This is a genomic window from Lacimicrobium alkaliphilum, assembly GCF_001466725.1.
Taxonomy (GTDB): Bacteria; Pseudomonadota; Gammaproteobacteria; order Enterobacterales; family Alteromonadaceae; genus Lacimicrobium; species Lacimicrobium alkaliphilum_B.
On sequence record NZ_CP013650.1, the window covers coordinates 3,743,663 to 4,205,035 of the forward strand.

General features: G+C 51.0%; 371 protein-coding genes, 3 tRNA genes and 8 pseudogenes (1 of these 382 running past the window's edge). 189 read left to right on the forward strand and 193 right to left on the reverse strand.

Annotation, left to right across the window (positions count from 1 at the left end; all coding sequences use genetic code 11):
- Positions 1-14: 14 nt before the first annotated feature.
- Positions 15-1,403, forward strand: coding sequence for an amidohydrolase family protein (locus AT746_RS16850; RefSeq protein ID WP_062482771.1), 1,389 nt, complete (start codon positions 15-17; stop codon positions 1,401-1,403).
- Positions 1,404-1,630: 227 nt separating this feature from the next.
- Complete coding sequence (locus AT746_RS16855) at positions 1,631-1,933, forward strand: DUF2845 domain-containing protein (protein ID WP_062482774.1); 303 nt, start codon at positions 1,631-1,633, stop codon at positions 1,931-1,933.
- 47 nt (positions 1,934-1,980) lie between these two features.
- Here AT746_RS16855 and AT746_RS16860 read toward each other — a convergent pair whose 3' ends face one another.
- Together AT746_RS16860 and AT746_RS20110 are read right to left on the reverse strand one after the other, a co-directional pair.
- Entirely contained in the window at positions 1,981-2,247 is a 267-nt protein-coding gene (locus tag AT746_RS16860) for a DUF2442 domain-containing protein (RefSeq protein WP_062482778.1), read from the reverse strand.
- A gap of 113 nt (positions 2,248-2,360) precedes the next feature.
- A pseudogene (locus tag AT746_RS20110) lies at positions 2,361-2,470 on the reverse strand (DUF4160 domain-containing protein); the annotation flags it as partial.
- Between the two features lie 302 nt (positions 2,471-2,772).
- Between AT746_RS20110 and AT746_RS16870 the strand changes: the two are divergent.
- From AT746_RS16870 to AT746_RS16885, 4 genes are all read left to right on the forward strand, one after another.
- Entirely contained in the window at positions 2,773-3,210 is a 438-nt protein-coding gene (locus AT746_RS16870; RefSeq protein ID WP_062482782.1) for a hypothetical protein, read from the forward strand.
- Between the two features lie 221 nt (positions 3,211-3,431).
- On the forward strand, positions 3,432-3,908 hold the full coding sequence (locus AT746_RS16875) for a DUF1456 family protein (protein WP_062482785.1): 477 nt from the start codon (positions 3,432-3,434) through the stop codon (positions 3,906-3,908).
- Between the two features lie 790 nt (positions 3,909-4,698).
- The gene (locus AT746_RS16880; protein ID WP_062482787.1) at positions 4,699-5,694 is read left to right on the forward strand and encodes a hypothetical protein; all 996 of its coding nucleotides are present in this window, start codon (positions 4,699-4,701) and stop codon (positions 5,692-5,694) included.
- The gene (locus tag AT746_RS16885; RefSeq protein WP_062482790.1) at positions 5,691-6,635 is read left to right on the forward strand and encodes an S-4TM family putative pore-forming effector; all 945 of its coding nucleotides are present in this window, start codon (positions 5,691-5,693) and stop codon (positions 6,633-6,635) included. The genes AT746_RS16880 and AT746_RS16885 overlap by 4 nt, the downstream gene beginning before the upstream one ends.
- A gap of 116 nt (positions 6,636-6,751) precedes the next feature.
- Here AT746_RS16885 and AT746_RS16890 read toward each other — a convergent pair whose 3' ends face one another.
- From AT746_RS16890 to AT746_RS16920, 7 genes are all read right to left on the reverse strand, one after another.
- Positions 6,752-8,101 carry a serine hydrolase domain-containing protein gene (locus AT746_RS16890; RefSeq protein WP_062482793.1) on the reverse strand — a complete coding sequence of 450 codons (1,350 nt, stop codon included), beginning with the start codon at positions 8,099-8,101 and terminating at the stop codon, positions 6,752-6,754.
- Positions 8,102-8,204: 103 nt separating this feature from the next.
- Positions 8,205-10,118, reverse strand: a complete 1,914-nt coding sequence (locus AT746_RS16895) for an RICIN domain-containing protein (RefSeq protein WP_062484344.1) — start codon at positions 10,116-10,118, stop codon at positions 8,205-8,207.
- Positions 10,119-10,158: 40 nt separating this feature from the next.
- On the reverse strand, positions 10,159-11,415 hold the full coding sequence (locus AT746_RS16900) for an aldose epimerase family protein (RefSeq protein WP_231730962.1): 1,257 nt from the start codon (positions 11,413-11,415) through the stop codon (positions 10,159-10,161).
- Between the two features lie 138 nt (positions 11,416-11,553).
- Positions 11,554-12,138, reverse strand: a complete 585-nt coding sequence (locus AT746_RS16905) for a beta-phosphoglucomutase family hydrolase (RefSeq protein ID WP_062482796.1) — start codon at positions 12,136-12,138, stop codon at positions 11,554-11,556.
- Positions 12,139-12,428: 290 nt separating this feature from the next.
- Positions 12,429-13,931, reverse strand: coding sequence for an L-arabinose isomerase (araA, locus tag AT746_RS16910; protein ID WP_062482800.1), 1,503 nt, complete (start codon positions 13,929-13,931; stop codon positions 12,429-12,431).
- A gap of 29 nt (positions 13,932-13,960) precedes the next feature.
- Positions 13,961-14,656, reverse strand: a complete 696-nt coding sequence (locus AT746_RS16915; protein ID WP_062482803.1) for an L-ribulose-5-phosphate 4-epimerase — start codon at positions 14,654-14,656, stop codon at positions 13,961-13,963.
- On the reverse strand, positions 14,656-16,314 hold the full coding sequence (locus AT746_RS16920; RefSeq protein ID WP_062482805.1) for a ribulokinase: 1,659 nt from the start codon (positions 16,312-16,314) through the stop codon (positions 14,656-14,658). The genes AT746_RS16915 and AT746_RS16920 overlap by 1 nt, the downstream gene beginning before the upstream one ends.
- Before the next feature lie 185 nt (positions 16,315-16,499).
- Between AT746_RS16920 and tal the strand changes: the two genes are divergently transcribed.
- Positions 16,500-17,447, forward strand: coding sequence for a transaldolase (tal, locus tag AT746_RS16925; protein WP_062482808.1), 948 nt, complete (start codon positions 16,500-16,502; stop codon positions 17,445-17,447).
- Between the two features lie 98 nt (positions 17,448-17,545).
- On the opposite strand, the gene tkt is transcribed toward tal, so the two are convergent.
- A complete protein-coding gene (gene tkt / locus AT746_RS16930) occupies positions 17,546-19,543 on the reverse strand; it encodes a transketolase (protein WP_062482812.1) in 1,998 nt (665 codons plus the stop codon).
- 215 nt (positions 19,544-19,758) lie between these two features.
- On the opposite strand from tkt, the gene AT746_RS16935 reads away from it, so the two are divergent.
- Positions 19,759-20,643, forward strand: a complete 885-nt coding sequence (locus AT746_RS16935) for a hypothetical protein (protein ID WP_156413731.1) — start codon at positions 19,759-19,761, stop codon at positions 20,641-20,643.
- Here the strand turns inward: AT746_RS16935 and AT746_RS16940 are convergent.
- The 10 genes and pseudogenes from AT746_RS16940 to AT746_RS16985 form a co-directional block, all read right to left on the reverse strand.
- Complete coding sequence (locus AT746_RS16940) at positions 20,623-22,851, reverse strand: GH92 family glycosyl hydrolase (RefSeq protein ID WP_420480318.1); 2,229 nt, start codon at positions 22,849-22,851, stop codon at positions 20,623-20,625. The two genes, AT746_RS16935 and AT746_RS16940, sit on opposite strands and share 21 nt — an antisense overlap.
- Positions 22,852-22,853: 2 nt before the next feature.
- Complete coding sequence (locus tag AT746_RS16945; protein WP_062482815.1) at positions 22,854-24,647, reverse strand: sodium:solute symporter family protein; 1,794 nt, start codon at positions 24,645-24,647, stop codon at positions 22,854-22,856.
- A 5-nt stretch (positions 24,648-24,652) separates the two neighbouring features.
- Complete coding sequence (locus tag AT746_RS16950; RefSeq protein ID WP_062482817.1) at positions 24,653-27,172, reverse strand: beta-mannosidase; 2,520 nt, start codon at positions 27,170-27,172, stop codon at positions 24,653-24,655.
- 69 nt (positions 27,173-27,241) lie between these two features.
- Complete coding sequence (locus AT746_RS16955) at positions 27,242-27,982, reverse strand: copper homeostasis protein CutC (protein WP_062482819.1); 741 nt, start codon at positions 27,980-27,982, stop codon at positions 27,242-27,244.
- Positions 27,979-29,688 (reverse strand): endo-beta-N-acetylglucosaminidase, encoded by a 1,710-nt coding sequence (locus AT746_RS16960; RefSeq protein WP_062482821.1) that lies wholly within the window; start codon positions 29,686-29,688, stop codon positions 27,979-27,981. The genes AT746_RS16955 and AT746_RS16960 overlap by 4 nt, the downstream gene beginning before the upstream one ends.
- Positions 29,685-30,650: an isoaspartyl peptidase/L-asparaginase gene (locus AT746_RS16965; RefSeq protein ID WP_062482823.1), complete on the reverse strand. Its 966-nt coding sequence runs from the start codon at positions 30,648-30,650 to the stop codon at positions 29,685-29,687. The genes AT746_RS16960 and AT746_RS16965 overlap by 4 nt, the downstream gene beginning before the upstream one ends.
- Positions 30,651-30,669: 19 nt before the next feature.
- Entirely contained in the window at positions 30,670-31,584 is a 915-nt protein-coding gene (locus tag AT746_RS16970; protein ID WP_062482826.1) for a BadF/BadG/BcrA/BcrD ATPase family protein, read from the reverse strand.
- A 116-nt stretch (positions 31,585-31,700) separates the two neighbouring features.
- Positions 31,701-34,508 carry a discoidin domain-containing protein gene (locus AT746_RS16975; RefSeq protein WP_062482830.1) on the reverse strand — a complete coding sequence of 936 codons (2,808 nt, stop codon included), beginning with the start codon at positions 34,506-34,508 and terminating at the stop codon, positions 31,701-31,703.
- 51 nt (positions 34,509-34,559) lie between these two features.
- Positions 34,560-37,462, reverse strand: a pseudogene (locus tag AT746_RS16980) (TonB-dependent receptor).
- A 321-nt stretch (positions 37,463-37,783) separates the two neighbouring features.
- The gene (locus tag AT746_RS16985) at positions 37,784-38,794 is read right to left on the reverse strand and encodes a LacI family DNA-binding transcriptional regulator (RefSeq protein WP_062482833.1); all 1,011 of its coding nucleotides are present in this window, start codon (positions 38,792-38,794) and stop codon (positions 37,784-37,786) included.
- A gap of 342 nt (positions 38,795-39,136) precedes the next feature.
- Here AT746_RS16985 and AT746_RS16990 point away from each other — a divergent pair, with 342 nt between their 5' ends.
- The 7 genes from AT746_RS16990 to AT746_RS17020 all read left to right on the forward strand — a co-directional run bounded on the left by AT746_RS16990 (position 39,137) and on the right by AT746_RS17020 (position 50,426).
- On the forward strand, positions 39,137-41,461 hold the full coding sequence (locus AT746_RS16990) for a GH92 family glycosyl hydrolase (protein WP_062482836.1): 2,325 nt from the start codon (positions 39,137-39,139) through the stop codon (positions 41,459-41,461).
- An 86-nt stretch (positions 41,462-41,547) separates the two neighbouring features.
- Positions 41,548-42,801: a sugar MFS transporter gene (locus AT746_RS16995; RefSeq protein WP_062482841.1), complete on the forward strand. Its 1,254-nt coding sequence runs from the start codon at positions 41,548-41,550 to the stop codon at positions 42,799-42,801.
- The gene (locus AT746_RS17000; protein WP_231730963.1) at positions 42,798-43,823 is read left to right on the forward strand and encodes a carbohydrate kinase family protein; all 1,026 of its coding nucleotides are present in this window, start codon (positions 42,798-42,800) and stop codon (positions 43,821-43,823) included. The genes AT746_RS16995 and AT746_RS17000 overlap by 4 nt, the downstream gene beginning before the upstream one ends.
- Positions 43,820-45,007, forward strand: a complete 1,188-nt coding sequence (locus tag AT746_RS17005; protein ID WP_062482843.1) for an AGE family epimerase/isomerase — start codon at positions 43,820-43,822, stop codon at positions 45,005-45,007. The genes AT746_RS17000 and AT746_RS17005 overlap by 4 nt, the downstream gene beginning before the upstream one ends.
- A gap of 49 nt (positions 45,008-45,056) precedes the next feature.
- A complete protein-coding gene (locus AT746_RS17010) occupies positions 45,057-47,273 on the forward strand; it encodes a GH92 family glycosyl hydrolase (RefSeq protein WP_062482845.1) in 2,217 nt (738 codons plus the stop codon).
- Complete coding sequence (locus tag AT746_RS17015) at positions 47,270-49,498, forward strand: GH92 family glycosyl hydrolase (RefSeq protein ID WP_062482857.1); 2,229 nt, start codon at positions 47,270-47,272, stop codon at positions 49,496-49,498. The genes AT746_RS17010 and AT746_RS17015 overlap by 4 nt, the downstream gene beginning before the upstream one ends.
- A 103-nt stretch (positions 49,499-49,601) precedes the next feature.
- Entirely contained in the window at positions 49,602-50,426 is an 825-nt protein-coding gene (locus AT746_RS17020; RefSeq protein WP_062482860.1) for an endonuclease/exonuclease/phosphatase family protein, read from the forward strand.
- Between the two features lie 133 nt (positions 50,427-50,559).
- Here AT746_RS17020 and AT746_RS17025 read toward each other — a convergent pair whose 3' ends face one another.
- Complete coding sequence (locus AT746_RS17025) at positions 50,560-51,315, reverse strand: GntR family transcriptional regulator (RefSeq protein ID WP_062482863.1); 756 nt, start codon at positions 51,313-51,315, stop codon at positions 50,560-50,562.
- A gap of 113 nt (positions 51,316-51,428) precedes the next feature.
- On the reverse strand, positions 51,429-54,161 hold the full coding sequence (locus tag AT746_RS17030) for a TonB-dependent receptor domain-containing protein (RefSeq protein WP_062482866.1): 2,733 nt from the start codon (positions 54,159-54,161) through the stop codon (positions 51,429-51,431).
- 229 nt (positions 54,162-54,390) lie between these two features.
- On the opposite strand from AT746_RS17030, the gene AT746_RS17035 reads away from it, so the two are divergent.
- The gene (locus AT746_RS17035; RefSeq protein ID WP_062482869.1) at positions 54,391-55,590 is read left to right on the forward strand and encodes an anhydro-N-acetylmuramic acid kinase; all 1,200 of its coding nucleotides are present in this window, start codon (positions 54,391-54,393) and stop codon (positions 55,588-55,590) included.
- Positions 55,591-55,679: 89 nt separating this feature from the next.
- On the forward strand, positions 55,680-56,108 hold the full coding sequence (locus AT746_RS17040) for a universal stress protein (RefSeq protein ID WP_062482870.1): 429 nt from the start codon (positions 55,680-55,682) through the stop codon (positions 56,106-56,108).
- A 28-nt stretch (positions 56,109-56,136) separates the two neighbouring features.
- On the opposite strand, the gene AT746_RS17045 is transcribed toward AT746_RS17040, so the two are convergent.
- Both AT746_RS17045 and AT746_RS17050 read right to left on the reverse strand, forming a co-directional pair.
- Entirely contained in the window at positions 56,137-57,186 is a 1,050-nt protein-coding gene (locus AT746_RS17045; RefSeq protein WP_062482872.1) for a metallophosphoesterase, read from the reverse strand.
- An 80-nt stretch (positions 57,187-57,266) separates the two neighbouring features.
- Positions 57,267-60,293, reverse strand: a complete 3,027-nt coding sequence (locus tag AT746_RS17050) for a TonB-dependent receptor domain-containing protein (RefSeq protein WP_062482874.1) — start codon at positions 60,291-60,293, stop codon at positions 57,267-57,269.
- A 316-nt stretch (positions 60,294-60,609) separates the two neighbouring features.
- On the opposite strand from AT746_RS17050, the gene AT746_RS17055 reads away from it, so the two are divergent.
- Positions 60,610-62,703, forward strand: coding sequence for a winged helix-turn-helix domain-containing protein (locus AT746_RS17055; RefSeq protein ID WP_062482876.1), 2,094 nt, complete (start codon positions 60,610-60,612; stop codon positions 62,701-62,703).
- Here the strand turns inward: AT746_RS17055 and AT746_RS17060 are convergent.
- Positions 62,684-65,419 (reverse strand): insulinase family protein, encoded by a 2,736-nt coding sequence (locus AT746_RS17060; protein ID WP_062482877.1) that lies wholly within the window; start codon positions 65,417-65,419, stop codon positions 62,684-62,686. The two genes, AT746_RS17055 and AT746_RS17060, sit on opposite strands and share 20 nt — an antisense overlap.
- 249 nt (positions 65,420-65,668) lie before the next feature.
- On the opposite strand from AT746_RS17060, the gene AT746_RS17070 reads away from it, so the two are divergent.
- From AT746_RS17070 to AT746_RS17080, 3 genes are read left to right on the forward strand one after another with little or no spacing between them, the layout of a single operon-like run.
- Complete coding sequence (locus AT746_RS17070; protein ID WP_231730964.1) at positions 65,669-66,064, forward strand: GntR family transcriptional regulator; 396 nt, start codon at positions 65,669-65,671, stop codon at positions 66,062-66,064.
- The gene (locus tag AT746_RS17075) at positions 66,061-66,933 is read left to right on the forward strand and encodes an ABC transporter ATP-binding protein (protein ID WP_062482880.1); all 873 of its coding nucleotides are present in this window, start codon (positions 66,061-66,063) and stop codon (positions 66,931-66,933) included. The genes AT746_RS17070 and AT746_RS17075 overlap by 4 nt, the downstream gene beginning before the upstream one ends.
- Positions 66,930-68,351 carry a hypothetical protein gene (locus AT746_RS17080; RefSeq protein ID WP_062482881.1) on the forward strand — a complete coding sequence of 474 codons (1,422 nt, stop codon included), beginning with the start codon at positions 66,930-66,932 and terminating at the stop codon, positions 68,349-68,351. Before AT746_RS17075 ends, AT746_RS17080 begins: the two co-directional genes overlap by 4 nt.
- A gap of 35 nt (positions 68,352-68,386) precedes the next feature.
- Here AT746_RS17080 and AT746_RS17085 read toward each other — a convergent pair whose 3' ends face one another.
- From AT746_RS17085 to AT746_RS17100, 4 genes are all read right to left on the reverse strand, one after another.
- Positions 68,387-69,124 carry a substrate-binding periplasmic protein gene (locus AT746_RS17085; protein ID WP_062482882.1) on the reverse strand — a complete coding sequence of 246 codons (738 nt, stop codon included), beginning with the start codon at positions 69,122-69,124 and terminating at the stop codon, positions 68,387-68,389.
- Positions 69,125-69,275: 151 nt separating this feature from the next.
- Positions 69,276-70,379 (reverse strand): tRNA 2-selenouridine(34) synthase MnmH, encoded by a 1,104-nt coding sequence (gene mnmH, locus AT746_RS17090; RefSeq protein ID WP_197414284.1) that lies wholly within the window; start codon positions 70,377-70,379, stop codon positions 69,276-69,278.
- On the reverse strand, positions 70,372-71,421 hold the full coding sequence (selD, locus tag AT746_RS17095) for a selenide, water dikinase SelD (protein ID WP_062482883.1): 1,050 nt from the start codon (positions 71,419-71,421) through the stop codon (positions 70,372-70,374). Before selD ends, mnmH begins: the two co-directional genes overlap by 8 nt.
- 39 nt (positions 71,422-71,460) lie before the next feature.
- Positions 71,461-72,117: a GntR family transcriptional regulator gene (locus AT746_RS17100; RefSeq protein WP_062484353.1), complete on the reverse strand. Its 657-nt coding sequence runs from the start codon at positions 72,115-72,117 to the stop codon at positions 71,461-71,463.
- 113 nt (positions 72,118-72,230) lie between these two features.
- Here AT746_RS17100 and AT746_RS17105 point away from each other — a divergent pair, with 113 nt between their 5' ends.
- The 9 genes from AT746_RS17105 (at position 72,231) to AT746_RS17145 (ending at position 86,325) form a co-directional block, all read left to right on the forward strand.
- Positions 72,231-73,463, forward strand: a complete 1,233-nt coding sequence (locus tag AT746_RS17105; protein WP_062484355.1) for a M24 family metallopeptidase — start codon at positions 72,231-72,233, stop codon at positions 73,461-73,463.
- A gap of 50 nt (positions 73,464-73,513) precedes the next feature.
- Positions 73,514-73,951, forward strand: a complete 438-nt coding sequence (locus AT746_RS17110; RefSeq protein WP_062484357.1) for a nucleoside deaminase — start codon at positions 73,514-73,516, stop codon at positions 73,949-73,951.
- Positions 73,932-74,705, forward strand: a complete 774-nt coding sequence (locus AT746_RS17115; RefSeq protein WP_197414285.1) for a substrate-binding periplasmic protein — start codon at positions 73,932-73,934, stop codon at positions 74,703-74,705. The genes AT746_RS17110 and AT746_RS17115 overlap by 20 nt, the downstream gene beginning before the upstream one ends.
- 90 nt (positions 74,706-74,795) lie before the next feature.
- Complete coding sequence (locus AT746_RS17120; protein ID WP_062482888.1) at positions 74,796-77,993, forward strand: DEAD/DEAH box helicase; 3,198 nt, start codon at positions 74,796-74,798, stop codon at positions 77,991-77,993.
- 360 nt (positions 77,994-78,353) lie between these two features.
- Positions 78,354-81,311 carry a TonB-dependent receptor gene (locus AT746_RS17125; RefSeq protein ID WP_062482891.1) on the forward strand — a complete coding sequence of 986 codons (2,958 nt, stop codon included), beginning with the start codon at positions 78,354-78,356 and terminating at the stop codon, positions 81,309-81,311.
- A gap of 170 nt (positions 81,312-81,481) precedes the next feature.
- The gene (locus AT746_RS17130) at positions 81,482-83,050 is read left to right on the forward strand and encodes a tryptophan halogenase family protein (protein WP_062482898.1); all 1,569 of its coding nucleotides are present in this window, start codon (positions 81,482-81,484) and stop codon (positions 83,048-83,050) included.
- Positions 83,051-83,066: 16 nt separating this feature from the next.
- Entirely contained in the window at positions 83,067-83,786 is a 720-nt protein-coding gene (locus AT746_RS17135) for a SapC family protein (RefSeq protein ID WP_062482900.1), read from the forward strand.
- A 12-nt stretch (positions 83,787-83,798) separates the two neighbouring features.
- A complete protein-coding gene (locus AT746_RS17140) occupies positions 83,799-84,809 on the forward strand; it encodes a cupin-like domain-containing protein (RefSeq protein WP_082633324.1) in 1,011 nt (336 codons plus the stop codon).
- A gap of 31 nt (positions 84,810-84,840) precedes the next feature.
- A complete protein-coding gene (locus AT746_RS17145; protein ID WP_082633325.1) occupies positions 84,841-86,325 on the forward strand; it encodes a tryptophan halogenase family protein in 1,485 nt (494 codons plus the stop codon).
- A 112-nt stretch (positions 86,326-86,437) separates the two neighbouring features.
- On the opposite strand, the gene AT746_RS17150 is transcribed toward AT746_RS17145, so the two are convergent.
- Genes AT746_RS17150 through AT746_RS17160 form a run of 3 tightly spaced genes read right to left on the reverse strand, consistent with a single transcriptional unit; the run spans position 86,438 to position 90,182 of the window.
- Entirely contained in the window at positions 86,438-87,439 is a 1,002-nt protein-coding gene (locus tag AT746_RS17150; RefSeq protein ID WP_062482908.1) for a LacI family DNA-binding transcriptional regulator, read from the reverse strand.
- 34 nt (positions 87,440-87,473) lie between these two features.
- The gene (locus tag AT746_RS17155) at positions 87,474-88,805 is read right to left on the reverse strand and encodes a glycoside-pentoside-hexuronide (GPH):cation symporter (protein ID WP_062482910.1); all 1,332 of its coding nucleotides are present in this window, start codon (positions 88,803-88,805) and stop codon (positions 87,474-87,476) included.
- Positions 88,806-90,182 carry a GH1 family beta-glucosidase gene (locus AT746_RS17160; RefSeq protein WP_231730965.1) on the reverse strand — a complete coding sequence of 459 codons (1,377 nt, stop codon included), beginning with the start codon at positions 90,180-90,182 and terminating at the stop codon, positions 88,806-88,808.
- 210 nt (positions 90,183-90,392) lie between these two features.
- Between AT746_RS17160 and AT746_RS17165 the strand changes: the two genes are divergently transcribed.
- Both AT746_RS17165 and AT746_RS17170 read left to right on the forward strand, forming a co-directional pair.
- A complete protein-coding gene (locus tag AT746_RS17165; RefSeq protein WP_062482913.1) occupies positions 90,393-91,661 on the forward strand; it encodes a sugar MFS transporter in 1,269 nt (422 codons plus the stop codon).
- Positions 91,661-94,198 (forward strand): glycoside hydrolase family 3 protein, encoded by a 2,538-nt coding sequence (locus AT746_RS17170; protein WP_062482916.1) that lies wholly within the window; start codon positions 91,661-91,663, stop codon positions 94,196-94,198. The genes AT746_RS17165 and AT746_RS17170 overlap by 1 nt, the downstream gene beginning before the upstream one ends.
- Before the next feature lie 42 nt (positions 94,199-94,240).
- Here AT746_RS17170 and AT746_RS17175 read toward each other — a convergent pair whose 3' ends face one another.
- The 3 genes from AT746_RS17175 to AT746_RS17185 form a co-directional block, all read right to left on the reverse strand.
- The gene (locus AT746_RS17175) at positions 94,241-95,230 is read right to left on the reverse strand and encodes a family 43 glycosylhydrolase (protein WP_062482919.1); all 990 of its coding nucleotides are present in this window, start codon (positions 95,228-95,230) and stop codon (positions 94,241-94,243) included.
- Positions 95,231-95,341: 111 nt separating this feature from the next.
- Complete coding sequence (locus tag AT746_RS17180; protein WP_062482922.1) at positions 95,342-96,268, reverse strand: hypothetical protein; 927 nt, start codon at positions 96,266-96,268, stop codon at positions 95,342-95,344.
- A gap of 16 nt (positions 96,269-96,284) precedes the next feature.
- Positions 96,285-96,521 (reverse strand): VF530 family DNA-binding protein, encoded by a 237-nt coding sequence (locus AT746_RS17185; protein ID WP_062482926.1) that lies wholly within the window; start codon positions 96,519-96,521, stop codon positions 96,285-96,287.
- A gap of 810 nt (positions 96,522-97,331) precedes the next feature.
- Here AT746_RS17185 and AT746_RS17190 point away from each other — a divergent pair.
- The 3 genes from AT746_RS17190 to AT746_RS17200 all read left to right on the forward strand — a co-directional run bounded on the left by AT746_RS17190 (position 97,332) and on the right by AT746_RS17200 (position 100,098).
- On the forward strand, positions 97,332-98,147 hold the full coding sequence (locus AT746_RS17190) for a polysaccharide deacetylase family protein (RefSeq protein WP_197414286.1): 816 nt from the start codon (positions 97,332-97,334) through the stop codon (positions 98,145-98,147).
- A gap of 69 nt (positions 98,148-98,216) precedes the next feature.
- Entirely contained in the window at positions 98,217-99,593 is a 1,377-nt protein-coding gene (locus AT746_RS17195; RefSeq protein WP_062482929.1) for an aldehyde dehydrogenase family protein, read from the forward strand.
- Between the two features lie 73 nt (positions 99,594-99,666).
- Entirely contained in the window at positions 99,667-100,098 is a 432-nt protein-coding gene (locus tag AT746_RS17200) for a VOC family protein (RefSeq protein ID WP_231730966.1), read from the forward strand.
- Positions 100,099-100,105: 7 nt separating this feature from the next.
- Here AT746_RS17200 and AT746_RS17205 read toward each other — a convergent pair whose 3' ends face one another.
- Both AT746_RS17205 and AT746_RS17210 read right to left on the reverse strand, forming a co-directional pair.
- Complete coding sequence (locus AT746_RS17205) at positions 100,106-100,411, reverse strand: DUF962 domain-containing protein (RefSeq protein WP_062482932.1); 306 nt, start codon at positions 100,409-100,411, stop codon at positions 100,106-100,108.
- Positions 100,412-100,414: 3 nt separating this feature from the next.
- Positions 100,415-104,977, reverse strand: coding sequence for an EAL domain-containing protein (locus tag AT746_RS17210; RefSeq protein WP_156413733.1), 4,563 nt, complete (start codon positions 104,975-104,977; stop codon positions 100,415-100,417).
- Positions 104,978-105,298: 321 nt separating this feature from the next.
- Here AT746_RS17210 and aroQ point away from each other — a divergent pair, with 321 nt between their 5' ends.
- The 3 genes from aroQ to accC are packed head-to-tail and all read left to right on the forward strand — an operon-like array spanning position 105,299 to position 107,581.
- Positions 105,299-105,739 carry a type II 3-dehydroquinate dehydratase gene (gene aroQ, locus AT746_RS17215; protein WP_156413734.1) on the forward strand — a complete coding sequence of 147 codons (441 nt, stop codon included), beginning with the start codon at positions 105,299-105,301 and terminating at the stop codon, positions 105,737-105,739.
- 22 nt (positions 105,740-105,761) lie between these two features.
- Positions 105,762-106,217, forward strand: a complete 456-nt coding sequence (accB, locus tag AT746_RS17220) for an acetyl-CoA carboxylase biotin carboxyl carrier protein (RefSeq protein WP_062482942.1) — start codon at positions 105,762-105,764, stop codon at positions 106,215-106,217.
- A 14-nt stretch (positions 106,218-106,231) separates the two neighbouring features.
- The gene (accC, locus tag AT746_RS17225) at positions 106,232-107,581 is read left to right on the forward strand and encodes an acetyl-CoA carboxylase biotin carboxylase subunit (protein WP_062482945.1); all 1,350 of its coding nucleotides are present in this window, start codon (positions 106,232-106,234) and stop codon (positions 107,579-107,581) included.
- 62 nt (positions 107,582-107,643) lie between these two features.
- Here accC and AT746_RS17230 read toward each other — a convergent pair whose 3' ends face one another.
- Complete coding sequence (locus AT746_RS17230; protein WP_062484365.1) at positions 107,644-108,372, reverse strand: substrate-binding periplasmic protein; 729 nt, start codon at positions 108,370-108,372, stop codon at positions 107,644-107,646.
- Between the two features lie 148 nt (positions 108,373-108,520).
- Between AT746_RS17230 and prmA the strand changes: the two genes are divergently transcribed.
- The 5 genes from prmA to purD all read left to right on the forward strand — a co-directional run bounded on the left by prmA (position 108,521) and on the right by purD (position 114,154).
- A complete protein-coding gene (prmA, locus tag AT746_RS17235) occupies positions 108,521-109,396 on the forward strand; it encodes a 50S ribosomal protein L11 methyltransferase (RefSeq protein ID WP_062482947.1) in 876 nt (291 codons plus the stop codon).
- A 204-nt stretch (positions 109,397-109,600) separates the two neighbouring features.
- Entirely contained in the window at positions 109,601-110,605 is a 1,005-nt protein-coding gene (gene dusB, locus AT746_RS17240) for a tRNA dihydrouridine synthase DusB (RefSeq protein WP_062482950.1), read from the forward strand.
- 20 nt (positions 110,606-110,625) lie between these two features.
- Positions 110,626-110,919 carry a DNA-binding transcriptional regulator Fis gene (fis, locus tag AT746_RS17245; protein ID WP_062482953.1) on the forward strand — a complete coding sequence of 98 codons (294 nt, stop codon included), beginning with the start codon at positions 110,626-110,628 and terminating at the stop codon, positions 110,917-110,919.
- A 96-nt stretch (positions 110,920-111,015) separates the two neighbouring features.
- Positions 111,016-112,617: a bifunctional phosphoribosylaminoimidazolecarboxamide formyltransferase/IMP cyclohydrolase gene (gene purH / locus AT746_RS17250; RefSeq protein ID WP_062482957.1), complete on the forward strand. Its 1,602-nt coding sequence runs from the start codon at positions 111,016-111,018 to the stop codon at positions 112,615-112,617.
- 247 nt (positions 112,618-112,864) lie between these two features.
- Positions 112,865-114,154, forward strand: coding sequence for a phosphoribosylamine--glycine ligase (gene purD, locus AT746_RS17255; protein ID WP_062482960.1), 1,290 nt, complete (start codon positions 112,865-112,867; stop codon positions 114,152-114,154).
- On the opposite strand, the gene AT746_RS17260 is transcribed toward purD, so the two are convergent.
- Genes AT746_RS17260 through AT746_RS17275 form a run of 4 tightly spaced genes read right to left on the reverse strand, consistent with a single transcriptional unit; the run spans position 114,151 to position 117,382 of the window.
- Positions 114,151-115,386, reverse strand: coding sequence for an ATP-binding protein (locus AT746_RS17260; protein ID WP_062482963.1), 1,236 nt, complete (start codon positions 115,384-115,386; stop codon positions 114,151-114,153). The two genes, purD and AT746_RS17260, sit on opposite strands and share 4 nt — an antisense overlap.
- A 60-nt stretch (positions 115,387-115,446) precedes the next feature.
- Positions 115,447-116,142: a response regulator gene (locus AT746_RS17265; RefSeq protein ID WP_062482966.1), complete on the reverse strand. Its 696-nt coding sequence runs from the start codon at positions 116,140-116,142 to the stop codon at positions 115,447-115,449.
- Complete coding sequence (locus tag AT746_RS17270) at positions 116,142-116,516, reverse strand: DUF3019 domain-containing protein (RefSeq protein ID WP_197414287.1); 375 nt, start codon at positions 116,514-116,516, stop codon at positions 116,142-116,144. Before AT746_RS17270 ends, AT746_RS17265 begins: the two co-directional genes overlap by 1 nt.
- Positions 116,517-116,527: 11 nt before the next feature.
- Positions 116,528-117,382, reverse strand: coding sequence for a MipA/OmpV family protein (locus AT746_RS17275; protein WP_062482972.1), 855 nt, complete (start codon positions 117,380-117,382; stop codon positions 116,528-116,530).
- 188 nt (positions 117,383-117,570) lie between these two features.
- Between AT746_RS17275 and AT746_RS17280 the strand changes: the two genes are divergently transcribed.
- A complete protein-coding gene (locus AT746_RS17280) occupies positions 117,571-118,098 on the forward strand; it encodes a DUF3016 domain-containing protein (RefSeq protein WP_062482975.1) in 528 nt (175 codons plus the stop codon).
- Positions 118,099-118,158: 60 nt separating this feature from the next.
- Here AT746_RS17280 and AT746_RS17285 read toward each other — a convergent pair whose 3' ends face one another.
- Positions 118,159-118,509 (reverse strand): hypothetical protein, encoded by a 351-nt coding sequence (locus tag AT746_RS17285; protein ID WP_062482978.1) that lies wholly within the window; start codon positions 118,507-118,509, stop codon positions 118,159-118,161.
- A gap of 106 nt (positions 118,510-118,615) precedes the next feature.
- Entirely contained in the window at positions 118,616-118,933 is a 318-nt protein-coding gene (locus tag AT746_RS17290; RefSeq protein ID WP_062482981.1) for a hypothetical protein, read from the reverse strand.
- A 117-nt stretch (positions 118,934-119,050) separates the two neighbouring features.
- On the opposite strand from AT746_RS17290, the gene AT746_RS17295 reads away from it, so the two are divergent.
- Positions 119,051-119,242 carry a hypothetical protein gene (locus AT746_RS17295; RefSeq protein ID WP_062482984.1) on the forward strand — a complete coding sequence of 64 codons (192 nt, stop codon included), beginning with the start codon at positions 119,051-119,053 and terminating at the stop codon, positions 119,240-119,242.
- Here the strand turns inward: AT746_RS17295 and epmB are convergent.
- Positions 119,213-120,289, reverse strand: coding sequence for an EF-P beta-lysylation protein EpmB (gene epmB, locus AT746_RS17300; RefSeq protein WP_062482987.1), 1,077 nt, complete (start codon positions 120,287-120,289; stop codon positions 119,213-119,215). The two genes, AT746_RS17295 and epmB, sit on opposite strands and share 30 nt — an antisense overlap.
- A 31-nt stretch (positions 120,290-120,320) precedes the next feature.
- On the opposite strand from epmB, the gene efp reads away from it, so the two are divergent.
- The 3 genes from efp to rep all read left to right on the forward strand — a co-directional run bounded on the left by efp (position 120,321) and on the right by rep (position 123,949).
- Positions 120,321-120,890 (forward strand): elongation factor P, encoded by a 570-nt coding sequence (gene efp, locus AT746_RS17305; RefSeq protein WP_062482989.1) that lies wholly within the window; start codon positions 120,321-120,323, stop codon positions 120,888-120,890.
- A 63-nt stretch (positions 120,891-120,953) separates the two neighbouring features.
- A complete protein-coding gene (epmA, locus tag AT746_RS17310; RefSeq protein ID WP_062482991.1) occupies positions 120,954-121,940 on the forward strand; it encodes an elongation factor P--(R)-beta-lysine ligase in 987 nt (328 codons plus the stop codon).
- Entirely contained in the window at positions 121,937-123,949 is a 2,013-nt protein-coding gene (rep, locus tag AT746_RS17315) for a DNA helicase Rep (RefSeq protein ID WP_062482993.1), read from the forward strand. The genes epmA and rep overlap by 4 nt, the downstream gene beginning before the upstream one ends.
- A 176-nt stretch (positions 123,950-124,125) precedes the next feature.
- On the opposite strand, the gene AT746_RS17320 is transcribed toward rep, so the two are convergent.
- Together AT746_RS17320 and AT746_RS17325 are read right to left on the reverse strand one after the other, a co-directional pair.
- Entirely contained in the window at positions 124,126-126,747 is a 2,622-nt protein-coding gene (locus AT746_RS17320; protein WP_062482995.1) for an EAL domain-containing protein, read from the reverse strand.
- Between the two features lie 138 nt (positions 126,748-126,885).
- On the reverse strand, positions 126,886-127,287 hold the full coding sequence (locus AT746_RS17325; protein ID WP_062482997.1) for a c-type cytochrome: 402 nt from the start codon (positions 127,285-127,287) through the stop codon (positions 126,886-126,888).
- Between the two features lie 290 nt (positions 127,288-127,577).
- On the opposite strand from AT746_RS17325, the gene AT746_RS17330 reads away from it, so the two are divergent.
- Together AT746_RS17330 and AT746_RS17335 are read left to right on the forward strand one after the other, a co-directional pair.
- A tRNA-Arg gene (locus tag AT746_RS17330) sits at positions 127,578-127,654 on the forward strand.
- 545 nt (positions 127,655-128,199) lie between these two features.
- Positions 128,200-129,123, forward strand: a pseudogene (locus AT746_RS17335) (IS3 family transposase); the annotation flags it as partial.
- A gap of 438 nt (positions 129,124-129,561) precedes the next feature.
- On the opposite strand, the gene AT746_RS17340 reads toward AT746_RS17335, so the two are convergent.
- Entirely contained in the window at positions 129,562-131,070 is a 1,509-nt protein-coding gene (locus AT746_RS17340) for a hypothetical protein (protein WP_062483000.1), read from the reverse strand.
- A 273-nt stretch (positions 131,071-131,343) separates the two neighbouring features.
- Here AT746_RS17340 and AT746_RS17345 point away from each other — a divergent pair, with 273 nt between their 5' ends.
- From AT746_RS17345 to AT746_RS17355, 3 genes are read left to right on the forward strand one after another with little or no spacing between them, the layout of a single operon-like run.
- Positions 131,344-131,991, forward strand: coding sequence for a hypothetical protein (locus AT746_RS17345; RefSeq protein ID WP_062483004.1), 648 nt, complete (start codon positions 131,344-131,346; stop codon positions 131,989-131,991).
- A 49-nt stretch (positions 131,992-132,040) separates the two neighbouring features.
- On the forward strand, positions 132,041-132,781 hold the full coding sequence (locus AT746_RS17350; RefSeq protein WP_082633327.1) for a flagellar basal body L-ring protein FlgH: 741 nt from the start codon (positions 132,041-132,043) through the stop codon (positions 132,779-132,781).
- 6 nt (positions 132,782-132,787) lie between these two features.
- Positions 132,788-133,936, forward strand: coding sequence for a flagellar assembly protein T N-terminal domain-containing protein (locus tag AT746_RS17355; RefSeq protein WP_082633328.1), 1,149 nt, complete (start codon positions 132,788-132,790; stop codon positions 133,934-133,936).
- Positions 133,937-134,022: 86 nt separating this feature from the next.
- Here AT746_RS17355 and AT746_RS17360 read toward each other — a convergent pair whose 3' ends face one another.
- The 7 genes from AT746_RS17360 to AT746_RS17395 all read right to left on the reverse strand — a co-directional run bounded on the left by AT746_RS17360 (position 134,023) and on the right by AT746_RS17395 (position 141,482).
- Complete coding sequence (locus AT746_RS17360) at positions 134,023-134,913, reverse strand: LysR family transcriptional regulator (protein ID WP_062483015.1); 891 nt, start codon at positions 134,911-134,913, stop codon at positions 134,023-134,025.
- Positions 134,914-135,107: 194 nt separating this feature from the next.
- Entirely contained in the window at positions 135,108-136,598 is a 1,491-nt protein-coding gene (locus tag AT746_RS17365; protein WP_231730967.1) for an efflux transporter outer membrane subunit, read from the reverse strand.
- 52 nt (positions 136,599-136,650) lie between these two features.
- Positions 136,651-137,802 carry a lipid A deacylase LpxR family protein gene (locus AT746_RS17370; protein WP_156413779.1) on the reverse strand — a complete coding sequence of 384 codons (1,152 nt, stop codon included), beginning with the start codon at positions 137,800-137,802 and terminating at the stop codon, positions 136,651-136,653.
- A gap of 192 nt (positions 137,803-137,994) precedes the next feature.
- Positions 137,995-138,396: a hypothetical protein gene (locus AT746_RS17380; protein ID WP_062483021.1), complete on the reverse strand. Its 402-nt coding sequence runs from the start codon at positions 138,394-138,396 to the stop codon at positions 137,995-137,997.
- A gap of 23 nt (positions 138,397-138,419) precedes the next feature.
- Complete coding sequence (locus AT746_RS17385; RefSeq protein ID WP_062483024.1) at positions 138,420-139,130, reverse strand: ABC transporter ATP-binding protein; 711 nt, start codon at positions 139,128-139,130, stop codon at positions 138,420-138,422.
- A gap of 1 nt (position 139,131) precedes the next feature.
- Positions 139,132-140,337, reverse strand: a complete 1,206-nt coding sequence (locus tag AT746_RS17390; RefSeq protein ID WP_062483027.1) for an ABC transporter permease — start codon at positions 140,335-140,337, stop codon at positions 139,132-139,134.
- Entirely contained in the window at positions 140,334-141,482 is a 1,149-nt protein-coding gene (locus tag AT746_RS17395) for an efflux RND transporter periplasmic adaptor subunit (protein WP_062483031.1), read from the reverse strand. The genes AT746_RS17390 and AT746_RS17395 overlap by 4 nt, the downstream gene beginning before the upstream one ends.
- 460 nt (positions 141,483-141,942) lie before the next feature.
- On the opposite strand from AT746_RS17395, the gene AT746_RS17400 reads away from it, so the two are divergent.
- Positions 141,943-142,407, forward strand: a complete 465-nt coding sequence (locus tag AT746_RS17400) for a cytochrome c (RefSeq protein ID WP_062483034.1) — start codon at positions 141,943-141,945, stop codon at positions 142,405-142,407.
- Positions 142,408-142,440: 33 nt separating this feature from the next.
- Here the strand turns inward: AT746_RS17400 and AT746_RS17405 are convergent, their stop codons facing one another.
- Genes AT746_RS17405 through AT746_RS17415 form a run of 3 tightly spaced genes read right to left on the reverse strand, consistent with a single transcriptional unit; the run spans position 142,441 to position 147,529 of the window.
- Entirely contained in the window at positions 142,441-145,551 is a 3,111-nt protein-coding gene (locus AT746_RS17405; RefSeq protein ID WP_062483037.1) for an efflux RND transporter permease subunit, read from the reverse strand.
- Positions 145,548-146,900, reverse strand: a complete 1,353-nt coding sequence (locus AT746_RS17410; protein WP_062483040.1) for an efflux RND transporter periplasmic adaptor subunit — start codon at positions 146,898-146,900, stop codon at positions 145,548-145,550. The genes AT746_RS17405 and AT746_RS17410 overlap by 4 nt, the downstream gene beginning before the upstream one ends.
- 17 nt (positions 146,901-146,917) lie before the next feature.
- Positions 146,918-147,529 carry a TetR/AcrR family transcriptional regulator gene (locus AT746_RS17415; RefSeq protein WP_062483043.1) on the reverse strand — a complete coding sequence of 204 codons (612 nt, stop codon included), beginning with the start codon at positions 147,527-147,529 and terminating at the stop codon, positions 146,918-146,920.
- A gap of 267 nt (positions 147,530-147,796) precedes the next feature.
- On the opposite strand from AT746_RS17415, the gene AT746_RS17420 reads away from it, so the two are divergent.
- Positions 147,797-149,782: an acetyl-CoA hydrolase/transferase C-terminal domain-containing protein gene (locus AT746_RS17420; RefSeq protein ID WP_062483046.1), complete on the forward strand. Its 1,986-nt coding sequence runs from the start codon at positions 147,797-147,799 to the stop codon at positions 149,780-149,782.
- A gap of 122 nt (positions 149,783-149,904) precedes the next feature.
- Here the strand turns inward: AT746_RS17420 and AT746_RS19870 are convergent, their stop codons facing one another.
- On the reverse strand, positions 149,905-150,051 hold the full coding sequence (locus AT746_RS19870; RefSeq protein ID WP_156413736.1) for a hypothetical protein: 147 nt from the start codon (positions 150,049-150,051) through the stop codon (positions 149,905-149,907).
- A gap of 383 nt (positions 150,052-150,434) precedes the next feature.
- On the opposite strand from AT746_RS19870, the gene AT746_RS17425 reads away from it, so the two are divergent.
- From AT746_RS17425 to AT746_RS17440, 4 genes are all read left to right on the forward strand, one after another.
- Entirely contained in the window at positions 150,435-151,388 is a 954-nt protein-coding gene (locus tag AT746_RS17425) for a winged helix-turn-helix transcriptional regulator (RefSeq protein ID WP_062483049.1), read from the forward strand.
- Between the two features lie 365 nt (positions 151,389-151,753).
- Positions 151,754-153,547 carry an acyl-CoA dehydrogenase C-terminal domain-containing protein gene (locus AT746_RS17430; protein WP_062483052.1) on the forward strand — a complete coding sequence of 598 codons (1,794 nt, stop codon included), beginning with the start codon at positions 151,754-151,756 and terminating at the stop codon, positions 153,545-153,547.
- A gap of 34 nt (positions 153,548-153,581) precedes the next feature.
- Positions 153,582-155,150 (forward strand): AMP-binding protein, encoded by a 1,569-nt coding sequence (locus AT746_RS17435; RefSeq protein WP_062483055.1) that lies wholly within the window; start codon positions 153,582-153,584, stop codon positions 155,148-155,150.
- 259 nt (positions 155,151-155,409) lie between these two features.
- Positions 155,410-157,764, forward strand: a complete 2,355-nt coding sequence (locus tag AT746_RS17440) for a TonB-dependent receptor (protein WP_062483058.1) — start codon at positions 155,410-155,412, stop codon at positions 157,762-157,764.
- Positions 157,765-157,917: 153 nt separating this feature from the next.
- Here AT746_RS17440 and AT746_RS17445 read toward each other — a convergent pair whose 3' ends face one another.
- The 10 genes from AT746_RS17445 to paaN are packed head-to-tail and all read right to left on the reverse strand — an operon-like array spanning position 157,918 to position 169,018.
- Entirely contained in the window at positions 157,918-158,694 is a 777-nt protein-coding gene (locus AT746_RS17445) for an SDR family NAD(P)-dependent oxidoreductase (protein WP_062483061.1), read from the reverse strand.
- Between the two features lie 3 nt (positions 158,695-158,697).
- Positions 158,698-159,714: a phosphotransferase family protein gene (locus AT746_RS17450; protein ID WP_062483064.1), complete on the reverse strand. Its 1,017-nt coding sequence runs from the start codon at positions 159,712-159,714 to the stop codon at positions 158,698-158,700.
- A complete protein-coding gene (locus AT746_RS17455) occupies positions 159,707-160,948 on the reverse strand; it encodes an acyl-CoA dehydrogenase family protein (RefSeq protein WP_062483067.1) in 1,242 nt (413 codons plus the stop codon). Before AT746_RS17455 ends, AT746_RS17450 begins: the two co-directional genes overlap by 8 nt.
- A gap of 13 nt (positions 160,949-160,961) precedes the next feature.
- Entirely contained in the window at positions 160,962-161,633 is a 672-nt protein-coding gene (locus AT746_RS17460) for a histidine phosphatase family protein (protein ID WP_062483069.1), read from the reverse strand.
- A gap of 9 nt (positions 161,634-161,642) precedes the next feature.
- Complete coding sequence (locus AT746_RS17465; RefSeq protein ID WP_062483072.1) at positions 161,643-162,845, reverse strand: acetyl-CoA C-acyltransferase; 1,203 nt, start codon at positions 162,843-162,845, stop codon at positions 161,643-161,645.
- 1 nt (position 162,846) lies between these two features.
- On the reverse strand, positions 162,847-164,073 hold the full coding sequence (locus AT746_RS17470; protein WP_062484371.1) for an acetyl-CoA acetyltransferase: 1,227 nt from the start codon (positions 164,071-164,073) through the stop codon (positions 162,847-162,849).
- 32 nt (positions 164,074-164,105) lie between these two features.
- On the reverse strand, positions 164,106-164,555 hold the full coding sequence (locus AT746_RS17475) for a PaaI family thioesterase (protein WP_062483075.1): 450 nt from the start codon (positions 164,553-164,555) through the stop codon (positions 164,106-164,108).
- Complete coding sequence (locus AT746_RS17480) at positions 164,548-166,089, reverse strand: class I adenylate-forming enzyme family protein (RefSeq protein WP_062483078.1); 1,542 nt, start codon at positions 166,087-166,089, stop codon at positions 164,548-164,550. The genes AT746_RS17475 and AT746_RS17480 overlap by 8 nt, the downstream gene beginning before the upstream one ends.
- Positions 166,083-167,330 (reverse strand): thiolase family protein, encoded by a 1,248-nt coding sequence (locus tag AT746_RS17485; RefSeq protein ID WP_062483081.1) that lies wholly within the window; start codon positions 167,328-167,330, stop codon positions 166,083-166,085. Before AT746_RS17485 ends, AT746_RS17480 begins: the two co-directional genes overlap by 7 nt.
- Positions 167,327-169,018 (reverse strand): phenylacetic acid degradation protein PaaN, encoded by a 1,692-nt coding sequence (paaN, locus tag AT746_RS17490; protein WP_231730968.1) that lies wholly within the window; start codon positions 169,016-169,018, stop codon positions 167,327-167,329. The genes AT746_RS17485 and paaN overlap by 4 nt, the downstream gene beginning before the upstream one ends.
- A gap of 285 nt (positions 169,019-169,303) precedes the next feature.
- On the opposite strand from paaN, the gene AT746_RS17495 reads away from it, so the two are divergent.
- The 7 genes and pseudogenes from AT746_RS17495 to AT746_RS19705 form a co-directional block, all read left to right on the forward strand.
- Positions 169,304-170,263 carry an NAD(P)H-dependent flavin oxidoreductase gene (locus AT746_RS17495; RefSeq protein WP_082633426.1) on the forward strand — a complete coding sequence of 320 codons (960 nt, stop codon included), beginning with the start codon at positions 169,304-169,306 and terminating at the stop codon, positions 170,261-170,263.
- A gap of 6 nt (positions 170,264-170,269) precedes the next feature.
- Positions 170,270-171,787 carry a carotenoid oxygenase family protein gene (locus AT746_RS17500; protein WP_062483091.1) on the forward strand — a complete coding sequence of 506 codons (1,518 nt, stop codon included), beginning with the start codon at positions 170,270-170,272 and terminating at the stop codon, positions 171,785-171,787.
- A 15-nt stretch (positions 171,788-171,802) separates the two neighbouring features.
- The gene (locus AT746_RS17505) at positions 171,803-173,470 is read left to right on the forward strand and encodes a class I adenylate-forming enzyme family protein (protein WP_062483094.1); all 1,668 of its coding nucleotides are present in this window, start codon (positions 171,803-171,805) and stop codon (positions 173,468-173,470) included.
- A gap of 236 nt (positions 173,471-173,706) precedes the next feature.
- Positions 173,707-174,783, forward strand: coding sequence for an efflux RND transporter periplasmic adaptor subunit (locus AT746_RS17510; protein WP_062483097.1), 1,077 nt, complete (start codon positions 173,707-173,709; stop codon positions 174,781-174,783).
- Positions 174,780-177,899 (forward strand): efflux RND transporter permease subunit, encoded by a 3,120-nt coding sequence (locus tag AT746_RS17515; protein WP_062483100.1) that lies wholly within the window; start codon positions 174,780-174,782, stop codon positions 177,897-177,899. Before AT746_RS17510 ends, AT746_RS17515 begins: the two co-directional genes overlap by 4 nt.
- 298 nt (positions 177,900-178,197) lie before the next feature.
- On the forward strand, positions 178,198-179,967 hold the full coding sequence (locus tag AT746_RS17520; protein ID WP_062483103.1) for an NACHT domain-containing protein: 1,770 nt from the start codon (positions 178,198-178,200) through the stop codon (positions 179,965-179,967).
- Between the two features lie 7 nt (positions 179,968-179,974).
- A pseudogene (locus tag AT746_RS19705) lies at positions 179,975-180,073 on the forward strand (IS3 family transposase); the annotation flags it as partial.
- 120 nt (positions 180,074-180,193) lie between these two features.
- Here AT746_RS19705 and AT746_RS17525 read toward each other — a convergent pair.
- On the reverse strand, positions 180,194-180,772 hold the full coding sequence (locus AT746_RS17525; protein WP_062483106.1) for a hypothetical protein: 579 nt from the start codon (positions 180,770-180,772) through the stop codon (positions 180,194-180,196).
- A gap of 747 nt (positions 180,773-181,519) precedes the next feature.
- Positions 181,520-182,929 carry a sugar porter family MFS transporter gene (locus AT746_RS17530; protein ID WP_062484373.1) on the reverse strand — a complete coding sequence of 470 codons (1,410 nt, stop codon included), beginning with the start codon at positions 182,927-182,929 and terminating at the stop codon, positions 181,520-181,522.
- Positions 182,930-183,125: 196 nt separating this feature from the next.
- On the opposite strand from AT746_RS17530, the gene AT746_RS17535 reads away from it, so the two are divergent.
- The 6 genes and pseudogenes from AT746_RS17535 (at position 183,126) to AT746_RS20120 (ending at position 192,036) form a co-directional block, all read left to right on the forward strand.
- Positions 183,126-184,457, forward strand: a complete 1,332-nt coding sequence (locus AT746_RS17535) for a glycosyl hydrolase family 8 (protein WP_062483108.1) — start codon at positions 183,126-183,128, stop codon at positions 184,455-184,457.
- Positions 184,454-185,989 carry an MFS transporter gene (locus tag AT746_RS17540; RefSeq protein ID WP_062483110.1) on the forward strand — a complete coding sequence of 512 codons (1,536 nt, stop codon included), beginning with the start codon at positions 184,454-184,456 and terminating at the stop codon, positions 185,987-185,989. Before AT746_RS17535 ends, AT746_RS17540 begins: the two co-directional genes overlap by 4 nt.
- A 1-nt stretch (position 185,990) precedes the next feature.
- Positions 185,991-186,995 carry a glycoside hydrolase family 43 protein gene (locus tag AT746_RS17545; protein WP_062483111.1) on the forward strand — a complete coding sequence of 335 codons (1,005 nt, stop codon included), beginning with the start codon at positions 185,991-185,993 and terminating at the stop codon, positions 186,993-186,995.
- 12 nt (positions 186,996-187,007) lie between these two features.
- A complete protein-coding gene (locus AT746_RS17550; protein ID WP_062483113.1) occupies positions 187,008-189,431 on the forward strand; it encodes a glycoside hydrolase family 3 N-terminal domain-containing protein in 2,424 nt (807 codons plus the stop codon).
- Positions 189,432-189,697: 266 nt separating this feature from the next.
- Positions 189,698-191,373: pseudogene (locus tag AT746_RS20115) on the forward strand (glycoside hydrolase family 3 protein); the annotation flags it as partial.
- A gap of 195 nt (positions 191,374-191,568) precedes the next feature.
- Positions 191,569-192,036 carry a putative glycoside hydrolase gene (locus tag AT746_RS20120; RefSeq protein WP_231731091.1) on the forward strand — a complete coding sequence of 156 codons (468 nt, stop codon included), beginning with the start codon at positions 191,569-191,571 and terminating at the stop codon, positions 192,034-192,036.
- A gap of 116 nt (positions 192,037-192,152) precedes the next feature.
- Here the strand turns inward: AT746_RS20120 and yjjG are convergent, their stop codons facing one another.
- Entirely contained in the window at positions 192,153-192,827 is a 675-nt protein-coding gene (yjjG, locus tag AT746_RS17565; RefSeq protein ID WP_062483119.1) for a pyrimidine 5'-nucleotidase, read from the reverse strand.
- Between the two features lies 1 nt (position 192,828).
- Positions 192,829-193,371: an inosine/xanthosine triphosphatase gene (gene yjjX, locus AT746_RS17570; protein WP_062483121.1), complete on the reverse strand. Its 543-nt coding sequence runs from the start codon at positions 193,369-193,371 to the stop codon at positions 192,829-192,831.
- 17 nt (positions 193,372-193,388) lie between these two features.
- On the opposite strand from yjjX, the gene AT746_RS19880 reads away from it, so the two are divergent.
- A complete protein-coding gene (locus AT746_RS19880; protein WP_156413739.1) occupies positions 193,389-193,541 on the forward strand; it encodes a hypothetical protein in 153 nt (50 codons plus the stop codon).
- Here the strand turns inward: AT746_RS19880 and manD are convergent.
- Complete coding sequence (gene manD, locus AT746_RS17575) at positions 193,531-194,739, reverse strand: D-mannonate dehydratase ManD (RefSeq protein WP_062483122.1); 1,209 nt, start codon at positions 194,737-194,739, stop codon at positions 193,531-193,533. The two genes, AT746_RS19880 and manD, sit on opposite strands and share 11 nt — an antisense overlap.
- A gap of 206 nt (positions 194,740-194,945) precedes the next feature.
- Between manD and AT746_RS17580 the strand changes: the two genes are divergently transcribed.
- Positions 194,946-196,859: a sialate O-acetylesterase gene (locus tag AT746_RS17580; protein ID WP_062483129.1), complete on the forward strand. Its 1,914-nt coding sequence runs from the start codon at positions 194,946-194,948 to the stop codon at positions 196,857-196,859.
- Between the two features lie 197 nt (positions 196,860-197,056).
- Entirely contained in the window at positions 197,057-197,416 is a 360-nt protein-coding gene (locus AT746_RS17585; RefSeq protein ID WP_062483131.1) for a nuclear transport factor 2 family protein, read from the forward strand.
- Between the two features lie 75 nt (positions 197,417-197,491).
- Here AT746_RS17585 and AT746_RS17590 read toward each other — a convergent pair whose 3' ends face one another.
- The 14 genes from AT746_RS17590 to AT746_RS17655 form a co-directional block, all read right to left on the reverse strand.
- Positions 197,492-198,190 carry a DUF6445 family protein gene (locus AT746_RS17590; protein WP_062483133.1) on the reverse strand — a complete coding sequence of 233 codons (699 nt, stop codon included), beginning with the start codon at positions 198,188-198,190 and terminating at the stop codon, positions 197,492-197,494.
- A 4-nt stretch (positions 198,191-198,194) separates the two neighbouring features.
- Positions 198,195-199,682: a tryptophan halogenase family protein gene (locus tag AT746_RS17595; RefSeq protein ID WP_062483135.1), complete on the reverse strand. Its 1,488-nt coding sequence runs from the start codon at positions 199,680-199,682 to the stop codon at positions 198,195-198,197.
- Positions 199,683-199,704: 22 nt separating this feature from the next.
- The gene (locus AT746_RS17600) at positions 199,705-200,742 is read right to left on the reverse strand and encodes a cupin-like domain-containing protein (RefSeq protein WP_062483137.1); all 1,038 of its coding nucleotides are present in this window, start codon (positions 200,740-200,742) and stop codon (positions 199,705-199,707) included.
- On the reverse strand, positions 200,739-201,491 hold the full coding sequence (locus AT746_RS17605; RefSeq protein WP_062483138.1) for a SapC family protein: 753 nt from the start codon (positions 201,489-201,491) through the stop codon (positions 200,739-200,741). Before AT746_RS17605 ends, AT746_RS17600 begins: the two co-directional genes overlap by 4 nt.
- A gap of 145 nt (positions 201,492-201,636) precedes the next feature.
- A complete protein-coding gene (locus AT746_RS17610; RefSeq protein WP_062483140.1) occupies positions 201,637-204,720 on the reverse strand; it encodes a TonB-dependent receptor in 3,084 nt (1,027 codons plus the stop codon).
- 256 nt (positions 204,721-204,976) lie between these two features.
- Positions 204,977-205,645, reverse strand: coding sequence for a DUF6445 family protein (locus tag AT746_RS17615; protein ID WP_062483143.1), 669 nt, complete (start codon positions 205,643-205,645; stop codon positions 204,977-204,979).
- Complete coding sequence (locus AT746_RS17620; protein ID WP_062484375.1) at positions 205,645-207,153, reverse strand: tryptophan halogenase family protein; 1,509 nt, start codon at positions 207,151-207,153, stop codon at positions 205,645-205,647. The genes AT746_RS17615 and AT746_RS17620 overlap by 1 nt, the downstream gene beginning before the upstream one ends.
- Before the next feature lie 13 nt (positions 207,154-207,166).
- Entirely contained in the window at positions 207,167-208,585 is a 1,419-nt protein-coding gene (locus AT746_RS17625) for a tryptophan 7-halogenase (protein WP_062483145.1), read from the reverse strand.
- Positions 208,582-210,126, reverse strand: coding sequence for a tryptophan halogenase family protein (locus AT746_RS17630; protein ID WP_062483147.1), 1,545 nt, complete (start codon positions 210,124-210,126; stop codon positions 208,582-208,584). Before AT746_RS17630 ends, AT746_RS17625 begins: the two co-directional genes overlap by 4 nt.
- An 87-nt stretch (positions 210,127-210,213) precedes the next feature.
- Positions 210,214-213,543: a TonB-dependent receptor gene (locus AT746_RS17635; RefSeq protein WP_062483149.1), complete on the reverse strand. Its 3,330-nt coding sequence runs from the start codon at positions 213,541-213,543 to the stop codon at positions 210,214-210,216.
- A 442-nt stretch (positions 213,544-213,985) separates the two neighbouring features.
- Positions 213,986-216,835: a glycosyl hydrolase 115 family protein gene (locus AT746_RS17640; protein ID WP_062483150.1), complete on the reverse strand. Its 2,850-nt coding sequence runs from the start codon at positions 216,833-216,835 to the stop codon at positions 213,986-213,988.
- 2 nt (positions 216,836-216,837) lie between these two features.
- The gene (locus AT746_RS17645; RefSeq protein WP_062483153.1) at positions 216,838-218,529 is read right to left on the reverse strand and encodes a glycoside hydrolase family 43 protein; all 1,692 of its coding nucleotides are present in this window, start codon (positions 218,527-218,529) and stop codon (positions 216,838-216,840) included.
- Positions 218,526-219,599, reverse strand: a complete 1,074-nt coding sequence (locus AT746_RS17650) for an endo-1,4-beta-xylanase (RefSeq protein ID WP_062483154.1) — start codon at positions 219,597-219,599, stop codon at positions 218,526-218,528. The genes AT746_RS17645 and AT746_RS17650 overlap by 4 nt, the downstream gene beginning before the upstream one ends.
- Positions 219,596-221,227, reverse strand: coding sequence for a glycoside hydrolase family 9 protein (locus AT746_RS17655; RefSeq protein ID WP_197414290.1), 1,632 nt, complete (start codon positions 221,225-221,227; stop codon positions 219,596-219,598). The genes AT746_RS17650 and AT746_RS17655 overlap by 4 nt, the downstream gene beginning before the upstream one ends.
- A 375-nt stretch (positions 221,228-221,602) precedes the next feature.
- On the opposite strand from AT746_RS17655, the gene AT746_RS17660 reads away from it, so the two are divergent.
- The 5 genes from AT746_RS17660 (at position 221,603) to AT746_RS17680 (ending at position 230,434) form a co-directional block, all read left to right on the forward strand.
- A complete protein-coding gene (locus AT746_RS17660) occupies positions 221,603-222,964 on the forward strand; it encodes an MFS transporter (protein WP_062483156.1) in 1,362 nt (453 codons plus the stop codon).
- Positions 222,961-225,330 (forward strand): GH36-type glycosyl hydrolase domain-containing protein, encoded by a 2,370-nt coding sequence (locus AT746_RS17665; RefSeq protein WP_062483158.1) that lies wholly within the window; start codon positions 222,961-222,963, stop codon positions 225,328-225,330. The genes AT746_RS17660 and AT746_RS17665 overlap by 4 nt, the downstream gene beginning before the upstream one ends.
- Positions 225,323-225,838: a gluconokinase gene (locus AT746_RS17670; protein ID WP_062483160.1), complete on the forward strand. Its 516-nt coding sequence runs from the start codon at positions 225,323-225,325 to the stop codon at positions 225,836-225,838. Before AT746_RS17665 ends, AT746_RS17670 begins: the two co-directional genes overlap by 8 nt.
- Before the next feature lie 220 nt (positions 225,839-226,058).
- The gene (locus AT746_RS17675) at positions 226,059-227,912 is read left to right on the forward strand and encodes a sodium:solute symporter family protein (RefSeq protein WP_062483162.1); all 1,854 of its coding nucleotides are present in this window, start codon (positions 226,059-226,061) and stop codon (positions 227,910-227,912) included.
- Between the two features lie 71 nt (positions 227,913-227,983).
- Positions 227,984-230,434: a GH36-type glycosyl hydrolase domain-containing protein gene (locus AT746_RS17680; protein ID WP_062484378.1), complete on the forward strand. Its 2,451-nt coding sequence runs from the start codon at positions 227,984-227,986 to the stop codon at positions 230,432-230,434.
- Positions 230,435-230,466: 32 nt separating this feature from the next.
- On the opposite strand, the gene AT746_RS17685 is transcribed toward AT746_RS17680, so the two are convergent.
- The 3 genes and pseudogenes from AT746_RS17685 to AT746_RS17695 all read right to left on the reverse strand — a co-directional run bounded on the left by AT746_RS17685 (position 230,467) and on the right by AT746_RS17695 (position 233,586).
- Complete coding sequence (locus AT746_RS17685; RefSeq protein WP_062483164.1) at positions 230,467-231,234, reverse strand: CBM9 family sugar-binding protein; 768 nt, start codon at positions 231,232-231,234, stop codon at positions 230,467-230,469.
- Positions 231,235-231,246: 12 nt separating this feature from the next.
- Entirely contained in the window at positions 231,247-232,260 is a 1,014-nt protein-coding gene (locus tag AT746_RS17690) for a LacI family DNA-binding transcriptional regulator (RefSeq protein ID WP_062483166.1), read from the reverse strand.
- 128 nt (positions 232,261-232,388) lie between these two features.
- Positions 232,389-233,586: pseudogene (locus tag AT746_RS17695) on the reverse strand (XylR family transcriptional regulator).
- A 191-nt stretch (positions 233,587-233,777) separates the two neighbouring features.
- Here AT746_RS17695 and xylB point away from each other — a divergent pair.
- The 3 genes from xylB (at position 233,778) to AT746_RS17710 (ending at position 237,809) form a co-directional block, all read left to right on the forward strand.
- Positions 233,778-235,232, forward strand: coding sequence for a xylulokinase (xylB, locus tag AT746_RS17700; protein WP_062483168.1), 1,455 nt, complete (start codon positions 233,778-233,780; stop codon positions 235,230-235,232).
- Between the two features lie 129 nt (positions 235,233-235,361).
- Complete coding sequence (gene xylA / locus AT746_RS17705; RefSeq protein ID WP_062483170.1) at positions 235,362-236,681, forward strand: xylose isomerase; 1,320 nt, start codon at positions 235,362-235,364, stop codon at positions 236,679-236,681.
- Positions 236,682-236,825: 144 nt separating this feature from the next.
- A complete protein-coding gene (locus AT746_RS17710) occupies positions 236,826-237,809 on the forward strand; it encodes a Gfo/Idh/MocA family protein (RefSeq protein ID WP_062483172.1) in 984 nt (327 codons plus the stop codon).
- A 138-nt stretch (positions 237,810-237,947) separates the two neighbouring features.
- Here AT746_RS17710 and AT746_RS17715 read toward each other — a convergent pair whose 3' ends face one another.
- The 3 genes from AT746_RS17715 to AT746_RS17725 form a co-directional block, all read right to left on the reverse strand.
- Entirely contained in the window at positions 237,948-238,877 is a 930-nt protein-coding gene (locus AT746_RS17715; protein ID WP_062483173.1) for an aldose epimerase family protein, read from the reverse strand.
- Between the two features lie 137 nt (positions 238,878-239,014).
- A complete protein-coding gene (locus AT746_RS17720) occupies positions 239,015-240,241 on the reverse strand; it encodes a multidrug effflux MFS transporter (RefSeq protein ID WP_062483175.1) in 1,227 nt (408 codons plus the stop codon).
- Between the two features lie 151 nt (positions 240,242-240,392).
- Positions 240,393-240,761, reverse strand: a complete 369-nt coding sequence (locus AT746_RS17725) for a DUF4168 domain-containing protein (protein ID WP_062483177.1) — start codon at positions 240,759-240,761, stop codon at positions 240,393-240,395.
- Positions 240,762-240,963: 202 nt separating this feature from the next.
- Here AT746_RS17725 and AT746_RS17730 point away from each other — a divergent pair, with 202 nt between their 5' ends.
- Positions 240,964-242,463 (forward strand): ATP-binding protein, encoded by a 1,500-nt coding sequence (locus AT746_RS17730; protein WP_420480297.1) that lies wholly within the window; start codon positions 240,964-240,966, stop codon positions 242,461-242,463.
- Entirely contained in the window at positions 242,453-243,814 is a 1,362-nt protein-coding gene (locus tag AT746_RS17735; RefSeq protein WP_062483179.1) for a sigma-54-dependent transcriptional regulator, read from the forward strand. Before AT746_RS17730 ends, AT746_RS17735 begins: the two co-directional genes overlap by 11 nt.
- 465 nt (positions 243,815-244,279) lie before the next feature.
- Here the strand turns inward: AT746_RS17735 and AT746_RS17740 are convergent, their stop codons facing one another.
- From AT746_RS17740 to cutA, 6 genes are all read right to left on the reverse strand, one after another.
- Entirely contained in the window at positions 244,280-245,461 is a 1,182-nt protein-coding gene (locus AT746_RS17740; RefSeq protein ID WP_062483180.1) for a heme biosynthesis HemY N-terminal domain-containing protein, read from the reverse strand.
- Positions 245,458-247,416 (reverse strand): uroporphyrinogen-III C-methyltransferase, encoded by a 1,959-nt coding sequence (locus tag AT746_RS17745; protein ID WP_062483182.1) that lies wholly within the window; start codon positions 247,414-247,416, stop codon positions 245,458-245,460. Before AT746_RS17745 ends, AT746_RS17740 begins: the two co-directional genes overlap by 4 nt.
- Positions 247,409-248,344 (reverse strand): hydroxymethylbilane synthase, encoded by a 936-nt coding sequence (gene hemC / locus AT746_RS17750; RefSeq protein WP_062483183.1) that lies wholly within the window; start codon positions 248,342-248,344, stop codon positions 247,409-247,411. The genes AT746_RS17745 and hemC overlap by 8 nt, the downstream gene beginning before the upstream one ends.
- Positions 248,345-248,438: 94 nt before the next feature.
- Positions 248,439-248,828 (reverse strand): DUF2914 domain-containing protein, encoded by a 390-nt coding sequence (locus AT746_RS17755; protein ID WP_062483185.1) that lies wholly within the window; start codon positions 248,826-248,828, stop codon positions 248,439-248,441.
- Between the two features lie 237 nt (positions 248,829-249,065).
- The gene (locus tag AT746_RS17760; protein WP_082633333.1) at positions 249,066-250,880 is read right to left on the reverse strand and encodes a protein-disulfide reductase DsbD; all 1,815 of its coding nucleotides are present in this window, start codon (positions 250,878-250,880) and stop codon (positions 249,066-249,068) included.
- A complete protein-coding gene (gene cutA / locus AT746_RS17765) occupies positions 250,877-251,200 on the reverse strand; it encodes a divalent-cation tolerance protein CutA (protein ID WP_062483187.1) in 324 nt (107 codons plus the stop codon). Before cutA ends, AT746_RS17760 begins: the two co-directional genes overlap by 4 nt.
- Before the next feature lie 459 nt (positions 251,201-251,659).
- On the opposite strand from cutA, the gene AT746_RS17770 reads away from it, so the two are divergent.
- Positions 251,660-252,142 carry an FxsA family protein gene (locus AT746_RS17770; protein ID WP_062483189.1) on the forward strand — a complete coding sequence of 161 codons (483 nt, stop codon included), beginning with the start codon at positions 251,660-251,662 and terminating at the stop codon, positions 252,140-252,142.
- 296 nt (positions 252,143-252,438) lie between these two features.
- Here the strand turns inward: AT746_RS17770 and AT746_RS17775 are convergent, their stop codons facing one another.
- Complete coding sequence (locus tag AT746_RS17775; protein WP_062483191.1) at positions 252,439-253,293, reverse strand: YciI family protein; 855 nt, start codon at positions 253,291-253,293, stop codon at positions 252,439-252,441.
- A 183-nt stretch (positions 253,294-253,476) separates the two neighbouring features.
- Here AT746_RS17775 and ggt point away from each other — a divergent pair, with 183 nt between their 5' ends.
- Positions 253,477-255,129 (forward strand): gamma-glutamyltransferase, encoded by a 1,653-nt coding sequence (gene ggt, locus AT746_RS17780; protein WP_062483193.1) that lies wholly within the window; start codon positions 253,477-253,479, stop codon positions 255,127-255,129.
- Positions 255,130-255,408: 279 nt separating this feature from the next.
- On the opposite strand, the gene AT746_RS17785 is transcribed toward ggt, so the two are convergent.
- The 3 genes from AT746_RS17785 to AT746_RS17795 form a co-directional block, all read right to left on the reverse strand.
- On the reverse strand, positions 255,409-257,067 hold the full coding sequence (locus AT746_RS17785; protein ID WP_062483195.1) for an alpha/beta fold hydrolase: 1,659 nt from the start codon (positions 257,065-257,067) through the stop codon (positions 255,409-255,411).
- A 342-nt stretch (positions 257,068-257,409) separates the two neighbouring features.
- The gene (locus AT746_RS17790; RefSeq protein WP_062483198.1) at positions 257,410-258,120 is read right to left on the reverse strand and encodes a DUF1028 domain-containing protein; all 711 of its coding nucleotides are present in this window, start codon (positions 258,118-258,120) and stop codon (positions 257,410-257,412) included.
- A 200-nt stretch (positions 258,121-258,320) separates the two neighbouring features.
- On the reverse strand, positions 258,321-259,151 hold the full coding sequence (locus AT746_RS17795) for a LysR family transcriptional regulator (protein ID WP_062483200.1): 831 nt from the start codon (positions 259,149-259,151) through the stop codon (positions 258,321-258,323).
- A 232-nt stretch (positions 259,152-259,383) separates the two neighbouring features.
- Between AT746_RS17795 and AT746_RS17800 the strand changes: the two are divergent.
- The 5 genes and pseudogenes from AT746_RS17800 to AT746_RS17820 all read left to right on the forward strand — a co-directional run bounded on the left by AT746_RS17800 (position 259,384) and on the right by AT746_RS17820 (position 266,817).
- Positions 259,384-260,558 (forward strand): annotated as a pseudogene (locus AT746_RS17800) (acyl-CoA dehydrogenase).
- A 196-nt stretch (positions 260,559-260,754) separates the two neighbouring features.
- Positions 260,755-263,007, forward strand: a complete 2,253-nt coding sequence (locus tag AT746_RS17805) for a dehydrogenase E1 component subunit alpha/beta (RefSeq protein WP_062483202.1) — start codon at positions 260,755-260,757, stop codon at positions 263,005-263,007.
- Positions 263,007-264,050 (forward strand): hypothetical protein, encoded by a 1,044-nt coding sequence (locus tag AT746_RS17810; RefSeq protein ID WP_062483204.1) that lies wholly within the window; start codon positions 263,007-263,009, stop codon positions 264,048-264,050. Before AT746_RS17805 ends, AT746_RS17810 begins: the two co-directional genes overlap by 1 nt.
- A 372-nt stretch (positions 264,051-264,422) precedes the next feature.
- Complete coding sequence (locus tag AT746_RS17815) at positions 264,423-265,193, forward strand: substrate-binding periplasmic protein (protein WP_062483206.1); 771 nt, start codon at positions 264,423-264,425, stop codon at positions 265,191-265,193.
- A gap of 70 nt (positions 265,194-265,263) precedes the next feature.
- Positions 265,264-266,817: an amidase gene (locus tag AT746_RS17820; protein WP_062483208.1), complete on the forward strand. Its 1,554-nt coding sequence runs from the start codon at positions 265,264-265,266 to the stop codon at positions 266,815-266,817.
- A gap of 288 nt (positions 266,818-267,105) precedes the next feature.
- On the opposite strand, the gene AT746_RS17825 is transcribed toward AT746_RS17820, so the two are convergent.
- Complete coding sequence (locus AT746_RS17825) at positions 267,106-268,155, reverse strand: hypothetical protein (RefSeq protein WP_062483210.1); 1,050 nt, start codon at positions 268,153-268,155, stop codon at positions 267,106-267,108.
- Positions 268,156-268,515: 360 nt separating this feature from the next.
- Here AT746_RS17825 and AT746_RS17830 point away from each other — a divergent pair, with 360 nt between their 5' ends.
- Positions 268,516-269,307, forward strand: a complete 792-nt coding sequence (locus AT746_RS17830; RefSeq protein ID WP_062483212.1) for a PEP-CTERM sorting domain-containing protein — start codon at positions 268,516-268,518, stop codon at positions 269,305-269,307.
- A gap of 189 nt (positions 269,308-269,496) precedes the next feature.
- Here the strand turns inward: AT746_RS17830 and AT746_RS17835 are convergent, their stop codons facing one another.
- The 8 genes from AT746_RS17835 to AT746_RS17870 all read right to left on the reverse strand — a co-directional run bounded on the left by AT746_RS17835 (position 269,497) and on the right by AT746_RS17870 (position 279,653).
- The gene (locus AT746_RS17835) at positions 269,497-271,857 is read right to left on the reverse strand and encodes a zinc-dependent metalloprotease (protein ID WP_231730971.1); all 2,361 of its coding nucleotides are present in this window, start codon (positions 271,855-271,857) and stop codon (positions 269,497-269,499) included.
- Between the two features lie 142 nt (positions 271,858-271,999).
- Positions 272,000-272,392, reverse strand: a complete 393-nt coding sequence (locus AT746_RS17840; RefSeq protein ID WP_062483216.1) for a DUF6768 family protein — start codon at positions 272,390-272,392, stop codon at positions 272,000-272,002.
- A gap of 2 nt (positions 272,393-272,394) precedes the next feature.
- Entirely contained in the window at positions 272,395-272,898 is a 504-nt protein-coding gene (locus AT746_RS17845; protein WP_062483218.1) for an RNA polymerase sigma factor, read from the reverse strand.
- A gap of 519 nt (positions 272,899-273,417) precedes the next feature.
- Entirely contained in the window at positions 273,418-274,215 is a 798-nt protein-coding gene (locus AT746_RS17850; protein WP_062483221.1) for a DUF1338 domain-containing protein, read from the reverse strand.
- Between the two features lie 230 nt (positions 274,216-274,445).
- Positions 274,446-275,918 carry a succinylglutamate-semialdehyde dehydrogenase gene (gene astD / locus AT746_RS17855; protein WP_062483223.1) on the reverse strand — a complete coding sequence of 491 codons (1,473 nt, stop codon included), beginning with the start codon at positions 275,916-275,918 and terminating at the stop codon, positions 274,446-274,448.
- A gap of 4 nt (positions 275,919-275,922) precedes the next feature.
- Positions 275,923-276,951 (reverse strand): arginine N-succinyltransferase, encoded by a 1,029-nt coding sequence (gene astA / locus AT746_RS17860; RefSeq protein ID WP_062483225.1) that lies wholly within the window; start codon positions 276,949-276,951, stop codon positions 275,923-275,925.
- A 76-nt stretch (positions 276,952-277,027) separates the two neighbouring features.
- Positions 277,028-278,233: an aspartate aminotransferase family protein gene (locus tag AT746_RS17865; RefSeq protein WP_062483227.1), complete on the reverse strand. Its 1,206-nt coding sequence runs from the start codon at positions 278,231-278,233 to the stop codon at positions 277,028-277,030.
- Positions 278,234-278,495: 262 nt separating this feature from the next.
- Positions 278,496-279,653 (reverse strand): HDOD domain-containing protein, encoded by a 1,158-nt coding sequence (locus tag AT746_RS17870; protein WP_062483229.1) that lies wholly within the window; start codon positions 279,651-279,653, stop codon positions 278,496-278,498.
- Between the two features lie 323 nt (positions 279,654-279,976).
- Between AT746_RS17870 and AT746_RS17875 the strand changes: the two genes are divergently transcribed.
- On the forward strand, positions 279,977-280,495 hold the full coding sequence (locus AT746_RS17875) for a hypothetical protein (protein WP_062483232.1): 519 nt from the start codon (positions 279,977-279,979) through the stop codon (positions 280,493-280,495).
- Here the strand turns inward: AT746_RS17875 and AT746_RS17880 are convergent.
- From AT746_RS17880 to rpe, 3 genes are all read right to left on the reverse strand, one after another.
- On the reverse strand, positions 280,492-281,070 hold the full coding sequence (locus AT746_RS17880) for an anthranilate synthase component II (RefSeq protein ID WP_062483234.1): 579 nt from the start codon (positions 281,068-281,070) through the stop codon (positions 280,492-280,494). The two genes, AT746_RS17875 and AT746_RS17880, sit on opposite strands and share 4 nt — an antisense overlap.
- A 118-nt stretch (positions 281,071-281,188) precedes the next feature.
- Positions 281,189-282,193 carry a tryptophan--tRNA ligase gene (trpS, locus tag AT746_RS17885; RefSeq protein ID WP_062483236.1) on the reverse strand — a complete coding sequence of 335 codons (1,005 nt, stop codon included), beginning with the start codon at positions 282,191-282,193 and terminating at the stop codon, positions 281,189-281,191.
- Between the two features lie 32 nt (positions 282,194-282,225).
- Positions 282,226-282,894 carry a ribulose-phosphate 3-epimerase gene (gene rpe, locus AT746_RS17890; RefSeq protein WP_062483237.1) on the reverse strand — a complete coding sequence of 223 codons (669 nt, stop codon included), beginning with the start codon at positions 282,892-282,894 and terminating at the stop codon, positions 282,226-282,228.
- 291 nt (positions 282,895-283,185) lie between these two features.
- On the opposite strand from rpe, the gene AT746_RS17895 reads away from it, so the two are divergent.
- From AT746_RS17895 to AT746_RS17905, 3 genes are all read left to right on the forward strand, one after another.
- Positions 283,186-283,863, forward strand: coding sequence for a TorF family putative porin (locus AT746_RS17895; protein WP_062483239.1), 678 nt, complete (start codon positions 283,186-283,188; stop codon positions 283,861-283,863).
- A 177-nt stretch (positions 283,864-284,040) separates the two neighbouring features.
- Entirely contained in the window at positions 284,041-284,343 is a 303-nt protein-coding gene (locus tag AT746_RS17900; RefSeq protein ID WP_062483242.1) for a hypothetical protein, read from the forward strand.
- Positions 284,343-284,543, forward strand: a complete 201-nt coding sequence (locus AT746_RS17905; RefSeq protein ID WP_062483244.1) for a DUF2970 domain-containing protein — start codon at positions 284,343-284,345, stop codon at positions 284,541-284,543. The genes AT746_RS17900 and AT746_RS17905 overlap by 1 nt, the downstream gene beginning before the upstream one ends.
- Before the next feature lie 27 nt (positions 284,544-284,570).
- Here the strand turns inward: AT746_RS17905 and AT746_RS17910 are convergent, their stop codons facing one another.
- Positions 284,571-285,797, reverse strand: a complete 1,227-nt coding sequence (locus tag AT746_RS17910; protein WP_062483246.1) for a hypothetical protein — start codon at positions 285,795-285,797, stop codon at positions 284,571-284,573.
- A 325-nt stretch (positions 285,798-286,122) separates the two neighbouring features.
- Between AT746_RS17910 and AT746_RS17915 the strand changes: the two genes are divergently transcribed.
- Entirely contained in the window at positions 286,123-288,786 is a 2,664-nt protein-coding gene (locus AT746_RS17915; RefSeq protein ID WP_062483248.1) for a DUF2339 domain-containing protein, read from the forward strand.
- 374 nt (positions 288,787-289,160) lie between these two features.
- The gene (locus AT746_RS17920; protein ID WP_082633334.1) at positions 289,161-292,772 is read left to right on the forward strand and encodes an SEL1-like repeat protein; all 3,612 of its coding nucleotides are present in this window, start codon (positions 289,161-289,163) and stop codon (positions 292,770-292,772) included.
- A 183-nt stretch (positions 292,773-292,955) separates the two neighbouring features.
- Here AT746_RS17920 and AT746_RS17925 read toward each other — a convergent pair whose 3' ends face one another.
- The 13 genes from AT746_RS17925 to pilM form a co-directional block, all read right to left on the reverse strand.
- Positions 292,956-293,384 (reverse strand): hypothetical protein, encoded by a 429-nt coding sequence (locus AT746_RS17925; RefSeq protein WP_156413740.1) that lies wholly within the window; start codon positions 293,382-293,384, stop codon positions 292,956-292,958.
- A 71-nt stretch (positions 293,385-293,455) separates the two neighbouring features.
- Positions 293,456-293,722 (reverse strand): hypothetical protein, encoded by a 267-nt coding sequence (locus tag AT746_RS17930; RefSeq protein WP_062483254.1) that lies wholly within the window; start codon positions 293,720-293,722, stop codon positions 293,456-293,458.
- 257 nt (positions 293,723-293,979) lie between these two features.
- A complete protein-coding gene (locus AT746_RS17935) occupies positions 293,980-294,213 on the reverse strand; it encodes a hypothetical protein (protein ID WP_231730972.1) in 234 nt (77 codons plus the stop codon).
- Positions 294,214-294,439: 226 nt separating this feature from the next.
- Positions 294,440-295,123, reverse strand: coding sequence for a PAQR family membrane homeostasis protein TrhA (trhA, locus tag AT746_RS17940; RefSeq protein WP_062483256.1), 684 nt, complete (start codon positions 295,121-295,123; stop codon positions 294,440-294,442).
- Positions 295,124-295,219: 96 nt separating this feature from the next.
- Positions 295,220-296,041 (reverse strand): Dam family site-specific DNA-(adenine-N6)-methyltransferase, encoded by an 822-nt coding sequence (locus AT746_RS17945; protein ID WP_062483258.1) that lies wholly within the window; start codon positions 296,039-296,041, stop codon positions 295,220-295,222.
- Between the two features lie 47 nt (positions 296,042-296,088).
- Positions 296,089-297,519: an SPOR domain-containing protein gene (locus AT746_RS17950; RefSeq protein ID WP_062483260.1), complete on the reverse strand. Its 1,431-nt coding sequence runs from the start codon at positions 297,517-297,519 to the stop codon at positions 296,089-296,091.
- Positions 297,520-297,530: 11 nt separating this feature from the next.
- On the reverse strand, positions 297,531-298,604 hold the full coding sequence (gene aroB, locus AT746_RS17955; RefSeq protein WP_062483262.1) for a 3-dehydroquinate synthase: 1,074 nt from the start codon (positions 298,602-298,604) through the stop codon (positions 297,531-297,533).
- A 30-nt stretch (positions 298,605-298,634) separates the two neighbouring features.
- A complete protein-coding gene (aroK, locus tag AT746_RS17960; protein WP_062483264.1) occupies positions 298,635-299,150 on the reverse strand; it encodes a shikimate kinase AroK in 516 nt (171 codons plus the stop codon).
- A gap of 167 nt (positions 299,151-299,317) precedes the next feature.
- Entirely contained in the window at positions 299,318-301,078 is a 1,761-nt protein-coding gene (locus AT746_RS17965) for a type IV pilus secretin PilQ (RefSeq protein WP_062483266.1), read from the reverse strand.
- On the reverse strand, positions 301,071-301,604 hold the full coding sequence (locus AT746_RS17970) for a pilus assembly protein PilP (RefSeq protein WP_062483268.1): 534 nt from the start codon (positions 301,602-301,604) through the stop codon (positions 301,071-301,073). The genes AT746_RS17965 and AT746_RS17970 overlap by 8 nt, the downstream gene beginning before the upstream one ends.
- Positions 301,601-302,212, reverse strand: coding sequence for a type 4a pilus biogenesis protein PilO (locus AT746_RS17975; protein ID WP_062483270.1), 612 nt, complete (start codon positions 302,210-302,212; stop codon positions 301,601-301,603). The genes AT746_RS17970 and AT746_RS17975 overlap by 4 nt, the downstream gene beginning before the upstream one ends.
- Positions 302,209-302,787, reverse strand: a complete 579-nt coding sequence (locus AT746_RS17980) for a PilN domain-containing protein (RefSeq protein ID WP_062483272.1) — start codon at positions 302,785-302,787, stop codon at positions 302,209-302,211. The genes AT746_RS17975 and AT746_RS17980 overlap by 4 nt, the downstream gene beginning before the upstream one ends.
- Positions 302,775-303,839 carry a type IV pilus assembly protein PilM gene (gene pilM, locus AT746_RS17985; RefSeq protein ID WP_062483273.1) on the reverse strand — a complete coding sequence of 355 codons (1,065 nt, stop codon included), beginning with the start codon at positions 303,837-303,839 and terminating at the stop codon, positions 302,775-302,777. Before pilM ends, AT746_RS17980 begins: the two co-directional genes overlap by 13 nt.
- 138 nt (positions 303,840-303,977) lie before the next feature.
- Here pilM and AT746_RS17990 point away from each other — a divergent pair, with 138 nt between their 5' ends.
- On the forward strand, positions 303,978-306,587 hold the full coding sequence (locus AT746_RS17990) for a penicillin-binding protein 1A (protein ID WP_062483275.1): 2,610 nt from the start codon (positions 303,978-303,980) through the stop codon (positions 306,585-306,587).
- Between the two features lie 376 nt (positions 306,588-306,963).
- Here AT746_RS17990 and argH read toward each other — a convergent pair whose 3' ends face one another.
- The 5 genes from argH to argC are packed head-to-tail and all read right to left on the reverse strand — an operon-like array spanning position 306,964 to position 312,932.
- Positions 306,964-308,943: an argininosuccinate lyase gene (gene argH, locus AT746_RS17995; protein WP_062483277.1), complete on the reverse strand. Its 1,980-nt coding sequence runs from the start codon at positions 308,941-308,943 to the stop codon at positions 306,964-306,966.
- Between the two features lie 5 nt (positions 308,944-308,948).
- Positions 308,949-310,166, reverse strand: a complete 1,218-nt coding sequence (locus tag AT746_RS18000; protein WP_062483279.1) for an argininosuccinate synthase — start codon at positions 310,164-310,166, stop codon at positions 308,949-308,951.
- A gap of 20 nt (positions 310,167-310,186) precedes the next feature.
- Positions 310,187-311,098 (reverse strand): ornithine carbamoyltransferase, encoded by a 912-nt coding sequence (locus tag AT746_RS18005; RefSeq protein ID WP_062483281.1) that lies wholly within the window; start codon positions 311,096-311,098, stop codon positions 310,187-310,189.
- Complete coding sequence (gene argB, locus AT746_RS18010; RefSeq protein ID WP_062483283.1) at positions 311,095-311,910, reverse strand: acetylglutamate kinase; 816 nt, start codon at positions 311,908-311,910, stop codon at positions 311,095-311,097. Before argB ends, AT746_RS18005 begins: the two co-directional genes overlap by 4 nt.
- 2 nt (positions 311,911-311,912) lie before the next feature.
- Positions 311,913-312,932, reverse strand: coding sequence for an N-acetyl-gamma-glutamyl-phosphate reductase (argC, locus tag AT746_RS18015; protein ID WP_062483285.1), 1,020 nt, complete (start codon positions 312,930-312,932; stop codon positions 311,913-311,915).
- 361 nt (positions 312,933-313,293) lie between these two features.
- Here argC and argE point away from each other — a divergent pair, with 361 nt between their 5' ends.
- From argE to AT746_RS18035, 4 genes are read left to right on the forward strand one after another with little or no spacing between them, the layout of a single operon-like run.
- On the forward strand, positions 313,294-314,445 hold the full coding sequence (gene argE, locus AT746_RS18020) for an acetylornithine deacetylase (RefSeq protein ID WP_062483287.1): 1,152 nt from the start codon (positions 313,294-313,296) through the stop codon (positions 314,443-314,445).
- A 32-nt stretch (positions 314,446-314,477) separates the two neighbouring features.
- Entirely contained in the window at positions 314,478-315,182 is a 705-nt protein-coding gene (gene hxpB, locus AT746_RS18025) for a hexitol phosphatase HxpB (protein ID WP_231731093.1), read from the forward strand.
- A 3-nt stretch (positions 315,183-315,185) separates the two neighbouring features.
- Entirely contained in the window at positions 315,186-315,593 is a 408-nt protein-coding gene (locus AT746_RS18030) for a methylglyoxal synthase (protein WP_062483291.1), read from the forward strand.
- On the forward strand, positions 315,593-316,579 hold the full coding sequence (locus AT746_RS18035; protein WP_062483293.1) for an alpha/beta fold hydrolase: 987 nt from the start codon (positions 315,593-315,595) through the stop codon (positions 316,577-316,579). Before AT746_RS18030 ends, AT746_RS18035 begins: the two co-directional genes overlap by 1 nt.
- Here AT746_RS18035 and AT746_RS18040 read toward each other — a convergent pair.
- A complete protein-coding gene (locus tag AT746_RS18040) occupies positions 316,533-317,429 on the reverse strand; it encodes a cation diffusion facilitator family transporter (protein ID WP_335338202.1) in 897 nt (298 codons plus the stop codon). The two genes, AT746_RS18035 and AT746_RS18040, sit on opposite strands and share 47 nt — an antisense overlap.
- Before the next feature lie 79 nt (positions 317,430-317,508).
- On the opposite strand from AT746_RS18040, the gene trmL reads away from it, so the two are divergent.
- A complete protein-coding gene (gene trmL / locus AT746_RS18045; RefSeq protein ID WP_062483296.1) occupies positions 317,509-317,973 on the forward strand; it encodes a tRNA (uridine(34)/cytosine(34)/5-carboxymethylaminomethyluridine(34)-2'-O)-methyltransferase TrmL in 465 nt (154 codons plus the stop codon).
- 16 nt (positions 317,974-317,989) lie between these two features.
- Here the strand turns inward: trmL and gpsA are convergent, their stop codons facing one another.
- Genes gpsA through AT746_RS18065 form a run of 4 tightly spaced genes read right to left on the reverse strand, consistent with a single transcriptional unit; the run spans position 317,990 to position 320,291 of the window.
- A complete protein-coding gene (gene gpsA / locus AT746_RS18050; protein ID WP_420480319.1) occupies positions 317,990-318,997 on the reverse strand; it encodes an NAD(P)H-dependent glycerol-3-phosphate dehydrogenase in 1,008 nt (335 codons plus the stop codon).
- Complete coding sequence (gene secB, locus AT746_RS18055; RefSeq protein WP_062483300.1) at positions 318,994-319,515, reverse strand: protein-export chaperone SecB; 522 nt, start codon at positions 319,513-319,515, stop codon at positions 318,994-318,996. The genes gpsA and secB overlap by 4 nt, the downstream gene beginning before the upstream one ends.
- A gap of 42 nt (positions 319,516-319,557) precedes the next feature.
- On the reverse strand, positions 319,558-319,815 hold the full coding sequence (gene grxC / locus AT746_RS18060; RefSeq protein ID WP_062483302.1) for a glutaredoxin 3: 258 nt from the start codon (positions 319,813-319,815) through the stop codon (positions 319,558-319,560).
- Positions 319,816-319,865: 50 nt separating this feature from the next.
- Positions 319,866-320,291, reverse strand: coding sequence for a rhodanese-like domain-containing protein (locus tag AT746_RS18065; RefSeq protein WP_062483304.1), 426 nt, complete (start codon positions 320,289-320,291; stop codon positions 319,866-319,868).
- Positions 320,292-320,502: 211 nt separating this feature from the next.
- On the opposite strand from AT746_RS18065, the gene gpmM reads away from it, so the two are divergent.
- From gpmM to AT746_RS18085, 4 genes are all read left to right on the forward strand, one after another.
- Positions 320,503-322,038: a 2,3-bisphosphoglycerate-independent phosphoglycerate mutase gene (gpmM, locus tag AT746_RS18070; RefSeq protein WP_062483306.1), complete on the forward strand. Its 1,536-nt coding sequence runs from the start codon at positions 320,503-320,505 to the stop codon at positions 322,036-322,038.
- Between the two features lie 7 nt (positions 322,039-322,045).
- A complete protein-coding gene (locus AT746_RS18075) occupies positions 322,046-323,194 on the forward strand; it encodes a murein hydrolase activator EnvC family protein (RefSeq protein WP_082633335.1) in 1,149 nt (382 codons plus the stop codon).
- Positions 323,195-323,250: 56 nt separating this feature from the next.
- The gene (locus tag AT746_RS18080; RefSeq protein WP_231730973.1) at positions 323,251-324,015 is read left to right on the forward strand and encodes a divergent polysaccharide deacetylase family protein; all 765 of its coding nucleotides are present in this window, start codon (positions 323,251-323,253) and stop codon (positions 324,013-324,015) included.
- 144 nt (positions 324,016-324,159) lie between these two features.
- Complete coding sequence (locus AT746_RS18085) at positions 324,160-324,549, forward strand: MerC domain-containing protein (RefSeq protein WP_062483308.1); 390 nt, start codon at positions 324,160-324,162, stop codon at positions 324,547-324,549.
- Here the strand turns inward: AT746_RS18085 and AT746_RS18090 are convergent.
- From AT746_RS18090 to rsgA, 4 genes are all read right to left on the reverse strand, one after another.
- The gene (locus tag AT746_RS18090; protein ID WP_062483310.1) at positions 324,546-325,280 is read right to left on the reverse strand and encodes a glycerophosphodiester phosphodiesterase; all 735 of its coding nucleotides are present in this window, start codon (positions 325,278-325,280) and stop codon (positions 324,546-324,548) included. The two genes, AT746_RS18085 and AT746_RS18090, sit on opposite strands and share 4 nt — an antisense overlap.
- 37 nt (positions 325,281-325,317) lie before the next feature.
- On the reverse strand, positions 325,318-326,196 hold the full coding sequence (locus AT746_RS18095; RefSeq protein ID WP_062483312.1) for a DMT family transporter: 879 nt from the start codon (positions 326,194-326,196) through the stop codon (positions 325,318-325,320).
- A 1-nt stretch (position 326,197) separates the two neighbouring features.
- Positions 326,198-327,058, reverse strand: a complete 861-nt coding sequence (gene asd / locus AT746_RS18100) for an archaetidylserine decarboxylase (protein ID WP_062483314.1) — start codon at positions 327,056-327,058, stop codon at positions 326,198-326,200.
- Between the two features lie 98 nt (positions 327,059-327,156).
- Entirely contained in the window at positions 327,157-328,191 is a 1,035-nt protein-coding gene (gene rsgA, locus AT746_RS18105; protein ID WP_062483316.1) for a small ribosomal subunit biogenesis GTPase RsgA, read from the reverse strand.
- Between the two features lie 87 nt (positions 328,192-328,278).
- Here rsgA and orn point away from each other — a divergent pair, with 87 nt between their 5' ends.
- The 9 genes from orn (at position 328,279) to ilvN (ending at position 337,211) form a co-directional block, all read left to right on the forward strand.
- Complete coding sequence (gene orn / locus AT746_RS18110) at positions 328,279-328,824, forward strand: oligoribonuclease (protein WP_062483318.1); 546 nt, start codon at positions 328,279-328,281, stop codon at positions 328,822-328,824.
- A gap of 188 nt (positions 328,825-329,012) precedes the next feature.
- A tRNA-Gly gene (locus tag AT746_RS18115) sits at positions 329,013-329,088 on the forward strand.
- 60 nt (positions 329,089-329,148) lie between these two features.
- A tRNA-Gly gene (locus AT746_RS18120) sits at positions 329,149-329,224 on the forward strand.
- A 372-nt stretch (positions 329,225-329,596) separates the two neighbouring features.
- Positions 329,597-332,005, forward strand: coding sequence for a TonB-dependent receptor (locus AT746_RS18125; protein WP_062483320.1), 2,409 nt, complete (start codon positions 329,597-329,599; stop codon positions 332,003-332,005).
- An 80-nt stretch (positions 332,006-332,085) separates the two neighbouring features.
- Positions 332,086-333,654 carry a sulfotransferase family protein gene (locus AT746_RS18130; RefSeq protein ID WP_062483322.1) on the forward strand — a complete coding sequence of 523 codons (1,569 nt, stop codon included), beginning with the start codon at positions 332,086-332,088 and terminating at the stop codon, positions 333,652-333,654.
- Between the two features lie 49 nt (positions 333,655-333,703).
- Positions 333,704-334,198 carry a DUF4442 domain-containing protein gene (locus tag AT746_RS18135; protein WP_062483324.1) on the forward strand — a complete coding sequence of 165 codons (495 nt, stop codon included), beginning with the start codon at positions 333,704-333,706 and terminating at the stop codon, positions 334,196-334,198.
- 168 nt (positions 334,199-334,366) lie between these two features.
- Positions 334,367-334,735 carry a DUF413 domain-containing protein gene (gene maoP, locus AT746_RS18140; RefSeq protein WP_062484388.1) on the forward strand — a complete coding sequence of 123 codons (369 nt, stop codon included), beginning with the start codon at positions 334,367-334,369 and terminating at the stop codon, positions 334,733-334,735.
- Between the two features lie 260 nt (positions 334,736-334,995).
- Entirely contained in the window at positions 334,996-336,714 is a 1,719-nt protein-coding gene (locus tag AT746_RS18145) for an acetolactate synthase 3 large subunit (protein ID WP_062484390.1), read from the forward strand.
- Positions 336,714-337,211, forward strand: coding sequence for an acetolactate synthase small subunit (gene ilvN / locus AT746_RS18150; protein WP_062483326.1), 498 nt, complete (start codon positions 336,714-336,716; stop codon positions 337,209-337,211). Before AT746_RS18145 ends, ilvN begins: the two co-directional genes overlap by 1 nt.
- Positions 337,212-337,287: 76 nt before the next feature.
- Here ilvN and AT746_RS18155 read toward each other — a convergent pair whose 3' ends face one another.
- The gene (locus AT746_RS18155) at positions 337,288-339,426 is read right to left on the reverse strand and encodes a methyl-accepting chemotaxis protein (RefSeq protein ID WP_062483329.1); all 2,139 of its coding nucleotides are present in this window, start codon (positions 339,424-339,426) and stop codon (positions 337,288-337,290) included.
- 462 nt (positions 339,427-339,888) lie between these two features.
- On the opposite strand from AT746_RS18155, the gene AT746_RS18160 reads away from it, so the two are divergent.
- A complete protein-coding gene (locus AT746_RS18160; protein WP_062483331.1) occupies positions 339,889-340,233 on the forward strand; it encodes a hypothetical protein in 345 nt (114 codons plus the stop codon).
- A 51-nt stretch (positions 340,234-340,284) separates the two neighbouring features.
- Here AT746_RS18160 and AT746_RS18165 read toward each other — a convergent pair whose 3' ends face one another.
- Positions 340,285-341,382 carry a hypothetical protein gene (locus AT746_RS18165; RefSeq protein WP_420480298.1) on the reverse strand — a complete coding sequence of 366 codons (1,098 nt, stop codon included), beginning with the start codon at positions 341,380-341,382 and terminating at the stop codon, positions 340,285-340,287.
- Positions 341,383-341,550: 168 nt separating this feature from the next.
- On the opposite strand from AT746_RS18165, the gene AT746_RS18170 reads away from it, so the two are divergent.
- A complete protein-coding gene (locus tag AT746_RS18170) occupies positions 341,551-343,425 on the forward strand; it encodes an alkaline phosphatase D family protein (protein ID WP_062483335.1) in 1,875 nt (624 codons plus the stop codon).
- Positions 343,426-343,508: 83 nt separating this feature from the next.
- Here the strand turns inward: AT746_RS18170 and AT746_RS18175 are convergent, their stop codons facing one another.
- Positions 343,509-344,219: an SIMPL domain-containing protein gene (locus tag AT746_RS18175; protein ID WP_062483337.1), complete on the reverse strand. Its 711-nt coding sequence runs from the start codon at positions 344,217-344,219 to the stop codon at positions 343,509-343,511.
- Between the two features lie 176 nt (positions 344,220-344,395).
- Here AT746_RS18175 and AT746_RS18180 point away from each other — a divergent pair, with 176 nt between their 5' ends.
- The 4 genes from AT746_RS18180 to AT746_RS18195 all read left to right on the forward strand — a co-directional run bounded on the left by AT746_RS18180 (position 344,396) and on the right by AT746_RS18195 (position 346,605).
- Positions 344,396-344,749 carry a MerC domain-containing protein gene (locus AT746_RS18180; protein WP_231731094.1) on the forward strand — a complete coding sequence of 118 codons (354 nt, stop codon included), beginning with the start codon at positions 344,396-344,398 and terminating at the stop codon, positions 344,747-344,749.
- Positions 344,750-345,400, forward strand: a complete 651-nt coding sequence (locus AT746_RS18185; protein WP_062483342.1) for a DUF1826 domain-containing protein — start codon at positions 344,750-344,752, stop codon at positions 345,398-345,400.
- A 9-nt stretch (positions 345,401-345,409) separates the two neighbouring features.
- Entirely contained in the window at positions 345,410-345,904 is a 495-nt protein-coding gene (locus tag AT746_RS18190) for a ZrgA family zinc uptake protein (protein ID WP_062483344.1), read from the forward strand.
- 155 nt (positions 345,905-346,059) lie between these two features.
- Positions 346,060-346,605, forward strand: coding sequence for a GNAT family N-acetyltransferase (locus tag AT746_RS18195; RefSeq protein ID WP_062483346.1), 546 nt, complete (start codon positions 346,060-346,062; stop codon positions 346,603-346,605).
- A 708-nt stretch (positions 346,606-347,313) separates the two neighbouring features.
- On the opposite strand, the gene gorA is transcribed toward AT746_RS18195, so the two are convergent.
- Positions 347,314-348,663 carry a glutathione-disulfide reductase gene (gorA, locus tag AT746_RS18200; protein ID WP_062483348.1) on the reverse strand — a complete coding sequence of 450 codons (1,350 nt, stop codon included), beginning with the start codon at positions 348,661-348,663 and terminating at the stop codon, positions 347,314-347,316.
- Positions 348,664-348,695: 32 nt separating this feature from the next.
- Here gorA and AT746_RS19940 point away from each other — a divergent pair, with 32 nt between their 5' ends.
- The 7 genes from AT746_RS19940 to ubiB all read left to right on the forward strand — a co-directional run bounded on the left by AT746_RS19940 (position 348,696) and on the right by ubiB (position 355,656).
- A complete protein-coding gene (locus AT746_RS19940; protein WP_197414291.1) occupies positions 348,696-348,944 on the forward strand; it encodes a hypothetical protein in 249 nt (82 codons plus the stop codon).
- Complete coding sequence (locus AT746_RS18205) at positions 348,910-349,368, forward strand: Hsp20/alpha crystallin family protein (RefSeq protein ID WP_062483350.1); 459 nt, start codon at positions 348,910-348,912, stop codon at positions 349,366-349,368. The genes AT746_RS19940 and AT746_RS18205 overlap by 35 nt, the downstream gene beginning before the upstream one ends.
- Before the next feature lie 191 nt (positions 349,369-349,559).
- Positions 349,560-351,599 (forward strand): oligopeptidase A, encoded by a 2,040-nt coding sequence (gene prlC / locus AT746_RS18210; RefSeq protein ID WP_062483351.1) that lies wholly within the window; start codon positions 349,560-349,562, stop codon positions 351,597-351,599.
- A 152-nt stretch (positions 351,600-351,751) separates the two neighbouring features.
- The gene (locus AT746_RS18215; RefSeq protein WP_062483352.1) at positions 351,752-352,453 is read left to right on the forward strand and encodes a DNA-3-methyladenine glycosylase I; all 702 of its coding nucleotides are present in this window, start codon (positions 351,752-351,754) and stop codon (positions 352,451-352,453) included.
- A gap of 158 nt (positions 352,454-352,611) precedes the next feature.
- Positions 352,612-353,385, forward strand: a complete 774-nt coding sequence (gene ubiE / locus AT746_RS18220; RefSeq protein WP_062483355.1) for a bifunctional demethylmenaquinone methyltransferase/2-methoxy-6-polyprenyl-1,4-benzoquinol methylase UbiE — start codon at positions 352,612-352,614, stop codon at positions 353,383-353,385.
- Positions 353,386-353,394: 9 nt separating this feature from the next.
- Entirely contained in the window at positions 353,395-354,015 is a 621-nt protein-coding gene (locus AT746_RS18225) for a ubiquinone biosynthesis accessory factor UbiJ (RefSeq protein ID WP_062483357.1), read from the forward strand.
- Positions 354,016-354,018: 3 nt separating this feature from the next.
- Entirely contained in the window at positions 354,019-355,656 is a 1,638-nt protein-coding gene (ubiB, locus tag AT746_RS18230; protein ID WP_062483359.1) for a ubiquinone biosynthesis regulatory protein kinase UbiB, read from the forward strand.
- Between the two features lie 255 nt (positions 355,657-355,911).
- Here ubiB and AT746_RS18235 read toward each other — a convergent pair whose 3' ends face one another.
- Entirely contained in the window at positions 355,912-356,856 is a 945-nt protein-coding gene (locus tag AT746_RS18235; RefSeq protein WP_062483361.1) for a hypothetical protein, read from the reverse strand.
- 132 nt (positions 356,857-356,988) lie between these two features.
- On the opposite strand from AT746_RS18235, the gene tatA reads away from it, so the two are divergent.
- Genes tatA through hemB form a run of 7 tightly spaced genes read left to right on the forward strand, consistent with a single transcriptional unit; the run spans position 356,989 to position 362,455 of the window.
- Positions 356,989-357,228 (forward strand): twin-arginine translocase TatA/TatE family subunit, encoded by a 240-nt coding sequence (tatA, locus tag AT746_RS18240; RefSeq protein WP_062483363.1) that lies wholly within the window; start codon positions 356,989-356,991, stop codon positions 357,226-357,228.
- A gap of 3 nt (positions 357,229-357,231) precedes the next feature.
- On the forward strand, positions 357,232-357,534 hold the full coding sequence (gene tatB, locus AT746_RS18245; RefSeq protein ID WP_062483364.1) for a Sec-independent protein translocase protein TatB: 303 nt from the start codon (positions 357,232-357,234) through the stop codon (positions 357,532-357,534).
- Positions 357,535-358,281 (forward strand): twin-arginine translocase subunit TatC, encoded by a 747-nt coding sequence (gene tatC / locus AT746_RS18250; protein ID WP_062483366.1) that lies wholly within the window; start codon positions 357,535-357,537, stop codon positions 358,279-358,281.
- Positions 358,281-358,787, forward strand: a complete 507-nt coding sequence (locus AT746_RS18255) for a hypothetical protein (RefSeq protein ID WP_062483368.1) — start codon at positions 358,281-358,283, stop codon at positions 358,785-358,787. The genes tatC and AT746_RS18255 overlap by 1 nt, the downstream gene beginning before the upstream one ends.
- A 1-nt stretch (position 358,788) precedes the next feature.
- Positions 358,789-359,589: a TatD family hydrolase gene (locus AT746_RS18260; protein WP_062483369.1), complete on the forward strand. Its 801-nt coding sequence runs from the start codon at positions 358,789-358,791 to the stop codon at positions 359,587-359,589.
- On the forward strand, positions 359,576-361,459 hold the full coding sequence (locus AT746_RS18265) for a sensor domain-containing diguanylate cyclase (RefSeq protein ID WP_197414292.1): 1,884 nt from the start codon (positions 359,576-359,578) through the stop codon (positions 361,457-361,459). Before AT746_RS18260 ends, AT746_RS18265 begins: the two co-directional genes overlap by 14 nt.
- Positions 361,460-361,462: 3 nt before the next feature.
- Positions 361,463-362,455, forward strand: coding sequence for a porphobilinogen synthase (gene hemB, locus AT746_RS18270; RefSeq protein WP_062483372.1), 993 nt, complete (start codon positions 361,463-361,465; stop codon positions 362,453-362,455).
- A gap of 150 nt (positions 362,456-362,605) precedes the next feature.
- On the opposite strand, the gene AT746_RS18275 is transcribed toward hemB, so the two are convergent.
- A complete protein-coding gene (locus tag AT746_RS18275; protein WP_062483374.1) occupies positions 362,606-364,117 on the reverse strand; it encodes a hypothetical protein in 1,512 nt (503 codons plus the stop codon).
- Positions 364,114-365,376: an ATP-dependent RNA helicase RhlB gene (rhlB, locus tag AT746_RS18280; RefSeq protein ID WP_062483376.1), complete on the reverse strand. Its 1,263-nt coding sequence runs from the start codon at positions 365,374-365,376 to the stop codon at positions 364,114-364,116. Before rhlB ends, AT746_RS18275 begins: the two co-directional genes overlap by 4 nt.
- A 108-nt stretch (positions 365,377-365,484) precedes the next feature.
- Between rhlB and trxA the strand changes: the two genes are divergently transcribed.
- Together trxA and rho are read left to right on the forward strand one after the other, a co-directional pair.
- Entirely contained in the window at positions 365,485-365,811 is a 327-nt protein-coding gene (gene trxA / locus AT746_RS18285) for a thioredoxin TrxA (RefSeq protein ID WP_062483378.1), read from the forward strand.
- 253 nt (positions 365,812-366,064) lie between these two features.
- Entirely contained in the window at positions 366,065-367,330 is a 1,266-nt protein-coding gene (gene rho, locus AT746_RS18290) for a transcription termination factor Rho (RefSeq protein ID WP_062483380.1), read from the forward strand.
- 219 nt (positions 367,331-367,549) lie between these two features.
- Here rho and AT746_RS18295 read toward each other — a convergent pair whose 3' ends face one another.
- Positions 367,550-368,014: an Rsd/AlgQ family anti-sigma factor gene (locus AT746_RS18295; protein ID WP_062483382.1), complete on the reverse strand. Its 465-nt coding sequence runs from the start codon at positions 368,012-368,014 to the stop codon at positions 367,550-367,552.
- 120 nt (positions 368,015-368,134) lie between these two features.
- Between AT746_RS18295 and nudC the strand changes: the two genes are divergently transcribed.
- Both nudC and hemE read left to right on the forward strand, forming a co-directional pair.
- Complete coding sequence (gene nudC, locus AT746_RS18300) at positions 368,135-368,935, forward strand: NAD(+) diphosphatase (protein ID WP_062483384.1); 801 nt, start codon at positions 368,135-368,137, stop codon at positions 368,933-368,935.
- Positions 368,936-369,210: 275 nt separating this feature from the next.
- Positions 369,211-370,278, forward strand: a complete 1,068-nt coding sequence (gene hemE / locus AT746_RS18305; RefSeq protein ID WP_062483386.1) for a uroporphyrinogen decarboxylase — start codon at positions 369,211-369,213, stop codon at positions 370,276-370,278.
- 44 nt (positions 370,279-370,322) lie between these two features.
- Here the strand turns inward: hemE and AT746_RS18310 are convergent, their stop codons facing one another.
- The 3 genes from AT746_RS18310 to queG form a co-directional block, all read right to left on the reverse strand.
- Positions 370,323-373,220: a GGDEF domain-containing protein gene (locus tag AT746_RS18310; protein ID WP_062483388.1), complete on the reverse strand. Its 2,898-nt coding sequence runs from the start codon at positions 373,218-373,220 to the stop codon at positions 370,323-370,325.
- Between the two features lie 141 nt (positions 373,221-373,361).
- The gene (locus tag AT746_RS18315; protein WP_082633428.1) at positions 373,362-374,246 is read right to left on the reverse strand and encodes a TolB family protein; all 885 of its coding nucleotides are present in this window, start codon (positions 374,244-374,246) and stop codon (positions 373,362-373,364) included.
- A gap of 299 nt (positions 374,247-374,545) precedes the next feature.
- Positions 374,546-375,682, reverse strand: coding sequence for a tRNA epoxyqueuosine(34) reductase QueG (gene queG / locus AT746_RS18320; RefSeq protein ID WP_062483390.1), 1,137 nt, complete (start codon positions 375,680-375,682; stop codon positions 374,546-374,548).
- On the opposite strand from queG, the gene AT746_RS18325 reads away from it, so the two are divergent.
- The 12 genes from AT746_RS18325 (at position 375,682) to AT746_RS18380 (ending at position 388,381) form a co-directional block, all read left to right on the forward strand.
- Positions 375,682-377,193 carry an NAD(P)H-hydrate dehydratase gene (locus AT746_RS18325; protein WP_231730974.1) on the forward strand — a complete coding sequence of 504 codons (1,512 nt, stop codon included), beginning with the start codon at positions 375,682-375,684 and terminating at the stop codon, positions 377,191-377,193. The genes queG and AT746_RS18325 overlap by 1 nt on opposite strands.
- Positions 377,194-377,646 carry a tRNA (adenosine(37)-N6)-threonylcarbamoyltransferase complex ATPase subunit type 1 TsaE gene (gene tsaE, locus AT746_RS18330; protein ID WP_062483393.1) on the forward strand — a complete coding sequence of 151 codons (453 nt, stop codon included), beginning with the start codon at positions 377,194-377,196 and terminating at the stop codon, positions 377,644-377,646.
- Between the two features lie 7 nt (positions 377,647-377,653).
- Entirely contained in the window at positions 377,654-378,973 is a 1,320-nt protein-coding gene (locus AT746_RS18335) for an N-acetylmuramoyl-L-alanine amidase (protein WP_062483395.1), read from the forward strand.
- A gap of 14 nt (positions 378,974-378,987) precedes the next feature.
- The gene (gene mutL / locus AT746_RS18340) at positions 378,988-380,691 is read left to right on the forward strand and encodes a DNA mismatch repair endonuclease MutL (RefSeq protein ID WP_062483397.1); all 1,704 of its coding nucleotides are present in this window, start codon (positions 378,988-378,990) and stop codon (positions 380,689-380,691) included.
- Positions 380,681-381,607 (forward strand): tRNA (adenosine(37)-N6)-dimethylallyltransferase MiaA, encoded by a 927-nt coding sequence (gene miaA / locus AT746_RS18345; RefSeq protein ID WP_062483399.1) that lies wholly within the window; start codon positions 380,681-380,683, stop codon positions 381,605-381,607. Before mutL ends, miaA begins: the two co-directional genes overlap by 11 nt.
- 122 nt (positions 381,608-381,729) lie before the next feature.
- Complete coding sequence (hfq, locus tag AT746_RS18350; protein WP_062483401.1) at positions 381,730-381,981, forward strand: RNA chaperone Hfq; 252 nt, start codon at positions 381,730-381,732, stop codon at positions 381,979-381,981.
- A gap of 22 nt (positions 381,982-382,003) precedes the next feature.
- The gene (gene hflX, locus AT746_RS18355) at positions 382,004-383,296 is read left to right on the forward strand and encodes a ribosome rescue GTPase HflX (protein WP_062483403.1); all 1,293 of its coding nucleotides are present in this window, start codon (positions 382,004-382,006) and stop codon (positions 383,294-383,296) included.
- 52 nt (positions 383,297-383,348) lie between these two features.
- A complete protein-coding gene (gene hflK / locus AT746_RS18360) occupies positions 383,349-384,500 on the forward strand; it encodes an FtsH protease activity modulator HflK (RefSeq protein ID WP_062483405.1) in 1,152 nt (383 codons plus the stop codon).
- Between the two features lie 3 nt (positions 384,501-384,503).
- Complete coding sequence (gene hflC, locus AT746_RS18365) at positions 384,504-385,394, forward strand: protease modulator HflC (RefSeq protein WP_062483407.1); 891 nt, start codon at positions 384,504-384,506, stop codon at positions 385,392-385,394.
- A 56-nt stretch (positions 385,395-385,450) separates the two neighbouring features.
- Positions 385,451-386,614, forward strand: coding sequence for an aminotransferase class V-fold PLP-dependent enzyme (locus tag AT746_RS18370; RefSeq protein WP_062483409.1), 1,164 nt, complete (start codon positions 385,451-385,453; stop codon positions 386,612-386,614).
- Positions 386,607-386,792: a DUF2065 domain-containing protein gene (locus AT746_RS18375; RefSeq protein ID WP_062483411.1), complete on the forward strand. Its 186-nt coding sequence runs from the start codon at positions 386,607-386,609 to the stop codon at positions 386,790-386,792. Before AT746_RS18370 ends, AT746_RS18375 begins: the two co-directional genes overlap by 8 nt.
- Before the next feature lie 290 nt (positions 386,793-387,082).
- Entirely contained in the window at positions 387,083-388,381 is a 1,299-nt protein-coding gene (locus AT746_RS18380; RefSeq protein WP_062483413.1) for an adenylosuccinate synthase, read from the forward strand.
- Positions 388,382-388,567: 186 nt separating this feature from the next.
- Here AT746_RS18380 and AT746_RS18385 read toward each other — a convergent pair whose 3' ends face one another.
- Both AT746_RS18385 and AT746_RS18390 read right to left on the reverse strand, forming a co-directional pair.
- Positions 388,568-389,287 carry a hypothetical protein gene (locus AT746_RS18385; RefSeq protein WP_062483415.1) on the reverse strand — a complete coding sequence of 240 codons (720 nt, stop codon included), beginning with the start codon at positions 389,285-389,287 and terminating at the stop codon, positions 388,568-388,570.
- A 137-nt stretch (positions 389,288-389,424) separates the two neighbouring features.
- Positions 389,425-392,079 carry a serine/threonine-protein kinase gene (locus tag AT746_RS18390; protein WP_062483417.1) on the reverse strand — a complete coding sequence of 885 codons (2,655 nt, stop codon included), beginning with the start codon at positions 392,077-392,079 and terminating at the stop codon, positions 389,425-389,427.
- A 141-nt stretch (positions 392,080-392,220) separates the two neighbouring features.
- Between AT746_RS18390 and AT746_RS18395 the strand changes: the two genes are divergently transcribed.
- Positions 392,221-392,793 carry a sigma-70 family RNA polymerase sigma factor gene (locus tag AT746_RS18395; RefSeq protein WP_062483419.1) on the forward strand — a complete coding sequence of 191 codons (573 nt, stop codon included), beginning with the start codon at positions 392,221-392,223 and terminating at the stop codon, positions 392,791-392,793.
- 83 nt (positions 392,794-392,876) lie between these two features.
- Here AT746_RS18395 and fadA read toward each other — a convergent pair whose 3' ends face one another.
- A complete protein-coding gene (fadA, locus tag AT746_RS18400) occupies positions 392,877-394,040 on the reverse strand; it encodes an acetyl-CoA C-acyltransferase FadA (protein ID WP_062483421.1) in 1,164 nt (387 codons plus the stop codon).
- A gap of 14 nt (positions 394,041-394,054) precedes the next feature.
- Positions 394,055-396,196 (reverse strand): fatty acid oxidation complex subunit alpha FadB, encoded by a 2,142-nt coding sequence (fadB, locus tag AT746_RS18405; protein WP_062483423.1) that lies wholly within the window; start codon positions 396,194-396,196, stop codon positions 394,055-394,057.
- 235 nt (positions 396,197-396,431) lie between these two features.
- On the opposite strand from fadB, the gene AT746_RS18410 reads away from it, so the two are divergent.
- The 3 genes from AT746_RS18410 to AT746_RS18420 all read left to right on the forward strand — a co-directional run bounded on the left by AT746_RS18410 (position 396,432) and on the right by AT746_RS18420 (position 401,155).
- Positions 396,432-398,354 carry a lytic transglycosylase domain-containing protein gene (locus AT746_RS18410; protein ID WP_062483424.1) on the forward strand — a complete coding sequence of 641 codons (1,923 nt, stop codon included), beginning with the start codon at positions 396,432-396,434 and terminating at the stop codon, positions 398,352-398,354.
- 101 nt (positions 398,355-398,455) lie between these two features.
- The gene (gene pepQ, locus AT746_RS18415) at positions 398,456-399,775 is read left to right on the forward strand and encodes a Xaa-Pro dipeptidase (RefSeq protein WP_062483425.1); all 1,320 of its coding nucleotides are present in this window, start codon (positions 398,456-398,458) and stop codon (positions 399,773-399,775) included.
- A gap of 252 nt (positions 399,776-400,027) precedes the next feature.
- Entirely contained in the window at positions 400,028-401,155 is a 1,128-nt protein-coding gene (locus AT746_RS18420) for a dipeptidase (protein ID WP_082633430.1), read from the forward strand.
- 75 nt (positions 401,156-401,230) lie between these two features.
- Here AT746_RS18420 and AT746_RS18425 read toward each other — a convergent pair whose 3' ends face one another.
- Positions 401,231-401,875: a hypothetical protein gene (locus AT746_RS18425; protein WP_062483427.1), complete on the reverse strand. Its 645-nt coding sequence runs from the start codon at positions 401,873-401,875 to the stop codon at positions 401,231-401,233.
- Positions 401,876-402,051: 176 nt separating this feature from the next.
- Here AT746_RS18425 and AT746_RS18430 point away from each other — a divergent pair, with 176 nt between their 5' ends.
- Positions 402,052-402,672: an FKBP-type peptidyl-prolyl cis-trans isomerase gene (locus AT746_RS18430; protein WP_062483428.1), complete on the forward strand. Its 621-nt coding sequence runs from the start codon at positions 402,052-402,054 to the stop codon at positions 402,670-402,672.
- A gap of 530 nt (positions 402,673-403,202) precedes the next feature.
- Here AT746_RS18430 and AT746_RS18435 read toward each other — a convergent pair.
- Positions 403,203-404,744, reverse strand: a complete 1,542-nt coding sequence (locus tag AT746_RS18435) for a phosphoenolpyruvate carboxykinase (RefSeq protein WP_062483430.1) — start codon at positions 404,742-404,744, stop codon at positions 403,203-403,205.
- Positions 404,745-405,196: 452 nt separating this feature from the next.
- On the opposite strand from AT746_RS18435, the gene AT746_RS20310 reads away from it, so the two are divergent.
- From AT746_RS20310 to AT746_RS18445, 3 genes are all read left to right on the forward strand, one after another.
- Positions 405,197-405,301, forward strand: coding sequence for an IS3 family transposase (locus AT746_RS20310; protein WP_082633340.1), 105 nt, complete (start codon positions 405,197-405,199; stop codon positions 405,299-405,301).
- A 108-nt stretch (positions 405,302-405,409) separates the two neighbouring features.
- A complete protein-coding gene (locus tag AT746_RS18440; protein ID WP_062483431.1) occupies positions 405,410-405,796 on the forward strand; it encodes a TonB family protein in 387 nt (128 codons plus the stop codon).
- 88 nt (positions 405,797-405,884) lie between these two features.
- Positions 405,885-406,226, forward strand: a complete 342-nt coding sequence (locus tag AT746_RS18445; protein ID WP_062483433.1) for a hypothetical protein — start codon at positions 405,885-405,887, stop codon at positions 406,224-406,226.
- A gap of 269 nt (positions 406,227-406,495) precedes the next feature.
- Here AT746_RS18445 and AT746_RS18450 read toward each other — a convergent pair whose 3' ends face one another.
- The 4 genes from AT746_RS18450 to hslR all read right to left on the reverse strand — a co-directional run bounded on the left by AT746_RS18450 (position 406,496) and on the right by hslR (position 409,439).
- Positions 406,496-407,134: a hypothetical protein gene (locus AT746_RS18450; RefSeq protein ID WP_062483435.1), complete on the reverse strand. Its 639-nt coding sequence runs from the start codon at positions 407,132-407,134 to the stop codon at positions 406,496-406,498.
- A gap of 153 nt (positions 407,135-407,287) precedes the next feature.
- Positions 407,288-408,055: a hypothetical protein gene (locus tag AT746_RS18455; RefSeq protein WP_156413741.1), complete on the reverse strand. Its 768-nt coding sequence runs from the start codon at positions 408,053-408,055 to the stop codon at positions 407,288-407,290.
- 90 nt (positions 408,056-408,145) lie between these two features.
- Positions 408,146-409,015, reverse strand: coding sequence for an Hsp33 family molecular chaperone HslO (gene hslO, locus AT746_RS18460; RefSeq protein ID WP_062483439.1), 870 nt, complete (start codon positions 409,013-409,015; stop codon positions 408,146-408,148).
- 19 nt (positions 409,016-409,034) lie between these two features.
- A complete protein-coding gene (hslR, locus tag AT746_RS18465) occupies positions 409,035-409,439 on the reverse strand; it encodes a ribosome-associated heat shock protein Hsp15 (protein ID WP_062483441.1) in 405 nt (134 codons plus the stop codon).
- Positions 409,440-409,608: 169 nt separating this feature from the next.
- On the opposite strand from hslR, the gene gspC reads away from it, so the two are divergent.
- Genes gspC through AT746_RS18525 form a run of 12 tightly spaced genes read left to right on the forward strand, consistent with a single transcriptional unit; the run spans position 409,609 to position 420,894 of the window.
- A complete protein-coding gene (gene gspC / locus AT746_RS18470) occupies positions 409,609-410,517 on the forward strand; it encodes a type II secretion system protein GspC (protein ID WP_231730975.1) in 909 nt (302 codons plus the stop codon).
- Complete coding sequence (gspD, locus tag AT746_RS18475) at positions 410,514-412,577, forward strand: type II secretion system secretin GspD (protein ID WP_062483443.1); 2,064 nt, start codon at positions 410,514-410,516, stop codon at positions 412,575-412,577. The genes gspC and gspD overlap by 4 nt, the downstream gene beginning before the upstream one ends.
- Positions 412,578-412,606: 29 nt before the next feature.
- Positions 412,607-414,109, forward strand: coding sequence for a type II secretion system ATPase GspE (gspE, locus tag AT746_RS18480; protein WP_062484397.1), 1,503 nt, complete (start codon positions 412,607-412,609; stop codon positions 414,107-414,109).
- Between the two features lie 57 nt (positions 414,110-414,166).
- The gene (gene gspF, locus AT746_RS18485) at positions 414,167-415,387 is read left to right on the forward strand and encodes a type II secretion system inner membrane protein GspF (protein WP_062483444.1); all 1,221 of its coding nucleotides are present in this window, start codon (positions 414,167-414,169) and stop codon (positions 415,385-415,387) included.
- Complete coding sequence (gspG, locus tag AT746_RS18490) at positions 415,387-415,842, forward strand: type II secretion system major pseudopilin GspG (RefSeq protein WP_062483446.1); 456 nt, start codon at positions 415,387-415,389, stop codon at positions 415,840-415,842. Before gspF ends, gspG begins: the two co-directional genes overlap by 1 nt.
- An 11-nt stretch (positions 415,843-415,853) precedes the next feature.
- Entirely contained in the window at positions 415,854-416,480 is a 627-nt protein-coding gene (gspH, locus tag AT746_RS18495; RefSeq protein ID WP_062483449.1) for a type II secretion system minor pseudopilin GspH, read from the forward strand.
- Entirely contained in the window at positions 416,477-416,854 is a 378-nt protein-coding gene (gspI, locus tag AT746_RS18500) for a type II secretion system minor pseudopilin GspI (RefSeq protein WP_062483451.1), read from the forward strand. Before gspH ends, gspI begins: the two co-directional genes overlap by 4 nt.
- A gap of 29 nt (positions 416,855-416,883) precedes the next feature.
- The gene (gene gspJ / locus AT746_RS18505) at positions 416,884-417,516 is read left to right on the forward strand and encodes a type II secretion system minor pseudopilin GspJ (protein ID WP_062484399.1); all 633 of its coding nucleotides are present in this window, start codon (positions 416,884-416,886) and stop codon (positions 417,514-417,516) included.
- Positions 417,503-418,474, forward strand: coding sequence for a type II secretion system minor pseudopilin GspK (gene gspK, locus AT746_RS18510; protein ID WP_062483453.1), 972 nt, complete (start codon positions 417,503-417,505; stop codon positions 418,472-418,474). The genes gspJ and gspK overlap by 14 nt, the downstream gene beginning before the upstream one ends.
- Entirely contained in the window at positions 418,474-419,670 is a 1,197-nt protein-coding gene (gene gspL / locus AT746_RS18515; RefSeq protein ID WP_062483455.1) for a type II secretion system protein GspL, read from the forward strand. Before gspK ends, gspL begins: the two co-directional genes overlap by 1 nt.
- Before the next feature lies 1 nt (position 419,671).
- Positions 419,672-420,151, forward strand: coding sequence for a type II secretion system protein GspM (gene gspM, locus AT746_RS18520; protein ID WP_062483457.1), 480 nt, complete (start codon positions 419,672-419,674; stop codon positions 420,149-420,151).
- Complete coding sequence (locus AT746_RS18525; RefSeq protein WP_231730976.1) at positions 420,148-420,894, forward strand: type II secretion system protein N; 747 nt, start codon at positions 420,148-420,150, stop codon at positions 420,892-420,894. Before gspM ends, AT746_RS18525 begins: the two co-directional genes overlap by 4 nt.
- A gap of 14 nt (positions 420,895-420,908) precedes the next feature.
- Here the strand turns inward: AT746_RS18525 and yrfG are convergent, their stop codons facing one another.
- Positions 420,909-421,589, reverse strand: coding sequence for a GMP/IMP nucleotidase (gene yrfG, locus AT746_RS18530; protein WP_062483458.1), 681 nt, complete (start codon positions 421,587-421,589; stop codon positions 420,909-420,911).
- Between the two features lie 62 nt (positions 421,590-421,651).
- Here yrfG and nudE point away from each other — a divergent pair, with 62 nt between their 5' ends.
- The 3 genes and pseudogenes from nudE (at position 421,652) to AT746_RS18545 (ending at position 423,613) form a co-directional block, all read left to right on the forward strand.
- On the forward strand, positions 421,652-422,218 hold the full coding sequence (nudE, locus tag AT746_RS18535) for an ADP compounds hydrolase NudE (RefSeq protein ID WP_062483460.1): 567 nt from the start codon (positions 421,652-421,654) through the stop codon (positions 422,216-422,218).
- Positions 422,219-423,066 (forward strand): annotated as a pseudogene (gene cysQ, locus AT746_RS18540) (3'(2'),5'-bisphosphate nucleotidase CysQ).
- Complete coding sequence (locus AT746_RS18545; protein WP_062483462.1) at positions 423,053-423,613, forward strand: YceI family protein; 561 nt, start codon at positions 423,053-423,055, stop codon at positions 423,611-423,613. Before cysQ ends, AT746_RS18545 begins: the two are co-directional and overlap by 14 nt.
- Here the strand turns inward: AT746_RS18545 and AT746_RS18550 are convergent.
- From AT746_RS18550 to AT746_RS18565, 4 genes are all read right to left on the reverse strand, one after another.
- Complete coding sequence (locus AT746_RS18550) at positions 423,610-423,831, reverse strand: YheU family protein (RefSeq protein ID WP_062483464.1); 222 nt, start codon at positions 423,829-423,831, stop codon at positions 423,610-423,612. The two genes, AT746_RS18545 and AT746_RS18550, sit on opposite strands and share 4 nt — an antisense overlap.
- On the reverse strand, positions 423,828-424,835 hold the full coding sequence (locus AT746_RS18555) for a hydrolase (RefSeq protein WP_231730977.1): 1,008 nt from the start codon (positions 424,833-424,835) through the stop codon (positions 423,828-423,830). The genes AT746_RS18550 and AT746_RS18555 overlap by 4 nt, the downstream gene beginning before the upstream one ends.
- A 270-nt stretch (positions 424,836-425,105) precedes the next feature.
- Positions 425,106-425,549, reverse strand: coding sequence for a TIGR02444 family protein (locus AT746_RS18560; RefSeq protein ID WP_062483469.1), 444 nt, complete (start codon positions 425,547-425,549; stop codon positions 425,106-425,108).
- The gene (locus AT746_RS18565; protein WP_062483471.1) at positions 425,530-427,446 is read right to left on the reverse strand and encodes an ATP-binding cassette domain-containing protein; all 1,917 of its coding nucleotides are present in this window, start codon (positions 427,444-427,446) and stop codon (positions 425,530-425,532) included. The genes AT746_RS18560 and AT746_RS18565 overlap by 20 nt, the downstream gene beginning before the upstream one ends.
- Before the next feature lie 63 nt (positions 427,447-427,509).
- Between AT746_RS18565 and AT746_RS18570 the strand changes: the two genes are divergently transcribed.
- The gene (locus AT746_RS18570; protein ID WP_062483473.1) at positions 427,510-427,713 is read left to right on the forward strand and encodes a YheV family putative zinc ribbon protein; all 204 of its coding nucleotides are present in this window, start codon (positions 427,510-427,512) and stop codon (positions 427,711-427,713) included.
- A 225-nt stretch (positions 427,714-427,938) separates the two neighbouring features.
- Here the strand turns inward: AT746_RS18570 and AT746_RS18575 are convergent, their stop codons facing one another.
- Both AT746_RS18575 and AT746_RS18580 read right to left on the reverse strand, forming a co-directional pair.
- Positions 427,939-428,154 carry a SlyX family protein gene (locus AT746_RS18575; RefSeq protein WP_062483475.1) on the reverse strand — a complete coding sequence of 72 codons (216 nt, stop codon included), beginning with the start codon at positions 428,152-428,154 and terminating at the stop codon, positions 427,939-427,941.
- Between the two features lie 23 nt (positions 428,155-428,177).
- The gene (locus AT746_RS18580) at positions 428,178-429,146 is read right to left on the reverse strand and encodes a WD40 repeat domain-containing protein (RefSeq protein ID WP_062483477.1); all 969 of its coding nucleotides are present in this window, start codon (positions 429,144-429,146) and stop codon (positions 428,178-428,180) included.
- A gap of 121 nt (positions 429,147-429,267) precedes the next feature.
- Between AT746_RS18580 and fkpA the strand changes: the two genes are divergently transcribed.
- The 3 genes from fkpA (at position 429,268) to AT746_RS18595 (ending at position 433,266) form a co-directional block, all read left to right on the forward strand.
- A complete protein-coding gene (fkpA, locus tag AT746_RS18585) occupies positions 429,268-429,999 on the forward strand; it encodes an FKBP-type peptidyl-prolyl cis-trans isomerase (protein WP_062483479.1) in 732 nt (243 codons plus the stop codon).
- A 357-nt stretch (positions 430,000-430,356) separates the two neighbouring features.
- Positions 430,357-430,833, forward strand: a complete 477-nt coding sequence (gene greB / locus AT746_RS18590; protein ID WP_062483480.1) for a transcription elongation factor GreB — start codon at positions 430,357-430,359, stop codon at positions 430,831-430,833.
- Between the two features lie 120 nt (positions 430,834-430,953).
- Positions 430,954-433,266 carry a Tex family protein gene (locus AT746_RS18595; RefSeq protein ID WP_062483483.1) on the forward strand — a complete coding sequence of 771 codons (2,313 nt, stop codon included), beginning with the start codon at positions 430,954-430,956 and terminating at the stop codon, positions 433,264-433,266.
- Between the two features lie 27 nt (positions 433,267-433,293).
- On the opposite strand, the gene AT746_RS18600 is transcribed toward AT746_RS18595, so the two are convergent.
- The 3 genes from AT746_RS18600 to bioH all read right to left on the reverse strand — a co-directional run bounded on the left by AT746_RS18600 (position 433,294) and on the right by bioH (position 435,651).
- Positions 433,294-434,220 carry a putative metalloprotease CJM1_0395 family protein gene (locus AT746_RS18600; protein WP_420480320.1) on the reverse strand — a complete coding sequence of 309 codons (927 nt, stop codon included), beginning with the start codon at positions 434,218-434,220 and terminating at the stop codon, positions 433,294-433,296.
- Between the two features lie 9 nt (positions 434,221-434,229).
- Positions 434,230-434,550: a hypothetical protein gene (locus AT746_RS18605; RefSeq protein ID WP_062483485.1), complete on the reverse strand. Its 321-nt coding sequence runs from the start codon at positions 434,548-434,550 to the stop codon at positions 434,230-434,232.
- 333 nt (positions 434,551-434,883) lie between these two features.
- Entirely contained in the window at positions 434,884-435,651 is a 768-nt protein-coding gene (gene bioH / locus AT746_RS18610; RefSeq protein WP_335338203.1) for a pimeloyl-ACP methyl ester esterase BioH, read from the reverse strand.
- Positions 435,652-435,694: 43 nt separating this feature from the next.
- On the opposite strand from bioH, the gene AT746_RS18615 reads away from it, so the two are divergent.
- A complete protein-coding gene (locus AT746_RS18615) occupies positions 435,695-436,384 on the forward strand; it encodes a ComF family protein (protein WP_062483488.1) in 690 nt (229 codons plus the stop codon).
- Here AT746_RS18615 and AT746_RS18620 read toward each other — a convergent pair.
- On the reverse strand, positions 436,365-438,929 hold the full coding sequence (locus tag AT746_RS18620) for a M14 metallopeptidase family protein (RefSeq protein WP_062483489.1): 2,565 nt from the start codon (positions 438,927-438,929) through the stop codon (positions 436,365-436,367). The two genes, AT746_RS18615 and AT746_RS18620, sit on opposite strands and share 20 nt — an antisense overlap.
- Positions 438,930-439,143: 214 nt before the next feature.
- Here AT746_RS18620 and nfuA point away from each other — a divergent pair, with 214 nt between their 5' ends.
- Positions 439,144-439,719 (forward strand): Fe-S biogenesis protein NfuA, encoded by a 576-nt coding sequence (nfuA, locus tag AT746_RS18625; RefSeq protein WP_062483491.1) that lies wholly within the window; start codon positions 439,144-439,146, stop codon positions 439,717-439,719.
- Positions 439,720-439,748: 29 nt separating this feature from the next.
- On the opposite strand, the gene AT746_RS18630 is transcribed toward nfuA, so the two are convergent.
- On the reverse strand, positions 439,749-441,092 hold the full coding sequence (locus tag AT746_RS18630) for an MATE family efflux transporter (RefSeq protein WP_062483493.1): 1,344 nt from the start codon (positions 441,090-441,092) through the stop codon (positions 439,749-439,751).
- A 106-nt stretch (positions 441,093-441,198) separates the two neighbouring features.
- Here AT746_RS18630 and AT746_RS18635 point away from each other — a divergent pair, with 106 nt between their 5' ends.
- Positions 441,199-442,197, forward strand: a complete 999-nt coding sequence (locus AT746_RS18635) for a polysaccharide deacetylase family protein (protein ID WP_062484405.1) — start codon at positions 441,199-441,201, stop codon at positions 442,195-442,197.
- Between the two features lie 9 nt (positions 442,198-442,206).
- Here AT746_RS18635 and AT746_RS18640 read toward each other — a convergent pair whose 3' ends face one another.
- From AT746_RS18640 to AT746_RS18660, 5 genes are all read right to left on the reverse strand, one after another.
- Positions 442,207-442,845: an SCO family protein gene (locus AT746_RS18640; RefSeq protein WP_062483495.1), complete on the reverse strand. Its 639-nt coding sequence runs from the start codon at positions 442,843-442,845 to the stop codon at positions 442,207-442,209.
- Positions 442,842-443,756: a heme o synthase gene (gene cyoE, locus AT746_RS18645; protein WP_062483496.1), complete on the reverse strand. Its 915-nt coding sequence runs from the start codon at positions 443,754-443,756 to the stop codon at positions 442,842-442,844. The genes AT746_RS18640 and cyoE overlap by 4 nt, the downstream gene beginning before the upstream one ends.
- An 8-nt stretch (positions 443,757-443,764) precedes the next feature.
- The gene (locus tag AT746_RS18650) at positions 443,765-444,742 is read right to left on the reverse strand and encodes a COX15/CtaA family protein (RefSeq protein ID WP_062483498.1); all 978 of its coding nucleotides are present in this window, start codon (positions 444,740-444,742) and stop codon (positions 443,765-443,767) included.
- A 63-nt stretch (positions 444,743-444,805) separates the two neighbouring features.
- On the reverse strand, positions 444,806-445,357 hold the full coding sequence (locus AT746_RS18655; protein ID WP_062483500.1) for a hypothetical protein: 552 nt from the start codon (positions 445,355-445,357) through the stop codon (positions 444,806-444,808).
- Positions 445,341-446,030: an SURF1 family protein gene (locus AT746_RS18660; RefSeq protein WP_062483502.1), complete on the reverse strand. Its 690-nt coding sequence runs from the start codon at positions 446,028-446,030 to the stop codon at positions 445,341-445,343. Before AT746_RS18660 ends, AT746_RS18655 begins: the two co-directional genes overlap by 17 nt.
- A gap of 57 nt (positions 446,031-446,087) precedes the next feature.
- On the opposite strand from AT746_RS18660, the gene AT746_RS18665 reads away from it, so the two are divergent.
- The gene (locus tag AT746_RS18665) at positions 446,088-446,300 is read left to right on the forward strand and encodes a DUF2909 domain-containing protein (protein WP_062483504.1); all 213 of its coding nucleotides are present in this window, start codon (positions 446,088-446,090) and stop codon (positions 446,298-446,300) included.
- Positions 446,301-446,380: 80 nt separating this feature from the next.
- Here AT746_RS18665 and AT746_RS18670 read toward each other — a convergent pair whose 3' ends face one another.
- The 5 genes from AT746_RS18670 to lexA all read right to left on the reverse strand — a co-directional run bounded on the left by AT746_RS18670 (position 446,381) and on the right by lexA (position 451,515).
- Positions 446,381-447,262, reverse strand: coding sequence for a cytochrome c oxidase subunit 3 (locus AT746_RS18670; RefSeq protein ID WP_062483506.1), 882 nt, complete (start codon positions 447,260-447,262; stop codon positions 446,381-446,383).
- A gap of 12 nt (positions 447,263-447,274) precedes the next feature.
- Positions 447,275-447,832 (reverse strand): cytochrome c oxidase assembly protein, encoded by a 558-nt coding sequence (locus tag AT746_RS18675; protein WP_062483508.1) that lies wholly within the window; start codon positions 447,830-447,832, stop codon positions 447,275-447,277.
- A gap of 4 nt (positions 447,833-447,836) precedes the next feature.
- Positions 447,837-449,426 (reverse strand): cytochrome c oxidase subunit I, encoded by a 1,590-nt coding sequence (gene ctaD / locus AT746_RS18680; RefSeq protein WP_062483510.1) that lies wholly within the window; start codon positions 449,424-449,426, stop codon positions 447,837-447,839.
- A 10-nt stretch (positions 449,427-449,436) separates the two neighbouring features.
- Positions 449,437-450,543 carry a cytochrome c oxidase subunit II gene (gene coxB, locus AT746_RS18685; protein WP_420480321.1) on the reverse strand — a complete coding sequence of 369 codons (1,107 nt, stop codon included), beginning with the start codon at positions 450,541-450,543 and terminating at the stop codon, positions 449,437-449,439.
- 345 nt (positions 450,544-450,888) lie between these two features.
- Positions 450,889-451,515: a transcriptional repressor LexA gene (gene lexA / locus AT746_RS18690; RefSeq protein WP_062483513.1), complete on the reverse strand. Its 627-nt coding sequence runs from the start codon at positions 451,513-451,515 to the stop codon at positions 450,889-450,891.
- Positions 451,516-451,665: 150 nt separating this feature from the next.
- On the opposite strand from lexA, the gene plsB reads away from it, so the two are divergent.
- A complete protein-coding gene (gene plsB, locus AT746_RS18695) occupies positions 451,666-454,098 on the forward strand; it encodes a glycerol-3-phosphate 1-O-acyltransferase PlsB (RefSeq protein WP_062484408.1) in 2,433 nt (810 codons plus the stop codon).
- 20 nt (positions 454,099-454,118) lie between these two features.
- On the opposite strand, the gene ubiA is transcribed toward plsB, so the two are convergent.
- Entirely contained in the window at positions 454,119-454,970 is an 852-nt protein-coding gene (gene ubiA / locus AT746_RS18700; protein WP_062483515.1) for a 4-hydroxybenzoate octaprenyltransferase, read from the reverse strand.
- Position 454,971: 1 nt separating this feature from the next.
- Positions 454,972-455,538 carry a chorismate--pyruvate lyase family protein gene (locus tag AT746_RS18705; protein WP_062483517.1) on the reverse strand — a complete coding sequence of 189 codons (567 nt, stop codon included), beginning with the start codon at positions 455,536-455,538 and terminating at the stop codon, positions 454,972-454,974.
- 195 nt (positions 455,539-455,733) lie between these two features.
- Here AT746_RS18705 and AT746_RS18710 point away from each other — a divergent pair, with 195 nt between their 5' ends.
- Entirely contained in the window at positions 455,734-456,063 is a 330-nt protein-coding gene (locus AT746_RS18710) for a flagellar basal body-associated protein FliL (protein ID WP_257721090.1), read from the forward strand.
- Here the strand turns inward: AT746_RS18710 and glpG are convergent.
- The 4 genes from glpG to kbl are packed head-to-tail and all read right to left on the reverse strand — an operon-like array spanning position 456,041 to position 459,436.
- Positions 456,041-456,895: a rhomboid family intramembrane serine protease GlpG gene (gene glpG, locus AT746_RS18715; RefSeq protein ID WP_062483521.1), complete on the reverse strand. Its 855-nt coding sequence runs from the start codon at positions 456,893-456,895 to the stop codon at positions 456,041-456,043. The genes AT746_RS18710 and glpG overlap by 23 nt on opposite strands.
- Complete coding sequence (glpE, locus tag AT746_RS18720; protein WP_062483523.1) at positions 456,895-457,218, reverse strand: thiosulfate sulfurtransferase GlpE; 324 nt, start codon at positions 457,216-457,218, stop codon at positions 456,895-456,897. Before glpE ends, glpG begins: the two co-directional genes overlap by 1 nt.
- On the reverse strand, positions 457,218-458,243 hold the full coding sequence (gene tdh / locus AT746_RS18725; RefSeq protein WP_062483525.1) for an L-threonine 3-dehydrogenase: 1,026 nt from the start codon (positions 458,241-458,243) through the stop codon (positions 457,218-457,220). The genes glpE and tdh overlap by 1 nt, the downstream gene beginning before the upstream one ends.
- Positions 458,240-459,436, reverse strand: coding sequence for a glycine C-acetyltransferase (gene kbl, locus AT746_RS18730; RefSeq protein WP_062484410.1), 1,197 nt, complete (start codon positions 459,434-459,436; stop codon positions 458,240-458,242). Before kbl ends, tdh begins: the two co-directional genes overlap by 4 nt.
- Positions 459,437-459,636: 200 nt before the next feature.
- Between kbl and waaA the strand changes: the two genes are divergently transcribed.
- Positions 459,637-460,968 (forward strand): lipid IV(A) 3-deoxy-D-manno-octulosonic acid transferase, encoded by a 1,332-nt coding sequence (gene waaA, locus AT746_RS18735; RefSeq protein WP_062483527.1) that lies wholly within the window; start codon positions 459,637-459,639, stop codon positions 460,966-460,968.
- 193 nt (positions 460,969-461,161) lie between these two features.
- A protein-coding gene (locus AT746_RS18740) for a hypothetical protein (protein ID WP_062483529.1) crosses the window boundary here: on the forward strand, positions 461,162-461,373 show its 5' portion. 148 nt of this gene lie beyond the right edge of the window; only the first 212 of its 360 coding nucleotides appear in the window; the start codon lies at positions 461,162-461,164; the stop codon falls past the right edge of the window.

Consider the following 461,373-nt stretch of genomic DNA (forward strand, 5'->3'; position numbering starts at 1 on the left):
CAGGGATATTCCAGATGAAAACGATCAGAATTGTACTACTCATTTTAACTCTGCTACTGGCGCTGCTGGGCCACAATAGCCAGGCAAACGCCTCAGATTCCGACACCTACGTGATCCGCCATATTAATGTAGTTGATGTGGCAGCCAGACGCGTTGTCAGCAATCAACGGGTTTGGGTGCAGGGCAGTCAAATCACCCGTATTGAGGCCGAAAACGCTGCCATCGAACCGGCAGTAAAGCAGATAGAGGGTAACAATGGCTATCTGACCCCGGGCCTGATGGATATGCATATGCATGCCTGGGATCCGGCTGCCTTTGCCATTAACCTGTCATATGGTGTTACCCACGTGCGGATTATGAACGGGGTGCCGGAGCATCTGCGCTGGCAGCAACAGCTGGCGTCACAGCAGCGCTGGGGCAGCACAGTAACCGTTAGCAGTCCGATTTTATCCGGCTATCAGGGTGCCTCTTTACACACCTATGTGGGTACAAAAGAGCAGGCACAAGAAGCGGTCGCTTCCGCAGCCAGACATGGCTTTGATGTGATTAAAACTTACGGCAGCCTCAGTGCAGAGGCCTTTAGCTGGATACGGGAATTTGCCGCTCAGGCGAATATCCCTGTCACCAAACACGGGCCTCACCCTGCCGGTGATAATCCTGCTGTTGATAACAATGCTGACTGGTCGGTGCTTCGGGGGCTACAGTCACTGGAGCATGTTGAAGATATTTTTCAGGGGCCCTTGGGCTTCAATCAAAGCCCTGAAAAGCTGGCCAATACTGCCAGCAAACTGGCTGAGTTGCGGGTGCCTGTTACCCCAACACTGAATATTTACCGGCAACTGACGCAGATCAGCACCGAAAAGGATGACTTTATCGCCCGCTTACCGGCTGATTATATCTCCCCCCTGGTAGCATGGTTTGACGGCCGCGATCAGGTTCAGCGCTGGCTTGATGCACCGGCAAAACTGGCTGAACACAATCAGCGCACCCTTAACTATCTGATGACCATCACCGGAGAATTATTTAAAGCCGGGGTACCCATTCTGGCCGGCTCCGATGCCGGAGTGTTGCTCTCACCCCATGGCCTGGCGCTGCACGAAGAACTGGCACTACTGCACGCATCTGGATTACCGGTGTATGAGGTATTACGCGCCGCCACCATCAATCCGGCCCGGGCACTGGCTATGGAAAACCAGTCCGGGCAAATCCAGGCCGGGTTTACGGCGGATATGGTGTATACCCTGACTAATCCGATAACGGATCTCAGTGCACTTAGCCGACCTGATGCCGTGATTAAGCGCGGTCAGTGGTTTGATCAACCGACACTGGAGCAAAAGCGCCAACAGGCCATCGACAACCGCAGCCTGTTTGATGAAGCGATACTGCTTATCAGTAATATGTAAGCGTTGGGATATTATGCTGCCGGATTGTGAAACGATCCGGCACCCGTATCAGAGCGAACAGCTATATGCTTACAGCCCGGCCAATCCTCAACCGGCTGAATTGTAATACGCGCCTGTGCGCCACCTGGCTGGGCTTTTCTGTATTCCTCACGTAAAGTTATACAAACAGCAAAACAAACAATCGTAAACCGGATGACCGGTAACAGAATAAATACAAGGATATTAAGGTGTTACATAAAGCAATACTGGCGTTAGTTGCAATACTCTGCATTTGCTTTTATTCCGCCACAGCGTCAGCTAAAGGATTCACCTGCAACAATAAGGTGGTGAGAGAGGGCGACACCACTTTTGAGGTTAAGAAAAGCTGTGGTGATCCCGACTCTGAAGAAAATATCGGCTATGTGAAAATTGATGACGCCTATGTCAATGTGGTCAGGTATTTCTATGACTTAGGTGATGGCCGGCTGCTGCGAATCCTGGAGTTCCGTAACGGTGTTCTCCACAGTATCGAAAGCGGCCCGCGTAGTTAAATTGGACGGAAACGGGGTCGTGGCTGCCATGGAGCCGGGAGTAAAAATCAACCGTGCGCCTTTTGCATCGGCTGGATCTGATCGTTGTGCAGTTCTTTTAAGAATTCTGGTGCCAGATCTGCCCCATTAGGCCAGACCACTGTCTCCAGTTCAGGATCGACTGAAACCCTGGAAAATACAGCCTTGTCCTTCAATGGCTCGAAAACCGGGCCAACCAACTTGTCCTCCAGATCCACTTCGCCAGAGGTTCCATCGTCAAATGCAACCCAAAGCCGAAAATCACCAATGTATTTCGCGGATTTGATATGTAACATAGTTTTTACTCCAGTGGGGCAATGTAGTCGAGAGGTTGACCTGAGCGGGCCTTCTTCCAATTGATATCCAGCTCCTCTTTATGCAGGGCGATCCACTCTTTCACAAAGTTCACCGCTCGGTTAGGAAGCTCGCCCTCAAGTATATTCCTTCGAAGTCAAAAATCGCTTCATAACCAGAGTATTTGGCATGAAAATGTGGTGGGTTATGATCATTGAAGTACATTGCGATCAGTATCCCGTAGAAGCGGCTTATGACAGGCACTATCTCATCCCATTCAAGTTGGCTCTCAGTAAGATCCTACTCCAACGAAGCAAACAGTCAATCTTGTCGCTGCACAGTAATCTAATGCGAATACCCCTGAAATGACATTAAGACTTGAGCTGGCCTTTAAAAGGCCCTCTGCAGATTAACAGGCTAAGGCTTCAAATTGCGTACGGCTTGTTTTCACGCACTATTCCCCCATATATAACCCAACGGCTGACATATTACGCAGTCAGTCAGGGAAGCGAATAAAAGGAGAGAATATGAATAAATCCATCAGTATGCTGGCCGCTTTGATGCTGGCTACCACCGCACAAGTCTGGGCCGGAGAAGATAACGATTCCGGTGTTGCCAAAATCCAGCAGGAGTCCCGCCAGCTACTCGAGCAGATTAAAGACTATTCCGCCGAGCAAAAAGACAAGGCCATAGAAGAAACCGCTGATACGCTGGCCAAACTGGACAAGCACATTGATAAGCTTGAGCGCCGGCTGCAGAAGCAGTGGAGTGACCTGGATGACGCTACCCGTAAAGAGCGCCGTGAGGTCCTTGATAAGCTGCGTGAGCAACGGCTCAGGCTGGCCGAATGGTACGGCAGTATGAAAACCAGCTCAGACCCGGCCTGGGAAGAGATGAAAGAAGGCTTTTCCGATGCCTATCAGCGGCTGACCGACGCCTGGGAAAAAGCCACAGAAAAATTTTAGCGCCGGTATTTTCTGCCCCCGCGTCCGAATCTGCCTGCGGGGGTTGCCCATCAGCGGCAACCATAAACTGTATTACCTCATATTCAGGAAATGGCACCAAATCCTGCACTGCGCAAGGCCTGACGCCGCAATGATATAAGTAGTGCAAGGCTGGCTTTATTTCCGCTATCCCCCGCCGCTGGGTATACTGTCTGCCTCGCTTATTCAACCAGGACCTGCCCATGCTTCAGAACGATATATTACGCCGCCTGCGTTTTGCCTTAAGTCTCGACAATCAGGCCACCATCGCTGTGTTTAAACTGGTGGACTATGAGCTTGAAGAAAACTACCTGATGAGCATGATGCGCCGGGAAGAGGAGCCGGGCTTTACGCCCTGCCGCGATAAAATACTGGGACTTTTTCTGGATGGGTTAATCATCAAAAACCGGGGCCGGCAGGATGGAGTCACACCCCGCCCGCTTAAGGCAGGTGAAATCTTGAGCAATAACGATATATTGCGAAAAATCAAAATTGCCATGAATTATCAGCAGGAGGATATGCTGAATATCCTTCGCGCAGCGGACTTCCCCATTGGGAAAGCTGAATTGACGGCACTGTTCCGCAAGCCCGACCATCGCAGTTACCGGCCCTGTGGTGACCAGCTACTGCGTAACTTTTTGCAGGGGATGGTGAAGTTAAACCGGCCTGATGCAAAGTAGCCATGCTTGTTTGCTGCATAGCAACCCAAAGTGTGGCTGCCATGAGATTAAAATCAGGAATATAGCCGGAGCGAGACTGAGCCGCATGTAAAGATTGGCGGAAGTTTTGCACAATGCAAGACTTGACCCCTTGCCCCATTGTGACCCCTTGCCCCATTGCTTGCCCCATTGTTGAGCTGCCATATACACTGTAAATAAACACACTGTTTATTTGACCAGTTATTTTGTAGATGTTACCTTGGTCTTGTGTTTATTTTTTGAACACACTTAATGTTCACAATGAGGGTTTTAAAAATGGCAGTAAAACATACTCCAACAGGTGTTGTACATTCTGGTTCAAAGGGCGGTCATACTGGGTGTGGTGTGGATACTAAGAAACACTCTAGTCATTGGGTTGAGTCACATCAAAAAATTACATGTGACAAAAATGGCTGTAAAAATTAACTCAGTGATACTTAACCTACTCTTAGGTTGCGGAGTAATACTTAGGAGTAGGCATACCGGTCAAAAAAGCTAAACACTTTAACTTGTGCCTTTTATTGAAACGTCACTGACCGCCTGCAATTGGCATCTTCCAGTCGGAACTGGCGAAGATCTGAAGAGAGCGAAAGCGGCCTGTCGGATGTATGCAAAATTCAAAACCTGAACCCATGCCTCCAAAAACAATTAACCGCTACGTGGGCCAAGTTGGTAGACAATCACAATTAAGGCTTGCTAGATAAACTGCTGGGGCGATAAGCACGGAAGAAAACGTCTAGTAAAGGATAACAGAATGAAGTAAGGAACAAACGTGCCAACATCGGTATTAGCAGCATTCAATTCTTTTCAAAAAGATACGGTCAATCTCAACCCTGATAGAACAAAAAATGCACGTTCAAGTCGAGACTGGTTGGCCAGCAAAATAAACGCCTTTACTGACTTTTTGCCCCTATATAATGACAAGCACATTTACTTTGGTTCGTTTGCACGACGAACCAAAATACGGCCACTAGACGACATTGATATCATGATTTGTCTTATGGGTTACGGATGCACTTATGATGAAGATGCTTTCGGAAGGATCACTATCAACGTGCCTGATTCCTGTGATGTCTATAAGAACTATCGCCATGCCGCGTCAAACACATTGAATTCAATACGTATAGTCAACGAGTTCGTCCGAAAGTTATCTAGCATTGATCAGTACAAGTCAGCCATTATTAAGCGTAATCAGGAAGCTGCGGTACTGAACTTAAAGTCATACGACTGGGCTTTTGACATCGTGCCTTGCTTTTTCACCTCTGAAGACTCGCTGAGTAGAACCTTCTACATCATTCCAGATGGCAATGGTCACTGGAAAAAAACTGACCCACGAAAAGATCGTGACAGAGTAAAAAAAATTAACACAACCTGCTCTGGCAACATGCTGAATGTGTTGAGGCTGGTCAAATATTGGCAACGTCGTCCTACCATGCCATCGATGGGGTCATATCTGCTTGAGTGCATGGTACTCAATCACTTCGAGAACAAAGGCACTTGTTCTCAATACCAAGACATGGAATTGGCTGGTGTGTTTGACGATATCGCTACACACATTTACTCAAACGTTCCAGACCCGAAGGGTATTCAGACAAACTTGAACGACAAACTTGCTTTCGAAGATCGTATCAAGATCTCTATTAAAGCAACTGCTGACGCAGTACTTGCAAGAGAGGCGAGAGCTTTAGAAAACGATGGTGATCACAGAGCAAGTATCAATAAGTGGCGACAAGTTTTTGGTGATGACTTTCCGGAGTACGGCTCATGACTAATGACATTAATCGGAATCAAAATATAGAAAGATCTATCAATATGATCGCGGCATTTAGGCAGAAATACTCTGAAGTTAAGCGTTTGGGCTTCATTCAGGTTTTGATGTCTGTTTGGATTCCTATTTTCTTGGCGTTGCTCGCCTTAGCGCTGAAGAGTCAGATAATTACTGGAATGCTCGGAATTTCGCACCGGGATATAAGTGTATACGTTTCAATTTATTGCGTTTTTATAGCGCTAGCAGATTTGTTCCTATTCAACAGATTAATTGATTCTGGAAAAGAATTGGCAGCTAAGATTCAAGAACAATTTGATACTAGTGTTTTTGGTATGCCTTGGAACACAACACTGGCCGGAATCAAGCCAGATGACGAGATTATAAATAGCCTCAAGAATAAATTTTACAGAGTTAATAGTAACAAAAGAGAACATCTTACCAACTGGTACAACCCAAAGGTCGCTGACGTTGACAAAAATAAGGGCGTGCTGTTGTGTCAGAGAATGAACCTATATTGGGATAAAGCGATTCGCGAGACAGTTAATGAACGTACTCTTATCTCACTGGTATGCTGGTGTACCTTTGTACTAGTAGTTGCTCTTATCCAAGATTTATCACTACAAACGTTTCTTCTAACAGCGGTTTGCCCATTAATACCCATCCTTATTTATTCGCTAAAACTTATCACAGATAACAGGAAGTCAATTACGACCCTAACGCGATTGAAAGAAGTGTTGGAGTCCACATGGATGGATGCAACAAACCGACACCTCACCCTTGCGAAACTTCGAGAAGTGCAAAATGAAATCTATCAGCATAGGAAGACAAACCGGCCTATCTCTGACAGATTCTATTGGAAGCGAAAGGATGATTTTGAAAACGATGCTCAATACAGCATCGAACAAATGATCGATGAGATAGAAGGGCACCAGACGGCCTAATGGAGAGTGGTGCTCTTGCCCTACGTACAGGGACGTATTTACAGCGTGTCTGCGCTGGGCAACCCGGCGATGTCCCCGATAAGGTGTTTAGACATCCTCGGTCCTCTTTAATGGCGCTACTCCGCACCGTCGATCATCTTATAAACCTGTTTAAGAAAGGGCGTGTACAGATCTTCGCGGTCGTACATATTAAGGTAGAACAGGGTGACCATCTGATGCTGTGGGTCAATCAGGTATTCGGTGCCCATCATGCCGCCCCAGGCGTAGGCTGAATTGGATATGGCCGCCACCGGCTTGCTGTTGTCGTTAAACAGCCGGAAGCCGAGGCCAAATTCAAAGCCTTCGCCGCCTGAGTTAGGTGTTGGCAGCCGGTTGATTTGCGTCATCCTTTCCACGGTTTCGGCTTTAAGAATGCGCTGGCCGTTATATTCGCCGCGGTTCAGCAGCATCAGGCAGAATTTGGCATAGTCAGTGATCGGGCCATTCAGGCCGATGGCCCCTTCTGCGTAGGTCTGCTGCTCGCTGACCGCGCCCTGGCTGTAATAATCCGGGCGCGGCTCTAATACCCCGTCCACCAGGCTATAGGCTTTGATAAATCGATTTTGTTTATCGGCGCTGAAATACCAGTCAGTATCCTTCATGCCCAGTGGCTCAAGCACGCTTTGCTTCACATACTGGCGCAGCGGCATGCCGGAGATACGCTCAATCAGGTAACCGAGCATATTGGTGCTGATATGGTAATCCCAGTCAGCACCCGGCTCGAAGCCCAGCGGATACTCTGCCAGTGCCTGCATTTCATCGCGCAGATAGGCGGCATGCATATCACCGCCGCCGGTGTGCTGTCCATGGGGAATAAAATCGGGTTCAGGTGCGCCGAAAAAGCCAATTGGCCGCGCATCTCCCTCAAGGTTCTGACTGCGCATCTCGCCTGCCAGCCTGGCACCGAGCCCGGAGGTATGGCTCATCAGATGCACAAAGGTCATGGGGGTACTCACCTTCTCGGTCAGATAATTGCCATCCTCATCTTTGCCCGTGACCAGGGTGTCGGGAATACCGGGGAAGTAGTCGGCAACGGGATCATCAATCGCCACCAGCCCTTGTTCAACCAGAGTCATAAAGGCCACCGTTACCACCGCTTTGGTCTGCGAGAACAACACGTAATAGTCATCCAGAGACGCCGGTATATTATTGTCCGGATCTTTCCAGCCGTGGGCGTTGGCATAGACCACCCTGCCGTCTTTAATCACCATCGCCGCCAGGCCGGGGGCTTTGTTGTGGTCGATATAGGATTGCAGTAAGGCGTCCATTTGTGGGTCGTGTACCACGCTCACCTCTGACAGATTGTCCTGAGCGTACTGGCTTTTTGCATGGGCGATACCGCCCTCCTCCGAGCGCTGTTGCGGCTGGCTGCAGGCCATCAGGGCCATGGCCATCAAGGCAGGCAAATACCAGTTTTTTCCGGTCATAAGAACACTCCGTTTTATGTGCAACAGCTTAACTTATCCTTAGCAGGCCAGAATAACCCCGGCATCTGGACAGCGCTTTTACGTTTTCTTACCTGCCTGCCCTTTAATTGGGTCGTCTCAGATGGAATATCTGGCATTGATTACCCAGTTTGGGGCCCTGGGCAAAGTTAGTGCCTTCGGCCAGGCCGCAATTGGCCAGATCCATCACCTGCTTGCTGTAGCGGTTTTCCAGCAGCATGCCGCCACCGTCGGCCGCCGTAAGCCGCCACTGAGCAGTCTTGGCATCGCAATCTGATAGTTGCAGGTTAGCGCCGGGTACGATGGCATCGTTTTCGCTGGCGATGCAGAGGTTATCCGCATGTTTGGGTTTGACCTGAAAATAGCCGGTATCGGTATGGGTAAATAGCCAGCGCTGATTATCCTGATATTGCCAGGCAGCCTGCTGAATATTGGCACCAATACTGTCACCCTCTGCCGCCGGAGTCTTACCGGACTGGCGGCTTAGCAGCACCACTTCACCCATGGGTTGTAAGCGCCAGTCCTGACAGGCGCTGTCAGCATTTTGCTGCAGAATGGCCTGATTGGCATTGGCAGAGCAACCGGCTACCGCCAGTGGTTTGCCGCTGGCACGGTTCAGAATGCGGGTATGACCGTCTTCGCCGGTTTCCAGCGCCCACTCCTGGCAGGCGTTATTGCGCCAGGCGGCCTGACGAATGCGGGCATTATCGGCCTCGCTGCACCGGGCCACCTCAAGAAACTTACTGTCATGCACATTAGCCAGGCGGTAGTAGCCCTCAGTGGTAGGATCCAGCACCCACTGGCCGTTATTAGCATTGCACTGCGCCTGCACCGCCTTGTGATCTTCAGGGTTGGCGGCAATGGCCAGGCACAGGTCGCTGGTGCCGTTTACCAGTTGAAAGTGCTGCCCCTGTACACGGGTGATCAGCGGGCCATCTTCACCGGATGGCGGCTCAACCACCACGCCGGGGGTAACCGGCTTGCCGAATTCCGGCGTGCCATCATCGTTCCAGCTGAATTTCTGTGCCCGCAATGAACGGGTAGCACTACAGCCATGCTCTACCGAGTCATTACCATGGTAAACCAGCCAGTCTTCACTGCCATCGGGGGAACCGAAAAAGCCGTTATGGCCGGGGCCGAATACGGTATCGGTGCGCTCAAACACCGGTTCGGGATATTTTTTCCAGTGTTCGCGGTTAAGGGGGTCATCCCCTACCAGCTCCATTAAGCCGAGCTTATAGTCCGGGGTATTGCAGTAGCTGGCCGAGTAGGTCATAAAAGTGCGGCCATTGCGCTGCAAAATCTCAGCCCCTTCGGTGACCTTACGGCCACTGATTTCCCAGTCCAGTTCGGGGCGGGTGAGTATGGTATGGGGCGTGCCCGGCTTAAGGCTCCAGGGCGTATCCATTTCGGCGATAATATTCAGTTGTTCATCGCCCTGCCACTGAGAATAAATCAGGTATAAACGGTCATTAAGCTCCAGATAATTGCCATCGATGTTCCATACATCCGGCATCGGCGCACCCTTATATTCATAGGGCCCCATGGGGTCGTCGCCGGCACTTTCCAGTACATTCAGATGCTGATAATCCAGCGTGCCGTCCTGACCTGATGTGTACATCATATACCAGCGGTAACCGTTGGGGCCTTTGAGGCGATGAAATTCAAACGCCCAGAAATTACAGCAACGTTCAGGGTCGGTATCTGACCATACATTGACCGGTGTGGCATCGGCCAGCCCCGACAGGGTCGGAGACTTACGCATCACCAGTTCCGAGGTCCAGGTGGTGGTGGTCAGGTAATAATTACCGTCCCAGTATTCCAGCCAGGGATCGGCCCCGTTAGGAAACAGCGGATTGGTGAAGGTGCCTTTTTTCTGGCTCTGGTCTGGCTGTTCCGCCTGACTCTGCTCTGTTACTGACTGACTGGCGCAGCCGCCGAGATTCAGTATCAGTAACAGGCCAGCGGCCAGGGAAGAAGTGGATTTAACGGCGCTCATAATCAATTCTCTTTTGCATGGGTTGCAGGCGATTTTCATTTCAGCTGTCACTGCGAGTCAGAAAGCGATAAATAATCCGGGTACGGTATGTTTCACCGGGGTTGAGCCGGGTTGAAGGAAACATGGCCTGATTCGGCGAATCCGGGAAATGCTGTGGCTCAAGGCAAAAGCCGCTGCGGTGCTGATAGGTTGTGCCTTTACCGGTCAGGCTGCCATCCAGGAAATTACCGGAATAGAACTGCACGCCAGGCTCTTCGCTGGCCACCTCAAGCACCCGGCCACTGACGGGCTCTTCGACTCTGGCAGCGAGGCGCAGTTTGCCGTCGCCTTCGCGGTCCAGTACATAGTTGTGATCGTAGCCCTGACCCCTTTGCAATTGCTCATGGTCTTCGTTAATGCGCTCGCCCATTGGCGTCGGCTCGCGAAAATCGAAAGGGGTATTGCTGATGTCTGCTATCTCTCCGGTGGGTATCAACCCTTCGTCGACAGGTGTATAGGCGTCAGCAGGGATCATTAACTCATGGCCGAGAATATCGCCGCTGCCGGCCAGGTTAAAGTAACTGTGCTGGGTCATATTCACGATGGTGGGCTTGTCGGTTGTCGCTTCAAAGCGCATATCCAGCTCATCATTGTTGCTGAGCTCATACACCACTTTAACCTCGAGCCGCCCGGGGTAGCCCTGATCGCCGTCTTCGCTGACCAGAGCCAGTTCAACACCGGCGCTGCTGTCGGTTTTAAAGGGGGTCATCTGCCAGTTGCGCTTGTCAAAGCCCTGTACGCCGCCGTGCAGATGGTTTTCGCCGTCATTGGTATCAAGTTGATAAACCCTACCGTCAAGCTCAAAACGCCCTTTATTGATACGGTTGCCGTAACGGCCAATCAGGGCACCGAAATAGGGGTTAGACTGCACATACTCCTCTAAACTGTCGAGACCGAGCACGATATCGCCCATTTGCCCTTGTGCATCGGGAGTGAGCAGACGGGTAATGATGCCGCCGTAGCTGATTACGTCCATTTCGATACCATTGCTGTTTCGCAATGTCACCTGGGTGACCTTTTCACCGGATGATAAGGTGCCATAATCCTGACTGGAAAAAGAAGGCTGGGACGACATAGAGGTTTCCTTTTCTGCTTGTGGCTGAGACGCCGACTGGGATTGAGGGCCTTCACTACAGGCACTGAGGCCGAAGAGTAACGTAACGCAGGCCGCCAGAGTAGCAAACTGCCGGCTGAAACTGCCACCGGAACGATTAAAGCCACGGCGTGCACCGGAGCAGGTTGATAGATATAGGAGCATGACTTTACCTGTTGGCAACAAATTTTATACTTTTATATTACAAATAAGGGTGAATATGCAAGTTTTGTCGCAGATAATTTTAGCGGATCGCTCAGCGGCAGCTTTGACAAAGAATCTGCTATAGTCTTGAGCACCGTATCAGAGCAGAATTCTGCCGTTTTCCACCATGATACAGTCCATGCCTGCCGCCTCTGCGGCCTGACGACCAATTTCGGTATCTTCAAATACCACACAGTGCTGTGCGGGCACGCCGAGGTTATCGGCTACCTGTAAGAAGGTCTCGGGATGAGGCTTACCCTGACGGACATCTGAAGCGGTGACCAGGGTCTGGATCTTGTCCATCAGGCCGGTATCCCGCAGCATTTTCTCTGCGTGGGGCCGCTCGGCACCGGTACCCACGCCAACGGGCATACGGGTACGGTAGTGTTCGAGTACGGCGATAGTGGCATCAATAGTCACCGGGGCACTGTTCATCTGCTCCCAGAACCGCCGCTTGGCTTGCGCCACCTGCAAGGGATCATGGCTAAGGCCATGCTTCTGATTCAGCAATACCACCGTCGCCTGAGTGGGTACTCCGCCAAGGCCGTTCATATACTCAGCGTCAAAAGGGTAACCAAAGTGTTTGCAGGTTTGCTCCCAGGCAAGCATATGTTCGCCCATGGAGTCGATCAGCGTGCCGTCCATATCAAACACAATGCCCTGATATTGGCTTAGATCCAGCATGGGTTCTCCTTATGACGAAATGATGCGTTCACCATAACAGAAAGGCTGGCGAATCGGCGAGGGACACCATCTCGCCAACCTTCCAGCCTGAATTTATTAAACTACAGAGACACAGCGATTTCGGAGGGCAAGACACAGCATATTGATATTGCCCACTTCGTGCTCTTCCTGTCCTTCGTGGTAACAAAACAACTATTTATGATACGACCACGAAGAACACGAAGGGACACGAAGCATCGACACCTAATCTGGCTGTTCTCTGTGTCTCTGTGGTGTTCATCCCTTCTCTGTTACAGCCCCTGATTCAGATGATAATACGCGGCATTCTGGCGCAATTCACTCTTCAGGGCGCGGATATTGGTATCGGCATCGATAATGATGGTTTCCACTCCGGCCATCTCGGCGAAGTCTTCCAGCATCTCAGTGCTCACCTGCTGGCTGTATACCGTATGGTGAGCACCACCGGCATGGATCCATGCGGCCGCAGCCACAGACAGATTCGGCCGTGGCTCCCACAACGCTGAAGCGACCGGCAGGTGCGGCAAATCCGCAGGCGGCGCCACGGTGTCAACTTCATTGATCAAAAAGCGGAATCTGTTGCCCAGATCTATAGGTGACAGATTCACCGCCGGGCCGGGCTGTGCGGTAAACAGCAGGCGGGCCACATCACATCTGACGCCGATGCTGTGATGATGCACTTCCAGACGGGGTTTTTGCGCAGCAATCGAAGGGCAAACCTCCAGCATATGGGCACCCAGTACCTGATCACGGGCACCGAGGTTATAGGTGTAATCTTCCATAAAGGAGGTACCGCCCTGACGGCCCTGCCCCATCACCTTCATTACCCTGACCATGGCCGAGGTTTTCCAGTCGCCTTCGGCGCCATAACCGTAACCACGGGCCATCATTCGCTGAGTGGCCAGGCCCGGCAGACCGGTGAGACCAGCCAGATTTTCAAAACAATTGGTGTAGGCGTTAAAGCCGCCGTCATCAAGGAATTTACTCATGCCCAGTTCCAGCCGGGCCTCATTTTTCAGCATGGCAAGCTGATGGCTGTCTTCAAGCAATGCCGGGGCAATGTCATAGTCCTGACGGTACTGTTCTAGCTGGCTGTTGATTTCGGCATCACTGACCTGCTCCACCACATCAACCAACTCGGCGAGGCTGTAACCATGCACTTCATAGCCAAACTGGATCTGTGCCGCGACTTTGTCGCCTTCGGTCACCGCGACCTGACGCATATTGTCACCAAAACGGGCCACTTTTAGAGACCGACTCTCATGCCAGCCCAATGCCGCCCGGCACCAGTCATCAATCTGGGCCTGAACCTCTTCTTTTTGCCAGTGACCTACCACCACTTTACGCTCTTTGCGCATACGGGTGCCGATAAAACCAAACTCACGGTCTCCATGGGCGCTCTGGTGGGTATTCATGTAGTTCATGTTGATTTCAGACCAGGGCAACTCGGCATTGAACTGGGTATGCAGATGCAAAAACGGCTTGCGCAGCTCATTTAAACCGGCGATCCACATCTTGGCCGGCGAAAAGGTATGCATCCACATGACCAGCCCGACACACTCCGCGCTGGCGTTTGCCTGCTGGCAAAGTGCATGGATTTCCTGTGGCGTTTTTACCACCGGCTTGAACACCATGTTCACCGGCAGCTTGCCTGTTTCGTTCAGACCCTTAACGATAGTCTGACTGTCGCCGGCGACAGTTTCGAGCACCTTGGGACCGTACAGATGCTGAGATCCTGTGACCAGCCAGACTTCTTTTTGCTTAACCTGTTGCATAATCTTCCTCTTCTAAACTTGGTTGCGGCTCAGCTACTCTGCCCGTAATAGGCATTCTTGCCGTGCTTTCTTAAATAATGTTTGTCCAGTATGGCCTGACTCAGCAGGCTGCCACTGGGCGCCAATGTGCGGGTGAGATAGGCCATGCGGGCGATCTCTTCGAGCAAAACAGCGTGATATACAGACTTGGCGGCACTCTCACCCCAAGTAAAGGGCGCGTGACCGGCAACAATCACCATCGGCGAGGCCATCGGATCGCGCTGCTTAAAACAGTCGGTGATCTGCACCCCGGTTTCCTGTTCGTAATCTCTTTCTATCTGGGCTTGTGTCATCTCTGCGGTGCAGGGGATCTCACCATGCACAAAATCCGCATGGGTAGTACCCAGGCAGGGAATAGACAACTTGGCCTGGGCCCAGGCGGTGGCATAGGTAGAATGGGTATGGGTTACCCCGCCTATGGCCTCAAAGTGGCGATACAAATGGGTATGGGTTTTGGTATCAGAAGAAGGCCGCATAGACCCTTCCACTACGTTATCGTCGAGATCCACAATCACCATGTCATCGGCCTGCATCTGCTCGTAAGAAACACCGCTGGGCTTGATCGCAATCACGCCTTTTTGGCGATCAATCTGCGACACATTGCCAAAGGTGTAGATCACCAGCCCCTTGCTTTGCAGCTCCAGGTTGGCTTCATACACTTCGCGTTTTAATTCACGGTAGCTCATCACTCACCTCCGCTGACAAACTGCCCGAGGCGCTGATAACGGGCGTAAAGTTGATCGTAAAGCTGCACATTGGCCGGATTCGGCTGATAGGTTTTATGCACCGGCGAAGCCATTACTGCCTGCGCCTCGGCAACACCCGGATAGGCGCCGCCAACAACTGCCGCAAAAATCGCCGCACCCAGAGCGCAGCTCTGTTCACTTTCGAGTACATCAATCGGGCAGTTCCAGACATCGGCGCAGACCTGCATCACAAAATCGGATTTCTTCGAGATCCCGCCGATCACCACAATGTTTTCTACCGGTACGCCCTGCTCGCGGAAGCGCTCTGTAATGGCCCGGGAGCCAAAGGCCGTGGCCTCCACCAGCGCCCGGAACAGGTGAGCAGCACTGCTACCCATCTTCAGACCACTGATGGCCATGGCAACGGATTGATCGGCATCGGGAGTGCGCCGGCCATTGACCCAGTCCAGCGCAGTGAGATTGCCCGCACCGGGTTCTAAGTTCTGAGCCTGCTCTGACAGCACCTGTAAAATTTGCGCTTCTATCTGCCCGACCTGCTGCGCCCAGATATCAGCCACTGTGGCGTGCGGCTGGATGTGTTGCAGTGGCCAGCTGAGTAAGTCTTTAAACCAGGCATAGAGGTCGCCAAAGGCCGACTGACCGGCTTCCAGACCCACCATGCCGGGCACCACTGAACCGTTCACCTGCCCACAGATACCGGGCACGGATTTGCCCTCCAGCTGAGCCGGCTCTGCCAGCGTAATATCGCAGGTAGAGGTGCCCATGACTTTGGTCAGCGTGCCGGGGCGCACATTGGCAGCGACTGCCCCCATATGGCAGTCAAAAGCACCAAAACCCACCGGTGTACCGGCTTTGAGACCAAGCTTTGCGGCCCACTCTTCGGTCAGACCGCCGACCTTTTGATCGCTGCAGCGGGTATCGGCATTCAGGCGCTCCACCAGCCCGTCGAGCAGCGGGTCGATACCGGCGAAAAACGCATTGGGCGGGAAGCCCTGCCATTTTTCGTTCCACATCAGTTTATGCCCGGCGGCGCAACGACCCATTTGTAATACAGAAGGATGGGTGGTACCGGTTAATACGGCGGGCAACCAGTCACAATGTTCTACCCACATATGGGCGGCCTGATGCACCTGACTGTCCTGGCGAGATACATGCAGGGCCTTGGCCCAGTACCATTCAGAAGAATAAATACCGCCCATGTCCTGCAGATAATTAACCGGGGCAGCATTCGCGGCCTGCGTGATTTCTGTGGCTTCGGCCAGCGCCGTATGATCTTTCCACAGCACAAACATGGCGTTAGGGTTGTCGGCGAATTCCGGTTTCAGTGCCAGCGCCTGGCCCTGACTGTCAACCGCCACTGGGGTAGAACCTGTCGTATCGATGCTGATGCCGATAACCTTGTCGCCACTGCCGGCAGGTAATGATTGCCATAGCTGCTGCAGCGCCTGCTGCAGACCCTCCAGATAATCCAGTGGGTGCTGGCGAAACTGATCACGGGCGGGATCACAATACAGGCCCTGGGACCAGCGTGGATAATTAACCACAGCACTGGCCAGTTCACTGCCATCGTGGGTATCCACCAGTAATGCTCTTACCGAGTCAGAGCCGTAATCCAGCCCCAGTACATATCCAGACATAAAAAACCTTTTCAATTGTCACTGATAATGGTCAACTTTGTTAATTGTATGATAATATCAACATTTGCCAATTGCAAAGGTAATATAAAAATAATATCGGACTTTATCTTTTAATTGCTCACGAAAGGGAACACAGCAGATATCAGTGCGCGGCCCCTTGCAGCCCTTAACCCCAAGAGGACAATATGTCAGATCAACTTAGTCAGCTTAAAACCTTTACCACTGTGGTGGCCGATACCGGCGATTTCGAAGCCATTCGCCAGTATCAGCCTGAAGACGCCACCACTAACCCTTCCTTGATACTTAAAGCCGTGCAGCAGGACAAATATCGCCCCCTGCTGAGCGAGGCACTGGAATGGGCCAACGCCCAGCCCGGTGATGGCAACAAGACCGAACTGGCCGCCGATAAGCTGGCGGTGATGCTTGGCGCCAGGCTGCTTCAACAGGTTCCGGGATATGTGTCGACGGAAGTGAATGCCCATCTGTCTTTCGATACCATGGGCACCATTGAAAAGGCCCATCAGTTGCTTGACCTTTATCGCCAGCAGGGTGTGGACACCGATCGCATTCTGATTAAAATTGCCGCTACCTGGGAAGGCATACAGGCCGCCAGAGTACTGGAACAACAAGGGGTGAAGTGCAACCTGACGCTGGTGTTCAGTTTTACTCAGGCCCGCGCCTGTGCCGAAGCCGGAGCCTATCTGATCTCACCTTTTGTGGGCAGGATCCTCGACTGGTACAAGGCCAGTCATCCGGATCAGGACTTCAGTGAAATGCAGGATCCTGGCGTGCAGTCGGTTACCCGTATCTACGAGTATTTCAAACAGCACGGCTACAACACTGTGGTGATGGGTGCCAGTTTTCGTAATATCGGTGAAATTCAGTGTCTGGCCGGTTGTGATCGCCTGACCATCAGCCCGGCTTTACTGGAAGAGCTCGCCAATACTCAGGGTGAACTGCCCCGCCGCCTGCTGCCGGGTGAAACAGCCAAAGGCGAACAGCCTGCACAATTAAACGAAGCGGATTTTCGCTGGCAAATGAATGAAGACCCCATGGCCACGGAAAAGCTGGCAGAAGGGATCCGCCAGTTCGCCGCCGATCAGGTCAGACTGGAACAATTACTGCGACAATAAGAAAGAAAGTGGGGTCAGAGTAAACTTTTCAACCAGAGCCCGCGAACTTTGAACTGCTCCAGATTAGAAAAGTTTACTCTGACCCCACTTTTTATTGTCTAAGCCTGGTCTATCAGTTTTCTGGCTCTTGTGACCACGGCTTCGGTGGTAAAGCCGAAATGCCGCAACAGATCTGCGCCGGGTGCCGACTCACCAAAGGTCTGCATACCGATAATATCGCCAGTATTGCCAACGTATTTATACCAGTAGTCACAGTGCGCCGCTTCAATGGCGAGTTTAGGGCAGTGGGGTGGTAGCACCTGTGTCTTGTACTCTTCAGACTGGGCATCGAACCTGTCGGTACAGGGCATGGACACCAGTTGCACTGCAATTCCCTGCTCAGTTAACTGCTCGGCGGCCTGTTTGGCCAGCTCCACTTCCGAACCGGTAGCAATTAACACCAACTGAGGTTCAGCGGTAGCAGCGCGCAGAATATAGCCGCCTTTTTCGATCTGGGCCAGTTGCTCGGCACTTCTGGACATCGCTTTAAGGGTCTGACGGCTGAATACCAGTGCCGTTGGCCCGTTCTGGCGCTGTAAGGCACAGCTCCAGGCCACCGCCGTTTCCGCACCATCGCAGGGGCGCCAGACAGACAGATTCGGGGTCATTCGCAGGTTGGCCAGCTGCTCGACGGGCTGATGCGTCGGGCCGTCTTCACCCTGACCAATTGAGTCATGGGTATACACAAAGATATTACGGATACCCATCAGCGCCGACATACGCACGGCGTTGCGGGCGTATTCCATAAACATCAGGAAAGTGGCGCCAAAGGGAATAAATCCGCCGTGCAGCGCAATGCCGTTCATGATCGCCGACATACCGAATTCACGTACGCCGTAATACAGGTAATTGCCATCATCCTGATCCTGTAGCCCCTTCGCACCCTGCCAGAGGGTCAGGTTTGAGCCGGCCAGATCGGCAGAGCCGCCAAGCAACTCAGGCAGTAATCCGGCATAGGCCTGAATACTTTGTTGTGAGGCCTTACGACTGGCAATATCGGCCATCTGCTGCTGACTTTGCTGCACAAAAGCCCAGGCCTTGTCTGCAAAATCAGCAGGCAATTCACCGGCCATACGCCGCTGAAATTCAGCCGCCAATTGTGGATAGGCGCAGGCATATTCGCTCAGCAATCCTCTCCATTGCTGTTCAAGTTCCTCACCCTGAGCTTTACTATCCCAGCCCTGGTAAACATCCTGCGGGATCTCAAAGGGCCCGTAAGGCCAGTCAAGAAATTTCCGGGTGGCCTTGATTTCATCTTCACCCAGTGGTGCACCATGGCAATCATGGCTGCCGGATTTATTCGGCGAACCGAATCCAATGGTGGTCTGGCAGCAAATCAGTGTGGGCTTATCGGTGACGGCCTGGGCCATCTCAATGGCATCGGCGATGGCTTGCGGATCATGACCATCTACACTGGCGATCACCTGCCAGCCATATGACGCGAAACGCTGTGCAGTATCATCGGTAAACCAGCCCTGCACTTCACCATCAATGGAAATACCATTGTCATCCCAGAACGCAATCAGCTTGCCCAGCTTATGGGTACCGGCCAGCGAGCAGACTTCATGGGAAATCCCTTCCATCAGACAGCCATCGCCGAGAAAACAGTAAGTATAATGATCCACCAGCGAGAAGCCGGGGCGATTAAACTGTGCTGCCAGGGTCTTTTCCGCTATGGCCATACCTACGGCGTTGGCAATACCAGCACCAAGAGGCCCGGTGGTGGTTTCCACGCCGGGAGTATAACCATATTCGGGATGGCCGGGCGTGCGTGAGTGCAATTGACGGAACTGCCTGAGATCTTCAATCGAGAGATCGTAGCCGCTTAAATGAAGCAATGCGTAGAGCAACATGGAACCATGACCGTTGGAAAGCACGAAGCGATCCCGGTTGGCCCAGTCCGGGTTAGCCGGGTTGTGTCTGAGATACCCACGCCATAATACCGTGGCGATATCCGCCATGCCCATTGGTGCACCGGGATGGCCGGATTTGGCCTGCTGCACGGCGTCCATGGCCAGCACCCGAATGGCGTTGGCCAGTTGCTTATCATTGTTCATCGTTTCACCTCACCATCATTATAATATTGTATTATAATTATTACAGAGAGGTGAACCCGGTGCAACTACTGCGACAGGTCTGATAATTAAATCCGTATCCGTTGGAACCCAACCGTATATTCACCGTTACAACTTTTATCTGGCCTTTAGGCGATGTCGGCACTATCCTCTGCTTCTGAACGACACACTGCACGCAAAGGAGCAACAGATAAGGAATGCGTCGAATACTGCTACCAATGTTCCTGTTTTTTAGCGCCATTGTTTACGCCGAAACAGAGCAAATGTTATGGGTCAGCCCGGATGACGGAGGCCGTACCCACAAGAACATTCCATCCATGGGGATCAAGGAAGCGACCTTTGCCATGCTCAGAGAATCCCTGCCAGAAATAGATATCCGCGTTATTCCGGCAAATAATATTCGTGCCCTGCAGATGCTGGAAGACAACCCCGCCGCATGCGCCGGTAACAAAATACTGAGTAAAGATCGTGCCGAGCGCTTTTATGCCAGTGAGTTGCCACAAACGGTCTTTCCGGGCTTACGTTTGTACACCAGAAAGGATGCGTCAGTAACAGCAGAGCTGCAGGCTATGCAACAGGGCAATGTCCTCAGTTTACCCCTGGTGCTGGATAAAATGTCGGAAAGACAGTTCGGCGTTGTCGGTGGCCGCCGTTACAGCGATGAAATTGACAGTATTTTGCTTGAACCCAGCTGGCGGCAAAAAGTCTGGATCCGTACCGCTTCGGATATGGGGGCCGGAATGATGGATATGTTGCTCAGTGGGCGTATTTCGGCACTGCTTGAGCATCCAAACAGCGCCTTTCATTACCATCAGCAACTGAACTCTTATGTTGAATTGCAGAGCTTTGCCCTGGCTCAGGCCCCGGACAGAGCGCTGGGTTATATTCTGTGCTCAAAAACCCCTGAAGGTAAGAGACTCAGTAAGCTTCTGAGCGACGCCATCGCTACACTGAGCCAGACCCGGGAATACCTGCAGGTTCATCTGGACTGGCTTCCTCAGCAGGACAAAGATGCTTACCTGCATCTCTATAATCAGGTTTACGGTACCAACTTCAGCACACTAGTCAGCAAAACGGAATAGCAACTCCCCACCCTTGAGCAGCTGGCTATGGCTGATACTCTGTGCCTCTAAAGGCTGACCATTGAGATAAACCTTGTCTACATAGTTATCACCGCGGTCATTTTCCTTGCGCACCCGCAGGCTATTGCCGTTACCCAATTGAATCAGAACCTCATCAAACTGCGGCGTACCCAGTATATAGTCGCCGCCCACCGGATTAACCGGATAAAAACCCAGTGCGCTGAACACATACCAGGCCGACATCTGGCCCACATCATCATTACCGGCAAGACCGTCGGGCTGAGCCTGATACATGGTATCGCGGATCTCTTTGATTCTGGCTTCGCCTTTCCATTTCTGATCGGTAAAGGCATATAAGTAGGCCACATGATGCACCGGCTCATTGCCGTGGGCATACTGGCCGATCAGGCCGGAGATATCCGGTGATACATCCCCTTCCATTTCTGAACTGGTGGTAAACAGCTCATCCAGTTTGGCGATAAAGTTCTGTTCGCTGCCAAACAGCTCAATCAGACCTTCCACCTCATGGGGCACAAAGAAAGTGTATTGCCAGGCATTGGCCTCGGTGTAATCCGTATTGCGATGCTCCACATAAACAGGGTTAAAAGGGGTTACCCAATCGCCCTGTTTGTCTTTGCCACGCATAAAACCGGTGCTGGCATCAAACAGGGTGCGATAGCTTTGTGAGCGGCCCATAAAATAATCATATTCATCATCTTTACCTAATGCTTTGGCCAGTTGGGCAATGGCCCAGTCATCAAAGGCATATTCGAGGGTTTTGGATACGGCTTCCACTTCCAGTTCTGAGGGGATATAGCCGTATTCCCGGTAAAGATCGATGCCGAAGCGGTTCTGCATCGCCGAGGTTTTCACTGCAGCAAACAAGCGCTGCGGATCCACAGTGGTCAGGCCCTTAAGATAGGCATCCACGATCACCGGCACGGCGTGATAGCCGATCATCACATCGGTTTCGTTGCCCATCAGCTCCCAGCTTGGCAGCAATCCCACCTCATCATAAAAACCCAGCATGGAGTAGATCATGTCGTCCACCCGCTGCGGATCGCTGATGGTCAGCAACGGGTGCAGGGCACGAAAGGTATCCCAGAGTGAAAACAGAGAATAGCGGCCATAGCCTGGATCGCTGTGCGCACTGCCATCGGCACCAAAATAACCGCCATTGACATCATGGAACACCTGCGGCGCAATAAACGAGTGATACAAGGCGGTATAAAACTTAGTCTTGGCCTCATTGTTCTCGTCTTCTACCTGAAACTTAACTAACTGTTGTTGCCAGGCCTGTTTTGCCTTAGCCCTGGCGCCATCAAAATCCAGATTAGCCACTTCTGCCTGCAGATTGTCTCTGGCGCCATTGATACTCACGTAGGACAGCGCCACTTTGGCCTCAACGACTTTCTCACCCTCAGGCTGACCGAAGTTAAGTACTACCTGCCCCTGTTCCGCCTGTAAATGCACCCCTTCAACGGGCTCTCCCTGCTGGTACAACTGATGACGGAAAGGCTGATCAAAGCGGGCAACAAAATACAGCGGTTGGTATTTGGCCCAGCCACCGGAGATCCGGTAGCCGCTGATGGTTTTCTCATCTTCAACCCGGATAAAGGTCATCAGCGCCTTATCGTAATTCTGTGCATAACCCAGGTCCAGCAGTAACTGCGCATCCTGCTGCCCGGCAAAACTGTAGCGATGCACGCCGGTGCGGGTGGTGGCGGTGAGTTCCGCTTTAACCTGCTCTTCGGGCAGTGTCAGTGCATAATACCCCGCCTCAGCCACTTCATCGTCATGGCTGTAGGAGGTGAATATTCTGCCCTTTTCGTCTTTGTCACGCTGAGAATAATCGCCGCGAAAGGGCATCACCAGAATATCCAGCATATCCCCCACACCGGTGCCCGAAAGATGAGTATGGCTGAACCCCAACAGGGTGTCGTCAGAGTAATGATAGCCGGAGGTCCAGTCCCAGCCTTTTGAAGGATTATCAGGACTCAGTTGCACCATACCAAAGGGCACCAGTGCACCGGGAAAGGTATGACCGTGGCCGCCGGTGCCAATCAGCGGATCCACATACTTAAGCACATCAGCCTGCGAATCCTGTATTGTTGCCACCGATTGTTCTGTGTCCGTGCTGACACAACCCATTAAAAGGCCGAGGGTGATCAGGGGCGTCAGCCCCGCGTACAAGGTTTTTCTCAACATCATTACTCTTCTTTTAACTTATCAAACCAGTTCTTTTTCAGGATCCAGGAAGTCAGTGCTGTCACCACAAAGGCGCTCAGCAAGCCATACCATTGCTGGATCACCAGATAAATGGGCATGATCACCAGGCTCAGTTGCCAGATAATGCCGACCGCCACATTGACCAGATCTCTGGCGCCGTGTATGTCTTCTGCCAGCTCCGGGCTTTCGGCCAGCACCTTCTGCCGCACAGGGCCCCAGAACCCCCAGGGTCGTACCTGAGCATAGAAACGGCACAGCACCTGATCCGATTCCGGCGCTGTCATCAAAGTACCGGCAACAGAGCCGAACAGACTGAGCAGCAATAACAACGGAAAGGCAAACAGCGGATGCACACCAGGCAGCAGCAGAGGCAGGATCAGAGACGATATCAGACCCGCCATCATGCCCCAGAAATAGCCATAGGCATTGAAGCGCCACCAGTGCCATTTGAGCAGGTTAGCCGCAGCATAGCCGCCAAACAGGGCGCCAAAGATCCACTGCATAATCTCGTTGATAGTGCTGAGCATCAGCCCCAGTCCGACACCAATCAACACCAGCAGCAAAGAGACCAGATAACTGACCCGTACATAGGTGCGCTTGTCGGCATCGGGCCGGAAATACTTTTTATAGATGTCGTTAACAAAATACACCGGCGCCGCATTCAGTGATGCCGCCAAGGTCGACATAAAGGCTGCAAGCAGTCCGGCAATCAGTAACCCCGTTAACCCCACTGGCACAAAGTTATTAATTGCATAGGGCAGGATTTGTTCAAAATCGAAGCCCTCACCCTGCGCATGGATCTCGGGTCCCATATACACCAGTGCCAATACCGATAAACCGGCCACCATCATATAGCGGGGGAAAAACATCACCAGTGACACCAGACCACTCATTTTGGCCGCCTCTTTGGGAGAGCGGGTTGCCAGGATGCGTTGCATATCATAGTTAGGCACCGGTCCCGCCATACTGAACAGCACGCCTTTGAACAGCATCATCATCACCATCAGGCCGAAAAGCTCAAAGCCGTCCTGCTGGATTTTACTGTTCACGCTGTCGATCAGTCCGTCCCAGTTCAGTTCCAGTTGCCAGCCAAAGAACAGCTGATCCCATCCTGCCGGGGTCGCTTGTGTAATCTGCTCAGGGGTCACCAGGTTAATGGCGATCACCCCCACCGCCAGTGCGGCGACGGTCATAATCACAAACTGCAACACCTCGGTGAACACCACCGAATACATGCCGCCCTTGATCACGTACAAGGTGGTGACCGTAAAGATCATCAGGGCATAGAGATCAGGAGAGATCTCCCAGGGGAAGAAAATGGCGGCAAATTTTCCTATGCCTTTAAACGCATAGGCGATAAAGCCAACGGCGCTGACAAGGGCAAAGATGACCACCACCAACTGGCACAACTCCGCCCCTCTACCTGAGCCAAAACGGGTTTGCAGCCACTCGGCGCCGGTCATCACATTGGAACGCCGTAACCAGATAGACAGATAGACCATCAGAAAAATCTGATTGAAGATCGGCCACACCCAGGGTAACCAGGCACTTTTCAGCCCGTAAACAAAGCACATGGACACCAGCCACATGGTACCGGCAATATCGAACATGCCGGAGGCGTTAGAGACGCCCAGTGCCCACCAGGGGATCTTTTTACCGGCCAGAAAGTAAGCGCCCATATCCTTGCCGGCGAGGCGGGAAATATACAGCCCCAACGCCAGAGTGCCGAGCAAATAACCGGCAATCACTACCAGGTCGATACTGCTTAAATTCATTGCCGCTACTCCTGGTAACTGTCAGCAAGGGAAATACAACACAGCCCCTCACTCAGGTGCTGAATCTCAGCCTGACTCTTACCCGGCAAAGCCAGAGACAGGCTTTTCGGTTGTCCGGGTAACAGGTCAAAGAAATTATCCGAAAAGTTCGCGCTCACGCCTGCTAAAGACAAATAACACTGGCGCAGTAAACAGACGCTGCTCAGCCGCACCTCCAGCATGTCATCCCGGGCCACAACCTCCAGCTCTGCACTGGCCTGTGGCAGGGCCTGCTGATTCGCGGGCACAAAATAGTACAGGTTTTCGGCCAGCAACTGATTATCAGGGCGTTGCAACTGAACCTGTAAGACCAGGTTTTCAGCCGCTTTCCCCTTAAGCAGTTCAGCGCGACTGAGCTCAAGCAACTGCCTGCTGGTATTCGCCGGTGTATCCAGCACCTGCTGTTGCTGCCAGTGGCAGTGACCGTCAAAATCAAGCAGTCTCAGATGTAAACTGGCAGGCTCAGACGCGAGCAAATCGCTGACTAAGGTAATGCTCAGACGTTGTTGCTGCTCTGTCACCGTCAAAAGATAGGGGGCGAAGTTGCGCTGGGCCTGATAATGTAATGCCTTGTACTGGCCGTAGTAATCGATGCCGGACCAGGACGCCGCCGGCCAGGTATCGTTTAATTGCCAGTACAGGGTACCCATACAAAATGGCCGTGCGGCACGATGGGCCTCGAAGGCAAGTTTCAGCCCTTGTGCCTGTTGCACCTGACTTAAGTACAGCAAGGCATCAAAATCCTTGGGCGCCTTATATTCCTGTTCCAGGTAGGCACAGATCAGATGGTTACCTCTGGGATGTTTCTGATGCACCTGCATGACCGGAGATTCCAGTTGCCTGTCGCCGGGCTCGGTATAACGGGCCACCGATTCCGGCATCGGAAAGGACTGAAAACCAAATTCACTCATAAAACGGGGCACCCGCTTCTGGTACTCACTGAAGGGCTCCTCACCGTGCCACACACCCCAGTAATGATGATTACCCATATGATCGGCATCTTCTTCCCAGAAGCCTATGGGCGATGAGCGCAGATAAAAACGCTCTGGATCCAGTGTCTCAACCTGCTCCGGCAGGCATTGGTCAAACAGACGAATATAGTCTTGTTTCAGTCGTTTATAGAGTTCATCACTGTAGCCGAACTTCTGTGGCCACTGCCAGTGTTTGATGGCCATATCCACTTCATTATTACCACACCACATAGCCAGGCAGGCGTGATTGCGCAGCCGTTTGATATTGTACTCTGCCTCACGGGTGACATTGGCAATAAACTCATCATCCGCCGGATACAAGGTGCAGGCGAACATAAAATCCTGCCAGATCAGGATGCCGTTTTCGTCGGCAAGCCGGTAAAAAATATCATCCTGATAAATACCGCCACCCCAGACCCTGAGCATATTCATATTGGCCTGTCTGGCCGCATCAAAATATTCACGATGGCGCTGTGGCGTCATACGATGAATAAAACTGTCACCGGGAATATAGTTGGCGCCTTTGATAAACACCGGCTCGCCGTTGACCTTAAAATAAAAACTCTCGCCCATCTCATCGGGCTGGTTGATGACCTCTATGCTGCGTAAGCCGATACGCTGGCTTCGCTGATCGATCAGCTTGCCGGCCTGTTTCAGGCGCAGTTCAAACTCATACAAAAAGGCCTCGCCTAAGCCGTTGGGCCACCAGCGCTGTGGATTATCCAGCACAAAATCAAGCCGCAGCGAATCCTGCTGCGCGTCTAAAGATACACACCGATTCAGCCTGGGCGCCTGTTTACAGGCCACTTCCAGGGTTAAGGGCTGCTCAGTCAGGCTGCTAAGCTGCACATCCAGACTGAAACTGGCCTGATCAGCGCTAAGCTGATGCTGAACAAAGTGCAGCTCATCGATACGCGCCGATTCTGTGCCCTGTAAATAAATGTCGCGCCAGATACCGCTGGTGACAAAGCGCGGGCCCCAGTCCCAGCCAAAATGACAGGGAGCCTTACGACAATAGACGCTGAGTTTTTCATCTGATTTGTCATTCTCGGCCGGATAGGCAAAACCTGCGCTGCGGTACCGGGGCATCACTTCATTAATGGGTGAACGAAAATGGATCTCCAGCAGATTCTCACCCTGGCGCAGTAAAGACTTACATTCAATCCGCTGACCAACAAACATATTCTCACTACGGCCCAACCGATGACCATTCAGGAAAATATCGCAAAAGGTATCCAGCCCCTCGGCCACCAGCTCGATAGCATCACAACCGGTCAGCTCAGAGTTCAGCTCAAAAGTACGCCGATAATGCCAGTCTTCGCGCTCTATCCATTGCAGATTGGTCTCATTGTCCCGGAAAAAAGGATCCTCTATGCGCTGATTGGCAAGCAGATCGGTAAAATTACAACCCGGCACGGTAGCGGGCAGCCATTGCTGCTCGCCCTGCTGACGAAACTGCCAGGCACCATTGAGAGGTTGTCGGCAAACTGAAGTAGAAAACTGATTATCTGTCATACAACTCGACTAAATTAAATACCAGAAACATGCCCTGACACAGGGCTCATTAACGCTCTTCACAACAGCTCAGGGTTGGCAGGCCTGCACCAGTTGACGGACTTTATCTGTGTTTACCCGAGCCTGCCCGGCGCCGGTAATATCTGACACTGACGAATAGCTGTGCACCGACAAGGGGCCCGTGTGCAGCGGCAGGGTGCTAAGGATCTCCGGCACATTGGTGCTATTCACGCCACCGCCAACGACCAGTTCTATCCGCCCTTTCGCCCGCTCCATCAGGCGATGCAACTGGCCCAAACCCGACACCACTGCCTGCCTGCTGCCCCATGGGGTGCCGGCACTGAGCAGACGATCGACACCGCACTGCAACAGACATTCCAGCGCCCTATCAGGGTCTGCCACCGCATCAAAGGCGCGGTGAAAGGTCACCTTAAGGCCAAGCTGATGGGCTTGCTCTGTCAGTGTTTGCAGCGCCGCCCTGTCCACCTCTGCACTGGCGGTCAGGCAACCCAGTACCACGCCACCGGCGCCACAATCGGCCGCCTGCTGAATACTGCGTTGCATTTGCGCCAGCTCATTCTGGTCATAGCAAAAGTCACCGGCGCGGGGACGTACCATCACCACTACGCCTGCTGGCTGCGCAAAAATCCCGCAAGCGGTCTCCATTGCCTGCATATCCGGTGTTAAACCCTGTTGTGCCATATCGGCACACAGTTCAATACGCCGGGCTCCACCGGCCTTAGCAGCCAGCACATTCTGTCTGAGCAGGGTCAGATCATCGGCATCAAGACAGATCTCCACCTCAATCATGGTGTCACCTCCAGCCTGCCCAAATTGGCTTCCAATTGCCCCTGACCGCTTTGCACCTTAAGGCCGATGCGCTGTATTTTCTGCCCGGCAAGAGCAGACAGAGAAAATTCACTCAACCGCCAGTCCGTGCTCGCGGGCAAAGCAAAATCAAACTGCTGGCCGTCAGCGGTTTGCAGATACACTGACAGCCCCTTATGGCCTTGAAGCACCACCCGTAACTGACCGGATTCGCCGGGAATAACAGACGTCTGGTACAGCGGAATACGTGCCTGCTCATCGTTACGCGCAGCGTCAATAGCCAATGAACTGCCGCCGTCAAAGACTTTGTCAAAATCATATTTAAGGCTGACATTCTGATTACCGAACACGGCGAATTGCCAGGTGGGCAATATGTCCTGACGATCCATCTGCGTCCAGGGGCCGCCGATTTTTTCGCCCTTATCCATCAGCACTTTGCCCTGGCCGGTATTAAAATGGGTGGTAAAAGGCAGGCTGGTAATAACAGATGTGGCCGCAAGATATGCATTCAGACCTTTCCAGCCCTGCTGATCCGGGATCGCCGGGTTCAGGTTATCACCGGCAAACAGGCGTCGTTCAGCGCGATAAAAGGCCTCAGCCTCACTACCATCCTGGTCAAACTGGCTAAAGGCAGGTGTATGGGGCTCACCGTCGAAGTTATAGTTAAAATTCGGCGCAAACAGGGCGATTGACGTCAGCGGCTGGCCGTCGTCGAACAGCCAGTCCAGCCATATGGTGCGGCTGAAGGCACGCTGGGCATTGCGACTGGGCCACAGATCCACACCGAAAAACACCTCATAAGGGGAGCGGCCAAGATCCAGTGCCTGCTGGTGTGAGTTCAGCACTTTTTGTTGATCCCACCAGTAGTTGAGAAAGATGGCATCACTGGCGCGCCCTTTGCCCTGCAGGTAGCGGCTGTTGTGCTGATTCAGTTCGTTCTGCCAGCGCACTTCTCCGCTTTGCACCATGGAATCATACCAGTGGATCTCCATATTCTGGGGTGCTCTGGCCGTCAGATACTGCATAAAGCTAAGCATACGGGCGGCCAGCGCCTTGCCGCGTTTTGGGTCACGCTGGTCTTTAAGCAACTGGTTATTGCCATCCTTCACCGCCGTCAGATCCGTTTCCTGATTAATCAACCAGCCGTCAAAACCGTAAAAGCCAGCGATCTCAATCAGTTTGTCGGCGAAGATAAAACGCCCCTTATCATCCTGTGCCAGCAATTGCTCAGCAGTATCGGCACTGCCGCCCCACTGCGCCACCGCCAGAAACACCGAGCCGATGACCTTGACGCCATTGCGATGTGCGGTGTCCACCCAGGGCCGGGCAGGAATTTGTACTGTGTGCTCGGCGGTACCGGCGAACCAGTTAAGCACATGGATCTGTGACCAGTGGCTGAAGTTATACAGATTAAAAACCGGTTGGGTATCGAGGTAATTGGCAAAGTTATTCATGCCATCCGGGGCATAGAGCACTCGTGCCGGCCCCGGCTGTTGCTCACCAAGGGGCGCATCAATACGCCTGGCCAGGGGCTGGCGGGAGATATTTTCTGAACTGGCCAGTTCAGAATCCGGTGTCCAGCGAGCCACCTGCTCCAGGGTCAGCGCAAAAGGTGGCTGGTTGCTCAGGATCTCTGCGGCATTGGCGCTGAGGCTGAATAGCAGGGTAAGCAAAACCAGCGCTCTCATGCCTGACTCTCCAGCAGGCTTTTACCATCTTTTAACAGACTGCCGGCCTCGTCCCGTACGGCGTAATTAAAACCCGGCTGAATACAATAAGCACCGTACTCACCGGCTTTGTTAAGGGCCAGAAACCCTACCTGAAATTTCTGATAGTCGTCCAGCTTATGGGCGATACGCATAACCGCCTGCCTGCAGGCCTGTTGCGGGCTGGCGCCTTGTCGCATCAGCTCCACCACCAGATGACAACCGACGGTTTTCATCATCAGTTCTCCCATGCCGGTAGCGGTAGCGGCACCGATTTCGTTATCCACATATAGCCCGGCACCGATGATGGGGGAATCCCCGACCCGGCCGTGCATTTTATAGGCGGCGCCGCTGGTGGTGCAGGCACCGGATAAATCACCATTGGCATCCAGCGCCAGCATGCCGATGGTGTCGTGGTTTTCGATATTAATATGCTGCACCTCACGGCCTTTCAGCCAGGCCTGCCACTCGGCTTTTGACTGTTCGGTGAGCAGGTTCTCTTCCTTAAAGCCCTGTTCCAGGGCAAAACGCTTTGCCCCCTCCCCCACCAGCATCACATGGGGGCTGTTCTCCATCACCTTACGGGCCACAGAGATCGGATGTTTGATATCCTGCAAAAAGGCCACCGAGCCGCAGTTCATGTTTTCGTCCATGATACAGGCATCCAGCGTCACCCTGCCGCTGGCATCGGGGTAACCGCCATAGCCAACGGTACGCACATCAGGATCGGCTTCCGGTACCCGCACTCCGGCTTCCACCGCATCCAGCGCCCGGCCATCCCGTTGCAGTATTTTCCAGGCCTCCTCATTGGCAGGGCCACCATGTTCCCAGGTAGACACCACTATGGGCTTGTTCACTGTTGCGGCGTGCGCCAGTTGGGGCATTAACACAGTGGCAGCGGTGCCAAGGGCAGAGAATTTGAGGAACTGTCGTCGTGAAGTCATTGGCTGTCCTGATAAAAACTTACTGGATTCGGGCTATACGCTGTGTATAGCGCTGACGGGCAAACAGCACTGCCCCTTGTTCAGGTGTGGCTTTGGCGGCAGTGATCTGTTGCTGACAGGCCTTGCTCAGCCATGGCCGGATATGGGGGCTGACGCCACCAAGCATGGCCAGTCGCTGACAACCGGTCTCCCGTAATTTATCTATTACCCGCTGAATAAAACTTGCGCCCTGGTGTATCAGGCCAATGCTCACGTCATCGCCCTCGCTGGCCTGTGTAAAAACCATCGGCGCATAGCGGGCGTATTCACCGGGTGCCGCATTTTGCATTTGCTGCGCTAATTGCAGTGGCGAAGTTTCTCCCAACAGCACCGGGGTAAGCGCTGTGGCGGGTCCGATACCTTCTGCATCCAGCAGTACTGCCTTGATTGCTTCCAGCCCGAACCATGATCCGCTACAGGTGGCGTTGATGGGAAAGCCATAACCGCCAATCCGGGTGACCTTACCCTGAGCCCGCGCCAGTGCACTGAATCCGGTACCGAGAATAATCACCGCACCGTCTTCACCCTGATGAGCACCCAACGCCGCCACCTCGAGATCTGTGGTCAGGCTGAGCGAGGCAAAGGGATGCTGCCAGAGCGCCATAGCATCGTGCATAGCCGGTAAGTGCAACCCGGCCAGGCCAGCGCCGACATCCAGTTGATGAATACACTCACAGGGCAACTTTGCTACCGCTAAAGCCTCCTTTGTGGCACTCAGTATGGAATCGATACACTGCTCTACTCCGCTGACGGGATTAGCGGGCCCGCCTCGCCCATGGCCCAGCACATTCCCAGCGGCATCTTCGATTCGCACCCGACAATGACTGCCGCCGCCATCGATACCCATAAACAAAGGATCTTGCTGTTGCGAACCCATACTCTGCTCTGGTTTCATTAATTCAGTCTGTAGCATAGTTAATCTGACGTGGTGCAGACAGGTCCGGATGGACGCCAGTCCTTATTTCAGAATTGGGAAAGCGGCCAGATACATTTCTGGCCGCGTTCAGGAGGCTAGAGCTGAGGACCAATTAGCTCGATCTCAGCCACTTGCATCAGGCTGTCATCCCCTTTGTTTTTGGTGATTTCAACCCGGTAGAACATAAAGCTGCGACCATTAGTGGTGGGGAAAACCTTACGTTCATAGCGCTCATCGAAAGACTCCCCAATCCACTCGCCAACCAACGACCACGTTTCACCATCGTTGGAGCCCAGCAGACGGAAGTTTTCCGGATCCCGACTCGGCGCATCGTTAGCACTGGTCATTGCCAGCTGGTTAATGGTTCCGGCCTGATCCAGTGAGATATCAATCCATGACGGCTCTTCAACCGTTGGCACACCGCCATTGTCCAGCCATTTAGTTTGGGCGTCGCCATCAAAGGCCATCGAACCGGCTTCATTGTCACTTATGGCTGCGCGCTCCGCAAAGGTTGCACCACTTTGAGTCAGAACCACTGACTGGTACTGTGGGCCCACCAGACCAATTTCAGCAATCTGCATCAGGTTGCTGTCACCTTTATTCTTGGTGATATTGAACCGATACTGGCTGTAACCCAGTGAATTGACGACCGGGAAGGTCTGGCGTTCGAATCGTTCATCGAAGGATACGCCTAACCATTCACCCAGGGTCACCCAATACTCGCCGTCCTGGGTTGCCTGCAGGGTAAAGTTTTCTGGATCCCGGTCCGGCGCATCGTTGGCACTGATCAACACCACCTGATTCACCGCCTGGGACTCTGGCAAAGACACCTCAACCCACGCTGGCTCTTCTGCGGTTGGTACTGCCGTATTATCTAACCACTTGGTTTGGCTGTCGCCATCAAAGGCCTTGGCACCCGACTCGTTATCACTGATAGCGCCGCGTGCCTCAACGGTGGTGTATTCAAGCGCATGGTTGAGGTCGGCCAGTTGTGGACCGATTAATTCAAGTTCGGCTATTTGCATCATGCTGTCGTCACCCTTGTTCTTGGTGACATTGAAACGATAGCTGCTAAAAGCCAGGCCATTATCGAGATTGAACAACTGGCGTTCAAAACGCTCATCAAAGGATTCTGCCAGCCAGCTTCCCAATGTTACCCAGGTTACACCTCCATCATTCGAGCCTTGCAGGTTAAAGTTTTCCGGATCACGGCTGGGTGCGTCATTGGCACTGGTAATTGCCAGTGTACCGACGGCCACAGGTGCAGCAAAATCGACCTGAACCCACGACGGGTCTTCCACCGTAGGCACGGCAGTATTGTCCAGCCATTTTGTTTGTGTATCACCATCAAACAACATTGGCGCAGCTTCATTATCGCTGATCGCACCGCGAGCAGTAATACTGGCCTCCGATGCGGGCTGAATCACATCTGCGTAGACGGGTCCGAAAAACTCAATTTCCGCCACTTGCATCAATCCGTCATCACCTTTATTTTTGGTAATATTTAAACGGTAATGGCTGTATTTCAGGCCATTGGCGAAACTAAACTCTTTGCGCTCGAAACGTTCATCAAACGTCTCACCCAGAAATTCTGCCAGTGTTACCCAGTTTTCACCGTCGTCAGAGGCCTGCAGATTAAAATTCTCAGGATCACGGCTTGGCGCATCGTTGGCACTGGTTATAGCCAGACTACTGACAGCTTGAGGTTCAGCGAATTCCACCTGAATCCAGGACGGGTCTTCCTCCGTGGGTGCTCCATTCCAGTCATTGTGATCTAACCATTTAGTATTTACATCACCATCAAACGCCTTCGGTCCGGCTTCGGCCTCGCTAATCTGGTTTCTGGCGGTAATAGTGGCATTGTCGGTTGATACAGCAACCAGTGGCCCTGTGTTTAGTTCTTCCTGCACAAAGGGCAAGGCCAGGTCAATAACATCTTCGGCTGCCATTCCAAGCTGATCCAGAAACGGTACCGCGGCAACCGTCGCCAGCATTTGCTCGCGCAGAGGCTTAAGTACGGTAATATCCCCTTCCTGCGCTATACCAATGGTTTCAATGGTGTTGCTTATACGAGTATTAATCGTACTGTCGGGCGCTATATCAGCAAAAGCTGCGTTGGCCAGCGACAGTTTGATAATATCCGTGCTGACCAACGTATCAGTGCATTCCTGTTCCCCTGTCGGTTCACCGTCTTCGCCGACAAGAGCCACGCAGTCTTCACCTGAAACGAAATTTTCATAGGCTTCAGCGCTGACCAGATCGCCGCTGAAAACATTCTGCTTGGCATCCACACCCAACGCCTTGAGGGCAGTTTGTGAATTATCCTCAAGCGCGAGTTCATATAGCTGACGAACAGACACATTGCGCCCGCCTGCCACATCTTTTTCAACCAATGCGGTGGCGATCGTGGTCAGCGCATTCGCCCGGAAGGTCGCATCTGCGGTACCATCTGCGGAATTCGCAAAAGGCACACTCAGATATGTCATGGAGGTCAGTTCAGTTCCGGAAAGTAAGCCGCCGGTAATCACATCGCCCATGGTCATATCACCACAGGCTGGTGCGTCACACACCATACTCGAATCAGCATCGGCAGTGACCACTACCTTAACCATACTGTTGATACCAAAGCCTTCGTCACCCTCAACACTCATGTTGATTTGCCCTTCGGTATCAGTGCGATCACCGGAAGTAATTGCAATGGTTGAACCATTTAGCTGGGTGACGCTCACCGCTGCATTACTGACGGTCCCTTTAGTAACCTGCCCTACCAGATCGGCAGAAGTGGTTTTAGGGGTCACCGGAATATCAGCCGGATCCGCACTGTCTGCGCCACCGCATCCATAAAGCCCCGTCAGAGCTAGTCCTACAACGGCGGAGAGTTTTGTTAATTTGAGCTTGCTCATTATTATTCCTCTATCAATTCGTTTTCTTGTTAGTGCTTTGGATTTGTGCACTTAGAAGCGGTAAGTAGCGCCTGCATAGAAGCGACGGCCGCCGTAAGAATTGCTGATAAAACGGTCCTTAGTGTCATCACCAAGATGAACATAGGTATCTGACTGGGTCAGGTTGATTACCGAGGCATTAAACACCAGGTTTTCGCTGTAGTTATAACTGGCATTCACATCCACCTGGTCATAGGTATCCGTGTAGTAGTTCATTTCCCATGAAGAGTTATATCCACCGACGGTAGGACCCCGTTTGTTATAGGATGCCCGCACACTAAACAGCTCATCCTCATAAAAAACGGAAAAATTCATCTGATATTTAGAGCTGCCGGCCAATGGCGATTCACCGACTTTTTCACCACTTAGTTCAATGTCAGCCTGATTGGTGTCATTGCGGGTATAGTTGGCGTAGAGGCCGTATCCGTTATCGAAGAAATGCTGAACAAAAACTTCCATACCTTTGGACGTGGCATTAGTGCCGTTAGCCGTGGTGTAGAAATCCCGAACCTGAATATTGTCACCACTGACATTAATCGTTTCATCACCGGCATTGGGCAGATTAAAACTCATGTCCGGTACATTACGGGTAACGTCAATAATCAGCGGCACGACAAAGTTGTCCACATCCTTTTTAAACAACGCGATACCGGCGCCCGACCCGTTGCCATAGTAGTATTCCAGAGATATATCGAACTGGGTGGATTCAAATGGCAGCAATTCAGTATTACCACCCGAACCTGTCCAGCCCTCTACATCCTCGATAGGATCAAAGTCCGGTGCCGATGAGCGATCTGCAGCATACTCACTGGAGGTATAGGTCAGGGTCTGGAACTGACCCAGATCGTCATATCCGGGCCTGGCCATCACTTTGGCTGCAGCCGCGCGCAGCACCCAGTTTTTATCGATGTCCCAGACCAGGTTCAGACTGGGCAATACTTTGGTATCGCTGTTTTCCTTTTCAATATAGATAAATTCTTCGTAAAGGCGTTCATCTTCAGGCAGCTCATTTCCTTCACTGTCTTTCCAGTCAAGCCTATACCTCACTTTATCTGACGAACCGCTGGTGGTTGTTGTTTTTACCACGCGTACGCCGAAGTTACCGCGGAAATTCTGATAGGAATAATCCGCCTGAAGATAAGCCGCTGCTATTTCTTCCTCTACCCCATACACATAGTTAGGCTCAATGCGGGTGTAGTGAACAAAATTATCCAGCAGGTAGTCCTGATATTTATGCCAGTCTACCGCCGGGAAAAGGTTGGTATTGATCACATCAGACAGGTTGTCCAGCGACTCAGGGCGAATCAGCCCGGTCAGCTCCGGGATACCACCATTCTTGGAATAGTCATCATCCAGATTGATACCGCCAGCAGCTTCTTCGGCTGCAATATCCAGTGCAGGATCCAGGTAGAAGCTATTGCGGGTATCGCGATGAATCTCACCTTTTCGATACTTTGCACCAAAACGCAGCGTATCGACGATGCCATAGTCCAGAAAGTAATCCACGTCGAGCTGGGCATAGGTCTCTTCCTGAGTACCGGTAACAAAGCTGGAGTCCGTGGCACCTGCATCAGCTTCACCACCTATACCTGCGGCCAGATTATTAATCATGTCAGGGTCCATATAGGTGGTCATCTTTCGGTCAGAAAAATCATATCCGTAAAACAATGATGATTCCCCTGCGTAGTAAGCCGCACGGTATTTCTCAGAGGGACCGCCTTCAGCTTCGGTATGACCGGCTACAACGCGTGCGTTGAAGTTCAGGCCTTCATATTCCATAAAGAAATCGAAGGTATCAGAGGTGGACTCTTCAATCTTGTACTCGCCGTTCATTCTTGGAATTGGCGATACCTGCTGTTCACCGGATACGCCTACATGATAGTCGATACCGGTAACAAAATTGGCCGCTTCATTGACTCTGACGTCAGTCCAGAAGCGATCATTATTGTTCCACTCCGGGTACTCCAGTTGATTGAGAATGGAGTCCTGCCCCAAAGTGAACCGAAAGTAGTTCATCCCGACTTCCAGATTATCGGTGGGCCGCCACTGTAACGTCAGCTGTGTACCAGTGCGCTCGCGCTCTTCTTCCAGTACTTCCTGAACCATACTCTGAGCGGCATAGCCCGTGGCCCCCCTTCAACTTCCTGATTATCAACCCTCTCGGTGTACAGGTAGTTCTGGTTCATAATATTGATACGTGAGGTTTGAGAGCGGTTGGTACGATCCTGCCTGGTGTAGCCCAGCAAGAGACCTAGATCTTCATCGTCGTTTTTCCACGAGTACACGCCACTGAACTGAGGTTCATTCTTGTCGGTGATATCGGAGTTGGTCGCCTCAATATTAAAGATACCGGAATTTTTTTCCATATCCAGCGGCTTGCGAGAATGCAGTAAAATGGTACCACCAACACCCCCCTCATCCAGACGGGCCTCGGAAGATTTAAATACCTCCACTTTCTGAATCATAGTTGACGGCAGCAGTGCATAAGAAAAAGAGCGGCTTGGTTCGCCGGGAGAAGAGGCAATGAAATTACCGTTTAACTGAGTAAAAGTCAGATCGGAAGATAACCCACGGATGCTGACCGTGGCACCTTCACCTCCGCTTCGCTGGATTACCACACCAGGAACACGTTGCAATGAATCGGCAACGTTTTTATCCGGGAATTTACCGATGTCTTCGGCCGTAATGGCATCCACCACTGAGTTTGACAGTCGCTTGATCGCCAGGTTTTCTGCAGCCGAAGCACGGATGCCGCGTATTTCAATCACTTCGGTATCTTCAGCCGCAGACTCCGTATCAGCGTCCTGCGCCTGAGCCATACCCGCCCCCATGGCGCTGATGATGGACAGACAGAGCAGTGTTCGGTTAAAGCCTCTTGTCTGTGAGGCTTCGTGTGTCGTATTCCTGGTTGCCATTAGCTTCTCCACTTGGATTCATGTAATCGTAAACACTGAATTTCTAAATTTTCATTTATATCTTTTTTATCAGTGAGTTATAAATTCTTATAAAATCTTCATACATTCTGATTACAAAGTTTAAATGTAATCGATTACAAACGAGATAAAATACTAGCCTCACAAAAACATGCTGTCAACAGAGTGGCTTTATTTTATTACAATTTATTAACTAAGGTCTTTAAGGATTGATGCTATCTTTTTGATATGAAAGTACTTTTCTATTCGTCGCAACAAGAAAGGGAGGCATCAAAAGCAACCTTATGGCAACAAAGCATGCCGCTAGTCCTGATGCACAGGGCCTGTACTGTGTCGTTCAATCAGGCTGAAAGGCAAAATCTCCCGGGTCCGGGTCAGAGGCTGGCGGTTAATCATTCTGGATAAGACCTCAACCGCCCGCCTTCCCATATCATAGGCCGGTTGGTCTACTGTGGTCAGCGGCGGATCCATATAGGCTGAGGTACGCACATTATCAAATCCTGTTACTGAGATATCTTGCGGTACCCGCAGACCATGGCGTTTTATTTCATGAATGGCACCCAGAGCGATGTCGTCGTTAAAACAGAATACCGCCGTTGGCGGTTGCTTGTGAGCCAGTAGCTGCTGAATACCTTCAATACCGGTTTCTATCCGGTAACTGCCGCCCACCAGCATATCCTCGTCAAAACTGATGCCTTCTTCGGTAAGCACACTCTTGATACCGGAGAGCCTGTCATGATGGATCTGGCTGGCAATTTGCCCGGCTATTACCCCAAAGCGCTTGTGGCCATAGCCGATAAGATGGTGCGTCAGGGCCCGTCCGGCGGCGTAGTTATCCAGTTCAATAAAAGGATAATCCGGATGACCGGCAATACGTTCACAGACGCTGACCATAGGTATCGAAGCGGCAAGATCTGCATCATTGTCAGAAAAAGGGAAAGAATGGTCTAGCTGGATCAGACCGTCGGCCCGGTTGGTTAATACCATACTGGCGTATTCATGCTCCCGCTCAGCTTTACCCTGGGTATCACCCAACAACACCGAGAAGCCCTTTTCCTGGGCGGCCTGCTCTATACCCTCGATAATTCGCATAAAGAAGGGATTCACCAGGTTCGGTACCAATACCACAATAGAATTAGACTTGCCGGTTTTAACGCTGGTAGCCAGCCAGTTGGGCCGATAACCAGCTTGCTTGACCGCCTTCATCACCTTCTCGCGGGTCTGCGGCGTAACCAGATCCGGGCTTTTCAGCGTCCTCGACACCGTCGCCGTCGATACCCCCGCCAACTGGCTTACTTTTTTAATATTGGTCATGGTGTTAAGCACTTTTATTGGACTAACGCTGTTAACAACCTCTGCTCAGTACCCGAGCAGAGAATCACAGGCTAACAGCTACTGGTTGCATATAATTCCATTGCCGGGCCGTAATAGCAAGGGCGTTGTAATCGATATCATACAAACCGGCAGCTACCAATCCTGGCATTTTTAAGTCAAGTTTATCAGGCTCCTCTGAAATTTAGCATCAAGGAGGGCTGGACGAGGCAAATGTAATCGATTACAGTTAACTTTTGTTAAAATTCGCTTCGGACCGGGTTACAGGCTTTTTACAATCCGTTGCTCACGAAGCTGAAATATCCTTTAACTCAGGGGAACAGTATGTACAGACTCTGTATTGCCACTCTTGTCGGCCTGTCACTAATGGCCTGTGAGAGTAATCCTTCGCACAATATCAACCCACAGCAGGTGAATCTGGTACAGCAGGACCTGGTGCAGTATGTGAACCCGTTGATGGGCACAGATTCCAAATTCAGCCTCTCCAACGGCAATACTTACCCCGCCATTGCCAGGCCCTGGGGGATGAACTTCTGGACGCCCATGACCGCACCTATGGGCGACGGCTGGACCTATAAATACCGGGATGACAAGATCCGCGGCATTAAACAAACTCATCAGCCCAGCCCCTGGTTAAATGACTATGGTGCCTTCTCCTTTATGGCGGTTACCGGCGAGCTTAAATTCGATCAGGACAGTCGCGCATCCTGGTTTTCCCATAAGGCAGAGCAGGTCAGCCCGGATTACTACAGCGTTTATCTGGCCGATCATGATGTCACCGCCGAAGTCACCCCGACAACAAGAGCTGCCCAGTTCCGCTTTACCTTCCCTGAGCGGAAAACCTCTTACCTTGTGTTGGATGCCTTCGACAAAGGCTCGATGGTTAAAATCCTTCCCGAACAACGTAAGATTATCGGCTATGCCCGTAATAACCATGGTGGAGTGCCGGACAACTTCCACAATTACTTTGTCGCCGAGTTCGACAAAGATTTTGAGATCACCCACACCTGGCAGGATGAGTGGCAGCTACAAACCAACAGTCTTGAAAGCAAAGGCGAACATGTGGGCGCCATTATCGGCTTTAAGACCGGGCGCGGCGAGCAGGTTAATGTCAAAGTGGCCTCGTCTTTTATCAGTCCGGAGCAGGCGCAGCTAAATCTTGAACGGGAAGTGGGCAATGACAGTTTTGAGGTCACCCGCCGAAAAGCCCGACAGGACTGGCAGCAGGAGCTGTCCCGTATCCGGGTAGAAAGCAGCGATCTGGACAAGGTACGTACCTTTTACTCCACGCTGTATCGGGTACTGCTATTCCCGCGCAAGTTTTATGAATTTAATGCCGACAATGAGATGGTCCATTACAGCCCTTACAACGGTGAGGTGTTGCCGGGCTATATGTTTACCGATAACGGCTTCTGGGACACCTTTCGCGCGGTCTTCCCCTTCTTCACCCTGATGTACCCTGAGCAGGATGCCAGATTTATGCAGGGCCTGGTCAACACCTATAAGGAATCAGGCTGGCTGCCTGAGTGGGCCAGTCCCGGCCATCGCAATGTGATGATTGGTTCCAACTCGGCCATTAATATTGCCGATGCCTATATCAAAGGCATTCGCGGTTTTGATATTGATACACTGTATGAAGCCGCACTGAAAAACGCCGAGGTCGACGAGGGGCGTCCAATGACATCTGTGGGCCGTGAGGGCGTGGATTATTACAATGAGCTGGGATATGTGCCTTATGATGTGGGCATTCACGAAAGCGCCGCCCGCACCCTGGAGTATGCCTTTGCCGATTTTAACCTCTATCAACTGGCCAGCTTACTGGGCAAAGAGGAAGACGCCGAAAAATTCCGTCAGCGCTCACTGAATTACCGTCATCTGTTTGACCCGCAAAGCGGCTGGATGCGCGGTAAGAATGAGGATGGCAGCTTTCAGGCCCCCTTTAACCCCTTGAAATGGGGCGATGCTTTTACCGAAGGCAATGCCCTGCATTACACCTGGTCGGTATTCCATGACGTTGAAGGCCTGAAACAGCTTATGGGTGGGCAGCAAGCCTTTATTGATAAGCTCGATGAAGTGTTTGAGATGCCGCCGCTGTTTGACGACTCCTATTATGGTTTTACCATCCATGAGATTCGTGAAATGCAGATTGTGAATATGGGTAACTACGCCCACGGCAATCAGCCTATTCAGCATATGATCTATCTGTACAACCATGCCGGGCAGCCGTGGAAGGCGCAGCAGAAAGTGCGCGAGGTAATGGACACACTCTACTTTGCCACGCCCGATGGTTACGCAGGAGATGAAGATAACGGCCAGACCTCGGCCTGGTATGTGTTCAGCGCACTGGGTTTCTACCCTGTTACCCCCGGCACCACAGAATATGTGATTGGCAGCCCGCTGTTTAACAAAGTCACCCTGACCATGGAAGATGGTAGTGAGTTTGTGATTGAAGCTGACCGCAATGGTCCTCAGGCGCCTTATATTCAACAGGCCTGGCTTAATGGTGAGCCCTATGACAAAACCTGGCTTGACCATCATGCTATCCAGGCCGGTGGCACATTGCGTTTTCAGATGGGCAGACAGCCTGATAAGGATTGGGGTACATCATCTGATGCCGTTCCCTATTCCCTGTCTTTGGCTGATAAGTAAGGCAGGATAATCATCATCGGGCCTGCAGAGACATTGCAGGCCCCTGGCTTTATAAACCAACAGATTCATTAACCAGGATATCCATCATGGCAACCATTCCTCCACAGTCACCTGGCCGTCAGGGGCAACAAAGTCACACCCATTTCGCCTTTGCGGCGATGACCACCTTATTCTTTATCTGGGGCTTTATCACCGCCCTCAATGACATATTGATCCCCCACCTGAAGGCGACCTTTTCACTCAGCTATACCCAGGCCATGCTGGTACAGTTCTGTTTCTTCGGCGCGTATTTTATTGTCTCTCCCGTGGCCGGAAAGCTGATCGAGCGCATCGGTTATATTCGCGGCATTATCGTCGGGTTGTGTACCATCGCCCTGGGTTGTGGTTTGTTTTATCCAGCAGCAGAAGTGGCAGTCTATGGCCTGTTTTTGCTGGGACTTTTTATCCTTGCTGCCGGTGTGACCATATTGCAGGTTTCGGCCAACCCCTATGTGTCTATCCTCGGGCCGGAGCGCACCGCCGCCAGCCGCCTGAATCTGGCTCAGGCCATCAATTCTCTGGGCCATACCCTGGCCCCATTGTTCGGTGCAGCGCTGATTTTTGGCGCGGTGGAATCGGAGCAAATCACCGCCAAGTCTGTGCAGTTGCCCTATCTGTTGATAGCGGGCGTGATGCTGCTGACGGCTTTGAGTTTTAAGTTTCTTAAACTGCCGGTGATTGAGTCTCAGGATGAGCATACTGCACAGCAAGGCGACAGTATCTGGCAACAAAAAGCGCTGGTGTTCGGCACCCTGGCGATCTTTTTATACGTGGGCGCCGAGGTGACTATCGGCAGCTTTCTGGTCAACTATTTTGGTCAGCCTCATATCGGTGGCTTAAGTGAACACCAGGCCAGCCAGATGGTCTCCTACTACTGGGGCGGCGCCATGATTGGACGCTTTGTGGGGGCGGCGCTTACCCGCTTTGTTGCGCCTATTTATGTACTGGCGTTTAACAGCATCATGGCGATTGTGTTGTTGCTGGTATCCATTAACAGCAGTGGCGCGCTGGCGATGTGGTCAGTGATCGCTGTCGGCTTTTTTAACTCTATCATGTTTCCCACTATCTTTACCCTCGCCATTCGCGGGCTGGGGCCGCTTACCAGTCGTGGTTCCGGGCTGCTTTGCCAGGCCATTGTCGGCGGTGCCATTCTGCCCCTGATTCAGGGGTTGGTGGCTGATGGTACCTCGGTACAGTTCAGTTTTGTGGTACCCATGCTGGCTTACATTTATATCGGCTGGTATGCACTGGTCGGCTCCAAACGCCCTGCAGCACAACAGGAGGTACCGGTAAGCTTATGAAACCCAACCCCATGAAAGCCGTTATCTGCTTTGGCGAAGCGCTGATTGATTTTCTGAATTTTAACCAGTCTCAACAAGGGCCACTGACGTTACCGGAGTTTCGCCAGTATCCTGGCGGCGCACCGGCAAATGCCGCGGTGGCAGTAGCCAAACTGGGCGGCAATGCCCGCTTTGTTGGCCAGGTTGGCCAGGATGCCTTCGGTGACTTTCTGATTCAGGCCATGGCGGCCTACGGTGTAGACACCTCACTGGTTTTTCAACATGCCAGTGCCAGAACGGCTCTGGCCTTTGTGATGCTGGACGAACAGGGCGAACGCAGCTTCTCCTTCTACCGCGATCAAACCGCCGATGTGCTGTTTAATCAGCAACAATGTGACCCTGACTGGTTTGATAACAACAGTATTTTGCATCTGTGCAGCAACACCCTGACCACAGAAGCCATAGCCGATTGCTCAGAACATCTGCTCAGACTGGCCAAACAGCAGGGCGCTCTGGTCAGCTTCGATGTTAATCTTCGCCATAATCTTTGGCCTGAAGGCGAGGCAGACCGCGAATCCGTAAATAAACTGGTGTATCAGGCCGATGTGGTGAAGTTCTCTAAAGAAGAGCTCGACTATCTCAGCGCTGGTGATAGTCCTACCTATATTCGTCACTGTCTGCAGCAGGGATGCCGTCTGTTGCTGGCGACCGACGGTGCCAACAGCATCCATTACCATACTGCCACCCACCAGGGTGAGATTCAGCCACCACAAGTCAAAGCCGTGGATACCACCGCAGGGGGCGATGCCTTTATTGGAGGTTTTCTGTATGCCCTGAGTGTAATTGATAATGCCGGCGCACAGATTGGCCGACCAGAAACGCTGGAGCCTTTGCTGATCTTTGCCAGCCATTGTGGCGCCCACGCAGTGACACTGCCAGGGGCCTTTCCCGCTTTGCCAACACTGACCACCGTGTTTCAGGCATTGGCTGAGCAAGGCCATCAGCCAGAACAATTCAGAACCATATTCGGGAGTCCGGAATGAACTTTTACGATCAGAATTTTCTTATTCAGCATTGCCAGAGCATTGTGGATTTTTATACTCCCAGTGTTGTGGATAAAAGCGGCGGCTATCATCAGAACTATCTGGATGATGGCAGCCTGTTCGATACCCATTTCAAGCAACTGGTCAGCAGCACCCGAATCATCGTCAACTATGCCAGCGCTTATATGCTGTTTGAAAAAGAAGAATATAGAGATATTGCCTTACATGGACTTAATTATTTGGAGAATGTCCACTGGCAGCCGGACAGCCAGCGCTATGCCTGGACCCTGAACAACCATCAGCCACTGGATATGACACAGCAGGCCTATGGTTATGCCTTTGTGCTGTTAGCCTATGCGGCTGTCCGAAAAGCCGGATTGATAGATAATGATCAACCCCTGCTGGACACCTATGCTCTGCTCGAATCGAGATTCTGGCAATCTGAATATGGTCTGTATGCCGATGAAATCAGCGCCGATGGGGTGCTCAGCCCTTATCGGGGTCAGAACGCCAATATGCATCTGTGTGAAGCCATGTTAGCGGCCTGGGAGGCCACAGAAAAGCCTCAGTTTTTACAACGGGCACAGCAGTTGGCAGAAAATATCGCACTGCGTCAGGCCGACCTCACCGATGGCCTGGTGTGGGAGCATTACACCGAGGACTTTAAGCCGGACTGGGAATATAACAAAGCGGATCCCAAGAACCTTTACCGCCCCTGGGGTTTTCAGCCCGGCCATCAGACCGAATGGAGCAAGCTGCTGCTGATATTACACCGCCATGCCCCACAGCCCTGGCTGTTGGAACGGGCCTGCAGCCTGTTTGATAGGGCCTGGGAAAAGGCCCTGGACAAAGAATATGGCGGGCTGGTGTATGGCTTCGACCCTCAGGGTAACTGGTGTGACGAGGACAAATATTTCTGGGTCCAGGCGGAAAGCTTCGCTGCGGCCGCACTGCTGTATAAAACCACTGATGAAAGTAAGTACTTACAACAATATGAATCTCTGTGGCAGTACAGCTGGCAGCATATGATCGATCATCAGTACGGTGCCTGGTTCAGATTACTCAACCGGGATAACAGTAAGACCAGTAATCAGAAAAGTGCCGCCGGGGCCAAATGCGATTACCACTCGCTCGGTGCCTGCATAGAAGTATTGCGCAGCCTTGGGCACAGCAAGCTTAAATAATCCTGAGTAGAAGGCTGGACTGTGATAGCCAGCAAGAGAGTTGATAAAAATGCCTGTGAAATTGCTAGTTCCCTTACTACTGGTTTTATCCGTATCAGCCTGTAGCCAGTCAGGCCTCAAGGTCACAGATTCTGACCACCAGAGCGATCCGCTGGATTATGTGGATCCCTTTATCGGCACAGATGGCAAGGGAAAGACCTTCCCCGGCGCCACCGTGCCACATGGTATGGTGCAACTGAGCCCGGATAACGGCAGAACCGGCTGGGACTGGATAGCCGGTTACTTTTACCCTGATAACATACTCGCCGGTTTCAGCCATAAACATCTTTCCGGCACCGGCGCCGGTGATCTTTATGATATCTCTTTTATGCCGCTAACCCGCCCCTTTAAGGGCCAGCAAACCGAAGGCGGGCCGCAAGGCGGCACCATCGTTTCTTCTTTCAGCCACGACAATGAGCGCGCCTCACCCGGCTATTATCAGGTTTTTCTTGAGGATTACGGGATCAATGTGGAGCTTACGGCTGGGCCGCGCAGTGGCCTGCAACGCTATACCTTCAGCCCGGATACCGATACGGCAGTAATACGGCTGGATCTGGGATACAGCCGTAACTGGGACAGCACCACAGCCACCCATATTGAGATTATCGACAATCAGACCATCGCCGGATACCGCAAATCCACTGGCTGGGCAGAAGATCAGCGAGTGTACTTCTACACCCGTTTCTCGGTGCCCTTTAACCAGCATCAGCTTGAACTGGATGGTAATACCCTCAGCACTAAAACCGCTTCCGGGATACAACTGGCTGCTGAGTTTGATTTTGCACCGCCTGGCTCAGGTGAAATTCTGGTGCATACGGCCATCAGTTCGGTGAGTAAGGCCAATGCGAAAGCCAATCTGCAAGCCGAAGGCCATGAACTGGATTTCAGCGCAGTGCATCAATCTGCCAGACAGGCCTGGCGTGAAGAACTCAGCAAGGTACAGGTTCAGGCCGACCCTGATACCCTTACCCAATTCTATACGGCCATGTATCATGCGTCCCTGGCGCCAAGACTGTTTTCAGACAGTGATGGCCGCTATAAGGGCCCTGATGGCAATATCCATCACAGTGAGAAAGGGCCCAGGTACGAGTTTTTCTCGCTGTGGGACACCTTCCGTGCTCTGCACCCCTGGAAAACCCTGATCGATACCCGTCGTACAGGCGAGATGATGCGCAGCCTGATGGATCACTACCAGGTCAGTGGCCGCCTGCCAGTATGGATTTTCGAGGGCAACGAGACCGATATGATGATGGGCTATCATTCAGTACCCGTACTGGTAGATGCCTATCTTAAAGGCCTGACAGATATCGACGGTGAACAGCTTCTCAATGCGGCGATCCACAGTGCCACTCAGGATGAATTTGGCATCAAAAGCTATCAGGAACTCGGTTACGTACCTTACGACGAGCGCAAATGGAATGTATCGCTGACCCTGGAATACGCCTTCGATGACTGGGCTATTGCCAGGCTGGCCGACGCGCTGGGCAAACAGGAAATTGCCGATGAATTTGCACGCCGCGCACAAAACTATCGCCATCATTTTGATGCTCAAAGTGGTTTTATGCGTGCTAAAAATGCCGATGGTGAATTCCGTTCTCCTTTTGATGCCAATGCCTATTATCCTGAGGATTACTGTGAGGCCAATGCCTGGCAATACAGCTTTTTTGTGCCCCATGATGTGCCGGGCATGATCGAAATGATGGGCGGCAAGCAACAGGTCAGTGCCAGACTGGATGCCATGTTCAGTACAGAACAAGCCGTAGAGGAGTTCCCGGAATGGATCTCAGGCTATATCGGCCAGTATGTGCATGGTAACGAGCCCAGCCATCATGTGCCCTACCTGTATCAGTATCTGGGTGAACCCCATAAAACCCAGCAACTGGTGCGCCGGATAATGAGCGAGCTTTACACCACCGCGCCCGACGGTCTGGTCGGTAATGAAGATGCCGGCCAGATGTCTGCCTGGTACCTGTTCAGTGCGCTGGGCTTTTATCCTGTGGACCCGGTTTCCGGCCAGTATGTGCTCGGCAGTCCGGCCATTGAACAGGCACAGATCAATCTGGAGAATGGCCGCACCTTTACCGTGACAGCGAAAAATCAGAGGCCGGATAATATTTATGTCAGTGACGTGACCCTTAATGGCGAACCCCTTGACGGCTTTATCCTCTCCCATCAGCAGATTATGGACGGCGGCGAGCTAATTTTTACCATGAGCAATACACCATGAACAGATTCCTGACTTTATTGGCTGGCGCCTTGTGCAGCGCAGCCATGGCAGCCGGCCCCGGCCAGTATGTCGACCCTTTTATTGGTACCTCCAATTTTGGTGCCACCCATCCCGGGGCCCAGTATCCCCATGGACTGGCCTCGGTTTCGCCCTTTAATGTGGCCTTCGGGCAGCCCGAGTTGAACCCTTTTGAGAAAGACGACGCCTGGAACTCCAGAGTCTATATTCATGAAAACCAGTTTCTCACCGGTTTCAGCCACCTTAATCTCAGTGGTGTGGGCTGCCCCGAAGCCGGGGTAATGCTGCTGATGCCCACCCGCGGTGAGCTTAACCTTAACCCCGAAGAATACGGCAGCACCTATTCCGGCGAGCGGGCCAGCCCCGGTTACTATAGTGCCCGGTTAGACAAATACGATATTCAGGCCGAAGTCACCAGTACTCTGCGTACCGGCCTCAGCCGTTTTACCTTTCCTGCAGGCCAGTCGCATATTCTGTTAAATCTTGGCCTGGGGCTGACCAATGAAACCGGTGGCAGCCTTGAGATTGTGTCCGAACGAGAAATTCAGGGCATGCGTAATATCGGCACCTTCTGTTATCATTCAGAAAATGTGCGGCCGGTGTACTTTGTTGCCCGCTTTAGCAGGGCGGCCGACGACTTCGGCGCCTGGAAGAAAATGCCACGTTATCGGAATGTTGAAGCCGACTGGGTTGGCTTTAATGACAAGATTAAACCCTATGCCGGTTATCGCCACCCCCTTAGCGGTGATGATATCGGTGCCTGGTTCAGCTTTGATACTCAAAAGGATGAGCAGATCCAGGTGCAGCTGGGCATTTCATTTACCAGTATCGAAAATGCCCGCGCTAATCTTAACGCTGAGCAACGAGGCTTTGATTTTGCCTCAGTCAGACAGAGTGCCGTTGACGCCTGGGATATGTTATTGGGTCGTGCAGAAATAGAAGGAACCCGGCAGCAAAAGACCATGTTCTACACGGCCCTGTACCATAGCCTGCTCCACCCCAACATTATTCAGGATGTCAACGGTGACTATCCGCTGATGGGCCAGCATGGTACCGGCAATACAAAAGAAAACCGCTATTCGGTCTATTCGTTGTGGGATACTCATCGCAATGTTCACCCCTTGCTAAGTCTGCTCTACCCCGATATCCAGACACAAATGGTGCGCTCGGCAGTGGCCATGGCCAAAGAGAGCGGCTGGTTGCCGAAATGGGAGCTGTACGGCATGGAAACACAAGTAATGGTAGGCGACCCCGGTACCGCTATGATTGCGGATTCATACTTAAGGGGGATCAGGGATTTCGATGTGGATGCGGCCTATGAGGCCATGCTCCGCGCCGCCAGTCAGACAGAAAACAACCTGTTACGCCCGGAAATTGAGGAATATCTTAATCTGGGTTATGTGCCGGTAGATGACGAAGGCCCTTATGATGGCAGTGTGGCCACCAGCCTGGAATACTATGTGGCCGACTATAATATCGCGCAGCTGGCAAAGGCGTTGGGCAAAGAAGAGGATTATCAGACCTTTAGCCGTCGTGCCAACAATTACCGCAAGCTGTATGACCCGGCTACCGGCATGCTCAGGCCAAAAAATCGCAACGGGCAGTGGCTGAGCCCCTTCGACCCTGAGTTAGGGCGTAACTTTGAGCCGGCTCCCGGCTATATCGAAGGCAATGCCTGGAATTATCGTTTCTATGTACCCCATGATACGCCGGGACTGATCCAGCTTTCAGGCGGTGATGAGGCATTTGTGGAGCAGTTAGACGCCACCTTTGATACCGGTAATTTCGATATGACTAACGAACCGGATATTACCTACCCGTTTCTCTACAACTTTGTTGAAGGCCAGGCCTGGCGAACCACGCAAAGGGTGCACCAGTTAATTGATCAGTACTTTGGCACCGGGCCCGATGGTTTACCGGGCAATGACGACACCGGCACCCTGTCGGCCTGGCTGGCATTCAGCATGATGGGGCTGTATCCCGTTACTCCTGGCAATACAGATTATGCTCTGTTTACGCCTTTGCTGGATAGCGTCACATTGCACTTAAATACCCAATATTACCCGGGGTCCAGGTTAGTGATTAACAAAGCAGACACCGGTAGTACTGAGCAACATAGTGATATCAGCTTTAACGAACGAAAACTCATGAGACCGTTTTTAGATCATAAGGCTCTGGTTAAGGGCGGTGAAATCACATTTAAGTGAAGGTTCATCGCTACCACGCACAATCGGAGGAGATTATGGGCTGAAGCGTAACGTCAACCGCATCTCAAGCGAACGCAAGACCAAACCGACAGGAAAAATTGGTATGAACAGAGCCGTATTTATCTTACTTCTTGTGCTACCAGTGGTCGCTGGCGCTGACACGCTTAAAGTAGAGAGTTTTAACCTGCGCTACGATAATCCGGATGACGGTATCAATGCCTGGCCAAAACGGCGCGAAATGGTCATAACCCATATCCAGAGTGTTAAGCCCGATATCCTGACGTTACAGGAAGCGCTTGCTCATCAACTGGACTGGCTTTCAGCACAATTAACAGATTATCGATGCGTAGGCGTTGGCCGTGATAACGGCAAACGTGAAGGAGAGTTTGTGCCAATCTGTTATCGCACAGACAAGCTGGAAGCATTGGATAGCGGCCATTTCTGGCTCTCTGATACGCCAAACCAGGCCGGCAGCATTGGTCGGGGTGCCCATCTGCCAAGAGTAACCAGCTGGATCAAGCTGAAACACCACCCTTCGCTCAAAACCCTGACTGCTTTTAACACCCACTTCAGCCATGTCAGCGCTGAGGCAAGAAACAAGAGTGCAGAAATACTGCTTGAACAGGCGCGCAAAATATCAGGTCAGTTGCCCATTATTATCAGCGGCGATTTTAATGCACTTCCTGCCGAATTGAGCTACCGGCATCTGCTTCAGAACACCATGTTGCCGCTGCAGGATGCCGCTTCAGCCATAGCCCCACAACCAACACTCAATGGCTTTGGCACAGCAGATCCTCCCGTTCGAATCGACTATATTCTTACCAGCAAAGGTTTCAGAGTATTCGACTTTGATACTTTCCAGATTAACATTGAAGGCAGGTATATTTCCGATCACTATCCCATTATGGCAACTGTCGGGTTGCCCTGAGTATCAGCCACTTGCATTACAAGCATTGTTCAACCGGGTAGCTGAAAAGGTTACATCTCATCGGAACAAGGCCCGGGCAGTGCATTGCCAGAGCAAATGCTATCGCATAGCGTCGGAGATCTGAGAGCCGGTTTCAATCCGGCTGTGAATCATTGTCCATATGCAGATGTGAAACAAATACATACTTGTCACCCCGGTAAACCGAATGGGTATATTCCACGGGTGTTCCGTCGGCGAGAAAGGTTCGGCGCTCGATTCTTAAAACTTCGGCCCGCTCCCGGATATTCAGCAAGCCAGCTTCTATGGGGGAAGCCTTAGAAGCTCTGATCTTCTGCGTTCCTTGTTGTGGATGCTTACTATTTTGCTTCAATGTCTGATAGAGAGAGTCCTTCACCACTTCAGGATCACCAACAAACTCAGCGGGAACCACAGCGTGCTCAATTGCAAGCGGTTCACCGTTGGCCAGGCGCAGTCGTCCAAAACGAGCTACCATGGCCCCTTCCGGTAAATTCAGCAGACGCGACTCATCTTCTGAGGCAGGAGCCAGACTGCGCACCAGCCATACCGAACTTGGCGACTCGCCCCGGTTTTTTGCATCAACCGTGAAACTGCTTAAATGGTCACCTGACTGTTCTCTGGGCGGAGCAATATAGGTACCAGAGCCCTGTCGGCGCAGCAACAGACCTTCTTCCAACAGTAACCCTAATGCTTTTCTGATCGTCACTCGTGAAGTGCCGGTAATCTCCATCAACTCCCGTTCAGAAGGAAGCGCCTGGCCCGCACTGACTGCCTGCTCTTTAATCAGACCACGAATCTGTTCTGCAAGTTGCTGATAAAGGGGGGTCGCATTGTGTTGATCTGTAACGATGGTTTTAGGGAATGATGCCATGGTAACTAAGTAGACCTCTGAGTACTGATTATTTAAACAGATTTAAACGCAACAAAAAACACCCCGGCGTAAAGCCTGCGACTTTTCACCGGGGTGTTCGTCAACGGCCTGAATTAAGGACGATAGCGCAAAGACAAACCGATTGTTCTTCCAACTGCATCATAATCGCTGACACTGCCATACAAATTCCCACCGGCGAGTGGTTTAGGCGGGGCTTTATCAAACAGATTATCAACCCCTGCGGTCACTTGCAGGGAATCGGTTACCTGCCATGAGGCCGCAAGATCAATATAATTCTGTGCCGACAAGGTATCTGATTCATCCAGGGCATTCGCGACACTCCCGATACGCCGCCAGCTCAGTTGCACATTAATATTATCTATCAGCATATCCACCACTGCTCGATGGCGATAGTCAGCCTGCAAAATACTGGCGAAATCACCGGTACAGGACGTGCCGAAGGTACCTTTACAATCCAGAGCGGGCACGGTCGCATTGTTTTGACGACTCTGCGAGGTTACTACATTGCCCTGATAACTGAATTGTACGGTTTCTCCCATATCCAGCAGGCCGTCAACCTGATAACGCATACCCAGGTCAAAACCCGCCTGCTCCAGCGTAGCCAGATTGAAATCATTCACCAATGCCTGGCTTATCAGGCCGGTATCAGGATCTCGCAGTACTGCATCACACAGTGGATTGCCCTCGACAGGATCATCAATATAACAACTGGTGAGTGCCGAAATGGGCTGAATCTGACTAACCGCATCGGTAATTTCAATATCATAGTAATCCAGTGTGACATCAAAACCGTCCAGATAAGCAGGCGTATAAACCATACCAAGGGTATAAGTCAGAGCCTGCTCTGGTTTAATATCCGGATTGCCACCAAAAGAGTAGGTCGCCTGGCTTGAATCGAAAGCTGTACCCGGTTGTGCAGCACCATAACGGGCGCATTGTTCTGCATCACCGCGACCATCAAGGCAAGGGTCACCATCAAAACGCCCCCCGAGCCGAGGCACAAAGTCAGCGCTGGTCTCATCGAACAAAGACAGGGACAACAACGTTTCCGGACCGGCAAACTCACCTAAGTTTGGCGCCCTGATCGCGGTCTGGCGGGTAGCCCGGAAACGTAAGTCATCATTTACTGCCCAGCTAAGACCCAGTTTATTAGTGTTCGCCGAATCCGTATTGGAGTAATTAGACGTGCGGTACGCGCCTTCGATATTCAGTTCTTTAACAAAAGACATATCGGCCAGCAGGGGCACTAACAGCTCAGCATAAAACTCTCTAGAGTCAAAACTGGCATCCATATCGAAAATACCACCCAATCCATAAGCAGTACCATTTCTTAACGCACTGCCAGCTGTCTGGATACCATGCTCTTTGCGATACTCATAACCCACTGCGTAGCTCACTGGTCCGGCTGGCAACTCCAGAATATCGAAGGTATCCCCGGAGAAAGTTAGTGCCATGACACTTTGCTCTCGCTGACGATCAGAGTGCAAGATAGGTGAGCTCAGGCTGCTGAGATCCGTTTCAGGATTGAATATATCCACCGAATTGGCGATATTAGCGAACTGGCTGTTGCCAGCGGCGTCGTTACGGATGCCATTGTTATAAACGGTTGCTTTACCGTCGGTTCGACCATATTGCCCGTAAAGGTCCCAGGCAATATTATCGTTAATATCCCCCCGCAAACCAAACTGAACCTGCAGCGTATTACGAGTCATTTTGGTTTCCTGTAAGCCCAAACCGAGATTACGCTCAACATTAACCCGGGCCAGGCCGTCATCACCGAAGGTGAGTAAATCGCGAATACGTTCACTCAGAAATGGATTGTCGGAACTGATGCTAACTGGCTGATTAACGGAAACCGGTGTTTGTCCGGTTGACCCCGCACCGGTTACCCTCACCTGAGTAAACAGGGCTCGCCCATAGGCCTCGGCTTTGCCTTCTATCAGATCGTAATTGAAGAACACGCCGCCCGTGAGGCGCTTCATCGGCTGAACAAGATAACGCTCAGAGGTCACGTTAGTGGTTTGTCTTTCGGTGCTGAAATTACCGTTATTATCAAAGGCAAAGAAATTACCACTGGCAATATCAGTAAAGTTGCCACCAGTACTCGGCACTATTGTTGCCGTATCAGCCGTAAAATCACGTTCGCCAGCCAACAGATCCTGGCGCTCAGCATAACCTACATAGCCACTGACATGGCCGCGGCCATCGTTAATATTGCCACCAAAGGTGGCATCAAAATTAAACTGTTCAGCGCCACCTTGCGGCATCTCGTAACTGCTCGATAATTCAAAACCATCAAACTGATCATCAAGAATGAAATTCACCACTCCAGACACCGCATCGGCACCATAAATAGCTGCAGCGCCTCCGGTCAGGATATCGACCCGTTTAATTAACCCCGCCGGAATCGAATTTACATCTACAGAATTGCGGAAACTGAAAGGCACTGCCCGGGTGCCATTTATTAGCACCAAAGTACGATTCTGGCCCAAACCACGCAAATCAATTGTGGATGAACCCAGAGAATCACCCACCGTCGCACCGGTACTGTTAGCGCCACCAGCAGCCTGCGGCAACTTCATAGCGATATCTTCAACCGTTACCGCTCTGTCGAGCTGAATCTGAGCTTTGTCCACCGATGTCACCGGGCTTGTTGCCGTTAGCTCAGTGCGGGCTATGCGGGAGCCTGTCACTCTAATCACTTCAGTCTCCGACACTGCCGGCTCGCTTTGCTGTGCCATCGATTGACCGACAACCAGTGATTGGGTAAGCAGAGACGTGGCTGCAGCTCCTGTAAGGATTCTGGTAATTCTGTTCTTCTTCATATTGCTCTCCTGTTGAGATGAATAATTGGTATTCTATTGGTATTGTTATTATCAATACATTTAATACCAGAAAAACAAAATGATCCAGTTTTAGTCATAAGCGCAGTATCGTAACCACTATTAAACAAAGGGGATAATAAAGATTTTGACGTGTAAAGATTAGCTGAGTTGAACTATGATACAGTAATACCAATTAACGTCAGTTGTCAGAAAAACAGGATCAAGCACCATGCACAGCCATATTCACCGACTCCACCAGATTGCCGCCAAACCACAGCGCCTGATTATCGGGCTGATGAGCGGCACCTCGCTGGATGGGCTGGATGTGGCGTTATGCAGGATCAGTGATGCGGGTCTGAACAGCAAAATAGAGCTGCTCGAATTTACTACCGTTGATTATGATGAAACCTACCGGCAGCGGATAAAGTCGGTGTTCTCCAAACGTCAGGTTGATCTGCAGCAGCTATGCCTGCTGAATCCATGGATTGGCACACTGCATGGCCAAATGGTAAATCAATGTCTGCAGGCCTGGCAGGTGGATGCCACAGAGGTGGACCTGATTGCCAGCCACGGCCAGACCGTCTATCACGCCCCCAAATCGGAACATAGGCTGGAGGGTTACCCTAACGCCACACTGCAGATTGGCGATGGTGATCACCTCGCCTGTGAAGCTGGCATTATTACACTCAGTGACTTTCGTCAGAAACATATTGCCGCAGGCGGAGAGGGTGCACCGCTGGCGGTATACGGGGACTATCTGATCTTTGCCAGTGAAGAGCAGAACAGAGTCATGCTGAATATGGGCGGCATTGCCAATCTGACTTATCTGCCTGCCAGTATGGACGCCAGTGCGGTGTTCAGCACCGATGTTGGCCCGGGCAATACGCTGATGGACGCCTATATGCAGCAGTACTTTAATCAGAGTTATGATGCCGACGCGGCTGTCGCCCGGGCGGGGAAGGTATCTGAGTCACTACTCAAGGCCTTGCAGCAACATAATTTCTTCGCCCAGCCATTTCCCAAAACCACCGGCCCCGAGCTGTTTAATCTGGAGTACCTGGCCCGGGCACAGGCTGCCAGTCAGACCGGCGATCTTTGTCATGAAGATGTGATGGCAACCCTTAACCGGTTCTCCGCCAATATGATTGTACTGGCCCTGAAACGCTGCGGCGAAAAACTCGGCGACTACCATCTTTATGCCAGTGGTGGCGGTTTTCATAACCCTGTTCTGATGGAGAATATTGCCCGCCAGTTACCAACCGTACAGATTCACTCGACGGCAGAGCTGGCAGTAGATCCGGATGCCAAGGAAGCGGTACTGTTTGCCGTATTGGCCAACGAATGTGTGGCGGGCGGTAAAGACAAATTCAGCAACCTTAAAGAAGGGATCCCCGATATCACCATGGGCAAAATCAGCTTCTATGATTAGGGCGTGTAAAAGTACAAAGTTTGACCTGCCTCAAAACAAACGCTGCGATTTTTACTACAGTATATGCAGAACCTAAAAAGGAGACGCGTATGTACAAGAAGGTATTAATCGCCATCGATACCACCCCTGAAGCGAAGCAGGTACTGGACGTTGCACTGAATAATGAAGCGGTCAAGGGAGCAACCTTTCAATTGTTGCACGCCACTGAGTTGCCCGGCCCGGCCATGAGTGCTTATACAGGCTACGACTTTAATTTTGATTTCGAACGAATTCATACCGCAGCCCGGGAAAAAATCGTCGAGTTAACCAAAGGCTCAGCCATTGAAGATAGCGCCATTCATGTAAAAACCGGCATGGCCGCCGATCTGATTGTGGACATGGCCAAGGAGATGGGCGCTGATTTGATTGTCGTCGGCAGTCACGGCCGCCATGGTATCCGTCTGCTGCTGGGTTCCACCGCTAACAGCGTATTACACCATGCGCCCTGTGATGTGCTGGCAGTAAGGATAAAAGACTAAGAAAAAAGGCGCCCTGGTGGCGCCTCTTTTATAACGCGCCCCTTGTGCCATCAAGCAGGCCCCGATACAGCTGCTGTTGCTCTACCAGTAACATCTCACCTGACTCACCCCGTTTGATACCGGCATCAACAGCAATCACCTTATTATCGTAAAAACCGGTTACTGAATTGTGAGTGGTGTGCCCAACAACAATATGCCGCACATCAAAGTGCTCCAACAGACCGTTTATTTGCGCTTCGCTTGCCTGAGGCTGCCGGAAATAGCCTCTGTACCAAACCGGCCCGTCATCTTTGTGCAGATAACGGGCAAATCCCTGTCGCTCCTGCTCGCCCTCGATCAGGTTCTGCGTGAATCCCTGATTAATCTCGCTAAGTGTCTTTGACTGCGTGACCAGATCAGGATGCAGCCCACCGTGGGTAAACAACATGTCATTGATCTTCACCAGTACGTTGCGGCTTTGCAGCCACTGGCCCAGAACGGTGTCCGAAGCATAGAGCTGTGACATATTTCTGGCCAGAATGTGCTCTACCCTGAGGTATTTATCATTGAGGTACTTTCTGCGGCCATTGAGCACCATCACCTCGTGATTGCCAAGCAGAAAATGCAATCGGCCACCCGCTTCTCTGGCCTGAAAATCCAGTTGGTAAAGCAACCACAGGCTCTCAGTCTGTTGCGGGCCCCGATCAAACACATCTCCCACCACGACCAGGTGACCATCAGAGAAATTCCAGTTTCCCTGACTATCCGTTATCCCCTGGGCTACGAGCAGCGACTTAAGGATTCCTGCCTGCCCATGAATATCACTGATTACGGCCAGTTCAGATACATTGCTGTATTCCAGTTCCGGACGCTCTGCTTGGTGTGGGTAAAGCGTTGCTCTTTGATCGCACTTTTCAATTTTTTTAGGCTCATTAATCGGCTCAAACCCCAGCCGTTGTTCAATGCCACCACACACCCAAAGAGCCTGCCAGTGTGACGGTTGTTTTAGTACATAAGGTCCATCATTGATCTCTTCTTCATTGACCGCCGAGCAGGCAGCCAACAAACACAGGATAATGAGTAAAAGGTAATATCGCATTCTGACTCCCGATAATTTCATTTGGCCTCATACCGATGAGGCCGCCAGACCCGGGGAGAACCGGCTCCCCGGGACAGAGGTCAGAAACGGATTTCAGCACCCGCATAAACAAAGCGGCCTATACCACCGCCATAAGCACTGTTAAAGTTGCCACGGCCACTTTCTACGTTATCACCGGTGTTAGGCACGAAGGGGCCTTTGTCATTAAACACATTGCGCACACCACCATAGAGTTTGAGATCCATATCCCCTTCCATATCCAGTCGATAAGATGCCGACAAATCATGGGTCGTATAGGAGGGGTAGTACAAATACAGTGGCACTTCCGGGTTGGCTACGGCGTCAGGATCACCGGCATCTAACAGCGCCTGGTTTTCAGCCTGCAGTTCGAGCCAGTCGTCCACCCGCTCATGGTCATCAACCACAGCACTCTTGTACTTGGTTTTCCAGCGCACACGCAAATTGTCGTAGCGCCAGGCGATGGATGCACTGATTCTGTCAGTGAATATCCCGCTGCTTAACTCTCCCTCATAGACATTGGTTTCCAGACCGTCATTGCCCTCAAACGTAGTGGAGCGTTCGATAACATGTGTCATGTCTGCTTTGAAGGTAAGGCTGCCATAGCTGTTCAGCTCATATTCGTAGGCCACTGAGACATCGTAACCGCGTGCCTTCTCTTCATTCAGATTGGCCTGACGTTGGATAATCTGAGTGATCTGCCCTTCAGAGTCACGGGTGATATCGGCACAGAATGGATTGTCATCACCAAAAGGAAGAGATGAGGCATAACACTGGCGGATAATATCGTTGTTGCCAACTGACGTAATGGCATCGTCGATGGTAATATCATAGTAGTCTACGGCAACGCGCAGGTCTTCCAGCCACTCGGGAGCGGCAGTAAATCCTAAGGTATAGGTATCCGCCGTTTCCTCTTTTAACAATTTGTTGCCGGCATTGGGTGAGTACCCGGTATTCTGGTCAATAAACTCGCCATCTTCTGATAAGGCAATCGCATCCAGAATTGCAGGAACCTGACGACAGGCATCATGGCCCGGATCCGTTGATGTCAGTGTTACACCGTCACAAATATCATTGAAGCTGTCGTAGTCTCCCCGTGGCGGAGAAATCAGCTCAGTGATACTGGGCGCGCGCTGGGCCCTTGCATAATTGGCCCTGAAAGCATAACCCGATACCGGCTCCCAGATAAAACCTGCACGATAACTGGTCATCAAATCGATGTTTTCATGGCTGTAGTCTGCAAGCCTTAAGGACAGGTCAAGACTCAGATTTTTGGCCATAGGTGCATTCCGCAGCAGGGGCAGCGTGACCTCGCCAAAGGCCTCCCAAACTGAAACGTCCCCTTTAATATCAGGTACATCATTAAAGGTAATCGCCAGTGCCCTCAGCTCGTCGGCAACGTTGACTTCCTGTTTATCTTTACGGTACTCAAAACCAAACGCCGATGATACGGCTCCGGCCGGTAATTCAAATAGTTCACCGGTCATATAGCCACTGATATTGAGCTGACTGATATCTGTGTTTATCACCGGATTGGCACGAATATAATCGGCCGCCTCGGGGGTTATACTGCCGTAGCCAAATAAGTTGATCGGAACACAACCGCCTGCCCGGGCCTGCTCATCAGCACACTGCACCGTAACGCCGTCTTCTGCATATTCGGCGTTCAGAGCATCCCTGAGCTTCACAATACTGATTTCATTCAGCCGCAGCTGACGTTGTTCAAATTCCCCATAGCTTAGGCCCAGATCCCAGTCCCATTCGCCATCGAATACTGTGCCCTGCAATCCGGCAAAGGTACGCACCGTTTCACGTTTATTATCGGTAACAATATTGCCGACTTCTACAAACGCCCGATCCCAGGAAACGCTGCTGCCTGCCGTTTCACGAATCGCCTCTGGTATAAAAGGATTGTCGGGATCAATCGCTCCGGCGATAACCAGCTCTGGCTGACCGGTAACGGGATCAATTCTGAGTTCATCATCATTGTAGTCCTGCCCTTCCGGCGACTTATAGTTAACCGAGTGATTATCACTGTACTGCAGATGAAACCTGGCGCGAATATCATCAGTCAGGTCATAGTCAATCTTAATGGCCGCAGACAACTTGTCATTGGGCACTTTGAGCATATCAAAAGGCTCAAAGTTAAATCCGTCACGCTCTTCTACAAACCCTGCTGTCAGGCCATCCGTTGGATGGTAGAACCAGTCATTTCCTTCAAAGGTACCTCCTGGTGTGTTGTCACTGCGTTCGCGCCAATCATCCATGGTGATATCGCGCATACACTGATCACCTTCGATGGTGTTCATCTCATTACACAGCAATGTGGTGTTATAGTCGTAACTTGCCTCATACTGAGCTCGCTTCCGATCCGCCTGGTATAAACCAAACTCCCGATCCCAGGATGCGGCAACATAGAGATGCCCCCGATCATTGTCGAAGCCGGTGCCAAAACCGGTATCCAGGGTAAATTCGCGGGCGCCGCCGTCAGTGCTCTCGCCACCTCGCACATCAATTTCAAAACCGGTTTTGCCACTTTCGGTAATAATATTGACCACGCCCGCCACAGCGTCAGAGCCGTAAATGGCTGATGCGCCGCCACTGATAATCTCAACCCTGTCGACCATAGCGGAGGGAATAGTACTTAAACTGATATAGTTGCCGCTATAACTGTTGGAAACCACCCGACGGCCATCAATCAGCGTCAACGTACGATCAGTGCCAAGGTCACGTAAATCGATAGTCGACAACCCGGTGTTCTGGACACTGGACTGAGAATTGGTGTTACTGACTCCGGCGCTGATGGAAGGAATCTCATCGACCAGAATATCGGCCAGCTCACCGATCCCGCTATCAACCAGCTCATCTTTACCTATTGTCATCATAGGAGTCGCCATGGAAAAGCTGTCCCGCTTTATACGGCTGCCGGTTACGGTGATGCGCTCTTCATCCTTTGCCTTTTCAGATGCGGTGTTATTCTGTGTTGTCAGGGTACGTTCGACCGCCTGCTGCGCGTGACTCACGCCACTTGAGAGTAATAAGCCGGTCAGCGCTAACTGCACTGCTGTGGTCAACTTGCTTGGTTTCATTATCTGCATTCCTGTTTTGTGCTGCTGTGCTTGTTGTTTTGCCGCGGCAAGCTTATGTCATATAGATTCTCAAACGGCCGCAATCTACTATTAGGCGGTTCGGTAACAGACCACAACAGAGGCAGGGTCTTGTTTACCTCACTTCTATATCTATTTACTCTCTATTCTATTTTTACCCTTTTATTTCAATAATTTAACAATAGTCTCATTGCTTACTGAATGTCACCAGAAATAGCACTATTGATGTTAAGCTAGGTTGCATATAATCAACGATAAACAGCACACTACACACCATAGGTATAGCCAGAGCAGCAGGATGGGGAAATCTTTCAGGTTAGGTCAGTATCAGATAGAGCCGGTTGAACGGGCGGTCTATCTGGACAACGGTGAAAAGCAGAATCTGCAACCCAAATTTGTTGACGTGTTGCTGTATCTGGTAGCGGAATATCCGCGCATTGTTTCACGCCAGGAACTGATAGATAAAGTCTGGCAAGGCAACGAATACGTTGGCGAGAAGGCACTGACCAATGCCATCTGGCATCTAAGGCAATCTCTCAGTCATAATCAGGATTCTGAGGTCATAGAAACCATCCGTAAAACCGGATACAGATTGGTGGTCGCTCCGGAGGCGCAGCTTCAGGACGACGGCGAACCCGCTTCCGCCGCCGGGTCGCAATCCTCCAGGACGACAAGGTTCAAATGGCTGACGCTGTTCGCTCTTGTGATTGCCCTGGCGATACTATGGCTTAGTCTGTCGACGTCACAACCCCCTCCGCGACAAATACGCACTGTCACCACAGAACCTGGACTGGAACTTTTTCCGGCGCCCTCACCGGATGGGCGCTTTCTGGTTTACAAATGGGTGGCACCTGATGGGCAGGTCGACCTGTTCCGCCGGGATCTTGAACAGCCCCAACTCAAAGCCACCAGGCTCACCTACGACAGTGCTTCTGAAGGACACTCAGTATGGAGTGTCGACGGTCGCTTTCTCTATTTCAGCCGCAAGGACCGTGACGCTGAGCGCTGTGATATTGTCAGGATGGATATGCAGAGCTTTGAGGAGGTCAACATTACAAACTGTCCGGTGGTGGGAGGTTATCACTATATTGATATTTCGCCCGACAATGCCACACTGGCTTTTTACAGTGATGACGATGAATCAGACTTATCCGGCATTTACCTGCTGGATATCAACAAAGAGAACGCCAGTCCAAGACGCTTTTCCTGCGCTACAGATTGCGGATACAAGGAGCGGGACATGGCGTTCTCACCGGATGGAAACTATCTGGCGACAACCCGCAGGGTCAACCAGTTTAACGAAAATATTTATCTCTACGATCTACGCCATCATCAGGTCCGTCAGTTAACCTCCGGTGAAGAAGATATCGTTGGCCTGAGCTGGCACCCCGAAGGCAATAAGCTTGCTTATGGTGTACAACGTTCAGATACACGCTCAGGTTTTATACTGGATATCAAAACCAACAATATCCAGTCTCTGGATATTGAGGGCATGAGCTACCCGCACTTTGCCCGTAACAAGCCATGGATTTTCTTCCAGCACCGTAGCGAGGAATATCAGATCGCCGCTATTCCACTGAACACCCGGGTTAACAACAGTCCCTTCCCGGTACTGAACTCCGGTTACAATCACAATTATCCGGACTATTCCCATCGCAACAAGAAGATCGCCTACTTGTCGAATGAGTCGGGTCACTATGAAGTATGGATTGCCGATGCGGATGGCAATAATCGCAATCAGCTTACCCATCTTGGCCGCTCAGCACGTTACCCAAAGTGGTCACATGACGGCAAACGCATTGCTTTCCTGGCACCCGATGAAGACGAAACAGGCGACCATATCTACATTGTCGAGGTTGCCACTAAGCGTATTCAGACAGTACCCAGTCCATTTAAGGGGCACAATCGTCCCATGTGGTCAGCGGATGATAAACGCATACTGACAACGGTATTTACAAAAGAACATGCCGATATCTATGCCTTGAGTCTGGAGACCGAAGAAGTGCAGCGGCTGACCTTTAATAATGGCCGTTATGGTGTGATGACAGATCAAAATACCCTGATTTACAGTACCTACCGCAACGGACTATGGCAGTTAAACCTCAACACGGGTGAGCGGCAGCAACTGATAGATGAGCAGCAATTCCGTGTCCGGTATACCTGGACCCTCGAAGATGACGCCATTTATTATATTGAGGAGGAAAGTGACCATCAGCGCCTGCTGCGATACGACTTAGTCACAAAAACGCATCAAACACTGTTGAAAACCCCACGGTCCACCTTTGAAACGGACAGCGCCCTGCGCCTGGACCGTGATCAGCAACGTATTCTGTTTACCAAGACTGAGTTCCCTCAGTCTGACATCAAGCTGCTTATTGATCCTGCGCTGTAGCTCCTTTGGCCAGCACCCCGATTAATGGTTTACTAAGCAATGAAGAAACATGAGCACGGAATTCGTCCAGTGACATCAACAATATCTGTTGTTGCAATTGTTTTAAGTGGTTCTCTGCCCAGCCGTAACGCAAATGAGCGCGTCTGGCATCCGCTTCACTGTCAGCGTTGGTATAAGTTTGTTGCAGGGAATCAGCCAGACTATGTTTTACCGTATTGAACTGAGACGCCGTTAATGAATCAAGATAGGTTATAAACCACTGATTAAAAAGGATAACCCGAGCCATCAACTGTTCCGGCTCTGTGTCTACAGACTGCACATAGTAGCCAAGATAAGGATAACCAAATTTCGAATAGGCCTTTGCAGAAACTGAATAACCCAGTTGCTCTTCAGTACGCAATTGATGGAAAAAGGGTGCTGTCATCATCGCTCCCACTAATTCGGTTATGGCATGCTCCTCAATCTTACCCGTGTCTGGAAGTATCATAAGACGCACCGCGTTATCCGGGCCCTCCAGGCTAATCCGATGCAAGCCCATGGTCGTCGTTCCATCCCAGCGGTGGGACTGTGAGCGAAGCGCAATCTCAATATTGCCACTGAATGTTGCAAATAATGAATCCAAAGACACTTTTTCCTGTTCAGAAACATGACCAAAATACGTGGCTGTCAGCCTGGCGCGCTTAAAATAGCCCTGAACAAAAGCCTGATAACGCTTTTCAGAAAAATTCTCAAGGTAACGCAGCGCATCGTGAGTCGGGATATCAAGGCCCAGTTCGGTGTTCAGTATCTGTAGTGTTTGCGTCCGTAGTCTCTGGTGTTTGCGCTGCGACAATTGTGAACGGTAGCTCTCCAGTGTCAACGATACAGCACTGTCATCCAATGCAGGTGAAGATACCATTGCCAGAATGTCCCGATACAGCGCCACCCGATCCCCTGAGTAACCCGATATGCTGATTCTCCATCCGCGTTGGGTTTCAGCCAGTTCCACGTCGAGACCGGCACTGTCGGCCTCTGCAATCATGGGCGTTAATCGGTGCTTAAGGCGACGTAAATATAGTGGGTTAAGGACAAAGCGTTCTGTCGATTGAATGTCTGTATCCAGATACAGGTTAATCGAGGCGTAGCGGCTGTCACGTTCCTGAGTGGGCAGCACGCAGCTTTCAAACGCCGTGGCCAACTGCCTGCAACCGGTCTTTAGTTCTTCTGGTGGCTCAGAATGCTCAGCAAAATAACGCGGTAAGTCGGGCAGACTGAAGTCGGTTTCGACGCTTTTGGGGGCAGATAGCATAAACGGATGCTGCACCCCAAAGCGGGTCTGATAGTAAGGTTCCAGTTGCCCGACAGGCAGAGCAGGATGTTCCCTTATCAGCAAGGTGTTTGCTGGTGTCAGGGCATTCAGCCAGATTTGCATTGACTGCGCGTCATAGTTGCCGGGAATCTGATTAATTACAAGCGCTTCACTGACCGGATAGAACAGCACCTGATCGGCAAGTTCACGAATCTCTGCAGAGGATTTATGCCTGGCGTCCTGATTAAATTCAGCATGACGAAGACTGGCGAATGTGTCATTGAAATGCGTTGCGGACACCTGCTGTTTAATAACATCCAGATACTGCCAGGTTATCTGCAATGCTTCGGCCTGCTGTTTCCAGCCTCGCGCCGTAAAACGCAGTGTCAGGTTAAAAAAGCGGTGTTGATCATCCAGCACCGGCTGAGAGACAGACAACCCTTTAATCCAGCCCTTATCTTTAAGATGCTGCTCCAGCCCCTTCGGATTGTGACCTTCTACCAGCCAGGATATATAGTCGCCAATCATTGCACGACGGATACGCAAATTATCCGGCACAACAAAACTCAGTGTAATGCGAGAACGTTTTCTCAGTGTCTGGATATTAATCAGCTTGCCATCCGGAACTTCCACATAAGGCGCTACCGTTTGCGCCAGTGTTTTTCCGCACATGGAGGGAACCGCTGAGAAATATTTGTCGGCCATTACTTTAAGCTGCTCCAGTGGTAAAGGCGCCGCCATCACCAGGGCCATTCTGGGTGCACAATAATAATCATGGCCAAAATCTCTCAGTGCCTGTGACAGGGATATCTCTGGCTTATCCACCAGCGTCGACAAATTACCGGTGGAGAATTTTCGATAGGGATGTTCCGGGGCAAATGCTGTGCGCCACACCTCACGTTTACGTCGGTAAGCATCGTGAAACTTCATGCGGAATTCAGCTTCTACCGCATGACGCTCTTTATAGACCAGAGATTGTGGAATCAGAGGTTGGATAAATTGCCAGGCGAAGCGCGCTAAAGCCTCTTCAAAACTGGTACCCGCCACCTGGAAATAATAGTTGGTGCGCAGCGCCGACGTACTGGCATTGGAGCGCCCACCATGATCTGCCAGAAACTGTTTGTACTCAGCCGGATCAGGGTATTTTTGTGTACCTTTTGAGAGCATATGTTCGTACAGGTGGGCCAGGCCGGGAATGCTATCAGGATCCTGAAAATACCCGGCCCTGACAGACATAGAGCCATAGGCCTTGGTCAGCGCCGAGTCGCTGACCAACAATACCCGCATACCATTTTCCAGTTCCAGAGAACCATATTCAGCGGGATCACTGACACCCTTAGTCGGACTGGAATACTTCGTACTCTGTGCCTGGCAACCTGCAAGAGAAACGAAAATAACAACAGCAAAAATATGGATAAACGATCGCATGGCCTGGTCCTTACTGGAAAGCAGCGACCACTTTAAGAGAATCTTCAAAACGAACAATCTATATGCTATCCATTTTTCCTCGATTTTCTCTCTATCTGTCAATGATGACTCAACAGATCTGCTCCGTTGCACCAAACGGCTTGCTTATTCTCTTTCTTAAAAAAATCGGGCTGCCAGTTCAGAAAGAACTTGCATTTCATCACCAGTGTATTATACAAATAATACACCAATACAGTAAAGGGCGATTCCTTGTCAGATAACCAATGGCTCTTCTCGGTAAATCCTTCTTCCGGTGAGCCCATTTACAGACAAATCATGGGGCAAATAAAACGTCTGATTGCCAGTGGTCAGTTGCATCAGGGGGAGGCCCTGCCCTCGGTGAGACAACTGGCCGGCGAACTTGATATTAACCCCATGACCATCTCCAAGGCCTATGGCCTGCTTGAAGCTCAGGAGCTGATTGAGAGAGTGCGGGGCATTGGTATGCGGGTTAAAAGCAGCACTTCACAAATGCCGCTGCAACAGCGCCTGCAACTGCTTACTCCGATTGCAGAGCAGCTTAGCGCCCTGTGCGGGCAACTGGATATTGAACAACACCAAGCCATTCAATGGCTGACTGAACAACTGAAAAAGGATGTGTCATGAATATGATTGAGATGGAACAGGTCAGCAAAAGTTACCAACAGTATCAGGTGCTGAACAAAATCACCCTGAATCTGCCACAGGGGCATATCATGGGATTACTTGGGCAAAACGGTGCCGGTAAGACCACCTTGCTGAAACTTTGCCTGGGGTTGCTTAAGGCTGATAGGGGTGAGATCCGGGTCATGGAAGCTCCAGGTTGGGATATGCCACCAAAAGTCAAAGAGCAGGTAGGTTATGTTGCCCAGAAGTCCGACACCCTGCACTGGATGAACGTCAGCCAATTACTCGACTATACCGGTGCCTTCTATCAGAACTGGGATGCAGCTAAAGTCACTGCGCTGATGCAACGCTGGCAATTGGATCCTAAGTCCAGGGTATCGGACCTGTCTGAAGGGCAGAAACAGCGGGTGGCAATTATCCAGGCCATAGGCCATAACCCGAAGTTGCTGATTCTGGATGAGCCGGTAGCGAGTCTGGATCCGATGCTTCGTCGGGAATTTATTCGCGAACTGATTGATATCAATCTTGAAAACGGCACTTCAGTGCTGTTCTCAACCCATATCCTCTCTGATCTCGAACGGGTTGCCAGTGATATTGCCATATTGCGACGGGGGGAAATCTGTTTCCAGGGCAGTCTTGATGAGCTCAAAGAGCGCTATGTGCGTCTGCATCTTAGCAGTCACAGCCCCCTGCCAAAGGCACTACAGATTCAGGGCCTGCTGCATATTGAACACAGCCCTAACCATATCCGTGCTCTGGTAGAAAACCCTGACAGAGCTGTCGTCTCAGCACTGGAAAAGCAATTGAATGCTACGGCTCAGATTGAAGCCCTCGGCCTCGATGATATTTTCCTGGAGCTGCACAAATGAACGCCTATATTGCCATTCTAAAACGAGACCTGCGAATCAATGGTACGGCTTATTTGTTGCTGCCTTTGTTCATAGCGATTGTGTTATCCACCGAACAACAATTACACAGCCTGTACGAAAATGTCACCATAGCAGTGTTGCTACCAGCTGTACTTGGCTGGCAGCACGCCAACAGCCTTAAGGCCATGATCGCTAACCCTGCATCATTGCTATCCCCCAATGGACGAATACAGCAATTTAACTACTCCACCGCACTCAGTATCGTCTTTTTGGTTTTGGTACCACTGCTGACTGGCATTGCTCCTGCTAGCATTCTAACTACCTGGCTAATACTGAGTCTCTCTGTTGTGGTGCTGCTTATCAGCTTCTCTGCTGCTCTGCCTGAAACTGCTAACCTGGCCGGGTTCTTTATGTCGCTAGTGTTTGTATGGTGGGCAAGTGATCTCCTCGGGGTGGTGTATATCGCCGATATCAGTCAGTTCGTCTCGCTGATGGCGCTGCCAGAGCCGGTTAGAATAAGTATCGCATCCGCGGCGACAATATGGTCAGTACTGATGTTCCGACTATTTCAGAGGGCATACTTTGCGCCCAAAGAGCTGGACGAATCGCGTCTACCCCATAGCTGGCTCAGTCGCACCAATGAAAAAGTCACACTTTGGAAAAGTATAGGATTCTCCTCACCTCACTGGCTCAGTGCATTGGTACAGAACTGGCAGCGCCGTTGCTTTCTGGTTAATCCCCGCAGTCTGCTTGAAAAGGGGCTGTATGGCGGGGAAAGAAGCACCAATGCCGTGACCGTAGTATTGATATGCAGTTGTTTAGTGATACTGGTGATGACATTGCTAAGTATACCGGCGCGCGCTCAGGGTGCGCTCAATTCGGAAGGCTGGCTGATGGTCGTCGGTATGTTTTTTACCCTGGCAGCTTTTATTCTCAGCTTTAACCTGATGCTGGAATTTATCTCTTTGCAGCCCACGGTGGTTGAACTCTGGCTGCTGGATAAAAGCCCTGATCGCAAAACGTATATGGCCCGTGTGGGCAGAAGTTTCTGCCTGAGAGTACTGCGTTTTTATGCCTTCTTTGCGCTCATTTTCTTACTTATCGGTATTGCTGTGGCGGGTTCTTTTAGCGGAATACGTATCTATTTTATAATCATCAGTTTCAGCGCAATGATATTGCCATTGCAGATTGCTCTGGCTTTTTACTGCGCGCCACGATTCAGATACCGCCCTCTTCTGATTAACAGCCTGCTGGCCATCACTGTCGGCATTTATGCAGCTACAATGGTGTTTTCTAAGGTGATTATTCCGGTCGGTGGCCTGATGGCCTCCCTGACAGTGCTCGGTGGCGTCGGGCTGGCGCTGACTGCTCTGCAATATGACCGTTGGTGTAAAACTGCATTAGAGCTGGCCGACTAGATCATACCAATCGAAAACAGACCGGTAATTTTGAACTATTCCGTGTAATTCTGATAAAGCAGATCGTATAAACCGCTGGCTTTTATTTCTGCCAGCCCCTCTGCGAAGTCGCGGGCCATACCGGCATCACGGAAATAGACGCCGTACCAGGTTTTTCCCGGAAAGATATCGTGGTAGCTGACCGGCTCGTCAGTATGTAACTGCATATCCATGCGCTGGCGATACCAGTCAAACACAGTCCGGTCGGCCACTACCACTTCGGCTTTGCCGGTCCAGAACATGGCCATTTGCCGACGTTGACTGGCAATTTCCTGATAGTGCCTTGTATGGCTTCCGTCCCTGGCAAACAAGCGCCGGAAGTCGGGACCCAGAAACTGCCCAGCTCCTTCAAAAGCAATCACCTTGTAGTTGGTCAGATCGCTTATCTGCTCAATCTGTAAATGATCAGTCTGCCTGGAAATGGCAAAATTATGATAGTAGGTAAATTCATCCACAAAGTGCCAGGGTGAGTCCGGCAAGGGTTTTTGTGTGGTTACCGCATCCAGTTGTGGTACGGCCTCCAGTGCCCGTTGCAACTTGTTATTGCTGAGGTGCACCACCAACAGATCATGGCCCCTGACGGCCAGTGCCTCCCGGAAAATATCAATCTCCAGACCGGTACGGGTCTGACCCATCACAAAAGGGGGTTTGTCGATACCGAAGGCGACGGTAAGACGCTCTGATTGGGAAAAAGTGCTGAACAGTAAAAGGCTAAGCAGTAAAACACGTAACATAGTTTTCTCTGTATCCCTCTGATCCGGGTTCAAACTAAGGCACTTTTTAGTGCGCTAAATCCATCCAGGATCATTAATCGGAGAATTTATTTTATCCATGGCCGATGAGTATAGCTGCTGTAATCCACAGCACCTGTAACAGAATGTCTTTTTATTCATTATGTTGCCGCAGCCAGAATGCCTCAACTTCGGACGCCTGGCCTGAAAACAAACAGTGGCGGGCTTTTTTTCCCAGTTGATAGTCATACATGGGGTCATAGTAGTCACTGAGTAGCTTTGATATCCATTCCCGGTGCGCCTGAGCATCGCCCTGCCGATGTCTGATAAAGGCCTTTTCAAGCAACTTTGCCAGTGCCTGATACCCTTCCATCCCTAAACGACGGCGGATCCGGTAAAGACTCTGACGCAGATATTCACTGAACTGTTCAAATCCCTGTTCAGCATAGTGGCTAACCGAATCGGCGAGCCGCTGCACAATATATTCATTAAATATATTCTCTACCCGCTGTTCAAAAGGCGTTTCCAGAATCACTACAGGGGCGGCGGCCATCTTTTCGCGCAGAGATTGAGGCAGCATCACTGAGCCTATATGACCGGACTCATCTTCCAGCATTATCCCTTCTGGCTCACCGCGATTTTGCTTTATCCATAACTCAGCCAGTGCATTTTCAAAGGCTATCTGGGTGGGCTGAGGCTGGATCTGGCCACCGAAGCTGGAACCACGATGATTAGCCAGCCCCTCGAGATCCACAGTACCCGGCAATCTCTGCAATAATTCAGTCTTACCGCAACCGGTGCGACCGGCCAGCAACACCAGAGGGGTCGTTGCAATCAACCGCTCAAGCTCATCAATAAGAAACCGACGCAGCGCTTTGTAGCCACCGGCAATGCGGGGATAATCAATACCGGCGTCGGCGAGCCATTGTTGGGTGATCTGTGAGCGTAAACCGCCGCGCCAGCAAAACAGCGCCCCCTTGGGATGAGTACGGGCAAATTCTGCCCAGGCTGCAATTCTGTCGGCTTTCAGCTGCCCGCTCACCAGTTTATGTCCCAGGTTAATGGCCGCCTGCTGGCCATAGTGTTTATAGCAGGTGCCCACTTTCGCCCGCTCTTCGTCGCTCATCAGCGGCAAACTGACTGCCTGTGAAAAGGATCCCCTGGCAAATTCAGCCGGGGCGCGCAAATCCACCAGTGGCCGATCCTCAATAAACAGCTGCCGATAATCCGTAATCAGCTGATGGGAAATATCAGACACCGACAATTACCTGATGCTCCTGGTCGCTATTGACTATGCTGCCAATGGGCGACAAATCCAGTTGATGCTGTTGAAACAATCTATGCACTTTCTCCAGCGCCTGCGGGTCGTCACGGATCGCCACCAGCAGGCCGCCGCTGGTTTGCGGATCGCACAGCAAAGCTTTTTGTTCAGCGTTGAGGGACGACACCTTATGCCCATAACTGGCAAAATTGCGCTCTGTACCGCCTGGCACACAGCCCATGGCAATATACTCTGCTACTGCCGGTAATGTCGGCACGGCTGAGGAGATTAAGCTGGCCGCCACCCCACTGCCTTCACAAATTTCCAGTAAATGCCCCAACAGACCGAAGCCGGTCACATCGGTGAGCGCCGACACCTCCTTCATCGCCGCCAACTCGGTGCCAATGTGGTTTAAACGACACATACTGTCGCGGGCCAGATTGGCATGTTCGGCTCTGAGTTTGCCCTGCTTCTGCGCCGTGGTCAGCACTCCCACGCCCAGAGGTTTGGTCAGGAATAACAGATCTCCTGCCCTGGCTGTATTGTTCTGTTTGAGCTGATCAATCGCTACCTGACCGGTTACCGCCAGCCCGAAGATAGGCTCAGGAGAGTCAATACTATGGCCACCGGCAAGTATGATACCGGCCTCCATACAGGCCTGGCGACCACCATCGATCACTTGTCGGGCTATCTCTGACGCAAGCTTATTCACCGGCCAGCCGAGAATAGCGATAGCCATCAGGGGTTTGCCGCCCATGGCATAGATATCACTGATGGCATTGGTGGCGGCAATACGGCCAAAATCGAAGGGGTCGTCGCAGATGGGCATAAAAAAATCGGTGGTACTGAGCACCGCCATACCATTGCCCAGATCATATGCGGCGGCATCGTCTTTACTGCTGTTACCCACCAACAGTTTCGGATCGGGTTTTATATCCAGCTGCGAGACCAGCATACTGTCGAGGATCTTAGGTGAAATCTTGCAGCCACAACCTGCGCCATGACTGTACTGAGTGAGTTTGACTGGTGCTTTATTCATCTGCTGTTTTTACCCTTTTCGGGACTTTTATATCTGATGTTACATGGCTTTTTTCAGCATTGCCTTGATATCTTCCATTGCCTGCAGAATATGCTGACGTAAATAATCACAGGCCAGTTTACTGTCGCCCGCCTTACACAATTCCAGCAGCTGACGATGTTGCTCGGACGAAGTAACAATTTCGCCTTCCCGGATAATATACATCCGGGTATAGCGTTCTGAGTTCTGGCTCAACATCCGCACAAACTCCTCTGTTTGTGGGCGATTGGCACGGCTGTAAAGTTTCTGGTGGAACTGGCTGTTGAGGCGGCCGGTAATATTGTTACTGTCACCATCTTCAGTGGCCGCTTCAAGCGCTGCGAGAATGCCTTCAGCGTCTTCAAAATCCTGCTCAGTCAGGCCTCTGACAGAATACTTTAATAACTCAGCTTCAAGCATGGCGCGCAACTCGAACAATTCATCGATCTGCTCAATGGAAATCTCCGCCGCTGTTGCTCCTTTGTGCGCTTCAAGGTTAACCAGTCCTTCGGCCTCCAGTTGCATCAAGGCCTCCCGGACAGGAATGCGGCTGACCCGCATTTCTTCGGCCAGAGCCGCCTGTCGCAACGGCTCCCCGGCCTTGATCTGCCCGCTGACAATCTTTTCTCTTATGGCCTCTGTCACCAGTTGCGTGCGTGTTTTATGTTCAATGGCCATATCTTTCTCTTTATAATTGCATACCAAATACATTATACGGATCTGCAAAACAGGCGCCATAGAATACGGCAACAGGTGATATTATGGATGTCATAAAACAACAGGAGAATGTTATGCAACACAACGGTATTGGTGGCAGCACAGCAGAACAGGCGCTGGCCAGACTTGAAGATATGACCGGCGATCTGTCACCTGTCGGCATTACGGAATACCGGCAACGTATTACCAAAGCGCAGGCATGGATGCAACAGCAAGGGGTAGATGCGTTATATCTGAATGCCGGAACGAATCTGAGCTATTTTACCGGGCTGCACTGGTATGCCAGTGAGCGTATGGTGGGCGCGATTTTACCGGCACAGGGGCCACTGAAATATATCGCGCCGGAATTTGAAATAGGCAGTCTTAAAGATCATATGCAGCTTGATGGCGAGATCCTGGCCTGGCTGGAACATGAAAATCCCTACCAGTTACTTGTTTATGCCCTGCAAAAAATGGGCATTGCCAGCTCGGGCACCCTGGCTATCGATGAAAGCACGGCATTTTTCATCTTTGATGGTATCCGTCAGGCGGCACCCGCTTTAAACCTGGTCAATGGCAGTCTTATTACCGCCCATTGTCGCATGCACAAATCCGCCGCAGAGCTTGCCCTGATACAGCGCGCCATGGACATGACCCTTGCCGTGCATCAGGCTGCCGCCAGTATTTTGCATGAAGGCATCAGCACCAAAGACGTTGAAGCCTTTATCCATCAGGCCCACCGCAAGGTCGGTGCGCCCGGCTCCTGGTTCTGCATTGTCTTATTTGGTCAGGCCACGTCATTCCCTCATGGTGTCAAAGATCCTCAGTTTCTTAAAAGCGGCGACATGGTACTCATCGATACCGGTTGCAAGGTGCATGACTATTTGTCCGATATTACCCGCACCTATGTCTATGGCGAACCCAGCGCCCGCCAGCGACAATTCTGGCAGTACGAAAAGCAGGCTCAGGCTGAAGCTTTTGCTGCCGCACACCCGGGTGCCACCTGTGGCGATGTGGATAAGGCAGCCCGTGACTATCTTGTAGCTCAGGGCCTGGGACCCGACTATCAGTTACCTGGCCTGCCCCACCGCACCGGCCATGGCATCGGTATGGATATTCATGAATGGCCCTATCTGGTCAAAGACAATCCACAGGTACTCGCGCCTGGCATGTGTTTCAGTAATGAGCCTATGCTGGTAGTACCCGGCGAGTTTGGCATTCGGCTTGAGGATCATTTCTATATTACCGAACAGGGCGCCAGGTGGTTTACCCGGCCTAGTCACGCTATCGATGATCCCTTTGGTTATCAGGCTGGCTATTCCAACTAAACAGAAACTGGTTTATGCTGAAATCCGGCATATGGTGCAGAGGTTTGAGTATGGATGTATTTCTTGAAGCCGCAATAGAACAGGCCAGGCTGGGGTTAGCCGAAGGAGGTATTCCTATTGGTTCGGTACTGGTTCATGACGGCAAAATACTCGGAGCCGGCCATAATCGCCGGGTACAGCAGGGCAGCGCCATACTCCATGGTGAGATGGATGCCCTGGAGCAGGCTGGCCGTCATCCGGCCAGTGTCTACCGCGAATCGACTCTTTATACGACCTTGTCACCCTGCAGTATGTGCACTGGTGCCATATTGTTATACGGCATTCCAAAAGTAGTAATAGGTGAGAATCAGACCTTTATGGGTGAAGAAGAACTGTTGCAGTCCAGAGGCGTCAAACTCCAGGTCGTGCAGGACAAAACCTGTATCGCATTAATGGAAGAGTTTATTCAACGTAACCCGGATTTATGGTTTGAAGATATCGGCGAGTAAGTTAACGGCCATAGCCCTTTGGCTATGGCTGCCATTTTCGGTGCTGGCTGCGCAAAAAGTCACAGTGGGTGTGTATGATTACCCACCGTTTTACATTGCATCAGCCGAAAGCCATGGCGGCGTCACACCTGACATCATCAGGCTCCTGAACCAGGCACAGCAGGAATTCGAGTTCGAACTGGTCACCACGACATCAAGACGTCGCTACCAGGACTTCGAAGCCGGCTTGTTCGATCTGATGTTATTCGAAAGCGCCGAATGGGGCTGGCAGAATTACGATGTGGTTGCCACTGAGCCTTTTTTCTCTGGCGGTGAAGTGTGGATAGCCTACGCGATGCCGGACAGGGATCAGCGCTATTTCGAAACCATCGGTAAGAAACGTTTGCTTGGTGTACTGGGTTATCACTATGGATTTGCGGCACTGAATTCAGATCCGGACTATTTAAAGGACAATTTTTCCATCCACCTGCTGGATAATCAGGAAAAAATCATTAACCTGATTGCCGAACAACGCGCCGATATGGGCATAGTGGCGCTGTCTTTTCTGAACAATTATCTGCACCAACATCCGGAAATGCGTGAAAAACTGCTGATTTCGGAAGAGTTTGATCAGACCTATGAACATGGCGCCCTGCTCAGAAAAGGCGCTCCTCTCAGTGTCGATTGGCTGAACAGGCTATTCAGTCAATTGCAGGATAAAGGAGAGCTGGATCGCCTGTGGTACAAGCACCATTTACGTGAAAAGGAAGAGTAATATCCATCCCAGTAAAATTCAGGTTTTAGCATCCCCGCCCCTATGCCATCATCTCTTAACGCCTTAACTTTCAAGTCAAAAACAGGTTTCATGCATTCCATCAAAGCGCTTCAGAGTGTGTTCCGCCACCGCGACTGGGAAAAGGGCCGCAGTATGTACCAGTCGGGCCATGTAGTGGATATCACTTATGATGAAGATTTAAATATGCTCAGCGGTGAAATCGAGAGTGAGCGTGGCGTCGGCATCTATGAGAGCTTTCTGGACTGGGGAATGAAGGATATCCTGTCAGACTGCAGTTGCCCGGTAGGCAGTTTTTGCAAGCATACTGCAGCCATGGTACATGCGCTGCTGGCGCAACGACAGCAAAGTAAGGGCGCATCAGAGCGGGATATCTGCCACTGGCTGCAACAGCTTGAAGCCCCCCATAAAAAATCGGCAGAGAATGAGGAAATCCTGCTGTATTTCCTCAATAACAGACAGGCCGGTGAGCTCAAAGGGGTGCAGGTAAGTGTAAAGAGCAGCCGCCGACTCAAATCCGGCCAGCTCAGTAAGAGTCTGCGCGGGCAATATATCTCTGAGCATTTTCTGCGTTCAGCGTCACTGAGTGAACAGGACAGGCATCTGTGCACCGATCTGCTGGCCGCCAAAAACCCCTTCGATATGGTGGAATCTTATACCTTGCTGGAGAAACTGGTGCAGACCGGCCGCTGTTACTGGCAAGGTATGGATAATCCTCCCCTGACGCTGGATAGAAACCGGCAAGCCCGCCTGCAATGGCAACACAAAGATAATTGCTACGCCCTTAAAGTAACAATCGACGGCAGTCCGCCTGCTCAGATGCTGCAATGTCTGCCTCAGGCCTATGTGGATACAGAGAAAATGCACCTCGGGAAGCTGGAATTTACCCTGCCGCCACAGAAAATCAAAGCCCTGTTAGCAGCACCATCGATGTCTGGCGAGCAACTCTCCCATGTCTGGCCTCAGGTGGAACAGCTGCTGGATACCGGGGAAGAACTTCCACTGCCAGAGGGCATAAAGGCAACCCGGCCCCTGGCGCCGAAACCCAGGCTGGTTTTTATCTCACCGCCGAATAATCCGGACTCATCCAGAGTCGTACTCAGCTTTGACTATCAGGGTAAAATTATCAGCCCCCATAGTCGGGACACCCAACTTACCAGCAAGACGGGCGATCCCCTCTATCGCCATCAGGCCTTTGAACAACAGACCATAGAAAGGCTTACCGAAGCAGGATTTAAGCCAGTGGCCGCATATCAGCAGCATTGGAGAGCGCCGGATTTCGAACTCAGATTAAAAAAACAACAATGGTATCCGATACTGCATCAACTGGTACCTGAGCTAAAAGCCGATGGCTGGCAAATTGAGTTTTCCCCTGACTTTCATTTTCAGTTGCTTGCATCTGAGGGCCATATCGAGGCTGAGTTTGAACAACAGGATAGTGACTATCTGTCACTGGCAATGAATATCGATGTTGATGGCCATAAGATGCCATTATTTCCCATATTGCACAGCGCTATTGAGCAACTGCCGGCTGACCACTGGCAACAGGATCAAAGCCACAATGGGGAAGGTGAAAAAAGAATTGTCTATGTTGAACTGCAGCCCGGACAATGTCTGCCTCTGACGTTCGAGACCATTAAACCTCTGCTGGCACAATTTATTGAGCTGTTTATGCCGGGCCGGCTGAATAAAGACGGCAGTCTTACGCTGTCTAAGCATGTCAGCCACCACACTCTTAGCGTGCTGGATAGCCAGGGCATTGTCAGTCGCGGCGAGCAGGCATTGCGTAAAATGGCAGAGCGATTGCGTCATTTTGATGGTATCCGGCCCGTGCCATGCCCGGAAACCCTGAATGCCGAATTGCGCGAGTATCAGCAGACCGGGCTCAACTGGCTGCAGTTTTTACGTGAATACGAACTCGCCGGTATTCTTGCGGATGATATGGGGCTGGGGAAGACACTTCAGGCGCTGGCCAACCTCTGTATAGAGAAACAACAGGGCAGATTAACCACCCCGGCCATGGTACTGGCGCCCACCAGTGTCATTTTTAACTGGCAGGCGGAGGCGAAGCGCTTTGCACCAGAGCTCACAACCCGGGTAATCTGCGGCAATCAACGTCAGCCTCTGTTGCAGGGCTTAGAGGCTGTGGATCTGCTGATCACCAGCTATGCATTGCTACCCAGAGATATTGGTAATTATCAGGATATCACTTTCCACTACCTGATTCTGGACGAAGCCCAGTATATAAAGAATCCCAAAACCAAACTCTACACTGAATTACTCAGCCTCAGAGCCAGACATAAGCTGTGCCTGACCGGTACACCAATGGAAAATCACCTGGGGGAACTCTGGTCACAGTTTAACTTTCTGCTGCCAGGACTACTTGGCAACCAGCAGCAGTTCAATCGCCTGTTCAGGAACCCGATTGAAAAACAACGGGACCACCAGCGTTTGCAGTTGTTAAGTGAACGTATTGCGCCTTTTATTTTGCGCCGCACTAAAGACAAAATTGCTAAAGAGCTACCCGCCAAAACGGAGATCATTCGCTACGTACAGATTGAGGGCAAGCAAGCGCAACTGTACGAGAATGTGCGGCTGGCGGTAGATGACAAACTGCGACAGGTGATTGCTGCCAAAGGTATGGCCAGGAGCCAGATAGAGCTCCTCGAGGCCATGCTCAAGTTACGCCAGGTGTGCTGCCATCCGTTGTTATTACCTCAAAGCATGCACAAGAATGCTATCCAGTCAGCCAAGCTTGAATTACTGATGCAGATGCTGCCTGAACTGATTGAAGAGGGTCGGCGAATACTGGTGTTTTCACAATTTACGTCCATGCTGGCACTGATTGAACAGGCGCTGGAAAAAGCCGCCATCCCTTATGCAAAACTGACCGGCGCCAACCGTAACCGAGAGAAGATCATTAACAGCTTTAAGCGGGGTGAGGTGCCACTATTTTTAATCAGCCTGAAAGCCGGTGGCACCGGACTCAATCTTACTGAAGCGGATACGGTGATTCACTATGACCCCTGGTGGAACCCGGCGGTGGAGAATCAGGCCACGGATCGTATTCATCGTATTGGTCAGGACAAACCGGTATTTGTCTACAAACTGATTGTGGAAGGCTCCATAGAAGAAAAAATCCAGCAACTTCAGCAACAGAAGAGTCAGCTGGCGCAAGCCATATTGTCGGACAAACTTTCTGAGCGCAGTGAAAAACTGGATCAGGATAACCTGCAAGCCTTGTTGCAACCATTGAGTCAGGGGCTCTGATCTGACACCGCAACCCATTAACAATTTAAAAACACTTGCATTACAAAAAGAAAAGCGCTAATTTTACATGAAAGCGCTTACATTTTGATTCTGTGAAGTTGATGGTTTTTACAGGGTAGCGCTGAATTCTGAGTAAAGTCTATTTAAAACAATATGTTGTGGATACGACTTAAGAGATAAAGCCATTTAAGCAGGGATTAAGGATTTGTCAGCTCAGAGCAAATTCCTGTAGCAAAATTTTTACACAAGCTACAAACGGGATAATCAGGCTTGCAAGTATTGATCTTTTTTTTGACATACACTTGTAAGCGCTTACAAAACAAAACCAAAGAGCACGATGTATACACATCGGAGGGACACATGAAGCAAAACAGATTTAAAAGAACCCAACTGGCCAGTTGCCTGTCATTGATACTGGGCACCGGCATGGGCTCAGCCTATGCGCAGGAAAATCAGCCGGAAGCAAACAATGATGTGGTTGAGGTTATCGAGGTCTCAGGGATCCGCAGCAGTTTAATTCGCGCCATGGATGTCAAACGCGAAGGCAATGGCGTAGTAGATGCCATTTCTGCCGAAGACATCGGCAAGTTCCCGGATACTAACCTTGCGGAATCACTTCAGCGTATTACCGGTGTCTCCATTGATCGTCAGAATGGTGAAGGCGCGCGGGTTACCGTTCGCGGCTTTGGTCCGGATTATAATCTGGTGACCCTGAACGGACGCCAGATGCCCACCTCCTCCATCGAAGCCACAACGGCATCGTCGTCACGCTCCTTTGATTTCGGTAATCTCGCCTCCGAGGGTGTTTCAGCCGTCGAAGTCTATAAAACCGGTCGTGCAGATATCTCCACCGGCGGTATTGGTTCAACCATTAACATATTAACGACCCGCCCGCTGAATGCGCCGGGTATGCAGGCCACCTTCGGCGTCAAAGGAGTACATGACACCTCCAGCGAAGACGGCAGTGCACTGACACCGGAGCTTTCCGGTCTGTACAGCAACACCTTTGCTGACGATACGTTCGGTGTTTCTATCAGTGGTAGTTACCAGAAACGTGAAAGCGGCAACCAACAAGCTAATACCGGTGGCTGGCATTCATTTTCTGGTGTCGCTGATCAGGATTGGGGTGCGGGTACGGCAGAGTGGGGTGGTATCCCTGACGGACCGGATTCAGGTCATATAAACCGCCCCAGTGAAGACTCTATTTACTCTGTACCTCAGAGCTTAGGTTATGCCTTTAATGAGGTTGAGCGCACTCGTACTAACGGTCAACTGGTGCTGCAATACCGCCCTGTTGACGATGTGACCGCAACTCTGGATTATACCTATTCAAAAAATGAGGTAGCGACCCAATTCCGGGATCTGTCTGGCTGGTTTAACTTCGGTCCTTCCACAGGTGAGTGGACCGATGGTCCCATTGCCTCGCCACTGGTTTACGCCGAACAAACGCCGGGGCTGTCCGATCTTGCCATGGGTGCGGGCGATTTTGCCTCTGCCAATGAGAACAAGTCTCTTGGCTTCAATCTTGAGTGGCAGGCCACTGACAATCTGGAACTCGAGCTCGACGCTCATAGTTCATCTGCCGAATCCGGTCCCGACAGCCCCTGGGGCAGCAACAATGTATTAGGTACCGCAGCTTTTGTCCGTGCCGAGACCATTGGTCACTTTGATCAGGACTTCCCGGTACTGGAAATCGTCTATCCTGAAGGCTATACCGCACTGGATCCACAGGACATTCGCATTGCCGGTAGCTCCTTCAGAAACAGCTATATGCGCAGTGAAATCGACCAGTACCAGATCAAAGGCCGTTATACCTTTGATGAAGGCGTGCTCAGCAGCATAGATTTCGGAGTGGGCAGCACAGATGTCGATAACCGCTCTGCCTTTTCTAACGTTCAGCGTGATACCTGGGGTGGTGTTGGCGAAGCCGGTGATTTCGACAGTTCATTCTGGCCAATTTCGTCCGTCGCCGACAGATTTGATATTCCCGGCAGTGGCAGCCCGAATCTGCAGAATGAATTTGCCGTGTTTGATTTTGAGACCGTCAGAGCCCGTGCAGCCGAGCTTTATCCTGTTGCCGGTGCCGGTGACTGTGGCAACGGTTTCTGCCCGTCTTCTGAGTACACTACCGACAGACGGACTCAGGAAGAGAATACCTACGCCTATTTCCAGGCCCATACTATGTTTGATATCGGCGATATGCCCGCCAATCTCTCTGCCGGTATCCGCTATGAAAAAACCGATGTGGCTTCTCAGGCGCTGGTCCCGACCTACACCAATATTGGCTGGGTAGCTGCCAATGAGTTTACACTGATTGGTAATGGTGAACAGGAGTTCACGGATCTCAAAGGTGATTATGATTACTACCTGCCCAACCTGAACTTTGATGTTGAGCTGACCATGGACATAAAAGCCAGGTTCTCTTACAGCAAAACCATTGGTCGTCCCAGCTATGGTGATATCCAGGGTGGTCTGACGGTTAATCAGTTGGTTCGTATCGATGGTGGTACGGGCTCCCGCGGTAACCCCAATCTGTTACCCCTTGAGTCAAATAACTACGACCTGTCACTGGAGTGGTACTACGATGAGGGCAGCTATGCGTCTATTGGTTATTACCGTAAAGACGTAAAGAACTTTATCGGTACCTCCATTATTGAAGAACCGGTGTATAACCTGCCTCACCCGGCTCAGGGTTCCCGCTACGCTGAAGCCGTTGATGCGTTGGGCAGTATGGATGCAAATCTGATTCGTGATTACATCATCGAGAACTATCCGGATTCCGTGGACGGTGACATGATTTTGGGTATCGCAGGTGATGATGCGCCGGCAAACTTTGATATCACCATTCCGGTCAATGACAAAGAAGCGGAACTGGATGGCTGGGAAGTGGCCGTTCAGCACCTGTTTGGTGACAGCGGCTACGGCATCATTGCCAACGCGACTATTGTTGACGGTGATATCAGTTACGATGACTTCAGCCTGGAGCAGCAGTTTGCCCTGATAGGCTTGAGTGACTCGGCTAACCTGATTGGTTTCTACGACAAAGATGGTTTCCAGATTCGTCTGGCCTATAACTGGCGCGACAAATTCCTGTCTGCTACCGGGCAGGCCACAGGTGCACACCCAGCCTACGTGGAGGAATACGGTCAGTGGGATATGAATGCCAGCTATGAGGTGAATGAAAACCTGACGCTCTTTGTCGAGGCGATTAACATCACCGACGAGTACGGCCGTTCCCATGGTCGAGCCGAAGAGCAGGTGCTGAATGTAACCCAGACAGGCCCGCGTTATAACATCGGCGCACGCTACAAGTTCTGATAGTCAGCGTCCAATAATAAAGAGCCGCTTTTGCGGCTCTTTTATTCTCGTACAGCAAGATCCATCAGATTAGCGTATTCCGGTCTGAGTAACTTAATCTGATTTGGATTTTCAACAGTAAAGGCTTCAGGTCGTATTGACCCCGGCGCAAAAGCGGGTAAGTTGTCACTATGCAAAATAGTAAAATTCGCGTTGTAGTGATCGGTGGGGGCACAGCAGGCTGGTTAACTGCTAACCTGCTGGCAGCCGATCATGACACCGGGGAAAATGGCAACCTGGACATTACTCTGGTCGAATCTCCCGATATCAAAACCATCGGCGTGGGTGAAGGCACCTGGCCCTCCATGCGCACAACATTGGAGCGTATCGGCCTGTCTGAAACCGACCTGATTTGTGAGTGTGATGCCAGCTTTAAACAAGGTTCTTTGTTTAAAAACTGGTATAGCGCCGATGACAGCGATCACTACTACCATCCCTTCAGCCTGCCAGCTGGTTATCAGCAACTGGAGTTCAGCCGCTTCTGGCAGCAACACCGTAAAAATGTTGATTTTGCCAGTGCTGCAACGCCGCAGGCCAGTATCTGTCGCCGGGGGCTGGCCCCGAAACAGCTGTCTACGCCGGAATATGCCTTCATACTTAACTATGGGTATCACCTGAATGCTGAGAAATTTGTTGAACTTCTGACCCGTCATGGCAAAAAAAAGCTGGGCATTCGTCATATGCAGGACAAGGTAACAGACATTCTCTGGCCTGAGCATTGCGACAAACAACAGAGTCCCATCAAAGCGGTCAGGACAGAGAAACAGGGGTTGCTGGAAGCCGATCTTTTTATTGATTGCAGTGGCTTTAGCGGCCTGCTGATAGGTAAACATTATCAGATACCCATGCGCAGTGTGCAGGATGTGCTGTTTAATGACCGGGCGCTGGTGTTACAGGTTCCGTACCAGGATGAGCAGGCACCCATCCAGTCCTGCACGCTTTCAACCGCGCAGCAAAATGGCTGGATCTGGGATATTGGTCTGTCTTCGCGTCGTGGTGTTGGCTACGTGTATGCCAGCGCCTACGAGCCACAGGCTGATGCTGAAAAGCGCTTACGGGACTATGTTGCCCGGGATAGGGGCGAACAGGCCGCCAGCAAGGCTGAACCCCGTGAGTTGAGGTTCAATTCAGGGTATCGCCAGCAATTCTGGAAACATAACACCGTAGCAGTTGGCCTCAGTGCCGGTTTTATCGAACCCCTGGAAGCCTCGGCGCTGGCGTTAATAGAAATGTCAGCACGCTTTATCAGTGATAATTTAAACGCCCTTGAGCAACATATGCCCCTTGTCAGTGAGCGCTTTAATCATCGTTTTTCTTACCACTGGCAGGGCATCGTTGAGTTTCTTAAGCTGCATTATTGTCTGTCGGCACGTGAAGATAGCGCATACTGGCGTGATAACCGTAAAAACCTTAGCGACTCCCTGGAGCAGAAGCTGATGCTGTGGCAGCACCAGTCACCCTCTGTCTATGACAAGCCTCTGGCTGAAGAGTTGTTCCCTGCAGCGAGCTTTCAATATGTCTACTATGGTATGCAGGGCGCAACAACCTTCGCGCCGCAACGCAGGCAGTCACAACAGGCTGACCAGGCCGAACAACTGCTGCAGGAGAATCAGCATAAGATCCAGAGAATGACTCAGGCTCTGCCTACCAACAGAGCTTTGATTAATGACATAAAACAACAGGGGCTTCGCCGCCTGTAACTGTTTCGGAGCATCCATGAGCCAACACGTATTACTCAACAGTGAAAATCATCGAAACATCCGTGTTCGAACGCAGCGCAGAGCCGAACTGGGTGATAATCAGATGTTTGCCGTCACCTTTGTCGAAGAACTGCGCACCATCCAGGCCCACTACCCTGTATTTTTCCAGAAAGATCCACAAAGTGGAGAGTTTCAGTGTGTTGCTCTGTTAGGATTTGAGCAGGGTGAGAACCTGTTTCTGACGGAACAGGGCTGGGATGCCCCCCATATACCTGTGCTCATCGAGCGCCTGCCTTTCTTAATCGGTATGCAGAACAAAGGTGGCGAGCAGGAACGGGTAGTGCATATTGATATGGACAATCCCAGAGTCAATGAAGAAGAAGGCGAAGCCCTGTTTAATCAGTTCGGCAGTCCCACCGAATACCTTCAGCGTATCTCTGCCCTGTTGGAAGCCACCCACCTGGGTTTGCAGGAGAACAAATCCTTTATTGGCATGCTCAATGAGCTGACCTTGATTGAGTCATTCAGCCTGGATGTGGAGCTTAACAATGGCAGTCAGCATCAGCTGCTGGGTTTTTACACCATCAACGAGGATAAACTGGCACAATTGTCGGGGGCTCAGTTACAGATGTTGCACGAAAAAGGCTATCTGCAGGCGTTGTATATGATTCTGGCCTCCCATTCTCATCTCAAAGACCTGATCGCCCGTAAAAACCAACGGCTCGAACAAGTTTAACGGGCACCAAAGATGCGCCCGTTGAATAGCCTGACCATCACGTCAATGACAGAACTCGATGAGTTGCTAAGCTCATCAGAGCAGCCTGTGCATATCAGAGGGCTATGTCAGCACTGGCCGGCGGTCACCGCAGGTAAAGCGTCGGATCAGTCGCTTGTCAGCTATTTAAAACAGTTTGATCAGGGTCAGCCTGTGACAACCTATCGTTATCCGGCGGGTTCGGCGGGACGGATTTTTTATAATGAAACGCTAACTGGCTTTAATTTCGAAGCACAGCAACTGCCTTTCTCGGCGTTTGCCGAGCAGTTGCTTAACTATAAAGGTGATGCAGGCGGCGGGTTATACCTGGGTTCAACCCTATTGGATAAGTGGTTTAGCGGTTTTACCGAGGCCAATTGTCTGGATGTGTCGACCCCCTCGGAGCATATGACGCCGCTTGTAAGCCTGTGGATGGGCAACCCCAGTCGTGTCGCGGCACACTTTGATTTTCCTGATAACCTGGCCTGCTGTATTAGTGGTCGCCGTCATGTAACGCTTTTTCCTCCTGAGCAAATCGACAATCTTTACATTGGTCCGCTGGACTTTAATCCGGGTGGCCAGCCTATCAGTATGGTTGATCTGGAAGCGCCTGATTATGATCGTTTTCCGAAATTCAGGCAGGCACTCGAACAGGCGCTGACAACAGAACTAGAGCCTGGTGATGCGTTATTTATTCCCAGTATGTGGTGGCATGCCATCGATGGCCGGGAACGGGTCAACACATTGGTCAACTATTGGTGGCGTAACACGCCAGCTTATCTTGGTGCCCCCATGGATGTACTGTTGCATGCCATAATGAGCCTGAAGGAGCTGCCTAAACGCCAGCGTGAAGGCTGGAAACACCTGTTGGATCACTATGTGTTTAATCACGAGCAACAGGACAGTGAGCATATTCCATCGCAACGACTGGGCCCCCAGACCCGCATTGATGCCGGCGCGGCACAACGACTCAGAACCATGCTGCTGAACAAACTTGGCCGCTAATTTAATGATACTGCTATAAGAGAGATTAACGTTGAACAGGGTAAAGAAAGTCATAATCGCAGGGGGCGGCACAGCCGGTTGGATGGCTGCTGCTGCCATCTCGAAACTACTGGGGAAGAACCTGGAAATATGCCTGGTCGAATCTGATCAGATTGCCACCGTCGGCGTAGGTGAAGCGACCATCCCTCCCCTGTTGACCCTGCATAAATTGCTGGAAATCAAGGAGCAGGATTTTATGGTGGCCACTCAGGCGACCTTTAAACTGGGGATCAGCTTCGAAAACTGGCGCGACGTCAATGAAGACTATATTCACTCTTTTGGCACCACAGGCCAGGATTGCTGGGCCGCAGGCTTCCAGCATTTCTGGCTGAAAGGAAAACAGCAGGGCATTGCCTCAGATTACGGTGACTACTGTCCGGAGCTGCTGGCCTCACTGGCAGGGAAATTCGCCGTACAACCAAAGTCAGGTCTGAACTATGCCTACCATTTCGACGCCGGGCTCTACGCACAGTTTTTGCGTAAAATGGCTGAAAAACACGGCACCCGGCGGGTTGAAGGCAAGATCAGTGAAGTGCAGTGCTGCAACCAGACCGGCATGATCGATAGACTCATTCTTGAAAGCGGTGAACAACTCGAAGGCGATCTTTTTATTGATTGCACAGGGTTTCGTGGGCTGCTGATCGAGCAAACCCTGCACACAGGCTATCTGGACTGGACCCATTGGCTGCCCTGCGACTCAGCGCTGGCAGTGCAGACCGAAAATACCAAACCGCCCATCCCTTATACCCGCTCCATTGCCCGCGAATCAGGCTGGCAATGGCGAATCCCGCTGCAACATCGTACCGGCAACGGCCTGGTCTACTGCAGCCGCTATATGAGCGATGAGCAGGCGGAACAAACCCTGCTCGATAACCTCGAAGGTGACCCCATCACTCAGCCACGTCAGATTCGCTTCAGAACCGGTCAGCGCCGTTTGCACTGGAATAAAAACTGTGTGGCGCTGGGTCTGGCCAGTGGCTTTATTGAGCCACTGGAATCCACCAGCATTCATCTGATCCAGCGGGGCATTGTGCGCCTGATGCAGATGTTTCCTCACACGGGCATTGTGCAGAGCGATATTGATGAATTTAATGGGCAGATGTTCTCAGAAGTGGAGAATATCCGCGACTTCATCATACTCCACTACCACGTAACCAATCGCCGTGACTCGGCTTTCTGGCGTCATTGTGCCGGCATGGATATTCCCGATTCGCTGGCCCATCGCATTGAGCTGTTCAGGGAAACCGGCAAGGTGTTTAAAGTGCCCAATGAATTGTTCGGTGAGAACTCCTGGACTCAGGTTATGTTAGGCCAGGGCATCATGCCACAACAGTATCATCCCATCGTGGATCAGATGAGCGATGAGGAACTGTCCCATTTTCTCAACCAGATCCGCACTCAGTCGAGACGCATGGTGGATCAGCTTCCCAGTCATCAGGACTTTTTGCGTCATTATTGCCCGGCAGCAATGCCTTAATGGTGTCAGTTAAAGATATCTGACTAGTGCAAATTGAGTTAAATGAGACTTTTAATAGTCAGATATCTTTAACTGACTGGCATTGGGCCATCCCTCAGGAATTGTAAAGGTATTAAGCTAAACGCCTGACCGAGTCACGCATCACCACAGTAGGCTCAAACAGGTTATGCAGTGGCTTTTTCTTGTCCTGGTAGATATGGTGGCGCACCCAGTTGGCCGCCATGCTGCCCATTTCTCCGGAAGGAAAATCAATAGTCGTCAGGTGCGGGAAGGTATAGCGCGACATGATGACGTTATCAAAACCCATCACCGAGATATCACCAGGCACATCCAGGTTATTGTCGCGGGCACAGTTCATTACCCCGCAGGCCATTTCATCATTGGCACACACCACCGCGGTGAAGGATTCTGACTGCTGCAGAAGCTGCTGCAAGGCCAGCACACCACCTTCTTCGTGAAAATCACCTTCAATAAACAGTGACTCCGGCATAGCGCAGCCAAACTCCTGCAAGGCACGACGATGACCGGCAAGACGATCGCGCACGTCGGTTTTCCATGTGGGGCCGGAAACATAGGCTATCTGACGATGGCCCATTTCCAGCATAGTCTTGGTGGCCAGATAGCCACCCAATTCATTGTTCAGACAAATGCAGTTTTCCATCAGCCCAGGAATACTGCGGTTGATCACCACCACTGGTATGCCACTCTGATTGAGCTCCAGCAGATACTGATCGGATACTGCATCCACATGCAAAATCAGGGCGTCACATTTACGGCTGATAAGAAATTCGATGGCGTCTTTTTCACTGGCCTCATCACTGTGGCCGGCAGCCACGATAACGTGCTTGCCGGCTGCGCGCAGCTCACCCTCAACCCCGCTCATCATTTCGCCGAAAAAGGGTCCATAGAGCTCGGAAACCAATAAGCCGACGCTGTTGGTGCAATTAGAAGCCAACGACTGGGCAATAGAATTGGGCCGGTAGTTGAGCTCCTTCATTGCCTCCAGAACTTTGGCCCGCTTCGCTTCACTGACCCGGGTATTACCATTCATCACCCGCGACACCGTTGCCAGTGACACGCCCGCCAGTTCTGAGACCTGATATATGGTTGCCATTTTTCCTTTGCTATCCTGTTATTCTTGTTGCAGCCTAAGTACCAATCCTTTCCAGTTCTTGTCGAACCTGTACTACTTTGGCGTCATTAAGCTTATAGAATTTCATTACTGCAGCCACCAGCACAAAGGTAACGGCGGGTAACAGAGTAAATGAAAGCAGAATGCCCTGTCGGGTCTGTTCAGATTGTACCTGATTTGGCGCATATCCATAATAGGCCAGCAACCAGCCAGCCACAGCACCGCCTAAGGCCAGTCCCAGCTTGATAAAAAACACAATAGAGGAATAGGTCATGCCGGTAATCCGCAGCCCGGTGCGCCACTGACCATAATCAACAATATCCGCCATCTTCGCCCACAACAGCGGTGTGCCCATCTGCAACACAAAACACCAGGCAATATAGATCATAAAGGCCAGCACCAGTTGCTCAGAGTCCACAAAGAACGCGGCAACACAAAGTACAGCAGCAATGAGCTGAATCAGTATGTACGCCTTTACTTTACACAGCCTTTTCGCCAGCCACTGAGCCAGGGCACAACCAAGAATATTACCCACCATACCCAATGTGACAAACAAGGTAATCAAATCCTCACGTCCCAGATAGTACTTCACATAATAAATCGCCAGGGTATTGCGGATGACCATGCCAAATAGCACCAGAATCGCTGCAATACAGAGTATTCTCCACTGGTCATTTTGCCACAAAGAGGCCATATCCTGTCTGAAAGAGGAGTTCTGGGTCGCAGGCGGAAAGATACGTTCTTTAGTGCCGGCAAAACACAGCCAGAAAAATATCACACCAACAGCGCTCATGGCGGCAATGGTGAGCTGATAGCCAAGGGCCTTGTCTCCCTGGCCGAACCAGTCCACCAGCGGCAGGGTAAAGGCCGTCACCAACAATCCACCGAGCATACCGAATACAAAGCGGTAGGACTGCACCGATACCCTCTCACCGGGATCGGCTGTCAGCACACCACCCAGCGCCGAATAGGGAATATTGATGGCAGTATAGGCCAGCATCAGCAGGCCATAAGTCACAAAGGCATAAACTACTTTACCGTCGGGGGACAGGTCCGGCGTGGTAAAGGCGAGAACACTGATCAGGCCAAAGGGCACGGCCAGCCACAACAAATAGGGCCGGAATTTCCCATGACGGCTGTTGGTTCTGTCGTTGATGGCACCCATCAGGGGGTCTGTGACGGCGTCGAAGATGCGCACAACAAGAAATAACGTACCGACAATGGCCGGGGAAATCCCAAACACATCGGTATAAAAGAATGACAGGAACAGCATGACCGACTGAAAGACGATATTGCTGGCCGTATCTCCCAGACCATAAGCGACTTTTTCTTTTACCGACAAGGCCATTTACTTCGCTCCACCTTGTTGTTTAACATTACCGGACTGTGCTTTTTGCAACAGAAAATCCCGGTATGCATAACCACTGGATTTGATAATACGCTGTTGGCTGTGGTAGTCCACATAGACAATGCCAAAGCGCTTCAGGTACCCCTCCGCCCACTCAAAATTATCCATCAGACTCCAGGCAAAATAGCCCCTGACATCCACACCTTTTATGGCTGCATCATGTACCGCACGCAAATGGCTTTGCAGATAAGCCAGACGTTCAGGATCATCCACCTTGCCATCAACCAGTTTATCGACCATGGCGGCACCATTTTCTGTGATGTATACGGCAGGCAACTGGTAGCGTTGATGATAATCCAGCAGTAAATCTGTCAGGCCCTGAGGAAACACTTCCCAGCCCATATCCGTCAAGGGCTGCTGCTCATGTTCGAGCTTTTCAAACAGCTCTGTAGATGAGGCCTGATAGCGCTCGCGGGTGTAATAGTTAATGCCAATATAATCCAGTTTGTGGCCAATGATGGCCAGATCACCAGCCTGTACCGGCGGATGTTCATCTTCCGGCAATTTATCCAGTACATCGGGATAGCGCTGTTCCAGTAACGGCTGTAGATACCAGTGATTAAAGTATTCGTCAGCCATTTTTGCCGCCTCAATATCCTCCGCGGAATCTGATTCCGGATAACAGGGGCTGAAATTCAGTACGATGCCATTCAGGGCCTCCGGCGCATTGTCGTCCAGCACCTGCATCGCCAGGCCATGGGCTAACAAAAGATGGTGGGCCGCCTGCTTACCGTAAGCACGGCTCTTGTGCCCGGGAGCATGAATACCCGCCTCATAGCCCAGATAAGCACTGCAAAAGGGCTCATTCAGAGTGGCATAGGAATACACCCTGTCGCCAAAAGCACGGGACACCAACTGCGCATAATCACGAAATTTGAAAGCGGTTTCCCGGTTCAGCCAGCCGCCCTTATCTTCCAGATGCTGGGGCAAATCCCAGTGATACAGGGTAACAAATGCCTTAATGCCGTATTCATTGAGGCGATCCAGTAAGGCAATATAAAAGTCCAGTCCCTGCTGATTGACACTCCCATCGGCGTGCATAACCCTCGCCCAGGAGACCGAAAACCGATAGGCATCCACGCCCAAAGATCTGATCAGTCTGAGATCTTCCTCCCAGTGATGCACATGATCACAGGCCCTTTTACCATCTGAACCGTCACGGATTTTGCCCGGTGTGGCACAAAAGGTATCCCAGATCGTATCCAGCCTGGACTCTGCGGCACCTTCAATCTGAAAAGAAGCGGTTGCTACACCAAAAATAAATTCCTTGCTCAGCAAAGGGGACGTGAGGGGTAATGAAATTGCCTTGTTATTCAATGTTCTGTCCTGTTGATGCCGGAGTTACCGCTGGCGATTATGTGCCTCTATCCGAAAAGCAGATGTTGATAATTTGTTGCACAACGGATTTCATGATGCTACAAATGTAAGCGCTTTCACAAAGTGTAAACCTAATGTTAGCCAATGGTCAATGTGTAGATGCACAGGCTGACATAAATGGCGTAACCCGGATTCGGAAAAGGCACCTCTATGACAACTTCAATACCACCTCAACAGCCTGTGCGCGGCAATAGCCTGCCGATGGCAATGATTTCACTCACCGCATTATTTTTCATGTGGGGGTTTATCACGGCACTGAACGATATTCTGATCCCTCACCTGAAAAGCGTATTCAGCCTCAGCTACACCCAGGCCATGCTGGTACAGTTTTGCTTTTTTATGGCTTACTTTCTGGTTTCCATACCCGCCGGACGTATTGTCGATAAAATTGGCTTTCAGAAAGGTATCAGTCTGGGTTTGCTGACCGCGGCCGCAGGTTGTTTGTTATTTGTGCCTTCGGCCCTGTATACCACTTACTGGATGTTTCTGGGGGCACTGTTTATTCTCGCTGCCGGTGTCACCATATTGCAGGTAGCCGCCAATCCTCTGGTGACCCTGCTGGGCAATCCTGATACTGCGGAATCCAGACTGACCATGACCCAGGCCTTCAACTCGCTGGGCACCACCGTGGCACCGGTGATAGGCGGCATTCTGATCTTTTCTCATATTGAAGGCAGCGAGCAATCCGCCGATTCGGTGATTGTGCCTTATATCGGTCTGGCATTGGTTCTGATTGGTCTGGCTGCCTTTTTCGTCAGAATGCGCCTGCCGGAAACCGGCAACCATATTCCCAGCGCTGCGGATTTACTTGATTCCAACGCCAAAACGCCACTGAAAGACTATCCACACCTTATTCTCGGGGCCCTGGGTATTTTTTTATATGTCGGTGCTGAGGTTTCCATCGGCAGCTTTCTGGTCAATTACCTGGGCGAAGACACCGTAATGGGCATGAGTGAAGGTCAGGCGTCCAAATATATAGCCTACTACTGGGGTGGTGCCATGGTGGGACGCTTTATCGGTGCCCTGCTGATGCAGAGAATCGCCCCGGGCAAACTGCTGGGCTTTAACAGCGCCGCCTCTATAGCCTTGTTGTTGCTGACTATTTTCAGTACCGGACAACTGGCCATGTGGAGCGTATTGCTGGTAGGTCTGTGTAACTCGATCATGTTCCCCACTATTTTCAGTCTGGCCTTAAAAGGGCTGGGTAAAGACACCAGTCGCGGTTCTGGTCTGCTCTGTCTGGCCATCGTTGGTGGTGCTGTGGTGCCTTTACTGCAAGGAGTGCTGGCCGACAGTATCGGGCTACAATTGTCCTTCCTGCTGCCTTTGGTGTGCTATCTGTATATCGGTTTCTATGGTCTGGCTGGTGCCACAGTGCGCGCTAAATCCTTTTCCAACACCGAGCAGGAGGTTGTCTGATGAGGTCTCATCATAAAATTTCGGCCCTGCTGGCTGCCCTTAGTCTGAGCTTTGTAACGGCATGCAGTGGACCGGCAGAACCGGATACGCATCAACAGCTGAGCAACAAAGCCGTACCCGATTACTGGCCCCGTATTCAGTCTGAGGTCAAAACCGACCCATCCATAGAAGCGCAGGTCAAAGAGATACTGGCCGGAATGACTGTTGAACAAAAGGTGGCACAGCTCATTCAGCCCGAAATCCGTGATATCAGTGTTGAAGACATGCGCCGCTATGGTTTTGGCTCCTACCTTAATGGTGGCGGTGCCTTTCCCGACAATAACAAACATGCCTCGGTACAGGACTGGGTAGATCTGGCCGAAAAGCTTTATCAGGCTTCAGTGGATGACTCACTGGATGGCAGCAGCATTCCCACCATGTGGGGAACTGACGCCGTACATGGGCATAACAATGTGATCGGTGCCACCTTGTTTCCGCATAATATCGGTCTGGGCGCCGCCAATAATCCAGAGTTGATAGAACAGATTGCCGGTGCTACTGCCAAAGAAGTGGCCGCCACCGGCATTGACTGGATATTCGCACCTACGGTGGCGGTTACCCGCGATGATCGCTGGGGCCGCACCTATGAAGCCTATTCAGAAGATCCGAAAATAGTACGTGACTATTCCTATGCCATCGTCAAAGGCCTGCAAGGGCGTGATGAAAACTTTCTCTCACAGCAACAGGTGCTCAGTACCGTCAAACACTTTGTCGGCGACGGCGGCACTGAAGGTGGCGATGATCAGGGCAATAACCTGGCAACCGAGAAAGAACTTTATGAAATTCATGCCCAGGGTTATGTGGGCGGCCTAACGGCTGGTGCGCAGTCGGTGATGGCCTCATTTAACAGCTGGCATGGTGAGAAAGTACATGGCAGTGAGTACCTGCTTACCAAAGTACTCAAAGAGCGCATGGGCTTTGATGGATTTGTTGTCGGTGACTGGAACGGCCATGGCCAGATCCCTGGCTGCAGCAATGACAACTGTCCTGATGCCATAAATGCCGGTCTGGACGTGTTTATGGTACCGACCGGTGCCTGGAAGCCGCTGCTTGAAAACACCATCAGCCAGGTAAAAGAGGGCATTATTCCCATGCCAAGGCTGGATGATGCCGTTAGCCGGGTGCTCAGGGTCAAGTTACGGGCCGGGCTCTTTGCAAAGCCATCGCCGGCAAACCGCCCCCTTGCCGGAAATACCGATCTTATCGGTCATCCGGAGCATCGGGAAATTGCCCGTCAGGCCGTGCGTGAATCACTGGTGCTGCTGAAAAATAGTGAGCAGTTACTACCCTTAAAACCGTATCAAAAAGTCCTTGTGGCCGGAGATGGCGCCGATAATATCGGCAAACAATCCGGTGGCTGGACTATCACCTGGCAGGGTACCGGCAACGAAAATGCCGACTTCCCCGGTGGCACTTCAATCTATGGGGGTATCCGTGAAATCGTTGAGGCCGGAGGCGGTAAAGCTGAACTCTCTGCAGAGGGTAACTTTAGCCAGAAACCCGATGTGGCCATTGTGGTATTTGGTGAGGAGCCTTATGCCGAAGGTAACGGCGACCTGGCAAATCTGGAATACCAGCGCGGCAATAAACAGGATCTGGCGTTGTTACGAAAACTAAAAGCGCAGAATATTCCTGTGGTGTCAGTATTTTTAAGCGGTCGCCCGTTGTGGGTAAATCCGGAACTGAACGCCTCTGATGCATTTGTGGCTGCCTGGCTGCCCGGATCAGAAGGTCAGGGCGTGGCCGAGGTGCTGTTTACCGATAAAGACGGCAATATCCGCTACGATTTCAGCGGTAAGCTGTCATTTTCCTGGCCCGCGACTCCGGAACAAACCACTGTCAATGTCGGCGATACGGACTATCAACCCTTGCTACCCTACGGTTTTGGTTTGCGCTATGGCGATAACGATGTGCTTGGCGACAACCTTAATGAGCGTGTTAACTCCTCCTCCACGGAGCTGGTGCCCCTGGCACTGCTGGAAAATGCCATCCGTGCACCCTGGTCCATGAGCATCGGCACTGCAAACAAGCAAACACCCGTTACCAGTGCCGTGATGACTTCCGGTCCGGTGCAGATGCGTACCATGGACAGATTTGTTCAGGAAGATGCCCGGACCCTGCACTTTGACGGCTCAGCACCGGGTCAGGTCCGCATTGGTGCGCCCTTTCCTCAGGATCTGCGCTCCTATCTGGAACGCAATGGAGCCCTGAGCATGGATGTTCTTATACAGCAAAAGCCTGTGGCTGCTGTGACCCTCAGCATGGACTGTGGCCCCGATTGCGGCGCAGGTGTGGATATTACAGAGCAGTTACAATCCATGCCCTCAGATAAATGGCAGACTCTGAGTGTGGATCTGGCCTGTTTTCGCGACGCTCAGAATCTAGCCGGGGTGTTTAACCCACTGATCCTAACCAGCGAAGGCCAGACCGGGTTAAGTCTGTCAAAAATCTACATCAAGCCGGACATCGGACAGCCACTTATTCGTTGCAACGATTGAGCCAGGAAACTGCGGCAATGGCACTGCTGTTGCCGCAGCGAGCTAGTTCTGAGAACGAGCGCTATCCGCCATCGGAGGAACATCCGCCAGGCCTTGCTCCGTTCTTTGTACAGGCCTGATTGTACCGTCCTGATTAAAATGCAGGTACTCTGCGGCAACATGCCGCTGTCTCTTGTCACAGGCGGCGTCATCGATTTTTAGCCAGCGATGGTAGAACAGCAACCACTGTCCTTTATACTCCACCACAGAGTGATGGTTATTGCTGGCATGCTCCTGCTCCATAAACACGCCCTGATAAGTCCATGGTCCGGTCGGTTGTGTGGCGGTGTAATAGGTCAGCACCCGGTTATTTCCCGGCATGGTAAAGTAATATAAGCCGTCGCGCTTGAATACCCAGGGACCTTCCATCTTCGGCTCATAGCCGCCCATATCCATTTTTATAAAATCCCCTTTGACACTGAGCATATCATCGGCCATTTCGGCAACATAATAGTCAAAGCCCTTACCATGAAAATACAGATAAGCGCTGCCATCATCATCAATAAACAGCGCAGGATCATTGGCATAAGGCTCGCGCCATAGCGGCCCACCTATGGCATCTTTGAATGGGCCTGTTGGAGAATCACTTACCGCTACCCCTATGCCCATCCATTTGGTGCTGTTTTGCGGGTTCTGCCTGTCTTTGACGCCGGTACCGGCAGGAAAGATCAGATAGTATTTACCGTTTTTGTATGCGGCATCCGGTGCCCAGGCGTAATCATCGGCCCAGCTCAGATCATCCACAGATAGTACCGCCCCATGGGCGGTCCAGCTTTGCAGATCATCGGTGGAAAACAGGTGCCAGTCCTGCATATGAAAATCCCGCTGACACTCAATGTCATGGGAGGTATACAGGTACAAGCGCCCGTCTTCCCAAACGTGGGCTGAAGGATCCGCTGTCCTGATATTGCTGCCAAAATCTAATGGGTTTTGCGCAGCTACCAACACAGGGAATAAAACCAGAGCGGCGGTAAAGATAGTCAGTTTCAACATAAGTTAATCACCTGTTGCGATATAAAACAGCCACATAATGATTGAGACTCAGGCTGATTAGCCAGCGCCGGGATGATTTAGTTATGATTTTTTTCAGGTATGAAATTTTTATCAGGTTTTAGGCAACAACCTGGCCATTAACGCAATGGTGATAACAGAAAAAGCCAGTCTGGCCCAGAGTATCGCCGACAAGTGCGCGCCCAGTAGCATTACCAGCAGGGTATCCTCGATCAGGCTGTGACAAAGCCCCAGAAAGCTCACTGTCAGCAACACATCCCGTTTGCTCAGTTTGCCTTTGCCCACTTCGTTAAGCAGAATTCCGGCGCCAAAGCTCAGCCCCATAGTGATGCCGATGATAGTGATATTAGCCGCTTCGCGACCAATCCCCAACAGGCGCAGCAACGGAAAAAGCGCCCAGTGCAGGAGTTTTTCTATACCCAGTTTTCTCAGTAACCAGAGCAGACTGACCAGAGTCAGAATAATAAAAAAGATCGCGCCAATGGTGAGTAGCTGATCGGTTGCCCAGGTGATTAGCGATCCGTCAGTCGGCGATGCCTGCCAGGCCAGCTGATTAGTTTGTTGCAGCCACCCAAAGTGCTGATAAAAAAGGTGCACCACCGCCGCCAGGATGAACGCACCGCCAATACGCAGCAGCAAAGTAAACCACCAGGGCACCCCGGCTTTTTTCGCCACCGCGCCTTCAAAAGGCAGCGCATGGGCAACCAGCATCAGAGTACCCAATACGCTGACCTGAGCCACAGTCAGACTCTGCTGCTCTGCCAGTGACACAAATACTACCATGCCGGTATAAATGTTTGTCAGCAGGGTGGTGGCCCAGACCAGCCCGGCCGATTCAGGCAAGCCTATCAATGCCATTAATGGCCCCAGCCAGGCGCCCAATAAGGCCGTTGCTCCCATGACTTCAAGCACTTTGACAATAATCAGGGTCGGCACCAGAATCTTCAGCAGGGTCAGATAAATGCTGAACGTTTCCCGCAATAGCTGTTCACCGCTTGTGCACACAGTGCTGAAAGTCATTCGCCCCATAGTTCCATCAGGAGCCTTGCCCCCATACATTGAACACGTTCAGATACAAGCGCTCGACTTTCTCCCTCGCCCAGGGAGTGCGACGCAGAAACTTAAGACTGGATTTCACCGAAGGGTCATGACTGAAGCAGCGGATATTGACAACTTTAGCCATCTCCTCCCAGCCCAGCTTTTGCTCCAGTTGCACGATCATCTGTTCAAGCGTCACTCCATGCAACGGGTTATTAGCCTGTGATCCGGCCATATGTTTTTTCCGCAGTAGGTATTTGAAATCGAGGATTGACGGATCATAACAAAAACTGTCGCCAGAAAGAGCATCATTTGGTTGCGATTCGCGCGCCCAAAAGACGTGTTTGTATCAGCGCTTTTTATGTGCACGCGCCACTATCTAACCACCCTGCCTTACTCTTTCCATCGCGGATCAAACCCCTCAAGGCCTGAGGGCTATTCATTCAGCTGGTAGTGATAAGCATAGCTGCCGCTCTTTCAGCAATTTCTTTTGATTAATAGTTCACCAACATGAAAAAAGAATCTATACCTGTTTCCACAAAATGTTTAACCACCAGAGGCCCCCTTCACTTCGAGCAGAAAAGGAATCGGATTCTCGCAGGAACCACAAAAGCAGCACCTGGACTTGCGAGAGACTGGCTGTCCGCTTTCAGATAGCTAACGATGCGCTTGGCCGCGTTCGCCTTTGTCGGTAACAGGGTCAAACACCTTTGCAAACACAACAACCATTCATGGATTGCATTGCTGTCATCAGTTTTCAAATTTCCGAACGCCCGAGACAATTTTCCAACCCTCGGATGCAAATGGTCATTCTTTATTCCTGTTCACCTGGATAAGAAGGCAACGATGTTAAGCATACCGGGGATATAGGAATATTTATTACGTTACATGTAAGCGCTTTCTTGTGCTAATGTCGAAAATACCGAATATCAACCTTATGTTGGTTGATTTTTAATATCTTGTTTACCACACCGTATGAGATCAGGCAGGGTTCCGGGTTGCCGCCGCTACGTCTCAGACAGGCATACTGAAAGGATCACCGTAAATGACAAATGCCAGCCGATGTAAGCAGACCACTCATCCAGTTTGGATGTTGTTAATATTCTTCATTGCCTGTCCTCTTAAGGCAGAGTTTAACTGGCCAAAGAATGCAAAAGCAGCGGTCAGCCTGGCTTATGATGACGCGCTGGACAGTCAGTTAGACAACGCTCTGCCGGCACTCAACCGCTACGGATTTAACGCCACCTTTTACCTCACCTTAAGTTCTCCCACCCTGAGCAGTCGCCTGCATGAATGGCGGCTGGCGGCCAGACAAGGGCATGAGCTTGGTAATCACAGTATTAACCACCCTTGCCGGGCATCACTGCCCGGGCGGGACTGGGTTGAACCGCACAATAATCTGGACAACTGGTCTGTTGCCGCTATCATTCAGGAGATTAACAATGCCAATGGGTTCTTGCTGGCCTTAGACGGTGAAACAGAGCGCACCTTCACCCCTCCCTGTGGCGACAGTCATGCAAAGGATGGTAACTATCTTGCCCGGGTCACCTCGCTTTTTGTCGCTATCAGGCGCCCCGGAGACCCCGTTGCGCAAATCCAGCAACTTGAGCTGCACAAGACTCCGACCTGGTTTCCGGTCAACCCGTCGCTCAAAGAACTGACAAATTATGTCGAGCAGGCTGGCAAAAATGGCACTCTTGCCAGTATCAACTTTCATGGTGTCGGTGGCGACTATCTGAGTGTTTCAGCAGAGGTCCATGAGCAGTTTCTGGCCTGGCTGGATGCCAATCGTGACCAATACTGGTTGGACAGCTTTATCAATCTGAGCAGATATATTCGCCAGCAACGAAACAAGACCTGATGGCTATAATATTGCGCTCAGAGGCACTTCAGGGCTAACCTGTAGCGACCTCAGTTAAAGGTATCAGTTATGCAAACCGCGATGATCGCACCGGCTGTGCAACAGCTATATGAGTATTTCTCAGGCGGTACAACCCGCTCCATAGCCTGGCGCAAGCAACAGCTCAACAACCTGCAACAAATGATCGATGACTCAGAACAGGCTATTTTTGAGGCCCTGCGGGAGGATCTAGGCAAAGCCGAACAGGAGAGCTGGTTGTCTGAAGTGGGGTATCTGCAAACGGACATCCGCCACAGCCTCAGACATCTGTCAAAGTGGAGCTCACCCAGAAAAGTATCAACACCCGTTGTTGCCCAGCCCGGTAAAAGTTACTTGCAACCCGAACCCTTAGGCACCGTATTGATTATCGGCGCCTGGAACTATCCTTTTCAGTTGTTACTGGCACCTCTGGTAGCAGCTATTTCGGCAGGAAACTGCGCCGTACTGAAACCCTCGGAGCTGGCGCCGGCTACCAGTAAATTACTTGCAACACTGCTACCCCGGTATCTTGATAGTAAAGCATTTCTGGTGGTTCAGGGGGCCGTTGAGGAAACCACCGAACTGCTCAGGCAACCGTTTGATCATATTCTCTACACCGGCGGCGAGGCAGTTGGCAAAATTGTGATGCGTGCCGCCGCCGAGCACCTGACCCCGGTAACCCTGGAACTGGGTGGCAAAAGTCCCTGCATCGTTGCAGGTGATTGCGACCTGGATGTGGCTGCCGCCCGCATTGTTTGGAGTAAATGGATGAATGCCGGGCAGACCTGCGTCGCCCCGGACTATATTCTTACTGAGAAGGGTTTCAGTGGCCCGCTGATGTCCGCATTGCAAAAGCAGTTAACCGCCTTTTATGGAACAGATCCTGCCACCAGCCCTGACTATGGCCGCATCATCAATCAACGGCACTTTCAGCGCTTGCAGGAATGCCTGTCGGATCAGAGAGTAAGCTTTGGCGGCCAGACTAATCCCGCAGAGCGCTATATGGCACCGACACTGGTGCTGGATCCACCACTTAAGAGCAAGCTGATGCAGGAAGAGATATTCGGTCCCATCCTGCCAGTCATAAGTCTTGAAAAAATTGATGATGCCATACCCTTTATCAATAACCGCCCAAAACCCCTGGCCCTGTATCTTTATACCGAAAACCAGGCATTCGAACAGCAGGTCCTTACCCGGACAAGCGCCGGCAGTGTGTGTATTAATGACGGCATGATGTTTATGGCCAATCCACAGTTACCCTTTGGCGGCGTAGGCAACAGTGGCATGGGCCGTTATCATGGTCAGTGGGGCTTTGATACCTTCAGTCATCTTAAGGCGGTGATGAAACGTAGCAACTGGTTTGATATTAACTGGCGATATCCACCCTTTAGCGCTGCCAAACTGAAAAAACTTAAGTGGGTAAGCTAGGGCCTGTTCATCTTTATAGACGTGCTCTGCTGGAGGCCATTTTCATCCAGCAAGACAGAAGGAGTGAAGTTTAGTGAGCCTGAATAAACGACTACAACCTTTTCATCTGGCCATACCGGTCACCGATCTCCATCAGGCAGAAGCCTTCTATGGCGGGCTGTTAGGCAGCGCCAAAGGCCGTTTTTCCAATCAATGGATAGACTGGGATTTTTTTGGTCACCAGCTGGTTACGCATCTGGTGGCAGCCATGCCGAGCCCACCGAGCCACAATAAGGTAGATAATCATGGCGTACCCGTGCCCCATTTTGGTGTAGTGCTTGAGTGGCAAGAGTGGCAGGCGCTGGCTGAGAAGCTTAAAAAAGCAGGCACCAATTTTATAATCGAACCTTATATCCGCTTTAAGGGTAAGCCAGGGGAGCAGGCGACCCTGTTTTTACTGGACCCCAGCGGTAACGCCCTTGAATTTAAAGCCTTTAAGGATATGGGTCAGTTATTTGTCCGCTGACTTAGCTTCAGAATTTGATTCTGCCGGTGAGCATATCCCGGAACATAACCCAGTCACCGAGCAAACTGTACCAGGGATGTTGGAAGGTGGCCGGGCGATTCTTTTCAAAGAAGAAATGACCAACCCAGGCAAAACCATAGCCTACCAATGGCATCAGCAACAGCCACCAGGGGTTCTGGCTGAGCATGCTCCAGCAGATGATCAATAACACCAGCAACGAACCAATAAAGTGCAGGCGTCTGCAAACCGGATTGCGGTGCTCTTTCAGATAATAGGGATAAAATTCACGAAAACTCTGAAAGTTGTGGCTCATTCTCTAACCCTCTTCTGATAAATCTTTTGCGCCCTGTAGCTGCGGTATACTGCCCCAGTCTCTGTCCAGCATAGCAGGAATTTCACTGGCCGGTTGTGGCCGTGAGAACAGGAAACCCTGTAGCAATCTGCATCCCTGCTGCCTGAAAAAGGCTACCTGTTGCGGTGTTTCAATGCCTTCCGCCACGCAGTTCATATTCAGGCTCTCTGCCATTAACAGGGTAGTTTTAATGATGGCTTCATCGTTGTGATCCACGCCGATATCCCGCACAAAACTCTGATCTATTTTGATGGTCTGGATGGGAAAATCTTTAAGATACTTAAGGGACGAATACCCTGTGCCGAAGTCATCCAGAGAAAAGCGCAAACCGGCTTTATGCAGTTTTTGCATACAAGTTCTGGCCTTGTCGTAATCTTTCATCAGCACGCCTTCGGTGATCTCAAACCTGATGGCGGATACCGGCAACTGAAAACAATTCAGCCTGGATATGACTTCCTCAGGCCGCAAGCCGGCCTCAAAATGTTTAGCCGAGAGGTTTATCGCCAGATAAGGCTTGGTGCCGGTGGCGTGCCAGTGGGAAAGTGCCAGCATGCCTCTGTCCATAGCCTGCCAGGTCATGGGCACGATTAACCCCAATTCCTCGGCAAGGGGAATAAATTCTCCGGGAGAGATCATTTCACCATCGCAGCGCCAGCGCAGCAGCAGTTCAAAACCCACGGTCCGGCCTGATTCAATGTCCACTATGGGTTGATAGTGATTTTCAAACTCACCTTTCTTGAAGGCTGCCTTAAGTCTGTTTTCCATCAACAGCCGGCTGTGAACCTGCTGATTCATCTTGCTGGTGAAGTACTGATGCCGGTTGCGGCCATTGGCTTTGGCCTGATACATGGCAATGTCCGCAGATTTGAGCAAATCAGGAGGCGTTTGCGCATCATCAGGATACAAAGCGATGCCAACACTGGCCGACACGCTGACCTTGTGGTTACCTATGGTGATAGGTTGATCGATCTCTGAAATAATCTTGCGCGCCAGGGTAGCAAGGCGTGACTTGTCTTTAATATCCTCAATAACCACCACAAACTCGTCACCACCAAGCCGGCCGACCGTATCATCCAGCCGCAAACTGCCTTTTAAGCGATCGGTGATCTCAAGCAACAATCCATCACCCGCCTCATGACCTAATGAATCATTCACCTGCTTAAACTTGTCAAGATCGATAAAAAGTACGGCCAGTTGCTGCCTGGTGCGCCTGGCATGATCAATGCCGTGCTGAATACGATCCAGCAATAAGTTGCGATTGGGCAAATTGGTCAGGCTGTCGTAGTTGGCCAGCAAACGCAGCTCTTCCTGGGCGCTTTTCTGTTCACTGATATCCGTCATTACAACGATATAGTGGCTGATCTCATTTGATGATTCCGCTGAAACTGCATTAATACTGACCATCAGATTGTGCAGCCTTTTATCCTGTCCGGTTATATCCAGCTCTCCACGCCAATGCGCACCAGCATCGAGTCCGTCCATCACCCGCCGATAAAACAGTCGCTGCTCATTACTGATAAAACTTTGTAATTGCAGACCAATATCGGTCTCCGGGTCGATACCCAGCGCTTCGCAGAACGCCTGATTAGCGGCAATAGGTAATCGCTCGTTATTAAAGATTAATACCCAATCACGGGTATGGCGGAATGCCTCACCGAATAGCCGCAACTTCTCTTCACTGACTCTGGTATGAGTCACATCAGTGCAGGTGCCGCTGATACGCAATATGCTGTCATCCTTGTCCCGCTCAACAACGCGGCCAAGATCCCGGTACCAATGCCATTGATTATCTTCGGCGCGAAGGCGGTAACTGAGATCGAAATGATCAGCCTCTCCCTGAATAAAACGGCTCCAGGTTTGTTCGAAAGCCGGTTTGTCGTGGGGGTGCAGCAACTCAAGGTAATGTTCAATGGTGATACTGTCACAATCTGTATAACCCAGTTCCTTAAGTCTCGGCTGATACATCAGGCCGTTGTCACTTTGCCAGTCCCATACTCCACTGTTACTGCCTGAAAGCGCCAGTTGCAGTTGTTTTTCTCTGGTCTGCAGAGCCTGATGAGCGTCATATAACTCGCGGGCCTGATAGTTCTTACGTCGCCACCACCAACTTAACAGCACCAGTACTATCAGAGCATATAAGCCATAAGCCAGTGGCGATCCCCATGGCGGGTATCTTACATTGATAGTTAGTGTTGCCGCAGGTCCCTTTTCTCCGCTTTGCGGATCGATGGCCCTGACCTGAAACTGATGATTGCCGGCCCTGAGCTTAGGAATTAGCACCTCTGCATCGCGACCCGGCGGATAATCAATATTATCTCTGCCAGTAATACTGTATTGATACAGAGTCTGCTCCAGGCGGCCATAATCAAGGGTCGAAAAGCGCACCAGCAATCCCACGTCATCATGTTCGAGGGTCAGTTCACTGCCACTGAGATTGGTCAGTGACTCGTCCATAGGAGTGGACAGCAAATCCAGCTCAGTGATCAACACTTCACTGGCGGTATTTTGCTTCTCCAGAAAATCCTCAGGATCAAACAGAGTAACTCCTTTCATGGAGCCGTATGCCAGGCGCCCATCTTTAAGGCGGGTATGGGCACTGGCATTAAACTCGTTTGTCACCAGTCCATCCAGATGGGTAAAATGACGGATATGCTGGGTTTTGGTGTTCAGGCGCATCAGCCCACCGTGGGAACTCATCCACAAGTAGCCTTGCTTATCCAGTTGCAGCCCGTAAACGGCGTCTGATGAAAGTTTATCCTTTTTTCTGTAAAGGTATTTTTGTTCTAAGGTTTCGGCATCCAGACCAAACAGTCCATATCCTGAATAAGCCACCCAAAGCACGCCGTATTCGTCCAGCGCAACAGACTCCGGCCCCTGGTAGGCGCTGAGCTGTCCTTCGTCGAGTTGGTGTAATTTTGTCAGGTCTCCCGTGTCGGTATCAAAACTCCACAAACTCCCTGTCATGGATATCAGCAATCGGTGCGGCTGCCCGGGGTAAAAACCAATAAAACCATGGGACCAGGCCGGATCCAACATACCATTGAGCGCCTCAACTCGCACCAGCTCATCTGCATCTGGCCGGTAGCGATAAAAACCTTCGCTGGTTGCAAACCACAGATCTCCCTGCTCATCCATAGTAGTTCCCCAGGGATATTCCGGTAACTTGCCATCCAGTGGGCTCTCAACTACAAGCCCTTTTTCAGGATCGAAGAGTCGCAATGACGAGCGGGCATTAACCCACAGCTTGCCGTCGCCGGCAGGAAATATTTCCGTAGCGCCATATTCCCACTGCCCGGCAGGCTGCTGCTCCAGATTAAAAGGGAAGGAGAGCATTTCACGGGTTTCAGGATCATAGCGATTCAGACCATCTTCAGAGCCAATCCACAACATCCCTTGTTCGTCCTGGTGCAGATTCCAGATACTGTCATGATTCAACGCCTTGCCAATGCGGCTTTTCTTATGCAGATTAGTGAAACGTGCAGAATCCTCAGACCAGCGAAACACCCCATCTGATTTGGTGGCCATCCACAGATTTCCCTGCTTGTCCTTGAGAATCTGCAAAATACTGTCATCAGAGATATGGTACTGGCTGTCACTGAGTCGCAGCACATAATGCAAATTCTGATCGGCGTCCAGGCGATACAACCCCTGGTCAGTCCCCAGTAGCAGATCATCACCATCAGGCAGAATATGCCAGATATTAAGCCCGTCAATAATCAGCTCAGCCACGGGTTCGTTATCACCTTTTAACAATGCGTCAACCTGATGGCGCTGAAAGCGAAATAGCCCAGCCACCGTCCCAACCCATAGCTGGCCCTGTTTATCCAAATGCAGTTGTTTCACATTGCGGCTGTGCTGACCAAGCTTTTGATTAGCCATATGAAGATCGCGTACTTCTCCGGTTTTAATTTCCATCAGCCTCGGGCCGGCAGAAGTACCAATAATCAGATGCCCATCAACATACAACATCGCCCTTATCGCTTCATGAGCAGCCTTCTCCTCTTCGGTCAATGAAAAACGAACCGCAGATTCACCGCTACTGGTATCGAAATACAGTACATCCTCAAGTAACCCCAGCCATAAGTTGCCCTTCTCATCTTCGATGATCACGTCCACTTCCTGCGGCAAATCGGGCTCACTATCAAAATAGTGCACCATAATCCGTTCCGGGCTGCCCTTATCCGGATCCAGTCTGTAAAGGCCGTGGCTTTCAGTACCAATAAGCAGATCACCACGGCTGTCCTGGTAGAGGCTGTAGACGATCTTGTCGGCAAGCTGGCGGGTCTCGCCCTGATAGTTAAGTACCCGATAACCGTCGTAACGGCTGATACCGTCCTCTGTGGCAAGCCAGAGGAAACCCTGCTTGTCCTGCAGCAGACTGTTCACTGTACCCTGAGTCAACCCTTCCTCTGTGGCGACACGATGCAGTTTAGGATGTCCCACCTCGGGCAACGACTCAGATTTCAACGGCATCGAGAGCAACAGGCTGACGGAGAAGAGCAGGATTTTAACTGGAAAGGTCAACACGGCGACGACAACACCTCTGCGCCGGACTGGCGAGCTTTTGAATAATTGCCAGAGTTTAACACCCTTACATTATGTAACAAATCATTCACGTTGAAAATTTAACCGGTATCCTGAGCAGGAAGAACAGAGCCGCCTGATGCCAACTTTGAGTCAAACGTCGCTGATAAGACCAGTATTTTGCTGAGAATTCTGCATTAATCTCTATAATGGCTAATTAGCATAAGATGCTGATGATTTTTTATTCAGTTGCTGGATAATTTATTCGCAATCTGATTAAAAATAGTCAAACATAGACTTTTAACAACAATTGGGCGCATTTTCGTGAATTTTTTATTATTGAATGGTCCCAACCTCAACCTGCTCGGCAAGCGGGAGCCGCATATCTATGGCAGTCAGGGGCTGGAAGATATCGTTCAGATACTGACAAAACAGGCCAGAAAAGCCGGCATTAAGCTTGAGCATATACAGTCTAATGCCGAGCATGAACTGATCGATGCCATTCATAGAGCCATGGAAAATTGCGATTTTATTATTATTAATCCCGGGGCCTTCACTCATACCAGTGTCGCGTTGCGGGATGCTTTGTTGGGCGCAGATCTGCCTTTTATTGAAGTACATCTGTCCAACGTGCACGCCAGAGAGGCATTCCGACAACATTCTTACTTAAGTGATATCGCCAAAGGCGTTATATGCGGCTTAGGTGCTCAGGGTTACGAATTTGCTTTACAGGCAGCCATCAGATACTGCCAAAACGACAGTTAATTAAAACAAGAGAGATTGAACCATGGATATTCGAAAAATAAAGAAGCTGATTGAGTTGGTGGAAGAGTCCGGCGTAGCAGAGCTGGAAATCACCGAAGGTGAAGAGTCAGTGCGTATTCACAGAGGCAGCTCTGCACCTGCCGTTCATTATGCTCAGCCTTATCCGGCGCAAGCTCCGGCTCATCCTGCAGCTCCAGCGGCGCCTGCGCCAGTCGCAGAACCTGCTGCACCAGAAGAGCCCGCAGGGCATGTCGTTCGCTCTCCCATGGTAGGCACCTTTTACCGCGCCTCCTCCCCTGGCTCCAAGAACTTTGTTGAAGTGGGCTCCAGCGTTAAGGTTGGCGATACCCTGTGTATTGTCGAAGCCATGAAAATGATGAATCAGATCGAGGCCGATAAAGCCGGTGTAGTCAAACAAATCCTAGTGGAAAATCAGGAACCGGTTGAATTTGATCAGCCCCTGTTCGTAATCGAATAAGCAGGCGAATGGATATGTTGGATAAAGTACTGATAGCCAACCGTGGCGAAATAGCGCTACGGGTATTGCGCGCCTGCAAGGAGCTGGGGATTAAAACGGTGGCGGTACACTCTACCGTTGATCGTAATCTCAAGCATGTCCTGCTGGCCGATGAATCCATCTGTATAGGAGGCCCCTCCGCAACTCAGAGCTACCTGAACATACCGGCCATCATCGCCGCCGCTGAGGTCAGCAACGCCATTGCCATTCATCCCGGTTACGGCTTCTTATCGGAAAATGCAGACTTTGCCGAACAGGTAGAGAAAAGTGGCTTTGTGTTTGTTGGCCCTAAAGCCGAAACCATCCGTCTGATGGGGGATAAGGTTTCTGCAATCAATGCCATGAAGAAGGCCGGAGTACCCTGCGTTCCAGGTTCTGACGGGCCGGTGGCAGATGATGAAGCAAAAAACAAAGCTATTGCTAAACGTATCGGTTATCCGATTATCGTTAAAGCCGCAGGTGGCGGTGGTGGCCGCGGCATGCGTGTGGTACGCAGTGAAGGGGAATTACAGCAGGCCATCGCCATGACCAAAAACGAGGCCGGCGCGGCATTCGGTAATGACATGGTGTATATGGAAAAATTCCTCGAAAATCCACGTCATGTGGAAATCCAGGTGCTGGCCGATGGCCAGGGTAACGCCATTCACCTGGCTGAGCGTGACTGCTCCATGCAGCGTCGTCATCAGAAAGTGGTGGAAGAAGCCCCCGCACCAGGTATCAGCGCCGAAATGCGCGAGAAGATCGGCGATCGCTGTCGCCGCGCCTGTATCGAGATTGGCTACCGCGGCGCCGGTACCTTTGAATTCCTGTATGAAAACGGCGAGTTCTATTTTATTGAAATGAACACCCGTATTCAGGTTGAGCACCCGGTATCAGAAATGATTACCGGTGTGGATCTGATCAAAGAACAATTGCGCATCGCCGCCGGTCAGCCTCTGGCTATTGAACAATCACAAGTTCAGGTGCGTGGTCATGCCATTGAGTGTCGTATTAATGCCGAGGATCCTGAGCGTTTCCTGCCATCTCCGGGCAAGATTGAAATGTTCCACCCCCCCGGGGGACTGGGTGTACGCTGGGACTCCCATATCTATGCTGGCTATACGGTTCCGGCCAACTATGACTCCATGATTGGCAAGCTGATCACCTACGGTGAGAGCCGGGACGTGGCCATTGCCAGAATGCGCCATGCCCTCAATGAGCTGGTCATCGAAGGCATCAAAACCAATATACCGCTGCAAAAGCGTATTATGGCTGATGAAAACTTCGGTAATGGAGGCACAAATATCCATTATCTGGAGAAAAAGCTGGGTATTCAGAAAGACTGATCCAGCCGACTCGCAGACCAGAAAAGGCCGGAGAGCTATGCTTTCCGGCTTTTTTGTAGCAGTTATTGGAGGGCTATAAACTGATACTTTTTCAGTAATTCTGCATGGGCCTCAGATTGCATAAAGGCCTCCAGCGTCCGGTTAAAAAGCGGGATCAGGCGACGATCATTAAATCCCAGCCGGTAATCACTGGCGGCGAAGACTCTGTGAATATCCACCAGTGAGAGTGGATCTTCCACCAGCGATGAGGCCAGATAACGGAATATATTGACATCCATCACTGCAACATCAGTGCGGTTGTCCAGCAGCATCCTGACCTGACTCAGTTGCTCAGGCAGTTCAACATAGCTTCCGCTATGACTGGCCGCAGCAGCAAATTCCTCTCCTAATAGCAACGATGCATTCTGAAAGGCGACGATACTGTGACCACGAAGGCCGGAGACATCTTTAATCTCCAGACTATTGCTTTTAAGACTGATTGCCACGTTCTGATAATGGATATACACATCACTGAGTTGCTCCGGTGGTATGGCCAGACGTTCATTCATGGTCAGCGCCAAATCCACATGCCCTCTTAGCAACAGATCGGCTGAACGGCCAAAAGGCACATAAACCGGATCCAGTTGATGTCCCATTCGCCTTAGCACCTGACGAACCAGTTCGAGTTCATAGCCGGCATTTTCCGAAGCCATAATATAGGGAGGTTTATTCCAGCCCACTGCCAGCACCAGAGATTTTCCCTGTGCCGCAAAGGCAGAAAAGGTCAACACAAAACAAATAACAACACTCACCCTGAACAACGCATTAAACTCCCAAAGTAATTGGTACTTCCGCCAACACCGCAGTGTAGCGGACAGGTGGAAAAAGTAGCTAACCTTTATCACGCAATATCGTCTGAACCCATTAACAGGGTATAATTAAAGTTTTACGGAGAAAACCATGGCCTGGATCCAACTGCGCATCAACACTCATGCCGAGGAAGCCGAACCCCTCGGAGAGCAGCTCAGTGAACTGGGCGCACAGGCGGTCACCTTTGTAGACGCCAAAGATACGCCCTGGTATGAACCCAAGCCCGGCGAAGTACAGTTATGGCCTGATACTCAGGTTGTGGGGCTGTTTGATGCCAGTGAAGACATGCCGCCGATAGTCCGGCGGATTAAGGCCAGAGTGCCAGAAAACACCCTGATAAAACTGGATCCACTGGAAGACAAGGACTGGGAGCGTGAATGGATGGACAACTTTCATCCGGTGAGATTCGGCAAACGCCTATGGATATGCCCGAGCTGGCGCGACGTACCCGAGCCTGATGCAGTCAATGTAATGCTCGATCCGGGGCTGGCCTTTGGTACCGGTACTCACCCCACCACCGCCTTATGTCTGCGCTGGCTGGATGGCCTGGATTTGACAAACTGCACGGTGGTCGACTTTGGCTGCGGCTCCGGCATTCTGGGCATTGCAGCTCTCAAGCTGGGTGCGGCGCGGGTCATTGGTATCGATATTGATCCACAGGCCATTCAGGCCAGTGAAGAAAATGCTCGTCGCAATAATGTGGCGGAGCAGATTGAACTCTATCTGCCAAAGCAGCAACCAGAACTGCAGGCAGATATTGTGGTGGCCAATATTCTCGCCGGCCCCTTAAGGGATCTGCGTCAGGTCATCACTGATTATTGTCGCCAGGACACCCTGCTGGCGCTGTCTGGTATCCTCAAAGAGCAGGCCGAAGACATCCATCAACTCTACAGTCAGGATTTTGATATGGATGCCATTGCCATTGAAGGGGACTGGGCCAGAGTCAGTGGCAGACGTAAAGCCTGACATTGGTCCTGAATGTCACGCTTCATTAACATCCAGACCGCAATATCACTGAGCTGGCTCCATTGATGGCCCTTCGCCGGTGTCAAGAGCAAAATGGCAAAAAAACTGACATTTTGTTTAATTTATAGCCTTTTCAACACTGAAAAAAAACCGTAAACTTAGCGCCCTTTTGAACGAGCTGGATGATTTTTGCACAACCGCGTGATGCAGATTGGTCCTTATAAACTGGAAAATAATCTGATTCTGGCGCCTATGGCAGGAGTCACAGATCGTCCATTCAGGCAACTATGTAAATCCATGGGTGCCGGACTGGTGGTATCTGAAATGCTTTCTTCCAATCCGGCTGTCTGGAATTCTGAAAAATCCAGACAGCGTATGGATCATCAGGGAGAAAGCGGTATCCGTTCGGTTCAAATCGCGGGCTCAGAGCCAGAGCTAATGGCTCAGGCTGCAATCCATAATGTAAAAAACGGTGCACAGGTCATCGATATCAATATGGGTTGCCCGGCCAAAAAGGTGAACAAGAAACTGGCAGGTTCAGCCTTGTTGCGTCAGCCGCAGTTGGTAGAACAGATTGTTCAGGCGGTAGTGGCTGCGGTCGATGTGCCCGTCACCCTGAAAATCCGTACCGGCTGGGATCCTGAGCACAGAAATGGTGTTGAGATCGCCCGTATTGCCGAGGCTAACGGTATACAGTCCCTGGCCGTTCACGGCAGAACCCGGGCCTGTATGTACAAGGGTGAAGCGGAGTACGACACCATCAGGGCAATCAAACAGGTTGTAAACATTCCTGTGGTTGCCAATGGTGACATTCGCTCACCGCATAAAGCCCGACAGGTGCTTGAGCACACCGGTGCCGATGCCATTATGGTGGGGCGCGGTGCACAGGGACGACCCTGGATATTCCGCGAGATAGCGCACTATCTGAAAACGGGCGAATTGCTTCCAGCGCCGACACTGACTGAGATCCGGCAGATTATGCTGGAACACATCAGTAATGTTCATCAGTTTTATGGTGAATTTTTGGGAGCCAGAATTGCCCGCAAACATGTGGGCTGGTACCTGGCGGAGCACGACAAAGAGCGTCAGTTCCGTTTCGCGTTCAATGCCATCGAGATTGCTGCAGAGCAAATCGATGCTTTGAACCTGTATTTTGATGCGTTAACTGAGTCGGCAGTCAATGCCGGGGCAGTTGCCAATTATCACTAACCAAAGAGCAAGACAGTATTATGTTTGATCAAAACGTGACTTCTCCTTTCACCACGACTGTAACTACCCCCTCTCAGACTCAGGCTCAGAAGCCACTGCGCGACTCCGTCAAGCAGGCAGTTAACAAATACCTCAAGCAACTGGACAACACCAATATCGAAAACCTGTATGACCTGGTGTTGGCAGAAGTGGAAGCGCCACTGCTGGAGGAAATCATGACCTTTACCCGCGGTAACCAGACCCGGGCAGCCATCATGATGGGTATCAACCGCGGTACGCTGCGCAAAAAACTCAAGCAGTACGGAATGAACTAAGGCGTTTATCGCCATCTTAAAAAGAGCACCAGTTGGTGCTCTTTTTACTTCAGATTCAATATCCAGACTTCATCGCTTTTTCAAGAGGATACCTTGATGGAAAATCCAAAACCTGTTCGTCGCGCCTTATTAAGCGTGTCTGACAAAACCGGGATTGTAGAATTTGCCAGAGCCCTGACGGCCATGGACATTGATCTGCTGTCCACTGGCGGCACCGCCCGTTTGCTGGCCGAAAATGGTATACAAGTAACCGAAGTATCGGATTACACCGGCCACCCGGAGATCATGGACGGCCGGGTTAAAACCCTGCATCCCAAAGTTCATGGCGGCATTCTTGGCCGGCGTGATCAGGACGATCAGGTAATGGCAGACCATCAAATCCAGCCCATCGATATGGTGGTGGTCAATCTCTACCCCTTTGCCAAAACAGTAGCCAATGAGGACTGTACCCTCGAAGATGCGATTGAGAATATTGATATCGGTGGACCTACTATGGTCAGGGCCGCCGCCAAAAACCACAATGATGTGACCATTATCGTCAATAGTCAGGATTACGCCCGGGTGCTGGAAGAAATGCAGAATAATAACTGTAGTCTGACGCAGGCCACCCGCTTCGATCTGGCTATCGCAGCCTTTGAACATACAGCACAGTATGATGGCATGATCGCCAACTACTTCGGCACTATGGTACCAGGCCACCGGCAGGCTGAAGATGAAGAAGAAGTGGATGATTCCGCCTTCCCGCGCACTCTGAATATGCAATTTATCAAGCAGCAGGATTTGCGTTACGGCGAAAACAGCCATCAGTCGGCAGCCTTTTATACTGAAGCAGAGCCGGCCGAAGCCTCTGTAGCCACCGCCATACAGTTGCAGGGCAAGGCGCTATCGTATAACAATATCGCCGATACCGATGCGGCACTGGAATGTGTCAAGGAGTTTACCCAGCCTGCCTGTGTGATTGTCAAACATGCCAATCCTTGTGGTGTGGCATTGGGTGAGGATTTGCTCGAAGCTTATAACCGCGCCTTTAAAACCGATCCCACCTCGGCTTTTGGCGGCATTATTGCGTTCAACCGCGAGCTGGACGAACAAACGGCTAAAGCCATTATCGATCGTCAGTTTGTGGAAGTGATTATCGCGCCGAAGGTCAGTGATGCAGCGGTCACTATCTGTGCCGCCAAGAAAAATGTGCGGGTGCTGGAATGTGGAGACTGGCAGGGCCAACTGACCGAAGAGTTTGATCTAAAACGGGTCAACGGTGGCCTGCTGGTACAGGACAGAGATATCGGTATGGTCGACATGGAAGATCTCAAAGTGGTTTCCAGACGCCAGCCCGATGAACAGCAGTTAAAAGATTTGCTGTTCGCCTGGAAAGTGGCCAAATATGTGAAATCCAACGCCATCGTTTACTGCAAAGACAGTATGACCATTGGCGTCGGCGCCGGCCAGATGAGTCGTGTGTACTCGGCAAAAATCGCCGGCATCAAGGCCGCAGACGAGAACCTGGAGGTGGCAGGATCGGTGATGGCCTCCGATGCCTTTTTCCCGTTCCGGGACGGTATTGACGCGGCTGCGGCTGCGGGTATTACCGCAGTGATCCAGCCCGGTGGCTCGATGCGCGACGACGAGGTGATCGCCGCCGCCGATGAGCATAATATGGCAATGGTGTTTACCGGAATGCGTCATTTCAGACATTGATCTTTCAACTTCGCAGAGGCGCAGAGCGCGCGGAGAAGAGCAATTTGTTGTAGGGTCCAATTTATTGGACTGATATGCCTGGTCAGGCGAATAAATTCGCCCCTATAACCCTGCAGCTTTGCACCTCTGCGAGAGGTAGTAAAAAATTTAACCACAGAGGCACACAGACCACAGAGGTTTTAAGGCATGGGCCCTGTAGTTATCCGTGTTCTCTGTGCCTCTGTGGTTAAAAACTAAGAGAAATAAAATGAAAATATTGATTATTGGTGGCGGTGGCCGTGAACATGCACTGGCCTGGAAGGCAGCACAATCCGAACAGGTGAGCAAAGTCTATGTGGCGCCGGGCAATGCCGGTACAGCCAGCGAAGAGAAGCTGGAAAATGTGGCCATCGGCGCCGAAGATGTGGACGGCTTGCTGGATTTTGCCCGCAACAATCAGATTGAGCTGACCATAGTCGGCCCTGAAGCACCGCTGGTTATAGGGGTTGTGGATAAGTTCACCACAGCGGGCCTGCGCTGCTTCGGTCCGACTCAGGGCGCGGCGCAGTTAGAAGGCTCAAAGGCCTTCACCAAAGATTTTCTTGCCCGCCATCAGATCCCAACCGGCAGCTATCAGACCTTCACCGAAATCAACCCTGCAATTGAGTACGTCAGGCAGCAAGGCGCTCCTATTGTGGTCAAGGCCGATGGTCTGGCCGCAGGCAAAGGGGTGATAGTGGCCATGAACGAAGCGGATGCCGAAGCCGCCATTCGCGATATGCTCGCCGATAATGCCTTTGGTGACGCCGGTAGCCGCGTGGTGATCGAAGAGTTTCTGGAAGGCGAAGAAGCCAGTTTTATTGTGATGGTGGATGGCAACAATGTACTGCCGTTTGCCACCAGTCAGGATCACAAGCGAGTGGGGGATGGTGATACCGGCCCGAACACGGGTGGCATGGGTGCCTACTCTCCGGCTCCGGTTGTGACGGCAGAAATTCATCAGCGTATTCTGGACGAGGTGATTTATCCGACCGTTAAAGGCATGGCTGCTGAAGGCCATCCCTATACCGGCTTTTTATATGCAGGCCTGATGATTAGCAAAGATGGCAGCCCTAAAGTTATCGAGTACAACTGTCGTTTTGGTGACCCTGAAACCCAGCCCATTATGCTGCGCCTGCAATCGGATCTGGTGACACTCTGTAACCAGGCGTTAGATGGCAGGCTGGACCAGGCCGAGATCCACTTTGATCCCCGTGCTGCAGTTGGTGTGGTGCTGGCGGCTGGCGGTTATCCGGCCGGTTATGCCAAAGGTGACGAAATCAGCGGGCTGGGTGAAGGCGAATCGGATACGGCGAAGGTGTTCCATGCCGGTACCAGGCTACAAGAGGATAAAGTTGTCACCAGTGGTGGCCGGGTACTGTGCGCTACGGCATTGGGTGAGACGGTCAGCCAGGCACAGCAGAGTGCTTATCAACTGGCTTCACATATCAGCTTCAAAGATATGTTCTGTCGTAAGGACATTGCCTGGCGGGCCATAGCCAGAGAACAGCAGAACTAAAGTTGTTCCTGATTGCGGGCCGGGTAGCATAAGATAAAGCGTGCACCGCCTGAAGGTGAACGCTCCACCCGGCAACTGCCTTCGTGCCACTGCTGAATACGGCTGACAATGGCCAGTCCGAGCCCTGCTCCGCCCCTTTTTCTGGCCCGGCTGTTGTCGGGACGGAAGAAGGGTTCAAAAATCCGCTCGCGATCTTCTTCTGCCACCCCGGGACCATCATCGTCCACCAGAATACAGAGTGACTCATCACTGTTGCTGGTGCTGATACAAACCTGGTGGCGGGCATAGCGCAGGGCGTTCTGCAGCACATTCTGCAACGCGCGCTGCACAAAATAGCCATCACCAAGCAATTCCAGTTCCGGTGACTGCACCAGGATATCGATGTTTGCATTGGCGGGAGATCTCAGCCGCTCTATTACCGAGTCGATAAGATCATTCAGAGGCAGCACCGAATAGTCCATTTCTGGTGCCGTATGTTCCATGCTGGCGTAGTCGAGCATTTCCTGCACCAGACTCTCCAGCTCAACCACATCCCGGTTCATATCCTGCCAGGGCGAGGAGCCCGGCTGAGGCTCGGCCGCCAGTGCAAATTTAAGTCTGGATAAGGGGGTGCGCAGCTCATGAGCCACCGCACCGGTAAGCTCTCGCTGGCGCTGTAACAGGGATTTGATCTGGATACTGAGCTGATTAAAAGAATCCATAATACCGGCAAGGGCTGAGGCGGGGTTGACTGACAATGCCGGCAGTGAGCCATCCTGTTGCAGAGAACTGGAGGCCTTTTTCAGCTTGAGTAGATCACGCCATAAAGGCCAGATCCACAACGACAACAACACCGCCAGCAGCCCGAAAAACACGCTGCTGTAAAGCCAGAACTCGGTGGTGCGATTACCCGGACTATAGACCTGCATCAGCTGGTTATCAGGGTACAACTTATAAAGTTGCTGACCATATTGGGGGTCGTGCAAAATCACCGACTTGCCCTGTTGCAGGCGTTGTTGCAGTTCTGCCGGCCAGGCGATAGCGTCGGCTTCCATCCATCGCACTGCCAGACCGGCCTCAGTTAACTGATCTTCCAGAGCCTCTTCTGCAGGGGATGACAACAGTGCAGCACTGGCTGTAACCCAGGGATCGGTCTGGTTATCCGTGGCAAAAAACACCTGATCCAGAATAGCGGCCAGGCCCACCAGGGATAACACAATAAACAGATAAAGACTGATGAATAGACGAGCCATCAGTAGCCCTGCCGGCCTGAAGTCATCAGTACTATCCGGGTAGTCAGCCCCGCGGGTTTGCTAATCCCAGGCATCGGCAACAAAGAAAAAGCCTTTTCCCCAGATAGTTTTGATGCGCTGAGGGTTCTTCTGGTTGTCATTCAGTTTTTTGCGTAATCGCGAAATCCGCACATCGGCGGATCTGTCAAGACCATCGTATTCCCGACCGATTAAATCACTGTATATGCGTTCCCGTTCCACCAGTTCTGATGCGTTTTCAGCCAGCATCCACAGCAAATCAAATTCATGACTGGTTAGCTGTATTGGTTCACCATCCAGGCTCACTTTTCTCGACGCACGGTCAATTCTGAGTTTACCGAACTTCAGTTGATCCTGATTCTTACTCCCGGCGTCCTTTTTAACTCTGCGTAACAAAGCGTTTATCCTTGCCAGCAATACTCTGGGTTCAACCGGTTTAATCACATAGTCGTCGGCCCCTAACTCTAACCCCAGAACCTGATCAAAGTTGGTATCCCGGGCCGTGAGAAACAGGATCGGGCCATCATATTCCCGCCGTAAGGTTCTGCACAGTGAAAAACCGTCTTCACCCGGTAACATCACATCAAGCAACACAATATCAGGGCGATTATTTCTGACCTGTGCGAGCAAATCAGTACCGTCTTCGAACTGCCTGACATTGAGATCATGATTACGCAGGAAGTCGGCAGTGAGCTGACTTAATCTGATATCATCTTCGACTAGAAATACATTGGCCATCAAAATACACTCCAGGGGGTTCGGACTCTCTGACGAATGCGGCTCAGGGATTTAACTTCCAGGGTTTCCTGCAACAGTGTTCGGTCGTCACTGTCGCGCATGCTGATTACGGTAGCCTCGCGGAATTCCAGGGTTACACTGATATTTTTGTCAGGCATTGCCCAGCACTCGACCATGGCATCCTGCAAAAAAAGGCAACTATGATCAGGAATTTCGCCCCATAAGCTGATGTTCAGTTTCAGTTCACAGGGATCACCCATCTGTTCTACCACACAAATATTGGGTTTAATCCGCCAACCGGCCTGTTCCGCCTGGATAGTCTGTGACCAGCCCAGAATCAACAGTATTATCAGCCACAATCCTTTTTGCTTCACATAAACTCTCATCAGAACCGGTAAGCTGCACCAATAAACAGGGTGTGTATCCCGCTTTCCTGCACCAGAGGGCTGTCAGTCATACCATCGTGCAGACCTGTCCAGCTCGCTTTAAACAACATCAGCCATTTCTCAGATAATGGTCTTGTCACTGTCAGATCAACACCGGGTTGCCAGCCACTGCCGCCACTAAAATAGAATGAAGGCAGAACACCATCTCGCTCATCCAGGCCATAATAATAATCTGTCAGCGCTGCGCTTTTCCATGTCAGCGACGGCGTTAAAATAAGACGCCAATCCTGGATCTGCCAACCCGCACTGTAACGCAGTGAAAGTTGATGTCCATGATGCACATTGGAGACATCCGTCAATGCCATCAGTTGCCATTCTCCCTGCTGTTGGCGGATATGTAACCGGGCACCGCCATTAATCGCCCAGCGACGGCTGGCGACATCATCCTTCGACACTTGCGGCTCAGGGACCCTGGCAGGCCCGATGAAACTGCTATTCAGGGAGAAGTTTGAGAATAGCAGGTTAGAGGGATGGAAATACCTGAAATAGGCTGCCTCTTTATTCAGATTAACAAAGGTTTCCAGCGCCACCTTGCCTGAATCATACCACTGGTAGCCGAATTCATCATTATCCAGATAAAAGGCCTCTCCGTACCAGGCAATATCAGGCAACAGCACCAGCGGGATGTTATCGCCATCCACCAGTGGATTAGTGCGCACACCAAGCCCAAGAGCCAGACCAAACTGCCAGTCCTGTTTATCAATACATAGACCGGATCCTTGCTCACAGCCTGTGGCGGGTCTCCATATCAGGGTTAATAGTATCAGACACAAGCTGAATATCGGGGTTTTCATACTGCCTCCAGGATAGCAGCCAGAGACTACCAGAGCCCGCCGCTACAGGCATCAGGAAATTACAAATCGTCACAAATACCCGGTGCAATATCAAAGAGAGTTATTCAGTGTAAATTCAGTTGCAACATCTAAACTGGTACCTAAGACTTAATATGATTTGTAGTAAAATCAAAAAGCTGGAGAACCTAATGAAGACCCTGTTAGCTATTATGACTCTATCTGCGCTGACTGTTGGTGGTCTGGCGCAGGCCAGTGCGGAGGCAGAAATCACCTGGCACGAACCCGAGAACTATACCGATATCAGAGCGGCAAATGAATCACGCAGTAAATTCAGAGAACGGACCACAAAGCAGTTACAGGAGTACATCGTTGAATTAAGCGAGTCTCTGCCAGAGGGATATAAGCTGATGATGACGGTCAGAGATCTGGATCTGGCCGGGCAGGTATGGCCCGGGAGTTTTGTGGGCCTGCATTCCGCCTCCGATGTCAGGCTGATCAAACGCATTGATATTCCGCGCATGACCTTTGACTATCAGCTACTGGATGACCAGGGGCAAACCCTGAAACAGGAAGAAAACGTCAAACTCAAGGATATGTCTTTTCAGGACAGGCACAATCCGTTCTTCGACAGTGAAGTGTTGCGTTATGAAAAGAACATGCTGAAACAATGGTTTACCGATACCTTTGGCGAATATCAGGTAAAAGATAAAGAGTAGTAGCAGTCTGCATACTATAGTTGTGAAAGGCCGCTTTAAAGCGGCCTTTATAATTTGTGATTAAAGTAACTTCTCGATTGAACGGTAGAGTTCCGTAGCTTTTTCGCTATTCAGATTATTCGCCTGGGCCGATTCCCCCAGACTGCTGGATACCCTCACAAAGTTATTGTTCAGCTCTGTGGTTTCCTGCTGTGCTTTCTCGTCTTTGGCCGGACGACTCTGCTGTCTTTCCAACTGCGTTTGTTCTGCCTGTTGCAAAATCCTGGCCTGAGGAGAAAGCTCAACCCGGGGCTTATTGGCCTCACCGATACCAAAAGCATTGAGTCTTTCACTATTCTGGCCCTTGTCTGCCTTTTCAACCGGCCCTTTAAAGTCGATATTCAGCTTAGCGCCCGTTGCATTGATTTCCATAACACCCCCCATTACTGCTATTAATTATGGCTCAGGCTGTATAAAAAACCAACAACACCCTGTATTCCGGATAACCAGCTAAGGGCGATTACTCAGGCGAATTGCACTACTTGTCTTTCAGGCTCTGCTGAAAATTGGCCAGGGTCAGTAACATCAGCTCCATCTTTTTCACTATGGGTGCCAGCCTGGTCTCAAACTCTGCCTTATCCTGCACAGATTCCAGTTCAACCACTTGCTTGCCCAGTTCCTCTACATAAGGAGAGAAGCGTTTACTGCGTACTACAAAACCGGCGTCGTCTGCAAAAACATGTTTGAATTTACCTTTACCTGACTGTTGCAACCGGGCCAAAGCATTGTCTGCATCCAGCGCACGCCGGTATATCAGCTGCATATTTTCTTTCAGTTTGTCGATGATTGGCTGCATAGTAAAAAAACCTGATTTTTTTGCTAAAGATCACTTAAGCGGGGTCGATAACAAATCGAAAGCGGGCAATTCTGCCTGCTTTTTAATTTACTCACAAGCTGTTAGAGGAATTAAGGTATGGAACTACAAGGTGCACGCACCTCTGGAATGTCCGACGCGTCTGTAGAATTGCGTTCTGCAAAACTTGCTAAAAATCAGCAGGAAGAAGAAGGCAAACAGGCGCTTCAGCTGCTGGATTCAGCCGCTGGCGTACCAAAACCTTCTTCGGCTGATCCTGCGTTAGGCTCGACTATCGATACTTTCGCCTGATAAGTCACCTGACTTTCCAGAGTCAGGATGAAGATGTAAGTCTAAAGGTGTTTTACCGGGCTGGTTGCCTATCTCTCTGACGAGTTTAGGTACCAGGTAACCCGGTAAACGCCTTATTATCCCCGCCATGATGGTTCTGGCCTGTTGTTCTGGCATATCAAAGTGCGCCGCACCCTGTACTTTATCCAGAAGGTGCAGATAGTAGGGTAAGACCCCGGCCCGGAATAACGCCTCACTGAGGTTCACCTGCGCGTCGACTGAATCATTCACGCCCTTCAACAGTACTGCCTGATTTAACAACGTCACACCCGCCTGTTTTAAGGGTTGCAGCTTTGCCGCCACCTCGTCATCAATCTCATTGGCATGGTTAATATGCAGTACCAGCACAGGAGCCAGACGGCTTTGGGTAAACCAGGCCAGTAACTCCTTTGTCAGCCTTGAGGGGATCACCACCGGCAAGCGGCTATGAATGCGTAACCGGCGTAAATGGGGGATCGCCTCAAGTTGCCCGGTCATCCAGGCCAGAAAGTCGTCTTTGGCCATCAGCGGGTCACCACCTGAGAAAATCACTTCATCAATTTTGTTATCCGCAGCAATATAATCCAGTGCCTGCTGCCAGCCCTGCCTGGACAAAGCATTGTCTCCGTAGGGGAAATGGCGGCGAAAACAATAACGGCAATTTACCGCACAACCACCGCGAATAATCATCAGCACACGGCTCTGATATTTATGTAACAACCCCGGCACGGCAGACTGCTGTTCGTCCAGCGGATCTTCACTGTACCCGGGCGCTGCGGCCAGCTCTTTAACATCAGTGATCACCTGCCTTAACAGGGGATCGTCAGGATTTCCCTTCTGCATCCTGCGCACAAAGGGCCGTGGCACCATCAGCGGAAACAGCTTTCTGGCACCGAAACCGGACTGGTAGTCAGCAGGGTTCAGTTGCAGGTCAGTTAACAATGTTTTCGGGTCGCGGTACGCCTGAGCTAATTCTTTTTGCCAGGAAACCTCTACAGGATCGATAATATTAGGTATCATCTGCGCCAATACTGTGCGTTCGAATAGTAATGAGGAAAAAATGGCATCTTACAGCACAAATGAGTTTAAAGCTGGGTTAAAAATCATGCTTGATGGTGAGCCCTGTAATGTTATGGAAAATGAATACGTCAAGCCGGGCAAAGGCCAGGCCTTTAACCGGGTTAAGATCCGCAAGCTGATCTCCGGCAAGGTACTGGAAAAAACCTTTAAATCCGGTGATACGGTAGAAGGCGCCGATGTTATCGACATCGAGCTGGCTTATTTGTATAACGACGGTGAATTCTGGCACTTTATGAATAACGAAACCTTCGAGCAGATTGCCGCTGACAGCAAAGCCGTAGGTGACAACGCCAAGTGGCTGGTAGAGAACGACGTCTGTACTCTGACACTCTGGAATGGCGCCCCCATCAGCGTATCACCGGCTAACTTTGTAGAACTGGAGATCACTGAAACGGATCCGGGCCTTAAAGGTGATACGGCAGGCACAGGCGGTAAACCCGCCACACTGGCAACAGGTGCTGTAGTCAGGGTACCACTGTTTGTGCAAACCGGCGAAGTCATCAAGGTCGATACCCGCAGCGGCGAGTATGTTTCCCGGGCACAGAAATAACCTTCACAACTCCCGGAAAAGCCCGCCTGCTGTGGGCTTTTCTTTTCAGGATTATTCTCTCCCATGACAAACCCTGTCAGTAACAATAGCTGGCATCCCAGCGCTGAAATCCCAGTGTTAAAACAACGAGCCCGGCTACTGGGGGAAATCAGACAGTTCTTTGCCCGGCGTAAGGTGATGGAAGTGGAAACCCCCTGTCTGTCTCATGCCACCGTGACTGATCAGCACCTGCAAAGCTTCAGCACCCGTTACACCGGCCCCGGGGTAGCTGAAGGAAAAACTCTGTACCTGCAAACTTCGCCGGAATACGCTATGAAAAGATTGCTGGCGGCCGGCAGCGGGGCCATCTATCAGATCTGTAAGGCATTCAGAAACGAAGAGTGCGGTCGTTATCACAATCCTGAGTTCACTATGCTCGAATGGTACCGGCCCGGTTTCGATCATCATCAGCTGATGCAGGAACTGGATGAACTGATGCAGATGATCTGTCATACCTCAGCGGCAAGCAAACTTAGCTACCAGCAGGCCTTTTTCCGCTATCTGGATTTGGATCCCCTGAGCGCGGATCTGCAGACCCTCCGACAAAAAGTCGCAGAGCAAGGCCACCGGGAGTTGGCGGAGCACGAGGAAGATCGCGACACATTATTACAACTGCTGTTTTGTGAGGTGATAGAGCCGCAGATTGGCCAGCAAGCTCCTTGTTTTATTTATGATTTTCCCGCATCTCAGGCTGCGCTGGCACGCCTTAGCCCGGAAGACGAGCGCGTTGCCGAGCGATTCGAGCTTTATTATCAGGGCCTGGAGCTGGCCAATGGTTTTCATGAGCTCACCGATGCTGACGAACAACGACGGCGTTTCGAACAGGATAACCTTAAACGGTGGCAAACCGGCAAACCAGAGAAACCCGTCGATGCTAACCTGCTGGCAGCACTTGAGCATGGGCTGCCCCCTTGTGCCGGTGTTGCTTTGGGTATCGACCGCCTGGTGATGCTGGCACTGAATAAGCCTGCCATCGGTGATGTACTCAGTTTCCACATAGGCCAAGCATGAAGCTTAATCAGGCGCAAAATCAGGCGGTAAGTTTTATTTCCGGCCCCTGTCTGGTTCTGGCCGGTGCCGGCAGTGGTAAAACCCGGGTAATCACCAATAAAATTGCTTATCTGGTACGGGACTGCGATGTGCCCGCCCGTTATATCCTGGCCGTGACCTTTACCAACAAAGCAGCCAGAGAGATGAAAGAACGGGTGGCGCTGACATTAGGCAAACAGGAATCCCGTGGTCTGAAAATCTCTACCTTTCACACGCTGGGCCTTAATATCATCAAGTCAGAGGTGAAAGAGATCGGTCTTAAACCCGGATTCTCACTGTTCGATGACAAAGACAGCATGGCACTGCTTAAAGATCTGACCATGGAGCAGTTAGATGGAGATAAAGAACAGTTATTCCTGTTACAAAGCTGCATTTCATCCTGGAAAAACGATCTGATCCTGCCGGAACAATTGCAAAAAAGAGCGTTGTCAGCGGGTGAGCAGGAGTTTGCACAGTTTTATCTGCGCTATCAGCAGAATCTGCGTGCCTATAATGCCCTGGACTTCGATGACCTGATTATGCTGCCAACCCTGTTGCTGCGGCACAAGGAGCATGTGCGTCTGAAATGGCAGAAACGCGTACGCTATATGCTGGTGGATGAATATCAGGATACCAATACCAGCCAGTATGAACTGGTTCGCCTGCTGGTCGGAGAACGGGCCCGCTTTACGGTAGTGGGTGATGATGATCAGTCTATATACTCCTGGCGGGGCGCTAAACCGCAGAATCTGGTGTTATTGCAAAAAGATTTCCCCGCCCTGAGAGTCATCAAGCTGGAACAGAATTATCGCTCATCCGGGCGCATACTGCACTGCGCCAATATTCTGATCCAGAACAATCCACACGTATTTGAGAAGAAGCTCTATTCAGAACTGGGCTATGGTGAGCCGCTAAAGATTCTGCTGGCTAAAAATGAAGAACATGAGGCTGAGCGGGTGGTAGCCGAACTGATGGCCCATAAGTTTATGAATGGCACTCAATATAAAGACTATGCAGTCTTGTATCGTGGCAATCACCAGTCAAGGTTGTTCGAGAAAGTGATGATGAGCAATCGTATCCCTTACAAGATTAGTGGCGGTATGTCGTTCTTTGCCCGTGCAGAAATCAAAGATATCATGGCTTATCTGCGCCTGTTGGTGAATCAGGATGACGACAATGCGCTGCTGCGGGTTATTAACACGCCAACCCGAGGCATTGGCCGTGCAACGCTCGAGAAACTGGGCAATTTTGCCAATGAGCTGCACGTTTCTTTGTTTGAGGCCGCCTGCCACCCACAACTGGGCAGTGTCATTTCAGGCAAGGGTTTAACCGCAATCGAGAACTTCAGCCGCTGGATTGTCGGACTCTCGGATAATGTCATGCGCGGGGATACCCAGGCCGGGATCCGGGAAATGATTAAAAGCATGCAGTACGAAGAGTGGCTGTATGCCACCAGTACCAGCCCCAAAGCCGCGGAAATGGGCATGAGTAATATCAGCACCCTGTTTGGCTGGATCACCAATATGCTCGAAGGCGATGAGCTTGAAGCTCCCATGACCTTACCTGAAGTGGTAAACAGGCTTATCCTGCGGGATATGATGGAGCGCGGTGAAGACAATGAGGACTCAGATCAGGTCCAGTTAATGACGCTGCACGCCTCCAAGGGCCTGGAATTTCCTTATGTATTTATGGTGGGTATGGAAGAGGGCCTGCTGCCGCACCAGAGCAGTATTGATGAAGATAATATCGAAGAAGAACGGCGGCTGGCTTATGTGGGTGTGACTCGGGCCCAGCGGGAGTTGTTTTTTACGCTGGCAAAAGAGCGGCGTCAATACGGCGAGATACTGAATCCCGAGCCGAGCCGTTTTCTGTATGAATTACCACAGGATGATCTGGTCTGGGAAAGCAAAAAACCCAAAGCCACAGCTGAGGAGCGTCAGCAAAAAGGCCAGACAGGTATCGCCAACTTGCGCAATCTGTTGAATAAATAAAATTGTAGGTCGGAATTCATTCCGACAACAAGAGCAGAGACCAGCGTACTTGTCGGGATAAATCCCGACCTACGATTAACCGGTAATCTGCTGAATAAATAAAATTTTAGGATGGAATTCATACCGACAACAAGAGCGGATATCGGCGTATTTGTCGGGATAAATACCGACCTCGATTAACCGGTAACCACTACGCCAATATCTTTGGGCTGCAGATCTTCCAGTCGTTGGGCCTCCACCACCATATTACCCTGCCCCAGTTCACAGCCAATTTCGCGCAGCGCGGTTAACTGTTCTTCCCGATCGATACCTTCGGCAATCAACTGGAAACCCAGATGCTCGGCAATGCTCAGCACTGACTGGATCATCTTCAGGTTTTTCTCCGATTTTGGCAGAGACTTAACAAAACGATGGTCGATCTTCACATAGTCAAAGGGGTAGGAGTACAGGTAGCTCAATGACGCCAGGCCGCTGCCGAAATTATCCAGCACCAGAGTGACACCGGCTTTCTTGAGCTTTTTCAGCGCCGGTAAAACATGCTGAGAACGCTGGTTCAGGGCATTCTCGTCGAACTCCAGTACCAGTTGCTCCGGCGAAATACCATATTCCTCTAATTGCTCCAGCAACTGATTAACCAGCTTGCTTTGCAGAATATGATTGATGCTCAGGTTCATAGCAATACGCAGCGGCTTGTTGGCCTGTGATTTAAGCTTACTCAGGCTTTCACAGGCCTTTTCCAACATGAAATTATCCATTTCTATGGTCAGCCCGGTATGCTCTGCCACATTCCAGAATTGTTCTCTTTTCACTTTACCTAAGGTGGGGTGAAGCCAGCGGATATAACATTCCAGATACACCCACTCATTATTGCTGAGGCTGACGGCCGGCTGACAGAAACATTCGAACAGACCTTCTTTGAGCATGCGCCTGAATTCGCTTTCCAGTTCCACTTCCTCAAGTAACCTGTCACGCATACTCGAATCAAAGGTCATATAACGGCCGCGACCAAAAGCTTTAGCCTGATACATGGCCGCATCAGCGTCCCTTATCACCTCATCGGCATTGGAATACCAGCTCTGAATAAAGGCAATACCAATACTGGCACCGGAATACATTTCCTTGTCATCCAGTAAAAAGGGTTTGCCGAGCAAATCAATAATACGGCTGGCAACTTCTTCGGCATCGTCTTCGTCATCCAGACAATCGAGCAGGATGACGAACTCATCACCGCCCAGACGCGCAAGTAAGTCATGGCCACGGATGCACTGGCCGATACGCTTGGACACTTCAATCAGAAACATATCGCCGGCATGGTGACCAATGGTGTCGTTGATCAGCTTAAATCTGTCCAGATCGATAAACAGCACCGCAAAATTATGCTCCGGATGCCGTTTTTTATTGGCTACTGCCAGTTCCAGCCGATTGGTAAATAAAACTCTGTTAGGCAAATCTGTGAGCGCATCATGGTGGGCATCGTGGATCAGCTTAAGCTCGATTTCCTTACGCTCTTCAATTTGTTTTTTAAGATGCTGGTTGGTTTTATACAGCTCCTCAGTGCGCTCTTTTACTTTATCAGCCAGTTGCTGGTTCATTTCCTGAGTGGCTTCAGCCGCTTTTTTACGCTCCATGGCCACGGCAATGTGGTGGGAAACAAACTTTAACAGCTCGAGATCCTTGAGGGTGTAACCCTTATCTTTCTCATAGGTCTGTACCGCAATCACACCAGATATATCCCCGTCCACCACCAGTGGTGAACCTAACCAACAGTTATTGCGCTCAATCATGCGCTCACTGACTTCATCTTCCAGCTCACCGCTCTCGGTCAGGGCACTGGCTCGTTCCAAATCAATCAGTGCGGCCTGGCCAGTATTCAGCACATACTCTGTCAGCCCTTTACCCAAAGGACGAGAGTCAATTTGCTGATCCTTTTCATCACTGTAATAGGGAAAATCCAGACGCTTGCTTTTCTCGTCCAGCAGCGCCACATAACAGTTAGGCGCGCTGAGCAGGCGGGACAGAATGTCGTGCAGGCTGGCATAAAAATCCAGCATATCGCCTTCCACATTGGCGGACAGTTCAGATATCTCAAACAGTGCCTGCTGCAGTGACTCAATCTTTTGCCGTTCCTGAATCTCTTCCTGCAACTCTTCGTTAATGGTGCGAAGCTGACGGGTGCGCTCGCGAATGGTTTTCTCAGTGATCTCTCGGCTTTTTACCCGGTCAACCGCATTAACAATATGCTGGGAGACAAATACCAGCAGTTCCAGATCCTGTTCGCTGTATCGCACCGACTCGTCGTAACTCTGTACCACCATGGCACCAATTACCTGAGCACCACGCTTTAAGGGTACACCGATCCAGTCAACAGGATCCGAGCCCAGTTCCTCTGCGGCAATATGCTTCAGTTGTTGTTTGTAATTTTCCTTGGTCAGGAACAAGGGTTCACCGGTTCGCAACACATGGCCGGTAATGCCTTTTTTCAGTACCGATGAGGGTAACTGGCGAACATTCAGCTCATCAAACTCATCCACAAAATAGACAAAGTCCACCAGTTCAGTGTTCTGTTCATAAAGCGCAACGAAGAAATTGCGGGCATTCATCATGCCGCTGATAATGTCATGAATAGCAGGGTACAGGCGTGACAGCTCGCTCACAGAATTGGCGAGTTCTGAAATATCAAACAGGGCTTTTTGTAAAGCCTCAGCCTGCCTGTATTTTTCTGTCAGTTGCTGAAGTTGCGGTACCAGGGCCCGTAACTCTTCAGCACTGAGGGCTTCAGCATTTCTGTCGATGGTCATAATGCCTTTTATGAAAGCGAGTCCTTTGTTTATGTAGTTATATAATATCGCTAACCGGACAAAAATAGCGCAATTGATAACAAAAGGCCACCAAAAAGGTGGCCCGTGTCGCACAGAAATCACTTATCTTTGAACAGATTAGAGACCTTCTATCATATGCTCAATGGCGGCTTTAATATCATCTTCAGAGCAATTGGCGCAGGTTCCCATCGGCGGCATGGCGCCAATACCATTGATAGCGTTACTCAGCATGGAATCGAACCCCGGCTCCATACGTGGCGCCCAGTCTTCTGCAACACCGATTTTCGGTGCGCCCATGGCACCCGTGCCATGACAGGCAAAACAGGATGCCTGATAAATTTCCTGACCAGAACGCGGGCCTGAATCTGCCTCTGCGGTTTCAGCCTCAGCACCGGATACCCGCACCTGCCCAATTGGCTTAATGCGTTCTTTAATGGCGTCAGCCGATGAATCTGATGCCTGACCGGCAAAGGCCACTATTAATCCAACACTCAAGACGATCAACGTTTTAATCTTCACAACCTACTCCCACTGCCACTGGTCTGCATAAATAATGATTTTTTCTGGGCCAAGATTATAACGGTTAATCATTACCCTACAACCTTTTATACTAACTCTGTAGACGATCAGTTCAGCTCAGATCCGAGCAACACCCTGGTCAGGCCTGTAATGGCCCGGACTAAAAGCTTTCTCTCACTGACAAAAATGCAGCCTTCAAGATTGATTTCGGCCCGGGTTTACGGCATAGTACGCCGCGCTTAGGCCGGTGCAGCAACCTCAGCTGTCAAAGACCAAGCCACCATCACAAACCGCCCGTAGCTCAGCTGGATAGAGCGCTGCCCTCCGGAGGCAGAGGTCAGAGGTTCGAATCCTCTCGGGCGGGCCATTTAAATCAGGTTTTACATAGATAGTATTCACTAACTCCTGTTGACCCGTGACCAAAATATTTCTTCCGCCTTAGCCACCAACGACTGCCTTTTCCGACCTTCACTGACTAAATCATTGCCTCTGCAGCGTTATTTGCCCTGACTTTCCTTATGACCTTTGCTAATTTTCTCTTACCGGTACAAAAATCAGAAACAGTATCTTCTTTTTTTCCCATCTTCGAGTTTCGGAATATGTATCAACAATACTAATCTCTGCTTCCAGCAATGGAGCAAAGTGGACTTTTAACTACCCTAACCAAAAATCGGTGATGATAACTTCGGGTAAGCACAATATACGTGAAGAAACACTCTTCCAGTGATATCTGAAATTTCATCTTCTTCATATTGATCAACCTGCAACCTGCCCTGATCTAATGACACCGGACAATTTAATCAGAGACAATAACCGTCAGAGATTGAGGTGTCAGTATGAATCAGAAACGTGCGCATAAGCGCTATCCTAAAGCCTTTAAGGAAGAAGCGGTAGCCTTGTGGTATTGGAGCAGAGCTACAGCGTTTAATACGTGAGAATAAGACACTGCATATGGAGAAAGAAATTCAAAAAAAGCCTGCGTCTTCTCTGCCAAGGAAATGAAATAACGAAGGACTTTATTCAGACCGAAGCCTGTCATTTCCCAGTCACTCTGCTGAGTCTGGTGATGGGGGTAAGCCAGTCTGCTTATTACGACTGACTGAAGCGCCCAAGGCAGTTGATTGATGCTCAGGAGCTGTATTTGTACCGTCGCATCAAGACGTTGTGCGAACGTAGCAGGAGTAGCCTGGGGAATCGGGAAATGACCAAACAATTACGCAAAGAAGCCTTTGAAATTGGCCGTTACCGAGTCCGGAAGATAATAGCAACACTGGGGCTCACTGTTACCCTGCGTGTGGCTATAAAGCCACCACAAAGCGCAAGCACAGTGATACGGTGGCAGATAACATGCTGAACCAGAACTTTAACCCCATTTGGGACGAATCACGAGTGGGCCGATGAAGTCACCTATCCCAGAACAGCAGAAGGCTGAATGTATCTGGCCATTGTGATGGATTTGTATTCACCGCACATTGTGGGCTGGCACGTTGATAAGCGCATGATCAGCAAAGCCCTTATCAAAGCCTACAACGTACACCAGACACTAAAAGGAATGGTGTTCCATAGCGACCGGGGCTCGCTGTACACGAGCAAGGCCTATCGCAGATTGGTAGAGAGCTGAGCTATGGCATGTGCGCCAGCATGAGTGACGTGGATACCTGCTGGGATAACGCCACAGTTAAGCGCTTCCTCGGTAGCCTTAAGAATGATTGGCTGTTGAAAGTACATCAGCCAAGTGGTGAGCACATGAAACAGGACGTTGCGACTTACATGAGGTATTACAACCTCGAAAGGCTGCACTCGGCGGACAATGATACCTCGCCTGTGGAATATTGAAATTCTCAATTAAATGTAATCCGGTTGGAGTTGACCAGTACAGTGTCCGAGCATTAAGGCTCTCATCGACCTTGTAACAGCTGCGCAAAGCAGAACACCACAGTAAACTATCTTTACATTCGCCAATCAAAGCTTTGAAGCTAATCAACCTAGTTTTCAAATAAGCAATCTTAGTTGTAGGTACAGTAGTGGTTATGAACTGAAACTCGCTGGTTTTGTAGTCTCTCGACCTGAGAGAACATGCAATAGAACCTATACTCATAGAAACACTGTCTATAGCATAGCCGGTAATGAGAACCGTATTTTAGCCGCTGGAGATACATTTTTCGCGGACCAACGGCTAAATTGGGCTTTTGACCTTAATCAATCTGTATTTCAACGAAAAAAGCAGGATGAAATATTGATCGTTAATCACACTGGGTTAAGTTTTCAAGAAGTTCAGTCACCATTCAATTGGTTATGTAATGACATTTTATAACCAGTCGGAGCGTGCTCATCAATCTCTAGCAAAAGGTATAGTTCAGGGGACTCCTCGTTTAGTGTAAGCAATAGACTATCTAGTATGATCTCATTATTATCTATCCACGCTATCACATAAACTTCGTATGTATTGTTTAGTAATGTGGCGGTAGTTGATGTGCCAATATTAGTTTGCCTCTTAGTTCCCGCAGTCTCAACAATCTCGTCATTTTTAACAAAATAAAATGTGACACGAGAAAAATCCTCAGAGTATGCGAGATTTAACATTTTAATCTCATGTTCCTGAACCCTTCTTGCTGTACTATTCTGTACTATTATTGTCTTTATTTTTGCTTCTGTTTCGTCAACGACACCATCTCCATCTTCGTCGAAATCACCGTCCTCATCATCATCAACCCACTCTTCTATTAAATAATAAAATACGGTCCGATCCGTGTTTTTCGGTATAGTAACCAACTGATTAGCCAACAGTACTTCATTAGTCTCCCCGTCCATAAGACTTACATGATAGTCGCCTTTTCTGACCACGAATTGGTCGGAAAACTCTCCAATAGACAAATTGCTTGCTAACGGAACATCGAGCTCAGAAATATCTGATGTTAAAGAAATGGAACCATTGTAATCTTCCATTAACTGGTTTCGTTGAATGCCATTATAGAATCTAATCTTAGCCTCGTCATCTACAGCCTGATACTCATTAACTCGTGTGCTGCCAATATTGTCCATCACAAATGGGGAAGACCCGACACCAGGGTTGCGCCTGACAGAAAGAACATATTGATTAGTGTAAGGATAGGATATTTCTTCTGACTCAAAAATCACCTCACTCTTACCAGGTTCGGTGATATAGAATATATATCTATCTTCTTCAAACTTAAAATTATCGCTTAAGTCAAGATAATGAATACTGGTAACAAATTTTGCTTCAGAAAAGGTTTCGTCATGCTCAGATATATATATATCAAGTGGGCTATCATAATCAACAACATTAAGGAACCTCAGATTGAACAAATCATCGTCCTGATCGTCATCATCATCGATTATTGGAATATTAAATACCGTGGCATCCTGGTGTGGTAGATCCCCACTCATTACGACCAAAGTAATCTCATCATCTCTGACACTAAGCTGACCTTCGGAAATAAGATCAAGATCCTTTCTCAACTTACTATCCTCATCATCCTGCCACGCTAGTTCGTAATAGTACTTCTGAGATGGAACCGACTGATTCTTTAATGTTTTACCATACCTGACTGCGCCATAGGTTATCTCAACTTCGTCATCGTCATCATCATCCAGATCCTCATCGAGAGTCAGGTGGACGGCAGGAGAATTCGCAGACGCATTATAGAAATCAATAAAGCCAGAATCTTCTGTGTCGGAACCACATCCGGAGAGAAAGAAAACAGAAAAACCAACTGAAATAAAAACTTTACAATAAAAATAATTTGTTAAATTTAACAACATTTAATATCCTTAAAAACACAACTTCACGGAAAAACCTTTGTCATTAGAACCTGATTAAAGTTCAGATATAATCGTCACCAAAATTATAAAACCAGCCAATCCCAAGTTCGACAGCGTCTTTATAGATCAGGAAGTCACAACATCGAACAATTATAATAAGTTCCAATTGAATTTACTGTTAGGATTTTAAATACATTTCATTAGTTAAATGATTACATCTCTTCTTCAGATAATGAGTATTATAAAATCTTAAAAATAACCAGGTGACTTAGTATGGTGAACGGCTATTCTAGGCAATCGGAGATTACATCAGATCTCGGAGTGGACAGTATCAATAGCGCCAGTAAAACTGCGGGACAAAATCGCGCACCAGAAGAGTCAGGAACACAGGATACCTTTGGTAGCCTTCTAAACTTCTTCGTTGATCAAAGTGGTATAAATGGCAGCCGGGTCGATAAGCAATGCTCATGTTTTGAAAATAATGGAGAAAAACATATTAGTCCCAATGCTGCAGGATCTGTTAATAATAAAATTGGTACAGAAGACATATCGAACCTACAGAGAACGCTGGAAAACGCATTAATGGCTTCGCTCGCCTCCCCAAATCTCGCTGAGAAAAGTAAAGAGCCAAGTGATACTACAACGAACCTTACCGTGACTAGCATGACAGAGCGCTTTCTATTTGGAAAAGATGGTCTGGACACAAAGGATCTACTGGAGCCTTTCAATCCGCTCAATCATATTCCCATTATTTCAGACCTATATGGTAATGGTAGTGACACTGAAATAGGTGCGTTTAGCAGTTTTCTGGGTAGTTATCTTTTCGCAGGAAACATTGGTCTGGCATTCTCAGCTGCTGACATGATATCGACCGCAGTAACGGGAAGAAATCTGTCTGAAAATATTCTTGATACTAAATAAACTATGAACACAGACTACCTTGAATAACTCCAAAAACTTGAGAAGTACCATGATGACTATAAAAACTGGATTACTATTAATGACTTGCTTAGTCGTAGCATCTTGCAAATCTATTCAATACCCCAACACTGATTCAGCCAAGGCTACAGAGATATCATCAAAAAAGCAGCTTAGTAATCTAGAAAAAATCAAGAATAGAAATCACCCTGACTATTCACCTATTCACATCAGAAACACAGAGAGCATGCAAGTATATCCCGGCTCTCTATTTAATCCAGACAGTTATAACGGCGTCCTTCACAAGAAAGAAAATTATAATATAGGAGATATGATAAAGGTCACTTTAATGGAAAGAACTGAAGCTTATAAAACACAGAATTTAGCCAACGAAAAATCAGACCAGATGGATATCCGCCCACTTGAGATTAATGCTGGCTCGCTGAACGTGAGGAGAGGAGATGTGAGCATGAGTCACAAGCAGGATAGTAAGTTTGATAGTAAGTCCAACTCTAAACAAGAGAACTACTTAAAAGGTGAAATAAACGTTTTTGTTAATGAGATACTTCATAACGGGAACCTATTAGTTTCAGGTGAAAAATGGATAAAACTTAATGAAGGAGACGAATACATTAGAGTTTCAGGAGAAATACGTATTGCAGACATTTCTCCAGACAACATTATAGCATCGACAAATATTGGCAATCCACTAATAGAATATAGTGGAAAAGGTCGACTGATGGACAATCAAGACAGAGGGCTCATTAGCAAAATACTATCATTTTTCGAATAAAAATTTATGAAAACATTATTCTTTTTTGTAATTATTATTTCTCATAGTATCTCTGCTGCAGTGCCCGAATGGATTGAAGGAAAGGGCCGGGTGAAAATATCTGGTGCTCCGCTGGAGGAGGCCAGGCGACTGGCCATAGAGAATGCTATCGCTGACGCTTCTTACAGTGCAGGAGCAATAGTCACAGCAGAAGATTCTTTGATGAACGGAGTTCTTAGCAACAGCACCTTAAAGGTTTCAACCAGAAGTAACATTAAAAATATCGAAGTATTAAGCGAGTCAATCGAAAACGATATTCTCTCAGTTAATATAAGGGTAAAAATCCGTGACTATAATAATTGCAGAGAAAACGGTTATAAAACAAAAGTCCTGGTAACGAATTTTCAAATATCTGAACCTCGGCAGGCTTCGATCGGGAAAATATATTCCTTAGGTCATCACATTACAAATAGGATTTCAGATCAGTTTAACGTCCGCTCAGATCATGCTGTCGCTTTAGCAGCAAATGTAGCACTAAACAGAAACTCATTGTCAAATAGTATCGATAGAACACAAGTCCTGAGTCAGTCTGATACCATTGCACGCAGATTCGACACACAATATGTAATTTTTGGAATGGTGAGAGATCTATCGCTCTTCGAAATCAATGAGGACTCTCTCTTTACAAACGAAGAATTTATTGCTAGAAACTTTACACTTTCGTTACTGGTAGTCGATGTATTCAGAAGTTTAGTGATTATGGAAAAATCCTATCATTTTGAATCAGAATGGGATTTCGATTTATTTAGGAAAATAAATCTGAACAGCAGTGTTTTTTGGCAATCCGATTATGGAAGATCTTTGATAGATTTACTAATTGAGATAGTTGGTGAAATCGACTCCGAAATCTCATGTCAACCAGTTTTTTCACAGATAGTATTCAGAATGAATGGTGATTATGTCATTAACTCAGGGAATAAACACAACGTTGAAACTGGCAGTAGGTTTCCTTTGTTTAGGAAAGCAATATTGCCGCCAGATACGATCTTACTTCGTAAAGTCGAGGGCTCATCCTTTACAGTGATCTCTACAGATGAAAATACAACTTTACTTTCAGCACAAGACAACAACATTGCTATGTCAGCACAATTATACGATCTGGTTCAATTAGAATGAGGGTTACACTGGTCTAATAACACTGTGCGCTATTAGAATGAAATCTATAAGATATTTAACAAAAGAAACTGTATGATTTATTTGTATCATAGTTTTGATTTCCAGATTTTTCGAGAGGCGTCACATGAATTCCCATTCTGGTTCATAATCAGATAGTAATTTATTGCATACGATTTCAGTTCGCCGCTTTCCAATCTTAGTAGTGTATTTTTGGACACATCATTGGATACAAGGTCCGCTGGAAGAAACCCCCATCCCTTTCCTTTAACAATAAGGTTTAATTTTGTTTCCATATCATTTACTGATATTGTTTTCCGGGACAAAATAGGCTTCTCGTCATCTCCTTCTGGATCGTACGAATTTTCTTCGAACACTATCTGAGTCTCGTTTTCAAAATCTAGTTTATTTTCTTTCTCACTTTTTAAAACACCTTGATAAGCGGAGCTGCACATCGCATAGAAACGCTCTTTAGAAAAAGTTCTCATGACTAATTCATTTGGTAGCGCTTGGCGATTGGAAATGACTTTACTTAATGGCAATATTGCAAGATCCCATATACTTTTTGAAAATAGGTCGTACATATCAGATTGTGGATGTAATGTGGTGAATGTCAACGCAAGTTGAGGGAAATTAAAATCCAGAAAGTCAGCTAACTTCAATATCTGAAATCGACTCAATGATGCATCATATACTATTTCGTATTCCATCTTGGTCTCACCAGGAATTTTTGCAGGGAACCGTTTCAGAGCGTCCGCGGATTCTAGCAATTTTTTTGCTTCAGCCAGGAAGGTAGTCCCTTCGCCGGTTAAGCTTAATCTGTAACCGTCTCTGGAAAATAGTTGTATTCCTATACTGTCTTCCAGTGATTTTATAGCCGCACTGACTGAAGGAGCTGACTTGTATAGTCTGACGCTGGCATTTCTAACAGAGCCATATTCCGCAACCGCTTTGAATACACGTAGTTGTTCAAGTTTCATCACATCAACATTTAAGATAGTAATAGTTTACTATCTTAAATGTTTGCAGCTCCATGTCAATCCCACCTTCGTATCTGGTTGATATTACTAACGGGTCTTTTGTACCCATTCCGTGGCGGAAATTTTCAGTAGTTGAGAACGCTATAAATAATACTCTCTCAATACGTTTACAGTCATTTACCTAGCAAGTCACTTCATCCCGCACCAATCACCTGATACAAAGCCACACTGTTTGTCAGTCGTTGTGCCTGGGCTGCCACCCGCGCCAGCTGGGTCTGTTGTGCCTGCTGCCGGGCTATGAGTAACTGCACGTAACTGGCCGAGCCAAATCGGTATTGTTGCTCAACAGAACGCAGGGAATCACAAGCTGCATTGTTCGCAGCGTCCATTGCAGCCAGTGCCTGAGCGTCATTTTCCACTGCTCTCAACACATCAGCAACATTACGAAAAGACTCCAGCACAACACTCTGATAGTTAGCGGTAGCCGCGTCAAAAGCAGCTTGTGCTGCACGCTTTTCAGCTGGAAGTCCCCGGTTAAATAAAGGCTGGGTCAGTTGTCCAACCAGGTTCCATACACTCGAACCGCTGCTGAACAAGCTAGCGGTCGTCATAGCCTGGCTTCCGAGGTTAGCGTTCAGATTAATTTGTGGATAGAGCTTAGCGATGGCCGCACCATAATTGGCATTAGCCTCGTGTAATAGAGCCTCTGATGCCCTAATGTCCGGACGGTGGCGCACCAACTCAGAAGGAATTAGTAAAGGCAGCTCGGCAGGCAGGGCGAAATCTGCCAGCTTGAATTCAGGGAGCCCATGCTCACCCGGGGCACGTCCAGCGAGGACGGCGATTAAATGCTCGGTTTGTTGCATTTGCTTACGTAACGTTGGTAATTCCGCACGTTTCTGCTCCGCCAGGATTTTCTTTGCAGATACCTCATCCGGCGCCGCTTGACCATAGCGTAAACGTTCTCTGGCAAGATACACCTGCTCTTCAAGGTTCTGCAGGATGACACCCATGGATTCGATCTGTTCTGCGAGCCTTGCCCGGGTTATGGCTGCAGTAGCGATATTACCCGCCAGAACCAGCTGTGCAGCTTGAAATTCGTAGCGATGATAATCTACACGAGCAGCCAGCGCTTCCAGTGTCCTTCGGTTACTACCCGCGAGATCAAGGCTGTAACGCACACCAACACTGGCGTCGTAAAGGCTGAATTTCATTGCATCCCCGTCCAGCCCCGGAATATTTGGATTCATACGCTGACGCTGAACACTCAAGCCAGCATCCACTTGGGGATAAAGTGTCGAGCCCGCATGAGCCGAATAGATCTCCTTAGCCTGACGCAATGTGGCCTTGGCAGACATCAGCGACGGGCTGAAAGAAAGAGCTTCCTCGATCAATCTGTCAAGCGTGGGGGATTTCAGACTACGCCACCATCGCTCATCCACTTGCATGCCCGTAATAAATTGCTGTTCTCCAGCAACTGTTGTAACGGCTCCTCTGGTTCGGGTATCAATCGATGTTGTCGTATAGCGTGTCACCTCAGGAGCCTGAGGGCGTTGAAAATCAGGTCCGGCGGTACAGCCTGCGAGCCCGACAGTTAGAGCTAACCCCAGCACTCGCCAGCTTTGGAGATACCCGGTTCGTCTGCCATTGATGACAATGCCATATCTCTTTCTCATGTTAACCATAGAAATGCTCCAGGAATGGTTTGCGAAAGTTCCGACAACTGATAGCCGCACTCTAAAACTCGACACTTAAGGAGATGGAACCATAGGTCTGACCCACACCTTGTTCCTCAAACTCTTTTGTCCGATGCACCCGCATAACCGCTAACCTGTAGCCATGTCCGGCAGCAGTTCCCTGCATGCTCAGACCGATTACCGCCTGGGCGACCCAGGGCCGTCGCTTCACGCTATGGCTAGTGGCAAACAGGTTTCCATCCAGCGAAAAGTCCCAGGCGATTGCCTTGGCTTCCAGTATTCCGAAGAAATGCACGCCATAAAGAGCTGCTTTAGCAGACCTACCCAACCTGGTGGCAACAGATGGTGGACGGTTCTCCGCACCGGGTCGTATTGGATAGCTACCGAAGTCGTTCGGTAAGTTCCAGCCTAAACGCCCTTCTATTCCCATAGTGGCTGAGGTCTCAATATTGCCAATCCGCACTCCTACTGAACGGATAACCTCACTATTAAAGCCAGGAAGGATGGCTCCTGTGCCGCGAAATTCTTTATATTTACGATCCAATGCCACCTGCAATGCTGGCTCGTTTCTGAGCTGATGTTCCCATCCGAGAAACCTATTCGAACCTATCGCATCGTGAACCACCTTCTGCGATTGTTCCGCCAACGACCACGGACCGATTATGCCCAAAGTGAGTTCGCGTGTGTCGAGCACTTCCCCGTCAAGGTGCTCATTCAGTCTGCGACGATTCCAGGCCAGTCCCACGTAAAGCAGACCAGCATAGGGCCTGTCATCCGCAATTAGGTCAGACCTGGAGTAATCCTCTGGCGTGTACATAGACTGACCGAACTTGGCGACCACATTCTGAGTCACAGCTGGTTCAGCCGCATCGGCCCAGAAACCGGGGTTTAACAACTGTATTAGTTGTGCATGCAACCAGACTGGTGCCGGCAGACACTTAGCCCTAAGTTTTCCTGAGATATCATGTGAAACCAGAGTAACCCCGACGCCGCTGGTATAATTCTGATCGGTACCAACAAACAAATCGTTTTCCAGTCTTACCGTCCCTCCACGAAATTTTGGAATATCCCTTGCGGGACACTTTCCTGCCAGCTCGCTGCCGACCATAACTTCTTTCGCCAGGGCTGGCGCAAGGTGACCTGAGAAGATAAGCATCACCAGCATTTTAAACATCAACATGCGTGTCGTCATTCTCACGTTCACTCTGACATAGATTCCGACTCTGGCGATTTTCCATTATAAAAGGCTTCCAGCACCCGCAACATTTTCCCGGTCTGCACCATGGCGCAGTCCACCAGGAAACGGCTATCTGCCGGTTCATTCAGATAGCAGGAACCAGTCACTTCCCGTGCAACTGCCAGAAAACTGACTTCATTGAGTCTCCTATGCACCCAGGACGATAAAGCGCCAACTCAAAGCTGAAATAATGATCCACACGGATGTTCGCAGGCTCATTGCAACCAGCGTGCGTATTTCGAAGGAGCCACCGCTGTAAATGTGGATACCTAATGCAGAGAAAGTTGCCACCGTTGCAACAGCAATCCCCACAGCCAGCCATACTGCCCAGCGTCGACCCAGCCATAGCCCGGCACCTGCTGAAACGTAGGCGAACCCGACCATAGAATTGAACCAGAGTACGAACGGCACGTAGTTACCCGCAGCAGTGCGAGCCGCCCCGATATCAAACAAAACCATCCCTCCTTCTTTGATGGTCAGCACGCCGAAGCCAATAGCTATTATTGCAATTACTTGGATTAGCCTCCCGCTTGCATTACCTTTCGCCATGCGCTTTCCTTTATAATTCTGGGTTAGTCAAATCCCCGGCCTTCACCGGCTTCTTCATGAGTTACTCCATCGCGTATGTGGTAAATACGTTTGAAGGTCGGAATAATTTTCTCATCATGAGTAACAACGATAATGGCCGTTTGGTATTGCTGCGCCATATCGTTAAGGATGCGGATAACCGCCATAGCGCGTTCTGAATCCAGCGGCGCAGTAGGCTCATCGGCCAGGATAACCGGCGGACGATTGACCAGGCCGCGCGCAATAGCCACTCTTTGCTGCTCTCCGCCGGAAAGCTGCGAGGGCATTGCCTGAGCCCTGTGCTGCACATCCAGAGCAGTAAGCAGCTCAAGCGCTCGCTTTCGAGACTCACTATTCGGCATTCCCGCCAGCATCGGAAGTAACGCAACATTGTCGGTAACATCTAGGAAAGGAATTAAATAAGGTGCCTGGAACACAAAGCCAATCTTATCTCGACGCAGAGCACGCAGGTCGGGAACTTGCCAACCTTCGTTGAAAATGACTTTATCGCCCAGCGTCATGCGCCCGGCGCTAGGGTCAATCACTGCACCCAGAGATTTCAGCAAGGTACTTTTGCCTGAGCCGGACGGTCCGATCAAACCTACTACCTCACCTGGTGCTACTTGCATGTTGACGTTCTTCAGCGCATCGACGGCCGTATTGCCGCTGCCGTAGCGTTTGCTTAAACCTTCGATCTGTATTCCTTTGCTGCTCACGTCAACCTCCAATCGCCTCAGCGGGATCCACTTTAAGAGCCATACGGATAGCAATGACACTCGCCATAGCGCAAATCAGTAATACAGCCAGGAATCCTGTAATGGAATCCTGCGGCATCAACAACACATATTTGGGAAATAGCGGTGCCGCAAAGGTGGCAGTAATCTTGCCAACAGCAAAGCCAATCACTCCAAGGGCAAGAGCTTGCTGCATAATCATTGCTGCAATAGTACGATTGCGAGTGCCGATTAGCTTTAACACGGCTATCTCGCGTATTTTGTCCATGGTCAGGGTGTAGATGATGAAGGCGACGATGGCCGCACTGACAACGGCAAGAATGACCAGGAACATGCCAATCTGTTTGGATGAAGTTGCAATCAGCTTGCCAATGAGAATGTCTGCCATTTGCGACCGGGTATAAACCGTTAAACGCTTCCAGCGGCGTATTGGCTCTGCGACTTCTTCAGGATTAGCACCAGAGTCAATACGCACCAGGACTGCATTGACAGAATTACTGCTGGACTGACTTGCGATAACAGCATCCAACACATCAGGCGCACCGGGACGATTAAAAGCAGGGTTGGCCTCGGTACGACGTCTGCTTTGCCAGATGGCATCGTTATCTTTCAGAAACTGGGCTTCCTGGGCGTCTTTTAGTGGAATGAAAACCATAGGATCACCGCCGGACGAAACCATGCGCCGGGTCAGCCCCACCACCAGATAATGATTGCGGCGGATCCGAATTTTGTCACCAATATTAAAGCCTGTAGCAATATCGGCTACCGCTTCATAATGTCCGCGGGTTATTTGCCGACCTGCCACCAGATAGGGTGGCCAGCCTGGCGTGGCGCCCGTACCACCCGGCGCCACACCGACCACCATAGAGCGCACGTCACGTTCTCCTTTACGCACCTGCATGGTCAGATAGGTTATGTTTGCGACACTGGCAACACCCGGCATAGCGAGGATGACACGATACAAGTCATCGTTAAGACTGGAAGATTCCGCGTAAGGCCCAAGTGTATCTTTCTGCACCACCCACAGATCGGCACCACTGTTGTCCAGTAACGCCTTACCATCATCCACCATTCCCCTGTAGACACCGGCCATGACCAGTGTAACGCCAATAAGCAAACCCAGACCAAAACCGGTGAAGACAAATTGTCCCCAGGAATGGAGGATATCGCGGCCTGCCAGGCTAATCATTTTGATACTCCGGGAATCCGATCAACAAGATGAATCCGGCTATGAGCATCAAGCGCCTTTTCACTGTAAACGATAATCCGGTCGCCTTCTTCAATCCCCTCAAGTACTTGCACATCACCGTCAAGCTCTGAACGCCCGAGTATGACCGGGATGAATACAGGCTTGTCGTTAATAATTTGCCAGACGCCAGACTGATTGCCTTGACGCTGTATTGCTGCGTTCGGGATCAAAGGGCTTGCTGGTAATGCTGGCAGATCGACCATTACCTCCGCGAGTTCACCGAGCCGGGGCAGGGGCAAAGGAATCTGATCAAAAATCACCTTGGCCAGAATTTCCTCGGTGACCGCGTCTGCTTTCATTTCCACACGCTGCACGCGACCGCTAAAACCCTGGCCATTTTGTGAATGAAGAACAATGGTAGCGGGCAGGTCTGCGGCTAGACCCGCCGCACTAACCTGATCAAAACGTACGTTGATCCATAAACTGTCGGGATCAATAAGCTCCACCACGGCCTGGCCTGCAACAACGGTTGTACCCGGATCAGCACTACGCTGTGTGACAACCCCATCAACCGGTGCAATCAGATACAGACTGCGTCTCTGTGCAACCAGCGCATCATGCTCCGAGTGAGCCCGGGCAAGATCTGCCCTTGCCGCTGCGAGTACGGCTTCTGCAATAGCCAGTTCCTGGCGTTTTATCGTTAATGCTTCTTCGCTGACTGAACGCGCCGCATACAAATCTTCATAGCGCCGGGCCTGGGTCTGAGCAAAGGTGTGCCTTGCTATGGCCTCAGTTATTGCCGCTTCCACACGCTTGACTGCAGCCTCCTGTGATCTAACTCGATCTTCAAGATCAACCGGCTCCATTTCGCCGAGCACATCACCGGCTTGAACATAGTCCCCCACCTGAGCAACCAGTTGCCCTACCCTCCCGGCAAATGTGGGACCAATCTTGTAGGTATAACGCGCCTCTACTGTACCAATTCCAAATAAAGCCGGATGGATCTCGCGCGACTCAACCCTGGCCTCAGTTACAGGTACTGGTGATAATGGACCTGTTCTTAGGGCAACATAAACGAGCAGGACCAGAAGAGGTACAATCACCGCTAAGAGTGCCAGAGTGCGACGCTGAACAGGAAGATGCATCAGTGTTTGCTCCCTATACCGCGCCTGATAATCACCAAGACCTTTGGTGATTCAATACTGCTTCGTGTGACACCTTCCGAAAACGACGGTTGCACAAGCCATCTCATAGCCATGCCAGTAGATTCTTTAAGGAAGACCTCCATATCGAGTAAGCGCGATAATTGATGCAGTCTTCGACCTGCCTTTATTGGAGATAACAGAGTTGATAAAGATTGTGCAGCCATGTCCGGCAAACGAAACAACCGCGCTGAGTATCTGACCATCTCTGCCCGGTTTTCAACCTCCAGGCTACATCGCTTCTCGCCAGACCGTTGTTCCGAATAAGAGATCATTATAAGGCTACTCAGTAAGATAGTAATTTGTTACTATCTTACTATAAAGCATTAGCCTGTCAAAATCTTTCGAAACCGGAACGCTAGTACTTGACTTAACATTATTAAAAATGACTTAAGGAACTGTTATGCAACAAAAATCTTTACTCAGAAATATTATCGCTACCACAGCAGTGATTGGAATTATTTTCTCAACAGTGTCGCTGTCCGAAGCTAAAAATTCCATTGATGGAGAATCCATGGCACTGCGAAAGATTATGAATGAACTTGGAAAAGATATGCAGTCGGTCACTGATGCCATTTCACGTGAAGAATGGTTGCGAGTAGCTGAAATTGCGCTACAAATCGCTGAACACCCGCAACCTCCAATTGGGGAAAAAATGCGCATTCTGTCATTTGTTGGCAGTGATGCTGGAAAATTCAAAGAATTTGACAAACAAACTCATGATGCGGCCAAGGCAATGGAAAGTGCAGCAAAACTAGGAAATGGCCAAGCCGTCATTGAGTCCTTCTCGACTTTGCAGACTAAATGTCTGGCCTGCCACCAGAATTTCCGGGAAGAATTTTTGGAACACTTTTATAACAAGCGATAGGATGGCCTATGAATGGAGACGAGAGTATTCTTTTCACTCAGAAGAAAGCTCTCTTTCTTCTGTATCAGAGGTCCATCCTAAATCATGTATTAATACATACAGCGCAGGAATGACTGCTATGACTAACACCGTAGCACTGAGGAGGCCAAACACAACTGAGATAACTAACGGTTTGATTGCCGCCGCCTGAGTACTGGTTTCAGCCAGCAACGGCAACAATCCCGCTATTGTTGTACTGGAAGAAATAAGAATTGCCCTCAATCTGTCTCTGCTGGCCTGTCCGGCAGCCGTCAACACATCTGCGCCTTGTCGACGGCGTACTTTAATAAAATGAATAAGTAAGATGGCATTATTAACCACAATACCAGCCAATGATGCTGCGCCAATTAGCGATGGCATCGAGATATAATATCCCATCAGCACATGGCCCCACAAAGCACCTGTGAATGCCAGAGGAATAGATAACATAACGATTAAGGGCTCGACATAACTGCGGAATTGAAAAGAAAGAATAACGAATATACCTAGCAGGCCAATCATCAGTCCCCGTCCAATAGAACCACCTGTTTCAGAAGAACGTGATACCTGGCCCTCAAAAGTTAGCTCAACTCCCGGGTGCCGCTTCAGAAAAGACTCCAGCCATTGTTCACTCAGACTCTCCACAATGGCTTGTCCACTGGATAAACGCGCATCAACATTTGCTTGCACTGTAACCGTTCGATGTCCGTCGATTCTTGTGATGCGCGCCCAATCACTGAACTCATGCTGCTTCGCAACAACTTCAATAGGTACTCTGTTACCATCTGGTAACAGAATTGTTTGGTCTGCCAAATCATCCAAACTATTTCTGTCCGCTCCTGACAGGCGCACCAATACCTCAACATCATGGTCTCCAATACGTTGAGTTTCGACCATTTCACCCAGAAAAGCTGAACGTAGCTGAGACGCTACCTCCTGGGCCGTAAGCCCCAAACTATGGGCTCCCTCTAATAAAGTGAAGGTTCGCTGGGGCTTACCATAATGTAGGTCATCTGTTACGTTATAAACGGCGGTATAAGTCTTTAGATGATTCATCAGCTCCTCAGATGCTACATCCAAAGCCAGAAGATCATCGCCATGGAGACGAATTTCCACTGGTATGCCAGCCGGACCAAAACCCGGCTCCTGTATTACCAAACTTATCATTCCAGGTATCTGCCCAATTTCTTCCTGCCATTCGATTATTAATTCATCCAAATTAATATTGCGCTGTTCTGCACTGAGAAGGTCAACAATAACAGTAACGACATGAGTACCGGCTTCCTGGGCTGTGGGATTGTAATTAAAACGCACTTGAACAGCCTCGATTAGCGGAGATGAATCAGGATATAAGTCCCGGTATTTTTCCCCTACCCTTCGCATCGCATGCTCTATTCGGGCTGCTACAGATTCTGTATGAGACAGCGGTGTTCCCTGAGGCATCAGAAGTCTCGCTTCTACAACATCACCATCAATATCTGGCATTGCTTCATTGCCAATATGTCCACCTGCGATAAAACCTGCAGTCGCCAATATTATGGCTAGCATGACTCCAAACAATTGATATCGGAAAGAGATAGCAAGATCGGTTAGCTTTCCTACATTTTCTCTGAAAACCTCGAACATCCCGTCAAAATATTCCCGAAAGCGGGAATTCCTTAAATTATCATCCTGAGCGATACTGGTTCGTAGATGATGAGGTAAAATCCAGAACGCTTCGATCAAGCTCGCTGCCAGTGCAGCAATCAGCACGACAGGTAAAACCTCAAGTACAGCCCCCAGTTCTCCGCTGAGATATGCCAGTGGAGCAAAAACGGAAACTGTAGTGAGAAAAGAAGAAAATACCCCTGGCAATACCTGGCGTGTACCTGCGATAACGGCTGCCAGTGCTGTTGATGACTCTTGGGCATGAGCTGCAATATTGTCAGTAATAACTATCGCATCATCCATGACTATTCCAATAGCCATCAACAGCGCTACCAACGTAATCATGTTCAACGTTAATCCGGTGAGCGCCATCACAACAAAGGCTCCCATAAAAGCAGCCGGCAACCCCATTACAGCCCATATCGCAAATCTCGGCCGGAAGAATAGGCTCATAACCAGCACAACTAATGCCAAACCCATGATTCCATTCACTACTAACATTTCCAAACGGTCACGTACAATGCTGGTCATATCCTGAGTAATACTCAGTCCAATCAATCCATCATGTTCATGTGTTTCTGCGGTTATCAGTTCTTCCAGCGAATTTTTTACTGAAAGAGAGTCATCTCGTAGTGATTTTTTAACTTCCAGCACTATTGCTCGTTCACCATTGAAAAGGATCTTCTCTTCCGGTTGTTCATTTGTCTCCAATAGGGTTGCTATATCTCCTAACGCAAGTTCCCCCCCATTACGTTCAGAAACGATGATCAATGACGCCAGTTCTGACAATGAACGCCGCTGATCAGTAAAGCGAAGTAAGAGATCCCGGTCCGGCGTTTCTAATATGCCCAAGGGTAAATCAATACTCTGGGTGGAAATCTGAAACGCTAAATTCTTTGCAGAAAGTCCGTGCTGACCCAGTACTTCTCTCGAAACCTCAATCTGCCACTGCCTCTGTGACATACCTTGAACACTTACTTCGGCAACACCGCCAACGGACAGTAACTTATTTTCAAGGTATAAGGCGTAGTCTTCTAACTGACGGCGGGGCATATCTCCTGTTAATGCGATCGCCGCTACCAGATCGCTGCGATGCAGCTCTCTGATTATTGGATCTTCTGCACTAGCCGGAAAATCTACTATGGCATTAATTTCAGTTTGTAATTCATTAATAAAGCGCAGGGGATTTCCCCCGGTCTTCATTGTGGCAACGGATGATGCAATATTGTCTTGTGCTATACAGGAAAACTCATCAAGATAATCAACTCCTTTTGCCGCATCATGAAGCCGTTGGCAAATAGCGTCTTCAACATCAGCAGCACTGGCACCTCTATAGGCAACATCTATCGATACTTCAGTCGGCCGGTAATCAGGAAATGTCTCTCGTTTTAGTGTTGGGGCCACAAAAAGCCCTGCGGCGATGAGTAAAAGTAACAGCAGATTTGCTGCAGTAGGATGACTGGCAAACCAACGGATCATGGCCGTATACCAATTGCCTGAGCAGTAACATACTCTTCCAGACTATGATCGCGCAAAGGAGCTAATAGCATTCCCTCGATTGCCGGAGAAATTTTATCAACAATCACCAGTTCTCCGGGGGAAAGCCCTTCTCTAATAACGAACAGATCTCTCTGTTCAAATGCGACTTCCACTGAACGATGTTCCAACTGATTATCTTTGCCCACCACCATTACTTTGCCCTGAACCACAGAACTAGCAGGAATTGCTAATAAAGGCTTGTTACTCATTTTCGAAATACGTACTTTGGTATAAGCATCTCGTTGGAGAGGCGGCCGCTCGAGAGGATGAATTTCCTGATAGGGAGCGTCAACCCGCACAACTACTCTTACTGAGCGGGTTTTTGGCTCCAGGCCATTAGCAACATGAATAACTTTTCCTTGCCAGCGCACGTCTTCAGCGCCTACTAGTTCGATTTCTGCATCAAGCAGAGAGAAATCTATACGCTCCTGGATTCTCTGGGAGTTGCCAGTCGGGGTGGTGGCATGACCAAGTAAACGGCGCATCATTGAAAAAGGAATTCGTGCCTCAACTTCAACAGCAGCAAGATTATCAACCTCAAATAAGTTCTTTCCTCTGCTTACAAACTGATGGAGTTCAACATTTACAGGGCCAACCCTCAGGTCATAGGGCGCGACGAAAACAGTATCTTCTAAATCGCGCTGAGCTTGAGCCAAACGGACGGATGAACGCTCATATTGTGCCCGTGCTTTTTCGCGGCGTATTGGCAACATGGCAAGTGAATTTTCGAGTGATACAACGGCTTGACGCAATGAGAGGGTAAAACGTTTCTGCTCATCAACCGTGGCTCGTGCAACAGTTCCTGATAGAAATAGCTTCTCTATACGAGAGAGCTCATGTTCAGATAAATCTAACCGCTCTTTCTCCAATTCAAGCAATCGACTAATATTAGCCTCTTCAGCATCCAGTTTATCCAACTCAGTCTGAAGACCTTGCAGGTCTGCTCTTGCGTCTGCGATTGCAAGTTTATATCGACTCGGATCTACTACTAATAATCTTGTTCCCTCAACAAGCATTGCGCCATCTTCTAATTCTGGGTGACGCTCAACTATTTCTCCCTCAACATTAGCAATCGCCTGCCAACTTTGCGATGGCCGCGCTACTCCCTGCCCGCGAGCTTCGATGCGAAATGGCAGTGAACGAGCTTCTATAACTTGCACTTCAGTAACTGATCTTTCTGGAGTCAACCTGGTCGGGGATTGTGCCGTTATAATAAACACTGTGATCAGAACAATACCCACTAACAGTCCCGCAAGAACATTCAAACGTTTACTATCAAGCAAAGCCATGGGTGCTACTCACTATTTCATTCCACCGATGGAACACAAATTCCTTGGCAAAATACCTCAAACGCGCCGGGAGCCTGATGGACAACGTACTGCATATCACCTGTCAAAAGTGACTGAATCACTAAGCCCTGAATCATTCCAATGTACTGAGTAGCAGCAATCTCAATATTAAGGTCCTTTCGCAATTCCCCATTAAGCTGCGCACTAACAAGTTGTTTTTCAACATTTTCTCTGTACTCGGATAATAGCTTGCGGACCATCAACCGGGCTGGTGTTAAACGTGAGTGTTGCAATTGTCCCAATAATAGTCGTGGGATCCCGGGATGTTCCCTTATAAACTCAATATGAGCAAAAAACATCGCCTTTAGAGCCTCAAGAGGAGTCGCTGCATCTTTCTTGGCGTGTTCAAGTCTCTTCATTATTTGTTTGGCTACCCAGCCAATTACAGATTCCCAAATGGCATCTTTACTCACAAAATGTCGAAACAGGGCGCCCTGTGTAACCTTCATTCGTTTGGCAATTTCAGTGGTTGTTATGCTTGCAGGATCTTCTACTGAGCATAAATCAACCACTGCTTCTACAGTTTTTTCACGTCGCTGTTCCGCTGTTAAGTGTGTTTTTGGGGGCATAATAACCTTAAAAAAACAGAAAGTAATAGATTACTATCTTAAAGATGGTTACCCCAGATGTCAATGTCATATTACTAATGGTAAAGACATATAATGAAGACTTAATGGCTCGCCTGGAACGCTCTTTTTAATTACAGTTCAGGCTGACAAAGAGTTTTGTAGCAAGGCAATAATAACCTCGGCATTGAAAAGTTGTTATCCAGGCTCATATGCTTTGTCTGCAGCAGATAAGCTGATAGCCTGTATCTAAAGACAAAGAGTTTCACTATGACCCATGAGCGCCCGCAAAGAGTCTCAGACAGCAAAAGATGTGTTGACCTGATCATTCAGCGGGTCGGTAAAAATATTACCCTGGGCCTGCCGCTCGGTTTAGGCAAGCCGGTTCAATTTGCGAACGCCTTATATCAGCGCGCCAAACAAGATCCTTCCATTGAACTGCATATCGTCACTGCGCTGTCACTGGTAGCGCCGAAGCCTTCCCAAAGTCTTGAAAAACGCTTTATGGATCCATTTGTTGAACGCCTTTACGGCGATATACCGGAACTGGCGTACGCCAGAGATGTGCTCAATCATCAACTCCCCGACAACGTTAAGGTTTCAGAGTTTTTCTTCCAGGCCGGTAATTTTCTGCATCACCCTGAACAGCAGCGCCGGTATATCTGCACCAATTACACCCATGCGATGCGTGATTTAATCGCCCTGGGTGTTAATGTCGTTGGCCAGCTGGTCGCACCCGACGAGGATCCCGATTATCCGCAGCAGTTCAGCCTCAGTTGTAACCCTGATTTGTCGCTGGATTTATTCCTGAATCTGCGCGCCAGAGAAACCAAAGACAAGCCGATCGCGCTGGTAGCAGAGTGTAATAGCCAGCTGCCATTTTTTGGTCCCGATGCTGCTGTTGCTGTCTCGACGTTTGATCTTGTACTGCAGAATAAGGAAACTGAATATCCTCTTTTTTCCGCCCCGCAAGCTCCCATCAGCGCTCAGGATCATTTGATTGGTTTCTATGCCAGCAGCCTGCTGAAAGATGGTGGCACCCTGCAGGTCGGTATTGGCTCATTAGGCTCTGCATTAATCTACAGCACCTGCCTGCGGCATCAGAACAACGCCGACTGGCAACAGCTTTACCGTAACCTTAAGGTGGCCGACCGTTTTCCGGTCGCTGAAGAATGCGGCGGTACAGCCCCGTTTAAAAAAGGCCTGTATGGTTGCAGCGAAATGATGATGGATGGTTTTATCCATCTGCTGGAAGCAGGCATCCTGAGCCGGAAGGTTTATCCCGACGCCGGCTTACAGGAGCAGATCAATCAGGGGGTTTTAGATCCCAAACGCAGCGATGATCCCCGTTTACAACAGGGTGTCATCATGCATGGCGGGTTTTATCTTGGACCCAGAGATTTTTATCACAAACTGGCGCAACTGACCGGTGAACAACGCCGGCTTATCTGCATGACCAGCGTTAATTATATTAACGATCTTAACGATCACCGCTTTGGCAATCAGCGGCTTAAAGTGGCGCAGCGGGTTGCCGGCCGCTTTATTAACTCAGCGATGCAATGCACACTGGATGGCGCCGCAGTGTCTGACGGGCTGGAAGATGGCAGGGTAGTAAGCGGCGTTGGCGGACAATACAACTTTGTCGCCATGGCCCATGAACTTGAAGGCGCCCGTTCCATACTAACCATACGCAGCACCCGCACCTCAGGCGCCAAAACGCTCTCCAATATATTATTTTCCTATGGGCATTGCACTGTACCGCGGCACCTGCGTGATATCGTCATCACCGAGTACGGCATCGCCGATCTGCGCGGAAAAGCCGACGAGCAGGTTTACCTGGCGTTAATCCGCATTGCCGACTCAAGATTCCAGCCAGAATTATTAAAACAGGCGCAAAAGGCCGGTAAAGTCGCTCAGAATTTCAGCTTACCGGCACAGTGGCGAAACAATACGCCACAAGCTATAGAACGAATCCTGGAGGATTTTCAACAAAATGCGCTGTTCCCGGCCTTTCCCTTTGGCTGTGACTTTACAGACGATGAGTTAAAGATAGGTAAAGCCCTGAAGCTCCTGAAAACCCGCACTTCAACCCGCTTTGGTAAAGTGAAAACCTTATTTCAGGCTCTGATTTTCGGCTCAGCTGGCAAAGACTACGCCCCGTTATTGCAGCGCATGCAACTGGGTAAAGTGGATGGATATAAGGCCTGGCTGGATCGCCGCCTGCTTATACTGGGATTGAAAAACGCGGGAATTTAGTAGCAGCCATATAGGGTTGATTCTGTCCTTAAGCGGGTCAGTGACGCTTTATCCGCAACCTTTTCGGCGCAGGCATGATGCCAGAGTCCCAGATGATTTATTGATGCTCAGCCACAGCAAGATCACTCGTCTTTAAAGCGTGCCTTTATCGCCAGGATGGCGTCGAGTTCCTGCTCCGGTAACTCAATCAGGCGGGGCTGAAAGTGGCCTGATAGGTAATCAGAATTGAGGCGAAAACAGCAATCATCACGGAGAGTACTGGTGTCCATAGGTTATCGTTTCCGTGCAGGAGAATGCTGTCGCAAGAAGAATTAACTGAAGGAGAGTCTGGTCAAACATAGTGTGCACTGGCATTTGTTTGGTAAACTAACTACAACAGAAGCTGTAGGCATTATCTACGATGCAAGGACAGGTCAATTTCAGGTCAGGGGTGGCTATCAGTCTTCAGCTAACATTAATGACACGGTTTGATAAGCATATGACATCATCATAAATATAATTAGCTGGCTGAAAAACATTATATTAGCCGCTTTCATATTAATACCTTACCTTTACAGGCCCGTGGCTATACCCTGGATTATAACCCATAATTCGCTTGAGCATTTTTAAAGGTTTAATGGCAGACTGGCTTTGTAGTCAAGGAATATCATTTGTGAATGTAATAAGTAAAATAGCAACAAACCCGGTCGCAAGAGGGCTCAGCGTGCTTGGTGACCGCTGGACAATTCTGATTATGCGGGATGTTTTTCTCGGCAGGCATCGCTTTAACGAATTCAGAGCCCACAGCGGCATAATGAGAGGAACATTATCCAACCGACTCGAGTTCCTTATCTCTGAGGGTTTCTTACGTAAACAACAGTACCAGAGCAAACCGCCACGATATGAGTATCGACTGACAGAAAAAGGTCTGTCACTTTACCCCTGGGCATTAATGTTATGGCAATGGGAGTCTGAATGGGCACCAACAGACAAAGCCATACCGACACTACTTGTGCACAAAGGTAAATATTCACATCCGCTAAATCCCCAATGCATATGCCGTCACTGCAATAAAAACCTCCACTTTGATGATGTTGAGCGGGTGAAAGTCTCAGAAGGCGCTGAGATCAATAACCCCGTAAGCTTACCTGATAGCTGGGGTGGGCAACGGCGTACACGCGCGAAAGTACCACAGGATGTGGACGTTTCACTGACTCATGTGGTGGACATTATCGGCGATCGATGGACGACTCTGGTATTGGCCGGTTCATTTGTGGGTCTGACCCGATATGATGATTTCCTCAATAATCTCGGCATCGCGACCAACATTCTGGCAGACCGTCTCAAGGTACTGGTAGAGATGGGGATCTTTTCGCGCAGAGAGTACCGCGTCAATCCCTCTCGAATGGAGTATCGGTTAACGGAAAAAGGCAAATCTCTCTATCCATTGACAATAACCTTGCGTCAATGGGTACTTGATTATATGCCACCTGTGGCCCACCCCTATAAATTACTTCATACAACCTGCGGTCATGATCTGGAAGTCGATATTGTTTGCGGTGTCTGTCGCAAGAAACCACAAGTTGATAGAGTAAAGTTTCACTTACCTCAGGCAGTTACAAGCTAATCAGCAACATGCATTATAATCGCCTGAAATGGCTTTTTTGATCGAATAATCCGCCAGCCGCAGACTCTATGCAAGTTGCCGCATTTTACTACTTTATCAACTGAATTACTTGCCCTGTTGATCAGTCCCTGGTGTCAGACCTTTGCGTTCTGATCGGACTCAACTCATCTTTCCACCCTATGATACAAGATCCATCAGACCAACAAGAAATCTCTCCAGAAATATTAATTTAAATCATACTTGCTTTAAAAAACCTGTTAATTTATTGTTACTTTCATTAAGAGACCTACTTTTGGTGAAATGCATAAAAGGGCAACAGTGCCTGATTATCTTCATTCGCTCTTTATTATAACGGAGGTGACAATATGCCCGCCTATAAAGCACCACTCCGGGACATACGCTTTGTCATGGAGGATTTACTTGGCTTTTCAGAGCACTACAAAGGCCTGAATATCAATACTGAAATAGACGATGAAACCCAGACAGCCATCATAGAAGAAGCTGCAAAGTTCTCAGAGAACGTGATTTCCCCCCTTAATGTCATAGGCGACCAGGCAGGATGTCAATGGAGTAGTGACGGCGTTACCACCCCACCCGGATACAAAGAAGCCTATCAGCAATACTGTGCAGGAGGCTGGCCTGCTCTTGCGATGCCGGAGCCTTATGGTGGCCAGGGCTTACCGGAGTCATTGAATATCGTGGTGAGTGAATTAATCTGCAGCAGTTGCGTGGCATGGTCTGGTTATGCAGGCCTGAGGGAAGGCGCAATCAAGACATTGATGAGTCACGGCAATGACAAGCTGAAAGAGCAATTCTTACCCAATTTAGTCAGTGGCCAATGGACTGGAACCATGTGTCTGACCGAATCCCATTGTGGCTCTGACTTAGGACAGCTTAAAACCAAAGCAACACCGGTCTGCGGCAATGAGTACCGCTTAACGGGAACCAAAATATTTATATCCTGTGGCGAGCATGATATGGCCGAAAACATCGTGCATATCGTGCTGGCACGTCTGCCTGATGCCCCTTCCGGCACTAAAGGCATTTCTCTGTTTGTGGTTCCAAAGTTCCTGGTCAATGAGAACCAGAGCCTGGGAGAGAGAAACAAGGTTAATTGCGGCTCCATTGAACATAAAATGGGGGTACATGGCTTTGTCACCTGTGTGATGAATTTTGATGGCGCAACCGGATATCTTATTGGTGAGCCAAATAAAGGGCTCCAAGCCATGTTTACTTTCATGAACTCGGCACGTTTAACCACAGCATTACAGGGGCTGGTTCATTCAGAGGTTGCTTATCAGGGTGCAGTGCCCTATGCAAAGGAAAGGTTAGCGATGCGCTCGCTCAGCGGGGCAAAAAACCCGGATGGCCCGGCTGATCCTATTATTGTTCATCCTGATGTTCGCCGGATGCTGTTAACTATTAAGTCTTTCGCTGAGGGTTTTCGCGCTTTTGCCTATTATGTGGCTCAACAATTAGATGTGTCTGAACACGGCAAAACAGAAGAAGCCCGGATCCAGGCAGGACAGTTTTTAGCATTATTAACCCCTGTCTGTAAGGGTTTTATGACAGAGCTGGGATGCGAAGCGGCCCATCATGGTGTCCAGATATTTGGTGGGCATGGCTATATAAGCGAATGGGGAATGGAGCAGAATCAACGGGACAGCCGAATCTCAACACTGTATGAAGGCACTACCGGAATACAGGCGTTAGATCTTATCGGCAGAAAAGTGCTTGGCTCTAAAGGTGTACTGTTAAAAAACTTCAGCACAATTATTTTTGATTTCTGTGAATCGCAAAAAACGAATAACGGTATGCAGGAGTTCATTCAACCTTTACAGGAAGCGACGACACAGTGGCTTAAGCTGGCAGAACTCATTGGTCATTCAGCTGCACAGGATCCGGAAGAGTTGGGTGCTGCGTCGGTGGACTTTCTGATGTTGTCTGGTTACACGATTTTAGCCTATTTCTGGGCCAGAATGGCGTTGGTCTCACTTGAAAAGCTCGACTCAGGTGCAACGGATACGGGCCTCTATTTAAGCAAAATTAACACGGCCCGTTTCTATTTCCAGCGCATACTGCCTCGTACCGAAACGCTAAAACTGACCATTCAGTCAGGCGCTGAGAGTTTAATGGGCATTCCGCCCGAGCAATTCTGAATCACCATTTTATTTACTTACTTCTGAGGCTAGTATGAACCATCCTGACCGCACGGATCCATCTGTAACTGACACGCTACAATCAATTTTTGATCAAGGCTGCGAGACGTTTAAACAGAATGTTGCCTTTACATGCGACAAGCAGAACCTGACTTATCCTGAGCTGGAGCAAAGCTCAAAGCATTTTGCGGCTTATCTGCAAACTCACACCCATCTCAGCCCGGGTGATCGCATCGCGATTCAGCTACCAAATTGCATTGCTTATCCAATAGTGGCCTGGGGCGCACTGCGGGCCGGCTTGGTTTTGGTCAACATCAATCCCTTATACACAAAAAGTGAGCTTGCTCATATTTATAAAGATTCCGGGGCTAAGGCTTTGATTCTGCTGAGCTCCTCTGTTGAACTGGTCTCTTCTTTTGTCAGTGAAACCGATATTTCGACACTTGTTTGCCTGAGCAATGTCCCACCAACCCATCAGCCCCAGAGTATCAGTGCTGTTGATTTTCAGGAGGCGCTGCAACAAGGCAGTAAGTGTCAGTTCCAGCCAGTGAGTGCCAAAGCCGACGATATGGCGCTATTGCAATACACAAGTGGCACGACAGGGTTATCTAAAGGCGCAATACTAACCCATAGGAACCTTATTTCTGCTGCCCGGGGTTTCTGGGATGCCACTGAGATCTTTGAGCCAGGCAATGAAACCTTTGTGGCTCCCCTGCCGCTTTACCATGTGTACGCATTCGTAGCCCATATAGTGTTAGGTGTGGCCTATGGTGTGACCAGCGTTCTGATTACTAATCCCAGGGATATTAAAGCTTTTACCGCCGCTCTGGAAAAGGTTCCGTTTAGCCTTTTTGTTGGCATCAATACCTTATTCAGCGCCCTGTGCCAGGACGAGCAGTTTAAGAAATTAGATTTTTCAGGATTGAAGTTCACACTTTCAGGAGGCATGGCCCTTGATTTAAGTATCGCCAGACGCTGGCAGGCATTAACTGGCTGCGAAATTAATGAAGGATACGGATTAACCGAATCATCGGCCGGCGTGATTGTGAACCGAGGTAAGCAATGTCGGCGAGAAGGTTCAGTGGGTAAACCGGTAGATGGGGTAGAGATTAAAATTGTTGGCGATAAAGGACAGAGTCTGGGTGTGGGAGAACGAGGAGAATTGCACCTTAAAGGCAATCAGGTAATGCAGGGGTATTGGCAAAACCCCGGTGCAACGGACGCTGTTCTCAAGGATGGCTGGTTGGCCACTGGCGATATTGCAAAGGTGGATGAAGACGGCTTTGTGTATATTGTTGACCGTATCAAAGACATGCTGATCGTATCCGGATTCAATGTTTACCCGGCTGAAATAGAACACGTCGTTAACCTGATGGATGGCGTGCTGGAGTGCGCGGTCGTAGGAGGCAAAACCCAGGATTCAAATCAGACAGTTCAACTTTTTGTTGTACTTAAGGACAACACACTTGATACCGGGACTATCCTTGCGCATTGCCAGAGAAACTTAGCTGCATATAAAGTTCCCAAGGTAATCAAGGTGATTGATACACTGCCTAAGTCCCCCGTCGGCAAGATATTAAAGCGGATGCTTAAGCCAGACTAAGCTTTGTTATCATAGTTCACACAGGTACTAAAAGGTCGTTCCCGGTTGGTATTATTCCAACCGGATTACATCACTGCTATTGAGCCGTGCCAGTCCATTTCACCCCTTTTTTCATTCACAACACAAAAACAACAAATTATTAACACAAGTACTTGCATTAAAGAACCCTCAGGTATATCGTCTTATTACTTGCTTTATTAGACCCTATATAAATGCCGTCTGAACTTATGCCTTAGTACTGGGCCCTTAGGAGTAGTCAATGCGAAATGAGTATAAAAAGAAGCCTGTAGCGATTTGTATCTCTGCAATATTGTTGGGACATAGTTTTAACCTTATTGCACAAGAAACGGCTGAGTCAGAATCTGAGTTAGCTCTGGAGGTAATAGAAGTAACTGCACAGAAACGCACCCAGGGATTACAGGATGTCCCTATATCCATTAATGCCATTTCCGGTGATGTTTTAAAAAATTCCAACATGAATAATTTATCAGATGTCTCGGCTTCGGTACCGAACCTGACCATTACAAAATCCGGAATTACTAATCAAATTGGTATCCGCGGCATATCATCTGGCGGCAACAAGGGGTTCGAGCAATCTGTTGCCATGTATGTTGACGAAGTGTATTACGGTCGCGACCAGCTTATTCAATTACCCCTGGTTGATCTGGAACGGGTCGAGATACTGCGTGGACCACAGCCAACATTATTCGGTAAAAATGCGATTGCAGGTGCAATCAGTTTAACTTCGGCTCGCCCTACTGATTACTTTGAGGCGTCAGTCTCTACTCTGTATGAATTTGAGCAGGAAGAAATGAAAACCATTGGCATCATTTCAGGGCCCTTATCGGAGCATGTTAAAGGTCGCTTTGTTGCCTCATATCGCGAGATGGATGGCTGGATAGAGAACGTCACTTTGGATCGTATGGAGCCCAATGTCGAACAGCTTTATCTGAGGGGTTTACTGGAGTGGGACTATGACGATCTCAACATTTTGTTAAAAGCGGAGAGTTCCACTTTTGATACGCTCGGGCGAGCCATTGAGAACCACTCTCCCATTGGCAGTTACTCAACTATTTTCAGTGGCCCTCTGTATGTAGAAACAGATGAAGATTATAAGAGCCAGAGCAATGGCCAGGATAGCGATAATAAAGTCGACAATATTATGCTGAAGGTGGAGTACGACCATAATGACTACACCCTCACTTCCACAACTGCTTACCTGAAATACGATACTGATGAACTGATTGATGTGGATTATACAGGACTGGATCTGTTCAATGGTTCAAATCAGGGAGAACGATTTAAACAATGGAGTCAGGAGCTAAGAATTGCGTCGCCTACCGATGGTGATTTCAGTTATATTGCAGGGATCTACTTGCAGGATAATGAACTGATTACCTACGACAATGTTTTGTTTGGTAGTACATTTGCCGCAAGTCCGGCCTTTGTTCCTGTAGTTAATGGCAGTTGGGATCGGGATTTTTCACAGGATTCACAGGTATTCTCTGCATTTGCACAGTTCGACTGGCAGCTTACTGAAGCACTGTCTGTCACCGCCGGCGCCAGATACAGCAATGAAGAAAAAGACGCCCACCGGATACTTAACCTGTTAGGCGAAAACACCAGCGGTATTCCTGCCAATGCCTTATTTGAGGGCTCACCGGCTTTCGGTCCACAGGCAGGCTTTGAAACTATGATGGGCGCCATAAAGATCTATGCCCATGAGCTGGAAGGAAGTCGTAAAGAATCTCAGCTCGATCCGCTTGTGAATCTTCAGTACAAGTTAGATGATAACGCCATGCTGTATGCCTCCTATACCCGGGGCAGTAAGGGCGGTGGCTTTGATATCAGATCAAACAGCTATCCTGATCATCCGGTCAACCCTGGTTCATTTGAATTTGAAGACGAACAGGCAACCAGCTATGAAATTGGCGGCAAATTCAGCTTTGGTGTACTCGAGTTAAACACCGCAGCCTTTTTTACACGCTATGACGATCTTCAGGTGACGCAATTTGATGGTGTCGTCGGCTTTAATGTGCAAAACGCCGCAGAAGCAGAAATCAAAGGCATAGAGTTAGATGGCCGCTGGCTACTGGCAGAGTCGCTGGTTCTTAGCGGATCGTTAGCCTATCTTGACTTTGAATATCTTGATTTCGATGTGGCGCAATGCGCCCCTGCGCTGGTATTGCCCAATCAGGTGCCGAGTTCCAGCGTTGAAGGTTTATGTAACCTATCCGGTGAACGCGCAATTTATACGCCTGAGCTTACCGGCAATATCAGACTCCAGTATGAACAGGATATCAGTGACTGGGGCTATATCACTTATGGCCTGAACATGGAGTACAGCGACGAATACAATGCGGGTGTAACCATTGACCCCAATAACGTCCAGGAGAGTTTCACCCGGTTCGGCGCGCGAGTGGCACTGGCAGATTACGATGACAAATGGCAGGTCGCCCTTATTGCCAACAACATTACCGATGAGCGTGTCATGACCCTGTCAAATTCGCTGCCTTTTTCTACCACGCTTACCGGGGGAACCGGTGTCGCCTACTATGGTATTTACGAGCGACCAAGAAGCATTGCAGTTGAGTTAACCTATAACTTTTATTAAGTGAACTCACGTTCTGTGTTCAGAATGCCGCCTTTTCAGGCGGCGTTTTTTTAGCCCCAAAGGCATTATCTCATGCCCTCTAAGTTGTTGCTGACAAGTTCAGGTCACGGTGCGGACAAAGGCGTTAATGCAATGGCTGAGAGGGTAAGCTTCTTAAAGAGAACCTATCAGATGGCCGCCATCCACCGGCAATGCAATGCCATTGATAAATGAACCGGCATCACTGCATAACATCAGTAACGGGACATCCAGTTCATGGGCACGCCCCAGCCGTTTCGGCAATATTCCGGCGAGGTACTGCTGGCCCTTTTCCGAGTCAAAATAGTGCTGATTTATCTCTGTTTTGAAGTATCCGGGGCACAGTGCATTCACCCGTATTCCTTTTCTGCCAAGCTCAAGTGCCATTGATTTGGTCAGGTGTATTAAGGCGGCTTTGGATGTTGCATAGCTGCTGTCACCGTAACCCACTCTGAGCCCCAGTATCGAGGCAATATTAACGATACGACCCGAGATCTGTAATTCAAGCATACGCTTTGACACTTTACTGGCCACCTGCCAGGCACCTTTGAGATTGGTATCCATAGTGAAGTCCCAACTGGCCTGATCGATGTTGAGGAACCGTTTGGGGTCAGCAACACCGGCATTGTTAATTAACACACTTACCGGCCCTGCCGATGCTTCAGTTTCCTCAATACCGGCGTCAATACTCTCAGGACAGGTAACGTCCATGGCAATGGCCTTTGCACTATGCCCGGCGTCTTTCAGCCGGGCGCAAAGTTGATTGAGTTTTTCTTTACGCCGCGCCGCGAGTATTACATGGGCTCCGGCAGTTGCCAGAACCTGTGCAAAATGGGCGCCCAATCCGCTTGAAGCCCCCGTAACCAGGGCAACATGTCCCTGCATAGATAACAATGACTGGGGATGACTCATAGATTAATCCTCATTACATATCTGAAGCGCCAGCTCTGTCAGCGGCTCGATCAGACTGGCCATTTCCATCGCTTTATCACTGGAGGCACTGCCTTGCTGGGCTCGCTGCTTAACACCAAGCAAAATAGCGATAAGACGGAAGAAGCTGAATACAAGATAGAAATTCCAGTTGGGTATACCTGCGATCCCCATCATCTGACAATACTGCTCAACATATTCCTGTTCAGTCGGTATCATCAACGCTCCGCGGTCCAGTCCCCCCAGCCCCGGCATTATTTGATTATGCGGCATACGCAACTGCATACATTGATAGGCAAGGTCAGCATAAGGGTGACCCAGTGTGGACAGCTCCCAATCCACCAAGGCCAGAACCCGGGGACGCTCTATGTCAAACATCATATTGTCTAACCGGAAGTCGCCATGTACCAGACTGGTCTTACCATCATCTTCAGGCATATTCGCTGACAGCCAGACTATCAGTGCTTCCATGCCCGGATGAGGTTCACCGGCCGACGCGTAATATTGCTTGCTCCAGCGACTAATCTGCCGCTGGTAGTAATTGCCGGGCTTGCCGAAATCTGCCAGCCCGCAGGCGTCAGGGTCCACCTTGTGTAATGCCGTCAGGACTCTGAGCATCTCCCGATAGATGTCGCCACGCTGTAGTGGTTTGATGTCAGGAAGTGCCGGATCCCACATCACCCTGCCCTGAATATATTCCATTACATAGAAGGCCGTGCCGATCACCGTTTCGTCTGCGCAATAGTGCAGGGGCCGGGCAACCGGCACATCTGTGTGTTGCAGGGCCTGCATCACCCTGAATTCTCTGTCGATAGCATGTGCAGATTTAAGCAACGGACCAGAGGGTTTGCGCCGCAACACATAACGCCGGTTACCCGCATGCAGAAGATAGGTTGGATTAGATTGCCCACCATTAAACTTTTCTGCCGAAGTCAGCTCACGGAATCCGTCAATTTTTCCGCTCAAATATAAGCAAAGTGATGACAGGTTAAAATCACTCATCCTTACCCCCACTGACTGAGGCATATGCCTTGATGATCTGCTTACCCAGCGCCATTTGATGTACCTGATCCGGACCATCTGCCTGGCGACACCAGCGCGCATAATTGAACGCCTCTGCCATAAAATAGTCTTCGGTTAATCCTCCGGCACCATGCAATTGCATGCAGCGGTCGATGATATTCTGCGTCATCAGTGGAATACTGATTTTACATGCGGCTATCAGGTCCCGGGCCGCCTGCGGCCCGACTTCGTCCATTTTGGCGCTACATTGCAGCACCAACTGTCGCATCATCTGAATCTCAGCAAAGGATTTAGCAATATCTTCCCGTACAGATTGATGCTGGCTGAGTTTTCTGCCAAAAGTTGTGCGCTGTGTTGAGCGCTGACAACTCTGTTCCAGCGCCCGCTGCGCCAGACCAATCAAACGCATACAATGATGTATACGTCCAGGCCCCAGTCGTCCCTGTGCAATCTCAAAACCCCGGCCTTCGCCCAGCAGAATATTTCCGATAGGCACTTTTACATCAGTAAACTCCAGCTCTGCGTGACCAACAGGCGCGTCGTCATATCCCAGAGTAGTCAGTGGCCTGACAATACGTATTCCCGGTGTGTCTTTCGGCACCAGCACCTGCGTTTGCTGCTTGTGTTTATCCGGATGCCCGGCATCCGTCTTACCCATAACGATAAAAAGTCGGGTCAGCTCATACATGGCACCGGTAATAAACCACTTGCGCCCGTTTAAAATAAGCTGATCGCCCTTTCTTTGTATACTCAGTTCAATATTGGTTGCATCACTGGATGCAACCTGGGGTTCGGTCATGGCATAGGATGAACGGATTTCTCCCGCCAGCAGCGGCGTTAACCAGTTATGTTGCTGGTGCTGATTCGCGTATTTCATCAGCACCTCCATATTCCCTGTATCAGGCGCATTGCAATTAAATATCTCTGAAGCCCAGGTTACACGCCCCATGATTTCTACCAGAGGCGCATAGTCAAAGTTACTCAATCCCCCGATATCACTGTACTCAGCATGTCTATCTGAAATAAACAGATTCCATAACCCTTGTGCTTTCGCCTTTTCTTTAAGCTCTGCCATCAAAGGCAGCACGGCAAAACGGTTACCGGCACTGTTCAGCTGATGACGGTATAGCTGCTCATTCGGATATACATACTGATCCATAAAATCCTGCAGTTTGACCTGCAAATTAAGGGATTTTTCGCTGAAAGTATTCATTGTTCTGGCCTGCTTACGAGTAGGTAATAAAAGACTGCTTGTCGGAACTGAGCAGATGACTGAGATCATTGAAACCGGTCAGAGAAAAGTCTTTGCCGTTGTATAAAAACGAGCTCACCGCAGAGTTCTTAATTTGCAACGACAGCTCGATAATCTGCTCTGATTTGATACCAAGAAGCGAACCAATTATGGTCGCGATAACACCACCAGAGCTGACGATCACCAACTGTTTATTCCGCTTTCCACACAGCTGATAAAAGCTCTCCATGACGCGCTTATTGAAACTGTCCCAGCTATCAGAGCCATCGGTCTCAATGATCCCCTGCGACCAAAAATGCAGGGCTTTTTTCATGTTGTAATAGTAATCTCTGCGAGGCTGGTCAGTGGCGTGCCAGTCAGCAGAGAATGCCTGTCTGAAAGGGACTAAAAGGCCCTCGAAACTATACTCATTAAGACTGTTAACAGCCTCGGGGTCGGCGTCTTGCGCCAAACCCTGCAGCATTCCGCTGGCCGTTTGGTGATGACGCCGCATATTGCCGGTAACCATATGGTCAAAGCGGATACCAAGTTGCTGCCAATGCTCACCAAGCCAGATGGATTGTTGCTCGCCCAGGGCACTGAGCTGATCATAATTGTCGGCACCAAATGAGGCCTGACCATGGCGGACTAAGGTAATAACAGACATGCAGGCCCCCTATACGCGCTCTATCATCAGTGCGGTTCCGGTGCCCGCGGCGCCACTCGCGGCAACAATGCCGGTTTTAAGGTTTCGTCTTTCCAGTTCATCCAGCAGGGTACCCGCCATCATTGCGCCGGTTGCGCCCAATGGGTGACCAAGGGCAATGCAACCTCCATTGACATTCAGCTTGCTGTCATCAATTTCAAGCTCTTGTTTACAGCGCAATATCGTTGCGCCAAAGGCCTCGTGAATCTCAAACAGATCGATATCGTCACTGGTCAGTCCCTGCTCAGCCATTAACGCCCGGGTAGCGGCGACACACCCCCCCACCACCATGCGCGTATCATCATTGACATTCTTCATCGCCACAATTCTGGCTCTGGGCTGCTGACTCAGCTGTTTTGCTGCTGCCTGTGAACCTATCAACAGAACTGCAGCACCGTCAGCCATGGCAGGAGAATTACCGGCGGTGTGTACATGTGTCATCTGCTCTAATTGGGGGAACGCCTGCAACATCATCTGATCAACACCCTTGGCGCCCATATCGGCAAAGGCCAAAGACATTTTCGCCAGCGATTCGGCACTGGTCTTTTCTCTTATAAGCTTGTCCTGTGTGACCTCACAGCCTTTGACCGGATTAGTAACAGGGACAACGGATTTAAAGTAACCCTGCTCCCTGGCATGTGCTGCCCGCTGTTGGCTGAGCAAGGCCACCGCATCCACTTCTTGCCGGCTGTAGCCGTGCAGCGAAGCGATTAAATCAGCGCCACTGCCCATCATAAACATGCCCATTCTGGCGGCCAGCTTGGCATCCATAAAAGGCCTGGGCTTATCCGATAACATCGCCACTCTGGACATCATTTCCACCCCGCCAGCGACGACCAGTTGATCCATTCCGCACATGACTTTCATGGCGGCCATATTGATCGCGTCAATTCCTGAAGAGCAATAGCGGTTAACAGTGATGCCCGGTATGCTGCCCGGCCAGCCGGCATACAGAGTAGAGGTTTTGGCAATATTGGCCGCCTGCTCTCCGGCCTGTGTTGCACAGCCAAGAATCACATCCCCGACCAGCTCTGGATCAAGCTGGGTGCGGTTTTGCAGAGCGGTATACAAGGTGCCAAGCAGGTCATAGGGCATTAAATCATGCAGTTCCCCCTCTTCACGGGCTTTGGTGCGGGGTGTTCTGATCGCGTCGTAAATATAGGCTTGGGTCATATCAGACTCCTAAAATAAAACTTGCACAGGTGGTGGCACTGCCACCGAGATTGAATGTTCCGAAATTTTTTGCCCCTTCAACCTGATAAGCACCGGCTTCAGAGCGAACCTGCTTGTACGCATCCAGCATCATTCGTACACCAGTGGCACCGACCGGATGCCCGAGGCCAATCAGACCGCCGCTGGGGTTAACAGGAAAGCTGCCCTGCCTCTCGATTGTCCCTTCTTCTATCGCCTGCCAGGATTGACCGGGTGCGGTCAGCCCCAAATGGTCAATCAGCATATATTCGGTCATCGAGAAGCAATCATGCACTTCCATCCCATCAAGACTGTTGATATCAGCCAGTCCGGCACGGCTCAGGGCATCGGTGAAAGTGCCACGCACATAGGGAAAGATCAGTTCAGCCTCCCGGCTTTGCATAAGTTTGTGTTTTAGCAGCATAGGTGCACAGCGATGGCCCCAGCCCTTTATGTGAGGAAGGCTTTGCAGCGCTATCCCCCGTTGTTTTGCATAACGGGCGGCGTACGCCTCACTGGCCAGGAATAACACAGCAGCGCCGTCTGTAATCTGGCCACAGTCCTGCTTGCGTAACGGCGCTTCCACAACCGGGTTGGCCTGTTCGTCCGCACTAAAACTATCGGGCCCGAAGCGCCAGTTGCGGGTTTGCGCATTTGGGTTTTGTCTGGCGTTGGCAAAGTTAATTTCGGCAATACGTCGCAGGTAACCAATATCAGTGTTATATCGTTGTTGATACTCTTCGAATAAGTCCGCAAACATGCGCGGCCAGGGATAGTTGCAGCCCAGTGTTTCTTTACCTCGCCAGGCAGCAGCGCCCAGATGCGCGGCGCCAGTGGCGCCGTCGACATTGCGCATCAGTTCAATGCCCATCACACAGGCAAGCTGGTAGTGCCCTGACTCTATATCCCGCATCGCCGCCAGCAGCGCCATCGAACCAGAAGCACAGGCGGCTTCATGGCGTGAACTGGGAACATGCTCCAAGGCTTTGTTAGCATGGCCAAAAAATCCCCCCAGATGAGCCTGCCCGGTAAACAGGGATGAAATAAAGTTACCGACATGGGCAACATCAATATCAGACGCATCAATGGCACTTGCACAGAGGGCCTGATTCAGGCTCTGCTCAAACAAATCATAAATATCTTTCTGTTGTCTTGCCCAGTTAACAGCAAAGTCAGTTTGTGCGCCGCCCAGTACATAGACCTTGGTCATGGTGTAATACTCCACAAATAATAAAGATGGGACTAAATCCTGATGGCATTGGCCATTGATTTGGCAATCAGGCGCCCCTGACTATCGAGTATCCTGCCGCTGGTCGCAAAAGTACGCCGACCTGCATGATCAACCTCACCAATGACCGTCAATTGCTGCTCAAAATCCATAATGGCTTTTATAAATTTAGTGTTAAGGTCAATCATGGTGTAGCGCTCCTGATTATCCAGCAGTGTCAGCACAGAACAGCCCATTGCAGCATCCAGCAATGCAGCCAGCACACCACCGTGCAGCGAACCAATAAGGTTCATATGTTGCTCTTTGGGCGTATAGCTAAGTTGCACCTGACCGGGTTCGATATGGGTAAATCCATATCCGAGGTTTTTATCCATACCTCCCCGTTTGCCATCCTCAGCGAAGAGTTTTAAACGCTCGATTCCGGACATCTCTGAATATTGCGTATTGAGATTGGTGTCACGCATGATCCTGCTCCTGTTGCTTGGCGATTAACTGCCGGATGTCTCTGCGCACAACTTTGCCAACCGGGTTACGTGGCAGTGCGTCCAGAAAATAAAAAGCTTTTGGTGTTTTGACTGGCCCAAGAGAGTCTTTTAATGCTGCTTTTAGCTCAGTTTCATCAGCAATCCCTGGTTCGCTGAGAACTACCGCTGCCGCTACCTGCTCGCCCCAGTAAGGATCCGGAAGGCCAAATACTGCGGCTTCCGCAACGCTGTCCAGAGCAAACAATGCCGCTTCTACTTCAGCCGGATAAACATTGAAGCCGCCGCTGATAATGACTTCTTTGGAGCGACCCTGAATAAATAAATAGCCCTGCTCATCCAGGTAGCCCAGATCTCCGGTCAGCAGCCAGCCCTGATAGAATGCCCCTGACGTTGCATCCTGCTGTTGATAATATCCGCTCATAACAATGTCGCCCCGCACAGCAATCTCGCCCACCTCCCTGGGGCCAAGCATTGATTGCTCTTTACCAATAATTGCCACCTCACTGAAGCGACAGGCTTTACCCACTGAAAGCTGTAGGGCGGGATCAGCCATATCTTTACTACTCAGCGCGGTGATGACCATTGGAGCTTCTGTCTGACCGTATAAAGTAGAGAGCCGGTCTCCTATCAGAGCTCTTATCTGACGAATACGTGAGGTAGGCATGGGCGCCGCGCCGTAGGTAAGAAAACGCAGATATGGAAAGTTTCTTGCACTGACACCTGGTGTATCGAATATTTTGTAAATAAGGGTGGGGGGCATAAAGCAGATGCTGACTGACGACGCAAACGCCTGCATAATTCTGCTGACCTCAGGTTTTTCCAGCAGAATATGCCGGCCCCCGACGGCCAGAACCGGCAGAATATAATGGGAACCACCATGAGTCAGTGGTGCAACAGCCAGGTTGCAGTCATGTTGATCAAATTCATACAGTTCCCGGAGCGATTCCACAACCGCGGAAACGTTATGATGAGACTGCATTACACCTTTAGGCGTACCTGTGGTGCCGCCGGTAAATTTGATCGCCATAATTTCCTGCGGTTCGGGGCGCATCGCAGTGAAGGGCATTTGATAATATTTCTCAACCAGTGCCTGGGCGCTCTGGTCAGTGTCTCTTGTTGAGGTCAGCGACATTACCGGAACAGTGATTCCTTCTGGTAGCGTCGTCTGGCTGGCTTCATCAACAATCACCAGTGAAGGTGAGGATTGCTCCAGCAGTTGCCGGTTTAAGCTTGCACCGTTTTTGGGGTTAACGGGGATCCAGATACAACCGGCAGCGAGAATAGCCAGGTAAGCGGTCAGGTGGCCGATATGATTCTCCGCGCATAACGCAATGCGGGCACCAGAGGGATAACGTTCATGTAGAGCTAAAGCTAACGCCTCCACACGATATACCAGCTCCTGATAGTTTACCGTTTCCTGGCTGTCTGTGGCCGCAGGCGCATTCGGATTAATAGCCAGCCCTTTGTACAAGTAATCAATTGGCAAGGGTAAACTTGCTGAATTGGCTAGCATTTTATTTTCTCCAATACTGTTATTACTGTGGTGGCCTCTTCGTTCTCATAGAAACCACCGCCATTTTCCGCCACACCAATGCGTGCATCTGGTACCTGTCGCTTGCCGGCCCGATGGCGCAACTGTGCTACCAGTTCCTGTATTTGCATAAGCCCGGTGGCACCCACTGGATGGCCTTTTGAGATCAACCCTCCAGAGGTATTAACAGGAACTTTCCCACCCAGACGTGTATGGCCGGCCTCACTAAAAGAACCGCCCTCTCCAATCGGACATAGACCCAGATTTTCGATCTGCTGGATTTCTGAATAAGCGGTTGCATCATGCACCTCAGCCACATCAATATCCGTAGGTTCAATCCCGGACTTTTCATACACATCCAGGGCAGCCAGCCGGCCTATATGCTGAGAGAAATCTGAGTCAGCTCTTGATATACCTGTAAGCAAACTGATCCCGCGAATCCCTATTGCCTTGTCTGCATATAAAGATCGGGCCATTTTTTCTGAGCAAAGCACTAATGCCGCTGCACCATCAGAAATAGGGGCGCACATAGGCAGGGTTAGTGGCCAACTGATGGAACGACTGGCGAGGACTTCATCGATACTCATATCATGTTGATACTGGGCCAGCGGGTTCATGGTCGAGTGCCAATGATTTTTCGCCGCTACTGCAGCCAGTTGCCGACGGGTTGTACCAAATTTTTGCATATGCAACCTTGCCTGGCCGGCATAACTGTCCATAAAGAAGCTGCGCTGTACTTGTGATTGATCAGTAAACTCTTCGGGTACCAGGTTTTGCGCCCAACCAGCGACCTTACGCTCGAACTCCTCCAGCCGGTGAATATCGGTGCCTCCCAGAAAAGCCCTGAACATCATTGGCCGATTGTCGGGGAAGTACATTTTCTCTGCCCCCACTACCAGCGCCACATCACAGAATCCGGCCGCAATATGTGACACTGCATTGAAAAGAGCTGTTGAACCCGACGCGCAGGCATTCTCGACATTGGTAATGGGTATGGGTCCGATTCCTAAGGGCCGCAACGCACATTGCCCACGAATGCCATTCTGACCTTCAAACAAGCCTTGCCTTGAATTAGAAAACCAGGCCGCCTGCACCGACGAGATATCCAAGCCCGCATCCTTTAAGGCTTCGCCAACAGCCTGTTGAGTCAGAGATTTAACCGAAGCCTCAGGGAATTTTCCCAGTGCAGTCATACCCGCACCCACTATGGCCACTCCGGTCATGCTTTCATGACCTTATTCTGAACCACCCGAAAACGACGACAGACAAATGCAAGATCGGTCAAACATGCATTACCGGCAGGGTTCAGACCAGTGACGTGAAAGTCACTATACGCTGCAGCAAAATTGATGGGCATGTTGATCAGGTTGCAGGCAAGAGAAGCACCGGAACGATTGAAGCTTTGTTGTGCCCGGAGAATGAATGCCTCATCCGTTGAGTAAACATGGGAGGTGATGGCACCGTAATCAGCCGCATCACTGCTGGCCGCCATAAGACAATCGTCACTGTCCTGGCCTTTGATAATAAACGAAATTGGCCCGAACAACTCCTGACTGTAGAGCGATTTTTGCTGCTGGCTGACTTCTAAAATCAGCGGCGTAGCGGTGCGGGCATGGCTGAATTGCGGATGAGCGTATGGTGCCGAGTCACGCAATATGCGGCCTGCCTTGTTACCCTCGCTGCGCAAACGGCTGATGGTGTCAGGAATATCATCATTCACCAACGCTCCACACAGAAATGCCGCCTGCTCCGGCTTTTCCAACAGTTGATTGACCGCTTCGACAATCGCACCTGCCACCTCATCAAAACTGATTTGACGGCCCTGAGCCATAATTCCTGCGGCCGGAATATGAATATTCTGCACACTGGTACACATTTGTGCCGAAGCCTGGCACAGCGATTGTGCAATTGCTGTTGCCATGGCGCTGAGGTTATCCGTTGATTCGATAACCACCGAGTTACACCCCGCTGTTTCAGTATAAACCTGCAGCTGTGAACAATGGCGCTCAATCCAGCTACCAAAGGCCGGACTGCCGGTAAAATCGACGATCGCGGTATCCTGATGTTCCAGCAGCGTTTTGGCTACAGGCTCTGAACGCGTGTCTGCCGCCAGTGTCACCAGGTTTGGATCAAACCCGGCCTCAGCAAGCACCTCGCGACAGGTACGCACCAGCATCGCCACTGGCAAAGTGGCATTAGGATGGGCTTTCATCACCACTGGATTGCCTGTTGCCAGACTCGCCATTAAGGCCGGATAACCATTCCATAACGGAAAAGTTGCACAGCAAATCACGGCTGCCACGCCGACCGGCATCAGCTTATATTCCTTTTCCAGCTGGATCTCCGGTCCCGAGCCAAAACGTCGCTGCCAGCTGGCTGTAGGCGGGATATCCTGCACCGCTTTATAAGCATACGCCAGAGCCTCAAGCCCCCGATCCAGCGCGTTAGCGCCACTGCCGGCAAATGCCATAATAAAGCTCTGCCCCGATGTATGCATGGTGGCATGAGCATTTTCAAATAACTGCTGCGAGCAACGATGCAGTATCTCCAGGCAAACACCAAAGCGGGTATTAACAGAGGTCTCAGCCCACTGCTCTTTTCCAGCTGCCATAGCCTGATAGAGCGTTTCTACATCAACCCTGGGATAGCTGATACCCAGAGGCTCTCTTGTATAGGGTGAAACCTCTTCACCAATCCGGCCCACCTCGCCTGGCATTGTCAGGGGAAAGTCCCGGTTCAGCATTCGCTCAAAATTGGCTTTTCCCTGGATAGGCGGTTCTTTTCCGTGAATTTTACTGCTTGGCGATTCGGCATAAGCGGTCCATGCGTATCGATGGTTACAGGCGTCAATTGCTTTGCTCAGCGTTGACCGATGCTCTGCAAACCAATCCACATCATTTGTCTGTAGCACATTCCACCTCAAGTAGGTACTATATTGAAAGTTACATTCACAATATCAGGGCAAAACTGGCAGTGCAAGACTTTCATTTTTCATGCTGTTTGCGTTTTTTTGTCAGGGACAATGTCCCCGATGACAAAAATATTTCCCTGACTAGCTCTTGCAGCTCCCTCCTGAATAGCCTTTAAAACTATTACTTGCATTATAAGTCTTTCTATTCAATCATAAGTGTAAATGAAATGTATGCATATTGTTTCGCTATGGAACAGATGCATCTCGATGATAAGAGAAGGTGTTATGAATCAAGCTCAGAAACTGCTTGCCGGATTGAAAATACCGGCTTTACAGGCGCCGATGTTCCTAATTTCCGGACCGGAAATGGTCATTAACGCGTGTAAGTCGGGAATAGTGGGGAGTTTTCCCACACCCAATGCCAGAACGCCCGAAATTTTGGATCAGTGGATGGCAGAGATAACGGAGCAGTTAAGTTCTGCACAGAACCCGGCTCCATGGGCTGTTAACCTGATAGTACATCCCTCTTATCCGCGTCTTGAAGCTGATCTGCAGGTAATCCTCAAATACAAGCCACCGATTGTTATCACAGCACTGGGTAGTCCAAAGAATGTTGTTGAAGCCATCCATAGCTACGGCGGTGTTGTACTGGCGGATGTTGTCAATACAACCTACGCCAAGAAAGCGGCGTCAGCGGGAGTAGATGGGCTGGTACTGATATCAGCCGGTGCCGGCGGTCATACCGGATACCTCTCTCCTTTCGTGTTTGTCAATGAAGTACGCCAGTGGTGGGATGGCGCCATTGTCTTAGGCGGTGGCATCAGTACCGGGAAAAACGTGTTCGCAGCCCGTGCAATGGGAGCTGACGCTGCATATTTGGGCACCCGTTTTATTCCCACAAAAGAAGCGCTCTGTGTAGACGAGTACAAACAAATGATCGTCGAAGCGTCATCTGATGACATCGTAACCTCAGATGCCATTACCGGAGTCAAAGCCAACTGGCTGCGCCAGTCGCTGCTCAACGCCGGACTGGATCCGGACAATATGACTGCAAAAGGCAAAATTGATTTTGCCAGCAACGGTGCTGATAACAAGCGCTGGAAGGATATCTGGGCAGCAGGCCAGGGCGTATCAGCTTCAGAATCAGTCTCCGATGTGTCCAGCATCGTTAATCTACTTGCCCGGGAATACGTCTCTGCTGCCAGCGAGCTGACGCAGACGCTTAAGCCCGGAAATAGGGAGTAATATGTCATGAGCCAATTTGAAATCACCGATCGTAATACCATCAGATTGTCCCGGGATGGGCGAGAGTCGCCTGATAGCCCTGAATGGACCAGGAATATAGACAATCCATATCTGCATGGTGTCTATGCCCCGACAACAATCGAAACCGATACCGACGAATTAGAGATTGTCAGTGGCAGTATACCCGAAGATCTGTATGGCGCTTATCTGCGCAACGGCCCCAATCCAGTGCATGAACCGCGCTTCAACTACCATCCCTTTGATGGTGACGGTATGTTGTATGCCATTTACTTTAAACAGGGCCGGGCTCGTTTTTGCAACCGATGGATAAAAACCGAAGCGTACCTGAAAGAGCAAGAGGCCAACGAGGCTATCTGGCCTGGTGTGATGGGACCTTTCGATTTCAGCTTGCCGGGCTTTCCTATTAAAGATACGTCAAACACCGACGTGATGTACTTCAACGGCCATATCATGTCACTCTGGTATAACGCTGGCACCCCTTACAAGCTGGACACCAAAACCCTTGAGACCGTAGGCCGGGAAGACCTGAATGGCCAGCTCAAACGCGCGCTTTCAGCTCACTCCAAAGTTGACTGGGAGAAAGAAGAGTTAATCTTCTTTGACTACTTCGATGAATTCCCCTACATGAGTTATGGCATTGCCGACAAGAAGGGCAATGTAATACATCAGCAGGATATTGAGCTACCCGGCCCACGCCTGCCCCATGATATCGGTGTGACTCAGAACTATGTCATTCTGCATGACTGCCCCTTTTATCATGATGTTGAGCTGCTTAAGAAAACAAAAAAGCGGGTAATGACGTTTCATACTGATGTTCCCACCAGATTTGGTGTACAGCCCAGATATGGTGCGGGGAGTGAAGTGAAATGGTTTGAATGCGAACCCTGTTACATACTTCACACGGTAAATTGCTGGGAAGAGGGTGACTGGGTGATCCAGGTTGGTTGCAGGTCAACCAACCCGATGCCAAAGGCTGACCCCAGCGAAGGTAAGCTCTCTCATATGCTGGCCTATATGCGGCTGGAAGCCAATATGTATGTCTGGAAATTCAATCTCAAAACCGGCGAGGTTATTGAAGGTGATCTGGATACACTGAACACTGAGTTCTGTTGCTCTAACCCGCTCTATCTTGGGTACAAAAGCAAATACAGTTACAACCAGTATATTATGCAACGGGATAAGGACAATGTTGGCACACTGGCCTTTGGCGCATTGCTGAAATACGACATTGAGACCGGGCAATATGATCGTTATGACTACGGGCCTGGTGTATTCGGCAGCGAAACCCCGTTCTGTCCCAGACGCTCGGCTACTCGCGCCGACCCGGAAGATGATGGTTACCTGGTTAATTTTGTCACCGACACCAATGACTGGACCTCCTACTGTCTGATTTTCGATGCTAAAGACATCACTAAAGGCCCTGTTTGTAAAATTAAGCTTCCCCATCGTTTGCCATATGGATTCCATGCCAATTGGGCCCGTGGTGAAGATCTTAGTCTCTAGAACAAAGGGGTAATTATGATAACTACAAGTAGTTCAGATATCGCTCGCTATCGCGATGAAGGAATCTGGGGTGACCGCAAGCTACACAACTTGCTGAGTCAAACCTCCAAATCGAAAAGTCGTGAAATTGCGCTTGTTGATCCACTTAATAAATACGATTTAACCGGTGCTCAGCCTTTGCGGCTAAGTTATGCGGATTTAATGGATAAAGTTGACAGGCTGGCGCTTTCTCTGTTGAAAAACGATATTGGTAAAGATGATATTCTGCTGGTACAGATGCCAAATATTATTGAGCTGGTGCTCGTATATCTGGCAGCATCGAAGTTGGGAGCCATTGTCAGCCCGATTCCCATGCAATACCAGGAATACGAATTACAGCGTATTCTCAACGTGCTGCAGCCCAAGGCTGTAATAACCGTTGCCACATTCAAGCAACAGGACTTTACCCAGCATATTCTTGATGCGGTGAAGTCGGCATCTTCAGAGCTTAAGACATCACCCGAAGTGTTTACTTTTTTCGATGGGAAAAGCACTACAGATCTGAGTGAAATGATGCAGCAGGTGGACACTTTACAGCCACTGGAAGCCTATATCAAAGAGGTTGATATCACTGCGGATCAGGTATTTACCATCTGCTGGACATCAGGTACGGAAGGCGCACCGAAAGGTATTCCCCGTTCACATAATCAATGGCTGACCGTTGGTCTGGCAACCTATGAAGGCAATCAGATTGAGGATGGAGAAGCTCTGCTTAATCCGTTTCCGTTTATTAATATGGCCTCCATTGGCGGATTATTTCTTAGTTGGCTGTACAGTGGTGGCAAGCTGGTCTTGCATCACCCCCTGGATTTGCCCCTTTTCCTGCGTCAGATTGTGTCTGAAAAGATCAGCTACACTCTGGCTCCCCCCGCGCTATTAAATAACATTCTCAAGAATGAAGCCTTGCTGGCACAGTGCGACTTTTCCGGCATCAGAGCCATAGGCTCAGGCTCTGCGCCACTGGATACCTGGATGGTAGAGGGCTTTAAGGAACGCTTTGATATAGAAATTGTCAATCACTTTGGCTCGAATGAAGGTGTTTGTCTGCTTTGCGGGCCTAATGAAACAACATCAAGTGAAAAGCGGGCACAACTCTTTCCCCGCGCGCACAAATTCCTGCAAACCCGCATCGTTGATCGAACCAGTGGAGAAATCATAGAGCAACCAGGTATTCAGGGTGAGCTACAAATAAAGGGGCCGAGTGTTTTTGATGGCTACTATGGTGCTGACAAGCTTACCGACGAAGCTTTCACCCCTGATGGCTACTACCGGACAGGGGATCTGTTTGAAATCAGTCAATATGATCAGGCTTTTTATCATTTCAGGGGACGCTGTAAAGATTTGATTATAAGAGGGGGAGTAAATATTTCTCCGGCTGAGCTGGATACACTTATAAACGCCCATCAGGATATTGTTGAAGCCGCCGTCGCTCCCTACCCCTGCGATATTATGGGAGAGCGGGTTGCAGCCTTTGTCGTTACTCACCCGGGAAAAGAGATAACACTCGCGCAACTGGTCAGCTTTATGAAACAAAGTAAGATTGCCACATTTAAGTTGCCTGAGAAAATCATCCAGTTAGAAGCTATTCCCCGTAATCCACTTGGTAAAGTGGAAAGACACAAATTGGCTGACTTTCTGACTTAAACACAACGCAATAGTCAGACTTCATTGTTACGAGCTTGCCGGAGAGCTGTTCATGTTTGGCATGCAGAATCCAGTAAGCTCAGTTTCTCTTTATAAAAATTCAGACAAGTGCTTTAAGTACAGTGTCGGCGGCTAATAACTAAAGCTTACAATTGCTTCCTTGCTGGTGCTCAAGTCCATCGGTATATTCAGGCTATGCTGATCATTTATCCGCGCCTGTTGCCAGGGATGCACTTATGTTGAAAAAAATGTCCTTTTCTCCCGTGATCATCGCCATAGTGCTGGCGATTGTACTGGTCATCTGGCTGTTAAGTGGTGATGACTACAGTGCCCGTACCGAAGCGCCCGCAGAGCAACAACCTCCAAAAGCGCAACTGACCAGCGTTGAAACTCGCTGGTCTGAGGCCCGGCCCTATGCAGCCACAACAATTGCACAGGGCCAGGTGTTGCCCTGGCGTCTGGTGGAAATCAAGTCACAGCAAAGCGGCAGAATAGAACAGCTTTACAAGCAACAGGGCGAGCCCGTGCAGCAAGGGGAAAAGCTGTTGCGTATTTCCGATGAAGGCCGCAGCGCATTGCTGGCAAAGGCTCAGGCCAATCTGAAATTACGTCAAAGCGAACTGAAAAGCGCGCGCTCCCTGGGAGAATCGCAGTTTTCCTCAGCCACTGAACTGACCCGGCTGGAAAGTGAACTGGCAAAGGCCGAAGCCGAATTACACAACGCCCGTCTTAACCTTAGTCAGACTGAACCCGGCGCCCCTTTTGACGGCGTGGTCGACCGCCGCCATATCGAAGTGGGCGACCTGGTGCAAAGCGGCACGGCCCTGATGCAACTGGTGCAACTGGACAAGCTCAAGGTCACCGCGCAGATCCCACAGCAACATGTTAGCGAACTGGAAATCGGCCAGAGCGCGACCCTGACGCTGCTCGATGGCCGCAAACTGGAAGGCACCTTAAGCTTTATCAGCGCGGCTGCCGACACCTCCACCCGCAGTTTTTATATCGAGATCACGGCCCCCAACCCGCAGCATTGGCGCATCGCCGGTGGCAGCGCCACGGTGGAAATAGCCCTTGGCAGTGTGCCCGCCCATTATGTGTCACCGGCGCTGCTGAGCCTGGATGACAGCGGTAACCTGGGGCTTTCGGTGGTTAATCAGCAAAAACAGGTGGAGTTTTATCCGGTCAGCATCCTCTCCGCCACCAACGATGGCGCCTGGGTCAGCGGTTTGCCGGAACGGGCACAAATCATCATTCAGGGCGCCGGTTTTGTGCAGCCAGGAGACGTTGTGCGCACCACTGAGGTAAGCTCATGAGCGAGATGATTCGCGCGGCGATTCAACGCAGCCGTGCCAGTATCATGTTATTGCTGTTTTTATTTATCGCCGGGATTACCGCTTATCAGTCCATTCCCAAGGAAGCCAATCCGGATGTAGCTATTCCCCTGATGTATGTGTCCATGACCCTGGATGGCATCAGCCCGGAAGATGGCGAACGCTTACTTGTCAGGCCCATGGAGCACGAATTGCGCTCCTTAGAGGGCATCAAAAAGATGACCTCTACCGCCAGTGAAGGTCATGCCTCGGTGATGCTGGAGTTCGATGCCGGCTTTGACGCCGATCAGGCGCTGTCAGATGTGCGGGTCAAGGTGGACGCAGCCCGGGCCAAACTGCCCAGTGAAGCGGAAGAGCCCACCGTCAACGAAATCAATGTCGGCCTGTTCCCGGTATTGTCGGTCGGTCTGTCCGGTCCGGTTTCAGAAAGTCAGTTGGTATTTATCGCCCGCCAGTTAAAAGAGAACATCGAGTCCATTCCCGAGGTGCTGGAGGTGGATATTGGTGGTGACCGCGAAGATTTACTCGAAATCGTGGTCGATCCGCAGGTACTGGAAGGTTACGGTCTGGATTATCAGCAACTTTTCAGCCTGGTCTCCAACAATAACCGCCTGGTGGCCGCCGGTAGTCTGGACACCGGTGCCGGCCGCATGGCAATGAAAGTACCGGGGGTGATAGAGGATCTGGATGATGTGCTGTCTATACCCATCAAGGTAGAGGGCGACACCGTTATCACCTTTGCCGATGTGGCCACCATCAACCGCACCTTTAAAGATCCTCTTGGCTTTGCCCGCATCAACGGGCAGCCTGCGGTGGTACTGGAGATTAAAAAACGCAGCGGTGCCAATATCATCTCCACCATAGAGCAGACCAAACAGATTATTGAACAGGCCGACAGCCTTCTGCCCGAGGGCATGAAGGTAAACTACATCATGGATCAGTCCAAAGATGTCAAAACCATGCTCTCGGATCTGCTCAATAATGTACTGACTGCTGTGGTGCTGGTGCTGATCCTGATTATCGCCACCATGGGCATGCGCTCGGCGGTGCTGGTAGGTATTACCATACCGGGAGCATTTTTTGCCGGCATACTGATGATCTATATGCTGGGCTATACCATGAACATTATCGTGCTGTTTGCCCTGATCCTGGTTGCCGGAATGCTGGTGGATGGCGCCATTGTGGTCAGCGAGCTGGCAGACAGGAATCTGGCTGAAGGCCAGCAACCCAAACGGGCCTGGGCCAATGCCGCCAGCCGTATGGCCTGGCCTATTATTGCCTCCACCGCCACCACCATCGCGGTATTCACGCCGCTGTTGTTCTGGCCCGGTGTGGTCGGCCAGTTTATGAAGTACCTGCCAGCTACAGTGATCCTCTGTTTGCTGGCATCGCTGTTTATGGCGCTGATATTTCTGCCGGTTATGGGCAGTGTCAGCCGCCGTCGAAACCGGGTTCACGAGCTTAAAAACAGTGTCGGAGGAAAGGCTTATGGCAGTATCCTCGGTCATCTGCTGCGACGGCCTGTCCTGACCTTTATGGGCACCATCGGCGCCATTATTGTGATTTACATTGCCTATTGGAAATACAACCATGGCCTGGAATTTTTCCCCTCCGTTGAGCCTGAGTCAGCCCAGGTCTGGGTCAGAGCCCGTGGCGATATGTCAATTTATGAAAAAGACGCCCTGCTGCAAAAGGTCGAAAAGCGCCTGCTTGGCTTATCTGAAGTCAAGGCCCTGTATGCCCGCTCGCTGGCCAGTGCCAGCGGTGAACTGGCGCCGGATGTGATTGGCACCCTGCAGTTTCAGTTTATCGACTGGCATCAGCGCCGGCGGGCGGCAGAGATACTCGAAGAAATGCGCTCACTGACTGCAGATATTCCCGGTATTATTCTCGAATTCCGTGAGCAGGAAGGCGGACCGGCAGCCGGCAAACCGGTCGAGTTGCAGGTCAGCAGTATGGACAACGAAGCCACCGAACAGGCGGTGGAAAAGATCATCGCTCAGATGCAGCAGATGGAGGGCTTTGTTGATATCGAAGATGATCGCAGCTTAGCCGGGGTGGAATGGCGGTTGCTGGTTGATCGCGCCGCCGCTGCACGCTTCGGTGCCGATGTGCTGACAGTAGGTAACGCCGTACAGATGATAAGTAATGGTCTGCTGCTGGCCAAATTCCGCCCTGAATACGCCAGTGATGAGGTGGATATTCGCGTACGCTTTCCAAAGGACTGGCGTTCATTAGATCAGCTCAGCCGTCTGACGGTTAACTCCCCGCGCGGACAGGTGCCGCTGAGTAATTTTGTGAAACTGCAGCCGGCACCAAAAACCAGTATTGTTAAGCGCATTGATGGTAGTCGCGCCATCACCATAAAATCGGACCTTGCTGAAGGTTATCAGGTCAGCGAACGGCTGCAGGCCCTGTATGCCAGTGAACTGGATATAGCGGACAGTGTGTCGATAAAAGCCGCCGGCGAAAGTGCCGATCAGGAAGAGGCCATGATGTTTCTTATCCGCGCTTTTATCACCGCCATCTTTCTGATGCTGATGATCCTGCTGGTGCAATTTAACAGCTGGTATCAGAGCCTGCTGGTGCTCTCCGCCATTGTTTTTTCCACCGCCGGGGTATTGCTGGGGCTGCTGGTGAATGGCCAGAGCTTTGGCGTGGTCATGGTGGGCATGGGGATTATCGGCCTGGCGGGCATTGTGGTAAACAATAATATTGTACTCATCGACACCTATAACCAGATGCGCGATGACGGCCTGTCACCACAACAGGCCGCACTGGAAACGGGTTGCCTGCGTTTAAGACCGGTACTGCTGACATCTGTTACCACAGTATTGGGGCTGATGCCCATGGTGCTGGCGGTCAACGTCAATCTGCTCGAGCCCAGCCTTGGCTTTGGCGCGCCCTCCACCCAATGGTGGACCCAGATGTCCAGCGCCATCGCAGGAGGACTGGTGTTTGCCACTGCGCTGACACTGTTTTTAACCCCCTGCATGCTGGTGCTGGGAGAGAAAATCAAACCCCGTAAAACCACCAGCCAGACCGAGCCGGAAACCAGAGAGGAAGATATTCCCCGGCTTACCAGACGCCGGGCCTGAAACACCGTATTAGGAAGTACAGGCCTTAATAGCGCTGCGCTATGACTCTGCCCGACCTGACACGTTTCCCGAAAAGTTTAGACTCAACCGGACAGTCAGCTAAGAGCGAGGAGCGGATATTAAAGGATAAGTTTGGAGCTTATGTTGTCAGTCGGTATGAGAGGTAAGAGCATTAATATGGATCTTATCCTTTTTTACCCTTTCATTTTTAATGTTTGTGCAGCAGTTTAAACTCATGTATTTTGGGGGAATGCCTAGATTCTTTGGCATTTACCCCAAAATACATGGTGTTTAGAAAATGGATCTTGTCATCTCAGTAATAAAGTTTTTACTTCCCAAAGTATATGACCGCGCCGCGAATATTTATTATAGGAAGATAAGAAGCAAAACTATAAAAATAGACAGCATAGAAGATACAGCATCGAACTGCGAGGTGGTTAGAACTATTTGGAATCCAGAGAACCCTGTAAATCTAAATACTTTCTATTACCCGACCTCTTTGGACTTGCATGGACAATCGTTGTACCTAGATGATATTGATAAAATCGACAACAATAAAAAAGTTGTGATTGAGGGAAACACTGGACAAGGAAAGAGCATACTTCTAAAACACCTAGCTGGAAAAGAAATTAGGAAGGGGTATAAAATACCAATTTTTGTCGAGCTGCGAAGAATCGATAAAGAAAACAATCTGGAAAGTCTTATATTGCGTTGCCTATCCTCTTATGGCATCGAAATAAAGAAGAATCATTTACCTTATCTTTTGGAAGATGAACGAGTTTCACTACTTCTTGACGCATTTGATGAAATAAAAGAAGATTTAATTGAAAGAACCTTCAATGAAATTGAAGGTTTGTGCGTCACCCCATCTTTGAAGATTCTCGTAACTAGTAGAAAAGATCAGGAAATACAAAAATCCGTATATTTTGTAGTTAGCAGAATGCAGAATGTTCACCACGAAGAGTTTGAAAACTTCTTTAAGAAGCTATTCTATTGGGAGAATAATATTGCAAGAGATCTTTCAAAAGAGATTCTGAGAGAGGGTCATGAACTTACAGAAATGTCTGTGACTCCTTTGATGCTTACCATGCTTGCAATATCTTACAAGGTCAACAAACAAATCCCAAAAACAATGATCGAGTTCTATGATGGATTATTTTTGTTACTTATATCAAGACATGACAGGAGTAAGCCAAATTTCTCAAGAAAATTCAAATCCGGACTCGATGTTTCAAATTTAGAAAACTTTTTTGTGGGGCTATCTTTTTTATGCGTATCAACTCGCCAGTTTGTAGTTAATAGAGAGGCTATGGTTGAGTTACTTCCTAAAGTAGCCTCCTTCTACAACATTGAAAGCACTGCGTTTAAAGAAATATTGCATGATATAAGTGTTAACACTAATCTATTATTGCCCGAAAATGAAACTTATGTGTTTATGCATAGAAGCATTGCTGAGTTTAGTGCGGCAAGATTCGTAAGGGATTCACCATCTGATCTTAAAAAGAAATTCTACGAAAGATGTCGAGAAAAATACTCAGAATATATGCAGGTTCTTTTTTATTTAAAGGAAATTGATAATGCTGATTTTAGGGTGAACTTAATTGCTCAAGAAATTAGAGAGGTGTTTTCTAAGATCAAGTATGATCATTCCAGCAAATATGTAGATTTAACTTGGCTACCACCAATTGAATTAAGTTACCGTGGTCATGGGCGGTGGCACTATGATCTTTCTAAAGTTGACTATCAAGACACCGACTTCATTGGTCTTTCATCGTTTCTTAGAAGTTCACTAGATAAACTGATACACACAAAAAAAATTAAAATGAAAAATAAGCCAATTACATATGGTGTCGGAGACTCTTATTATAATTTCGGAGACAAAATTTTTTCAATTAAGCTGTCAGACATCGACAACTTGGAAGAGGTGATTTGCGAGTTAAAAACTAAATTTATTCCTTGGTGTCATGAGTGCTTTGATCTATTAAATAGGATAGAGAGCGAGTTAGAAGCACAAAATAAAATGTTAGAGTCTGCTGACGTTTTTCGATCAAGGGGCGGTAGTTGTTGAAATGATAAGGGATTCGAAACAATACATTGGCACGTTCTACAATCGGAAGAGATTGCACAGTAGCCTGAACTATCTTTCTCCGGTACAGTTTGAAAATGCCGCCTAACAACAACGCGTGTCCGATTTATCGGGGGAACATCATAGTGCGCCCCCATTTTTTCCTTACCTACAACAACGCTTCTAAACCAAAAACAAGAATTGGCGACGCGAACCGTTATAGCTAGTTCTAGTGTCCGACTCTTATTCTCCATGAGTTAAAGAGTATGAAAACAAGAAAAATGTAAAACAGTGAACTAGGTTCATCGATAAGTGCTATATCGTACAACGAAAAGCCAGCGTTCTCTAAACCATCAGTTATGTACGACCAGCCGAAGGATATATCTTGACCACTGAAATCTTTCAAACTAATAAAAGCCTTACCAGAAATTGTTTCTAACTCCGGCTCATATTGAACCCAGAGATCTAACTGGGTTGGACCCCAAACTTCATCGAAGCTACTATTTTCGAACACCCTGAACACGAGCCAATTGACCCCTATATCTTCATCAAGAGTGTTGGGAGTTAATTCATAGTCGAAGATGATTCCTGATATATAAGATGGAACAGAAAAGTTGTCCACAAATACTGAGAAGCTCCCCGAACCCCCTTCCTCATCTGGGTAATACGAATATACCCCGTTATCCAATTCTGTTCCTTGTGTTTGGAATTGTAGCGAGGAGAATGCTGGTGCAACAAAAAATGTGGAGAGAATGAGTATAAAGTAAGAGATGTTTTTTTTAGAGCGTCCGCTGTTAAAGATATTCATTGTTATTCCTTTCGGGGGGATTATTTGTGGTAACTTTATTGTGATTATAGGCTGTCAGCTTCCTGTATGAGTATAGCAACGCCTATACGTAAGACAACCTCGTTTGGAGAAAAGATTGCTTTGGCAGTCAGGAAAATTGATGGTCTCCTCTGTAGCAGGTGCAGAAAGTGTAAAGAGAGTTTTCAAAATCTGTGTCGCCCTAAATTTCAATCATGCTTATGACCACTTAATTACATTAGGATAGATCGAATACATTGAGCCGCACAGTAATCTGGGTGCAGGTCCACTCAAACTGTACATAACGACCACTCTTGGCACACGGCTGCCTTGAATTCCCATATGGGAAATGTAAGGGGTCAGAAATGTAAGGGGTCACAGAATGTAAGGGGTCATGTAAGGGGTCATGTAAGGGGTCAGGTCTTGCATTGGGGTCATGTAAGGGGTCAGGTCTTGCATTGTGCAAGAAATGTAAGGGGTCAGGTCTTGGTCATGTAAGGGGTCAGGTCTTGCATTGAGTGTAAGGGGTCAGGTCTTGCATTGTGCAGAATGCAGAATGTCCGGGGTCAGTGTAAGGGGTCAGGTCTTGCATTGTGCAGAATGCAAAATGTCCGCAATTGGCACACAGGTGCCTTGAATTCCCATATGTGAACTCAAGGCTCAAAGCTGACTGTCAGATTATGCCGGGCTATGCACATGGGATGTGTCACATGGAGTTAGACCGAATCCAAATAATCTGACCTGATTCCCTTATCCCTGCATATCTTCCAGTTCGGTGCCTTTGGTTTCATGCACCATTTTCACCACAAACAGGATAGAAATCAGCGCTCCCAGGGTATACAGGCCATAGGCCCCTGCCAGACCGATACCAGTGAGGAGCAGAGGGAAGGTCATGGTAATCAGAAAATTACTGCCCCACTGGGCTAACCCACTGACCGCCAGCCCCGAGCCGCGAATCTGATTGGGGAACATTTCACCCAGCATCACCCACATCACCGGGCCCCAGGACATATTAAAGAAAAACACATAGGCATTGGCACTGATCAGCGCCAGCGGCCCCCACTCGCCCATCACCAGTTTTCCTGCTCCATCCGTATCAGCGTTGGAAAAGGCCACCACCATCAGGCCTAAGGTCAGTGTCATCCCCACCGATCCCCATTTCAGCAGCGGTTTACGGCCAATCTTGTCGATCACCATCAGGGTAATCACACAAGCGGCGATACTCAGGCCACCGCTAATCACATTGATCAGCAAGGCATCGGATTCGGAAAAACCCACCGCCTGCCACAGCACCGCACCGTAATAAAATACCACGTTAATCCCCACCAGTTGCTGGAAGGTGGCCAGACCAATGCCCACCCAGACGATACGGCGCACTTTGCCGGTCTGGCGGCTGATTAAATCGGCAAAACGGGGCTTATGATCATCGGCCAGTGACGCGTTAATTTCATCGATTTTACGCTGTGCGGCCGTGCTGCCGTACAGCCTTGTCAGTACCTGCTTCGCTATTTCACTGTGACCTTTGAGCACCAGAAAACGGGGGCTTTCGGGAATAAACAGCAACATCAATAAAAACAACGTCGCGGGGATCAGTTCCATCCAGAACATCCAGCGCCAGGCGCTAAAATCCATCCACAGCACAGCCGTCGAGGCACCGGCAAACTCGGCCAGCAGATAGTTACTGCAAAAAGACAAAAACAGGCCGCTGATAATGGCAATTTGCTGAATAGTGGTGAGCATCCCCCGGTAACGGGCCGGAGCCACTTCGGAAATATAAGCCGGGGCCATCACCGACGCACCGCCCACAGCCAGTCCGCCCAGAACCCGGTACAACACAAATTCCAGTGAACTTCCTGCTATACCTGAGCCCCAGGCGCTGACCACAAAACAAATGGCGGCGATACGCAGCAGCGTCCGACGTCCATATATATCTGCCAGCCTACCAGCGAAGAAAGCCCCCACCGCACAACCGAGCAACATACTGGAAACATTAAATCCAGTGCCGACACTTTGAGAGTTAAAGGCCTGTTGCAGACCATCCACCGTGCCATTGATGACGCCACTGTCAAAACCAAACAGAAAACCGCCGATGGTGGCAACGATGCTGATAAACAGAATAAAGCCCTGGTTGTCTTTATCCTGAGTCGCTGAACTTTCAATACTCTGTTGCAAAAGATACTCTCCGTTGGCACATAGATTCAGAAAATCCAGCATATGTTTTATTTGCGGCCAATAACAGCAGGTAGCGGCCAGGTTGTTAAAAAAGATAATTATTCCAGAACATTCCGTTAACGCACTGGTCTGCCCGACATTGTATGGTTGGGCCTGATTACAGCCACAAACATGATTCGCGCTTATGACTTCAAACCCCCTTCAGTTTATTTGTTCGGCCCTGCTCAGGCTCACCGGCAGCATAGCCCTGTTAGTCCTGCTAAGTAGCTGCGCAAATAAGCCATCAACTGAAGCTGAAACTCTCACCACCGCTGGCGCGATCTCTGGCAACTACCCGAATTTGTTCGCCGGGGCCGGCTACAGCCAGGCCGATATTGACAATAAAATTGCAAGCGCCTTTACGCAATTATTTTACGGCGACAGGGATACACAACGGGTCTACTACCAAGATGGCCATAATAGCCATGGCCCTAAAGCCTATATCGAAGATATCAATAATCAGGATGTACGCTCAGAAGGCATGTCCTATGGCATGATGATCGCTGTACAGCTGGACAAACAACAGGAATTTAATGCCCTGTGGAACTGGGCCGTGAGTCATACTTATCAGGACGATCCCAGCCATCCGGCATACGGATATTTTGCCTGGTCAGTGCGCCCCGATGGCACCATCATTGATCCCATGCCTGCACCTGATGGCGAAGAATATTTCGCCACGGCCTTGTATTTTGCCTCGGTGCGCTGGGGGGATGGTGAAGGTATTTTTAATTATCAGGCTCAGGCCGACAATCTGCTTACCCATATGCGCCACCGCGAGATCATCACCGGCACCACCATAAAAGGTCAACAAAGCGCCACTAACCTGTTTCATCCGGAATACGCCATGGTGCGCTTTACACCGGATCTGGCCCACTCAGAACATACTGATGCCTCCTATCATCTGCCTGCCTTTTACGAAGTCTGGGCCAGAGTGGGCCCAAAGGCCGACCGGGCATTCTGGAAGCGGGCAGCGCATGCAAGCCGTGATTATTTCAGCCTCGCTGCCCATCCCAAAACGGGCCTGACGCCGGACTATGGTAATTTTGATGGCAGCCCCTGGGCGGCCCCCTGGCGACCGGAATCAAAAGATTTTCGTTTTGATGCCTGGCGCACCGCCATGAACTGGTCTTTTGACTGGAGCTGGTGGCGACAGGATCCCCGTGCCCGGCAGCTTAGTGACAGATTACAGGCCTTTTTTGCCAGCGAAGGCCTGGACAATTATGTCAGCCAGTACAGTCTCGATGGCAAAAAACTGGATAACGCTCAGACCACAGGTCTGGTGGCCATGAATGCAGTGGCCAGCCTCGCAGCCACCCGCCCGGTGGCGGAAGATTTTGTCCATGCCCTGTGGCAGCAGAGCATACCCGCTGGCCGGCATCGCTACTATGATGGCATGTTGTATATGATGGCTCTGCTGCATGTCAGCGGGCAGTATCAGGCCTGGCTTCCCACTCAACTGAATGAGCAACAACCATGACCAGCAGTACCGACACCCTTGCCGCAAATGATCAACAGGCCCGGATAACGACCGATACGGAGAAACTCAGTGTTACCGAAAAGGTTGGTTACAGCCTCGGCGACCTGGCCGCCAATCTGATCTTCCAGACTCTGATGACCTTTCTGGCCTTTTTCTATACCGATGTGTATAAGATCCCCGCCGGTGCGGCAGCGACCATTATTTTTACCGGTGGCATTATCGGCGCCTTTTTCAATCCCGTAATGGGCATCATTGCCGACCGGACCCAGACCCGCTGGGGCAAGTTCCGCCCCTGGATCCTGTGGACCTCCATTCCCTTTGGTGTCATTGCCCTGTTGGCATTCAGTACACCGGCGTTCAGCCCCGAGGGCAAGATCATTTATGCCTTTGTTACCTATGTGATCCTGGTGCTGGTTTATTCTGCCAATAACCTGCCCTATTCGGCCTTAAGCGGGGTACTGACCGGCAATATGGCTGATCGCAACAGCCTGTCGGCTTACCGTTTCGTGGCGGTGATGGTTGCGCAGTTTATTATTCAGGCACTGTTACTGCCGCTGGTTCTGATTCTCGGCGATGGCGACAAGGCGGTGGGCTTCGAGAATACCATGACCCTGTTTGCCTGCGTGGGGATTGTGTTTTTTCTGATCACCTTTATTACCACTAAAGAGCGAGTGCTTACTATCGCCACAAAGGGTTCCAGTATTAAAGAAGATATTGGTGATCTGGTACGTAACAAGCCCTGGGCCATTATGCTGGTGGTGACAGTACTGGTGTTTATTACCCTGTCTCTGAAAGGCGGCATGTATATTTTCTATTTTGAACATTATCTGAGTGATCAGCACACTGCACGCTTCCTTGAAGATATCGGTTTTAATGCGTTTATTGCAGGGCTGAACACAGTACTCACCGGTATGGGGCTGAATGAATTTCTGTGGCCCAAAGACGCCGCAACCTCAGGGTTTAGTCTGTTCAATGCCGGCGGTATCATCTGCATGATCCTCGGCATAGGCTTTTCCAAATTTCTGGCAGACCGCTTTGGCAAGCGGGATGTGTTTGCCGCCGCCCTGTTTCTCTCCAGTCTGTTTATTCTGGTGTTTTATCTTTTCCCGCCTGATGCCACAGGCCTGGTATTTCTGTCGCAGTTATTACATGGCTTTTTCTATGGCATCACCATCCCATTGCTATGGGCGATGATTGCCGATGTGGCCGATTATTCTGAGTGGAAGAATCACCGCCGGGCCACCGCCATTATCTTTTCAGCCATGATTTTCGGCCTCAAACTGGGGCTGAGTATCGGCGGCGCGCTGGTTGCCGGTGTACTGGCTCACTACGGCTATGACACCGAACTGACTATTCAGAGCGCCGAGACCGTCAATGGCATTCTGCTCTCGGTCAGCCTGTTTGCCGCCCTGCCCTTTTTGCTCGCAGTGGGCTGCATGTTTCTGTACGAGATCAACAAACGCAAAGAAATTCAGATAGAGCACGAGCTGAGCAGCCGACGTTCAGCCGTGCAAATTCAGACAGGGGAGTAATATGTCAGAATCCGATTATGCCAGCCTGAAAGCAAAGGCAATCTCTCAGCCGCTGGTAGAGCATATCTATACCGCCGACCCTTCCGCCCATGTGTTCGACGGCCGCATTTATATTTACCCCTCTCATGATATTGATGCTGGCATCCCATTCAATGACAACGGCGATCATTTCGGTATGCAGGATTATCACGTATTGTCGATGGATGCCCCGGACAGCCCGGCAACGGATCATGGCGTGGCTCTGCATATAAAAGATGTCCCCTGGGCCGAACGGCAGATGTGGGCGCCCGATGCGGCCAGAAAAGGTGACAAATACTATTTCTATTTTCCCGCCAAACGGGCTGACGGCATTTTCCAGATCGGCGTCGCCACAGGCGACTCGCCAACCGGGCCGTTTATTCCCCAGCCCGAACCTATTCAGGGCAGTTACTCGATTGACCCGGCCGTATTCGAAGACGATGACGGTAGCTTCTATCTGTATTTTGGCGGTATCTGGGGCGGTCAGCTACAGCATTACCGTGACAATCAATACAATGAGCAATACCAGGAGCCCACTGCCGGTGGGCCCGCTCTTGGCCCCATTGTGGCGAGACTCACCGACGATATGCTGGAGTTTGATGAAGACCCTGTAGAAATTCAGATTCTGGATCAGCAGGGCAAGCCGCTACTGGCCGGTGATACCGACAGGCGCTTCTTCGAGGCCTCCTGGATGCACAAATATCAGGGTAAGTACTATTTTTCCTATTCCACCGGCGACAGCCACTACATTTGTTACGCCACCGGTGATTCCCCCTATGGCCCCTTCACCTATCAGGGACGGATCTTAGAGCCGGTAGTGGGCTGGACCACTCATCACAGCATCTGTGAAGTCCAGGGGAAATGGTATCTGTTCTATCACGATTCGATCCTCTCCGGTGGGGTCACGCATCTGCGCTCGGTGAAAATGGCTGAAATTCACTATGACTCACAAGGCCGTATTCAGACCTTGCGTCCTTATCAGGAATAACAGGAGAAGGTTATGGGTAAGCAACTGCTCTGTGCACTGCTGGGAGCTGGCATGGTAATCACTGCGCAGGCGGACGACCTGCCCTATTGGGACAGCAGCCTGACCACAGACCAACGGGTCGCAGATTTGCTGTCCCGTATGACGCTGGAAGAAAAGGTCGCCCAGTTGCAGACCCTCTGGCACCGACGGCGGGATATGGAAGACGAGCAGCACAGATTTGTGGCAGAAAAAGCCGCGCAAATCATGCCTGTTGGTATCGGTCATATCGCCCGGCCCAGCGAGTTCAAAACACCGCGTCAGACCGCCGAATTCAATAATGCCGCCCAGCGCTGGCTCAAAGAACAGACCCGTCTGGGCATTCCGGCACTGATGCATGAAGAAGCCCTGCATGGATATGTGGCTTTCGATGCCACCAGTTTCCCACAGGCCATTGCGCTGGCCAGTAGCTGGTCACCGCAGGATCTGCACGACATCTATGCCCTGGCCGCCAGTGAAATGCGCGCTACCGGTGGCCACTGGGCGCTGACACCTATTCTGGATATTGCCCGCGATCCACGCTGGGGGCGGATTGAGGAAACCTTTGGTGAAGACCCCTACCTGCAAACCGCTATGGGCGTCGCCGGTGTAAAGGGCTTTCAGGGCCTGTCATCAGCCAATGCGCCTTTTGCCACCGATAAGGTGGTCGCCACACTGAAACATCTGACCGGCCATGGCCAGCCCCAGGCCGGGGTGAATATTGCCCCGGCACAAATTGGTCCGCGGGAATTGCACGAGGTGTTCCTGCCCCCCTTTGAGGCGGCGGTAAAACTCTCCTTCGCTGGCAGCATTATGGCTTCCTACAATGAAATTGATGGCATTCCATCACATATTAATCAGCCCCTGCTGGAAGACATTGTTCGTCATCAGTGGGGCTTTGACGGCGTAATAGTCAGTGATTACTTCGCCATACATGAGCTCAACACAAGACACAGTCTTTATGCAAATGAGGCGGAGGCGGCCAGAGCAGCATTGCTGGCCGGGGTGGATATGGAAACCCCGGATCCCAGGGCCTTTTTGCACCTCGCTGAGCTGGTAAACTCAGGTCAGCTGGATGAGGCCGCGATCGACCGCTCTGTGCGCCGGGTACTGGCGATGAAATTCCGCCTCGGCTTATTCGAAAATCCCTTTGTGGATGCCAGCCTGGCTGATGAACGGGTCGGCGCCGCGCAACAGCGTGACTTTGCGCGCCAGATAGCAGAAAAATCCATGGTGCTGCTTAAAAACGACGGCACCCTGCCGCTGAATGCAGACAAGATCGCAAATCTGGCGGTGATCGGCCCCCATGCCAATGAAACCCTGCTCGGCGGCTACAGCAGTATTCCACGCCAGACGGTGAACATTGTCGAAGGGCTGCAACAAAAACTGGCCGACAAGGCGCAGGTGCATTATGCCCCCGGCACCATGCTGATCAAACCTGTGCCGGATATCAGCGAGCGCAGCAAAAAAGCTGGCACTCAGTCGATGCAGCGCTGGAACCATGATCAAATTGTACTGGCCGATGAGACTGACCGTCAGGGCCTGTTGGAGCAAGCGGTCAGTCTTGCTCAGAAGGCCGATGCGGTGGTGCTGGTGCTGGGCGAAAACGAAGGCGTGTCCCGGGAGGCCTGGGGCGATGATCATCTGGGAGACAGAACCCGCCTGCAACTGGTGGGCAATCAGCTTAAACTGGCCAAAGCAGTGCTGGCCACCGGCAAGCCTGTGGTACTGGTTCTGACCAACGGCAGGCCGCTGGCCCTGGGCGAACTGGCCGATTCCATGCCGGCAATAATCGAAGCCTGGTATCTGGGCCAGGAAACCGGCAGCGCGGTGGCCAATGTGTTGTTTGGCGACGTCAGCCCTTCGGGTAAGCTACCCCTTACTTTCCCGCGCAGTGCCGGTCATGTGCCCGCCTATTATAACCATAAGCCTTCTGCCAAACGGGGTTACCTGTTTGACGATATCAGCCCTCTGTATCCCTTCGGCCATGGCCTGAGTTACAGCCGTTTCGGCTACAGCGATCTGAAGATAGATGCCAGCAAGGCCCGGGCCAATGGTGAGGTAAACGTCAGCCTGAAATTAACCAACAGCGGTAAGTACGACGCTACCGAAGTCGTGCAGCTGTATATCAACGATCCGGTGGCCAGTGCCACCCGCCCGGTACAAGAGCTCAAAGGCTTTGCCCGGGTGCCACTTAAAGCAGGTGAAAGCGCCACTGTAAACTTTAACCTGCCGGTTAACCTGCTGGCCTTTTTCGATATCAATATGAACTGGGTCGTAGAGCCCGGTGACATCAAACTGATGATCGGCAGCTCCTCGGCGGATATTCGCCTTGAGGACGACATCACAATCAGCGGTGAAAAAACCGATGTCAGTGCCAGTAAGGCCTATCTGAGCCAGTCAGAAATAATCCGGGAGTGATACAACAGATGACAACAACACAAAAACGGACCATCAGAAGGGTTGGCGCCAGACTGCATCGGTCAACGGCCACAAGGATTGCTCTGGCACTGAGCTGTGCCCTGATTCTGGGAGGCTGTGACCGGGCTGGCAATAATGTCGCCGATAAAGTACAGCAAGCCTCATCGCAGGCCCCTGTGATCACCCCGGATAACTGGCCAGCCCAGTCTTCCCCCATAACACGACATGACGCCATAGAGACAAAGGTCCGTGAGCTCCTGAAACAGATGACGCCGGAACAGAAAGTCGGTCAGATTATTCAGGCCGACATAGCCTCCGTAACCCCGCAGCAGGTGCGTGATTACTATCTTGGCAGCGTACTCAATGGTGGTAATTCTGCACCCGGGCGCGACAACCGGGCGGGTGCCCGCGCCTGGCTGGAGCTGGCAGATCAGTTCTGGGCCGCCTCCACCGACACCAGTGACGGTCGGCCTTATATTCCGGTGATGTGGGGCACAGATGCAGTGCATGGCCACAGCAATGTCAAAGGGGCCACCATTTTCCCCCATAATATTGGTCTGGGCGCCATGGGTGAGCCGCAACTGCTACGGGAAATTGGCCGTATTACGGCTATCGAAATGCAGGTGACCGGGCTGGACTGGACCTTTGCCCCCACCATTGCCGTGGCCAGGGATGACCGCTGGGGCCGCACTTATGAATCCTACAGTGAGCATCCGGCCAGGGTCGCCGAATACGCGCCGCAGATCTTACAGGGCATTCAGGGTCAACCTGGCAGCGAGGACTTTCTGCAAGGTCAGCATATGCTGGCCACGGTAAAACATTTTCTCGGTGACGGTGGCACCCTGAACGGCAAAGATCAGGGGGCAACCAGGACAGTGAAGCCAGCTTGCGGGACATTCACGGTGCGCCCTACTACAGCGCCATCGAGGCCGGAGCGCGGGTAGTGATGGCATCTTACAACAGCTGGCATGGTCACAAGATGCATGGTTTTGCGCCTATGCTCACCGATGTGCTGAGAGGACGCATGGGCTTTGATGGCTTTACCGTGGGTGACTGGAACGGTCATGGTCAGATAGAGGGCTGCGAGCCCACAGATTGTCCTGCTTCCGTGAATGCCGGCCTGGATATGTTTATGGCCCCGGACAGCTGGCAAACGCTGTATCACAACACGCTTGCCCAGGTAAAAGACGGCCGTATCAGCGAGGCCAGACTGGGTCAGGCCGTCAGTCGTGTACTCAGAATCAAGGCAGAAATGGGCCTGTTTGAGCAGATCACGCCCTCAGCACGACCACTGGCGGGGCGCTATGAACTGCTCGGAGCCCCAGAACACCGGGCCGTGGCCCGCGAAGCGGCGCGCAAGTCGCTGGTGCTGCTGAAAAACAACGATAATCTGCTACCCCTTTCAGCCAGCAGCCGGGTACTGGTCGCCGGTGACGGCGCCGATAATATTGGCAAACAAACCGGTGGTTGGACCCTCAGCTGGCAGGGCACAGGCAATAGTAACAGTGACTTTCCAAATGGCGAGTCGGTTTTCGACGGTATCCGGCAGGCAGTAGAAGCTGCCGGTGGCAGTGTCGAGCTCAGTGCCAACGGGCGTTACAGGGAAAAGCCTGATGTCGCCATCGTCGTATTCGGCGAACAGCCTTATGCGGAGTTTATCGGTGATCGTTCCCACCTGGCTTTCGATGATGGCCGTGCTCTGGCAATCCTCAGCGAACTGAAAGCTAAGGGTATTGCCACCGTGTCGGTGTTTTTGTCCGGCCGGCCCTTATGGGTCAATCCTGAGTTAAATCAGTCCGATGCTTTTGTGGCGGCTTTTTTACCGGGTAGCGAGGGCGGAGCCATTGCTGATCTGCTGTTCCGGGCTGCCGACGGTACCATTCGCCATGATTTTCGGGGCAGGTTGTCGTTCTCCTGGCCCGATAACGCTAAAGGCGAACCACTGAACCTCGGCGATGTCGGTTATGCTCCCTTATTCGCCTATGACTATGGTCTGAGCTACGACGATAAGCTTAATGTGCCGCAACTGAGCGAAGAATCCGGCCTGGATCCGGCCCAGATCCTCAACGTCGGACGCTATCTGTATGCCGGTAAGGCTGTCAGGCCCTGGCAATTGCAGTTAGTGGATAGGGGCGACATGACTGTGGTCACCGATGCGCTGCAACACTCCACACATGGCGCAATCAGCGCGGAGGCGACCGATCGCCACCAGCAGGAAGACTCGGTGGTGATTAGCTTTACAGCAGATGGTGTGCTGGCGCTGGCCCATGATACAGGCGCGACGGTAGATCTGGCCCGCCTGGCAGAAGGAGATATGGCACTGGAAATTGAATACCAGCTGCTATCCCTTACCGATAACACTTCGCTGTCAATCGGCATGGCATGTGGCAGTGATTGTGGGGCCAGTCTGGATTTCACCGAATACTTCTCAGAACAGCAGGGCCGGGGCTGGCAGAGTCTCAAAGTCCCCCTGCGCTGCTTTACCGATATGGATATGACCCGGGTTACCAGCCCGCTGGTGCTGCAGGGCAGTGCCGGTACGGTAATCCAACTGGCCAATGTGCGCCTGGCCAATAATGAAGGTCAGGGCCAGTGTGGTCAGTGAATGAGAAGAAAATCCGTCCCTGGACGCTCCACCACAGCGTCCATGCTGTGGAGTGTTCACAATCAAACCAACACCCTCTCCCTTTCAACTCAGTAGCCATATTGTCCAAATGGCTATTACGCTTCCAGCAACGCCCTGAGCTGGTGCAAATCCTGCACTTCATGATGGGGCGTAATGCCTTCGGGCCTGGCCTGACCATGATGATTCAGCCAACAGGTATGGATACCGGCATTGATGCCACCCTGAACATCTGCATGGGGATTATCACCGACCATCAGAATATTGTCTTTGGGCGGGTTGCCCAACAGCTTAAAGGTGTGCTCAAAAATATCCGGATGAGGTTTGGCCACTCCGACCTGTTCGGAAATCACCAGGTGCTCGAAGTGATGACTGACCTTGTTGTTATCCAGTCTTGGCTGCTGCATCTGGGTAAAACCGTTGGTAATAATGCCCAGCGTCGCTTTGCCAGCGAGTGCCTCAAGCAGTTCCGCTGCACCGGGTAACAGCCTGCTACTATCGGCCATAGCCTCAACAAAGGCTTCGTTAATAACGGAAGCATCAAGACCGTGTCTGGCCGCCCAATGCTCAAAACGGCGGCGTTGTAATTCCGCTGAGCTGATTCGCCCCTCCTGATAATCCCGCCACAAAGGCATGCTGACGTCCAGAAACAGGTTGAAATCCTGTTCGGCAAAGTCCAGTTCAAACCGGGCAAAGGCCAGTCTCAGACCGGCAAAGGCATCGAAGTCAAACAAGGTGTCATCGGCATCGAACAGGATCCATTGATACTGCATATTATTCTCCGTATAGCGTCGGATGTAAGAAAGGCGTCATCGCCATGATCAGCGCCTGACGATAGGCACTTTCACGGCTCTCACAACCATTGGTCAACAGCCCTATAGCGCCACCCTGTTGTTTGATATTGCGGGTATCGAACAACCGGTCCATCACATCGCCCAGCTCTTCGCCCTGACACAAAGCCTGCCAGGCGACAAGCGGTAACGGCAGGTTAGCACTGCGCCCCACAGACTGGTGCTGTTGATTAGCGATAACCACATAAGCAAAGGTGGCCGGGCCATGCTCAAAACGGTCCACGCCCCCTTCCATAGCCAGATAGTAATCGGCAGATTGATGTTTACGGCAATAGGCCACGCGGTTAATGGCACCCTGAAGGGTTTCGGCCTCCGTCATCGGCTGGTCAGCCACCCCCGAAGGGGCTGCAATGCCATGACACTGGATATCAGTATCGGCAAACAGTCTGACAAAGGTTTGTCTGGCGGCATCGATTTTAACCGGATTGGTGGAACCCACCTGTACCCTTAATGGCTTGCTACTCATAATGGAACTGAACAAGAATGGCGATTAGAGAGTATTTTGCCACAGGTGCGGGTTTCCCCCTACCTTTGCAGCCCGTTATTCAGACCACTGTGGTGAATACCACGGTGGCCTGCCAGTGGATGTTGTTATCTGCAGGCTGTAGTCCGTTGCTCGTTGCTGCTACCAATTAAACAGCGTGCCATCCTCCAGCCGGTTAACCGGAAGATAGGCCCTTTTATAGGGATATCTGGCCGCCAGTTTCTCGTCAATATCCACACCATGGCCCGGCGATTCGCCACAATACAGATAGCCCTGTTTAAAACGATAGTCGTGAGGAAAGACCTCATCGGTCTGTTCAGTGTGGCGCATATATTCCTGAATACCGAAATTGGGTACCCAGGTATCAAAATGCAGCGCCGTGCCCATGGTCACCGGTGACAGATCCGTGGCCCCATGAAATCCGGTGCGCACATGGTACAACTCCGCCAATGCGGCGATCCGGCGCAGATGGGTCACTCCGCCGCCATGCACTATTGTGGTACGGATATAGTCAATCAACTGCTCGCTGATCAACTGATGGCAATCATGGATGGAAGAAAATACTTCACCCACCGCAAGCGGCGTGGTGGTGTGCTGACGGATCAGCCGGAAACCTTCCTGTAATTCAGCGGTGACCGCATCTTCAAGCCAGAACAGCCTGAAAGGCTCCAGTTCCTTACCCAGCCGCGCGGCTTCAATGGGCGTGAGGCGATGATGCACATCATGCAGCAGATGCACCTCGCCACCGAACTGGCGACGCAGTTCGGCAAACAATTGCGGTACATGGTTCAGATACTTGCTGGTAGACCAAAGGTTTTCGCTGGGGAGATCGGCATCAGCCGGTTCATAAAACAACGTATCTTTAGACACACCGTAGGTAGACGCCAGGCCCGGAACACCAGACTGGGCCCTGATAGCCTGATAACCCAGCTCGCGATATTTGGCCACCGCGTCGATGGTATCCTCAATATCTTTGCCATTAGCATGCCCATACACCAGCACTTTGTCGCGGCTACGCCCGCCAAGCAACTGATACAGCGGCATATTGGCAGCCTTGGCCTTAATGTCCCACAGCGCCATATCCACGGCCGCCAGCGCGGTCATACCCACCGGGCCTCTGCGCCAGTAGGCACCACGATAAAAAAACTGCCAGATATCTTCAATCTGACCGGCATCTTTGCCAATCAGACAGGGGATCATATGCTCTGTCAGGTAGCTGGCCACCGCCAGTTCGCGGCCATTGAGGGTGGCATCGCCGATACCGTACAGACCCTGATCCGTTTCAATTTTGAGGGTTACAAAATTGCGCCCCGGACTGCAGACGATAACGCGTGCATCGGTGATCTTCATAGCATTATTCCCGACAGAGTAAAAACCATCAGGCTAGCAGCCCGGCACCGCCCTGCAATTCAGTTTACACACAACAGATTTATGGAATACCGCACATAAGCCCCGATTATGTTTTTTACCACCGGCATAGCCATTATTGTCACTCGCTATTGGCCAGCTCCCTGCCGGTGGTAGGCTGAGCAAAACGATTCAAAGAACATCTGTTTATGATCAGAATACTGCTAATTTTTACGCTATTGCTGAGCCCCGTGGTCAGCGCCGATATCCGTCTTCCGAAACTTATCGGCGAAGGCATGGTGCTGCAAAGGGATACCAAAATCCCCCTTTGGGGCTGGGCGGAGCCGGGCGAGCAGGTGCAGGTTCGACTCAACGGCAGGCTGGTGGGGCAAACCCGAAGCGACTCAGAGCAATGGCAGGTAGCACTGCCGCCACAGCCTGCTGGCGGGCCACATCGCATAGAGCTCAGTGGCAATAATCGTATCGTATTGAAGGATGTCTATTTTGGCGATGTCTGGGTGGCCTCGGGCCAGTCGAATATGGAACTGCCCATGGCCAGGGTAGCAGAAGCCTACCCACAGGATCTGGAAAACGCAGACTACCCACTGATCCGCCAGTTTAAAGTGCCGCAGAAATACAATTTTAAAGCGCCTCAGGATGATGTTGAATCGGGCCAATGGGTGTCCGCCACGCCGGATACTGTGGCCGGATTTTCTGCGGTGGCCTTCTACTTTGCCCGCGAGCTGTTTGAACACAACAGCGTACCCATTGGCATACTGAATAATGCGTTGGGCGGTTCTCCGGTAGAGGCCTGGTTAAGCGAAGAAGCACTGCAGGCCTTTCCCGAATCGCTGGCCGAGGCCTCACGCTTTAAGAACGATGCGCTTATTCAGTCAATCACACTGGCCGACAAAGCCAAAAACGAACAATGGTATGGCCAACTGCATCAGAATGATGCCGGCCTTAATGCCACTGTCCCCTGGTATGACCCGACGCTGGATGACAGCCACTGGCAAACCTTTACTCTGCCTGGTTATCGCAGCCAGCCCTTTACTGGCGTATGGTGGCTGCGTAAAACGCTGACACTGAGCAAGGGGCAGGCGGAAAATGCCGATATTCTGCGCATGGGCCGGGCTGTGGATGCCGATGAGACCTATATTAACGGGGTAAAGGTGGGTCACACCACCTATCAGTACCCTCCCAGGCGCTATACCATCCCAAAAGGGTTGTTAAAAGCAGGAGACAACCTGGTTACCATTCGTGTCACCGCCACCAGTAATAAAACCGGTTTTGTGCCAGACAAACCCTACTGGCTGGGTACCGACAACGACAAACTGACACTAAGCGGACAGTGGAAAATGCGGGACGGCACCACTGCCGAGCCTTTGGAGGGCGATACCTTTATCCGCTGGAAACCGCTGGGATTATTTAACGGCCTGACGGCGCCCCTGACCCACATGCCTGTTAAAGGCGTTATCTGGTATCAGGGTGAGTCGAACACCGGCCGCTGGCAGGATTATCACGCCAAATTCACAACCATGATCCGCGACTGGCGCAAGCATTGGGGTCAGGGTGAGCTGCCTTTTCTGTATGTACAACTGGCAAACTTTATGCAAAAAAGCGATGTGCCCAAAGACAGCAACTGGGCTCGTCTGCGAGAGGCGCAAAGACAGGCCTTGTCTGAGCCCAATACGGCCATGACAGTGGCTATCGACACCGGAGAGTGGAACGATATTCACCCGGTTGATAAAAAAACTTTAGGTCAGCGTCTGGCCCTGGCCGCAAGAGCCGTGGCCCTGAATGAAGAAATGCCCTATCGGGGCCCGGCGCTGCAATCTGTGACCAGACAAGGGCAACAACTGCAGCTGAGCTTCACACATGCCACTGACGGACTGGTGATCAAAGACGGCGACGCCTTTGCCATCGCCGCTGCCGACGGGGAGTATCAATGGGCCAAAAAAGTGCAACAGCAGGGCAACAAAATTCTGCTGTCTCACCCGGATATCAGAGAACCGGTTAAAGTACGCTACGCCTGGGCAGATAACCCCGAAGCAGTGCTCTACAACGGTGCTGGCCTGCCCGCCAGCCCTTTTCAGGCAGAGGTGGCACAGGGGAGGCAGTAAATATTAGTGATTGATTCTCGCTTGCAAAGCGGGCTGGAAAAGACAGAACTCGAGGGAACGGCGATACTATTTTACACCGGCCAGATGGCTGGACTGCATCAGTTAGATGTTGCGCAAGCAGCACAAGGATAAGGGACGGCCACATTGACTGCGGCCGATCCAAAAACGGGTGTCAGATACCCAAAGGAGGAATACAGATGTCACAGGTAAGCCGCAGCGCAGATTGTGGCAATTCGCCTAAAAACAAGATGGTGGAAGATATCGCTATCGCATTGGAGACCCGGGACACGGATTTTCTTAGGTCCATCCTCGATCCTGAAGTGATGTGGAATTATGTGGGTGGCACTGTGACGACCTCAGCAGCCATCCTGGTCCAAGTCGGTGAGCTGGACAAACCGACCAGTCTGACCGTTGATCATGTTATCTCTCACGGAAAGACTGGGGCCGTCAATGGCTATACCAGAAAAGGGAAAAGTGAACAGCGATTCTGCCACGTCATCGAGTTCACTTCTGTGAAATGCAATCGAATCCGTCGAATCGAGTCTTATGGTGAATGAGCTGCTGTGAGTTTTTGACTAAAGCATTCAACTTTTCTCCGTTCTTCAACCAGACAACGAGCAGTAATTTTTCACTCAACAACAATCAATAAAGCTGCTGATAGTGAGGCGGCCCTGGCGGGGATCCGCTGACAGGCTGGCATTGGCCGGGATGGCGCCGCTGTGCAGGGAGTGTCTTCGATAGACGATCAGACGGTTGAATACTCCCTGCTGTTCCGCAATCTTTTCAAATAGCGGCGTATCGCCACTGATATAGCCTTCGCTGGCTTTAGGCAGATTGGGTCCGTTGTTTTCGGCCTCCAGTGAACGGAAATACTCCGGTGCCCGGCCCTTATCAATGGTTTCAAAGCCGGTTTTTCGATGGCGATAAAAGGCGGTACCGCCCTGATCGCCCTCAAACAAATAGTGCACTGCGGCAAGGGCATCGCGCTCAGGCGTATCGAAATGGGGTATGCGTTGCAAGAGTTTTAGCTGCTGTGGCGGCGTAGTCACCACCGAAAAGTGGCAGACAGAAAAACTCAATGAGTTTGCGGGCAGCCCGAAAGCGTCGATCAGGGTGGATTCGAGGCTTTGCAATAACAACTGGCGGTAACGGGCCGGGGCGGCGGCGCGGATTCCCGGGTAATAGGGCGAGTTGGCCACAAGGTGCTCTTTGCAGGCCTGCTCCACCAGCCATTGGGACTGGTCAACAAAATTATCCACTACCAGCAGTGGCGCCTGCTCCTTACCTATATGCAGGCTCTGGATCTGCATATTCTTGTGGGTAGACAACATGCTGCTATTCTCCCTCAGCCGGGCAATAGCGACCGATAAAGTCACTATGTCCGGGCAGTCGTGCCACTACCTGATTGATAGTCCGGCGGATTCCCTGTAAGTGTTGGGTCAGTTGCTGTTCGCTCAGTGTGGAGACAATTTTCTGATAACTTTTTGGTATCAGCCGCTGGCCCAGCATCACGTGGGTCCAGGATTCAAGCCGGAATAATTCCTCACCGGTCTGAAACGCATGGGCACCTTCTCTGAACAGCTCCATTCTGTGAGCCAGCGAATCGGGGATCGTCATATTGCGGCAATAACGCCAGAATTCGCTGTCATCACGTTCGGTCTGGTGATAATGCAGAATAATAAAATCGCGGATTTTCTCCAGTTCGCTGATCGATTGCTGGTTATATTCGTCGATCAGAGGCTGGGTGACACCGTTAAAGGGAAACAGCCTCAGCAAGCGGATCACGCCGTTCATAAACAAATAGATACTGGTTGATTCCAGCGGTTCGATAAACCCGCTGGACAGCCCCAGTGCCACACAGTTTTTGTTCCAGAACAGTTTGCGGCGGCCGGTTTTATAGCGCAAAACCCTGGGCGTCATTAATGCCTGTGTCTCCAGATTACCCAGCAGGCGCTCGCGGGCCTGTTCCTCTTGCAGATAATCACTGGCATACACCAGGCCATTACCAACTCGATGTTGCAGCGGGATCCGCCATTGCCAGCCCGCATCATGGGCCATGGCCCGGGTGTAAGGCGGCAGCGTATCGGCAGATTCGGTCTGTACTACTACCGCAGAATCGCAGGGAAGCCAGTGGCCCCAGTCTTCAAAGCCGGTTTGTAGTGTCTGCTCAATCAACAGCGCCCGGAAACCGGTGCAGTCGATAAACAGATCGCCCTCCAGCTCCTGCCCTGACTCCAGTACCAGCGAGCTGATATCCCCATTGGCATGTTGTCTTACCTCAGCGATTTTTCCTTCAATTCTTGTGACCCCCTGCGCTTCACTGAAACCGCGCAGAAACCGGGCGTAGCGCCCGGCATCCAGATGGTAGGCGTAACTGATACCGGAGCTGTCTGTTTTGCCGAATTTATGGGCCTGAGCCGCTTGTAATTCATAACAGTAATCTCCCAGTGGCGCGTCGATACCTAATTGCAGACCATGCAGATAATAGTGCTGAAAATCAGCCAGAAAGCTGCCTTTGCCGGTAGTGCCGAAGGGATGCATATATTTATCGCCAACTTGCCCCCAGTTTTCAAAACTGATCCCCAGTTTAAAGGTGGCATCGGTGGCACGCATAAATTCCTGCTCATCGATACCGAGCAGATTGTGGAACAACTGCACCGGTGGAATGGTCGATTCGCCCACCCCTACGGTGCCGATATCCTCAGACTCCACCAGCACCACTTCGACCAGGCCATTTAGTCTTTTGCTGAGGGCGGCAGCAGCCACCCAGCCTGCGGTACCCCCACCGGCAATCACAACTTTTGTTACGACATTATCCTGCACGGCAATTCCTCATTCACTGCGCTTAACGGTTCAGCCGGTTAAGCAACATGGCCCGTAACTGGCGGGCCTGCATCTCATCCAGTTCGCCCAGCACGCCCCGCGCCGCTTCCGGCAAATGGCGGCCTGCCTGCTGTGGATCGTCAAACACGTAATAGGCCAGTACTTCCTTCCAGGCCCGGCGTTCGTGCTCCGGTTTATCACGCAGGCATAACAGGGCATGATAAAGCACATTCATACCCGAACCCGTATACCGGGGTGCTTCACTCCACCAATAGTTGATCAGCAGGTTAAAGGGATCCAGCGCTTCTACCTGGTGCCACCACATACTGGGCAAATATAAGGCATCACCAGGTTCCAGCTCTGCCACCTGCCCGGCTTGCAGCGCCTGTGGAAAATTCGGATAGCGACTAAGATCGGGGTTGGCAAAGTCCACCATACTGATGGCCTGCCCGCCTGGTGTCGGCTCCAGCGGACCGGGATAGAGGTTGGCGATCTGCTCAGGTGGAAACAGACTGAAGCGCCGGTGGCCGGCCACGCAGCAGGCCAGATTATCCGAAGCATCATAATGGCAGGCGGCCAGAGAGCGATTACCGATCCAGATGCTGACCCGCTCAGGCTCAGTGGCCAAATCCGATGGCTGGCGTGGTAAACGGATATCGTTCTGTTCACGTAGTTTGGGAAAATGAGTATGAATAACATTCGAGGCGATATAATAGCTTGGCGGCGGTGACTGCTCCGCAGCGGCCAGCATCATCTCCAGTGCCTCGTCGATGGGGCCGATGCGGGTTTCATAATTCAGTCTGGTAACGGATTCATCATAGAAGTAGCGCCCTTCTATACCCGGTTCACCGCAGCAAATCTGGCTGGGCCTGCCGTTGTAGTGCTCACACAGATAATCCACCACCGCCCGGTCAGACTGACCCGCCAGCTCTGTCAGCTTCCAGTCGCTGACCAGCCCTTTAAGCACTACAGGTTCATGGTTGCTCAAAACCTCTGGCGGGATCTGGCCCGGCTGACAGTCCTCAATGACCTGAGTGCGGCGAGCAATGGCTGAACTCATGCCCTCTCCCTGCGCCTGTCTGGTTGACGGTTCTTGCGCTCAATCAGCGGCCGTATATTGGTCATGGAGCCGATCACGGCGAAGGCCAGCTGCAGGTATCCGGCCCGGTGCAATTGCTCCAGTTGCTGACCATTGAGCTGTGCCAGGCGCTCTTCATTGATGCCGTAATTGCCAATCAGGCGATGTTTCTGACCACTGTTCAGTTCAAACTCGATATTTATCGGCTCAATCAGATTTAATTGCTCAAAGGCGGAAAACATGCCCTTTTGCAGCGCCATGCCCTGATGAATTGCCTGCAGTTTAAGGGAAATATACTCAAGGTAGGGGCTGTTGCCCCCCTGAGACAGAAACAGCGGCTGTCCCTCACTTTCAGTAACCTTAGGATGATCCATATCGATATGCACTACCGGCTCAGCCTTTTCTCCGTGCATATCCTGCTGGCGCTGAAAGCCGATAAGAAATGGGCCGCGCTCGACGCTGGCGGGAATAGAGCGGGCATCCCAGCCTGAGGCAGCGCTTTCATCCAGAAACAGATTCTCGCTGTCGGAAAATCCCAGCAGGGCAATGGCCTGATAGGGGCCATCTTCTTTATCACGGCGAAACAGGATGGGATAATCTTTCTGCAATTCGATAAATTCGGTGGGGAATACCGGCACACTGGCCACATTGTCACCGTACTGGCTACCAAACTGATGCACTACATGGGTATGCTGATGGGTAATATTATTCAACAATTCATGTCTGGCCATACTGTTACTCCTCATCTATACCCAAATAACTTCAGATACTAAAAGTCACTTGGGTATAGCCGTTACTGACGGATCAAAGCCGCTGTCACCAGCGGCTTCTGGTTGTACTACTTGTCCGCCGGTTACGGCGGGGGCTAAGTGCCGATCAGAAGGCGTAACGCGCACCCAACTGATAACGGGCACCGAGGTCAGTCAGATACCATAACATGGCTTCATTACGGGCATGACTGCGACTGTTCTCGCCAGTTACATTAATACCTTCAGCGAACACTGTCAGTTGGTCGGTGATATCGTAACTGACACTCATATCAATCTGCCAGTAGGCTTCTTCAAACCTGGGGTTGTTGGATCCCCCTTTGTTTACCTCAGCCAGATATTTATCACGCCAGTTCCAGGCGATTCTTGCCTGTAAGCCGTCTTTCTCATACATGCCAATCAGGTTAGCGGTATCACTCAGACCAATCAACGCAAACTGCGACTCATTCGGATCTGCGGTCACATCAAAGCCCACATCACCACGCACAATGGTGTAGTTGGCCTGCACACCATAACCCGTTTCACCAAAGAAGTGCTGAATCGCAAACTCGGCACCATAAAGTTTGGCTTCCCTGTTATTATCCGGCGTGTCGGTACGGAACTCCATCAGCGGATCGTCCGGATTTGCAGTCAGATCAAATCCTGGATTATTAGCCAGAAAATCAATCTCAGCCTGCGTCCCGGTAAACTGCGGATTAGGCCCGAACTCGGCAATCATATCCGGATGATCCCGGTACTCATTAAACACCATCATCGAATACAGATAGGTATCGTCCAGCGGGAAACCGGCATTCACTACATCCTGAGCGGCCGCCTGAGCACGGGGCCCACCGGTGACATCACGGATATCCAGCAGCGGCTGATCCACCTGACGACTGCCGATAAAGTTAATAACGTTTTTCTGGAAAAAGCCCGCCGACATATAACTGTAGGGGTTGTAATACCATTCCAGCGACAGATCAAAGTTGGAGGATTCCAGCGGTAGCAGCGCTGGATTCGACGCTTCTGCTGTGGGCTGAGCACCAAGCAACGTGGAACCGCCTCCCCCACCGAAGTTAGACGCCGATACCCCCAGATCACCCAGTCCTGCCCGGGCAATGGTCTTGCTGAAGGAGAAACGGCCTTTCAGATCATCGGTAATATTGAGGCTGACGTCGAGACTGGGAAGCAGGTAGTCGTAATCGTTCTCTGCGCTGACCGGTTGCGGCGGCACATCGCCGTTTACACGAGAAACAATATCGTTGTTATCCTCCCATACGAAGAACACTTCACTGACCAGCGAACTGGATTTGGTCTCAGTTTTCTCATACCGCGCGCCGGTGAGCACATCGAAGGTCATATCACCCAGCTCACCGCTAAAGGCGACCTGAAAGTATGCTGCCAGGGTGTCTTCTGAGACGATATCGTCATAAGACAGGGCTTCTTCTGATGCGGTTGGAATACCAGGATACAAATCAAGACCGGCATCGTACAGCGCGCGGGGATCGGCAATAAAACCATAGCCGCCGTCGAGGGTATCGTAGTCATCAAACTCATTGGGCAGATCAAAAGGCTGTACCAGATCACCGAACTCACCGGGATTTCCCACGTTCCAGTTACCCATGGCAATATTATTACCAGCGGTTTGTATGGAACGGGATTCCATCTCCCGGGCCTCGACCCCAAAATCGAAGCGACCATCATCAAACTGATAGGTACCATCCAGTTTGATTTGCTTGATATCACTTTCCTGGCTGGCATTTCTGAGCCTGGCGATGGATGAACCTACATCGCCCGGGTCAACCATGCCATTAGCGTTCGCGCCCTTGTCCGGCAACGTGTCGTCATACACATTCAGATAGGTGGGCAAGTCACTCCCATAGAACCATTCGCGGGAGGTTACAATAGGCGCACCCAGACCCACAGCCAGTTCACCGGTGTTGCGCGGTCCGGTGCCACGGCTGTATAACTCTGAACTGTGCGCATCCAGCGCCAGACTGAGGTCATCATTGACATGGTATTCCAGATTAATACCAAAGGACTTCAGCGTATTAGTCTGCTCCCGCCACTGCTGCTCGTACCCTTCGTCCACAGCACCGGCATAGGTTTCCTGAATATAAGTGGGAGTTTTGACGATATTATTATCAAACTCCACCACCTTGGTATTGCTGCCGGTTTGTACCCAGTTGGTGATTTCACCGCGATGCTCGACAATTTCATTCTCAGCAAAGGTGTAATCGGCGGTAGCGGTAAAGTTGTCTGAAGGTCTGAACTGTAAGGTCAGTTGCGCGTTATCACGTACCCGCTCAGTATTGGAGAAGGCATAGCGAATATCATTGGGGCGGGTATACAGCTGGCCCTGTTCCGGTGCGTTACGCACTTCCGTTTCAGTGTTGTTCCAGAGCCGGTCGGCATCGGCAAGATCATCCCAGTAATCCACCTGCCAGTCATTGACTGTGGCCCCGGTATAGCCGGAGTCCCGTTGCTGATGGCTGGCAGAGAGGCTGACACCAAATCTGGCTTCATCATCGGTATAGCTGAAAATACCTGAAACTTCAGGCGTAACATCATCGCCGGTCCGATTGGTGGTGTCATGGGCGGCTTTCACACCGACGCTGGCCACCATTCCCTCGTTGTCCAGAGGCCGTGCGGTTTTAACGTTAATAGTGGCACCGATGCCGCCAGTGGCGATATCCGCCTTGCCGGTCTTATACACTTCCACTGCTCTGATACTCTCAGAAGCAAGATTGGCAAAATCAAAGGCCCGTGCGTTACCTCCACGGGTGGTGCCATCGGCTCCGGAACCTGCACCATAAGTGGTGGCAGAAGGCATGGTACGGCCATTTAAGGTGACCATATTGTTATCACCACCGAAGCCACGTACCGTCACTTCTGAGCCTTCACCATTAGTGCGGCTGATGGACACACCAGTAATACGCTGCAGGGACTCCGCCAGGTTAGTGTCCGGGAATTTACCTATGTCCTCTGAGGAGATGGCATCCACCACCCCCATAGAACTGCGTTTAATCATGGTCGCTTCCTGCATACTGGAACGCAGACCGCGTACCTGTATGACTTCTACGGCATTGTCCTGGGCCTGATCAGTCTGAGTCTGATTCTCCTGCCCGTGGAGGGGCAAGACCACCGCGCCGCCCATCAGCAGCGAAATACTTTTCGCCAGAGCGGACTTTGTAAATCTTCGTTGTGTTTTCATTCTGTTGTATCCCTCAATGTGTTAGTGAGTGACCCTGCGCAGATTTTTTTTGTGCTCACCTTCAGGCGTACTGCCAGCATCTGCGGCTCTGTGTCTAACGCTGGCCCGATGGTTTTTACGAAATACAACATCAAAACGAGACCAACGTTATGAAAACGATTGTAGTATGACCCCGTTGACTTTTAGCTTGTAAAAATACGTTTATAGATTGTGATTTTTAACAAATGATTAACAGCGGGTTACGAAATTTAAGAATTTAAACGCTGAGGAAGGAAGCAATAGTAAACCGGCCACTCAGAGGATTGAGGTCATAACCATAATCAGGCCCGATGTCCCCTGAATGCAGGGAAGAACAACGATAGATCAGCGCCCGGTTGAAGCGGGCTGGAATGGATGCGATGCGCTCAAAAACAGAGGTGTCGCCATTGATATAGCCCGTCGGCAGGGCTGATTCTCTCAGATCTGCCTCCAGCCGGTGCTGATATTCAGACTGACGTTCAGCAGTGACAGATTCAAAGCCGGTACTGCGATGGCGGTAGAAGCTGGTACCGCCATGCTGTTCATTGCACAGATAGTGGATTATCGCCAGTTCATCCGGATGAGGCCGGTCAAAATGAGGCAGGCGTTGTAGCAGAGTTAATTCATTTGCTGGCGTGCTGACCAGAGAATAATAGCAATCGGCCTTGCCTAACTCGCCAGCCGACGCCCCGAAAAAGGAGATCAGATGCAGAACAAGCTGTTCCAGCAGAAACTGCCCGTAGGCCGGCGGTGCCGGTGAGCGCAAGCCCGGATACTGACCGTCGGCGGGCAACACATTGGTCTGTTGCATGGCAAAATCGATAAGACCACCGGGATTTGGCACAAAGTCATCCACGATCAGCAGTGGCTGCTGCTCATGGCCAATATGCTGAACGGTCAGTTGCATCAGTAAACTTTCCGGGCTTTGCAGTGCTGATCAATAAACTCCTGATGCGAGGGCATATAATCCACCGATTTACGAATCACGCCACGAATGCTCTCCAGTCGCCGGGCCAGTTCCTGCTCGCTGAAAATATCCGCCAGCGGATGATAACCCCGCGGCTCAATGCCCTGCCCCAGCATCACTTCAAACCAGCTCAAATCACTGAACATTTCGTTGTTGAAGCGAAACACCCGCCCGTTGGAGCGAAATTGCTCTATTTTCTGGGTCAGTTCCTCGGGTACATCCATGGTCCGACAGTAATCCCAGAACGGCGAGTCATCCCGCTGCGTGGCATAATAGTGCAGGATCAGAAAATCCCGGATCCTGTCATAGTCGAAGTGCATCTGACGGTTAAATTCATCAATATCGGCCTGCGCAAACTGGCGGTCAGGAAAGAAGCTGAACAACTTGGAAATTGCCGCCTGCACCATATGCAGACTGGTAGACTCCAGTGGCTCCATAAAGCCTCCGGCAAGGCCAACGGCCAGGCAGTTCTTGTTCCAGAACTGCTTGCGCTTACCGGTTTTAAAGCGGATCCGGCGTGGTTCGGCCAGCGGCTCGCCATCCAGATTTTTAAGCAGGATATGGGTGGCTTCATCTTCTGACATAAACTGACTGCAATACACATGGCCGTTACCCACGCGGTGCTGCAACGGAATTCGCCACTGCCAGCCGGCTTTTTGCGCGCTGGCACGGGTAAAGGGCCAGGGCTCCTTAGTATTAGCGCTGGGCACCGCAATGGCATTGTCACAAGGCAGCCAGTGGCTCCAGTCCTCAAAGCCGGTTTTCAGGGTCTGTTCGATCAGCAGGCCACGAAACCCTGAACAATCAATAAAAAAGTCGGCTTCATGTTCACTGCCATCTTCGAGCAGCAATGAATGGATAAAGCCGTTGTCATGCTGGCGTACCTCAACCACCTTGCCTTCGGTGCGCTGCACGCCCCACCCCTGCGACAACTCGCGAAGGTATTTGGCAAACAGGCCCGCATCAAAATGAAAGGCATAGGCGATATTTGACAAGGGGGAGTTACCTGCGTCGATGGAGCGCATAAAACGTTTTTCATGGCAGGCCAGCGACGTCAGCGTATAGTCATCCAGCGGCGCTGCCTTGCCCAAAGCCCGCAGTTTCAGCCAGTAATGGTAGAACTGCACACCTTCCATGTTCTTGCCCACGTCGCCGAAAGCGTGGAAATAACTGCTGCCGGGCTTGTGCCAGTCAACAAACTGGATACCCAGTTTGAAGGTACCCTGGGTGCGGCGCACAAACTCATCTTCATCCAGACCAATAAGCTGGTTGTAAAGCATAATCTGCGGAATTGTGGCCTCACCTACGCCCACGGTGCCAATCTGTTCCGACTCAATCACCTGAATCTGACAGTACTGATTTTTTAATACTTTACCCAGTGCCGCAGCAGTCATCCAGCCTGCGGAACCGCCGCCCAATACAATGATTTTTCTTAATTTTTCTGTCATTACTGCCTCAATTTCAACGGTCAACAAAAGGTGCTGCCAAACAGCGGCTAAGGGTTTGTTGATGTTCAGGCATCCCCACCACCAGATTATTCAGATGATAGCGGATTTTCTCCATCGCATCGGCTATCTCTGTGGGGCTGTTGCACGCAAGCAGCCGACTGGGCAATTGTGGCCGTAAGCCCAGACCATAGAGCAGCGCAATACGCTGAACATTGCGTATGGCATCGGTTTCCTGCATTGGCAACCTTCCCAGGCGGGCGAATAAGCGACCGGATTCGGTCTCCAGCGGCGCCTGGTGATATTTCAGGTAGTCCAGTGATTCTTGGTAATACAGTTGCCAGTGTTGATTAAACAGGCTTGCAGTCGCCGGGCAAAGGGTCTGATTCGGCAGCAGATCCAGCCAGCGGATCAGCAGATATTGCAGCGCGCCAAGATCATCCAGTAGCGGGCTGTCCAGCGCCTCTGCAGCCAGACCCAGCTTCAGGCAGTTAGCCTGCCAGAGATGCTGAGGTGCCTGCTGCCGTCTGTGTCGTGTTTTCCAGGCGGGCTTTGCCAGTCGCTTTTCGAGCCATTCAGTTATCTGCTCCTGGCGGTGCAGTGACGGGCTGAACTCCGTATACCAGATACATCTTCCCTGCAACGGATGGTTTACCAGCCACCCCCACGGCGTCCGTTCTACCGATGTATATGGCCGGTTCAGCTCAGAGCCTGGTTGTTCTGCGGATAACTGTATCCGGCAAGCGGCACTGTCTGCCTGATCCGCCGCCGGGCGGCAGTCGATAAAAAAATCCAGCGGCAGGGTTTGTCCGTCATCCAGCACAACATGCTGTATCACGCCCTCTGCTGTTTGTTGCATATTCAGGGTTTCGCTTTGTACAAACGCTACCCCCTGTTGCTGGTTATATTGACGCAACACTGCGGCGAAAGCATGGCTGTCCAGATGTAAACCAAAGTCCAGTAAGGCTTTGAGATCCGGCCGGCTCTGTGGGGCCAAAGCGAACTTGCCATGCCGGGCGGCATGGGCGGCCAGACAATAGGGCTCAAGCTGTTGGTCGGGCTGTGTGGCCAGGTAGCCGAACAGTCCCTGCTCGAATTCAGCCCCATTCTGGCTCAGACCAAAGCTGCCGTAGGGTACAAACCAGCCCGATGACGGCGGACGCGCCTCACTGTTTGCTGCGTCCTTATAATCCCGTCCCAGACTGAAGGTAGCACTGGCCTGTCGCAGTATCTCTATCATATTCAGGCCCAGCATCTGACATACACTTTGCAGCTCGGGACCGCAGGCCACACTGCCGGACTCAGGTTGTAAACCGGGCATTTCGATTGCGCTGCAATGCATCCCGAAGGGTTTAAGTTGCCTGCAGGCCAGCGCTACTGCCATCTGCAGCCACAAGCCCTGACCCACAAATACAAGCTGGCGGATTGACCTCATCTGCCACTCCGAAAGCCATACAGGCTATTGATGGCTGGCGGTTCCCTGGCCGCCATATTCTGTTGTAACGCGTCGGCATGTTTGGGCATCTGAGCCGCCATCTGTTGTAATTTTTGCTGATAGTCAGAGAACCAGGCCATGGCAGATGCCTGACTCTGGCTGTCCAGACGAGCATCCAGATTCCCGGGATACTCCCCCTGCCCCAGTGCCACTGCCAGCCAACTGGCAGGCTGGAACAGACCCTGTCGGTATTCCAGCAGGTGCCCGGTTTCCCGGTACATGGCCAGACGTTCAGCCAGACTGTCAGGAATCTCCATCTGCGCGCAGTGTTGCCAGAAGGGCTCTGGGCGACGGTTTAGCTTGTAGTGCAGAATCAGGAAATCCCGCACCCGCTGGTATTCCAGTTCCATGGTACGGTTGAAGTACTGCCGCTCTGTGTCACCTATCTGTGTGCCCGGAAAACAAGCCAGCAACTGCTGGATAGCCACCTGAATCAGATACAGACTGGTAGACTCCAGTGGCTCCAGAAAACCCGATGACAGACCAATGGCAACACAGTTTTTCACCCAGCTATGGCGGCGCCGTCCGGTCACAAATCTCAGTGACTTAGGGTCATTCAGTGCCATTTCCTGCAAACCGGATAGCAGAGTTTCCTCAGCCTGTTGATCAGACATAAATTCACCACAATACACCAGGCCGTTACCGGTTCGGTGCTGCAACGGTATACGCCATTGCCAGCCAGCTGCTGTGGCCCGGGAGCTGGTATAGACCGGAGGGTTACTATTCGCATCGCTTGGCACTGCCAGTGCTCTGTCACAGGGAAGCCAGCGCTGCCAGTTTTCATAGCCGGCGTGCAGATGTTGTTCAATCAGAACACCGGCGAAGCCGGAACAATCGATAAACAGATCCCCTTCCACCTCTCTGCCATCATCAAGTTTGAGGGCGCGAATATCGCCACTGCAATGCTGAGATACTGCTTCAACCCTGGCATCCAGCCACTCTACACCCTGCTCAATACAGCGCTCTCGCAGCAATTTCGCGTACAAGGTGGCATCCATATGAAAGGCATAGTTGTAGGCTGATAAAGGATCATCGGGCTGCTCTTGCGGATAGCTGAAATGACCTCCCTGGGCCATTAAGACCGCCATCGAGTAATGATCATAGGGTTTCAGGCCGGCTTGTTGATGCTGGCGTAACCACAGCCAGTACTGATGAAAGGGAAGCCCATTGAGATCCTCGCCACTGAAACCGAAGGGATGAAAATAACTGGCGGCCTCCTTGCCCCACCCCTGAAACCGAATGGCCAGTTTATAGGTCGCACCCGTGGACTGGATAAACTGACTTTCATCCAGTCCAATCCATTGATTAAACTGGCGAATATGAGGGATAGTGGCCTCTCCGACACCTACAGTTCCAATCTGAGACGACTCCAGCAAGCAGATGTCGAATTCGCTGGCAGGCAAATATCTTACCAGGGCTGCTGCTGTCATCCATCCGGCGGTACCGCCACCTAAAATGATAATACGCTGTCGCTGCGACACCTGTTGTCTCAGTATTCAAAATGAAAAAAAGGTGCGCCCCGGTTAATCACCAGGAGCGCACCCACACCACACACATTAGCGCACAACTCAGAAGTTGGCCCGCATCACCAGGGCAATTCTGCGATCCGAGACAAACCATGAGCGTCCGGCTTCCAGACCTTCATTATTCAGCATCATAATGGTTTCCGACTGGGAGTTGGTCAGATTGGTGCCCTGCAATCCAATAGTGAAATTGTCATTCACATTGTAAAAGATTGAGCCATCCAACTGACCATGATCGTCGTACCACAATGGCGCCTTACTGATCACATCCCTGGTGGTGAGCAGATATCGGGAGCGCCAGTTGTATGCAAGACGCGCACTCCAGTCTCCTTTTTCATACATGCCTACCAGGTTGAAGGTGCGGTCTGACTGCCCCTGCAAGGGCACATTATCCAGATCCACCCGAATACCCGTGTCATTGTCAGGATTGCCCACCCACTCTGCGTCATCCAGAGATTCTTCGTTATTGGGTACGCCACCAGCGTCGATATAGGTAAAGCTCGCCTGTACCCCCAAACCATCCCAGGGCTCCGGCAATTTATCGAAAAATTGCTGATAAGCAAGCTCAAGACCATCCATCTTGCCCTTACCACCATTAGTGGTGGTGGTCACCAGATGGGTCTGTGAGGTACCGGTGCTCGGGTTGGTAAAGTTCTGGGCGAAAGCCCCCTGAATAAAGTAATTATCCAGTTCCTTGTGGAACAGGGTAACGCTCAACTGGCCTACATCAGCAAAGTACCACTCCAGCGCCACATCATACTGAATAGATTCCATTGGCTTGAGGAAAGGGTTACCACCGCTGCCGGTCCAGGCAGGTGTAAAGGCGTACTGGATGAGATTGTCCTCAGGCTGCGGCGGATTGTCAGGGTCCACCTCGTCCGTGGGTCTGACCGCTTCTATCGGCTCGGCACCTAAATTAGCGCGGTACTGTACATCCCCCATATCCGGCAGCGCCACAGCCTTGGAAAGAGCAAACCTGCCCACCAGATCATCGGTCAGTTCCACCTTAATATTAAAGCTCGGCAACCACATCTTGAAGGTAGTATCGGCCGCCAGTGCGGCTTCGGTATCGTTACCATAGGCCTGTTCCTGGGCAGGCAGATAATTGACCTGCTCACCTATCCAGCGATTTTCCTCTGCTGCAAGGGCTTCTTCGAAACTGGCGTAAGTACCATCGGCAATCTGCTGATTAACATAGGCCGTAACCACTTCAGGGGTAAGCTGGGTACCTCTTAACTCGCCAGGTGCCGGGAAGTCCGCCACCAAATCAGGGAAGGTAATAAAGCCCAGCGCCTCACGATTAAGCTCCACATAACGCATACCAATATTACCGCTGTAGCGCAGATCACCGTCCCCTTCAAAATTCAGCCGCAGATAGATGGCCTTATTGGTTTCGGTGGTGTCATTAATCTCGCCTGGGGTGAAAATACCAAATTCACTGTCCACGTTGTCACGCTGAGGATAGGGCTGCCAGCTACCACCAGCCGACATAAAGGGCTGACGGGCCGGATTGGCGCCCATAATAGAGCGCACATAGGCCTCTGTCGCATGAATGGTCTGATTGCCAGGGATATTCGCCACATCACCGTCATGAAAATCTGACCAGTCCACCAGCTCAAAGTCGGACTCCGCGCCTTCCAGCGTATCCAGCCATCCAGCCGGGGCGGCACCACTGAACTCAGGTGCCAATGCTCCCCAGTTCCAACTGGTGCTACGTACTATTTGTTCGCGCTTGGCATAACGTACGCCGGCCTGTAACGAGGTCAGGATACCTCTGTCTTGAAAGTGATATTCTCCGTCGAAACGCACGGCAAAGGAATCACCTTCCGAGCGCTCATAGTGATCCATGGCGCTGCGCAGGAAATAGGAAGTGGGATCCTGGAAGTAATTGCTGTCACCGGCAGGATCACCACTGAAGCCCGGATAACCACTGGCAAACAGATCCGGATTCTCATCCCGGTAACCCATCCAGGGTTCAATCAGCCGCACTGTTGGCGTAGAACCACGAACATCATATTCCTGTACGGCAAAGCTGCCGGTGTGTACCACCACATCGTCATCACTGGTTTCCGCCTGCACATACTGAATATCTGTGCTCAGGGTCAGGTAATCCGTGGCTTTCCATTCCAGATTCAGTGAGAAGTCTTCCACCAGGGTTTCGGTATCCTTAACCCGGCTGTCAAACTGAGTTTTGTGACCAAACTGACTGCGGGCATTGTCACCCCAGGCGCGGGGTACACGATCGACGTTGCCGTCTGCAGCCCGCCAGCCATCCACACCCTGCGTGATAATCCCGGCTTCAAACAGCCCCTGATCATCAAACTCGAACTCAGTGCCCTCCATTGGCCTTGAGGTACGGGCGCCGAGTTCCTGATAACTGCCCTGATATTTTATCGCCTGCTCATGCCAGGACAGCCTGGCATCAGAGCGGATATACTGGAACGTAGCCAGGAAGGTTTCATCGGCATTTTCAAACTGCAAGGCCGTGGCAAAGCCTTTGCGCTCTCTGTCATCAAATTTGTTCAGCAGGTTGGAGGCATTGGGGATCCATACCACGCCCTCGCCATCGGCTCCGGCAAATTCCCCGGCACCTGGCAGGTTGTTGGCATAATAGGTAGTGTAGGCATCAGACTGGATACCGTGAGAGGCTCCATACAAACGGGAGTGAGCCAGGTTAAACAGCATGCCAAACTCGGCACCACTGTCGAGTTCAAATCTGTCACTGTATAAAGCGGAAAAGGTTGGGCTGCCTTTTTCGGCTAGATCTCCGTAGGAGTAGTCACCACCAAAGGCAAATACCCGACCGTCAGAATCAAAGGGCTTGCGGGTACGTAAGCTGACCGTACCACCGATACCACCTTCAATCATATCGGCAGTCTGGTTTTTATAGATATCCACCCCGCCCATCAGTTCGGGCGACACATCCTGAAAAGACAGACCGCGGCCAGAGTTCGCCGTAAAAGAATCACGACCGTTGAATTCACTGCGGGTCTGGGTCATACCACGAATAATGGCGCCGCTACCTTCCACGCTGAAATGGTCCGGATCATCGGGTCCGGCAAAGCGCTCAATAGATACCCCAGGCACCCGCTGAATGGCTTCCAGTACACTGCGATCGGGCAGTACGCCGATATCTTCTGCAGAGATGCCGTCTACCACGGTATCAGAATACCTTTTCATATTCTGGGCACTTTGCAGATTGGCGCGGACACCTGTCACCTCAACGACTTCGACATCTTCACCTTTGTCTTCTGTAGCTTCGCCAGAGTCCTGTCCATAGGCACTGACCGACATACCGATCATCGCCATGGCCAACATCGACCTTTTGAATACGGGCAGTTGCCCTGCTTTGAAATTCGAACTGTTCCGCACCATTGATATGCTCCAATAACTATTCTTTTTATGCCACCCGCATCTGATGGTGTTGCCGGGTGATGTCATCAGACCTGCCGGATCGCCGGACAAGCCAATTTGTGGACTGTTACTTTTTGTTGCTCAGATAACTGAGCTGCAAAGGTTTTCAGCCCGAGATACCGCACTGATACAGCCTTGTATAGATAGTGCGTTAGGGATAACAAGGGGTCAAACCAACTCAAAAAAAACGCAAACAATAAAACATAATTCGCAACATTTTCTTAACATTAAAAACAACAGCCTTATAACTATAAAATACTTAAAATTCATCCACTTAATACAAACCAGGACAGCTACACCCGACCCGAACAAGCAAATTATTAGCTGCCGGGAAGAAAACTGCAAACGTTTTCATAAGGATTTTGTTAGTTTTTTGTTGCAAGGACGTCTTTGCCTGCTGTATTTAGCGCACAAACTGACTCTGGGGGGGGCCTAAATAACTGTCTCGCAGATCGCCGGTATCGATCACCAGTTTCTGCAACACGGCACCAGGATCGACGAGGTAAACTCGCAATTGATATTGACCAGGTTTTTCTACCTGTAATTTATGGCTGGCTCGGCGCACACCATCGAGTACCGATTGCTCCCAGGCCCGCTGACTATTATCCGCCAGAATATCCACTATCTGTGGTTTCTCCTCGCCCAGCGCCACGGCGAAGCGCAGCCCCCGGTCGGGCACAAAATCCAGTGTCGGGGCAACTATTGCATGCAGCTCAAATTCACCGGTGGAGTGAAAATACAGGGGATATTGCAGATAGGGTGCAGCACTGAGATCCGTTATTTCCATATCCTGCCCGGTAACCGCAGACACCGAGGAATGGGTGCGCCCATGACCGGGAATCTCCTGCCAATACGCGCCATCGCGGTTACCCACCACTTTGGCGCTGGCCGCTTCGAGGGAAATATAGCCGTCGGCTTCCACAAACCCTTGTGGCTTGTCCGCCGGTTTATATGCCGACACCTTAATATGAGCAGCGCCCCAGCCGGTTCCCTGGATGACCACTTCCCCCTGACTGTGGCCAGCTGGTGTCTTATCCCAGTCGATACTGACCCGGATTTTTTGTTGCTGCTCAATATTGCCTTGTGTCTGGCTTAACGTAATCCAGTCTGCCACGGCCCTGGCTTTAAATTCAAAAGGCTGGGTGCCTTTGTTAAAGACTTCGATATAACGTTCGGCCTGGCCATGGGGATAAAAGGTATCCAGCGACAGCGTCTGGCCCTGGTATTCACTGATGGGCCAGGAGTGATCTGACCCCTCTGGTGCCACGCCCATATCCGCCACTTCCATGGGTTCGGCCACCGATACCACCGGCATCAGATTAGCCGGCGGGTTACGCCAGTAGGTGTAACCTATGTGAGGCTGAGACATCATATGGTTCCAGCGGCCCTCTCCCAGGCCATGATATTTTTCGGTTAGCTGTGCATCCTGATGAAACCAGTAGCGCACCTGTTCGGCCCAGTAATTAGTGCTGACCCGGCCCTGCTCTCCATGCAAACGGTTCATCGCCACTGCCCGGTTAAGCTCAAACACCGCCTGAGTGGCCTTGAGAGGATGAGACACCAGTTGTACATAAGCGTCCTGTTGCTGCGCGGCTAATTGCTGTTCAACAAGGTCGGATTTTTCAACCAGCTGCGCCAGTTCCGTTGAGATCCGCCCGGCCTCATCGTAATGAAAAATACTGTAAGTGTCCGGCTCCACCGCTTCGGGCTTGCGCCGGCCATTGTGACGGGTATAGCCCTGGATCAGTTCCGCCACAGTTTGGGCATGCTTCTTACCAAACTGCTGCGCTGCCCAGTCGATGGCAAACTGCTGCAGATTGTCCGCCCTGAAGTCTTCAGGGTTCCAGGCCATACGCAGGAAAAAGTCGATGGGAAATTCCATCGGTTTAAGATCGCCCACATTAACAATCCAGATACGATCGGCCTGATACTGCCAGGCCAGATTCATCTGCTCCCAGATCTTGGCCATTGGCACCGTATTGATCCAGCGGTAGGAACGGGGGCCACCCACATAGTCAAAGTGATAATACACTCCGGCTCCGCCCTCGCGACCGCGTTCATCGGCGGTAGGCAGGCGACGGATATTGCCAAAATTATCATCGGCCCACAGCAGGGTCACATCATCAGGTACGCGCATTCCGCGCTCATAGAAGCCCTGAACCTCCTTGTACAGCGCCCAGACCTGCGGCACTTCGCTGATATCTGTGTCGGTGAAAGTATTGCGCAGAATCTCTCGTTGGTCGGCCACCACCTGCTCGAGTAGGCCGATATTCTCGCCTTCACTCATGGGCTCGTCTTCCTGACCACGCATGCCCAGAGTAAAAATACTTTCCAGCTCCTTATGCCGGCGGGCGCCCTCCTGCCAGAACTGATAGATATTGTCGCGATTGGTGGAGTATTCCCAGGGCCCTTCACCATAGCGGTTCCATTCCTTGTCGGCGCGCATCATGGGTTCATGGTGACTGTTGCTCATTACGATACCCATTTCATCGGCAAGAATGGGATTCAGTGGATCATCATCGGCAAAGGCATTGTTCCACATAGCAGGCCACAGAAAATTGGCCTTAAGGCGCAACAACAACTCAAACACATGCACGTAAAACTGACTGTTATAGCCGCCAAATTTCTCCGCGGTCCAGTTACTCAGGGCCGGGTGCTCATCGTTCAGAAAGATACCGCGGTATTTAACCTTCGGCGCATCGGTTATCAGGGTATCGGCTTTGATATGTAGCTGTTCGCGTTTTATCACCGGCACATCGGCCCACCAGTACCAGGGTGAGACACCGATGGTCTCGGCCAGATCGTAGACCCCGTAAATGGCGCCTCGTTTGTCACTGCCTACTATCACCAGCGCCTGCTCAACGCCTGGCAGAGGCTGTCTGACTGTCTGAATCTGATAGGCTTCCCATTTGCCGCGAATGGCACTGACATCCAGCTTACCGGCAGCCACCAGTTGGTTCACCAGGTCACTGTTATCCAGACTGCCGATAATCAGCATCTGTGGTGCCTGTTCGGTATGACTGATGCTCAGTTGCCGTCCGCTGACCTTATGAATATCCTGCTGCAGACTGCGCACTGCGCGCAGCAGGCCTTTGTGATCATCGCTGTCTGTGCGGATCAGAGCCTGGCTGCTTTGTGCCACCAGCGCAAAATCACCTTCAGCCGGTTGCTCAGTCAGATAACCTGCTGGTAAAGACCACACCGTCCGGGTGAACAATACCAATCCCAGCCATAGCAAATGGCGCTTTCTCATTATTATTCCCCTGTTTCCAGTCGGGCATGCAATCCCAGCATGGTGCCGACAAAACCGCCAGCCACCTCGGTGCTCAGCAATTTGCCATCCTGTTTTCCGCCTAATGAGTGCCAGTCTCCGCTACCAATTGAATAAAGAAATTTGATCTGTCCTGGTTTGCCTTCAACCTTCAGTCTGACCGGCTCTGATGAAGGTTGAATTTGTTGGGAGGCAACCTGCTCAGGCTCACCGTCACCGGCTCGCTCCAGAAACACCTGATAGCCCTCTGTGTCGGCGCGCACGCCCAGATAAAAGTGATAGGACTCGTTCTGAAAGGCGGCGATCCCCGCTGACATTCCCTCCTCAGGCAGACTGAGTGCGGTACTGGCGGTAAAATGCATATGCTGCTGACGTCGTGCCACAAAGGCGGGCTGAGCCATGCTGTCCAGCCCTGCGCTTTTGGCCTGTAATAGCAGCCTTTGTTGGTCCAGATTCAGCCAGCTACGATCAAATTCCCGCAACAGATTCCAGTGGACGTTCAATGCTTTACCATCAAAGTTATCCCGCCAGCTGAAATTGCCGGTAAGAGGCTCCGTCACCGGCACTTGCGGCAGCCCTCTGGGCGTATCCGGACGATAAGGGACGGGCTCGCCGGCTGGAAGGATATGCGGCCAGCCGTTTTGCCAGTTAACCGGCAGCAGGAAGCTTTCCCGGCCGGTGTTGTAATAGGTCTGCTGATAAGCGCGGGTGGCCAGAAATATGGCCCACCACTGGCCATCCGGCAGTTGCACAAAATCCGCATGACCGGCGGTAGTAACAGGGTCTGGTCTGTCTATTTCCAGATCCCGCTGGGTCAGAATGGGATTGCCGCTGTAAGGCTCAAAAGGCTTGTCCAGAGAGCGGGTGCGGAACATCACGGCAGAATGGTTATAGCCGGTGCCGCCCTCTGCACACAACAAATAATACCAGCCCTGATGCCGGAACAGATGGGGCGCCTCAATCCAGATAGGCTGTTTGCTCAGATCCACGCCGCCATTAACAATCAGCTTCCGTGATTCTGGCAACACAGTCTGAGTTTCTGGATCATATTCCCATAGCCAGATAGCCCGGTGGCCTTCATACAAGGGCTCGTCAGGAGGAGGCCCGTTGTGGGTGATATAAACTCTGCCATCATCGTCAAAGAAAATATCCGGGTCGATACCGTCTATTTCAGGCAACCACACAGGATCTGACCAGGGACCCGCCGGATCTTCAGCGGTAATAATAAAATTGCCGCCACTGTCTACCGCCGTGGTGATCAGATAGAACAGGCCATCGTGATAACGCAGAGTGGGTGCGAAAATACCGCGGGAGATCTGTAGTCCGCTGAATTCTGTCTGCGAAGACCGGTTCAGAGCATGGCCTATCAGTTGCCAGTTGACCAGATCGCGGCTGTGCAGAATCGGCAGCCCCGGCGTGTAGGCAAAGGAGGACACCGCGATATAGTAATCATCTCCTTTGCGGGTGATACTGGGATCGGGGAAAAAGCCCGCCGCCATCGGGTTCTGATACTCACCCTTAGCCAGTGGTTCTGCAAAAACCGGATCCTGCCCCTGATAGTCAAACCAGTGGAAACTGGCTTGTGGCTTCGGATCAGCCACCACAGCCGATGCCATCATCAGTGAGCTCATACTAAACGCCACACAGCCGATTAAAATCAGGGCAGGACTCTTCATTCGCTTCCCCTCAGTCCTTGGGCAAAACCTTCCAGCGCTGGTTTTGGCTGAAAATCAGCATCAAACAGCAAAGGCCAGTCGGCCCGCTCTTTAAATCCCGGGATCCAGCTGTCGCTGTCGGTAAGACCCCACAGGGTAATACCACCGCGCAGCTTTGCCGGCACCGTTTCCAGATAGACGCGGGCCACATCGCGGTAACGCTGGCGCTGAAGCTGGGCCACCTCCGGTGTTAAGTGCTGATATTGCTCAGATTGATTAACAGCAATATCCAGCTCCGAAATGCGCACTTTGATGCCACGGGCCACTGCTTTGGCGAATGACTCCCGGATATCCTCCAGACTGGGCTTTTCGGTATCAATATGCATCTGAAAGCCGAGCCCATGTATCGGCACACCACGGGCCAGAAAATCATCGATCATCTCCAGCACCCTATCCAGCTTGGCCGGGCCAATCATGCCGGAGATATCATAATCGTTGTAATAAAGATCCGCCTGCGGCGCAGCCTGATGGGCAAGGCGGAACGCCCGCTCTATATAGCCCGGGCCGATATTGTTGTACCACAGCGTTTCCCGGTATTCAGAAGGGTTATCATCGGTAAAGGCCTCATTAACCACATCCCAGCTGGTTATCTTACCGGCATAATGACCTGCCACAGTGCGAACATGGTTGTCCATTATCTGGGTTATTTCATGGGCCGGGCCTGGGTGTTCATCCATCCATTTGGCGGTCTGTGTATGCCATACCAGGGCGTGACCGTGAACTATCATGTCGTTAGCTTTGGCATAGCTCACCAGTGCGTCAGCATGGCTGAACTCAAACTCACCGGGTGCTGGTTGCAGGTAGGCCATTTTCATCGCATTCTCGGCAGTCAGACTGTCAAAGTGCTGCTCCATCAGCGCCTGGCGCTGTGGACTTTGCATCAGACTATTAGGCCAGGGATCGGCCGGTACGGCCGCACCAATGGGAAAATCCGCCAGGGATGCCAGAGACAACTGAGCGTTGTCGTTTGCCTGCACGCCAAAATGCACCAGGCTAAGAACAACAAGGGAGAAAAGCAGTCTGTGTTTCATGGTGACTCCTGTTGGCTGTCAGATGAAAAGGCCGCCAGCAGATAAACCAATGGCGCATTCCAGTTGATAGTCACTTCATTGGTGGAATAGCTGCACCAGTCATCCACATAGGATTTGGCCGGTAAGCGGCTGGGGTATGAACATTCATCCTGCCATCCTGGTTGCGGACCACCGGCCAGCCAGCCGGGTACCGGCTCACTGATATCATCCGCTTCTGATTGACGATGATGAATATGCATCGGCGTTTTGTGGCCATAACCTGTCACATAGGAATAACCTGTGGGATTGCGCCCCAACACATAATCGAGCAGTCCCTGCGCAACCTGCAGATACCCCTGTTCGCCGCTGAGTTGCCAGGCCTGATAGACCAGCACGGCCTTATTCAGCGCCACTCCATTACTGCCCCAGACAAAATCCTCTTCAACCATGGCGACCCCATAAGCGGATTGCTGATGCTGCGCCAGCATCTTATCTGCCGCTGACACTATCCGCTGAATGACTCGCTGTTTATCTTCCCCACTCAGGCTGTCCGAAGTTGCCAGAGAATAATACCCAAGGGCCGCCACATGAGACCAGGAGGCCTCTTTGATCTCTTTATCCCGGGCAAAAAACGCCTGCAGATAGTCTGCATTGCCGGTAGCGAGATAAAGCTCAGCGGCAGCCCAGGAAAACTCATCCTCCAGTTGCTGGTCGCCATAAGCGCCGGTCGACACATCTTCTGGTTGCTGATAAATCACCCCAGGATTTTCCACAGCCCATTGCCAGGCAAGTTCAGCACTTTGGCGATAATCATCGGCCAGTCCAGGATGCTGCTGGGTAAAATCTTCAAATACGCGGCTGGCACTGGCCATTACCGCAGCATAGTTGAGTGCTGCCGCAGTGGTTTTTTGTACCACATAGCGCTGCGCAGTCGCCTCGTGGGGCATTACCGCAGCGGCAAAATTCAGGGTGGTGAGTTTGTGGTAAACACCGCCGTCATGGGGATCCTGCATGGCTCTCATCCATTCCAGATTCCAGAGTATTTCATCGATTAAGTCAGGGAGTTCGTTAGCCGATTCAGGGATCTGCCAATGACGCTGACGATAAAAATCCTCAAAGTCGTTCCAGGCCTGCAGCAGGGTATAGGTTGAAACACCGGAATTGACGATGTACTTGTTGTAATCACCGGCGTCATACCAGCCTTTGGGGCCGGCAATCTCAGTGCCCGCTGGCCGCTCTGCCGATGCGGCCGAGGCATGCACCCGTACCCTGTCATCGGGATGGCCGGCAGGACGGGCCCAGGCACCGGCAAATTCCGGGGTTAGTTGCACAGATGCGCGGTTAAAATAGTAGGCTTTGATGGCAGCGTCATGAATCTGCTCAAAGACATCCTCGCCAATCTGCACTGCAATGGGATCAGAGCCTTCCACCTGCAACTGATATGCCCCGGGTTGTTGCAGCTCTGAAAAATCTGCCAGGCTGACCTGCTCACCGGCAGGTTCCCAGAACTTGAGCTCTGAAGAGAAACCGGTAAATATCACCTCGCCTTCTTGTGACACCAACCGGAACGACTGATTGCCCTGGCCTGTCGACACGGCCAGCTTGTCGCCATCAGGCAAGTAACCCAACTGATTGACTTGCACCGACACCGGCTGTGATTCTGGATCCTCTTTTAGCGGCTGAGATGACGTTTCTTGATCGCCACAGCCCACAAGCAAGACCGTTATAAGCAATAGAAAACACCTGAACAGCATCATTTTATTGCCGCCATGTAAATAAAAGGTAACTGGATTAAACGTAAAAACCTTTTTGCTGGCAACAGCACAGGCATTACGAAAATACCAAGCACAGGTGTGTTTTTTACGATCTCTGGCGGCAACATCAGCGGCTTCTGAGTAGCTCTGCTCAGGGCCACAAACACCTTGCAGCGACAAATTGTGCAAAATCATAATATGAAAACGATTTCAACCATTCGCTGGCCTATGTATTATTGATGCAGAAATAACCAAATTCACTACATCACTATGCCTGATTCAAAATCTGTTTTGCCTCTGCGGGAAAAGCTGGGCTATGCCATGGGTGACGTCGCCTCCAATTTCTACTGGCGCGTATTCGACGTCTTTCTGTTTATTTTCTATACCGATGTATTCGGCCTGCCGGCGGCAGCAGTGGGCACTATGATGCTGGTGACCCGCCTGATCGATGCTATTTCAGACCCGCTGATGGGCGCTCTGGCGGATCGCACCCGCACCCGCTTCGGCAAATTCAGGCCCTATCTGTTATGGGGTATTTTACCGCTGGCCGCGGCCGGGGTGTTGACCTTCACCGTGCCGGATTTAGATGGCGAAGGTAAACTGATCTGGGCGTATTGCACCTATATTTTTATGATGCTCGCCTACACCTTTATCAACGTGCCTTATGGTGCCCTGCTCGGCGTCATCACCTCTGACAGCCAGCAGCGTACCACCCTCACCAGCTTTCGTTTTATCGGCGCCTTCTCCGGCGGTACTCTGGTTGCCTGGCTGACTCCGGAACTGGTTATCAGGCTGGGCCAGGGCAATGAAGCACTGGGATGGCAACTGACCATGGCATGTTACGGACTGACAGCACTGGTGCTGTTCAGTATCAGCTTTGCCACTACCCGTGAACGGATACAACCGCCACCACAGCAACGTACCTCGATCACACAAGATGTACGGGACTTATGTGCCAATAAACCCTGGCTGGTGCTGTTTGTGCTGGCCATGACCATTATGGTCACCATCAGCCTGCGTGCCAGCGCCGGTACCTTTTATTTCAAATACTATGTAGGCCGTGAAGACCTGATTGGGCTCTTTACCGGACTGTATATGGTATCACTGGCCTTAGGTGCGGCGCTGACGCCACTGATGACACGCTTTGTCGACAAACGAACACTGTTGATGGGGTTGATGGCACTGGTTGCCATACTCTCGGCGCTGTTCTTTTTACTCAGCCCCGAGCAGATTACTCTGATGTTCGTGCTGCAGTTTGCCATCGGCCTGGCACTGGGGCCCAAGTCGCCACTGGTGTTTTCCATGTATGCAGATACCGCCGATTATTCCCAGTGGCGAACAGGCCGTCGCGCCACAGCGATGATTTTCTCCGCCGCCACCTTTTCACAGAAAATCGGCGGTGCGCTGGCCGGTGCCACTATCGGCTGGTTGCTTGGCGCACTGGGCTACACCGCCAATGTAGTTCAGAGCAGTGAGTCCAGCCTGGGCATACAGTTGCTGATGACATTAATCCCGGCCGCCTTCGCGCTGCTGTCCGTGCTGGTAGTACGCCACTATTCCCTGTCGGCGGACCAGCTTGCCAATATTCACAGCGAACTGAAACTGGAAGACGCCGCGAGGGGGATGCCATGATTGAATTCACCGGCAACGGCCGTTGCGTATTACACAGCCCCACGGCGATGCCGCAAGCCAGTGGTTTTCTGTGGAATCCGCAGATGCTGATACAGATGAACTGCCGGGGCTATGCCGTCGCCCAGTTTATGCAGCCGGAGCCGGCCAAATACACCAGCGGGCCGATGCTGGAGGCGAAAACCTTTATGCAGCCGGAGCAACCTTATTACGCCCATAACCCGGGCCGGTTTTTCTATGTGAAGGACGAACACAGCGGCACAGTTTTTTCTGCTCCCTATGAGCCGGTCAGAGCACCCGTTGAACAATATCGTTTTTTCCACGAAGCCCACCGTATAGGCTGGAAGATACAGGCCGATGGGCTGGAACTTGAACTGGAACTGACCCTGGCCAATGACCGGGCGGCAGAACTCTGGACAATTACCCTGACCAATCCGGCAGATTCACCAAGAAGCCTCAGCCTGTATCCTTATTTCCCTGTGGGTTACCGCTCCTGGATGAACCAGTCCGGCTACTTTGATCCAGAGCATCAGGCTATGATCTGCAAAGCCGTCACCCCCTACCAGAAGGTGCAGGACTATTTTGCCAACCGACACCTCAAAGACTGGACCTGCCTGTTGGCCGAGACATCACCGCAGGCGTGGGAAGCGAGGCAGCAGCATTTTGAAGGTGAAGGCGGATTGCATGGCCCCGGCGGCCTGCAGCAGCAGCAACTGGACAAAGGAGAGGCTTTATATGAACTGCCAGCGGCCATTTTGCAATACCGCCTAAAGCTGGCCGCCGGGCAATCTCAGCGTTTCAGGTTTGTGTTTGCACCGGTACGTGACGACCAGGAGCTGGCCGGGCTGCGGAAGCACTTTTTTGGTGGTCAGGAAGACGGTTTCAGACGCAGCGCAGACGCATACCGGGTCGCCATGCAACAACAGCAGGGATGTATCAGGCTGAACGGCCCGCAACCGGACTTCGATCAGTTTGTGAATCACTGGCTGGGGCGTCAACTATACTATCACGGTGATGTGAACCGCCTGACCACAGATCCCCAGACCCGCAATTATCTGCAGGATAATATGGGCATGGCCTATCTGCAGCCACTGCGCTGCCGTGAGGCCCTGATCACCGCTCTGAGCCAGCAAAAACGCAGCGGCGAAATGCCCGACGGCATTCTGTTGCATCCAGAAGCCGAACTTAAGTATATCAATCAGGTTCCCCATGCCGATCACTGCGTATGGCTGCCCATTTGCCTGCAGGCTTATCTGGATGAGACCGATGATTATGCTCTGTTGGATCAGAAGCTAAGCTTTGCGGATAGTGAGGAGCCAATGTCGGTAGCCAATCATCTGCAACTGGCCATGGAATGGCTGCTTAAGGCCCGCGATCACAGAGGCCTGAGCCTGATTCACCAGGGCGACTGGTGCGATCCTATGAATATGGTGGGGTACCAGGGCAAGGGAGTTTCTGCCTGGCTGACCCTGGCCAGCGCCTATGCGTTCAGATTATGGGCAGATATCTGCCTGGCCAGCGACCGCGCGGAACAGGCCCGTCATTGGCAGAATCAGGCAACTGAGCTGAATAAGGCAGCCAATCAATGGTTCTGGGCTGATAACTGGTACGCCAGGGGCATCACGGATCAGGGCCGCTTGTTCGGCACAGCACAGGACAGAGAAGGACAGATTTATCTGAATCCACAAAGCTGGGCGATGCTGTCCGGTGCCGCCGATTCATCCAGGCTGCAATCTGTGCAGGCGGCGATTGAAGAGAAGCTGATGACCCCCTTCGGACCGATGATGCTCGCGCCAGCCTATACCGCTATGGTGGAAGATGTAGGCCGTCTGACCCAGAAATTTCCGGGCACAGCGGAAAACGGCTCGGTGTATAACCATGCGGTGATGTTCTATATCCATGCCCTTTACCAACAGGGCCTCGCAGAGCAGGCCTTTGAATTACTGAAAAAAATGTTGCCTTCAGAAACAGACTGGCAGCAACGGGGGCAATTTCCGGTTTTTATCCCCAATTATTATCGCGGTGCCTGGCATCAGTATCCACAGCGGGCTGGACGTTCAAGCCAACTATTCAATACCGGTACCGTCAGTTGGTATTACCGCTGCGTGACCGAAGGACTACTAGGCCTCAGAGGGTGCCGGCAGGGCCTGCGGGTCAACCCTCAACTGCCGGCACACTGGTCACAAGTCAGAGCCATACGCCATTTTCGCGGCGCCAGAATCAATGTAGAAATACAACGTCAGGCCACAGAGAAGCAGCAACTCTACCTGGACGGTGTACACGTATCAGGAGATTGTATCTGCGGCCTGCAATCCGGCACTGAGTACCAGTTAAAGGTGATCCTGCCCGGAGCAACCGGCCATGACTGATGTCCCAAAACTATTGGTGGTCATGGGTGTCAGTGGCAGCGGCAAGACAACCCTGGCGCGACAACTGGCTGACCAGCTGGATTTTGCCTTTATGGAGGCCGATGAGTTTCATTCCGACGAGGCCAGACAAAAAATGGCAAGAGCAGAGCCATTGGATGACGAGATGCGCGAGCCCTGGCTTAACAGCATGTGCCAGCATCTTACCCGCCATCAACAATCCACTGTGCTGGCTTATTCAGGGCTGCGCCGTCGCCATCGACAGCGATTCCGGGAGCTCGGTTATGACACCGGCTTTATCTGGCTGCATGGCCAGTTTGATGATATCAGGCGGCGCCTGGACAACAGGCAGGGGCATTATATGCCGGCCAGCCTGTTAACCAGTCAGTTCAGGGATTTGGAAATGCCAAAAGGAGAAACCGACATTCTGATGCTGGATATTCACTGCAATCCAAAACAGTTGCTGACCAGGGCAACTGCGGCCGTTAGTCTGCTCTACCGTTCCGCCTAGCTAATGACTTCCAGACAGCACCACGGATGGCGCAAAGCGGAGCAACAGGGAAGCTGTTGTCGGCACCAGCCAGACTCAGACCCGATTAAAAAGCAGTTTTGCTAAATATAATGTTAAAAATATGAAAATAAATAATTGAAAACGTTTTCATGCTGCATTACCGTTTCCCCATCAGTGATCGCCGAAACCGGCACTGCTTTTCCGAGGCTGACAAGAATTGATGAAAATTGCTGCTTTTGACATCGCCATTATCCTGCTCTACCTGAGTACCATCATCGGCATAGGTTTTTACCTTAAGCGCCGCGCATCAGAAAACATGCGCGCCTACTACCAGGGCGGACGTAAGTTGCCCTGGTATATGCTCGGTCTGTCCAATGCCTCTGGTATGTTTGATATCTCCGGTACCATGTGGCTGGTCACGCTGTGCTTTGTGTATGGCATGAAAAGCATCTGGATCCCGTGGCTGTGGCCAGTCTTCAACCAGGTGGTACTGATGGTGTATCTGTCCATCTGGTTACGCCGCTCCAACGTGCTGACCGGCGCAGAATGGATCCGCACCCGCTTCGGTGACGGCACCGGCGGCAAGCTGTCACATATGATAGTGGTGGTATTTGCGGTGATCAGCGTGCTGGGTTTTCTGGCCTATGGCTTCGTGGGTGTGGGTAAATTTATCGAGATCTTCGTGCCCTGGGAGGCGGTTTCTCCTTATCTGCCTTTTGAGCTTACGCCGGAATATGTGCCCCATTTTTACGGCATACTTTTTACCTCTATCGCCACCCTGTACGTGATGCTGGGCGGCATGATGAGCATTGTCTGGGCCGATGTGCTGCAGTTTACCATCATGACCATCGCCGCCCTGGCCATTGGCATTATCGCCATGGTGCAGGTGTCTCCTGAGGCTTTGCAGGCGGCCACCCCCCAGGGCTGGGCCAATCCCTTTTTCGGCTGGCGCCTGGATCTGGACTGGAGCGGTATTATCGATGAGGTGAACGATAAGATTCTCTCCGATGGCTATTCACTGTTCAGCATTTTCGTGATGATGATGCTGTTCAAGGGCATTCTGGTGAGCGCCGCAGGTCCTGCGCCCAACTATGACATGCAGAAGATTCTGGCCACCAGGAGCCCCCGGGAAGGGGCGCTGATGAGTGGTTTCGTGTCGGTGGCCCTGATGCCCATCCGCTACTTTATGATTGCCGGATTTACGGTGCTGGCAGTTGTCTACTATGACCGCCTCGATCTGGTCAGCGGTGGCAATCTGGATTTTGAGAATATACTTCCCGGCGCCATTCTGGAATTTGCGCCCATCGGCATCATGGGCTTGCTGCTGGCGGGACTCATCGCCGCCTTTATGTCTACCTTTGCCTCCACCGTTAATGCTGCACCGGCCTATCTGGTTAACGATATTTATCTGCGTTATATCAACCCGCAGGCCAGCAACAAGGTACTGATCCGCGCCAGCTATTTCTGTTCTGTGGCGGTGGTAGTGATCAGCACCGTAATAGGTCTGTACGTGCAAAGCATCAACAGCGTGCTGCAATGGCTGGTCTCAGGGTTGTGGGGCGGCTATGTGGTCTCCAATGTGCTCAAGTGGTACTGGTGGCGGCTAAACGGGCTCGGGTATTTCTGGGGTATGCTGGCCGGCATCGTCTGCGCACTGCTGTTGCCGCCACTGTATCGTCTGCTGTTTCCACAGATGGCCTCAGATATCGTGCCCCTGTATGTATTTCCGCTGATGTTATTACTCTCCACTGTTGTCTGCATCGCTACCACTCTGCTGACCCCACCGGAGGACAAGGAACTGCTTAAGAATTTCTATCGCCAGGTCAACCCCTGGGGTTTCTGGGGGCCGGTTCGCCGACAGGTAGAGGCGGAAAATCCGGACTTTATTGCCAACGCCAATTTTAAACGGGACATGTTCAACATACTCATCGGCGTGATTACCCAGACCGCTCTGGTGGCCCTGCCCATTCTGATTGTTATCCAGCAGTGGCAATCGGGCCTGACCTGTCTGCTGGTGCTGGTGATCAGCGCCCTGGTACTGAAAAAATCCTGGTACGACAGGCTTCCGGATTAGGCCACTCAGGATGCGGGATGCCCCACAAATCTGAATTCAATCACAGTGCAAACAAACAGAAGATATTCGCCATGACAGAACAACGCTACGGGTATTTTGACGATGAGAAACATGAATATGTGATCACCAGTCCTTTTACCCCCACCCCCTGGATTAATTATCTGGGCAATGACGGCTTCTATGGTCTGATTTCCAATACCGGAGGTGGCTACTGTTTTTACCGGGATCCGAAATTCCGCCGCCTGCTGCGCTATAGATATAACAATGTGCCGGTGGATCAGGGGGGCCGTTACTTTTACCTCAAAACCGCCGACAGCATCTGGTCGGCCACCGCCAGACCCATGAACACGCCGCTGGATAAGTATGAGTGCCGGCATGGTCTTGGCTACAGCCGCTTTATTGCCGAGAAGGCACAGATCCGCAGTGAACTGACCTGTTTTGTTCCCCTCGGGCAGACCGCCGAGGTTTACCGCCTGCAACTGACCAATCAGGCCAGTCACAAGCAGGATATCAGCCTGTTTTCCTTGCTGGAGTGGTGCCTGTGGAACGCCGAAGACGATGGTGCCAATTTTCAGCGTAACCTCTCCACCGGTGAGGTGGAGGCAGAGGGCAGTGTGCTCTACCACAAGACCGAGTACCGCGAGCGGCGTAATCACTACGCTTTCTATGCTGTCAATCGTCCGGTTAGCGGCTTCGATACGGATCGTGACAGCTTCCTCGGTCCTTACCGGGGCTTTGACTATCCTCAGGCGGTGGAAAATGGCAAGGCCGGCAACAGCATGGCTCATGGCTGGTCACCTGTTGCCTCACATCATATTGAACTGAGTCTGGCAGCCGGAGAACAGCAAACGCTGATTTTCGTACTGGGTTATGTGGAATTACCCAAAGAGCAGAAGTGGCAGGCGCCAGGGGTGATCAACAAGGCGCCGGCCAAGGCCTTGCTGAGCCACTTTGACAATGCAGAGAAGTGCCAGGCCGAACTGGACAGGCTGCAACACTACTGGCACAGCCAGCTTGGCAGTTTTACTATTCAGACCCCGGATAAGCGCTTCGATCGCTCCTTGAATATCTGGAACCAGTACCAGAATATGGTCACTTTTAACCTGTCACGCAGCGCCTCATTTTTCGAGTCTGGTATTGGCCGGGGCATGGGCTTCCGGGATTCCAATCAGGACACCATCGGCTTTGCCCATATGGTGCCGGACAAGGTGAAAGAGCGGATTCTGGATCTCTCTGCCACCCAGAAAAAAGACGGCTCGGCCTATCACCAGTACCAGCCACTGACCAAGAAAGGCAATGCCAATATCGGCGGAAACTTTAACGACGACCCCATGTGGATGGTGCTCTCTACCGCCAACTATATTAAGGAAACCGGTGATTTCAGTATCCTCGATGTCAAAGTCAATTTTGATGATGAAGAGGGGGATTTCGATCACTTCGAGCACCTGCGACGGGCCTTTGAGCATGTGGTTAACCACCTCGGCCCCCATGGCCTGCCGCTGATTGGCCGCGCCGACTGGAACGACTGCCTGAACCTGAATTGTTTCTCTGAAGACCCCAACGAGTCCTATCAGACTACCCAGCGGGGCGATTCCGATGTAGCTGAATCGCTGATGATTGCCGGCCAGTTTGTGCTTTACGGCAAGGAATTTGTCACCCTGTGCCAGCTTACCGATCGCAACGAGCTGGCAGACTGGGCCCGTCAACAGATCGACACCATGATTCAGACCATCGACCGCCATGGCTGGGACGGCCAGTGGTTTCTGCGCGCCTATGATGCGCGGGGTAAAAAAGTCGGCAGTGATGAAAATGCCGAAGGTAAGATCTTTATCGAATCTCAGGGTTTCTGCGTGATGGCCGGCATCGGTATCGATGACGGCCGTGCACGCCAGGCACTGGATGCGGTGAACCGCCACCTGGTCTGTGAACATGGCATTATGCTACAACAACCTGCGTTCAGCGGTTATAACAAATACCTGGGCGAGATCAGTTCCTACCCGCCAGGCTACAAGGAAAATGCCGGCATTTTTTGTCACAACAATCCCTGGATCATCATCGGTGAAACACTGCTGGGACGGGGCGATCTGGCCTATGACTATTTCAGCCGCATCAGCCCGGCGTTTTTGCAGGACAAGCAACAGCAGCACAGAACCGAACCCTATGTGTACAGCCAGATGATCGCCGGGCGCGATGCGGCCACACCCGGACAGGCCAAAAATTCCTGGCTGACCGGTACCGCGGCCTGGTGTTTTTACGCTGCCAGCCAGTATATTGCCGGTATCCGTCCTGACTATGCGGGGCTGCGCATCGATCCCTGTATCCCCGCCAACTGGCCTGCGTTCAGTGTGCAGCGCAAATTTCGTCAGGCCCGGTATGAGATTGAAGTGCGTAACCCGCACGGCCTGAGTAAAGGAAAAGTCGAACTGGAAGTGGACGGTAAGCCACTGGATGGCAATCTGATCCCCTATGCCCTGTATCAGGACAGTCACAGGGTCGTAGCTACCCTGCAGGTAGATGACTAAGCGACGCTTTGAGCGTCGCGAGCAGACCTATATTATTTGGTATTATTAGCCGACGGTGCCAGGATCATGGTTTCAAAAACACTGGCATCGATCCAGCCCCGATTTCTGTCTCCTTCTACCGGCTCGATATCCACCGAGCCGACAAAGTGCTCACGCTCTGCACTGCCGTCATTATCACAGTAGGCAAGCATAAAACCGATACGTCTGCCGGCATCAAGTAGCAACGGCCGGTTGGGCTGATCATCCCGATAATCGTCAGGATAAAGACGTATGGCCACCTCCCAGATAATCACATGGGGAGCCTCGGCCGAGCGCTGCCAGCGACTTTGTAAATGCTCATTGTAGAGGCGCGGCTGGCGATTATCGCCCAGATCCACGGCCTGGTTATCCAGCGCAATATGGTAGGCAAAGGCACTGTGGTTGTACTGATGTCCACCACCGGAGGCATCGCTGTCGATAAAGATCTCCAGCGCATCATCATCCCAGTATTGCTTTAAGGGATCAGGATAAGCGTCATAGAGCACATCGTCGGTAATCTCCGCTTGCAGATACAGGTAGTCCTTGTCCCACAGCAGTTTAAAACGACCGGAAAAGTCCTCTGCCGATGGCATACTGCCTGTAATCAGATAGGGCATGGGACGCCACTGCGCCTGCTGCCAGGCCGGGTCATCGCCGCGACCATCTATAACCGGAGCCTCAGCCGTATGCAAAACAACAGACTCAGCCTCAGCCTCAGCCTCAGCCTCAGCCAACATTGGCATCAGCAACACTATAGTGATCAATACAGCGATTAATTTCATGGTATTTTATCCTCAGGGTGCCGGACCGGTGCTCTGCCTGATCACCAGTTGAAAGGGCAATTCAACGTATTTGTTCTGTGGCTGCTGACCTTTTAACTGCTGCAGTAACAGTTGCATGGCGGCACGGCCGATATCCTCCAGCGGCTGATGAATAGTGGTCAGGGCCGGGCGCATCAGACCGGCATAGCGAATATCATCGAACCCCATCACCGACATATCCTCCGGAATGGAAAATCCATAATGATGTAATACATTCATCGCGCCGATGGCCATGTCATCATTAAAACAAAATACCGCCGTAGGTCTCTGTCGCAACTTCAGCAACTTTTCCATCGCGGCCATTCCCGAGTCAGTACTGTAGTCACCGGCAACCATCAGCTGTGGATCCACCTGCAAACCTACATCTTCCATGGCCTGACGGAAGCCCTGCAGCCGCTCCTGGTTACTCGGCGCATCTTCTGCCCCCAACACCGCCGCAATACGGCGATGACCAAGACTGAGCAGATACTGCACCGCCGCCTTAGCCCCCTCAGCGTTATTGATCATGACCTTGCACAGCCCATCCACCGGAATGCTTTCGTTACCATTCACCAATGGCGGAAGTTGCTTGAGCAGGGGCAGCTTAGGATCAATATCAAAGGGCAGACGGGAGGTAAATAACAGGATGCCATCGGCCTGGCCGGAGCTGATCATATCGGCGTAATGGCGTTCCCGCTCTGCCAGGCCCTGGGTATCACCCAGCAATACCGAATAGCCGGATTTGTGCGCCTCACTTTCAATCGCGCGAATAATACCGGCATTAACCTGGTTAGTAATATCCGGCATCACCACCACAATATTGCCACTTTCGCGGGTACGTAAACTGGAGCCAAAACGGTTGGGACGATATCCCGACTCCTTGACCGCTTTCATAACTTTCTTGCGGGTGTCTTTATTGACCAGCTCAGGATTACGCAGGGTACGCGAGACCGTCGCCGGTGAAACCCCAGACAGCGCAGCAATATCCTTAATCCCCAGTTTGCTCACCAATATTTGCCTTGTTAGTTATTTTTACAGTAGCTGAACAAAACCGAGCATCGGTGTTGTTCAGCTACTAGTCTAACGGGCAATGCAGCGGATGCAAACGTTTTCATCTGCTGACCGGGCAATTCACCTCAACCAGTGGCCGCCTGGTCACTGAACTTGTCGTCCTGACCCGCCCTGTATTCTTTCGGTGTTTGTCCGAAATGGCGTTTGAATACCGCATACATATACTGCAGCGAGGGGTAGCCGCAAATGCTGGCGATTTCAGTGGGGCTGACCTGCGTATCGGTGAGCATCTTGCATGCTCGGGTCAGCTTCTGATTATGCAGCTCGGTATGGATGGAATGGCCCCGTTCATGGCGAAAGCGCTGCTCCAGATTCGAGCGGGAAATACCGACAAAATCCGTAACCTGCTCCACCTTGACACCACGGGTAGCGTTCTGGCGGATATAGTGCATGGCCTGAATCACATAAGGATCTCTGAGGGCCTTGAAATCTGTGGACTGCCGCGACGCCACGCCGGCCGGAGCGACCAGAATACGTTTATTGCCCACATCGATATTGTTCAGTTGTTTATGCAGCAACTTAGCTGCCTGATAGCCCATTTCAAAACAGCCCTGCGTGACAGAGCTGAGACTGATACGGCTAAGGAAGCGGGCGATATCGTCATCATCTATGCCAACAATGGCGATATTGTCCGGCACCACTAAGCCCACATGCTCGCAGGCCTGCAACAGATGCCTGGCGCGGGGAGTCGGTTACCGCAATAATACCTATGGGTTTGGGCAGGCTCTGGATCCAGTCCGTTAACCGGTTCATGGCATACTGCCAGGTTTCCGGGCTGGTACAATGGCCCTGATAAATCTGGCAATCGTAGCCGTCTTTGGCGGTGAGTTTGAGCACCGCTTTTTCCCGCTCCCTGGCCCAGCGGTGCTGCATATCAGTGGGGACACTGTAAAAGGCAAAACGCTCCAGGCCTTTTTGTTTGAGATGCTCATAAGCCGCCTGCACCACAGCCATATTGTCGGTCGCCACATAAGGTACCGGGGGATAATCTTCGGGATTACTGTAGGAGCCACCAATACCGACCACGGGTTTGTCGGATTCTGCCAGGGCTTGTTGCACATCGATGTCATCAAAATCGGCGATGATGCCATCCCCGCTCCACTCATGGATATGCTCCAGACGACACAGGAAATCCTCTTCCAGATACACATCCCAGTCTACCTTGGAGGATTGCAGATAATGACCTATGCCCTCAATAACCTGGCGGTCATAGACTTTGTTGGCATTGAACAAGAGAGTGATGCTGTGTTTGGCTTTGAACATATCCCCACCTGATTTATCTTTTTTATTTTTAACTAAATATTAACAACCAAGTCTAATCTTAGACCGACAAGGGTTTGCAGGAAACTAAAAAACATAATTCGGCATCAATTAACGAATTTTCGTAATTGCCGGGGGAGGCACTCTGACCAAGGATCACCACATCAGCAACACGACTCAGGCGAATGGTTAATATGTATCTTGGTATAGATTTGGGCACCTCCGGCATCAAAGTTATCCTGCTTGGCGACAAGGGTAAGGTCATCGACAGCGCCAGTGCCGATCTGAGTGTTTCGCGCCCGCTGGCCTTGTGGTCAGAACAGGATCCGCAACATTGGTGGCAGGGTCTTGAGCGCTGTATGGAACAACTCAGCCAGCGCCGCTCACTGGCAACGGTAAAAGCTATCGGCCTGGCCGGGCAGATGCACGGCGCAACCCTGCTGGATGCTAAACATCAGATAATACGCCCGGCCATTTTGTGGAATGATGGCCGTTCCTTCGCCCAGTGCCAGCAGCTTGAACAGCAGGTCAGTTCACTGCAGCAGATCACCGGTAATCTCGCCATGCCTGGCTTTACCGCCCCGAAACTGCTGTGGTTGCAACAGCAAGAGCCTGAGCAATTTGCCAGAATCGCCAAAGTATTACTGCCCAAAGACTATCTGCGCTTTTGCCTCAGTGGCGACTTCGCCTCAGATATGTCCGATTCCGCCGGCACCCTGTGGCTGGATATGGCAGCACGGGACTGGAGTGACACCATGCTTAGCGCCTGTGGCCTGAGTCGTGATCACATGCCTGAGCTGTTTGAGGGGAATCAGGTTACCGGCACCCTGTTGCCGGAACTGGCACGCAAATGGGGTATGCAGACTGTGCCTCTGGTTGCCGGTGGTGGCGACAATGCCGCCGGGGCGGTGGGAGCTGGGATCGTGAAACCAGGTCAGGCGATGTTGTCTCTGGGTACATCGGGTGTTTATTTCGCTGTCAGTGATGGCTTCCGGGCCAATCCGCAATCAGCGGTACACAGTTTTTGCCATGCCTTACCTGACACCTGGCATCTGATGTCGGTGACACTCAGCGCCGCAAGCTGTCTGCAGTGGTATGCCGATTCAGTGGTCAGAACACCTGTTGCCACTCTGCTTGAGGAACTCAATACCCGCGACGTTGATGCCACCAATGGGCCGCTGTTTTTACCCTATCTGAGCGGCGAGCGCACCCCACATAACAGACCGGACGCCAGGGGCGTTTTGTTTGGTCTGAACCATGATTCGGATCGTGTCGCCCTGACCTATTCGGTGCTTGAAGGGGTCAGTTTCGCCCTCGCAGAGGGAGCCGACGCGCTGCACGCCTCAGGCCTGATACCTGATGATATCAGTCTGATCGGCGGGGGTGCCCGCAGCCCATATTGGCGTCAGCTGCTGGCAGATATTTTAAACCGGCCACTGAGTTTCCGTGAAGGCGGTGAGGTAGGCCCGGCACTGGGGGCCGCACGGCTGGCACAGTTAGCGACCGAGCCTGGCGCGACGCTGACAGATGTGTGCCCGTCCCCGGCTTTGATTAGTGAACATCAACCGAATGCCGAACGGCATGACCGGCTGGCAGAGCGCTACAAGCGCTTTAAATCCCTTTACAAGGCAGTGGCCTCACAATTCTGAGAGCGGAATACGGATGTGCATTCAGCTCTGTTGAAAAGCACAAGATAGCTCTTAAAAAACATAATTGTGACAACGCCCGCCAATGCTCAAGATTAACCCACTGAAGATTACAGGTAACAGGAGAGCAGCGTGGCTCAATATTTCGATCAAGTAGATAACATTGCCTACGAAGGTGCCGACAGCACCAATCCATTGGCATTCAAATATTACAATGCCGATGAAAAGATTCTGGGCAAAAGCATGGCCGAGCACCTGCGCATGGCTGCCTGTTACTGGCACAACTTCTGTTGGAACGGGCAGGATGTATTTGGCGCAGGAACCTTTAACCGGCCCTGGCTGACCGCCGGTGATCCGATGCAACAGGCCAGGCACAAGGCCGATGTGGCTTTTGAGTTTTACAACAAGCTGACCATTCCCTATTACTGCTTCCATGATGTGGATGTGGCGCCCGAAGGCAACAGCATCAAAGAGTATGTGAGCAACTTCTCTGCCATGGTAGATGTGCTGGAGCAGAAACAACAAGAAACCGGCGTTAAGCTCTTATGGGGTACTGCTAATCTGTTCAGCAATCCCCGCTATGCCGCTGGCGGCGCGACCAATCCGGATCCTGAGATATTCAGTTATGGCGCAACCCAGGTGTTTCATGCCATGAACGCCACCAAACGTCTGGGCGGTGAGAACTATGTGTTGTGGGGCGGCCGTGAAGGCTATGAAACGCTTCTGAATACAGATCTGCGTCAGGAGCGGGAGCAACTGGGCCGCTTTATGCAGATGGTGGTGGAGCACAAGCATAAGATTGGCTTCAAAGGTACACTGCTGATCGAACCCAAACCTCAGGAGCCCACCAAACACCAGTATGATTACGATACCGCTACTGTGTATGGCTTTTTGAAACAGTTTGGGCTGGAAAAAGAATTCCGGGTCAATATTGAGGCCAACCATGCCACCCTGGCCGGTCATTCATTTCATCACGAAGTGGCCACGGCAATATCACTGGGCATTTTTGGCAGTATCGATGCCAACCGCGGTGACGCCCAGAATGGCTGGGATACGGATCAGTTCCCCAACAGTGTTGAAGAGCTGAGCCTGGTGATGTACGAAATTCTCAAATCCGGCGGCTTCTCTACCGGAGGATTCAACTTCGATGCCAAATTGCGCCGTCAGAGCATGGACCGTTATGATCTGTTCCACGGCCATATTGGCGGCATGGATCATCTGGCGATGGCCCTGAAAAAGGCGGCACGACTGCTGGAAAAAGATTTTCTCAGTGAGATGGTGGCCAAACGTTATGCGGGCTGGAGCAACAAACTGGGTAAAGCCATCCAAAGCGGTGAACACTCACTGGAATCGCTGGCTGAACTGGCAGTGCGTGAGCAACTCGATCCACAGGCCGTCAGCGGCCGCCAGGAACTGCTGGAAAATCAGTTTAACCTGGCCATTTACCGCTAATCCTGAAAAGTGGGGTCAGTGAAAAGTGGGGTCAGAGTGAAAAGTGGGGTCAGAGTAAACTTTTCTCATCTGGAACAGTTTAAGGTTCACATGCTGCGGTTGAAAAGTTTACTCTGACCCCACTTTTTCTATTCAGGTGTGACAATGCAGCTTAATTCCACTATCAACTGGGGTATTATCGGCGCCGGACGTATCGCCCGGACTTTTGCCAGAGACATGGCATTTGTACCCCACAGCCGCATTCTGGCGGTGGCCTCCAGGCAATTATCCGATGCTGCGAAGTTTGCCCGTGAGCACAATATTACCGAAGCCATTGAGGGTTATCAGGCCCTGTTCGAGCACACTGATATCGATGCCATCTATATTGCCACCCCCCATAACTTTCACTTCGAACAGACTAAGGCTGCACTGCAAGCTGGTAAGCACGTGCTGTGCGAGAAACCCATTACCATCAGCACGGCCCAGTGTATTGAGCTGAGTGGGCTGGCCAAAGCCCGGAACTGCTTTCTAATGGAAGCCATGTGGACCTGGTTTCTGCCCGCCATCCGCAAGGCCAAACAATGGGTGGACGAAGGCCGTATTGGCCGCCTGCTGCATGTGAAGGGGGATTTTGGTTATCCTCAACCCTATGATCCTGACGCCAGAACCTACAATCCGGCACTGGCCGGCGGCGCGCTGCTGGATATGGGCATTTATCCGCTGGCGCTGAATCTGTTATTTAATCCGCAGCCTTATCAGAGCCTGAGGGTTAAAGCCCATCAGGCACCCAGCGGTGTCGATGACGAAGTGCACTGGACGATGGACTATGGTGATCGCATCTCGACGCTGGCAACCAGCTTTCGCTGCAGATTACCTAACTACGGATTTATCATCGGCGATCAGGGCTATATTGCCATCCCGGATTTCTTTCGCGCCAGCGAGGCCAGTCTGTATGTGCTGGATGAGCGAGTCGATCACTTCAGGGACAACCGCCAGGGCAGCGGTTTTGAGTTTGAGATTATGGCGGCCAGTCAGGCTATTCGTGAGGGCAAACCGGAATCGGACATTATGCCCCTTTCGGCAAGCCTGATACTGCAGCAACAGATGGAGGCCATTCTGAAGCGTATCCGCGAAGTGCCGCTCAGCTAACTAGTGCTCATTCTGCATCCCGGTTTGACCCGTGCAAAGGCCTCTCCCAGGCAGCCTCTATAGCGCCATATAATTCAAAAAAACAAAGCCGGGCTAAACACAGAGAACTCAGTTTACAATTGGTAAACCGATCCCTATTCAGGCTTTTTTCAGCTCATAGCGGATATTGGCAACAAAAGGCTTACCCGGGCGGGTAAAATGAAAAGGAAACTCTTTGTGATTGGGCGAGTCGGGGAAAAACTGGGGCTCCAGGCACAACCCCTGACGGGGACTAAAAGGTGAGCTCAGATGCTCGCCGGTATAGACCTGCAATCCGGGATAGTCAGAGCTGACGGCAAGGAGCAATCGCTGATCCGGACTTAGTAATTCGGCGCTGGGCCGTTGCAAATCACCACTGACCACAAAGTTATGATCCAGTTGGCTGCCTGCCAGAGTCCGGAAGTGGCTGAAGTCCAGTTCACTGTTCTGTGCCTTGCGCAGCTCTCCGGTCGGAATATTGCAATTATCAACAACGGTGTAATGGTCGGCCCTGATAAGCAATTGATGATCATCGATGGCCCCTTCTCCGCCTGACAGATTGAAATAGGGGTGCAGTGTAGGACCTACCAGAGTGGGGCGGCTGGCACGGGCCTCAAGGCAGATATCCAGACTGCTGTCATCGCCCAGCTTATAGGTTACCTGAAACGCTGTGGGGCCGGGATAGCCTCCCTGACCGTCTTCTGTCTCACAACCCAGTACCAATCTGGCGGGCTGACGGTCGATACAATGCCAGTGTTGCAGATGCAGGCCCTGGCTTCCACCGTGCAGATGATTAAGCCCTTCGTTCTGCTGCAACTGATAAGCCTGCTGATCAATGCTGACCACACCGCCGCCAATACGATTGGCAAAGGGCCCCACCAGCGCACCGAGGTAAAAGGGATCCTGCGCATATGGCTGCAACTGAGGGTAGCGCAGAATCAGATCTCGATGATCACTACCCAGACGGACAGACCAGCGCTGCAGTGTCGCTCCTTTTTCCAGCACCGCCAATGCATCACCGCTACCATTAGTCAGTCGATAGATCTTCATATTATTGATCCTGCAGATGAAATTTTTACACTAGCGGGATCAAAGCGCAGTGGGAATTCTGTTAGTTACCTGAACCGTTATGGAATTTGGCTGTGGCAGTTCGCATCCAACCGGGGCATATACTTACCTGAACGCCGTTAGTTGACCTTTTTATCCAATGCATTTATCTCATCATCGGTTGTATCGACCCTGCCACGGGTAATCACTTTAGTCAGCAACACCACCACCAGTGCACAGAACATCAGCGTGGCAAAAGGCACCGCCGTACCTGTGTAGGTAAGCGCCAGTACCGGACCCACCAGGGCGCCGCTGCCAAAGCGCAGGCTGCCAATCACTGCAGTGGCCGTGCCTGAGTGATGGGGAAAACGAATCAGTATCAGCGAGTCGGCATTCACTGCCATCAGTCCCAAGGAGCCAATCAGCGGGATAATGCTGATCACCGTAAAAGCCAGGCCTAATCCAAGCAGGTTTACAGTAAGCAGACTGGCGGCAGCAGACAAGCCCAGCACCAGGCCAATGGTCAGCATTCTTTCTGAGCCGAGGCGCACCACCAGCCGGGTATTAACAAAATTCACCATCATTAATGCGGCCACATTGGAGGCGAACAGGATGCCGAATAACTGCTCAGACACCCCGAAGGCCTCCATATACACCACAGGCACGGCGGTCAGATAGCCAAAAAAGGCGAAAGATACCAGCATGGAAATGGCGATATGGGGCTGGGCTGCCCTATTACCCAGCACGGTCACGTAACCGGAGAAAAACAGCTTCAGCCAGGGGCCATGCTGAGTGCGGGTAGCAACCTCCGGTAACCAGCGAAACGCAGGCAGCCACAGCAACAAGGCATAGCAAGCCAGCACCGCAAAGATCACCCGCCAGTCGAACCATTGCAGGATCAGACTGCCGACACTGGGCGCGATCAGTGGCGCAATCATCATGATCATCGACACATAAGACATGCCTTTGGCGGTATTCTGGCCATACAGATGCCGGACAATACCGGGCACCACCACCGCCGCCGCACCACCCGCCATGGCCTGCAGGGTGCGCAGTACCAGAAACCACTCTATCTGACGCACAAAAACAATCGCAGTACTGAACAGAATAAACAGACACAGACCCCAGAGCGCCAGGGGACGACGGCCAACGATATCGGCGATGGGACCGAACATCAGCATGGATAAGGCAAAACCCGCCAGATAGCAACTCAGGGAAACCTGAACCAGAGATATTTCGGCGTCCAGACTTTCAGAGATCGCCAAAAAAGCCGGCAAATACATATCGATTGCCAGCGGGGTAACAGCGGTGATTGAGGCCAGTAACAGAATGACCCAGTTGACGGTTTTTGGCTGAGATGCCTGCATAAATCCTCCGTGAAATAGCATCTTACTGTATCAGCAGCACCAGCGTCACCGTATAAGCGTTACAATCCTTAATGCCCGCGATAAATATCACGGACTAACAAAAAAGGGGAAGCTAAAAAGCTCCCCCTTCTCTATCCTTCAGCCAGGCAGATTATTCACCGGCGAGTTCGTTCATGCGCCCGCGCAATTGCTCGTCGGTCTGCAGGCGCTGAACAATGGTATTGTACTCATCAGTAGACAGACCTGATTCAGACACGGCATCGATCATCTCCTGCTGGGCTTTTTGCTGGATTTCCTGGGCCTTGGTAGCATCATCGGCGTTCTGGAAAGCTTCAGCATATTTACCGCTGATGGCGCGCACTTCACTCATTGCCTCGACTACCTGCGCCAACTTGGCATCAGATACACGCTTCTGAAATTGCGCCTGCTGCTCAGGGGCCGGAGCATCCTGGGCTACAGCGCCTGCGGTAAAGCCCATCAAAGCAATACTGGTGGAAGCAGCTATCATTAATTTACGCATCGTTGTGTCTCCTGTTATTCGCTGGCAAAAATCTACCAATTCAATTTACGTCATGTCATAGCAAACAGAGCGAAGCTCGTGCCAACCTCGCAATAAAATCTTAACTCATTGTTTTATAACAACTATATCAATTGCAGCTAGCTACTACTCTGCGACAACCCGATTAATAGTGTATCCTTTTGACATGGGAAAGTGTCACGGTGTGACAAATTTGAACATATTTTTACAGGGTATACACAAGCTCAAGGCCATGGGTCTGCAACCTCTGCTGACGCTGTATCTGGTACTGCCCATGGTGATCATCTATGCCCTGGTCACCTGGTTTGGACTGGCGTTTGTCAAACAGATGGCGAATGAGAAATTACGCAGCGATCTCGAGCTGGTAGGCCGGGCCATCCGCTTACCGGTAAGTGAGGCGCTGGCCAAGAATGACCTCACTGCCCTGCAATCCAATCTTGAGTCGGTATTCAGTATTGGCAGAGTCTACGGCGCCTCCGTCTTCGATAAAGAGGGTAAACTGGTGACGTTTTCCGGCGTCACAGAAAAAGATCTCAGCCGCAGTTATATGGCCGAACTGGTTGTACAGACAGGAGAACAGCAGGACGGCTATCGCTCTGTTGAAGGACGGGACGTGTATTCTTATTTTTTACCCATCACCGACCGCCAGGGGGAAGTAAATGGCCTGCTACAGATTACCCGCCGTGCCAGCGATTTTGAGCGCTCATTCGAAAAACTGACCCGTCTTGCCTGGCTGAGCTGGGCCGGCCTGGTGCTGGTAACGCTGGGTATCCTGTTTCTCGGCCACCACCGCGCTATCGGTCGTTATGTCAGCCAACTGGTGAACAGCATGCGCCGCGTCGCACAGGGTGATCACAAGCACAGAGCCACCGAGTCCGGCCCCAGAGAGATACGTGAACTGATAACCGGATTAAATCAGATGCTCGACAGTATTACCGCCGCCGAAGCGGAGATCAGCGCCCACCGACACCAGGAGTATCTTTTACAGGAACAACTTAAAGAAAAAGAAAAGATGGCGGCCATTGGTCAGGTGGCCCGCGGTGTCGCCCATGAACTTGGCGCCCCGTTAACAGTAATTGATGGCCGCGCACAACGCCTGAGTCGCAAGACCGATGATGCCGACAGCCTGCGTCAGCTTGAGGCGGTGAGGGGCCAGGTAAAGCGCCTGACCCGCATGGTGCAGCAACTGTTGGATTTCAGCCGTCATCAGCAGGTGCAGACCGAAGAGTTTGGCATTACAGAACTGGTAAACCAGGCGGTGGAAAACCTCGGTTATGAAATGCTGATCGACAGCTGCCAGATACAGATCACCCCATCGTCGCCGGCACAGATGCTCTGTGGCGATCCTCAGCGTCTGGAACTGGCGCTGATCAATATCCTGCGCAATGCGGTGCAGGCGGCACAACGTGAAGTAACCATTTATTGGCATAAAGATTCAGAATCTCTAATGATCCATATAGAAGACGACGGACCGGGCCTTACCACGCCGGAGCAAAGTGAAAAACTACTCAGCCCCTTTTACACCACTAAAAGTCAGGGAGAAGGCACCGGGCTGGGGCTGACTATTGCCGCTCATATTATCAAAGACCACCGCGGAGAACTGACCCTGACAAACCGTAAGAACGGCGGTTGTCGGGTTACTGTCAGACTCCCATTGCAGGAAAATTCAGCACATGAATCTTAGTCAGGTTAGCGTTGTAGAGGACGATCCCGGATTGCGCGAGTTGCTCCAGGAGGAACTGGAGAGTTGCGGTTATCAGGTGAATGCCTTTGAGTCTGCCGAACTGGCCTTACAACATCATATCGAGGATAAGCCGGATCTGGTGATCAGCGACATTCGTCTGCCAGGAATCAGTGGTATGCAACTGCTGCCCAAACTCAAGGCCTGGGATCCTGCACCGGCAGTGTTGTTGATTACCGCCTTTGCCTCGGTGAACGAAGCCGTATCTGCCCTCAAACAGGGTGCCGATGACTTTATTACCAAACCGCTGGATCTCGAACACCTGCTGTTAAACGTCAAACGTCTGCTGGAACACCGGGCGCTTTATCTGGAGGTGAATCAGTATCGCCAACAACAGAAGGCTGAGACCTATGGCCTGGTGGGGAAAAGTCGTAGCATGCGCCAGTTATACCATCAGATTGAGCATATTGCCCCGGCCGATGGCGGCGTACTGATCCTCGGCGAAAGCGGGACCGGCAAGGAGCTGGTCGCCAAAGCAGTGCATCAGGCAAGCCCCCGTCACGACAAGCCCTTTCTGGCTATCAACTGTGCCGGCATCCCTGCTGAGCTGATGGAAAGCGAGTTCTTTGGCCATGCTGCCGGCGCTTTTACCGGGGCCAAACTGGCCCGGGCCGGTTTGCTCAAAGAAGCACAAGGCGGCAGTCTTTTACTGGATGAAATCGGCGAGATGCCGGTATCTTTGCAGGCCAAGCTGCTGAGAGTACTGCAGGAAGGCACCATGCGCCCTGTTGGCAGTGATAAGGAAGAGCGTGTGGATGTGCGTATTCTTGCCGCCACTCATCAGGATCTTGAGCAGCGGGTAGCCGATGGCGCCTTTCGTGCCGATCTGTTCTACCGCCTGGAAACCTTTACCATCAAAGTGCCGCCACTGCGCGAACGCGGCGAGGATCTGGAACTACTTGCCGAGCATTTTCTACAGCAACTCAGACTCTCTCAGCCCAAGCAGGTGCGGGGCATTGCCCCCGAAGCACTGGACTGCCTTTATCAGTATCCCTTTGCCGGTAATGTCAGAGAGCTGCAAAATGCCATAGAACGGGCCTATACCTTCTGCCAGGATAACGATATCGGGCTGGCTGACCTGCCGGAACGGATCCGTGAATCAGCGCCTGCGGTGCCAGGGAGCATCGATGAGAGCCGGCCGCAAAGCTGGCCCAGCCTGCAACAAATGCAGCAACAATATGTCGCTCAGGTGCTTGAGCATACCGGCGGCAACAAACAAAAGGCGGCACAAATACTGGGGATCACCCGCCGGACACTGTATCGCTGGCTGGAAGATGATGAAAGCGGGAAATAACCACGAAAAACACTAAAAACACAAACAAATACTTTACTCCCGCAGAGGCGCAGGGCCCGCTGAGGAAAGCCCCTTTTAATTTTACCCTGCGACTTTGCGCCCCTGCGAAAGCAGAGAGACAAGCTTTACCACGAAGATCGCGAAGGAACACGAAGGTTGAGATTTGACGAGTTGTCGAATCGAGTGTTCTGTAATGCTTCGTGCTTTTCGTGCCCTTCGTGGTGAGATTCGATTTTCATTCGTGGTTAAAAAACATAAAGACACTGGGCTCCCGCCAACAGCACGCGGGAGCGACGACCGGTCATGCCCGAGTGTTGTTGTCGGGCATCCAGCGACCTTCTAGAAAGGCAGAATTAAGTTCTTCTCCGGGATGGGCTCTGGCTTGTCGGATTGAAATCCGACATACGGAATAGCAATGTGTAAGGGTACAGGCCCCCTCACTCCTGACTCCTTACGCTTCACTCCTCACCCATCTCTAACTGCAAGACTCTGTTTATACAGACTCAGGGCCTGTTTATCATCCTGCTGCTGTTCCTTGACCCAGGCCAGGCGCAGCCTGTCCTGCTGACTTTCCTTGTGATCGGGTCTCAGGTGCAGCGCTTTACTGAGAGCCTTTTCCGCCAGTCTCAGATCACCGGCATGGGCCGACAACTGTCCCAGCACAGAAAGCAGTTCTGCATTTTTCTCATCCCTTTTCAGCCAGTCTTCCAGTGTCCTGATTGCCTTAACCGGATTGGGTAACTTCAGTTCACGAAATAAGGGTAACAGCAAAGGATGAGGACCTTTGCTCTGCCAGTCCACCAGCAACTGCTCTGCATCCGTATCCATTCTCTGCGCCAATAGCTGTTGAATATAGGCAGCCTGATAAGAGGGATCATGACGCTGTGCACGGGGCAGCTCCTGCCAGTAAGCTTTAAGCTGATTCGCCCCTTCCTTGCTGGCCACTTCGGCGAGAATGCCCTGCGCCGCCCTGAACATCCATTGCTGATAGGCATCTCGGCCCAGCACTTTTTTCCAGTTAGCCAGCTTCTCCTGCAATACCCGCCATTTGCCCGATGCCGCCAGTGCCCTTGCCCACACCGCCGCCACCTGCGGATGATGCTGCTGTTTATCATCCAGCTCACCGAGCAGGGCCAGTGCCTGAGCAGGATTGTGCTGCGCCAGCGCCAGTTCACTTAAATGCAGTCGCGCCGCTAATACACAGGAAGGATAATCCAGAGCCTGAGTCCATTTTTCTCTCGCCTTGTCCGCCTGCCCGGAACGCAGTGCTACCTGTGCCGCCAGCAATAAATTCAAACCGGAAAAGCGATCACTGTCGACCCGGGCCAGTTGCTTTTCGGCCTCGGCCAGATTGTTTTCTTCCAGCGCGATCAGGCCCTGACTAAAGGCTTTGCGGCGACGCCGCTCACCCCAGTTACCCAACCACTGCCTTGAGCCGGTAGCCAGGGTCAGTAAACGTTTTATCAGCCATTCCAGCAGCAAAAAGGCCAGGATTGCACCGATCAATATCAGCCCCAGAGAAATCACGCTCATTTCCACTGTCCAGTGGCCCAGTGCAATCAGCACATAACCTTTCTGGCCTATGAGATATGGCCCGGCAATCAGCCCTGCCAGCAAAAGAGCCAGGATAATAAACAGGCGGATCATGGCTGCTCACCCTGATATTGTGAACTCAGGCGCTGCCTGAGAAGTTCTTCCAGTGCCACTGCAGATTGCAGTTGCTGTGGATAATCACGACGAAGTTCGGTTTGCTGTAATTCGGCCAGTGAACTGCTGAATCCCGCCACCGCCGGAGCCTGAGGCGCAAAATACATCTCCAGTAAGTTTTGTGCTTCGCTCAAAAATGACTGATACAGCTCCGCCTGTTCTCTTAACACCAGATGTTGCGCCTGCAGCAGATACAAACGCAGTTGCTCACGCACCAGCCACTGCTGTTTGTCGCTCAGTAACGGCCTGGTTTGCTCGGTGCGCCGGCGAACGGTAATAAAATCATCGACTATGCCCTGCCAGCTGCGCTTTAAATTCATACGCCAGTCTGACACCGAATCGGATAACTCCTCCTGCACCTGTTGTTCTTCCGCATCGGGCAATACCACCATATCCAGTGGCAATGCATCCACCTGATTGGCCAGGGCGCCCAGTTGCAACGCCAGTTTAGTCAGGGGTTGCGGGTTGATCTGGCGAAGTTGCTGAATATCGTCACTCAATACCTGGCGAACCGGCAACAGACTGGGATCACTGAGATCCTCGAGTCGGGTATCGGCAGATTCGAGCAGTAAAATGGCGGTTTGCACGTCTTTTTCCAGCCACAGCTTACGACCCGCCATGCGCACCAGATAGGCGGCCTCAGCCAGCAACCAGTCATTAGGACGACGGCCTTTGACTTGCTGCAACTGTTGCTGGTTAGCACTGAGTTGTTGTTCAAATTCCGCCAGGCGCTGTTGCAATGCCTGTTGCTGGCTTTGCATATCCTGTTGCCGCGCCCGTTCCGCGCTGTCCAGTTGCTCACTGAGCTGTTGCGTCAGCTGCTGACGCTGACGTTGCTCATCAGCCGCCAGTTGCTCCAGGCCACTATCTTCAGCCTGTTGGGCGAGCCGGAATTGCTGCCAGCCCCAATAACCAGCCGCCGATAGCATCAGCACCATTAACAGATTCAGTACTGCCAACAGCCACAGAACACCAGTACGGGCGGGTCTCGGGCCTTTATCTGAGGCTTTTGTAGCGGACTTATTTTCCGTTTTGTTATTTTTGGGCGAACCTGAGGAAGAAGGTGTCACAGCGGAGGTCTTATCCCGCGCCTTTTCAGGTTCGGGTTTTGCGCTCTGTTGTGCTGCTTTTGAACTTGAATGTGTATCTGGCTCAGCCATAGATTGTTGCTCCATAAAGTGTCGGGCAGTGCGAATCAGTGCATCGTCACTGGCATCGTCACTGCGGATCACCCGGGTAATACCGCGTTCTCTGGCCTGTTGTATCAGCCTGTCACTGACCAGGATCCAGGGCAGCGTTTTAAGCCAGTTGTGATCAAACCGGGCAAATGCCGCATCCATCAGTTCACCACTGGTAGTAATAATGCATTGAATCTGCTCTGGTTTCCATGGCTGTGTCGGCTCAGGCTGCACAACCCGCTGACGCCGGTAAATACTCAAAGGCATCAGCACAGCGCCGCGTTCTGCCAGGCCTTCGGCCAGCAACTCCCGGCCCCCTTCGCCTTTTACCAGTAACACCGGCAGGCCATTTATTGCCTGTAATTCCGCCAGTGCCAGCAAGCCTTCGGAATCCTGCTGCTCTGGCACCTGTACCGCCAGCCCGGCTTGGCGGAGTATTTCGGCACTGCTGTTGCCAACCGCGAAATAGCTTAACTGTGACGGCCAGGTTTTATCCGCCATAGCCTCCAGCGTCAGTTTAGCCGCCGAAGTGCTGATAAAGATCACCTTGCTTTGGGCTGGCAGTGATAACAACTTTTCTGTCAGTTGCTCCAGCTGTTCAACCTGAGGTTCGATACGTAAAAGGGGCAGACCAATAACCGGGATACCGGCAGCGGCAAAGCGCTCACAGCTTTGTTGACATTTACCCTCGGGGCGCAGTAACAGAAATTCAGTCATGTTGCTGATACAAGGCATTGAGTATTTCTCTCGCGCCTTTTTCCAGTAACATTTGGCCCAGTCGCTGGCCCAGGGCTTCTGCATCGCTGGCATCACCACGGATTTCGGCACTGATGACCTCACTGCCATCTGTCGCCCCCACCAGACCACGCAACCAGATTTGCTGATCTTCCAGCAAGGCGAATCCGCCAATAGGTACCTGACAGCCCCCCTGCAAAGTATGGTTCATGGCCCGCTCAGCCTGCACACGAATAGCGGTAGGCTCATGATTAAGGGGTTTCAGCAGAGCGATCAGATCCTTGTCATCATCACGGCATTCAATCCCCACCGCGCCCTGACCCACTGCTGGCAGGCAGAATTCTGCTTCAATACTTTGGCTGATACGATCGCCCATCCCCAATCGCATCAAGCCGGCAGAGGCGAGGATAATGGCGTCGTAGTCACCATTATCCAGTTTTGCCAGGCGGGTATTCACATTGCCGCGCAAATCACGGATCTGCAAATCATCGCGCCAGGCTTTGAGCTGGCACTGGCGACGCATACTGGAGGTGCCGACTACCGCCCCCCTGGGCAGTGACTGTAAATCGGCATATTGGTTGGAAACAAAGGCATCAAAGGGATTTTCACGCTCGCAAATGGCATATAAACCAAAGCCTTCAGGCAAATCCATCGGCACATCTTTCATGGAATGCACGGCAATATCGGCTCTGTCTTGCTGCATTGCCACTTCAAGCTCTTTGATAAACAATCCCTTGCCGCCAATTTTCGCCAGCGGCGTGTCCAGCACCCGATCTCCCTGCGTGGACATGGGCACCAGATCCACCTTAAGACCGGGGTGAGCCTGTTCTAAGGCCTGTTTGACATACTCGGCCTGCCACAACGCCAGGGCGCTTTTGCGGGTCGCGATACGAACAAGGGATGGATGCATTGAGTTCTCTTGGAGCGTTAATCAGGTTTGACCAGATAATAACATCGCCCCTGAACTTTGACAGCTGTGCACAGTGGGTAATTGACCTGTAACTTCAATAATTCTCCATCGCAACAGTAAACTGAAAGTCTTTGCTGAGCAGCATTTGTTCGCCTACCCACACCTGTACCTGCCAGTCACCCTGCCATCTGGGCAGGAAATCTTTGCTCGACCAGGTGCGCCAGCTGTGACTACCGATATCGAAGGTCACTTCTGCCATCAGCTCGCCCTGGTACAGCCACTTATGTACCACCTGCTGATTCTTGCGGTTTTCGATATGAGTAAAAAATATCGCGGTGGTGATCTGCCCGGCGCGGCCCACCACCTCATCATGTAGATTATCCACCGGTTCGCGGTTTTGCACTTCACTGGTCAGTTGACTGCGCAGCACATCGGCCTGTGTGCTCAGCGCAACGCCCAGGAATAATATCAATAACCATCTCATTATCTGCTCCCCAAAGCTATGATGCTGATAAGTGTAGACGAAAGCAGATAGATAGCCCCCGGATAAAGGCTTAATTAACCACAGAGGCACGGAGAACACAGAGATATTAACGGTTTAATGCCCTTTACTTCTCTGTGCCCTCCGTGCCTCTGTGGTGAGATTTCTTTTTCGAGCAGGAAGCCCCCGGATTCGGCTCCGCTACATCCCTGCTACTCCTGCAAACTGAAAACTCTCTCCCTACAACGGCAGTTTTTCGAGGTGGGCGGCAAAGCGCTTGGCGTTCATAAAGCCGGTGACCCTGGCGCCTTGTAGCTCGTTGCCTTTGGCATCGAAGAACAAAATGGTAGGCAGCCCCAGCACCGCAAATTCCTCCTGGAATTCCAGACTGGTTGGTGTGTTTTCGGTCAGATCAATTTGCATCATGACGGTATTCTCCAGCGCTTTTTTGACCGCTGGATCGGGGAAGGTATATTTCTCAAATTCCTTGCAGGCCACACACCAGTCCGCGTACAGGTCGATCATCACCGACTTGCCTTGTGCATTCGCCGCTTCCAGCTTAGCTGCAAAGTCGCCCAGGTCGCGGACCCGCATAAAGTGTACTTCTTCACCCTGCAAAGATACGTTGCTGCTGCCCTGGTCACCGCCCGACTGCAGCGAACTGACGCCAGGCAGTACCGCCTGATAGCCATACAGCGCAGAGCCAAACAGCCCCAGGAAAATCACCAGGCTGCGCCCCCCTTTTAAGAAACTGGTGGCGGTGCTCTGATTCATCACCTGCCAGTAACTAAAGGTGGCCAGCCCCAGAATCGCCCAGGCCAGATTGGTCCACTGGTTTTCAATCATGCGTTCCACAAACAGCAGCGCCACCGCCAGCATCATAAAGCCAAAGGTCACCTTGACCACATTCATCCAGGCGCCGGCTCTTGGCAACAATTTCCCACCGGTCATGCCAAACAGCACCAGGGGTATGCCCATGCCGATACTCAGGGCATACAGGGCGGTAAAACCCAGCACCAGATCGCCACTTTGGGCCACAAACAGCAGTATGCCGGTCAGCGGGGCGGTGGTGCAGGGCGACGCCACCAGGCCGGAAATCGCCCCCATCAGAAACACGCCGGGATAATTACCGCCTTTTTGTTTGTTGCTAAGACTATTGAGTTTTTCCTGCCATTTGGCCGGTAACTGCAGCTCCCAGGCACCGAACATCACCAGCGCCAGCAGCGAAAAAACCACAATAAAGGTCACCAGAATGGCCGGGTGCTGCAACGCAGCCTGGAACCGCACCCCCGCCGAAGCCACCACCAGGCCAAGCAGCGAATAGGTAATGGCCATACCCTGTACATACACAAAACTGAGGCTGAAGGCCTTGGAAGTTTTAATCTCCTTACCCTGACCGATAATGATGCCGGAGAGAATGGGGTACATAGGAAAGACACAAGGCGTCAGGGCCAGACCGGCACCGAGCACCACAAAGATCAGCAGGGTCCAGAGCAGGTGCTGATCGCTTGAGAGCAGATCGGCCAGCTCAAATTGTTCGGAGCGACTGCCTGCCTCCGGCTCCTGCCCCGCGACCGCAGTTTCACTGCCCTCAGCCCCATCGCCCACCTGATCCAGATAGACCACCTGAGTGGTGGCCGGATAACACAATCCGGCTTCGGCACAGCCCTGATAACGGACTTTAACGACGCCGTCCTGTGCCGATGACAGAATATCGTACTCGATACTCACATCTTCAAAATACACCTCAGAAATGCCGAAGTACTCATCTTCAATCTCCTCGCCCTGCAGTGGGGTATACCGGGGTGCTGACAGCTGCACGTCAGTAAGCGCCGTTTTGAACTGCTTTTTATACAGATAATAGCCTTCAGCCACCTGCCAGCTCAGACTGAGCTTGCCGTCCTGTTGGCGGAAATTAAATTTAAAGGCTTCATCAACAGGCAAAAACTGCTGCTGATCACCCAGTAAATCTGCCAGCGGGTCCTGGGCGACAGCCAGCCCGGGTAACAACAGACAAAGGGCGATAACAAAATACTTCAGAGGGTTTTTGATCATCTTGTACTACTTCTAATCCAGTCCAGGTAGGTGGCACTGCCACCACAAACATCGATCACCAGCCATTCCGGTTCATCATAAGGGTGCAGGCTTAACGCCAGCTTATACAGTTCATCTGTATTGCCATGGGTGGTTTTCATCAGCAACTGCACTTCGCTGTCCTGCTCCACCTTGCCCTGCCAGCTATAAACTGAGGTCAAACCGGGCAGTATATTGACACAGGCAGCGCGTTTTTGCTCCACCGCCGCACGGGCAATCTGACCGGCGACCTCATTATCGGGACAGGTGCATAGCACCAGGCAAATATCAGATACTGTCATCAGACCCCTCCTGTTCACTTTGTCTTTCAAAAATTTATTCAGATGTCCACGAATTGCGGGTTTAACGCGTCAGACAGCGGCGTAGATAGTGCATAGATATACTTTGTAACATTTAAGTACCCAAGCACAAAATATATGACGAGCTCAGTGGAGTTCAAAGCCCCTTATGCAAGGCGCTTGCTTGCAGGTTTAGTGGGCCTAAATTAAAAACAAGGAACGCAGCAGAAGTGGCTTTGAAATTCACCCTTCGGGCGAGTGCCAGCGACTCCATGGCTGCGTTACGCCGCCTTGACGTAGGCCCACTATGCCTGTGGCGACGTGCCTTGCCCTGAAGCTGCTGGCGCTCGCTGAGCCGGCCATATATTCTGTGCCTGGGTACTCTTACTCTTGTATTGCTATAGTTGACCCCAACATACTCTGTTTGTCGCTTTATTGAGAGCGAGGTCATTAGGATACCCCATGGGAAAACTGTTTTTTCTGTTCGCTGTAATGCCCATTATCGAAATCGCCCTGTTGATTGAAGTGGGCGATCGGATCGGCGGCTGGCCCACTATTGGCCTGGTAATACTCACCGCCGCCGTGGGCGCCGCATTAGTGCGCATGCAGGGCGTTGCCACCTTATTTCAGGCCAGACGTAAGCTGGATATGGGACAAATTCCCGGGCAGGAAATGGTCGAAGGCCTGATGCTGGCCATCGCCGGTGTGCTGTTGGTAACGCCGGGTTTTGTTACCGATGCCTTTGGTCTGTTGCTGGTCGCGCCCTTCTCACGGCCGCTGATCGCCCGCTGGTTACTCAGCAAAATGCAGGTTCAGGTGGTACAGGCCCAGCAACAGCAATACTATGGTCGCCCGGATCAGAACAGTGACGGCAGCACCATTGAAGGGGAGTACGAGGTCAAATCGGCAGAGCAAAAAGAGCGGAACAAGCTGCCCAGGGACTAGCCAGGCGATGTCAGTCAGCACCAAACACTCTGCCAAAGTTGCCAAAGCGTTAAGGAGCCTGCCCAGTTGTTCGCTTTTAACCAGGTCAGCCAGAGTTATCCGCATCAATCACTATTTCGCAACCTGTGTCACCATTGATGCTCCACGGGTCCTTATCAGTGGCCCCAATGGCTGTGGCAAAACCACCTTATTGCTGTTGCGGTCTTTCTGTTTGCATAGCAATCTGGGCAGCGCTGTCAGCCACCGCTGCCCTCGAGCCTTATTTTTAATGTATTGGTGCTGTTTCGTGGCCTTTCTTAGTTTTGCTCTTCTTCGGCAGGAGCCACCATCAGCATCCAGCCCAAGTTAAACTGATCGGTGACCATACCAAAGCAAGGTGCCCAGAAAGTGGGTCCCAGTGGCATATCCACCCTGCCACCTTCTGAGAGTGCGGCAAACATGCGCTCGGCCTCCGTCTGCGAGCTGACGGTCAGATTCAGCCTGAAGCCACTGCTTGACTCATCAGGCCCGCAACCGTCAGAAGCAAAAAGAGTGTTGTCACCTATCCTGAATTCAGCATGCATAATCTTGTTATCGTATCCCTCAGGCACGGCACCTTCAGGCATAGGTTCCGGGCTTTCGCTGAAACGCATCATACTGATTATCTCGGCACCCAATGCCTGCTGATAGAAATTCAGCGCCGCTTCACTGGTACCATTTAAAAACAAATAGGGAGTCAGTTGCGACCGTTTAGCACTGAGCCGGTTACGCATAGCCTGCTCCTCTCTGGCCATTTCACCGTCAGGATCGGCTTCGGCAAAATCCTCCATTTCAAACAGTGGCCGGATCTCAATATCCGACTCCTGTGGCATGGGATTAGGGCAACGCTTCACCCACTCCAGCGCTTCTTGCATAGACGACACCTGCCAGACCCAGAACCCTGCCACCAGTTCCTCTGTCTGCCCAAACGGACCGTCGATAACTTCACGATGATTACGTGAAAAACGTACCCGCTTACCTTCATTACTGGGTTTAAGCCCTTCTCCGGCTTCCAGAATTCCGGCCTTTAACAGTTCCTGATTAAACTCATTCATGGCCTGCATCAGTTCAGGAGATGGCATCTCTCCTGCTTCCGAGCTCTCAGTGGCCTTTACCAATACTATGACTCTCATCTTGCTCTCCGTTATTGATGTTCTGTAACAAGTCGGATAACAAAACGGAGAATCGACCCGGAATTACAATATTTTTATGCTTTTATTGCGACCTCCATACTCAATCCTTTGTCACTGGCATAGACTTTCGCGCTGACTCGGGATAGGTTAACTCTCTGTTCTTATTCTCTATTCCGGCGGTGAATGATGTTAAGACTTTTTATTCTTGTAATTTTACTGGTGGCTCAGCCTGTTGCGGCACAAACACAACAGGCAGCTGTGGCCATGCCCGACAGTTACAGTGCCGATGTGGCCAGGCAGGTACTGGAAGATGGCGGCAATGCGGTAGATGCCGCGGTGGCGGCAAACTTTGTGCTGGCGGTAACCCTGCCCGAGGCCGGTAATATCGGCGGTGGCGGCTTTATGCTGATTTACAAGGATAATCAGGCTGACTTCCTAGATTATCGCGAAAAAGCGCCACTCGCTGCTCACAAGGATATGTACCTGGATGATAAGGGCAATGTGATCCAGGAAAAGCCCCTGTACGGTATTCTGGCATCGGGTGTGCCCGGTGCGGTAATGGGCATGTGGCAGGCTCACCAGAAATACGGCACAAAAGACTGGTCAGCCCTGATAAAACCGGCTATTGAGCTGGCAGAAGATGGCTTTATGCCGCACCCCAAGCTGGTGAACTCAGTCAAACGCTATACCCGACGCGTCAAGCAGAACCGCCATGGTCGTAATTTCGATCACTTCTTTGGCCGCATGCGGGACGATCAGCTTTTTAAACAGCCCAAGCTTGCCGCCACCTTAAAGCGCATTGCCGAAAAAGGCCCGGAAGATTTTTACAAGGGTGTGACCGCGCGCCTGATTGCCCAGTTTATGCAGGATCAGGGGGGACTGATCAGCCTGGAAGATTTGGCCGGATACGAGGCCAAGTGGCGCTCCCCGATCAGCGAAAAATGGCAGGAATACCAGGTTTTGTCAGCGCCCCCACCAAGCTCCGGCGGTCTGGTACTGGTGCAGATGCTGAAAATGCAGGCGCAACTGGCGGAACACTTTCAGGATCTGGAACATAATTCTGCCCGCTATATCCATTTACTGGCGGAGCTGGGCAAACTGGGTTTTGCCGACCGTGGTGAGTATATGGGTGACCCGGATTTCTACCCGGTACCCACAGAAAAATTACTCGATGATGCCTATATTGCCAGACGGGCAGCGCAGGTATCCATCGGCAGCATTTCAGCAACCGACAAGGTCAAACCCGGCCTGAAGGAAAGTGAAGATACCACCCATTACTCGATCATCGATCAATGGGGTAATGCCGTATCCAATACCACCACCATTAATCTGAGCTTCGGTAATGGCGTGGTAGTGGAAGGGGCTGGCTTTTTGCTCAACAATGAAATGGATGACTTCAGTGCCAAGCCCGGCGTGCCGAATTTCTTTGGTGCCATCGGCAAAGAAGCCAACAAGATAGAGCCGCAAAAGCGCATGCTCTCCTCAATGACACCAACCATTCTGTTAAAAGACAATCAGGTGGAGATGGTCACCGGCTCACCGGGCGGTACCACCATTATCAGCTCGGTGTTTCAGTCCATCTTAAACCGGGTGCTGTTTGACATGAGCGCCGAAGAGCTGGTGAATGCACCCCGCGTGCATCATCAGTTGTTGCCAAAAGATGTGATCCGCCATCATCCCGGCCTCTCTGCCAGGGCGAAATATCAGCTTGAAAAGATGGGCTATAAACTTGATGACAGGCGTTTCGGTGACCTGCAGGTAATCAGCCGGGACAATATCGGCAGGCTGGATGCCGCCTCACAAACCAGCGGCCGTGGTAAGTCGATGGTGTTTTAATCATCCATGCCGGGGTCTTTCAGTGTAAACAGACCCCGGTAAAGACGAAGGGATCGCGCAGAGGTTGAGTGTAAATTTTGTATTATGACTGGGCGGTAAAAAAGCACATTGACGAAAATCGATTTGGTCAACTCTAAGAACTCTGCCCCAGGGTACGGTTAAATATTGGGATCCATCCACTTATTCATTTGTTGTTTAGGATGTAACGGGGCGGCTCCCGCCCCAAACGAGTTCCCTTAATAACATGGTCTAAAACGCATTAAGACATGGTTTTGATAACTACTCATTGGAAATATACGCGTCAACAATAAAGTCCAGTAATGGATAATGCTTGTCTAAATACGCATTACCCTGTTCCTTTATTGGCCCTTGTTTTCCACCGCGCATTCCGCCACCCGCAGTTTCGCCATAAAGTGAATAAAGTCGGTCGACTACCTCCATGCCTTCCGTCACCTCGCCAAACACAGCGAAGCCGTCTTTATCCAGTCGGCTGTTATCGTTCAGGCTGATATAAACCTGGGTGTTTCTGGTGTCCGGGCCTGTCATAGCAAACGCAACGCGACCACGCAGATTACTTTCAACAACAGGGTCATCACTAATTGCCTGATCTGCCCACGCGTCAGTGACTTGCGGTGATGGGCTTAACCCAAACTGAGCAATAAAGCCTTCCACCACCCGGTTGATCGATACCCCATCGTAAAAACCATTTTTGACCAGATGATAAAATCGATCAGCGCCCAAAGGCGCCCACTCTTTATGTACGGCAATATCAAATGCACCTTCGGTTGTCTCAAATCGCGCAGTAAACTCAGCGGGTACCGCTTGTGACCATAACGGTGCTTGCGGCGATATCAGCAGCGAAAAGTCAGGACTTGCCTGCTCTCCGGTCGCGGCCAAAAAGCGCGCAAGATAGGGACCCCATATGCTGGGTATAGAATGGGTGCCATGGCCCCGTGTTAGCTCAGTAATCGGCAGTGTAACCGCTGCACCTTGTTTTACCCGTTTTATTTGCTGCTCCAGAATGCCCAGCTCGGGCGGATTTACCTGATCGTCAGCTGAATTAATCGCCAGCAGTGGCGCTTTAATATCTTCAAGATGAGGCTTCGGGTTGTAAAAGCGCGAGGCATCAAAGGCCCAGATTAAATCATTAGCATCCATTGCACCGGCATAGCGTTCAACCATACTATCCAGCATGGTTTCTGACTGTTCCCGGGTAGGCGCTTGCAACTGGTAATTGAGCGGACTTGATACCATCATGATCAATGGATACATGGCCTCACGAAGGCCAGGGGGTTGTGTTGTGTAACTGCCCTGTTTCCATTCAGGATCGTTTTTAACCGCATCGATAATCATTTTACGCAGCATGCGATTGCGACCCGCAATCTCCACCGGCAAACTGGCCAGTGGCATCAAGGCATCCATATAGTCAGGATAGGTATAGCCCCATACCCAGGAAAACATGCCGCCCATTGATGTGCCGGTTACCAGTCGTAAGTGATCGACATTCAGATGCTCTGTTAACAACTGATGCTGGGCCCGCACCATATCGTCATAGGTATAGGTGGGAAATGCACCACCGAGTCCGTCACTTGGCTTGCTCGACTGGCCGTGACCAATGGCATCAGGCAGGATAATGAAGTACTTTTCTGCATCAAGAAGGCCGCCTTTTTCAAACAGTACACCGGCATAACGGTCACGCATAAACCCGGCTCCGCTGCCGGTGGTGCCATGCATCACCAGTACAGCATTGGTGACCTGCCCCTTGCTGTCCCGTTTTATTTCACCCAGGGTACGGTAATGCTGCCTGAGATCCAGCTCGCCTCCGGTTTCAAATGAAAAGTTCTTTATGATGAACTCGCCCTCTTGCGCCGCAGGCATGGCATTGACGAAACCGGACAGGAGCAGCGTTACAAAAGGCAGGAGCAAATGTTTAAACATTAATATCAGCCAATTACAGAATCATAGCGTCAATATAACCACAGCCACCGCACGTAATCCAATAAGACCTGATTCTTGTTCAGGTTTGTGAGGCCCAATTCACAGCGGCATGATGCTTACTAATGTAGTCTCAATGATGCGGATATCTGACTATGACAAAACTGTTTTAAGCAAATATTCCCTTTGCCAATGTAAGTAACTTTGCCACGCGACCTCCCTGGCTTTTTATCTGGAAGAACAAAGCCTGGCTGCATGTTCGCAACCGGCTCATTCCTGACGTTTATAGTCCGCGATCATTGTGTTCATGAATAATGCTGTGACTGGCGCCAGGAGTACCAATTTTTAGTTTTGATAGAGCCTGTCGAACTGTCTTTTTAACAGCGTAACGGCGGGTTTGCCGCCTTGCTCAGTGCCATAAACAGACAACTTGGTTATGGCGTCTGTTTCAGGATCGTAAACAGAGATAAAGGCGGAGCGTGCAGCTTGTTTGTCACAACGGTTATCTCCGCCACTTTCTTCTCCGGCTTTAAGCGCATCCATCAGCCGATGGGTAAAGGTTTCTTTGCGCCCCTTTTCGTAGGCGGCGTAAGCCTGATTAATGACCTCTTTATCGACCAAGATATTGCCCAGGATCGCCACATCATCGCCGGTTTTTGAACCACTCCACGGCTTAATATCTTTACCGGAATACACCAGGGGTTGGTCTTCATGCCGAAGCAGGATCACGCCGTATTGCTGGCGTTCGGGATTAAACTTATCGATTTGCATGGCTGCAAGAATTTCCCCGGCAGAACCGCCTTCCTGCATTTTCTTTACACCTTCCATGCGCGCAAAGTAGTTGCTCGCCGCCTGCACCACAATGGCCCCCTTTTTGGGAACCAATGAAGCAACGCCTGATACGTCAAAGGTACAGGACGCACCAGCAATGCCAATTTCACCGGTGCCCCGATCAACGCCTATAATCGACCAGGTGGCATAAACCGGAAAACTAAAAAGTGCTGCAAGCACGAACAGAATTGAAGCAGATTGTATTCTCATGCTGGTGAACATCATTGTCCCCCCCCCTCTCAGGTATGGGTTGTAAGTTTTGTTTTATAACCCATTGTTAGTCGCATTTTATTCTGAAAAGGTTTAATTCCCTCCGACGCCGGCAACCTTTGCGCGCAAATAGTGGGGTATTCCTACCAATTGGGGACATCCCCCCCTTCTAAATGATACTTTGACGCAAATTCATTTGTACCAGGAAGCCAGATCTAGCCACCACCACTATCCAGCGCCAGCTTGATAAAGGTGCTGATAATTTCTGTTTGCTGGCGCCAGGCCAGGCCGATTTCCCGGCTCAGTTCCAGACCCTGCAGGGGTACAAAACGAATATCCGGGCTGTGCAGCTCTTCGTGTACCGGCACCAGCGCACAGCCCACACCGGCGCTGACCAGGCCAAGGGCATATTCGATGGTCTGAATACGGGCGCGGATATCCAGCTTAATGCCGGCCTGTTGGGCTAAGTGGCGCAGTGCCGCGCAGCCCTCGCAGGGGCTGCGCTGAATAAAGGCCATATCGGTTAAGTCATTGATACTGATGGTGTTTTGCAACGACAAAGGATGATTGGCGGGCACCGCTAACTGGTAACTGTCCTGCCAGATAAGCTGATAGTGCTCGCCCTGCTGCAACAGATCCCGGGTGATGATTCTGGCGTCGCTGCTATCCTCCGGCGGCACCAGTGACAACTCCAGTGCATCACGGGCCGAGGTAAAGGCTTTAAGCAATGCACTCATTCTGCTCACCCCCAGCCCTTTGGTGACCCCCAGCCTGAAAGGCTCTTTTTTGAGACCGCCGGAGAATACCGAATGAATAGCATCGGCCTGAGCCAATAGTTGCTTGGCCAGCGGATAGAGCTGTTCCGCCGCTTCGGTGGCTTTTACACCACGGGCATGGCGTAAAAAAAGTTGCTGCCCCAGTTCATTTTCAAGCTGTTTAATCGCCGCCGACAGCGAGGGTTGAGCAATAAAGCGCCGCCGCGAGGCACTGCTTAAGCTGCCCTGTTCATACACCGCCACAAAGTGGGCCAGAGGACGTAATTCCATCGATTATCCATGCCGCCAAGATATAGATACAGACTATATCTAATAAAGAAAATTGGTACTATTCCTTTAGCTAAATTGGGCTTAGTATCGGTATCAGGCTGAACAAAAAGTGGGGTCAGAGTAAACTTTTCTGTCTATTGCTCAGCCAAAGAAATAGAACTGTGCGTTAAAGTTTACTCTGACCCCACTTTTACCAGGCAATCGTTTTTGTAAACAATCAGGTGTATTCGTTATGGCAAAACCCGCTTTCAACTGGCAAGACCCGTTATCACTGGAATCCATGTTAACCGAAGAAGAGCGCATGATCCGCGACAGTGCCCATCAGTACTGTCAGGAGCGGCTGATGCCAAGGGTGCTCAAAGCTAATCGCGAAGAAATTTTCGATCGCGAAATCATGAATGAGCTGGGTGAGCTGGGCCTGCTGGGTGCCACCCTCCCGGAGGAATACGGCTGCGCCGGGGTCAATCATGTGGTGTATGGCCTGGTAGCCCGCGAAGTGGAGCGGGTCGACAGTGGTTATCGCAGCGCCATGAGCGTGCAGTCTTCACTGGTGATGCACCCTATTCATGCCTACGGCACTGAAGAACAGCGGCAGAAATACCTGCCTAAACTGGCTACCGGTGAATGGGTCGGCTGTTTTGGCCTGACCGAACCTAATGCCGGTTCCGATCCCGGCAGTATGGCCACCCGCGCCGTCAAAGTAGACGGCGGCTATAAGCTCACCGGCACCAAGATGTGGATCACTAACTCCCTATCGCCGATGTGTTTGTGGTGTGGGGCAAGCTTGACGGCGAAATTCGCGGTTTTGTGCTGGAAAAAGGCATGCCCGGCTTAAGCGCACCAAAAATCGAAGGGAAATTTTCGCTGCGCGCCTCCATTACCGGTGAAATCGTGATGGACAATGTACTGGTGCCGGAAGAAAACCTGCTGCCTAATGTCAGTGGCCTCAAAGGGCCATTCGGCTGTCTGAATAAGGCCCGTTACGGTATTGCCTGGGGCGCGCTGGGTGCAGCAGAATTCTGCTGGCATGCGGCCCGCCAGTACACTCTGGATCGGGAGCAGTTTGGCCGCCCCTTAGCCGCTACTCAGCTGATCCAGAAAAAGCTCGCGGATATGCAAACCGAGATCACCATCGGCCTGATGGCCTGTGTACAGGCCGGACGCCTGATGGATCAGAATCTGCTCGCCCCTGAAGCCATCTCGCTGATTAAGCGCAACTCCTGTGGCAAGGCCCTGGACATTGCCCGGGTTGCCCGGGATATGCACGGCGGCAACGGTATTGCCGATGAATTCCATGTGATCCGTCATGTGATGAACCTCGAAGCGGTCAACACTTACGAAGGTACCCATGATGTGCATGCCCTGATCCTGGGCCGGGCACAGACCGGATTGCAGGCCTTCGGCTAAATCAATGTCCAGACTATGAGTCAGGTTCTGTTGATGTGATTCTGAACCCTCCACAGCATGGACGCTGTGGCGGAGCGTCCAGGGAAGGACTTACCGCGTGTTCTGAATCGCATCGACAGCACCTGCCAACAGTGATGCAGAAATTTAAACCGCCAATCAATTTTACCTGCGCTGCGGCGGTATTCAGGAGTGACAGATGTTGGATCGCAATAGTATCGTCAGACAGAATCTGATCCGTCTGATTGAGCAAAATGCACTGCCCAGACCGGCGCTGCCGATGACCACGGTTGACGCCGGCCTCAATCACGGCCAGTTGGTGGATTTATTTGAAACCCAGGTAATGAGCCGGCATCTGGATCTTGAATCCCGGCGCATGCAAAAGCAGGGGCAGAGCTTTTATACTATCGGCAGTGCCGGCCATGAGGGCAATGCCGCCTGTGCCGCCGCCCTGCGTCCTGACGATATGGCCTTTTTGCATTATCGTAGCGGTGCCTTTGCCATTCAGCGCGCCAAACAATACCCGGGCAGTACCCCCCTTTTTGATATGTTGCTGTCTTTTGCAGCCTCGGCTGAGGATCCCATCTCCGGCGGTCGCCACAAGGTGCTCGGCAGCAAGAAGATGTTTATTCCACCGCAAACCAGCACTATTGCCTCTCATCTGCCTAAGGCCATGGGTACGGCCCACAGTATTGCCCTGAGCAGAAAGCTCGGCACCGAATCGGTGATACCCAAAGACGGCATTGTGTACTGCAGTTTCGGCGATGCATCGGCCAACCATTCCACTGCGCTGGGTGCCATTAATGCAGCCTGCTGGGCGGCCTATCAGTCGGTGCCCATGCCCATGCTGTTTGTCTGTGAAGATAATGGCATCGGTATTTCCACCCCTACCCCGCAGGGCTGGATCCACGCTAATTTTGCCAATCGCGCCGCACTGGAATACCGCTATTGTGATGGCCTGAATCTGCTGGATACCTTTAACACTGTCAGCCAGGCAGCGAACTGGGTGCGTAAACACCGCAAGCCGCTGTTTTTACATATGCGTACGGTGCGACTGCTCGGCCATGCCGGCTCCGACTCTGAATTTGCCTACCGCAACCTGCATGCTATCGAGAGCACCGAAGCACAGGATCCGCTGTTGCACAGTGCCGCCATACTCATGGAGCAGGGTGTTCTCAGTGGCGATGAGATTATCGCCCTGTATAACGAGGTGGAACAGCGGGTACAACGTATCAGTAAAGAAGCGGCCAGCCGTCCAAGACTGGTTAACAAGGAGCAGGTGCTTGCCTCTGTGATCCCGCCCAAACGTCAGCTTCCGGCACTTAATCCGGTAGCAGAAGATAAACGCGCAGCCCTGTTTGCCCATGAAAAACACAATCTTGGCAAGCCTCAGCATCTGGCCAAGCTGATCAACTGGGCACTGATGGATCTGATGGCTCAGCATCAGGAAATCGTCCTCTGCGGTGAAGATGTAGGAAAAAAAGGCGGCGTCTACAATGTTACCGCCAAACTGTGCGAGAAATTCGGTGTGCCCAGAGTCATCAATACCCTGCTCGACGAACAATCGATACTGGGGATGGCCATCGGTATGGCCCATAACGGCCTGTTGCCGATCCCCGAGATCCAGTTCCTGGCCTACGTGCATAACGCCGAAGATCAGATTCGCGGCGAAGCGGCTACCCTGTCGTTTTTCTCCAACGGTCAGTATACCAACCCCATGGTGATCCGTATCGCAGGGCTGGCCTACCAGAAAGGCTTTGGCGGTCATTTTCACAATGACAATTCCTTTACCCTGTTCCGTGATATTCCCGGACTGATCCTGGCCTGCCCCTCTAATGGCGCCGACGCCGTAGCCATGCTGCGCGAATGTGTGCGCCTGGCTAAAGAAGAGCAGCGCCTGGTGGTGTTCCTCGAGCCCATCGCCCTGTATATGAAAAAAGATCTGCACGAGGAAGGCGACAACCTCTGGTCTTTTGAGTATCTGCCACCGGCACAGAACCAACCCATCGCCCTCGGCGAGCCGGGCCGCTACGGCGACGGCAAGGACCTGTGCATTATCAGCTATGGCAATGGCTATTATCTCAGCCGTCAGGCCGAGAGAATCCTGCAACAGAAGGGTATTCACTGCACAGTGCTTGATTTGCGCTGGCTGGTGCCACTGAATGAAAAGGCCATTGTTGAACATGCTCTGGGCTTCGATAAGGTGCTGATTGTGGATGAGTGCCGCAAGAGCGGTTCGGTCAGCGAAGCGCTGGTGACCTTGTTGCATGAAGCGGATCAGGCCAGTCAGCAACAACGAATGATCACAAGATTATGCGCCGAAGACAGCTTTATTCCGCTGGGCAATGCCAGTTATCAGGTGCTGCCCGGTACAGAGCAGATAGTGGAACTGGCTCAGAGCATGGTTCAGCACAACAGTAAGAAAAATAACAACATACGTGGGGTAGGCTGATGAGCACTAAACAAACCGCCGTGGTCATTTGCCCGGGCCGGGGCACCTACAATAAAGACGAACTGGGTTATTTTCGCCGTAATCACGCTGACAAAGGCCATATTCTGGATGTGATTGACAGCTATCGCCACAGCCAGGGACAGATGCCAGTGAGCGAGCTGGACGCCATGAACGCCTACAATATGCGCCAGCATACCGCCGGTGAGAATGCCTCGGCCCTGATCTATGCCTGCGCCCGAGGAGATTTTGAAGCCATCGACACCGAACAGTATGAGATTGTCGCGGTCACCGGTAATTCCATGGGCTGGTATATTGCTCTGGCCATGGCGGGGGCGTTAGGCGAACAACAGTCCATCGAGCTGATTAATACCATGGGCTCGATGATGGCCGGTAAACTGATTGGCGGGCAGATGATCTACCCCGTGGTGGATGAAAACTGGCTGCCGGACAGGGCGCTGCAGGCAGATATCCAGAACTGGATGGCTGAGGCCAATAACCAGAGTGGTGCCGAAGTCTATGTTTCGATTCACCTTGGCGGTTATCTGGTACTGGGCGGCAACGACAAGGGTCTTAAAGAAATGGAGCAGCGCCTGCCCAAGGTACAGGACAGGTACCCTATGCGGTTATTTAACCATGCTGCCTTTCACACCCCGCTGCTCAGAGGCATTTCCGAAAAAGCCCGGCAGATCCTGCCTGCATCGCTGTTCAGCAAACCAAACCTGCCGCTGATCGACGGCCAGGGTAAGATCTGGCAACCTTACAGCACCGAGCTGGATGCCCTGTATCGCTATACTCTGGATACGCAGGTGGTGGCACCCTATGACTATTCCGCTGCCATCTCTGTGGCTTTAAAAGAATTTGCCCCCGACAAGCTGATTATTCTCGGCCCCGGTGCCACCTTAGGCGGCGCCACCGGCCAGTGCCTGATCCAGAACCGCTGGCAGGGCATTGCCGACAAGGCCGGATTTATCAGTCGTCAGCAGCAGGATCCGCTGTTACTGGCCATGGGTATGCCGGAACAGCGCCCTTTGGTGACAAGCTGAGACATTATCAATCGTAGCCCGGATGCAGCTAAGCGCAATCCGGGGACAATGCCCTGAAAATGCCATCCCTTCAGTCATGCCCGAGTGCTGTTATCGGGCCTGTCCAGCACTCCCCCTCCTGTAATCCGCTGCGCTACTTACAGGCTACACTCGCTGAAGCTCACTCGCGCAGAGACGTAAAGTTGCTAAGACAAAATGGTGACTGTTTGATACCTCTGCGTTCTTAGCGCCTCTGCGAGATCAAACTACTTTCGGATTCTTTTGGCATGGTGGATGAATACTTCAATCACAACAGAGTAACCGGTTAAAACATATCCGCATCTCTGCTGTTTTTGGTTAGACTAAAACTATGGTGTCGCCATTTCATGTCTTATGTTCAGGCAACTAACCCTGTGTCTTGTTCTGATCAGCTTCAGCCTGCAGGCCGAGCGTTACCTGATTGGTATAGAGGCCATCAACTTTTATCCCCATTATGACTTTTCACCTGATTCAGAGGGTGGCTTTGCTAATGAGGTTTTTGTGCTTTTCGCTGAGATTTCTGGCCTTAAGCTGGAAATGGTTCCCCTGCCACCCAAGCGTCTTTATCATGAACTGGACCGGCGCATGGATTTTATCTATCCGGATCATCCGCGCTGGGTGCAATATCAGGGTACAGCACCACAGCGTTATTTCAGTCAGGCCGTGACCGGCAATCTGGGCACGGCGATGATCCGCCCGCAATTGGCCGATGCCAGGCCTGAAGATATCCGCAGTGTTGCCATAATTCACGGTTTTACTCCCGTAGCCTGGTTAAGCCGTTCAGCAGACAGAATTGATCTTATAGAGGTCCCGGACGCTCAGTCAGCCATAGGTCTGGTATTAAAAGGCAGAGTTGATGCGGCTGATGTGGAATATAACGTGGGCAGTCATATTCTACGCCAATCAGACAGGGAAGGTGACTTGTTACCGGCACTGAACCTGCCTTATACCCTGGGCAGCTATCACCTTTCCAGCGTAAAGCATCCACAAATTATTGAACAGTTTGATAAGTTCTTGCTTGAGCATCAGACTGAGATCCAGCGATTAAAAAGCAAGTATCGGATCAAAGAAAGGCTTGAGCAATTACCTCAGGGCCGTGTGTCACCGATAGAAAACGATAACTAAGGCAAAAACCTTCACACCGAACAGAAAAAATCCGTAAAGTAGTGACAAAACAGCAAGTTCAGGTTCCCCAATGCTTAATCATATTTCACTGTCATTTATACTGATACTGCTGCTCAGTAGTTGCGCTGTTACATCGACTCAGCCCGATTATGCTGATCTGATTGAAGCCGATGTGACCTCTTTGCAGGCGCGGATGAACAAGGGCGAGCTAAGCTCTGAGCAGTTAGTGAACTTCTATTTGCACCGGATCGAAAAATATAACCGTCAGGGGCCTGAATTAAGGGCAATAATCAGCATCAATAAAGACGCAGTACAGCGTGCCAGAGAACTGGACAGATTACGCACTCAGGGCGAAATTTCAGGTCCGTTGCATGGTATTCCGGTGTTACTTAAGGACAATATCGATAGTGTGGGCCTGGCCAACACCGCAGGCTCTGAGCTGCTTAAAGATAATCTGCCCGCCGATGACGCCTTTGTGGTCACCAGGCTAAAGGAGGCTGGTGCCATTATTCTGGGCAAGGCAAACTTATCTGAATGGGCCAATTTCCGTGGTGAGCGATCAAGCTCTGGCTGGAGCGCTTTAGGCGGCCAGGCAAGAAACCCCTATGATCCCACCACCTCCCCCTGTGGCTCCAGTGGCGGTTCTGCTATTGCAGTAGCCGCCAACCTGGTGACCATAGCAGTGGGCACCGAGACCGACGGCTCGCTGGTGTGCCCTGCGGCTGTTAATGGCATTGTTACCATCAAGCCAACCTTAGGACTTATCAGCCGCGATGGCATTATTCCCATCGCCCACAGTCAGGATACCGCAGGCCCCATGGCCCGCACCCTCAGAGATGCTGTTATTATGCTGGCATCCATGCAGGGAAAAGACAGCGCTGACCCGGCTTCCTTTGCTACCAATACCGACTGGCTCAGTCATCTGCAGGGAGAAGGCCTGAAGGGCAAACGTATCGGCATCGTGCGCAATCTGACTGGCTATCATGAGCTACTCGACAAACAGTTTGAGGCCCAGTTGGAGATTTTAGAAGCCCGGGGGGCCATTCTGGTGGAAGATGCCAATATCGAAACCCTGCGCAAATGGTCAGAAGATGAATTTACTGTGCTGCTACACGAGTTTAAAACAGATCTGGCTGCGTATCTGGCAGGCACAGGCTTACCCTATGCTAATTTGAGCGATCTGATTGCTGCCAATCAGGCTTCAGATATTGAGCTGTCCATTTACGGTCAGGAGCTGTTTGAAATGGCCGAAGAACGCACTGAAGATCAACAGCAAGACTACCAACAAGCCCTTGAGCGGGCAAAACGTCTAGCTGGAAAAGAAGGTATCGACGCGGTGATGGAGAAACATCAGCTTGATGTCCTTATCGCGCCAACTGTGGGCCCGGCCTGGAAGATCGATCATGTCAATGGCGATCATTATATGGGTTCGGCCAGCTCTGCTGCCGCTGTGGCAGGCTACCCCCATATCACAGTGCCCATGGGCTTTATCGAAGTACCAGGCAGCCCTGCTCTGCCCGTGGGATTGAGTTTCTTCGGCCCCGCCAACTCAGAGCCGGTGCTGATTGAAGCGGCCTATGGCTACGAACAAGCCAGCCAACACCGCAAACCACCGCCTTTGTAACGGCGCTCAGTCATGTCTGAATGCTGTTATCGGGCTTCCAGCGCCCTATAGTTGCACGGTATTAGCCCCGCAATCCGCTTTGCTCCTTGACGGGCTACACATAACTCGCCAGTTGGAGTAGCCCGGATGTAGCGAAACGAAATCCGGGAGCCACACCCTGAGATATGCGTCTCCTTTGAGAAAAGCAGAATTAACCACGGAGCACGCAGAGCTATCAGGGTTATAACTTCGGTTCCTTCTCCGCGCCCTCTGCGACTCTGCGGTGAGATTTATTAAATCCGTATAAGGTTACACCCCCGCCAGGCGCTTCAGCAGGGTCAGAAAGGCTTCACAGGATTTCAGCGACGCCGTTTCTTCCATGGTGTGATAGCCGGTGGTAGGTATCTGCAAAGTGGTGCCTGTCACTACGCCTCTGGAGGCAGCGATAATCCGCCCCATCTCGGTACTGCCAAGTGACTGAGGTGACTGGCCGGGTGTCAGCAAGGCATTTTTCTGCTCGATATACTCATCTTTGTAGCTGTAGCTTAACCCTGACGCCTGGCATAAATCTGCCAGTGTACTGGTCAGCTGCGGATCAAAATCCGCATTGGCATCCTTATGCCTGAGCACCAGTTGCTGACGATCAGCCTCGCCACGATCCGGATAAGGGCTGGTATCCACCACCACCAGCCTGTTGGTGCCGCTGCCAAAGCGCCGGAACCATTCGAGCAGATAACGCCAGCTTTTGCCGGCTTCTTCCTGGGCGGTAAAAAAGGCCGTGCCCTGAAAGCCCAGACTGAACAAATGCACCAGATAAGCGGCTGTCAACACATTGTCCAGTTGACCGCTGACACTGTTGTCGGTGATCCTGAGCTTATCGGCAAAGGCCACCGGCGTGCCGGCAACCAGATGTTGCATACCTTCAAGGGTGAAAATCAGGTTATTACGTCGCTCACAGACATAACTCGATGCTATTTTTCCACTACCACGATAGGCACCGGACCAGGGTTCATAGGCCATTACCGGGGTGGCATCAAAGCGATCCACAATCTTACTGATCAACTGCTCCGATACTGAGTTGCCAAGTAAATCCGAGCGGTTTCCCGCCACAAAGGCGGCATACTGAAATTCGTCGGGGCCGGTACAAATCAAACCATGGCGGTCGATATGAGCTGAGAACATGGTGCTGTAAGGATCCTGACCCTGCGCCACCAGCACCCCCTCGTACCAGGTCACATGGGCGCCGCGCTCTTCGAGCTCCCGCTGCAATACCCGGAAGAAGCTGTGCTCCGCACCCACCACACTGGGTTCTCGGATCAGTATTTTAAGCAGATCCAGCACTTCGCTTAGCTGATACATAAAGATCGTTATCCGTTAATGAAACATTCTCCGGAGCATAATATTCACTGTCCAACTGCACCAGTAAATTCCACTGTGCCACTACAAAAATATGGGGTTCACTGTCAGCATTTCTGACAAGCCTGACCAGAGCATCGTTTAACACATTGTTTTTTATAGATATTAAAAGGGGCGTTAATATTGCATGTTTATTCCTTTGTGAGCTCTATTGGCAATTAATTTATTCATCCAAACAGGTGCATCGTCCAATATCAGCTCTTCAGCCAACAAGGAACACAGGCTGTTCATTCACGGCTTTGAGTAGTGCCAACGAAAACAGACGGATAGAACAAAAACACTTGTTGATTTGAAGGAATAACAATGCAGAACAAAATACTAAAAGGTCTTTCCCTGGCTCTGGTACTCGGAGCCGGCTCCGCCAATGCAGCCCTGATGTTTGACCAGAATGTGACTCCTGATGTGATCTTTGGCAGCGGCAACGCCAATGGCAGCTTTACCGTAGATCAGAATAATGGTGTTGAACTGGGTTTACGCGGTAAGTTGCGTCACAACGCAGCGGGCGCACCAGAGAACACATTTAACAGTAACGGTGATGGCACCTATAGCTTTAACCCCGGTGTTGCACCAACCCAGGCATTCCCGACCGCAGAATGGAGCTTCGAATGGTCAATCAATACAAATTTTGATGATTCGAGCGGGTACAACCTCTCAGATCTGACCTTTCTGCTGGGCCTGGACAGCGATCCGTCTCTGTCGACCAATTTTGCTGACAGCTTTGATGTGATCAATGGTGCGCCCTGCTTCGATCATGCGCTGGGTAACAATGGCACCGGCAATGGTGGCGGCCTGGCCACAGACTGCGGTGCAGCCACTGCGGCGGCGGATTACTCGGCCAATATCGGCAGCTTTAATGTGGCCCAGAATTCATGGAAACCTCACTGGTTTCTTACCGGATTCGATCCTACTGTAGATGGTACCTATGATTTCTTCCTGGCAGCCTTCGCCTCTGATGGCAGCGAGTTAGCCCGCACCAGTATGCAGATTATTGTTGGTGAGGGGGGAAGCGCCGAAATACCGGAACCGGCACCCCTGATGCTATTACTGTCAGGCCTGCTGGGATTAACCGCAGCGCGGAAGTTTAAAAAGAAATAAAGAAATAAAGAAATAGACTCTACCTGCAAGCTAAAACGCCAGCAACGCTGGCGTTTTTTTATAGTTCTTGATACTCACCCGCTTCGCGTGCCAGCTAAAGCTGTTATAAAATTCTCCCGGAATATTAGTGTTCAGGATGGCCAGTTTGCCGGGCTTGTAAGGAACATTGCCCGGCGATCTCTGTAATCTTCAGATTGGTGAGCCCGGTGGCAGTGGCAATGGCTTAAACAGCGGCGTCCATTCACCATTCTCCAGATAATTCTCTACCTGCTGTTGCAGGTACTTATGCTGACTGTTGTTATCATTATCATCCAGCCAGTCTTCAAGCTCGGTAAGTGCCGCATACATATCCGCGCGCACTTCAGGGGCTAACTCCGGTTGTGCCATGGCATCAATCCAGCGATACACCAGTATATGCAGGACTCTGTTGTGTATCTGTCGCTGATAACCCTGTTGTGACTTGTGCTCAAAGGTGCTTTTCAGTAACGCGTTATACAGGCCATCTATACCACCCACTGCTTGTTGCTGAGTGAGTCGGTTCAGTCGCTGCGGATGTAATAACAGGCTCAGGGTATTATTGGCGGCAGCTTCGGCAGCCGAGATCGGATCAAAGGTCAGCCCGGTGCGGGCTTTAAAGCTCTCACGACCTTCCTGATCCCCATAAACCTTGGGTGTAATCAGCTCCAACAGCGACCCGGGCAAGGCCAGATATTCAGGGCTGATGGTGTCCAGCAATGCACTCAGTGCCGCCTGCTGTTTATCTGCTGATACCGGTCTGACACCTTTGGGCTGGCTGTATTCCCCTTTAAGTTCATATTCGTAATGCACACCACCAATCTGTTTAGCTACGGCTTCCACCTGATAACGATGTAACAGATAGATGGGCACCAGGGCTTCCTGTAGTGACGACAACGCCCGCTTATCGGCAATGCTGTTCAGACCAAAGTTCTGCAACGCCAGCCTGCGTACTTCAGATAATCGCTTCAGCTCGGCAACAGGATCGCTGCCATTATCCCACAGGTGACCAATGGCACTGGCACCGCCAACCGGGCGGGCATCACGATCGGCCATATACTCCAGCCCCTGTGCCTTGGCCTTAGCAACCAGCTCTGCCATCGCCTTTTGTTCATCGGTAAACTCCCCATAGCCTATCTCGATGGCGTACAGATCCCACTCACCCAGGCCTTCACGGTAGGCGTTGTTCAGTACCACTTTGCCGTTTTTAATTTCTGCCAGCGGATGGGGGTAGTCCATCACCGAGGCGCGGCCATTAGCGCTGGCGGCAAAGTTATGAATGATCCCCAGCGTATGGCCCACTTCATGGGCGGATAACTGACGAATACGGGCCAGCGCCATGGCCTGCTGCTCACTGGTATCGGCATTTTCATCAAAAGGGCTGGTGAGACCGTTGGCGATCAAAAAATCCTGACGTACCCGTAAAGAACCCAGAGTCACATGGCCTTTGATGATCTCACCGGTACGCGGATCGGTAATCGAGCGCCCATAAGACCAGCCACGGGTTGCCCTGTGCACCCACTGGATCACGTTATAACGCACATCCATAGGGTCGGCGTCTGCCGGCAAGGGCCTGACCTGAAAGGCATTCTTATAACCTATGCGTTCGAAGGCCGTATCCCACCACATGGCCCCTTCATACAGGGCGGTACGCACCGGCTCGGGTACACCGGGGTCGAGATAAAAGACTATGGGTTCAACAGCTTCGCTGATATCTGCGGTGGGATCTTTTTTAACCAGCCGGTGCCGGGGCAGCAATCGTTTCACCATCGGCTCGTCAATAGCGGCGGCGTAATCCATAAACTCCACCTTCCAGTAACCTGAGTAAGGATGGAATGGCCTGGATTGATAACCTTCTTCAGGCAGAGCAATAAGCGAGTGATGCAGATGCACTGACACCGCAGCGGGTTCAGGTGCCACCTGCTTAACATAGTCTCCGGCTTTGCTTCCGGCGAAGGTCACCAGAGATTCCAGCTCGGTATTGCGGGGAAAGGCCTTGCTGCGATCCAGATGAACACCACTGCGTTTGGCATCAACTTTATAGGTGCCTTGCTCGGTTTCTGTCAGACGCTCGCTGACCTGGTGAATATCCGACAGCAGAAACTCTGTATAGTCGACCAATACTTTGCCATCGGAGTCAGCCACTATGGGCAGGCCAGCAATTACCGAGCTGGCAAAGGCCTCAGCTACGCTTTGCTGTTCGGCAGCATTATCTGAATCGGCGCGATAATAGGTGTTCAGTTGTTTCAGCAGCACCTTGTTGCCATATTGTTCAAACTGCACCAGCCGGGTATCTCCCTGCTGACCTCTGTCCAGGCCAATATCATTGGAGCCGATGCCCCTTGGCAGGCTGCTCTGGAAAATAAAGGGTGTATCGAGTTTATCCACCACCAGAAAGACTTTGTCCTCTTCACTGTGGTAGTAGAAATCGAAATAGCCCTGATGATGCTGCATGCCCTGAGTGAACTCTTTCACCCCGGCCGCCCAAAGTGAACATGAAAGCAGAACGGTAAAAAGCAAAGTAATGATGCGCATAGTTGGTCTCATTGTTGTTTTTCTGAAATGTCAGCAACTTCCCCTTAGCCTACCACCACCCGCGACACGGCCCAACACTTATGCCAATCCGCATAGATGATTGGTATTAAAGCCCGGGCAAACGGACTGATTGTGGCCTGAACTATACTCCGTCAGCCTGGTCCCGATCCCCCAGTCGCTCGGTCATCAGTTGCAGCCGCTTAATCTCCCGCAGCAGCGACTGACGGTTCATTTCATGAAAGCCCCACATTTTCAGGGCAATCTGCACCATAGTACTAAGCAGCAACAACACCCCAAAATGAAGCTTGTGGGCCAGGCCCGCATCGGTTGTTACAAAGAAAAACTGATAGCCGGACCAAAGCATCAGTGCCGAGAGTAACAATGCCACTGCACCAACAAGGTACATCCAGACTTTCATCTTGCTGCTATAGGCCTGCCCCAGCATCTCAAACAGACCCGGCTGTTGATCCATTTTTTGTTCCAGCTGTTTGCTTTCCTGCTGCAGCTGCTGACGTAATTTTTTATCGAAATCCATGGTTATTCTCCACTGTAGAGTTGTTTAAGCGTCTGTCTGGCGCGAAATAATCTTGATTTAATGGTGCCGGATGCCAGTTGCAAAATGTCACTGACCTCTTCAATACTTAATTCGTGCAGGTAAAACAGTTCTATGACTTCACGTTCATCACCATGCAGCTGGTTCACCAGCCTGAGTAAATCCAAATCCTTCTCCCTTGAGGTTGCGATCAGTTGGTCATCATCTAAAGACTGATGCTGAACACGTCGTCCCTGATCGAGCAATTGCCAGCGAACGGCACGGTAGAGCCAGCTGCGAAAGGCATGGGGTTCCTGTAATTTTTTCAGGCCATGCATAACTTTTAGCCACGCATTGTGTACGGCATCGTCAGCTAACGAGCTGTTATTGCAGGATTTATACGCATAGCTGAATAACAGTGGCTGGAAATGCTGATACAGGGCCGCCAGGCTGGCTTTGCTGCCTTGCTGTGCCTCCATCACCCAAAGGGCGACCTGCGTTTTTTCCATCTCCACTGCCTTTAGTCATTTTTATTCAATCTACTACAAGGACGGGCGAGGTCGCCAAGGGGTTCGCAATAAATCGCCAGATTATCCATAAAATTGAGAAAGACTTGTTGGTAGTGAAAACCACGAAAAAATCATTTCACCACAGAGGCACGAAGAACACAGAGATGTAAAAGGGTTACAAGATCCGTAGCCCGGAGGAATCAGAGTGATCTTATCTCTTTCTCTCGCAGAGGCGCTGGGGCGCAGAGTGATAAGGTGTTTTATTCTCTGCGCCTTGGCGGGATCATATACAGGCTTTGGTGCTAGACCCTTAGAGATCCTGATTTTCGTCAGGATGACGAGGGAGAAGGCTGGATGACGGGGTATCACAGTGCTCTGCTCCCGGATTCTGCTTCGCTACATCACGGGCTACTCAGGGCGACACCCGGCAAGCAAATTCGTATCAACCGGATTAAGTAAAAAAACCCGCGGTTATCGGCATAACTGCGGGTTTTTCAGAGTCTGAGTTTTTACGAGGCGTTACTTGGCGTTCGTGCTCTCGAAGATCTTATCGGCTGAGGCGGCCACAAAGCCACTGTATAGCTTACCGTCCGGCAACGGGAAGCGCTCAGCGAACTCATAAAAACAGCTCGGAATGGTCAGAGCCTTGTCGCTGAACTTCACCGTCATTTTATCGGCCATGGTGGACGACTGAGCCAGGTGTACGTCCGGCCCGCCTTTGATCTCGCCACCGGAGGTATTGAGTTCAAAACCCGCCTCTTTGAGCTTTTCATTCACCTCTGCCAGCATATTGTAATGCTTGAGGTGATTCAGGCTGACGGTAAAGTGATTGGCGCGGAAACCCCAGGCCGAAACCCATGCAGCATACTCAGATTCTTCCAGTAATATCTGATATTCTTCGCTGCTTACCTGCCAGTGGGTACCGGAGTACAGAAAATCTTCTTTATTCACTGCATCGGCAGGAATAGCGTCTACCATCCGGTGAATAATCTGCTGAACCTGCTCAGAAAACTCTTCAACCAGTAACTCACTGATAAAGACTTTGGGCTTGGTGTCGTCAGCATGCTCGAAATGTTTGGCCTTGAGCTTTTTCTGCTCAAAATCATACTGACCTTTTTCTTCATAACCCAGGGCCAGGAAATGGGCAGCCAGCTTATCCAGATTCACTTTATCCAGATTGAAGGTACGGAAAGCCACATGATCATTGATCAATTCATCACCGTCGCCGAGCAGCTGATGCACTTTCTCAGCGGAAGGGGTCATGGCAACATAATCCTGCCAAAGGTTTGAAAACAGGCTTTCTATACTGGTATGCATAATAATTAAAAATCCTATACTTAAAGAGTGTAATGTGACATTTAGCTGGTAAAGACAAAACTCATGACCAACCCAATGTCAGACAGGCTCTATTATACAGCAGCATTGAACAAAAAACAGTCAGAAGTGAAAGTTATACAATTCCAGCCAGAAAAGCGCCGCTATAAGGCATTTAACATAGAAAAAGGCGGCTTTCGCCGCCTTTTTGTTATGAGACTGTTAAATTTTCGTTAACTAAACTTGAGGCCTGGGTTCAGGCTACCGGGTAGCTGGCTTTTTTCCAGCTCCACTGAAGCCACGGGGTAGGCGCAGTAGTCAGCCGCATAATAGGCACTGGCTCTGTGATTACCACTTTCTCCTATGCCGCCAAAGGGCGCCGCACTGCTGGCGCCGGTAATCGGCCGGTTCCAGTTAACAATACCGGCACGGATGCGTCTGAGGAAATGCTGATACAGCGCAGCATCGTCAGACAACAGGCCTGCAGACAAACCAAATACTGTATTGTTGGCTTCATCAAGAGCCTGTTCAAAATCGCTGTAACGAACCACCTTAAGCAGCGGGCCAAAATGCTCTTCATCGGGCATTTTGTCCAGCATCGCGGTCACATCGATAATACCCGGAGTGACAAAACCGGACTCAGGATCCAGGTGTGTCATTTCCACCAGCGATTCACCGCCAAGGGCCTGTAATTGCTGTTGAGCAGATACCATCATTTTCGCCGCAGCAGAAGAAATCATCGCGCCCATAAAGGGCTGCGGATCGGCATCATAGTCACCTACCGCGATATCCCTGGTCACTTCAATCAGACGCTTCAGAATCGCATCGCCCTGCTCACTCTTCTCGATAAACAGGCGACGGGCGCAGGTACAACGCTGGCCGGAGGTCACAAAGGCAGACTGCACGATGTCATGTACAACGGCGTCGATATCAGACACATCTTTAACCAGCAGCGGGTTATTACCGCCCATCTCCAGCGCCAGAATCTTGCCCGGATGACCGCCAAACTGCTCATGCAGCAATTTACCGGTGCGTGAACTGCCTGTGAAAAACAAACCATCAATATCAGGATTTGAAGCCAGCGCCTTGCCGGTCTCCAGTTCACCCTGCACCAGATTAAGCACACCGGCTGGCAGACCGGCCTTCTCCCATAGTTCGATGGTTTTCTGTGCCACCAGCGGGGTTTGTTCGCTGGGTTTGAAGACCACGGTATTGCCGGCTAACAGCGCCGGTACAATATGGCCGTTAGGCAAATGACCCGGGAAGTTATACGGGCCAAATACCGCCACCACGCCATGGGGGCGGTGGCGAATAAAGGCCTTACCCAGCGGCATAGGGTTTTCCACTGTACCGGTACGCTCATGGTAGGCCTTCTCTGAAATCGCCACCTTACCGATCATGGCGCCCACTTCGGTGGCGGTTTCCCATAATGGCTTGCCGGTCTCGCGGGCTATAGTCAGCGCCAGCTCGTCTTTGTGTTCACCTAACAGCTCAGCAAAGCGTTTGGCAACCGCCAGGCGTTCTTCGAAGCTGCGCTCAGCCCAGCCTACAAAGGCCACCCGGGCAGAGCCAATAGCCGCCTCGACCTGAGCTGGCGTGGCAGACTTTGCCTGCCAGATTTGTTCTTTCTTGGCCGGATCAACCGAAGCCATGTCATGGCCTTCACCTGGGAGCCACTGACCATTAATAAATTGTGCTTTTGTCATCGGATTATCCTTTTATCTTTAGCGGAGCAAAACGCACCATATCGCCGTCTGCCAGGTTTAATGCACTGGCTGCCTGAGCGGAAATGATGGCCTCCTGTTTCGATTCATCCACCAGCAATGGCGTGGCCACGCCACGAAAATCTTCCACTCTGGTATTGATGACCATATTGGTTGCTGCGTCCTGAGTGTCACCCACTCTTATGGGTAACCGGCGGCTGATACGGGCTGTACGGATATGCTGAAGATCCGCTTCGACGGTGGGGCCGGCATCGAAAATATCCACATATCCCCGGCAACAGAATCCTTCCGACTGCAACAACTGCAACGCCGGGCGTGTTTTTTCATGCACTTTGCCGATCACGGCCTGGGCTTGCTTGCTGAGCAGACTGACATAAATCGGATACTTGGGCATCAGCTCGGCAATAAACACCTTCTGGCCGATACCGGTAAGGTAATCGGCAGTAGGAAAGTCCATGGAAAAGAAGTGTTCTTCCAGCCACTGCCAGAACGGCGAATTACCTTTGTCGTCAGAAACACCGCGCATTTCCGCAATCACCGTTTTTGCAAAACGATGCTGATGTTCCTGTAAAAACAGGAAACGAAACTTGGATAACAACCTGCCATTACTGCCTTTGCGGGCCTTTTCCCGTAAAAACAGCGTGCAGATCTCGGTCACTCCGGTGTAGTCATTGCAAAAGGTCAGAATTTCCACCAGATTCGACACATTCAGCTCACGGGATACATGCGCCACCTTACTCAGGTGATAATGATAAAACGCATCATCCAGCCCGACTGCCGCATGAATACCGCTGGTGCCCACAGCCTTTCCTGAGTCTGTGTCTTCCATCACAAACAGGTAGCTCTGCTCACCGGGTTCACTCACCTCGGCAGCAAAAGACGCTTCTGAACTGGCAATCTTATTGCGCAGCAATTCTTCGTTGACCGGCAAAGACGTAAAACCTATGCCCGACTCAACGGCAATGTCATGCAACGAATCATAGTCGCTGCTCCGGATTGGGCGGATAACCATCATGGTCGCTTACTCCTGCTTATATCGGGGAAAGACAACCCCTGCTGAGATGCAGGGGTTGCTTGTGATCAGGAACGAATCAGCCGTTGACGACTTTAGCCACGGCACGTTCGAATCTGGCCAGGCCTTCTTTGATATCTTCATCAGGTATAACCAGAGATGGGGCAAAACGCACCACATTGGCACCGGCGACCAGACACATCAGTTGCTCATCCACAGAAGCAACCAGGAAGTCACGGGCACGACCCTGATATTTTTCATTCAGCGCGGCACCCAGCAATAAACCTTTGCCACGGATTTCGCTGAATACCTGATACTTTTCATTGATGGCATTGAGACCATCGCGGAAAAGTTGTTCTTTATGCTTCACCCCTCCCAGCACTTCCGGGGTATTGATCACGTCCAGCACCCGCTCAGCCACAGCACACGCCAGCGGGTTACCGCCATAAGTGCTGCCATGAGTACCAGGCTTAAGGCTTTCGGCGATATCTTTAGTGGTCAGCATGGCGCCAATGGGGAAACCACCACCAAGAGATTTAGCTGTAGTCAGAATATCCGGCACCACATCCAGGCCCATGTAGGCATAGAGGTCGCCGGTACGGCCGACGCCGGACTGCACTTCATCAAAAATCAGCAGGGCGTTGTGCTTATCACATAACTCACGCACACCTTTAACGAACTCAGGTGTCGGGCTGATAATACCGCCTTCCCCTTGCAGTGGCTCCATCATCACGGCGCAGGTTTTATCCGACATCAACGCTTCGAGGCTGGCCAGATCGTTATACACCGCGTGTTCTACGGCGCCCGGCTTAGGACCAAAGCCATCGGAATAGGCCGGTTGCCCGCCTACGGTTACCGTGAAGAAAGTACGACCGTGGAAGCCCTGTTTAAAGGAGATAATCTGGTTCTTATCTTCACCATGATGATCCAGCGCCCAGCGGCGGGCCAGTTTCAGCGCCGCTTCATTGGCTTCGGCACCAGAGTTGGCAAAGTAAACCCGGTCAGCAAAGGTCAGGTCAGTGAGTTTTTTGGCCAGACGGATAGCGGGTTCATTGGTGAACACGTTACTCAGGTGCCAGAGTTTCTCGCCTTGTTCTTTAAGTGCCGCCACCAGCTCAGGATGGCAATGGCCCAGGGCATTCACCGCAATACCACCGGCAAAGTCCACATATTCAATATTTTCCTGATCCCAGATTCTGGAACCTTTGCCTCTGACAGGGATCATGGCCGCCGGATTGTAGTTGGGGACCATCACCTCATTAAACAGTTCACGAGTCACTTTCATTTATATCTACCTCTTGCTTTGCGGGTGGCATGGCGAAAAATGCCGCTATTATTCCAGATTTCCCGGCCGTTGTCTTGCAGGCTGAAAGGCCGAAACCCCCTGAAACTAAGGGTTTAACCTATAATTGCAGGAATAGTGAATAACTATCCGAATCCCATACGGGGTATGAGGTTCAGACGCCTGCGGCAGACCCTTTTCCGGTAAAAGTCAGGGCCTGCATGATTATTTAAAAAAATTTTCTGAAAAGAGGTTATTGCAGCGGTTATTCTTCAAAAGAAAGGTTCAGGCGCTTTAAATCTGTCACTTTCAGTTTCGCCAGGGCCCCCGGAGGCATTCTGAACAACTTCAGATAGGCTTTCGCCTCTTCCATGTTAATCAACCTGTAGGTTTTCAGCATACGGTACTTACTGTACGCCGCTCCCTGAGCCAGCACTTTGCCCAGGTCTGACATCTCAGACAGCGGCTTGTTATCAGCAACCTCATGCATGGCAGGGGTAATAAAAACCCGGCGCAAATCCATTCGCTCTATCAACCTGCTACTGATAGCCAACCCGTGTTTGGTTAATATTTCCCTGAGAAACTCACCACTGGGCTGTAACTCCGACAATGCGCTGTGTTCTTCCTTCATTTTCTCAGCATGAGCTTCGGCAATGGCATCCCGCTGAACCTCATCAAACAGCCTGAAGTACAGGCGTACCAATACTATCTTGCCGATATCATGCAGCATACCCAGGGTAAAGGCCTGGCCGGCATCCATTTCCCCCATTTCGGCAATTTTCTTACAGGACAAGGCGGTGCCGATACTGTGCTCCCACAGCCGGGTTTTTATATTCGGGAAAGGATCGGTAATTTGCGGCGTCCAGCGCCGGAATGCCAGTGCCGGGATCACCATTTTCAGGTTTTCTATACCCATAAAACTCAGTGCCACCCGCAGGCTGTCTACCGGGATCACCTTGCCCTTTTTATCTGTGCGTCGGTACCTGGGCATATTGATCATCTTGACCAGATCCGTATGCAACCAGGGGATGGTGGCCACCAGTGGCTCAATCCGGCCGATAGAAGAGGCTCTTACCGCCATCACATCCAGTACATCAGGTAAGTTTTCATGCACGCCCAGAATTCTGCTGTACAGCAATTCGGTGTCCTGGATTTTCTCTTCCAGTCTGACCTCCAGTTCCCGGTTCAGCTGTTCCAGCAGTGAATCGAGAAAATTCTGGTGATGTTTCTGATTCAGCGTCTTGTCACGCTTAGCCTGTTTTTCCACACGCAACAGCTGACGACCAGACTCTTCCACCTCGGGCAGAAAATTATCCGGACTGTCATTTCCCGTGGCCGTGGCACGCTTTGCCATATCCACGCCGATTTGCAGGCTGGTGAATCTGTGCTCTATTTGCTGTAAGACACTTTGTTGTTCTGGCATCAATATTCTTTTTGCTATTGTCTATGCTGGTTATCGGTCTTCGCTATAAATAGTAAAGGCAAGACCGGGCTCAGGGACTGGTATTGCTAAACCTCCCTGTCAGCCCGTTGACGCCGAAGTGTCAGCCGGACATACAGTCCAGTCATTCCTTTGTCCATGCATAATGCTTATGGGTTTACATGATACAGAGAATTGCCGGATATGCAGATAAACACAGCGTATTTTTTATCTGCCACGTCGATGTAACGCTCACTTACACTTTTACCTTTGGCACAACCATGGGGAAATGGTATCTGTATACTGTGTAATTTCAGGAGTATGGCATGCCTATACCTTTGGTCTGGCTTGGGCTGGGTATCGGTGCAGTAGTGGCATCCGGTCAGTGGCGAAAGGCTGCGAACCGCAGCCAGATACAGCATTACCCCGGAGAAATCGATATTCCCGTGCGTCCGCAAAACGGTGCGGTTGTCTGTTGTGGCATCTATGGCGCCTTTGATCACAGCGGCATCTGGATGGATGATGTGATTATTGAGCGGGCAGGAAACGGGCTGGTGCGCGCCATTTCACCGGCAAGGTTTATTGCCCGTCGTTCTGGTAAACAGATTTTTGTCGCCTGTGACGCGCAGGGCAAAGTGCTGGCAGATGCCGAGGTCGGCTACCGCGCCGTAGCGCAAATCTATCACTATGCGAATTATCACCTGCTGAATAACAACTGCCATCAGTTTGTTTCCTCATGCCTGCATGAAACGCCAGCAAGAGTCACCTTTTTCAGCGAACTGAACAACCTGCTGGTGCGGCGCTATGCAAACAGAATCAGCTGGCACCCTGCCATAATCAGTTAGCACTGATTCAGAAAGTTTTTGAGTATCTGATGACCGGCATCGGTGAGCACTGACTCCGGATGAAACTGCACGCCACAAAGAGGCAGAGTTTTGTGTTCAATCGCCATCACCGCTTCTGTTTGCCCCTGCTGCTCTGTCCAGGCGCTGATCACAAATTCATCGGGGATACTGCGTTGCTCCAGCACCAGTGAATGGTAGCGGGTGGCAATAAAGGGGTTGCTGACGCCGGTAAACAGCGCCGAGCCACTGTGGTGTACCTCAGAGGTTTTACCGTGCATCACTTTGTTTGCCCGTACCACCTGCGCGCCATAGACCTGACCAATGGCCTGATAGCCCAGACATACGCCTAAAATCGGAATCTGACCGGTAAAGCATTCTATCGCGGCGAGGGTGATGCCTGCCTGATCAGGCGTGCAGGGGCCAGGCGAAAACACCAGATACTCAGGAGTCAGACTGGCGATATCCTCCAGGCCAAGCTGATCATTACGCACCACTTCAACCTGTTGCCCCAGCTCGGAAAAATACCGCGCCAGGTTATGGGTAAAAGAGTCGTAATTGTCGATAAGCAACAACAATCTGCAATGCCTCGTCAGCCGGAGAAATCAGGTGTACTGATATTAAGGGAGGGGATTATGCCTGAAGGGGCTTATCCAGCCAATCAGGCATAAAAAACCTATATTCAGGGCTGTAAACTTACGGGCGGGGAATAAACCCCACTGCCTCGTAGACTTTTTTCAGGGTTATGGCGGCACGCTCGCTGGCCTTATCCGCACCTTCTTTCATGACGCGATCCAGCTCGGCTCTGTCATTACGCAACTCGCGGAAGCGGGTCTGGATCGGTTCCAGCAAGGCCACCACTGCATCGGCCACATCGGTTTTCAGATGGCCGTACATCTTGCCTTCATAGTCTGGCACCAGCTCTGCAATAGATTTACCAGTAGCACCACTGAGCAGAGTCAGCAGGTTGGATACACCGGCCTTTTCCTGTGGATCAAAATAAATACGCGCCTGCTCATCAGAGTCGGTGACCGCTTTTTTTATCTTCTTGCTGATTTTTTTCGGCTCTTCCAGCAGCCCCACAAAGTTATTGGGGTTGTCATCAGACTTGGACATTTTCTTAGTAGGATCCTGCAGGCTCATGATCCGCGCACCAAATTCAGGGATATAGGGCTCGGGGATCTGAAAACTGGGCCCGTAAATATTATTAAAGCGGGTTGCCACATCCCGGGCTAACTCAAGGTGCTGTTTCTGATCATCGCCCACCGGCACCTGATCGGCCTGATACAGCAGAATATCGGCGGCCATCAGAATAGGATAGGTATACAGGCCGGCATTGATATTGTTGATATTGCGGGCTGACTTGTCTTTAAACTGGGTCATGCGGTTCAGCTCACCCATCTGGGTATAGCAATTCAGCACCCAGGCCAGTTGCGCATGTTCAGGCACCTGCGACTGAATAAACAGGGTGCTTTGCTGTGGGTCGATGCCGCAGGCCAGATACAGAGCCAGGCCATCGAGGGTTGCTTCATGTAAAGCCTTAGCTTCCTGACGCACGGTAATGGCGTGCAGATCCACCAGCATGTACAGGCAGTCGTAATCCTGTTGCATGGCCACCCATTGCTTCAGCGCCCCCATATAGTTACCTATGGTCAGTTGTCCCGATGGCTGGCAGCCGCTTAATACAATGGGTTTACTCATTTTAAGGTGATCCTTTAAATACAGTCTTGAGCTCAGAGTCCGGCCAGTTGCTCGCGCATCTGAGCAATCACTTGGGCATAATCCGGTTGGTTAAATATGGCCGAGCCGGCCACGAAGATATCGACGCCAGCCTCAGCGATGGCGCGAATATTATCGACTTTTACGCCGCCGTCAATTTCGATACGAATATTTCTGCCACTGTCGGCGATACGCTTTTTCACCTGAGCCACCTTTTCCAGTGTGGAGGGAATAAAACTCTGGCCACCAAAGCCCGGGTTCACCGACATCAGCAGCACATAGTCCAGCTTATCCAGCATATGATCCAGGTAATGCAGAGGTGTTGCGGGGTTTAACGCCAGACCAGCCTGACAACCGGCCTGTTTAATCAGTTGTACGCTGCGATCGATGTGCTCAGAGGCTTCCGGATGAAAACTGATCATGCTGGCACCGGCCTCGGCAAACATTTCAATCATGCTGTCTACGGGCTTCACCATCAGATGCACATCAATATCCGCCTTGACACCATGCTTTCTCAGTGCACTGCAGATCATCGGCCCGAAGGTGAGGTTGGGCACATAGTGATTATCCATTACGTCGAAATGAATAATATCGGCACCGGCATCCAGCACGGCGTCCACTTCCTCACCCAAACGGGCAAAATCAGCAGATAAAATCGAGGGCGCAATAAGATGTGGCTGCATGACATATCTAATCTGTTGGCAATGGGCTGTTACTCTACCCAATTTACCTGTCACAGAAAAGGCTCACCACTGCACCATCAGCCGCCCTCACGCTCCAAGATGGTGCAACAGCGGTCTGACAACACAGCGCCGCTGCCACTTCCTCACTGCTTTACCTTCAGAACGTCCACATTTAACCCATAAATATCAATAAGTTAATTGATATTGGCTCGCAAGAGACAAAAAGGTGGCAAGGCGGCACCAACTTTGCTCCAGCCTTTGTGCACATTATTACAATCAGGAGACACAAGTATGAGACAAATGCACAAAGCATTGATCGCCGCGGCACTAGGCAGTGTATTTTACAGCCAGGCCAGTATCGCCGAAGTCAGCGCCAATATTGGCGTAACCAGCAACTACCTGTGGCGTGGTGTCACGCAAAGCGCCGATGGCCCCTCTGTTTCCGGTGGCCTGGATTATGAGCACGAGAGCGGTTTTTATGCCGGCACCTGGATTGGCTCTATTGACTGGGGTAACGGCAACGGCGCCGAGGTAGACTGGTACTTTGGTTATGCCGGTGAAGCCGGTGACTTTGGTTATGACGTAGGTTATGTATATTACGCCTACCCTGAAGAAGAATTCGACGATTCTAACTTTGGTGAAGCCTATGCTAACGGCAGCTTCGGTGCCCTCGGCTTTGGCCTGGCCTATACCCTGAATGCCGATGCCGATGATGATGCACCGTTCGGCCAGGGCGACATCTATTATCATATCAGTTACGGCTTTGACCTGCCCCAGGAGTATTCACTGGGTCTGACCTACGGCTACTATGATTTTGATATCGACGAGAGTGTCTGGGGTGACTGGAACTACAGCCATGTTCAGGCCGATTTAAGCAAGGGTGATTTTACCTTCAGCATTTCAAAAGCACAGGAAGAATCCGGCGATGACGACACCAAGTTTGTTGTCAGCTGGGGGACTTCTTTCTGATCTCAGTACCAACACGGATTTGAGTGCCTTTCTGGCACTCCCCACCTTTCGGGCCACAATTTCAGCGTGGCCCGTTCATCTGTTTGCGATAAAGTCTGCTATTTTCCCGATTATCCCCGTTGTTCAATTATTAATCTGGCGTATAATACCTCCAGGCTATAACTATTTGGTGTTTGTATGACGGGTAAAATCAGGATGATATCAGGCGTAGCGCTGGCCCTTTCCCTGGTCATGGGATGGTCCGCTTATTGCCATAAAAGCGAGTACGGCATCGACTGTGCAAACAGTAACGCACAGGTAGACACCAGCCTGCCACTCAGCCACCCCCAGAACCGCTGCGCAAACGGTGCATCGCAGGATGTTAGCTGGGCATCATGGCTCTCCGGCAGCCAGCAAGGCATCCAGTTCCATTTTCTGGATTTACTTGAACTGCTTTCCAGAAGCTCTGACAGCAACGCTGATCACATCCCGGCCAACTAATGTCTGAAACCAAGATGTCCTGGTGGGAAGTGATAAAAAGCGTAGCGGCCAGCATGTTTGGCGTGCAGAGCGAGAAAAAGCGCCAGGCAGATTTTTCCTCACACCAATCCATTTTACCCTTTCTGATCGTGGGTGTGATTTTCGTTGCCCTGTTTGTGATCAGCCTGATTATCTTCGTTAAGTGGCTGATTCCCAGCTAGAATAGCGCTTTGGCAACACCAGGCCGACTACAAAAAGCGATTAATAAATCGCATAAACGACTTTGACTTCTTCGCCAGAAATATCAGGAATAATGGCAGCAAAAAAATAATCACAGAGAATGAGATCACCCAGTGGATATTCTTGTAGGGCTCATCATTTAATATCTGCACTAAGTCAAAAAACGCAAAAACACCCAGGACGCCAACCAGTAAGGAAATGGTATCCATGAAGGATTGAAACTTTCCTTTTGACATTTCCGTTGTCAGGTCGACAAAATCTCTCAGCTTATTATGTGTTTCCTCAAACTCCCTTTCCAGGCCCCATCCTGCTGATGATCTGATATACCATGAAAACTCCAGCATATCCTCGTTATGCCAGATATTCATGTTATTGAACTCGTCATAATTCACCGTTAACTCCCGTTGCAGGGTCGTGCTTTTATCCAGCAGTCCGGGGTAATCACTTTTAGAGGTGGAGCCGATATCATCAAGCATTACAGATATTTCACTGCTAATTCTGTTTTTTAAATGCTTAAGCAGATTGAAGAATGCAACCTGATAGCAATAGTTCTGACTCTGTACATGGGTGATGAAGTAAGCGTAGTTGCGATGTACTTCAGCCCTGATGCCACAACTAAAGCGTTGTCCTTCAGAGCTTGCAAGTGCTCGCCAGTCGTCATCTTCAAGTAAAAATGTCGTGCCATACATAGAGGGGATATAGAAGTAGTCTTTTGATAACTTAAAATGGTCGTAAACCTTTTCTATGGTGCCAATATCCGGATCACCCTGAGCACCGGTATCACGCTCTGTGAGTGCGAAGAAATCCTCAACGGATACCTCTTGTTCTTTTACTTTTGCGAAGAAAAGGAAGAAACCCAGATTTAGAACGTGGCGGATATTAACGTTTTTACCGTTTAACGAAAAAAGCTCTTCTCGGGGGATCCAGTTTGTTCTGATTCTCTCAATATCTTTTACTGTTAAAGGGACTTGCGCTGCACATTTGGCGATGATCACCAGATTATCAGAAGAATGGATTATCACCTGATAAGCCACATCGACCGGCGTTCCATCAAAATCCAGCGCAACGCTGCCTAACGAAAAGGTGAATACACGATTCCGTTTCAGATAACGGTTGTGATCAAAGAGGCCGTTAAGTCGATCAACTTCATTCAACGTTTTAAGTTGGTCGATGTGTTTACTGAAAAAGTATTTTGGAAGCGAAAATGCCCGGGATGAATAAAAGTGATTGATCATGATTTTCGTGGCCCTGAGTAGAAGCTTACTGTTTTGAATCCCTGCAGAGATCGGTTAACGCGACCCAAACAATAGTGATTTCCGGAAACTGAAAGCTAATGTACCACTCATAATTTCTTGAAGACAGACAAACGCGGCAGGCATCGCCAAGGAAAAATGATGGGCATCCAGGGAAACAAACGGATCATGCCCGACATATACGATGCTTGCGCTAAAGGGGATATGGAGCGACCTCATAGCACGCCTGTGCAGTATTTGACTAATGGATCTGAATACCGCATGTTTGCAGTCATAACAGCAGAGCGAAAGGGAACAGGGAAATCGTATGGAGTGGGTATTATTAGCGGTTCTGGCCTGCCTCTTTATGTTCGTTGGCGCCATTCTGTCTTTTCGCAATAAGGGCAATATTGCCGAGCTGCTCCGTGAGCTTGAACTGTTAAAACTGGAGGTTAATAGTCAGGGCAAACAAATTTCCCGTCTGAAGCATTTGCTTTATGACAATACTGAATCTGCACAAGACCCCCTTTCGCACTTTGAATCTGCCACACCAGAATCATCAGCAACAGCACCCATTGCCAGTGCGCCTCCTGAACCTGAAGTTAAGCCAATATCCGCAGCAACAACGCCTCTTACTGCGACTGAAACCCAGTCTGACCGCGGTAAAACCCCGGCCCAACAAACAGCCCGGGGCTTTGACTTTGAGCACTTTATCAAAGGCAATGGCCTGTTATGGCTGGGCGGGCTGATACTGGCCATCGGGGGCATTTTTCTGGCCCGTTATGCGGCTGAAGCCGGTATGTTGCCCCCGGTTGTGCGGGTCATCATGGGCGGAAGTTTTGGCCTGTTGCTGGTCGTGGCCGCCGAGTATCTGGCCCGCAACGCTGAGCGCTTCAGTATTCACTCGGCCTATGTTTGCGCGGCGCTGGCAAGTGGCGGACTGATCACCTGTTACGCCATGGTAATGGTGGCTCATGACTACTATGGCTTTATACCGGCGCCCTTTGCGTTTGGCTTACTGGCGTTGGTGTCTTTGAGCGCAACCTCTTTGTCGCTACGATTCGGCCCGCTGCTGGCCTGGATTGGTATTATCGGGGCCTATGCGGTACCGGCACTGGTCTCCACAGGCTCGAATAATGTCACCGCTTTACTGCTGTACACCGCCTTTATCTCTGCCTCTGCCATCTGGGTCTCCCAGGCTGTTAACCAGCGCTGGTTATGGTGGCTGAGTTTTGCAGGCCACTTTTTATGGATGGCCATCGGCCTGACCATGGCCGACAGCAGCCACTTTACCTTGTTGCTGGTATTTGGTTTATTGTCTGTGTACCTGTATGTGTTGTCCGATATTCTTGGCTGGGATCTGCACATTAAAATGGACAAGGCGCTGCCAATCAAAGCGCTGCTTATGCCCCGCAAAGAACACCTGGGCGTAATCGCACCGCTATTGGGCATCAGTGTTTTTCTGGCAACGTTCAGCTCTGCACCCCAGGTTGTTATCGCCGCCATGGCCGTATCAGCGCTGCTGTGTTATTTGCCTTACCGCCACAGCGCCTTTGACTCCTGGCCGTTTCTGGCACTTATCTTTTTGTTGTATGGCTTCACCCTGTTGCCTGCACCGCTAAGCTACACCGATAACCTGTTTCCTTTTCGTGGTGGCTATTTGTTTATTCAGACAGCGGCCCTGGCCGCTATTGCCTACAGCCTGCTAATGCTGCGTTATACACAGCGCCCCGCCTGGCTGTTGCTGCTGGTGCTGGCGCCTGTGAGTTTATTCGGCATCAGTTATGCCTTATCTGCCGATCAGGCCAGCCAGTATCTGTATCCGGTCTGGGCCATGGAACTGGCGCTGCTTGCCATCGCCAGTTCTGTGGTAGCGGCGCGTGCCGCGCCGGGACTTTTTCGCATTACTCTGACCATACTGGCCAATGCCTGTATTACCTTATGTATGACCATGTTGCTGGATGCCGCGACCTTGTCGCTGGCCATCGCCATCCAGATCGCCAGCATGAGTTATTTAAGCCACAAATACCGGGTTGAACTGCCGGATTGGTTATATAAAGCCGCCCTGACAATAGTGACAATCCGCCTGAGCTTTGCCCCCTGGCTGGATGACTATGCCGGTGAGCAGGTTCTGGGCCTGCACTGGACAATAGTCATCTACCCCCTTGTACTGGCAACCCTCTGGTTTGCCAGGCATTACAACCCTTCAGCCTTTTTCAGAACCTGGCTGGAAGGGTCCTTTGTGCATGTGCTGGCGCTGTTTGTTACCACGGAAACCAGTTACCTGCTGGTAGGCCATTACCCGGTATTTTTCGATCTCAGCTTTAAAGAGGCGGCCCTGCTGGCCCTTAACTGGCTGCTGCTCTCTGGCGTTTACCTGTGGCGTGCCGAAAGAGCTCAGCGCACAGCCCGGTTCTATCGCGTATTTGCTGGCCTGCTGATTGTGGGCGCCGGCGCATTACACCTGGATATTTCATTGGCCAGCAACCCCTTTATTGCAACAGTACCAACCGGTGAAGGCTTGTTTATCAACTGGTTACTGGTGCTGTGGGCATTACCCGCACTGATGCTGCTGAGCATGGATCAGTTGGGCCTGACGGCGGCGCGTTTTAAAACTCTGCTTAGGCTGACAGCCGGGCTGTTCGCCTTTATGTATATCAACGGCCTCATCCGCGGTGCCTGGCACGACGGTGCACTCCGACTAAATGGTGTTACCCAGCAGGCCGAACTCTATGCCTACTCTATTGTTTGGTTACTTATCGCCACCGCCATGATTTTTATGGGCCAGTACTTCAGCAAGGTTAAAATAAGCCATCTGGGTTTTGGTATTCTGGCCATGGTACTGCTCAAAGCCTTTTTAATTGATATGGCGAATCTGGAAGGCCTGTACCGGGCCATATCCTTTATCGGCCTGGGCTTAAGCCTGGTCGCCATCGGCTGGCTGTTCCAGAAACTGAATTATGAAGATAAACAAACCGGTGCTGAAACTTAGCCGCCTGAAGGTATTTCTGAATAACGGCTTTGAGCGCAGCGGACATTGTTAGAAAAACTTGGTAGTTTACTGTAGATTTAAAATGGCACTCATGGGACTGATTTATATACGGTCGCTCGATTGGTAAGACAAAACTAAGATGGATTGGTTAAACACGATAATTTCAATCATTGACACGGCCAGTTATCTTCAAAGGTGACTACCATTTTCTGACCAAGATCCTAAAAAAGGTTGAACGATATTGAAATTAACGAGGTTACCAACTTTGTATTTTCTTTTATTATACTTTCGCTAGTAATTTTCGAGTGGTCAGAGGATATAAGGTTTAATCTCATTTAGGCCTTTATGTTTGAAATGCTATTTTTTGGTGATATATGCTGTTTAGGTATTTTTTCTTATATTTAGTTGTTTTTTTGCTATCGTCTTGCTCCTCTAACTTGCGCACTTATGATGGGCATGATGGTGAATCTAAAGAGGGAGAGAGAACTAAATCCTCTTCCTCACCTTTAGATCCCAAGATGATGAAAAACTGGAAAAGAGAAATAAAATCTTTTTACGATTCCTCTCCAACTTTAAATATTGCCCCTTATATTGTTGCTATAACATCAATAGAAGATTCTGTGTTGTCTGGTGATTGTAAAGCGGCGTCCATTCCGGAATTGGATAAATTACTTTCGTTAAATCCCAGCAGCTTGGTGGCAAACTACCTTCTAGGCGAGTGTTCAGAGAATAGCAGTGCGCCCCGATTTAGACAGAATGCCTTTGAAATTTACCAAACTTTGGCATCGGTAAAAAAAGGGCTTTCACCCGAGAGAGCCATTGAGATAAGAGAGGTCCTGGAAGCACCTCTTATACTGTCCTTTATGGGTGTTGATTTTTATGATATCGAATTGATTGAACACAAAGACTTTTTTTTGTACAAGTTGCATACATTTAATCCACATTCAAAAAAAATGGAACATCGGTATTTTTCAAACAAAAAGCTATTTAGTGATTTCGGGTTGAATGACATTAGCGTTTTAGATGAGGAAGAAGATTATAATTCTTTACCCTTAGTATTGTACTTTTCACAAATATATCCGTTTTTAGACAAGCTCTTTGCGAGAAATTTTTTAGCGCAGGGAGAGTATGCTGCTGTTATCAATATTCTGGAATCAAACTCAAAGGAAAGTTCAATATCATCATCGTTGTTAGCAGAAGCCTATATGAAAAATGATGATTGGGATAATGCAAGGAATACAATGGTCGAGGTCGAGCTTTTTGCTGATTATGGTTTTGATGAAGCACTGCTCACCCAGGCAGAATATATAATTAATGTGTTTGGAAAGGCTGAAGGAATAGTACGTATTTATGAAATTTTAGGTCAGATAGATCGGTATGCGATTCAGACTAATGCCTTGGAAAGATTAGTGAAGAGGTTGGTTGGTTATGAACATCATAGGACATTGTTGGATTCACTCTACGCACATAGTGATGATCCATACATACCCCGACTAGTGACTAAGATTTCTCGAGAAATGCATACCGCTAATCAGCACGACATTGAAACTTCCTTGCTGAAATTTTCGGCAGAGAAAGGTGATAATCAGGCACTATTTTACTTGGCCATGTCCTATAGAGATGGACACTCTGTCGAGATGAACTTGAGCAGAGCGATTGAGCTATTCGAAGCTTCGTCACAAGCAGGGTTTTCAAAGGCTGATTGTTATTTAGGATTACTTTATAGGGATTACGATTCAATATTTGACTTGGATAAGGCTCTAGAACATTTAGAGATAGCGTCGAGCGCCGAAACTGGAGGATGTGAGTTTGAGTTGGCGTACACCTATGATGAGTTAGTAGGTGACTATGAAAAAGCTGGATATTTGTACAAAGTTGCATCTGCTAATGGAGATGGTGCCGCTACAAACAATCTTGGATTAATGTATGAAAGTGGAAGAGGTGTCTCGAAAGATGTTGAGAAAGCGATTTCTCTTTATTTGGAGGCTATTAAGCAAGGAGACTCATCGGGTCATGTTAATTTAGGACGGTTGTATGAGTCTGGTATAGATGTAGAGCAAGATTTCTCAAAGGCTTTTTCTCATTACTCAAAGGGAGTAGAGCTGAAAAATGATCAAGCTATGCACAACCTTGCAAGTATGTACCTCGCGGGAAATTATGTCGAAAAAAACCGACATAAAGCAAATGAGCTTTTCAAAAGAGCAGCGTTAAAAGGCAACCAGTTTTCTCTATTTAATCTTGGCAACGCATACCGCTATGGTAGAGGAGAAGATATTGATATTAATAAAGCCCTATTCAATTATAAAGGCTCTGCGGAATTCGGACAAGCAAGGGCTTTTTGTGAGCTCGGTGAAATGTATAGAGACTACCCAAACATTAAGAATATGGAGTTATCTGAGCGATATTTCTTGGAAGGCGCTAAAGCTGGCGTTCAGAAGTGTCAGCGTGAATTAGGATACTTGTATAAAAATCATTTCGAGAAGCATGAGGAATCTGTTAAGTGGTTAAAAGTGGCGGCAGCGCAAGGAGATGTTGATGCGAACTATAGCTTAGGATTGGCATATGATTTCGGCTATGGCGTTGAAGTGGATGTATATCGGGCAATTGATTATTACGAACAAGCCACTAAATTGGGAAGCGATATTTCTCCTGCAAATCTCGGATATATTTATGAGACCGGAAAGCATGGAACAACTATCAATAATCGAAAAGCGCTGCATTACTATGAAATTTCTGCTAAAAGAAATAATCCTCAAGGCATGAATAATCTGGCGACTTTTTATCGCTACGGAATAGAAGTTCAACAGGACCTAAGAAAAGCATTTGTTTTATATACAAATTCGGCGAAAGCGAATAACGAGTTTGCATTAAATAACTTGGCAAATATGTACCTAAATGCTGAAGGAGTACAGCAGGACTATGGAAAGGCTTTTGAGCTCTTTGAACGCTCTTCATCACTTAACTTCCCAGACGCCATACACTCTATAGGGGCAATGTACTTTCATGGTCTTGGAGTAGAAAAAAACTACTCAAAGGCTGTTGAATATCTGACTCGCTCATCTGATCTGGGTAATAGCAGTTCTTCAAATGAGCTGGCATTGATTTTTTCTGATGAAGAGTTTTCAGGGAAGGACTTTCAACGGGCCATACAATACTTCACTTTATCTTACGAACAAGGTAGTCAAGAAGCTCCTTTCAATCTTGCATTATTGTATCAACGAGGTGTGACTTTAAGGGAAGACATACCATTAGCAATTCAATGGTTCAAGAAAGCATTTGCAGCCGGAAATAAGAAAGCTGCTGATGTGCTTTCTGAAATGTATTGGTACGGTAATGGGGTAGAGAAAAATGAAGAGTTAGCTATTTACTGGATTCAAAGGCTGGCAGAATCCCAAGGATACAATAGTGAATCTTTTATTGGCGAACATTTCTTCTATGGTGTCAATGTTGAGCAAAGTTATGAGAGAGCACGCCACTATTTCGAATTGGCCGCTTTGGAAAAAGATGATATTGCTCTGAATAATTTAGGAGAAATCTACCGATTTGGTCTTGGAATTGAGAAAGATCAAGAGTCGGCCATGATTTACTATCTGGAATCTGCCGCAGCTGGTTCTATCATTGCGATGTATAATCTTGGCGAGATATACAAAGAAGGTCAGGGAGTAAATAAAAGCAATCAACAGGCTCTAGAATGGTTTGAAAAATCAGCTGAGGGTGGATATGTTGAGGCAATGTACGCTGTTAGCAAATTGTACATGAAGGGGGAGGCCATACAAACTGAGATGAGTGAAGCCAATCGGTGGTTACTTAGAGCTGCACAAAGTGGACACGTAGAAGCAATGTTTGATATCGCCAAGGGCGTCTTGGAGCAGGAGAATGAGCTAACGAGTCGGCAGCAAGCCCTGAAATTTTTGAAGGATAGCGCAGAAAATGGATACGAACCGGCTATTGAGTACCTTAATGACGAGGTTGAGTACCATAATTAGTGATTTGTAATAGTGCAGACTGTTGGCTGAAGGGTAATTAAGAATAAAAGTGTCAGTTCCAGATCGAGCGTTCACAACTGGCATCTCACAGCCTTTTCGGACGAAGGGCAGAAGTGGGCGTTTTAGCCGAAAACCAACGGGTAAGTACACAAAAATTAGCGCTTGTTAAGAGATAAGCGCTAATCATATTTTATGCAGCTTCCCATCACACAGCTCATGTTCAGATTCTACAATTGATTCTTGAACATGTATGACGGGATTACTTAAGTCCACACCAGCATTTTGCTCGGGGAAGACAACCGTAGGTCTGGCCGGATTATAATAAAAAATTTTGGAACTCCAGTTTAACCGCTCGCCAATCTGATATGTTGGCTTATGCTTTTGGGTAGTAAAGTATGCGCAAGCTGTTACAAGCCACTCTTTAGATATGTTCACTTCAACACTTTGGTTCTCACACTTAGCTTTCCCAACGAATAAAAATTGCTCTAACTCTCCATCTGGCGATACTGCGTACATACCTACTAATCCGCAAAATGTATCAAAGCTTGAAGTACTATCCATCGCAGTTGAATGAACGTGGACAAAAACCAATAAAAGTAAAATGAATTTCACCGAATTCTCCATGCAGCCTGACAGCTAAATGATGCGAACCCTAATAGCTGCATATTAAAAATCCACTATTCTTACGACGATTTCCCATCGTCACTTCCTCTTCGCCTCTCAGCACGATCAACAATTAATAAATAGATGCTGTGAGCAATGAGCCCCCAGCAAACTAGAGCGACAATAGCGCAGGGAAAAGCCAGTTGGGGCACTTGCGCCTTGAAGCCACCAATAGAAAAAATAGTAGTTATAACACCAAAGATTGCCTCAAGAGCAAACATCTCAATGTTTAGCATATAAGCAGGCTTAGTCGTCTTAGCTGCATAGTGATTAACTTTATAACTCATGCCTACTAATGTTCCTTTGGTTGAACGTACACTCCGTCAACGAGCGATAGTTGTTAAACAATAAACAAGCCCCACTCAGTTCGTAGCCGCCTGCAAGGTACAGCCTGACAGATTTTCATACGATAAAGCATCGCACAAATCTTTGCATTTTGTCATCAAACAGCTAACGGCAGCATTCTAACGGTCAAATTCGTGTCACTACCGCTTAACAGCTGTTGCGCCAAGTTTGAAGCCGCCGGAGGCGAGGAGTTTATTGACTACAGACAGCCGCGGGTCAGTATTGCCTTTTTCGATATCACGCAGGTTTTATCTGAAATACCCACAAATCTTGCGCATTGGGTCTGTGTCATGCCGTACAATTGGGTGCGTATACGTTTTATCACCTGCCCTGTGCTAACAAGGTTTTCAGCCAGCTCTGTTTCTATCGCCTGCAAGATAGCCTTGCGTTCGATGACAGACAGATTAACCATGGTAGCCCCCATCTCAGACATCTTGCTTTTGGTCCTGTTGAAGCCGATAGTCGGAACTATTCTACCGAATACTATCAATAAACCACTCATATCAGGAAGCAAACTACCGTTTTACTCTTGTGCGTAGTGAATTTACGGTAGTTTATTACCGAATAGGCGCAGCGTCATTTGGGTCTGGCCGTAGGGCTGATTTTTTTGGAAATAGGGCTGTAGATTGGAAACCTTGTGACACAATGATTCCCCTGAGTTACCTCTGAACAGGGCCCTTGTTATCCGGCGATGTCAGCAGTGTTTTTACAAACTTCCAGTGCCAGGCAATGCCTGCCAGAACCGCAATATGGAAGAGTTCATGGGGCCCCAGCACGCCGGGGATCAGCACCGGCACACGCAGGAAATCCAGCGTTGCGCCCAGAGTGTAGGCAAGGGCTCCGAAAAACAGCGGCCGGATAATGCCAAAGCCATGCATTTGGTGGGTAAGATAAGCCGACGCAATGCCCATCCAGCCAAGACCAATATAGAACAGCAGCCCCAGCCATTCGGCAAAATCACTAAAGTAGATGGTCTTCAGAGTCAGTCCGGTAATGGCAAGGCCCCAGATTAAGGTCAGAAAGCCCCAACGCCAGAAACCACGGAAGATGATGGCGTGGATGGGGGTAAAGGTGCCCGCGATCAACAGAAAGATACCGGCATGATCGAGCCGTTTTAGCACCGCCCGCCCGGTTGTGCCGGGGTCCAGCAAGTGGAACACACCACTCATCGAGAGTAAAAACACCACGGTGAATACATAAATACACACCGTCACCACACGCACCGGTTGCCCCAGCGCCTGGCGGATAAGCCCAATCCCAAGTATCAGGGCCAGTAACGCGGCCAGTAAATGGCTGATGGAGCTGAAGGGGTCGCCAAAACCGGGAATATCTATCACATCCATAGTGCTTCTCCAACGCTGTGTTAAGCGGGGCAGAGTGAATCAAAGTCAGAACACTTTACAGAAACCCTGGCGTGCAAATTTGCCTGCTTGTAGCCATTAAGCCTGATACAGGGCCAGCAGTTCGTCCACCTTGGCGCGGGCATGGCCTTTCTGGCTGATATAACGCCCTACTTTTAATTCTTTAAGGCTGGCGCCCTGGTACATCTGCCGGGTCAGCTTGGTATCATGGTTACTGATCAGTACTGGGATCCCATGCTGCTGTGCGGTGCGGGCCGCACAATCTGCCAGCCGGCTTTGCTCCGCCAGACTAAAACCAGCGGTGGCATAACCGGTAAAATTAGCAGTGGCACTTATTGGCGCATAAGGCGGATCGCAATAGATAATATCCCCTTTTTGGGCGAGGCTGAACACATCCGCGAAAGGCTTACAGACAAAGGTAGCGTGGCGGGCTTTTTCGGCAAAATTATAAAGCTCGGCCTCAGGGAAATAAGGCCGTTTATATCTGCCAAAGGGCACGTTGAACTTACCGGAAAGGTTATAGCGGCACAGGCCGTTGTAACCGAAGCGGTTCAGGTACAAAAACAGCACGGAGCGCTGATAGGTATCATCGCTGAGGTTAAACTCCTCACGCACCCCGTAGTAATGCTCAGGGTTATTATTGTCCGGGGTAAACAGGGTTCTGGCGTCAGCAATATAGTCTTCCGGCTTTTGCTGGAGTATCTGATACAGGTTAATCAGATCGGGGTTGATATCGTTGAGCAGGTAGTCTTTGTAGTCGGTATTGAGAAACACAGAACCGGCGCCAACAAAAGGCTCTATCAGCCTCTCGCCATCGGGAAGAAGGGAACGTATTTCACTGACCAGACTGTATTTGCCACCGGCCCACTTCAGAAAGGCCCGGCTTTTCTTATTATCCATCTTGCCACTGCTGCAACAATAAAGTCAGGATTGTAACTGAATCCGGATTAAGGTTGGGAACTAATTTCCTGTCGGATTTGGGCAACGGTTTTTGCAAATGGCTGGCCGGCCTGAACCTGCGCCGGCAACTCACTCACCGCTGCTCTGGCCTGCTCCAGCGTGCTGAAGCTGCCCTGCATTAACAATACATGCCAGTTACCACCGTAGCGCTGTGTCTGGTAACGCCAGTGCCTGTCGTCAAAGCCATGGCGATGAATAAATTCCTGCAGGACCTGGCTGTCACTGGCGGCGCTTAGCTGCAACAGATACTCTGAATCCGGCAAGGTCAGCAGATATTGCTCATCCCAGGGATAATCGGGCTGAGCCTGTGCCACTTCTGACGGGCTTTGTGTTTGCTGTGCTTCTTCTGGTTCTGGCGCAGCAGGCGTCTCTGTCACTTCTGCCGTAACCACCTCAGGCGCTTGTTGTTCTGTAACCTGCGCCACATCCTGGGTTACCTGCGGCTTTTTCAGTTGCTGTACCGCCTCTGACCACTGGGTAACGGTTTGTGTTGCATCTGTTTGCACAGCGGTCTTTTCAGGCTCAGACCGACGTTCAGCCTCAGGCGGCTCTGCCTGCTTTGCCGTCAGCTCGTTGGCAGAGGACGGCTCTCCGGCTGCTGTCTGCGCGGGTGATTGTTCGGGGGCAACCGAAGCCGTTTCCTGCGCTGGTTGCTCTGTCTTAAGTTGTGTAGATACTGCCGGTGGTTGTGCCTGCGTGGTTGCCATGGCGTTGGTCGGTAACAGTTCGCTGATCAGTTCGGGGTGGAACCAGTGCATCAGGCCACCAAAACTGAGTATAAACACCACCAGCACCGCGGCTCTGAACACTTTGCTGGCAATCAGTCCTGGCCTGGCTTTTTCCGGCTCGTGCTGTTGTTGCCGCAGGGCCAGACGGGCATTGAAGGCCTCGCGTTTTTCTGCGATCAGGCGATCCAGGTCGGAAAGCGCCAGTTCAGATGATTCAGTAAAATCATATTGCAGCAGTACGGGTTGCACATTACCGCTCAACTGTTGCTTAACTGTCAGGGCCCAGTCTGTCTCGCCCGCCAGCAAAATACATATCTGATCACTGCGCTGACTGAGATCCCAGAGCTCCTGGATGATCATGGACGCCAGATTTGCGGCATAACTGATCGCGATCACCGTCCGGCCTTCATTCAGGGCCGCAGCGGGGAAGCTTTGTTGCAGGGGACGGCGCACATCCCGTTGCACATTGCCAAACAGCTGAGACAGCAATTGCTGGCGCAAGGCCTGATCACTTTTGATTTCGGTGGCGTTCAGGCAGGCAATATTGACCGACTCATCAAAGTCGCTGAGAAATTCACTGAGAAAACGCTGTTGTCTTGACGCACCCTTTCCGCCCAGCAGAATAAGCCCTGAGCTGAAAGTCGTCAGATGTTGTAGTCGTTTTTGTAAGTCAATAAAGGCTGTTTGCACGTTGCCACCTGTCAGGAGGCATCGAGAATCTCTTTTAACAATGCCTCATCTACGTCGTCTGTCACTACAGCACTGCCAATGGCATCAGGGATCACAAAGCGGATACGGTTGGCCTGAACTTTTTTGTCATGGCGCATGTGTCGCATAAAACTGTCGAAATTCATTTTTTCAGGTGCCCTGACCGGCAATCCAAAGGCCTTGAGTAAATCGACAATACGACAAACTTCTGACGCACTGAGCCAGTTTTTGTGCTGTGCAACCACAGAAGCAAGAACAATGCCTGTTGCGACAGCTTCACCGTGCAACCAGTTGCCATAGCCCATTTCGGCCTCAATGGCATGGCCAAAAGTATGCCCAAGATTCAGCAGCGCTCTGAGTCCTTTTTCCTGCTCATCCTCGGCAACAATACGGGCTTTAATCTCACAACAACGGTGCACTACGTCCTGCAGCAGGGCCTGATCTTTATCCAGCAGCCCTTGCTGATGCTGCTCCAGCCAGTCGAAAAACTCAGCGTCATAGATAACGCCGTACTTGATCACTTCAGCCATACCGGCGGCAAACTCCCGCTTGGGCAGGCTGCATAAGGTCATGGTATCGATGATCACCGCTTTAGGCTGATAGAAGGCCCCGATCATGTTTTTGCCAAGAGGATGATTGACGGCGGTTTTGCCGCCCACAGAGGAGTCCACCTGCGAAAGCAGTGTGGTGGGTATCTGAATAAAGGGAACGCCACGCTGGTAGCAGGCAGCCACAAAGCCGGTCAGATCACCGATCACACCGCCGCCCAGGGCAATAAGGGTGGTGTCGCGGGCAGCATTACACTCCAGCAGGTGGGTCATAATGCGCTCGAAGCTGGCAATAGATTTATATTGCTCACCATCAGGCAGTACCAGTTTGTCGGCGTCCAGCCCTGTGAGCAGGTCCATCACCTGGGCGCCATAGAGCACATCAACAACCTCATTGGTAATAACAATGACCTTGTTGCTGCTAAGGTGCTGACGCAACTGCTGTGGCTGGCGCAGGATATTGACGCCGATATAGATAGGGTAACTACGCTCACCCAATTCAACATTCAGTGTGTTCATCAGCGTAGCATCCCCGCTCTGTAATCCTGATTAGAGTCCGATTTTCTCGATAATCTGACTGGCAACGGCGCGGGCACTCTGATCGTCAGTCTGTACCACATAATCTGCCACTTCTTCGTACAGCGGGTTGCGCTCTTCTGCCAGGTTGCGTAACACCGTTTCCGGATCATTGTTCTGCAACAAAGGACGGCGTTTGTCACGCTGAGTTCTGGCAACCTGCTTATCGATAGTGGTTTGCAGATAGACCACTATGCCTCTGGCGGCAAGACGATTGCGCACGTTCTTGCTGATTACCGAGCCTCCGCCGGTGGCCAGCACGATGCCCTGCATTTCGGTCAGGTCGTTGATCACGCCTTCTTCCCGAACCCGGAATCCTTCCTCGCCTTCCAGATCGAATACCCAGGCAATATCTGCACCCGTACGGCGCTCAATTTCCTGATCTGAGTCGTAAAAGTCTAAATGAAGTTCGTCTGCAAGGTGTTTACCAATAGTGCTTTTACCCGCACCCATTGGCCCTACCAAAAAGATATTACGTTTTTCGGCCATGTTTGATTAATGTCACACAACTAACGGTTAAAAATGAATAAACTCAACCCCCGGTCGAATTTGAGAAGCGGGATTATCTCAGTTTAATCTGTGCTTATGCAAGTTTGATCTGCAGTCAGGGCAGGAAAAGACAGAAAGGGGGCCGTCAGCCCCCTTTCTCCTGTATATCAGAGCGCCTCATCAATGATTTTTGGCGTCACAAAAATCAGCAGCTCGCGTTTCTCGGAAAAATCCTGTGAATTCTTGAACAGGTTACCCACCAGTGGCAGATCACCGAACAGCGGAACTTTTTCAATACCGTTGATAATATTCTGCTGGAATATGCCACCGAGCACCACGGTCTCACCATTTTCCACCAGCACCTGGGTTGAGATTTCCTGAGTATCAATGGATACCGCAGGGCCCGTTGAGGTAGAAACGGTCTCACCGCGGGTATCCTGGGTCACGATCAGATCCAGAATAATACGGTTATCCGGCGTAATATGAGGTGTCACCGTCAGGCTCAGTACCGCCTTTTTAAACTCGACCGAGGTTGCACCGCTTGAGGTGGACTGTACAAAGGGGATTTCAGTACCCTGTTCGATATAGGCTTCACGCTGATTGGCCACGGTAATACGTGGGCTGGCGATGATTTCACCTTTGTTTTCACTCTCCAGCGCAGACAGTTCCAAATCCAGTATGGTTCCGTTAGCCAGTTTGGCGATCTGAAAGCCGATGCGCCCGGCCGCGCCGGATACCGGCAGGTTTACATTCAGCCGGTCAGCCAGTGCCGGAACCTGACCACCGGCGATGGTTTCAGCCCCCTCCAGAGAACCCGATACACCGTCATCACCCTGGCGGTCACTGAATCCCCAGCGTACACCCAGTTGCTCATCGACACTGTCTCTGACGGTCACCATCCGGGATTCGATCAGTACCTGCTTAATCGGAATATCCAGCTCTTTTACCATGCGCCGCGCTTCCTGGATAGATTCCTGCGTGTCTCTGACCAACAGGGCATTGGTACGATTGTCCACTGTCACTGCGCCGCGGGAGCTGAGTATGCCTCCTTCACTGGATTTCAGAATGGTGGCCATGTCTGCGGCCTTGGCATAATTAATCTGGATGGTTTCTGAACGCAGTGGCGCCAGTTCTGCCGCCTGCTGTTCTGATTGCAGACGCTGGGTCTCTCTGGAAGAAAGCTCTTCTGCCGGGGCAATCAGCAGAATGTTACCTTCCATACGCTTGTCCAGCCCCTTGATTTTCATGATCATGTTCAGGGCCTGATCCCAGGGAACATTGTCCAGACTCAGGGTGACATTGCCGGTCACCGTATCCGTGGTGACCAGATTAAAACCGCTGATCTGAGCAATAACCTGCAACACCTGACGTACCGGAACGTCCTGAAAATCCAGCGATACCGGCGCGCCGTCGTAGTCAGCTCCAACATCTTGCTGCGCGACAGCAGTGGGAGCGGTATCGATCTCTACGACCAGACGATCACCGAGCTTCTGATGCTGAAAATTCACCCCGGCAGAGGTTTTAAATACAATCACCGCGCCTTCGTCCTGCTGAAAGGTTTCCAGCCAGTCAACCGGTGTACCAAAGTCCATCACATCCAGACGATAGAGTAACTCTTCAGGCAGACGGCTGCCGGGTAGCTGTAATTCCACACCGTCGGGTACTTCAGCCAGTGCCGAATCAAAACCCTCTTTATCCAGCTGTATTTCTATTCTGGCGCCACCAGCCTGATTACGGCGAAATTCGATGTCCTCTAGTTGATAGGGCAACGCCTCCACTGGCGTTTCATAGGGATCCACCAGCTCTACATCCTGCGCCTGGGCGGGTAAACTTTTGACGCCTACCAGAATCAACAGTACCAATGACATCCATTGCCAGTGCCGGCTGCGCCTGTTGAGCTTTTTATTAAAAATATAACGTTCAGACATTGTCATTTTCTCCTGCCTTTGAGGACATCGTCAGGGTTGCTTGTTTTTCCTGCCAGCACCCTGTGCCGTCGGGCAGCATTTCAGTGATCGAAACCTTGCCGTTGGAAATCTCAGTAATTCGTCCAAAAAACAGACCCAGACGGTCGCCCACACTGGCTCTGTGTAAACTGCCATCATTTGCCTGAATCATGGCCCAGGTTTTGTTATTACGGGTAAAGAAGCCCTTGATAGAGAGGGCATCTGTACCGTAACGCTCCAGTGGCTGCTTGGTTCTGGAAAAATCCGGTTGCAGACAGTTGGCCTTTTGCGTCTGCACCAGTTCTGCAACCTGGCCTCGGGGCCGTTGAAACGGGCTGCGTTTTTGCTGGGCTTCATACACAAAAGCCGGCGTTTTGCTGAACTCGGGGTAAGGCTCAATATTAACCTGGGTTTGCTGTTCAACCTCAGCGACAAAGGCCTCCAGATCATCCAGCTTCGGCTGACAACCGGCCAACATCAGCAACATAAGGATACAAATGACTCTCATTCTGCACGCTCCGTCATACCGTTAGTCGACGACGTGCGATATGTCTTGGCCTGCAGACTCAGGCGTAATCCGCCGGTTTCATTGACCATTTCAAAATCATGCACCGTAACAATACGGGGCAGCCCTGCTACGTCAGAAAGAAACTTACCGAAATCGTGATAATCGCCCCGCACTTCCATCTGAATTGGTAATTCCGTGTAAAACTCTTTCGGTACTTCCTGTTGCCAGTTGAGTAACTTGAAATTCAGGCCGGCCGAGGTACCCACAAAGGTAATGTCATCCAGCAGTCCGGGCGTTTCGTTGCTGGTTGGCAAGGACCTGAGCATCGAGGAAAAATCCTGCTGAATTTTGGCCAGTTGTTCTTCATAGGCCTGCAGATTAATCGCGATACGATACTTGGCCTCATAGCTGTTTTTGAGTTCCACTTCCTCAGCCTTGGCCGTTTCCAACAGGGGTAATTTGTCATTAACCAACAGATAGAAACCTAAAACACCAGTGAGGATAGCAATCACAAGACCGACCACAAACTTGACTTCAAATGGCCAGATAGCCAGTTGTTCGAAGTCCAGATCATTCATTTCCTTGAGTTTATTAAAATCAAACTTCATTTTTCTGAATCCTCCACCACCATCTGCGGAGCAACAGCCGGACTGATATTGAAGGTCAGCTTGAATTCGCTCACAGCATCTGAGCTGCTGGTATCTGCCACAATAGACGACAGCTCACCACGATTGAATACTCTGGAGAGTTCCAGTTGCCGCATAAATTCCGACAACCTGTTATTGGAGTCGCTGACTCCCAGTACTTCAAGCTGGTTACCGCGGCGTACCAGGCTACGGAATGACACGCCTGGCGGCAGAATACGGGCCAGCTCGTCCAGCACCTGGGGCGCAACGTTACGGTTAGTCTGAAGCTGCTCAATCAGCGCCATGCGTCGTTCCAGATCTTTTTTCTTGTCTTTGATGTCTTTAATTTTTGCGATCTGACCATCCAGCACGGTGATGCGTTGCTGAAGGTAATTGTTACGTTGTTGCTGGTTGGAGATCATGGTGTCGACCAGCGAGCCAATCAGCCAGAACAAGGCCAGTACGAACACCGCCACCAGCGCCAGTAAAGTAATATATTCCTGCTTTTTCTTCTGACGATGTGCCGCGCGCCAGGGCAGAAGATTTATATGTGCCATGGACTAAAACTCCTGCTTGCCAGACCTGCGGCAATGGCCAGTTGTGGGGCCAGAGAATCCAGGCGTTGTTGTATTTCCGGCTTCACTTTCATTTGCGCAAAAGGATCAAAAGGTGTCACGGTAATTGACAGCTCGCGCTCCAGTTCTGAAGCCATTTCCGGCAGTAATGCGCCGCCACCGCTGACTAACAATTGTTGCGGCTGCTCTTTGTTTGTCGAGGCCACATACATTTGCAGTGCCCGGGTGACCTGCTGCTGAAGGTTAGAAACAAATATTGGCAATTGCTGTTCTTTCCAGCTTTCAGGCAAGGTTCCCTCAGCCAGTTGCTCCTCTACTTCTTTGAGTTCCATGGCAAAAACCAGGGAAATATCCCTGAGCAGACTGTCACAACCGAAATTATGTTCTTTGCTGTAAATCACACGATTTTCCTGAACCGCAGTGACCAGCAACTGGCTGGCACCGAGATTGATGCAGCACACCGGCTGCTCTTCACTCGGCGGACCAAATTCTATCAGGGCACTGCCAAGTGCATACCCTTCCACATCAACCACTTTGGGCTCCAGTTCCAGCTCCCGCAACAGGGTTACCCTGCTGTCGACCATGTCTTTGTGTCCGGCACTAAGCAATACATCCACCTTACCCGTATGGCTTTTGCTCGGGCCCAGTTCTTCAAAATCCAGGTACACTTCATCAAGCGGATAGGGGATCAGGCTATCGGCCTCGATTTCTATCTGAGATTCCAGTTCGTGATCAGACTGCCCTGGGTCCATATACACCACTTTAGTGATGATGGATGCGCCGGATACGGCTATGGCCGCTGTCTTGCACTTCACTTTGAGCGTGTTTTTTACTTTACGGATAGCATTACTGACCGCATCAAAGTCTCTGATGTCTCTTTCAGCGAAGGCATCGCCGTTAATCGGCTCACAGGCGACTGCCGCTACCTGTATGCCGGCACCGGAACCTGTAAGCAATACCGCCTTGACATAGCGGGTGCCAATATCCAGACCCAGTACAGGTGGTAATTTTTTGCTGAAAACTTTATTAAGCAAAGCGGCGTCCTGTTTTTTTCGTTAAACTACGAGTTAACCATTATTCACTAAATTTTTATACTTAATGGTTCCCGAGATGGTACATAGGTATAAAATATAAGCTATTTCCCTGAAATTGCTCTGATAACATAGGTTTTTGTGAAGTACGTCAAACCTTTAGCACTAATTTTTTTCGTTTCCGCACTACTGGGCGCCATTGCTTTGGCGGCCCTGTATTTTTATATCCGCCCGGAACTGCCAAGTGTAGCTATCTTAAAAGATGTGCGCCTGCAAACTCCAATGAAAGTTTATTCTCAGGACGGACAGCTGATTTCACAGTTTGGTGTCAAGCGACGCATACCTTTGGAATTAAAAAACATACCTGAACCTATGCTCCAGGCTTTCCTTGCCACCGAAGACAGTCGATTTTATGACCATCCCGGTGTAGACATTATCGGCGTGGCCAGAGCATTCATGAATCTGGTCACAACCGGCGAAAAAGGCCAGGGTGCCAGTACCATCACCATGCAATTGGCGCGCAACTTCTTTCTCAGCCGGGAAAAGGCCTGGATGCGCAAGATCAAAGAAACCTTTATCGCCCTGCATATCGAGCAACTGCTCAGCAAGGACGAAATTCTCGAACTTTATCTGAATAAAATTGAGCTGGGGCACCGGGCTTTTGGTGTCGGCGCGGCCGCCCAGGTCTATTTCGGTAAAACCGTCGATGAGCTGAATCTGGCGGAAATCGCCACCATAGCCGGACTGCCAAAGGCCCCCTCAAATCTGAATCCCATCAGTAACCCCGCGGCCTCAAAGGAAAGACGCAGAGTGGTGTTAGCGCGAATGCTGGATGAAGGTTATATCAGCCGTGCCGATTTCACACAGGCAGCAGAGCTTGAACTCGAGGCAAAAAAACATGGGGCAGAGATAGAATTGCATGCCCCCTATCTTGCCGACATGATCTACGCGGAAATGATCAAACGTTATGGCAGGGAAGAAGCAGAAACCGGTGGTTACCAGGTTTATGCCACCGTACCTTCCGCTCTGCAACAGGCCGCTCAGCAAGCGGTAAAACAGAACCTGCATGACTACGATGAGCGCCACGGCTATCGCGGTCCGTTGGCGCAGCTTTGGGAAGAACCACTGCCGACACCAGCGGATAAGGACAGTGAGCGTCAGACCATTGCAGAGATACCCGGATCAGAGGATGAAAATACCGCCTGGTCAGAACAACAGATGACAGCATTTCTGACAGGCGAGCCGAGTTTCCCTCCTCTGGAGCCCGCGATTGTCACTCAGGTAGAGGAAAAACAGATCAGGGTCTTCACTCTGCTTACTGGCTATATCGATATTGGCTGGGACGGACTGGCCTGGGCCAGACCCTTTATTACTGACAGCAAACAAGGCCCGGAGCCAGAGCAGGCTTCTGATATTCTCAAACCCGGTGCGCATATTATGATCCGGTTCAACGAAGAACTGGAACAGTGGCAATTGTCTCAGTTTCCCGATGCCAGCAGTGCCCTGGTCTCGCTGGAACCTGAAAGTGGTGCTATCCGGGCCATCGTCGGCGGCTACAGTTTTTATCAGAGCCAGTTCAATCGTGCCATTCAGGCCAAACGACAGGTGGGCTCGAACATCAAGCCCTTTATCTACTCAGCGGCATTAGAGAAGGGGTACAGCCTGGCCAGCATTATCAATGATGCCCCGATCAATCAGTGGGATCGCAATTCCGGCATCGCCTGGCGGCCCAAGAACTCCCCGGAAGTCTATGACGGCCCTATCCGTATGCGGGTCGCCCTGGGGCGCTCCAAGAACGTGGTATCGGTGCGCCTGCTGCGCAGCGTGGGTCTGGATGATATTATCTCTCATCTGGCCAAATTTGGTTTTAATCCCAACGAGCTGCCCAAGGATGAGTCTCTGGCTCTGGGCTCTGCTTCACAGACTCCCCTTGAAGTGGCCCGGGGCATTGCCATTATCGGTAACGGCGGTTATGCCGTAGAGCCCTACTTTATTGAGCGGGTCGATAATGAATTCGGTGAAACCCTGTGGCATGCCAATCCGGCGATTGCCGCCCCCGCTTTCTCCGAACAACAGGACGCGCCACTGGATTTGCTTGCCATTAGTGAAGGTAAGGATTTAACCCTGCCACCCTTATATGCACCACAAGTGTTGTCCAGACAGAATGCCTTTTTAACCCGGGAGATGATGCGTACCGCTATCTACGGCGGGGGGAGCTGGTCGAAGAATACCTACTGGCAGGGCACTGGCTGGCGCGCCAATAATCTGATGTCCCGCGATGATCTGGCCGGTAAAACCGGTACGACCAATGACGCTAAAGATACCTGGTTCAGTGGCCTGGGCGGTAATCTGGTGACGACCACCTGGGTCGGTTTTGATGATATGAGCCGGTCATTGGGTCGCACCAGCCGTAATCAGTATCTGATCAACAGGAATCCGCAACAATTTAACTGGATGGGTAATGCCATGGTGGGCGCTGAAGACGGTGCCAGAGTGGCACAACCGGCCTGGATCCGTTTTATGCGTGAAGCGCTGGAAGGGGTACCGGAACAATATCCAACCATTCCTGAGGATATTGTCACGGTCAGAATTGATCGCACCACAGGTAAGCTGACTCAGCGCACGGATCACACCTCAAGATTTGAGTATTTTATCCGTGGCACCGAGCCTACCCAATATGTGGATGACAGCGAATTTGTCGACCCCTTCGATCAGGGCCAGCCAGTAATAGAAAGTGAGGATATTTTTTAATAGTTATGTAGCCCGCAAGGAGCAACGCGGATTGCGGAAACTACCGGTTAACGCTTAGACCCGGATTCCTCTTCGCTTCATTCCAGGCTACACCTGCTTTCTCATAGGTTAGTGGTAAAAAGACCTCACCGCAGAGACGCAGAGAGCAAAGAGGGAAAAGATCATAACACTTCAATCTCCGCGCCCTCGGCGACTCTGCGGTGAAAATTACCATCATCAAAAGTCGCTGGATGCCCGACAACAGCACTCGGGCATGACAACTTGTAGCCTGCAAGGAGCGCAGCGGATTGCGGGAAAGGCGAACGTTATCGAATACCTCTCCCGGATTTCGCTTCGCTACTACATCCGGGCTACCGCTGAAAACTGATGGCTTGTATCACGCCAACTGATTAACCGGGATGGCACCTGCAGGCATGGGCTGCTCGGTGATCCTGACCACATATTCCATGGCCACTTCATCACAGGCATTTTTCTTCGGGCAGATATCACAATCCTTCATCACTTTTTCCGGCAAACTGGCCATGGCCGTGCGGATAAAGCCGAGCTTGGCAAAAAAGTCCGGTACCCGGGTCAGTACAATCACTCTTTTTAATTCAATATGCCGCGCCTGTTCCAGCAGGTACTGGATCATGGCCCTGCCCTGCCCTTTACCCTGCACATCTACGTCCACACCCACAGAGCGAACCTCCGCCAGGCCGGTCTGATAAATATACAAACAGGCACAGCCTATTACGGCACCTTCCACTTCGGCCACCACAAAATTCTGAATATCATGAATAATATTGTCGCGGCTGCGGGGCAGCGTCTCACCCTTCTCTGACCAATAGCTGACAATACGCAGGATCTGATCCACATCGGTCATTTTGGCCCGGCGCACGGACAGCGCCTCGGCTTTTTGTGCGTTCAGGCGCTGCTGCACCTGCTTAAGCGCCAGTTGGATCTGATCGGTGCCGGTTCCGCCGAGTACATGGGAGCCAAGAATTTCATGTTTGCCCGACTGAATCGACTCAATGGTTTTTTGCACCTGCGAGCGTGAAGTACCGCCCAGCACTTCCCGTTTATCCAGACAGGATTCGATGGAAAGATGCTTGTATACATCTTCCTCGATCCGATCAGAATACTGTTTGAGTTCTGACAGGGAAAAATCTTCCAGCGGCTTACCGGCTTCGATAGCGGCCAGTACCGCCTCTCCCACAATATGGTGGGCCTCACGAAAGGGAATGTCCTTGCTGACCAGATAATCGGCCAGCTCAGTGGCATTGGCATACCCCTGCTGGGCGGCCGCCAGGGTGCGGGTGCTGTTAACCCTGAGCCCCTGCGCCACCATGACCCCCATATCCAGACATTGCTGCCAGGTATCCAGAGCATCAAACAGGCCTTCCTTGTCTTCCTGCATGTCTTTGTTGTAGGCCAGCGGCAGCGCCTTCATGGTCATCATCATTGCTGTCATGGCGCCGTACACCCGCCCTGACTTACCTCGGATCAACTCCAGCGCATCGGGGTTTTTCTTCTGCGGCATCAGTGATGAACCGGAAGTCACTTCGTCACTGAGTTCGATAAAACCCGCTTCGCCGGAATTATAGAAAATCAGATCCTCGGCAAAACGCGACAGGTGCATCATGCTGATGCTGGCTGAAGACAGCAGTTCAATCACATGATCCCGGTCAGACACCGCATCCAGGCTGTTCATGGTGGCCCGACGAAAACCCAGATCCGCAGCCAGTTCCATGCGATTGATAGGATAAGCCGTACCAGCCAGGGCCCCGGAGCCCAGCGGACTGGTATCCGCCCGGTACAGCGCGTCTTTAAGGCGACCGATATCACGGTCAAACATTTCCACATAGGCCAGACACCAATGCCCGAAAGTCACAGGCTGGGCCCTTTGTAAGTGAGTATAGCCAGGCAGCACCGTGGCCCGCTCACGCTGAGACAGGTCCATCAGTGCCTGCTGGAAATTCACCAGCGAGAGCAACAGCTCACCACCTTTTTGTTTGCACCAGAGCTTAAGATCTGTGGCCACCTGATCGTTACGGCTGCGACCAGTATGCAGTTTCTTGCCCAGATCGCCGACCTTGTCGATCAGCTTGCCTTCAACCCAGCTGTGAATATCTTCGGCATCAGACTCCAGTACCACCTGTGGATTGGCCTGTACTTCTTCAATCAGACTACCCAGCGCCTGCTCAAGATCATGCTGTTCGGTAGCCGATAGTACGCCCACCTTGAGCAGCGCCTTGGACCAGGCTACCGAGCCGACAATATCCTGCTCTGCCAGGCGAAAATCCACTGGTAAGGAATCATTAAAGGCCTTGAACTGCGTGCTGGCCTGCTGCTTAAAACGGCCTCCCCACAATGCCATAGCTATTACCCCTGTTGTTGCGACTTGATGGCTTTGATCCGGCTCGACAGGCTGTAGAGACGGATAAATCCTTCGGCATGACGCTGATCATAGACATCATCTGCGCCAAAGGTGGCGAAATCTTCAGAATAGAGTGAATTGGGTGAGCGCCGCTGTACTGCTGTAGCCTGGCCCTTATACAACTTAATCACCACTTCACCGGTAATGTCTTTGGCGAAGGACTGCGCCGCATCCAGAATCGCGTCCTTCAGCGGTGTAAACCAGCGCCCGTCATAGACCAGATGGGAAAACTCCAGTGCTATCTGCTCTCTGAACTTAAGTGAGTCTTTACTTAGCACCAGATGCTCGAGGGCTTTATAGGCTGCCATCATCACATAGCCACCGGGAGTCTCATAACAGCCGCGGGACTTCATGCCCACCAGACGGTTCTCGACAATATCCAGCCGTCCCACACCATGAGCTGCAGCCAGTTGATTCAGTTTCACCAATGCCTGATAAGGGCTCAGCGCATCACCATTAACGGTAATCAGCCTTCCCTGCTCAAAGCCAAGCTGAATGCGCTCGGGCTTGTCCGGCGCCTGCTCCGGGGAAACCGTCATGGTCCAGACCTGTTCAGTTGGCTCGCACCAGGGATCCTCCAGTTCGCCGCCTTCATGGGAAATATGCCAGGCATTGGCATCACGGCTATATATCTTAGTAGCCGAGGCGGTCGTGGCAATATTGCGCTCAGCCAGATAGGCGAGCAGATCTTCACGGGATACCATGTCCCATTCCCGCCAGGGCGCAATAACACGCAAATCCGGCGCCAGTGCCGAGAATGCTCCTTCAAAGCGCACCTGATCATTGCCCTTGCCGGTACAGCCATGGCACAGCGCATCGGCGCCCACTTTACGGGCCACCTCTACCTGAGCTTTGGCAATAATGGGTCTGGCCATAGAAGTACCCAGCAGATACTGGCCCTCGTAAACCGCCCCGGTCATCACTGTGGGGTAAATATACTCGCTGACAAAGGCTTCTTTAAGATCGACGATATGACATTCACTGGCACCAGAGGCCAGGGCTTTTTGTTCCAGCCCCTCAAGCTCCTCGTCCCCTTGCCCGACATCGGCGGCAAAAGCCACCACTTCACAGTCATAGTTTTCCTTCAGCCAGGGAATAATGGCCGAGGTGTCCAGCCCGCCGGAATAGGCCAGAACGACTTTTTTTACAGTTTGATCAGTCATGATGTCTCCTTGGCTGCGGGTTATTGACCCAGCAGGCTGATTAAAATAGCGTTCTGTGCATGCATTCTGTTTTCTGCCTGCAAGAACAAAAGTGAGTAATCGCTATCAATAAGTTCACTGGTAATCTCAAGATCCCGGTGTGCAGGCTGGCAATGCATCACGGCGCTGGCACCGCTTTTTTTAAGCAGCGGCATATTCAGTTGATAGGGCATAAATACCTCCTTGATCTGCTCAAGAGGCGTATCATCTCCCATCGACAACCAGGTGTCGGTATACAGTGCCTTGCAGCCCTCTGCTGCGGCCAGATCATTGCTGATAGTGATGCTGCCACCGCTTTGCGCGGTCCGCTGACGGGCCTTATCTACCATTTCCTTATCGGGTTCATAACCCGCCGGTGTCACAATGCGCACGTCGGCACCGAGTATTGCGCCTACCAGCATCAATGAATTACTGACATTGTTGCCATCACCGATATAACAAAGAGGCAAGCCCTTCAGCTCGCCAAAATGTTCCTTTAAGCTCAGATAATCCGCCAGTGCCTGACAAGGGTGATAGAGATCGCACAGCGCGTTGACCACCGGCACTCTGGCGGCAGTGGCCAGATCTTCAAGGGTCTTGTGGCTGTATACCCTGGCGATGATGGCATCGGCCCAGCAAGCCAGATTGGCTCCCATATCCAGGGTATCTTCCCGTCCGGCCAGTTTGCCTGCCTGACTGTCCAGATACACCATATGCCCGCCAAGTCGGTTAATACCGATATCAAAGCTGACCCGGGTGCGCAGCGAGGGCTTTTCAAATAATGCCACCAGACTCTTACCGGCCAGAACCTGCTGAAACTCTGCCGGTGTGGTTTTTACCTTCAGCGCCAGCTCCAGCAGGGCGTTAAGCTCGGGCTGCGACCAATCGGCGAAGGTGAGTAAATCCTGTTTCATTGGTGCTCCTGATTCAGTTTTGTTTCGTCCATGGATTGCAATTCGGGTGGACAGATGCGGGTTCCGGCAGAATCGCCGGATAACATCTGCAACAGGCTCTGCGGCTGCTTCCAGCTGGCGATGGTGACCGGCATGCCGATACTGGTAGCAGCACTGAGCGCCGCCTTAACTTTCACCAGCATGCCATCACGGATCACCTTCTGCTCAACCAGCGCATCAATCTGTTGTGCATTAAGCTGTGCCAACAGACTCTGTTGTTTATCCAGTACCCCGGCCACATCAGACAGCATCACCAGTTCGCCTTTAAGCAACTGCGCAATAGCCGTCGCGGCCTGATCGGCGTTGACGTTAAGTAATTGTCCACCGTCGCTGCAGCCGATGGAGCTGATCAGCGGCAAATAGCCTTCGTCTAACAGCACCTTAAGCAGCTTACCATCGGCAGGCTCTACTTCGCCCACAGCACCATACTTGGCCTGCATCTGGGTGCAGCGCACCAGGTGTGCATCGGCCAACGACAGACCCACGGGTTCCAGCCCACAAGCTCTGGCCTGAGCCACCAGCTGAGTATTCGCAGTTCCCGCCAGTGCGCCCACCACATAAGGCATATGCACATCGGTGGTGACCCTCAAACCATCAATCTTGGTGGATTTAAGATTCAGCGCCTGCATCCACTGTTCGACGATGGGGCCGCCACCATGCACCAATACCAGCTGACGGGTCTTGATCAGTTCCTGTATCACCGCGAACAGGCCTCGGGCGGCGTCTTTATCACCTATAAATGCACCGCCGACTTTAATCACTAAAGGTTGCATACTCACTCCTGTACTAATGCCGTTTGCGGTTGAAAATTAAAGCGCAGATTGGCGCATTGCAGTGCCTGAGCTGCGGCACCCTTGAGCAGGTTATCGATGGCACTGGCCACCACCAGATAGCCGGAATCAGGATCCAGCTTCCAGAACAGATCGCAGTAACAGCTTCCCGCCACCTCGTCGATCTTCGGCCAGCTCTGTCTCAGCCTGACCAGAGGATTATTGCCATAAGCCTGCTGGTATGCCTTATCGACTTGCTCAGTATCGGTGCCGGGCGCCACTTTCACCGTGATAGTGGCAAGAATGCCGCGTTTGAAATTGCCAAGATGGGGGGTAAAGATCACCGGCGCACCCAGCTCAGCGCTGATTTCCGGCTGATGCCGGTGTCCCAGCACGCCATAGGGCTGCAGGCTCACTTCACAAAAACTGCTGTTCAGTGTCGCCTTACGACCGGCACCACTGACCCCGGACACCGCGTTGATCACAGGCCAGTGCTGTGAATCAAGCAATCCGGCTTGTTGCAACGGCTTAAGGGCGGTCAGTGATGCAGTGGGATAGCAGCCGGGAACGGCAATCAGACTGGCGGTTGAAATCGCCTGCTGATGCCAGTCAGCCAGGCCATACACGGCGTTATCGAGCAGGGCTGAATGCTGATGGCCAAAGCCATAATACTGCTCGAATACCTGCTTATCTTTGAGTCTGAAGGCGCCGGAAAGATCGAAAATCACCGCCCGACCAGCAGTTAATTGCGGCATCCAGTCATGGCTGGCCTGATGGGGCGTGGCCAGAAAAACAGCATCATAATTATCGGCCAGAGTGCCAAGGGCATCTTCTGCAAGCGGCTGCAGGACTAGCTCCACCTCACCCTGCAATCGCCCGTACAGCTCACTCAGCTTCTTGCCGGCGTCCTGGCTTTGCGCCGAAACAAACAAATCACAGAGCGAGAACTGCGGATGTTGGGCCAGTAATCTGGCTAACTCAGCGCCGGTATAACCACTGGCACCAATAATAGCGGTCTTAATCATAGTGTTAATGCAACTTTTTAAGGATTAAATAAAGGATAGATAGAAAAATGCGGCTCCGAAAAGGAGCCGCCAAAGGCTGCTAGTGCTAAAGCCAACTATCGCCGTCGGGTTACAACCCGACCTACAATCGTCGTCTGAGCCGGGAGAAGCAGGGGTTGGTTAATTTCTGTTGCATTGACCTGATAGATTCATCTACTGTTTGCCTGAGTGGTATAGTGCCAGCTTAAATATATTTATGCAATATTTCTGCATAAATATATTTAGTGTTCTGCCCTGAGCCAGACTTCAGTTATCATGTGTATCACCGCACAATCTCAAGGTGTTCGTTTCAGAGCCTAACCAACATAATCGGAAGTCAAAGATGAAAATGCCCGCTTTTATAGAGTCTTACAGCAGGATTATCGCTGCGCCGAGCATCAGCGCCTTTGATCCGGCAATGGATCAGAGTAACCGCCAGATTATTGATCTGCTTGGCAACTGGCTGGGCGATCTTAGTTTTAACATAAGTATTCAGGCTGTGCCCGGCACCAGAAATAAGTTCAATATGCTCGCCCGCCTCGGAACAGGGGCTGGCGGATTATTGCTGGCCGGTCACTCCGATACTGTGCCCTTTGATGAAGGGCGCTGGCAGAGTGATCCCTTTACACTGAAGGAAAAAGATAACCGGCTTTATGGTCTGGGCACCTGCGATATGAAAGGTTTCTTTGCCTTTATTCTCGAAGCTCTGAAAACACTGCCACTGAACAAACTGCAAAAACCCCTGTATATCCTCGCCACAGCGGACGAAGAAACCTCCATGGCCGGGGCCCGTTTCTTCGCACAGCAGCAGCTGATCAAACCGGAAATGGCCATTATCGGTGAACCCACCGAGCTTAAGCCCATCTACAAGCACAAGGGCCATATGGCCCACACACTGTCTGTACAGGGCCAGGCAGGTCATTCCAGTGATCCGGACAAGGGCGTCAATGCCATAGAAATTATGGTTCAGGCCATTGGCGAATTGCTTAAACTTAAACAGACACTGGTCAGCCAGTACCGGGACGAGGATTTTTCAGTTCCTCAGACCACCATGAACCTGGGCCATATTCATGGTGGCGACGGTGAAAACCGCATCTGCGGCCATTGTCATCTGAATTTTGATCTGCGCGCGGTACCGGATCTGTCCGACGAAGAAGCCATTGCCCGTATCGACGCGGTCTTGCAGCCCTTAAAGCAGGCCTATCCAAACCGCATTAGCCGCCAGGCCATGTACGACACGGTACCGGCCTTTGGCAGCCGTCAGCAAACTGCACTGCTGGAGCTGGCACAGCAGTTCACCGGCTTTAACCCCACCAGCGCCAACTACTGTACCGAAGCCCCGTTTATCAGCGAACTGGGTTGCGATACGCTGGTGTTAGGCCCGGGCAGCATTGATCAGGCCCATCAGCCGGATGAGTATATTGCGCTGGACTATGTAGAGCCGACCGTCAGTTTGTTGCGTAATCTGATTACCAAAGTCTGTTTAAATCAGTAAGCTTAGAAAAAACACAAGGAGCGGCATTGAAAGTGAAACCCAACGCTCAGATAGAAGCGGTAATTTTTGATATGGACGGGCTGTTGATTGATTCAGAGCCACTGTGGCGGATGGCAGAGCAGCAGGTCTTTGCCTCTGTGGATATTCAGCTAAATGAACAAATGTGCCTGCAGACCACAGGCCTGAGCACCGAAGAAGTGGTACGCTACTGGTACCAGGCCTTTGATATAACACGGGATGATGTTGGTGTTATTGCCCGTCAGTTAGAAGACAGAATGGTAAAGTTGATCCGCGAAGAGGGTGAGCCTCTGCCTGGTGTGTACCCGCTGCTGGAACGTTGCCGGGAACTGGATCTGAAACTGGCTGTCGCTTCCGGCTCTGCTGACCGGCTGATAGAAGCCGTCATGGAGCGACTGGCGTTGTATCCATATTTTGATTTCCATCATTCAGCAGAACATGAAGCGGCCGGTAAGCCGGATCCGGCGGTGTACCTGAGCACCCTGAAAAGACTGGGTCTTAAGGCCAACCAGTGTATCGCTTTTGAAGATTCAGTGCGCGGCGTGCAGGCGGCAAAGAAAGCCGGGATCTATACTATCGCCGTACCGGAATCAGGCATGCCCAAAGGGCCGGATTTTGCCATTGCCGATGGCATCATCGACAGTCTGGAGCAGGCCTTAATGCTGCCGCAGTTTGCACTGACCGATGACGCTCCCGATAACCCACAACTGGAACACTAACTCATGCAGAAAAACCTGGCGCTGGTCGCCCATGATCATAAAAAACCGGATTTGATACGCTGGGCTCAGGCTCACAAAGAGATTCTGGCGAAACACCATCTGGTAGCCACAGGTACTACCGGCGGATTGCTGGCCGATGCACTGGCGTTGCCGGTATTTCGATATAAGAGTGGCCCGCTGGGAGGTGACCAGCAAATCGGCGCACTGATCGCGGAAGGCAAGCTCGATGCGCTGTTTTTCTTCTGGGACCCCTTAAACCCGGCACCTCATGATCCCGATGTCAAAGCACTGTTACGTTTATGCTCGGTGTGGAATGTTCCGGTGGCCTGTAATGAGAGTTCCGCCGATCTGATTATCAGCTCGCCACGCTTTGAAGATCCTGGTTATCAACGGGCAATACCAGAGTACTGATGAACTTTTATCTGAGCGAAGAAAGCGAACTTGAGCAACGCTATGACAGCCTGATTCAGGGGTTCTGGCACAACCAGGTAAGTACCGGCAGCTTTGCCGGCGTGGACAATATCAACATTGCCTATGCCTGTGCATTGCATCCTCAGGCTCGCGGTAGCGTGGTGATCAGCAGTGGCAGAATAGAGGGCTACCTGAAATATAAAGAGATCATTTTTGAGCTTTACCAGAATCATTATTCGGTGTTTATTCTGGATCATCGTGGCCAGGGTCTGTCCGGGCGGATGACCCCTCAGGTTCATCAGGGCTATGTTGCCGATTTTTCTGATTATGTCACCGATCTGAAAACCTTTTATGATCAGGTCGTGATGCCGCAGAGCAGTCACAAGCCGCTGTTACTTGGCCATTCAATGGGCGGTGCCATAGGCACGTTATATCTGAACCGCTACCCACAAGATTTTGACAAAGCCGTGTTTACCGCCCCCATGTATGGCATCAGACTGCCGCTGCCAAAATGGCTGGTAAAAGCGCTTCTGAGCGCCGGCCTTACGCTGAATCAATGGGTTGGCAAAAGGCCCTGGTATTTCTTCGGGCAGACCGATTACCTGGCTATTCCCTTTGCCATCAACCCACTGACTCACAGCAAGGTCCGCTATCGCATCTTTCGTCAGGAGTATGAGACTCACCCTGCCATGAAACTCGGCGGCGTGACCTATAACTGGCTGCGGGCGGCCATCAGAGCCACTGAACAGCTTGAACAACAGGTCAGCGAGGTACAAACCCCGATCCTGGTGCTGCAGGCGGGAGGGGATCAGATCATCGACAACGAAGCGCAGGATCACCTCTGTGCCATGATGCCCCGATGTCAGTTAAAACCGGTATCCGGCGCCAGACACGAATTGCTGATGGAGGCAGACAGGTATCGCCAGCCATCCATGCAGGCTATTCTGGCGTTTTTTGAGCCACAGAAACAGGATCCTGATGAATAAGCACTTCCGCTTCAGGAATTTCACGGTTTACCGCTTCCTCGACTTTAACCGTAATATCATGGGCATCCACCAGCTTCAGATTGTCATCCAGCTCAAGATGAAACTGGATGAAAATATTACGCCCTGACTGACGGGTACGGATATCATGCACGCCGTGCACCATGGGATTAGACATCGCCGCCGCTTCGATGGTCTCGGTGTATTCCTGAGGTAATTCTTTGTCCATCAGTGCTGCGGCCGACTCCATAGCAATGGTTCTGGCGCCCCACATCAGATACAGGGCAATGCCAATGGCAAACCAGCCATCCATTGACAAAAAGCCCTGAGTAGTCAGCCACAGCGCCAGCAGTACCGCCAGATTCATCAGCAGATCGGACTGATAATGTAACGAGTCCGCCTTGATGGCCACCGAGTTAGTGCGCCGGATGGCCATGCGCTGCACCGCCACCAGAACCAGTGTCATCAACACGCTGAACAATGTGGCATACACGGCGAGTATGGGCTGATTCAGAGGGCCGGGATCTTTAAGCCTGTCAACGCTGTGGAAAATCAGCAGCATAGCCGAACCGAATATAAAGGCCGACTGGGCCAGACCGGCCAGTGACTCGGCTTTCCCATGACCAAATTTATGATCGTCATCGGCGGGCATCAGGGCATAGCGGATCACAAAAAAGTTGATCACAGAAGCGACCACATCAAATACCGAATCGGTCAGAGACGCCAGCATCGAAGCTGAATTGGTCACATACCAGGCCCATATTTTCACCACAATCATGGAAAACGCCGCCACCAGTGCGAAGGTGCTGGCCAGTTTGACCCAAAATGCGTAGCTGTCCTTCATTCCATCCATTTCCACTGTCTTGTCTCTGTCTGCCTTTCAGTATACCTGTACAATAGGCACAATATCACTGCACATCATGACTGAGACTATGCTGGACATTATCCTGTATCAACCGGAAATCCCGCCCAATACCGGTAATATTATCCGCCTTTGCGCCAATACCGGCTTTCGCCTGCACCTTATCGGCCCGCTGGGCTTCAGCTGGGAGGACAAAAAGCTGCGGCGGGCCGGTCTCGACTACCACGAGTTTGCTGCAATTGGCCAGTATCATAACCTTCAGGAGTGTCTGCAGCAGGTTAGCCCGGAGCGCCTGTTCGCCTGCACCACGAAGGGTAAAAGTTATTACACTGACGTGGCATTTAAAGCCGGTGATGCACTGCTGTTCGGGCCGGAAACCCGCGGGCTGCCTGCAGAAATCATCGAATCCCTGCCTCCGCAACAGCGCCTGCGCATTCCTATGCGACCAGACAGTCGCAGCATGAACCTGTCAAATGCGGTATCGGTGATGGTGTTTGAAGCCTGGCGGCAGATGGGCTTTGAAGGCGCGGTGTAATACCGATCCGCCCCGACTACTCGAATTTCTTTTCTCTTCCCAACAGTGCCAGAGCCGCTTCTCTGGGCGGCTTATTCTGGTAAAGCACCTGATAAATCTGCTCGGTAATGGGCATCTCCACACCCTGGCGCTGCGCCAGAAGATAGACTTCCTTGGTGTTGCGATACCCCTCCACGACCTGACCGATGCTTTGCATAGCGTCATCCACAGACATACCGTGGCCGAGCGCAAGACCGAAGCGCCGGTTGCGGGACTGATCGTCAGTGCAGGTCAGAACCAGGTCGCCCAGGCCTGCCATACCCATAAAAGTCGCGGGCTGGGCGCCAAGGGCCACACCAAGACGGGTTAATTCTGCCAGCCCACGGGTGATCAGAGCCGTTCTGGCGTTGGCGCCAAAGCCGATACCATCAGCCAGGCCTGCGCCTATGGCAATCACGTTTTTTACCGCACCGCCAAGCTGGATGCCGATAAAATCTGTGTTCTTGTACACCCGCAGGGATTTACCACAGTGCAACATGTCGGCAATATCTTCGACGAATTCATCGTCAAGAGATGACAGAGATATCGCCGTTGGCAAACCGGCAGCCATTTCTTTGGCAAAGGTAGGGCCGGACAGTACTGCCAGGGAAATATTGTCACCGAGAATACGCCGGGCCACTTCCTGCAGCAGGCTTCCTGTTTCAGGTTCCAGCCCTTTGGTGGCCCACACGACCCTGTGCTCCTCATTGAGCATCGGCTTAATCTGCTCCAGCATGCCAGCGAAAGCATGACTGGGTACCACCACCAGAATATTACGGCTGGCGGCGATGGCTTTGTTCAGATCGGATTCGACTTGCAGCGTTTCAGGAAAAGGCGCATCCGGCAGATAGCGCTGATTACAACGTTGCTGTTGCATCTGTTCCATCTGCTCTTTGTCACGCCCCCAGAGTACGGTGGGTATAGCGTTTCTGGCGAAACAAAAGGCCAGAGCGGTACCATAAGATCCCGCCCCCAATACCGTTAAACCGGCTTTAGTAGTCATCAGGCCTGTGAACTTGGAGCCGCTTCTTGCTGCTGGCCCTGCACTTCCTGAGCACGCTTTTGCATATAAGCGGTAAAAATGGCATCAAAGTTTACCGGTGCCAGATTCAGTTGCGGGAAAGTACCGCGGTTAACCAGATTAGACACACATTCACGGGCATAAGGGAACAGCGTTGCAGGGCAGAATGAGCCCATGATGTGGGCTTTTTGCTGATCTGTCATCTCACCGATGGTGAAAATACCAGCCTGTTGCACTTCTACCAGAAACGCAGTTTCTTCACCGGCTTTAGCCGTCACAGTAACAGACAACACCACTTCATAGCTGTTGTCGTCGAGCTTGGTGCTGCGGGTATCCAGGTCCATTTTAACTTCCGGCTTCCACTCTTTCTGGAAAATCGCCGGGCTGTTAGGAGATTCAAAAGACATGTCTTTTACGTAAATACGCTGGATTGCAAACTGTCCCTGAGCATTTGCCTGGCCATTTGCGCCTTCTGCGCCATTTGCTTTAATTTCGTCTGTCATGGTAATTCCTGTAAATAATATTGGTTGAACCTGAGTTTAGGTTTAAGCAGCCAGCAGTTTGTCGAGTTCGCCCCGGGCATCCAGCGCCATCATCTCGTCACAGCCACCTATGTGTTGATCATTAATAAAAATTTGCGGCACTGTGTAGCCACCCTTTGCCCGTTCAATCATCGGCGCTCTGAGCCCGGGTTGCTGATCTATCCGGTACTCCTGATACTCTATACCCTTAGTGTCAAGCAACTGCTTGGCGCGAATACAAAAAGGACAAAAGTTCTTGGTATAAATCTCAACTCGGCTCATGACGTATTTCACCTTAATCCACAAAACTGGGGCCCACAGCAGCCTGGTTGTTACTTGGCAACAGGTAAACTGGCGCTGGTCCAGGCGTTCATTCCGCCCTTAAGTACATAGACCTGAGAGAAGCCTGCCTTTAATAACTGCGTTGCAGTACGTTTGGCCGTCGCCCCCATGGCGCAAACCACAATAATGGGTTTATCTTTTTGCTTTTCAAGGTCGGAAAAGTCCCCTTTTGCCAGTTTCTCTGCCACCAGTTGCCTGGCGCCGAGAATATGACCTTTACGAAAATCCGGTTGTGGGCGGATATCCAGCACCACTGCATCCTGTTTATTCATCAGCATGGTCATCTCCAGGGTACCCAGTTCCTTTACAGGAGACAGTTTGCTGCTTACCAGGCTGTATATAAAAAGCAGTGCCAGCGCCACCCAGATACTGGAGAGAATATAATGGTTACCGACAAATTCGATCAGCTGTTGCATGGAATACATTGCCTCTGAAATGGAAGTGCTGCGAAAAAATGAGTGCAAAGTATATAGAAAAAAGACACAGAAACCAGTCTGGCGCCTAAACAGAATACAATTCGATATAGCTGATTCGGATTAACTATTGGATTTGCAACTGGCAGTCCCTTAACATCTGGCCTTATCCCGTTATTTGTATTCACCGTATTCATCCACAAGGAGTCACTTTATGAGTCAGCTTAAAGGTCCACTTGCCTTAATTATTCTCGACGGCTGGGGTCATCGAGAGGATCAGCAGGACAATGCCATCGCCGCGGCCAACACACCGGTGCTGGACAGACTGACTCAGGAGTACCCGCACACGCTGATTTCAGGTTCTGGCCTGGATGTTGGTTTACCGGAAGGACAAATGGGCAACTCTGAGGTAGGCCATGTCAACCTTGGTGCCGGGCGGGTGGTGTATCAGGATTTTACCCGCATCACCAAGGATATTAAGGATGGCGAGTTTGAACATAACCCTGTGCTGGTAAAACACCTTGAAAGGGCGGTATCAAATAACAAGGCCGTGCACATTATGGGGCTGATGTCACCGGGCGGTGTGCACAGTCATGAAGAACACCTTTTTGCCATGATTAAGCTGGCAGCCGAAAAAGGGGCGGAGAAAATTTATCTGCATGCCTTTCTAGATGGCCGCGATACCCCCCCGCGCAGCGCCAAAGCCTCACTGGAAAAAGCCGATGCCCTGTTTAAAGAGTTAGGTAAGGGCAAAACCGCCAGCCTGGTGGGCCGCTATTACGCCATGGACAGAGACAACCGCTGGGATCGGGTCGAGGCTGCATATAACCTGCTCACCGCTGCACAAGCGGATTATCAGGCAGACAGTGCCGTAGCCGGGCTCGAGCTGGCCTATGCACGGGATGAAAATGACGAGTTCGTCAAACCGACGGTGATTGGCGATAGAGTCTGTATTGAAGATGGCGATGCGGTCTTTTTTATGAATTTCAGGGCCGATCGCGCAAGGGAAATCACCCGCGCCTTTGTGGAAAAAGACTTTAAGGGCTTTGAGCGCAAACACCACCCTGAACTCAGCGGATTTGTGATGCTGACTGAATATGCCGCCGATATCGATACCGATTGTGTCTATCCGCCTGAAGCACTGAACAATGTAATGGGAGAATGGCTTGCCAAGCACGATAAAACTCAGCTACGCATTTCTGAGACCGAGAAATATGCCCATGTGACCTTCTTTTACAGTGGTGGTCGCGAACAGGAGTTTGATGGCGAAAAACGGGTACTGGTGCCTTCGCCTCAGGTCGCCACTTACGATCTGCAACCTGAAATGAGCTCCACCGAACTGACCGACAAACTGGTACAAGCCATAGAGTCAGGCGAGTTCGATGTTATCGTCTGCAACTATCCCAATGGGGATATGGTCGGTCACACCGGCGATTTTGACGCCGCCGTCAAGGCCTGTGAAGCGGTAGACCATTGTATTGGCCGGGTAGTGGAAGCACTGCAAAAAGCCGGTGGAGAATGCCTGATTACTGCCGATCACGGTAATGCCGAGCAAATGAAAGACACCAGTACCGGCCAGGCGCATACGGCCCATACCAGCGAACTGGTGCCCTTTATTTATGTGGGTCGGGCCGCTGACGCCCGCGAGGATGGAACCCTCAGCGATGTCGCCCCCACTATGCTGCATCTGATGGGGATGGAACAGCCACCGGAAATGACCGGCAAGCCCATCGTCACCCTCAAATCCTGAGACACTGATGTACTGGCGGTATCTGAAAAAGGCCGGTGAAGGGGTGCGAAATACCACCCTGGTGCTGGCCTTTGTGACTGTTTTGCCACTGCAGGCGCAGGGGAATACGGCAGAACTCGATGCCCTCAGAGCACAGATTGAAGAGCGGCAGCAACAACTTGATTACAGCATCGCCACTGCCAAAGAGCTCGAAAAAGCACTACAGAATGCCGAACAAAAGTTATCTGAATTATTCCGGGGCCTGAAACAAACCCGCAGTCAGCTCGAAGAAAACCGCGAGCAGCAGGCACAGCTTGAGCAGCAACAAAAGCAGTTGATAGCTCAAATCAGGCAGCAGAAAGACGCCCTGAGCAGCCAGTTACGCAGTGCTTATATGACAGGCCAGCATGATTTTACCAAAATGCTGCTAAACCAGGGAGATGCAGCCAAACTCGAACGCATGCTCAGTTATTACCGTTACCTGAATCAGGCCAGGATGGAGCAGATCCAGGCCTTTACCCGGCTGGCCAGAGATCTGCAAAAAGTGGAAAAAGAGTTGCAGATAAAGGTCGACGAACTGGCAGAACTGTTAGAGGTACAGGAAGCTCAGCGCCAACTGTTAGCCAGAGAGCAGGATAACCGCGAGCAATCTCTGGCAGCACTGGAAAAGCGCATTACCAGTGAAGCCGAGCAAATTGAACAGCTTCAGATCAATGAACAGAATCTGATTCAGGCAATTGCCAGAGCAGAAGCCAGAGCCAGTGCGTCGCAACAAGTCCTTGCGGGTCTGCAGCCATACAAGGGTCAATTGCTCAAGCCCACCGGTGGACGGATGCGGAATCTCTTTTCCAGTCGCCGTCAGGGACAGATTCGCTGGAAAGGCGCCATGTTTGATGGTCGCGCAGGAGACAGTGTCAGAGCCGTACATCATGGTCGTATTCTTTATGCAGACTGGCTCAGAGGCTTTGGTCTGGTGATGGTACTGGATCACGGCGAGGGCTATATGAGCCTCTATGGATACAATCAGGCATTGCTCAAAGATGTGGGTGATACCGTGCAGGCTGGTGAAGAAATCGCACTGGTAGGACAAAGTGGCGGTCAGAGTAGTCCCGGATTGTATTTTGAACTTCGCCACAAGGGGAAAGCGGTCAATCCCGCGGGCTGGATACAGCCATAGTAATTATTATTCAAAACCTTATAATCAAATCAGCGCTAACAACAATAAAAAATAACGTGATCACAAGACTCTGCCTGTTACTCATCTGTTTGCTCAGCCTGCCCGCGGGCGCCGGCAATATCGCCCTGATTATCGATGATATGGGCTACCGTAAACAGGACATAGATGCCTTTGTGCTGCCAGCACAGGTCACCTTTGCTATCTTACCTCATACGCCCTATTCCACTGCCTATGCAAAAAAAGCCGCCACTCAGAACAGGGAAGTGATGCTGCATATGCCCATGGAAGCGCTGGCCGGCAACAAACTTGGCCCTGGCGCCCTGACCGCCGCGATGGATGATCGCGCAATTCAGGCTAAGCTGGACGCGGCACTGACCTCGGTGCCCCATGCCATCGGCCTGAATAATCATATGGGCAGCAAACTCACTCAGTTAACCCTGCCGATGCAGGCCACCATGGACTTTCTTCGCCAGCAACAGTTGTTTTTTATCGACAGTCGCACCACCCGGTACAGCAAAGCCAATAAGATTGCGACCCGGTTTGGGGTACCGAACACGCACCGGCAGGTATTTCTCGATCATTTCCAGAACGAGAAACATATGCAGGCACAATTTGACCGCCTGATTCGGATCGCCCGTAAATATCGCAACGCCATTGGCATTGCCCACCCCTATCCGGAAACCCTGAGCTTTTTGCAACAAAGCCTGCCCAAATTGCAGGAGATGGGGATTCAGCTCATCCCTGTCAGTGTTCTGATGAAAGAAAAAGCCCTGGCCCTGCGCGAATCATCACCGGATACCTCAAAAGTGGGGTCAGAGTAAACTTTTCAACCCCGTTCCCGAACCCCGAGCTACCTGGGGTATAAAAGTTTACTCTGACCCCACTATTTTAAGCTGCAGGGTCTTGCGAAAAATTCAAAATGTTATAATATAACGTCCCTTAATCATGAAGGTGTTTTTTTGAGTATGTCCGCCAACAGCAGTAACAATTTTCTCGACAGAATGGGGATCTGGGCTTCGAGCCTGTGCGCCCTGCATTGTCTGTTGCTGCCTATACTCATTCCGCTGATCCCCTATATTGGTGCCAGCTTCGTAGCGCAGGACTGGTTTGAGCGCAGCATACTGACTATTTCCATGATCATCGGCTTCTGGGCACTGTTGTCAGGCTTTTATCGCTATCACAGGCAGATCTATCCCCTGTATAGTCTGGTATTAGGCGGACTGATTTACTGGAATAAGGATATGTTCGGTGAAGCTTACGAGCCTTTTACCATTGCGGTTGGTGCTCTGCTGATTATTGCCGCCCATATTATCAACTTTAAGCTTTGTCGCAGTTGCCAGGAATGCGCGCACTAGTCACTGATTAATACCGCTGCTGAAACATCCGTCAGGCGTGGGTTGTCTCTGAAATTCAGTGCTCTGTCAGGCACATTGGTAAAGATTCCATCCACTCCCCAGCTGGCCAGCATTTCCATATCGGGCAGTTCATCCACAGTGTACACATAAACCTGCAGACCTTTTTCTTTGGCATCTGCCACAAAAGCCGGATTCACAAAGTTCAGTTCAATATGCACGGAGTAAGCATGTAATGCCACCGCGAAAGCAGCATAGTCCAGTGGGCAGGAGGCCGTCAGAGCGCCGACCTGCAAATCAGGGCGGATCTGTTTGATCTCAAATAATAAATGATGATTAAACGAGGACAACAAAAACTGATTCGGACTGAAGCCCAGCTCTGCCACGGCGCTGTCCACCAGCCTCAGAATGGGGATCACATCACTGATGCCCTTGAGCTCAATATTCAGTGAGCAGCGACCACTGACCAGACTCATCACTTCCCAGAGGGTGGGGATCTGCTGCCCCTGGCCGGCATCCAGTTTTCTCAGTTCAGCAAAGCTTAAATCACTGATCCGGCCTTTACCGTTTGTAGTCCGATGCAGCCAGCGGTCATGGATAACGATGACTTCGCCATCGACCCCATGTACATCTATTTCAATACCATCAACGCCCATGTCGATCGCTTTCTCAATAGCCATAAGGGTATTTTCCGGCGCGATGGCACTGGCGCCGCGATGAGCAATAACCAGCATACTGGCAATCCTTCAGGCAGACTCCGGTGAGTACGATTTAACCATTCGATACTCCGGGATGTAATTTATGTGCGTTTATTGTTTCGTAAATTGCAGCGCAGATCACTAAAATTCCACCCAGCAATGTCTGCCAGTTGGGCTCTTCATCCAGCACCAGCACTGCCAGAATAACGCCATACAAGGGCTGCATACAGGCCACCAGGGAGAAGGTTTTAGCGCGCAGATGGATGAGTGTGTAGGCCACCAGTGCATGAGGGGCAGCGGTACACACCGTACCGAGCAACAATAACAACAGATAAGTCTGTTCTGAGGCCTGATACAACTTTTCTGAGCCAAACCAGCACAGACACAACACAATCACCAGGGTCTGATAGGTCATGGCCTGGGCGCCGCCATAGTGAGAAAAGTACTTGCGATGAACAAGATTACGCATGGCATAGAGGAATGCCGAGCACACCCCCACGGCAATGCCTAATGTCACATCATTACCCAGCGAGACTTCCGGTACGATCAGCCAGATGCCGCCTAATACCACCAGCGCACTGACGATATCCTGCCAGACCAGCCGAATCCCCTCGAAAAAAGGCTCCAGCAATACGGTAATCACCGGGAAGGTAAACAGGGCAATCATACCCACAGACACCGAAGAGTATTGCATCGCAGCAAAATAGGTGACCCAGTGCACCGCCATCAAAGCGCCAAGCAATATGGCGATCAGCGCATCTTTTTTGCTGTGCAGACGCAGGCTGTTGCCACTGAGTTTTACCAGCACGGCCAGCACCACAAAGGCAATGACTGCCCTGCCAAGGGTAATATCCAGAGCCGATAAGGGAATAATACGTGAGAACAGAGCCGTAGCTCCGAGCAGGATCACCGCCAGATGCAGTGACCACAAACTCTTTTTAACCGGATCCACGTCAGGACTTCAGTGTCGCTACAGGCATACCAAGGCGGGTGCAGTCTCCGCTGGCCAAAGAATCAAATTCCTCCAGCATACCGGGCTCGAACAGTGCCACCACGGTTGAGCCAAGCTTAAACAAGCCCATCTCCTCGCCCTTTTTCAGGAATACCGAATTATTGCCCTGTGCGGGATATTGCCAGCGCATGACCTGCTTACCGGTTGGAGGCGTCACCGTACCGGCCCAGATGGTTTCGATGCTGGCAACAATAGTCGCCCCCACCAGTACCAGTGCCATTTTACCTTTTGGCGTGTCAAACCGCGTGACTACGCGTTCGTTTCGGGCAAACAGGCCCGGTACATGGGCCGTGGTCAGTGGGTTGACAGAAAACAGCTCACCGGGCACATAGATCATATCCGTCAACTGGCCGTCAACTGGCATATGGATACGGTGATAGTCTTTAGGTGAGAGGTAAATAGTAGCAAATTTGCCATCCATAAAAGGCTGGCTGAGCTCACTGTCACCGCCAAGTAACGCCGTAAGGCTATAATCGTGACCTTTGGCCTGGAAAATTTGTTCCTGCTCGATGTCACCAAGCTGACTGACCGTGCCATCTACCGGGCAGGCCAGTTTGTTTTCATCTTTGACGACCTCCCGCACTCCGGCTTTAAGCGGACGGGTAAAAAACGCATTAAAACTTTTATAGGCCCGGGGATCAGCCTGCTCGGCTTCCTGCATATCCACATTAAAGTGGCGGATAAAGAGCTTAATCAGCCAGGTACTGAGAAACCCCGCTTCAGCAGCTGCCAGCTTGCCCACCAGGCGGGAAACGGCATGCTTGGGAAGAATATATTGAAGACTGACTTTAACTGGCAACACCTTGTAAACCTTGTGAAAAAAACCATCTGAATTGTACCCGGGGGCCAAACAGAAAGGAAATAACAATAAACTACAGGCTAGAAGGAATTGTTTACAGCTTAGCGGGGCGGTCGGCTATGGGCAGGTCGCTGTTCGTCCATACCGGCAAGGATCTTATGATAGCTGTCAAAGCGCTGGCGGCTGATTTTGCCCTCTTCCACTGCCTGGCGCAGCAAACAACCCGGATCATCCAGATGTTTGCAGTCACGGAACTTGCAGCCGCCCAGAAAATCACGAAATTCACGAAACCCCCAGGTGAGCTTTTCTACCGGTAAGTGCCACAAAGAAAACTCCCGCACACCGGGTGAGTCGATAAGGTTACCGCCACCGGGAAAGCGCAATAATTTGGCCGCTGTGGTGGTGTGCTGACCCAGCCCGGAGTTGGAAGACACATCACCAATGGCCTCCTCTGCTTCCGGTAGCAGGCAATTGATCAGACTGGACTTCCCCACCCCTGACTGGCCGACAAAAACGCTGGTCTTGTCGACAAACAAATGATTAAGCCCGGCGATACCCTCACCGGTTTTACAGCTGGCATAATGTACCTGATAGCCAATGTTTCGATACAGCTGAAGCTGTTTTTCCACTTCCTGGCGCTGCGTATCACTGAGCATATCTACTTTATTCATCAGGATCAGCGGCTCAATCCCGACATCCTCTGAGGCCACCAGATAACGATCAATAATATTCAGCGACAGTGCAGGTAACACCGAGCTGACGATAATAATCTGGTCGATATTCGCCGCTACCGGTTTGATTCCATCGTAAAAATCCGGCCTGGTCAGTACTGTTTTGCGTGGCTCTATGGCCTCCACCACCCCGCTGACATTCAGACTCTGATCTTTACCGGGGCGAAACTGCACTCTGTCACCACAGACCACCGACTCTATAGTGCGGCGAATATTACAGCGATGCACTTTAGCTGCCTGATCTTCCACATCGGCATGCTGACCAAAACGGCCAATCACCAGGCCCGGCTGCATGGCCTCGAGTGTCTCGTCAGCGATGCTGTCTTCGGCGCCACTGAGGCGCTTGTCCAGATTACGGCTGACCTGGCGCCTCTGTCTTTGGGTAAGCTTGTTTCTTTTTGCCACTGGGGAGTCGAATGCTTTATATTGGGGCTACAAGGCAGTGAGTGTAACCTTTGACTGTCGAAATACCAAAAATTTAAGGTGAGTAAGATGGCACAAAGTGCAGATAATCTGGTGTGGATCGACATGGAAATGACCGGGCTGGATCCTGAGCGCGAGAAAGTTCTGGAGATCGCTACCATCATTACCGACGGTCAGCTTAATCTGCTCGCCGAAGGGCCGGTTATTGCAGTACACCAAAGTGATGAGGTCCTGAACGCCATGGACGACTGGTGTACCAAAACCCACGGCGAAAGCGGACTGACCGAACGTTGCCGCCAAAGCGAAATAAATGAACAGCAGGCCAGTGAACAGACCCTGGCTTTTTTACATGGCTGGGTACCGGAAGGAGCCTCACCTTTGTGCGGAAACAGCATCGGCCAGGACAGACGCTTTATGGTCCGCCATATGCCGGAACTGGAAGCCTATTTCCATTACCGCAATGTCGATGTCAGTACCATCAAAGAGCTGGTAAGACGCTGGAAACCGGAATTGCTGAATCAGTTTCACAAGAAAGGCACCCATCAGGCCCTGGACGATATTCGTGAGTCTATTGCCGAGCTTCAGTTTTATCGTAAGCATGTATTCAGCATCTGACGCCGATACCAATCTGCCCGGCCAGAGCGCCGAATGGTAAGATAATGAGAACCATTCGGCGCTCTGATTGGTCTTTAATTAAGCAGATAACAGAGGGATTAAAATTATTCCTTGCGTAAAATGGGAATTTTTGTAAAATGCGCCTCCGCTTAAGGTTGAAGAAATTCAGTTTTAAGCTTTAGCAGAATGCGGGAATAGCTCAGCTGGTAGAGCACAACCTTGCCAAGGTTGGGGTCGCGAGTTCGAATCTCGTTTCCCGCTCCAATTCTGCACCACAATGTAAAATCTCAGACAAATCTGTCTGAACAGCACCAACTCCGAAATGCGGGAATAGCTCAGCTGGTAGAGCACAACCTTGCCAAGGTTGGGGTCGCGAGTTCGAATCTCGTTTCCCGCTCCAAATCCAAATATCAGAAAAAACCATAACGATTATGTTGCTGGTACAGTCAGTTCCTGATCAGGCATAGTGCTCCTTAGATACGAGTTCAACCTCTATATTCTGCGATAGAATAAGAAAATTTTGCGGTGAATAACTATTCCCTCTTACCTTTTATTCACATTTAACACACTTTCAACTTATGACCGTTAATAAATGGTGAGTCATCCCTTTGAAACAAAGGGTTAGGATAGATATTGCATAAACATATCATTAACCTGCATTTTCATTCACTTACATCCTATTTGTGCGCTTGATAGCGAAATATTATCGTGCTTATATGAGCTTTATTAGGACAAAACACACAACCACAATACCTAGAGGCAATAAGCTAGTATGGGCACAAAACAATTCTTCAAACCTAACCTGCTATCAATGACCATTGCGTCAGTGATGGCCACCTCATTCACCGCAGGAGCGCAGGATGCTCCGCAACCCAAAGCTGAACGCAGCATAGAAAAGATCGAAGTTACCGCCACCCGCCGGGTTGGTTCGGTACAGGAAATTCCCTTAAACATCACCGCATTAAATGATGATGTGATGAGAGAGCAGAATATCGGCGACCTGGAAGATGTGGCTCGCTGGGTGCCTGGTCTGACCGTAACAGACCAGGGCGGCCGCGAAGGGTCCCCTGTAATAGTGAGGGGCCTGAATACCACCTCTTCAGACCGCGGCACTGATGCCGGAACAGTCGCCAAATATCTGGGTGAGATTCCACTGAATATCAACCTGCGACTGACAGATGTTGAACGGGTCGAAGTGTTGATTGGCCCGCAGGGAACCTTATACGGTGCGGGTACCTTAGGTGGTGCCATCCGCTATATGTTAAAAGAGCCAGTGATGGATTTCACTGAGGGTGAAATCAGCGGAGATCTCTTTACTCTGGCCCACAGTGATGATGTCGGGGGCGAAGCCGGGTTTGTATTTAACACACCAATTATTGAAGACGAACTGGCGTTGCGCACCAGCATCAATTACTACGATCGTCCCGGTTATGTCGATTACAACTATGTAGTGCGTGAACCAGGTGTTTCATTGCCAGATCCCGACTGGTCAGATCCTGCAGCCGTCGACGCTAACCTGCGTCAGGTGGAAGATGCCAACGACGAGAAAATTTTTACCGGTCGCGTGTCTTTGCGCTGGGCACCGAATGATGATTTCAATGCAACGCTGAATTACTTTTATCAGAAATCGGAACATGGTGGTAACTCTATTGTTCAGTATCAGAGCATCAGCGATCTTAATCCTATCTCCGATTTGATTGGTCCTTATGACTCAGCCTACCGTTACGAAGAGCCTAACGAAGTCGAAGATCAACTGCTTAGTCTGGAACTCAACTATGACCTGGGCTTTGCTGAACTGGTTTCAGCCACCGGTTTCAGCAGCTATGATCAGATTGGCCAGCGTGATCAGACTGATCTGCTGTATGACATCTATTCCGGTTATGCAGATTTCCCGGCCTTTGCCGCTTTTACCCGCGACACCGGTGAAGAAGATGTATTCACCCAGGAAGTACGTTTAGTCTCTCAGGGACTTTCTGACTGGAACTGGATAGTAGGTGCGTTTTACAACCACCTGGAAAGCAGCTCAGATGACCGCGAGTACACCCCCGGTCTGACCGAATTCTGGTGGGGTTCCCCTGATGGACAACCCAACATTGAACAGGATCTTGAGTACATCATATTAAGCGACTCAAAAGATATCGAGAGAGCGGTTTTCGGTGAAGTCGGTTACCAGGCCACGGAAGATCTGAGCCTGACAGTCGGCGCACGTTTCTATGAATACGACGTATGGTCGCAATCAGGTGCCGCCACACCTCTTTATACCAGTGTACCTGTGGATAGTCTGAGCGACATCAGCCTGAGTCCTACCCGTGCTAAAGACGACGGCAATTTGCTTAAATTTAATGCCAGCTACCAGCTCAACAGCGATGCCATGGTCTACTTTACTGTCAGTGAAGGATTCAGGCTTGGTGGTGCCAATGGTTTGCGCCCCTGTACAGACGAAGATTTAGCCAGCGATCAACAAGTAGTGTGTGCACTGCCTGAAGAGGTATCCTACGATCCAGATACCACCACCAACTATGAACTGGGCCTGAAAAGTACCTGGTTGAGAAATAAGTTCCACTTTAACGCAGCGCTGTTCAGTGTCGACTGGGATGATGCCCAAATACAGGTCACCTCAGTCAATGGCCAGGAAATCATCACAGGGAATGCCGGTAAAGCCAACTCCAAAGGGGTTGAGCTGGCTACACGAGCCATTCTCAGTGACAGCCTGACGGCTTATGCTACTTACGCCTATGCCGACGCTCAGTTAACCGCCGATGCCCCTGACCTCTTCGGTCGCGGAGTCGGTGCACTGGACGGTGATCGCCTGCCCGGCGCCGCGAAACAGCAGTTCTCTATGGGATTAAGTTACGAACAGGAAGTGTTCGACGATAAGCTGCTGATTGTGAACTATGGCCTGACCGCACAGAGCGACGTGGTTACAAAAGTCGGTGTCCGCGAAGACGGCGAGGTGTTACCCGGTTATGGCATTAGCAACCTTTCGCTTAAACTGGATGCCTTCGACTGGTCTGTGACCCTGTATGCCAATAACCTGTTCGACAAGTATGCTTTTACCGGCACCCGTCGTGACAAGTCCTGGGCCAACGGTGGACGTAATTTACCTGAGTTGCAGCGGGTTTATGGCCACTTTTTGTTACCGCCACGCACTGTTGGGGTGAAATTTAACTATAAGTTCTGAGTGGACTTTATTGTTATTGTATAAGGGCGCCTTCTGGCGCCCTTAGTGTATTAAACCAACCGGATTAATCGAACCCGCTGATGAATTCAATTTCCGAACTGCACAATCAGGCCGTACAACTTATCAATAACAAGGCGTTTGTCGACGCACACCCACTGTTGGTTGATATCATCAAACAGGATCCCAAGCATGCTGATGCCTATTTTTTGTTAGGGATCATTAATATGGAAGTAGGTCAGCCGGAAAAAGCCGTACAACTGATAGGAAAGGCGCGGCAACTGGATACAAACAGTGAAAGGGAATATCTGGTTTACCTGATTAAAGCCTATTCATTGACGCGAAACCGTGAACAGGTAGCAATGCTTGAAAAGCTTTTCTCCCAACTACAGGGGCAACCCTCGCTGCTTCTGGATACGGTCGGCGTCGCCTTAAGTAAGGTTGGCTTGCATGAACAGGCAATGCCTTACTATCAGCAGGCTATAGAGCAGGATGCCAGCAAGGAGAGTTATCACTATAACCATGGCATCGCGGCCAAGTTTCTGGGCCAGTTTGATAAAGCCAGACAGGCCTTTGAACAGGCGATTCATCTGAATCCCAGGTATGTTAAAGCCTACTTTGCGATGACCGAACTGTCCGACTCCGTCGCACCATTGCTGCCGAAAATGCAGAGGCTAATCACACAGACCCATAACCCGGATGAGCAATTACATCTGGCCCACGCCATTGCCAAGGAATATGAAAAACAGGGTGATTATCAGCAAGCCTTTAACATACTGCACCAGTATAAACAGCGTATTCTGAATAAGATAAAGTATGATCATCAGGCCGAAGATGACCTGTTTGACGCCTTATACTCAAGCGCTTTGTCGCCGGTACTGCAGCAAGGCGATACCAGCAATCAGCCCATATTCGTAGTTGGGATGCCGCGCTCTGGTACAACCCTGATGGAACGTATTCTGTCCTCCCATTCCATGGTGTGCTCAGGTGAGGAATTGCATGACTTCTCCATTACCGTAAAGGCGCATACCAAAGCAGCATCATCAAGGCTGTTAGACAAAGCAGTTTTAGATGCCGCCTACAGCGCTGACTTTACAAAAATGGGCAGACAGTATCTTGCCCGCACTGCCTCTCTGACCGCTGCTCATCCACATTTTGTGGATAAACTTCCGTTTAACTTTTTATATCTGGATCTGATTCGACGCGCACTTCCCAGTGCCAAAATCATTTGCATGCTCAGAGACCCTCTGGACACCTGTATTGGTAATTTCCGGCAACTCTTTTCTTTACAGAATCCCTTCACCGCGTATGCACTGGATCTGGAAAGAACGGCACAGTATTACCAGAGGTTTTATCGCTGGGTACACCAGTTCGACGACCTTCAGCACCCCAACTTTAAACTTGTCAGCTATGAAAATCTGGTAACGCATCCGGAATCCCACATCCGCGAAATTCTCGATTTCTGCGAGTTACCCTGGCAGCCGGCCTGTTTGCAGGTGGAGAATAATTCCGCCCCGGTTTCCACTGCCAGCAAAGTGCAGGTGCGCGAACCCATTAATACAAAATCCATTGGTCGCTGGCGTCGTTATCAGCCCCATACTGACTCACTGGAGGCGTTTTTTACTGAACAGGGCATTGCCTATGGCTTGTGATTAGCCTGTCACTCTGGCAGACTCAACTGGTCTAACCAGAGGAATCATCATGTCTGCCAGTAATCCGTTGCGCAAACTCGCCGATAAAGCCAGTACTTACCCTGCCTGGCTGGGAAACCGCCTGCTCACCTGGGTGTTCTGTCACAAAGTTAAACTGGCGGGCACCACCGGACTGGAGATCCTCGGTACCGACGGCAGTTCGGTCACTTTTCGTCAAAAGAATCACCGTAAAGCCCAAAACCATATCGGTAGCGTGCATGCTGCCGCCATGGCGCTGCTGGCTGAGTCTGCCACAGGTTTTATTGTTGGCATTAATCTGCCAGGCGATAAGTTACCCCTGATAAAATCCATGCAGTTGCGCTACCTGACAAGGGCTCAGGGGGATATGACCGCCACCGCAAGCCTTACGCCAGAACAAATTGAACTGATGCAGCGCGAAGAAAAAGGCGAGATCAATGTGGCTGTAAAGGTCACTGATGCCACGGGTAGTGAGACCGTAACCTGCGAGATGCTGTGGGCCTGGATCCCGAAAAAAAGGGCCTGAGTTTACAAGAATAATTGTTACTGTTTCCCAATTGATTAAAAAACCACTTTTCCGACGATTTTTTATTGACAGGCCTGAGTTTTAAATCTATTTAGTCTTTGAAAAAGCTACCGGCAGCCGGTGGTTTTCAACCCTGATGTTAACAACCTTTTTGTTAGGGATGCCGATATGGCTAAATTAAGCAAAGAACAGCTCCTGAAACGACAGTTTCTGGATCCCAAGCACTACCCTTATGGCTTTTCCCGCTCCGGTGATTTTTCGATCTCCGAGAGTCAGGCGCTGAGCCGGTATGGCTGCCTGATCGCAGCACTGGTGGACGGTGAGCTGGAGCCAGAAAACGATGAGGAAGAGAGCCTGCTGGCTGCGGCGCGGGGTGAGCAGGAGCCCGGCACCACCGCAGAAAAAGCCTGGTGCAAATACCAGAAACGCATCAACCGTCCGCGTATGGGCAGCATTTATGGCAGTCGCTCTGGCAGCATCAGCGATTCTGACGATATCGGTGAAGACAGCGAACTGGAGATAGAGCTGGACGACTAGCATGACTCTGTGCAGGGGGAAATCTTCCCTCTGCCTTTTCACACCATCAAATCAAAAGCTTCATCCTACTTTTTCCGTATATAGGGATAAACATCTCACTTTTATCCGATTTTCTGTTTAAACCTACCTATTGATTCAGTATAGTGCCGGGTAACTAAGACAATCCGTTTTTGCGGATTGGTTTGCTGTCAGTTTAGTCAGAAAATCGGCTGATGCCGGTATGTGCAATCCAGCCAAATAAAGAGATGGGAGAGTTTCTGGTGGAAATGATGTCAGGTGCCGCCATGGTGGTAAGAGCACTGAAAGACGTAGGGGTAAAGCATGTGTTCGGATACCCCGGCGGTGCTGTACTGGATATTTATGATGCCTTGTATGCTCAGGAGGATGTGCAGCACATTCTGGTCCGACATGAGCAGGCTGCCGCACATATGGCGGACGGCTATGCCAGGGCGACCGGCCAGACCGGCACGGTTCTGGTCACCTCCGGCCCCGGCGCCACCAATACCATCACCGGCATAGCCACAGCCTATATGGACAGTATTCCCATGGTCGTGCTCTCCGGACAGGTGCCTTCCATGCATATCGGCGAAGATGCTTTCCAGGAAACCGATATGGTCGGCTGTTCGCGCCCTATCGTTAAACACAGCTTTCTGGTTAAACGTGCCATCGACATCCCCGAAGCTATCGCTAAGGCCTACTATATCGCCAACAGCGGCCGGCCAGGGCCGGTAGTGGTGGATCTGCCTAAAGATACGGTGAATGTTCAGGAAAACCATCCTTACCGCTTCCCGGAAAAAGTACAGATGCGCTCCTACAACCCCACCATCAAGGGGCATCTGGGCCAGATCAAAAAGGCGCTGAAGGTACTGCTCAAAGCCAAACGCCCTGTGGTCTATGTGGGCGGTGGTGCCATTGCCTGTGATGCCAGCCCGCTGGTTACTGAGCTGGCAGAAAAACTGAAACTGCCGGTCACCAATACCCTGATGGGGCTGGGAGCCTTCCCGGGCACCCATCCGCAATTTCTGGGCATGTTGGGTATGCACGGCACCGTGCAGGCCAACAAGACCATGCATAATGCAGACTGTATTCTGGCCCTTGGCGCCCGCTTTGATGACCGGGTCACCAACAATGTGCAGAAGTTCTGCCCCCATGCGCAGATTATCCATGTGGATATCGATCCGGCCTCCATATCCAAGACCATAAATGTGCATATTCCGGTTGTGGGCTCGGTTAAGACCGTGCTGACACAGTTTTTTGAGCAGATGCATGAGATTGATGAAAACGAGCGCAAAGAGCAACTGCAGGACTGGTGGGAACAAATTGAAGCCTGGCGCAGCCGTGATTGTCTGGCCTATGCCAGAGACGATAAACAAATCAAGCCTCAGCAGGTGATCGAATCTTTGTACAAACATACTCAGGGTGATGCCTATGTCACCTCTGATGTGGGTCAGCATCAGATGTTTGCAGCGCTGTATTATCCCTTTGCCAAACCCCGGCGCTGGATAAACTCAGGTGGCCTGGGCACCATGGGTTTCGGCCTGCCTGCTGCTATGGGCGTACAGGTGGCCCACCCTGATGCAGTTGTGGCCTGTGTTACCGGTGATGGCAGTATCCAGATGAATATCCAGGAGCTTGCCACCTGCCTGCAATACGGTATGCCGGTAAAAATCATTTCGCTGAATAACCGGGCACTGGGTATGGTGCGGCAATGGCAGGATATGATTTACAAAGGTCGGCATTCTCATTCCTATATGGATTCATTACCGGATTTCGTTAAGCTGGCGGAAGCCTATGGCCATGTGGGTATTAAAGTCGATAAACCAGAAGAACTGGATGAGGCCATGGCCCGCTGTTTTGCTATGAAAGACAAACTGGTATTTATGGACATCACCGTAGATCAGAATGAGCATGTTTACCCTATGCAGATTAAGTACGGCGCCATGGATGATATGAGACTGAGTAAAACGGAGCGCACCTGATGAGAAGAATTATTTCTGTATTGATGGAAAACGAACCCGGCGCCCTGTCACGTATTATCGGGCTGTTCTCACAACGGGCCTATAACGTTGACTCATTGTGCGTGGCACCCATTGATGACTCCAGCTTGTCCAGACTGACCATTACCACTCAGGGTGATGACAAGGTCATTGAGCAGATCACCAAGCAGGTGAATAAGCTGATCGATGTGCTGAAGATCTCCGATCTGACCGAAGGCAGTCATGTTGAACGTGAGCTGATGCTGGTTAAAGTCGGTACACGCAACGAAAACAGTCGTTCCGAAGTCAAACGCACAGTGGAAATCTTCCGAGGCAAAATCGTTGATGTGACGCCGAAAAACTACACCATTGAGCTGACCGGCACCAGCGACAAACTGGATGCCTTTGTACAGACCGTAGGACAAACCGGTGAAATCATTGAAATCTCCCGCACCGGCGTCTGTGGCCTTTCGCGGGGTGAAAAGGCAATGCGCCCGTGACGTTTCCCCCCGGTATCGTAATATAAAAAAACGCCAGCAGCATGCTGGCGTTTTTTATGTGCAAAAGAGAATCTGACTACTCGGTTTTCAGCTTATCCAGCTGCTGTTGCAACTGCTTCACGCAATTGCTGATATCCTGAGCACTATGCATGGAGGATTTTGCCAGTTCGGCCACCTGGCTGGTGGCATCACCAATAGACACCATATTCTGATTCAGCTCTTCACTGACCACGCTTTGCTCCTCCGCTGCAGTGGCCATTTGCATAATACGATCAGAAATATTGCCCACTTCGGTCACTATCACGGTCAGATCCTTAAAGGCCTCTTCTGACTTTTCCGCAGTAGAAGTGGCACGGGTGCTATTCTCATCGATAACACTCACCGTAGTTTTTACTTCCTTTTGCAAACCGGCAATCACGTTGCTGATTTCTTCTACGGAATCGGCGGTTTTCGAGGCCAGCGCCCGCACTTCATCGGCCACCACAGAGAACCCACGACCATGATCACCGGCCCGGGCTGCCTCAATAGCCGCGTTCAAAGCCAGCAGATTGGTCTGTTCGGCAATGGCGCCTATTACATCGAGGATCTTACGAATATCATCACTGCGGCCAGACACCTTGGCTACCGCCTCTGACGCCTTACCCATATCCTCGGATAACTGGCTTACCTCATCCACCGCATATTTGAGTTTCTGCTCTGTGGTATTGGCCGACTGCCTTACTGCCTGCGCACTGTCAGCCGCCTCATTCGCATGCTTGGCCACATCGGCAGCAGTGGAAGACATTTCTGTGATTGCCGTGACCACACTGTCAATCTCCTGATGCTGGCGACTGATCTGATCACTGGTATTCTGGGCAAAACCCTTTGTTTCTCCTGCGCTGCCGGCCACTTCACGACTGGAGGACTTGACACTGTCGAGCAGCGAGCGAATTTTATCCTGGAACTGATTAAAACCATCCGCCAGCGAAATCAGCTCAGCATGAGTATTCACCTCCAGATTTTGGGTCAGATCGCCACCCTGTCCCGCCAGTTGTTTCATCCGATCAGACACCATTCTCAGGGGGCTGACGATAGACTGAGTAAACAGCCACACCACCAGCAGAGATACGGCCACCAGAATCAGGGCAATCACCAACAGTTGGGCCAGTAAGGCGCTCACCTCATCCTCAATAGACCGGGATACCGCACCCACTGCCGCCATAGCCGCCTGATAATCAACACCGATAATCAGCTGCCACTGGGTCGATGCTGTTTCCAGTTTGATAGGCTGTGCCACGTACAGATAAGAGCCGATTCTCAAAGCTGTATCAGACTCTGACAACGCTATCAGTCGCTCTGCATCTTTGTCATCCACCAGCTCAGAAAAGGGCCTTGCCAACTTGGCTTCACCATCTGTGGCGGCGGCCAGAAAACCATCCTGACTAACCAGATAAACCCTGGATTTGCCGTTAAACAGCGAGGCTGCCAGCTCTTTGGCGCGGGTCTGCAGTATCGGCAGATTCATATCTGCACCCACCACACCACGGAATCGCCCCTGAGCCATCACAGGTACCACAAGGCTGGTCATAAGCTCTTCGTAACCAGGTCTGATTTCATAATTGTAAGGATTGGTGATGCAGGGACGACGCTTCTCCATGGCACATAGGTACCATTCTGCGGCTCTGAAGCCAAATTCATCCAGACTGGTATCGTGCTTTTCTTCTGCATCGTCGACTTCTTCCAGTACCAGACTGCCATCAGGCTCACGCACATAATACACCTCCAGTGTGCCGTGGCCGTCTACGGAATGGGCAAAGCCGGACAGATAATCCTGATCGGCATCATAAAAACCGTTGTCTTCAAATTGTGCGTACATTGAGGAAGAGGGACTGACCGACAAGGTATAGCGCACCAGATCCTGTACCTGCTGCCGGCTCAGGGCATGCTCACCGCCATCTTCAATAGTCTGAGCCAGTTGCGTCGCCAACGCCCTGGGATACTGAAAAAGGGTTTCAATGGAGGCCGCGACTTCTGCCGCCTGTTGACCAGCCTGCGCCCGCAGGCCTGTTACGACCTGCTGTTCGAGTTGTTCACTCACCTCACCGACAATAATCTGTTCAGAGCGGCCAAGGGACCAGTTGCTGTACAGCAGGAAAGCCAGCGTTACCACTATCAGTAACACGCCCACAGTAAAAAGAAGTTTAAGTGCTAAAGAAGCCTGTCGGAATGCATTCATTTTAAAGTACCAGGGGTTGCAACAAATCTATGGGCCAGCGTCTCCTGGCTGACACAAAACTCCTGTCTGTATCGGCCACGACAGATTTATCTTTCATTTTTGTCTCTGTAACGCACTCAGAGTGCACTGAAATAATGGTAAATAAATCAGTTAAATACCAATAATTTAAGAGCACTGGTTTAAAAATCAGTTAAAAATTTGCGCAAGCCGGACAATTTCCATCCGCGCCGCTTCCTTTTTTAAGGCTTATTTCTTATAAAAACTAAGAATATAAAAACAAAAAGCTATTAAGGCGCAACCCGACAGCCCGTCAAATCAGCCTCTGATAACCAGTATTGTTGCTTTTTACAACTCAGTAACCGGAACACTACATTAAAACCACAGACATCCTTCACCGATGCCATAGAGTTGATAGGGCAGGCAGGTGCTTGCTTAACAGGTTGAAAACCACTGAGGTGTAAGATGAAAAAGTTAACTCTGATAATGTCAGCCATGGCCCTGGTGCCGATGCTCTCTGTAGCCTCAATCAAGGGCCCGGACAACGAAGATGTGCCAATGTACAAATTTTCAGGCGATCTGGCCTTTGCCGGATTCTGTAAGTCTGTATTGCATAATGATGTGTCTATGCTGCGCAGGAATGTCAGTCAGCAGGTTGGCCGCGTAGCGGCGACGTCAAGGGGGGTTTACCGTTCCTTGCTGGATACCGATGGTGTGACCTGCGCCGGACAGGATTTGGTCAGCTTTTCACAAAGCCGCAAAGCCGAAGAGGTACTGGCCTATCTGCAGCGAAGAGCAAGTGCGTTATGAAGCAAATAACAGGTAACGGCCTGCACTCGCAGGCCGTTTTTTAACAGTGTCTTATGGCCTTTGAAACCAGATGGGGTTTAAGGGCAGCTCAAACAGCAGCGGCGACATGTTCTGGTAATGCTGGCGATTGGCCTGGCAACGAATATTTTTCGGGTAGTTCACTTTCCAGGGATCGTTGACCATCCACAGACTGTTATCTTTGACCGCAATGCCTTCGATGGCTGTAAATTCAATAGGCTCCCAGTCCGGGCACTCGCCTCCGGCTTCGGCCATAAAATCCAGATCCAACATACGTGTGGGTAACCTTTTATCCAAATCGACTATCCACAACTGGTCATCATTACGGGCCGCAGCCAATAAAAAGCCACTTCCCTCTCCGGCAGCATAGTATTCAAGTGCATTGATAGGATGATTGCCGGATACAAACTGCGGCAATAGCAATTCAGCATCCTCCACTGCCACAAAGTTTTCGCTCTGCCAGAACCTTTCACCGACTGTGGTTTTAAAGATCCGTGGTTGCACCGCCATATCCTTTTCCAGCGCCATGTACAGGGTCCGCCCCGGTCCAAAAGCCAGTCCCTCGATACCATCATTAGGGAAGTTGCCTACCCGATACCCAGGGTCAAACTGCAATGGCCTTAACCCGGTAACCAGCAGTTGCCGGTCCGGCTGCAATTCGAGTCTGATCAACACAGTTGGAAAGTCCGTGGAGCCCGATTCGGCATAACGCCTTGCACAATCATCGCTGAGCACAGATTTGGACGCATCTTCAGTAACAGTGATAAATACCCTGTGATCATCCGGATCCACCACCAGCGCTTCAAGGTCGGGGTTATCACCCACATAATCGGCGAAACAGGAGTCTTTGACCTGCTCACTCAGACTGATCGGCCACTGCGGTTCTGCAAGGCGGGCATTGTCAGGGTCAATGGGATGCACCCTGAGTCTCTGGGACTCGATAGCACTGCGATCAGAAACAGACAATAACTTTCCCTGCCACAATGCTAATCCGGATGGCTGCGGGTCAGCCATAACAGTACCATCGCTATGACGGATCCACTGGCCTTTTACCTCAAGCTGCTGAGCCGCTACTAAGGTTGTACTGGCATAAAAAAATAACAAAAGGCCGAAAAGAAGTGTCCTGTTCAAGTTCATTGCTCCCTGTTTGACCGGATATCGGGATTATCGATTCTCTGAGATTACTTGGCTTGCCAAGCAAGGGTCAAGCCTGCGCCAGTATTGTCGCGAAATATTCACTTTAAGCATCCGATCGTCATGGCAATTGCAGGAATGGCGCAGTACTGGTAAAAATGATGAATGAAAAATAATACCCCCTTCGTACTTGCCGGCCCATTGCTGCGCCATTGTAGTCCGACAGAGCTGAATTTCTGGTTGGTAACCAATGCCGCCTGTGAAATAGAACTGCAACTTTTCGATGACAACAATCACAATTTACTGCAAAGAGCACTGAAGGAGCCTGAACACCGGCAGATCCGCATGGGTCGCGATTGTGTGATGCACCTGTTACAGGTGAAACTCGGACATCTTTTGCCGGAAAACAGACTGATTCAGTACGAGTTATTGCTGGGTGACCAGCGCATTCCCGTCAGCCAGAGCACAGACGGACTTTGTTATCCTGGTTATCACCACCCGGGTTTTGTCATCAACTCCCGCATTGATAACCTGCTGCATGGATCCTGCCGTAAACCCCATCATCCTTCTGAAGACGGCTTGTTGCAGGTAGACAGAGTGTTGGAAGACACACAGGCAAGCCCCAAGCAACGACCTGCAATGCTGATATTATCCGGTGATCAGGTCTATGCCGATGATGTAGCCGGACCCATGCTGGTGGCGATCCATCAGTTGATTGAAAAGCTGGGCCTGTTTGATGAGCACTGGCAAGGCACCGAAACAAACTGCAGTCAGCAACTGTTTAGCGATCCGAATTGTTATTATCAGCGAGAGGCCCTGTTACCCGCTGATAAAGCCTCGCAGAAAATGCTTGAGCGGCTATTTGCAGGTGCCAGCAAGCCTATTTTCACTTCATCCGGAGCCCATAATCACCTGATCAGTTTCAGCGAAATGCTGGCCATGTATCTGCTGGTATGGTCGCCGGAATGCTGGCAATGGGTAGATCTTGCAGCAGGTGAACAACGAATCCCGGTGAAACATTGCGCCAGATATCGTCAGGAAAAGGCCATCATTCAGGATTTTAGTGCCAATCTAAAGCAGATACGCCGGGCGCTGGCACATATCCCCAGCTATATGATTTTTGATGATCATGATGTTACCGATGACTGGAACCTCAGCCGTAGCTGGGAAGAGTCAGCCTACGGCCACCCTTTCTCGAAACGCATTATCGGTAATGCTCTGCTGGCCTATTTTCTCTGCCAGGGCTGGGGCAATAAGCCGGAAAACTACCCTGAATTACTGGCTCAGACCCTGCCACGCTTCACCGACAAGGGGATTGAAGATCACGACCAGCTACTAGACATCATGCTCAGGTGGGAACACTGGCACTACTATCTGGATACCCAGCCCAAACTGATTGTACTGGATACCCGTACTCACCGATGGCGCTCAGAGAGCAAGGCCTCCAAGCCCTCTGGGCTGATGGACTGGGAAAGCCTGACTGAGTTGCAACAACAACTGATTGGCGAAGATGCAGTGATTATGGTGTCACCTGCGCCCATCTTTGGGGTTAAACTGATTGAAGTGGTACAAAGGATTTTTACTTTCTTTGGAAAGGCTCTGTTGGTGGATGCTGAAAACTGGATGGCGCATCCCGGTGCGGCCAATGTGCTGTTGAATATCTTCCGGCATCACAAAACACCGCCTCATTTTGTGATCCTCTCTGGCGATGTGCACTACTCTTTCGTTTACAACGTCACACTGAGATTCCGCAGACACAGCCCTGAAATTCTTCAGATCACCTCCAGCGGTATAAAAAACACCTTTCCGGAGCGTCTGCTGCGCTGGTTTGATGGCCTGAATCGCTGGCTTTTCGCCAGCCGTTCACCTCTGAATTATTTTACTAAAAGACGACGCATGCTGATCAAAAGACGACAACCAGAACATGCCGATGGTGTATTGCTGAACCAAAGCGGTATCGGCCAGGTATTGCTGAACGAAGACTACGAGAAAATTCGCGCACGTGTCCTCAGCAGTAAAGGAACCATCGAGTTTAAGTAATCACCGCCCCTATTCCTGCGCTACCAAACCTTGATAAAGAGGTTTCCAGACAGCTCTGGTGTTCGTTTTTTAACTGTATGGCGCTAGTCCACCAGATAATATTCGATAGTCGAGACCACCCGCACTTTTTTAATATAGGGCGTATTGCGATCCCTGTCGCTGATGCTGAACTGCCCCTGTGATGCCCGGCGGATCTTGCCCAGTTGGCTATCCGAATCCCGGGCAAATTTTTGTGCCACGGTACGGGCATTTTTAGTCGCCTCCTCCACCATTTCCGGTTTCAGATCATTGAGTCCGTTAAACTGATAGTCGGGCTGGTTTTCATAAGCGTTGCCGCCAAACACCACACCTTCCTTGCCCAGTTCAGAAATCGTCTGCATGGCACTGCGCACTGTTTCAATTTCGCCGGTATAGACCGTTACCGTCTGCACCGCGGTATAGCGAAACTCAGCCTTCTGCCCCCCTCCCCACTGCTGAGCCGACTTATCGGTCACCAGCGGTGGATTGATACTGATGGCTTCCTCAGCAATGCCTTTTAAGGTCAGAAATGCACGGATTTTCTCCACATGCTTCTCCATGCCCAGATAGAGTTGCTGCAGATCATTCTCAGCCCCGGTAAAGGTAATGGGCCAGATAACAACATCTGCCGGGACTTCCCGCTCCGATAACCCTTTGACCGTTACCGTGCGCTCATACTCCTTAACATCAATGGCAGCACCGGCCAGCAGATAGCCAAGCAGTACCAGCCCCAGAAAAATACCGATAGCCAGTATGCGATTCTGTTCCCTTTCCATATTGATCCTCTGTCGTTGATTTGCCTTAAGGATAATCCATAAATAAGGCAGAAATCTGACCATTTTCTGATTAAATCTGGCCGGACTTTACAGATGAAATGTTATAGCATAACATTTCATCTGTGGTTTGTTCTGTGTACTGTTTATTTGAAAAGATGGAGACCTGAGTGGAGCGGATGATACGTGACAAAGCCGGTATATTTTTCTCAGGACTATGCCTTTGCCATTGTTTGCTGACCCCAGTGGTCTTGCTTCTGGCTGGAGCAGGTGCACTGACAAACGCCTTTGCATCAGAAACCACGCACCAGCTACTACTGATCCCGGTAATGTTTCTCGCACTTTATAGCCTGCCTGTGGCCTGGTATAAAAGCCGAAATTACCGTCTGTTGGTGCTCACCCTGGCAGGACTGGCTGGGCTGATTTCCGCCCGCTTTTTTCATGGCAACCTGGAAGTCATACTGACCACCGCAGGTTCATTATTCCTGATCGCGGGCCACCTTATCAGCTTTAAACAATGTCGCGGCGACTGAATGTCTATGCAGATCGGTTCCCTGAGTCCGTGTTATCAGCGTTCGTCCTGCGCCGAAGTACTTTCCGCAATCTTCGCCCGGGACACAAATCTCTGCGTTTGGCAGCGAGCCCTGCCCGATAATCTGCAAAACTATGTTTCTATCCTGCAGAGCCAGACTCAGTATCTTAACCTGACCCGGCAGGTCAGCGCACAGAGCGTAACAACATTGTTGTCTCCCTGTTTACCGGAAGCTGAAGGTAAAGCCGCTTTTATTGAAGATATCAGACTGCTGACAGAGATGCTGATTTGTCTGTTTGACTGCCAGTATGCAGGCTTACGGCTGAGGCTGCTTGATGGTGCCATGTGCCCAAGATTTCATACCGACAAGCTGATCTGCAGAATGCTGTGCAGTTACAATACCCTTGGTACGCAGTGGCTGGGTAATGCAGCCATTGATCGCAGCAAACTCGGCCATGGCAGTGGCGGGCTGGATGATGCCCATTCAGGGCTGTATTCCGACACTACAGCTGTCTGCAATGCCACAGCCGGCGATGTGTTATTGCTTAAAGGCGAAGCCTGGCCGGATAATGAGGGGGGCGGTGTGGTACACCGGTCGCCGGCCGTGCCAGACGGCACAAAAAGATTGTTATTAACACTGGATCCCATGTGAGGACATTGTATGTTCAGAATCGCCTTATCCCTGCTCACCTTGTTACTGTGTAGCACCGCACCGCAAGCTCAACACAAAGCTCATACCCATGGCGAAGGCACTCTCAGTCTGGCTCAGGATAATAGTGACTGGTATCTCGAACTCGCCCTTCCGGCAATGGATCTGCTCGGCTTTGAACATGCACCCCAAAATACGGCGCAGAAGCAAAAAATTAACGAACTGGCAGACAGGCTTGGCGACAGCGATAATCTGATCCGTTTTTCACCAGACTGCAGACTGACGGAAAAAGTTTTAGAGTTGCCTGATCAGCATAGGAGTGATCATCACCATCACAGTGATATCAGTGTGCAATACCGCTTTAGCTGCCCTGGTGATGTCAGCAATGCCAGGCTCACGATTTTCACCTGGGCCACGAGTCTGCACCTACTTCACACCCAATGGCTGACACAAAAATCCACTGCATCAGCCCGACTGACCCCGGAACAGCCACAGATAGAATTTTAGAAGGTTACTCCTCGTACGGGTAAACCTCTGTCGGTTAAATCCGATAAGATCAACTGGTATGCACTCCTGCAACAAATTTTTACCTATTGCTGCAGCGGCCCGGATCCTGAAGCGCTAGAATATCCGGCTTTCAACAAGAGCCAGAGATAACAATAATGCAAATTCAGCCCTCTGAACGCCTGTATTACCGGCTGATGAATGAACATGACGGCGATCTGTTATTTGAGCTGGATCAGGATCCGGCCGTCATGCAGTACATTACTTATGGGAAGACCACCAGCAGGGATGAGATTAAAAACACCTTTATTCCCCGTATGCTGAGTTATCGCAACCCACAAAAAGGCTGGGGACTATGGCAGGTGAATATCAAACAGGATGATCGTTTTATTGGCTGGATCCTGGTCAGACCCATGCACTTTTTCAATGACAACCGCGATGACCAGGATATTGAACTGGGCTGGCGCTTTAAACAGGCAGCCTGGGGTAAAGGCTATGCCACTGAGGCGGCCCGCCATATTGCCGATGCCATTGTTGGCCATGATGCAAATATCCATTCAATCAGCGCCATTGCCATGGAAGACAACCATGGCTCCATTAATATTATGCGAAAACTGGGTATGCAATTTATCAAACATGACCTGCATAAAGACCCGCTGGGGGATATGGAAGTGGTGTATTACCGCAAGATGTTAGAGCGCTAGTTTAGAAACTGAGGTTTCTCGCCCCTCTGCGGTGACCCCCTTCTTACGAGTCTTTAGTGTTTTTGGTGATTCAATCGCTCTTGCCCTAAGCGCATCGTCACAAACTCTTCGGCGCTGGTGGGTCAGCGCAAAGGACCAGATTTGATTGGCAGACATGGTACCGCCATTTGGATAATAAATATAAGCAGGGGATGGGGTGAACCTTACCCGGCATCCTGCCGGGCCAGCGTCCAGGCTGTTGGACAAATCCCAATCTTCCCGAGCTTCCTGCCACTTCATCCTACGGATGACATAGAAGATTGTAACCTGCCGGGCATCCTGCCCCAGCCATCCCTGGCATCGGAAAAGGAGAGTTTTCGGTTTCCCGCCGAAACAGCCATCCAGGCTATAGTAAGGTTCATGAATAGACTATATCAAGAGCCATGCCATGATGTATTAACCCATGAAAATCAACAAGTTATATGAATTCAGCAGACAATATCCAATTATGGCTCACAGTGAAATGTCTCCATACCCCAACAGTTTTTGCATACAAATCTGTTTTTTAATAAGAATCAACGAGTTAACATGTTGTCGATCCAACACGGTGGTGGTCCATTGCGGTGGAGACGCAGCGCTCTCTGCCGGAAAGCAGAACACTGCGGACGTTTTCCCTCATATCAATCCATTTCCTGGCTTTAGCATTTCGTGGTTCAATCGCTCTTACCCTCAGCGCATCGTCACAAACTCTTCGGCGCTGGTGGGATGAATCGCCACACAGGCATCAAAATCGGACTTAGTGGCGCCCATTTTTATGGCCACGCCAAAGCCCTGCAGGATCTCATCCATACCCATGCCAATGCCATGCAGGCCCACCACTTTTTCCTCCGGGCCGGCGCAGATCAGCTTCATTTTGGTTTGCTGGCGATGGCGGGTTAAGGCCGTATACATGGCGGCGAAAGCAGAGCGGTAAACGCGGATATTGTCGGCTCCATATTGTTCAACAGCCTGCTTTTCGGTCAAACCTACGGTGCCGATCACAGGATGGCTGAACACCACAGTGGGAATATTAGTATAATCCATGTGCGCCTGAGGCTGGTTGTTAAACAGCCGTTCAGAAAGCAAACGCCCAGCCTTCACTGCCACCGGGGTCAGTTCCATCTGGCCGGTATTATCCCCTACCGCATAAATGCCCGGTGCGCTGGTGTTCTGGTACTTATCCACCCTGATATAGCCTTTGTCATCACAATCCACACCGGCTTTTTGCAGACCCAGGTCGGCGGTCGCCGGTTTGCGGCCAATGGCCCAGATCAGGCTGTCTACTTCCAGACTGTTACCGTTTTTAAAGCTGACTTTAAGAGCGTCTCCAGGCTGCTTTTCCACTTTTTCCACATCGCTGTGGGTATGCAGTGTCGGGCCTTCATTGGCCATCAGTTCCACCAGCGTATCGGAAATCATCTCATCAAAGTGTCGTAGCGGTTTGTCATGCCGCACCGCCAGGTGAGTTTCGCTGCCCAGCGCGTGCAGCACCCCGGCCAGTTCCACGGCAATATAACCGGCACCCACTACCAGCACCCGTTCTGGTTGCTGATTCAGTGCGAAAAAGCCGTCAGAGTCGATGCCATGTTCGGCGCCAGGCACATCGGGCCAGACCGGCTGACCACCGGTAGCCAGCAAAATATGTCTGGCCCGGTACTGCTGGCCGTTTACTTCAATGGTATTGGCATCAACAAAACGGGCAAAACCCTCAATACGCTCAATACCGTTATTGCCCAGTACCCTGTCATAAGAGCCGTGAATACGCTTGATATAAGCTTCACGACTTTCCATCAGCGTCTGCCAGCTGAACTGATTGAGACTGACATCGAAGCCATAGTCAGGGGCATAGAGCTTGATGGCTTCAGCCACCTGGGCACCAAACCACATGGCTTTTTTGGGTACACAGCCTACGTTTACACAGGTACCACCGATCTGTTTTGCCTCGACCAGCGCCACTCTGGCCCCATGGCTGGCGGCGCGATTGGCCGAAGCAATACCACCACTGCCGCCGCCGATACAAATATAATCAAATTCTGTCATAGCTTGTTTACTCAGTATTAGGGATGACCACAATGCATCCGATTGTGCCAGCAAACGCAACTACTGGCGAATTTGTGTTGCTCTGGTGCAAACGACAGGATATGGGGCGTTTTACTTTCCCCGACAAGCCTCGACTGATTAATTTTCAGACAATTTTGATCCAGCGCAAAAGGCATGAATTTACGCTTTGCCAATTCCCAAAATCAGAGCTATCTAATAACTCCCTACCAGCAAAAGGAGATGATGATGAGCTTATTTCCCAGCCTTTTTGGCAACCATAAACCCGAAGCGGTGAACTCACTACGTAGTCGTATTGATAATGTTTTTGAGGACTTTTTCCGGGACTGGCCACAGAGTCAGACTTCTCAGTGGTTAAAGCCTGCTGTTGATATTGCTGAAACCAAAGAAGCTCTGGAAGTCAAAGTCGATCTACCGGATATGAACCGCGAAGACATCAAACTGGAATTACACGGTGATCAATTGGTTATTCAGGGCGAAAAGCAGTTCAGGCAGGAGGATAAAGAAGACAAAGGCTACCATCTGATTGAACGTTCCTACGGTTCATTCAGGCGGGTCATCCCCTTGCCCTTTTCCCTTGCGGATAACAGCCAGGTGCGGGCCAGCTATGACAAAGGCGTGCTGACGGTTATGCTGCCCAAACCGGCTGAAAGCGAAACGGCCAGTAAGCGGATAGCGATCGGCTAAACAAACTCATGCAGGTGGCAAGCATGTCACCTGCTTTATACCCGCACTGATCATTACTGTTAACAGGCGCTCCTGTTGTTTTATCAATGTATATCACTATCTGCAACGAAATCGGTGATCGACTATTGAGTTTCACCGGTACAGCCTTATCTTGTACCCATAAACTCTGATAATTCAACAGCGAGAATCAAATGACCCGGAACCAACAGTCAGTTCAGGCGCTACCACGCTTTTCCGAGATCAGACCTGAGCATATCAGGCCTCAGGTAGAACAGGCCATCGCCCACTGCAAATCAGAGATAGAGCGGCTGGTAAAGCAGCCTCAGTTCAGCTGGGATAATCTGGTGATGCCGCTGGATGAAGCGGACGATAAGCTCAGCCGCCTGTGGTCACCGGTTTCCCATATGAATTCAGTGGTCAGTAACGATGATTTGCGCCAGGCCCATGACGCCTGTTTACCGCTGCTGTCTGAATACAGCACCTGGGTGGGGCAGCATGAAGGGTTATATCAGGCCTATAAAGCCATTAAAGACAGTGCTGAGTTTGCCGAGTTGTCGCAGCCACAGCAAAAAGTCATCGACAACACACTGCGTGATTTTGAGCTAAGCGGCGTGGCCCTGGCCGATGACAAGAAAAAACGCTTTGCCGAGATTCAGAGCCGCTTATCGGATCTTTCCTCCGCCTTCAGTAATAATCTGATGGATGCCACTCTGGGCTGGAGCAAGCATGTTACCGATAAAGAGCAACTGGCTGGCCTGCCTGAATCGGCGCTGGATGCCGCAGCCCAGGCCGCGCGCCAGAAAGATCTTCAGGGCTGGCTGTTTACCCTGGATATTCCCAGTTATCTGCCGGTGATGATGTACGCCAATAACCGCGAACTGCGCGAGGAAATGTACCGTGCCTTTTCTACCCGCGCCTCCGATCAGGGCCCCAATGCGGGTAAATGGGACAACAGCGAAATCATGGAAGAAACCCTGGCACTGCGTCATGAACTGGCGCAATTACTGGAGTTTGATTCCTACGCCCACAGCTCTCTGGCGACCAAAATGGCGGAGTCGCCACAACAGGTGATTGGCTTTTTAGAGGATCTGGCTAGACGCTCTAAGCCCCAGGCAGAAAAAGATCTGGCCGAGGTCAAAGACTTTGCAGCCAAAGAATATGGCGCCATTGATCTACAGGCCTGGGATCTGGCCTATTACAGTGAAAAGCTCAAGGAATCCCGCTACGCCATCTCCGATGAGCAATTGCGCCCTTATTTCCCTGAACACAAGGTGGTCAAAGGTCTGTTTGAGGTGGTGAACCGCCTGTACGGCATGCAGATCAGCGAGCGCAGCGGCATCGACACCTGGCACAAAGATGTACGCTTTTTTGATATTCATGACCGTGACGGTAACCTGCGCGGCAGCTTCTATCTGGATCTCTATGCCCGCGCCCATAAACGCGGCGGTGCCTGGATGGATGTGTGCCTGGATCGCCGCCATCAAACCGACGGCGCCCTGCAACACCCTGTGGCCTACCTGACCTGCAACTTCAATGGGCCGGTGGGAGACAAACCGGCGCTCTTTACCCATGATGAAGTGGTTACCCTGTTCCATGAATTCGGCCACGGATTGCACCATATGCTGACCCAAATCAGCGCCAGCGGCGTTGCCGGTATTAATGGCGTGCCCTGGGATGCGGTGGAACTGCCCAGTCAATTCCTGGAAAACTGGTGCTGGGAAGAACAGGCACTGGAATTTATTTCCGGGCATTATAAAACCGGAGAGTCTCTGCCCAAGACGCTGCTGGATAAGCTCTTAGCAGCACGCAACTTCCAGTCTGCAATGCAGATGGTTCGCCAGCTGGAATTCAGTTTGTTCGATTTCCATTTACATAAAGATTATCAGCCGGGCAAAAAAGACCAGATACAGCCCATACTGGACAAGGTACGCAAGCAGGTAGCCGTAGTCATTCCGCCCGCTTTCAATCGCTTTCAGCACAGCTTCGGACATATCTTTGCCGGTGGTTATGCTGCCGGATATTACAGCTACAAGTGGGCAGAGGTGCTGTCTTCTGACGCATTTTCACGGTTTGAAGAAGAAGGTATCTTTAACTCTGAGACCGGCCGCAGCTTTCTGGAAAATGTGCTCGAGCAGGGCGGCAGCCGGGAACCCATGGAGCTGTTTGTGGCCTTCCGTGGCCGGGAGCCGAATATTGATGCCTTGTTGCGTCATAGCGGTATTGCTGAATAGGCTGTTTACCGGCACAAAAAGAAATTTCACCGCAGAGCCAGAAAAGTTCTCAGTTGTCAGTTTTAGGGGCTGATAGCTGACGACTTAGATTATTATATCTTTGCGTACTCTGCGACTCCGCGGTGAACAGCTAATAGCCTCAAGGAAAACTAATGGCTGAAATATCACAACCGGAATCCTTCGATGCGCTCTATCAGCGAGCCTGCGAGCGCAAGGGCGGCGAACAGGCATTAAAAGCCCTGCTCGGCAATCCAAAAAGTAATAAGGCGCTGAGGCAACTGGGTGATGACCGCTATCTGGCCGAGTTCAGTAAAAAGATCTTTCAGTCGGGCTTTGTCTGGCGGGTGGTGGAGAACAAATGGCCTGCCTTCGAGGAGCTGTTTTTCGGCTTTGATATCGACAAGGTACTGCTGATGCCCGATGAGATGCTGGAGCGCAAAGCCGCCGACCCCGCCATTATCCGCAACTATAAAAAAGTGCGTACCATCCGCGATAATGCCCTGATGATCGACAGCATCCGCCGAGAACACGGCAGTGTTGGCAACTTTGTTGCCGACTGGCCCGGTGAGGATATTACCGGTCTGTGGGCTTATCTGAAAAAGCACGGTGAGCGCCTCGGTGGTAATACCGGCCCTTATGCCTTAAGAGCACTGGGCAAAGATACTTTCTTACTCAGTCGAGACGTAGAGGCCTATTTCCGCCAGCACAAACTGATCGACGGTGGCCTCACCAGCAAGCGTAACCTGGATAAAATTCAGCAGGTATTTAACCAGTTGCAACAACAAAGCGGCCTGCCCCTGCAACAGCTCAGCCAGATTATTGCCTACAGCACCGGCGATAATTATGTGGTCTGAGTTATTAATCAAATAAATTGATGAACGGGTAGCGGCTCGCCTTGCAGACCCTAACGACATACAAAGCCTGATCATTAGTCCATCAATTGACGTATCAAGGTCACTGTCAAACTCCGCCTAATCAGGTAAACTAGCTGCCAGTAATCAAAGGAGTTTTCATGAGCGAGCCAGGCCAGTCACAACCACAGTCAGACGATCAGACCCATTTTGGTTTTAAAACCGTCGAGAAGCAGCAAAAAGCTTCGATGGTGGCCGAGGTATTTCATTCCGTGGCCGGCAAATATGATCTGATGAACGATCTAATGTCCATGGGTATTCATCGCTTATGGAAACGCTTCACTATCGACTGCAGCGGCGTACGCCCTGGCCACAAAGTGCTGGATCTGGCCGGTGGAACCGGTGATCTGGCGGCGAAATTTTCACGCCTGGTGGGTGAGCAGGGTGAAGTGGTACTGGCCGATATTAATAATGCCATGCTCAGAGTGGGGCGGGACAAGCTCCGTGACAAAGGCATACTGGGTAATGTGGATTATGTTCAGGCCAATGCCGAATGCCTGCCTTTTCCTGACAACCACTTTGATCTGATTACCATTGCTTTTGGCCTGCGCAATGTCACCGACAAAGACAAAGCGCTGGCGTCCATGTTACGGGTACTTAAACCCGGTGGCCGGTTGCTGGTACTGGAATTCTCGAAGCCGGAGTTTGATGCCCTGAGCAAGGTCTATGACCTGTATTCTTTTCATCTGCTGCCAAAGATGGGCAAACTGGTTGCCAATGACAGCGAGAGCTATCAATACCTGGCTGAATCCATCCGTATGCACCCGGATCAGGAAACCCTTAAGGCTATGATGGAAGGCGCCGGATTTGAACAGGTGACGTACCACAACCTGACCGGCGGAATTGTCGCCCTGCACCGTGGCTTTAAGTTTTAAGGCCTGTTGATGAGCGCACCGCAATTGCTCACCGCCGGGATTGAACTGGCCCTGAATAACCTTCTGTCTCTGGATCCGGACAGCCAGCAGCGACTTGTGCCCCTGCACGGCAGACGGCTGCAGGTTAAACTGCATGAGCTGCCCTGGCCACTGACCTTTGCCTTTTCAAATCAGGTTGATGTGTTGACGGATGACCAGCAGGTTGACTGCACCATTGAGCTGTCTTTAGCCACCTTGCAGAAAATGCAGGATATCAGTCAGCTCAGTCAGCTGATACAGCAAAAAGAACTGAGTCTGAATGGCGATATGCACACGGCGCAAAGCTTCAGCAATCTGCTCAAGGAACTGAATATCGACTGGGAAGAGCAACTCTCCCGCTACACCGGCGATGTCATCGCCCACCAGTCTTTTAAGACCGCACGTCAATTTCATCAGGCCGCCCTTTCGCGACTGCAGCGTTTTGGCGAAATACTCAGAGACACCGCCATGGACGAAAAACAGCTGACTGCGCACCCATTGGCGGTAGAAGACTTCTCAGAACAGGTTAACCAGTTGCGTTCAGATGTGGCACGATTTGAAGCCCGGCTACTGCAGCTTGAACAACGACCGAAACAACAAAAAGGCAAATAAATCGTGCAGTTGATGCGTTTATACACCATCAAGAAAACCCTGTTGCAACATGGTCTGGATGAATTGATCCCGCCCCGCTGGTTACCCTGGTACGCCAGAATTGCCCGTCACAGTGCCTTTTGGTTGCGCAACCGTTATCCGGATAAATGCCGCGGCGAACGCATTCGTCTCGCATTGCAGTCATTGGGGCCGGTGTTTATCAAATTTGGTCAGATGCTCTCTACCCGTCGTGATCTGCTGCCGCCGGATATTGCCGATGAACTGACATTACTACAGGACAAAGTACCGCCTTTTGACAGCACACTGGCCCGACAAACCATAGAGAAGGCACTGGGGTTATCTTCCATCGATCAACTGTTTGATGAATTTTCCGCCGCCCCCCTGGCCTCAGCCTCCATCGCCCAGGTGCATACGGCCAGACTTAAACCTGAAGGCCAACAGGTGGTGATCAAAGTCATCCGGCCCCGCATTGGCGATACCATCCATGCGGACATCGAGCTGATGTATACCCTGGCCATGGTGGTACAAAAATGGCTGCCCGACGGCAAGCGGCTGCGTCCCGTGGAGGTGGTCAGAGAATATGAAAAAACCATCCTTGAAGAACTGAACCTGTTACAGGAAGCCTCTAACGGTATTCAGCTAAAAAGAAACTTTGAAGACTCCAGCTCCTTGTATATTCCGCATATTTACAGCGATTACTGTCGCAAAAATGTAATGGTGATGGAACGCATCTATGGTATCCCGGTAGCCGACATCGACGCCCTTCATGCTCAGGGTACTGACATGAAAAAGCTGGCCGAACGGGGCGTGGAGGTGTTCTTTACCCAGGTGTTCAGAGACAGCTTCTTTCACGCCGATATGCACCCGGGCAATATCTTCGTGTCCACCGAGAACCCCGCCGATCCTCAGTATATCGGCATTGATTTTGGCATTGTCGGCACGCTGAACCGGGAAGATAAGCGCTATCTGGCGGAAAATTTTGTGGCCTTTTTCAACCGCGACTACCGCAAGGTGGCAGAGCTGCACGTGGACTCTGGCTGGGTGCCGGCCGATACCGATCTGGAAGAGTTTGAAGTGGCGGTCCGTACCGTCTGCGAACCCATATTTCAGAAACCGCTGGCTGAAATCAGTTTTGGTATAGTGCTGTTACAGCTGTTTAATACCGCCCGGCGCTTTAATATGCAGGTGCAGCCGCAACTGGTGCTGTTACAAAAAACTCTGCTGTATATTGAAGGGCTGGGACGTCAGCTCTATCCACAACTGGATCTGTGGCAAACCGCCAAACCTTTTCTGGAAAACTGGATGCAGGAGCAGATTGGCGTCAAGGCCCTGTATAAAAAAGTCAGGGCTAACCTGCCCTACTGGTCAGAGAAAATGCCGGAAGTACCGGATTTGCTGTTTGATACCCTGAAGCAGCTCAAGCATCTGCCGCAACAGCAGCAACACTGGATAGCGGCGCTGCAACAACAACAGCATCAGCAACACCGCAGTCGTCGTTATCAGTTACTCGGCAGCACCCTTATCCTCGCCGGTGTGATATTGCCGATCTATCCAGTCAGCGGCTGGTATGCCCTGGGGCTGGCGGGGCTGGGTGTTATCAGCTTTGCCCGCGGCTGGCTGATTAGCAGCAAGCCACAATAGAATTGACGCAGCTATCACAAAAAAAGCCTTTTTCACCACAGATACACGGAGGTCACAGAGGGGTTTAACTGGGATCTATGCTTCTCTTTGTCCTCTGTGACTCTGTGGTTATTATCGTCTTTGTTACAGGACCGCTGCGCTACATTACGGACTACGCTTACTTAACAGGCACTGGATTACCGCCAACGACATGCGGTAATGACACCCTGAAAGCTGATGGCTGAAAACTGACTTTTTTTGAAAGCTGAAAGCTTTTCAGTTCAGCTCGCCAAAATAGGCTTCTACCCGCATGGCCAGGCCGTAGGACGGTTTAAAATCCTCATCCCTGCGCCAGAGCACAAAAGGTTCCAGTTCGAAAAACAGCCATTCCCGCACAGCATTGCGTCGCCAGCGTGCACTGAGCAGAAATTCCTCGCTTCGATAGTAGGGCTGGCTGTTGCCTTCAACAAAGATTCCGTAAATCAATCCGGTACGAGGGTCCAGCTGTTGATAGCGGTGCAGGCCGTGTTGCCAGATCCAGTCATTCTCTTTGTCGCGAAAGTAAAAGTTATTGTCAAAGCGAAGCAGGTTTTCATTATCCATCTGATAGCTGTATTGAGCTCTGAGCCTGCTGCCAAAACGGTCCTGCGTGTAGTAGTACACCGAACCTTCCAGGTGCAGATTACTGACATCTGACAGACCAAAGGTTTTGCGTATTTCCGATTTCACATAAGGCTGCAGCTTTCTGCCCACACCAATACGGTGGGAGATATTCAGATCCTCGGTTTTTTTCGCGGTAAAACGCAGTGCCATACTGAACCGGTTGCGATTGTCCAGAGCCTCGTTGCGGGCCGCCTTAATCCCTGCTCCCTGCTCATCCTCATCATAATCAGAAAAGATTAAGTCAGTCTGGTGTTTCATATTCGGCAATCTGACCCTGACCCGAAAGCGGCTCTCAAACTCCATCAGATCGCGACTGCGGGGTTCCCAGCCGAGACGAAGTCTGGCTTCCGCTTTGGCGGCCTCATTCAGAGGCTGGGTCTCGTCAATAAAAAAACTGTCGAACCATCTGACTGTGGCGTCAATAGAATCAGAGACATTGTCCTGCATATTGTCCAGCCAGACAGCCTGCTGTTCTTCAGGTGGCTCTTCTGAGGCCGCAACCTCCGAATTTATAAAAACCAGTAACAACAGACTGGCGCATCTATTCAGTCCGGACAAAGGCCTTTCCTTTAAGTAAAAAACGTACCGGCTAAGTACATAGCATGGTTAACCAAATGAGCATAATCAAATCCAGTGACCTTTTATATAAGCTACGTATAATAGAGGAAAATTACTATTCAGGAGCAGGTTATGGGTGGAATCAGTCTGTGGCAATTATTAATCATTTTTGCCATTGTTCTATTATTGTTTGGAACCAAGCGTCTGCGTACGCTGGGCAGCGATCTTGGCTCTGCTATAAAAGGTTTTAAGAAAGAAATAGACACTGATAAGGATGCTTCTTCCGACGCTGACTTCGACCAACAGAAAGTGGAGAACAAGCGCGATTCTGCTGCCACCTCCAGGTCGGATAAACAGAAACAAGACAGTTAATCCATGTTTGATATCGGCTTTTGGGAACTACTGGTTATTGGTATCGTTGCCCTACTGGTGTTAGGGCCTGAACGGCTGCCTGGTGCTATTCGCTCAACCAGCCGCGCCCTGTCAGGCGTGCGTTCCATGGCCAGTAATTTTAAGCAGGAGCTTGAGCAGCAACTGAAAATTCAGGAACTGCATGAAAACCTCAAAAAGGCCGAGAAACAGGATTTGAAGAACCTGTCACCTGAGTTACAAAAGTCGGTTGATGAATTGCGTGATGCCGCAGAATCCGTCAAAAAGCCGTATCAGAAAAAAGAATAAATGTCAGATTCCCAGTCTCTTTTTACCCATCTGGTCGAGTTGCGGGGGCGTTTGCTCAAGGCCTTGCTGGCGGTGTTGGTGGTGTTTTTATGCCTGGCCTATTTTGCCCAGGATCTGTATCACCTATTAGCCACCCCGCTGCTAAAGGTAATGCCTGCAGGCACACAGATGATCGCTACCGATGTAGCCTCGCCCTTTTTCGCCCCTTTTAAGCTGACCATGGTGTTGTCATTTTTTATTGCCATCCCCGTGGTGTTTTATCAGGTATGGGGCTTTGTGGCGCCGGGGCTGTATCGCAATGAGAAGCGCCTGATCGCGCCCTTACTGGTTTCCAGCACGCTGTTGTTTTATCTTGGTATCGCCTTTGCGTATTTCGTGGTGTTTCCGCTGGCGTTTGGGTTCTTTACCCGGGTGGCTCCGGAAGGCGTTACCATCAGTACTGATATCAGCAGTTATCTGGATTTTGTACTTAAACTGTTTTTCGCCTTTGGCCTGTCATTTCAGATCCCGGTGGCGATCATACTCACCTGCTGGACCGGCATGACCACGCCACAACAATTAAGGGAAAAACGCCCTTATGTGATCGTCGGGGTGTTTGTCATCGGCATGTTGCTGACACCACCGGATATTATTTCACAGACCTTGCTGGCAGTACCCATGTGGCTGCTGTATGAGTTTGGGCTGTTGGCTGGTAGTCTGTATCAGCGCCGAACCGAAAAAAACGAAACGGAGTCTCAGGACACATAATGAAAATATCAGCAATGTTAGTTATCCCCGCCCTGTTAATAGGTGGCATGGCTCAGGCAGAGACTCTGGCCGACGCCATGCAGCAGTGCAGCAAAGAAGAAAACAGCCTCAAGCGTCTGGTCTGCTATGATCGGCTGAATAAAAACCTGCGTCAGTTTGAAAATTCGCCTTTGCCACAGTCATCTCAGCAGCGTCAGACGGCAGCCTCAGATTCCGTAGGGGAGCAACCAGCAACACCGTCAACACAGATGCAGGAATTCGGGCTGCCAGAGAAAAGCGAGGTGATCTCAGAAGATAAAATTCTGGTCAGCGTGGCAAATAAACGCCGCAATGCCCGTGGGAAATGGGTATTGGAGTTCACTAATGGCCAGATGTGGGAGCAAACCGATTCACAGGATTACTATTTCCCTGAGGGCCAGATTTACATTGAAAAAGGCTTTCTTGGCGCATTCTTTCTTGGCTCCGAAGAATCCAAGCGCAGGATGCGGGTGAAGCGTATCCAATGATATGAAATGGTTCGATATCGGCGTTAATCTGACCAGCAGCAGGTTTGGCAAAGACCTGGAATCGGTACTTGAACGTGCCCGGGCCAGTCAGGTTACGCAGATGCTGATAACCGGAACCAGCGAAAGTCAGAGCCTGGCGGCTGTTACCCTGGCGGAGCAATACCAGCTATACAGCACCGCCGGTGTACACCCTCATGATGCCTCTTCTGTCAGTGAAGATTATCTGCATCAATTGCGCGACCTTGCCAGTCATCCCAGGGTTCGCGCTATTGGTGAGTGTGGTCTTGATTTTAACCGTAACTACTCTGCCAAACCCGATCAGCTGAGAGTGTTTGAACAACAGCTGGAACTGGCCGCAGACCTTGAATTGCCAGTGTTTCTGCATGAACGGGATGCGTTTGAAGAACAGTTAAGCTTACTCAAAAAACATCGTCACAAACTGGTCGGCGGTGTCGCTCATTGTTTTACCGGAGACCGTGAGCAAATGGAGGCCTACCTGCAACTTGATTTGTATATTGGCATCACAGGTTGGCTGTGCGATAGCAAACGTGGGCAGGCTTTGCGTGATGCTGTATCCGTTCTGCCTCTTGAGCGCCTGTTGCTGGAGACTGATGCCCCCTTTCTGACGCCAAAAACCCTGCGCCCGAAAGCATCCAGAAACGAACCGGCGTTTTTACCTCATATCGCTGAGGCCCTCAGCGAGCTGATTCAGGTGCCAGTGGAACACGTTGCCGAGGCCGCCACAGACAATGCGCGGCAATTGTTCAACATTGATGGTGACAAAGATTTTGGCCAGTCTTAGCGGTAATCGTCTGCTGGGCTCACGCTGGCTATGGTTCATCGTGCTCTCTGCCGTGCTGATTGGCAGTTATGCATCCGTGAGTATGTTACAGGCCATTAATGGCACCCAGCCGCAGCGGGAAATTGATCGCGGAATAGAATACCTCAGCGGTGCTGAGGCGAATCTGTCACTGGACAGCCTGTTACAGAACGATCAGCTCAACTGGCAGACCGAGCAACGTCGACTGCTGTCCTACGGCATGCAGAAAGAACCCATGTGGTTTCGCTTTACCCTGAGCCAACTGGATTATCGTCAAAAATGGCTGTTGGAAATCGACTATGCCTTGCTGGACAGTCTGAGGATCTGGTTTATGCAGGACAACAGGCTACTCAGTGACTATAGCACCGGTGACAGTCTGCCTTTTCGCAGTCGTAATATTGCCAGTGAAAAGTTCCTGTTTCCGATTCCGCAAAGCGACCAGCCCGTTACTGTGTATATCCGCATTCAGAGCAGTGGTTCATTAAAGCTACCTCTCAAACTGTGGGACATGGAGCAATATCTGGTTTACAGCGGTGAGCATGGACTGATGCTGGGGCTTTTCTTTGGCTTTCTGGTTGCCATGGGTCTGAGTAATTTCTTCTTTTTCCTGACTACCCGCTCGATTAACTTTCTGTTTTATTGTGGATATGTGCTGTTTCTCGGTCTCACCCTGATGACCCTGCACGGTATCGGCTACAAATATCTGTGGCCGGAAAATATCTGGCTACAGGGGCGCAGTGTGGTGCTGTTTGCCAATGCCACTATGTTCTTCGCCGTGATTTTCAGTCGTGAACTGCTGTCTGTGCACCGCCATAGCTTGCTGGTGGACAGGCTGCTGAAGATCTCAGCGCTGGTGTTCCTGGGCCTGTTCCTGCTCAGCCTGTTGCTTCCCTACTGGTTAATGATCAAGACCTTTTTACTGATTCTGATTGTAGAGGTGTTTTTTATCTGCGGGGTGGGCATCTGGCTCTGGCGGCGGGGTGTCGCTATTGCCCGTATCTATACTATTGCCTGGACTACTCTGCTGCTTACTGCCATGTTCGCAAGCCTGGAAACCCTGGATCTGATCAGTCTGGATATCAATTCCCACTATCTGCTGATTGCCGGAGCATCAGTGGAAACTATTCTGTTAGCCCTGGTACTGGCCATCAGTTTCAATCAGCAGCGCCAGCAGGTATTTGATGCCCAGCAACTGGCGCTGAATAAGGAACGGGATCTCAGAGAAGCCGAGCATCAGGCTCAGGAAGAGCTTGAATACAAAGTTCAGGAACGCACACTCGAGCTGGAAATTGCACTCCGGGAATTGTCAGAGAAGAACCAGGAACTGGAAGAGCGCAATACGCTGGATTCGCTGACAGGCATTCGCAACCGACGTTATTTTGATCGGCGCTATCAGGCCGAAATTCGCCGCAGCCGGCGTGAACAGACCACCCTCACCATCGCCATGATCGATATCGATCATTTTAAGCAGACCAATGATAATCTTGGTCATTTAGTCGGTGATGACTGTATCAAAGCGGTGGCCAATCTTATAAAGTCCTTGCTCAAACGGCCCGCTGACGACGTGTGTCGCTACGGTGGCGAGGAGTTTGCCCTGCTGCTTCCGAACACCGACGAACGTGGCGCCAAAGTGCTGCTGGAACACATTCGTGAGCAAATCGAGCGATCACCGGTCGGTACAGATGCCGGTGACGTAAGCCTGACCGTCAGCATTGGCTTTGTCAGTGCCATGGTCAGCAGCAGCATTGACGATAACACCTTGTTATCTCAGGCCGATCAGGCTCTTTATCAGGCCAAGCAAAGCGGCCGGAACAAGGTTTGTCAGTATCATTCAACAGCATCGCAGGAGTAAGTTTTGGCTAGTTATCCTCATACCAGATTACGTCGTTTACGTAAAAATGCCTTCACACGGAACCTGGTTGCAGAGTCCAGGCTGACCTGTGCAGATTTAATCTATCCCATGTTTGTTCTTGAGGGCAAAAACCGCCGTGAAAGCGTGGATTCAATGCCCGGTATTGAACGCTTATCGATTGATTTATTGATCAAAGAAGCCGAACAACTGGTGGCTCTGGGCATCCCTGCAATCGCGTTGTTTCCGGTGACGCCCATCGATCTTAAAACAGACTGTGGCAGTGAGGCCTTCAACCCGGACGGGCTGGCACAAAAAGCCATCCGCGCGCTGAAAGAGTTTGTGCCAGAGATTGGTGTAATCTCTGATGTGGCGCTGGATCCCTTTACCTCTCATGGTCAGGATGGCCTGCTGGATGACAGTGGCTATGTCAGCAATGACAGTACCTGCGATGTACTGGTCAAACAGGCTCTGTCGCACGCCGAAGCGGGGGCTGATATCGTTGCCCCATCCGATATGATGGACGGTCGCATTGGCAGGATTCGCTCAGCACTGGAACAACAGGGGCATCAAAATACCTGCATCATGGCCTACTCGGCTAAGTATGCGTCCAGTTACTATGGGCCTTTCCGCGACGCCGTCGGTTCGGCCGCCAATATTCAGGGTGGCAACAAGAAAAGCTATCAGATGGACCCAGCCAATAGTGATGAAGCGCTGCGGGAGATCGCCCTGGATATCGAAGAAGGCGCCGATATGGTCATGGTTAAACCCGGTATGCCTTACCTGGATATTGTGCAGCGCTGTAAACAGCAATTCGGCGTGCCCACTTTTGCTTACCAGGTCAGTGGTGAATATGCCATGCACAAGGCCGCCTTTGCCAATGGCTGGTTGTCAGAAGAAGAGGTGATCCTGGAATCGCTGCTGGCCTTCAAACGGGCCGGAGCGGATGGCATTCTAACCTACTTTGCCAAGCAAGCCGCCCAGTTGTTGCAGCGGTGATAAAAGTGTAAAAGTGGGGTCAGAGTAAACTTTTCCACATAGATGTCGCTCCGTTGATTTTGAAAAGAGAAAAAAGTTTACTCTGACCCCACTTTTAAAAAGAGAAAAAAGTTTACTCTGACCCCACTTTTACTCCTCTGTCCTAACCCCTCACTTTATCTCAAGGGCCCAGCCTACTCTGTGCTGCAGCCAGCGTTCGTTAGCCAGTTCGGCATCCAGTAGCGGGTGAGATTTTAGCCAGCCGTCGGGGAATCTGAGCGTAATCCCATCGCCGTCCATCTCTAGCTCGATAGCGGGAAGTAAATTATTCTTGCGGCGAATGGATAATACATAGGCGATCCGCAGCAAGCGACAGAGCATTTTCAGCACACTAGCCACCTCTTCCTGATAGAGACTGAAAGGCTGCAAGTCTATGTCCTGACGGTGGCTGAGGATCAGATCCCGCACAGAATCCCGCTGTAATTTATTATAACCAGGCATGGTCACATGGCTGAGTATATAGCTGCCATGGCGATGGCTGAGCTTGTAATCTATATGCAGGCCAATCTCATGTAATTTGGCGGCAGCAAGCAGAATACCCTCTGCATCCATCTGGCAAAACAGTTCCGATTGAGGCAACTGTCGATAGAGGGCAAGCGCTGTCTCTGCGACTCTGTGGGCCTGTTCTTCCTCGATATGAAAGCGCAGAATCAGCGATTCCAGGGTCTGCAGGCGAATATCATGGTGATGAATATTTTCCAGCATGCCGTAGATCAGCCCCTCGCGCAGGGCGCCGCCGGAAATCTGCATCTGTTCAATACCAAGTTCTTCAAACAATACCAGCAGGATAGCCAGGCCGCTGGGAAAAACAGAACGTCTGGCCTCGGTCAGGCCCTCTATGTTGAGCTCATCCAGACTGCCATGCTCAACACATTGCTGCATCAGGTCCTGTAAATAGGACAAACGAATATTGTCGTTGATGCCCTGTGCCACCATGATTTCGGTAACCGCCTGAGGCGTACCCGAGGCGCCCAGACACTGACGCCATCTGAAAGTTTTATAATCCGCTACAATCTGTTTTACCTGAGCACGGGCGGCCGCGATAGCGGTATCAAAGTTTTGCCGGGACAATTTGCCCTGTTTGAAATAGCGCTCCATAAAGGTGACACAGCCCATATCCAGGCTGGCCAGTTTAAGCGGACTGAAGTCCTTACCGACGATCACTTCTGTGCTGGCGCCACCGATATCGATAACCAGGGAATTGCCCTGATTAGCAGAGGTGTAGGCGACACCGAGATAGATTTGCCGTGCTTCTTCTTCGCCACTGATAACATCAATGGCATGGCCGAGGATACCCTCTGCTTTAGCAAGAAAAGTACTGGCGTTGCGGGCCAGTCGCAAGGTGGCGGTGGCCACAATCCGGATATTGGCAGGCGGAATATCCTGCAAGCGCTCGGCAAAGGTTTCCAGACACTTCCAGCCCCGTTCCATGCTCAGCTCATCCAGCCGCAGATCCTGATCCAGACCTGCAGCCAGGCGTACTTTCTGCTTCACTTTGCCGACAATGTGCACACAGCCATGGGTGACCCTGACGATCACCAGATGGAAACTGTTAGAACCCAGATCCACTGCGGCATAGTACTGCTCAGGCAACGGACTGCTGGTGAGTGTTTCGTTGCTCATCTGTTACGAGGGCTTCTGCCTCTGGGTTTACCTTTGCTGAGGTTTTTACCGCTTTGCATACGCTTTTTGTACTGACGCTTGGGCGGCGTCACATCGTCCAGCAAGGCATCGTGGAAATAGTCGGTGACCGGAATGGAATGACGGATATATTCCTCGATAGCCGGCAAATTCAGCGCATATTTTTCACAGGCAAAACTGATGGCATGGCCACTCTTACCGGCACGGCCTGTGCGCCCGATACGATGCACATAGTCTTCGGCATCGTCAGGTAAATCGTAGTTGAACACATGGGTCACTTTTTCGATGTGCAACCCGCGGGCTGCGACATCCGTGGCCACCAGCACATCCAGTTTGCCTTCACTGAACTGATTCATGATCTGCAGACGCTTTTTCTGCGGTACATCACCGCTCAATAAGCCTACCCGATGGCCATCGGCCTGCAACCAGTCAAACAGGTTTTCACAACAATGCTTGGTATTAGCAAAAACAATGGCTTTCTCAGGCCATTCCTCTTCCAGCAATGTCAGTAGCAGCAACATTTTATCTTCGTTGGAAGGATAAAAAAGCTCTTCCTGGACCCGACTGGCCGTCATCTGCTGTGGCTCGATCTCCACATGCACCGGGTTATTCATATGCTCATAAGCCAGTTCCTGCACCCGCATCGACAAGGTGGCAGAAAATAACATGCTGAGTCTTTCGTCAGCAGATGGCATGCGTCTGAGCAGATAACGGATATCCTTGATAAAGCCCAGATCAAACATACGATCGGCTTCATCCAGCACACAGACCTGAATGTGTTCCAGGCTGAAGATATGTTGTTTGTAGTAATCAATAATACGCCCGGTGGTACCAATAATGATATCCACACCTTTTTCCAGCACTTCACGCTGGCTCTGATAGCCTTCACCGCCATAGATCAGTCCCAGCGTGATACCGGTATGCTTGCTCAGCAATTCCGCATCATTGTAGATCTGAACAGCCAGTTCGCGCGTAGGAGCCATAATAATGGCCCGAGGCTGTTTGGTCTGTTGCTGACGATTGTTCAGCAAATGATGGAAGGTGGCCGCCAAAAATGCGATAGTCTTGCCGGTGCCGGTTTGGGCCTGGCCGGCAACGTCTTTGCCCTCTAACATGGGCGGCAGACTAAGCGCCTGGATCGGAGTACAATGTTGAAAGTTCGCGGCAGATAATGCCTTGATCACATCCTCATGCAGAGGAAGCTCGGAAAAACGGGTTTCAGTTAAATGAGTTGTTTGCATAGCTTATAGCTTATCAGTGCTTGCATTAAAAAACAGTTTCTATATAAATAGCCACTACCGACTGCCCGGCCCTTAATTCGTCGAGGCAGGCAAAGTTTGGAGAAAAAAATGAGCGACAAAATTATCCAGTTATCTGACGACAGTTTTGAGGCCGATGTTATCAATGCCAAAGATCCTGTGCTGGTTGACTTCTGGGCAGAATGGTGTGGCCCTTGTAAAATGATCGCGCCTATTCTGGAAGAAGTAGCCAACGAATTCGATGGCAAATTAACAGTTGGCAAGCTGAATGTCGACCAAAATACTGAAACCCCGCCTAAATACGGCATCCGCGGCATCCCCACGCTGCTGTTATTCAAGGACGGGAATGTGGCTGCTACCAAAGTAGGCGCCCTGTCAAAAACTCAGTTAGCTGAGTTTCTGAACGACAATATCTGATGAATAAGGCCCGCACTGCGGGCCTTATTTCCTTGCATTTTTTAAAATCCACTCAAGAAATCAGACAATTAACGGATAATCAGTAGACGTTATTGATTTTTGGTGCTAATTTAATCTTCGCTATCATCGTTGATCGCACCCGAACCGAATACAGTCCTCGCGTCAATCAGGCGCAATCAGACGTTTAAAACCCGTTACCCTAATAACAAAACCGTGCATAACGAGCATACTTCAATCATTAAGACCCACCGATATGAATCTGACGGAACTAAAAAGTAAACCCGTAAGCGAGCTTGTTGAGCTGGCCGACCAAATGGGCCTGGACAACATGGCCCGGGCACGCAAACAAGACATTATTTTTGCTATTCTCAAAGCCCATGCCAAAAGTGGCGAAGACATCTTTGGTGATGGCGCATTGGAAATACTGCAGGACGGATTCGGTTTTCTGCGCTCCGCAGACTCCTCGTATCTGGCCGGCCCCGATGACATTTATGTGTCTCCCAGCCAGATAAGGCGTTTCAATCTGCGCACGGGCGATACCATCTCAGGCAAAATACGCCCGCCCAAAGACAGTGAGCGCTATTTTGCCCTGCTAAAGATTAACGAAGTTAACTTCGACCGTCCTGAAAACTCCCGTAATAAAATCCTCTTCGAAAACCTTACGCCTTTACATGCCACCGAAAGGCTGCGCATGGAACGGGGTAATGGCAGTACCGAGGATATTACTGCGCGGGTACTGGATCTGGCATCGCCCATCGGCCGCGGTCAGCGTGGTCTGATTGTGGCGCCGCCGAAAGCCGGTAAAACCCTGTTGCTACAAAATATCGCTCAGAGTATCGCCGCCAATCACCCCGAGTGTGTGTTGATGGTACTGCTGATCGACGAGCGCCCGGAAGAAGTGACAGAAATGCAACGTCTGGTGCAGGGTGAAGTGGTCGCCTCGACCTTTGATGAGCCGGCCAGCCGCCACGTTCAGGTAGCTGAAATGGTGATCGAGAAAGCCAAGCGTCTGGTTGAACACAAGAAAGACGTGGTCATCCTGCTCGACTCCATCACCCGACTGGCCCGGGCCTACAATACCATCATCCCGTCGTCCGGCAAGGTACTCACCGGTGGCGTGGACGCCAATGCGTTACACAAGCCAAAACGCTTTTTTGGTGCCGCCCGTAACGTTGAGGAAGGCGGCAGTCTGACCATTATTGCCACGGCTCTTATTGATACCGGCTCCAAAATGGATGAAGTCATCTATGAAGAGTTTAAAGGCACCGGCAACATGGAACTGCACCTGAACCGTAAGATTGCCGAAAAGCGGGTCTTCCCGGCTATCGATTTCAATCGTTCAGGTACCCGTCGCGAAGAATTGCTGACCACACAGGATGAATTACAAAAGATGTGGATCCTGCGCAAGATTGTGCATGAGATGTCAGAAATTGATGCCATGGAGTTTTTAATCGATAAACTTTCCATGACCAAGACCAACAATGAATTCTTCGATGCCATGCGGCGGCAGAAGAGCTAATCGTATCCAAAATAAAAAGGCGCCTGATGGCGCCTTTTTTGTCTTTGTTATCAATGGCTCAGCTCGGTTAAAAAGCGAAGCAGAATCCTGCCAACAATAGGCCTTTCAGGAAAAGCGGAAATTAACCACGGAGGCACAGAGGTAACGGAGATGAAAGATTCAATTCTCTGCGCCCTCTGCGACTCAGTGGTGAAATTCGCTTTTCGTGTGGTTCGGGTATCAGAGATGCTCTTTATATAATGTCTGAATCAGGCGATCTTCCAGTTCAAAGCGCTCTTCCATCGCCTGCCCCAGGTTGGAAAGATGTTGATCGAAGTGCTGCATATCCTGATCTTTGTCGATTTGTGCATAATGATCATTAAAACTCAGGGCCTGATCTGTGGTATCTGATATGCGCGGGTACACTTCTTCAGACAGTGCTTTACCCATACCGTTGCCCTCAGCACTCTCGACAATACGATCATAAAATTCGAAATGACCGGCTGAGACATAATCCACCAGCAATTCACAGAATGTTTCAATGGCTTCGCTTGCAGGCAAGGCCGTGTGGTCCCGCTCAAACGGGGGCAACCCCGCCAGCTCACAGTATTGCACCAGTAATTTTCTGCGCCCTTCAAGCCACTTGTCTATGGCGTGATGAGCCCCACCCCACTGCTGCTCTGCGTGCTCAACCTTTGTCAACATCTCTGTGTACTCCTTTCCTGAGTCGTCAAACGACATCAAGATTAATGAATGAATCCAGTATACCAAATTGGAACCTAATACCAACGGTCACTGGTATACTCTGCTCATCTAAAACACAAGATGTTCGCCATGCCAACAGATAAACCCATTAACAAACCCGCCTATTGGCTGATTCTGTCGCAAAACAAACTGGTCAGGCTTGAGAATCAGAGCACCTTTATACTTGCCCGGCATTCAGAACTGGAGTTTGTTTCCCAGTACCTGAATAACGCGGTCAGAGTCGGTCAATACCAACAAACTGACTGCTATATGCTGGATATGGAGCAGCAGGCACCCGATCACAGTAATGCCGAATTAATCGGATTGCGTGATGCTCTGATGAGCGAAAATGACGATGCATTCAATATTATCGCCAGGGCATGGCAGGTAGCAGTATTTCTGCGTACACACCGATACTGCGGCCAGTGTGGCAGCCAGATGCAAAGGGTTGACAGGGAACTGGCAACTCATTGTCACCGTTGTCAGCATCGTTGTTATCCGCGTATTTCACCCTGTATTATCGTTGCGATTAAAAAACAGCAGCAGATTCTGCTGGCCAGGGGCCGCCATCATAAACAAGGTATGTATTCAACCCTGGCGGGTTTTGTTGAAAGCGGTGAATCCCTGGAGCAGGCGGTGCACAGGGAAGTCATGGAAGAGGTAGGGATAAAAATAAAAAACCTGCGCTACTTCGACAGCCAGCCCTGGCCTTTTCCCCATTCGCTGATGATGGGCTTTCTGGCAGAGCATGACAGTGGCGAAATTAACGTCGATGGTGAGGAAATACTTGAAGCGGATTGGTATGCAGCGGACAGCCTGCCTGTCACACCACCGGAGTTTTCCATTGCCGGGCGACTGATTAAAGCTGCCCTGAGGAAATAAAAAAGCCTTATCCGAAGATAAGGCTTAAATATTTTAGCGTGGAGGTCTCGTTTACCGAGCTTCTTTTAGTTGATTCCACTAGCGCAAGGGTTTTATAGCAGACTTTTTTACACTTGTGCAACTTTTCCGGCGCAAAATACGATGAATGACATACTGTTTATTCTTGTATCTTTCTAATTCTTTTGCCGGCACTGGTTACTCTGTAGCTGTGCCGACAGCACACTGGTGATAGAATGCCGACAATTTCGCAGTCTGAATTAATAAAGAGTAGCCCCATGCCTGGATTAGAGAATGATCGTTATCTTAAAGCCCTGATGAAGCAACCGGTGGACAAAACACCGGTATGGATGATGCGCCAGGCGGGACGATATTTACCTGAATACAAGGCAACACGGGCGCAGGCCGGTGATTTTATGTCACTGTGCAAAAACCCGGAACTGGCCTGTGAAGTGACCCTGCAACCCCTGCGACGCTTCGATCTTGATGCCGCGATTCTGTTTTCCGATATTCTCACCATTCCTGATGCCATGGGTCTTGGACTGTATTTCGAAACCGGTGAAGGCCCGAAGTTTGAGAGGCCTGTGCGCAGTCTCAGCGAAGTACAAAAGCTGGGGGTGCCTGATCCCGAACAAGAGCTGAGTTATGTGATGAATGCCGTGCGTACCATACGCGAGGCACTGGCTGGCCAGGTGCCGTTAATTGGCTTTTCAGGCAGTCCCTGGACGCTGGCGACCTATATGGTTGAGGGTGGCACAACTAAAAGCTTCAGCCAGATCAAAAAGCTCGCCTTCGCCGAGCCTCAGACATTGCACCTATTGCTGGATAAACTGGCCGATGCAGTGATTCTCTATCTGAACGCACAAATTGCTGCCGGCGCCCAATCGGTGATGATCTTCGATACCTGGGGCGGGGTGTTATCACCCAGAGACTATAAAGATTTTTCATTGCAGTATATGCACAAAATCGTCGATGGTCTGGTGCGGGAGAATGAGGGACGTAAAGTGCCGGTGACCCTGTTTACCAAGAATGGTAGCATGTGGCTGGAAGCTATTGCTGCTACCGGCTGTGACGGTGTAGGTCTGGACTGGACCATAGATATCGGCGAAGCCAGAAGCCGAATCGGTGACAAGGTGGCCCTGCAAGGCAATATGGACCCCTCCATGCTCTATGCCAGCCCTGAGCGTATTGAAGAAGAGGTGCAACTGATACTGCAGGGGTATGGCAAAGGGTCAGGGCATGTATTTAACCTTGGCCACGGCATTCACCCTGATGTGCCACCGGAGCATGCTAAAGCCTTTATCGATGCGGTGCATAAGTACAGCCCGCAATATCATCAGGAATAAAGTCTGCCGAAAGCGCCTGTTGCTGGCTGGTTTCGATCTACAAGTCAGCCGGCAGAGGCACGGATATCGTCTGACTGAACCACACGGTTGCGACCATCATTTTTGGCCTGATACAGGGCCTTGTCGGCCAGATCAATCAGGCCCTGTACGTTTATAAGCTGATTGCCCGGCGCCGAAGCCAGGCCAATTGAGACCGTCACACCTGTGCCGCTCTGCTGTACATGCTCTCGCATGCTCTGGGCAACACTCAGCGCAGTCTCAGTATCGGCCCCCGGCAGGATGGCGGTAAATTCCTCACCGCCATAGCGGGCAAGCAGATCTTCACTGCGCCGCAGACACTCGCCCAACAGCATAGCAACATCCCGCAGTACCGCATCGCCTTTGACATGCCCATGACTGTCATTAAAGCGTTTAAAATGATCCACATCGATAAGTAACACGGAAAGAGGACGCCCTCTTTCCTGGCTGGTCAGGGCACAATGCTGAAGATAGCTATCCAGACGGCGGCGATTAGCGATACCGGTCAATCCATCAACATTAGCCATAGACTCGAGCTTACGGTTGGCATCGGCAAGCTCGCGGGTATGCTCTGCCACCATACGCTTGAGACGAGATTTCTCCTGCGCCAGGGCGCGGGTACGGTATTGCACTAAATAACGTATCACCAGCCACAGTAAACTGATAATCAGCAACGTCCATATCAGTTTCGCCTGCCATGTTTGGTACCAGGGGTAGGGAACTGTTATATCAAAAGGTTCAATGGCGCTGATATTACCGGCCTTGTCCCGCGCCTGGACATCGAAACGGTACTCTCCCGGTGCCAATTGGGAATAACTTATCCGGGTTGCCCTGCCCCACGCGCCAAATTCATCTTCAAAGCCTGACAACCGGGCACGATAAAGGGTTGTTTCCGGTGGATGCAGGCTGGGTAAAGCAAACTCAAACACAACCCGTCCATTGGCAGGAACAAGCTGGGGTGTGTCAATGTACAACGGCATGGATTGCTCGCTCTCACCTTTGCCCCTCAAAACACGGTTTAACTGCACCTCAAACCCACCACGATTAACCTTTGGTGCATTCGGCTGATAGAACAGCAGGGTGCTATTGGCACCAAAAACCCGCAGGTCTTTGTGCAACCAATGGGAACTCAGAGCACCGCGGCCAACGCCTGTCATAGAGATCTGCTGCCATTGTTGTTCGAACCTGCGATAAAGCCTGTTATGACTATAAGCCCAGACCTCATCATTTGTGGTTTGTATCATCGTCAGGATCTGTCCTGATAAGATGGCCTCCCCTCCACTTTGCCAGGGTTCGAAAACGTTACCGTTAAAGATAAACAATCCTGCAGAGGTGCTGGCGATCAGGTTCTCATCAATCCACGCAAGTTTCGCTTCACCATCGATTCCGTACTCTATGCCCCCGGAAGTGTCAAAATAATCAATATCAACGACACGCCCATAGTCTTCATCGAGCCGTAACCGAACCACTCCACGATGTGCGGTTCCAAGCCAGATCTCACCAACCGCAGTCTCAACCAGACTTTGCACCAGGGTGCCGAGGCCATCCCAGTCGAGACTAAAATATCCGTCGGCTTTATCAGCCTCATCCACCCATACGGCCACACCCAGCTCTGTGCCAATAAGTACGCGTTTGTCAGAGAAACGCGACGGCTTTAATATGCGCGGGTAAAGGGCGCCGTGGCTGATTGTCCGTGCCTGTTGATGTTCCACCATATGTAATCTGTAAGAGTCGGCAAACAGCGCCTTTGATGGTCCCAGAGGCAACAAATCCCAGGCTTCATGATTGCTCCAGTTGAGACGGGAAAAAACCGGCTCGCCAGCCCCCTGAGAAAGACTAAACGCCCCTGCTGAACCCAGCGCAAACCACTGTCCGGCCCAGTTTTCGATGTCATAAACCGTGCCACGAAGCCCGCGTCTGGCATCAATTGACTGCCATGGAGAGGGCCAGGCAATATGCAGCACTCCCAGATCGTTCAGCGCCAGAATGCCGCCGTTGCGGGCGCCCGTAACCCCAAGCAAGACATCATTACTGATCTCAAAACGCCTTACCACGCGCGTATGCCATTCCAGTATATAGATGGCGCCATCCTTATTGGCCATGGCAATCACACCAGGGGCAACCAGACTCAGATCGAAAAACTCATTCCCCGGTGGCAGACCAGGAATATCGATGACACTCACTTTACCCTGACGCATTTCCAGCCAGGCGCCATCGCGCCGGTTACCCAGCCAATGGCCATCGGCCAGCCTGATCAGATCATAGGTCTGTTCATGCCACTGAGGTAGCATCTGAAAGGGTTCAAACTCACCCTGTTGATAACGTTTAATCCCCTGACCGCGAAACTGCACATAGACCTCATCCTTGTCGGCGAGCAGGGCACCAAAGCGCCCTTCATATTGCCACAACTCGATCTCACCGGTGTCAGGATCATAACGAAACAGGTCACTGACAGCTTTAAAATAAACCGCATTATCGGTGACCAGCAAGTCCCAGATATCGGCGAATCCCGGTTCACGGAGTTGCTGAAAGTCATCCGCCAGCGAATGGTAAACCATACGGCCGGTTACATCGGGTTCAACATAACCAAAACCGTCATAGCCCCCCACATAAACGCGCTGATCAGGGCCAATAGCCAGACTTCTGACCAGTTTGCCATTTGGCATGGGTATGCGTTGCCAGTTTTCTCCGTCATAGATCAGCACCCCTTCCGAGTTACCAACATAGAGATAGCCGTTTTGCCCCTGGACGATAGCGTGATTGCGGGGGTAGACATCCACATCCGGACTTAACACAGTCAAGGGCGGAACAGCCAGGCGTTGCAGGATTCCGGTATCTGCACAGAGCAGGCCTGTATGACCGATAACAAGGCACAGCATCATAACCTTGCAGACCCTGGCGGTCAGAAAAAATACCGTCGTCATTGTTTTATTGGCCCTTGCGCACGTTTCGCCTGACATCTGTCCAGGTGACCTCAAATTGACAGCTACCGAGCCTCAGGCTGCAGTTACCAGTACAAGACTAACCTTACCCTATCCCCGACAGCGCTGCCAGCACCTGATTGCCTATTGATAACGTCTCAGAACAGCGGCATCAATCCAATAGATATCCTTATTACTGGTATAGAAAAGATATTTCCCGTCTTGTGTCACAAAAGGACAGAGTTCATGCCCGCTGGTATTAACCAGCTCGCCCATATTTCCGGCTTCTTTCCAGTTGCCATTTTCATCCTTGAAACTGATATACAGATCGCCCTGCCCATATCCGCCTTTTCTTACTGAGCTGAAAATCAGATACGACTCGTCAGGTGCGACAAACACATCGGCTTCGTATTGACTGGAATTGATACCGTCACCCAGTCTTACCGGTGACTGAAACACCCCCTCCTCCAGACGGGACTTATAAATATCATAGTCATAATGCTTATCTTCACTGGCTGCGACATTGGACGCAAAATAGAGACTGCCATCCGCTGTAAAGGAGATGTAATACTCGTTAGCTGCGGTGTTGATAGCATCACCCGCATGGTGTGGTTCAGACCAGCCTGTGTCTGTTCGGACTGAATACCAGATATCGTAATTTTTTGCCGTCGTCGTACCATCGAAGGGCATATCGGAAATGTAGTACAGCCTGTTTTCGTCCGGTGACAGAAAGGGATCGTTGTAACTGAATTGCGGATGGGAGATAAGCACAGCCGGAGGGGTCCAGCCTCCGTTTATAAGCTGAGTAAAGCGTACTTCAGCTCTGCCGCCGATATCCACTGCATAATAAAATTCACTGGCATCCGCAGAGAAAACAGATCCAAATTCATGTTCGTCATCTCTGGATATGAGATTCGGAGCAAATATCTCAGGAGTCAGCCCCGGTGACGTCTGCCCCAGATAATCAAGCCGCTCATCTTTAACAGATAAGGTGGAGGAACTTTGTTTAACGTTTTGCTCATCAGGCATAGTTGCACCTGAACGTTTATTGCAAGCGACCAAAATCAGAAAAATAAGTACCCAGCAGTTGGAGATTTGCCTGTTCATAATAATCCTGGAATAGGTGTACCAGTAATATCGCAGCCTGGGACATCCTTGTCACCACTCAGTTGTCCTCAAATATCCCGCTGTGCATTCAGCCAGCGCCTGGCCTGGTTGATGTCAAAGCCTGTTACCAGTCGCATTCCTTCGTCCTCATGCACCAGTCACTGTTGGACAAGTTTCTCGGCCTGCTCCGACCCGACATCATTCTCCAGCCGATCTAAAACTCAGGCGTCTCTGGGCAGGCCTTTTTCCACCACCCGAATCAACCGCTGGGTTTGCCGTTCATTTCCGGCCCGTTGCTTTTTCCGTTGTTGCTCAAGGGCCCAGTGAATATGTTCACGCACCAGTTCGCTGCTTTTGTCATAAGCCGCTTCTAAGGCATGTATAATCTCTGGCACACAGGGGGCGTTACCCAGCGCCACCGCGATATTGCGCTGCCAGCGCTCAAAACCAATACGGCGGATTGCGGAGCCTTCGGTATTGCGTAAGAAGCTCTCTTCATCCCAACTGAACAAATCCAGCAATTCCTTGCCATGTAACTGCGCGCGTGGATGAAAATCCGCCTCATCGGTCAGATGAGCATAACGATTCCAGGGGCAAACCAACTGACAGTCATCACAACCATAGATGCGATTCCCGATTAAGGGGCGAAAGGATTCGGGGATAGCACCTTTGAGTTCAATGGTCAGATAAGAAATACAGCGGCGGGCGTCCACCACATAGGGCTCGACAATAGCCTGGGTCGGGCAAATGGTCATGCAGGCATTACAACTGCCACAGCCCTCCTCTACGGGTTCATCCACCGGCAACGGCAAATTGATAAACAGCTCACCGAGAAAAAACCAGGAGCCGGCTTCGCGGTTCAGGGTCAGCGAATGTTTGCCTGTCCAGCCCAGTCCGGCCTTTTCTGCCACGGGGTGCTCCAATACCGGCGCCGAGTCCACAAAAGGTCTGAAGGCCAGATCACTGACATGCTGATCGATTTTCTGGCCGAGTTTTTTCAGACGTTGGCGCATCAGTTTATGGTAGTCACGACCCAGGGCGTAACGGCTGATATAACCTAATTGCCTGTCTTTGAGGTTTCGGGCAAAACCGGCATCGGGTGGCAGGTAATCCATGCGCACACTGATGATACGAACGGTGCCAGGCTGCAGCTCGGCAGGCCTGGCCCGTTTCATGCCATGTTCTGCCATATACTGCATCTCTCCATGCATCCCTTTGTCCAGCCAGCTTTGCAATGCTTGTTCATGGCGGCTGAGATCCACATCACAAACACCCACTTGCTGAAAACCTAGCGCTTTTCCCCAGCTCTTGATATTTTCTGTTAACTGTTGCAGATACTGCGGGGATAGCTCAGCCATTGAACACCTATAACGCCTTTGTTGAACCTGCGAGTTTATCACACAAAATCTACTGCGCAGATGAGGTACGCCGACACGAACCGGAGGCTGCCCGTCTGTCTGGTCTGAATATGTATGAGCTGATGGAACGGGCAGGCCACGCCGCTTTCAGACAGTTGCTGGCTGAATTCCCGCAATGCCACAAGCTGCTGGTACTGTGCGGCCACGGCAACAATGGTGGCGACGGCTTTGTTCTCGCCCGCCTGGCCAGAGAAGCCGGTATGCAAGTGCAACTGGTTGCTATAGGTAACAGTGATAAATACTCAGAAGATACCCGCCAGGCGCAAAAAAGATGGCTGTCCAGCGGCGGCGAATCCCTGACCTGGCCGGTGCCACTGGCAAATCACGATGTGATCGTGGACGCCTTGCTGGGTACCGGTGTTAAGGGTGAGGTCAAATCGCCTTACCGGCATATTATTGATGAGCTGAATAAGCAAAGGCTGCCAGTACTGAGTATAGACTTACCCTCGGGTTTGCATGCCGATACCGGCAATCCCTGTGGTATTGCGGTGAATGCCGCTGCAACCGTTACCTTTGTAGGAATTAAGGCCGGGCTGGTCACCGGAGCCGGTAAGCAGCACTGCGGTAAACTGGGTTTCAGTGCGCTGGGTATCGCCGAGAACTTTAATCGTTTAGCGACACCCCTTGCCATACTGGCCTCTGCCAATCAATTAGCACCTTTACCGCAGCGTAAGATCAATACTCATAAAGGTGATTATGGCCGGTTACTCTGTATCGGCGGCAACAAAGGCATGCATGGCGCTATCCGGTTGACTGCCGAAGCCGCCCTTCGCAGTGGCGCAGGTCTGGTGAAAGTGCTCTGCCACCCTGATAGCCGTATGCTTGTGGCCGAAGGACGGCCGGAACTGATGCTCGCGGATGCCGATGGCAAAACTGAAGCACTGCTGAACTGGGCCAGCTGTATTGTTATCGGCCCGGGTCTGGGTCAGGATGCCTGGGCGCAATCACAGTTTGATACCCTGATGGCCTATCAGAAAAAGTCCAGCAAGCCCATGCTGATCGATGCCGATGGCTTAAATCTGCTGGCCGCACGGGAGTCATCAGACTTGCCAGAAAACACCGTACTGACTCCTCATCCCGGTGAAGCAGCAGCCTTGTTGGATCAGTCCGGCGCTGAGGTTCAGGCGGATCGTTACGATGCGGTCAACAAACTCACTCAAAACTACAAAAGTACCGTTATTCTTAAAGGGGCGGGCAGTCTGGTGTCCTGTAATAATCGTAAATTCGTGCTTGAACAGGGTAATCCCGGCATGGCCAGCGGCGGCATGGGCGATCTGCTCAGCGGCCTTATCGGCGGATTGATGGCGCAGGGTATGAGTGCCGCTAACAGCGCATTGACCGGAGCCTGTATCCACGCGCTGGCCGGTGATTTATGCGCAGAACAACAGGGCCAACGTGGTATGATCGCCAGTGATCTTATTCCTTTTATCAGAGAGCTGGTGAATCGCTGAATGAAAAAAGTCGTCCATATTACCGATGAACAGGGCACCCATGCTTTAGCAGAAAAGCTCGCCCGCCGTTGTTCTGAGGCCACTGTTATATACCTGAACGGCGAATTAGGTGCCGGTAAAACCAGTTTTTGTCGCGCCTTTATTCACGCTCTGGGTTACCAGGGCCGGGTAAAAAGCCCAACCTACACATTAGTTGAGCCTTATGAAACAGAGCGCTGGCGAATTTTCCACTTTGATCTCTACCGTCTCAGTGACCCCGAAGAACTCGAATTTATTGGCATAAGGGATTATTTTCAGTCTGATTGCCTGTGTCTGATAGAATGGCCGGAAAAGGGCGATGGCCTCTTGGCACCGGCTGATTTGCAGATTAGTATAGATTTCAGTGACAATGGTCGAACTATTCGTCTGCATGGCCTGTCTGAACAGGGAATAGCCTTGCTGCAACAACTATAAAGAGAACATGGCACTATACAGACCAACAATATGGCTAAGCCTGCTCCTTTTATTGCTGACTGCTCCGGTGTCGGCGCAGAATGAAATGGAGGGCGTCAGGATATGGCCTTCCCCCACCAATACCCGGGTGGTATTCGATTTAACCCAGGCTCCCCAATACAGCTATTTCACCCTGAAAAATCCTACCCGCCTGGTGGTTGATCTGGCTGATACCGACAAGAGTTTCGATTTTGGCAAGCTCAAAAATGACAGCGATCTGGTTAAAAAGATTCGCTATAGCACCCCCAAAGACCAACAGTCTGTGCGGGTGGTCCTGGAACTGAACGAATCAGCCGATACCCAGATTTTTTCCCTGCCGCCGACCCCTCCTTATGGTGACAGGCTGGTCATCGACCTGGGCAGTCGCAGCAAAACACCACCGCAGATTGTCAAACAACGGGCTCAGGGGGCCAATCGGGACATCATCATTGCCGTGGATGCCGGCCATGGCGGCGAAGACCCGGGCTCCATAGGCCGAGCCGGCAGCTATGAAAAAAATGTGGTGCTCAGCATCGCCAAAAGACTGGCCGAACGCATTGATAAAACGCCCGGTATGAAATCGGTGTTGATTCGTACCGGCGATTATTATGTGGATCTGAACAGACGTACCGAGCTGGCCAGGCGCAGCAAGGCGGACCTGCTGATATCCATTCATGCCGATGCCTATACCACCCCTCAACCCAGTGGCGCATCGGTGTGGGTATTGTCAATGAGGCGGGCCAATTCAGAGCTGGGACGCTGGCTGGAAAGCACCGAGAAACATTCACAGTTACTCGGCGGGGCCGCCGAGGTCATTCAGGATACCTCCAGTGAGCGCTATCTGACCCAGGCACTGCTGGATATGTCCATGGACCATTCCCTGTCTACCAGCTACGAACTCAGCCGTGACATTCTCGGAGAAATGGGTCAGATCACCAAGTTACACAAAAAGGTTCCCCAGGCCGCCAGTCTGGCAGTACTGACCTCCCCGGATATTCCTTCAATCCTGGTAGAAACCGGCTTTATCTCTAATCCCAGAGAAGAAAAGAATCTGAACTGGGCCACGTTCCGCCAGAATATGGCCGATGCCATCTTCGGCGGTATCGAGAAGCACTTTAAACGCCGGCCTCCGGATGGCACTTTATGGGCCAAACTCAAACGGGAAAACCGCACCCACAAAGTCAGCCGCGGAGAATCTCTGTCCCTGCTGGCGCAGCGTTATAATGTGCCTGTGAGTCGAATCAAGGCCGCAAATAACCTGAATACCGATATGGTACGCATCGGCCAGGTACTGACCATCCCCAACTAAAAGTAACTGTTATTTTGCCAATCCAAATACTTCCCACCAGACTGGCTAACCAGATCGCCGCCGGCGAAGTGGTAGAGCGGCCAGCCTCAGTGATCAAAGAATTGATCGAAAACAGCCTGGATGCCGGTGCCACCCGTATCGACATCGAGGTGGACAAAGGCGGTCATAAACGCATTCTGGTCAGGGATAACGGTGCAGGTATCCCTGAACAGGAATTGCAACTGGCCCTGAGTCGCCATGCCACCAGCAAGATCACCAGCCTCGACGATCTTGAGCAGATCATCAGCCTGGGCTTTCGTGGTGAGGCCTTAGCCAGTATCAGCGCCGTGGCCAGACTGACCTTAAGTTCGAAACCGGCAGCGCAGCAACAAGGCTGGCAAGCCAGAGCAGAAGGCCGCGATATGGCCGTATCCCTGGCTCCTGTTGCCCATCCTGATGGCACCAGTGTCGACGTGGTAGATTTGTTTTTCAATACCCCGGCCCGGCGCAAATTCCTGCGTACGGAAAAGACCGAGTTTGCCCATATCGATGAAATTGTACGGCGAGTGGCACTGAGTCGTTTCGATGTGGCCTTCAGCCTTAAACATAATGGCAAGATATTGCGCCAGTATCCGCAGGCAAACAATGATCAGGCCAGAGATAAACGCGTTGCCTTAGTCTGTGGCGGCAAGGTCATGGAAAGCGCTTTAAAAGTGCAGAGTGAGTTCCAGCAGTTGCACCTCAGTGGCTGGTTATGCACGGAGCCTCAATCTCAGAATGACATTCAATATTTTTACGTTAATGGCCGCATGATGCGCGACAAACTCATTAACCACGCCATCCGCCAGGCTTTTGAAGGCTGGCTGCCGCCAGACACTCATCCGGCCTTTGTGCTGTATCTGCGACTGGACGCCAGGGAGGTGGATGTGAACGTTCATCCCGCCAAGCATGAAGTGCGTTTCCATCAATCCAGAATGGTACATGATTTTATCTATCGGGCGCTGCGGGATATGCTGGAACAAGGTGTCACAGAACAGAGCCACACCAACAGCCTGACGCAAACATTGGCTCCTGCAGAGCCGGCCCATAACTATATTCGCCCTTTGCAAAGCAGAGTGACAGAAACCGCTTCCGCTTATTCCAATCGCGCACCAATCCCGTCTCGCTCACCTTCAGCCAGTGCTTCCAGCGCTTATCAACAACTGATGAGTAGCAGCGAGAAAGCGAACTCAACGGATATTGACTGGTTACTGGTGCGCCAGCGCTATCTGCTGCTGGAGTGGCAACAACAATGCTGGGTTTTACCGTTGTTTAAATTACAGCGACACAGGCTAATATCCCAAATTAATGACGCGGGTATCAGTCAGCCCCTGCTGATGCCGGTGGCAATCAGCGCCGATCAGGCCATGCAACAGAGTTTTCACCGCCTCGCAGGGCCCCTTGAAGAAATGGGTCTGGAGCTGCAGCTTGCCAGAGACAAATTACTGTTAAAGCAGGTACCCGCTGGCCTGCGCAACCTGAACTGGTCAGATATTCTTCCTGCACTACTGCACGGTGAAGAAAGCGATCTTGCCTCGACACTGGCAGCGGCGGCGGCACCTGAGCAACAAAATTACGACAGGGCTCAGACTCAGGCTCTGTGGCACTGGTTTGCCGGCAACAACTCTGACTGGCAACAGAAACTGAGCAAGCTTGCCCATCCACTTCCTGATAACTGGCCGCAAGATTATGCAAACTGATCAGCCTGCGGCCATTTTTCTGATGGGCCCCACTGCCAGTGGTAAAACGGATTTGGCTATCCGCCTGACACAGGAGCTACCCTGTGAGATTATCAGTGTGGATTCGGCAATGATCTATAAAGGTATGGATATTGGCACCGCCAAACCCAGCGCTGAGGAACTGGCCGCAGCGCCGCACCGGCTTATCGACATACTGGATCCGGCACAAAGTTACTCTGCTGCCGACTTTCGCCAGGATGCGCTGCGGGAAATGCAGGACATCACCCGCAGGGGCAATATTCCACTGCTGGTCGGTGGCACCATGATGTATTTTAAAGTCTTGCTGGAGGGCATTTCACCACTGCCTGCGGCAGATAAAACAGTACGGGCCGAAATCGAAGCTGAAGCAGCAACAAGTGGCTGGTCAGAGCTGCATCAACAGCTCGCCGCCGTCGATGAGGTTTCTGCCCGGCGCATTCACCCCAATGACCCTCAGCGCCTGACCCGGGCTCTGGAAGTATACCGGCTGACCGGCAAAAGCCTGACACAACTGAGCCAACAAAGCAGCCCGCCACTTCCATATCAGGTGACCCAGTTTGCGATCGCACCGGCCGACAGGCAGGTGTTACATGAACGTATTGCCAGGCGTTTTGAGCTCATGTTACAACAAGGATTTGAGCAGGAAGTCAGAAAATTGTTTCAAAGAACTGATCTACATGAAGATTTACCTGCTATAAGATGTGTAGGCTATCGTCAGATGTGGGAGTATCTGCAACAAAGGTACGACCACCAGGAGATGGTGTTTCGGGCTATAGTGGCAACAAGGCAACTGGCCAAAAGACAACTTACCTGGTTACGAAGCTGGCAAGATCTGAATTGGTTAGATACATTTGCCGATAACAATCTTGAACAGGTTATATTCCGGTTATCTGACTAGGCTGCATTGACCCAGCCGGCGCTATACAGTGAGGGTAAAAACTGTATAATCGGGAAATTGGCTGGGAACTCTGGTAGCAGCGGTTCCAGGGTGTAGATAATAAAAAGAAAAGGATAAGAACAATGGCGAAGGGCCAATCACTGCAAGATCCGTTTTTAAATGTACTGAGAAAAGAACGTGTCCCCGTGTCAATTTACCTGGTCAATGGCATCAAATTGCAGGGACAGGTAGAGTCTTTTGATCAGTTTGTTATTTTGCTGAAAAATACTGTCAGTCAGATGGTATACAAACATGCCATTTCGACCGTTGTACCTTCTCGTCCTATTCCTATGGTTGCTAATCCGCAGGCAAACCAAGATAATGACGAGGACTGATAGTTCAACCAGGAGATAATGCTTGTTTGACCGTTACGAGGCAGGTGAACAGGCTGTACTTGTACATATAGATTTCCCCGATGAAAACAGCAAAGAAGACCTGCATGAATTGCAACTGCTGGTCTCTTCTGCCGGTGTCAACGCCATAGATCTGGTTACAGGATCCCGCGCCACCCCCAGCGCAAGATATTTTGTCGGCAGTGGTAAAGCCGAAGAAATCGCCCAGGCAGTAAAAGCCAATGATGCAGATGTGGTTATCTTTAATCATGCCCTGTCACCATCACAGGAACGTAATCTTGAGTCTGTGTGCAAATGCCGGGTGCTTGATCGTACCGGACTAATTCTTGATATCTTTGCCCAGCGAGCCCGTACCCATGAGGGTAAGTTACAGGTAGAACTCGCACAATTACGGCATATCTCAACCCGCCTAATCCGGGGCTGGACCCACCTTGAGCGGCAAAAGGGCGGCATTGGCCTGCGCGGGCCAGGTGAAACCCAGCTGGAAACAGACCGCCGCTTATTGCGGGCGCGTATTACCCATATTCTGCAGCGTCTGAAAAAAGTCCAGAAACAGCGCGAACAAAGCCGCCGTGCCAGAAACCGGGCAGAGATGCCGACCCTGTCGCTGGTGGGCTATACCAACGCCGGTAAATCAACGCTGTTTAATACCATCACCTCAGCGGGGGTGTATGCTGCAGATCAGCTCTTTGCTACCCTGGATCCTACCTTACGTAAGATTCAGTTACAGGATGTTGGGCCAGCCATCCTCGCCGATACGGTTGGTTTTATCCGCCATCTTCCCCATGATCTGGTGGCAGCATTCAAAGCCACCTTACAGGAGACGCAGCAGGCCGAGCTACTGTTGCATGTAGTGGATTATGCCGATGAACAGCGCCTGGATAATATTGATCAGGTCAATATCGTGCTGGATGAGATCGACGCCGGAGAAGTGCCTCAGTTAATGATTTGCAACAAAATCGATCAACTGGACAATATTCAACCCCATATCGACAGGGATGAGGAAGGTCGCCCGGTCAGAGTCTGGGTCTCGGCGCAAAAAGGCCTGGGTATTGAGCTGCTGTTTCAGGCCATCAGCGAATCAATCGGCAGGAATATGGTACAGTACAGCTTGCGTATTCCTCCCAAAGAAGGAAAACTGCGCGGTGCACTTTATCGAATGCAATGTATCTCTGACGAGTCTTATGCCGAAGACGGCGACTGGCTGGTAGATGTGCGCATGCCGGCAAAAGACTGGTATCAGCTGGAAAAACATCTGGCCAGTGATCTGGCAACCTATGTGATCAATAAACATTAGTCGCGCGCAACGAGCGCAGAACCCATTTATAACTTTCAATACGGAGAAAAACATGGCTTGGAATGAGCCTGGCGGCAACAATAACGACCCCTGGAAAAATCGCGGTGGCCGCGATCAGGGTCCACCGGATCTGGACGAAGTATTTAAAAAATTCTTCGACAAGCTCGGTTTTGGCGGCAGTAATAAGCCGTCCGGGAAAGGTTTTGGTGGCATAGGTGTCGGGCTGATTGTCGGCATATTGGTCGTCATCTGGTTTATCAGCGGCTTCTATACCGTAAAAGAAGCTGAGCGGGGCGTAGTACTGAGGTTTGGTGAGTTCAGTCACTTTGTAGAGCCCGGCCTGCGCTGGAAACCCACTTTTGTAGACTCGGTGGAAACCGTTAATGTGAAATCGGTACGTACTATGCCCTCTTCGGGTTTTATGCTGACCGAAGATGAAAACGTGGTACGGGTGGAAATGGAGATCCAGTATCGGGTGATCGAGCCCTTTAAGTACTCCTATGCGGTGGATGATCCCGATGCCAGCCTGCGCCATGCCCTGGACAGTGCAATTCGCTATGTTGTGGGTCATTCACGCATGGACGATGTACTGACCCGTGGCCGTGAACAGACCCGCCAAAGAGTATGGGAAGAGCTCAACGGTATTGTCACACCTTACGACATGGGTGTGGATGTACTGGAAGTGAACTTTAAAGACGCACGCCCACCAGAAGAAGTCAAAGCCGCCTTCGATGATGCCATTGCCGCCCAGGAGGATGAACAGCGCTTTATCCGTGAAGCCGAAGCCTATGCCCGTGAAATCGAACCCACAGCCCGAGGCCGGGTAAACCGTATGGGTCAGGAAGCAGAGGCCTATAAACAGCAGGTGATCCTTCAGGCTCGTGGTGAAGTGGCGCGTTTCGAAGAATTGCTGCCTCAGTACGCTGCAGCGCCAGAAGTCACCCGTCAGCGCCTGTATCTTGAAGCGCTGGAAGAGATTTACAGCAAAACCAGCAAGGTTATGGTCGACACCGAAGGCACTGGCAACATGATGTATCTGCCACTGGATAAGATTCTGGAGCGCCAGGGTGTGACCGGAGGTCTTCCCATGGTACCCAGTAATGCGCTGGAGGGTGTGCGGGGCACAACCCAAAGCAATCAAAGCGGCAACAGCTCACAAAATTCTGGCCGCACCAGCAGCAGATTCAGCGACGGGAGAAATTAAGATATGAAAAACTTTAGTATTGCTCTGATTGTCGTGCTGGTGATCCTTGGCTTCAGCTCTCTGTTTGTAGTAGAAGAAGGCTATCGCGGTATCGTCATTCAGTTCGGTAAGGTACGCCGTGACGAACAGACCGGCGACACCGCAGTGTATGAGCCGGGTCTGCATTTCAAACTGCCCTTTGTCGACTCAGTGAAAATGCTTAATGCCAGGCTGCTGACCCTGGACGATGGCGCCAATCGCTTTGTTACGGCTGAGAAAAAAGATTTGATCGTCGATTCCTATGTGAAATGGCGAATCAAAGACTTCGCGCGTTTTTATCTCGCCACAGGTGGCTTCCGGGATCAGGCTGAAGCGTTGCTGAGACAGAAAGTGAACAACGGTCTGCGCAGTGAGTTTGGTAATCGTACCATCGCAGAAATTGTCTCAGGTGAACGTTCTGAGCTGATGAACAAGGCCATGATCCAGTCGGCAGAAAGTGCCGTGGAACTGGGTATTGAGATTGTGGACGTGCGGGTCAAACAGATTAATCTGCCTACAGAAATCAGTAATTCAATATTCCAGCGTATGCGTGCGGAACGCGCCGCAGTGGCCAAAGAGCATCGCTCTGAAGGTCAGGAGCAGGCAGAAATCATTCGCGCCGATATCGATGCCCGCGTGACGGTAATGCTCGCCGATGCTGAGCGAAATGCCCGGCAGGTTCGCGGTGAAGGTGATGCAGAAGCTGCTGGTATTTATGCCGATGCGTTTGGCAAAGATGCCGAATTCTACAGCTTCCTGCGCAGTATGGACGCTTATAAGGCCAGCTTTAACAGCAAGCAGGATCTGTTAATCCTGGAGCCTGACAGTGACTTCTTCAAGTATATGAAGAACACTCAAGGGAAAAGACAGGATTAATAATCTCTGTACTTAGAAAAGGGCCCTGCGGGGCCTTTTTTGTATAAGGAAAAAATATGTATCAACATCTGTACCGTCGCTTTCTTGAGGCCAACAAAGGCAAGCAGCATTTTGCCTGCCACAGCCATCATTACTGGCCAGATATAACCCGGGATGCCATGCTTAAGTACTGGGATGATTCCGCCCGTATGGTGGATGACAAGTGGGAGCATATCTTCTCCAGACGCATTCCTGCGGTACAGAAAAAAATCGCCAGCACACTCAATACCGGTGCGTCACAGCAACTGGTCTTTGCCCCCAATACCCATGAACTTCTTTACCGCATACTCAGTTGTCTGGACTGGTGCAAGCCCCTTCGGGTGCTGACTACCGACAGCGAATTTCACAGCTTTAATCGTCAGATTCACCGGCTCAACGAGCGACAAACGCTGCAATTAACCCAGATACCCACCCTGCCCTTTGCAGATTTTGAGCCGCGCTTCGCAAATGCCATACAAAACGGACAGCCCAATCTGATCTTTATCAGTCAGGTCTTTTTTAACTCCGGGCTGGCGGTCTGTGATTTGGAGCGCCTGGTTAACCTGGCCCCGTCTCACAGCATCTTTGTGATCGACGGTTACCACGGCTTTATGGCCCTGCCCACGGATCTGTCTGCTATCGCCGATCGGGTGTTCTATCTGGCGGGCAGTTACAAATATGCTCAGGGTGGCGAGGGCTGCTGCTTTATGCATGTTCCCACCGGTTGTGAGTTACGGCCGGAATATACTGGCTGGTTTGCAGAATTCGGCGAGCTGGATCAACCCAAAGACGGGCAGGTTAACTACAGTAAAGACGGCATGCGCTTTGCCGGTTCCACCATGGATTTCAGCGCGCTATACCGGCTGGAGTCGGTATTGAACCTGTATGCTGAAATGCAGTTGACCGTTGATCATATTCACTACTATATACAAAGGCTGCAGAAAGCCTTTTTACAACAGCTTGAAGACATTGCTCATCCTGAGCTTAACAGCAACAACCTGTTGATGACCAATCCGGCCCATCACGGCCACTTCCTCACATTCAGGTTGTCCTGTGCAGACAAGGTGCAAACCCTGCACCGGATGCTTAAACAACGCGGCATTATTACCGATGCCAGAGGCGACCGCCTGCGCTTTGGCTTCGCCCTGTACCAGAATGCCGATGAATTTGATTTATCCGCTTTGGAGCAGGTCAATGAGTGATGCAATCTGGCTGGCCCTTGCCATGGTACTGATTATTGAAGGCCTCGGCCCGATGCTGTTCCCGAATAAATGGCAACACTATATTCAGCAGCTCGCGGCACAGCCGCCGTCGCAACTTCGCACCATGGGCGGCATTATGGTGATCATAGGCACAGTGACGCTTTTCTATCTTTTTTAATACTTGGTGCTCTTCGAATCCTTCATGGTTAAAACAAAAAGACAGAAATAACCACAGAGTCACAGAGAACACAGAGAACACAGAGATATTAACGGTTTAATCCCTTTACTTCTCTGCGTCCTCTGTGACTCTGTGGTGAAGATTGCTTTTTTCGTGCCTTACTGATCAAAACTAATTAGTTCAATCCTGGCACGGATATGAATTAGAAAGTTTTGCTCTGGTAAAACAGATGATTCCTGCGGAGTAAATTGGTAGAATCCCCGCCTAATTTTCTGACCACTTTTTAATCCATGGCAAAGAATGTTGTAGTGCTCGGCACCCAGTGGGGTGATGAGGGTAAAGGTAAGGTTGTTGATCTGCTGACCGATAAGGCCAAGTTTGTTGTCCGCTATCAGGGCGGTCACAATGCCGGTCATACTCTGGTCATCAAGGGTGAAAAGACAGTATTACACCTTATCCCGTCGGGTATCCTGCGCGATAACGTTACCTGTGTGATTGGCAACGGGGTTGTGCTCAGCCCGGACGCGCTGATGACGGAAATGAAAATGCTCGAAGATCGTGGCGTACCGGTAAAAGAACGCCTGGTGATCAGCGAAGCCTGCCCGTTAATCCTGCCTTATCATATCGCCCTGGATCTGGCCCGTGAAAAGGCCCGCGGTAACAACCCTATCGGTACCACAGGCCGTGGCATAGGCCCTGCCTATGAAGACAAAGTGGCGCGCCGTGGCCTGCGGGTGGGTGATTTAGCCTGCCGCGAAACCTTTGCTCAGCGCCTAAAAGAAATCGTCGAATACCATAATTTTGCCCTGACCCAGTATTACAAGGTCGAGCCGGTGGATTATCAGCAGGTGCTGGATGACGCACTGAAAGTGGCAGACATTATTCAGTCTATGGTTGCCGATGTACCGGATATGCTGGACAAAGCCCGCCTGCGTGGCGATGCCATCATGTTTGAGGGGGCCCAGGGCACGCTGCTGGACATCGACCATGGTACCTACCCCTATGTGACTTCTTCCAATACCACTGTCGGTGGTGTGGCCACAGGGGCTGGTTTCGGACCACTGAATCTGGATTATGTGTTAGGCATCATTAAAGCCTACACCACCCGTGTGGGCTCCGGTCCCTTCCCCACTGAACTGGACTGTGAAGTCGGCCAGCATCTGGGTGTCAAAGGTCACGAATTTGGAGCCACTACCGGGCGTAAACGTCGCACCGGCTGGCTCGACGCCGTTGCCATGAAACGGGCCGTACAAATCAACAGTATCAGCGGTTTTTGTCTGACCAAGCTGGATGTACTGGATGGTCTGCAAACCCTGAAGATCTGTGTCGGTTATAAGGATCAGTCGGGTAGCATTAAGGATGTACCGCCCATGGCCGCCGATGGCTATGACAAGGTCACGCCGGTGTACGAGGAAATGCCTGGCTGGAGTGAGAATACAGTTGGCGCCACCAGCCTCGATGCGCTGCCGCAGGCGGCCAGAGACTATATTAAACGGATCGAAGAGATCACCGGCGTGCCGGTAGATATTATCTCCACCGGCCCCGATCGGGACGAGACCATTATCCTGCGTCATCCTTACGAAGTGTAACAAACATCGCCGAAAAAATGTTCCCGACATTTCCGGCATACCGTCCATCCCTGGACATAAAAAAGCCGCTTTTAAAGCGGCTTTTTAAAAAGTGGGGTCAGAGTAAACTTTTAGATGCCCGTTTTATTGAATGCCTCAGTGTGGCCGAAGAAAAGTTTACTCTGACCCCACTTTTCCAGGCTGCAATTACTGATTTGCGTAAAGCGCCTTTTGTTTGGCAACAAGATGAGCCTTTTCCAGCGAATAGGTAGCAATCAGCGTTTCATCCAGCTCACCACGCTCAAGCATTTTTCTGACCTGTTGCACAGAAAGCATGTCGCCCTGTAAAGCATCGCCCTCCAGTTGCGGGCTTTGCTGCCAGAAGCTGATGAGATCCCGCATGGGCTTATACAGCGTAACCTGGCGATATTTCTCTCCGCTACGGCTGGTGTTCAGACGACGACTGAAATACCTGCTATCACCCACATGCCTGTCGCTCAACTGCTGCTCTGACAGCATATGGCTGGTCAGATACTTAAGAAAGTGCTGACTGTCTGCACTCAGCTCTCCCTTTGTATGGAGGGCAAGGATATGATTCTTGTTAACAACAATATGATCAGCCAGTTGCTGCATATTATTGAGCGACTCTGCCAGCATCGCATCGCTGACAACCTGGTCTTTTTGCAGGCGGCCAATATTGACCAGAACAGCCTGCCAGCGCTGCATGGCCTGCTCCGCGTCTGCCGGGCCCTGCTGCAGGCCCATGCTTGTGAGTACATCCATCGCCGTGGCATCAACACCCGCAGTTTGCTGAGCCGGAACTGAATTGATACTTCTATTATCTGCCTGAACCGGTGCACCCAGAGAAAAAGTGATAACAAACAGGCTGCTAATAAAACCTGATTTTCTGTCCAGTAAGCCTTTCATGGTCTTTCCTTAATTGTTACCGATCTGCTCCGACAATTGTCCGGGCGATTCGGTTGATGGTTTGTACAGCAAGTGGTCTTCACTTATTAATACAAGCGCCATCCATATGGAAAAACCGACAAAAAATTTTCACTTTTTTAATCTTCGGCCAACAAACCCTTCAATGTCTGCCTGTAGGGTTGAACCATCTCTGCGGATCCCTGCTTCTGGTAATAATGAATAAACTCCCGCAAAGTGGCAGCCAAAGGTGCGGTGTTGAGATTTTGATGGATCTCAGTCAGTGCCACCGCACGCTTAAGATACCTGTCGGCTTGTTGTGGATCTGAGCCATGTAAATTGACTCTGGCCAGCCCGGACAAGGTGGTGAGTAAATCCGGGTGACTACCACTCAATTTATCCTCTGTAGCGGATAAAATGCTTAAATAGAGTTGTTCTGCATCGTCGCTTTGCGCCATTACCTCAAGTAATTCCGCACGCTCCTGAGCAACACGCAAAGTGGTAGGATGCCCGAATCCCAGTTGCCGTTGTTTAATCTGCATAGCATCGCTGACCAGTGGCAGGGCTTCCTGATAACGGCCTAGCTGGCGCAGTAACCTTGCCAGCTTCATCTTCGTTTCCAGCGTTTCTATATGTTCATCGCCCAGTTTCTGAATACGCAGTGCCAGCGTCTGACGAAACAGCGTTTCAGACTCATCATACCTTGCCAGCCCCCGGTAGGTATCGGCAAGATTATGCATTGAACGCAATGTCCCCGGATGATAAGGGCCCAGTATCCGCCTGGCCAGGTCGATATGTCGTCTGATGACAGGCTCTGCCTTCTGATATTGCCCGCTGCTCTCAAGCACTGACCCTAAGGTACTTATGCAGTTAATGGTATCGGGATGATGCTCACCCCGCACCTGGCTCATTTTGTCGACGCACAACCTGTAGTACTTCTCAGCCTTTGCATACTCTCCCAACCAATGGTAGATAACTCCCAGCTGGTGCAAAGATGCAAGGGTGTCAGGATGCATTTCTCCGAGGAATTCGCGCCTGTCTGCCAGTATGGATTCAAACATATTGGCCGCCTGCTCAAGCTCCCCCCTCATGTGCAAACCTGAAGCAAGGTTGCTCCTCATACCCAGGGTAACGGCCGACTTTTCACCATACAGCTTACGACTTAACTCAAGGGCACGGAGATTTATGTCATGCCTGCTGTCATGTCGGAACTGCATTGCCAGCAAACGACTGACTTCCTGCAATATCGCCAGATATTCCTCGTTGTCAGTTAACTGATGCTTCTCCATCAGTTCTAATCCGCTGTTAAGATGTGTTTCTGCAGAGGGGATATCCCCCAGAGACAAATAAATACGCCCTACTGTCCTATGGATTGTGCTCTCCACCAGAGGATTAGACTTAATATCCGGATCTTCTCTGTCTGTAATACTCTCGGAAGCCTGATCCAGAATCTGCTTCACGGTAATCTCTCGCCCCTGAGCCCGCTCAGGAGATATCTCCTCGAACATTTCACGGATAAATCCGAGTACGGCTTCGGCCCGATCGCGCTGTGCCGTCACTTGTTGATTCTTGCTCAGAATGGTTTGCATAAAACCAGCCAGCGACAGCAACAAAATAGCAAAGAGCGCGGCACTGATACTGTTGCGGCGCAGATACTTTGAGAATAAATACAAAGGACTCGCTGAGTAGGCAGAAACGGGTCTGATCCCAACAAAATCATCAATATCCTGCATCAACGCGGCCACGCTGGGGTAGCGCTGCTCCGGGCTTTTTTGCAGCGCTTTGAGCACAATACTGTCCAGCTCACCCCGAATAAAGCGCCTGTGCCCCGACTTGCCGTTGAGACGGTTCCCATTAACCACTGACGCACTTGGAATCGATGGTGCAAGAGTGAGAATCGCCTGGCGATAAGCCGATGCATCGTTTTCATCAGCCGCGTAAGGCTGCGACCCTGTCATCAGCTCAAACAGAATCACCCCCAGCGCATACACATCTGTCGCAGTCGTTATCGGCCCGCCCTCGATCTGCTCCGGGCTGGAATAGCGCAACGTATACATTTGTTGGTCTTGGGGGTTTGCCCCTGCAGCCCGCGGCTCTTCCACCTCGCTAAGCAACCTGGAAATACCAAAATCCAGCAGCTTTGGCTCTCCGTCACTGTCCACCAGAATATTCGACATTTTCAGATCGCAGTGAACAATCAGTTGCTGATGGGCGTAATTGACTGCCGCGCAGATTTTCCGGAACAGACGAAGCCGCTGGGCCGGTGCCAGGCGGTTATACTCACAATACAGGTGCAATGGCTTGCCATCGATATACTCCATCACCAGATAAGGCAGTCCCTCTTCGGTGGAGCCGCCATCGATCAGCCTGGCGATATTGGCATGCTCAAGATTAGCCAGATTCTGACGCTCTTGTTTAAACCGCTGCGAAGAAAACCTGGTAGAAAATGCCTTGCGCATCAGTTTGATGGCAACCCGCTTCTGATATTGATCATCGGCTCGTTCTGCCTCGTAAACGACCCCCATCCCGCCGCGGTCAATAAAGCGGGTCAACCGGTAAGGACCTAATTGTTTACCTTGCAGACGCTGGTCATTACGCAGCAGATCTTCAGCCACCACACTGAGAATATGATTGAGATCTGTATCGCTGTCAGCGTGTTCAAGTAACCCCATGACTTCTTTGTATAAGTCCGGGTCACCGACACAGTGTTTTTGTACAAATTCGCTACGTTCTGTTGAGGGTAAGGAGAGTGCATCATGGAATAACGCATCCATTTTGGCCCAATTGGTTTCCATTAGATTTCCTTACGGCACAGGTTACAGATACGTTTAAAACGATAGTAAACTGTTTTGCTAATCTCTGATAACTGTATATATTGTTATATCAGTATTACTGCCAACCTGTTTAAAACGGCAATAACCTAAGTATCTCAGACAATGAAAAGCAAAGCAGAAATCACCCGTCTACTGAAATCCTGGCAACAGGGCGACGAAATGGCGCGCAATGAATTGACTGAAAGAGTTTATGCAGAGCTGCACCGCATGGCCATGAGAAAAATGGCACAGGAACAGCAGAACCATACCCTGCAGGCCACCGCACTGGTTAACGAAGCCTTTTTGCGTTTATTTAATGCCGATGTGGATTACAAAGATCGCGCGCACTTTTTCTGCCTGGCCGGGCGCATGCTGCGGCGTATATTGGTGGACCATGCCCGCAGTGCCGGCAGAAGCAAACGCGGCATGGGCGCCGAGCACATTACCCTGCATGAATCTCAGGTGCTGGGCCAGAATACCAATCCGGAACTGCTGGATCTGGACCAGGCCCTAATCAGCCTGTCACAAAAAGACAGCCGCAAAGCAGAAGTGGTCGAATTGCAGTTCTTTGCCGGATTAAACGCAGAGGAAATTGCAGATGTACTCTCTGTTTCCACTAAAACCGTGGAGCGGGATGGAAAATTTGCCAAAGCCTGGCTGCATAAAACCCTGGCGGAAAACAGGATGGCAGTCTGATCGTACCCATCCGCATAGATAATCGTTCCCTGAATACAAAAAAACCGCTCTTTTGAGCGGTTTTTTACTTATCTCAGTCAGATTCAGACCCGTTCGATAACGGTCGCAATCCCCTGACCCAAACCAATACACATGGTGGCCAGCCCCACTGACTTGTTTTCTGATTCCATCAGATTTAACAAGGTCGTGGTGATACGGGCACCGGAACAACCTAGGGGATGGCCCAGGGCGATAGCGCCGCCATTGAGGTTGACCTTCTCGTCATATTGCTCGAGCCAGCCAAGCTGCTTAATGCAGGACAAGGCCTGGGCCGCAAAGGCTTCGTTAAACTCGGCAATCTCAATATCATCCATAGTCATACCAGCCGCCTTAAGGGCTTTTTGCGTCGCCGGCACCGGGCCATAACCCATGATAGCAGCGTCACAACCTGCCACACCCATGGCGCGGATTTTGGCTCTGGGGGTCAGGCCCAAAGCTTTGGCTTTATCCGCTGACATCACCAGCATCGCCGACGCACCATCAGAAATGGCTGAGGCTGTTCCTGCTGTCACTGTGCCATTAACCGGATCAAATACCGGGCGCAGACCTGCCAGGGTTTCAGTGGTGGTTTCAGGACGGATCACCTCATCGTTGTCCACCAGCGTCAGTGCGCCATCGGCATCATGGCCTTCAATGGGCGCAATTTCACTGGCCCAGCGGCCTTCGAGCATCGCCTTGTGGGCCCGTTGATGTGAGCGGGCGCCAAATTCATCCTGCATCTCACGGGTGATACCATTCTGACGCCCCAGCAATTCGGCGGTCATGCCCATATTGCCGGAAGCTTTGGCGGTGTATTTGGCCAGGCCAGGATGAAAATCCAAGTTAAAGGTCATAGGAACATGGCCCATATGCTCAACACCGCCAATCATATACACATCACCCTTACCGGCCATAATGCCGCAACTGGCATCATGCAACGCCTGCATGGAAGAGCCGCACAACCGGTTCACAGTGACCGCAGGAACGCTGCGGGGAATCCCGGTGAGCAACTGAGCATTGCGGGCAATGTTGAAGCCCTGTTCCTTGGTCTGTTGCACACAGCCCCAGATAATGTCATCGATCTCAGCCGGATCCAGTACGCTGTTACGCTCAAGCAACTGAGTCATCAGATGGGCGGACAGGGTTTCGGCCCGTACGTTTCTGAATACACCCCCTTTCGAGCGTCCCATTGGCGTACGTATACAATCCACTATTACCACGTCTTTCATGATTCCTCCGATACTCAAGCGAAATAGGATTTGCCGGATGCGGCCATCTCGCGCAATCCGTCAGATATCTGATACATAGGGCCAAGGTCCGCATACTTATCAGCCAGGGCAACAAAGTTCTCCAGCCCCAGGGTTTCCATATAACGGAAGATCCCGCCCCTGAAGGGTGGGAAGCCAAGGCCATACAGCAGAGCCATGTCGGCTTCTGCAGCGCTGGCGACTATGCCTTCTTCGAGGCAGCGCACCGCCTCGTTGGCCATAGGCACCATCAACCGGGCAATGATCTCGTCAGTATCGAACTCTTTCTGTTCTGCGCCAATCAGTTTATAAGCTTCGGCGGCGGGCGTTTTGGTAGGCTTGCCGCGCTTATCAGTACCGAAATTATAGAAGCCCTTGCCGTTTTTCTGGCCCAGACGCCCGGCCTGATACAGGCTTTGTACCGGGTCATTGGCAATCCGTTGCATACGCTCAGGAATACCATCAGCCATCACTCCGGCAGCATGGTCGGCCGTATCCAGGCCCACCACATCAATCAGGTAGGCAGGGCCCATGGGCCAGCCAAAAATTTTCTCCATCACTTTGTCCACCGCCACAAAGTCAGCACCATCTAACAGCAGTTGACTAAAACCGGCAAAGTAAGGGAATAACACCCGGTTGACCAGAAAGCCCGGGCAGTCATTGACCACAATAGGTGTCTTACCCATTTTCAGGGCATAGGCCACCACCGCCGCGATGGTCTCATCAGAGGTTTTCTCACCACGGATAATCTCCACCAGCGGCATACGGTGTACCGGATTAAAAAAGTGCATACCGCAGAAACGCTCTGGATGCTGCAAACTTTTCGCCAGTGAATTAATAGAAATGGTCGAGGTATTGGAACAGATAATCGCGTCTTTACTGACGGTCTGCTCGGTTTCCTGCAGTACGGCAGCTTTCACCTTGGGATTTTCCACCACAGCTTCAATCACCACATCGGCATCTTTAAGGGTGCTGTATTCCAGTGTCGGCACAATATTATTCAGTGTTGAAGCCAGGGTCCTGGCATTCACCTTGCCCCGTTCCATGCCTTTGTTGAGAATTTTCGCTGCTTCGTCCAGGCCTAACTGCAGGGCTTCCTGGCGGATATCTTTCATCACCGTCGGCGTGCCTTTTACCGCCGACTGGTAGGCGATACCACCACCCATAATACCGGCGCCCAGTACCGCCGCCTGCTTAATCTCTTTGCTGGATGACTTGGCGAGCTTTTTACCTTTGCCCTTAACCAGTTGATCGGCGGTAAAGATGCCGATTTGCGCCGTCGCCGCATCGGTCTTGGCCAGTTTCACAAAGCCTTCGTTTTCAAGCTTAAGGGCCCCTTCACGCTCCATTGTCGCGGCTTTAGCCACGGTATCCACCATCATATGCGGCGCCGGATAATGCTTACCGGCTACAGCCGCCACCATCGCCTTAGCCGTAGAAAAGCTCATCATGGATTCATTAGCATTTAAGGATAAAGGCGAGGTTTTCTGTTTGCGACGGGCCTGCCAGTCTATCCGGCCTTCAATCGCCTGGGTCAGCATATTCAGGCCGGCATCACGCAGCTTCTCCGGTGCCACTACCGCGTCCAGCGCTCCGTCAGCCATAGCCTGTTCCGGCTTTTTATCTTTACCTGTGGTCATCCACTCCAGTGCGTTATCGGCACCAATCAGCCGTGGCAAGCGCACCGTGCCGCCGAATCCCGGCATCAGACCCAGTTTGACCTCTGGCAGGCCAATGCGGGCGGTGGTATCCGCCACTCTCAGATCACAGGCCAGCGTCATTTCACAGCCGCCGCCAAGGGCGAAGCCGTTTACGGCTGCTACCGTGGGGAAAGGAAGATCTTCAAAACGATCAAACACCTGAGAGGTTTTCGCTACCCAGTTCAGTATCTCTTCATCGGGCAGGGAGAACAGCTGATTAAATTCAGTGATATCGGCACCGACGATAAAGGCGCCTTTGTTGGAGCGCACCAGCGCGCCTTTGACATCATTATGGGACTCCAGTGCAGCGCAAAGCTCATCCAGCTCTGTGACTGTCTGCTGGTCAAATTTGTTGACCGAACCGGCAGCATCAAACACTACCTCGGCGATGCCCCCTTCGAGCAGGGTGGCAGTCAGGCTTTTGCCTTGATATATCATTGTTTTCTCCTATGGCCATCACATGGATGTGCCATGCCTTTTTCGGCAAGGCGGTTGCAGGGTGTGCACAATTCTTGTTGATGCAGGACTAAATTTCAACAAAAATTCAAACAATTGTTTAAATATTTTCTGTATGCCCTGATAAGTATGGCCCTTACCGGCCATTGTCGAAAAAACATACTTGATAATCTCAGCCATTGGTTTACATTGATCGACCCTGTTGGAGGTTTTTTCTATGTTTAACTCCAGAATATTGATTGTTCTGTTTTCCCTTTCTCTGGTTCCTTTTGTGCAAGCGACGCAGGATAATAATGTTCAGCAAAGAGAGCTGTTTCTTAAAGCTGAAAAATGGAGCCACTACCCCAACAGTCAGACCTACAAAGAACTGGCTGGTCAGCTGCAAGACTACCCTTTGTATCCCTATCTGCATCAGCATGCCTTGCTGGCCGATCTGCGCCTGAGTAAAGAAACAGAAATCAGCAAATTCCTGCAGCAACATGCCGGTACACCACTGGATGGTGAGCTGCGGGAAAAATGGCTCTATTACCTCAACAAACGGGGCGACGGCGACAGATTTATAAAATACTATCAGGACCTCGGCAACACTGAATTACAGTGCCTGAATGCCAAATATCACCTGGCCCGCAACAAGCCGCAGGGGCTTGCGCTGGTGTCAGAGCTCTGGCTGGCGGGCAAATCTCAGCCCAGGGCCTGCGATGCTGTATTCAGAGCCTGGACAGCAGCCGGCCATCGCACTGATATGATGGTATGGCAACGTCTGGTTCTGGCGGCCGACGGTGGTGACCACACCCTGATCCCTTACCTGAAATCTCTGCTTGATAAAGAACAGCAATATCTGGCCGATCTCTGGTACAAGGCGCGCCGTAATCCGGCCATGGTCAGCAGACTATCCGGCTTCCCGGGCCGCTTTCCTGAAAAAGAACAGCAAATTATCAGTTATGGATTAAAGCGGCTGGTGTGGCGCGATCATGCCATGGCACTGAAAACCTGGCATGATGCCCAGAAGCGTTTTGCCTTTAATGCCGGTGAGCAACATGAAATTGCCGAGCGTTTTGCCATTGCGCTGGCCGTTGACAATCATCCTCAGGCCGGATTCTGGCTGGAAAAGGCCAATAATGGTCAGAATAATGAAGATATCTTCCGCTGGCATCTGACCCATGCACTGCGTCAGAACAACTGGCAGCAGGTCATCGATGTTATCGAATTGTCGCCGCAGATACTGGAATCTGATTACTCCAGCCGTTACTGGCTTGGCCGCAGCTATGAAAGCCTTAATGCCCCGGATCGCGCTCAGCATGAGTACGATAAACTCTCCTCTGTTCGCCATTACTACGGCTTTCTGGCCAGTGGCAAACTGGCCCGTCCGGCTCAGTTAGCCGATGTACCGCTGGAACTTGATACCGCCTTACTGGCGCAGGTGGCTGATCTGCCCTCTGCCAAACGCGCTAAGGAGTTTCTGGCACTGGAGCGTTATGTACCGGCCCGGCGCGAGTGGATAAAACTGCAATCTAAACTGAGCCATACTCAGGGGCTGGCAGCGGCCGTACTGGCCGATCGCTGGGGCTGGCATGATCAGGCCATATTTGCCCTGTCCCGTCTCGGTTACCTGGATGATGTAAAGCGTCGCTTCCCGCTGGCCTACGATACACAGCTGCAGCAAAGTGCCACTAAAAATGCCGTCGATCCGGCATGGGCCTTTGCTATCGCCCGCCGGGAAAGCTCCTTTATGATCGACGCCAACTCAGGTGCCGGTGCCAAGGGTCTGATGCAACTGATGCCTGGTACGGCGCAATATCTGGCGAAGAAGAAAGTGTCAGCCAGCGCCCTGTTTGATGCACAACAGAACGTCGAATTTGGCACCCGCTATATGCGCTACCTGCTGGACAAAATGCATGACAATCCGGTGCTGGCAACCGCAGCCTATAACGCCGGTTGGCATCGGGTTAACCAGTGGCTGCCCGATGAAGAAGTACCGGCAGATGTGTGGGTGGAAACCATCCCCTACAAAGAAACCCGTAATTACGTGAAAGCGGTGATGGCCTATCAGCAGATTTACAAACAACGCCTTGGTCAGCAGCAAAATCTGTTTGAGCAGCTGGCGGATATGCGTATCTCATCACGGATGACCGCAAAATAACAATCACCCGGCTCGCAGGCCTTTCAGCGAGTCGGGTAATAGTAGAATCAGTCGGCTTATGCTAGTGTATCGGCAATTTTTAATGTCGGATTTGGTTCACTATGCAGCAACTCGCATCCCTCTATCCCCAGCATATTGCTGAACTTCAGTCTCGTACCCATGAAGCCCTGCAACGGGAAGGTATTGACGGGCTGATTATTCACTCCGGTCAGGCCAAGCGTAAGTTCCTCGATGATATGGATTACCCCTTTGCGGTGAACCCGCAGTTTAAGGCCTGGTTGCCGGTGCTGGACAATCCAAACTGCTGGCTGATCGTCAACGGCCAGGACAAACCCAGACTGATCTTCTACCGGCCAAAAGATTTCTGGCACAAAGTACCACCTGAGCCGAACGCCTTCTGGGCTGAGCACTTTGATATCACCCTGCTGACCAAGGCCGATCAGGTTGAGAAACACCTGCCCTATGATAAACATCGCTTTGCCTATATCGGTGAATATATCGAAGTGGCCCGGGCGCTGGGCTTTGAACTGGTGAACCCTGATCGTGTATTGCATTACCTGCATTACCATCGCGCCTATAAAACAGATTACGAGCTGGCCTGTCTGCGCCAGGCCAATCAGATTGCCGTAACCGGCCATCGCGCCGCCCAGCAGGCATTTATGCAGGGCGCCAGCGAGTTTGATATCAATCAGGCCTACCTGAGCGCCGTGCGCCAGGGCATTAACGAAGTGCCTTATGGCAATATCGTTGCCCTGAACGAGAACACTGCCATTCTGCACAATATGACGGTAGAGACGGATTGCCCTGAACAGCACCGCTCTTTTCTGATTGATGCAGGCGCACATTTTCATGGCTATGCGGCGGATATCACCCGTACCTATGCCTTTGAGCAAAACGAATTTGCCGAACTGATCCAGGCCATGGATCAGGTGACATTGGATCTGGTGGATATGCTTAAGCCCGGGATTGCCTATTCAGAACTGCATATCAGTGCGCATCAGCGCGTGGCAGAGTTACTTAATCGCTTTGGTGTGGTTAATCTCAATGGCGCTGATATTGTTGAGCAGGGCATCACCCGTACCTTCTTCCCCCATGGTATCGGCCACCACCTTGGTTTACAGGTACATGATATGGGTGGCCTGATGGCTGATGACCGCGGTACACCGGCACCGCCACCGGCAGAACACCCCTTTTTGCGCGCCACCCGCGATGTGGAAGCCAGGCAGGTGTTTACCGTAGAGCCGGGGCTGTATTTTATCGACAGCCTGCTGGCCGATCTCAAAGGCAGCGAACAATCCAAATATATTAACTGGGACAAAGTCGACAGCTTCAGGCCCTTTGGCGGTATACGCATTGAAGACAATGTGATCGTACACCGTGATAAAAATGAGAATATGACCCGGGATCTGGGTCTTAACTAACTATAGGTCCAGTGGTGTTGTTATGACCGAAAACACGCGGTAAATCCGTCCCTGGACGCTCCGCCACAGCATCCCTGCTGTGAAGGGTTTTCAATCATAACAACACCATGTGTATAAGATTGCCGCATAATTCGGAACAATTATTCAGGCATTCTCTATGTGTTCAGGTACTACTACAACAAACAGGAATTTAAAACTGTGAAAGCAAAACTTGCATTGATTGCCGCTGCACTGCTTACCAGCAGTGCAGCTATGGCCGTAACCCCCTCTGAACAGGCCATTAAACTGGCCAAAGAAACCATCATTGTCGACGGCCACATTGATGTGCCCTATCGCATCAATGACACGTGGGAAGATGTCAGCCGCGCCACCGACGGCGGCGACTTCGACTACCCCAGAGCCGTGCAGGGGGGACTGAATGCACCTTTTATGTCGATTTACATTCCGGCCAGTTACGAAACATCAGGCGACAGTGTGCAACTGGCCAACAGGCTGATTGACAGCATGGAAGCACTGGTTGGCCGGGCGCCGGATAAATTCGCTCTGGCCCATAGTGTTGCCGATGTGGAAAAGGCCTTTGCCGAGGGCAAAATTGCCCTGCCACTGGGCATGGAGAACGGTACCCCGATTCAGGGCAGCCTGGATAACCTGCGGCATTTCTATGAGCGGGGCATTCGCTACATCACCCTGGCCCATTCACAGGCCAATCATATTTCCGACTCATCCTATGATCTGCGTCGTAAATGGAATGGTCTGAGCGATTTTGGCAAGGAACTGGTGGTGGAAATGAACAAACTCGGCGTGATGGTAGATATTTCCCACGTGTCTGATGATGCCTTCTATCAGGCCGCAGAAATTTCCAAAGCCCCGATGATTGCCTCACATTCATCCATTCGCCAGTTTACCCCCGGGTTCGAGCGCAATATGGATGACAAGATGATCAAAAAGCTGGCCGAAAATGGCGGTGTGATCATGATCAACTTCGGCTCAAGCTTTGTTTCCAAGCAGGCCCGGCAGTGGAATGATCAATTCAGCAGTAAGATGGAAGAGAAAGACCTGAGCTGGTCTGATCCGCAGGCGGAAACCTTCAGCAAGCAATACCGCCAGAACAACCCTTACCCCTTTGCCTCTCTGGAACTGGTGCTGGATCATATCGACCATGTGCGCGATCTGGTGGGCATCGACCATATCGGCATTGGCTCAGACTATGATGGTGTGGGCGACTCACTGCCGGAAAATCTTAAAGATGTGTCCACTTACCCGAACCTGGTACAAGGGCTGCTGGATCGCGGCTATTCCGATGCAGATATCCGCAAGATCCTGTCCGGTAATCTGCTGCGGGTATGGCGTGAAGTCGAAGCCTACGCCGCTGCTCACTAATCAGAGAACAGGAAAATCAGGATTTCAGCAGGTTATTAAACCTGTTGAAATCCTTAGCTTCATTGCACTAAGCACTCACTTTGCAGCAAAATCCTGAGTCTCGTAATACAGCGGCTTCATCGACCCACAGGCGCTCAGCCGGTTAATCAGAAACGCCTCTTTGGGAACTGCCTGCCCCACATCAAACTGCCTGATACAGCCGATATTCTCAAACACCAGTATCAGATGATCATAACTGGGTACGCCCCTAATCTGATGCACCAGCATGCGGCCACCACGATCCAGTTCCACTTCGTCATACACCTGCAGTGTAGAAGGCTCAGACTGAGGCTCAATCATGCGAAAATACTTTTGCTCTAAGAAGGTCACTTCCATTTGTTCATATTGCAGACTGCCGCCACGCTCGAAATGGCCCATATAAACATCTGCCTTGACCGTCAGCTTTTCACCCTGCATTAAATGCTGCAGGTTAAACGTCTCGGGTTTGATGGTAACCAGGTCGGCATCTTTGGCCAGAAAATACAAAAACGGATCACCGGGAGAGATTTTATAAATAATCTGGGCATCATGTGGCTTAGTGTGCATGGGCATATGGGAAGCATATAACCCGGACTCATGGGTAAACACCACCATGCCATGGGTGCCGTCATAATCGCTGTCGGCACGGGTCAGGGCACTGAAACACAAGAGTAAACTCACCAACCATATTTTTGCTTGCATACTTCACCCAAAATCGGGAACTGGAAGTCTGATTATACACTGAATCCCCGTCTCCATAGAGTATTGCTCACCCGGATTGGTATTACTGCCCGCGACAATGTTAGGATCCCCCGTCATTTTAATGCCACCTTTGCTGTATTCAGAGAAAGTTGGCAGTTATCACTTGAGGATCCTTAATGTCTAAAACCTACACCAGCGTTGAAGCACAGGCCAGTTACGGAATTGGTCTGCAAATGGGCGAACAGCTTGCCGGCAACCCTTTTGACGGACTGGATATCTCCGCCGTGCAGGATGGCCTGGCCACTGCATTTAATAAACAGCCCAGTGCCGTCAGCAATGATGAGCTGCGTGACGCCTTCAACGAGATCCACCAGCGTATGCAGGCCGCCAAAGCCGAACAGGCTAAAGAAGCCTCTGCCGCCGGCGAAGCCTTTCTGGCTGAAAATGCCAAACGTGACGGCGTGATTGTTACCGAGTCGGGCCTGCAGTACGAAGTGATCAATGAAGGTGAAGGCGAGTCTCCTACGGCCGAGGCTACCGTGCGTACACATTATCACGGCACCCTGATTGACGGCTCCATGTTTGACAGCTCTTACGAGCGTGGCCAGCCTGCTGAATTCCCTGTAGGCGGTGTGATCAAAGGCTGGACCGAAGCCCTGCAAATGATGAAGCCCGGTGCCAAGTGGAAGCTGTATGTACCCCATCAGTTGGCCTATGGTGAGCAAGGCGCAGGCGGTGCCATTGCCCCTTACAGCACACTGGTATTTGATATTGAGCTGCTGGAAGTGGTTGGCTAAAAGCCGATACCCCACATAACACTAAAATTCCGGGAGAATTTTAGGACAGCTTTAGCTGGCCCGCGGAGCGGGTGAGCTACATGGACGTAGCTCACAAAAAGCCCGCTAAGGAAAACCTTAGCGGGCTTTTTTGTTTGCATGCTTCTGCAACGGGAAGCTGTATTCGCGGTTAAGGCGGCAAAGCCGCCTCTTATCCCCCCTTAAAACGCCACGTCCGGACAGGGCGATGTGTAAAAGGCGGATAATTTTCAGGGATGAAAATTAAGCGGAGACTGAACAGGGACGTGAGTCTCCGCGACCGGCTTTTACCAAGCCATGACCGGACGCTGTGTGGCGTTAGGGGCGTGCTTTCTTTGGGTTACCTTGCTTTACACGAGTAAAGAAAGGTCACTGGCACACCAGGGACGGTGTGTCATACCTGCAGGGACAGCTAATTTCTTAGCCTTGATTAGGTGTTTCAGTAAATAGCTCCAAAACATGCCAGCCAGCCTAGCTGGCTGGCTGGCATTGAAACTACCTTTCTAAATACCTCAGGCCTTTGGCCCCGCCTGACGAATCTCGTCAGAGACATCATACTTGGCAAAGTTATTAGTAAACTCCGTGGCCAGGTTTGCCGCGTACTCATCATATTTCACCGGGTTGTCCCAGGTATTACGGGGGTTCAGCAGCTTGCTGTCTACTCCGGGGACGGCCACAGGCACATCCAGATTCAGTTGTGGCAGGTGCTCGGTTTCTACATCGGCCAGTTTGTTATTCACAATCGCGTCAATCACCGCACGGGTGGTAGGAATATCAAAGCGCTTACCGGTGCCATAAGGGCCGCCGGTCCAGCCGGTATTAACCAGATAGACTTTGGCGCCAAATTCACGGACCCGTTTAATCAGCAGCTCGGCATAAACGCCCGCCGGGCGCGGGAAGAAAGGCGCACCAAAACAGGTAGAGAAGGTAGACTCAATGGCCGCCGTTGAACCGATCTCTGTTGAACCCACTTTGGCCGTATAGCCCGACAGGAAGTGATAGGCCGCCGCCTGCTCAGACAGGATGGATACCGGCGGCAATACGCCGCTGACATCACAGGTCAGGAATACCACGGCACCGGGTTCACCGGCACGGTTTTTCACTTCACGCTTTTCAATATGCTCCAGCGGGTAAGCCGCCCGGCTGTTCTGGGTCAGGCTGGCATCCTTATAATCCGGTACTTTATTGTTATCCAGCACCACATTTTCCAGCACCGTACCAAAACGAATGGCGTTCCAGATCACCGGCTCATTCTTCTGCGACAGGTCGATACACTTGGCATAACAGCCACCTTCGATATTAAACACCGAGCCTTTGGCCCAGCCATGCTCGTCATCACCAATAAGGTAACGGCTGGGATCCGCAGACAGGGTGGTTTTACCTGTACCTGACAGGCCGAAGAACAGGGTTACGTCGCCCTGCTCGCCCACATTGGCACTACAGTGCATGGGCAGCACATCTTCGGCTGGTAACAGGAAATTCTGTACTGAGAACATGGATTTTTTCATCTCACCGGCGTAGCGCATACCAGCCAGCAACACCTTACGCTCAGCAAAGTTGATGATCACTGTGCCTTCTGAGTTGGTGCCATCACGCTGTGGTTCACACACGAAACCCGGCGCATTCAGGATTTGCCAGGCGGGTTTGTCAGCGGCATTCCAGTTTTCTGGTTGAATAAATAAGTTACGCGCAAACAACTGATGCCACGCCGTTTCGGTGCGTACCAGCAAAGGCAGATAATGCTGTGGATCCGCACCCACTTCCAGATGCGACATAAAGTGCTCTTTTGGTGCCAGATAAGCTTCGACTCTGTCCCACAGGGCATCAAACTTGGCCGCATCGAAAGGCCGGTTTACCTCTCCCCACTGAATATCCGCTTCAGTGCTGGCTTCTTTAACGATAAACCTGTCTTTGGGTGAACGGCCGGTGCGCTCACCGGTTTCTACAACCAGTGCGCCGTTAGCGGCCAGATGGCCTTCGTCACGGCGAATGGCCTGTTCAATCAAATCGGCAGAGGTTAAATCAACCATCAGGTTGGGGGGCAGAGAGGTCATCAAGGCGTACTCCTGGCAAAATGTTTTCAAGTAGGGTTTCAAAATTGAGGCGTGGCGCGGATCATACATTATTTAAGGGCTGCAGAGGTAGGGTTGCGGTCAAAAAAAACGCAAAACTGAAAGACTTTCAGGTTTTTGATCAAATACTTTCAGTATTTTTGCATAACTATCCGTTGTCATCAGCCGAGAACCCGCTATCTGAAAGAAGATAACGGCATCCGCCAACCAATAACTATGCAACAGATAAAATGGCTTTAAGTCATAACCAACATCTATAGATATCTGGCTGATATCAGCCCAATTGGACCAGCTAAAAACAAGGGTTATCTGCCATCTGAGGACAAGATTGGTGATTGGATGACTTCTCTATTGATTACTGCAGGTCCTGGCACTGGCATTGTGTGGCAGTTGCGGAATTTTGATTTGGATCTGACCCTTTTTATTTTCAGCAACTGGAGGGAAAAGTGAAACAATACATTGGTACGTTCTACAACCGGAAGAGACTGCACAGTAGCCTGAACTATCTTTATCCGGTACAGTTTGAAAATGCCGCCTAACAACAACGCGTGTCCGATTTATCGAGGGAACATCACATTTACTCGCTGGCCTGCGGCCAACGCGCTCGCAAATGCCGTAAAGGCGAAACGTTATATGGAGTTCAAGTAGTGAGAAGGGCCTTAATCATTATTTTATTCTCTTTAGTCTTTTCAGGTTGTGCAACAACAGAACAAGAGAATGCTGAATACATGTGTTCCGATATCCAATCATGCGCTCAAAACATTATGCTGCGAGTAAGGGAAAAGTCACATTGGATATGTGACCAAAAATCCAATGATAAAACTGTTGTTGTAAAATCTACATTTTCAAAGTCTGGTGACTTAATATATATGAAGCTCAGTTCATCTAGTGGTGATAAGGAATTTGATACTGCAGCTCTCAATGCAGTAAAGGCCGCAGCACCTTTTAAGGAGCTAACTATGCTTAGCCCAAAAGACTTTGAAGAGGTATCAGTCATAGACTTTAAATTTGTAGGCAACAAAGAAAGCAAATAATGGATTACTCTCCATATAACAAGGCACTGCTACGGAAAATTTACTCGCTGATGCTCCTAAATTTCCGCAGAGCGCGGCGTTAACTGTCATGAATGCCAACATCCAACGATTTCTGGAGCTCGCGAGAGTTCACCCTACAACAGATTATGGTAACTCAACGAGCGTAAATGCTGGAAACCAAGCAGCCGACTCTATGAGAGAGTTGGCTTTGAAGTTTGTCGAGTCTGGTCGTGCCGATGATTTATTGAGTCTGCTATCAGATCGTTATGCTGCACCTTGGGTTGCATATAATCTTGCGGAGATTACTCAGATTCCCGAAGAACAAAAAAGGCACTGTATCTCGTTCATACAACACATTGCTGATGGGAGCAACATCGAATCAGTTGGGGCAGAAATCTGGCTGAGGGAGCGAGGGTATGGTGACAGTTAACAAGTGACTGTAGTCGTACAAGGTTAACTAATACACAACATTTTATCTCAGCTAAAATCCGTTGACGATGCTGTAATCCAATCAACAGGGGAGAGACGTTGATCCAAGATTATTCGACCCACTTTTTGACTTTTATCAAACTTCCCAGCCAATGTTCGGTCTTAGCTCAATACTGCCTGCCGAAACTGGCCCTTATCCCGTTGGCTGCCGACTGCAGTCTTTATGCAGAATTCAAATCCTGCCCCCGGTCCTGCTTCTAAACTAATTAACTACAGCTCTTTCTCGGCTATTAGTATTTCTAACTCTTGGATAACCCTATCTATGTTTGGCTCATTATTAGCTTTCAACTGCTTAGAAAAGCTTAAGGCCAGCTCTAACTCTTCAATACTATGGTCTTTCCAAGGGTTTAAGCGTCTTTTAATATACATAACTTGTGAGTCTCTGCTGCCACTCTCTGCTGCTTTTTTATACCATAACTCAATTTTCTCTCGAACTGGCTTGATATACTCGTCATAATCATCGTAGAGCCCGCTCTCAACGTCTCGACTATTAATCATACCATCAGGTTTGCCCGCCCATTTTGTTTTGGAATGACCAAATGCCATTTCTGTAGATTGTGCAAAGCGATACATAAAATCAGGCCCACCTGACTTAGCCATGTTCTCAAAAACTTGATACATGGCCGACGGATTATCAAAGGTTCCGAAATCATGGTTCAGCTTCTCATAAAGTATAGCTTCTCTCATGCTCAAATCTTTATGCGCCGGCATAAAGCAGCTACCGATAATCATATCTGAGACTTTATTTTCGATAGCATTCAAACAGGTTTGTTTTGCTACTGAAAAGAAGGGAGTAAGAATAAAAAATAAGGCCAATGTAATATTTGTAAATATATCGCTTCTTTTCATATCTTTCTTCTAAACGCTTAATGATAAAAAGTGGCTGTTCTAATTCAGACAATGTAGCTCGCACCACATACAGCTAAAGCTACCAAACTTCCCAGCCAATGTCCGCAATTTGCTTACTTCAGCTCTTGGCTTGGTTGGGCGAAATCATTATCGCTACCAAGATTGATGGTGATCGAGTTTGCTATCAAAAAAGTAGCCCTTTGACTTATAAAATGCATTCTCAATAGTAGCTTCAGAATCGAAATATGCAGCAGCAAATGGCAAGAAGGCTAGTACGCCAAAGTATGGTGCCGCATCACCTTCTGGGATATATCCAACGTCATGTATCAACCAAGCGTTTATATCAATAAACATAAGTAAGATTGAAACAGAGTAACCGAAAAGTAATGATAGATAATGCTTGTACCATTGGATCCTATCGAATACCCATAGGGTTACTGATAGCCGGGAAAAGATAAGCACGTATAAGAGATAGGCGAAAAGGGCCAGAGTGGCACCAATATCCACGTCTTCTGACAAGAAGATAAAGGCGATTCCTACAACACCGTTTAGAAGCAAACCGAGTTGACCTTGGCTGGCAAAAAACTGACCTTCGGCTGACACCTCCTCTGGCAATTCATTGACCACAACTAGACGTGGTTTCCCTTGAAATACATTATTCCTTTTTAAGTGTTTATCTGCGCTGTATTCAATAAAAGGGAACAACAAATAAATTGCGAAGATAAAATCCAAGGCGGTTAGCCAGCGTAGGAACAATAATTTGTTATATTCACCACAAATAGAAAGAACGATAAGATCTACGCAATCGTACGCAGGTATTGTCCAGATCTCATAGGTTATCCAAAGGAGAAGCCATCCAATGGCCCCCCTCCTCAACATTCTTCCTATAACAATCCTGGACGGAAGAGTCAGATTTTCCAAAATTCAAACATCCTTGATCGTGTCATTTCTTCTTCACATCAGCGTCTTCTTTGTACTGAAATAAAAAAGGCTGTATCCAAATTAGTCCTTTCAGCTCAGTTGCTGACTCTCGCCATAATGGCCGCTGTGAATGGCCTCGATATCAATGGCATCGAAGCGGTATTCGGCATGGCAGTACTGGCAGTTGAGGCTGACAAAGCCGTCTTCGGCAACTATATCCAGCAGGTTTTGTTTGTCCACCGAGGCCAGGGCGGTGGCGCTGCGCTGTTTGGAGCAGCTACATTTAAAGATCACCGGCTGGGGCGGGTAAACTTCCACTTTTTGCTCATGATAGAGCCGGTGCAGAATCTGCTCGGCGGGGAGGGTAAAGAGTTCATCGGCGGTGATGGTATCGGTCAGGTGCACCAGATGGTTAAAGCTTTCCTGTTTGGGATCATTGCCCGGTAATACCTGCAGCAACATACCGGCCGCCTGCGGCTTTTGTGTATCGGCTTTGAGTATCACCCGGGTCAGTAACTGTTCTGACTGTTCAAAATAACGCTCCAGACATTCCGCCAGGCTGGGCTTGTCCAGCTCCACCAGCCCCTGATAACGTTCCCCTTCACTGGGCGTGATAGTGATGGCCAGTACACCTTTATTAAACATGGCGCTGAACTCATCGGGCACGTCGCCATCCCAGCGCGCTACACCTCTGAGCTCCTGTTTATGGGTGCCGTTGATCACCGCATATTTCACCGGGCCATCACTTTGTACCTGTACCGCAATATCCCCCTCAAATTTAAGGGTGGCGGTCAGCAAGGAGGTGGCGGCCATCAGCTCACCCAGCAAACGCTGCACCGGCTGCGGATACTGCTGATTGTCCAGCACTTTGGCATAGCTTTGCTGTAACTGCACCAGTTCACCACGCACATTGTCGTTGCTGAACAGGTAACGGAATAGCTGATCACTGGCCTGATTCATGTATTTGCTCTCTGTCTTATTATTGATGTTTTAATCTTATAATATCCCGGCGCTGTTTTTTATCCGGTTTATGGTCCGGTTTGGGGTTTAACAACGCGCCGGCTTTTCGGGCTTCGGCATTGGCCTGGCGTCTGGCAATGCTTTGTGCCGTTTCAGTGTAAAGTTGTTGTGCCAGAGCGGCGCTGCGGCGTTTGTCAGATAAATCTTCTACCACCACCTCTCGAACATCATAGCCCTGCGGCACACGGATAACAGCGCCCAATTCAACCACTTTGCTGGGTTTGCAGCGCTGGCCGTTGTAATGTACTTTGCCGCTTTGCACCAGTTCTCTGGCCAGGGCCCGGGTCTTACAAAAACGGGCCGCCCACAGCCATTTATCCAGCCTGACCGCGGTCATTTGTGATTTTGTGTTCGCTTCAGCCATGATCCGCTCTCCTTAAATGTAATTTTTTAGTAACCTGGAGGGATTAGAGTTGTGACCCTTTCGGCGACTGGCTATGATGGGCGGGATAGTTTAGCACAGTGATCAGCTATCGCTGTCAAGTATGCCCCGCACACATGGACGCGCAACTGATCGTAACCCTGGTAGTAATGTGATCGCCATTAACCATAACAACATTCAACAAATCGGTCCCTGGCTGGTACGGCACCAGGATACCGCCATTAAAATTGTGGTGGTATTGCTAAGCCTTTACCTGCTGGCCTTCGCCGCTGAGCTGACCTGGAAACTGTTGCCCCAACCGGAATCAGGCAGTCAGCCTGTTGAGGTCATCAGCAATACCCGCAGCGTCAGCACCGATAACAATTTGGATATCGGTAAAATTCAGCAGTTGCATCTGTTTGGCAAGCCCCAGGCAAACAAACCGGTGCAAAGAGTGGTGGAAGATGCGCCACAGACAAACCTGAACCTGACGCTTACCGGTCTGGTGGCCAGCGATATTCCAGAGCAGGGTGCGGCGATTATCGAAAATCGCAATCAGCAGAATACCTATGGTGTTGGCGAGAAAATTGAAGGCACCAATGTGATTGTCAAAGAAGTCTATATCGACCGGGTCATCATCCAGAACGGCAGCCGCATGGAAACCCTGATGCTCGACGGTGTGGATTTTAAAAAGGGCAAACCGGCACCCCGTAACCCTCAGCCCAGTCCACAAACCGTCTCCCCCAGGCAGTTATCTGAGCAGGCGGTCAGTGCGACTCAGGAATTGATGGCACAACCGGCGAATTTTACCGATTATATTGCCATCTCCCAGCATATGGTGGAGGGAGAACTGAAGGGCTACCGGGTCAGCCCCGGTAAGAAGCCACAACTGTTTCAGGCGGTTGGCCTGCAGGCAAATGATATTGTCACCGAAATAAACGGGCTGGATCTCACCGATATCCAGCAATCCATGGAAGCCATGTCCATGCTGCGTGAAACAGACTCGCTGCAGCTGACCGTTGACAGGGATGGCGAGCTGCTGACTCTGTACCTGGACCTTCCCGCGGATGATCTTCAATGATAAGGATTAGAACTATGCGCTGTGGTGTATTAAAGCGTCTCTCAATTGCCCTGACGGCCGGCTTTATTGCTATGGCCACCAGCATTTCTGCGGCTGAATACTCCCCCAATTTCAAAGGCACAGATATTGATGAATTTATCAATATTGTCGGTAAAAACCTTCAGCGAACCATTATTGTCGATCCCAATGTGCGCGGCAAAATCACCGTGCGCAGTTATGATTTGCTCAGCGAAGAGCAGTATTACCAGTTTTTCCTGAACGTACTGCAGGTCTACGGTTTCGCGGTGGTGGAAATGCCCAGTGGCATTCTCAAGGTGGTGCGCGATAAAGACGCCAAAACCTCCAATATTCCGGTGATCGAAGGCACCCCCTTCGACGGCGATGAAATGATCACCCGCGTGGTACCAGTTTACAATGTGTCGGTACGGGAGCTGGCACCCTTGCTGCGCCAGCTTAACGATCAGGCCGGTGGCGGCAATGTGGTCAGTTACGACCCCTCCAATGTGATGATGCTCACGGGCCGGGCGGCAGTGGTCAACCGGCTGGTTGAGATCATCGAACGGGTCGACAAGGCCGGCGATCAGGAAGTGGATATTATCAAGCTCAAATATGCCTCTTCATCTGAGATGGTGCGCATTGTTGAGAGTATTAATAAGTCACAGGGCGGCAAACCCACACCGGATTTGCTGCAGCCCAGAGTGGTGGCAGACGATCGTACCAACAGTGTGATTGTTTCCGGTGATATTAAAGCCCGCCAGCGCCTGATCAACCTGATCGAGCGGCTGGACAGGGAGCTGGAAACCAGCGGCAATACCAGAGTGCATTATCTGAAATACGCCAAAGCAGAAGATCTGGTTAAGGTATTACAGGGCGTCAGCGCCGGTATTCAGGCCGAGGAGAGTTCAGCCACACCAAACCAGCGCCGCGGTAACAATACCCGTGATGTCAGCATCGATGCCCATCAGGACTCCAATGCGCTGGTGATTACCGCAGAGCCGGATATGATGCGCTCTTTAGGCGAAGTCATTCGCCAGCTGGATATCCGCCGCGCCCAGGTGCAGGTAGAAGCCATAATTGTCGAGGTATTTGAAGGCGACGGCACCCAGCTTGGCGTGCAATGGGCCAGCGAAAGTGGCGGCGGCCAGCAGTTTAATAATGGCACTGTGCCCATAGGTGCGCTGGGTGTGGCGCTGCGCCAGGCCGAAGACCGGGAAGTGAATCGTACAATTATCAGTCCAAATGGGCAGCCTGTGCAAACCACGGAAACCATCGAAGGGGATCTGAATGCCCTGGCCAACCTGCTCGGCGGTCTTAACGGCGCCATGTACGGCGTGGTTAAAGACGGCTGGGGCGCGGTCGTGCAGGCGGTCAGCACCGACACCAATTCTAACGTGCTTGCCACTCCCCATCTGACCACCATGGATAACGAAGAAGCCTTCTTTATTGTTGGTCAGGAAGTGCCGATTATTACCGGCTCTTCAACGGGCTCCAACAATGAAAATCCGTTCCAGACCGTGGATCGCCAGGAAGTGGGCATCAAGCTCAAGGTTACCCCACAGATAAACGAGGGGAACGCCGTACAACTGCTGATAGAGCAGGAAGTCTCCAGCGTCAGTGGTACAACAGGCGTGGATATCTCCATTAACAAACGGGAAATCAAAACCACAGTGATCGTCGATGACGGCGGTACAGTGGTACTCGGTGGTCTGATTGATGAGGATATTCAGGAGAGTGTGTCTAAGGTGCCGCTGTTGGGCGACATTCCGATATTGGGCCATTTGTTCAGCTCCACCTCGTCGAGCAAGCGTAAGCGTAATCTGATGGTATTTATCCGCCCGAAAATTATCCGTGAAGGCGTGACCATGAATCAGATCAGCCATCAGAAATATAACTTTATCCGCGCCGAACAGCTTAAGCGTCAGGCCGATGGTGTGCCGCTGATGCCGTTTGCAGAAACGCCGGTATTACCGGAGTGGGATGACTCTCTGAGTCTGCCGCCCAGCTTCGATGAAACCATGCAAGAGAAAAAGGCTGACAAAGAGCAGGGGCAGGACGACTGATGTCGGATCAGCAAATTTCACCAGAACAGATGGCTGCTGAGCCTGAAGAGACAGTGAGTGATCACAAACAGTTATCTTTCGGGTTCGCCAAACGGCATAAAGTACTGCTGGATACCCAACCCGAGCCGCCCGTGCTCTATCATACAGTGGAAACCTCGTTTGAGATTTTTGCCGAGGTAAGGCGTTTTCTCGGGCGCAAGTTCCAGTTACAGGAAATCCCCACTGAAAAGTTTGAGGGCCTGCTGACTAAAGCCTTTCAGCGTGACTCTTCCGAAGCCAAGCAACTGATGGAAGATATCGGCAACGAGGGCGATTTATTTGCCCTTGCCGAGGAGTTGCCGGAAACCGAAGATCTGCTGGAAAGCGAAGGCGATGCCCCTATCATCAAACTGATCAACGCCATGCTTGGCGAGGCGATCAAGGAAGGGGCCTCGGATATCCATATCGAAACCTTTGAGAAACGTCTGATTGTGCGTTTCCGGGTCGATGGGGTACTCAGAGAGATCCTGCGCCCGAATCGCAAGATGGCCTCGATGCTGGTGTCCCGGATTAAAGTTATGGCACGGCTGGATATCGCCGAGAAGCGCATCCCCCAGGACGGCCGTATTACGTTGAGAATTGCCGGTCGCGCGGTGGATGTGCGGGTCAGTACCATGCCATCCAGCCACGGCGAGCGGGTGGTGTTACGTTTGCTTGATAAAAATACGGCACACCTGAATCTGGCCGACCTGGGCATGACGCCGGACATTGGCGCTCACTTTTCAGAGCTGATCCGCAAGCCTCACGGCATCATTCTGGTCACCGGCCCCACGGGTTCCGGTAAGAGTACCACCCTGTATGCGGGCCTGACTGAGATCAACTCCAAGGATCGCAACATCCTGACGGTGGAAGATCCCATCGAGTTTGATCTCGAAGGTATCGGCCAGACCCAGGTCAATACCCGCGTAGATATGACCTTCGCCCGGGGGCTAAGGGCCATACTCAGGCAGGACCCCGATGTGGTGATGGTGGGCGAGATACGGGATCTGGAAACCGCCCAGATTGCGGTGCAGGCCAGTCTCACCGGGCACCTTGTGCTCTCAACCCTGCATACTAACACCGCTTCCGGCGCCATTACCCGCCTCGAAGATATGGGCATCGAACCCTTTTTGCTGTCATCCAGTTTGCTGGCGGTAATTTCACAGCGGCTGGTGCGCACCTTGTGTATTGAATGCCGGCAGCAGCATATCCCTTCGGAAGGGGAATGCGAAATCCTCGGTATCAAAGCCAAAAAGGCCAGCGATTACCCGATCTACAGCCCCACCGGCTGTGCCGCCTGCAACCAGACCGGTTACCGGGGCCGAACGGGTATCCATGAGATGCTGATTGTGGATGAGAAAATCCGCGACATGATCCATAACGGCCATGGCGAACAGGCCATTGAGAAGCATATCCGCAAGTCTGCACCCAGTATCCGCGATGACGGCTGCAGCAAAGTGCTCAAAGGGCTGACTTCGCTGGAGGAAGTATTGCGTGTTACCCGCGAAGACTAACCCTGAAAGGCCAGCCGTTATGATCGATGCACTTCGCTGCAACAGGAGCAACAGCTGATGGGCGCCTTTGCCTATAAGGCCATGGACGGTAATGGCCGCAACAAATCCGGGGTGATGGAGGCAGACACGCCACGACAGGTGCGCCAGCAACTGCGGGAACAGAGTCTGATCCCCATGGAAGTCACTCAGGTCAGCCAGAAAGATAAACAACAGACTTCCGGGCTGCGGTTGTTTCAGCGCAGTATTTCCAGTTCCGATCTGGCCTTGCTGACCCGCCAGATTGCCACGCTGATCGAATCGGCCTTACCCATTGAGGAAGCACTGCAGGCCGTGGCAGAGCAATGTGAAAAACCACGCCATAAGAATATGATGATGGCGGTGCGCAGCAAAGTGGTGGAAGGTCACGGGCTGGCCGATGCCATGGGCGAGTTTCCGCTGGTGTTTGACCAGCTTTATCGGGCCATGGTGGCTGCCGGAGAGAAGTCCGGCCATCTGGATACGGTGCTTAACCGGCTGGCCGATTACACAGAAAAACGCAATCAGACCCGCAGCCAGATCATTCAGGCGATGATTTATCCGGCGCTGATGTTAACTGTTGCCTTACTGGTAGTGATTGCCCTGCTGACTCAGGTGGTACCCAAGATTGTCGGTCAGTTTGATACCATGGGGCAGGAACTTCCTACCATTACCAGGGTCATGATCGCTATCAGTGAATGGCTGCAGAATTATGTGCTGATACTGGGGGTAGTGTTACTGATCCTGGCCGTTGTGATGCAGCGATTGTTGCAGGTGCCGAAAATAAAACTGGCCTGGCACCGCATGTTACTGCGACTGCCGATGTTAGGAAAAGTGTCCCGCGGACTGAATACGGCCCGTTTTGCCCGTACCCTGAGTATTCTGACTTCCAGTGCGGTGCCGCTGCTGGAAAGTATGCGTATTGCCGCGCAGGTACTGGAAAACCTGCATATTCGTAACCTTATTCTGGATGCCTCTGAACGGGTGAAAGAAGGCTCAAGCCTGCGCGCAGCGCTGGAAAAGACCCGTATGTTTCCGCCCATGATGATGCATATGATTGCCTCAGGAGAGCGCAGCGGTGAATTGCAGCAAATGCTGACCCGGGCGGCAGACAACCAGGATCGTGAATTTGAAACTCTGGTCAGTGTCACACTCAAAGTGTTTGAACCTGTGCTGATCGTGAGTATGGCGGCCATTGTGATGTTTATCGTGATGGCGATACTACAACCAATTCTTGCATTAAACAGTATGGTGAATCTCTGATGAAACAAAACAAATCTGAATCCGGCCGGACAGCGCGGCAACAGGGCTTTACCCTGATTGAAGTGATGGTGGTACTGCTGATTATCGGCATGATGGCGGCCTTTGTGGCACCGGCCATTCTCGGCAATCAGGAATCTGCCGAGCTGAAAAAAGCCGCCATTGATATCCAGCAACTGGAAAGTGCAATTCAGATGTACCGGGTACGTACCAGCACCTTCCCCACGACAGAACAGGGGCTGGAAGCCCTGGTCAATGCCCCGACCACGGATCCTATTCCCCGGAACTATCCCTCTGATGGCATTATCCAGCGTTTGCCCAAAGACCCCTGGGGCAACGACTATTATCTGCTCAGTCCCGGAGAGATGGGCACTTTCGATGTGTTCTCGGCCGGCCCGGATATGCAGCCAGGCACCGATGACGATATTGGTAACTGGAATCTGAACGAGTATCTCTGAGGAGTAACGGCATGCATTCCCTTCGGGGCAGGCGTCAGTCAGGCTTTACCCTGCTGGAGGTCATGCTGGTACTGCTGTTGATGGGCCTGGTAGTTGGCACGGTCAGCTTTACCAGCCTGAGCAGCAGTAAGGAAGCGGAACTGGAAGAACAGGCCAGACGCTTTCAGGTGGTGGTCAATATGGTGTCTGATTTTGCGGTGCTGAATCAGTTACAAATTGGCCTGCGCATTGAAACCGCTGAAACAGAAGAAAACGGCTATTACTTTGTGACCCTGGACGAAGAACAGCAATGGCAGCGTTTTGAGCCTGAACGATTGTTTACCCCTGTAGCGCTGGAAGAAGAATTTTTCCTTGAGCTACAGCTCGAGGATCTGCCCTGGCAGCAGGAAGACAGCCTGTTTGATAATCGTTTGTTCGATGAAACCTTATCGGTCAGTGAGGATAGTGTGGAGATTGGTGATGAGGAAGAACAATTGCCACCGCCACAAGTCCTGATCCTCTCCAGTGGCGAGATCACGCCCTTTAGTCTCACCTTTGGTTTTGAACCAACCTTTGGTAACGAGGGCCCGGTGTATTTTCAGGTCATGGCCGAAGATATGCCGCCGCTTACTATCAGTGAACCACTGGACGCCCTATGAGAACCACGGGGATGACCTTACTGGAAGTGATGGTGGCACTGCTGATTTTTGCCATTACCGGTACCGCGGTAATGAAAGCCGCCAGTGAGCACCTCAACAATATCACCGTGATCGAAGATGTTACCTTCGCCACCTGGGTTGCTAATAATCGCCTGGCCCGTGTACAGCTGGAGGGGCGCTGGCCGCCGCAGAATAATCACAAAGGCACCGAAGAGCTGGCTGGCCGCATCTGGCACTGGCGACAAATCGTCAAGGAAACCACCGACAAGGATATGCGCGCGGTAGAAGTCGAGGTTGGCCTGAAGGCAGATGCAAACAGTTCCATTACCAGTGTCAGCACCTTTGTTACCCGGCTCAAAGGGGAAAAAGAATAATGCTCCCCCGCTCGCCCAAGGGTCATATCATGTTCGCCAGAGCCTTCACCTTGCTGGAGATTCTGATCGCCATGGCCATCTTCAGCATGATCGGCCTGGCCTCTCATGGTGTACTGATGACGGTGCTGGACAGTGATGAGATCTCAACCGAGCGCTCTGCTGAATTACAGGCTCTGCAACGGGCCATGCTGTTTCTGGAGCGGGACTTAATGCAGGCCGCTGCGCGCCCGGTAAGAATCAATGGTGAAGCCAGTGACCAGGTCTTGCAGGGCGGTGCCAATCTGCTGGAAAGCAGCGCCGATGGCCTGGCGCTGGTGCGCAGCGGCTGGCACAACCCGCAACTTATGCTGCCCCGCAGTACCTTGCAGGCAGTAGGCTATCGGTTGTATGACGGCAAGCTGCAAAGGTTATATGGTAATTATCCGGACAATATCATCGGTTTTGAGCCGAAAGTTAAAACCCTGCTCAGTGATATCGAAGATTTTCAGGTGCAGTTTGTGGTCAGTCGTACTCAGCAATCCAGACAGATTGAATGGAATGACAGCTACCAGGGTACCGTGTTACCCCGGGCCATCGCCGTCGAGATCCAGAGTCAGCACTTTGGGCTGATCCGGCGGGAATTTCTTCTTACCAACACAGGCAGTGACAATGCAGCGGAATAAAGGTGTTGCCCTGTTGCTGGTGCTGCTGATTGTGGCCTTTGTCAGCATCATTGCCACCCAGATGGGCAGCAAGTTGCAATTACAGGCCTCCCGCGCGATTAACATCAAAGACAATAATCAGGCCCAGTGGTACGCCATGGGCGCCGAGCAGTATGCCCGCAAAGCTATTACTCAGTTACTCGAAGAAGCAAATGGCGTGATTCACTTAGAGCAGCCCTGGGCTGAAGAAGATATTCGCTTTCCGCTGCCCGGCGGCGAGCTGCAAGTGCGCCTTACGGATCTGCAAAGCTGCTTTAATATTAACGCGCTGCAGTCACAGGAAAAGGCCAATACCCCTGACCCTCTGGCCGAAGCCTTTAAGCGCCTGTTACAAGCCGACAGTCTCGAAATCCCCTCTTACGAGGCCGATGTATTCAGTGATTCTGTACTTGACTGGCTGGACACAGACGACCGCATCCGGCCCTTTGGTGCAGAGGACAGCGATTATGAGGCCAAACTGCCCCCTTACCTGCCCGCCAACAACCTGATGGTGGATGTGTCAGAACTGCGCATGGTGCATGGGGCCAACCGTGAATGGTTAACCAAACTGCTGGATTGGGTCTGTGTACTACCTAACGACAGTAACTTTAAGCTTAACGTCAATACGATCAAACAAGAGCAGGCGCCGGTACTGCACGCGTTGCTGGGCAATGGTATCAGCCTGCAGGATGTCGAAGGCATTATTGCCTCGCGCAAGCCTGATGGCTTCGAAGAGGTGGCCGATTTTCTGGCCTTGCCGGAAATTACCGCGCTGGAGCTGAATGATACACAGCGGGAATGGTTTGATGTGAGCACGGATTATTTTATGTTGCACAGCAAAGCCAGTTACAATGACGCCAGCTTCAGCATGAAATCCGTATTGAAGGTGAACGACGACAATAGTGTAGCCGTGACCTATCGCGAGTTTGGAGGGTTCTGATGAGCGAACAACTGATAATCCGGTTAGGATCAACCCCACTCGACCCCATCCAGTGGCTGGTCTACTCCACTTCTGAAGAAGAGATTATCGCCTCAGGAGAGCTGGCCGATGCCAGCCATCTGCACAGCCTTAAGGAAAGGGCCGCCGATCGCCCGGTTACGGCACTGGCACCTACCAGTGATATTTTGCTGCAGTGGGTCACACTGCCGGCCAGAGCAGGCCGTAAAGTGGTCGCAGCCATTCCCTTTATGCTCGAGGATGAACTCAGTACCGATATCGACAGCCAGTTATTTGCCATTGGCCCGCGCCAGGCTAATCAACAGGCGGTAGCGGTAGTGGCAAAGGAAAAAGTGCGGAGCTGGTTAACCAACCTGGAACAGGCGGGGCTGCGCTGCCATAAGCTGATCCCCGATATTCTTGCCCTGCCAGAACCGGAAGATGAATGGCCTTTGTTACAGATCGGAGAGCATCTTCTTCTGCGTCAGGATAAATGGAAAGGGATACAGGGTGAAAGTGAGTGGTTACTCTCTGCCGTTTCTCACTATGCCAGACAGCAACCGGAAACCATCACTATTGCCAACTATTCAGACCTTGAGCTGCCGTCTCTGCCCAATATCAGCATTTCGTCACAACAGCTGGAAATGCCCATGAAAGTGCTGGCCAGCGGTGCGCTGGCCTGTTCTTTTAATCTGTTGCAGGGTGAGTTCAAACCCAGAAAACAAGCCAGCGGCAGCTGGCAGAAATGGCGGCTGGCGGCGGTATTGGCGGGTATAGCCCTGACCACCAGCCTGATCGACAAAGGCATTCAGGCTCAGCAACTGGCCAGTGAGCGCGAGCACCTGGAACAACAAATCCGGGCCGAGTTTAAACGGGCCATGCCGGAAATAACAAGAACTGCTAATGTGAAAAGCAGAATGGAGCAGAAGCTCCAAGAACTACAGCAAGGCGGCTCGGGCGCTTCGATGCTGGCAATGCTGGCACAGCTTGCGCAGGCCTTTGAGCAAACTCAGCTCAAGCCCCAGACGCTGAGGTTTGACAGCAGCAGAGCCGAGCTGCGCATGCAGGCAGAAGCGAAAAGCTTCGAAGCCCTGGAGCAATTCCGGCGCCTGGCCGAGTCTCAGGGCTTTAGCGTGCAACAGGGTGCCATTAATAACACCGATAACCAGGTGATCAGCTCATTGTCCATAAGGAGTTAAGGTGAATCCGATACTGCAAAAATTCAGGCAACTGTCTGAGCGGGAACAACGCCTGGTGGTTCTGGTGGCCGCATTTATGGCCATGCTGCTGTTTTACCTGCTGGTATGGTCGCCGCTGAACCAGTCTGTAGAGCGCAACCGGACCGCCATCGAAAATCAGAAAGAATTGCTCAGTTGGGTGCAGCAAAATGCCAACCGCATTATTCAGCTTAAGCAAAGCGGCGGCAGTGCCAGCCGCTTCACTGGCTCGCTCACTCAGGCCGTTAACCAGAGTGCCAATCAGCATGACATTATGATCACCCGCATGCAGCCACAGAATGAGCAGTTACAGGTATGGGTGGACGAAGCTGACTTTAACAAGGTACTTAACTGGCTTGAGGCCATCGAGAGTCAGGGCATAGTGATTCTGGACGCAGATTTCAGCGAAACCAGTACACCGGGACACATCCGTATCCGCCGCCTTCAGCTAAGCAAATCATGAACCGCAAAACCATAATGGCCCTGCTGGCGGGCCTGCTTGCCTATATTATCTTCCTTATTGCCAAACTGCCGGCGGAGCACCTTGTTTCGCGGGTTGACCTGCCTGACAGCCTCAGAATTCAGGATGTCAGTGGCACCGTCTGGCAAGGGCGGATTGAACAGATGAGCATCCAGGGCATTCCTGTGCGCGCTGTACAGTGGCAACTCAGCCCCTGGGGACTGTTCGCCGGCAAGGCGGTTCTGGACCTGCAGGCGGGCAATATCCGCAACGCCGATGAGCTGTCATTAGACGGCCAGGTCAGCCTGTCTATGAGTGCAGTGGGCGCCAGCAATTTGGATATTTATGTACCGGCAGATTTGATCATTGCACAACTGCCTCTGCCCTTGCCGGTGAATGCCAGGGGCCGCTTTAAGGTGGCATTGCAGGAACTGGATTATGCCCGGCAATGCCGGTCTCTTGAAGGACAAGGGCAATGGCTGAATGCGGAAGTAGCCGGTACTCAGGGCTACATTGCACTGGGGAATTTTGATGCCGACCTTAACTGCAAGGCTGAATCAGTGTTGGTGAATATTAAAGAGCCCAACAGTTTTGGCCTCAGCGCCCAGGCCACGATTTCCCCTGCCCTCGATATCCGGGTCAGCGGCCGCTTTAAACCTGCTCAGGAATTACCCCAGGAAGTCCATGAGGCGGCGCGGCTGTTTGGTCGGCCGGATAGCGACGGGTATTACCAGATAAGGCTTTAGGGCAACTATATCGCTCAGACTACCGGATAGCGGCGAATATCATCCAGTAGATAGCGGTAATCCTGAACCGCCACAAATTCATCAATCTCACGCACAGGCAGTTTGGAATCGGGGTTTTGCACCGCCAGTAAATGACCGATACCAAACTCTGCTGCCGCATGTAATATGCTCAGGCTGTCATCCACAAACAGTGTTCTGGCAGACTCAAACCCAAGCCGTTGTTGTAATTTCTGCCATAACAGTTGTGACTCCTTGGTGACCCCGAATTCATGGGTAGAAATCAGGGTATCAATATGCTGATCCAATTGGGTGCGCTCCACCTTCAGTGACAGACTCTGCGGGTGCGCATTCGTCACCAGCACCACCTCTCTGCCGGTTTCTCTGAGCGCATCAAGAAAAGGCAGGGTGTCTTCGCGCATGCTGATCAGATGCTGAATTTCGCGCTTGGCGGCGACGATATCCATTTGCAGTTTGTCTGCCCAGTAATCCAGACAATACCAGTGAATGGTACCTGCCACCTTGGCATATTCAGCACGCATATAGTCACGGGCCTGTTCCGGGGCCAGTCCGTCCCGCTCGGCCAGCCTGGCAGGCACATACTCCAGCCAGAAATGATTATCAAAGTGCAAATCCAGCAATGTGCCATCCATATCCAGTAAAACGGTGTCGATTTCGTTCCAGGCCAGCATAGGCAATGACTCTTATAAGCGTTATAGTACTTGGTACACAGGTACCCCTATTCTAACGTTCCAGGTATATGAGTAAAGTCGACACAGATAAAGTTCTGCCCCGGATCCATGATGCAACAGTGGTGGCGAAGAGTCGGCTGTTTCACATTGAAAGACTGGATCTGGAATTTTCCAATGGCGCAAGACGGGAATTTGAGCGCATGCGCGGCTCCGGTCGCGGAGCAGTAATGCTGGTGCCTTTTCTTGATGCCGACACCCTGCTGCTGGTGCAGGAATATGCTGCCGGCACCCATTCTTACCAGCTCGGCTTCCCTAAAGGCCTGATCGATCCCGGCGAGGATGCCCTGCAGGCTGGCAACAGAGAACTGATGGAAGAGGTGGGTTATGGCGCAAATAAACTGCACCCACTGCATAAGATCAGCATGGCGCCGGCCTTTTTTAATGCCAGTATGGACATACTGATCGCCGAAGACCTATACCCAAAAAGACTGCCCGGTGATGAACCCGAGCCGCTGGAAGTGGTACTCTGGCCAGTACAGGAGCTGGACAGCTTGTTGCATCGGCCTGATTTCACTGAGGCGCGCAGCATTTCCGCCCTGTTACTGGTTGAACGCTGGTTGAGGAATAACAGGTAAATGACGAAAGAGGAAAGTATCCGCTTACTGGAACTGGCTAAAAAGGCAGCCAGAGAAGCTGGCCGGGTGGCCCTGCGCTTGTATGACACCGAAGATTACGAACACTTCGAAAAAGCCGATGACTCTCCTGTTACCACTGCCGATTTCCGTGCCAATGAGATTATCACCACATTACTGAGCGGTGAATCACCGGATATCCCCATCATTTCCGAAGAACAGAACAATGGCCTGCTTAAAGACCGCGGCCACTGGAAACGTTACTGGTTGATCGATCCTATTGACGGCACGCAGGAATTTGTGGCCCGCAGCGGCGACTTCGCGATTAATATTGCCCTGATTGAAGACAACCAGCCGGTTATCGGTGTGATTTACTGGCCTGCCGGTGACTCAATGTATTACGCCAGCAAAGGGCGGGGGCATTTAAAGAAACGCCGAAAGAAGACAAACCCATCAGTGTAAGGCGGCTTGAGGACCCCAAAGACGGTGTGGTTGTGATTGCCATCAGTCGGCGCCAGGCCAGAGACAAAGTCATGTCGAAAATGAATGACAAGCGGGTTTATCAGACCCTGCCATTAGGCAGTTGCTCACTCAAAGCCTGTTTTATCGCCGAAGGCAAAGCCGATGTGTTTCTAAGAATAGGTACAACCGGGGAGTGGGATACCGGCGCCTCTCAGTGCATCGTCACCGAGGCCGGAGGCACAATACTCGCCGCCAACTTTGAACCCCTGACCTACAATATGCGTAACACTCTGGTAAATCCTGACTTTATCGTACTGGGCGACCCACAGGTTAACTGGCGGGACGTGGTACAACATCAACAAATAGAGGACGAAAATGAAAATCATTAGTTTATTAAGCCTGCTGTTACTCTCTGCATCCGCTTCCGCGGCCTGGCAGTTGGATCAGGAACAATCCAGCATCAGTTTTCTGTCTACCAAAAATAACCAGGTGACTGAGATAAGCCATTTCAAATCTTTTGAGGGTAGTCTGAGTGACAAAGGTGAGCTTAAGGTCACTATTGATTTGTTGTCGGTGGATACCAAAATAGAGATTCGTGACACCCGCATGCAGGAGCATCTGTTCAAGCTGTTTCCCAAGGCCCATTTTACCGCACAGATACCCGACTCTGTATTGTCTTTAAACAGCGGCGAAACTCAGTTGCTCGATGTTAAAGCCAGCCTGGAGCTGAATACCAAAACCAAAACGCTGCCGCTAAAAGTGCAGGTCAGCCGCCTCGAAAATGGCAGTTTTGTGGCCACAACAGCTGAGCCGGTGCTGATCAGCGCGATTGAGTTTGGCCTCACTGATGGCATCAAAAAACTCAGAGAAATCGCCGGACTGGACAGCATTGATCTGATTATACCGGTCAGTTTTAATGCGGTATTTTCTGACTAATCCGGCTGGTAAAAGTCTTTAGGCACAATATTGACCGTTTCATACAGTTCAGAGTACACCAGCAGCACCTCACCCTGTTTTAGCTGCTGATGTACCTGCGCGACTTTCTCGGCCAGACTGATTTCCTGTTCCCCATAATCTGTGCCTTCCCTGAGCACGAAAGACTCGATGATCTGCTCCAGCGTATCCTGCTGTACTTCACTGATGGGAATGATCATGCCAGTGCCGCCCGGTTCTCGTTTAAAAAAGATAAAACCCGCTGATGGGTCCAGATCACCGGTTTCCAGGGGGTACCCTGCATAAATCCCACATGACCACCTTTGCGGCTAAGTTCCACCCTGACATTGGCCGATATCTGATCCGGGCGCGGGATGACCTTAGTGTTCATAAAGGGGTCATCGGCGGAGTGTAATACCAGTGTTGGCGTCTGTATATGGCGCAAGTAATGGATAGCGCTGCACTTTTGGTAATAGTCATCGGCATCGTCAAAGCCGTGCAGCGGCGCAGTGATGTACTGGTCAAAATCTCTGAAGCACTTAAAACTGCTGACTTTTTCTGCATCAATGTCGAGCAGATCGGAATAATCCAGTTGCTGCATCTTGCCTAATAATCTGTTGCGCATACTGTTAAGTAAGTAGCGCTGATAAACCTGAGAAAAGCCGCGACCAATACTGACCGCACATTCGGCCAGCTTAAGTGGCGGAGAAATCGCCACTGCCCCTTTAATCCAGCGCTGGCGAATATTCTCACCGAGCAGCTTCAGCAGCATATTGGCGCCAAGGGAAAAACCAACGGCATAACGATGCAAGTGGGGATAGCGGCCCTGTAATTTTTCCAGCAGGTACATGGCGTCTTCCGTATCTCCGGAATGGTAAGCTCTGGGCGTAAGATTGGGCCGGTTGCCGCACCCGCGGAAATGCATGACCACCGTCTGCCAGCCCATCTTATGTAAAAAGGCCGCCATGTCATTGGCATAATGAGAACGTACCGAGCCCTCAAGGCCATGAAAGCACACCACCAGCCCTTTGGGATCAGGTTGCTGCGGTGTCCAGGCCAGTTCCACAAAGTCACCATCGGGCAGGTCGAGTTGCTCCCAGCGCAGATCAACAGGCGTTCTGCGCTGGATAAATCTCGGCCACAGAGTCTGAATATGGCGGTTAAGTGCCCACCAGGGAGGTGAGAACTCGCTTTCGGTAATCTGGCCAAAGGGGGCCTTGTTCACTGATGTACTCGCTGCAAACTGGATAATGTTGCAGATTGGACTACAGCTACAGCCAGATCACAAGCCTGTTATAGCAACTCGATTAATGCTGGTTGGTGTTGTGTATAAACAGATACAGGTAGTAAAGACATATCGCCACTGTGACGCCAAGACCAAGCAGAGCACCCCACACCACAGGATCGTTCAGAATAAGCGCTAACATGATTCACTCCTCATTGATTCGCTCAGGTTGAGCATAGCGCTGCATGAGAAGAAAAGGTTTGATGCTGGTCAATAAACCAGCTTGTTAAGCAATTTCTGTAATGCCTCTGAGTCGGTCAACTGTTTTAGCTCCACATAACTCTGGAGGTTACCTTTACCCTGCACCTCTGAAAATTGCATCGAATTAGCCGCGCGTATAAGCGCCTGTTGCTGCTGTTTTTCCAGTTCAAGCTCTGCCTGTTTAAGCTGTGAATAAGCCTGCTGATTTACCCCTTTGGCGGCCCGGCGGACCTCACGCAGCGACATCAACAGAGGCCTGGTCTGCTCACAGTTCTGCATAAGAGTTGCCATCTGCTGAGCACTCAGCCTTTGATTTCGCTGCTCAAGGTAAAGACAAAACAACAGCAGATTAATATTCAGATCGTAGTCATCCTGCAACAACAACAGGGTCTGCTGCCAGTCAGGATAAACCTTCAGACTGAAGTCCCAGAAATCACTGGCACTGAGTGTCATACTCAAACTCCTGCTGCATCTGCTCGAGTTTTTCCTGATCTTCCAGCCACTGCGCTTCTGTTTCTTCCAGCGCCTGTTTAAGCTGGGCCTGCTCATCCAGCAGGGTTTTCAGTTCCTGCTTGTGCTGCTCCTCATACAGGCGGGTATCCAGCATTTGCTGTTCAATATCCTGTAATCTGGCATGCAGCTTATCCATTTCCCCTTCCTGACGACTCAGGGCCTTGCGCAGTGGCTGAGTTTTTTGCCGGAACTCGGCCTCCAGCCGCTTGACCACCTTACGGTCGGGTTTGGGTTTAGCCTCTGGTTTGTCCCGGGCCGCATCAGTAGCAGTCTGATTGATCAGCCACTGGCGATAATCCTGTAAATCGCCGTTAAAGGGCTGCACTTCGGCGTTGTCCACCAGATAGAATTCATCACAGACCGCCTCAAGCAAAAAGCGATCATGGGATACCAGTACCATCGCGCCTTCGAACCCTTGCAGGGCGATATTCAGCGCGTGGCGCATATCCAGATCCAGGTGGTTGGTGGGCTCATCCAGCAACAACATATTGGGCTTCTGATAAACCAGCAACGCCAGCACTAATCTGGCTTTCTCTCCCCCTGACATGGGCGCCACTTTGCCCAGTGCGGCGTCACCATGAAAACCAAAACCACCCAGAAAATCACGTAATGACTGTTCGGTGGCCTTGTTATCCAGCCGCTGCAGATGCTGCAAGGGGGAATCATCCATATGCAGATATTCCAGCTGATGCTGGGCGAAATAGCCTATACGTAAGCCTGCCGAGGTCTGATATTTACCCGCCAGAGGCTTAAGCTCTTCGGCCAGTAATTTGATCAGGGTGGATTTACCGGCGCCGTTTCGCCCCAGCAAGCCGATGCGGCTGCCAGGCACCAGATTCAGCTGCAGATGCTGCAATATCACCTTATCGGCATACCCCACCTGCACCTGCTCCATGGACACCAGCGGATTAGGTAACTTAGGCGGATGAAAAAATTCAAAAGAAAAGCCGCTTTGATAATGGGCCGGTGCCAGCTTCTCCATTTTTTCCAGTTGCTTGATACGACTCTGCGCCTGTTTGGCTTTGCTGGCCTTGGCCCGGAAACGGTCTATAAAGGACTGCAGATGAGCGGCCTGTTGCTGTTGCTTGCGATATTGCAGATCCTGCAGGCGCAAGCGCTCGGCCCGCTGCAGCTCGAAGGCCGAATAATTGCCTTTATAGCTGATCAGCTGTTGCTGCTCGATGGCGATAATTTCATCCACGGTCGCATCCAGAAAGGCTTTGTCATGGGATATCAGGATCAATGTGCCCGGGTAACGAACAAGGAAGCGTTCCAGCCAGATAACCGCATCCAGATCCAGGTGGTTGGTGGGCTCATCCAGCAGCATCAGATCTGACTGGCATAAAAGCGCCTGGGCCAGATTCAGGCGCATCCGCCAGCCACCGGAAAAATGGCTTACCGGCTCACTGATTTGCTGTTGGGAAAACCCCAGCCCGGCCAGAATGGTGGCCGCTCTGGCCTCCACCTGATACCCCCCGGCCTGCTCCAGCTGCTGATGCAGGGTGGCCATCCGTTCTCCCTGATGGGCCTGCTCTGCCTTCGCTAATTCTGCCTGAATCTGTCTGAGGCGCTGATCACCGTCAATCACATAATCCAGCGCCGGGCGTGAGGTGGCTGGCGTTTCCTGCGCTACCGTCGCAATCTGCCATTGCCTGGGCACCTCACAGATACCGGTGTCGGCCTGCAACTGGCCTCTGAGCAGAGCAAACAAGCTGGATTTACCACAGCCATTAGGGCCCACAAGGCCTACCTTGTGACCGGGATAAATGCTGGCGTTGGCGTTTTCCAATAACGCCTTGGCGCCCCGCATCAGACTGAGTTCGGATATCTGGATCATATCGAGTTGGCTCTTACTTCAAGGGCGGGTATCATAACATTTCTATTCAAACAGCTAATTACCATGTCAGAAAAAACCCGCAAACGCTTTATCGCCGGGGCCGTTTGCCCTGAATGTCAGGCCATGGACACCCTGATGGTTTTTATGCAGCACAATGTTGAGCATGTGGAGTGTGTCAGTTGCGGCTACAGCAAGGCAAAGCCCGATGACAAAGTAGAAGCCGCCACCCGCAGCAGCGAAAATGTGATTGGGGTTTTTAAGCCCTGATAGTGGCACCACAAAAACTATCTCTCGCAGAGGCGCTAAGACGCAGGAGTTGTAGTGTCGAAAACGGATACATGGATGTATTGTCTCGCGAAACTAAGGATGGAATTCATTCGACAAATATTCCGGAGCAGTCCAATAAATTGGACCCTACATGATATTGCCCTTCTCTGTGCCCTCTGTGGCTCTGTGGTGAAATTTCTTTTTCGGGCGACCACGAATTCTGTATCAATAATGGGGTGGCGGGGTTTCTTCTTCCTGGCTGGCAATATTGGAAGGCTGCAGATCCTTAAGCTTGTTGACCACATGGTTCATCTTAAAGGTCAGCTTATCCAGTTGCTGCTGTTGGTCTGCCAACGCATTGCTGAGTGTCTCAATAATATCTTCCTGATAAGCCACTTTGGTCTGTAGCGCTTCAATATCCTGTTCTAACGGGTTGGGCATAAGTCTCACTTCAATTAATTGGTTCAGTAACCCCAGATTTCAGCCAGGCCGCTGCTGCTGGCGGACAATACCCTGTTATCAGGCAAAAAGGCAACATCGTAGACCACCGCACTTTGTGGCTGGCGACCCGCCCTGGGTGCCACCCACCAGTCCTCTATTTCTTCACCAGTCTGGGTACTCCACAAATTTAGCGCTCTTCCCGGAGAACCAGTTAGCAAATACTTACCATCATCAGAAAACCTGGCGGCAGAGAAAATTTTCTGGCGTTGCAGATAACTCAGTTGGCTTATCTGCTCGCCTGTGGTCAGGTCCCAGACTCTGGCATTGTTTTTACTGTCAGCGGTAAAGGCCAGCCTTCCTTTTCGATCCAGTGCCACTTTGGTAACCCGGCTGGGATGAGAAAAGCTGTATACCACCTGGCCGCTGCGGGTATCCCATAAGTAGGCAATATAATCACTGCTGCCGGTCAGTGCATAACGACCGTTTGGTGATAACGCCACTGTGTTGATCTTCTCCTGATGACCGAGAAACTCCAGTCTTCTGCCCGTTTGTGGCTCAAAATACATCACCTGACCATTACTGCGCCCCACCAGGATGGCGTTGCCGCCCTCTGAAACAGCAATATCACGGATACGGGATTCATCGATACGCCAGAAGCCTACTGGATCGCCGCTGGCCATGCTCCAGAGCGCAAATGCGTCATGATCTGCCGTGGCCACAAACTCTGAGTCAGCAGAGATGGCGATAGTGGCAACCAGGTTATTGCCCTCGCCCTGGTGACGCCATTGATATCGCAGGCTGTTATTCTCTGTGTCCCAGACTTCAATGCCATTTTCCACTGTGGACACCACAGCCAGCTTGCCATCCACTGACAGGGTCGCTGCCAGTGCCCCTCCGGGCGCAAAAGCAAAGGTCTGAATGGGCGTGCTACCAGGAACAGAACAGGCTGATAACATCAATAGTGACAGAATTACGGACCACAAATATCCCATGGCATCCTTTTAGGTTTCGCTTTTGTGCGTGCCGGTTTAGTATAAGCGCTGACAACGGCTTCCGGAACAAATGAATTACTGCGCAGTCTAGCTGCCAGCTTACAACAATATGGAGAAGTATATGAAAAAAACCGCCATCGCAACACTGGTGCTTGCAGGCCTTGGTCTTAGCGCCTGCCAGCCAGAGCAGAGTAAACCCGAAGAAGTGAAGCTGGAAAATACTGAGCAACAACAAGCCTATGGCCTCGGCGTATCTGTCGGGCAGTTTATTGACCAGAAACTGGATTCTCAGGAACAGGTTGAAGTACAACTTGACCGTGAACTGGTTATCAAAGGCTTCACCGATGCCCTGACTGCAGAGTCCAGGATGACCCAGGAGGAAATCCAGAAGGTTCTGACAGCTCTCGACAGCCAGGTAAATGAAAAACAACAGGCTATGGCTGAACAACAGAGTGAGAAGAATCTGGCTGAGGGCCAGGCCTTTTTAGAAGAGAATGCTGCTCGTGAAGAGGTAACGGTCACCGAGTCCGGTTTACAATATGAAGTGCTGGAGCAGGGTGACGGCCCCAAACCCAGTGCCGAAGACACCGTTAAAGTGCATTATCTGGGTACCCTGCTGGATGGCACCAAGTTCGATTCCTCTTATGATCGTAATGAGCCAGCAGTATTCCCGCTCAACAGAGTCATCTCGGGCTGGACCGAAGGGGTACAGCTGATGAATGTGGGCTCCAAGTATAAGTTCTATATTCCTTCCGAGCTGGCCTATGGCGAGCGTTCCACTGGCAAAATCACACCTAACTCTACGTTAATCTTTGAAGTTGAGTTAATGGATATCGAAGACAATACGAAATAGCTCACATAAAAAAACCGGGCACTGTCTGTGCCCGGTGCTTTTCTGTTATCAGCTGTTTCCCTGCTGAACCTTGGGTCCGCTCATTACAAAACCCGTTATACGGGTGATTATTTCCGGATTTAACCGGTTCTGAACACTGTCGATTTGATGACTATCTTTCCACACGTTCAATGATAAGTTGATTGCAAACAGGCCCGATAGCCAAAGCCTGTTGCTCCGCTGGAAACGCCTATCGGGCTGCTCCCCGATGTTATTGCGTCCGCACTATTTAGTGTAGAAGATCCCCTTGTATTTGCGCGTCAATTTTGAAACATTTTTGTCATATACAAGGCCGTTATTTTTACCACTGGTTATGAGATGAAAACAAACCTGATTACACGACAGGGCTTTAATCAGCTAAAACAGGAACTTGATCATTTATGGCGACAAAAGCGCCCGGAAGTCACCAAAAAGGTGAGCTGGGCTGCCAGCCTCGGTGATCGCAGTGAAAACGCTGACTATCAGTACAATAAAAAGCTGCTGCGGGAGATCGACCGTCGTGTTCGCTATCTGCGTAAACGACTGGAGTCGATACAGATCGTTGACTATTCAGAGCAACAAAAAGGCAGGGTGTTCTTCGGTGCCTGGGTAGAAATAGAAAATGAGCAGGGTGAAACAATGACTTTGCGTATTGTCGGGCCGGACGAAATCTATGCCCGCAAAGACTATATTTCCATCGACTCCCCCATGGCCCGGGCGCTACTGAAAAAACAGGCTGACGAAGAGGTCTGGGTCAATACACCCACAGGAAAAAAACAGTGGTTCGTCAACCGGGTTTACTATGAGCAGGAATAGTTTTGGCCGCTTATGTTCTTATCAGCAGCCTTTTTATCAGCCGAAGGTAGAAATTTAACGACGTAGCCCTTATAAAGGCTGCTTGCATTCTTTTATCCATTCACGCCATCAGGGCATACCATGATCATTGAAAAAATTGCCAGCGAACTCTCCGCTACTCCCAAACAGATTCAGGCCGCTGTCACTCTGCTGGATGACGGCGCTACAGTGCCCTTTATCGCCCGCTACCGTAAAGAAGCCACAGAAGGACTGGATGACAGTCAGTTGCGCACGCTGGAACAGCGGCTTGGCTACTTGCGTGAACTGGAAGACAGACGCCAGGTTATCCTCAAGTCGATTCAGGAACAAGACAAGCTCAACCCCGAGCTGGAGCAAAAAATCCGCGCAGCGGATAACAAGACTGAGCTTGAAGATCTCTATCTGCCATTTAAACCAAAGCGACGCACCAAAGGCCAGATCGCCATCGAAGCCGGATTGGAACCTCTTGCCGATACGCTGCTAAATAACCCGCAGCAGGATCCGGACAACGCCGCCGCTGAGTATATCAGTGCCGATAATGGCATTGCTGATACGAAGGCCGCGCTGGAAGGTGCCCGTTATATCCTGATCGAACGCTTTGCCGAAGATGCCGGATTGTTGCAAAAAATTCGCCAGCACCTGAGCAAACAGGCCCATATTCGCAGTACCCTGGTGGAAGGCAAAGAAAAAGACGGTGCAAAATACAAAGACTATTTCGACCACAGCGAAGCGCTGCACAAAGTGCCCTCTCATCGCGCATTGGCCATGTTCAGAGGCCGTAACGAAGGTGTGCTGAGAGTCACTATGGTGGCCGATCCGGCAAATGAAGAAGCAGACAAAAGCTCATATTGCGAAGTCATTATTGCTGAACACCTGAATATTACGGACAAGAAACGCCCTGCCGATGCCTGGCTCAAATCTGTAGTGCAATGGACCTGGCGGGTAAAGATTCAGCTGCATATGGAAACAGAGCTGTTCGGTGCCCTGCGGGAGCGTGCCGAGCGTGAAGCCATCAGCGTGTTTGCTAAGAATCTGCATGATCTGCTGATGGCGGCACCGGCTGGTGACAAAGTCACCATGGGGCTGGATCCGGCGCTGCGTACCGGTGTGAAAATCGCGATTGTGGATGCCACGGGTAAGGTACTCAACACCAGTACTATTTTCCCCCATGCACCGCAAAATCAATGGGATAAAGGACTACGCACTCTGATCAATCTGTGCCAGCAATATAAAGTCAATCTGATCAGCATCGGTAACGGCACCGGCTCGCGGGAAACCGACAAACTGGCTGCTGAAGTGGTCAAAGCTCTGCCAGAGATGAAGATCAGCAAGATCATGGTCAGCGAGGCCGGCGCTTCGGTTTACTCAGCTTCTGAGCTCGCCTCGGCAGAATTACCCGGCATGGATGTATCTCTGCGCGGCGCCGTTTCCATCGCCCGCCGGTTACAGGATCCACTGGCTGAACTGGTAAAAATCGAACCCAAGGCCATAGGTGTAGGCCAGTACCAGCATGATGTCAGTCAGAGCCTGTTGGGTAAGTCTCTGGATGCGGTAGTGGAGGATTGTGTTAACGCCGTGGGTGTGGATGTGAACACCGCCTCTTCTGCACTGCTGAGCTATGTATCCGGCCTCAATCGCACGCTGGCACAGAATATCGTTCAGCAGCGGGATGCCGAAGGGGCATTCGTAAGCCGAAAGCAGTTACTTAAAGTTGACCGGCTCGGTCCCAAAGCGTTTGAGCAGGCAGCCGGCTTTTTACGTATTCGTAACGGTGATAATCCGCTGGATGCCTCAGCCGTGCATCCCGAAGCCTATAAGTTAGTGGAGAAGATCTGCAACCAACTCAGTACAGACGTACCCTCTATAATCGGTAACACAGATGTATTGCGCACATTAAAGGCCTCAGACTATGCCGATGATCAGTTTGGTCTGCCTACGGTTACCGATATTCTGGCCGAACTGGATAAACCCGGCCGCGATCCCCGTCCGGAATTTAAGACGGCCACCTTTAAGGATGGCGTGGAAACGATCAAGGATCTTAAAGCCGGCATGATCCTCGAAGGGGTGGTCAGCAATGTGGCCAACTTCGGTGCCTTTGTGGACGTTGGTGTGCATCAGGATGGCCTGGTACATATCTCTGCCATGACCGATAAGTTTATTTCCGACCCCAGAGAAGTGGTCAAGGCGGGTGATATCGTCAAAGTGAAAGTGATGGAAGTGGATGCCGAGCGCAAACGTATTTCCTTCAGCATGCGCTTAAAAGATGAGCCCGGCAAGACCGCTAAACCGCAGGAACAGCGGAAACAGACGAACCGCGACAAACCCAACAAGAATCGTCAGTCAGCCCCGCGCAGCGCGCCGCCACCGGCTAACAGCGCGATGGCCGAGGCCTTTGCTAAAGCGAAGAAATCCTGAGATTAAGTACTGGCAGGAACGGGAATATCAGGCGCTTTGTTGCAGGCCTGATTGTCTCGGCTGGTCGATTTGCTGGTAGAAACTGGCAATGCGCAGCGCTCTGGCATCTATCTCCAGATCGCGGTTGGCGCGGCGGAACTCGCTACTGTCTGATTCCAGGCCTGCGGCTTCCGCCACAGGATCGCCTTCTCTGAGTTTGCGTGTCGGCGGCGATATATCACTGCCAGAGACAATATCCTCTAGTTCAGGGGGCTCGGCAATAGCATTGTCGCTGCCGCTGATATTGCTGACTCTTGAGCCAAGGGCTTCTGCACGCTCTTCAGCCATCTGCTGACGTGCTTCTGCTGCTTTCTGCTGGGCTTCGGAAGCCACCCGCAGATCCTGCGGTGAAGGTTCTGCCGGCGCCAGGGCTGCCGCCCTTACCTGCTGCATCTTACGTAAGGTTTCTTCAGGTTCCGGCTCTCTGGACACATCAATGGAAACCTCTCCACCTATTGCGTAGCGCTGTCCATCGGGACCTGTTTCAAATTCGTAACTGGGAGAACCTGCATACTGACCACCCACCGAGGCATGCGCCTGCTCATGGGTACGCACTTCTTTATCCCGCTCTTTAAGCTCTTCAACTTCTTTTTGCTCTGAGGCTTCCTGCTGCTGTTCCTGACGGCTCCTGGCATCCTGCTTACCGGCACTGGGATCCTCACCATTATCTTTATTCAGGGCATTATTAGCCTGACCCGCCATTCCGGATCTGTCATAAGTAAGGGGTTGTGGGGGTTGGCCGGGTTTTTTTACCCGATCAGACTCTGAGCCAAGCCCGGATTCTGCAGCCGACTCTTCAGCATTACTGACCTGAGGCACCGTTTCACGCAGCACATTATCACGCCGCGCCGCCTCGGTATTCATGTTCGAGGTATTCAGCGGATAGGCTGTCATGGCCGGTGCAGTAATATTCAGCATGGCTGATCAGGCCTTTTCATCTAATAAAGTACCAACGGTGTCTTTCACCACTTCCAGTACTTTACTGCTTGCCTGGGCGTTACGCAGGTTGAGGGTAAGACCAACAAGATCTGAGGTCATACTGTCACCACCCGAGGGCAAAAGCTTGTTCGCCATACCCAGCTGTTGCCTGGCGGCACCCTCCAGCACTTCTTCAGGCGTGCGCAGTTGCGCCTGCTGCTGCGCAAGACTAACCGAATGCTGTGTAATACCATCCGATGCCCGCTGCACACCCAGCATGCCAGACAGGATCGCCGAGTTGATATTGCCGTCAAATTGTACAGACATAATTCTACCTCACCTCATGGTTAATTATTAACCAAATGGGGGCGAATTGGAAGTACTAGAGCGCCATATAGTTTAAATAAACAACACCAGCGAGAGTTCAAAAAGCGCGCAGGCAAGGCAAATTTTTGAAGGTTTAGTGGGCCTAAATCAAGAAAATTTGCCGCCGGATGCGCGTTTTTTGGGCCTCGCCCTTCGGGAGCGCCTGAAAAAGCCTCACTCTGCGTTCTGGTTGCTTGAAAGAGCACCACTATTCCTGCGCAACCACGCCTTGATTGAGGCTTTTTCAGGCAGCTCGGATGTTCGTTTTTTAAACTATATGGCGCTCTAGCCGTATCAGCCGGCTAAATAGCTTCTCAGCGCCTGTTCAAACTCACTGGCATGAGAAATAAAAGGGGCATGGGAGGCGGCAGGAAACAACATCGACACACTGTGTGGTTGCAGACGTTCCACTTCATCCATCACCGCTACCGGTACCAGACTGTCTTTTTTACCGTATATGCGCAGTGTCGGACACCTAATGGCCTTAAGCTGTGAGCGGATATCAGCCTGCTGCAGTATTTTCAGTCCCCCGGATAATGCCTCTGCCACTGGCGGCGGGCGCTTATCCAACAGGGACCTGAGAGCCAGAATATCAGCTTTGGCACGACTGCTGCCCATGGCCTGAATAGCCAGAAAACGGTTAACCGTGGCACCGATATCAGAGTGCAACTGGCTGGCAAATGCGTCCAGCACCTCTGGCTTGATACCGGGCCAGTCGGGTTCAGCCATAAACTTTGGGGTGCTGTTGACACAAATCAGCCTGTCGATTTTCGCGGAGTACTCAATAGCCAGCTTCTGTGCCACCAGACCGCCGAGCGACCAGCCTACCACCACAGCTCTTTGCGGCAGCACCCCGGCAACCATCTCAGTGATTGTATCCAGGTCATAGTGCCTGGGGCAGTACCGGTTATTGACCCCGAAACCGGGTAAATCTGTCAGTGTTATCCGATAGTCATGGCTCAGGCTCTTTGCAAGGTCTTTCCATACTGCGCTGTTAAGACCCCATCCATGCAAAAAAACCAGCTCCTTTCCTTGTCCCTGGTGTTCAGCATTCAACGGCAAAATAGGCTACCCTCTGATTATTCTTACCTGTCAGGCAATGGAAATGCCCGCATCTGTCACAATCCTGCTTAAGACGGCCATCGGTCGTCAATCCTGTCTGTTATGTTACCAGTCCAGTGACGAGCTGCTTTGTCCCTGGTGTCAGCAAGACCTGTGTCTGTTTAATCTACAGGCCTGCTCATATAACCTGTTGCTGTGGCCAAAAATACGCCAGGGCTTAGGGGAGATAAGATACCAGAGATTGTTGGCTTGCGGAGAATATCAATGGCCACTGGACAAACTGATAAAAGGTCTGAAGTTTTCCCGTAGCCCCCGTAATGCCAGGGCCCTGGCTGATTTATTTTATGAACATGTACTCACTCATTACCGCCCCTGGCCACAGGCTATCATTCCTGTGCCTTTACACCCGTCACGATACAGAACCCGGCATTATAATCAGACAATGGAAATGGCAAAACGCCTGCATCAGCGCAGCGGCCTGCCACTGGCGGAGGTCTGTAAACGCCACAAGGCCACACAGGCGCAAACCGAACTCACCGGTGCTCAGCGCCGGCGTAACCTCAGACAAGCCTTTATACTGACCCGGCCCGTGCCAGTGCAACGTGTCGCCATACTGGATGACATTATTACTACTGGCACCACCATCAACAGTCTCTGCGATGTGCTGCTACAACATTATCCGGACCTGCAAATAGAGATCTGGACTATAGCCGTCAGCCCTCTGCATCAATAAAGTCAGACAGATAAATAGCATTACTGAGGATCCTGCTGGTGCCGTACCAGTAACCGCGGAAAGTAAGGTTGTCGGTCACACCAATCACCTTTCCATCACCGAGTTTATGAGCCACCAGGTTGGCCTTATCAGCCAATAACTGTTTCAGCTCATCGCTGGCATATCCGGCTTTAAGGGGCTCACTGGTGTATCGGGAAACGGTTACAAAGGGCTTGGTCGGCTTATGCATGGCCAGCGTGCTGTTGCGCAAAAAGCTTAAAGTCTTGTCAGTATAACCAAATGCCAGTGGATGGCTGAGGTCTACCTCAGCACTGAATACAGCACCGGCAATACGTTTTTTAGCCGCCAGGCTCTCCTTGTCTGCATAGGTCAGCCCGGACGTCTCGAAGCTATTATTCAGTTCTTTTTCTGATAAGAAAGTGGCCTTCAGAAGATCATTTTCACTGGCCCATTTTGCCGCCCGCTTTTGCGTAATCAGCACACCGCCCTGACGAACCCAGTCCTGTATGGCTTTAATCTGTTTCTCGTCAATACGGCTGAAATCCCCGTCAGCCATAATAATATGACTGTAATCAGACAGTGACACACTGCGCAACCTGTCCATATCCAGAATGGTCAGAGGCAGGCCTATGTGTTGATCAAGGTAATGCCAGATTTCACCCGCCTCATATTGAGAACTGCCGGCCCCGGCAATCATCAGCACGCTGGGCGCGTCCAGCAGCGCCATGGTCCTGCTGCCCAGATCATTACCCTCAGGCGTCAGGCCGCTGGTAACGGACCAGAGTTTTATCCCTTGCTGCTGCGCGTGTTGTTGCAGCCTATCCCGCCAATTTTGCGGCTGTTTCAGGGCTGCAGGCAACACGACCGCACCAGGTTCAAAGCTGACCTTGCCCTGGCTGGTGATTGCTGTAAAGGCTGTGGACGCGACCTTGGCCTGTATATCCTGCTCCAGCAGAGCCTGCAACAGGGCTGGTGCACCGGAGTCCTGCCAGGAAAAGGCATAGGCGTAGGCGTCATCTGCAAGTTCAGAAGCAGCCGGAGTGAAATCAGGCAAATTGTCAGTCAGGGGTAACTTACGCCAGAAGCCCCGCTCGACACCCTCATAATGAATATTAAATGCCAGCGGCAGGTTCCAGTTCGAGACATCGTAGAAGGTATTGTCGGCAAAGCTGGTGCGGGTTGAGAATATAGATTTGATCAGCCGGTACTGGGGCTGGTTCAAAGGTACGAATACCGAATCCTCCGGAGCAAAGCGCTGGCCATTGCGTTCAATTGATTTGTTCAGCCCCTTAACCTGAATCTGATGTTGTTGAAGTATATCCAGCAGCGCCTTGAAGCGACTCTTATCCTGACTTTCACTGAGCAGATAACCCGAAAGATCATCTTTTTTAGCCAGCTCCAGTGCTTCATCGGCAAAGCTCTGCAAGTGGGCCGACAACGCCCCCTTGTTGGCCAGTGCCCCGGCAAAGGTCGATAAGGATGTGGTGACCTGATTCTGGATCGTTTGCGGGAAACTCAGCTCACCATGCTCAGACTCCTGCAGATGTCCGCGGCTGCTGGCCTGCTCAAACAAAATGCCGACACTGCCATGGGCATCCGGATAGGTTGAGCCCTTGCCATAATAAAAGTCATCAAAACCTTCCTGTGTGAAATAAAGCTGACGGCTGGCATCCAGTGCTTTGGCGTGGTATTCACCTAATGCTTCAGTCAGGCTGACGTTATTATCAGGGGTCCAGGGATTCTTCCTCGATGGCACGCCGGGCTGGAAGAAATAGGTACTGTTGGTACCCATTTCATGGAAGTCCGTCACCACATGAGGACGCCATTTATGATAATGGATAAGTCTGGCGCGGGATTCGGGATGTGTCAGCAACAGCCAGTCGCGATTTAAATCAAACCAGTAATGGTTGGTGCGGCCGCTGGGCCAGTGCTGCCAGTGCTCGCGGTGATTGGGGTCGGCCACCAGACTCTTGCCTTTGTGCATATTCACCCACTGAGCAAAACGGGACAGACCATCAGGGTTGAGCGCGGGCTCCATCAGGATCACCGCTTCATCAAGCAGTTTATCGACTTCGGGCCCCTGCGCGGCAGCCAGATAGTAGGCAATTAACAATGCTGCATTGGCGCCCGATGGCTCATCGCCGTGGACACTGTAACCCATCCACAATATCAGTGGCAGATCATCCTGCTGTTGTCCGTTCAGGCTTTGCAGATGTTGCTGTCGAATGGGTTCCAGCTGTTGCTGATTTTGTTCAGAGCTGAATGTCAGCAGCAATAATGGTCGCTGCTCATGGGAGCGCCCCATTTCTTCAATGCTGACCCGCGGAGAGCTTTTTGCCAGTGCATACAGGTAGCTGACTAGCTGGTCATGCCGAACGTGCCAGGTGCCAACAGGATAGCCGAGAACAGACTCAGGCGTAGGTACCGCCGGATCAAAGCTCACTGATTCCGGCAGATAATCCAGATCACTTTTAACCTGGGCGTGCGCACTGCCGATACTGTTCAGTACCAACGCCATCAACACCATTTGCAACCAATGCTTCATTGAACCCTCTCGGTCATATTTTTTCACACAATGCTTAACAAGCTATCAGCTAGCGTTGTTCAGTTCCAGTGAGAGCAAAGCAAAAGCCGGTGACTTGGTCTCATATTCCGGCAACCTGACGCACAACAGACATAACTTATCCGATACTTGAGTGTTTTACTCAAGTAATCTTTGATATCATAAGGCCATGACATCTCATTCTGGAGGTAGCGTTATGATTCAGATCTCTGAACCGGCACAGGCCCATTTTCGAAAATTATTAAGTAAGCAGGATCCCGGCACCAATATCCGCGTGTTTGTGGTCAATCCCGGTACCCCCAGCGCCGAGTGCGGTGTGTCTTACTGTCCGGCAGATGCGGCGGAAGAAACCGACACCCGCCTGCCCTTTGATGGCTTTGATGCGGTGGTTGATCAGGACAGTGCCCCTTTTCTGGAAGAAGCAGAAATAGACTTTGTGACCGATCAGATGGGTTCACAACTTACCCTGAAGGCGCCAAATGCCAAAGTGCGTAAAGTGGACGATGATGCACCGCTGATGGAGCGGCTCAACTATATGATCGATGCGGAAATCAATCCGCAACTCGCCAGTCATGGCGGCAAGATTATGCTGATGGAAATCACCCCTGCCGGTAAGGCTGTATTGCAATTCGGCGGCGGCTGTAATGGCTGCTCCATGGTGGATGTCACGCTCAAAGAAGGCGTAGAAAAACAGATGCTGGCGCAGTTTCCTGAGCTTACCGGCGTGATTGATGCCACAGAGCATCAGGCTGGCGAACATTCCTATTATTGATCTCTGAGAAAACTCGCCATCGCGGCAGGTTATATTAACCCCTGCCGCTTTCTCAGGCCGACATACACCCAACCCAGACTGACCCCTCTGGCCAGTAAAAAGCCCAGAAAAGCCAGCCACAAGGCATGGTTACCCAGGCCAGAGGTCAGCCACCACAATGGAAAAAACACCGCCAGAGTACAGAGCAGCATGCTGTTACGCATCGCTTTGCCGCGGGTGAGACCAATAAACACCCCGTCCATCAGGAAACACCAGTGGGCCAGCATCGGCATCACCCAGATATAGGGTAAAAAGTCTTTTGACAGTTGCCGCAACGGTGCCAGATCGGTCAATAGCGCAATAATAGCGGTATCGAACACCACAAATATCAGGCTATACGCCACTGCCAGTGAAGCTGACCAGAATAGTCCGGTCAATACACGATGATGCAACTGCCCGCTGTCTCTGGCCCCCTTGCTCTCGCCCACCAGTGCTTCAACCCCGTAGGCAATGCCATCCAGCCCCAGAGCGGTGATCACAAAGAACTGCATCAACAGGGCATTGACCGCTACCACTTCTTCACCCAGCCTGGCGCCCTGAAAGGTCAGAAAGGCGATGGTCAGTTGCAACGCCAGATTACGCAGTAGAATATCCCGGTTCAGATCCAACACCTGCCGATAGACACTAAGCCTGAACCAGCTCAGGTTCACTCCCCGCCAACCTGTTTTGCGCAGCACCATATAAACAGAAGCAATAAAAATGCTGTACTCGGCTACCACTGTGGCAGCCGCCACCCCCTCCACTCCCCAGCCAAGGCCAATGGCAAGTGCCAGGCTCAGCAAAGCATTGAGCACATTACCCAGTATCTGAATCAGCATTACCACCCGGGTATGTTGCTGGCCAACCAACCAGCCCACCAGCATCAGATTGGCAAGAGCAGCCGGAGCACCCCATACGCGAATACCGATATAATCCCGGATGACGTTCGCCACCTGCTCACTGGCATCGGCAAAAGCGCTGGCGATTTGCACCAACAGGCTCTGGGCGAGGATCATCAGTATCCCGATAATCAGTGCCGGAGCCAACAGCTGATAGAATACCCTCGCGCCGGCCGCTGCATCGCCACTGCCCCTTGCCTGGGCACTCAGACCTGTGGCCGACATGCGCAGGAATCCGCAAACCCAGTAAATCTGAGTGATAACCATAGTAGCCACGGCGGTTCCGGCGAGAAAATAGCTGTGGTTCAGATGGCCGATGATGGCGGTATCCACCATGCCCAGCAACGGATTGGTAATATTGCTGAGGATCATGGGCAGAGCGATAGTCAGCAAGCGACGGTGTTCGCTTTTGTCAGTGCTAACAAAGGTAAAGGGGTTGCGCCGGTTTGCAGACAAAGTAAGCTCTTATATACAACTCAGTAACGGGGATGATCTAATGTCGGCGAGTAAAATTCCAGTCCTTATTCTGGCCCTTCTGCCTTTGCTATTAACCTTGCAGGTTTTGGCAACCCCCCATAATAAGCATGCCAGTATATTGCAGTATCATCATGTCAGCGACAAAACCCCGGCCATCACGTCAGTAACGCCGGAACAGTTTGCCGGGCATATGCAGTATATTGCCGAGAATCATACTGTGGTGCCCTTACCGGAACTGGTAGCCAGCCTGAAAGAAAATAAGACGTTGCCGGAAAAGGCGGTGGCCATCACCTTTGACGACGGTTACAGAAATATACTGGAAAACGCACATCCAGTTCTTAAGCGCCATGGCTTCAATTACACCATCTTTATTAACCCTGCACTGATCGGAAAAGAAGCCCATCAGCTAACCTGGACTGAGGTGCGGCAGATGCAGAAAGACGGTGTGTGGTTTGCCAACCACACAGACGATCACGGCCACCTGCTGGATCGCAAGGGCATGGATGAGCGGCAGTGGCTGGCAGCACTGAAGGAGGATATTCAGCAGGCCGAAGCAAAGCTGGAGCAGGAGCTGGGCTACAGTCTGAAATACCTGGCCTATCCCTTTGGTGAATATAACAGTGCCATTCAGGCATTGCTGGAGGAGCTGGGCTACCTGGGTTTCGCCCAGCAATCCGGCGCTGTCGCCCCATACAGTGACTTTACTGCCCTGCCCCGTTATCCGTCTGCAGGTATTTACGCCAACCTCAAGACCCTTAAGGTCAAACTTAACAGCCTGGCGTTGCCGGTGTTGTCGAAACCCATTGATCCTGAACTCGAATACGACAATCGCACACCACAGTGGAAAACCCGTATTGATTTGGAAGATATTCGCCCTTCCCAGTTAAGCTGTTTTTTCAAAGGCCAGCCGATGAAGATAGACTGGGTGGAGCAGGACAGCTTTCGTCTGGAGATCAATGAGCCACTGAGCCCCGGACGCAGCAGAGTCAATTGCACTGCACCGAGTAAACAAAACCCCAAACGCTATTACTGGCATTCGCAGCCGTTCTTTGTGGCGACTGAAGAAGGTAAATGGCTGGATTAGTACCTTAACTTAAGGTGCCTGATTAACAATCACCGGCATATCCTTGAGAATATGCTGCGGATTCACTACCGCCATTTCCCCTGGCATCAGCGTCGGTGTAAAGCGACCAATCACCTGGGCTTGTGGGTTAATAATCACCACCGAGGCACTGTGATCGACAAGATAGTCGGGGTTATCGGTGCTGTCTGCCATCGCATACATCATGCCCAGGGCCCGCACAAAAGGGAAAAGCTCGGTATGTTCCGCCGTGGCGGCGATAAACTCGGGATTAAAGAAATTAATATATTCTTTCAGCCGCTCTGGCTTATCCCGGTTGGGATCTACCGATAACAGCATCACCTGAACAGGGTACTGACTGTCAATCTGCTGCAACTGAGGATAGATGCTCTTAAGTTCTGCCAATGTGGTAGGGCAGATATCCGGGCAATAGGTATAGCCCGTAAACACCAGTGTCCAGTGGTCGCGAAAACGCTCCTCACCAAAGTTTTCACCATCTTGATCCACCAAAGTGAAATCCGGTAGCGCCCGAGGCTGGGGATAAAGGTTGGCATGCTGGGCGGAAGCAGGCGGCGCAATGTTAACTGACAGATATAAACCAGCTAATAACGCCAGCACCAGTACAACGCCGATAAGCAGTTTCTGTTTCATAGGGTTATCTTAAAATAGTGGTCCACCAGCAACACCAGGAACAGCACCATCAGGTGCAGGATGGAAAATCTGAAGGTTTGCATGGCCGTGTGTTCATCCGCATTAAACTTGAGCTTGAGGGCATAATACAAAAAGCCCACATTCAGCAAACTGGAACCGATAAAGTAAATCACCCCTGTCATCCCCACCAGATAAGGCATCAGACAGACGATTGCCAGCAATATGGTATACAACAGTACAGAAGTTTTAGTGAAAGCCACACCATGAGTAACCGGCAGCATAGGAACCTGCGCGCGGGCATAATCTTTTTCCCTGTGGATAGCCAGGGCCCAGAAATGGGGTGGCGTCCAGATAAAAATGATCAGCACCAGCAACAAGGCATAAGGATGAACCTCACCGGTAATCGCGGTCCAGCCCAATAAGGGAGGAGCGGCGCCAGCAAGACCGCCAATCACGATATTCTGTGGCGTGGCGCGCTTTAAGTACATGGTATAGACCATGGCATAGCCCACCAGACTTGCCAGGGTTAACAGTGCCGTTAAGCGATTGACCCAGATTTCCAGCACCAGATAACCGGCCGCCGCCAGCAGGCCGGCAAAAATCAGCGCCCGTCTGGGGCTGACTTTGCCCTTGGGCACCGGACGATTAAAGGTTCTGGCCATCTGTGCATCGATGCGCCGGTCCATCACATGATTGATCACGGCCGCGGCTGAAGATAATGCACCGATTCCCATTAATCCGGCCACCAGAGGTTGCCAGGGTAACCAGCCCGGTGTCGACAGACACATACCCACCAGCGCAGTGAGCAATAGCAGCAGTACCACATTGGGCTTGGTCATTTCGTAATAATCCCGCCAAGACGCACGGGACAGTGATTGATGAGGCTGAGTCGCGCTGACTGATTTAGCCATTCTGCCTCCTAGGTTTTTCTGAACAGGCTGTAGTTAATCATAATCAGCACCAGTAACAAACTGGCGCCGACGATATTGTGCGCTACTGCCACCCATAAAGGCAAACTGAACACCACATTACTGACCCCCAGCGCCACCTGCAGGCCCAGCACCAGCACCAGAATGACAGACAGTTGTCTGAACAAAGCCGAGGATGCCCGCGCATAGATACGAATTGCCAGCCAGCACAGATAGAGGAAGGTGATCAACGCTCCAAAGCGGTGTACCACATGCATGGTCATACGCTCGGCATAACTGTGGGTGCCAAACTCATAGTCGTCGGCCTCACCGATTGAAAACGCCCCGGCAAAATCCAGTCGCTGCACCCAGTCAGCTTCACAGACCGGCAACTGCGTACAGGCCAGTGCCGCATAATTGGCCGAGACCCACCCACCTAATGCTATCTGCACAATCACGATCAGCATACCCAGAACGCCATAGCGGGCCAGGGGTCGGAGGTTAGCATCCCCTCCTGGTATGCGGTAGTTGGTCAGACGAAGATAGAGCAAAAACAAACAGGATAAGACTGTAAAGCCGCCGAGTAAGTGCCCCATGACCACTATGGGCTGTAACTTCATCGTCACCGTCCACATCCCCAACAGGGCCTGGAAAATGACCAGGCACAGCAACACCAGCGGCAGCTTCTTCGGCCGGTTCGGCTGGCTATTAAACAGACTGCGCAGGGCAATAATCAGAATCAGCAGGCCCAACGCACCGGCAAAGTAGCGATGGATCATTTCATTCCAGGCCTTGTGTGCTTCAAAAGGCCTCTCGGGAAATGCCTGCACAGCCTGCTCTATATGAGCATCCTGTTTGGGTACCGACAGAAAACCATAGCATCCAGGCCAGTCGGGACAGCCCAGGCCAGCATCAGTTAAACGGGTAAAGGCTCCCAGGGCCACCACCACAACGGCAAGGATAAGTGCAGTCAGCACCATTTTTTTCATTATTATTCCCTCAGAGCGCCATTTCGTTCAGATAAACCATACCAGCGAGAGCCCAGAATAGCTCTAACCAATACGAGACAGCTTCAGCAGTTTGCGCAAGTCAGCCAATATGTTACGACTGTCCAGTACAGCCTGTTGTTTTTGTTCTGCTACCGGATAATGCAGGATCACATTATTCAGGGTATCCACCAGAAAAATACCATCAGTGGCGCGCGCTTTAAATACTGCACTGATCTGTTCTGCTTTAACATTGACCAGACGGATGGCTGAATCATCTGACAGCTTATCCTGCCGGGCCTTGTCACTGAGCTCTGTAACCAGTACCACAGGCTCTGCTCTGTGCTGTTCACGTCCAAGCGCCATCCAGACCTGATTGATGCTGTACAATGCGTTATCGCAAACCGTATCGCACTGCTCGGGTAACCGGTACAAAATTCGCCATTTGTTATGACTGTCCAGCGCAGAAAGGTCGGGGGCTGGCTCCAGCAGCTCACCTTTGTTGGTCGCGGCCTTATTAAACCAGTCAAACTCCAGCGCCAGCTTCGCCAGGATCACCGGCAGCAAAAACGCCAGCAACACCAGCAGCATCATCTTTCGATTAGAGGTCAGTTTCATTCACCTTACCTTTGTTCTTTTTGTAAAGGGCCACAATAAAAACCATCAGACAGGCCAGTGCCAGACCAAACCATTGCACTGCATAGCCGTAATGCTTTTGTGCCGGCATCACCACCGGCTTCCAGTTACTCTTGTAGCCAAACGCTGTCGTGTCAGTAATTTGCAATATAAATGGCATCAGCGGCATAGCAACAACCTCTTCGAGCCAATCCAGACTGGGCTGCTGAATACGCAGGGGCCAATGCGCGCTCTGCTGTTCCGACTCACTGACCATTGGATTTGCCTGAGGCTTGACCACAACGCCCTGCAGGTTGATTTGTCCTTGTGGCAGTTCGACATCAGGGAGCTCGTCCCGGTACTTAGGTGCTGGCGTCCAGCCCAGATTAACCAGCAGATTGCCATAAGCGGTGCTGAATATACCCAACACCTCATAGCCTACCTGCCCCTCATAAATACGGTTATCCCACAACAACACTTTTTGTGGTTCGAAACGGCCTGTTACCCGCAGCGGAAGATCGCGTATATCCTCGTTTTGCCCGCTGATCTCATCCAGAGAAACGATCCCCTGCTGTTGGCGAGCCTCTATCTGTTTTACCCGCAACTGCTTCTGCTCCGCCCTGTCTAACTGCCAGAATCCCAGCCAGGTCATGACACTGACAGCAATCAGTGTCAATATGGTGGCTAGCAGGGGTAATTTACTGATTCGGTTTAGCACAACAGGAGAAGAGACTTGTTAGTAAAAATCATTGTCGTCTGTTTACTGATCTTTATGGTTTTCAATCTGTTCCGGGCGATGAAAATCATGCTTAATGGCAACCCTGATCAACAACAGTCTATGACCAAATTTATTGGCCGTCGCGTAATGACTTCGGCGCTGATTATGCTTCTGATCCTGCTTGCGCTGGCAATGGGCTGGATCACACCCAATCCCCGCCCTTATTGAATCAGGACCCGGCAGCTGTCGCAAAGGCGATAACCGCCAAACCGCGGAAGCCAGGCTCCCGCAAAGGAGCCTGAATCAGTTTAAACAATATACACAAACACAAACAGGATCACCCATACCACATCAACAAAGTGCCAGTACCAGCTGGTTGCCTGGAAGGCAAACTGATTTTCCTTGCTAAAATGGCCTTTGAGCACGCGCAGGAACATAATGATCAGCATTAATGTACCCAGGGTAACGTGTAAGCCGTGGAAACCTGTCAACAGGAAGAACGTATTGCCATACACTCCGGATGTCAGGGTCAGCCCCAAATCGCGATAGGCGTGCACATACTCCTCTACCTGCAGGAACAGGAAAATAAGGCCGAGTACGATAGTGATACCTAGGAACAGCTTCAGACGCGCTCTTTTACCCTCTTCAAGAGCCACATGAGCAAAGTGAGCGGTAACAGACGAGATCAGCAGAATAGCGGTGTTAACCAGTGGTAAGCCCATCCATCCCATGGCCTGAGTCGTTGTGCCACCGGGGGTCTGAACAAGAGGCCACATAGCCTCAAACCCTGGCCAGAGCACTTCATTGGTCATGGCATTGTTAGACTCACCGGCCAGCCAGGGCACTGCAATCATACGGGTGTAGAACAGTGCCCCAAAGAAAGCAGCAAAGAACATGATCTCAGAGAAAATAAACCAGCTCATGCCCTGACGATACGAACGCCCCAACTGAGCGCTGTATTTACCGGCCATGGACTCTTCAATCTGATCTCTGAACCAGCCTATCAGCATTACCAGCAAAACCAGCAGACCAGCTGTGAGTATCCAGCCGCCATAGCCTTCTTTGCCTCTGGTGGACTCCACCACAAAGTTGCCGGCGCCAACGGCTATTAAAAACAGCGCCACCGCGCCCACTATGGGCCAGGCACTCTGAGCCGGCACATAATATTTTTCGTATTGTTGCTCTGACATGTCGCTCTCCGTTTAGCCGCGGTTCATTGCCACAGTAGATGTCCCTGTCACGTCATACAAAGTATAGGACAGAGTAAAAACCTTAATATCCTCAGGTAACTGAGGGTCCACATAAAACTGCATGGGCATCAGGGCTTCTTCCCCGGCCCGCAGTGGCTGTTGTTCAAAACAGAAACATTCCGTCTTATTCAGATATAACGCTGCAGTACCAGGCGACACCGAGGGGATCGCCTGGCCAACGATGTCTTTGCCGGTGGGATTTTTGACATAAAACTCCACCGTTTTCAGTTCACCGGGATGCACCTTGATACGCTTGGTGCGGGCTTCAAAATCCCACGCCATGCCGGACTGATTACGGGTGATAAATTCCACCGTAATTTCACGGCTGGTATCGACATCCGTATTCACATCATAAGTGGCAGCGTAAGGGTTGGTCTTGCCGTTGATGCCGGTAATATCGCAAAAAACATCGTACAGCGGCACCAGTGCAAAACCGAAACCGAACATGCCGATGACGATGGCCACCAGCTTGACCACCATCCGGTTATTGTTTTGCGACTGCTGTGCCATGATCTTATTTCACCTCAGGAGGTGTTTCGAAGGTATGGTAAGGGGCCGGTGAGGGCACTTCCCATTCCAATCCTTCCGCGCCTTCCCATACCTGGGCTGTGGCGGGCTCTCCCTGCTTGCGACTGGCTTTGATAACCAGCGCCAGGAAAATCAGCTGTGACAGTCCGAAGGCGAAACCACCGATACTGATCCACTTGTTGAAATCCGCAAATTGCAGGGCATAGTCCGGGATACGGCGAGGCATACCGGCAAGACCAACAAAGTGCATGGGGAAGAACAACAGGTTGACCGATATCATCGAGCACCAGAAGTGCCACTTGGCCAGGGTTTCGTCATACATCTTGCCACACCACTTCGGCAGCCAGTAATACACCGCGGCCATAATAGAGAATACCGCACCTGTCACCAGCACATAATGGAAGTGGGCCACCACAAAATAGGTATCGTGGTACTGGAAGTCCACCGGTGTGATAGCCAGCATCAACCCGGAAAAGCCGCCAATGGTAAACAGTACGATAAAGGCCAGGGCAAACATCATCGGCATTTCATAACTGATAGATCCCCGCCACATGGTGGCTACCCAGTTAAAGACTTTCACCCCTGTGGGTACAGAGATCAGCATGGTCGCAAACATAAAGAACATTTCTGCAAACAACGGCATGCCAGTGGTAAACATGTGGTGGGCCCACACGATAAAGGACAACAGCGCGATAGAGGCCGTGGCATACACCATGGATGAGTAGCCGAACAACTTCTTACGGGAAAAGGTCGGCACGATATGCGAGATAATCCCAAAGGCTGGCAAAATCATAATGTACACTTCAGGGTGACCGAAGAACCAGAAGATATGCTGGAATAAGACCGGATCACCGCCCCCGGCGGCATCGAAGAAGCTGGTACCGAAATATTTGTCGGTCAGTACCATGGTCACCGCTCCCGCCAACACCGGCATGACTGCAATCAGCAGAAATGCCGTAATCAGCCAGGTCCACACAAACATCGGCATTTTCATCCAGGTCATACCTGGTGCGCGCATATTGAAAATGGTCACAATCACGTTAATGGCACCCATGATCGAAGAGATACCCATGATATGCACGGAGAATACAAATAATGCGGTACTGTCATTACTGAAAGTGGTGGACAAAGGCGCATAGAAGGTCCAGCCAAAATTGGGACCGCCACCCTCAAGGAACAACGAAGCCAGCAGGATCAGAAAAGCGCCCGGCAGGATCCAGAAGCTCCAGTTATTCATCCTTGGCAACGCCATGTCCGGTGCACCAATCATCAGCGGCACCATCCAGTTTGCCAGGCCGGTAAAGGCCGGCATAACGGCGCCGAATACCATGATCAGACCATGTACTGTGGTCATCTGATTGAAGAAATTCGGCTCAACAATCTGCAAACCAGGCTGAAACAGCTCGGCGCGGATCACCATTGCCATGGCACCGCCAACCAAAAACATGATAAAGGCGAACCACAGATATAAGGTACCTATATCTTTATGGTTAGTGGTCAGCAGCCAACGCATTATCCCCGCTGGCTTGTGGTCATGATGCTCGTCATGATGAAGATCGTCTGCAACACTACTCATCATAATCCTCCTAATTGCCAGTGATTAATGCGTTAACGTCTTTAGCCTGAACCGTTTCTCCGGTGTCATTACCCCAGGCGTTACGTTCATAAGTGATAACAGCTGCCAGCTCTTTAAGACTCAGCTGCTTGCCAAAGGCCTGCATTGCAGTACCTGGCACACCGTTGACCACCACATCAATATGTTTTTGCATGTCATTGATTGCAATATCGCTGCCCTTAAGCGCAGGGAAAACACCGGGAAGACCTTCACCATTAGGCATATGACAGGCAGCACAGGCAGACTGATAAACCTGTTTGCCCACGTCCATCAGCTCGTCCATCTCCATGTTCATGGCCAGCAACTTCTGCTCTTCCTCTTTAGCCTTGAGTTGTTTGGCTTCCTGCTCTGCCAACCAGCTCTGATATTCCGCAGGCTCTTTGGCCACCACCACTACCGGCATAAAGCCGTGGTCTTTACCACACAACTCGGCACACTGCCCCCGATAGATGCCCGGCTCATTGACCCGGGTCCAGGCTTCGTTGATAAAGCCCGGATTGGCGTCTTTTTTGACCGCAAAATCCGGTACCCACCAGGAGTGAATCACGTCATCAGAGGTAATCAGGAATCGCACTTTCTGGCCCGTGGGAATAACCAGAGGTTTGTCCACTTCAAGCAGATAATTCTCGCCTTTATCAAATTTATTGGCGATCTGTTCCTGCTGCGTCGCCATCAGAGAATAGAAGTCGACTTCATGATCCATATACTTGTAATGCCATTTCCATTGAGAGCCGGTCACCAGCACTGTCACATCAGCTTCCGTGGTATCCTCCATGGCAATCAGTGTTTTGGCTGCCGGCACCGCCATACCCACAAGAATCAGGAATGGCACTATAGTCCAGGCCACCTCAACTTTAACGCTCTCGTGAAAGTTGGCAGGTTTGGCACCTTTGGATTTACGATGAAAGATCATCGCATACAACATGGCTCCGAAGACCAGCACGCCGATAATCACACAGATATAAAAAATCGTCATATGCAGGCCATATACCTGCTCGCTGATGTCCGTAACCCCTTGTCTGAGGTTTATATCGGAACGTTCAGCGACAGCGACACTGCTCACTAAAGTCGCACAGATCGCGGTCAAGACACCTTTGCCCACGTGACGTCTCCTCTGTCAGAAATGAACTCAGCCCAACGCAACCTAATGTGGTTGCATCGGGCAGTGACAAAGCACCAAATATAAAAATGATGTCATGTCATTGTTATAATTTTGTTGCGGTGTATAAGAATTACTCAACCAGGGGGGTCGAGTCCAGCCTTTTCTGCACCTGAGTCAATCAACCGCTCAACATTTAGGCGATACAGATGTGTTAGCCCCTGAGGGCTAACTTATTAATTTGCTTAATATTTGATGATAAGACTTGATACAAAGCACTGCATGAAAGGAAACTGCACCAACAAAGGGCTATAAATGCGTGATTTACAACCAGTCGGCGTTGCGGATTATCCCTACCCCAATTCCCTCAATAGTGAAGGGTTGAGAGGCCAAATCAACTTTGATCGGCGCAAAATCCTGATTCTCTGCATGCAGTAAAATTTCGCTGCGACCACGGCGTTCAAGACGCTTGACGGTGACCTCATCGTCCACCCTGGCTACCACTACCTGGCCATTGTGCACATCCAGTGTCTTGTGCACGGCAAGCAAGTCACCATCGAGGATACCGATGTCTTTCATACTCATGCCCTGCACCCGCAACAAATAATCTGCCCTTGGCTTAAACAGCTCTGGCGCTACCTGATAATGGGTTTCAATATTTTCCTGCGCCAGAATCGGCTCACCGGCTGCGACCCGGCCAATCAGAGGCAGACCTTCGTCTGCTATCTGCTCATCCAGGGGCATATTCAGACGGATGCCCCGGGATGTGCCCGGCAATATTTCTATCACACCCTTGCGGGCAAGGGCTTTTAAATGCTCCTCGGCCGCATTGGCAGAGCGAAACCCCAGTGTTCTGGCGATTTCCGCCCGGGTTGGCGGCATCCCGGTATGCACCATGGTGTCTTTAATAAGCTGCAGTACTTCTTCTTGTCTGGGTGTTAATGCGCGCATAAGCCTGTTTTTCCATACAGTTTAACTGTCAGTATATCCAGTTATTTTGTCTGTGCAAGTCTGGTGTATCCCGCCTGGGACAAGTTTTTACCGGCATGCTATGCTTTCGCCAATTTTATGCCCATTGATTTTCCCAGAGGAATTACCCTGATGCACTGGTTGCAAAGGTTACTGCTGACCATGATCAGCCTGCCCACCAGATTGCTGGTATCAACAAAAGTCATTCCAGCCAATCTGTTTGAGGAATTGGGGATCGATCCCCATAAGCCCATCATTTATCTGCTACACACGCACTCGGCCACAGATCTGCTCGCACTGCAACAGGCAAGCAGACAGTCAGGTTTGCCGGATCCGACAGAGGATATTCGACTTGGAGCTGAAACAAGCCCGGCTTGCCTTTATCTCGAACAACCTCAGGGATTAATCAGTCGTCGGGTTCGCAGCACAGATGTGCATCAGCAATTCGAGCGCATACTCGCATTGCAACAGGCCCATGCTGAGATGGATGTGCAGATTCTGCCGGTATCGGTGTTCTGGGGAAGGGCTCCGGAAAAATCCAAGCCGGGCTGGTCAGATTTGCTTGCCGACAGGGCCTCACCAAGCTGGCTACGCAAGTTATTTATTGTGCTGTTTCTCGGCCGCGATAATTTTGTCTGCTTCAGCCGGGCGGTTTCCTCGCAACGAGTGGTACAGGAGACAGGGGGCCCTTCCTCTATAGCGCATAAGCTTATACGGGTAGCAAGGACTCACTTTTACCGAAAAATACAATCCATGACGGGTCCCACCAGTATAGACAAACACCAGTTACGGAATGCAGTGCTGGGAGCCAAAGCTGTCAAACAGGCTATTGCCGAAGAGCAACAGAGTAAAAAACTCTCCCCGCAGCAAGCCAGAGACAGAGCAGCCGGATATTTAAAGGAAATCGCGGCCGATTATCGCGAAGGGATTATTCGCTTTGGTGACAGGCTGCTGACCCGGGTCTGGAATAAGATCTATAACGGTATCGAAGTCAGTCATGCAGCCAAAGTGCGCGAGCTGGCACAAAAAGGCCATGAGATCATTTATGTTCCCTGTCACCGCAGTCATATGGATTATCTTTTGCTGACCTATGTCATTTACCACGAAGGATTGGCCACTCCTCATATCGCCGCAGGCATTAACCTTAACTTCTGGCCTGTAGGAGGCATCTTCAGACGCGGGGGAGCATTTTTCCTGCGCCGCAGCTTTGCCGGTAATAAGCTCTATACCGCCGTATTCAGGGAATATCTTGAACTGCTTTTTGAGCGGGGATATCCGGTGAAATATTATCCTGAGGGGGGGCGCAGCCGCACCGGGCGCCTGTTACCACCCAAAACAGGCATGCTGGCGATGACCCTGCAGGCCATGCTTAAAGGCGTAAAACGCCCGGTCAGTATTGTGCCGGTGTACCTGGGTTATGAGAATGTGATGGAGCTGGGTAGTTATCTGAACGAACTCAAGGGCAAGAAGAAGCAAAAGGAGTCTTTTTTGCAGGTTTTCTCGGCAATTAAGAAACTGAAAAACTATGGTCATGGCTTTTTGAGTTTCGGTGAGCCCATATCCCTGAATCAATATCTGGATAATCAGGTACCCGACTGGCGCAAAGATATGCAGGACATTCAGGATAAAAAACCTTCGTGGCTGACCCCAACCGTCAATCACCTGGCCAATCAGGTGATGTGCCGCATTAATCAGGCGGCTTCGGTGAGCGGGATGTCACTGGTTTCACTGAGTCTGCTGGCGAGCAAAAATCATACGGCTTCAGAGTCTGAACTGACCGCCAATCTCGATCACCTTTTACAACTGCTCAGAGACGCGCCGTTCAGTAAACTCTGCGTCATACCGCAGATCAGCGGTGCCGAAATGTTACAAAACACATTGGCACTGAATAAACTGCAGGTACAGGAGGATAGTTTCGGCCGGATTATTGCACTGGATGAGCGCTCCGCTGTGACCCAGACTTACTATCGCAATAATATTTTGCATCTGTTTGCCCTGCCCGGTCTGGTGGCGTCCTGTATTGCCGGTCATGGTGCAGAGAAAAAGCAGATTCTTGCCATTGTAGAGCGGTTGTATCCGCTGTTGAGTAAAGAACTGTTTATCTATCTGTCAGCCCAGCAGGCTGAAGAATATGTTGAAGTACTGATAACAAACATGAAAAGCCTCGGTCTTATCCGCCAACAGGGCCGGAAACTGGTAGCTACTGAGCATACCGGCAGTGGTTTTGGTACGCTGGCTATTCTGAACCGCACCATGCAACCCACACTACAGCGATATGCCATGATGTTGAATGTACTCGAGCGCCAGCAGGCATTGAGCCGCTCAGAACTGGAGAAGCAAAGCCGCCAACTGGCAGAACACCTTTGTACTATTACCGGTATTGATGCGCCGGAGTTTTACGATAAGAACCTGTTTTCCACCTTTATTCAGTCGCTCAAAGACAACAAACTGGTGGAAGCCAGCGCAGAAGGTTCACTGCAGTATTCGCAACAAAGTGCCGACCTGCAGGCGATGGTCATGGCACTGATTTCACCGGATGTGGCACAAAAACTGACTCATCTTTAAGCTATGATTTAGCATCAGAATCAGAAACTCAGTGAGCCAATAAGCCCAAGCGTCAGAATCATGCCAAAGTAGTGGTTATTCAGAAATGCACGGAAGCATTTATCCCGTTCACGGCCGGCGATCAGGTATTGCTGGTAAATAACCAGCACTGCACAGCCAGTGCAGGCCAGATAGTAGATGGCCCCCAATTCCAGCAACATGCCAAGCCAGACCAGCAGTGCCAGGCTGATGACCTGAAGCAGTCCGATGATCAACCTATCGTAGCGGCCAAACAGAATGGCGGTAGATTTCACCCCGATCTGCAGGTCATCGTCGCGGTCCACCATGGCATACTGGGTATCATAAGCAACGATCCACAAAAGGTTAGCCAGGTAGAGAACCCAGCTCCACCAGGGCAGGATTTCGATAGTCGCCATAAAAGCCATCGGAATCGCCCAGCTGAAAGCGGCCCCGAGTACCACCTGAGGCAAGTGGGTATAACGCTTCATAAAGGGGTAACATGCAGCCAGCAACAGCGCTCCGATCGAAAGTACGATGGTTTGCCAGTTGAGCAGTAAAACCAGCAGAAAAGACAGCACAACCAGAATAAAGAACAGCATCAGCGCCTGATGTCCGGTCACTTCCCCTGCAACAATAGGCCGCTGGGCAGTGCGCCTGACCTGCCCGTCAATATGGCGGTCTGCATAGTCATTGATCACACAACCAGCAGCGCGCATCAGGAACACCCCGAGAGTAAAAATCACCAATAGCGACCAATGAGGTGTGCCCATCTCTGCCAGCCACAAGGCCCAGTAGGTAGGCCACAGTAAAAGATAAATACCAATGGGCTTGTCTATACGCATCAGGCGCAGGTATCCACTGAACCGGCTCATATCAGGCTTTCCGCCCCATCAGTTTATACGCCGGGCTTTGAGGCAAAAAAACCTCCGATACCATAAGCTTCCACTCCTGAAACAGAAATACCGAGCGCCTGCCCCACAAAGGCTGATCTGTGCTGAGTTCCAGTTGTTGATACAACTTATTGTCACCGTCTATGCGGGTTATCTGAAAAGGCTGACGAATAAAACGCGGGTCATTAAAAATCAGGCTGCCCAAAGGCTTATTTCCCAGTGACGACAGGCCCATGTGCTCGCCCTCACACAAGGTCTCCGGCAACAACGAACGGGCAAAAACCCATGGGTTCTGCTCCCCGTAAAGCAGCACCTCTCTGACCACATAAGAACAGTCAGAGTCCATCAGCTGTTGTTCGTTACTCATCAGCTCTGCCTGTTGCTGGCTCAGTACCTGCACACGAAAGTCACGGCAGTGCGACTGCAGCCGCTCTGTCAGCGAGCCGGTATCCAGCAACCAGTTCTTCAGATGAAAATCAGGTATAGCGCCGGCCTGTGGTGAAAACCACTGTGTATCCAGGGTCAATGGAAATTCAGTTGCTAAACTCAACAAAACGCCAGTCAGGTCGATAAGTAAGCCAGCATGATACCTTTGAGCCTGCCTGCCAGCAAATACTGGTTAGATGGCCGGATTTACTGGTACCATAAAAGCACAGAGTTAAGCGGATGACAAAATACCATGTTACGTAATAAGTGGGTGTTAGTAAGCCTGATCCTTGCCCTGAGCTGCTGCCACAGGGCGGCAATGGCCTATGCCTATTTTGGCCTTGAGCCTGATATTGTCACCAACTACCTGAGCAACAGCAGCCGCAAACTCGGATATGTCAGGGTAACAGTGGAACTGATGCTGGAAGACGAATCTCAGTTGGAGACCGTTGCTCATCATGCTCCTTTGCTACGTTCAACCACCATTGATATTTTTGGCCGTCAGCCTGAAGAGAAAATAAAATCTCTGACTGGTCGTGAAGAGATCCGCCAACTTTGCCTGCAAACCCTGCGTGAACAGATGAGAAGAGAAACCGGCTCAGAGATGGTTAAAGACGTCATTTTTACTAAGTATCTTTATCAGGGTTAACGCTCAAACGGGTATATAGCAACGCCAGCAGACAGCCGGTAATCAGGCCCACCGTGTGAGCGGTATTGGCCATTTTTACCCACAGCATATCGGTATAGCCCAAGATCAGCCAGACCAGAATAAATCCCACCAGAGGTTTGGAAAGAGATAATCCCCAGCCCGGACGTAATACACCGCACCACCAGACAAACCCCATTACCCCGTACACTACCCCTGACAGACCACCAAAATTGGGGCCGGAAGCCATATACTGTGCAAAGTTGGAGAATACCGCCGTTAACAGAAAAATCAGCAATAAATTAATACTGCCCAGACGCTGTTCAATTTGCGCTCCCAGCATCCCCCACCACAGCAGATTGAAAACAATATGCAGCACAGAAAAGTGCATAAAAGCCGGCCCAAGCAATCTCCACCATTGCTGATTGTCCGATAGTTGTGACAGCGGCTGAAAAGCCAGCCATTGCTGCAGTGGAACGAACCAGCCCAGAATACTGGCAAAATAGACCAGCAAACACAGGATCAGAACAATACTGGTAAGGGGGCTAAGCAGCCCCTGGCTGAGCATTGATAATAAAGACTTCTGCCCGGAACCCTGCATTGACACCGCTGCACCCTGTTGCCAGGCGACTTGTTGGTACTTCTGATCCTGCGGATTGTGGATAAACTCCTGCGTCATGGCACGGGCTTCAGGGAGCTGACTTTCATCCAGGAGTACCAGACTGTGGGGATGTTCCGCCTGATTAAATTCGTAATTAACCTGGATTCCTTTGAACTTCAGGTAATTAGCCAACAGTCTGGCATCCTGCTCGCGGGTAAAAGCAATCAACAGCATCAAGGGGCCGAACTGACGAAAGGGAACTGCATACGCCAGGCTTCAAAGCCGCCATCCAGAGAGTAGACGTCATTGTAGCCTTGCTGCACCAGAAACTGGGCCGCCTGTTGACTGCTATTGCCATGATAACAACAGACAATTACCGGCGTGGTTCGCGGAGTATCATCCATAAAGTGCTGTAAATTATCGTTGCTCAGATGTACGGCATCCTCAATATGTGCCGAGGCATAAGACTGAGGATCCCGGATGTCCACCAGCACCGCATCACCGGCCTCCAGCCGTTGCCTGGCAGCAACAATATCAATATGTTGAAATAGTTCCATCACTGCCAGCTCAGAATAACTTTGCCGGACTGACCCGATGCCATTGTCTCAAAACCTTGTTCAAACTGATCAATATCAAACTTGTGGGTGATAATGGGCTGCAGATCCAGACCACTTTCGATCAGACTGACCATCTTGTACCAGGTTTCAAACATCTCCCGTCCATAAATCCCTTTGATCACCAGACCTTTAAAGATCACCTGGTTCCAGTCAATAGCCGTATCTCCGGATGGGATCCCCAACATGGCAACTTTACCTCCATGATTCATATTGCTAAGCATCTCACGAAATGCCGAGGCGACGCCGGACATTTCCAGTCCCACATCAAAGCCCTCGGTCATTCCCAGCTCTTTCATCACATCGGCCAGTTTTTCCTTGCTGACATTCACTACCCGGGTGGCGCCCATTTTACGGGCCAGTTCCAGGCGGTATTCGTTCACATCAGTGATCACAACATGGCGGGCACCCACATGACGGGCGACAGCCGCCGCCATAATTCCAATTGGACCGGCGCCGGTAATCAAGACATCTTCGCCCACCAGATCAAATGACAATGCCGTGTGCACAGCATTACCAAAGGGATCAAAAATGGCAGCAAGATCATCGGAAATATGTGCCGGGATCTTAAAGGCGTTAAAAGCCGGAATCACCAGATACTCGGCAAACGCACCAGGGCGATTGACACCCACACCATAAGTATTGCGGCAAAGGTGGCGACGGCCCGCCCGACAGTTACGACAGTGGCCACAGGTAATATGTCCCTCTCCGGAAACCCTGTCGCCCACTGCAAAACCGGTCACTTCCTGACCCATCTCAACCACTTCACCCACATACTCATGACCGACCACCATAGGTACAGGAATGGTCGCCTGTGACCATTCATCCCAATGATAGATATGCATGTCTGTGCCACAGATTGCTGTTTTACGGATTCGGATCAGCAGGTCATTGTGGCCAACCTGCGGTTTTTCTGCTTCTGTCAGCCAGATGCCGGGTTTTGCATGTAATTTAGACAAGGCCTTCATGATATCACTCCCAGCTCTTTGCCAACCTCAACAAAGGCGTCAATGGCTTTATCCAGATGCGCTTTGGTATGCGCTGCAGACATTTGCGTACGTATACGCGCCTGCCCTTTGGGTACCACGGGGAAAGAAAAACCCACCACATATATGTCTTTGGCCAGCATTTTCTCGGCCATTGCGCTGGCCAGCCTTGCATCGCTCAGCATCACCGGAATAATGGCATGATCGGCCCCGGCCAGTTCGAAACCGGCTGCGGTCATACGCTCACGGAAATACTGGCTGTTCTCTTTAAGGGTTTTACGCAGCTCACCGCCGCCGGAGAGCAATTCCAGCACTTTGATCGAAGCTGACACAATCGCCGGTGCCAGTGAATTGGAAAACAGGTAAGGCCTTGACCTTTGCCGCAACCAGCTCACTATTTCTTTGCTGGCTGAAGTATAGCCACCGGATGCGCCGCCAAGTGCTTTACCCAGGGTACCGGTAAGAATGTCCACCCTCCCCATGACGTCACAGTATTCATGGCTGCCGCGGCCTTGCTCACCGACAAAGCCCACGGCGTGAGAATCATCCACCATCACCAGGGCGTTATACTTATCGGCCAGATCACAGACCGCTTTTAATCTGGCAATCACACCATCCATGGAAAAGACACCATCGGTGGCAATCATCTTATATCGGGCCCCATCAGCCTGCGCCTGCTGTAACTGCTTCTCAAGATCAGCCATATCGTTATTGGCGTAGCGGTAGCGTTTAGCCTTACACAATCTGACCCCATCGATAATACTGGCGTGGTTCAGGGCATCGGAGATAATTGCATCTTCAGGGCCCAGTAAAGTTTCAAATAACCCGGCATTGGCATCAAAACAGGAAGAGTAGAGAATCGTATCTTCCATGCCCAGAAACTCACTGAGCTTGTTTTCCAGCTGTTTATGAATATCCTGAGTGCCGCAGATAAAACGCACCGACGCCATGCCAAAGCCATGTGAATCCAGACCTGATTTAGCCGCGGCAATCAAATCGGGATGATTAGCCAGCCCCAGATAATTGTTGGCACAAAAATTCAGTACATGCTCTGAGTCTGTCAGGCTGATATCAGCCTGCTGCTGTGAACTGATGATACGTTCACTTTTAAACAGTCCCTGCTCGCGGACATCATCCAGTTGCTGCTGCAGATAATCATTGAAACCTTGGTTCATTTGTTGCTCCATAACCATTTGCTTAATGTCGGCATTGTAAAAGAGAAGACTGACAAAGGTATAGAGCTGAGGAGTAAATTCGCGATACATCAGGTGTACAGTCAGGCAGACTGCTGCTTTATATCTCCGGGGCCGACAAGCCCGCGCACCGGCTCATAAAGTCTGATAAAATACAGCCCGGACTCTCAGCCACAACCAATATGCATAGACAGCCTGAAAATCATCATCCCGGCGCATTTAGGGACAAGCTGAGCCGCAGTGCATACAGCCTGTTATGGATGCTGCTGGCGCCAGTCCTCGCTATCGTGATGCTCAGGCGCGGGCACGAGAACCGACTACAGGAACTCAAGCGTCTGCCCGAACGATTCGGATTCGGATCTGCTCTGAAACAAACCGGTGGCTACCTGTTTCATTGTGTGTCTGTGGGTGAGGTGGTCGCGGCGACTCCCTTAATCAAGAAACTGCAGACACTCAGGCCGAGCCAGCCCATTACCCTGACAACCACAACGACAACTGGCTCAGAAAGGGCGTTGGAGCTATTCGGGAATAGCATACAACACTGTTATCTGCCCTTTGATATCCCATTTGCCATGAGCCGTCTGCTTAAACGTGTGAAGCCAGACCTGGTGGTGATCACGGAAGTGGAGTTGTGGCCTAATATGATCCATTGCTGCTGGCAAAAGAATATTCCTGTCACTGTTATAAATGCGCGTATGACAGACCGTTCGGTAAACCGTTATCGCAAACTGAGTTGGTTAGCCGGCCCAATGCTGGCAAAGCTGTCAAAAGTCTGCGCGCAGGGACTGCGCGATTATAATAACTACCTCAGACTCGGCGTCACAGAAGACAAAGTGGTGCTGACCAACAATATAAAATTTGATCTGCCGGATATCGATGTTACCGCTTTGCGACAGAACGTCATCGAAACCTATGGGACTCAGCACAGGAAAGTGCTGGTTGCAGGCAGCACCCATGCACCGGAAGAAGAGTTGCTGTTAGAAGCCTATCAGCAGCTTAAGGGTAAGCATCAGGAGCTATTGTTGGTACTGGTGCCCAGACACCCTCAGAGATTTGAACAGGTGTCTGAGCTTTGTCTGCAGCACCATCTGAACGTAATAAGGGTAAGTGCCGGCAAGCCTTGTCAGGCCGATACAGATATTCTGCTTGGCGATAAAATGGGTATTCTTAAGCAGCTTTATGCCCTGGCTGACATTGCTTTTGTGGGAGGCAGCCTGAGTGACAAAGGCGGGCACAATGCCCTCGAGCCAGCACAGCTAGGAATCCCCATCTTGATGGGGCCATCACAATATAATAATCCACAGATTTGTGCCGAGCTTGAGGCCGGTGGTGCCTTGCATACGGTTAAAGATGAGACAGATCTGATTAACCAATGTCATCGCTGGTTACGTTGTCCTGATGCTGCTCGGGAACAGGGTCTGGCGGGTCAGAAAACCATCCATATTAATGCAGGTGCCGTACACAAAACCCTTGACTTCCTGACGGCTGTCTCACCATCAAATCAGACAATCTGAGCTATTTTATCAGAGATCCTGTTACAATTTGTCACTTGAAGTTGAAGCGTGCATAGGGTAAACCTCAAAGATAGCGTGATGGATTAATTTACTGAGCGTGTTAAGGGCTGTGGCGAATCAGCTTACTGAGACATAAGCTTTACCTAGCAGCAAATTACGAACTGAGGATCAGCCTCAGCAAAGGAGATTAAAAATGCAAAAGTTACTAATAAGTTTGATGATAGGTGGCGCGGCACTGATGGCGGGCTGCGCATCAAACCCGGATTCAAAATATGCCAGCATTGAGCATTTATCCGACACAGAGCGAAATCAGGCACTGAAAGAATGCTTCAAAAGTGATCTTAACAAAGACGAGCGCCAGGATTGTCTGGCTCGTTATGCCCCGGCAGAAGTGGGCTACAGATG

Excerpts from the sequence above, each read along its gene's own strand:
- AT746_RS16850 (WP_062482771.1), top strand. The coding sequence starts at position 15 with ATGAAAACGATCAGAATTGTACTACTCATTTTAACTCTGCTACTGGCG.
- AT746_RS16860 (WP_062482778.1), bottom strand. The coding sequence starts at position 2,247 with ATGTTACATATCAAATCCGCGAAATACATTGGTGATTTTCGGCTTTGG.
- AT746_RS16870 (WP_062482782.1), top strand. The coding sequence starts at position 2,773 with ATGAATAAATCCATCAGTATGCTGGCCGCTTTGATGCTGGCTACCACC.
- AT746_RS16875 (WP_062482785.1), top strand. The coding sequence starts at position 3,432 with ATGCTTCAGAACGATATATTACGCCGCCTGCGTTTTGCCTTAAGTCTC.
- AT746_RS16885 (WP_062482790.1), top strand. The coding sequence starts at position 5,691 with ATGACTAATGACATTAATCGGAATCAAAATATAGAAAGATCTATCAAT.
- AT746_RS16890 (WP_062482793.1), bottom strand. The coding sequence starts at position 8,101 with ATGACCGGAAAAAACTGGTATTTGCCTGCCTTGATGGCCATGGCCCTG.
- AT746_RS16895 (WP_062484344.1), bottom strand. The coding sequence starts at position 10,118 with ATGAGCGCCGTTAAATCCACTTCTTCCCTGGCCGCTGGCCTGTTACTG.
- AT746_RS16900 (WP_231730962.1), bottom strand. The coding sequence starts at position 11,415 with ATGCTCCTATATCTATCAACCTGCTCCGGTGCACGCCGTGGCTTTAAT.
- AT746_RS16905 (WP_062482796.1), bottom strand. The coding sequence starts at position 12,138 with ATGCTGGATCTAAGCCAATATCAGGGCATTGTGTTTGATATGGACGGC.
- araA (WP_062482800.1), bottom strand. The coding sequence starts at position 13,931 with ATGCAACAGGTTAAGCAAAAAGAAGTCTGGCTGGTCACAGGATCTCAG.
- AT746_RS16915 (WP_062482803.1), bottom strand. The coding sequence starts at position 14,656 with ATGAGCTACCGTGAATTAAAACGCGAAGTGTATGAAGCCAACCTGGAG.
- AT746_RS16920 (WP_062482805.1), bottom strand. The coding sequence starts at position 16,314 with ATGTCTGGATATGTACTGGGGCTGGATTACGGCTCTGACTCGGTAAGA.
- tal (WP_062482808.1), top strand. The coding sequence starts at position 16,500 with ATGTCAGATCAACTTAGTCAGCTTAAAACCTTTACCACTGTGGTGGCC.
- tkt (WP_062482812.1), bottom strand. The coding sequence starts at position 19,543 with ATGAACAATGATAAGCAACTGGCCAACGCCATTCGGGTGCTGGCCATG.
- AT746_RS16935 (WP_156413731.1), top strand. The coding sequence starts at position 19,759 with ATGCGTCGAATACTGCTACCAATGTTCCTGTTTTTTAGCGCCATTGTT.
- AT746_RS16940 (WP_420480318.1), bottom strand. The coding sequence starts at position 22,851 with ATGTTGAGAAAAACCTTGTACGCGGGGCTGACGCCCCTGATCACCCTC.
- AT746_RS16945 (WP_062482815.1), bottom strand. The coding sequence starts at position 24,647 with ATGAATTTAAGCAGTATCGACCTGGTAGTGATTGCCGGTTATTTGCTC.
- AT746_RS16950 (WP_062482817.1), bottom strand. The coding sequence starts at position 27,172 with ATGACAGATAATCAGTTTTCTACTTCAGTTTGCCGACAACCTCTCAAT.
- AT746_RS16955 (WP_062482819.1), bottom strand. The coding sequence starts at position 27,982 with ATGATTGAGGTGGAGATCTGTCTTGATGCCGATGATCTGACCCTGCTC.
- AT746_RS16960 (WP_062482821.1), bottom strand. The coding sequence starts at position 29,688 with ATGAGAGCGCTGGTTTTGCTTACCCTGCTATTCAGCCTCAGCGCCAAT.
- AT746_RS16965 (WP_062482823.1), bottom strand. The coding sequence starts at position 30,650 with ATGACTTCACGACGACAGTTCCTCAAATTCTCTGCCCTTGGCACCGCT.
- AT746_RS16970 (WP_062482826.1), bottom strand. The coding sequence starts at position 31,584 with ATGAAACCAGAGCAGAGTATGGGTTCGCAACAGCAAGATCCTTTGTTT.
- AT746_RS16975 (WP_062482830.1), bottom strand. The coding sequence starts at position 34,508 with ATGAGCAAGCTCAAATTAACAAAACTCTCCGCCGTTGTAGGACTAGCT.
- AT746_RS16985 (WP_062482833.1), bottom strand. The coding sequence starts at position 38,794 with ATGACCAATATTAAAAAAGTAAGCCAGTTGGCGGGGGTATCGACGGCG.
- AT746_RS16990 (WP_062482836.1), top strand. The coding sequence starts at position 39,137 with ATGTACAGACTCTGTATTGCCACTCTTGTCGGCCTGTCACTAATGGCC.
- AT746_RS16995 (WP_062482841.1), top strand. The coding sequence starts at position 41,548 with ATGGCAACCATTCCTCCACAGTCACCTGGCCGTCAGGGGCAACAAAGT.
- AT746_RS17000 (WP_231730963.1), top strand. The coding sequence starts at position 42,798 with ATGAAACCCAACCCCATGAAAGCCGTTATCTGCTTTGGCGAAGCGCTG.
- AT746_RS17005 (WP_062482843.1), top strand. The coding sequence starts at position 43,820 with ATGAACTTTTACGATCAGAATTTTCTTATTCAGCATTGCCAGAGCATT.
- AT746_RS17010 (WP_062482845.1), top strand. The coding sequence starts at position 45,057 with ATGCCTGTGAAATTGCTAGTTCCCTTACTACTGGTTTTATCCGTATCA.
- AT746_RS17015 (WP_062482857.1), top strand. The coding sequence starts at position 47,270 with ATGAACAGATTCCTGACTTTATTGGCTGGCGCCTTGTGCAGCGCAGCC.
- AT746_RS17020 (WP_062482860.1), top strand. The coding sequence starts at position 49,602 with ATGAACAGAGCCGTATTTATCTTACTTCTTGTGCTACCAGTGGTCGCT.
- AT746_RS17025 (WP_062482863.1), bottom strand. The coding sequence starts at position 51,315 with ATGGCATCATTCCCTAAAACCATCGTTACAGATCAACACAATGCGACC.
- AT746_RS17030 (WP_062482866.1), bottom strand. The coding sequence starts at position 54,161 with ATGAAGAAGAACAGAATTACCAGAATCCTTACAGGAGCTGCAGCCACG.
- AT746_RS17035 (WP_062482869.1), top strand. The coding sequence starts at position 54,391 with ATGCACAGCCATATTCACCGACTCCACCAGATTGCCGCCAAACCACAG.
- AT746_RS17040 (WP_062482870.1), top strand. The coding sequence starts at position 55,680 with ATGTACAAGAAGGTATTAATCGCCATCGATACCACCCCTGAAGCGAAG.
- AT746_RS17045 (WP_062482872.1), bottom strand. The coding sequence starts at position 57,186 with ATGCGATATTACCTTTTACTCATTATCCTGTGTTTGTTGGCTGCCTGC.
- AT746_RS17050 (WP_062482874.1), bottom strand. The coding sequence starts at position 60,293 with ATGAAACCAAGCAAGTTGACCACAGCAGTGCAGTTAGCGCTGACCGGC.
- AT746_RS17055 (WP_062482876.1), top strand. The coding sequence starts at position 60,610 with ATGGGGAAATCTTTCAGGTTAGGTCAGTATCAGATAGAGCCGGTTGAA.
- AT746_RS17060 (WP_062482877.1), bottom strand. The coding sequence starts at position 65,419 with ATGCGATCGTTTATCCATATTTTTGCTGTTGTTATTTTCGTTTCTCTT.
- AT746_RS17075 (WP_062482880.1), top strand. The coding sequence starts at position 66,061 with ATGAATATGATTGAGATGGAACAGGTCAGCAAAAGTTACCAACAGTAT.
- AT746_RS17080 (WP_062482881.1), top strand. The coding sequence starts at position 66,930 with ATGAACGCCTATATTGCCATTCTAAAACGAGACCTGCGAATCAATGGT.
- AT746_RS17085 (WP_062482882.1), bottom strand. The coding sequence starts at position 69,124 with ATGTTACGTGTTTTACTGCTTAGCCTTTTACTGTTCAGCACTTTTTCC.
- selD (WP_062482883.1), bottom strand. The coding sequence starts at position 71,421 with ATGAATAAAGCACCAGTCAAACTCACTCAGTACAGTCATGGCGCAGGT.
- AT746_RS17100 (WP_062484353.1), bottom strand. The coding sequence starts at position 72,117 with ATGGCCATTGAACATAAAACACGCACGCAACTGGTGACAGAGGCCATA.
- AT746_RS17105 (WP_062484355.1), top strand. The coding sequence starts at position 72,231 with ATGCAACACAACGGTATTGGTGGCAGCACAGCAGAACAGGCGCTGGCC.
- AT746_RS17110 (WP_062484357.1), top strand. The coding sequence starts at position 73,514 with ATGGATGTATTTCTTGAAGCCGCAATAGAACAGGCCAGGCTGGGGTTA.
- AT746_RS17120 (WP_062482888.1), top strand. The coding sequence starts at position 74,796 with ATGCATTCCATCAAAGCGCTTCAGAGTGTGTTCCGCCACCGCGACTGG.
- AT746_RS17125 (WP_062482891.1), top strand. The coding sequence starts at position 78,354 with ATGAAGCAAAACAGATTTAAAAGAACCCAACTGGCCAGTTGCCTGTCA.
- AT746_RS17130 (WP_062482898.1), top strand. The coding sequence starts at position 81,482 with ATGCAAAATAGTAAAATTCGCGTTGTAGTGATCGGTGGGGGCACAGCA.
- AT746_RS17135 (WP_062482900.1), top strand. The coding sequence starts at position 83,067 with ATGAGCCAACACGTATTACTCAACAGTGAAAATCATCGAAACATCCGT.
- AT746_RS17140 (WP_082633324.1), top strand. The coding sequence starts at position 83,799 with ATGCGCCCGTTGAATAGCCTGACCATCACGTCAATGACAGAACTCGAT.
- AT746_RS17150 (WP_062482908.1), bottom strand. The coding sequence starts at position 87,439 with ATGGCAACCATATATCAGGTCTCAGAACTGGCGGGCGTGTCACTGGCA.
- AT746_RS17155 (WP_062482910.1), bottom strand. The coding sequence starts at position 88,805 with ATGGCCTTGTCGGTAAAAGAAAAAGTCGCTTATGGTCTGGGAGATACG.
- AT746_RS17165 (WP_062482913.1), top strand. The coding sequence starts at position 90,393 with ATGACAACTTCAATACCACCTCAACAGCCTGTGCGCGGCAATAGCCTG.
- AT746_RS17170 (WP_062482916.1), top strand. The coding sequence starts at position 91,661 with ATGAGGTCTCATCATAAAATTTCGGCCCTGCTGGCTGCCCTTAGTCTG.
- AT746_RS17175 (WP_062482919.1), bottom strand. The coding sequence starts at position 95,230 with ATGTTGAAACTGACTATCTTTACCGCCGCTCTGGTTTTATTCCCTGTG.
- AT746_RS17180 (WP_062482922.1), bottom strand. The coding sequence starts at position 96,268 with ATGACTTTCAGCACTGTGTGCACAAGCGGTGAACAGCTATTGCGGGAA.
- AT746_RS17185 (WP_062482926.1), bottom strand. The coding sequence starts at position 96,521 with ATGGCCGGATCACAGGCTAATAACCCGTTGCATGGAGTGACGCTTGAA.
- AT746_RS17190 (WP_197414286.1), top strand. The coding sequence starts at position 97,332 with ATGACAAATGCCAGCCGATGTAAGCAGACCACTCATCCAGTTTGGATG.
- AT746_RS17195 (WP_062482929.1), top strand. The coding sequence starts at position 98,217 with ATGCAAACCGCGATGATCGCACCGGCTGTGCAACAGCTATATGAGTAT.
- AT746_RS17205 (WP_062482932.1), bottom strand. The coding sequence starts at position 100,411 with ATGAGCCACAACTTTCAGAGTTTTCGTGAATTTTATCCCTATTATCTG.
- accB (WP_062482942.1), top strand. The coding sequence starts at position 105,762 with ATGGATATTCGAAAAATAAAGAAGCTGATTGAGTTGGTGGAAGAGTCC.
- accC (WP_062482945.1), top strand. The coding sequence starts at position 106,232 with ATGTTGGATAAAGTACTGATAGCCAACCGTGGCGAAATAGCGCTACGG.
- prmA (WP_062482947.1), top strand. The coding sequence starts at position 108,521 with ATGGCCTGGATCCAACTGCGCATCAACACTCATGCCGAGGAAGCCGAA.
- dusB (WP_062482950.1), top strand. The coding sequence starts at position 109,601 with ATGCAGATTGGTCCTTATAAACTGGAAAATAATCTGATTCTGGCGCCT.
- fis (WP_062482953.1), top strand. The coding sequence starts at position 110,626 with ATGTTTGATCAAAACGTGACTTCTCCTTTCACCACGACTGTAACTACC.
- purH (WP_062482957.1), top strand. The coding sequence starts at position 111,016 with ATGGAAAATCCAAAACCTGTTCGTCGCGCCTTATTAAGCGTGTCTGAC.
- purD (WP_062482960.1), top strand. The coding sequence starts at position 112,865 with ATGAAAATATTGATTATTGGTGGCGGTGGCCGTGAACATGCACTGGCC.
- AT746_RS17260 (WP_062482963.1), bottom strand. The coding sequence starts at position 115,386 with ATGGCTCGTCTATTCATCAGTCTTTATCTGTTTATTGTGTTATCCCTG.
- AT746_RS17265 (WP_062482966.1), bottom strand. The coding sequence starts at position 116,142 with ATGGCCAATGTATTTCTAGTCGAAGATGATATCAGATTAAGTCAGCTC.
- AT746_RS17275 (WP_062482972.1), bottom strand. The coding sequence starts at position 117,382 with ATGAAAACCCCGATATTCAGCTTGTGTCTGATACTATTAACCCTGATA.
- AT746_RS17280 (WP_062482975.1), top strand. The coding sequence starts at position 117,571 with ATGAAGACCCTGTTAGCTATTATGACTCTATCTGCGCTGACTGTTGGT.
- AT746_RS17285 (WP_062482978.1), bottom strand. The coding sequence starts at position 118,509 with ATGGAAATCAATGCAACGGGCGCTAAGCTGAATATCGACTTTAAAGGG.
- AT746_RS17290 (WP_062482981.1), bottom strand. The coding sequence starts at position 118,933 with ATGCAGCCAATCATCGACAAACTGAAAGAAAATATGCAGCTGATATAC.
- AT746_RS17295 (WP_062482984.1), top strand. The coding sequence starts at position 119,051 with ATGGAACTACAAGGTGCACGCACCTCTGGAATGTCCGACGCGTCTGTA.
- efp (WP_062482989.1), top strand. The coding sequence starts at position 120,321 with ATGGCATCTTACAGCACAAATGAGTTTAAAGCTGGGTTAAAAATCATG.
- epmA (WP_062482991.1), top strand. The coding sequence starts at position 120,954 with ATGACAAACCCTGTCAGTAACAATAGCTGGCATCCCAGCGCTGAAATC.
- rep (WP_062482993.1), top strand. The coding sequence starts at position 121,937 with ATGAAGCTTAATCAGGCGCAAAATCAGGCGGTAAGTTTTATTTCCGGC.
- AT746_RS17320 (WP_062482995.1), bottom strand. The coding sequence starts at position 126,747 with ATGACCATCGACAGAAATGCTGAAGCCCTCAGTGCTGAAGAGTTACGG.
- AT746_RS17340 (WP_062483000.1), bottom strand. The coding sequence starts at position 131,070 with ATGTTGTTAAATTTAACAAATTATTTTTATTGTAAAGTTTTTATTTCA.
- AT746_RS17345 (WP_062483004.1), top strand. The coding sequence starts at position 131,344 with ATGGTGAACGGCTATTCTAGGCAATCGGAGATTACATCAGATCTCGGA.
- AT746_RS17350 (WP_082633327.1), top strand. The coding sequence starts at position 132,041 with ATGATGACTATAAAAACTGGATTACTATTAATGACTTGCTTAGTCGTA.
- AT746_RS17355 (WP_082633328.1), top strand. The coding sequence starts at position 132,788 with ATGAAAACATTATTCTTTTTTGTAATTATTATTTCTCATAGTATCTCT.
- AT746_RS17360 (WP_062483015.1), bottom strand. The coding sequence starts at position 134,913 with ATGAAACTTGAACAACTACGTGTATTCAAAGCGGTTGCGGAATATGGC.
- AT746_RS17365 (WP_231730967.1), bottom strand. The coding sequence starts at position 136,598 with ATGGTTAACATGAGAAAGAGATATGGCATTGTCATCAATGGCAGACGA.
- AT746_RS17370 (WP_156413779.1), bottom strand. The coding sequence starts at position 137,802 with ATGACGACACGCATGTTGATGTTTAAAATGCTGGTGATGCTTATCTTC.
- AT746_RS17380 (WP_062483021.1), bottom strand. The coding sequence starts at position 138,396 with ATGGCGAAAGGTAATGCAAGCGGGAGGCTAATCCAAGTAATTGCAATA.
- AT746_RS17390 (WP_062483027.1), bottom strand. The coding sequence starts at position 140,337 with ATGATTAGCCTGGCAGGCCGCGATATCCTCCATTCCTGGGGACAATTT.
- AT746_RS17395 (WP_062483031.1), bottom strand. The coding sequence starts at position 141,482 with ATGCATCTTCCTGTTCAGCGTCGCACTCTGGCACTCTTAGCGGTGATT.
- AT746_RS17400 (WP_062483034.1), top strand. The coding sequence starts at position 141,943 with ATGCAACAAAAATCTTTACTCAGAAATATTATCGCTACCACAGCAGTG.
- AT746_RS17405 (WP_062483037.1), bottom strand. The coding sequence starts at position 145,551 with ATGATCCGTTGGTTTGCCAGTCATCCTACTGCAGCAAATCTGCTGTTA.
- AT746_RS17410 (WP_062483040.1), bottom strand. The coding sequence starts at position 146,900 with ATGGCTTTGCTTGATAGTAAACGTTTGAATGTTCTTGCGGGACTGTTA.
- AT746_RS17415 (WP_062483043.1), bottom strand. The coding sequence starts at position 147,529 with ATGCCCCCAAAAACACACTTAACAGCGGAACAGCGACGTGAAAAAACT.
- AT746_RS17420 (WP_062483046.1), top strand. The coding sequence starts at position 147,797 with ATGACCCATGAGCGCCCGCAAAGAGTCTCAGACAGCAAAAGATGTGTT.
- AT746_RS19870 (WP_156413736.1), bottom strand. The coding sequence starts at position 150,051 with ATGGACACCAGTACTCTCCGTGATGATTGCTGTTTTCGCCTCAATTCT.
- AT746_RS17430 (WP_062483052.1), top strand. The coding sequence starts at position 151,754 with ATGCCCGCCTATAAAGCACCACTCCGGGACATACGCTTTGTCATGGAG.
- AT746_RS17435 (WP_062483055.1), top strand. The coding sequence starts at position 153,582 with ATGAACCATCCTGACCGCACGGATCCATCTGTAACTGACACGCTACAA.
- AT746_RS17440 (WP_062483058.1), top strand. The coding sequence starts at position 155,410 with ATGCGAAATGAGTATAAAAAGAAGCCTGTAGCGATTTGTATCTCTGCA.
- AT746_RS17445 (WP_062483061.1), bottom strand. The coding sequence starts at position 158,694 with ATGAGTCATCCCCAGTCATTGTTATCTATGCAGGGACATGTTGCCCTG.
- AT746_RS17450 (WP_062483064.1), bottom strand. The coding sequence starts at position 159,714 with ATGAGTGATTTTAACCTGTCATCACTTTGCTTATATTTGAGCGGAAAA.
- AT746_RS17455 (WP_062483067.1), bottom strand. The coding sequence starts at position 160,948 with ATGAATACTTTCAGCGAAAAATCCCTTAATTTGCAGGTCAAACTGCAG.
- AT746_RS17460 (WP_062483069.1), bottom strand. The coding sequence starts at position 161,633 with ATGTCTGTTATTACCTTAGTCCGCCATGGTCAGGCCTCATTTGGTGCC.
- AT746_RS17465 (WP_062483072.1), bottom strand. The coding sequence starts at position 162,845 with ATGACCCAAGCCTATATTTACGACGCGATCAGAACACCCCGCACCAAA.
- AT746_RS17470 (WP_062484371.1), bottom strand. The coding sequence starts at position 164,073 with ATGACCAAGGTCTATGTACTGGGCGGCGCACAAACTGACTTTGCTGTT.
- AT746_RS17475 (WP_062483075.1), bottom strand. The coding sequence starts at position 164,555 with ATGCGTGACACCAATCTCAATACGCAATATTCAGAGATGTCCGGAATC.
- AT746_RS17480 (WP_062483078.1), bottom strand. The coding sequence starts at position 166,089 with ATGCTAGCCAATTCAGCAAGTTTACCCTTGCCAATTGATTACTTGTAC.
- AT746_RS17485 (WP_062483081.1), bottom strand. The coding sequence starts at position 167,330 with ATGACCGGAGTGGCCATAGTGGGTGCGGGTATGACTGCACTGGGAAAA.
- AT746_RS17495 (WP_082633426.1), top strand. The coding sequence starts at position 169,304 with ATGAATCAAGCTCAGAAACTGCTTGCCGGATTGAAAATACCGGCTTTA.
- AT746_RS17500 (WP_062483091.1), top strand. The coding sequence starts at position 170,270 with ATGAGCCAATTTGAAATCACCGATCGTAATACCATCAGATTGTCCCGG.
- AT746_RS17505 (WP_062483094.1), top strand. The coding sequence starts at position 171,803 with ATGATAACTACAAGTAGTTCAGATATCGCTCGCTATCGCGATGAAGGA.
- AT746_RS17510 (WP_062483097.1), top strand. The coding sequence starts at position 173,707 with ATGTTGAAAAAAATGTCCTTTTCTCCCGTGATCATCGCCATAGTGCTG.
- AT746_RS17515 (WP_062483100.1), top strand. The coding sequence starts at position 174,780 with ATGAGCGAGATGATTCGCGCGGCGATTCAACGCAGCCGTGCCAGTATC.
- AT746_RS17520 (WP_062483103.1), top strand. The coding sequence starts at position 178,198 with ATGGATCTTGTCATCTCAGTAATAAAGTTTTTACTTCCCAAAGTATAT.
- AT746_RS17525 (WP_062483106.1), bottom strand. The coding sequence starts at position 180,772 with ATGAATATCTTTAACAGCGGACGCTCTAAAAAAAACATCTCTTACTTT.
- AT746_RS17535 (WP_062483108.1), top strand. The coding sequence starts at position 183,126 with ATGACTTCAAACCCCCTTCAGTTTATTTGTTCGGCCCTGCTCAGGCTC.
- AT746_RS17540 (WP_062483110.1), top strand. The coding sequence starts at position 184,454 with ATGACCAGCAGTACCGACACCCTTGCCGCAAATGATCAACAGGCCCGG.
- AT746_RS17545 (WP_062483111.1), top strand. The coding sequence starts at position 185,991 with ATGTCAGAATCCGATTATGCCAGCCTGAAAGCAAAGGCAATCTCTCAG.
- AT746_RS17550 (WP_062483113.1), top strand. The coding sequence starts at position 187,008 with ATGGGTAAGCAACTGCTCTGTGCACTGCTGGGAGCTGGCATGGTAATC.
- AT746_RS20120 (WP_231731091.1), top strand. The coding sequence starts at position 191,569 with ATGACTGTGGTCACCGATGCGCTGCAACACTCCACACATGGCGCAATC.
- yjjG (WP_062483119.1), bottom strand. The coding sequence starts at position 192,827 with ATGCAGTATCAATGGATCCTGTTCGATGCCGATGACACCTTGTTTGAC.
- yjjX (WP_062483121.1), bottom strand. The coding sequence starts at position 193,371 with ATGAGTAGCAAGCCATTAAGGGTACAGGTGGGTTCCACCAATCCGGTT.
- AT746_RS19880 (WP_156413739.1), top strand. The coding sequence starts at position 193,389 with ATGGCGATTAGAGAGTATTTTGCCACAGGTGCGGGTTTCCCCCTACCT.
- manD (WP_062483122.1), bottom strand. The coding sequence starts at position 194,739 with ATGAAGATCACCGATGCACGCGTTATCGTCTGCAGTCCGGGGCGCAAT.
- AT746_RS17580 (WP_062483129.1), top strand. The coding sequence starts at position 194,946 with ATGATCAGAATACTGCTAATTTTTACGCTATTGCTGAGCCCCGTGGTC.
- AT746_RS17585 (WP_062483131.1), top strand. The coding sequence starts at position 197,057 with ATGTCACAGGTAAGCCGCAGCGCAGATTGTGGCAATTCGCCTAAAAAC.
- AT746_RS17590 (WP_062483133.1), bottom strand. The coding sequence starts at position 198,190 with ATGTTGTCTACCCACAAGAATATGCAGATCCAGAGCCTGCATATAGGT.
- AT746_RS17600 (WP_062483137.1), bottom strand. The coding sequence starts at position 200,742 with ATGAGTTCAGCCATTGCTCGCCGCACTCAGGTCATTGAGGACTGTCAG.
- AT746_RS17605 (WP_062483138.1), bottom strand. The coding sequence starts at position 201,491 with ATGGCCAGACATGAATTGTTGAATAATATTACCCATCAGCATACCCAT.
- AT746_RS17610 (WP_062483140.1), bottom strand. The coding sequence starts at position 204,720 with ATGAAAACACAACGAAGATTTACAAAGTCCGCTCTGGCGAAAAGTATT.
- AT746_RS17615 (WP_062483143.1), bottom strand. The coding sequence starts at position 205,645 with ATGCAACTGACCGTTCAGCATATTGGCCATGAGCAGCAGCCACTGCTG.
- AT746_RS17620 (WP_062484375.1), bottom strand. The coding sequence starts at position 207,153 with ATGACAGAAAAATTAAGAAAAATCATTGTATTGGGCGGCGGTTCCGCA.
- AT746_RS17625 (WP_062483145.1), bottom strand. The coding sequence starts at position 208,585 with ATGAGGTCAATCCGCCAGCTTGTATTTGTGGGTCAGGGCTTGTGGCTG.
- AT746_RS17635 (WP_062483149.1), bottom strand. The coding sequence starts at position 213,543 with ATGGTGCGGAACAGTTCGAATTTCAAAGCAGGGCAACTGCCCGTATTC.
- AT746_RS17640 (WP_062483150.1), bottom strand. The coding sequence starts at position 216,835 with ATGAGAAAGCGCCATTTGCTATGGCTGGGATTGGTATTGTTCACCCGG.
- AT746_RS17645 (WP_062483153.1), bottom strand. The coding sequence starts at position 218,529 with ATGAAGAGTCCTGCCCTGATTTTAATCGGCTGTGTGGCGTTTAGTATG.
- AT746_RS17650 (WP_062483154.1), bottom strand. The coding sequence starts at position 219,599 with ATGAAACACAGACTGCTTTTCTCCCTTGTTGTTCTTAGCCTGGTGCAT.
- AT746_RS17660 (WP_062483156.1), top strand. The coding sequence starts at position 221,603 with ATGCCTGATTCAAAATCTGTTTTGCCTCTGCGGGAAAAGCTGGGCTAT.
- AT746_RS17665 (WP_062483158.1), top strand. The coding sequence starts at position 222,961 with ATGATTGAATTCACCGGCAACGGCCGTTGCGTATTACACAGCCCCACG.
- AT746_RS17670 (WP_062483160.1), top strand. The coding sequence starts at position 225,323 with ATGACTGATGTCCCAAAACTATTGGTGGTCATGGGTGTCAGTGGCAGC.
- AT746_RS17675 (WP_062483162.1), top strand. The coding sequence starts at position 226,059 with ATGAAAATTGCTGCTTTTGACATCGCCATTATCCTGCTCTACCTGAGT.
- AT746_RS17680 (WP_062484378.1), top strand. The coding sequence starts at position 227,984 with ATGACAGAACAACGCTACGGGTATTTTGACGATGAGAAACATGAATAT.
- AT746_RS17685 (WP_062483164.1), bottom strand. The coding sequence starts at position 231,234 with ATGAAATTAATCGCTGTATTGATCACTATAGTGTTGCTGATGCCAATG.
- xylB (WP_062483168.1), top strand. The coding sequence starts at position 233,778 with ATGTATCTTGGTATAGATTTGGGCACCTCCGGCATCAAAGTTATCCTG.
- AT746_RS17710 (WP_062483172.1), top strand. The coding sequence starts at position 236,826 with ATGCAGCTTAATTCCACTATCAACTGGGGTATTATCGGCGCCGGACGT.
- AT746_RS17715 (WP_062483173.1), bottom strand. The coding sequence starts at position 238,877 with ATGAAGATCTATCGACTGACTAATGGTAGCGGTGATGCATTGGCGGTG.
- AT746_RS17720 (WP_062483175.1), bottom strand. The coding sequence starts at position 240,241 with ATGCAGGCATCTCAGCCAAAAACCGTCAACTGGGTCATTCTGTTACTG.
- AT746_RS17725 (WP_062483177.1), bottom strand. The coding sequence starts at position 240,761 with ATGCGTAAATTAATGATAGCTGCTTCCACCAGTATTGCTTTGATGGGC.
- AT746_RS17735 (WP_062483179.1), top strand. The coding sequence starts at position 242,453 with ATGAATCTTAGTCAGGTTAGCGTTGTAGAGGACGATCCCGGATTGCGC.
- AT746_RS17740 (WP_062483180.1), bottom strand. The coding sequence starts at position 245,461 with ATGATCCGCCTGTTTATTATCCTGGCTCTTTTGCTGGCAGGGCTGATT.
- AT746_RS17745 (WP_062483182.1), bottom strand. The coding sequence starts at position 247,416 with ATGACTGAATTTCTGTTACTGCGCCCCGAGGGTAAATGTCAACAAAGC.
- hemC (WP_062483183.1), bottom strand. The coding sequence starts at position 248,344 with ATGCATCCATCCCTTGTTCGTATCGCGACCCGCAAAAGCGCCCTGGCG.
- AT746_RS17755 (WP_062483185.1), bottom strand. The coding sequence starts at position 248,828 with ATGAGATGGTTATTGATATTATTCCTGGGCGTTGCGCTGAGCACACAG.
- AT746_RS17760 (WP_082633333.1), bottom strand. The coding sequence starts at position 250,880 with ATGATCAAAAACCCTCTGAAGTATTTTGTTATCGCCCTTTGTCTGTTG.
- cutA (WP_062483187.1), bottom strand. The coding sequence starts at position 251,200 with ATGACAGTATCTGATATTTGCCTGGTGCTATGCACCTGTCCCGATAAT.
- AT746_RS17770 (WP_062483189.1), top strand. The coding sequence starts at position 251,660 with ATGGGAAAACTGTTTTTTCTGTTCGCTGTAATGCCCATTATCGAAATC.
- AT746_RS17775 (WP_062483191.1), bottom strand. The coding sequence starts at position 253,293 with ATGAGAGTCATAGTATTGGTAAAGGCCACTGAGAGCTCGGAAGCAGGA.
- ggt (WP_062483193.1), top strand. The coding sequence starts at position 253,477 with ATGATGTTAAGACTTTTTATTCTTGTAATTTTACTGGTGGCTCAGCCT.
- AT746_RS17785 (WP_062483195.1), bottom strand. The coding sequence starts at position 257,067 with ATGTTTAAACATTTGCTCCTGCCTTTTGTAACGCTGCTCCTGTCCGGT.
- AT746_RS17790 (WP_062483198.1), bottom strand. The coding sequence starts at position 258,120 with ATGATGTTCACCAGCATGAGAATACAATCTGCTTCAATTCTGTTCGTG.
- AT746_RS17795 (WP_062483200.1), bottom strand. The coding sequence starts at position 259,151 with ATGGAATTACGTCCTCTGGCCCACTTTGTGGCGGTGTATGAACAGGGC.
- AT746_RS17805 (WP_062483202.1), top strand. The coding sequence starts at position 260,755 with ATGTTGGATCGCAATAGTATCGTCAGACAGAATCTGATCCGTCTGATT.
- AT746_RS17810 (WP_062483204.1), top strand. The coding sequence starts at position 263,007 with ATGAGCACTAAACAAACCGCCGTGGTCATTTGCCCGGGCCGGGGCACC.
- AT746_RS17815 (WP_062483206.1), top strand. The coding sequence starts at position 264,423 with ATGTTCAGGCAACTAACCCTGTGTCTTGTTCTGATCAGCTTCAGCCTG.
- AT746_RS17820 (WP_062483208.1), top strand. The coding sequence starts at position 265,264 with ATGCTTAATCATATTTCACTGTCATTTATACTGATACTGCTGCTCAGT.
- AT746_RS17825 (WP_062483210.1), bottom strand. The coding sequence starts at position 268,155 with ATGTATCAGCTAAGCGAAGTGCTGGATCTGCTTAAAATACTGATCCGA.
- AT746_RS17830 (WP_062483212.1), top strand. The coding sequence starts at position 268,516 with ATGCAGAACAAAATACTAAAAGGTCTTTCCCTGGCTCTGGTACTCGGA.
- AT746_RS17835 (WP_231730971.1), bottom strand. The coding sequence starts at position 271,857 with ATGCGCATCATTACTTTGCTTTTTACCGTTCTGCTTTCATGTTCACTT.
- AT746_RS17840 (WP_062483216.1), bottom strand. The coding sequence starts at position 272,392 with ATGGATTTCGATAAAAAATTACGTCAGCAGCTGCAGCAGGAAAGCAAA.
- AT746_RS17845 (WP_062483218.1), bottom strand. The coding sequence starts at position 272,898 with ATGGAAAAAACGCAGGTCGCCCTTTGGGTGATGGAGGCACAGCAAGGC.
- AT746_RS17850 (WP_062483221.1), bottom strand. The coding sequence starts at position 274,215 with ATGCATACCAGTATAGAAAGCCTGTTTTCAAACCTTTGGCAGGATTAT.
- astD (WP_062483223.1), bottom strand. The coding sequence starts at position 275,918 with ATGACAAAAGCACAATTTATTAATGGTCAGTGGCTCCCAGGTGAAGGC.
- astA (WP_062483225.1), bottom strand. The coding sequence starts at position 276,951 with ATGATGGTTATCCGCCCAATCCGGAGCAGCGACTATGATTCGTTGCAT.
- AT746_RS17865 (WP_062483227.1), bottom strand. The coding sequence starts at position 278,233 with ATGAAAGTGACTCGTGAACTGTTTAATGAGGTGATGGTCCCCAACTAC.
- AT746_RS17870 (WP_062483229.1), bottom strand. The coding sequence starts at position 279,653 with ATGCCAGAACAACAAAGTGTCTTACAGCAAATAGAGCACAGATTCACC.
- AT746_RS17875 (WP_062483232.1), top strand. The coding sequence starts at position 279,977 with ATGCCTATACCTTTGGTCTGGCTTGGGCTGGGTATCGGTGCAGTAGTG.
- trpS (WP_062483236.1), bottom strand. The coding sequence starts at position 282,193 with ATGAGTAAACCCATTGTATTAAGCGGCTGCCAGCCATCGGGACAACTG.
- rpe (WP_062483237.1), bottom strand. The coding sequence starts at position 282,894 with ATGCAGCCACATCTTATTGCGCCCTCGATTTTATCTGCTGATTTTGCC.
- AT746_RS17895 (WP_062483239.1), top strand. The coding sequence starts at position 283,186 with ATGAGACAAATGCACAAAGCATTGATCGCCGCGGCACTAGGCAGTGTA.
- AT746_RS17900 (WP_062483242.1), top strand. The coding sequence starts at position 284,041 with ATGACGGGTAAAATCAGGATGATATCAGGCGTAGCGCTGGCCCTTTCC.
- AT746_RS17905 (WP_062483244.1), top strand. The coding sequence starts at position 284,343 with ATGTCTGAAACCAAGATGTCCTGGTGGGAAGTGATAAAAAGCGTAGCG.
- AT746_RS17910 (WP_062483246.1), bottom strand. The coding sequence starts at position 285,797 with ATGATCAATCACTTTTATTCATCCCGGGCATTTTCGCTTCCAAAATAC.
- AT746_RS17915 (WP_062483248.1), top strand. The coding sequence starts at position 286,123 with ATGGAGTGGGTATTATTAGCGGTTCTGGCCTGCCTCTTTATGTTCGTT.
- AT746_RS17920 (WP_082633334.1), top strand. The coding sequence starts at position 289,161 with ATGCTGTTTAGGTATTTTTTCTTATATTTAGTTGTTTTTTTGCTATCG.
- AT746_RS17930 (WP_062483254.1), bottom strand. The coding sequence starts at position 293,722 with ATGAGTTATAAAGTTAATCACTATGCAGCTAAGACGACTAAGCCTGCT.
- AT746_RS17935 (WP_231730972.1), bottom strand. The coding sequence starts at position 294,213 with ATGTCTGAGATGGGGGCTACCATGGTTAATCTGTCTGTCATCGAACGC.
- trhA (WP_062483256.1), bottom strand. The coding sequence starts at position 295,123 with ATGGATGTGATAGATATTCCCGGTTTTGGCGACCCCTTCAGCTCCATC.
- AT746_RS17945 (WP_062483258.1), bottom strand. The coding sequence starts at position 296,041 with ATGGATAATAAGAAAAGCCGGGCCTTTCTGAAGTGGGCCGGTGGCAAA.
- aroB (WP_062483262.1), bottom strand. The coding sequence starts at position 298,604 with ATGAACACACTGAATGTTGAATTGGGTGAGCGTAGTTACCCTATCTAT.
- aroK (WP_062483264.1), bottom strand. The coding sequence starts at position 299,150 with ATGGCCGAAAAACGTAATATCTTTTTGGTAGGGCCAATGGGTGCGGGT.
- AT746_RS17965 (WP_062483266.1), bottom strand. The coding sequence starts at position 301,078 with ATGTCTGAACGTTATATTTTTAATAAAAAGCTCAACAGGCGCAGCCGG.
- AT746_RS17970 (WP_062483268.1), bottom strand. The coding sequence starts at position 301,604 with ATGAGAGTCATTTGTATCCTTATGTTGCTGATGTTGGCCGGTTGTCAG.
- AT746_RS17975 (WP_062483270.1), bottom strand. The coding sequence starts at position 302,212 with ATGAAGTTTGATTTTAATAAACTCAAGGAAATGAATGATCTGGACTTC.
- AT746_RS17980 (WP_062483272.1), bottom strand. The coding sequence starts at position 302,787 with ATGGCACATATAAATCTTCTGCCCTGGCGCGCGGCACATCGTCAGAAG.
- argH (WP_062483277.1), bottom strand. The coding sequence starts at position 308,943 with ATGGCATTGTGGGGAGGCCGTTTTAAGCAGCAGGCCAGCACGCAGTTC.
- AT746_RS18000 (WP_062483279.1), bottom strand. The coding sequence starts at position 310,166 with ATGACTGATCAAACTGTAAAAAAAGTCGTTCTGGCCTATTCCGGCGGG.
- AT746_RS18005 (WP_062483281.1), bottom strand. The coding sequence starts at position 311,098 with ATGAAACAGGATTTACTCACCTTCGCCGATTGGTCGCAGCCCGAGCTT.
- argB (WP_062483283.1), bottom strand. The coding sequence starts at position 311,910 with ATGCAACCTTTAGTGATTAAAGTCGGCGGTGCATTTATAGGTGATAAA.
- argC (WP_062483285.1), bottom strand. The coding sequence starts at position 312,932 with ATGATTAAGACCGCTATTATTGGTGCCAGTGGTTATACCGGCGCTGAG.
- argE (WP_062483287.1), top strand. The coding sequence starts at position 313,294 with ATGAAAATGCCCGCTTTTATAGAGTCTTACAGCAGGATTATCGCTGCG.
- AT746_RS18030 (WP_062483291.1), top strand. The coding sequence starts at position 315,186 with ATGCAGAAAAACCTGGCGCTGGTCGCCCATGATCATAAAAAACCGGAT.
- AT746_RS18035 (WP_062483293.1), top strand. The coding sequence starts at position 315,593 with ATGAACTTTTATCTGAGCGAAGAAAGCGAACTTGAGCAACGCTATGAC.
- AT746_RS18040 (WP_335338202.1), bottom strand. The coding sequence starts at position 317,429 with ATGGATGGAATGAAGGACAGCTACGCATTTTGGGTCAAACTGGCCAGC.
- trmL (WP_062483296.1), top strand. The coding sequence starts at position 317,509 with ATGCTGGACATTATCCTGTATCAACCGGAAATCCCGCCCAATACCGGT.
- secB (WP_062483300.1), bottom strand. The coding sequence starts at position 319,515 with ATGACAGACGAAATTAAAGCAAATGGCGCAGAAGGCGCAAATGGCCAG.
- grxC (WP_062483302.1), bottom strand. The coding sequence starts at position 319,815 with ATGAGCCGAGTTGAGATTTATACCAAGAACTTTTGTCCTTTTTGTATT.
- AT746_RS18065 (WP_062483304.1), bottom strand. The coding sequence starts at position 320,291 with ATGCAACAGCTGATCGAATTTGTCGGTAACCATTATATTCTCTCCAGT.
- gpmM (WP_062483306.1), top strand. The coding sequence starts at position 320,503 with ATGAGTCAGCTTAAAGGTCCACTTGCCTTAATTATTCTCGACGGCTGG.
- AT746_RS18075 (WP_082633335.1), top strand. The coding sequence starts at position 322,046 with ATGTACTGGCGGTATCTGAAAAAGGCCGGTGAAGGGGTGCGAAATACC.
- AT746_RS18085 (WP_062483308.1), top strand. The coding sequence starts at position 324,160 with ATGTCCGCCAACAGCAGTAACAATTTTCTCGACAGAATGGGGATCTGG.
- AT746_RS18090 (WP_062483310.1), bottom strand. The coding sequence starts at position 325,280 with ATGCTGGTTATTGCTCATCGCGGCGCCAGTGCCATCGCGCCGGAAAAT.
- orn (WP_062483318.1), top strand. The coding sequence starts at position 328,279 with ATGGCACAAAGTGCAGATAATCTGGTGTGGATCGACATGGAAATGACC.
- AT746_RS18125 (WP_062483320.1), top strand. The coding sequence starts at position 329,597 with ATGGGCACAAAACAATTCTTCAAACCTAACCTGCTATCAATGACCATT.
- AT746_RS18130 (WP_062483322.1), top strand. The coding sequence starts at position 332,086 with ATGAATTCAATTTCCGAACTGCACAATCAGGCCGTACAACTTATCAAT.
- AT746_RS18135 (WP_062483324.1), top strand. The coding sequence starts at position 333,704 with ATGTCTGCCAGTAATCCGTTGCGCAAACTCGCCGATAAAGCCAGTACT.
- maoP (WP_062484388.1), top strand. The coding sequence starts at position 334,367 with ATGGCTAAATTAAGCAAAGAACAGCTCCTGAAACGACAGTTTCTGGAT.
- ilvN (WP_062483326.1), top strand. The coding sequence starts at position 336,714 with ATGAGAAGAATTATTTCTGTATTGATGGAAAACGAACCCGGCGCCCTG.
- AT746_RS18155 (WP_062483329.1), bottom strand. The coding sequence starts at position 339,426 with ATGAATGCATTCCGACAGGCTTCTTTAGCACTTAAACTTCTTTTTACT.
- AT746_RS18160 (WP_062483331.1), top strand. The coding sequence starts at position 339,889 with ATGAAAAAGTTAACTCTGATAATGTCAGCCATGGCCCTGGTGCCGATG.
- AT746_RS18170 (WP_062483335.1), top strand. The coding sequence starts at position 341,551 with ATGAAAAATAATACCCCCTTCGTACTTGCCGGCCCATTGCTGCGCCAT.
- AT746_RS18175 (WP_062483337.1), bottom strand. The coding sequence starts at position 344,219 with ATGGAAAGGGAACAGAATCGCATACTGGCTATCGGTATTTTTCTGGGG.
- AT746_RS18180 (WP_231731094.1), top strand. The coding sequence starts at position 344,396 with ATGATACGTGACAAAGCCGGTATATTTTTCTCAGGACTATGCCTTTGC.
- AT746_RS18185 (WP_062483342.1), top strand. The coding sequence starts at position 344,750 with ATGTCTATGCAGATCGGTTCCCTGAGTCCGTGTTATCAGCGTTCGTCC.
- AT746_RS18190 (WP_062483344.1), top strand. The coding sequence starts at position 345,410 with ATGTTCAGAATCGCCTTATCCCTGCTCACCTTGTTACTGTGTAGCACC.
- AT746_RS18195 (WP_062483346.1), top strand. The coding sequence starts at position 346,060 with ATGCAAATTCAGCCCTCTGAACGCCTGTATTACCGGCTGATGAATGAA.
- gorA (WP_062483348.1), bottom strand. The coding sequence starts at position 348,663 with ATGACAGAATTTGATTATATTTGTATCGGCGGCGGCAGTGGTGGTATT.
- AT746_RS19940 (WP_197414291.1), top strand. The coding sequence starts at position 348,696 with ATGCATCCGATTGTGCCAGCAAACGCAACTACTGGCGAATTTGTGTTG.
- AT746_RS18205 (WP_062483350.1), top strand. The coding sequence starts at position 348,910 with ATGAGCTTATTTCCCAGCCTTTTTGGCAACCATAAACCCGAAGCGGTG.
- prlC (WP_062483351.1), top strand. The coding sequence starts at position 349,560 with ATGACCCGGAACCAACAGTCAGTTCAGGCGCTACCACGCTTTTCCGAG.
- AT746_RS18215 (WP_062483352.1), top strand. The coding sequence starts at position 351,752 with ATGGCTGAAATATCACAACCGGAATCCTTCGATGCGCTCTATCAGCGA.
- ubiE (WP_062483355.1), top strand. The coding sequence starts at position 352,612 with ATGAGCGAGCCAGGCCAGTCACAACCACAGTCAGACGATCAGACCCAT.
- AT746_RS18225 (WP_062483357.1), top strand. The coding sequence starts at position 353,395 with ATGAGCGCACCGCAATTGCTCACCGCCGGGATTGAACTGGCCCTGAAT.
- tatA (WP_062483363.1), top strand. The coding sequence starts at position 356,989 with ATGGGTGGAATCAGTCTGTGGCAATTATTAATCATTTTTGCCATTGTT.
- tatB (WP_062483364.1), top strand. The coding sequence starts at position 357,232 with ATGTTTGATATCGGCTTTTGGGAACTACTGGTTATTGGTATCGTTGCC.
- tatC (WP_062483366.1), top strand. The coding sequence starts at position 357,535 with ATGTCAGATTCCCAGTCTCTTTTTACCCATCTGGTCGAGTTGCGGGGG.
- AT746_RS18255 (WP_062483368.1), top strand. The coding sequence starts at position 358,281 with ATGAAAATATCAGCAATGTTAGTTATCCCCGCCCTGTTAATAGGTGGC.
- AT746_RS18260 (WP_062483369.1), top strand. The coding sequence starts at position 358,789 with ATGAAATGGTTCGATATCGGCGTTAATCTGACCAGCAGCAGGTTTGGC.
- AT746_RS18275 (WP_062483374.1), bottom strand. The coding sequence starts at position 364,117 with ATGAGCAACGAAACACTCACCAGCAGTCCGTTGCCTGAGCAGTACTAT.
- rhlB (WP_062483376.1), bottom strand. The coding sequence starts at position 365,376 with ATGCAAACAACTCATTTAACTGAAACCCGTTTTTCCGAGCTTCCTCTG.
- trxA (WP_062483378.1), top strand. The coding sequence starts at position 365,485 with ATGAGCGACAAAATTATCCAGTTATCTGACGACAGTTTTGAGGCCGAT.
- rho (WP_062483380.1), top strand. The coding sequence starts at position 366,065 with ATGAATCTGACGGAACTAAAAAGTAAACCCGTAAGCGAGCTTGTTGAG.
- AT746_RS18295 (WP_062483382.1), bottom strand. The coding sequence starts at position 368,014 with ATGTTGACAAAGGTTGAGCACGCAGAGCAGCAGTGGGGTGGGGCTCAT.
- nudC (WP_062483384.1), top strand. The coding sequence starts at position 368,135 with ATGTTCGCCATGCCAACAGATAAACCCATTAACAAACCCGCCTATTGG.
- hemE (WP_062483386.1), top strand. The coding sequence starts at position 369,211 with ATGCCTGGATTAGAGAATGATCGTTATCTTAAAGCCCTGATGAAGCAA.
- AT746_RS18310 (WP_062483388.1), bottom strand. The coding sequence starts at position 373,220 with ATGACGACGGTATTTTTTCTGACCGCCAGGGTCTGCAAGGTTATGATG.
- AT746_RS18315 (WP_082633428.1), bottom strand. The coding sequence starts at position 374,246 with ATGCCTGATGAGCAAAACGTTAAACAAAGTTCCTCCACCTTATCTGTT.
- queG (WP_062483390.1), bottom strand. The coding sequence starts at position 375,682 with ATGGCTGAGCTATCCCCGCAGTATCTGCAACAGTTAACAGAAAATATC.
- tsaE (WP_062483393.1), top strand. The coding sequence starts at position 377,194 with ATGAAAAAAGTCGTCCATATTACCGATGAACAGGGCACCCATGCTTTA.
- AT746_RS18335 (WP_062483395.1), top strand. The coding sequence starts at position 377,654 with ATGGCACTATACAGACCAACAATATGGCTAAGCCTGCTCCTTTTATTG.
- miaA (WP_062483399.1), top strand. The coding sequence starts at position 380,681 with ATGCAAACTGATCAGCCTGCGGCCATTTTTCTGATGGGCCCCACTGCC.
- hfq (WP_062483401.1), top strand. The coding sequence starts at position 381,730 with ATGGCGAAGGGCCAATCACTGCAAGATCCGTTTTTAAATGTACTGAGA.
- hflK (WP_062483405.1), top strand. The coding sequence starts at position 383,349 with ATGGCTTGGAATGAGCCTGGCGGCAACAATAACGACCCCTGGAAAAAT.
- hflC (WP_062483407.1), top strand. The coding sequence starts at position 384,504 with ATGAAAAACTTTAGTATTGCTCTGATTGTCGTGCTGGTGATCCTTGGC.
- AT746_RS18370 (WP_062483409.1), top strand. The coding sequence starts at position 385,451 with ATGTATCAACATCTGTACCGTCGCTTTCTTGAGGCCAACAAAGGCAAG.
- AT746_RS18375 (WP_062483411.1), top strand. The coding sequence starts at position 386,607 with ATGAGTGATGCAATCTGGCTGGCCCTTGCCATGGTACTGATTATTGAA.
- AT746_RS18380 (WP_062483413.1), top strand. The coding sequence starts at position 387,083 with ATGGCAAAGAATGTTGTAGTGCTCGGCACCCAGTGGGGTGATGAGGGT.
- AT746_RS18385 (WP_062483415.1), bottom strand. The coding sequence starts at position 389,287 with ATGAAAGGCTTACTGGACAGAAAATCAGGTTTTATTAGCAGCCTGTTT.
- AT746_RS18390 (WP_062483417.1), bottom strand. The coding sequence starts at position 392,079 with ATGGAAACCAATTGGGCCAAAATGGATGCGTTATTCCATGATGCACTC.
- AT746_RS18395 (WP_062483419.1), top strand. The coding sequence starts at position 392,221 with ATGAAAAGCAAAGCAGAAATCACCCGTCTACTGAAATCCTGGCAACAG.
- fadA (WP_062483421.1), bottom strand. The coding sequence starts at position 394,040 with ATGAAAGACGTGGTAATAGTGGATTGTATACGTACGCCAATGGGACGC.
- fadB (WP_062483423.1), bottom strand. The coding sequence starts at position 396,196 with ATGATATATCAAGGCAAAAGCCTGACTGCCACCCTGCTCGAAGGGGGC.
- AT746_RS18410 (WP_062483424.1), top strand. The coding sequence starts at position 396,432 with ATGTTTAACTCCAGAATATTGATTGTTCTGTTTTCCCTTTCTCTGGTT.
- pepQ (WP_062483425.1), top strand. The coding sequence starts at position 398,456 with ATGCAGCAACTCGCATCCCTCTATCCCCAGCATATTGCTGAACTTCAG.
- AT746_RS18420 (WP_082633430.1), top strand. The coding sequence starts at position 400,028 with ATGGCCGTAACCCCCTCTGAACAGGCCATTAAACTGGCCAAAGAAACC.
- AT746_RS18425 (WP_062483427.1), bottom strand. The coding sequence starts at position 401,875 with ATGCAAGCAAAAATATGGTTGGTGAGTTTACTCTTGTGTTTCAGTGCC.
- AT746_RS18430 (WP_062483428.1), top strand. The coding sequence starts at position 402,052 with ATGTCTAAAACCTACACCAGCGTTGAAGCACAGGCCAGTTACGGAATT.
- AT746_RS18435 (WP_062483430.1), bottom strand. The coding sequence starts at position 404,744 with ATGACCTCTCTGCCCCCCAACCTGATGGTTGATTTAACCTCTGCCGAT.
- AT746_RS18445 (WP_062483433.1), top strand. The coding sequence starts at position 405,885 with ATGAATGCCAACATCCAACGATTTCTGGAGCTCGCGAGAGTTCACCCT.
- AT746_RS18450 (WP_062483435.1), bottom strand. The coding sequence starts at position 407,134 with ATGAAAAGAAGCGATATATTTACAAATATTACATTGGCCTTATTTTTT.
- hslO (WP_062483439.1), bottom strand. The coding sequence starts at position 409,015 with ATGAATCAGGCCAGTGATCAGCTATTCCGTTACCTGTTCAGCAACGAC.
- hslR (WP_062483441.1), bottom strand. The coding sequence starts at position 409,439 with ATGGCTGAAGCGAACACAAAATCACAAATGACCGCGGTCAGGCTGGAT.
- gspD (WP_062483443.1), top strand. The coding sequence starts at position 410,514 with ATGATAAGGATTAGAACTATGCGCTGTGGTGTATTAAAGCGTCTCTCA.
- gspE (WP_062484397.1), top strand. The coding sequence starts at position 412,607 with ATGGCTGCTGAGCCTGAAGAGACAGTGAGTGATCACAAACAGTTATCT.
- gspF (WP_062483444.1), top strand. The coding sequence starts at position 414,167 with ATGGGCGCCTTTGCCTATAAGGCCATGGACGGTAATGGCCGCAACAAA.
- gspG (WP_062483446.1), top strand. The coding sequence starts at position 415,387 with ATGAAACAAAACAAATCTGAATCCGGCCGGACAGCGCGGCAACAGGGC.
- gspH (WP_062483449.1), top strand. The coding sequence starts at position 415,854 with ATGCATTCCCTTCGGGGCAGGCGTCAGTCAGGCTTTACCCTGCTGGAG.
- gspI (WP_062483451.1), top strand. The coding sequence starts at position 416,477 with ATGAGAACCACGGGGATGACCTTACTGGAAGTGATGGTGGCACTGCTG.
- gspJ (WP_062484399.1), top strand. The coding sequence starts at position 416,884 with ATGTTCGCCAGAGCCTTCACCTTGCTGGAGATTCTGATCGCCATGGCC.
- gspK (WP_062483453.1), top strand. The coding sequence starts at position 417,503 with ATGCAGCGGAATAAAGGTGTTGCCCTGTTGCTGGTGCTGCTGATTGTG.
- gspL (WP_062483455.1), top strand. The coding sequence starts at position 418,474 with ATGAGCGAACAACTGATAATCCGGTTAGGATCAACCCCACTCGACCCC.
- AT746_RS18525 (WP_231730976.1), top strand. The coding sequence starts at position 420,148 with ATGAACCGCAAAACCATAATGGCCCTGCTGGCGGGCCTGCTTGCCTAT.
- nudE (WP_062483460.1), top strand. The coding sequence starts at position 421,652 with ATGAGTAAAGTCGACACAGATAAAGTTCTGCCCCGGATCCATGATGCA.
- AT746_RS18545 (WP_062483462.1), top strand. The coding sequence starts at position 423,053 with ATGAAAATCATTAGTTTATTAAGCCTGCTGTTACTCTCTGCATCCGCT.
- AT746_RS18550 (WP_062483464.1), bottom strand. The coding sequence starts at position 423,831 with ATGATCATTCCCATCAGTGAAGTACAGCAGGATACGCTGGAGCAGATC.
- AT746_RS18560 (WP_062483469.1), bottom strand. The coding sequence starts at position 425,549 with ATGACACTCAGTGCCAGTGATTTCTGGGACTTCAGTCTGAAGGTTTAT.
- AT746_RS18565 (WP_062483471.1), bottom strand. The coding sequence starts at position 427,446 with ATGATCCAGATATCCGAACTCAGTCTGATGCGGGGCGCCAAGGCGTTA.
- AT746_RS18570 (WP_062483473.1), top strand. The coding sequence starts at position 427,510 with ATGTCAGAAAAAACCCGCAAACGCTTTATCGCCGGGGCCGTTTGCCCT.
- AT746_RS18575 (WP_062483475.1), bottom strand. The coding sequence starts at position 428,154 with ATGCCCAACCCGTTAGAACAGGATATTGAAGCGCTACAGACCAAAGTG.
- AT746_RS18580 (WP_062483477.1), bottom strand. The coding sequence starts at position 429,146 with ATGGGATATTTGTGGTCCGTAATTCTGTCACTATTGATGTTATCAGCC.
- fkpA (WP_062483479.1), top strand. The coding sequence starts at position 429,268 with ATGAAAAAAACCGCCATCGCAACACTGGTGCTTGCAGGCCTTGGTCTT.
- greB (WP_062483480.1), top strand. The coding sequence starts at position 430,357 with ATGAAAACAAACCTGATTACACGACAGGGCTTTAATCAGCTAAAACAG.
- AT746_RS18595 (WP_062483483.1), top strand. The coding sequence starts at position 430,954 with ATGATCATTGAAAAAATTGCCAGCGAACTCTCCGCTACTCCCAAACAG.
- AT746_RS18605 (WP_062483485.1), bottom strand. The coding sequence starts at position 434,550 with ATGTCTGTACAATTTGACGGCAATATCAACTCGGCGATCCTGTCTGGC.
- AT746_RS18615 (WP_062483488.1), top strand. The coding sequence starts at position 435,695 with ATGCCCGCATCTGTCACAATCCTGCTTAAGACGGCCATCGGTCGTCAA.
- AT746_RS18620 (WP_062483489.1), bottom strand. The coding sequence starts at position 438,929 with ATGAAGCATTGGTTGCAAATGGTGTTGATGGCGTTGGTACTGAACAGT.
- nfuA (WP_062483491.1), top strand. The coding sequence starts at position 439,144 with ATGATTCAGATCTCTGAACCGGCACAGGCCCATTTTCGAAAATTATTA.
- AT746_RS18640 (WP_062483495.1), bottom strand. The coding sequence starts at position 442,845 with ATGAAACAGAAACTGCTTATCGGCGTTGTACTGGTGCTGGCGTTATTA.
- cyoE (WP_062483496.1), bottom strand. The coding sequence starts at position 443,756 with ATGGCTAAATCAGTCAGCGCGACTCAGCCTCATCAATCACTGTCCCGT.
- AT746_RS18650 (WP_062483498.1), bottom strand. The coding sequence starts at position 444,742 with ATGAAAAAAATGGTGCTGACTGCACTTATCCTTGCCGTTGTGGTGGTG.
- AT746_RS18655 (WP_062483500.1), bottom strand. The coding sequence starts at position 445,357 with ATGAAACTGACCTCTAATCGAAAGATGATGCTGCTGGTGTTGCTGGCG.
- AT746_RS18670 (WP_062483506.1), bottom strand. The coding sequence starts at position 447,262 with ATGTCAGAGCAACAATACGAAAAATATTATGTGCCGGCTCAGAGTGCC.
- AT746_RS18675 (WP_062483508.1), bottom strand. The coding sequence starts at position 447,832 with ATGGCACAGCAGTCGCAAAACAATAACCGGATGGTGGTCAAGCTGGTG.
- ctaD (WP_062483510.1), bottom strand. The coding sequence starts at position 449,426 with ATGAGTAGTGTTGCAGACGATCTTCATCATGACGAGCATCATGACCAC.
- lexA (WP_062483513.1), bottom strand. The coding sequence starts at position 451,515 with ATGCGCGCATTAACACCCAGACAAGAAGAAGTACTGCAGCTTATTAAA.
- plsB (WP_062484408.1), top strand. The coding sequence starts at position 451,666 with ATGCACTGGTTGCAAAGGTTACTGCTGACCATGATCAGCCTGCCCACC.
- ubiA (WP_062483515.1), bottom strand. The coding sequence starts at position 454,970 with ATGAGCCGGTTCAGTGGATACCTGCGCCTGATGCGTATAGACAAGCCC.
- AT746_RS18710 (WP_257721090.1), top strand. The coding sequence starts at position 455,734 with ATGGCCTATGCCTATTTTGGCCTTGAGCCTGATATTGTCACCAACTAC.
- glpG (WP_062483521.1), bottom strand. The coding sequence starts at position 456,895 with ATGCTGTTGATTGCTTTTACCCGCGAGCAGGATGCCAGACTGTTGGCT.
- glpE (WP_062483523.1), bottom strand. The coding sequence starts at position 457,218 with ATGGAACTATTTCAACATATTGATATTGTTGCTGCCAGGCAACGGCTG.
- tdh (WP_062483525.1), bottom strand. The coding sequence starts at position 458,243 with ATGAAGGCCTTGTCTAAATTACATGCAAAACCCGGCATCTGGCTGACA.
- kbl (WP_062484410.1), bottom strand. The coding sequence starts at position 459,436 with ATGAACCAAGGTTTCAATGATTATCTGCAGCAGCAACTGGATGATGTC.
- waaA (WP_062483527.1), top strand. The coding sequence starts at position 459,637 with ATGCATAGACAGCCTGAAAATCATCATCCCGGCGCATTTAGGGACAAG.